Origin of the sequence: Chryseobacterium amylolyticum (assembly GCF_051011775.1) — a bacterium.
Taxonomy (GTDB): domain Bacteria; phylum Bacteroidota; class Bacteroidia; order Flavobacteriales; family Weeksellaceae; genus Chryseobacterium.
The window spans coordinates 1-461,373 of sequence record NZ_JBPCHX010000002.1; the positions used below are offsets into that span (position 1 = coordinate 1).

The following is a 461,373-nucleotide window of genomic DNA, read 5'->3' on the forward strand; positions in this document are numbered from 1 at the left end:
TAAAACAGTGACTTCGATAACTTCCGGCCTCCAGCTTCCCTCTTCCTTTCTATTTCTAAAACCTGCTCAGAATTCCCCAGTGGATTTTTGTATCATTAAACTTAAAAGGACTTTCCAATTCATTACCGTTAGACAGCGCTGAAGAGGGAGGCAGGAAGTTATTGCGGTGTTGTCAAGTTCTTGAAGCCCTCAGTAATAAGTTTTTGAAGAAAATCTTTCTATAGAAATAACAGGATAGTAAAACAGTGACTTCGATAACTTCCGGCCTCCAGCTTCCCTCTTCCTTTCTATTTCTAAAACCTGCTCAGAATTCCCCAGTGGATTTTTGTATCATTAAATTTGAAAGGATTTCCAAATTCATTACCGTTAGACAGCTGGAAGCTCATCAGGCCGATAGGAATAAAGAAATTGAAACCAAGCCCGACACTGTAAAGTTTAGGTCTTACATTCAAAGATTTATTATTGAGCTGTCCATATTGCCCGAAGACATCGAAGAAGGCCTGATTACCGATAAGATACCGGTATTCCAGGCTTCCATAATAATAGAAGTCGGCGGCGAGCGAGTTTTCATTGAATCCACGCATGGAATTCCACCCTCCGAAACGGTATAATTCATTGGTGGAGAATTCTATTTTTGAATCCATCATGGCTCCTTCCCCTTTAATATTCAGGAAATGGTTTCCGGAAATATGATAATTGTGTTCCCCAAAGAAATAAAACTGGTTTTGATTAGCTTTGATATTATCTTTAGAATAGGTGGTTGTCAAAAAATCATATCCTGCATTGATCCTTGTCTTATAAAGGAAAAGATCAATATCGGTAGGTTCCGTCATTTCAAACCATACCCCGATCCCTTTTTTGTTATAGTCTTTCCCCTGAACGTATAAGGAGTCAATAATGGTAGAGCTTTCCAGGGTTCCTCTTAAACCTATTTTGTTCCGGTTATTGATGTGATAATAGAAAGCAGGAAGGAACTTCACATTGGCAAACGTAGAATCCTGCCTGTAGATATTCACTTTCGCATTCATCCCGACATTGGATTTGAACAGGTACGGAATATCCACCTGGAGATCGAAAGTCTGTCCTTTATCCGGGTTTCTCTGCCAGTATAAATTGACGGTTTCAAAACCGTTGAACATATTCCTGAAATTCACATTCATCGTTCCGTTTAAGGTAAACTTGGAAGTTTTATCGTTCCCGAAACCGATTACCCCGTCAAAAGTATTGGTCTTTTTCTTTTCCAGGAACAGAAAAATGCTGGTGGAATCTTTTGTGAACAGAGTTTGCGGCTGCCGTTCCAGCGTTAAAAAAGGATGGCTCTGGAAGGTTTTATTGATGGCTAAAAGGTTTTTGTCATCATAATTTTTGCCTTTAAATTCCTTTTCAAGGTTTTTAATAAATCGTTTGGGAACTTTTTCATATCCTTTTACTACAAATCCGTTGATCGTTCTTTTATCGTTTTTATTGATGTCAAGTTCTACGATCGGATAGCCGTTTTTCTGACCTTTATATTTAGATTTGATTCTGCTGAAAGAATAGCCCTCATCAATATACGTCTTGTTGATACTTTTTTTGGTGGAATCTAAATTTTTAGTGAAAAAATCTTTCTGAATTTTCAGTTTCTGAACGAGAGAATCTGTGAGGTTTACATAAGTTTCATTAAAGTTCTTTCCTTTATCATAGAAAATTTCAGTACTGTCTCCCTTTACTTTTACGTCTTTCAGTCTGGTAAAGAAATAGTTATTCTGTGCTAATGAATCCAGGAATTTTACTGCAGAGGTAGAATCTTTTACTTTTTTTCTGATCTTGGTTTCTGTATCAATCAGCCAATACTGCTTCTTCTGCGCTTGTGTAAAAACGCAGAACAGTACAAAAAATATTTTCAGAAACAGTTTCAATTTATCATTATGAATGTTAAGGGAATTGAAATCTTCAGTAAAAAGATTCTTCACTGCACTTCTGAACTATGTCCGCAGACTTTCAGTCAGTGTTCAGAATGACAATGCGCCTTATCAATCAACTAATTTTTATCCAGTTTATTATATTTTTTCATCAAATTCTCATAAGTTCCCTGCGGAAGAATCCATTTCAAAGGAACCCCGATTTTCTGCCCGAATTTACCAAAATAATAATGAGCTTTCCATTTATCTTTTGCTAAAAGTTTTTCAACGTATTCTGCTACTTCCAAAGGATCAGTTCCGTCATTTACGTGGGAGTTCATCAAAGCATATACTTTGTCAAAAACGTTTTTGTAAGGCTGGGAAACCTGTGCAATCACTCGGTTGTCTGCTATATTGGTTTTTATATCTCCAAGATGCAGAGAGCAAACGTCGATATTCCATGGATATACTTCATATCTCATTGCTTCGGTTACTTTATCCAATGCCGATTTTGACGCTGAATAAAATCCACGGAAAGGAAGACCCATTTCACTTCCGATGCTGGAAACATTAATGATCTTTCCAAATTTATGCGCACGCATGTTCGGAAGGACAGCACTCATCATCTGTACAGGTCCGGCAAGGTTCAGGCTGAACAATTTTAAAATATCTTCTTTCGTAGAATCTTCTACTGCGCCTACCATTCCCATTCCGGCATTGTTGATCAGAACATCAATTTTGCTTTCTGTTTTTAAAACCTCCGCAACGGCATTCTGTACAGCGGTATTATCTGTTACATCCGTAGGTATGGATTTGAAGTATTTACTTTCTGTATGCTTCCGGCTCAGGCCATATACTTTATGTCCTTTTTTACCAAAATATTCTGCCAATGCAAACCCGATTCCTGATGAGGTTCCTGTAATAATGATGGTCATTGAATTCGTATGATGTTTAATGTTTTATTTTTCTTCTGATGTCAAAGAGACGTTTTTTAAATGTCTTTGTTCAAAAGTAAAATCTATTTTCAGCAAATGTAAAAAAAGAAAAATGAACTCAGTTATTTATTATTCCTGAAATAATTTTAACGTTTTCTTCATTTGTTTTTCTGTTTTGCATAAACTTAAAGTAAACTTAATCTCAACCATGCATACAATATTTGAGGAATGATTACTTTTAATTACATATATTACTGAAATACAGTTGTTTAATTTTGTTTTATGGTAGAGGGTGTCTGAAAAAAGCCAAAATTTCTTAATAAAAACATAAGAAAACCTTAATGATAGGTGGGTGCAGGCTGTTCTAATTTTGCACCTAATCAAAAAGGATATCATGAATGTATTTAAAATCCCTGTCTCTGTAACTTATTTAACAGGTAGGGTATTACTTATTGGTGCAATATCAGCTTCACCGATGTTCCTCGCTCAGAAAAAAGACAGCTTAAAAGAAAAATCCATCGACGAGATTGTCGTGGTTGGGTACGGAACGCAGAAAAAAAGTAAAGTTTCCGGGGCTGTTTCGGAGGCTTCACTGGATAAGCTTACTTCCAGATCTTTATCCGGAGTAGGGGAAGTTCTTCAGGGCAAGGCTCCCGGAGTAACTGTTGTGAATGAGGGTGGAGATCCCAACGGATCACCTAAGGTCAATATCCGTGGTTTGGGGGGGATCAACGGAGAAACTCCTCTGTATGTAGTGGATGGGGTAGTTTTCAACGGAACACCGTCTATCAATCCAAACGATATTCAGGATATTTCTGTACTGAAAGATGCTTCTGCAGCCATTTACGGAGCCAGATCCTCCGGAGGGGTTATCCTTATTACCACTAAAAAAGGAAAGAAGGGAAATCTTACCGTAGATTTTGATGTTAAATATGGCGTAAACCAGGCATGGAGGCTGAAAGAATCCCTGAATGCAGCAGAATTCCAGGATGTCATGTACAAAGCCTATGAAAATGCCGGAAAACTGGGAAGCTTACCGATGGCTTTTAATCCCAATCAGTATCCTGACGGAAGAATTACCAGAACAGACTGGATGAAAGAAATTTTCAGAACAGGAACTATTCAGGAATATAATGTAAACCTTAGCGGAGGAAGTGAAAAATCCAGATATTTTGTAGGGATGAACCACAGAAGCCTAGAGGGAATTTTATTGAATACCCAGGCAAAACGATACAATTTCAGAGTGAATTCTGAACATAAAGTTAAAGACTGGCTGACGATCGGAGAAAACATGTACTACAATTACTCTGACGGAAATACAGCCGATACCAAAAGTGGATATACAGGAGCTTTGGTTGCTGCCATGTATTATCCGCCGAATGTTCCGGTATATACACCCAGTGGTGCATTTTCAGGACTTCCGATTGATGTGGCTGGTGGATATGGAGATATGATCAATCCTGTTGCTTATCTTAAAAGGATCAGTATCAGAAATCCTACTCATGAGATTTTGATCAATCCTTATGCTGAAATTACGCTGGCCAAAGATTTAAAATTCCGTTCCAACTTCTCACAGACTTTTAAACTGGGAGATGTAAAGAACTTCACGTACAGAGTTCTGGAAGTCGGGAAAATTTTTGATACCAATAATTTGGAATACCAATCCAACAATTCTTCTACAGCACTTGCAGAACAGTTGCTGACTTATAAAATAGCTTTAGGACAGCATAATTTTGACTTCCTTGGAGGTTTTACTTTCCAGAAAACGATTGATGACGGCTTTGTAGCAAAATCGTATGATTTCCGAAGTGAAGCTGAGGTTTTCCAACATCTTCAGAATGCAGCAGACACCAATAAAGATGTTTCCAGCTACCGGTTCAAACAGTCTTTGGTTTCTTATCTGGCAAGGGTAAACTATGACTATGCAGGAAAGTATATCGTGAGTTTATTGGGAAGACGCGATGGTTCTTCACTGGTAGCCAAACAAAACAGATTTGCTAATTATTATGCTGTTTCCGGGGCATGGGTGGTTTCGAAAGAAAACTTTATGAAGGATATGTCATGGCTTTCAAGCCTGAAGTTGAGAGGAAGTTATGGTATTCTTGGGAATCTTGGAGGAATTTCACCACAAGCTGTAAATCCTTTGATGACGAGAGATAACAACGTTATTTTCGGACAGGATCCTTCTCAGAATATAGCTTATTATGCCACCACACGTCCCAACCCGGATCTGAAATGGGGTAAATCTGAGCAGACCAACTTCGGGGTAGATGCTTCATTTCTTCATAACAGTCTTTCTTTACAGTTTGACTACTTCGTGAAAAATTCCAAAGATCAGATCTTCAACGTAAGCTTACCGAGTACGGCAACGTACAATAATCAGTATGTGAATGCCGGATTATTCCAGGATAAAGGATATGAGCTGGGGATCAATTACAACAAAGTAGTTTCCGATGATTTTACTTTCTCAGTTGGAGCGACAATGAGTCAACTAAAAAATACGGTGAAGCAGCTTGCCAATGTAGATGAGATCTTTATCAATGACAATGGGGTAAGAGGAGTGTTGAAACCAACCCGCGTGAAAGTAGGTGATCCTCTGTATTCTTTCTATGGTTATAAGACCGGAGGAATTTTCCAGACTCAGGAAGAGATCAATAATTATAAAGATGCCAACGGAAACCTTATCCAGCCGAATGCAAAACCCGGAGATATCAAATTCCTGAAGAAAGAAGGAAATACTGGTGTGCTTAATAATAACGATTTTGTCAATCTTGGTAGTCCTTATCCTAAGTTCTCTTACGGATTTTCTTATAACATGACCTGGAAAAACTTTGATCTGAACTTATTCTTCCAGGGAGTTTACGGTAATAAAATATTCAACGGAATGAAGTTTATTTCCTTGAATCCGGGCGGAACAGGACAGAATTATAATATGGACAGAGATATCCTGAATGCATGGACTCCTCAGAACACCAATACCGATATTCCAAGGCTGGTACACGGTGACCCGAGTGGTAATTACTCCAAAGTATCAGATTTCTATGTGGAGGACGGGTCTTACCTAAGACTGAAGAACCTTACCATCGGATATTCATTACCAAAAGAATTGTATAGAAAACTGGATGTAAACAAAGTGAGAATTTATATGACTTCTAACAACCTGTTTACGATAACGAAATATACAGGATTTGATCCTGAAGTAGGAATGAACTCCTACGGAGTAGATACCGGAAGATATCCTCAGGCACGTTCATTCATCTTTGGAGTAGAGATCGGACTATAATTTTTAACCAACAAAAAGTAAGAAAATGAAATTTTTCAATAAAATATTTTTAATATCAGGAATATCCGTAATGCTTTTATCCTGTACAGGAGAGCTGGATGTTCAGCCGGAAGGAACCCCTACTGAGGCCAGTTTCTGGAAAACGGAAAACGATCTGATTACCGGAGCAAATGCCATGTATAAGCCTTTGTTTGACGGAGAATTCTACGGAAGAGGTTTGTTCTGGTTTATCAATGCCAGTGATGATATGGTAACAGGAAGGGCAAAAAGTGAAGCAGATAATGCAAAAAACTTCAGCAGCAATTATATCGCAGCAGGAGACCTTGAAACCCAATGGAATAAAAGATACAATGTGATCGGAGTGGCTAACCGTGTGATCCGTAATGTTGACAATATCCAGACTTCACAGGCTATTAAAAACAAATACCTTGGAGAAGCTTTGTTCATGAGCAGCAGAATGTATTTTGAACTTGCCTATTCTTACGGAAACGAAAAAGCAGGAGTTCCGATTATCGACCGTTCAAAGGATCCGGATCCCAATCCAATTCCAAGAGCAGCCAACGTAATGGAGAATTACACTTACATAGTGAATGATCTGAAAAGAGCTGCAGAATTATTACCTGCCCAGGCAGAGCTTCCTGCAAAAGATTATGGAAGACCTCATAAAGCGGCAGCATGGGCATTGTTAGCAAAAGTATATCTGTTTATGAAAGACTGGAATAACGCAGAATTCTGGGCCAACGAAGTAATGACCAAAGGAAACAGAGCTTTATTGGGTAACTTTGCTGATGTTTTCAAAGCTGAAAATAACTACAGCTCAGAATATATCTGGTCTGTTCCGGGAACACCTAAGTTTACAGCCTGGGGCAGTATCCTGCCGGGAGTAATGCTTGAAAACAAAGGTTGGGGAGAATATAACGGATGGGGATATTTCCAGCCGACAAAAGAACTGTATGATGAATACGAAACCGGTGACCAGAGAAGAAGTGCTACCATTCTTAAAATTGGGGATAAGTTTACTTTTAATGGAAAGGAAAGAATCTATGCTTCCAGTAATTCTCTTACCGGATACCAGTTCAATAAATATATGGATGCCTTCAAATATCAGCTGAACAGCGGCCACGTGAGTGCCAACGGAGATTATCCGTGTACAGACCTTGCCGTTCCGATTATGCGTTATGCGGAGGTTATCCTGATCAAAGCAGAAGCTTTACTGATGCAGGGGAAATCTGCAGATCAGGAGATCAATATGATCAGAGTGCGTGCAGGTCTTTCTCCGAAAAACGGATGTACAATGGCAGATCTGAAGCATGAAAGACGTTGCGAACTGGCAGGAGAATGGGCAGACAGACACAGAGACCTTGTGCGTTGGGGAGATGCTCAGGCAGCTTATGCTAAACCTCTGCATGGTATCAATGGGCAGGTAGTCTGGGCCGCAAGAAACTTTAATCCGGCTGTACATAATGTTTGGGCAGTTCCACAGGCTGAAATCGTAAACAGTCACGGGATCATTAAACAAAATGAGGGCTGGTAAAATTTAATCTATATATAAACCACTATATCATTGCAGAACACTCTGTGATGATATAGCTTTTTTCAAAGGTATGGAGATAGGTCGTTCCATCTGACCTATAAAATATAACGATAAACGAATGAAATTATCAAAAATTTTAGCCGTTCTGGCCCTGGCTGTTTTTTCCGAAAACCAGGCACAGAATTATTTAAATTACAATGTAGGGAATGCACATTCGCATAATGATTATATGCAGGAGATCCCTTTTTGGCAGGCTTATTATGCCAATTTTGGTTCTATAGAGGCAGATGTATTTCTGGTCAAGGGAAAACTTTGGGTAGCCCATACCGAAAAAGAGCTTTCCGCAGACAGAACCTTAGAGAATCTCTATCTTGACAATATTTCAAAACAGATTAAGCTGAATAAAGGAAATATCTATCCTGATGCCGGTAAAAAGCTTCAGTTGCTGATCGATATTAAACAGGATTATAAAACGTCATTGGCAGCTTTGGTCAATACTTTAAAAAAGTATCCTGAGATCACCGGAAATTCAGGAATTAAAATTGTGATTACCGGAGGCCGTCCTCAGCCGGAAGATTTTAAAAGCTATCCGAGCTACCTTTATTTTGACGGAGATCTTGATAAAAACTATTCGGCAGATCAGCTGAAAAGAATCGGAATGTTCAGTGCAGACCTTCCCGGATTGGTAAAATGGAATGGGAAAGGAATTCCAAGGGATGAGGAAACTGCAAAAATTAAAAGTGCGGTTAACAAAGCTCATGATCAGCAGAAACCAGTTCGTTTTTACGGAGCTCCGGACTTTCCGAATGCATGGGTAAATCTGATGGATTTAGGAGTAGATTATATCAATACCGATCATATTCCTGATCTTAAAAAATTTATGAACACTATTCCGAAAAACTTTTATAAAAATACAAAAGAGTACAGTACGTATACGCCTACCTATAAAACAGACGGGGTGGAGAAAAAAGTAAAGAATGTGATCCTTCTTATACCTGACGGAACTTCTTTACCACAATATTATGCTGCCTTTACTGCGAATAAAGGAAAGCTGAACGTTTTCAATATGAAATCCACAGGACTTTCCAAAACCAATTCATCCAATGCCTATATTACAGACTCGGCACCGGGTTCTACAGCATTTGCAACCGGTGTAAAAACCAAAAACACTTTTGTCGGTGTTGATAATATGGGAAAAGCACTGGCACAAATCCCTGATATTATTGCGGAAAAAGGACTGGTTTCCGGACTGATTTCTACAGGAGATGTTACAGATGCTACTCCTGCAGACTTCTATGCTCATTCAGATAACAGAAACAGTTCGGAACCTATACTGAAAGACTTTGCCGCCTCCAAAACAAAAATTCTGATCGGTGGGCCTACAAGCGGATTATCCCAGGAAAATCTGCAGAAATTCAAAGCAGCGAAAATTGACCTTTACCAGGATCTTAAATCGGTAACTAAAATAAATAACCGCATTCTGGTGATTGATCCTTTGGCTTCACAAAGGGTTACCAATGGAAGGGGAAACTGGCTTGCTGATGCATTTGATCTCACTTTAAATGATTTAAAAAGCAATAAAAAAGGCTTCTTTATGATGATTGAAGCTTCGCAGACAGATGGCGGAGGCCATAGCAACAATATAGAGCAGCTGGTCACAGAATTACTGGATTTCGATCATGTGGTAGGAAAGGCTATGAAGTTTGCTGATGAAAATAAAGAAACATTGGTCATAGTTGTAGGAGATCATGAAACTGGAGGCTTAACGCTTTTGGATGGGAGTCTCAAAGATGGGTGGGTATTCGGAAACTTCAGTACAAATGACCATACTTCCATTCCATCAAGTGTTTTTGCTTACGGACCGAATTCAAAAGAGTTCACAGGACTGTTTGAAAATATAGAGATCTTCAACAAAATACTGGCAGCTTACGGAATTCAGAAGTAACTTTTGATTTACACTTTTTTACTTTGTAAAGAAAGACTGTTTCAATCCGAAGCAGTTTTTTTTCTCAATTTCATTTTAAAATAAAAAGGCTGCCTCAAAAAGAGACAGCCTTTGAATAAATCTAACAAATAATAATTTAGAAATTGGTGTTAACGATCAACTGGGAAAGTTCAGCATTCACAAAATCAATCGGCATGATTCCGAATGTTCCCTGAGTATTGGTCTGGAAGAATGTTTTAAGTCTTGGATTAATATTATTGGATACCGTAGGAATACTTGGAATACCGAAGATTCCAGGCTTATAGCCGCTGGTGAAATTAACGAAAAGCTTGCCATTTGTATCATTCTTTGCTTCATTAAGCAGACTGGAGATTCCATTCCATTTGTCATCATTGTTTGTTACCTTATAATAATCCTGTACTTTTAGCTGTACGCCTGAATTGTTGATGTCAAACGTTGTATTGTCGGCCCATGGTGAAGCATTGATCCCTTTCGTTGTTCCCGAGGAGAATCTTCTGAACAATTTGATCTTGCCTCTTACAGATCCCAGCGTAGGAATATTCGCTCCTAGATCCCACTTAGACGGGTTTTTCTGTACATAAGAATCAAAGGTCTGTTCAAAAGTTCTGGTGGTGTTGGAAGCATCATATTCTTCTTTTACAGACATGATAATTGTTTCAGACGGATTGCTTTGAAGGAATGCATAACACGCATTTAATACGTCATCAAAATTCATATTCTGATAAATGGAGCCATGATGAATGGCGAAAGCGTTGTCAATATGTCTGCAGCGGATATCCAGAAAACGTACACCGGCATTCAGCTGTTCTGCAATGCTGAGGTCTTGGGTTTTAGCTGTACCTGATACAACAGGGGCATCGATACGTGCTCCGGAATCATGAGTACCGGGTATAGAGATCTTTGAAATAGAAATATTATCCTGAAGACCGGACATCCAGTTATTCAGGGAAACAGGTAATAATGAAGCCCTGTTGTTTGCTTTTGCTAAAGAAGCAGTCCTGATTTCATTAGAATCCCTTTCCATCATACTGTCATTGGAACAGGAGAAGAAGACAGATGCAGTTACCACCCCAAGAGTAATGTTGGTGAAACGTTTCATGCTTTGTTTGAACATAGTTTTTTTATTTTTAATGCAGCTTAAAAATAAGAATATATCAAAGTATAAGGAGTTAATTTAACTTTAAGAGATAATTAAGTTGGTATAAAGTCGGGAAGTTGGAAGGCTGCTCATATTGAAAAGCTTTCAGTATTCAAAAAAATAACAATTTTACTATGAAATATGGATCAATAAGTAGTTACCAGAGAATAATTTCGAGCATCCAGCTTCATGCTTCCATCTTAAAAAACAAAATCCTCCTTCAAACCGGGAAGTCTGAACTTATGTTCCCCGATAATAAAGTCATTCATTTTAATTAGAGCCGGGAATTTATGGATAAATTCTTTGTGGGAGTTTGCTGGTATTTTTGCGTTTTCGTCGCAGGATGAATATTCCCTGTCAACAATAACTTTACCTGTAGAAAAATTGATTTCATTCGTAAAGCTGAAATCACAGGTGTCTTCAAAATGGTCATGAGAACCTATCAGATAGAAATCTCCGTTCTGAAATCTGAAGGTATGTTTGTATTTCTGAGTATGTCTGGAATTGGTAAAAAAGGTTTGTCCGATATGAAGGCTGTTATTTTTTATGCTGAGTTCAAGTATATTGTCAGAAGGATAAAATCCGGTTCCGCTTGAGAAAAGAACGGTGGAATTTTCTTTCCAGACGGTAAGGGTGCCGTTTTCATTTCTGAGAATATAGAAAACCCTTTTGTAGTCGGCTGTTCCTTCCAGGTTTCTTTCATCTGATGCCTTTATGTTTGTATCGAATACCAGTATGGTTTCCTCTTTTCCATCTTTGTCAAGGTCACCTTTTGCTTCTGCAATTTTATTATATCCTTTTGGAACTGAAAAGTTTTTCAGATTCTGAGCATATAAGTTTGAAACAGATAAAACAAACAAAAAGGAAAAGAAAGATTTTATCATAATTATTCAACTTGATTAAACTGAAACATTAAGATTATAACAAGGTGTTGAGGGTATTAAGGCAAGCTTCGCTTTAAGGTTAAAAAAAATAGACATAATTTTAAGCAGATTCATTATTAAATGTGGTTACCCGAAAATACAAATCATCTTCGGATTACCACACTTTATAGTATTCATTAATGGGTCAGTATACTTTCAAGATCTTCCCAGAACATTGGATAAGACTTCTCCACTACATCTTCATCCTCAATAGTAAGTTCTTGAATCAGACAAAACGGAGCAAAGCTCATTGCCATTCTGTGATCCTGATAGGTTTTGATAGAAATATGGTCCTGTGGCTCTGTGAAACTGATTGATTTAATGGTCAGATCTGTAATTTCTGTTTCAGTACCCAGTTTCTGAAGTTCATTGTATAAGGCAAGAAGTCTGTCGGTTTCCTTTACCCTTAACGTTCCCAGTCCGGAAATCTCAAAAGGAATTTTCAGTGCTGCGGCTGTTACACAAAGAGTCTGTGCAATATCAGGGCAATTATTCATATCCAGAACAATTTTTTCCGGAAAAGAAAAATCATGCTGAGGTTCCAGCGTTAGCTGATGTTCATCTTCAGAGAATGTAGTTTTGATTCCGAAGAATTTCTCGTAGATGCCAGCAATTGCAGAATCTCCCTGTGTTGATTCTTTGTAAAAGCTTTTCAGATGAATGGTTTTTCTTCCCAACGCACAGATAGAGTAGAAGTAAGAAGCCGAGCTCCAGTCACTTTCCACTTCATAATGTGCCACCTCTGAATTATCGGGAGTGAAAGATTCTACTTTGATGGTATTCCCTTCAAAACGGCTTCGGATTCCGAACTTTGTCAGAATATCCAGTGTCATTTCAATATAAGATCTTGAGGTCACTTCACCTACAAGATTAATTTGCAATCCGTTTTCAAGCTTTCCGGCAATAAGAAGCAGAGAGGTGATAAACTGGCTTGAGATATTCGCAGGAACATTTACTGAAGTATGAGCGATCTTTCTTCCTCTGATTTTTAAAGGAGGAAACCCTTCATTTTCCATATACTCAATTTCTACTCCAAGATCCCTCAAAGCACTTACCAGATTTTTGATGGGTCTTTCTTTCATTCTTCCGGAACCGGTAAGTATTGTCGTTTTACCTTCCTGAATAGAATAGTAGGAAGTAAGAAAACGCATTGCGGTTCCTGCATGATGAATGTCTACAACGTCTGTATTCTCAGATAGTGCCTTTTTCAGTAACTGAGTATCCTGGGAGTTGGATAAGTTCCCGATTTTTATATTGCTAAACAGGCTTTCCAGAATCAATAAACGATTCGAAATACTTTTCGAACCGCTGATCTGTACTGTTTTATCTCCTGATAATTTTGATTTTTCCAGCTTCTTCATTATTATTTTCTACATTAAAAAATGATGAGTTAAAAATATAGGAATAATTTAAAACTCATCATTGATCATTATTTTAATTTTTCATTATTCTGATGCCGGTCTTTATCCCGGTCAGTTTTGATTTTCATTTTTCTGTCGAAAGCATCCTGCAGATTGACTCCGGTCTGATTGGCCAGGCACAGCGTTACAAAAAGTACATCTGCCAGCTCTTCACCAAGATCTTTATTCTTATCGCTTTCCTTTTCGCTTTGCTCACCATACCTTCTGGCAATGATTCTTGCAACTTCACCTACTTCTTCTGTCAGCATGGCCATATTGGTCAGCTCATTAAAATATCTTACGCCGATGGTTTTTATCCATTCATCTACCTGCTGCTGTAACTGAGTAATTTCCATTATTGATAGGCTCCTAAAGTTGGGTTAGTGGTTCTGGATACGTTCACTATATCAAAAGGGACCGTTGCTGCAACAGCCGCATTTCCTTTTCCAAGCGCCGGAGAACCAGGTTTTACTCTTAAATTCATTTTAGCCATAAAATAATTGACAAACTGTGGATCTGTATTTTTGGTAGTTTGAATCACTCGTGGATTATTGTCAAAAGTGAAGCCCGATCCCGTTGCACTGGTATATTTTATTAATGAATTTTGAAGCAGGAATTCAAATTGCTGTCCCGGAGTCTGTTCAAAATGAATAGCATCATCCCGGTCAGAATACACAATACTGTTTTTGATGTCAAGCAGTTGTAAAGCTCCCTGCTGTGTCTGCCCTGCATCATTCTTCCATTCATTGGCTGCAAAAATCCCGGTTCTGTCAAAAGAGCTCATTGTTTCAGAATAGTTGGCAATGGTAGCATGGGTATAGCTGTGTTTTCCGCCAAGGAAAATTCCGATACATGATAAGCCGCAGTTATTCATCACCAGGTTGTTGGCATTCACCGTAGAACCTACCGCATAAATTCCGTATTCAAAGAATGTATGGATAAAAGAATTGGTAATTGTCGCATTGGTCTGTCTCATATCAAGCCCTCTTGTTCCTCCGAAAAGTTTTGCATGGTTCATTTTAAGGGTAGAATTGGCTTCCATTCTGATAGAATTCCAGTTTTTAGGAATCGTATCATAACGAGGATCATTTCTGTCTCCACGAAGGATAACCTGGTCAGCCTGGGTTCCGTTGATATTCAGAACAGCTCCGGAAGATACCTTCATTCCGCTGTTTTTATGGAAATACACTTTAGTTCCTGCATTGATATCAAGGGTGACATTAGGATTAACGGTTAAATTTCCGTAGATGATCTTTGCTTTATTATTGTTCCATGTCGTAGAAGTGGCAATTACATTTGGATTTCCGGGTGTCTGGATAAAAAACTCGGCATCCTGAACCACAGAAAATAAAGTCACATGCTGCTGCCCGGTTGGGCCGGTGAAAAGAATTTTGTCTTCAGCAATAGCTTCCGGTCCCGTAGCTTCCGGTGCAATCTCAACAAATATATAAAGACTGTCCTTTTTTCTTAAAGGAACATTATTGAAATCATATCCCGGTTTTCCATCTACGTTGATTCTGTATAATGAGGCAGCTCCCTTTTCAAGATTTACCCTTGGGATCATGATATCCTTATCTTCATTATTATATACTTTTACAACATAGGTTTCTGAACGTACCTGATGGTATACCGTATCACAGAATACCGTGTCGCTGGAAAAACGCAGTTCCTGTGTAGGGCTGTCGAACGTAATATCATCTTTATTACATGATACCGCTGCAAGTAACATCCAGAAGGAAAAAGCCAGTAATAATTTGAATTTCATTGAAATTAAGGTTTAAGTAAGTTCCAAATTTAACGAAAATACTTTAAATTTCTTATCTGTAAAAAATATTGAATCGAGTATTTGGAATTTAGAAAAAATGTTGTATTTTTGCAACCTAAAATTTAGCAGAGAAATATCCATTACTATTTCGAAAGCAAAGTTTAATTTTTTTAAAAATAGTATTATGAAAAACGGAATCCACCCAGAAAATTATAGACTTGTTGTTTTCAAAGATATGAGTAACGACGAGGTGTTTCTTTGCAAGTCTACTGCAGAAACAAAAGACACTATCGAGTATGAAGGACAAGAGTACCCTCTAATCAAAATGGAAATCTCTTCAACTTCTCACCCTTTCTACACTGGTAAAGTAAAACTAGTTGACACTGCAGGTAGAGTTGATAAGTTCATGAACAAATACAAAAAATTCGCTAAGTAATTTTTGTACAATTAAAATATTAAAGTCTTCCAGTTCTGGAAGACTTTTTTTTATTGTAAATTTGTTAACCTTGAATTTTAAACCTTAAACTTAAAAAACTGAATGATGCAGTTAGTATTTTCAGACGCACAATATTGGGAAGATTTCCTTCCGCTTACTTTTACCCGTCCGGTTGCCGCTATGCGATGCGGAATTCTTACATTCGCTGAAAGATGGCAGAAAATTCTGGAAAACACAGAAATTACCTACTTCACAGAAACATATCTTCAGGATAAATTTAAAAGTCCGGAGGAAAAAGAAAGTCTTTTTTTAGTTCCTAATTTCCTTCCCACAGAAACTGTAATTCAACAGATTAAAGATCTTAAGCAGGGAGAAGCATTGGTCTATGAGGACGAATTGATCGCTGCAAAAATCAATATGAAAGGGTTTTCTCTGAATCAGATTGAGAAAATGACAGATATTAAAGAAGATCTTATTTTCTTTAAAAGACCGAAAGATCTGTTTACCTATAACCACCACGCCATTGATTTTGACTTTGATCTGCTGACTAAAGGAAGAACCTCACAGGAGCTGTCTTCAACCAATGGATTCCTAGGGGATAAAAAAGATCTGTTTATTGAAGAAGGAGCGTATGTGGAATTTTCTACCATCAATACAAAAACAGGTAAGATTTATATCGGTAAAAATACTGAGATCATGGAAGGCTGCCATCTTCGCGGACCTATAGCGCTTTGTGATGATTCCAAATTTAATCTCGGGGCAAAAATCTACGGGGCAACTACAGTAGGACCACATTGTAAAGTAGGAGGTGAAGTAAACAATATCATTATATTCGGATATTCCAGTAAAGGACACGAAGGTTTTGTAGGAAACTCTGTAATAGGAGAATGGTGTAATTTCGGAGCTGATACCAATTCTTCCAATATGAAGAACAACTATGGAAACGTAAAATTCTGGAGCTACAGAACCAAAGCTTTTGAAGATACGGGATTACAGTTTGCAGGTCTGATCATGGGAGATCATTCCAAAACCGCGATCAATACCCAGCTGAATACAGGAACAGTAATTGGAGTAGCCTCCAATATCTTTAAGCCGGGCTTTCCACCAAATCTTGTAGAAAACTTTTCATGGGGCGGACTGAAAGATGACGAAAGGTTCAAACTTGACAAAGTATATGAAGTGGCAGAAAGGGCCATGGCAAGAAGAAAAGTAGCTTTATCAGAAGAGGACAAAGCAATTTTGAAACATATTTTTGATACGTATTAATTCGGTTATAATAAAAACTTCAAATTTTTTTGAAGTTTTTTTATTTTTGATGTAATAGATCTGTAACGGCAATTGTCTTACCTATAAGAAACAAAACTCATGACCCAAGAAACTTTCAAGAATACGGTGTTTATTCTCAAAGACGAGATGTATCGTTTTGCGAAACGGTTTGTCATGAGCAGTGATGAAGCAGAAGATGTCGTACAGGATCTCATGATGAAGTTTTGGCAGAAGAGGGATGAGCTTGAGCAGTTGGGGAATTTTAAATCCTATGCGCTGAAGTGTGTCCGGAACGAATGCCTGAACAGATTGAAACATCACGATGTAAAGATAGGCTTTGCGGATATGCAGCTTCACCGCTCGGAGCTTTACAGTATGGAAGTTGATAACCTTAAGGAACATATTGTAGGATTTATCAATCAGCTCCCCGAAAAACAGAAGATGGTCATCCACTTGAAAGATGTAGAAGAATATGATGTTTCCGAAATTTCTGAAATGCTGGAAATGGAGGAAAATGCAGTAAGGGTAAACCTGATGCGTGCGAGACAAAAAGTAAAAGAACAAATCTCACAACTGATGAGCTATGAAAAAAGATCAATTACAAAATAAATACGACGAAATCTTCCGGGAGATGAAGGAAGAAAAAATGGACTGGAGCTTTGAGGATTTTCTTCAGACTGCAGAAGGTGCGGAACCTGAACAGGATACTACACCTGTTATTCCGCTGGACGGAAAAAAGAAACCCTCCTTTCCCAAATGGTTCTGGATGGCAGCCGGAGTAATACTGGTTTTCAGTATCGGGTTTTTCCTGAATAATTATAATACGGATGTTCAGGATAAAGAAAAGCTGGTAAAAGATGAAATCCTGAAGCAGAAATCGGGGTTTATTGAAGAAAACAGTGATCACCAGGAACAGGTTGCCGTTAACCATACCGATTCTATTTCCGGAACAAAAAAAGATTCCGTATTTCAGGATAATCAGGTAGCGGAAAAAGATGTAATGGATGAAATCCTTCCAAAAAGAGGAAGACTTAAAAAGGAAACCAGACCAAGATATGTCAGCAATGCCTCAAATAACAAAAATTTAAGTGATTCCGCAGCTGCGTACAATGACTCTTATGTGATTGTAAACGGAAAAAGAATCAGCAGTGAAAAAGAAGCCATAGATGTTGCCAAATATTCCTTTATGAAATTAGGAAATGAATTTAAAAAAACAGTAGCATCTTCTCAGAAAAACGAAAATCTTGACAGCGAATACTAAAAATCAGATCAATCTCATGAAAAGAATATTTTTTATAATAGCCATAATGCTAAGCAGCTTTGCAACTTCTTTTGCACAGACTGATAAACTGAACAAGCTTTTTCAGGATTTTGAAAAAAATGGGGGAGTAACATCCATCAATATCAAAAAACCGATGTTCAAACTATTAAACACCATCGATGTTGATGATGCTTACGTAGGAAAAATAAAGCCTATTTTGAACGATGTTGATGGTCTTAAAATTCTGATCATCCCCAAAATTACCTTTCCGGACCGCCTGAAAGATGAGAATCTTGCCAATGTAAAAATGAACGAAGAGAAGACAGACAGGGTGAATAAAGCTTTGAAATCTCTCAATTTCAATGAGCTGATGTCAATGAACAGTGACGGGACTTCGATGAAGTTTCTTGCAGAAGATGAAAAAGATAACTATCTGGAAAATCTGGTGTTCAACGTTGATTCCAAAGAAGAGAATATTATTTTTATTCTTAACGGAAAAATGAAATTGTCTGATGTAAACAAGATCATCAATTCCGGAGAAACAGCAACATCCTCTGTTACATCTTCGGTAAGAAGCAGTCTTACTTCAGATAATACATCCTCCTACCTGAACGGCGACAGCAGAAATGTAGGTGAATTCTCAAGAATAGATGCCAGTGTAGGGGTAAATGTTACCTTTAAACAGGAAAATCCAAGAAGTGTAAAAGTAATTGCTGATGCGGACAAGCTTCAGTATGTCATTACTAAGGTGGAAGATGGGGTTTTAAAGATATATGTTGACAATAAAGGTGTAAGAAATCTAAGATTTAAAAACCTGAATATTAATGTTTCTGCTCCTAATATTAATAGTATAAGAACATCATCAGGAAGCGTCTTTACAGCAGTGAATCCTGTTACAGAAAACAGCCTGGCAATTGAAGCGGAATCCGGTTCTATTATTAAAGGAAAATTCAATGTAAAAGAAGCAGCAGCAGTGGAAGTAAGCTCCGGTTCTGTATTGGATGTTGATATAAAAACCTCAAAACTTGTATTGGATGCTTCAAGCGGAGCCAGTATAAACTTATCCGGAGAAGCGGCTTCTGCAGTAGTTGATGCCAGCAGCGGTGCTTCCTGTAAAGCAGATGATCTTAAAATTGCTACAGCGGTGGCAGAATCTACTTCAGGCGCAAGTCTCTCTCTGTTAGTGACCGATAAATTAAAGGTGAGTGTTTCATCAGGAGCCTCTGTGAAGCTGAAAGGAAATCCGGAAGTAGATGCGAAAGTAGACAAAGTTTCCGGAGGAAGCTTCAGACAAATCAAATAAAAACTACCCTATGAAAACTCTTAAAAACATTTTCTTCGCTATTCTGGTTGTAGGTATGCTTCAATCGTGTATCGTTTCAGAAAAACCGAATATTGATTTTTTTCAGAATTCAGAATATGATTTTAAAGGAGCACAGTTTGCGAGTGTTAATGTTCCCATGTTTCTTGCTAAATCTTATATTAAAAAGGCTTTAAGGGAAGAAGGGGAAAGTGAAGAGACAATCAGTCTGATAAAAAAGGCCTCAAAAATAAAGGTGCTTACTGTGACCAACGGAAGCAGAGAAATGCTTAATGACTATGCCCGGTATCTGAATGATCACCATTATGAAGAATGGGCCACTATACATCATGACGAAGATAATATCAATGTAAGGGTAAAGCAGGATGGAGATGTGATTAAAAATATGCTGCTCACCGTAGGCTCTGATACTAATGAAATGGTATTTGTAGATGTGAAAGGAAATTTCACACCAGATGATATCTCAAGAATGATTAATTCTGTTTCCGTTAAATAATCCTGATAATTCCAAATCTTCATCGCATGGAAAAATTAATAAGAGAAGTCCGGATCCTTAAAATCTATGCAGCTGTGCTTACCATATTATGTCTCATGTTTTTCTTTCTGGCATTTAAAAACCAGGCATCAAGCGAACGCTTTAAAGAAATAGATGTAGAACGGATCAATATCATTGAGAAAGATGGTACTTTAAAAATGGTGATCAGTAATAAAGAACGCCAGCATCCCGGATTGGTAAACCATAAAGAAATGAAACCGCGTGAAAGAGAGGCAGGGCTTATCTTCTTCAATTCTATGGGGGATGAATGCGGAGGTCTGGTATATGATGGAAATGACAAGGGATCCGGAATGGTATATTCTGTAGATCAGAGGAATACAGATCAGATTATGCAGCTGCAGTATTCTGAATCAGCAGGAAATGATAAAAAAAGAGCATATGGATTGAAGCTTTGGGACAGACCGGATAATTTTCCATTGGAAGATCTTATTAAAGCGGGAGATTCTATCAAAAAACTGAACAATCCGGAAGCTTCAAAAAAAGCATTTGCACAACTACAGGAAAATGGCAAGCTGGGAAGTGAACGTTTCTTTGCAGGTAAAATGGCTAATGGTGATGTGGGCATTTTTATCCGTGATACAAAAGGTAAAATAAGATTAAAAGTGTATGTGGATAAAAATAATCAGACGCATATTGAAAATCTGGATGAAAATGGAAACTTGGTTAAATAACCTTTTATCAAAAATTATAACACGTAACAAGTAGTTTCTACATATTCAATTATTTTGTACCGTAACCGTTCTGCTAAAAAGAACGGTTTTTTTTGATTTAAGTTATTGATTATTAAATTTTATTTAAACTATTAAAAAGGATTTTCATATCTCACCAAAATAACCTAATTTTGCAAAGAAAGTAAAGATGTCTATTCATAACAAAATTGTAGAGACAGCCATCACTTTCGATGACGTTCTTCTAGTCCCTTCTTATTCAGAAGTTTTACCTAATCAGGTTTCATTAAAATCAAGACTTACCGACAAAATTACGCTGAATGTTCCGATAGTTTCCGCTGCGATGGACACTGTTACTGAAGCTGATCTGGCTATCGCCTTGGCAAGAGTCGGAGGGTTAGGCTTTATTCACAAAAACATGACGATCGCTGAGCAGGCTGCTCAGGTAAACCGTGTGAAGCGTTCCGAAAACGGAATGATCTCGGATCCGGTTACATTATCTAAAGACCATACTTTGGGAGAAGCTAAAGATCTTATGTCAAGATATAAGATTTCAGGGCTTCCGGTAGTAGATGCCGATAATGTTCTGATCGGAATTATTACCAACAGAGATGTAAAATATCAGGAAAATCTTGATATGAAAGTGGAAGAGATCATGACCAAAGAAAACCTGATCACTTCAGACAAGGATACCAATCTTGAAAAGGCGAAAGAAATCCTTCTTAAGAACAGAGTTGAAAAACTTCCTATTGTAGATAAAGATAATAAACTTGTAGGGTTAATTACCATCAAGGATATTGATAATCAACTGGAGTATCCTAATGCTAATAAGGACCAGAACGGTCGTCTTATTGTAGGGGCAGGAGTAGGAGTAGGTGAAGATACACTGGCGAGAATTGAGGCTTTGGTACAGGCTGGTGTTGATATCGTAGCAATCGATTCTGCACATGGTCATTCTAAAGGGGTTTTAGACAAAATTTCAGAAATCAGAAGAGCGTATCCGAACCTTGATGTTGTAGGAGGAAATATCGTAACTGCAGAAGCTGCTAAAGACCTTATTGAAGCTGGTGCTAATGTACTTAAAGTTGGAGTAGGGCCGGGTTCTATCTGTACAACAAGAGTAGTTGCAGGAGTGGGAGTACCTCAGCTGTCTGCGATCTATAACGTTTACGAATATGCTAAGTCAAAAAATGTAACGGTAATAGCTGATGGTGGAATCAAGCTTTCAGGAGATATCGTTAAGGCTATTGCGAGTGGTGCAGGAGCAGTAATGCTTGGTTCTCTTTTAGCGGGTACGGATGAAGCTCCGGGAGAGGAAATTATCTTCCAGGGTAGAAAATTCAAATCTTATCAGGGAATGGGAAGCCTTTCAGCAATGAAAAGAGGAGGTAAAGAGAGATATTTCCAAAGTGAAGCTAAAAAATTCGTTCCGGAAGGGATTGAAGGTAGAGTACCGCATAAAGGAAAACTGGAAGATGTGATTTTCCAGTTGACAGGAGGTCTTAGAGCAGGTATGGGATACTGTGGTGCAAAAGATATTGAAACACTTCAGGAAGATTCTAAACTGGTAATGATCACAGGAAGCGGATTAAAAGAATCCCACCCTCATGATGTAATTATTACACAAGAAGCTCCGAATTATTCTTTATAAAACGATAATTCAAAATTAAATAAAAAAACCGCACTTATTGTGCGGTTTTTTTATTTTGTGACTGTTTTATAATGATTTGATTTTCAGTGTTTTGTTTTCACATTTCGGTTTTATTGTATTGTTGATTTATTTATTTCTTTGACTATTTTTTGATTATAATTTAAATAAAATAACTGCTGTTTGTGACTGTGTTAATTTTATTTTTTATTTAAAATGTAACAATATTTAACTTTTTTCTACTAACTGTAATAAATTTTAAATTATTAGCCTTTTTTTTAGTGAGTAATATTACTGATTTACATTTAGTATTAATAAATTTGCAACTTGTTTAATTTTTTTAAAATATTGAAATGAAGAAAACTATCCTTTGTGGGGCATTGTTACTATCCCTTTCATTATCTGCACAGCAAAAAAAAGAGTGGTGTGATTTTGATAATGAACAGAGAGTACACCAAAAACAAAATGAGGAAATTGATGAAATGATTCGCAATATCCGTAACAAAATTATTAGCAGTAATCAGAATACCGCTGCTAAAAATGGAAGCGCATATAAAATTGTAAATGGAGTTTATGAAATTCCTGTAGTAGTACACGTGATAGTACCTACAGGTTCTGCTCTCGGAACAGCTTACAATAAAACGGATGCACAAATTCAGGCTTGGCTTGATCGTTGTAATCAAATGTATGCAGGTACTTATCAATGGGCGCAGGGAATTCCTGCTGATTTTGGTACTGCTGCTACAATGCCGATTAAGTTGGTATTGGCTAAAAGAGACCCGAACTGTAATGCCACTACAGGGATTGTCAGATATAACGGTGGGACTCTTACGGGATATGATACGTATGGAGTAAAGCGTAGTGGTACAAATGGTGTTACTACAGATGAGGTAAAAACAATTGCTCCGCACTGGCCTGAGGCTTCTTACTTTAACATCTACATCATGAATAAAGTAGATGGTGGAGGACAATACGGAATTATGGGCTGGGCCGGACTGCCTCAAAATGCTGATGCTAACTACGAGTCCTTCATGAAATCTTTTGTGGTTACACTACAGGACGATATTACGCTTGCTCACGAATTTGGGCATAGTATGGGACTGCTTCATACATTTGGTAATGCTAATGCTCAACCGCCACAAGGAACAACTTCTACAACTTACTGCCCGGCAGCTACCAATAATTGTGCTACAGCTGACGACCAGGTTTGTGATACAGAAAGATCAAGAAGTTTACTGAATGATTTTCCTGCCCCTACCAACAGTGACATGAATTATTGTACAGGATCAAATTATCAGGGAGTACAGTATAACATGATGAATTATACCAATCCAACGGCATTTAAATTTACAAATGGACAACATGACAGAGCTGCTCTTTACTTCTTTTTAATGAGAGGCTCTCTGAGTACTTCATTAGGGGCAACTGCTCCTTCAACTGCAGCTTCCATTGGTACACCTATTGCCGCAACCTGTAATCCAAGTGGTATATTAAATGCATCAAGTAATTATTTTGTAGGGCCAACTCTTGTAAAATTGGGAAATATTAATAATGCCACAACCGGATATTGGCAGGGTTCTACCGTTTTTTATGAAGACTATACAGGATCAAGCTGTTTAAAAGCTACATCAACTGAGCTTTCTGCAACTGGAACTCATACTCTTCAGGTAAATGTAACGGATTCAAATAATGAAGTAAGAGTGTGGATCGATTATAATAATAACGGTACTTTTGAAGCTTCTGAATTGGTTGCTTCAGCAGATAATATTGTGGCAGATCCGGTTACAGCTATCGGTACTTACAGTACTACCATTACGGCTCCTGCTTCAGTGGTGCTTAACACTCCGCTAAGAATGAGAGTTCTTGTAGATGATGAGAACCCTAATATGACTCCTTGTGGACAATTAATGTATGGTCAGGTTGAAGACTATACAGTGAAATTTGTGACCAACTTAGGAACAAGCGAAGTAAAAGCAGATAACGGAGATTTAACTATTTATCCTAACCCGGTTGCAACCGGAGATAAAATCTTCATTAAAGCTAAAAATGGTAAGAACCTAAAAGTTTCTATTTCTGATATGTCAGGAAGACTGATATCAGCTCCATCTGTAACTGAAGAAGGAAATGGTGTTTTCAAAGTTGATCAGCAGTTAGAAAAAGGAGTTTATATGATTCAGGTTTCTAATGGAAAAGATTCTAAATCTTCTAAATTGATTATTAAATAAGCTGATTATCACTTACAATAAATATAAATGTCTCCATTCTTATGGGGACATTTTTTATTCAATCTTAACATATTTAAATCTGGGCTTGATAACTTTGTTCAGGAACTGCCCTTTAGATCTTGCCTTTCCGAACTTTTCAACAATATCTGCGGAGACCTTCAGATAGTCATAAACCGCTCCTGACTGATATATAATTCTCAATATTTCAGTCTCAGGGAAATAAATGAAATGGTTGACAACACTTGATGGCATAGTATGATCCATGCAAAAAATATTCCTTATCCTGAAAATAAAAAGCCTCCGGAAATACCGGAAGCTTTAATTATGTGTAAAAACAGCTTATTTTTTCACAAATTTAAATTGATAAGTCTGAAAATTTCTGGTATTTATTTTTAATATATAGCCGCCAGGCACAAGCTGCGAAACATCAATTCTGGAATCAAACATATCTGATTTTACAAGACGCCCATCCATATTATAAATCTGGACAGACATACCGTTATCAATACCGGAAATACTGATAAAATCTGTTACAGGGTTAGGGAATACCTGAATTTTATTTTTCGTAAATTCTGATGTTCCTAGCGTTGTAGTCTGCACATCACCCGTCATTGTAGAATTTGCTGTGGTAAGATTTCCATTACAAAGCCCAGTCGTAAATGCTGTATTCTCAATCCAGGTACCAATATTGTTGCCAGGAGGAAAAGAGACTGTATTATTTCCTGTTGAATTATAATAGATGAGTTTAGGATTTGTAAATGTACCATATCCCTCATCAGCAAGAAACTCCCATCTTGTAAGAGTATTATTCCATTGTATTTTAAATTCACAGGTGCCTAGGCCGCTGCAGGGTTCTCCGTCTACAGGAGTGGTAACATAGATGCTTTTGTTATTTGTGTCAACTCCGGTTTTATTAAAAATAAAAGTTTGATCATCAAATAAATTAATGCATCCTTTAAAAGTTATAGTCTGAGCAAAAGCTGTGCTTCCGGTTATCAGACATAATAAGTAAAGAATTTTCATAGGAATTAATTTTGTGATGGATAGACTCCGGCCAATGCAATGATACATTTCAGGGTAATAAAAGGAGGTCTGTTCTCATGGGGCTGGTTTCCTCCTGTATTTCCTACCATCGTACTTTTCATCGTAGTGTTAGCAGCCGTATCAGAATATTCTTTATCAAGACCTTTTGTATCAGCAGGTAAATTATTGGTAGGGGTACTTTGATTTCCTTCCGCCGTTACAGCATTTACAGTATGATTGTGAGCCGGCATTTGTGTTATCAGTAAGGTTACACTTTCAGTTCCGCCGGTCTGTCCCATTGTGTAGGTAGTAGGCCCTCCCGGAGCCTGTCCGTTATGAACAAGTACCCTTCCTCTCATATCAGGTAGGGCAAATGTGGTAGTTCCGTTCCCTCCATAAGTGGTTCCTAACAATGAAAAAAGTGCTTGATTCTGAGCGATGGGCAGGAGCTGCCCATTACATTCTGCCCAGTATTTTGGAGCAAAATTATAAGGTACAAAGGCTATTTGCCCTAAAAATGGTTCTGATGCCTGAGCTTTTAGGGCAGGAGCAAATGCACTGCATATCAGCAGCGTACATGCAAAAAGTAAGTTTTTCATGATAACAAGGATTTTAAGTAATATAAAATTAGAAAATATTTCGCATAAAATACTTAAATAAAAGAAAAACCTTTCACTATAAAGTAAAAGGTTAGATTTTATTTATTGAAAGTGATATTATTATAGATTTTTTCTCTAACAAATAGTGCTAATGTACTCTACTGATTTTTCAAGCTATCTTTAAAATCCTCAATTCTGAAATCTGTCAGTGTATTTCCTTTTTCAATTTTTTCCTTGGAATACAGTCTGAAATCATTTTCTGTTTTTTCTAAAAGATAGTCATAAGGTCCAATATGAGAAATTAACTTTACCAGAACCGGAGAAATCTCAAGACATATAAATAGCCCCATGATAAAGGCGGCAGCAAGTCCTATAATAGCAGAATTTTTACCAAGCTCATCTAATGCCTGAAGTCTGGCTGCAAATCCGTTGAACTTATCTTCAAAAGTTTCTGTAGATTTTCTTTCTGTTTCCAGATTGGTGTATACTTTGGAAATTTCCTTGTCTAAATATTCCAGTCGTGGAGCTGACTGTTTTTGGAAGTTCTCAAGATCCTGTCTGCGTTGCTCTTTCAATTCCTGCTTACGCTTGGCATTGGGGCCATAACCTTCTTTTCCGCTGGTTAACCCGGACTGCTTTCCCAGGATTTCCTTTTCAAGTTCTACAGAAGCAGAATCATAAGCCTTCTGATACTGAGCTATTTTTCCTGAGATCTGTTGTTTTTCTGTCTCAAAAGGGCCGCTTTGCTGAAGAATTCTCCCGTTCATTTCTCCCTGAAGCTGTTTTTTATTTCTTTGTATAATGGTGTTCAGCTGTTTGTTTACTTCTTTTTCAAAAATTTTAAGTTCCAGCGGCTTTGAAATGATAATTCCCAGAAATGTAGCAAGTATAAGACGCGGAATGGCCATCAGAATCTGATTCCACCACGTTCCGGTTTTTTTAATGGAAGAAACAATATAACGGTCAAGATTAAAGATCATCAATCCCCACAGAATTCCAAATCCTACGGCTGCCCAAATATTGTCAAATACCGTATACATAGCATAACCTGCAGATAATGTGGCGAACACTGCAGTAAAAAGCACAATCCCCCCAATTCCGGAAAATTTATTCCATTCGCTTGGAGTCTTTCTTAAGATATGGATGTTCCCGCCTGAACATACCATCAGAAATTTTTGGAACCAATTTATTTTATGAGTCCCTTGATTTATAGTTTGTTGGTTTGTTTTCATACCTGAAAATTTATACAAAGGTAGTACTAAAAATCATACCAATGTAAAAGATAGTATTATGTTTTACCAAGTAATTATGTGTGTTTGTATAAAATACTGTCTTTGAGAGGATTAAATTTTCTTTAAAAGATTTGTGAAATAATAAGCATTACTTCAATCTGTCAGGATTCTGTTTTAAAAAACTTTCCCATCCGGAATATGATTTGGTATCCGTAATGGTTCCGGAATTGAAATGATGGCATACAGCAACCGCAAGACCATCAGAAGCATCTAAATATTTGGTAGGAAACTCTTTTAATTTAAGAAGATTCTGCAACATTCCTGCTACCTGTTCCTTACTGGCATTTCCGTTTCCGGTAATGGCCATTTTGATTTTCTTTGGAGAATATTCTGTAATCGGGATATTCCTGTAAAGACTGGCTGCCATGGCAACTCCCTGGGCGCGCCCCAGCTTCAGCATACTCTGTACGTTTTTTCCGTAAAAAGGAGCCTCAAGGGCCACTTCATCAGGATGAAACTCATCAATAAGAGACAGTGTCCTTTCAAAAATATATTTAAGCTTGGTTTCGTGATTGGGGTATTTTTTTAAGATCAGTTCATGGATAGAAACCAGCTCCATTTTTCCTTTTTTTACGGAGATGATACCAAATCCCATTACAGTTGTTCCCGGGTCAATCCCTAAAATTATTTTCTCTGAAATCATTGCTTCAAAGATAAGACTTTCTATGTTGTAGTATAAAAAAGTATCTTCAACGATTTTTATTCTTAAAGTTTAGTAACTTTAAAGAAAAATAATCATGAAAAATGTATTTAATGTACTTATTGTTCCTGTATTTCTGTTATGCAGCTTTCAGAAAGAAAATAATTTAGCCCAAAAGAAACATTCAGAAAAAGTGACAGCAAAGAGCGACCGGATTATTTACTTGTTTTTCAAGGCTGGTAAAGATCAGTCGGGCAATACAAAAATTACTCTCCAGAGCACAAAAATTACAGAAGGAAGATTAAAATATATGCCTTCTTTTGAAAGAGATAATGTCCGTCAAGGCGATCTCATCATCACACTTACAGGTCCTGATGGTAAAGAATCGGGAAAACAGCTTGTAAAGGATCCTTTTAACCCGGAATTGGAAGTGTATGAAAAAGAAGGGATTTCCAGACATAAGGCTTCTCTTCAGAATACAGAATTCAGTACCCGGTTTTCTTATTCTGAAAATGTTCAGTCCGTAAAAATTGAAAAGGCAACTGATGATGGTGTACAACTAATATTCACCCAAAAACTATAATTATGAAAAAAATTTTATTATCCCTTTTGATAGGTGGCAGCTGTTTTGCCCAGACATTTGAGACCGTTCCCCTTTTACAGAACGGAGATAACAGTAAAAGAATTGTTATTGCAGTGTTAGGAGACGGGTTTACCTCGGCACAGCAGTCTGCTTTTACCACATCAGCTCAAAATACCGTCAATTATCTTTTTACAAAAAGTCCCTATACAGAATATAAGAATTACTTTAATGCCTATGCAGTAAAAGTAATTTCTACAGAATCCGGGGTAAAACATCCGGGAACAGCAACAGATGTTACAGAGCCTGTAATTCCTGTAACCAATCCTGATAATTATCTGGGTTCTACCTTCGATGTCGGAGTTCACAGATGTATATACAGTAATACAACAAACAAAGTAGGACAGGTTCTGGCTGCTAATATCCCTGATTACGACATCACCTATGTGTTGGGTAATTCTACAGAATACGGAGGTTGCGGAGGTACTTATGCTTTTGCTTCATTAAACGGTTCTTCCAATGAAATTGTTGTACATGAGCTGGGGCATTCTTTTGGAAAACTGGCCGACGAATATTGGTTCTCGGGTTCACTGGAGTCTCCGAATAAAACACAGAATTCTAATCCTGCAACGATTAAATGGAAAAATTGGGTTGGATTGAATGGAGTAGGAGTATACGCTCATGCAGAAAGCCCAACATGGTTCCGCCCACATCAGAGCTGTGAGATGAGATACCTTAACCAGCAGTTCTGTTCCGTATGTAAGGAGGCAATTATTGAAAGAATTCATACTCTGGTTTCTCCTGTAGACTCCTATACACCCGCAAATAATGCGACTGTTGATGCTGCTTCCAATGTTACTTTTACGGTCAACGAAATTCTTCCTATTCCAAATACTCTTGTGAATACCTGGAGCTTAAACGGAACAACACTGGGAACGACAGGGAACAGTGTTACGATTACTCCGGGACAGCTTAATAGCGGAAATAATACCTTAACATTCTCTGTAGTGGATAACAATCCGCTTTTGAAAGTAGATAACCACAGCACACTTCACGTTACCAATGTTTCCTGGACACTGAGCAAATCAACTCTAAAACTTTCAGAAGTGAAAGCAGAAGAGAGACGATTCAGTATCTATCCGAATCCTACAGACGGAGAATTTTTCATTAAAGGAAAACAGGAATTTGCAAAAAATGTGAATGTTGAAGTGTATGATGCTTCCGGAAAACTGATTCCATCCGGATTTGAACTGAAAGATTCTGTAATACGGGTTGATATTAAAAACTATCCTGCAGGGACTTATCTGCTGAATGTAAAAGAAAATAAAAACCTTATCATTTCCCAGAAAGTCATAAAAGAATAATTATAAAAACCGGCTCTTGCAGCCGGTTTTATTTTTCCAGTCCCTTTTCTGCAATAGGAACCCATCTTCCATCATGACGTAAAAGTAATATTTTATCAACTAAGAATTTCGTTTTATATTCCTTCGTTTTATATTTTTCCCACGCTTTGAGATAATTCTCCCAGGTTAAATTTCTGTATCCGACAGTCATATGTGGATTAAAAGAATATTGACCAAAATTAAAATGTTCTTTTATCTTATGGTAAAGTTCTGTTAAATGTACATTTTCCTTTGGATGAATATAAAGTACGGGATTTTTAGGATTGGGAAAGCTCCCGAATCCATCCAGTTCAATTTCAAAAGGACCCATTTCTGTATTGATTTTCTGGAAAGCTGTGTGAATATCACCTTCCAGTTCAAGTTCTCTTGAAAAAGGTGGGAGAAGAGTAATATGGGCCTCATTCTGCAGTGCTTTGGAATTGTCATAATGAAGGGCCAGATCCCTTTTAAAGTTTTTTACTTCTTCAATAATCTCTTGTGGAGGATAGACTGCTATGAAGTACATTTTTTTCATAAGGAAAATTAAAATTTTCTATAGTAAAATCATATACATAAGAAAATTATGCATAAGTTTGTAATGTATATAAACCGTTCCATGAAAAAGAATAGTCTTTACAAAGGTACTCTTCAGAATATTATTTTGAAGCTTCTTACAAAAGAAGTTAAAATGTACGGATATCAGATTACCCAAAGAGCGAAAGAGCTTACTCTGGGTGAGCTTGAAATGACTGAAGGTGCACTCTATCCGTTATTGCATAAGCTGGAAAGTGATGGAATGATCACTTCCGAAATCCAGAAAATCAATGGAAGAGACCGGAAATATTACCTGCTGACTGAAAAAGGGAAAAAACAACAGGCGGAACAGGAAACTGAGATGAAAAGTTATTTATTCAATTTACAGACAATATTCAATATATGATTACTGAAGCACAGGAAAATAAGATTACAGATTATCTGGTAGCCCAGGAGCTTTCATTGGATATTCTGGTAGAAATCAGAGATCATATGGTTAGCCAGGTTTCGGATATTCAGTTCAATGAAAATGTCAGTTTTGAAGAAGCTTTTCTAAGAGTGAAAGAATCCTGGAATGGCGAGTTTAAGATGGTGGATTATCTGTTATTTTATCCGGCTAAAATTCCTTTGATTGCGAAAAGAATTATTCACGAGAAATACAACTTACTTTTCAAAAAATCTTTAATGGTAGGATTACTGGCTTCAGGAATTAATGTATTGTTACTATTTATAGCAGGAGACCAAGAGGAATATACATTGTTTTTCAGGCTTCTTAATGGATCATTTGTATTGATAACAGTATTGATCTGGATTTTTAATTATAAAATATGGAAATATATTAAAGCTGACTTTAAATACAAAGGAAAATGTCTTTATACAATGTATCAGCAGAATCTTGGATTAATGGTTGTATGCGCCAGTTCTATGACACAGGTGGCAATAAAGAGCGGGCATTATGCTTATCAGTTTATCCGTGAACAAAATTATAATGATATTTTAACGGCTATGATTACATTAATCCTCCCATTAATATTGCAGATTGCTCTTAGCTTTTCTGTACTTAACTTTATTGAGCACAAAAAGAATCTGGTAAAAATGCAGGAATTTCTAAAGTCAGTATAAGCAAATTGACCACAGATATTATTGTTTCGATCTCAGTTGTGTAAGCGTATTTTCAAGATGATCAGTGATCTTTTTTACTTCAATGTGAGGTCTGAAAATTACTCCTTTTCCTCTTTCTTCATCAGCAATATTAGACAAAATTATAACAGAGGTTTTGGTGTCCGGATAATAGATATTCAGAGAAGGTGAACCTTTTACATAACCACTGTGGAAATAAGAATTGGGCTGGCCGATATTCAGCATAATTCCATAGGCATAACCCATTTTTCCAAAGATGGCATGATGTCTTTCCGCACTTTTGGCCATAAAAAGTTTCAGTGTTTCCGTTTTTAATATTTTTCCGCCATACAGAGCATTGTTCCATGCATGAAGATCCTGAATGGTAGACAATATTCCGCCGGCCGGAGTCCCGATTTCCTTTCCTCCCAATCTTTTCGGCATGTTGGGAACTTCCTGGAATTTGCCGGGTGTCCCCATATAGGCACTTGCAAAATTATTTCCTTTAAAAATATCTCCAGTGGAAGAATGTGCCATTCCTGCCTTTTTGAAAAGTTCCTGAACATTCTCATCATATGATTTCCCGGAAACCTTTTCCACAATTTTTCCAAGAGTATTGAAGCCGTCGTTTGAGTAGAAGAAATCTGATCCGCTCTTAAACATCAGCTTTCCGCCCATGATATTTAACCCTGAGGTGTGGTTTAACAATTGATGAATCGTTACATTCTCATATTCTTTGGTCTGAAATTCCTTCAGATATTTTGAAACTTTATCGGTTACGTTCAGTTTTCCCTGTTCCATCTGCAGTAAAATTAAAACGGCAGTGAATTGCTTGCTTACAGAGCCTATGGCAAAAATAGTATTGCTGTCAATTTTTGTTTTTCTTTTAAAATCCGAATAACCGTTTTCTCTTCTGTAAAGAGGTAAAGAATCCTTGAAAACGGCAATGCTTCCATTGAAGTGATACTTTTTGAAAGCAGAATCAATCTGTTGTTCCAAAAGTGTTTTCTGAAAAGCTGAGATGGTAGAGTCTATAATTGCTTTTTTATCAACGGGAGTGGCTTTTGGAGTTTCAGTGGTACAGGAAAATAAAAAACAGAAAAGGGGCAGGAATATTAAATTTTTGATCACAGGTGTTGTATTTTTAAATGATGATTGTATTCTTAAAGATACTAAAATATCCAAAAGAGCATTATAGGATGCAAATTGCGTGCTAGAAAGGGTTTTTATACCGGCTCTTTATCATTTTATGGTTCCCTTTTAATATTTTTGAATAATATTTGTCACAAAATTATGAATGAACATTTGAAAAATGATTCAGTAAACGTACACCATCTGCTGAATATTGTCAAAGAACAGGGAATAGAATACCTGAACTCTATTGAAGAAAGACCTACATCTGTAACCAATCATACATTAGAAAAATATGCACTGCCTGATGCTGGATATGGAACAGAAGGGGCTCTGAGGATTTTCAATCAAAAATTTGAACCGGTAATGGTAGCTTCTTCCGGGCCAAGATACTGGGGATTTGTAACCGGCGGCGCTACTCCGGCATCAGTTGCGGGAGACTGGCTTACGACTATTTATGATCAGAATACCCAAACTATGAAAGGTCAGGGTGATATTTCAGGAGTCATAGAAGTGGAAGCAATACGGCTTTTGCAGGAGCTTCTTCAGCTTCCGGAAAGCTTTTTGGGAGGCTTTGTAACGGGTGCTACCATGTCCAATTTTACCTGTCTTGCTGTTGCCCGTCAATGGCTTGGGAAAGCACTTGGAAAAGATATTGCCAGAGAAGGAGTTTCTGAGAAAATAAAAGTGCTGGGTGCCACTCCTCACTCCTCTTCCATTAAGTCACTTTCGTTATTGGGGTTGGGGAGCAATAACATGATTCAGATTAAAATTCAGGGAGGAAACAGTGAAGCCATCTGCCTACAGGATCTTGAGGAAAATATCCTGAAACTGAACGGAGAGCCATTTATCTTAATTTCCAGCGGAGGAACGGTGAATACAGTAGATTTTGATGACTTTAAGGCAATCAGCAGGCTAAAAGAAAAATACAATTTCTGGTGGCATATTGATGCAGCTTTTGGCGGCTTTGCAGCCTGCTCAGCAACACACAGGCATCTTGTAGAGAACTGGGAATTTGCAGACAGTATTACAGTAGACTGTCACAAATGGATGAATGTACCTTATGAAAGTGCTGTATTTCTGATTAAAGAACAATATAAAATCCTGCAGATTGAAACTTTTCAGAACTCCAATGCTCCTTATCTCGGAGACCCTTTGGATAATTTCAATTATTTAAATTTCCTTCCTGAAAATTCAAGAAGGCTGAAGGCATTGCCGGCCTGGTTTTCTCTCATGGCTTATGGTAAAAAAGGATATCAGGAGATTGTAGATGATAATATATCCTGGGCTGAAAAATTTGGAAGCCTGATTGAAAACAGTAGTGATTTTAAACTGCTCGCTCCGGTAAGATTGAATACCGTTTGCTTTACATTAAAAGATGAAGCAAAGCAAAATGAGGTTGATTTATTTCTGGAAAAGGTCAATGATACAGGAAAAGTCTTCATGACTCCAACTTTTTACAATAATCATAAGGGAATAAGAGCAGCTTTTGTTAACTGGATGACCAGTGAAAAGGATATTCATACCGTATTTGAAATTATGAACGAAATTTTCGCTTCATTAAGATAACATCTTGAAAAGCCTGTGAATAATAATCCACAGGCTTATTTTGCTAAAAGATCACAGAACCAGAAGGTATATTCCCCGTCTTCCTCTTCAGGAGTTGTTTTGGGTTTAGGATAGGTTTTCTTTACCGTTTCTCCGATTTCAAACCGGATCGGCTTTCTGAAAACAGGACCGTCAAAAGTAAAGGTGTGAAATTCTCCGTTTTCTCCGCACGGATCTACATTTTCAGGAAGATCATCAATAAACTTCTCATCAATAATCCGGCCTGCAAAACTTTGATCAAGGTAAGATCCGTTCACACACGTTACAATCGTTTTAAAACCAAGGTCTAAAAATTCATGGATGAGGTCGGATGTATCTTTTTTCCAAAGTGGGAATATGGCTTTCATACCGACCGCATTTAATTGATCTTCTCTGAATTTTCTCAGGTCCTCCAGGAAAATATCCCCGAAAATGGAATGGGTAACTCCTTGAGCCTGGATCTTAGCCATCGTTGTACTCATGATTTGCTGATATTCTTCCATAGATGGTTCTTTAGGAAGTTCCATTTTAATTAATGAAATTCCCAGGCTTTCAGCTTGCTTTTCTAAAAGAGAAATAGGTACTCCATGCATGGAAATCCTTTGAAACTCCTGATTAATACTGGTAAGTAGAGTGCGGATCTCATATTGATCCTCCTGTAATATTTTGTAAAGGGCAAGAGCAGAATCTTTTCCGCTGCTCCAGTTGAATAAAGCTTTTGGTTTCATTGTAAATAAAGATCTCCCAAAAATAAGGAGATTCAATGGATTATTTTTTTGATTTGAAGAATTGATTTGGAAACAGGTGAAATGAATGATGGGTAATTCTGTTGATTATTAAAATAAAAACCTCAAAGAATTACTTTGAGGTTTGATTTATAAAAAATGTATGTCCATTAAGGTTTACATATTTCTTCTGTACTTACCGCCCACTTCAAATAAAGCATTGGTGATCTGTCCTAAAGAACAGTATTTCACAGCATCCATCATCACTTCAAATAAGTTCTGCTGGTTGATGGCTGCGTGCTGAAGTTTTCTTAAGGCTTCCTCAGACTTGTTTTCGTTGGCTTTCTGGAAGTTATGAAGAGATTCAATCTGTGCCTGTTTTTCCTCTTCTGTAGAACGGATAACTTCTCCCGGTAAAACCGTTGGTGAACCATCTTTTCCTAAGAAGGTATTTACTCCGATGATCGGATATTCACCGGTATGCTTCAGCCATTCGTAATGCATAGATTCTTCCTGGATTTTTGAACGCTGATACATTGTTTCCATTGCTCCGAGAACACCTCCTCTTTCCGTAATTCTGTCAAATTCTGCATATACTGCTTCCTCTACAAGATCCGTTAATTCTTCAATGATGAATGATCCCTGAAGCGGGTTTTCATTTTTAGCTAAACCTAACTCTTTATTGATGATCAGCTGGATTGCCATCGCTCTTCTTACAGACTGCTCAGTAGGAGTGGTAATGGCTTCGTCATAAGCATTGGTGTGCAGTGAATTACAGTTATCGTAGATGGCATATAATGCCTGAAGGGTTGTTCTGATATCATTGAAATCAATTTCCTGAGCGTGCAGAGAACGTCCGGAAGTCTGGATGTGGTATTTCAACATCTGGCTTCTTTCATCAGCTCCGTATTTTAATTTCATTGCTTTTGCCCAGATTCTTCTTGCCACACGGCCGATTACTGAATACTCAGGGTCGATACCGTTGGAGAAGAAGAAAGATAAGTTGGGTGCAAAATCATTGATGTCCATTCCGCGGCTTAAGTAATATTCCACATAGGTGAATCCGTTAGCCAGGGTAAATGCCAGCTGGGAAACGGGATTGGCTCCTGCTTCAGCAATATGATATCCTGAAATGGAAACAGAGTAGAAGTTTCTTACTTTTTCTCTGATGAAATATTCCTGAACATCACCCATTAATCTCAGGGCAAATTCCGTAGAGAAGATACACGTATTCTGAGCCTGGTCTTCTTTTAAGATATCTGCCTGAACAGTACCGCGAACGGTGGCAATTGTTTTGGCTTTAATTTCTGCATATACTTCTGCAGGAATTACTTCATCACCTGTTAATCCTAAAAGCTGCAGTCCTAAACCATTATTGGATGGAGGAAGTTCACCATTGTATTTTGGTCTTTCCAAACCTTTATCATCAAATTTTTCTTTAAGTTTAGCCTCTACTTTAGCTTCTAAACCGTTTTCTTTGATATATTTTTCAACATTCTGGTCGATGGCTGCATTCATGAAGAAAGCCAGCAGCATCGGTGCAGGACCGTTAATTGTCATTGAAACGGAGGTCAGTGCATTCACAAGGTCAAAACCGGAATACAGCTTTTTAGCATCATCCAGCGTCGCGATAGAAACTCCCGCATTTCCGATCTTACCATAAATATCCGGTGGTAAAGCAGGATCCTGACCATACAATGTTACAGAATCAAATGCTGTAGACAAACGTTTTGCAGGCATTTCTGCGGAAACATAGTGGAATCTTCTGTTGGTTCTCTCAGGACCTCCTTCTCCTGCAAACATCCTTGTCGGATCTTCACCGGTTCTCTTGAACGGATAAATTCCTGCCGTATAAGGGAAACTTCCCGGAAGGTTTTCCTGTCCTTTCCATCTGATCAGATCGCCCCAGTCATTGTATTTTGGTAATGCTATTTTTGGAATTCTTAAATGAGATAAAGATTCAGTTGAGGTTTCAACTTTAATTTCTTTTCCTCTCACAAAATAAGAATAGAACTCGGCATGGAAGGCTTTTTTCGTATCATCCCATGTTTTAAGGAAATCGATGTTCTCCTGCTGAAGCTCTTTTTCTGCTTTTTGGTATTCGGCATCCAAAGCTTCATTGGAAATTATATTTTTTACTCCTTCAATATGATACATTTTTCTGGCAAGCTCAGCCTGCTTTTCAACATTGGCATCATATTGTTTGTTGTTTTCAACAATTTCAGAAAGGTAACGGATTCTTTTCGGAGGGATAATGGTTACTTCATCTGTGATTTCCTGCTCTACAAAAGTATTTAAGTGTAGATCAGAAAACTTTTCGTTTACTTTTGAAACTAATCTGTTGTATAATTCAGTAGTACCATGATCATTAAACTGGGATGCTTTTGTTGCATAAACCGGCATATCTTCCAGCTGGCTTTCCCATAAAAGGTGGTTTCTCTGGAATTGTTTTCTTACTGCCTGAAGAGCATCCAATGCACCACGCTTGTCAGATTTATTTAATGCGACAAGATCTGCATAATCTAACATATCGATTTTTTCCAGCTGTGTGGAAGCTCCGTATTCAGGAGTCATTACATACATGGAAACATCAGCAAAATCTGAAACTTCTGAACCGGACTGTCCGATCCCTGAAGTTTCAAGGATAATAACGTCCGGATGAGCCAGTTTCAATACATTCAGTGCAGAATGAATAAACGGAGAAACAGAAACGTTATTTTCTCTTGTTGCCATGGAACGCATATAAACTCTTGGATCATTGATCGCATTCATACGGATTCTGTCTCCCAAAAGAGCACCTCCCGTTTTCTTTTTCGAAGGGTCAATAGAGATAATGGCTATTTTTTTATCGGTATTTGAACGTAAGAAGCGTCTTACCAATTCGTCTGTTAAAGAAGATTTACCTGCTCCTCCTGTACCTGTGATACCAATGATCGGAATGGTTAAATCTTTGGATTTCTCATCGATGGCTTTTACCAGCTCAGGTTTCTCTTCTGAAAAGTTTTCAACCGCAGAAATGATCTGCGCAATGCTGGAAGGGTTTTCAAAGCTGATATCATCAAGATCTTTTGCCGTAACATCTTTTCCTGTAGCAAAATCTGATCTTTGTACCAGATCATCAATCATTCCCTGAAGACCAAGCTCACGGCCGTCGTCCGGAGAATAAATTCTGTCGATTCCGTAAGACATAAGGTCTTTGATCTCTTCCGGAAGGATTACACCGCCGCCGCCACCAAAAATCTTGATCTGAGGTGAGTTCTTCTCTCTCAACAGGTCGTAAATGTATTTGAAATATTCATTGTGACCTCCCTGATATGAAGTTAATGCAATGGCATTGGCATCTTCCTGGATCGCTGTATTTACAACTTCCTCTGCAGATTTATCGTGTCCTAAGTGGATCACTTCGCATCCTGTTCCCTGTATAACACGACGCATAATATTGATCGCAGCATCATGCCCATCAAATAATGAAGCAGCAGTTACGATTCTTACCTTGTTGGTTGGAGTATATTTTTGGGTTTCCATAAAAATTCTAGACAGTTTCTAAGTTCTCAAATATAGTAATAAAATGAAAATCTGTATTTTATAGTTAATTGTTTGGTTTCTAAATGTTTATATTAATTGCTGTTTTAGTCTGACGGACTTTGATGGAGGTTGCGTCCGGATTTTAAAGTATAAATAGCGGCAGATAAAAAATCTGCCGCTATTTCTTCATGTCCTAATCCGATGCCTGATCTTCTTCTGGAGGATCTTTATGGTTTTATTTTTCTGAAAAAAGTGTTTTTCTTTTACTGTCCAGTCCCCAGTTTAATCCTAAAAATGTAATGAGATTATTCTTGTCGCCATAATTTTTTCCAAATGCAGCATTGATGTACACACTGTCAGATACTTTATAGTTGATGATTCCGTTGGAACGATAAGTGTCATCCAGATCACTGCTTCTGTAGATGAACTCATATCCAATAGAGAACCTGTTGTATACAAGCTCTATTTTCCCGCCGACATCATAATTGTCAGTTCTGCTGAATCCGCTGGCTGCATCATAAACCGTCTTATCCTGCAGGTATCTTGCGACGGCATAGAAGTTTAATCTTTTCTCAATTTTTGAGGCGTCTGTGGTGAAGGCTTCTTTGATGATTACTTTTGATTTTCCATTATTTTGATCTTCTTTTTTCTTTGGAGTTTTTGTTCTTTGCAGATTGATCCCGGAACTCATGGTCATCCAGAATCCTAGTTTTCCAAACTGATTATTTTTGAACTGATTATCTAAAAAGAAAGTACTGTAGGCAGAAGCAATATCTAATTGAAAAGCAGGTTTTTCGTCAAGATACTTTTTATAATTTTCGGTTTCAGTCTTGTAATAATCCGGAACAAACTTTTCTAGTGCTTTTGCTTTCATTTCATTTTTTTCATCCGGGCTGGCATTGGATGCTTCTATATCATTATACTCCTTTGATTTTTCAAACACTGCCTGGATATCGTTTAATTGCTTTGAAATGTTATCATTTGAAGTGGTAATAGCTTCTATATTTTTTTTATTTCTTATTTTAAATACTGTGGTTCGTAAAGAAAAAGATACCGAAGGGTTTTCCGTGTCAAGATCTTCAATTTTATAATTTCTCAGAAAAGCAAATGAGACAGAAACGTTTTTTGCCTCACTGAAAATGTTATTTTTATACTCATAGCTGTTATCTGGTTTTTTAATGCTTTTAATGCCGGCATACTTTAAAGCATCCATTTCCGTCAGCGTAAATAAATGGGTAGGAGTAAGTTCTACAGCATAGGCATTGGGAAGACCATCATTTTCACTGAATGAATTGACAATACTGGTCATAAAAGCCTTTTTTGATTTCGGGGTCTCCAGATCAGAACTTGCCAAGCCGAGAAGCATTACACTTGGTGCATTGGAGAGTTCCAGTTTGTTTAACTCTGCGTTGATCTCTTTGTTCTGAGCAAACAATAATGCCATATTAGACACCAGCGCTGCTAGTAATAATGTCTTTTTCATAGCTCAACTTTTATGTATTTATAAACACCATAGATAAATTTACCGGATAGATCATCGGTTGTTTTACCTTCAAAAGGATTGAAATGAAAATTTTTGGAGGGAATCTGAGGGAATTCAAACTTTATCCTGCATGTATTGATTAAGATCTGCAGATGGTTCACCTGCATATTAATATTGAAAGAAGTAGCGAAAAGTAAATTGTCTGATGTTAAATCTGCTTTTGGAATGGTAAAAGAAAATTTATCATCATTTGAATTGTTATCATCTATTCTCTTTCCGTTAAGGATAAAATGCGGGTCGCCAAATTGTGTGTTGGCACTTATTATTACATTCACTTCAACATTATTTTCTTTAAAGTGCGTAATTTTTACTGTTTTTTGAGGGATTTTTTTCATGTCTGTTAATTTTGGTTTTGCTTCTCTTCCAAATCATATCTTCCAATGGTGGAAGAAATTTTAGTTTTGATTATACTCCAAATTTATGGTTTGTAGTATTCGTTGTCAATTACCTTTTGGGTACTATTTATTTAATATACTATAATGAAGTTAACCGGATTTTGTTTTATCAGGTTATAAAGCCTGCTTTTTAATTCATTCATTAAAATATTTACAACGATTCCATAGCCCGTTTAAATTCTCTACTTTTGCAGAATATTTCTACAGACATGCAAAAAGCTTTGATGTATTTCGCTCTGGGAACCGTAGTAAGTTTCCTTATCAATTATTTCTTTTTAAGTTCTGAAAACATTGGACTGGACATTTATTATGCCTTTGCCTTTGGCTCAGCATGGGGAATTGCTTATTATCTGGATACTCCTGATTTTACACTGCCAAAGAAATTAGGCCTTTCATTTTTGGCTATGGGACTTCTGGTTCTTTTAGGAACTTTGATTTTTACGCTTGAACAGGCAATCCCTTCTATTCTGAAGTTTTCAACAGTTTTCGTTGCCTATTATTTATTTGCAAGTTTCAGAGGTAATAAATCCCTTAGAAACTAGTGCAGCATAATAAAGCTCAGATACATCAGCACCAGGAACATCAGAAGCAATCCGATATAATTAACAATAAATAATAAGGAGCCTTTCAGTATACTTATTCTTTTTTTGGTTTCATATACCCTGTGGTGCGCTACAAAGAAATAGATTGTCATATAGGTACCCAGTGCCAGGCATGCCAGAACATATAGTAAGGTAAGTATATTATTGTCCGGCAGGAAGCTGGTGATTTTTTCTCCTACGATAAACATCAGCACTCCCAGTAAGAGAAAGGAAAAATAATGAAGGGTGAAAATCCCGTGATCAAAATACCACCATTTTTTCTTATTATGGAACAGCCACAAAAAGAATGCAAATATCGGCAGGTACACAAAAAGTGCTTTGGGAATAGTATGAATAAAGTTTTCCTTATATTTTTCCCAGATCTGATGTTTACTGTATCCTTCTTCCTTTAGATCAAACACTTTATTCGCAATGGGGCGCATCAATGTATAGATTCCCGTATTATCTGTAGCACGGATGGAATCATACTGCTTCATCGTGTAGGCCTTCATAACGGATGCTTCATTGGTATCGAATGTGCTGTCAAAAATCTCATCTTTTTCCTGCCCGTCTTTTATCTTTAAAGTATCCAGTGTTTTTTGTGCTGTAGCAGCCGTTTCATGAGATAACAGTCCTTCTTTCTGCAAATCTTTTACAACGTCTTTAGAGATCTCTTTCTGCCTTTTTGCTTTTGCTTCCGTTTTAATATGGCCGGGTCTTTCAGCCTCCTCTTTGGCATGAGGTATGATATTGGGAAGAAAGAATGTGATGAAACTTATGAAAATATATAGCTTTACAGGTGCTACATATAATTGTCTTTTCCCTTCCAGATATTCTTTGGTAAGTCTGCCGGGACGGGTAAAAAGATACTGTATGGTTTTCCAGAACTGTCCGTCATAATGGGTGAAATCCTCTATGAAATGAGTAAAAAGAAAATGAAAAGGCTGTCTGCTCTCAACGTTTTCCTGCCCACAGTGGGGGCAAAACCTTTCTTCAACCTGATGTCCGCAGTTAAGACAGGTTTTATCATCTCTTAGTTTTCCGTGGCTCATGAATTATGGAATATGATTGCCACAAATATAATTATTTCGGTGAAAATATAATGATATTGATGTATTTTAAGAGGAACGTTAAAGTAAATTTAATAAAAGAAAGAGTTGAGGGAATAAACTCTTTACTGTTTCATTGGTGTTTTCAGAATCTTCGAAAGTGTTTTTTCATCGGCCTACAGTTCGCAAGATTTATGCCAAAACTATAAATAGTGTTAAAATCTATTGATACTGGGCTATATAACGAATAATATATAGATTAAATAAAATATGTTTTTGGGTTACAAAAATAATTTGTACCTTTGCACACCCTTTTAGGGGTAAATTATGTTTAATCTTTAACTAAAACGTGTGAATACATTAAGTTACAAAACTGTTTCAGCGAACAAAGCTACTGCTAATAAAGAATGGGTTGTGGTAGACGCTGAAGGACAGCCGTTAGGTAGATTAGCTTCTACGGTTGCAAAGATTTTGAGAGGTAAGCACAAAACGAACTATACACCTCACGTAGATTGTGGTGATAACGTAATCGTTTTGAATGCTGGGAAAATTACACTTTCCGGAAACAAGTGGGCTGATAAGACTTATATCTGGCATACAGGATATCCTGGTGGACAGAAGTCTATGACTGCGGCTGAACTTCAGAAGAAAGATTCTTTAAAGGTATTGGAGAAGTCTGTAAAAGGGATGTTACCTAAAAACAGACTGGGAGCTGCTATCCTTAAGAACCTTTACTTATATGAAGGAACTGAGCACAAACATGAAGCTCAACAGCCTAAAACAATTAATGTTAACGAATTTAAATAATTAATTATGTCTATAGTTCACAAAATCGGAAGAAGAAAAACTTCTGTAGCTAGAGTTTATGTAAAACCAGGTTCTGGTGTTATTACAGTAAACGGTAAAGACGCTAAAGAATATTTCTCTACAGATGTAATGGTTTACAAATTAAACCAACCGTTCATCCTTTCTGAGACTGTTGGTCAGTATGACGTTACCGTAAACGTATTCGGTGGTGGAAATACAGGTCAGGCAGAAGCTATCAGATTAGGTATTTCAAGAGCTTTATGCGAAATCAACGCTGAGTTCAGATTAGCATTGAAGCCAGCTGGTTTACTTACAAGAGACGCAAGAATGGTGGAAAGAAAGAAGCCAGGTCAGAAAAAAGCAAGAAAGAGATTCCAATTCTCAAAACGTTAAGAATTGCGGTAAGCTTAAAGCAATATGCAATAAGCTTTTTGAACAACTTATTAAAATTTTTAATTCGCTTCAAAGCCTATGGCTTACTGCCTGAAGCTTAAAGCAAAATTGCCCGTTACGTTTAGCATCCAAACGCTTCTCCCATCTAAAGAAGTTGTTGATTGTTTAAAAGACGGAAAGTAAACTAACAAAAACAGAAAACATGGCAAAAGCAAATGTAAAAGACCTTTTAGAGGCTGGCGTACACTTCGGTCACATGACCAGAAAGTGGAACCCAAATATGGCTCCATACATTTTTATGGAGAAAAACGGTATTCACATTGTAGACTTACATAAAACAGCGGTTAAATTGGATGAAGCTTGCAACGCTTTAGAAAAATTAACTTCTGCAGGTAAAAAAGTTCTTTTCGTAGCTACTAAGAAGCAGGCGAAAGAAGTAGTTGCAAAACACGCTTCTGAACTTAATATGCCTTATATTACAGAAAGATGGCCAGGTGGTATGCTAACGAACTTCGTTACTATCAGAAAGGCTGTAAAGAAGATGAATGCTATCGACAAAATGAAAAAAGACGGTACATTCGAAACTTTATCTAAAAAAGAAAGATTACAGGTTGACAGACAAAGAGCTAACCTAGAGAAGAACTTAGGTTCTATCGCTGACATGGTTAGACTTCCATCTGCTGTATTTGTAGTTGATATCTTAAGAGAGCACATCGCGGTAACTGAAGCTAAGAAACTAGGTATTCCAGTTTTCGGTATTGTTGATACAAACTCTGACCCAAGAAAAGTTGACTTCGTTATCCCAGGAAACGATGATGCTTCCAAGTCTATTGATATGATCCTTAGCGTAGTTTCTGAATCTATCAAAGAAGGTCAGTCTCAAAGAAAAGCTGATAAAGAAAAGTCTAAAGAAGAAGGAGAAAAAGTATCTGCTGATACAGATGCTGATTTCGATGCAGAATAATTGAAGATTTTCTTTAATATAGGAAAAACGCTGGATTTAGGTCCAGCGTTTTTTTATTGTCTATATTATATTGGAGCTATAAGCGGTCTTAGGGTACTTTAGATGTATTGGTTTATCTCTCTCTCCATTAAAAATAAAACCTGCAGAATCCTGCAGGTTGTATTTAGTTTGAAAGCTTTATAGAATAAGAAGTGGTTATAAATTTTGTAGACTGGTATGTCGAGTTACACAAGACTCCTGATAATCTGTAATTCTGATTTTTTGCAACCATAGTATATCCTATTTTTCCGGCACCAATAGGGATTTTCTTGAAAAAGTTATTTCCGCTTACTGTAAGTACCATATTGCAAGGTGATTTGTTTTCAACTGAAATAGAGGTACGGGGATTCTTTGGGTCATCATTGTTAAGAAGATCATTAAGAACTTCAGCTGTTTCCGGTTTGTAGGTCTTTATAAGTTCATTATATTCTCGTTCTGTATTGGCTCTGTTGCCTGTTGGGCTACCGGTAGGGTAAGGATAGGAGGTTCTTCCCGGATAACCGCCGTAATTTACATTACAGCCGGCAAAGATTATTGAAAATCCGGCAAAAACTAATAGCTTTTTCATACTATTTTATTTTTTGATTTTTCTTTTGTTTGTTGGCTTCTCTTTCTGAACTTCATTCTTTTCGGTTGTACTGTTTTCTGTTTCTGCCGTTTTCGGACTGCCAACCGTCACAAATATACTTTTTTTAATATCTTTCTGGGAGAAGTATTTTATATCACAAATATTACTGCTGAGCGTGTATGAACCTTTATTGATCACAATAAAATTTTCCCCGTGAGCAGGAACAGCAAGGTTATAATAATCTTTTCCCTCAACCCTCAATACAATATTACAATCTGAATTATTTTTAAATAAGAGTATTGCCTCTTTGCGTGTAATATCTTCATTGAACATTGCGTTCAGAAGCTTCACTGTTTTTTCCTTATGTTCAGCAGAAGTTTCTGCGATAAGCTTTTTAAACTCTTCAGCATCATCTGAATTAGGATTTCTCATGATGCTTTTAGGAATATCGGAGATAACAGGCCTTGCTTCCATAGGTTTGGCTGTACGGGCTCCTTTTGTCCATTCCGCATTTTTTAAGGCGATGAGTTTGGGTTTCAGTACGCTTTTCTTCGGGTCGTCAGGATGAGTATTCTTTATATACTCTTCAATTTCTTTGATATCAGTGCTTTTCAGGATGTCTTTATTTCCTTTTTTCTGCGCAGATATCAGGTTGGGGAACAGAAATGTGAAGATTAAGAATAAAACGGTTAAAAGCTTTTTTTTCATCAATCGTTATTTTTATTTCATCAGCTTATCCGGAATTTGATATAAGTAATAGTTTTTCCTTTAGCTGAGAAAAGTTCTTCATAATAAGTTTTGATATCTCTCAGGTGTTCCGTGTTGGGATCATATTCCGGAGCTCCATAGATATCATGGTGAGCACTGATGATTTCATAGCCGGCTCCCTGTAAATACCCTAATGTATAGCCATGTAAAAACTCTGAATCTGTTTTCAGATGGATGATACCACCAGGTTTCAGAAATTTTTTATATCGGTTCAAAAAGTCAGGATGAGTTAATCTGTGTTTTGTTCTTTTGAATTTGATCTGCGGATCAGGGAATGTAATCCAGATTTCGTCCACTTCATTTTCAGCAAAAAAATAGTCGACAAGTTCAATCTGGGTTCTCAGGAAAGCAACGTTATTCATATTGTTTTCTACAGCTTCTTTAGCACCGAACCAGAATCTTGCGCCTTTGATATCGATTCCGATAAAGTTTTTCTCAGGAAATGCTTTTGCGAGTCCTACAGAATATTCGCCTTTTCCACATCCTAGTTCTAAAACGATTGGATTATCGTTCTTAAAAAAGTCTTCTCTCCATTTTCCTCTGAGTTCGAACCCTTTTAAGGCATCTTCTCTTGTAGGTTGGATTACATTTGGTAATATTTTGTTTTCTGCAAATCTTGCTAATTTATTCTTGCCCATTGAGTTATAAAATGAGTGCAAAAATACTAAAAATTTATGGAGAATCTCTGTCTTTTGAAGGTAAAAAGACAGGAAGATACTTCAATTAGAATTAAGATTAATGGCTTCCTAATGCCACCATAATTGGTCTTTCAATGGTTTTTTGTGAGGCATATTGAGCCCCGCACACCAGGCTGGTGAAAAGATACTGGCCTTTTTCCACAACAATAGAGCCTTCACCCTGGGCCGGAACTGCCAGCCTGTATCTGGTGGTTCCCACGCCTTCAATTCTGACAATAATATTACAATCTGATTTATTCTGAATCATAACAATACATTCCTTGGCATTAGGATCATTGTCGAATAAAGAATTCAGGATCTTTACGGTTCTGTTCTTATGCTCTACCGGAGACACTGCCATTAGCATGTTGAATTCTTCGGCTTCGGAATTGGGAATTGCTGTATTAGCTGCTGCATTTACAACAAATGTATTCTGAGCATTACTTGGAGTGTAGACCGTTGTGGGTTGTTTTGCTGCCAGTTCAGCCTTGTATTTCGCAATCTGTTTTTGTTTGATGATAGCGTTCATTTCATCAAAGGTAATCTTTGTAGAAGGTCTTCTTCTCAGCATGGCAAGCATTTCCTGCATATCTTTTACTTTCTGATCAGCAGGATGTGCATTTTTGATGTAATCTTTCATCATTTCCATTACCCTTGGTTTCAGGACGGATCTGCGGGGATCATCAGGATGAGCGTCTCTTAGAAAGGCATTGATCTCATAGATATTTTTACTTTTCAGAATATCACTGTAGTCTTTCCCCTTTTTTTGGGCAGATACAGTAAATAAAAACATGCAGCTAAGAAGTAAAAGTACTTTTTTCATTAATTAATATTAAATTAGATATTCGGTGCTCTCCCTTAATTTGTGCTTTGATTGATTAGTTTTTATTTGGATAACGAAATATCCGGTGTTTTTATTTTAAACACTTGTTTGTGAGATAAAATTAAGCATATTTTTGAATAATGAAGAATTATACATCGTAAAAGTTGAATAATTCATATTATATGTGTTGTGATAGGGCTTTGGAAGGCATTTTCCGGTTGTTTGAAAAAAATAATCCATGTGATGAACATGGATTATTAAATATTTCTGTCTTATTTTACCCGAATTTCTAGTTGTTGCTTACAACCTCTTGGAGATGAGAACTTCTAAGTCTTTTCTGATAGATCGGAAGATATTTTTCGATAGGAATTTTTATTGCTTCAAAATTGCCCGCCAATACATAAGCCTGAATATTTTCAGACGTATAAACAAACTGGAGGAAATTATCAATCAGATTTTCAGGAATTTTAAATTTCGCAAAATAGTCTTTTCCCAGATAGTTTTTGATCTGTGCTACAGAACTGTTCATTCTTTCATAAGCCTGATAACGCTGTTTTTTCTTTCTCTCCCCGGAAAGAATGTCATAGATACTTTCAAGGCTGAAGGTAAGACCTCCGTCTCTTAGCCCGGCAACAGGAAGTTCAGGAGGTGTTCCGTCACCTTTCGGCTCTGGAAGACCGATTACTTTTTTAAGTGCATATGCTTTGTCTTCTTTTCTTAAAGCGTTTACATCATAGCGAAGATTCCCTGTAGGCTTGAACCTGCTGAGAACGATTTCCTGAATTTCATAATACGCGATTTTAAGCTCAACAAGGTTTTTTTGTTGCATTAACTGAGGAGTCAGCTTAATATCTTTTCTTTCGGTAACAATAGAGGTGAACCGGATTATATCCCCTGCGTTGGCAGGAATATTAAAATTACCATTGTAGTCCGTAAGAACGGTTTTCTGTGTATTCAGGTTTGTGACATAAACCTGATTAAGATATAAAATAGAGTTGTCTCTCAGAAATACCTCGCCGGAATATATTTGTGCATTAATTTTTGCCAGAAAAACCAATAGCAGCAGAGTAAACAGTTTCTTCATATAATGCGCAAAATTACGTAGAAATAAAGCAATTCTGCCTTGTTAGATGAAGAATAGTGGTTAAAGTTATATTAAACTTTGGGATTTAATTGTTAAGGAGTGTTAGAAATTTGCCATTCATTTAAAAAATGGAAGATTTAAGTGAAAAAGCCGGAAGAAAAAAGCAACTGAGATACTTCACTCTTTTCTTCTCGCTTTTTACTATTGTCTGTGTTTTACCAACAGCCAGCTCGAGTATTTTACCAGTAGGGTAGAGCCATATTCTGTCCAGGTGATAAAGTACCAGTAAGTTGCTGTAGGAACATATCTGCCGCCGACTCTTCCGTCCCAGGTATATCTGTTTTCAGGAGTTCCTCTGAAGACCTCCGCACCGTATCTGTCAAAAATACGGAATACCAGATTTTCATTCTTCATTAAGGCTGAGTAATCTATTCCTTCATTATGGCCATCTCCGTTCGGAGTAATGGTGTTAATCAGATTAATGACAGCAAATGATTTCTTAACATCTGCGCACATTCTGGAATCTTTTACAAATACATTGTGAGCTCCTCTCGGGACATTGTAGAACACATTGGAACTCTGCCATACCACACCATCCAATGAATATTGATAAGGTGGGGTGCCACCGCTTACCCCGATTTTTACTGTTGTTCCGTCAATCTCAATAGACGTAATCATAGGGAGGGGTAATTCTGTAACGTTTACATACTGTTTATATACACAGCCATTAAAGGTAAGTTCTACCCAATAACTTCCCGGAGGAACATTGGTAATGGAAGGCGTAGTAGCGGCCGTACTCCACAGGTATCTTTCAAAACCAGGTCCGGCATCAAGTTTCGTAGTGGTGTTAGGGCAAATAGTTTTATCTTTTAATATATCTGATTTTTTAGGCACTTTAATGTTTATTTTAAGAGTACCTACTTCAGGACAAACCCCGTTTTTTTCAAAACGGATATAATAAGTCTGCGAATTTGTAATATTAACAGGTGATGAAACCATATTTACATTGTTCTGGGCATCTGCTAAAGTAGCATGGAAAGTGAAAGTAACACCCGGGTCCAATGTAAACTGAGGAATAAACTGAGCTAAATTGACACTTTTTGTTCCATCCAGGTCATCATCACAGGTGCTTTCTGTAACGTTTTGGGTAATCAGTGTTAGTTTGGCCCCGATACTGAATTGCAATGGCTTGATTACAGAGGCACATCCATCCGGAGAATCTACTCTGATGTAAATCGTAGTAGTAGCTGTATAACTCCAGTTGTTAGGCAGTGTATTATTGTTTCCGGCGTTGGCATCAGCCAGGTTTGCATAATATCTTACATTGGTAAAATAATTTGGATTGTTAAGTACAACAGGGGTAATACTGGAAAGTATAACAGTGACTGTCCCATCCAGATTATCATCACAGAAAACTCCATTGTAGTTATCCAGAACAATAGCTTTATTGAAAAGAGATAGTGTTATTTGCGCAATACTTTTACAGCCAATATTGTTATTTACAACTGCATAGATGATTGTACCATTAGGTGCGGTATAAGCTGTTGCATTGGTTATTAAAGCTGCTGCATTTTCATTCTGAGCATCTACAAGTGTAGGATAATAGGTAATGGTAGCAGGAGAGCCGCTGCTGACATTTGCTGTAGTCAGGTTAAAAGTTCCCTGTCCATTGATGTCGCAGGCATGTAATGTTGTATTTGTTACTGACAGAGTCTGAATATTGATGGTAACAGTTACCGTTTCACAATCCGGAAAGTCAGGATCATTTCCGCAGAATGTATACGTAAATGTATCTGTTCCTGGTGTACCAGGATTATTAACAGTGTAAGTAATAGCGCCTGTAGTGGGGTTTATGGCAGTTGTACCCAGCGAAGGTGCAGTTGTAATTGCTACAGTGCCGGGATCCGGAGTTTGTGATGAACTACTGAATGCAGGAATTATAGTTTTAGCATTACAAACATTGTATGATATATTGGATAATTTGGTACAGTTCAGAACTTTAAACTGCTCAGTGACTAAAGGCGCACAACTGCCCATTGTTACAGAGCAGGTATAATAACCCGGTAGTGTAGGAGTAATAGAAGAAGCAGTAGCTCCAGAAATAATAGTACCGTTTCTGTACCATTGGTAGGTATCATAGATGAGTGGATCCACAGTAAGAACTACTCCAGGAATACAACCACCGCCAGATTGTAAAATAACGGGCTGCGTAGGAAAACCTGCAAAAAAACCTCCATACCCTACAGCATCACTTCCTGCTGTAATTCCGGCCATAATTGCCTTGTCTGAAACTACAGTAATATTCCCCGTTACATTGGGGAGCCCATAGGTAACCCAGTTGGTGGTACCTGTCATATTATAAGGTCCGGTAAATGCAGGAGGATTCACTCCGTTTACTGTAATATTAGCCCCTCTTTCTGTAATAAGGTTCAGTTTTGTCGGAATGTTCAGAATTCCCCCGGGATTACCATTGGAATGGACAAAATTTTCATTAATAAGTCCCAGCTCATTAATTTGTTTGGGAAGGTAACAGTTCAAGGCTGGAATAAAATTGAATCCTCCGGTAGCGGTTTGATTTCCTGTATTTGAATCTCCGGCTAAAAGCTGGTAGACATAAGCATTCTTGGATGTTTTGAGATATAAATTATAGTGGCCGTTTCCCTGGAGAATATATTTTGAATCAGGAATAACAAAATATTTTCCCGCATTAATGGTAGCTATAGGGGGAATTTCATTATTGACAAAAATCTGTGTATTATCTTCAGTAGCAATTACAATGGCTCCTTCCATATGGGAACCAATCGGGCCATTGCCTTTTACAAGGGCAAATTCATTTCCAAGCCTGTTAACAGGCACCGCCTGATCCATTAAAATATCTGAACTGGAAGGAAAATTACCGGCATATTGCCCGTTAAAGTTTCCATTAGTGACATTGATGGGTTTGTTTGACGTAATTTTTGAACCAATAAAACCATCAAAGTTTCCAGCTATATTTCCGATTCCGTCAATAATGTAAGATTGTCCTTTATTTAAAGTAAAAGTCATTGTCGGGTTGGTAGCTCCGGTTGTTCCGTTAGAAAACTGAACGGCAGGATTGTATCCGGAAATGGTGACTGTTGTGTTATCTTCAGTGGCCAGTACGCTGGTCATAAAGTTAAGAATATTGTTGCTTACAGAAATAGGAGCCGAAGCTGCATAAAATTTTAGCCCTGTAGAGGGAATTCCTTTGGACGTGATGATTTCTGCATGATTAAATACTGAGAATCTTAGATTGGCATAAAAAGGAAATTCTGCCTTTAGATATAATCCTTTGGTTGTTGGAGTAAATAAATCGGTCTGCAGTTTGGTAATAATATAACTTCTTAATACATCAAATTTCTGTGGATTATTCTTACTTATGTTTACAGTTCCGATCAGTGTATTATTATTATAAATACTTACAGGGAAAGGAGTTGTTCTGTTGGTAGATAAATACAGTTTCTGATAGGGATTAGTGGTGATTGTTCTATCTATCATTGGAGCAAACCAATGCTCTCGGTCCAACTGGGCAAAAGCAAAGGTGAAAATGCAAAACATAAACAAAAAAGATAAAATTTTTTTCATTCAGCGGTAGTCTTTCTCACAAATTTAGTAATAAAAAGTATTAAATTTTTGAAAACAGAATAAAAAAACATGATTTCGAAATTGTGGTTAAAAATAAATTAAATCTATATTATTTTTATGTTGAGTATGATCTAACAAATAAATTTAATCAGAGAACTGAAACAAAAATAAGCCACGATTGTATAACCGTGGCTTATTAAATATAGTTTTAAACTAATTATTACTCTCTGTTCTTAACAAGAATCCAACCGGTATATTTTATTGGAGTTTTCACCTTATTGGATTCATTCCAGGAAATCTGATGCCAATATGTTGCGGTAGCAGCTCTCTTTCCTCCATCAAACGTTCCGTTCCATTTGTATCCGTTCGTCTTATCTGCCTGGAAGATCTTATTTCCATAGCGGTCAAAAATATTAATTACCAGATTATTTTTTACTGCCAGTGAAGAGTAATCTATAACATCATTAATCCCGTCTTCATTAGGAGTAATGACATTGATCAGATTAGGAATGGTGATATCTATTTTTACAGGTTCACAATTGTTATCATCCTTTACATATACACTTGCATTTCCTTTTGCAACATTGGTGAATACATTAGAATCCTGCCAGTTAATATTGTCAATAGAATATTTATAAGGAGGTGTACCTCCGGTCACATTTAGTGTTATGGTATTATTTGAGATATCAATATTTGAAATAACCGGATTTTCTGAAGAATAAACTTTCACTGTTTGTGTGACAATACACTCACCGGTTTTAAGTTTAACCCAATAAGTTCCCACTCCAGCATCTTTAATGGTCTGAGTTGTAGCTCCGGTGCTCCATTCGTAGCTTTTAAAACCAGGACCTGCATCAAGAGTGGTTTTACTTTCCATACAGATGGTTTTATCTGCGAGAATATCAGACTTTACAGGAGGCATTACAATCAGAGTTATTACTGAAACACTATAACAGCCATTTCCGCTAATAACCTTTACATAAACGACTCCATTGGGAGCAATGTAATTGCCCGGCGTCAGAATTTCATTGGTTCCCGCATGGGCATCTGTAAGGGAAGGGTAATATTTTTTAGTGATGTTTGTAGCTGTTGTTACATTCACATTGCTAAGATTAAATAATCCTGTTGCGATATTGGATTCAAGGAAGCAGGTTCTTACGGATGTATCATTTACTTTGGGCTTTTCAGATACTGTTATATTCAAAGTTACTTTTTCACAATCTGTAAAATCAGGATTATTTCCGCAAAATTGATAAACAATAGTTTCTGGTCCCTGATAATTAGGGTTGGGGGAATAGCTTATAACTCCGGTAGTTGGGTCAATTGTTGCTGTGCCATTCGCAGGAGGGGTAATGATTTTTACTGTTACCGGAACTACGGTTTGTGTAGAATTGGTAAACGTAGGAATAATCTGCTTCACTCCATCACACATAGTTTCATTTACTGTTGTGTTAGTAAGGCAGGTGTATGCTTTGTATACCGGAGTTACAACAGGAGGGCATGATCCTATGGTAATTTTTACTGTATAATTTCCTGATTGGGTAGGGGTGTAGGTATTGTTATTAGCTCCGGGAACAGGAACGTTTTCTTTATACCATTGATAGGTATCATAACTGTCATCTACTTCCAGTATGATTCCGGGAATACAATCACCAGAATGTTTGGAAATAACGGGAATGGAAGAAAAGCCGGCAAAATATCCGCCATATCCTACAGCACCGCTTCCGCCGGCAATTCCTGCGGTTACTGCTTTATTGGAAGTCACTGTTATATTTCCCGTAATATTAGGAATCGAATAAGAAACCCAGTTACTGGTTCCGCTTACCGGATAGGGACCTTGTGCAGCAGCAGGGGGATTCCCGTTAACCATAACGGTAGCTCCGGTTTCTGTTAGAATATTTAGTTTCACAGTATTGGTAGAAGGAGGAAGAATATTAATCATTCCGATTTCATCAATTTTTCTGGGTAAGAAACAATTGAGGGGAGGAATATAATTGAATCCGCCTGTAGCAGCCTCGCTATCATTGACAACACCTGCTAGCAGCTGATATACATAAACATTTTTAGTCGTTCTGATGTACATATTATAATGGTTGTTACCCTGGTTGATGTAGTTTGTGTTTGATACCTCATTAACCCTGTAACTTTGTCCCTCATCAAGGGTTACTGCAGGTGTGGCGGCATTATTGATAAATACCTGCGTGTTATTTTCTGTTGCGATGATCAGCGCATCCTCCATTCGTTCACTGATATTGGCATTTCCTTTTACTAGCACGAATTCATTGCCAAGTCTATCCACCGGAACAGATTGATCCATAATAATATCCGTTCCGAAACCCAAAAAAGAACTGGGAGTAAGAGTAAATTGTCCGTTGAAATTACCATTGGTAACAGAAACCGGTTTGTCTGCAGTAATCTTTGCACCGATAAAACCTTTACGGTTCTGAGCTAAAGTCCCATCACCTTCAATGATGTATGATTGTCCCTTATTAAGAGTAAAAGTCATGGTAGGATTCGTGGTACCTGTCATATTATTAGCAAATATTACATCTGGCGAATATCCGGAGACTGTAACCGTGGTATTGTCTTCTGTAGCTAGTATTCCTGTAGTGAAATTTATACCGGCGGCGGGGTTCGCATCTGTTATAGGAGCTGTCGCAACATAGAAGATTTTTCCTATTCCGGCCTTACCCTTAGATGTTAATATCTCTGCATGATTTGCTGACGAAAATCTAAAGGTTACGAAATAGGGTTGGGTTCCCTTTGTATACAATCCCATTTGGACAGGTTTAAATAAATCTGCCACAGAAGTCGTCATCATGTTTTGAAAAGGAACATTAAATACCTGTGGATTACCCTTGCTTACTGTAACTGTTCCTATCAAAGTATTGTTGCTATAGATCTGTATGGGAAAAGGAGCTGCAGAGTCTGTTGAAAAATATAAACCCTGCTGTTTTGTTGCATTTATATTTCTTTTCATCATCGGGGCAAACCAGTGATCTGTATCTCTTTGAGCATAGACCGTATTCAGTGTGAGTATGATGAGTAAGAAAATAAGTGTTTTTTGGCGGAGTGCAGCTATTGTCTGCAGTTTCTTAAATACTAATGTTTTTAACATATCTTCAGTGTTTTTTGTAAATAATTTTGATTCGCAGGCAGATAAAAATTGCAATAGCAGAGACTTAATAAGGTATAGTTTGAAATACCGTTTCGTTCTGTAATACAATGCCAATATCAATTTTTGAAGAGATAGATTTTTATAAAAAATGAAATCATTTTTTTGAAAAAGAAGAACAATATCCCGCCTAAACAAGAATGGTTTTGCAGGGAATGTTAGAATGCAAGTAAGCCAGGTCGTAATTGCTAGAAATATAAATCTAATCAATGTGTGTTTTTTTTGGTGGTGGGTTTATTGCAAATGTATTATAATAAATCCTTGATTTATAGTAATTGTTCAATTAATTGAGTATTTCGTTGTATATAGATTTATTATATGTGGTTTTGATTGAAAAATTAATTATAAAGAATCATTTAGTTGTATATTTTTCATTAATTTCTTTATCTCTTCATTGAGAATGCTGAAGAAATGATTTATTATAGTCTGATGGAGAAACTTTTATACTATTCAGTACAAGATTATTACTGAAGATGCAGAGATACTATTAATAAAAAAGCCACGATTATGAAATCGTGGCTTACCAATATGGTTTAAAATAATTATTACTCTCTGTTCTTAACAAGAATCCAACCTGTATATTTTATTGGAGTCTTTTCCTTATTGGATTCATTCCATGTAATGTGATACCAGTATGTTCCTGTTCCCAGCTTCTTATCAAAGTGTTTTCCGTCCCATCTGTAATTATTGAATCTGTTTCCGGTGAATACCATATTTCCATATCTGTCATACACTACAAAGCTTAGGTTTTCTTTATAAGCAAGCTCACTGTAATCAATATAATCATTTACATTATCTCCATTAGGGGTAATGGCATTTAACAGATTAGGAATGGTAAGTTCTACAGCAATAGGGGTACAGTTATAAAAATCTTTTACATAAAAAGTATGCTGTCCTCTTGTCAAGCCCGTAAAGGTATTTGAATCCTGCCAGTTAGCAGTTCCGTCAACTGCATATTTGTAAGGAGCTTTACCGCCGTTTACAATTACAGTTGCTGTATTGTTATTGATCTCAACGGTTTGGATTACCGGATCTTCAACTTTTTTAACTTTTACTGTCTGTGTAAGGAAACACCCGCTCTTACCAAGAATTACTGTATATTCTCCAACGCCTACATCTCTGATACCTGAAGTGGTAGCACCTGTGCTCCATTGGTACGAATCGTATCCAGGACCTGCATCCAGATTAGTTTTTGCATCCATACAGATATACTGATCTACAAGTACCGGTGACTTTTTGATAGGAAGTACAATCAGTTCAATTTTCGCATTTGCTGTACATCCTTCGGCAGTTGTTACTTTTACATATACAAATCCTCCTGTTGATGGGAAGTTTTCCGGAGTTGTGATTTCATTGATACCTGCAGTAAGATCATTCAGGGTACGGTAGTATTTTTTTATAACAGCGTTATAGTCTGTTACCTTAGCTTTCGTAAGATCGAAATAAGCATAAGGTGCTACATCATACCAGCAAGCTTTAATAGAGGTATCCGTAACAACGAATGGTACTACAGTAAGGTTTAATGTCACCTGTTCACAATCTGTAAACTCAACTGAGTTTCCACAGAATTTATAAACTATTTTATCTGGCCCTAAATATCCGGGATTAGGTGTATAAGTGATTGTTCCGTTTGGATTCACTACAGCTGTTCCTTTCGTAGGAGGAGTTAAAATTACTACTGTACTTGGAACCACTGTTTGTGTGGAAGAAGTAAATGTAGGGGTTATAATTTTTGTTGAACAAGCATTTAATGCCTGAGTTGTTTCTTTCAAACAGGTTTGTACTTTATAGATCGGAGTTGTCACAGGCGGACACGTACCCATTGTTACTTTTACGGTATAGTTTCCTGACTGTGTAGGGGTGTAAGTATAAGTAGTTGCTCCGGAAATAGCTACTCCGTCGCGGTACCATTGGTATGTTTCATATCCGTCATCTACTTCCAGGATAATTCCCGGAACACATTCTCCTGCTTTCTTGGCAATAACAGGAATGGATGAGAATCCGGCAAAATACCCTCCGTATCCTGCTGTGCTATATCCTCCGTTAATACCCGCTGTTACGGCTTTTGTAGAAGTAATCTTAAGGTTTCCTGTTACCCCTGTTATTCCATAGGTAACCCAATTGCTGTTTCCTGTTAACGGGAATGGTCCGTCTGCAGCCAGAGGAGGGAAACCGTTTACCATTACTGTAGCTCCTGCCTCAGTCAGAATATTTAATTTTACAACTAAGTCTCCTTGTGTAGTACTTGCTCCGCCTGGACCAAGAGGCATCTCATTAATCTTACCAATTTCATCAATTATTCTTGGCAGGAAGCAGTTTAATGGCGGGATGTAGTTGAACCCGTTGGTTGCAGCGTTTGATCCGATTCCTATAAACTGGTAAAGATATACATTCTTGGTAGTTGAAATAAACATATTGGAATGTCCGGTACCTTGACTTACATAACTTGTTTCATTGATTCTGTACCATTGTCCGGAAGCAAGGGTTGCAACAGGAGTGGTTCCGCCGTTTAAATAAACTTCAGTGTTATCTTCGGTAGCAATAATAAGTCCCCCTTCCATATTCAGGTTAGGAGCTGTAGATCTGGTTTTTACTATAGCAAATGTATTTCCAAGTCTTTCAACCGGAACTGATTGATCCAGAATAGGGTCAGTACCGGATGTTGGGGTTGAGAAGTTACCGTTGCAGCTCCCGTTGGTAAGAGTTACAGGTTTATCTGCAACCACCTTGGCTCCCATGAAGCCTGTTTTATTAGCAGATTGTGATCCGGAGCCTGCGAAAATAAAAGATTGTCCTTTCTGTAATGTAAAGGTATGAGAATTACTGGTTGGAGCTCCGTTGATAAAAACTACTCCGGCAGTAGGGTTCCATGTTACGGTTACGTTGGTATTATCTTCAGTGGCAAGGATACCGGCTGTAAAGTTATAATAAGGGTTGGTATCAGTATTGGGACTTTGAGCCACAAAAAAAGTTTTCCCGATTCCAGCCTTTCCTTTGCTGGTAATAATTTCCCCGTGGATATCCTGGGCAAGCCTTAAACTGCAGTAGAATGGTTTTGCTCCTTTCAGATAAAGTCCTTTATTGATAACAGTAAATGCATCAGTTGTTGTGCCTGTTGAAATAAGGCCGTTGGCAACCTTATAGGTTTGTGGGTTACCTTTGCTGATCGTAACTGTAGTAATAGGAAGATTGTTGTTATAGATCGTTACATCAAAAGGTGTCAGCGAGTCAGTGGAAAGATATATCATATTGGTATAGCTTCCGTAACTGTCATAATAGGGAGCAATCCAGTGCTCGGTATCCCTTTGTGCAAAGAGTGTATTAATTGTCAAAAAAATTAATACCAGACTGAGTAGAAATCTTTTCATGAGTATGGAATTAGGATTTCTACAAAAATAAAATAAAAAATGAATTACTTTTAATAAAATTTAAATAAATGTTAAAAAACCGGCATCATTTTTTAACTAAAAGCGATATTGGGTATGAAACTTGTAATTAAGAGTTTGGCTGGTTACTGCTATATAATAATATAGATACTGAATTGTTTTTGATTACGAATGTGTTTAAGAATAAAAAAATCCCGGTGAAGTTCACCGGGATGCAATATCTTTTTGGAAAGGTTGATTAAGCTAAACTTACTCTTACAAATCCTGTTACTTTTAAGTCTGCGTTTACAGATTTTACATAATCAGCAACTGAGATACTTCCGTCTTTAATGAAATCCTGGTGTACCAAAGTGTTGTCTTTGTAGAATCTCTGCATTTTACCTTTAAGGATGTTATCGATAATATTTGCAGGCTTACCTTCTTCTGTAAGTTTGTGTCTTTCGATCTCTAATTCTCTGTCAATAGTTTCCTGAGAAACAGCGTTTTCGTCAAGAGCAATTGGGTTCATTGCAGCAACCTGCATAGAAACAGCTTTAGCAACTTCGTCAGCTCCGTCTACTTTAGCAGAAAGAGAAGTGATAGCAGCAATTTTGTTTCCAGCGTGGATATAAGCTCCTAAGAAAGCTCCCTGGATTCTTTCGAAAGAACCGATTTCAATTTTCTCACCGATAACTCCTGTTTGCTCAACTAATTTCTCAGCAACAGTAATTCCGTGGAAGTCAGTAGCTAAAAGTTCTTCTTTAGTAGCAGCGAAGATTGCCATTTCAGCTAATTCGTAAGCTAGCTCAATGAACGCTTCATTTTTAGCAACGAAGTCAGTTTCACAGTTTAAAGAGATTACAGCACCTAAAGTGTTGTCTTCGTTTACTCTTGCGATTACTGCACCTTCAGTAGACTCTCTGTCAGCTCTGTTAGCAGCAACTTTCTGTCCTTTTTTTCTAAGGATATCTACCGCTTTTTCGAAGTCTCCTTCAGCTTCAACTAGAGCTTTCTTGCAGTCCATCATACCTGCACCTGTTTGGTTTCTTAATTTAGCTACGTCTGCAGCAACTGGTGTATAAGACATAATATCTATTATTTTTTATTTAAAGATTAGTATTAATTTTTAGCTTAATTTTAGAGCAGTGCAAAGATAATGATTTTAATGATAAACTAAAAAATGACTTTTCACGTTATTAATATATTTAATACTATTTTAAAGGTTTGATTAATGAAAAAAATCTTCTTCCTTCTATTTATATGCATTTTTGCTCTAGGTTTTTCCCAAAAAAAGAAAAAAACAAAATCTAAAGCTGTTGTTGAGAAAGAAACCGTAATTATCTATACAGAACAGGAAGCTGAGACTTCAAAAGAGGCAAGAGTAATTGCCGGCTTTTTAAAACAGAATCCCGGACATGCCAAAACAGACTATTTCAAAAGAAAACTGATTGATATTATTATGGCGGATAATTCCCCTGAAGCAAAACCAACCATTAAGCCTATCAGTAAGGAAAAAATTGAAAATATTGTAAAGAACAATGATCTGAACAGCGGTAAAACCATAGCTGCGAATAATACAACTACCGTAAACGGTAAGACGGTCTCTAAAAATACGGCTGCCGCTATTGAAGCTTTAAAAGAAGAAAGGCGAGCAACCTATGCGTCGGCAGGTTCTGCAGGAGCAGCAAAAAGCGCAGGTGCTTCTATAGGATCAAAAGCTGGTCCAAGTGAAGAAAATAAAAGAAGAGCTGCCATGCTTACCCATTTATTTAATAATGATATCAATAAAAGCGAAGCGTATGTCAATATTAAAAACAGGTCATCCTGCAATCTTATTGTAAAAATTAGCGGAAAAAAATATTACAATCTCAGCGTTCCTGCCAAAGGTGAAAATTTTATTCTTGTGGATAAAGGGGAATATGTGCTGACAACAATGGTATGTGATGCAAAGTATTCATCCTTGAAGAAAATCACCCAGGATATAGAAATTGCACTGAATGTTGAATAGAATTAAATTAATAGAATAGAAGAAGACTAAAGCAAAAAAAAGGTTAAGAAATTTTCTTAACCTTTTTTATTTTTATCCCTTAAACTGTCCCATCGCAATGAACTTGTCCTGTCTCTGGGTTTCAAGCTCCTGTCCTGTGAATTTGGAGAAAGCTTTGATATTTTGTAAAATTGAATTTTTCAGGTTCAAATAAGTTGTTTCCTGATCATAATGAGCGCCACCAAGTGGTTCTTCAATAATTCCGTCAATGAACTTTTCTCTTAAGGCATCTGCCGGAGTAAGGTTTAATGCATTGGCTGCATCTTCCTTGTGATCCCAGTTTCTCCATAAGATAGAAGAACAGCTTTCCGGTGCAATTACCGTATACCATGTGTTTTCCAGCATGTATACTTTATTTCCGACACCTATCCCAAGTGCTCCGCCGCTGGCTCCTTCCCCGATGATATAAGTGAAGATTGGAGTTTTCAGCTGTACCATTTCAAAAATATTTCTTGCAATAGCTTCTCCTTGTCCTCTTTCTTCAGCTTCCAGTCCGGGGTAAGCTCCCGGTGTATCTACTAAGGTTACCACAGGGATATTGAATTTTTCAGCAAGCTTCATTAGTCTTAAAGCTTTTCTGTATCCTTCCGGATTTGGCATTCCAAATCTCCTGTGCTGTCTTTCTTTTGTCGTTCTTCCTTTTTGAGTCCCTATGATCATTACTCTTTGACCATCCAGGGTAATCAATCCTCCAATCATTGCCGGATCATCAGCGAAATTTCTGTCTCCATGAAGTTCTAAGAAACTGCCTTTATCTGCCATTCCGTGGATGTAGTCTAATGTATAAGGACGATCCGGGTGACGGGACAGTTGTACTCTTTGCCAAGGTGTAAGATTTCCATAGATTTCTTTTTTCTTTTCTAAAATCTTATCCTCAATCTGGCTGCATGCTAATTTTACATCAACACCACTTTCTTCTCCTACTAAAGAACACGTCTGGTATTGGTCCATCAATTCTTTGATAGGAAGTTCGAAACTTAAATATTCCATTTCTTGAAGTAAATTAAATCTTTCAAATGTATGAAAAATTATGGTTATTCTATTTAAAATTATTTATAGCAATGTTTATTCTGGAGATACTTTCCTCTTTACCAAGGGTTTCCAGGATATCCGGTACGTCCGGGCCTTTCAATTCTCCTACTAAGGCAAGACGTAAAGGCATCATCACTTTACCCATGCCTAATCCTTTATTTTCAGCAAAGTCATGCACAGTTTGTTTCAGGGACTCAGCAATAAAATCTGCAGATTCAAACCTTGAAGTCAATTCACCTAAAATAGCTGATGTTTCATCATTCCATGCTTTTTTGGAAGCTTTTTCATCATAGGAAGTTGGTGCTTCAAAGAAGAATTTTCCGTTTTCATAGATATCTTTAGGGAAAGTTGCTCTTTCTTTCAACAGGTGAATGACTTTTAATAATTTTTCATCAGATACACCGGAAAGATCAAGGTCTGTATTTTTCAGGATCTGAAGAAGTTCTTCGTCAGACTTCATCTGAATATACTGATGATTGAACCACTCCGCTTTTTCTTTACTGAATCTTGCTCCCGCTTTGTGTACTTTATGAAGATCAAATTCCTTAATCATTTCCTCCAAAGGAAGAATTTCCTTATCATCTGCCGGAGACCATCCCAATAGCGCTACCATATTGATGAAAGCATCAGGAAGATAACCGTTTTCTCTGTACCCTTTAGAAATTATGCCAGTAGCAGGATCTTTAAAATCAAGGGGAAATACCGGGAATCCGAATTTATCTCCGTCTCTTTTGCTTAATTTCCCTTTTCCTTCAGGTTTTAAAATTAAAGAAAGGTGCGCAAATTGTGGAGCTTCCCACTGCATGGCTTCATATAATAAGGTATGAAGTCCCAAAGAAGGAAGCCATTCTTCTCCACGGATGACATGTGAGATTTCCATTTCATGGTCATCGATAATATTGGCAAAATGATACGTTGGCATCCCATCATTCTTTACCAGAACTTTATCATCTAAGGTATTTGTATTGACAGAGAATTTTCCACGTATAATATCCTCAAGATTCAATACTCTGTCAACAGGCATCTTAAATCGTACCACATAAGGTGTTTTTTCGTGCAGCAATCTTTGAACTTCTTCTTCTGAAAGAGCAAGACTGTTTCTCAAACGGTTTCTCGTTTTATTATCATAGGAGAAAACATCACCTCTGGCTTCATATTCTGCACGGATTGCATCCAGTTCTTCTGCAGTATCAAAAGCGATATAAGCATAATCTGTTTTCAGGATCTGTTCAGTATATCTGTCATAGATATCTCTTCTTTCAGATTGTCTGTAAGGAGCGAATTTTCCGCCTTTCTTAGGACTTTCATCAGGGATGATTCCGCACCACTCCAATGCTTCTTCAATATATTCTTCAGCTCCTTCTACATATCTGGCGGTATCTGTATCTTCGATTCTCAATACAAACTCACCACCCTGATTTTTAGCAAAAAGGTAATCATATAATGCGGTTCTTACGCCTCCCAAATGTAACGGCCCTGTAGGACTTGGAGCAAAACGTACTCTTACTTTCTCCATTTCAATTTAAATTTTTGCAAATTTACTTAAAATTATGCGTTTAAGAGATGATTTATGACCTGGTATTCTTTTTTTGAATCTAACTTTTTTATGTATTTCTACAGATAAATACTGTTTTAAAGTTCTCACTCTTATATTTCTGATCATATTTTTAATTCATAGATTGTAATCTGTGATGGGTTGTACTATGGATATTAAGTCATAAATAATAAATGTCGAATTTAATGTACATGTTTTTTACAAGAATGAAAAAGTTGATTTTCATAATTTATATTTTTACTTAAATCACTAGTTAGAGGTTGATTTTTTAATTATTCATGGGGTTTTATGCGTGATATAAAATCACTGGTAAATGATATATGTCAGTTGTGTTTTTATATTCCGCTAGATTTTGAAGTTTATATTTGTGGGAATTTTAAAATAATACAATGAAAAAACAAATTTTATTTAGTCTCGGTGCTTCATTGATGCTTTTCATGGGGTCATGTTCTTCGGAAGATCTGAATAATGAATCCACTCAGGATAGCCCGGCACAAGCTAACCGCTTATCTGCTGCGAAATTCGCAGGAGATGGTGTTTATGATATTTTAGGACATGGTTATAATGCTACTGGAGAATATGCGAATGCTAGTGCTGCTGGTTTTAAAGTGGTTGATATTGATCGATTTAAATCTGAACAAGCAGGAAGGTTGTTAGCTGAGAATACATTTTCACAGGAATATGTAGAAGATTATGGGGAAAATGCAGAATCATATTCCAAAATGATATCCAATAAAGTAGATGTAACTGCTGGTATCCCATTATTTAAGAAAACCCTTTCAGTTGGATTTAACTCTGCTGTGACGACTAATAATAAATTCGATGCTAAGTATATTTATGGGAGTTACAATCTTTTAATTAAACACAGAAGACTTAGGATCAATGCAACAAGCGATATGTTAGCTGATTATATAACTCCTGAATTTGCACAGGATTTACAAGCTAAGACACCACAACAAATTGTACAGGATTATGGAACCCATGTTGCTGTAGACATTTATACAGGGGCTAAAATGGATATTATTTTCCAATCGGAAACAACTAATGAAAGCCGTGACCGTGCTGCAAGAATTGGTGTAAAGGTAGGAATGAAGGATATCTTTGATGTGAATGTGACCAATGAAGTTAGTACGTCAGAATCTAACAAAAATTTTTCTAAAAAATTATCATATAGAACAAGAGGCGGAGATCCTTCAAAAGGGTTAGTCGGTGAATTGAACCTTGATCAATCCAATCCTAAAATTAATATTTCAACTTGGCAAAACAGTTCTACAATAAACAATGCTGTATTAGTAGACTTTGGAAATAATGGGTTGATGCGCATTTACGATTTAGTAAAAGATCCAGCCAAAAAAGCCCAGCTTAAGGCTTATGTAGATCAGTATTTGATTGATAATCAGGTTTCTTTAGATTTTACTAGCTCGCTGTTATATGCTTATAAGAATGAACCAAGTAGCGACCATTATTTTTCCTTTGAGACTAATTTACAACCTTCTAGTTATTGGACAAATGAAGGGCCAACCTTTAGAGCTTTTAAATATAAGGCCCCCAATACAGTTCCAATTTATTCTTATAAAAGCACTTCAGGTACAGAGCATTACTTTTCTCAAAATAGTTCTATGCAACCTAGTTCGTACTGGAATATATACATGGGGGTTGCATTTTATGCTTATAAAGAACCTGGAGTAGGAAGAGTTGCTGTATATAATTATAGAGGAATAAACGGAGGACATCATTATCTTTCTACGTCCCCAAATTTAGGTCCATCTAGCTATTGGATTCGAGAGAATTTAGAGTTTTATGCACCTGTAAATTAAGGATTGTATTATTGAATACATTGTAATGTGGCTAGCCTTTAAAAGTTTGATTAGTTTACAGATTAAAGTACTGAAATCAGAGTAGGAGTTTTCCTATTCTGATTTTTTGTTATTAAAATTGGCTAAAAGTTATTGACTTTATACATTAAATTTACTTAACAATGATATTTATCATTGTTAAATCTTTTTTTTCACTGGTTGTTGAATATTATATTTGCGAAAACTTTTAAATAACCTATGAAAAAACAAATTTTATTTTGCTTCAGTAGTCTACTGATGCTTTTTATGAGTTCATGTTCTTCAGAAGATCTGAATCCTGAAGTAACTCCGGAAAATTCTGCTAAAACCAATCGTTTGTCAGCTGCTAAATTTGCAGGAGACGGAATTTACGATGTACTGGGACATGGTTATAATGTTGCCGGTGAATATGCCAATGCTACTGCTGCTGGTTTTAAAGTGATCGACATTGATCGTTTTAAAATGGAGCAGGCAAGCAGATTGATCAGCGAAAATACATTCTCACAGGAATACACTGAAGAATATGGTGAAAATGCAGAATCATATTCTAAAATGGTTTCCACCAAAGTTAACGCTACTGCCGGTATTCCATTGTTCAAGAAAACACTTTCAGTAGGATTCAATTCTGCAGTAACTACCAACAATAAGTTTGAAGGAAAGTATATCTACGGAAGCTATAACCTTACCATTAAACAAAAAAGAGTAAGATTCAATGCTACTACTGATATGCTGGGAGATTACCTGACTCCGGAATTTGCCCAGGATTTGCAGACAAAGACCCCGCAGCAGATTGTACAGGATTATGGAACACACGTAGCAGTTGATATCTATACAGGAGCGAAACTGGATGTTTTATTCCAGGCGGAAACAAGAAGCCAAAGCCGTGACCGTGCCGCAAGAATTGGTGTAAAGGTAGGAATGAAGGATATCTTTGATGTAGATGTTACCAATGACGTGAATACTTCAGAATCATCCATGAACTATTCTAAAAAATTAGCTTATAAAACTAGAGGAGGAGACCCTTCAAAAGGCCTTGTGGGAGACCTGAATCTTGACCAGACCAATCCTAAGATCAATATTTCCAACTGGCAGAACAGTTCTAATGCGAGCAATTCAGTCCTTGTAGATTTCGGGAACAACGGATTGGTTATTATTTATGACTTAGTAAAGGATGCTGCTAAAAAAGCTCAGCTTAAAGCTTATGTAGACCAATATCTGATCGACAATAAAGTGTATATGGAATTTAATACAATTCCAATTTACAGATATTACAACGGAGTAGACCATTACTATACAAAAACTCCGGGAAGCTACAGCGGGTATTCTTTTGAAGGAACAGAGTTTAATGCATTCTTATATAAAGCTCCGAACACTATTCCTATTTACAGATACTGGAACGGCAGAGATCACTATTATACAAGAACTCCGGGGTATTACCAGGGATATGTAGATGAAGGAATTGAATTTAACGCTTTTGCTACTCAGGAGCCTAATACAGTCCCTATCTACAGATATTGGAATGGTAAGGATCACTACTATTCAAGATCAAGTGTGAGACCTTCCGGATATGTATATGAAGGAATTGAATTCTACGCATACTAAAAATATTGATATTTAAAACAAAGAAACCGCCCTAGCATGAGGCGGTTTTTTTATGAAAAACTTGGATTTCTGTTTACATAAAGACTGTGATAAGAAAGAATTAAATTAAAATAGGATAGTGATTATCTTATACAGTTATTAATATTATTTATTAATATTATTCCAAATATTCACAGTATCATTTATTTCATTTTTTAAGCTATAATTTTCTAAGATAAAATGAGAAGAAAGTTTTCCTTTACTTAATATTTCCTGAGAATTTTCCTCATATATTTTTATAGCTTCTTCTATTTTTTGCACAAATTCGATAATATTGCCATCCTCTACAGGCATAGAAAACTCAGGTTTTAGATATTCTTTTCCACCCTGACCGGAGTATCCAATTACATAGCAACCACAAGACATAGCTTCAGCAGGAGGAAGCCCAAACCCTTCTTTATGATTAAAACTTAGGAAAATAGCACTTTCTTTCATGATTTCTGCTACTTCCTGCTCTGTTTTATTATCTATAGCAACGAGGTTCCATCCTTTTAATGCATTTCTCTGTTTGAGTATACAAATAACCTGAGTTACATCATCACCAAGCTTTCTCGGCATAAAACAAATTTGTTTCTTTTTTGTTTCACTGTAATTAAATATTTGATTGTCAATACCTAGCCGCATTTTGAAAACGGTAGAGTTGGGAAAAGTATATTTTAAATATCTTTCAGCATCTTCTGAAGCTACTATGGTTGCCAGAGTTTTAGAATGAGTGTAAGGAGTCTCCCGATAGTTTTCGTAGATTGAAAAGTAACCAAATGTATAATAACAATTTTGATTAAATATCACTTTGGAATTTTCAGGTGCTAGTTTATGAATATTCGGGCCATAAATTTCAGGAAAAACAAGAATGGCATCTTTTTCAATATCAACACTTTGGGTTTTTAAAAAGCTTAAGGTTAATTTTTTAAAGAAATTGATCTTTTTTCCTTTATAAAGATATTTGAGCTCCTTGAATAAATATGGGTTAACCTTTATTGGAACATTATTATTAAACCAGCTTTCTTTTTTCCCTTTTTTTTTCAATAACAAATAAGCTTCGAATCCATTTTTGTTTAATGTTTCGACTTGTCGGTAGATTTGTTTTACACCTCCGCTCGCAAATTTATTAGTGGGGCATACAAAATAAATTTTAGTTTTCATGAAATGAAAGTATTGTTTTTATCCAGTTCTTAATATAATACTTTTCTTTTATCCAATCCTCAGCTTGTTCGTAATCTTCCGATAAAAAACTCTCGGGGATTGTAAAGTTTGAAATATCTTTAATGACAAGAATATTCTTTGGATTATAAAAATCATATGTAATGATTTCCTGATTGGTTGTTATCAATTTTTTATTTAAACCAATGGCTTCGTATGGCCTAAATGATAATCCTTTCTGGTGGGGATGTGCTATATCAAGAATGATTTTACTATCTAAATAGTATTTATATGAATCTGAAAAAGGGATAATTTCATAAATGATCTGGATATTCTTAGGAAGCTTTTCTTTTATAGGAATAGACTTATATGTAAACAATTTTCCTTTTGCTGAAATATTGTTATCATTAAAATATTCGAAAAGAATTTGGGCTTCAGCTATTCTCTTATCATAGGTTGCTAAATAGCTAACATCAAAATTTGTAGTTGTTTTTTTTTCTTTGATAAAGTAAAAATTGGTCACATAATTTAAATTATAATTTTTACAGTCATCGGTATCAAAACTGCAGCATATATCAAATTTTTGAATATATGATTCCTGAGAAGGTATTTTCTGAATACTGTCCCAAAAGAGAACAATAGACTTTTTAGATTTATTAAGAGCAGAATTTAGATCCTCATTACTCAATACATCAGGTCTGTTTACCAACAATACATCATAATCATGAAGATTAATAATACGTTGAATATGCTCCCCTTTTTTTATATTTTTGAGATTCTTTTTAAGAAATGTTTTTAGAAAAAAATTATATATTTTTTCTAAAATATTTTTGTATTGGTAGTTTAGAGTTGAATTTATATGTACGACATCATAACCACTATATTTTTTCAAACCTTCAAAGACAACATCATTAAACCCATAATAACCGGGAGCGATAAATAAAAGTTTTTTTTTCATAAATTATTGCCATTATCACTTATTTCAAAAACTTTGTTCACCCAACTATCCAAAGTGTATCTGTAGTAGATTTCTTCCGGAATTTTCTCGTAAGGCTTTTCAAAAAAAGATTTGTCAAGATTACTAATATTTTTGTTTAAAATCAAAATATTATTGGGATTGTAAAAGTCATAGGTTTTAATAGCTTCATTATCAGTGATGATTTTCTTATCCAGAGCCATGGCTTCAAAAACCCTGAAGCTGAGCCCATATTGCCCTTCACGCATGAGGTCCAGCAAAACTTTAGAGTTTTTATAATATTTTGGAAGATCATTATGTGGAATCTTTTTGATACTGAAAATCAAAAAAAGATTTTTAGGTACCGTCATGAAAATATTGGTCAGCTGATGCTTCCATGATTTTTTTCCGATGATCATAATCTGGAACTTTAGCCCCTGTTCAATCAGCTTTTTAGCCAGTAATTTGATGAGTGAAACCCTTCTGTTATCATAAGAAGTAATGTAGAAAAGGTCCATTTCAGGTTGCTGAGTTTCTTCCGAGCAATGCGGAAGGTAAATATAATTCGTTAATTTTTCGAATCCGTGTTTTTTTACATCGATATGATCGAAGGAAAATACTTTGTCAAAAAGATACAGCTTATCTTCTACAGGAACTCTTTCAAGATTATCATAAAGGTAGGTTACCAGGCGGTCTGTATATTTACGGATTTTTTTAAGGGTGGAAAGATCAAATGTGTCAGGATTCATCACCAGAATCTGATCCTGATGTCCTAATTTTTCAAGGGAATCCAGAACGTATTTCTGTCTTTTTTCGGTCTTAAGATTTTTATTTAAAAAAGTTTTGCTGAGAGCATTTACAGCCCTTTCATTAAAGTTGGAATGAGTAACGGTACTGATCTTTATATGATGAGCATCAATACCGCGTTTGCATAATGTTTCAACAATATACTTATCATAATCCCAAAAATCATAACTAATGATACAAATCTTCATTCAACTAATTTTGCTCTTTTTTTAATGATTCATAGGTTTCATAAACACTTAAAGATTGCAGGTATGATAACTGGTACCCTTCTTTTCCGTCTAAAATGCCAAGTCTCATTATATAGGCTTTAAAGAATTTAAAAGCTGTTTTAAGATATTGAACTAAAACACTGTACTTTTTCCCTCTTGCAGCCAGTTCTTTCCCCTTTAAAACTCCGTAATGAATCATTTTTTCTTTGTAGGATTCATAATCTGAAACGGAGTAATGGAGTAATTTATTTTTTAAAATTCCGATGGTTCCTTTCACCTCCAGAGTTTCGTGTACCTTTTTCCCTGCCATATATCTGGCCTTCGATTTTCTGAAAAGTCTGAAGTTTTTATCAGACTGAGTTCCTGAAAAATGAATGGGTTTCTGGGCAAAAAAGAATTTCCTGTAAAAATAGTAGGCATCCTTTTGCCCGGTTTTTTTCAGCTCATCGATGATTTCCTGCTTCAGGGCCGGTGTAATTCTTTCATCACCGTCCAGAAATAAAACCCAGTCGTTGGTTGCAGCATCCAGAGCCAGATTTCTTTGCTTTGTAAAGTCTTCAAATTTATTCTGAATCACTTTTACATGCGGGAATTTCTTTGCAATTTCTACAGTTTTATCCGTACTAAAAGAGTCAACGACTATTATTTCATCACAAAAATCAAAAGACTCAAGGACATCCTGTATATTTTTTTCTTCATTATATGTTATGATTAAACCACTTATATTCATCACAACGCTTTGTTTGATAGAGAAGTACAGAAATACTTCCCTTAATATTGTTTTTTAAAATAGTTTTAATCTGCCAAAGATAAGTTTTAATTTGAATTTTATGATCGAATCTTTGCCTTTTATATCAATTCTACACAGCTCGTAGGGATGCCGGGTAGGGTAATAATTCACCTTATTTCCAATTCTTACTGCAAAATCAATTCCTAATTTTTTTAAAATTGAAAAAAAAGCGGATTTATCTTCTTTTTTTTGTGGATATTTACCATAAGGATATGCCAGAACCTTGGAATAGCTGATGTTTTGGGCTTCCAGTACCTCCATGTTTTTTTTTAGATCTTTTTCTGTAAAATCAGCAGAAGCATTGCTCAGATTTTCATGGGCATGGCTATGAAGCGCAATCTCAAAGTATTTTTTATCCAGGCTTCTGATTTCGTCGAAGGTCATCATAGGATAATTTTTATATCCTTTTTCTATAAATCCGGTTGGAATGAAAATAGTTGCCTTCAGATTATACTTTTCCAGTAAAGAAGGCAGGTATTCAAAATTATTTCTGTATCCGTCATCAAAGGTGATGATAATATTCTTTTTTGATGAAATAGTAAGTTCTGAAAAAAATTGCGGAGTATACTTTTTACGGCTCAGGTAAGAAAACTGCTGCTCAAGATTGTTTAAGCTGACTGTAAGGTCTTCATGGCTTTCTTTCTCAACCTGGTGATACATGAGAATGACCAGTCTGTTATGCGGAAATACAAAAAGATACAGACGGAAATACACAACGATAAATATCGTCAATACAACAGGAATAAGGTATAGGATCATACTATTTACCGTGTTTTTTCAATTCCGACAGTCTTATTTTTTCACGAAGCTTAATATATTTTAAAAAGGTATAGTAAGACATTGTTTTAGCGATATAAAAACCGGGAAATCCATCCAGAAACCCAAGTCTGAAAATAAAGACCTTGATAAACTCGAACACCGGACTTACAATGATCTTAAATCTTTTGACTTTCATCCCTCTTTCAAACATTTTCTCAGCCATCATATCAGAATATTTATTGATTTTTGAGACATGATGATGGATGCTTTTGTAGGTATAATGGTCCAGTTTTCCTTCCATAAGACAGGCTTTCTGATCAGTAATCAAAAACTCATGAACTTTATCATCGGAATACCGTGCATACTTTTTTCTGAACAGCCTTTCACGGTATACATTTCCCCATCCTCCGAATCTGATCAGATGAATTCCCAGATGATTATTAAATTTTGCTTTATACACATTACATGCTGTACTTTCTGAAGAAACAATCTTTTGTATGGATTTTTTCAGAGTTATATCAGGAATTTCATCTGCATCCAGAAACAGAACCCATTCATGGGAGCATAAATGAAGGGCATGGTTTTTTTGTTCACCATACCCGTTAAATTTTTTCTCGAAGAATTTTACCTGAGGATACTTTTGAGTGCAAATCTCTTTTGTCTTATCTGTTGAAAAGCTGTCGACAATGATGATTTCATCAACGATGTCTGTTAATGAATCTAAAAGTCTTACGATGTTCTCTTCTTCATTATAAGTAATGATTGCAAGGGAAAGAGCCATTTTTATTTAAACTCAAGAATAGTCTTTTCAATAATCTTCACGCAATCCAGTAATTGCTCTTCAGTAATTACCAATGGTGGTGCCAGTCTGATGATATTACCATGGGTAGGTTTTGCCAGCAATCCATTTTCTTTCAATTGTAAACAAAGATTCCACGCAGTGGAACTTTCGGGAGTATCATTGATAAGGATGGCATTTAGAAGGCCTTTTCCTCTTACTTTGGTGATCAGGTCTGTCTTTTCGATCAGTTTCTCTATTTCAGCTCTGAAAAGTTTCCCTAATTCTTCAGCTCTTTCAGATAGATTTTCTTCAGCTACTACGTCCAGTGCAGCAACGGCTACAGCACAGGCAATAGGGTTACCTCCGAATGTAGAACCATGTTGTCCCGGTTTAATGACATTCATAATGCGGTCATTCGCTAAAACAGCTGATACAGGATACATTCCTCCGGAAAGGGCTTTTCCTAAGATTAGGATATCCGGCTGTACATCTTCATGGTGGCAAGCAATAAGTTTTCCTGTTCTTGCAATACCGGTCTGAACTTCATCAGCAATAAAAAGGACATTGTGTTTTTTACACAGCTCAGAAGCGTTTTTCAGGAAGTTCTCATCCGGAACATATACTCCGGCTTCTCCCTGAATAGGTTCTACCAGGAATGCTGCAATATTTTCTGCCTCTCTGCTCAGAACTTCTTCTAATGCTGCGATATCGTTATAAGGGATTTTGATAAATCCCGGTGTAAAAGGTCCGTAATTCTGGTTGGCATCCGGATCATTGGAGAAAGAAACAATAGTGGTTGTTCTTCCGTGGAAATTGTTTTCGCACACGATAATTTTTGCCGCGTTTTCTGCAATTCCTTTTACTTCATAGCTCCATTTTCTGGCTAATTTTACAGCGGTTTCCACAGCTTCAGCCCCGGAGTTCATAGGTAAAACCTTATCAAATCCAAAAAGATCGGTAATCTTTTGTTCGTATTCTCCCAGTTTGGAGTTGTAGAATGCCCTTGAAGTTAAAGCCAGCTTTTGTGCCTGCTCTACTAAGGCCCCTACAATTTTAGGATGAGAATGCCCCTGGTTCACAGCGGAATATGCTGAAAGAAAATCATAGTACCTTTTGCCCTCCACATCCCAAACAAAAACACCTTCTCCGCGGTCTAGAACGACCGGAAGCGGGTGATAATTATGTGCTCCATGTTTGTCTTCAAGGTCAATAAAATACTGTGAGTTTTTTGTTTGTTCTGCTGTTGACATATATTTTGGTTTTCAACAAATTTACACAATATTAATGAGACCCATAAACAAAAATAGAGTAGAGTATAAGGCGGTGATTAGAGTATATTTTGATGGAAAATGAATCCTTAATGGAAAATATTTTCTTAACGGATAAACAGTTGCAGGTATTCTATCTTTAAGAATAATAAAATTTATACTGAGAAGGCAATTCTACATTTTTTTAAGATTCCCAATCATTCTGATATTGATTTGCTGTTCTGTCAGGACTATTATATTTTTAAATGCTGTTCAATAAGCAGCTTTCGGGTTTTCTTATAAGTTGCTCTGGTATGAAATATCAAAAACTTTTTCCATTTGTTTTTCGTTTATAGAGCTAGGTGTTGCCTTTAGTAAAGTATTGCGGAGCCAAACTGCCAGACTGTTTTCATAATGAGAAATTTTACCGATGGCTGAGCTTATATTGACGATGTAATGTGCTTTTTTCATACGCAGTTTTTCGTATTGAGTGAAGACTTCATCCACGTTTTTCCCTTCACCAAAAAGTTTTCCGAGGATATAAGCATCTTCAATGGCCTGGCAGGCACCTTGCCCCATATTAGGAGTCGTTGCATGGGCTGCATCACCAATCAGGCAAACGTGGTCTTTTTGCCATTGATAAACCGGTTCCAAATCGATAATATCGCTGACAAATATTTTCTCGCTGGGTGTTCCGGAAATCATTCGGGGAATTTCAGGATTAAATTCAGCAAAAAGCTCAGCAAGATTATTGGGATTTTTAACAAGGTTCTCGTTAACCACAGCGTACCAATAAACTTTGTGATCATTAATTCTCACGAAACCGAAGCGTCTTCCTTTTCCCCAGGCCTCATAAGCCTGATGATTATATTTTTCTGTCCAATCGAATTCGATGACGGCACGCCAGCATTTTTGTTTGGAAGATCTCAGTTTTCCAATGTTTAAAATCTGATGACGAACTACTGATTTAATTCCATCTGCACCAATAACAGCGTCTGCATCAGCGATAGTTCCGTCTTCAAAAGTGAGTTGATAACCATTTCCCTGTTCGATTTTGGATAAGCGTTTAGAAAGTTTAATATTTTCAAAACCAGTTTCCTCAGCCAGAATCCTTTGCAAATCAGCACGATGGATGGCAATATTGCTTACTCCGTATTTACTTTCGAATGTATTCAGCTGTACATCCGATAAGGTTTTGAGCTGTGGATCAGTAATTTTAATAGTTGAAATTTTATGACCTGCTTTTTCGATTTTGTGGCGAATGTTAAGTTTGTCAAAAATCTGCATTGCATTATTAGCCATGATGATTCCGGCGCCTACAGGTTTTATTTCGGGTGCGCTTTCGTAAATGGTAACGTCCAGATTATTTTTTTGTAAAGCTAAAGCTGTTGTCAAACCACCAATTCCGCCACCGATAATTGCTATTTTCATTGTGATTGCATTTATATTATGATACAAAATTAAAGACCGGGAAAACCAAAAACGTTCACCTAAGTTAATTTTCTGGAATTAGTAAATTCTTTTTCGGATTCTGCTCAGCGATTGTGGCGTAATTCCTAAATAGGACGAAATATATTTCTGCGGAATTTTGTTCAGAATTTCGGGTGATTTTTTCAGGAGATTGATATAGCGTTCTTCCGGTGTATAAAAAAACAAATCGTCCAGCCTTTGTTTTGCATCCAGAAAAGCTAAATCGGATATGCGTTTTGCCAGCCCAAGCCAGAAAATATCTTTCTGAATTAAAATTTCGACCTCTTTTTTATTAAAATATAAAATTTCGGTTTTTAGAAGAGCCTGTATAACCGCCATTGTTTTTTTTCCGGTGATATAGCTTGCATAATCGCCGATAACATCATTGTTCACCTGTAAAAGGTAGCTGATGTCCTCACCTTTTTCGTTGATGTAATAGGTCCGGACAGCGCCATTTAAAATGAAACCTAAACGATCAAAAATTCCATTTTGAGGCTCTATCATTTTGTTTTTATCATAAGTTACGATGTAGCAAATGTCCAAAAATTCCTCCGCACGCTTCATAGAAATTTGAAGTGTTTCTGCTAATTTCTCTTGTATTGCTGATGTCATCGGCCTATGTTGATTTTAAGTGATACTGCAAAAATAACTTTTCCTGCTTTATTAGAATGGGATAGTATAAAACTGAAGAAGACGCCTTTTCAGACGCCTTCTTTTATATAAATGATAATTCTTTTTAGTGATTATCGTATTTTCTATCCATTACAAAATCTTCCATGAATTTTGTAGTATAGTTTCCTGAAAGATAATCTTCATTATCCATCAGCTGTCTGTGGAAAGGAATAGTTGTTTTTACTCCTTCAATATAGAATTCTTCAAGGGCGCGTCTCATTTTTGCAATAGCTTCCTCACGGGTTTGGGCCGTCGTGATAAGCTTGGCAATCATCGAGTCATAGTTGGAAGGAATTGTATATCCGGAATACACGTGAGTGTCTACTCTGATTCCGTGCCCGCCAGGAATATTTAATCCTGTGATTTTCCCTGGAGACGGTCTGAAGTCTGCGTAAGGATCTTCTGCGTTGATTCTACACTCAATTGAATGTAATTTAGGATAATAGTTGATTCCTGAAATAGGAGTTCCTGCAGCAAGAAGAATTTGTTCTCTGATCAGGTCATAATCAATTACCTGTTCAGTAATAGGATGTTCTACCTGGATTCTTGTATTCATTTCCATGAAATAGAAATTTCTGTGCTTGTCTACAAGGAATTCGATAGTTCCCACACCTTCATATCCAATAAATTCAGCAGCTTTTACAGCAGCAGCACCCATTTTTTCACGAAGTTCATCCGTCATGAAAGGAGAAGGAGTTTCTTCAGTTAATTTCTGATTTCTTCTCTGTACAGAACAGTCTCTTTCAGAAAGGTGGCAAGCTTTACCGAATTGGTCACCGGCAACCTGGATTTCAATATGTCTTGGCTCTTCAATCAGTTTTTCCATATACATACCTCCGTTTCCAAAGGCAGCTACAGCTTCCTGAATTGCAGATTCCCAGTGGTCTTTAAGGTCTTCAGCTTTCCAAACGGCTCTCATTCCTTTTCCACCACCACCTGCAGTAGCCTTGATCATTACAGGATATCCTGTTTCTTCAGCGATCTTTACAGCATGCTCATAAGATTCAATTAATCCATCAGAACCTGGTACACATGGTACACCGGCAGCTTTCATGGTAGCCTTGGCATTTGCCTTGTCTCCCATTTTTTCAATCTGTTCAGGAGAAGCACCAATGAATTTGATGCCGTTCTTCTGGCAGATTCTTGAGAAATTAGCATTTTCAGATAAGAATCCGTAACCTGGATGAATTGCATCGGCATTGGTAATTTCCGCAGCAGCAATAATGTTAGGGATTTTAAGATATGAGTCTTTACTCATTGCAGGACCAATACATACCGCTTCATCAGCAAATCTTACATGAAGACTGTCTTTATCAGCGGTAGAGTATACCGCAACGGTTTTGATCCCCATTTCTTTACAAGTACGTAAAATACGCATTGCAATTTCGCCACGATTGGCTATTAATATTTTTTTGAACATCTTAATACGATTTGAAATTTGAAAATTTGAAATTTGAAATTGATTTTATAATCAATCATCAATCATCATTAATCAATATTTAATTAAGATGGATCTACTAAGAATAATGGTTGGTCATACTCTACAGGAGTAGCATCGTCAACTAAAATTTTAACAATTTTTCCGCTGATTTCAGATTCAATCTGGTTGAATAGTTTCATGGCTTCAATAACGCAAACTACTTTACCGGCAGAAACTTCATCACCTACATTTACAAATACATCTTTATCAGGAGATGGTTTTCTATAGAAAGTACCGATCATTGGAGATTTGATCGTTACATATTTGCTGTCATCAGATGCAGCTTCAGCCTTTTCAGCAGCAGGTGCAGCAGCCTGAGTTGCAACAGGTGCCGGAGCAGCTACCGCTTGCGGAGCAGTGTGATATACTGCAGGTTGTGCATAAACAGCATCGCTTCCAGCTAATGGAGTTTTAATAGTGATTTCGAAATCTTTAGTTTTGTATTTCACTTCTGAAACTTCAGCCTTAGATACAAACTTGATAAGATTTTGTATGTCTTTAATGTCCATAAATTTGATATTTGATTTGATGCCAAAGATACCAAAAAAACGTAAAAAACAACAAAAAACCGCCAAATTTTATCAAAATTGGGCGGTTTTTGTATTAAAATGAGGCTTTTTCAGCGAAAAGCGACTCTTAGTTTTCTTCAGTAGCAGCTACTTCTTTTTCCAATACTACTTTACCTCTGTAGTAAAGTTTTCCTTCATGCCAGTGAGCTCTGTGGTATAGGTGAAGCTCTCCTGTTGTTGCATCTTTAGCTAATTGAGGAACTACAGCTTTGTAGTGAGTTCTTCTCTTATCTCTTCTTGTAGACGACTGTCTTCTCTTTGGATGTGCCATTTTCTAATAACTTTTTTAATTGATGAGCGATGAGATTCATCATCTCATCATATTTAAATTATTCTATTTAATTATTGTCTCTTAATTTTTTTAAAGCATCCCATCTTGGATCGCTTTCATGTTCTTCCTCTTCTGCTACCTCAATATCTTTAGGACTGAACTGGTCAAGAATTTTAAGATCTTCATCACTTACATTCGGTGAGATCTTTTTCATCGGGATAGAAAGCATTACATTTTCATAAATCAAATGTGCTACATTGAAAGCATGCTCTCCGGTAGGAATGGTAATCACATCTTCATTGCTGTCATCATATTCTTCCCCGAAATTCACCAGAATCTTGATCTCATTCTCTATAGGATAGTCGAAATTTTCATTTGTGATGTCACAAACCAATTCAACCAGCCCATTAATTTTAATATCAAACTCCAGGAAAGTCGTGTGTTTATCAAGCGATACATTCACTTCTATTCTGGGATTTGTAAATTCCTGCTCAGTGTCAAATAATTGAAAGAACGTTTTATCTATCTCAAACTTGAACTCGTGTCTTCCGTTTTTAAGTCCGGAAAAGCTTACGTCATAGTTTCTTAACTTGTCCATAAAATGAGTGTGCAAAAATATGCATTTTTTTTATAATAACAAATAAAATCTGAAACAAATTAATTTAAAATTTGTTTTAAAGATTTATGCTTCAGTTTCCTCCGGTAGATCTTCATCTATTCCGTTGTCTACAGCCATTTTTCTAGGCTGCAGGCGGTCGCTCATCAGTTCGCTGTATTCACTTCTGTTTTTGAAAACTTTAATAGCAGTGAAGATGGCTTCCGTAAAGCTTTGTTCGTCAGCGATGTTTTTTCCTGCAATATCATAAGCCACCCCGTGGTCCGGAGAGGTTCTGATAAAAGGAAGCCCTGCAGTATAATTCACCCCTTCTTCATACGCTAATGTTTTGAACGGAGCCAGCCCCTGATCGTGATACATTGCCAGCACTGCGTCAAAATTTTTGTATTTGTTTGGCTGGAAAAAGCTGTCTGCCGGGAAAGGTCCGAATGCCAGTATTCCGTTGTCAGAAAGTTCTTTGATGGCCGGACTGATGATTTCAATTTCTTCATTTCCGATAACACCTCCATCGCCAGCGTGCGGATTTAATCCCAATACGGCAATTTTAGGTTTTTGAATACAGAAATCTTCTACAAGCGTTTGGTTCAATACTCTGATCTGCTTCTTTATTTTTTCTTTGGAAATATTTTCAGCAACCTGTGCAATAGGAATATGATGTGTAGAAACAGCTACTTTAAGATCTTCAGTCACGAGGAACATAAGTCCTTTTTTGCTGAATTTTTCCTCAAAATATCCTGTGTGTCCGGCATGTTTAAAGCCCATCTTTACCATTTCATCCTTGTTGATCGGTGCGGTTACCAGCACATCAATATCACCTCTCATCAAGGCTTCAGTAGCTGCTTCCAGAGAATCAATCGCCATTTTAGTAGACTCTTCAGTGGGAACTCCCAATTCTACATTCACGTTTTCTTTGGTGAGATTCACCATATTAAGCTTACCGGCCTGGGCCTGTGAAGATTCATTGATGTAGTTGAAATTGAGATTCAGCTTAAAAATATTTTTCTGATAAGTGAATAGTTTCCCCGAACCAAAAATTACAGGAGTGAAAAAATCTGTAATAGTTTTGTCTTTCAGAGACTTCATAATGATCTCCGGACCGATGCCGTTGAAATCACCGATTGAAATTCCTACTCGTACTTTATGGTTTTTTGGGCTCATTTTGATTATCTTTGAAGATTATAATTTACAAATTTAGCAAAAAATAATATGTTCACAGGAATTATTGAAGCAGTTGGTGTTATTGAGAAGATTGAAGAAAAAGGAAGCAATATAGATTTTACCCTTACATGTCCTTTTACAAACGAGCTGAAAATTGACCAGAGCCTGGCGCACAACGGCTGCTGCCTTACGGTTGTAGAAATTAAAGACAATCATTATGTGGTTACAGCAATCAACGAAACATTGGAAAAAACCAATCTTGGGAAATGGGAACTGGGAACTGTTGTGAATCTTGAGCGCTGCATGAAGATGGATGGAAGACTGGATGGTCATATTGTTCAGGGACACGTTGATAAAACCGGTGAAGTGGTAAGTATTGAAAATAAGGACGGAAGTTATTTCATTACCATGAAATATGAAAATGACGGAAGTTTTGTAACGGTGCCTCAGGGTTCCATTACAGTAAACGGGATCAGTCTTACTGTTGCTAAAAGCGAAGATGCTCAGTTTTCCGTTGCCATTATTCCTTATACCTGGGAATTTACGAATATGAAACATTTGAAAATTGGTGATAAAGTAAACCTGGAATTTGATATCATTGGTAAGTATATTGCTAGGTTAATTAAAAAGTAGAATGTCAATTAATAAGTATAAAGGATATAGCTTAAGGAATCGGGTGTTTTTCGGTTTTCTGCTGGTATGCTTCTTAAGTGTTGTTGCCACTTCGCTTGTTCCTTATTTTGTGTTAAGGAATAACTCCATGCAGCAAAGTAATATTGACATGCAGGAGAAGACCAATGCTGTAATGCGGTATCTGGACTATGCGGTAAGCCGTACATTGGTGGAAACAGAGGATCTTCCCACAGTTTTGGGAAACAAAATTTTTGAAATTGCAGATATTAACCAGCATGATATTGTTATTTATGATCTGAAGGGGAATTACTTGCTTTCCAACAAAGATGAAAGCCTGATAGACCAGAAGACGATTTCCATTGATATCATTAATAAAATTCTTTCTACTGATGCAAGAGTTGACCTGACAAGGTATGATGCTGCTAAAGATGCCAAGCTGACCTCTTCCTATCTTCTGCTGAAAAATAATGAGCTTGAGCCAATCGGGATTGTTTATATTCCTTTATATCATAACGAGTCTGCTTACCTGGATGTTCTTCATCAATATGTAAAATATATTCTTCTGGTCGATATATTCCTCATACTTTTTAGTATCTGGATCAGCTGGGTTACCTCTAACAGCCTTGCAAAAACCATTACGAAATTCTCTGATATGATTACACGTATTACCTTGTTTGAAAACGAAATGCGTCCTATCAGATATTATAAGAATGATGAGCTTAATGCGCTGGCGAGAGCTTATAACAGAATGATTCTGCAGATTCAGGATCAGAAAGAGAGGCTTAGATTTAAGGCCTCCGAAGAAGCCTGGAGAGAGATGGCAAAGCAGGTAGCCCATGAGGTGAAAAACCCGCTGACTCCGATGAAGCTGACCATCCAGAATTTTGAAAGGAAATTTGATCCGGAAGATCCGAATATCAGAGAGAGGGTGAAACAGATGAGTAAAACCATTGTAGATCAGATTGATCTGATTGCTACCGTAGCTTCTGCTTTCTCGGAATTTGCTAAACTTCCTGAAAAAAATAATGAAGTAATCAACCTTAATACAGAAGTTGAAGATATTCTCCGGGTATTCAATGATGACAGTATTTTCATGCACGCCAATAAGAGCAATATTATGATCAATATGGACAGGATTTATCTTTCCAGAATCATAACAAACCTTGTTACCAATGCAAAGCAGGCGGAAAGCGACCAGAGAAAACTGATCATTAATGTAGATGTGGAGCAGCATCAGAGAAGAGTGATGATCTCTGTCCAGGATAACGGAATAGGAATTCCTGAAAACATGTATGAAAGAATCTTTGAACCGAACTTTACGTCTAAAAACAGCGGAATGGGACTTGGGCTTTCTATGGTAAGAAAAATGATTGAAGATTATAAAGGTGAGATCTCTGTGAAATCTGAAGTAGGGAAGGGATCCACATTCATTATTACACTGCCTACCAATTTATAGTGAAACCTTTTATATTTAAGCAATTTGAAATTCAGCAGTCTAAAGACGTCTTCCGTGTGGGTACAGATGGTGTCCTGCTTGGAGCTTTGGCTGACGTAGAATTGGCTTCCCGTGTTTTGGAAGTAGGCACCGGTACAGGACTGATTTCTCTTATGCTGGCCCAAAGAAATCTTCATGCTGAATTTTTAGGACTGGATATTAATGAAGATGCAGCCCAGCTTACCAGGCTTAATTTTGAAAATTCCCCTTTCCGTGTAAGGTTGAAAAATAATCATCAGGATTTTAAAACTTTTGAAACGAGAGACCGGTTTGATCTTATTATATCTAATCCTCCGTATTTTGAAGAATCAGGATCTGAAAAAGATAAAATAGCCCGTCAGACAGTAGAATTGAATTTCAGACAGTTGATAACCAAGGCAGCAGAATTGCTGTCCGGCAGCGGAATCTTTTCCGTGATCATACCTGTTGAAGCAGGAGAGATTTTTGTTTCCATAGGTAAAGAGAATAATCTGTACCTGAGAAGGAAGATTAATATTAAAGGAATTGAAGGCTCAAAGACTAAAAGACTTATTCTGGAGTTTTCTTCAGAAGCAAAAGAGATTGATGAATCTGATTTTATTGTAGAAAAAAGTCCGAGACAATACTCGGACCCATATCTTGAACTCACCAAAGAGTTTCATGTTTTTAAATAAGGAAGTTAGAAATTAGATTTTAGAAGTTAGTTATTTCTGGCTTTCTTAATCTTTTAGTTCTTATTCGAATAATTCTGAAGTATCCAGCACAGAAACTTTTCCGTCCTCACATCTGATCGCTTCACCAGGGAAGTTCTGGATCATATGGTAATCATGGGTTGCCATTACTACAGCGGCACCGTTTTCAAGGGCAACCTGCTTTAATAACGTCATAATCTCGTTAGACGTTTCAGGGTCAAGGTTTCCGGTCGGCTCATCCGCTAAGATGAGATCCGGGTGATTAAGAAGAGCCCTTGCAATAGCAATACGCTGTTGTTCTCCTCCGGAAAGCTCATGAGGCATTTTGTGCTTTTTGCTTTTCATGTTTACGCTTCCCAAAACTTCGTTGATACGGTCCTCCATTTTTACTTTGTCATTCCAGCCTGTTGCTTCGAGAACAAATTTTAAATTCTTTTCAACGGTTCTGTCCGAAAGTAACTGGAAGTCCTGGAATACGATTCCTAATTTTCTTCTTAGGTTAGGAATGTCGGAAGGCTTTAGCTTTGCCAGATCAAACCCTACAACCGCTCCGTGTCCTGATGCCAATGGAATGTGTCCGTAAAGCGTTTTCAGAAGAGAACTTTTTCCGGAACCTGTTTTTCCGATAAGATAGCAGAATCTGCCTTTTTTAATGTTAAGATTTACATCAGAAAGTACAGTAAAGTTTTTTTGCGCAATCTTGGCGTGTTGTAAACTTATAATATTATCTCCGGAGATATGTGTATGTGGCATAATTAAATTTTAAAGGCTGTTTTCTAACAAAAAAATTTCAATCTTTAAAAATAGAAAAAAGAAGTCTATCTGACTCTAATTTTAGTAAATTTTAACAACAAAAAATGCCTGAAAAGTAACTTCTCAAGCATGTTTTGTATATGATAATGTAGAAATTATCTCTTAGCGCGTGCAGCACTTACAGTTAATCTCTTTCTGCCTTTAGCTCTTCTCGCAGCCAAAACTCTTCTTCCATTTGGCGTAGACATTCTTTCTCTGAAACCGTGTTTGTTTCTTCTCTTTCTTTCTGATGGCTGGAATGTTCTTTTACTCATTACTATATGTTTAAATCGTAATTAATCTATTAATTTTCAGGTTGCAAAGATATATAAAATTTTATAAGTTACAAACTTTAATTATCTTTTTTTAAAATTAAATTTAATGTTTTTCAGTCGGGCTTTTACAAACCCTCATAGCAAACCCGTTTTCCGGTACAAAAATAATATTTAAATGATTTATATAAAAGCTCTATCTTTGAAAACTTTAATTTTAACGAAAAATAAACACCGGATGTTTACACCAGCAGAACTTTTAGATATCAATACATTACTTACCCAAGAAAGCAAAATAGTGATCCTTACCCATTATAATCCGGATGGAGATGCTATTGGTTCAAGTTTGGGATTGAAACATTATCTGAAAGCAAAAGGAATTCATGCCGAGGTTATTGTCCCTAATGATTTCCCGAAGTTTCTGAAATGGATGCCGGAATCTAAAAAAGTTATTATTGCTGAGTATAAAAGAAAGCTGGCTTCTGATATGATTGCAGGAGCAGATGTTATTTTCTGTCTGGATTTTAATTCTCCGTCAAGGATCGGATTACTGGGTGACTGGCTGGTAAAAGCCCCTGGAAAGAAAATCCTTATCGACCACCACCAGCAGCCGGAAAAATTTGATTTTGTGTACTCGGATACGGTAATCCCTGCCACTTCACAGATGATCTATCATTTCATAGAGGCAATGGATGATGAAAAACTGGTGAATCAGGATATGGCAGAATGTCTTTATACAGGAATTATGACGGATACCGGTGGTTTCCGTTTTCGTTCTACCAGTGCCACCACACACAGGATTATTGCTAACCTGATTGAAAATGGTGCAGATCCTGCCATGATCACCTCCAATACCTGGGATACCAATACGGTTTCCCGCCTGCATTTGCTTGCCCTGGTTCTTGGAAGAATAGAGGTGGTGAATGACGGCACAGTAGCGGTTTTGAGCCTTACCAGAAACGAGCTGAAAGAATATGGTTTCCAGAAAGGAGATACAGAAGGTTTTGTGAACTATGGCTTAAGTATTGCCGGCGTTAAAATGTCAGCATTTTTTATGGAAGATCTGTATGAAGATTTTGTTAAAATCTCATTCAGGAGTAAAGATGATGTAGATGTGAATCAGTTTTCAAGAAAATACTTCAACGGCGGCGGGCATATTAATGCAGCAGGCGGAAAATCTTTAGATTCTCTGACAGGAACGATAGAAACCTTTAAGGATAAAGTTAAGGAGGAAGGCTGGTAGGAATACCCAAAGACAAATTATAAAAGTCTGTAAATTTCTTTATCTAAACTCCTGGATACTTTTACGATATCCTTTTTCTTCAAGTTCCTCACAGGTATATTCATACACCTGCTGAAACATTTCATCCAAATATCTTTTGTTGAAAAGACTGTATTTTGTCATTTTGGGTGGATCCAGAAATATATTGCAGTATTTCGCTTTAGAATATACAGACTTTGCAATTGCTAGGTGAAGGATTCTGTCAAACTCCTTCATCAGGCTCATTTTTTTTAATTCATCGTAGCTGATGGAGTTGACATGGGAAGCAATCAGGAAATTACATTTATCCATGATGGGTTCAATGGGAAGGTTGTCCAGAACACCTCCGTCTACATAAATTTTTTCTCCCATCCTTACCGGAGGAAGGATAAAAGGAACACTTGATGAAGCCAGCAGCGGTCCGAAAAGTTCTCCTTCAGAAAAGAAATCTACAATACCGTGCGTCATTTCAGTAGCCGCAACATACACAGGAATTTTTAAAATACTAAAGTTATCTTCCGGGAAATAATCTTTGAAGAGCTTTACAATAAAATTAGAACTGAAAATTCCGTTTTTTGATAATTTTAATGCTGATCTGGAGAAAAAAGAAGTCTGTCTTACAATTTCCATCATCTCATCCGGTGTTTTTCCGAAAGAATAAAAAGCACCAATAATAGAGCCTGCACTGGTTCCGGAGATAATGTGTGGTTTCAGGTTATATTCTTCCAGAGCTTTCAGTACGGCAATATGGGCAATTCCACGCATTCCTCCGCCTGAAAGTGTAAGCCCGATAACCGGTGGTGCCGGTGGTTTCTTCTTTTTAAATGAAAATAAAGCCATTACCAAAATTATCCTCTACTAATATACAGGATTTTTGTTAAATAAGACTTTAATCTATCAGGAGAGAATGTTATAAAACCAGTTTTTTAGGAAGATTATGGAGGAGTTCCGTATTGATGATTTCTGCACAGATACCCGGCTTTTCCCAGTGTCCGTTATGTCCGCAGTCCAGAATATAAGATTTGATATTCGTCCTGTCCGGAAGATGTTTGATCATCATATCGGTTTTTACGGCGTTATCATGTTTACCGGCTAATACTAAGATTTTAGCTTCCAGGTTTTCAAGGACATGTTTTTTGTCTGTTCTTTCTACCATACCTTTCACACAGGCAAGAGCCCCTAAGTTGTTGGTGGAAAGGGCCGTTTCAAGAGCGGTTTCAATTTTTCCTTCCAGGATGTCTCTTTCGTTCGGATTGAATAAATTGGGTACTCCGGCTCTTGCATAATGGGCAAATGCATCTTTAATGATTCTGTAACTTTTGATGCGCTGTTGTTTTTTCTCCTCATCATCCGGAAAATAAGTAGAGAAAAATAAAGTTAAGCTTTTTAAAAGATCAGGATATTTTTCTGCAAAGGCAAGTGCCGTATACCCTCCCATGGAATGTCCCAAAAGGTGAACTTTTTCTAAATGCTGGTCATCCAATACTTTTTTTACTTCCTCTGCCATTAGTTCCATGGTGTGAACCTCAGCCAGAATCTCAGATTGTCCGTGACCTGGAAGGTCAATTTTAAGGAATGAAAAATCTTTGGAAAGATGAGATTCCATATCGCTCCAGATGGATAGATTTTCCATAAAACCGTGAAGAAGCACCAAGATTTCTTTTCCGTTTCCTTTTCTTTCAAAGTTCAGCATGATTCCAAATTTAGAAGGTTAAATGATACGGTCTTTATATACTGCAGATCCGTTTCTCTTTTCAAATTTAATCAAAAAAAGGGCATCCAAAAAATGCCCTTGCCTTTTATTGAGTTAATTCCTTGTAAACCTTTGTTTCCCAGGGTTTGATATCTGTTACACCATATTTTTCCTTTTTAGAAATCGCAAGATTATCCAGCATATCTACAAAATTCTTGTAAGTGGCTTCATCCGATGGTTTCACAATAACTGTGAATTTATCAGGTGCTGGAGCATTTTTGTAAGCTTCAGCAATGATTTTTGAAATTTTGATTCCGCTGAAATCGGTTTCTTTAAGATTTCCTGTATTTAAATCTTTAGCATTACTTTGATGATAAAATACCCGATTGTCTTTCCCCAGGATAAATGTGATCTGGTTTTTGTCTCTGATTACATTTTCAGTGGGCTTCTGATCAGGATCTTTTGCCGGTAGTCCCAGATCCATTACGTTTGGTTTTGTAAAGTTAGTGGTGAACATAAAGAATGTGATCAGTAAGAATCCCAGATCTACCATAGGAGTCATGTCTACTCTGATCATTTTTTTCTTTTGTTTGCTGCCTTGTTTTTCTTGTGCAATTACTTCTGCCATGATTTAAAGTTTTTAAATGTTAAACGGTATTTTTTGAATAATTCAAACAAAACGCATGCCTTGTTTGTTGAATAATCAATAAATTCATGAATCTATTGATTGTTTTTGTGGTGAATTTTAAAATTCCGTTCCTTCTTTTTAAAAATGAATAACCAATGATTCTTTTGGCTTTCTGATAATTGTATTTTTCAAAATGGATTCTAAAATTTTCATCAACTGCTGCAAAAAAAAAACTCACACGGCAACGTGTGAGTTTTTAAATGATATATAAATAATTTATTTATTTATTCTTTTTATAGTAATTAACCCCGCATTCAAGGAATTTTTTGAAATCTTCTTTTGGCATATATCCTGAAACCGGAGTGTTGATTACTTTTCCGTCCGGAGTGATCAAAACATAGTGAGGCTGAGAGTTATTGTTAAAGTTAACCTGCTGGAATAAGCTCCATCGGTCACCTATTGTTTTTACCTTTTTGATCTGTCCGTCACCAAGGTCAATTTTAGTTTTCTGATCTTCAGGAAGCTCTTCCTTATCATCTACGTATAAAGAAGCTAATACCACATCATTCTGAAGGATAGGTAAGATGTCTGCTTCACTCCAGACAAACTCTTCCATTTTTCTGCAGTTTTCACAACCATAGCCGGTAAAGTCTATTAGAATAGGTTTATCCTCTTTTTTGGCCAGTTCCACAGCTTTGAAGAAATCGTGTTCAGGGTGCATTCCCAGGATTCCGTCTTTTTCGTCATGGAAATAACTTACATTCAGTGGAGGTAAAATTCCGCTTAATAATTGAAGTTTAGGGCGGTCAGATGGAATCAATCCCTGGATCAGATAAACCACAAAACCAATTCCCAATATTCCCAATACCTTTCTTGTAACAGAGATTTTAGGTTTTTTATCATCATGCGGGAATCTGATGAATCCTAATAAATATAAGGCTAATCCTAATGCAACAATGATCCAGATAGCGATGAAAAGCTCTCTTTTTAAAAAGAAAGTTTTGGAGACAAGGTCTGCTTTCGATAAGAATTTCAATGCTAATGCCAGCTCTACGAAACCTAAAACTACTTTTACGGTATTCATCCATCCTCCTGATTTCGGAAGACTTTGCAGAGCTTGCGGGAATAAAGCCAGCAGTCCGAAAACAATAGCCCAGGCAAGACCAAATCCCGCTAAAGCAAATGTCAGCAACATAGGAACGTTTGTAGAACCTGTTACCGCACTTCCTAGTAAACTTCCTAAAATAGGTCCTGTACAAGAGAAAGAAACGATCACCAGCGTTAATGCCATGAAGAAAATTCCGATAATTCCTCCCGCTTCTTCAGCTTTGGAAGATTTGTTGGCGATAGAACTTGGCAATGTGATATCATAATACCCGAAGAAACTTCCGGCAAAGAAGATAAATATAATAAAGAAGGCAATATTCAGCCATACACTTGTGGAAATTTCGTTGAAGATATTTCCTGCAATGCCGTCGATAACGTGAAAGGGAATACTTAACAGCACGAAAATAAGAAGAATGAAAAACCCATAAATAAGAGCATCCCTTTTTCCTTTGGCTTTATTTTTAGTTCCTTTTGTAAAGAATGAAACCGTCAGCGGAATCATCGGAAAAACACAAGGCGTAAGCAATGCGATTAATCCTCCGATAAACCCTAAGAACAAATAAGTCCAGTAATTTTCATCCATTTTTGCGGAAGCTGTACCACAATCCGTTAATGGTTTTTTGAAGTCAATAGTTTCGATTTTCAGCTGCTTGGGATCAAGCTTTGAAGTTTCTGTGATTGTAGCTTCTGTTTTTGCAGGGTTTTCAGTAACTGTCTCAGTTACTTTTACAGAGTCTTTTACAGGAGCTGCAGTTTCTTCAGTGGCAGTCTCTTCCGCTGCACCCTTTGGAGTGACTTTTTGGTTGAATTCTAATGTGTTGGGAGCCAGACAAACCCTGTCATCACAAGTCTGATAAGTAATTTCAGACGTGACATCTGCAGGTTTTGCCGGATCTTTTAGTTTAAATTTCTGCTTAAAGCCGGCTGAATTAGAATAATAAACAATTGTTCCACCGAATGCTTCAGAAAATTCCTCATGTTTTTTACCCACTTCGGTAAACTTTCCGATCAGTTCAATATTTTTTCCGGTCACCTTATATTCTGTAGGAATTCCGGTATCTTCCGGTAAATCTTTGGAATAGATGTGCCATCCGCTTTCCATTGTGGCATTCAGTACTGCTTCATACTGGTTGTTGCCAAGATCGTTGATGGTGAATTTAAACTTTACAGGATTTTTTATCTGCGCATTAATCCCCGTCGCTAAAAATAGTAGAATTAATAAAAACCAATTTCTAAATTTCATTGTTCATTTCATTAAAAATTTTGAGACTCCATTTCGTCTTCTCATACTTTGCATATCGTCTGTCCTGCCTGAAGGGGATAACCCCAAGTACAGAATCATTGCTGTCAGTCAGTATCCAGATTTTTTGCCTCGCTAAAATAGATAATTTTTCGTCCCTAAAAAATTTAGAAACTTTCTTTTTCCCCGAAAAACCTGTGGGATAAAATTCATCACCTTCTTTTTGTTTTCTTAAACGCAGTGGGAAATGAAGTTTTTCAGCATCAAAGTCCCACTCAAAACCTTTATTGATTCCATCAATGCTTTCAATATGATCTACGAGATTAATGTTACTCTGGTTTTCGGAAAAATCAAAATGATCGATCAGGACAATATCTTCCTCAGATTCCTTTTCCTGGCTTCTGTCAATAAAAATCAGTTCGTCACGGTTGACAATCAACTGATATTCTTTTGAAAAAAAAGAACTGTTGTTTTCTGCTTTGAAAATTTTGGGGATTTCTTCCTCCTGGTTGAAACCGTATTTTTTTAAAATTTCAAATTTTACGAAATCGCTTTCCTGATCCAGCTTTTCCTTTGATAAGATTTTATAGTCTTGGTTAAATACGGTAAGGTTATTTTCTATTTCCTGGATCTGTTTCTGAACAAAATCTTTGGTTTGATTCAGCAGAGAAGAGCTTTTTCTGAAGTTGTCCAGAAAATGGTCATTGGTTTCCATCAGCTTTGGAACAATCTCATTTCTAATCTTATTCCTCAGATAATCATTTTTTTTATTGGAGAGATCTTCCCGGAATTCGATACAGTTCAATTCTGCAAACTGGTAAATTTCTTTTTTTGAAAAATTTAAAAGCGGTCTGAGAATATTATTGTCATGGGAAGGAATCCCGCTTAATCCGTTGATGCCGGCAGCCTTGGAAAGGTTGATGATAAAAGTCTCCAGCTGATCATTCAGATGATGGGCTGTTACCAGAAATTCCAGTTTTTCCTTTTCCTGGATTTCTTTGAAAAACCTGTATCTGAGTTCCCGTGCCCAAAGCTGAATAGAGTTTTCCGGTTTCTGATCTTTTTCTGAAACTTCATACAGATGAAATTTTATATGATTTTTCTCACAAAAATCCTGTACTGTTTTCTGATCCAGATCCGAATCATTACCACGGAGCTTATAGTTGATGTGAGCAACCTGAAACTGGAACTTTGAATCCTGAATTTCCTGCTCAAAATCCCTGAATAAGGACGTTAAAACCATAGAGTCGGCACCTCCGCTTACTGCCAGAAGATAGGTGTGCTTTTCCGGCTTGTGAACAAGATTTTTTAATTGATTGATAAAGGTTAATTTTTCCAACATATATGTTGAGAATTTCTTTTATGCAAAGATAACCGATATAATTCAATTGAATTTCCCTAACTTTGAGTAGTCTAAAAATGATTATTTATGAAGATTTTAAAAATTTTAGCAGTTTCTGCAATGGCGCTGGGAATGACATCTTGTGTCAGCAAGAAGCAGTATGATGCTTTAAGCACAAACTATAAGCAATGCATTGAAAATATCGGGGAAAGACAGAGAGAAATTCAGGATTTGAAATCTCAGAACTCTGCATTGACAGGTGAAAACAATTTGCTGAAAAGTCAGCACGATGCTTTAAAATCATCATTGGATGCGTGTTTGTCCAATACTGGAAAAAGTTCTGCCAACATTGATAAGTTGGTAGGAGAAATCAATGCTTCCAATTCTTATATCAAGCAGCTGATCTCCAGTAATGCGAAGAATGACAGTCTGAACCTTGCATTGTCTAACAAGCTGAAGAGATCTTTGGATAATGTATCAGATGAGGATGTACAGGTAAAAGTATTGAAAGGAGTAGTAATGATCTCTCTTTCTGATAAAATGTTATACAAGACGGGAGATTACAATATTTTACCTGCCGCTCAGGAAGTGTTAGGTAAAGTCGCAAAAGTGATCAATGATTATGATAAATATTCAGTGCTGATTGAAGGGAACACGGATAATGCTCCATTAAACTCTCCGAATCTTCCGAGAGACAACTGGGATCTTTCTGCGCTAAGAGGTACTTCTGTTGCTAAAGTTCTTCAGACTCAGTTTGGGGTGGATCCTGCAAGAATTACAGCCGGCGGACGTTCTGAGTATAACCCGAAAGCTACAAACATGAGCGTTTCAGGAAGAGCAGAAAACAGAAGGACAGAAATCATCATTATGCCTAAACTTGACGAGTTTATGAAACTGATGGATATTGCTCCTAAAAAATAATCAGCCATCATACATAAAAAAAAATCCCGAATTGCTTCGGGATTTTTTTTTATGTAATTATCAATCTTAAGTTATTAATTTTTAAGTTTCAAGCAAAGTACTGTTTAAACAAAAATAAACCCCGAAGGTGGCCGGGGCTTATTTTTAATCAAATTAATTCTTCCTTTTTCAGGAGTGAAATAATTCGTTGCAAAAATGAAGTGGATATTTCTGTCTTGCTTTTTGCTGCAGAAGAATCAGTTCTACTTTTCAGTACAACTTTTTTGTGATTCTCATGGTTAGTTTGTGTCTCTCCTGCAATCATCTTGTTTTCTCTTAGTGTTTTTACCCCTTATTCTTATGGCAAATTTAACACTAGTACCACAAAAATACCATCCGTGTTTTCCCGGTATTTTATATGGGGTTTTTACTGATTTGTTGTGGTTCGATATTTTTATATCAGTTTTTTTACCCTGTAATTGTTTGGTTAACAATAAAATGTTTATATTTAAATCTCCATACGAGGAAATAATTAAAAAGAGGTTCCCGAAAATCTAAAGAGTAGGGGTTAATACTAAACTACAATAATTATGAAAAATTTAAAAAAGCTTTCAAGAGGGGCAATGAAAACTGTACAAGGTGCTATTAACGGGTGTAATCCACAGATATTTTGTACCAGTCTACAAACAAAGTGTTGCCCAGGATGGGTTTGTGCTGGTATAAGACAATATTGTGTAGCAGTATAATAAACTTTTAAAGTATATAGATGCATGTAAGAGAGAGTAATTTCTCTCTTTTTTTGTATCTTCTTCCTGAATTAAAAAAGTAGCTTTAAAATCCTTAAATTTGTTTAAATTAAAATGGTATGAGTTTTTTTGAAGAAAAGAATCCTGAAATGGACAGATATTTGGAGGCGCACGCTTCTTCGGAATCCGAAATTCTGAAAAAGCTGAGAAGAGAGACATATCAGAAAACAACACAGCCTCATATGATTTCCGGATATCAGCAGGGAAGACTGCTGACGATTATTTCCCAGATGTTGCAGCCGAAAAGTATCCTGGAAATAGGAACTTTTACAGGATATGCTACTTTATGTCTTGCATCAGGATTGGCAAAAGACGGAAAAATCACCACGTTGGATGTGAATGAGGATCTTGCCTATCTTCCTAAAAAATATTTTGAATCCAGCGAATATGCCAGCCAGATCGATTTTAAACTTCAGGATGCCAAGGAATATTTAAAAGAAACAGATGAATTTTTTGATCTGATTTTTGTAGATGCTGATAAGGAAAACTATGCCGAATATTTCAGATTGATTAAACCTCATACAAAATCCGGAACGGTGGTGTTATTTGATAATGTATTATGGTATGGGAAAGTGCTGGAAGAAAATCCGAAACTGAAATCTACCCAGTCGATCCAGGAATTAAATGATTTGGCAGCAAAAGACGAAGATTTTGAAAATCTTATTTTACCTTTGCGTGATGGAGTGAACTTTCTTCGCAGAAAGTAACTGAAATATTCAAGGATTAAACATTTAAAGAGATACAACATTGTATTTTTAATCTTTAAATTATTCAATCTTTAAATTGAAAATTAATGAATAAAGGAGTTTGTATTGTTACAGTAGCGCCGGTTCGTGCAGAAAATTCTGACAGAGCTGAAATTGTTACGGAAATATTGTTTGGGGAAAGTGCTGATATTTTGGAAGTAGATAAAAACTGGACCAAAATAAAGATGCACTATGACGGCTATGAAGGATGGATGGATACCAAACAGCTGAAGCCTGTAACAGTCGAAGAGCTGGCCAAAAGAAAAGTGACTGTCGTTACCGAAGATTTTTCTTCCGTATTAATGAACGATGGGAAAACTTTGCTTTCTATGGGTTCAGAAGTTGAATTTCCGGTAGTCGCTTCAAGAAGAAGTCATGATGTGCGTGAAAGTATCGCTCTGACGGCAAAAGAATTCCTGAACGTACCTTATCTGTGGGGAGGCAAAAGCTTTTTTGCAGTAGACTGCTCCGGATTTACCCAGTTGGTTTATAAAATTCACAATATAAAGATACCCAGAGATGCTTCACAGCAGGCTGAGGTAGGGGAACCGCTTACTTTTGTAGAAGAAACACAGCCTGGTGATCTTGCTTTTTTTGAAAATGCAGAAGGAAAGATTATCCATGTAGGAATTATGCTGGAGAATCAAAAGATCATCCATGCTTCCGGAAAAGTAAGAATAGACACGCTGGATTCCACCGGGATTTTCAATAAAGAAATGAACAAGCATACTCATAAGCTGAGAGTGCTGAAAAGTGTAATATAGTTCAGCTAAATCTCATTTAAAATGGAAAATATTCTCTTTATAATTTTTGATATTTTTAATTTTGGATGGGTCGCTTTTTTGTGGTGGTTTACCCTGAAAAATTATAGCGCTTTACCAGACCGGATTCCGGTGCATTTTGATCTGGATGGAAAACCAGATGGGTTCGGAGGTAAAATCTATGCCTTTCTGATGCCTGTGCTGGCTCTGGGACTGTATGCTGTGTTCACCTATGGAACCAGACATCCTGAAGATACTAATTTCCCGGTAGAGATTACAGATCAGAATATGAATGCCCAGTTTTTAATTATGAAAATCGGGCTGAGAACTCTCTTCCTTGTATTGGGAATGGTTTTTTTGAATATCCAGGATTATATGTTCAGATATGCTGCTGATGATAATGCTAAACCTAGAATCTCAATTGCCACCATCTTTTTATCTGTTGTATTGTTTGTTCCCTTGTTGCTTTTTATTACTCACTTGTTTAAATGATACATTCTAAAAAAAATTCAGAGCATTATATCTGGGGGAACCAATGTGACAGCTGGGTCCTTAAAAATACACAAAACTTATCTGTAAAGCAGGAGAAGATGCCTGCCGGAACTTCAGAAAAACTGCACTACCATGAGATGGCGGAACAGTTTTTCTACCTCCTGAAAGGAGAAGCCGTATTCTTTATCAATGAAGAAAAGTTTTGGGTTAAACAAAATGAACCTATTTCTATTCCACCGGGAGCAAAGCATTTTATCTCCAATGAATCCGCTGAAGAAATTGAGTTTTTAGTCATATCCAATCCTCCTACGGATCATGACAGAATTGAAATTAAAGAATAAGTAAAATGGCTTTTTTATACAATCTATTTATCAGTCTGCTGACTTTTGGAATGAAGGTTTTTGCCTTGTTTAATGATAAAACTAAAAAAGGCGTTGAAGGAAGAAAGGAGTCTTTGGCTAAAGTGAAATCTGCATTTTCACAAACAGATAAGGTCATCTGGATGCATGCTGCCAGTTTAGGAGAATATGAACAGGGATTACCTGTTCTGGAAAAGCTTAAGGAGCGTTTTCCGGGCCATAAAGTTTTGGTAACCTTCTTTTCCCCGTCAGGATATGAGAATGTAGTTAAAAAGAAACACATGGCCGAGGTGATCTGTTATCTGCCTTTTGATAAAAAAAGTACTGTTAAAGAGTTTATATCACAGTTTAATACTGAACTATTTTTTACGGTTAAATATGATTACTGGTATAACCTTCTTGCTGAGCTTAAGAATCAGGGGACGAAGGTATATGTAATTTCTGCACTGTTCTATGAAAGACAGTCCTTTTTTACGTCGTATGGAAAATGGTTTGTAAAGCAGCTTCAGAATAATGTAGACTGGTTTTTCCATCAGACTCAGTTTTCCATGGCCCTTGCGAAAAGTGTAGGGTTAATAAAGTCTTCCGTAACGGGAGATACAAGGTTTGACAGGGTAAAACAACTTCGTGAGCGTAACAATCATGTAGACTTTATTTCTGATTTTAAAGGAGAAAGCAAAGCTGTTGTTTTCGGAAGTTCGTGGCAGGCAGAAGAGAAAATAGCAGAAGTGGTTTCCCGTAAAAATAGTGCGGTGAAGCTTATCATAGCACCTCATGACCTGAAAAGGGTAGAGCATCTTAAAAATATATTCCCCGATGCCTTATTGTACAGTGAAATACAAAATTTTCGGTCTTCAACTCTTAATTCTCAGATTCTGATTATAGACAGTATAGGCTTGCTATCAAAATTATATTCATATTCAGATGTGGCTGTTGTGGGAGGAGGATTTCACGACGCAGGGCTTCATAATATTCTGGAAGCGGCAACCTTTGCTGTTCCTGTAGTCTTTGGAAACCATTACAAAAAGAATCCCGAAGCTGATGATCTGATTGCTGTGGACGGCGGGAAGTCTTTTCCAGACGAATATACGGCTGCAGAATTTGTTTTATTTCTTACCAATGAAGATAATAAGGAAGAGCTCACAGAAATGTCCCGGAATGCAGGGAAATTTATAGATGACAAGCCTGATTCTACCAGAATGATTCTCCAGAAAATTTTATCTTAAAAATCCCTGGCTTTTAATTTCTTTCATGATCTGATCGATATTGGAGGGGATTTTGCCGCATTCAAACCAATTGAAATCAAGCCCATTATTAATACACAGCTTTTGCAGGTAGTGATTTTCTAAGATTTTATCTGAAGTTTCACGAAGATATTCATCAATTTCCATCCAGTAATCTTCATCCAGTTTTTTAATTAAAATCAAGGATTTAAATACTTTGTTGATCATATAAATATAAAGCTTGTAAACATTATCAAACCTCTGCCTGCTGAGGTCGCTGTTGTTTTCCAGTACTTTGTTGATAAGAAGAAGATTGAGTGAGACTTCCCCGAATTTGTCAGTGGTGATTTTGACGTGTTCAGTAATTTCAGCGCTTATTTTTCGGATGAGGGTCAGAAAATATTTGGCATTTCCAATATATTTTGAAGCCAGAAGAACCTGTTCTTCCACATATTCTTCCATAGCATTTCTTTTATCATCTGTAGTTTCCGGGTCTATCAGTTCGAAATACAGCTTTTTAGATAACAATTTATCCTTCCTCAGGAGTCTGAAAATGAGTTTGTCTTTCTCGGTACCTGAAAAAGCACTCAGAGCGGCTTTGAACTCTTTTGAATACTCCATTAATTAAAAATTTTCGAATATTTTAGGAATCCGTTTAACGCCCAGTTGGCCGTGTAGTATAATGATTTTAATGTTGAAAATCCCATGAAATCTTTATAGACAAGGTATTGATCTTTGATGATGTTTTTTTTATTTCTGGAAACACTGTTTTCCCGCATTCTGTACTTTGCCAACGTTTTTTTTACAGGCATCCCTTCCGGAATCACCTTTAAAAGATTAAGCCACATCACATGGTCTTCGCGTTTGCTTTTTACAGGGAACAGGAATTTGCCGACTCTTTTGGTATCATACATGGTAGAGACCGGAGCAAGACGGCATGTCTTCAGCAGATTGGAGAAAGTAACTGTTTTGTCAGCCAGAAAGTCTTTCAGAATAGGCTGCAGCTGCTCATTACATCTGGAATAATTACAGTAGACAAGCTCTACATGGTGTTCCTGCATATAACCGGTCATGGTTTCAAGATATTCGGGATACCAATAATCATCAGAATCCAGGAATGCGATATATCTTCCCTGGGCTCTTTCCAGACTGTTGTTCCTTGCATTTCCTGCGCCTCCGTTTTTCTCCAGTACCTGTAGCTTTATTCTGGGATCATTATATTTTCTGATGATCTCAACAGTATTATCTTTAGAAAGATCATCAGTGATCAGCCATTCCCAGTTTTCGTAGGTTTGGTTAAGGACAGACTGTATGGTTTCCTCGATAAATTCTGCAGAATTATAACAGGGAGTAATAATGGAGACAAGATCTTTCATTTATGCTTTTTGAATTGTAAAATTATAAAAATCTTTTTTCATAAAGATGCCAGGAAGCAATTCCTACCCCGATTACTACCAACATGCATACCAATCCCATGAAATAAGGATTATAGCTGGCAAAAAGCCCCAATGCTGCAAATACCCTGATAATAGGGAAGTGGAATATATAAATGCCGTAAGTGAAATCTCCGTACTTTCCAAAATTGTTCAGGAACTTAAAAGAATAAGCAATATACAGAACAATAATACTGATCATCATTGGAGAGAATAGTTTTATTTTAAAAATAAGATCTATCCAAACAGTCATTATCGCAATAATGAATAATGCATTTTTATGTTTGATAAACTTATCAAAATTAAAGTAGATCAGCATTCCGCCGATAAAATAACATAATGATCCCGGTAATTGTCTCGAAAGGGCAGCTTTTCCGGCCATTTCAAAATAATTGAGATAAATCAGTGAGAGAAAATACAATACAATCAGGCTGGTATTCCGGTATTTGTTATTTTTTCCAAACAATAAAAACATCAGCGGAACAGCAATATAAAAGCACATTTCTATTTTAAGGGTCCACAATGCTCCGTTTACCGCCTGGTTTCCGAATACTCCGGGAAGCCATGGTGCTTTAAAATTCATGAAAATTGAATTCCAGAATAGGTATTTATAAACCTGTGTGTTGCCAAAATATTCAGAAAAAGGTAAAGTGCTGACCAGGCTTAATAATGTTGCACATAGGAATACAACTAATAAATAGGCAGGAACAATTCTGTTAAACCTCTTTTTGGCGTAACTTTTCAAACTGGAAGATCTTTCATAGCTTCTTGCAATAAGAAATCCACTCACAATGAAAAACGAAAAAACGGCTACTTCTACCGGGCTGTATGTTAAAATGGCGAGCTGATCGGAACCACTTAATGCTCCCAGGTGTCCTACAAAGACGATGAAAGCAAGGAGAACGCGTATGAAGTCAAAATTGTTTTTCGTAATGTCCTGCATTTGTATTTTCTTTCTTACAAAAATAACTTTTTTAATAAAATGAATGGTGCCCCATTATTCATTATTTGTTAAATAAAGGGAAAATTGCATCTGAGTGTTTTAAAATATATATAAATAAAGCCCGATGAAATAATTTTTCATAAAAAATAGTAATATAAATCAAAAAAATTATAATTTTAGCGCTTGAAAAAATTGATCTATGAAGAAATTAGCATTACTATTTGCAGGTTTGTCTTTGTTTGCAGCTACAGGATGTAGTGATAATAATGATACTGTTCTGGAAGCTCCTCTGGTTGGGACCTGGCAACCATTAAAAGAAGTAGTTACTACTGTGGAGACCGGCGAGGATCCGGTTTCTAACACAATTACTTATACTGACTGTCAGAAACAGACCAGATGGTGGTTCAGCGCTGACTCCAAGGGAGGGAAAACAAACTGGGGAGATACTGCTACACCTGGTCAGTGTGCTATTCTTTCAGAGATAAAATTCAACTATACCTATAATAAAGAAGGAAAAGATGTTCAGATGAAAATTCAGGGAATCGTAGAGCCGCAGAATGCAAAGATTATTACTTTGAATGAAACAACGCTTAACCTTGCAGTAAGAGAGGAGACTCAGGATCCTAAAATATTCCAGACAAGAACATATACCTTCAAGAGAGTTACTCAATAATAGTATATACTTCAGGATATAAAACAGATCTCATCTCCGGATGGGATTTTTTTGTTGAAGCCGGAATTGCAATTCATCATAAATTAAATTTCTATTTCCTTTAAAATCATTATTTTTGTGATTCTTGTAAAAAAGGGAAAAATAATTCAATATTTAAAGTCTAACATATAACATCTATATAAAGTGTTTTACGATCATCAGCAGATAGAAAAAAAGTGGCAGAAATACTGGGAGGATAATCAAACCTATAAAACCTCTAATAACACAGATAAACCTAAGTTTTATGTACTCGATATGTTTCCGTACCCATCAGGAGCAGGACTTCACGTAGGTCACCCGCTGGGATATATTGCATCGGATATCTATGCGAGATATAAAAGACATCAGGGGTTTAATGTGCTTCACCCGGTAGGATATGACAGCTTTGGTCTTCCTGCTGAACAGTATGCTATCCAGACAGGACAGCATCCGGCAATTACTACAGAACAGAATATCAACAGATATGAGGAGCAGTTAAGAAAAATAGGTTTTTCATTTGACTGGAGCAGAGAAGTAAGAACTTCAGATGCGTCTTATTATAAATGGACACAATGGATTTTCATCCAGCTGTACCATTCCTGGTATAATAAAAATACTGACAAGGCAGAAGCTATTGATTCTTTAATTCAGCATTTTGAAGAAAAAGGAACAGAAGGTTTAAATGCAAATCAGAACGACGAATTAAACTTCACAGCAGAAGAATGGAAGAATGCTTCCGATCTTGATAAAGAAGATATCTTATTGAACTATCGTCTTGCTTACAGAGCAGAGACTACCGTAAACTGGTGCCCGGCGTTAGGAACAGTACTGGCAAACGATGAGGTAAAAGATGGGAAATCCGAAAGAGGAGGATTCCCGGTTTTCCAAAAGAAAATGATGCAGTGGAGTATGAGAATTTCTGCATATTCTGAAAGACTGTTACAGGGATTAAATACTTTAGACTGGCCTCAGCCATTGAAAGATTCCCAGGAATACTGGATTGGAAAATCTCAGGGAGCGCAGGTTCAGTTTCAGGTAGAAGGTCATGACGAGATTGTTGAGGTATTTACAACAAGACCTGATACCATCTTCGGAGCAACCTTTATGGTATTGGCTCCTGAAAACCCTTTAGTGGAAACGATTACTACTGATGCTCAAAAAGCCGAAGTAGACACTTATATTGAAGAAACTTCCAAAAAAACGGAGAGAGACAGAATGTCTGACGTTAAAAACGTCAGCGGAGCTTTCACCGGAAGTTATGCGATCAATCCGTTCAGCAATGAAAAAATGCCGATCTATATTTCAGACTATGTATTGATGGGATATGGAACAGGTGCGGTAATGGCCGTTCCTGCACATGATGAGCGTGATCACAGATTTGCCAAGAAGTTTAATCTTGAAATTAAAAAAGTTGTAGAGACTGAAGAGGATGTTCAGGAGAAATCTTTTGATTCTAAAGATTCCGTTTGTGTAAACTCTGATTTCTTAAACGGATTACATTATAATGATGCGAAAGCAAAAATAATTTCCGAGATCGAAACCAGAGGAATAGGTCATGGAACAACGAATTACAGACAGCGTGACGCTATTTTCTCAAGACAGCGTTATTGGGGAGAACCTGTTCCTATATATTATAAGGATGGAATGCCATATACGTTGCCAGCTTCTGCCTTACCTTTGGAGCTTCCTGAGGTTGAAAAATATTTACCAACAGAAGATGGAGATCCGCCATTAGGAAATGCAAAAGAATTTGCATGGGATGAAGCCAATCAGAAAGTAGTTGCTACAGACTTAATAGATGATAAAACTGTTTTCCCTTTAGAATTATCTACAATGCCAGGCTGGGCAGGAAGCTCCTGGTACTTCCTTAGATATATGGATCCGCAGAATGACGGGGAATTCTGTGCAAAGAACCTTTCAGACTACTGGGGACAGGTAGACCTATATATAGGAGGAAGCGAACACGCAACCGGACACTTGCTGTATTCCCGTTTCTGGAATATGTTCTTAAAAGACAGAGGGTGGATCAGCCATGATGAACCGTTCCAGAAACTGATCAACCAGGGGATGATCTTAGGAATGAGCGCATTTGTGTACAGAATTGACGGTACAAATCAATATGTATCCAAAAATCTGGCTAAAGATTATAAGACTCAGCAGATCCATGTAGATGTATCCTTATTAAAAGGAACCTCTGATGAATTGGATACAGAAGCTTTCAAGGCATGGAGACCGGATTATGCTGATGCAGAATTTATTCTGGAAGATGGAAAATACATCACAGACCGTGAAGTAGAAAAAATGTCCAAGTCTAAATATAATGTAGTAAACCCTGATGACATCTGTGAAGAATATGGTGCGGATGGTTTAAGATTATATGAAATGTTCTTAGGACCATTGGAGCAATCCAAGCCTTGGAATACACAAGGGCTTAGCGGAGTATACGGTTTCCTTAAAAAATTCTGGAACCTTTATTTCAATGGAGAGGTATTTGAAGTTTCAGACGAAGAACCTACAAAAGCGGAATATAAAGTTTTACATACCTTAATAAAGAAGGTCGTATATGATATTGAAAACTTCTCTTTCAATACATCCGTATCATCATTTATGATTGCTGTAAACGAACTTCAGAAAATAAAATGTAATAAACGCAATATTTTGGAACCGTTAGCCGTTATCATTTCTCCTTATGCTCCTCATATCTGTGAAGAACTGTGGAATTTATTAGGACATGATACTTCGATAGAATTTGAGAAATTCCCGGTATTGAATGAGGATTATCTTGTTGAAGACGAAATTGAGTATCCGGTAAGCGTAAATGGCAAAATGAAGTTCAAAATTTCACTTTCAGCTCAATTATCTGCCAAGGAGGTGGAAGATTTGGTGATTTCGAACGAGAAAATGCAACAGATTTTGGAGGGTAAAACCCCTAAAAAAATCATTGTAGTCCCTCACCGTATTGTGAATATCGTAATTTAAAAAAAAATTAACATTGGGAAATTAAAAAAAATGGGAGTCTAATTTTTTTGATTTTTTAATTGAAATGTTAAATTTGGAAAAAATAAATAAAATAATTTAAAATAATTATTATTTCGAAATCGTATTAAAATTTCTTTATCAAAAAAAAGCAAAATGTTTAATTAAGACTCTTGCATTTTAATTAATTTTGCCTTTAATTTACACCCTGTAAAATTTTAAAACAATATAATTTAGTTAAATATGGAAATGAATGTTTCAAAAAATGATGAGCAAGTAGTTGCTAGAAAGGCAGGAGGTTTAAATCCAGCTGTTATTATTCCTATTCTATTTGCTATAGGAGTATGTATTTATTTATTCGTTCTTGGTAGCCCAGGAAACTTTAAAGATGCAGACAAACTAGGAAGTGGATCTGTAGCTTTTTCAAGTGTTGAAGGAAAAGACATTCACCCAGAATCGTTTTTAGGTATTATCTACAAAGGAGGGGTTATCGTACCAATCTTGATTACTTTCATGATTACTGTAATCGTTTTCTCTTTTGAAAGATATTTCGTTCTTGGTAAAGCAGCTGGAAAAGGAAACTTAGACAACTTCGTTGTTCAGGTAAGAAGCTTACTAAACCAAAACAAAATCGACGAAGCTATCGAAGAGTGTGACAGACAACAAGGTTCTGTTGGTAACGTAGTAAAAGAAGGTCTTACTACTTATAAAGCACTTGCTCACGATACTACATTAAATAAGGAGCAGAAAATGGTAGCACTTAACAAAGCTATCGAAGAAGCTACTACTCTTGAGATGCCAATGCTTGAGAAAAACATGATGATCCTTTCTACTTTAGGTACAGTTGCAACGTTAGTAGCACTACTAGGAACGGTAATCGGGATGATCAAGGCGTTCTTCGCATTAGGTTCAGGAGGTGGTACTCCGGATGCTGCTGCTCTATCTACAGGTATCTCTGAAGCCTTGATCAACACGGCATTAGGTATTGGTACTTCAGCAATCGCTATTATCCTTTACAACTTCTTTACATCTAAAATTGACGGATTAACTTACAAGATCGATGAGATCTCTATGAGTATCCAACAATCTTTCGCTGAATTCAACTAAGAAATTAGCAAGATATTTGCATTAGCAATTAAAAGAAGTTTAATTAAAAATATTTTATAATAATGGCGAGAGTCAAACCAAAAAGACATGGAGTAATTACGGACATGACTGCAATGTGTGACGTTGCGTTCCTACTCCTTACGTTCTTTATCTTGACCACTCAGTTTAAAAAACCTGACGTGGAGCAGATCAAACCGCCATCTTCAATTTCGGAAAAATTGCTTCCTGATGCTAGTTTAATGACTATCAATGCTACTCCGGACGGAAAATTCTATTTCCAGCCAGTAGAAAACGCATCAGAAAGAGTTGCTCTTTTGGATAAAATGGGACAAAAGTATGGAATTACTTTTAACAACAATCAAAAGGCTGCTTTCCAGAAAGTTCAGGCAATCGGTGTTCCAATGAACCAGCTTAAAGGCTACTTGGATATGTCTGAAGATGAGCAGAAAAATTATAAGAGTCCTACAGGAATTCCTATGGACAGTACAAATAAGCAATTAATTGATTGGGTAAAAGAAAGTTTGAGCGTTAATCCTGACTACAAGTTAGCAATTAAAGGTGACGTTACTACTCAATACCCTAAAGTGAAAAGCTTATTTGAAGGTTTAAGAGATATTGATTTTCTTAAATTTTGGTTGATTACATCACAAGAAGGTAAACCTAACGAATAATATCGATAGAAATGGCAGAAGTACAAGTACAAGAAAAAGGCGGCAAGGGCGGCAAGGTCCGTTCCAAGAAGCAGAGTACCAGAGTCGATATGACTCCGATGGTGGACTTGGGTTTTCTATTGATTACCTTCTTTATGTTCACAACTACGTTCAGTAAACCGAATGTTATGGATTTGGGTCTTCCGGCTAAACCGAAAGATGAAAAACAAAAACCACCTCCAACAGAAATTAAACTTTCTAACTCAATTTCTATCTTATTAGGAAAAAATAACAGAGTTTTCTGGCACCAGCAGGATGCTACATCCTTGAATGACCAGACACTTATGGAAACTACCCTTGATAGAGAAGGAATCAGAAAAGTAATTCAGCAGGCAAAATCTAGAGCTGCAGATCAAACGAAATTTACCGTGATCATTAAGCCGACTGACGATGCTGTATATAAGAACTTTGTTGATATTCTTGACGAAATGGCAATTACCAAGAGTGAGCAGTACGGTGTTACTGATATCAAGCCTTGGGAGAAAGCTGTGTATGAGAAAAAAGTAGGAGGTGCTGCTGCACCGGCTGCTGCGACAAAGTAATTTAACCATAAAATTGTTATATCTAATCTATGGCAGATGAAAATGTATACGGTCAGAATCTTACTTTAGACGAAATCGTATTTGAAAATAGAAACAAGGAATATGGTGCCTATGATCTTAGACATCAGTATCCGAGACTTTTAACAAAGTCTTTTATCATCGGAACAGCTTTATTCCTTTTGGCAGCTTTGTCTCCGTTCATCTATCTTACGATTAAAAATCTTACAGCTCCGCCTAAGCAGGAAGTAAAGGCAGATCTAGTAGATATTATCGAAGAAGATCCGATTATCGAGCAGCCTAAAGAAGAAGAACCACCTCCACCACCTCCACCTCCAAAAGAAGAGGAGAAAATTGAGGTTATTCAGAACGTGGTTCCTGAGCCTGTAAAAGCTCCGAAAATTGAAACTCCACCACCACCGATTTCTAAGCAGTTGGAAACGACAACTGGTTTACAGAATCAGGAGGGGGTAAAAGCTCCGGCTTATACGCCACCACCGCCGCCACCATCTACAGGTACTAAAGCAAGTACAGTAGAAGTAAAAGCGAACAACCCTAACGAGATCTATAAAGATGTTGACCAGTCTGCAGAATATCCTGGAGGTATGGGAGCATTAAGAAAGTTCCTGGGTGATAACTTCGATACTTCCCTGATGGAAGGAGGTGAAGGAACACTTAAAGCTAAGCTTAAGTTCGTTGTAGAAAAAGACGGAACTGTATCAAACGTTACTATTGAGGAGAAATCTCCAAATGGTGACTTCAACAATGAAGCTGTACGTGTAGTTAAGAAACTTAAAAAATGGACTCCTGCGAAGAGAAACGGGGAGAGCGTTAGATCTTACTATAGTGTACCATTTACTATGAACTTTGAATAAGACTTATTTATTCAAAATATAAATAAAAAGAGAGGCATATGCTTCTCTTTTTATTTTTTTTGGTATTTTTGTTACATGATGTTCAATTGGTTATCCCTGGTTACGGGATTGTTTTATATCGTTTTAGGAATTGTAGTGATTGTCTACAAATTCTTCTTTACTATTTTAGAACCTGCTGTTGCCTATGCATTAGGAATAGTACTGGTTATTTATGGTATTTTCAGAATTTACAGGGCGATCTCAAGAATTAAACAATCGAGAAATGAAGAATAGTTTCAAGCTTGCAGTAATTTTTGCTTTGAGCATAATGCTGGCAGGCTGCAAAAAGGAGAAAAATGCTCCTTCCTATCACAAAGGTGATCTCACAATTTTTACTGACGAATCCTTTCAAAGCGTTACAGAAGCATTAGCTGAAGGCTATATGATCAACTACCCTGAAACCCACATCAAAGTAGAAACCAAGAAGGAAGATTTAGGGCTTCTCGATCTTTTAAAAGGAAGTGCTAAAGTGGTGGTAATGTCCAGAAATCTTACTCCCGAAGAAATAAAAACATACGAGGAAAGAACAGATTTAAAGTTTCTTCCCGCCAGATTCGCTGCAGATGCAGTCGTTTTTGTTGTGCCTAAAGATTCTCCGAAAGAAAGTATTTCTATGGATGAAATCAATAACGGGCTGATGTCTGATAAAAAAGAATTTATCTTTGACGGAACCAATTCAAGTAATCTGAATTTTGTTGCTGAAAAATTTAAAAAACAGCCAAAAGACCTGAAATTTTCCATTATTCCCGGAAATCAGAAGATTATTGAGGAACTGGGAAAGTATCCGGATAAAATAGGCGTTATTGGCCTTAATACTTTTAGCCGTCCTTATGATAAAACTTCGGAAAGATTAAGAGAGATGGTAAAGGTTCTTCCTGTAGTAGACAAAGGAAAATCATATAACGCAGATTTTGATGGACTCCGTACTATGGAATATCCGTTTACAAGAGTACTTTACTTTCTGATTAACGAAGGTAATTTTAATATCGCCAATGGATTTATAAGATTTTCATGTACCCATTTGGGGCAGAAAATTGTACAGAAAGAAGGTTTGCAGCCTTATAATCTGTATAAGAGAGAAGTGCAGATGCGTTAAAAAAAATTAAATTCACAATTTATTCCCACTAAAAATAAGGATTTGGTCTGAAAATTGTGTAGAATATAACTCAATTATTTAGAAAATATAAAATGAAAGATATAATGAATATGAATGTAAAGAAGATTGCTTTTGGAGCAGCCGTGGTATTTTTTACCGGTTTCGCCTCTGCACAGACACTGCAGGATGGTATCAACAGTATAGACAGTGATAAATTTGCACAGGCAAAAACAAACTTCACTGAAATGATCGCTAAAGAGCCTACAGCTGAAAACTACTTCTATTTAGGAAATACTTTCTTAAGACAAGGAGAGCCGGATTATGCTAAAGCAACTGAGAATTTCAACAAGGGATTAGCTGCTGACGGTAAAAGCTATCTTAATAAAATTGGTTTAGCCGCTGTTAAATTAGGAAAGGGTGATAAAAATGCCGTTGCTGAAATTCAGAAAGTAGTAACTGATTCAAAAGAAAAAGATGCTGAAGTATTATTCAGAGCTGCAGAAGCTTTAACTTTATTCGAAAAGAACAGTTCCCCTGATCTTGCTATTCAGTACCTTAATAAAGCTATTGAAAAAGCTGAGAAAAAAGGAGTTCCTGCACATTATTATTATACATTAGGAGACGCTTACAGACTGAAAAGATCTCCGGGAGAGGCTATGTCAGCTTACGACAAAGCGTTACCTGTAGCTAAAAATAAAGCTTCCGTTTACACGAGAATGGCTACATTATGGATGGCTGCACAGGTATGGCAAAAAGCGAAAGAGAGCGTTGATAAAGCAATTGCAGTAGACCCTACTTATGCTCCGGCATACAAAGCACTGGCTGGTTATGATATCAGATACCAACAAAATGCAAAAGCTACACAAGACCTTATCAACTATACAAAATATGCTGATGAGGATCCATATACTCAATTAGAAATTGCTAAATTATACTTCACAAATGAAGACTACGCAAACTCTAAAATGGTGTTGGACAAGATATTTGATAAAATTGACGATCCTATTAAGTTCAAGCTAAGAGCTTACAACGCATATGCAGACAGAAACTATGCAGATGCCAAGCAAAATATGGATACTTTTGTTTCTCAGGCTGAGAAGACAAGAATATTGCCTGCTGACCAAGGTTTACAGGGACTTATTGCTGCTGGTTTAGCAAAAGATGAAAAAGATGCTGCTAAAAAATCTGCTCTAATGGCTGAAGCTCAGCAAAAAGTGGGTATTGCAAAAGCGGCTAAGGATGAAACAATGAAGTGGGATCTTGAATTGGCTAATATCGCAGGTGGTGGAGGTGCTTCTCAGGCAGAAGCTGACAAAGGACCTACTAACCCTACAATTGAAGCGTTGAAAAAGCAGGTTGCTGCAAACAGCCAGGACTCTGATGCTTTATTTAAGCTGGCAACGGCTTACCAGGATGCTAAAAACTGGAACGGAGCCATCCTTACATGGCAGAAAATGTCTGCTCTTCTTCCAGACTGGGCGCCGGCATATTACAGCCAGGGATATTCTTACCAGCAGGCAGGAAACAATGAAGCAGCAAAATTGGCTTATGAGAAATTTATCAGTACAGTAAAACCTGCTGATCAGGAAGCTAACAAGCAGACCCTTGCTTACGCCTACTTCGCAGTGGCGTACATGAGTAAAGATTCTGATATTGCAAAAGCAAAAGATTATGTTGCTAAGTCTTTACAGTTAGATCCTACTTACCAGGATGCTGTAAAATTAAATGCAGAAATCAACAAGTAATTTAAAATTTAAATTATAGATATTAAAACTTCCCATTCGTAATGTTTGGGAAGTTTTTATTTTAAATCCTATATTTGAATCTATGAAAACTGATATACTTGCTTTTGGTGCACATCCTGATGATGTGGAACTGGGATGTGGAGGAACTATTGCTAAAATGGTTTCTGAAGGAAAAAAATGTGTGGTTGTAGATCTTACAAGAGGTGAGCTCGGAACAAGAGGAACAGATGAAACCAGAAAAACGGAGGCGGCTGATGCTGCCAAAATCCTGGGGCTTTCCGCAAGAGAGAACCTGGGAATGAAAGATGGTTTTTTGGTGAACTCAGAAGATTATCAGATGAGGATCGTAAAAATGATCCGCAAATACAGGCCAGAAATCGTTTTAGCCAATGCAATTGATGATAGACATCCGGATCATGCAAAAGGAGCGAAATTAGTGTCGGATGCGTGCTTTTTGTCCGGACTGAGAAAAATTGAAACGGTTTTGGAAGGAGAGAGCCAGGAAGTATGGAGACCGAAGCATGTTTTTCATTACATCCAATGGAAAAATATTCAACCGGAATTTGTTATTGACATTTCTGAGTTTCTTGACAAAAAGATCGCTGCATGTATGGCCTACAAAACCCAGTTCTATGATCCGACTTCTAAAGAACCTGAGACCCCAATTACCACAAAAGACTTTTATGAGAGCTTAACTTACCGTGCGCAGGATCTAGGCCGGTTATCGGGAGTTACTTATGCTGAGGGGTTTACGTCTGAGAAGTTAATTTCTTTGAAAAATTTTGACGGAATTGTTTGGTAGTTGAGGAAATTGTCCTATATTTGCACTCAGAAAACGGTGATTGTAGCTCAGTTGGTTAGAGCGTCGGATTGTGGTTCCGAAGGTCGTGGGTTCGAGACCCATCATTCACCCAAAGAAAGTACACTTTTTAAAAGTGTACTTTTTTATTTTCTATCCATTTCAATCATTGGCAACTCTGTTTTTGTTTACTTTTTATTGAATACTTTTTTCAGTCTGTACCTTTAAATCTTGTGTAGGTATGCAAAAATGGTTTTTACTAAAACCTTGAAGTACTCTATGGGGAGTTGAAGTTGATATTCATATTTTTAGATAGAATGTCTTCAGAGCATAAAAAAAGCATCTTTTTCAGATGCTTGTGTTTTTAGATATTCTTTTTTTAAACCTCGTCGTCAGAATCTATTGTGTAAGATCTGCTTTTGAAGTCCTTGTCATGTTTTTCTGAAATTACATCCTCACCCTTTTCATTAATGATGAAATCTGTGGACTCATTAAACATCTCCTGGAAACTTTTAAAATCTTCCTTGTAAAGGTAAATTTTATGCTTCTCGAATGTAGCTTCCCCATTCTCTCCGAAATTCTTCTTACTCTCAGTAATTGTAAGATAATAATCTCCTGCTTTCGTCTCGCGCACATCAAAGAAATAAGTTCTTCTTCCTGCTTTTAACACCTTCGTGAAAATCTCATTTTCATGGCGTTCCTTGTATTCACTCATTGTTAGATATTTTTTAATCTTGTTAAGAACAAATATAAAAGAATTCTTTTAATCACAAAATTTTTTTTATGATTTATTTAACAATTGAGAACGAAATGGCTATGCGGTTACAGAATTGGTAATTTCAGTCAGGTTGATAATTTGGTGGGCTTTTTGAGCGCTAGACTCTCTGTGTGTGATAATTATGGAAGTAGCGTTACTGATTTTTTTATCAATATTCTCCAGAATATTGTGCTCTGTTTCGGTATCTAAGGCAGACAGAGAATCGTCAAAAATAATAATATTAGGGTTCTTAATTAGAGCTCTTGCGATACAAATTCTCTGCTTTTGTCCCCCTGAAAGCATGACGCCACGTTCACCTACAAGTGTTTTATATTGCTCTTTGAACTCGACAATATTTTTGTGAACATCTGCAATATTGGCATACTCTATCACTTTCTCATGAGAAGGATAGTCGATGGCAAAACCAATATTATTTTCAATAGTATCTGAGAATAAATAGCTTTCCTGGGGAATATATCCCAGAAAGTTTCTGTAGTTATCCAGATTATGATCTTTCAGGTTTTTACCATCAATCAGAATTTCTCCTTCACTTGGGTCAATCAGTCGGCATAAAAGAAGGGCAATTGTTGATTTTCCGCTTCCGGTTTTACCCATAATAGCCAAAGATTCCCCGGCTTTTACTTTGAAACTTAAATTATCCAGTGCCTTGATTCCCGTATTAGGATACACATAAGAAACGTTTCTGAATTCTATATCTCCTTTAATAGGATAGTTTTCAAAATTAGTGTTAATGATCTCAGATTTCTTATCCATGAATTCATTGATTCTCTGCATAGATGCTTCAGCTCTCTGGTTCACGGAAGTTACCCATCCAACCATAGAGAATGGGAAAATCAGCGTGTTGATATACATGAAGAAATCAGCAATCTTACCAATGCTTAACTCTCCGGCAATGTATTTTGTGCCACCTATCAATATAATGGCAACGTTCAATAATCCGATGACAAAAAGAATAATGGTGAAGAAGTAGGCTTCTGTTTTAGCCAGGTCCAAAGCTTTATTCTGATAATCAGTAACCTTAATTCCGTAGTTTTTTCCAATGTATTTTTCTCTTGCGAAAAATTTTACGACACGGATTCCGGAAAAACTGTCCTGAACAAAAGTGGAAATTGCAGACTGGCTTTTCTGCATGATCTTAGACTTTTTATTGATGATCGAACTTACCTTATAAATAGCATATGATAAAATAGGAAGCGGAAGTAAAGTCCACATCGTCATGGAAGCATCCGTTTTTACCATATAAATAGCGGTAATCAGTACAAGAACAATCAGGTTGGCCACATACATTACTCCGGGACCGAGATACATTCTTACCGCCACTACATCTTCACTCAGTCTGTTCATCAAGTCTCCAATGGTGGTCTGCTTATAATCCGTTAAAGATAAATCCTGATAGTGTCTGTAAATTTTATTTTTAAGTTCGTATTCTATCCTTCTGGAAGCAACAATGATAGTCTGTCTCATCATAAAGGTAAAGAATCCGGTCAGAAGAGAACATCCCACGATAATTCCAACATAGATTAAAACCTGTTGGTTAAAGCCAAGATTCCCGCTTTTGGTAAGCTCATCTACAGATTTACCTACAAACTGAACCTTATATATATTAAAGAAATTACTGGCAATGATAAATAGTACCCCCCAAAACAATAGTATTTTGTGTTTCCAAAAATAAGGGTTTAAGGTTTTTAGCGCTTTCATATAGTTTGACAAAATTACAAAAATGTCATCACACTACGAATTTCATCAATTTTAAATTTTGTATCTTTGCACCCATAAAAAAGCTCTTTGAATGTTAGGAAGACGACAAATCCGTGAAAAAGTAGTACAGACAGTGTATTCATACTACCAAAACCCTGTAAAATTTGATGTTTTAGAGAAAAACATGTTTGCCGGGATAGAGAAAATCTATTATCTGTACATCTATCAGCTCAATTTTTTGGTAGCGCTGAAAGAATTGGCAGAACATCAGATCGAAATTGGTAAGAATAAGTTTCTTAAGACTGATGCTGATATCAATCCTAACCAAAAATTCATCAATAACCAGGTATTGCTTAAACTGGAAGAAAATCCTGAAAGATTATTTTTTACTGGCCAGCACAAGCAGTTGAAATGGGATATGCATGATGATTTATTGGTAAAGACTTTCCAAAGAATTACTGCAGGGAAACGTTATCAGGATTTCATGAAAGAAGAAGGTTACTCTTTTGAAGAAGATCAGAAGTTTATTGGTAAATTATTCTTGAGATATATTGCTGAGAATGAAGATTTTCATGATTATTTAGGAGATAAGGAACTTTCATGGTATGATGATATCCACATTGCCAATTCAATGGTACAGAAAACAATTGGTTTCCTGAGAGAGGATGAAGAAAGCAGAACTTTGATCAAGATGATTAAAGATGAAGATGATAAAACTTTTGCTGCAAAACTGTTGAAAGATACGTTGAACAACTGGGAGAACAATGAAAAGAAACTGGAAGAAAGACTTGAAAACTGGGACCTGGAAAGAGTTTCTCTAATGGATAAAGTAATTTTGTCTACAGCAATTGCTGAACTTGATAACTTTGCTTTCACGCCTTCAAGAGTCATCATTAATGAATATATTGAAATTGCAAAAGTATTTGCTACAGACCGTTCCAATATTTTCATCAATGGTATTTTAGATAAATATTGTAAAGATCAAAATAGAATATAAAATGAAAAAGACGTTATCAATTATCGCCTTGTCAATTATAGGCTTTGGGTTAGTTTCATGCAAAAAAGAAAACAAAGAAACTCAAGGTACTGAAACTGCAACGACTGACTCTGCAGCTGTTGCGGCTCCTCTAACTACTGATTCTGCAGCAACACCTGCAACTGGTGAAGCAGCTGCTCCGGTTTCTAATCAACCGTCTACTTCTGTTGCTTTATCTGAAAGCAGTTTTGATTTCGGAAAAATCAAAAAAGGAGATAAAGTAGAGCACGTATATGAAATTACCAACACGGGGAAAAATCCATTGATCATTTCTGAAGTGAAGCCAGGATGCGGATGTACAGCTCCGGACTTTACGAAAGAACCCATTATGCCTGGCAAAAAAGGAAAAGTTACATTGCACTTTGACTCTTCAAGCTTTGACGGAAACGTTCAGAAGTATGCAGATGTTTTTGCAAACGTAGAAAAAGCGCCGATCAGATTAACGTTCACTGCGAACATTCAACCATAATAATTAAAATATGCTGACATTATTTTTACAGGCACAGCCTCAGGGATCTTCATCAATGATGCTGATCACGATGGGTGTAATGTTTGTAGGGTTTTATTTCCTGATGATAAGACCTCAGATGAGAAAACAGAAGCAGGAAAAAAACTTTCAGGAAAACCTTAAAGTAGGAACGAGAGTCGTGCTTACATCAGGTCTTCACGGAAGAATTGCTCAGGTTCAGGATGACGGTTTTGTAATTGAAACTTTATCCGGAAAGCTGAAATTCGAAAAAGCAGCGGTTTCAAGAGAAATGACAGAAGCCCGCTTTGGAGCAAAATCTGCTGATAAGGCAGATGATAAAAAAGAAACAGTAACTGAAGAAAAAAAATAATTCAGTCTGAAAATATCTGTCTGCGGCGGGTGAACGAAGTTCACCCGCCGCAGCTTTTTTATGCATAATGATAAAAGGTAAATTGATCCTGTGTTTATTTATGAAAACAATGGGTGAAATTAGTGGTTAATAAAATTTATCTTTGTCACATGAATCAAAACACAAACAAAACGGTCCTTATTTTGGGAGCCAATTCAGATGTAGCCAAGCAATGTATAAAGCAATATCTGGGAAAAGGGTTTTCAGTAATTGCTGCTTCCAGAAATACAGCTTCACTGGAAAATTTTATCGACTCGAATAACCTGGATCATTCAAAAGTTTCTGTTTTGTATTTTGACGCCTCAGATTTTGATTCTCATCAGAAATTCTATTCCGGCCTTTCCATAAAACCTCATATTGTGGTCTATGCCGCAGGGTTTTTAGTAGACAATCAAAAAGCGCTAACTGATTTCAAGGGAGCAAAGCAAATGATGGAGGTCAATTATATGGGAGGGGTGTCTGTTCTCAGTATTATTGCAATGGATAAAAGCAATAAGAATCTGGAAAGGATTGTCGGGCTTTCTTCATTGTCCGGAGTAAGAGGAAGGAAAAGTAATTTTGTCTATGGAAGTACAAAAGCCGCATTTACACAGTTTCTGGCCGGATTGAGGCAGGAACTGGCTTCCCGTAAAATCATTGTGAATGCTTTGGTCATCGGTTATATCAGAACAAAAATAAATGCAGGACTGGATTTGAATGAATCTCTGATCATGGAACCGGAGTATGTAGCGAAATTCATTGTTAATGCAGGAAATTCTTTTACCATTGTTCCAAACTTTAAGTGGAAAATTATTTACCATATCCTTAGGCTTTTACCGGAAAATCTGGCGGCAAAATTACCTTAAGTACTGTTTATTTAATATTATTTTCTTCAAGGTTGATACACTTCGGTACCGTTTTTGTAATTCTATGACCCGAAAATTATTTCTTCCTGCAAGATTCAGTTTCTGAATGATTATTGAGTAAAGCTGAAACATTCCGTTCTGCTTACAATCTGTTTTTAAGGATCAATATAATTTACTTTCACTCCGGGAGTGTAAGGTAAATTTCTGTTTAAATTTTGCAGGAGATGTCAATACCTTATAAATAGTAAAACACATACATAATACAAAAATGGACGATTTAGAATTGAACAATATCCAGCAGCACTGGGACACATTAATCTCTTCAGCAATTTCCTGGGCTCCGAGAATTTTTACCGCAATCATTTCTGCATTATTAATTTACCTGATTGGATCATGGATGATAAGAATGATCAAAAAACTGGTTGAAAAAGCCTTCAAAAAGCGGAATATGGAAGCTTCTCTGCAGCATTTCCTTTTAAATATTATCAATTGGGGACTGAATATTCTGTTGTTCATTGTCGTTGTAACTCAGCTGGGAGTGCAGACTTCTGCATTTGTTGCCATGATTGGTGCGGCAGGTCTGGCTGTAGGTTTGGCATTGCAGGGCTCTCTGACGAACTTTGCCGGTGGAATTTTAATTTTATTATTAAAACCTTTTAAGATTGGTGATTTTATTTCTACCAGTTCAGGCGTTTCAGGAACTGTAGAGGCTATAGATATTTTTCATACGAGACTGATTACACCACAGAACCAACTGATTGTTATCCCTAACGGAGTAGTGTCCAATAATAGCATTACCAATTTTACCCAGCTGGGAACACGAAGAACCTCATTGGATATCGGAGTTGCTTATGATGCAGATTTAAGACATACAAAAGATCTTTTAATGAATGTCATTAAAAATAATCAATACGCTCTTGCAGCACCTGCTCCACAGGTAGTAGTAACAGAACTTGGAGAGAGTGCGGTCAATTTATCTGTAAGGGTAAGCTCTTCGACTGAAAATTTCTGGGCGATGAACGAGGAACTGATCATCAGTTGTAAAGAGGCTCTCGACAAAGCAGGAATCGGAATTCCTTTTCCACAGAGAGATGTACATATTTACAATCAATAATTATATTTAATTTTTTTAAGAGACTCCTGCATGATACGATGTGGGAGTTTTATTTTAATCCATATCCTGCAGCAGGTCCAAGGCCTTCATCATATCAATTCCCTTGCCCAAAACCGGCTTGAACAAATCCCCCTTTTCTTTAATTTTTTCAAGAGCATTATCAATATTAAAATCCGTAGGTTTCACTCCAGGTTTTAATTCATCCCAATCCAAAGGCATAGAAACTGAAGCTCCCTGTTTGGGTCTTAAGCTGTATGCACTTGCCAGGGTTTGCCCTGTTCTGTTCTGCAGATAATCAAGATAAATTTTTTTGTTATCTCTTTTCTGAAGGCTTCTTTCTAAGGTGGTGAGTTCAGGGAGTCTTTCATTCACCTGCTTCATCAGAATATGGGCGAAGTCTTTTACCTGGTCAAAATCATATTTACCACCCATCGGAATATAAACGTGAATACCGGTGCTGCCTGAAGTTTTACAGTAACCTTTTATTTTAATTGATTTTAAAACTTCATTCACCTGAAGGGCTGTTTCAATCACATCATCAAATGTATTCTTTTTTGACGGATCAAGATCCAAAACGAGGTAATCAGGATGGTCAAGGTCAGGAAGTGAACTGTTCCATGGATTCATATCAATACATCCTAAATTATTCAGATAGGCTAATGTGGCTTTATCATTACAGTAAATATAATCAATGTATTTGTCATTCGATTCAGAATATACCTGCGTGGTTTTTATCCAGTCAGGTATGGTGTCTCCTGCATCTTTCTGATAAAAGCCCTGTTCTTCAATTCCGTTTGGAAACCGGTTGAGAGAAAGAGGGCGGTTCTTCAGATAAGGCAAAATATAAGTCGCCACAGACTGGTAATAGTCAATAACCTCTCCCTTCGTAATACCATCTTTAGGAAAATAGATCTTATCCTGGTTGGTCAGTTTAACTTTATGCTTATCTAATGTGATCTCCTTTTCTTTTTCAGAAACTTCGGTTTTTTTAGATGATGTTTTTGTCTTCATTTCTTTAGGTTTTTCGGTGAAGGATGATTCCTTGATATCTTCTGGTTCTTTATCCTCTCTGACGGTTATAAATACAGGGTGCCTGAATATTCCATCCCGGGTAATCTCAGAATATTTGATTTCGCATACCAGTTCCGGCTTTATCCAGGTTACAGGCATATTCGTTTTAGGAATTTTTTCGAAAGGTGAAGATTGTACAATTAATTTCTCAAGTCTTTGATAGAGTTCCTTTAAAGACGTCTTATTAAATCCCGTACCTGTATGGCCGCAATACGTAAGCTTTTGATTAATATATCTCCCCAGGATCAATGCCCCGAAACTTTCACGGGATCCTCTCGGTTCTGTAAAACCGCAAATAATTACTTCTTCAGTATTTGAAAATTTTATTTTAAGCCAGTCACTGGTTCTGTGGTTTTCAATATACAGGCTATCTGCCCGTTTTGCAATCATACCTTCCAGCTGCATTTTTTTCATTTGCTTAAAAAATTCAATACCTTTTTCAGGAATATGATCGCAGTATTTAATGGCATCAGTTTCAATTAAGGCTTCTTTTAAAAGTTCTTTCCGCTGAATGAGCGGAAGTTCTTCAGTAGAATGACCATTCAGCCAGAGAAGGTCAAAAACCTGGTAAACAAGTGGAGCACCGGGATTATCTGCGATTTGCTGTAAAAGCTGGAAATTGGGTTTCCCCTGTTCGTCATAGGCTACAACTTCGCCATCCAGGATCATTTGATATCTTTGTCTATCAAAATCCTGGCTGATTTTATCGAATTTTGATAAAAATGAAATTCCGTTCCGTGAATAAAAGAGTGGGGTTTCATGGCTGAGGTCTGCAATGGCTCTGTAGCCGTCCCATTTTATTTCGAATATCCAGTCTTTATCGTTGAAAGCATCTTCAGAAAGCTTGGCCAGCATTGGTCTGATGAAAGATGAAAGCTTTTTTTCGTTTGTTAGAGAATTAAAACTTCTGAATGGTTTTTCAGTAGTTATGACTTCTTTTTTTCTTTTATTTTTAGGCTTTTTTTTTCCTCTAAAAACTGGGAAACCAAAGATTTTGGTGATGTATTTTCTTCAGCATCATACGGACTTTCCGCAAATTCATCTTTATGCTTAATGAGCAGCCATGAATTGTCCTCCGTATTTTTCATTTTAACCAGGGCAAATTCGCCTTTCAGCTTTTTACCGTGTAAAATGAATTTTAGAGATCCTGAATGCAATTCTTTCAGAAGCTCTTTTTCATCAGAAAGTTTACTGTTTTCTTCCAGAGGTTCGTACGTTCCGCTGTCCCAGATTTCTACCTGTCCGGCACCATAATTTCCTTCCGGAATATTTCCTTCAAAATCTTTATAGTCATAAGGATGATCTTCTACCATCATGGCAAGGCGTTTATCTTTAGGATCTAAAGAAGGCCCTTTCGGGACAGCCCAGCTTTTCAATACCCCTTCCATTTCAAGGCGGAAGTCATAATGAAGTCTGGTTGCAGCATGCCTTTGGATTACAAAAATCAGCTTATTCTTACTTTTCTTTGTTTTTCCTTTGGGTTCGCTGGTTTCATCGAACTTTCGTTTTTTATGATAATCTTTGAGAGCCATTACGATGCGGATTTGGATTTAGAAGTATTTAAGCTGGCTTTTAACTGCGCCATGAGGTCGATCACCTTACCTTCTTTTGCAGGCTGTGCTTTTCTTGCTTTTATATTTTTGCCTTTGGCTTTCTGCTTGATGATTTTCATCAATTCATCAGAATAGGTATCTTTATACATTGTGGGGTCAAATTCCTGGGAAAGCTGTTCAATCAGGCTTACTGCCATTTTAAGCTCTGCAGGTTTGGGTGCCTTTTGAGCAGGAATTTTTAAATCGGCATAATCTCTTATTTCCTGGTCAAACCTTAAGCGGTTCAGGACCAGAATTTCATCGTTGTAAGGACGTATCATTCCGATCGCTTCGCTTTCACGGAGTACAAAGGTCCCTATGCCCACCATGCCGGTCTTTTCAAGTGCCTTCAATAAAAGCCTGTAGGCACTTTCTCCATTTTTCTGGGGTTCCAGGTAATAAGGCGTTTCAAAATAAACACTATCCACTTCCTCTTCTTTAACGAACTGGTCAATGGAAAGTATTTTTGTTTTTTCAGGGCTTGCTGCTTCGTAATCTTCTTCATCAAGAACGATGTATTTGTCGTCCATGAGATAGCCTTTGACGATGTTTTCCCATTTCACTTCTTTTCCTGTATTTTCATTGACTCTTTTGAAGCGGATATTGGAAAAATCAGATTTATCGAGCATATCGAGATCCAGTTTTGTGGTTTCCGTTGCTGAGTAAATTTTAACAGGAATGTTTACTAAACCGAAGCCAATGGCGCCGTTCCAAATTGCTTTCATTGTCTTACGTTTTTAAAAATCAAGCAATTAATATGCCGCCAGAAGCTTATGTGGTACCTTTTGTGAACTTTGTTACCAAATGACAATTGTTTTTAGCGGTGACTTTTATACCTTTATATTTCCGCAATCCGTGGTTGATAATAGATATGGAAGAGCTTTTTACTTATATCAAAAAATTCGTAACACTGAATCCTCAGGATGAGCTTTTGATTGCTGAAGGAATTCAGGAAATTACTGTAAAGAAGGGGGAACTTTTTGTAGAAGCAGGGAAAGTAAGCCAAAGAATTGCTTTTGTGAATAAAGGTGTTTTCCGGTCTTTATATTATAACAGACAAGGAGATGATTTCACAAGGTATTTCATTTATGAAGGGCGGTTTATCGGGGATTTTCAGGGCTTTACTGATCAGCTGCCCGCCCATGAAGATATTGAAGCGATTACTGATGCTGTCCTGTTGGTGATTGATTTTAAGCACTTTAAAATTCTTGAAGATAAAATTGCTGTATGGCCGGTTTTGTTTGCAAGAATCCATGCCTTTGTTGCTGAAAACAAACTCAAAGTGGCGAGCATCATGCTGAATCAGGACGCAAAATCGCGCTATATTCACTTTTTAAATCATTATCCCGGCCTTGCTAACAGGGTTCCGCAGTCTATGCTGGCATCTTATCTTGGGGTTACTCCTTCATCGCTGAGCAGGATCAGGAGAAATATCTTATAAGGTTTGAGAGCAGGAGATAATAGAGTTTGTGGGTTTTACTACTTCTGATATCTCATAATCGCTTTTTGTCAAATGACAATGGTCTTTCCTGTTGACTGTCATAGCTTTGCTTCATAAAAATTAAGTACAAATATGGATATTGTATTAGGACTACAATGGGGAGATGAAGGTAAAGGCAAGTTCATTGATCTTATCAGTGAAAATTATGACATTACAGCACGTTTTAATGGTGGATCTAATGCTGGACACAGCATAGAAAGAAACGGTCGAAGAATCACGCTGAAAATGATTCCTTCCGGGATTTTTATGCAAGGAGTACAGAATGTGATAGGGACAGGCACTGTTCTGGATCCTGTAAGCTTTAAAAAAGAAATACTAAATCTTCAGGTATTTGATAAAACCATTCAGCCGGAAAACAATATCATTATTTCTCAAAAAGCGCACCTGGTAATGCCAACGCATAAGCTTCTGGATATTTTTATGGAGGAAAGCTCTGAGTATACCACGGTAGGAACTACAAGAAATGGAATTGCTCAGGCGTATTCAAACAAAATATTAAGGCAGAATCTGAGAGCAGGGGATATATTTTCATCAGATTTTCAAAGCAGGGCACAGCATATCTTAGACAGAGATTACAGAATACTGGAAGAGGGAGGAATGATTGTTTTGCCTGCTTTAGAGGAAATCAGTAAAGAGTTTTTTGAAGCGGTGGAATTCCTTAAAAAATTCAATTGTACAGAAACTGAGATTTATCTTAACAAAGCTCTATCTGAAGGTAAAAAAGTGTTGGCAGAAGGATCTCAGGCAGCGATGCTGGATATTGATCACGGTACTTATCCGTATGTAACGTCTTCTTCAACGACGGCATCAGGGGCGAGCAGCGGATTAGGTGTTTCACCGAAAAAGATCGGTGAAATTTACGGAATTGCGAAAGCATATTGTACCCGTGTTGGAAATGGTGCATTCCCTACGGAACTTTTAGATGAATTTGGAGATGATCTCAGAATGAAAGGGAATGAGTTTGGTTCCAATACAGGACGTCCGAGAAGAACAGGATGGCTGGATCTTCCTGCTTTAAAATATGCAGTGATGATCAATGGGGTCACTCAATTGGTTCTGACAAAAGCCGATGTTTTGAGTGGATTGAAATCGGTAGCAGTTTGTACTCATTATGAACTAGAAGACGGAAAAGCAGTATCCGTTTCGGGGTTACTTCCGGAGAATGGAAAGCCGGTATTCAAATGGATGAATGGCTGGAATGCTGATTTTTCTGCAATGAAAAGTCCTTCAGAGCTGCCCCAAGAAATGAATGAATTTCTATCATTTCTGGAAGCGGAATTGGGAATTCCGGTGGCTTATCTTTCTACCGGACCGGGAAGGGAACAGATGTTGAAGTTGACCATTAAATAATTTAGACCAGTTTGCATATACTGATCTGATAAACAGAAGAGGCTGTCTCAAAAGTCAAATAAGCTGACGCTGCCACTCTGAACAAAATGTAATGGAGTGAAGAATCTTGTATTATCAATTGTGATGAAACAGCCTCTTTATCTGTTAAAATAGTTTAATTAACTTTTGTAAGGATAAAACGCTGCTTTGTAGAAGGCTGAACCGTTTGAACCGTAGTGCCGATTACAATAGGAGTAAGATTGGTCGTTAAGCCGTCTTTTACCTCTAATCTCAAGGCTGGTGCATTCTTTGGGGCAAATCCAAAACCATTGTTTCCCAGATTGAATAATAGCCATTTCTGGGAATCTGTATTAGCATGGGTTCTTAGCTCAACAGCTGTTCCACTTGTTGTTCCGTTACCTTTTACAGTCAGAACTTTTAAAGGATCCAGTATGGATTTGATGATATAATACCCATGATCTGATTTGCTGAAAGTAAATCTCTGGTTATTTCCTGTAGAAGCAGAATACAGAATTACGCTGGTGCCGTCTGTAGTGGAACTTCCGGTAATATCAACATTTTTATCATTCGCTAAAGCTGTTGTCATGGTATAAGTTCCGTTGATTGCAGCACTGGCATTAACAGGTCCATACAAATGATTTATTCCTGCATAATCCCCTGCAGACAATCCTGTCCTTTGCTTGGTAAATGTGGATCCGTCAAGTTTAGTCATTACAGGCTGGTTTGGGTCTATGGCAAAGTCTGTAGACCCATATACCATCACTGATCCGAAATCAAATGCACCATATCCTGCGTAATCATTGTAAAGGTTGAAGTTATGACGGCTGCCTTCCACGGCTTTGTTAACATCTACAATAATATACTGATCTCTGTCCGGACGGCACTGTTCATGCAGGATTCCCATTGAGTGCATTATTTCGTGGGCAATAATGCCGGGAGACATGATATTATAAATTTTAATGCCGTTTACTCTGTTTTTTTGCCATCCAAGTGGTGAGCTGTTGCTTCTTGTATAAGTAAAGGTGATATATTCTGCTTGATGGGTACGTTCAACAAACTGCATACTGGTTTGGGAAGAGATCATATCAAACGCTTTGTTGATATTGGTAAGGAATTTATTGTAATTCTGAGTACTCAGATTTCCCTGGCTGGGTAATGTATAATAGACTGTTGCATTCGGCCAAGTCTTAATAAAAGAACTTACAAAGGTGCTTTTCTCAGCTGTGGATATTCCGGAATTGGCCTGCATCTTTAATTTGTCAAACTGCTCAGCACTAATAGTAATATCATCTGCATAAAAATATTCACCATTCACTTCATTAACATAGGTGTATTTTCCATTAATTAATAATTTGTGAATCTTTGCATTGTCCAGCTTCGTTGTTGTTTGATCTATTGAATCTGCCTGTGCATTTTCAATATCTGGCCTACATGAATTCAGCGCCAGAATAAGGTATCCTGATAAGAGTAATAGTTTGCTTTTCATATTATTAAATATTTGTACATTTTAACAGCTCTATTATTACCTACGCAAAACTTATTAAATTTAATCAATTCCTAAATTGGATTAAGTCTTCATTATAATTAAGCTGTGTTTGTAAATATATTAATAAAACATTATGCTTGTATATAACATAATATAATGATTGTTTTATTAGTGTTTTGATTAATAAATGTATTTAATGTGCTAATTAATTTATTGTGTTTTATTTTTTACTATTAAATTTTAAATCAGGTTACTTCGCTAATATTTGGTCTGCAAATAAAAATTGTACTTTATACTGATATAAAGTCTATTCTATTGATAAATTATTAAAGAGTGTTGAAATTGGTAAAGTCATGAACCCGGCATCATGCTGCCTCATGAACATATATTTTTGTAAAATTAAATTGAAGATTCCTTTAATTGAGGATATAAAAAAAAGCGAGGTAAAACCCCGCTTTATATTTATGCTTTTAAGTTCAATTGTAATTCCAGTTCGTCGAGCTGTGCATCAGCAATAGAAGCTGGAGCGTCAATCATTACATCTCTTCCCGAATTGTTTTTAGGGAAAGCGATGTAATCTCTGATGACTTCGTTTCCGTCAAGGATCGCTACCAGGCGGTCAAACCCGAATGCCAGACCTCCGTGTGGCGGTGCGCCATATTTAAAGGCATTCATAAGGAATCCAAACTGAGCTTCTGCTTCTTCTCTGGTAAATCCTAGTAAATCAAACATTTTAGACTGAAGATCTCTGTCAAAAATTCTGATAGATCCTCCTCCGATTTCATTTCCGTTAAGAACCATATCATAAGCGTTGGCTCTTGCTTTTCCAGGATCAGTTTCCAATAAATGGATATCTTCCGGTTTTGGAGAGGTAAAAGGGTGGTGCATTGCATGGTATCTTTCAGTGTCTTCGTCCCATTCCAACAGAGGGAAGTCAACAACCCAAAGTGGTGCAAACTCGTTTCCTTTTCTTAATCCTAAACGGTTTCCAAGTTCCATTCTCAACGCAGAAAGCTGAGCTCTTACTTTGTTTTCGTTTCCGGAAAGAATCAACATGAGGTCTCCTTCTTTTGCACCGAATTTTTCGATAATTTTCGCTAAATCCTCTTCACTGTAGAATTTGTTTACTGATGAGGTCTTTACACCATCATTCTGGAATTTTACCCAAACCATTCCTGAGGCACCGATCTGAGGACGTTTTACCCAATCAACAAGTTCATCGATCTGTTTTCTTGTATATTCTGCACAACCTTCTACATTGATTCCGACAACCAGTTCAGCATCATCAAATATTTTAAATTCTTTTCCTTTTACCAGTTCATTCAGTTCTACGAACTCCATTCCGAAACGGATATCCGGTTTGTCATTTCCGTATTTTCTCATCGCATCTGCGAAAGTCATTCTTGGGAAGTCTCCGAATTCCTGACCTGTAATATCTTTTAAAAGAGTTTTAGTCATTCCTTCAAATACGTTCATAACATCTTCCTGCTCTACAAAAGCCATTTCACAGTCGATCTGTGTAAACTCCGGCTGTCTGTCAGCTCTTAAATCCTCATCACGGAAACATTTTACAATCTGAAAATATTTATCCATTCCACCTACCATCAAAAGCTGTTTGAAAGTCTGTGGAGACTGTGGTAATGCATAAAATTGTCCCGGATTCATTCTGCTCGGCACGACGAAGTCTCTTGCTCCTTCCGGAGTAGATTTGATCAGTACAGGAGTTTCCACTTCAATGAAACCTTCATCAGACAAATAATTTCTTACTTTCTGCGCCATTTTGTGACGGAAGATCAGTTTATCTTTTACCGGATTTCTTCTGATATCCAGGTAACGGTATTTCATTCTTAATTCCTCACCGCCGTCGGTTTCATCCTCAATGGTGAAAGGTGGCAGCTGAGAATCATTCAGAATCGTCAGTTTTTCCACAAGAATTTCAATTTCTCCTGTCGGAATATTAGGGTTTTTGCTGACTCTTTCAATAACTTTTCCGGAAGCCTGAATCACAAATTCACGGCCCAGTTTTTTAGCCTCTTCCATCAACTGTGCTGAAGAACGCTCCTGGTCAAAAACCAGCTGGGTAATTCCGTAACGATCTCGAAGATCTACCCAAATCATAAATCCTTTATCACGGATAGTCTGTACCCATCCTGATAGTGTAACTTCTTCATTCAGATTTTTCAGAGATAGCTCTCCGTTGGTGTGTGATCGAAACATAATTATTTGTTTAAAGTTCAATGTTTAAGGCCCAATTCCGGACCTTGAATTTTTCGTTGGCAAAGATAAGATTTTTGCAGGTTTTATAAATAAAAAAAACTTCCTTTCGGAAGTTTCATATATTGTTTTTAGATTTTTAATCTCTATTGCCGCCTTTCGCTATCAGAATTTTCTTTATTTCTTCACTGCCTTTTGTATCATCAGCAACTTCAAGAGGTGTTTTGTTCTGACATTTTTTGTTAACATTGGCTTTATTGTCCAAAAGGAAGTTCAGAATATTCTTTCTGTCAGCCATCACACTGAAACCAAGAGGTGAATAAAGTATATCTCCAACAAGGAAACATTTGTTGTAATCTCCCGGGGCAAACTGTTTTTTAAATGTTGCTATATCATCAGAATAAATGGCTTTCATCTTTTCCTGAGTCATTCTCTGGGCCGATAACATGCTTCCGGACAGTAACATTCCAAATAGAAAGATAGTAGAGATTATTTTTTTCATAAGAATAATTTTTAAGAATATACAAATCTAAATTAAATTTTATTACCAATTGCTAAGTTTTTCTAATAATTGGATTTGTATTTTTGGGATTATCTAAATTATTAATTGTGAAATGACAAAATATATTGAGTTTTTGAAAAAAGCGTTTAGCGGGGAAGAGACAGATTTTACCAGAGTGAATATCAGAAGTGCTGTATTGCTTTTAGCCATCCCTATGATGCTGGAAATGGCTATGGAGTCCGTATTTGCGCTTGTAGACCTTTATTTTGTCGGTCATCTGAAAGAAAGTGGTTTCGCTATTCAGACAGTTGGGCTTACCGAATCCGTACTTTCAGTAATGTATTCTATTGCGATAGGCATGAGTATGGCAGCAACGGCTCTGGTGGCAAGACGGATCGGGGAGAAAAATCCGGAGCAGGCTTCCAGAAGTGCTGCGCAGGTATTGCTTGTTTCCTTTGCTATTACGTTTATTTTAAGTTTACTGGGAGTGATCTATGCGGAAGAAATTCTGATTCTGATGGGGGCTAAACCAGAGGCTGCATATTATGGAAAGAATTTTACCAGGATTATGATGGGAAGCAGTACGATTATCATGCTTTTGTTTTTAATCAATGGGATTTTCAGAGGAGCAGGAAATGCGATGATTGCGATGAAAAGTTTATGGATTGCCAATATTGCCAATATTATTCTTTGTCCGGTTCTGATAAAAGGTCTGGGACCTGTGCCTGCTTTGGGATTGACTGGCGCTGCTCTGGCAACTACAATAGGGCGCAGCATAGGAGTTGTTTACCAATTATACCATCTGTTGGTGGCGGATACTCAGATAAGAATTAAACTTTCTTATTTTAAACCCAATTATGAATTGATCCAATCCATCATCAAAATTGCAACACCGGGAATTTTTCAGTTTGTCATTGCTTCATGCAGCTGGATTTTCCTTGCAGAATTGGTCGCAACAACCGGGGGCGAAAATGCTTCAGCCGGTTATCAGACTGCTTTGAGACTGATGATGTTCTTTATGCTTCCGGCCTGGGGATTGAGTAATGCAGCCTCCACTTTGGTAGGACAAAATATGGGAGCTAATGAAATGCTGAGAGCCGAACAGTCCGTAATGAAAACGGTGAAATATAATGTCATCTTTATGCTGGTGGTAAGCCTGATATTTATTTTTATGGGAAATTTTTTAGTGGGCTTTTTCACTCAGGAAACTGCTATTAAAGACTTTGCCAAAAATGCCCTTCAGATTATGAGTACCGGATTTATTTTTTATGGAATCGGAATGGTGATGATCAATGCATTCAATGGTGCAGGTGACACGTGGACACCAACCTGGGTTAATCTTTTTGGGTTCTGGCTGTTTCAGATTCCTCTGGCCTATTTTTTATCGAAATATTTTGAACTGGGTCCCAAAGGAGTCTTTATTTCAATTCCCGCTGCAGAAACCTTAATTACCATTGTCGCTTTTATTTTATTTAAAAAAGGAAAATGGAAAACGATAAAAGTTTAAGAGGGTGGGTGCCGGAAGCTGGACAAAAGAAGTCATGGCAGCCTGAAATATTAAATAGCCTTTTGTTGGCAAAATGGAAAAAAAAGATAAGTGATCTGCAGATTAAGAAACGAAACTGGTAACCTGATAATAACTTCCAGCCTCCCTCTCCCAGCTTCCCTTCTTAATTTATAAAATTTTAACAGCTTCATTAATTGGATTTTAGCGCTGTATTTTTTAATTCGTAAGACAAAAAATCAAGAAGAGGAAGGCTGGAAAAAGGAAGTCCTGGCAGCCTGAAATATTTAAATAGCCTTTTGTTGGCAAAATGAAAAAAAATAAGTGATCTGCAGATTAAGAAACGAAACTGGTAACCTGATAATAACTTCCAGCCTCCCTCTCCCAGCTTCCCTTCTTAATTTATAAAATTTTAACAGCTTCATTAATTGGATTTTAGCGCTGTATTTTCTAAATTCGTAGAACAACAAATACATCATACTATGGGAAAAGGTGACAAAAAATCAAGAAGAGGAAAGATTAATTCCGGAAGTTATGGTAAAAGAAGACCTAAAAAAGCCTCAAAATCTTTTGTAGCTTCTGAAGAAAAATCTAAAAAGTAATTAAAAATAAAAAGACCGAAGATTATTATCTCCGGTCTTTTTTATGAAAATTAAATTAATTATTTACCTCCAAGAATATTGCCAAGGATGCTGCCTAAGCCGCCACCTCCTTGTTGTTGGTTTCCACCGCCGCCCAATACACTTCCCAGTATATCGTTCAGTGGATTTCCTGATGACTGGGATTGCCCGCCGCCTAAAACGCTTCCAAGTATGTCATTTAAAGGATTAGACTGCTGAGTCTGAGCCTGGTTTGAAGCATTTCCAAGGATTCCTCCCAACAAATCTCCCAGGCCGCCTGCTCCTACATTATTTTGTTGCTTTTGCTGACCGATGTAACCCATTACAACAGGTGCAAGCATGGCAAGGATAGGTCCTATTTTGTCTATTGAAATCCCTGTGTTTTGTGACAGCTGGTTTTCAACAGTACTTTTTTGTCCGCCAAAGATATGATCAAGGATAGATCCGCCTTCAGCCTGTCTTGCTTCAATTTGTGAAGCGTCATTTAAGATACTTCCGTTATGGTCTTTATCTAAAGCATTATTTAAAGCTTCTGCTTCTTTTGCATCCTGAGATTTATTTCTGAGATAAGAAATGATAAGAGGGGTCGCTACAGCTAATAGGGCGATCACCTGGTTTTTGCTGATTCCGAATTTGTTTTCAGCCTGTTCAGCAACCTGGTTGCCTGTATTCCCTGTAAGTAGGTCAATTAAACTCATTTTTGTGTTTATTAAGTATTAAGTACACCAAAGTTATCAAAAAATATGCCTCATAAAATGACCGCCTTTCATAATTATTGTTAAAGTTTTCTGATCTGATCTTCTGTATATCCTTTGCTTTTTAACAGCTTTATATATTCTACTGCACTAACGGTCATCCATTCAATAGGTTCTGGAGCCTGCTTTTTATCAATGGTGAATTCCAGAATACCTACATTGTTATTCATCCATGGAAGTATATAATAAGAGAGCCCGCCTTTATACTCCTTAAATGAATGGAACTCTTTTCCTTTCTCTGTTAAGAATATGACTTTATACAGCAAAAAATATCCCACAGGAATCAACAGGCAAACCCATGAAAATTTTCTTAGATGAGCATATTTGATAGAAGAGAGACCATAACCTATAGACAAAGCAAAAATGATATTGAAAGGCAAAAAGAAAACATAATTGTCTGATACCGCATAAAACGTTGAAAATCCATACACACATACGGCTCCCGCAGCAAAAACAGAAAACATTTTTCTGTTGGTCTTGTACAATAGAAAAATTCCAGCGATACCAAAATAGGTGAACAGATTGAAATTATAAATAAGATATACGAAAGATTGAAAAAAATCCTTTACATATTGAATGAAATCTTTTTTCAGGGAATCTTCTACCCATGTTCCCTGGTCAGAACTATAAGGAGATTTGAAAGGAAGCCCCTGGGAGATATTCAGAATGAATAAAGAACTGAATAGCACAACAAAAATCAATAGTGAAGCTGCAGCATATTTTTTTTCATTTCTGAAATAAAATAGAAAGATCAGTAAAGCTGGGATCAGGAGAATATTCTGAATATGTACCCATAAGCTTATCCCTAGAAATACACTGCTTAACAGGATATAGATTCTTTTGTTTTCTGTAAAACTTTTGATAACCGAAAAGAAAAAAAGGCTTACCCAAAACGAATTATAAGTATATACTTCCACGATTTCCGCATTTCTCCAAAAGGTAAAACTGAAACCAAATACAAAAGCAGCCGTAATAGAAGCCCATTCTGTTTTTGAAATACTTTTCACCGTGAGATAAATGACAGAAACTGTGGCGGCCCCTGAAGAAACTACTAAAAACCTGCTTGCTTCAATAGCGTTGATCCCTGCCAGATTTTTAATGAAAATAACAGTATTAATATATAAAAAGTGACTGGTTGCGGTAGCCGTTGTTTCCCATATGCCTTTTTCTGCACTCAGCACAAATCCCACACAGTCTGCAAAAGGAATTTTTGAAAAACTCCCGCAATAATAGATACCAAGAAAAATAATAAATAAAAATACGGCTGATAAAGATTTGTTCATATTAGTTCTTTACAATAGGAACATTAGAGCAAGCTTCTCCGAACATCAGGGATTTTACTATTGGTTTTAACTGTTCTACCAATTCAATATAAGCATTTTCAGGGATTTCTTTATCAGAGCAGCCTTTTACAAGCACTCTTTTTCCTCTCATTTCCTCAAAATCATAAGTCTGGATGGCATTATGCATTAAAATAACCTCCAGATCTTCGCGGCTTCCAAATACTATTTTCTTGGCTACATCCGTAAGTTTTGCCGTTAACACAAAATAAGCCCAAAGAGGAATAATAGTATCTACAGAATTGTAGATGTATATATAAGCATCTTTATATTGTTCAGTATCGATTGCGTCTACCTTTTCACGGAAATCTTTTTCTTTGAGGATCATCTCCTGGAAAAGAAAATCTTTAAGGTCAATACCCTTTCTTTCCCCTTTTGGCAGTAAAGTGGTAAGGTCAAAATTGATAAGGCCGCTTTCTGCAACTTTATTCCTGATTTCAAATTCTTCTGACATTTTTTATCATTATCTTTGAACAAATTTACGAATTAAGATCATATCTGTCTTAATTTGTTCTCTATCCTTACTATAGAAATGAAGTATTATATTATTGCAGGAGAAGCTTCCGGTGACTTGCATGGAAGCAACCTGATGAAAGCCTTGAAACATAAAGATCCCAATGCGGAATTCAGATTTTGGGGAGGTGATCTGATGAAAGCTCAGGGGGGAACACTGGTAAAACATTATCGTGACCTTGCTTTTATGGGATTCCTGGAAGTTGTAATGAACCTCCGCACCATTCTGAATAATATTAAATTCTGTAAAGAGGATATTCAGAAGAACAGACCTGATGTTTTGATTCTGGTAGATTATCCGGGTTTTAACCTGAGAATTGCCAGATTTGCCAAAGAGCTTGGAATCAAGGTCGTTTATTATATTTCCCCACAGCTTTGGGCGTGGAAAGAAGGACGTGTAGAGATTATCAAAAAATATGTGGATGAAATGATGGTGATTCTTCCTTTTGAAGAGGATTTTTACAGAAAGCATGGTGTTCACTCTCATTTTGTAGGCCATCCTTTGCTGGATGCTATTTCAGATTTGCAGGAAATCAGTGTTGAAAAATTCAAATCGGAAAACGGACTCAATGAAAAAGAAATCATTGCTCTTTTACCGGGTTCCAGAGAACAGGAAGTGGAAAAGATGCTTGAAATGATGCTTTCTGTAAGACCGCAATTTCAGAACTATCAGTTTGTAATTGCCGGAGCGCCGAGCCTTCCGAAAGAATTTTATCAGAAATATGTGGATGATAATGTTCACTTTGTTTCCAATAAAACCTATGATTTGCTAAGATGTTCAAAAGCAGCTCTCGTAACTTCCGGAACGGCTACCCTGGAAACTGCTTTGCTGAACATTCCTGAAGTGGTGTGCTATCGCGGAAGCAAAATTTCTTATGCCATTGCAAAAAGACTGGTGAAAAATATCAATTACATTTCTCTGGTTAACCTGATTATGGATCGAGAAGTTGTGAAAGAACTGATTCAAAATGATCTGAATACTAAAAATCTGGTAGCAGAACTCAATAAAATTCTGGCAGGAGAAAAAAGAGAGCAGGTTCTGAATGACTACCATCTTCTGAGAGAAAAACTTGGTGGAAAAGGAGCCAGTGAACATGCTGCTGAGGTAATATTGAAAGTATAATTTTTACCAGGGTCTTTGAGAATTTAATTACTTTTTAACTATGAATTATTTTAACCGTTTCCTGTTATTACTGACCATTACATTATTTTTTTCAAACAGTTTTGCACAGCAGAATAACGAAAGAGATAAAGTCCAGATATTTTATTACGGCTGGTACGGAAATCCTGCAACAGACGGAAGCTATCATCACTGGAATCATGAGATCCTTCCTCATTGGAATAATCCGAAATGGAACAACCTGGGGCATCACAAAGGAGGAGATGATATTGGAGCTAATTTTTACCCGGCACTGGGAAATTATAGTTCCAATGACCCAAAGATCATTGAGAAGCATATGAAAATGATCAAGGATGCCGGGGTGGGAGTCGTTGTAGTAAGCTGGCTGGGGAAAGATTCGTTCACAGATAAGAGTCTTATCAAATATCTGGATATTGCAGACCGGTTTCATTTAAAAATAGCATTCCACATAGAGCCTTTCTATAAAAATACATCAGAATTAAAGGAGCAGCTTTCTTATCTCATAAAAACCTATTCTCACCACCATGCTTTCTATAAAAAAGAAGGGAAGCCCCTTTTTTATGTGTATGACAGCTATAAAATTCCCAAAGAAGAATGGAAAAAAATACTATCCGAAAATGGGGAGAAAACAGTCAGGAATACAGATTTAGATGCTGTTTATATCGGGCTTTGGGTTGAAAAGGATGATGCTGAATTTTTTGATTCGTCAGGATTTGACGGTTTCTATACCTATTTTGCCAGCGAAGGCTTTGTGTATGGAAGTACTGTTGCCAACTGGAATTTTATGGCCGGTTTTGCCAAAGAGCATCACCTGATTTTTATCCCTTGTGTCGGGCCGGGTTATTCGGATACAAGAATACGTCCGTGGAATGAAGCCAACTTCAAAAGCCGAAACAATGGAAAGTATTATGAAAATATGTTTGATGCTGCCATCAAAGTTAATCCGGATTTCATTGGAATCACATCATTCAACGAATGGCATGAAGGAACACAGATAGAGCCAGCTGTTCCTAAAAAGGCAGGGGATTTCAAATATGAAGATTATGGGAAAGATCCTTTATTTTATATTAAAGAAACAAAGCGTTTGACGGATAAATTTCTGAAAAAATAAACCGCTGAAAAGCGGTTTATTTTTTATTGTCTTGTTAAATGTATAATCTTATTATCTGGAAGAGTGGTTTTAAAGTTACTACAGTCCTGAGTTACAATATCATTGTCTGGATGAAAATTAACTCCCAATTGATTGGGGGGGTCTGGTTTTATCCACATGTAAAAATATCCATAATCAATACATCTTACCTTACCGCCAAGAAAATACATTAAATATACTTTTAAATCTTTCTGAAAATTAAATCCAGTAAATTTGATTTTAGTATCAGGAGTATTAAATTATCATATTCTACGACACCATTAGCATTTGTTATTTTTACCCTTCCAATAAGCATGTCCCATTTTTGATTTTCTCCCACATTTTCTTTTTTGATAAAATTAAATTCGTAATTTTTACCATCTCTATTGTCTTTCCAAGTGCCAATATATTTGTTTAGTGAATTATTAATATCTTTCACATAAGTGGCATTGGGACATGTTTGAGAGGGAATGCATTGTGCCATTGTTTCAAGAGAGGCAGTTTGACCTATACAACCTGTAAAAGCGGCAAGGCATATAATACTTAAAATATTTTCATCTTACTGCTATTAATTAAAAATATCAATTCAAAAAAAACGCTGAAAAGCGGTTTTTTATCTATTGCCTTGTTAAACTTATAACTTTTTCAGCTGGCATAGTTGTAGTAAAATTAGAACAATCTTGGGTTACTATATCATAATCAGGTAGAAACAGAACGGTCATTTTGTTTGGCTCAGATTTTATTCTAAGATATAGGAATCCATAATCAATGCATCCCGATTTATTACCGGAGAAGTTCATTAAATAAGCTTTTAAATCTTTCTGAAAATTAAAACCAGTAAATTTGATTTCAGTATCAGGAGTATTAAAATTATCATATTCTACGATACCATTAGCATTTGTTATTTTTACCCTTCCAATAAGCATGTCCCATTTTTGATTTTCTCCCACATTTTCTTTTTTGATAAAATTAAATTCATAATTTTTGCCATCTCTATTCCCTTTCCAGGTACCAACATATTTGTTTAGTGAATTATTAATATCTTTTACATAAGAGGCATTTGGGCATGTTTGAGAGGGAATGCATTGTGCCATTGTCTCAAGAGATACAGTTTGACCTATGCAACTTGTAAAAGCAGCAAGGCATATAATACTTAAAATATTTTTCATAATTTCTATTTTATAATCCGGCACATCCGGTAGTCATTTTATTATTTTCAGGTGTTAGTCTTAATTCATAATTTGTATTATTAGAAGCATCCATCCTATAAAGATTTACAGCTTTTACATTCATTCTTTCACTAATGAATCTTAAGAAAGTTAGCTCCAAATCAGTGGACTTTAACATGTCGGTTTTATATATTTCGTGTAAATTTTCAACCTGAGCCTTTGTAAATGTTTTGATTTGATACTGATTTCCTGTAAATCGAATTTCATAGTTCCCTGTGCTTGTAACCATTACGGCATATACATCTGATAAAGGTCTACCTGCATCTTGAGCATTTTTTAGCATATCCATAAAATATGCCACATCAGCAGGAGAAAACATTCTTATACCTTTTCTTATTACTTCGTCTCCGTTTTCATCAGTATAAGTATGATCGTTAACGTGCGTATGAAGATAGCCCATTATATCTTTGTTTGCCTGTAAAGTTGCGTTTGGAAGAGATAGACTGTTTTTATTTTCTGTTTGTGTTGCTGCATCTTGATACGTGTAAGATCCATTTGTTCTTTGAATATACCCTGTCTCTTTTTTTAGACCAGTATTATTTTCTAAATTATTGAGATTATTTTGGAAATTAACATTTTGTCTTTGTTCCCGTAATAACTTACAATAATCAGCAAGAGCCTGCTCCTCTGGTGTATATGGATAGCCACCGTTGCCACCACCACCTCCGCCGCTTCCGCCGTCACCTCCGTTTCCACTACCACATTGTGAATCGGGTGACATATCCAGACACTCCAAGTAAGGACCGGATGGTGAGCAACGTGTTTCTACGAAATGATCAACCTGCAGTATGGCTCCGGTTACAGTATCTGTCCAGGTAACTGTTTTTTCAATAGTTATACAGTCGTTCTTACTTTGAGCATTTCCCGAGTGTTCTTTAATAGTTCCGGAAAGATCTTTCCTGTCTTTAAAAACTAATAGATCAAAAAACTTTTTGGAGTTTTCATTACGATCTATTTTAAAAAAGACTCTATCACCTTCTCTTTTTACTACAGCTATAAAATTCACCTTTCCGTCTTTTATAACGGGAACTTCAAGGAAACTTTCTTCACCTGCTGTTGTAGCATAATTCCAGGCGATTTCATCATGTTTGGCCTTAACATAATTGGGGTCTGAATAGGTTTCAAATATTTTCTTTACATTTTTAATGTATTTTTCGTCTTCTTTCCAAAGACTTTTTGAAGTGTATTCCTGTGATAGGATAGAAGCCTCAGAAGCAGATGAGGTTTCATCATGAATGCAGGAGGAAAGAGAAAATGTGATGATTGCCAGCAGCAGCAACCAATGAGTTGTTTTTTTCATCATACGATTTCTGTTTTTTAGATTTTAAATATACAAATTTTATCACATTAATGTGATTTTGTACAAAAATATATTTTTCCGCCTTTCTAGAACTAGAGGTTGATATTAATGATTTACTCAATGATAGTGCTAATAATGTCATGACAAATAATGAATTTAGCGATCATGCTGTTGCTGCTGTTAACCAATACAATCCTGTTTTCAATATGCAGTCTCCAGAATTATTAGAGAGTATTCTAAAAAATCAGGAACAGCTTGCCAGGCTTATGGAAATACAAAGTAAGCTGATAGAAAACCTTCTCAAAAAATAGAGCATAAGAACAATTTATAAAAAGTCTGGAACCGTTGTTTCAGACTTTTTGCTTTTTAATACAAATTGCTTTTTAGTAGCAAAAAATCAGGTTCTCTATTAATTTTTTTATGATGTTTTGAGTTGGTATTTAGTTGTTAAAGAGGAGATGATTTAAAAAGTAATTGTCTATTTTTCTGAGATAACTTAATCAATTGCAAAAACAGCCTCTTCTTATTCTCGCAGTATGTTTTATTCTTGGAATTTTTTTTCAGGATAAAATGATGTTGGCAGAATGCACTATTTATTGGACTGCCGCAATTTGTTTGCTTCTTCTGATCTTAATATGCTTCCATTCTTATTTTCTGTACAAAACCAAAACCGTTTTACTGATGCTTTTGTTTTTTGGAGCAGGAATTATTCTTCATTTTTATAATTCCTTTTCATCAGGTGAACATTTGCAGGTAAAGCAAAAAGAAATAATAATTTTTAAGATTTCTCAAAAACTGAGCTCTACTGAAAAATATAGAAAATATGAAGGAACAGCACAAACTGGAAACAAAAGTTTACATTCAATTTTTTATGTTCCAAGAGATTATAAAGAGCTGAATTTTATTCATTATTACAAGACTGAGGCTTATATTACGCAGCCTGAAGCTCCTCAATATGATTTTCAGTTTGATTACACCCGGTATCTCGGAAGAAAGCATATTTATTATCAGATTTATATTTCAAAAGAGATCGGATCTGCATGGCGGGATGATTTAACAATTACAGATAAGCTGCGGCAATACAGGTTTACAGTTCTCAATAGAATTGATGAAACCGGAATGTCAGGAAAAAGCAAAGAATTTTTAAAAGGCATTATTCTCGCAGACCGTACAGAAATTGATGCAGATACTGCCAGGGATTTCAATAAGTCAGGGCTGGTTCACTTTTTGGCGATCTCCGGAACCCATATCGTTGTGATCTTTGGAATGCTTTACTTTTTGCTGATCCGTTTTACTCCATTAAGATTCAGAAAATATGCAGTAACTATCAGTTTGGCTTTTATCTGGATGTTTGCTGCTTTTATTGGATTTGGAAATTCGGTTCTGCGTTCGTGTATTATGCTGAGCGTTTATTTTATCTTCATGTTGCTTCAACGGAAGCCGGATTTGCTTCATTCATTGGCTTTATCAGCCTTTTTTATTTTAATTGCAGATACACAACAGCTTTTTGATATAGGATTTCAGCTTAGCTTTTTAGCCGTTTTGGGGATTTATTGGCTGAATCAGCCCTTTTTAAAATATTTTCCCAAACAGGATAATTATATTAAAAAAATACTGTTTAATACCATTACAATATCTCTGTCAGCTCAGCTGGCAACATTACCTGTGGTACTGTATTACTTTCATCAGTTTTCATTGGTCTCGATCTTTGCGAATTTTGTTATTGTTCCCTTTTCTGAAATCATCATTGTTTTTTCATTCTTAATGACCGCGCTCATTTCTGCCAGCGCTGATTTTGAATTGATAAACCGGGTCTATGATTGGGTTATTCATATTTTACTCAAGGCGATCCATTGGTTTGCTGAGGTAGATGTATTGTTCTTTGAAAATATTCCGATGAATGGGATGGAAGTACTGTCAGTTTCAGCAGCCGTTTTTTTACTAAGGTCTTTGATGCTGAAATTCAATTTTAAAAACTCAATGGCATTGATGATGGCTGTTTTAGTATTTCTGATGATAAGAACAGGAAGTACGGCTTTTGAAAACCGGAAAGAAGAAATACTGGTTCATACCTTTGGTAAAAATAAAATTCTCTCCATAAAAACGGGGAACAAAGTGTCTTTCTGGATTTCGGATATGAAAAATGAGGCGAAGATTCTACGGTATGTTATCAACCCTTATTGTGCATCCAGAAGGGTGGGCGGTTTTGAAATAAAAAGCATGTCATCTTCTGCCCAAAAAGCAGTTTTCAGAGATAAAATTTATGATCTGAAATAATGGTTCTTAAGTTAGAAATTTTCCCGCATCTATAATGGATAAATTCTTATTTAGAAAGATTACAAACTGTCTAATTGTGAGATTTCTCACTTTTTGATATTGTTAAACTTTCTTAATTTTGTGGAAATTCAAATTTAAACTTATATGGCAGGTTTAACGAGTTCTACGATAGGTAGAAAATATGCTATGGCATTATCAGCTCTATTTTTGCTGATTTTTCTTATACTGCATTTGACGACCAATTTGTTATCAGTTCTGAATCGTGATGCATTCAATACAGCATCAGATTTTATGGGCTATAATCCTTTTGTGCAGTTCTTAATGCAGCCTATTCTTGGTTTTGCAGTAATTTTCCATTTCATTATGGGGTTTGTATTGGAGATCAAGAATAATAAAGCGCGTCCGATCAAGTACGCATCTAACAATCCTTCTGTGAACTCTTCATGGATGTCCAGAAATATGATTATTTCAGGAGCTGTTGTTTTAGCTTTTTTAGTGCTTCACTTTTACGATTTCTGGTTACACGAGATCAACTACAAGTATGTAGAAGTTTTGACTCCTGATGCAGAACGTTTCTGGCCGGAGCTTCATGAGAAGTTTGCGGATATCTGGAGAGTCGCTTTGTATGTAATTGCTTTTGTTTTATTAGGCTTACACTTAGCTCACGGATTCCAGTCTTCATTCCAGTCTATTGGAGCAAGACATCCAAAATATACACCGGTAATCAAAGCTTTCGGAAAATGGTATTCAATCCTTATTCCTGCAGGGTTTATTTTTATCGCAATTTTTCACTTTGTAACTCAATAATATCAATATACTAATATGAGTAAATTAGATTCAAAAATTCCAGCGGGTCCTTTAAAGGATAAATGGAAAAATCATAAAGACCATATGAACCTTGTTGCACCAAACAACAGAGATAAGATTGATATTATTGTTGTAGGTACAGGTTTGGCAGGAGGTTCTGCAGCAGCTACATTAGCTGAGCAAGGCTATAACGTAAAAGCATTCTGCTATCAGGATTCTCCAAGAAGAGCTCACTCTATTGCAGCTCAGGGAGGGATCAACGCAGCTAAGAATTATCAGGGAGACGGTGACTCTACTTATAGATTATTCTATGATACCATCAAAGGTGGCGACTATAGAGCAAGAGAGGCCAACGTTTACAGATTAGCTGAAGTTTCTGCAAATATTATTGACCAGTGTGTTTCCCAGGGGGTTCCTTTCGGTAGAGATTACGGAGGTCAGTTAGATAACCGTTCATTTGGTGGGGTTCAGGTAAAAAGAACTTTCTATGCAAAAGGACAAACCGGACAGCAGTTATTATTAGGTGCTTATTCTGCAATGAGCCGTCAGATCGGTAAAGGTAGAATCAAAATGTACAACCGTCATGAAATGATGGATCTTGTAATTGTTGACGGAAAAGCAAGAGGAATCATCGCAAGAAACCTTGTAACAGGTGAAATCGAAAGACATTCTGCCCACGCTGTAGTTATTGCTTCGGGAGGATACGGAAACGTATATTTCCTTTCTACCAACGCAATGGGATCGAACGTTTCTGCAGCATGGAAAATTCACAAGAAAGGAGCTTACTTCGCAAATCCTTGCTATGTACAGATTCACCCGACTTGTATTCCTGTTCACGGAACACAGCAGTCTAAACTGACTTTGATGTCTGAATCATTAAGAAACTCAGGAAGAATCTGGGTTCCTAAAAAGATTGAAGATTCTGTGGCCATCAGAGAAGGTAAACTGAGACCTGAAAATATTAAAGAAGAAGACAGAGATTATTATTTGGAAAGAAGATATCCTGCATTCGGTAACCTTGTACCTAGAGACGTTGCTTCAAGAGCTGCTAAGGAAAGATGTGATGCCGGATTCGGAATTGAAAATAATGACACCAAAGAAGGCGTTTACCTTGATTTCTCTACAGAGATCATGAAGAAAGGTAGAGAAGCCGCTATCGAAAAACATATTCATAACCCAACAGATCAGCAGATCTATGACCTTGGTAAGAAGTGGGTAGAGGAGAAATACGGTAACTTATTCGTAATGTACGAAAAAATTACAGCAGATGATCCTTACAAAACTCCAATGAAGATCTATCCTGCAGTTCACTATACAATGGGTGGTGTATGGGTTGATTATAACCTTCAGTCTACAATTCCTGGATGTTTCGTAATCGGTGAGGCCAACTTCTCAGATCACGGTGCAAACAGACTTGGTGCTTCTGCATTGATGCAAGGTCTTGCTGACGGGTATTTTGTACTTCCGTACACGATTGCAGATTACCTTTCTGCAGATATCAGAACAGGAGCTATTCCTACCAATTCAGGAGCGTTTGACGAAGCTGAAAAAGGAATTAAAGAGAAAATTGATTTCTTCTTAAATAATAAAGGAACTCATTCAGTAGACTATTTCCATAAGAAACTGGGGCACATTATGTGGAACAAAGTAGGTATGGGAAGAACTCCTGAAGGGTTGAGAGAAGCAATCAAAGAAATCGAAGAAGTAAGAAACGATTTCTGGAAAAACGTAAAAGTACCTGGTGAAGGAGAAGGGATGAACACTGAGCTTGAAAAAGCATTCAGAGTAGCAGACTTCCTGGAACTTGGACAATTAATGGCTATCGATGCACTACACAGAAATGAATCTTGTGGTGGACATTTCCGTGAAGACCATTCAACTCCGGACGGAGAAGCGGAAAGAGATGACGTAAACTACAAATACGTCGGAGCTTGGGAATATCAGGGAGCAGATATCAACGCGGAAGTGTTGCATAAAGAAGAACTGATCTACGAGAACATCGAGGTTAAAACTAGAAGTTATAAATAATCTCCAACCTATAAATATAACATTATGAGTGCAAAAAAAGGCTTACATCTTACGCTGAAAATTTGGAGACAAAAAAATAGTAAAACTAAAGGTCAGTTTGAGACCTATAAAATATCAGATGTATCTACAGACTCTTCATTTTTAGAGATGCTGGATATCCTGAACGAAAATTTAATTAACGAAGGTAAAGAACCTATCGCTTTCGATCACGACTGCCGTGAAGGGATCTGCGGAATGTGTTCCCTTTACATCAATGGTAGAGCTCACGGGCCGGATACAGGGATCACTACCTGCCAGCTTCACATGAGAATGTTCAAAGATGGTGAAACAATCGTTATTGAACCATGGAGAAGTGCTGCTTTCCCGGTTATCAAAGACTTAATGGTAGACAGAAGCGCATTCGACAGAGTAATGGCAGCAGGTGGTTTCATTTCTGTGAATACTTCTGGTAATACATTGGATGCTAACGCTATTCCGGTTCCGAAAGAAGATGCAGACAGAGCAATGGATGCTGCGGCTTGTATCGGATGTGGTGCCTGTGTAGCTACCTGTAAAAACGGATCTGCAATGCTTTTCGTAGGAGCTAAGGTTTCTCAGTATGCATTGCTTCCTCAAGGTAGAGTAGAAGCTAAAAGAAGAGTTCTGAACATGGTGAAAGCTATGGATGAAGAAGGATTTGGTAACTGTTCAAACACTGGTGCATGTGAAGTAGAATGTCCTAAAGGGATTTCTCTTGAAAATATCGCAAGAATGAACAGAGAATACATGGCTGCTCTTGTAGATCAAGGATAGAATTGATTCAAATACATAGAAAATCGCCTTCATTTTTGGAGGCGATTTTTTTATGATAGGGATTAGCCTGTTAAAGTTTGTTAACTTATTGACTGGTTTTTGCTATTCTTTATTTATTAAGTATATATTTGGAGCGTAGTTGAATGGTTTTCAGAAAACACTTTCAATTGCTTTTTACCATGAAAAAGAGATTGTTAAACAGTGCAAATCCCGCTTTTGAACGGTAATAATAAAATTTTTAAAAAAAATAAATAGTGTGAATTAGCAAGCCCTAAAAAGCGTATTTTTGTGTAATATTAAAAATTGAAATGAAAAAATATCTTTTATTGTTTATCATCACATTTTTTGTGATGTCTTGTTCAAAAAAAGTAGAAGTAAAAGGAAAAATTACTGGAAGCTCACCTTTAGAAAGAATTGAATTTGTAGAAGCTTCAGGGGTAGGAACCCTGCCTTTAATTAATATTGGTCTGGATAAAGACGGAAACTTTTCAGGAAATTTTGACGCTCCTAAAGACGGGATGTACGTGATCAACTATGCAGGCAGACAAAACCTGATCTATCTTGAAGGAGGACAAAAAGTAAATATCTCTGGAAACGGGGCTACTTTCCCAAATGAATTCGTAATTACCGGAGATGCTAAGAAAAATAATGATTTCCTTACAGCTACTCAGAAATTTTTAGCTGACTATGGTACTAAAGTTAACTTACAGGTATTAATGAGTGGAGATGAAGCTGCATTTCTGAAAGGAATGCACAAAATTGAAACTGATATTAATAAAAATGTAGATGATCTTGCAAAAAAGAATAATCCAAGTAAAGCACTTTTAGAATGGAAGAAAAACGATGTGAAAGTAACCATTCTTAATTTACTTGCCAACTATGAAATGTCTCATGGACCAATGTCCGGAAATCCTTCTTACAAAGCTTCCAAGGCTTTCAAAGATTACGAAACTCAGTTAGAAACCGACAAAGATACGATGGTAAAAACCATTCCTCTTTACAGACAATATCTTCTTGTAAAAATGACTCCGGATTTCCAGAAATATGCTGAAGCCAACAGCAAAGGAAAAACAGGAATTACAACTTCTGAGATGTTCGCTCAGTATTTAAAAACAAAGAAAGATTTATCCCAGACTGCAAAAGATTATCTTTTGGCATTTGTAATGGCTCAGGCTGATATTCATCCTACAACTCCTGCTGCAAATATTGACAAGATTAAAAAGATTATCGATTCAGATATTAAAGATGCTACGATTAAAAGTGACCTTTTAAAAATGCAGGTTGCTATTACAGGACTTAAAATTGGTGAAGCGGCTCCTAAAGCGGCTTTGGTAAAGCAAGACGGAAAGGCTTATAAACTTTCTGAAAACAAAGGAAAACCTTATATGCTGTTCTTCTATGCTTCATGGAATCCTTACATCAGCGAAGCTACAGTACCTGTATTGAAAGAAGTGGTGAACTTCTATAAGTCTAAAATGAATTTTGTATATGTAAACGTTGACGATACAAAAGACCAGTTCATTAAAACAAGCAACGCTTTGTTGAAAGGAATTCAGGGAGTGAATGTTTACGGAGAAGGAGGCCTGAACTCTGATATCGCAAAGAAATACGGGGTATACGGATTCAAATTACCTTGCTTTGTCATCATTGATAAAGACGGTAAAATCGCCAGCAGATCATTTGTGAACCTTGGTGAGCAGGAATTAGTGACTATTCTGGATAAGCAAACAGGCCTTTCTGCACCAAAAGTAGATCCGAATGCTCAAATGCAGCCACAATTGCAGCTTGATCCTTCTGCGGCACAGCAGCAAGCTCCACAGCCAGCAAATCCGCAGCCGGCTCCGACAAAATAATAAACTTTAACACAGTATAGAAACCTTATCTGCGGATAAGGTTTTTTTTATTGTATTTTTGCAAACTGAAACGTAAGGTTTCAATTAGGAAAATAGAAAATTTTAGAATGAGCAGGAAGAAAAAAAGAGATATAGTTCTTGAAAATATAAAGCTGTTAACAGCCGGTGCAAAAGGCGTGGCAATTGGAAGAACAGACGAAGGTAAGACTGTAATGGTCTCAGGTGCAATTCCAGGTGATGTTGTCAATGTGAGAGTGAAAAAAGCGAAGTCAAAATATTATGAAGGCGAAGCTGTGGAAGTGCTTGAGAAATCACCTTACAGGGTTGAACCTAAATGTGTTCATTTCGGTACCTGCGGAGGGTGTAAGTGGCAGAATATGAGCTATGAAAAACAGCTTGATTTTAAGCAGGAAGAAGTATACAATAATATTAAAAGAATAGGCGGTATTGATGCTTTTGAAACCGTGCCGATTCTAGGATCTGAGGAGCAATATTTTTACAGAAATAAAATGGAGTTTTCTTTCTCCAATGCAAGATGGCTTACCCAGTACGAAATCAGCTCTGAAGAGAATTTCGGAAGCAAAGATGCTTTAGGTTTCCATATCCCGGGAATGTGGAGCAAAATTCTTGACCTGAAAGAATGTTTCCTTCAGGAAGATCCTTCCAATGCAATAAGACTGGCAGTAAAAGAATATGGAGTAAACAATGGTCTGGACTTCTTTGATGTGAGAAATCAGGAAGGGTTTTTAAGAACCTTAATGATGAGACAGAATTCCAAAGGAGAATGGATGGTTCTTTTCCAGCTTTACAGAGAAGAAAAAGAAAACAGAGAAAAGCTTTTTGAATTCCTATTAGAGAAATTCCCTCAGATTAAAACGTTGGTGTATGCTATCAACTCTAAACAGAATGATTCTATTTATGATTTAAATATTGAAGTATATTTTGGGGAAGGATACCTTATGGAAGAAATGGACGGACTGCAGTTTAAGATCGGTCCGAAATCATTCTTTCAGACCAACTACAAGCAGGCTTTGGAACTGTATAGAAAAACCCTGGAGTTCGCAGACCTGAAAGGAGATGAAGTGGTGTATGACCTTTATACAGGAACGGGTACTATTGCACAGTATGTGGCAAGAAATGCAAAACAGGTAATCGGAATAGAATCCGTACAGGAAGCGATAGATGCAGCGATAGAACATGCTGCATTGAACGGACTTACCAACACAACGTTCTATTGCGGAGATATGAAAGATATTTTCAATGATGAATTTATGGCTAACCATCCTAAAGCAGATGTGTTAATCACGGATCCTCCAAGAGACGGAATGCACCAGAAAGTTGTAGAACAGATCTTAAAACTTTCACCGGAAAAAGTAGTTTATGTAAGCTGTAATTCTGCAACACAGGCAAGAGACCTTGCTTTGATGAAAGAACATTATACTTTAGTAAAGATCTTACCGGTAGATATGTTCCCGCAGACACACCATGTCGAGAACATCGCATTGCTGGTTAAAAAATAAATTATTTAAATTTGAATTTCCAAATCTTACTATGAAGTACTTTAAATTTCTCATTGCAATCTGTTTTTTAGGGATGCTTTTTTCCTGTGGCGGTGATGATGATATTTGTGAAAGCGGAGAAGGAACTCCCAGAATGAAGGTAGGCTTCAGGACACTGGCAAGCGGAAAAGATACCACCATAGATACTTTGTATGTATCAGTAGACTATGGCGCAGGAAAGGTGGATCTGGGAAAACTTGCAAACATTGATTCCAGGTTAATTCCTTTACGTGTAGACAACTCACCGTATACAGACGTTTATTTCAAAACCAGATTCAAAGGCCCGGAGTCTCATGTAAGAATCGGGTATAGTACAAAGTCAACCTATGTATCTCCTGGATGTGGGATCAAAAAAACTTATGAAAATTTAACTTCAGAATTAGTAACTCCGAATCCTGTTCTGAAACTGGAAGCCGGACAAAATCAAATAGAGAATGAAGACAAGACTAATCTTTACCTTTCTTTTTAGTTTATTGGGAATAATAAGCTGGGCACAAGAGAAAAAAAAGGAAGCAGAGAAGAAAGTTCATGAGAAATATGAGCCTAATTTTATGGTTGGGCTTGATGCATTGAATACCGGAGTTGGGTTCTTTTCGGACAGAAAGCTGTATCAGGGATTTATTTCTTCGAAAATCAGAGGAAATGTACACGCCATTGCAGAGGCTGGTTTTGAAAAAAATATATACCAGAAGAATGGTTATGATGCTAAAGTAAATGGTCCTTTCGTTAAGTTGGGTGCATTCTATATGCTGGCAAAAGATGCGGAAAATGAATTCAACGGATTTTATGCAGGAGGGAAGGCTGCCGGATCATTCTACAACCAGGAATATATGGCAGTACCCGTTCGTGGATTTGGAGGAAGTAACTCTTCTGAAGCTTTTCCTTCATCATCACAGTCTTCTTTCTGGCTTGAGGGGACTATAGGCGGCAGAGTGCAGTTATTCAATTCCAACTTCTATATTGACGTGAATCTTCAGCCAAGATATTTGGTATACACTTCCAAGCAGGATGATATCTCTCCAATGATTGTTCCCGGATTCGGAAGAAGTTCTTCAAAGTTTAATATGGGATTTGCATGGAATATTGCCTATAAGTTTTAAAAATAGCCATCCTTAACTTTTAAAATATATAAAATACAAACTTCAGTACATTCTGGAGTTTGTATTTTTTTTAATGAATAAGCTTGAAGGGTGTATAATATTAAAAAATATTAACTTATTTTATCTGTGTGAGTTATAAATTAGCTATATTTGGCGAAAATTATAATTGTGTTTTAATTTATGAAAAGAGTATTTACTGCTTTAATGTTTACTTTTATAGGAGGAGCAGTGTTCGGCCAATGGACACCAACTTCTTTTAAAAAAGGAGACGATAACAAAAGAAGTACAGGATTTAGAGTAGATCAATCTAATGTAAGAGGTAATGGGTACTATAAGTTAGACCTGAACTTACTGAGATCTCAGCTGAAGAATGCACAGGAAATGGGAGCAAATTCCACTCCTGTAGTAATTTCTCTTCCTACTATGAGTGGGAAGATTGAAAGATTTAATGTATACAGTTTTCCAGTGGTTGTAAAAGAACTGGCAGATAAGTATGAACTAGGATCTTATGTTGGAACAAGTGTTGATGATCCAACCAAGTATTTAAGATTCAGTATTGCTCCTAATGATTTTCAGTCAATGATCATTCATGGAGACAAGTATGAATTTATTGACCCTGCTTCTGCAGATAAAACAGTTTATGCTGTTCACCCGAAAACAAAAAAGGAAAAGAATGGGTTCTTATGTTCTACAGAAGAATCTCCTGCTGCTAAGAAGGAAATAGATGCTTTACTAAAAAACGGACAGTCATTCTCAAACCAGCCAACAATTTTTAATAAGAGTTCTGATAAAAAATACAGAACAATGAGATTGGCAATGTCTGTTACAGGTGAGTATACTCAGTACTTTATGACGCTTGCAGGTGTACCTGCTACCGCTACAGATGACCAGAAAAGAGCTCCTGCACTGGTTGCTATCAATAATACTTTAACCAGAGTAAACGGAGTTTTTGAAAAAGATTTTGCATTGCATTTGAATTTACAGAATTTCCCAAATGTAATTTATATTGATCCGGCTACAGATCCATATGCCGCTGCTGCAACTGGGGCACAAGGTGCATGGAACGGACAGCTGCAAGCGGCTTTGACAGCCAATGTTGGAAATGAAAACTATGATATCGGGCACTTATTCGGTAAATCTGGAGGTGGAGGAAACGCCGGATGTATCGGATGTGTATGTGTTAATCCTACCACTACAGTTCCTAAAGGGAAAGGTTCAGGGTTTACTTCTCCTGCAAACGGAATTCCATCAGGTGATAGCTTTGATATCGACTATGTTGCACACGAGATGGGGCACCAGTTAGGAGCTAACCATACCTTCTCTCATAATATTGAAGGAAGTGGAGTAAATATGGAACCTGGTTCAGGATCTACCATTATGGGATATGCAGGGATTACTGGTCCTGATACAGATATTCAGCCAAATTCTGATGCTTATTTCCATAAAGCAAGTATCGGGCAGGTTCAGGCTAACTTAATCGCAAAAACCTGTGATGTGGAGACTACAATTACCAACAATCCACCGGTAATTAATGATCTTCCAACATATACTATTCCTAAGGGTACTGCTTTTGCTTTAACGGGTACTGCTACAGATCCTGAAAATGATCCGATGACTTATTCTTGGGAAGAAGTAGATGACGCAACCCTTTCTATTGATAAATATAACTTAGGAAATACTACGTCAGGAGCTTCATTCAGATCGGTTGCTCCAAGCACAAGCCCAACAAGATACTTCCCGAAATTTACATCCGTAATGAGTGGAGTATTGAATAATGCAAACAATACCTGGGAAGCTGTATCTACTAAAGCAAGAACTACAAAATTCGCATTAACAGTAAGAGATAATAATCCTGTTGTATCTCAACAGCAATCAGCTTTTAAAGTTCAGACAATTGTTGTAGGAGATAATGGCCCTTTCAGATTAGCTAACCAATATGCTGATGTAAATACTCCAACTCCGGTTCAGTGGATTGTTGCCAATACCAATGCAGCTCCTTATAATGTTGCTAATGTAAAAATTGACTATACTACAGATAACGGAACAACCTGGACTGTACTATCTGCTTCAACTCCTAATGACGGATCTGAAAACTTTACTTTCCCTTCTTCATTGAACGGTCAGACTATTAAGGTAAGAGTTTCTTCAATAGGGAATGTATTCTATGCTGTAGGGCCTGTTAGTATTGCGCCTCTATCTGCATGTAGCAGTGCTGCGCCAACTAATGTTGCTGTAAGTAATATTACTGTATCTTCTGCAAGTGTATCTTGGATGTCTTATACCGGAGCAACGTATAAAGTACGTTACAGAAAGGTAGGTACAACTGTATGGACTGAAGCTGATACAGCAGTTCCTTCAATCAACTTAAGTAATTTAATTGATGGTACAACATATGAAGTTCAGGTAGCTTTAGTTTGTGGTACTGTAGTAGGGACATATTCTGCTTCTGTAAACTTCAGTACGCCTGCAGTTACTTATTGTTCAGCTTCTACAACTGATACGAGCTATGAGTATATTGCAAATGTAACACTTGCCAATATAAATAATACTTCTGCAAGCAGTACATATACAAACTATACAACGAATTCAGCACTTCAGATTAACATGACAAAAGGAAATGTTTATCCTATGTCTGTTACGGTTGGAAACCCTGATGCTGCAGATTATGATACAGTAGCTGCATTTATTGATTTTAACAAGGATGGTGTGTTCAGTGATTCTGAAAGAGTACTGAATTACCCTGTAGCATTAACACAACCATCAACTGTAGTTAGTGGAAATGTTGCAATTCCAGCTGATGCAGTAGAAGGACAGCCGTTAAGAATGAGAGTGGTAGCTTTCTATGTAGGTGCTGGTACTGGAAACGGAAATGTTGGTCTGTCATTACCTACAGATTATATATGTGGAGATAATTTTGACTACGGAGAAGTTGAAGACTATAACGTAGTTATTACAGGTAACCTTGCTACTGCTGAAACTGCTGTTAAAAATAATGGTATTCAGATTTATCCAAATCCGGTAAGTGATATTCTAAACGTTACTAAGGTTTCAGATAAAGCAACTTATAAAATTTATAGTGCAGCCGGACAATTAGTAGATAAAGGAAATATCAATAATGGAAAAGTAAATGTTTCTACTTTAGTTAAAGGTGGTTACGTAATTACAATAGATGATAAAGGAATTGAGCAATTCAAATCTAAATTCATTAAGAAATAAAGATAACCTTTAAATATTAGCAAATCCCCGGAAATCTCCGGGGATTTCTTTATTTAAAGCATAAAGAGTTAATTTGCTGTTTTTTTTCAAAAAAAACCTAAATGCACTTATAAATTAATAATAAAAAATGATTAGATTTGTCTGATTAATATATAATGAAAACATTATGAAGAAACTCTTTACCTCTTTAATTCTGTTTCTCTGTTTGATTTGCACAGGCTTTGTATCTAAAGTCTCGGCTCAGGCAGGCCAGATCGGGACAGGAACGGGTACCTCAGTGTATCTCCCCATACGTTCCTATTACGGGTATAGTTATTCCCAGCAGATTTATACTGCTGCGGAAGTTTCGGCTGCCATTGGTACGTCGACCTATATCACAGCCATAAAGTTTTATGTAAACACCGTATCAAACTCTCCGGATTCCTACAAGGATTGGGTTGTTTACATGGGGAACACTACCCAGAATAACTTTACATCCAACACAAACTGGATTCCATTAGGTTCCTTAACTCAGGTGTATGCAGGAGACTTACCTGCTATATCGAATGGAAACTGGGTTACTCTTCAGTTGAATACTCCGTTTATTTGGAATGGGACAGACAATCTTGCGATTGCTGTAAATGAAAAAACGCCAGGTTATTCATCCTCTCCGGGGACAGCCTGGGGAACATATAATGCTGGGCCTAACAGAGGTATTCTTTATTATGAAGATACAGCAAACCCAAATCCGGCTTCACCGCCTTCTGCATCAGACAGATATTCTGACATTCCAAGAATACAGCTGGTAAGCCATCAGCTGACTCCATGTACTACTGCTCCGCCATCAAATATTACTGTGAGTAACATAACTACTGTATCGGCAGTTGTTAACTGGTACACGGCTACAGGGTCTACTTATGTAGTAAGATATAGAAGTTTACCTTCAGGGGCATGGCAGCAGGTTAACGTTACCGCCCCTCTTTCAGGGAGTGCCACAATTCCCGGACTGACAGAGCAGACCCAGTATGAAGTACAGGTGGCTACTATCTGTGGTGGTACTCAGGGAGCATTTTCTTCCAGTGTAAACTTTACAACTCCGGCACTTAGTTATTGTAATTCGGGTGCTACGAGTACTTATATTGATGGATATATCAACCAGGTTGCAGTTAACGCACAAGGTGCTCCATCTATGTATAGTAACTCTGATCAGAGTGGTTATACAGATTACAGTACAGACCCTACAAGAGTGGTTACTTTGGTAAGAGGTGGTAGTGCTACCGTTTCTGTTTCAAAAACGTGGCCAGGTTATCAGTATGGCTTCTTAACAGGAGTTTGGATTGACTTTAACCGTAATGGTACTTTTGAAGCGTCTGAAAGAGTACTTACCTCACCAAGTAATACCACCACTCCGGTAACAGCCACATTTACAGTACCAACCGCTGCCGGTGGTGCTTATACAGGAAACCTGACTACAAGAATGCGTGTTGTATTAAACGAATACAGCCCTATCAATGCTTGTGGAACATATTCTTACGGTGAAACTGAAGACTATGCGGTAAAACTGATAGATTTGTCAGCGTGTAATACAGCGCCGCCTTCTGGCATCATGGTGAATAACGTAACTCCTTCTTCAGCTAATGTTACCTGGGTTTCTACTACAGGAGCTACTTATATTGTAAGATACAGAGTTTCTCCTTCCGGAGCATGGCAGCAAATTGCAGTCAACACACCATTAATCAGTAACCAATTGCTTTCAGGATTATTGGAGCAGACAACATATGAAGTACAGGTAGCTACTATTTGTGGAGGAACAACAGGTGCTTTCTCACCAAGTGTTACCTTTACAACACCTGCTCTTACCTATTGTACAGCTGGTCCTACAAGTAATACTGCAACAAGCGGGTATATTAATAATGTAACGGTTACTCCGACGAATACTCCTATAATGATAAGTAATTCCGTATCTGATAATTATAAAGATTATACCACAGATGCAACAAGAGTAGTTATCTTTGAAAGAGGTTCAGCAAATAATAAAATTTCTGTAAACAAATACTGGCCTGGTTCTCCTACATCATATGGAGTTTCAGCATGGGTAGATTTTAACAGAAACGGAACGTTTGAAACAAGTGAAAGAATTCTTAACACAACTTATAACACAACTACTCCGGTAACGGCTACTTTCTCAGTACCTACTGTAGCAAGCGGTAATGTATATACAGGAAATCTTCCTACCCGTATGCGTGTTGTAATGAGATATTTTGATAATGCTAACCCTTGTGGAACATTCTCCCAGGGAGAGGTGGAAGACTATGCGGTAAAATTTGTAGACTCTCAGAACTGTTCAACGGCTCCTCCTACAAATATCACAGTAAACAATATTGGTGCAACTACAGCAACTGTATCATGGGTTGCTACTGTAGGAGCTACTTATAATATCAGATGGAGAACTACTCCTGGAGGTGTTTGGCAAACTGCTGCAGTTCCTGCCGGTCAGAACTTCTATGGGCTTACCGGTCTTACAGAACAGACCAATTATGAAGTTCAGGTTTCAACAACTTGTAATGGTTCTACAGGATCTTACTCCGGATCAGTAACATTTACAACACCACCGTTGTCTTACTGTCAGATGACAGGTACAGGAACAAATGACCATATTTCGAATGTAACAGTTACCTCTTCGAACCTTGGTGTTCCACCAATGAATAATACTTCGGTACAGGGTAACTATACCAGCTATACTACTCCTGAGACACTGATTACTTTAGATGTAAATTCTCAAAATAATAAAATCTCAGTAGCAAAAGGCTGGACGGGTTCAACAGGAAACGATGCTGTAACAGCCTGGATCGACTTTGACAGAAACGGACAGTTTACAGATGCAGAGAGAATTTTAATCTCTCCGGCTAATACAACTACTCCTGTTACGGCTACATTTGCAGTTCCTTCAACAGCTTATACTGGTGCATTGACAACAACAATGAGAGTGGTACTGAAACGTTCAAGTGCTCCTGTAATGTGTCAGAATGCTGTGGATGGAGAAGTTGAAGATTACAGAGTAAGAATCAGACCTTGCAGCAATGCAACTCCAAACGCACCGACATTTACAACCACTCATACAACAGCTACTGTTACGATCACAGGTGGAGGAGTAAGCTACGTAGTAAGATACAGAGTTCAGGGAACAACAACATGGACAGAAGTATATGCTTCTACACTATTGGGTAACCTTCCGTTAGTCATCAACAACCTGACACCAGCTACTACTTATGAGGTTGAAGTAGCCGCTATTTGCGGGGATGTTGTAGGAACAGCTACTCCAATCAAGACATTTACAACCAGATGTGACCCTACACCTCCTAATGTAACAGTAAGTAACATTACGCCAACAACAGCATTGATTACATGGGCTCCATTAGCGGCAAGCTCTACCTATACCATGAGATGGAGAAAAGTGGGTACAACTACATGGACAACTGTAAGCTTACCTGCACCACCAGCAAATACTTATGTTTTAGGAAGTACAACTCCATTAGAGTCATATACAACGTATGAAGTTCAGATCGCTAACCAGTGTAATGGTGAAACGACACTGAATCCATATTCAAACCCTAAAGTATTTACAACAGAAAGAATCTGCGAGATTCCGCCACCAGGATTAACAATTACCCAATTGCTTCCTACATCAGCGGCAATTCAGTGGGATCCTTTCCCTGGAGCAACGTATGTTCTTAGATATAGAAAAGTAGGGATTCCAAGCTGGACAGAAGTACCGTCATTAGTTAATAACCTTGTATTGACAGGTCTTACAGAATTAACAAAATATGAAATGCAGGTAGTGAATATCTGTAACGGTACGCCAGGAAACTATACTCCTCCTTACTACTTTACAACACCTACAGTAATCTACTGTAAGATGAAGGCTGAGAACTCTACAGGAGAGCATATTTCTAAAGTGACTGTTAAGCCTACCGGTAAGAAAACAATGGAAAATGAATCCGGAGCTTCTACCTATACAGATTATACAGGAGTGCCTAAAACATTTATCGAGATGATTCAGGGATCAACGGATAACGAGATCATCATCGAGAAAAAATGGACCGGAACTACTTACAACGAAGGAATCGCTGTATGGATTGACTTCAACAGAAACGGAGAGTTTGACATCAATGAAAGAGTATTCACTTCTTCACCTAACTCAAACAGCCCGGTTTCAGGTAAATTCAATGTGCCGTCAGATGCATTTGTAAGTATGACAGACTATAAGTACGTCGTGATGAGAGTAGCAATGTCCAGAGATGGTATCCCGGTAAACTGTACAGACTTCAAAAACGGAGAAGTAGAAGATTACACGGTAAGAATTTCTAAACCTGCTGTTTCCAATCCGATTGATCAGACAAGCGTTATGATTTATCCTAACCCTGTAAGTTCAGTATTGTTTGTGAAAAATGTTAGCAAGAGAGCTAAATATAAGATCTACAATGCTGCAGGACAGGTAATCGCAGACGGTATCTTATTAAACAACCAGATCAACGTAAGCAGATTGATTAACGGTGTTTATGTAATTGATATCGATGATAACGGTAACACTACACAAAAGAAATTTATCAAAGAATAAAACATAAATTTCAAATAGAATAAGCCTCCATTTCTGGAGGCTTTTTTTGTGGCGGATTCTCTTATCCACATAAATTGTTTTAGCGAAAAAAAAACTCGTTAGAAGCTTCTAACGAGTTTTTTTTTATTCAATACCGAAGATTACTTTTTCGGTCTGTTCCTTTAATTCTTCCAGATTGGTGTTATTGTAAATGATGCAATCTGCCATTTTAATTTTATCCCTTTCAGGCATTTGTTTTTCCATGACTGCTTCTACCTCACGGTAGGTCTTGTTGTCTCTGTCCATTACTCTTTTGATTCTGATATTATCCTCAGCGGTTACCAAAAGAGATTTATAGCATTGTCTGTTCAGTTTGAGTTCAAAGAGAAGAGCTGTTTCTTTGAAAACTAAATATTTGCTTTGTTGATTTACCCAGTTTTCAAAATCAATTCTTACCGCAGGATGAATGATTTCATTTAATTGTTGAAGCAGATCTCTGTTATTAAAAACTTTATCCGCAACAAATTTTCTGTCATACAATCCGTTTTCATCGTAAGCATCTTCACCAAGAAGGTCCTTGATTTTTATTTTCAGTTCTTCACTTTCATTGACAATAGCTTTGGCCCTGTCATCAGAGTAATACACCGGAAAACCGAATTCCTCTATAAAATGAGCCACTGTAGTTTTTCCGGAGCCTATTCCGCCGGTTAAACCTATGATCTTGGGTGCTGGTTCAGGCTCTGTCTGCTGTGTTTCTGAATGTAATTCTTCCATAATTAAAAATTAATATCCAAAAACATCATTAAAGCTGAACGTCTCATCAAGTCTTACCCCTTTATCGGTCATTTTTAAACTTGCAAGTTCATTGTGGGCATCGTGTTCAAAGAACAATAAATATTCATTATCTACACACTGCTTAAGGAATTTTCCTTTTTCTTCCAGTGTTAAAAGAGGTCTGGTATCATATCCCATCACATATACCTGGTTGATATGACCTGCCGTAGGAATAAGGTCAGCTGCAAAAACAACCGTTTTTTCCTGGTACTGAATTACCGGAAGCATTTGCTTTTCCGTGTGGCCGTCTACAAAGATCACATCCATTTTAAGATCCGGTGCAAAACCGTAGTTTCCGGTGGTAGGAAGAGGTAAAAAGTTAAGCCGTCCGCTTTCCTGCATCGGCATAATGTTTTCCTTCAGGAAGCTTGCTTTTTCTCTTGGATTAGGTTCTGTTGCCCATTGCCAGTGGTTTTCATTAGTCCAGAAGTTGGCATTTTTAAAAGCAGGTCTGTACCCGGTTCTGTCATCGTTCCATTCTATAGCTCCACCACAGTGGTCGAAGTGGAGGTGTGTAAGGAACACATCTGTAATGTCTTCCTTTACAAAGCCGTATTTTTTAAGATTTTTATCAAGGGTATCATCTCCCCAAAGAGAGTAGTGACCGAAAAATTTGTCATCCTGTTTATTCCCAAGACCGCAGTCTACAAGGATCAGTTTTTTTCCGTCTTCAATGAGCAGGGAACGGGTTCCCAATTCGATCAGGTTTTTTTCGTCTGCCGGGTTGGTTTTTTCCCACAGACTCTTCGGGACGACTCCGAACATGGCACCGCCGTCCAGTTTAAATTTTCCACATTGTATCGGATATAGCTTCATATGTATATTTTGATTATTTTTTTATTACTTTCATTTTCTCCGCAATTTTTCTTGCGTTATCATCAGATTGCCCAAGCTGTATGATGATATTGTTAAAATCATTCTCTTTTCTGTTCTGAGAAAGTTTTTGTTTGATAAATATCTCAGTTGGGATGATCTTAATCCCAAAAGCTCCCTTCATTTCCTTTTCTACAAACTCTCTTCCCATATCTTTCACCATCATCGGACATTGCTGGAAACTTTCATATTTGAACGTTAATTTATCCAAATGGGCATACAGTTCATCATGATCCATTATTTCAACTTTTCCGCGAATCTGTACTGCTTCATAATTCCAGGTGGAAACATTAATATGATCATACCAGCTGCTGGATATATAAGTGTGAGCTCCCAAAAAGTCACAAAGAACTTCATCTCCGTTTTTTAAGGTTTTTGCCTGAGGATTAGCCCTTGAAATATGGGTTTCAATATAACCATTTTCAGGATCATCTTCATTGAGCATCATCATTGAATGGGTTGCTCTTATCTTGTCAACAGAAGAGATCAGTAAAGCAAAAGAGTTTTCTCTGATGATCTCTCTCATCAAATTATAATCTTCACTTTTGTATAATTTAGGGATAAACATAAATTAATCAATTCTTGAATTTTAAACTTAAAATAGCTCTCCCGGGTTTTTAGGTCTTGTAATATTCAGATGTCTGTAGGCTTTGTCCGTAACTTCTCTTCCTCTCGGTGTCCGGATAATAAATCCTTCCTGAATCAGAAACGGCTCGTAAACCTCTTCTAATGTTTCCGGATTTTCACCAATGGATGTTGCCAGGGCAGAAATACCAACAGGCTTTCCTTTAAAATTTTCAATCATAACACGCATGATCTTATTGTCCATCTCATCCAGACCAAATTCATCTACATTCAGAGAGTCCAGTGCATATTTAGTGATCTTAATCTCAATTTCACCATTTCCTTTAATTTCAGCAAAGTCACGAACCCTTCTGAGCAGGGCATTGGCAATCCTTGGAGTTCCGCGGCTTCTTCTTGCAATCTCAATGGCTGCATCTTCATAAATGATGACTCCCAGAACCCTCGCACTTCTCTGAATGATCATTGACAAGAGCTCAATAGAATAATATTCCAGCCTGCTTTGGATCCCGAATCGGGCAAGCATTGGCTTGGTAAGCATACCACTTCTTGTAGTAGCTCCTACCAAAGTAAAAGGATTTAATCCAATCTGTACGCTTCTGGCATTGGGACCTGTCTCCAGCATAATATCAATCTTGTAGTCTTCCATTGCAGAATACAGATATTCCTCTACAACAGGAGAAAGACGGTGTATCTCATCAATGAAAAGCACATCATTTTCTTCCAGATTGGTCAATAAACCGGCTAAACTTCCGGGTTTATCCAATACAGGACCGGAAGTAATCTTGCAGTTTACTCCCAGTTCATTGGCAATAATATTGGCTAAAGTAGTTTTTCCAAGGCCCGGCGGGCCATGCAGTAAAACATGATCCAGTGCTCCGCCACGCCTTTTCGCAGCAGTAACAAAGACCTCAAGGTTCTCCAGCGTTTTTCTCTGTCCCGCAAAATCTTTAAAGCTCTGGGGACGGATCTGCTCTTCCTGCATCAGCTCCTCTCGTGAGTAGTTTTCCTTATCTGGATGTAAAAAATCTGGCATTAATTCATTTCATTTACCTCAAAGATAGCAAATTTAGACTAAGATTAAAGGGCAGATTGAGAAAAGGTTTGGATTGAAGCCAAGGTTCAGGCTAAGGTTAAAAATGAGAAGACCTAAGATTTAAATAATTGGGATATTTTAAGTATTTTTGAGAGAAGAAATTATTAATAAAAAATTAATAAAATTTTGAATGTTTAGCAGAAAGGTACTGATTGTAAAATGAGTAAATCTCAATCTAAGCATTACATTAACTTTAAACTAATGAAATTAATAGGACCATTCAGGCAGGTGGTAACACTTGCTGACCTTCCTTTAAGAGGAAAAATTTCCGATGAACAGCTGGAAATTATTGTAGACGGAGGAATAATAGTAGATCAGAATACCATTCTTAAGGTTGGAAATTTTGAAGCATTAAAAACAGAAAATCCTGCCATAGAAATGGAGCAGATTGAAGGAGACCAGGTCGTTCTTCCTGCTTTTGTAGATTCTCATACCCATATTTGTTTCGGAGGAAACCGTGCCAATGATTTTGCCATGCGTAATGCAGGTAAAACTTATCTGGAGATTGCAGAAAGCGGCGGTGGAATCTGGAGTTCTGTACAGCACACAAGAAATGCGTCTGAAGGAGAACTGCTGAAAACCTTAGCAGAAAGAATCAACTTTTTGATGGGTTTGGGAATTACCACAATTGAAGTAAAGAGCGGTTATGGCCTGGATGTGGAAAACGAACTGAAAATGCTTAGGATCATTAAAAAAGCTCAGAATGAAACCAAGGCAACTTTGGTTCCCACATGTCTTTCCGCCCACTTAAAACCAAGAGATTTTGAAGGAAGCAATCCTGAATATCTTGAATATATTCTTACTGAAATTTTACCAAAAGTAAAAGAGGAAGGATTGGCAAACCGGGTAGATATTTTTATTGAAAAATCTGCATTTCAGCCTGAAGAAAGTAAGGAATTCTTACTTAAAGCAAAAGAACTGGGCTTTGAAATTACGGTTCATGCGGATCAGTTTACTCCCGGAAGCTCTAGAATTGCAGTAGAAGTAGGAGCGAAGTCTGCAGACCATCTGGAAGCAACCATTGATGAAGATATTCAATTCCTCGCAGAGTCTGACACTGTAGCAACAGCTCTTCCCGGAGCGAGCCTGGGATTAGGGGAGAAGTTTACTCCTGCAAGAAAATTATTGGACGCAGGCGCTATTGTAGCCATTGCTAGTGACTGGAATCCCGGATCTGCACCTATGGGAAATTTAGTTACTCAGGCTTCTATTCTGGCCACTTTTCAGAAGCTTACAACGGCTGAAGTATTAGCAGGAATGACTTTCCGTGCTGCATATGCATTGAATCTTAAAGATAGAGGGCAGCTGCAGGCAGGCAAGAAGGCGGATTTTGTCACTTTTAAAACAAACAACTTCCAGAATATACTGTATAATCAGGGTAGTTTAAAAGCTGAGAAAGTGTATATTGATGGAAATCTGATATAAAAATTATAAATTAACCATATTTGTTCTTCAGGCAGCCGGTTCCCAATGTCTGCTGAATGAAGAACAGACAATAGGCAAATGACTGAATAATGAATAATATTTGGCAAGGCAGATTGGACGGAGAAGAACTTCTCTATCACAGGATATTTCAAAGAGTAAAGGAAGAGCGTAATTATGATAACATTTCTACAGGTGATTTTGCATTGCATGGTTTTGCTGTAGATGAAGGTGTCAGAAGAAATAAAGGCCGTCAGGGCGCTAAAGATGCTCCCGATGTCATCAGAAAAAACATGTCTAATTTTCCTGTAATCCTTCCGGATTTTTCAATGCTGGATTTTGGAAATGTCACCTGTGAAAACGGCAATCTGGAAAGTACACAAAATGATCTTGCTAAAAATGTTTCAAAAGTACTTTTAAAAGGCGGAAAATCCCTTGTGCTGGGTGGAGGACATGAAGTCACTTATGCCCATTATTTGGGGGTTAAAACAGCTTTCCCGGAACAAAAAATCGGGATCATCAACATTGATGCCCATTTTGACAACAGACAGCCTGAAAAAGGAGTCGGGCCAAGTTCCGGAACCGGATTCTGGCAGATTGCTCAGGAGGGACCGATCAATTCTCTGCATATTGGAATTCAGAGAAACTCAAATACGCTGAAACTTTTTGATACGGCTCATCAATACAGGATGAAGTACATCCTGGCAGATGAATTGTTTTTTGAAAATCTTCCTTCCATTTACCAGCGTATTGATGATTTGCTGGACAATGTGGATTTTGCCTATCTTACTATCTGTATGGACGTTTTTAATGCATCAGTTGCTCCCGGAGTTTCCGCTGCAGCGTATAATGGTATCTTTGCAGATACAACCTTCATGCATTTTTACAGGCATATCTTAAAAAACAAAAAACTGGTTGCACTGGATGTCGCAGAAGTGAATCCTTCTTTTGATATTCAGGACAGAACCGCAAGGCTGGCAGCATGTCTTGTGAATGAATGGCTAATGATTTAAGGCAAAGCTATATTCTTCCGATAGAGAAAATCATTATTTTATTGACCCCTAAGGAATGAAATTTGCTGATTTCACCGTGCTTTTAAAATAAAAGCACCTATAAATTCATTAGCTGAATTTAAAACAGAAATTTATATTATGGAACAATTAATTGAAAGCAAGCTTATTAAAGCAGATAAAGCGTTTTCAGTGTGGAGAAAAGTGCCGTTTGAGGAAAGGCAGAAGTTAATTGCAAAAGCAGCGGAGATTTTAAAGAATAATTCGGAGAAATTTGGAAGGATCATTACAACAGAAATGAATAAGCCCATCTCGGAATCGATTGCTGAAGTGGAAAAGTGTGCATTAATGATGAATTATTATGCAGCTGCAGAAAATATATTAAAGCCTGAAAAAGTAGAATCTGAATTTGCTTACTCTGAAGTTCATTATGCTCCGAAAGGTGTGATTTTAGGAGTAATGCCCTGGAACTTTCCTTTCTGGCAGGTACTGAGATTCGCTATTCCTGCAATTCTGGCTGGAAATACAGTGGTTTTAAAGCATGCATCAATTTGTTTCGGAAGCGGAAATGCTATTGAAGATGTTCTTTTGGAAGCTGGCTTCCCCGAAGGGATTTTCCAGAATCTTGAAGTGGGGCACAAGGCTGTAAAAGAAATCCTTGAGCATGACACTGTAAAAGGAGTGAGCCTGACAGGTAGCGGAAAAGCAGGTGGGGAAGTAGCTTCAATAGCAGGTTTAAATATCAAGAAATCTTTACTTGAACTGGGAGGAAGTGATTCTTTTATCATTTTTGACGATGCTGATCTGGAAGAAGCGGCAAAAGCCGGAGCAAAATCAAGGCTTCAAAATTGCGGGCAAACCTGTACTGCGGCTAAAAGATTCATCATTGATGAAAAAATTGAAGATCAGTTTTTACCTGTTTTCATTGAGGAATATAAAAAGTATGAGATTGGGGATCCTTTAGATAAAGAAACGAAATTAGCCGGAATGGCAAGACCTGATCTGGCAGATGAGCTGGAAGCCCAGTTCAACAGAGCACTGGAAAATGGTGCAGAGATTATTATTCCTTTGGAAAGGATTTCAGAGAATGAATTTAAACCAGGTTTGATCAGAGTTCAGGAAGGAAATCCGATCTTAAAAGAGGAACTTTTCGGACCGCTTGGTATGGTTATGACTGCAAAGAATGAGGAAGAAGCTTTACAAATGGCCAATGATATTCCTTTCGGACTTTCCAATTCTGTTTGGACCAAAAATAAAGAACGTCAGTTATTCTTTATTGAAAACCTTGAATCAGGAACGGTCAACATCAACAGAATGACAAGCTCTGATCCGCGTTTTCCGTTTGGGGGAACAAAAGCTTCAGGATATGGAACAGAATTGTCTCTATTAGCTTTGAAAGAATTCGTAACAGCTAAAACAATTGTAGGTAATTAAAATATATTGGGATGTCATTCCGAGCAACCGGAATCCGGAGATTCTTCACTTCACCCCGTTCGTTCAGAATGACAAACTGTCTTTTATAAGTTAACAGTATACCTTACACTATAAATAAAAACTCCCGGAAATTAATTCCCGGGAGTTTTTTATGCTTTTACAAAAAGTAATTTTGCTTATTGCTTATACTGTAGTCAATCTCAATGTATTGGTTTTTCCACCTTCATATGATGGAGTAGCATTGATGTTGATTACAAAGTCTCCTGTTTCAATATAACCATAGTTATGAGTCAGCATATTTACCTGGATGATTGTTTCATCTGTAGACTTTTTCATATCATAATAATAGGCGTGAACACCCCAAAGCAGGTTCAGCATTGTGATCACTCTTCTGTTACCACTGTATACAATGATGTGTGAGTTGGGTCTGTGTGCTGCAAGCTGGAAAGCCGTATATCCCGAATGGGTAAGTGTTACGATAGCAGAAACGTTTGTTGTTTTAGCAATTCTTACCGCCGCAAGACAAACCCTGTTTGTAATGAATCTTTCATCAATACAGTTATAATCTTTTTCGATAGGCTCATTTTTATGTTGATAGAAATGAGTGGTTTCGATATTCTTTACAATTTTAGCCATGTTTTCCACAACCTGTACCGGATATCTACCTACAGAAGTTTCTCCTGAAAGCATTACGGCATCTGCTCCATCCAATACAGAGTTAGCTACGTCATTTACTTCCGCTCTGGTTGGCGTTAAGCTGTTGATCATCGTTTCCATCATCTGGGTAGCGATGATTACCGGCTTGGAGAAGAATCTTGCTTTTTCTACCAGGTTTTTCTGGATCGCAGGAACTTCTTCCATCGGAACTTCTACACCAAGGTCACCACGTGCAACCATTAATCCGTCACACTCAACAAGGATTTCTTCAATATTTTTAACCCCTTCAGGTTTTTCAATCTTCGCAATAATCGGAGTCTTGAATTTACCATTCGGATGGCTTGCAATTAATTCTTTCAGGTCAATGATATCCTGAGCATGGCGCACAAAAGAAAGAGCGATCCAGTCTACTTCCATGTCAAGCATGAAATTAGCATCCTGAATATCCTTTTCTGTCAGTGCAGGAAGAGATACCTGTGTATTAGGAAGGTTAACTCCTTTTTTGGAACTTAGAGGTCCCCCCTGAATGGTTTTAGCTTTTACAGTATCCTTTTCATTGGTTTCGGTAACTTCCAGTACCAGCTTCCCGTCATCGATAAGGATTCTTTCCCCTACTTTTACGTCCTGTGGAAACTGTTGATAAGTCATGTATACCTTTGTAGAATCTCCTTCCATCTTTTCATTGGTGAAAGTAAGAATATCACCCGGGTTCAGGTAAGATCCTTCCTTTACGACACCTACTCTCAGCTTAGGACCCTGAAGGTCTCCCAAAATACCCACTGAATAACCATACTCGCTGTTTAGCTCTCTAATTATTTCAATATTTTTTCGGACTAAGTCGTAATCTGCATGGGAAAAATTTATTCTGAAAATATCAACACCCGCTTTCATTAAATCTAACATTACCTCCTTTGACGATGAAGCAGGCCCTAGTGTTGCGATAATTTTTGTCTTCTTTAAATACTTATTCATAATACTGGATAATTTGATAAAGTTCCTCTTCAGAACTCAGTGTATAATCTTGAATTGGAAACACAAGATTTTCAGGGAGCAAAATTACGGAAAAATCAGGAAACTGTTCCGAACTATGCAAAATATATTCTACATCTACCTGATTATTTAATAAAAATTTAATGTTTTCTTCTTCTGTAAAGAGTTCTGTCTGAATTTTTTTTTGCTTACTTTCAGAAGATTTATTTGAAATGAAGGTAAAACAGGTCTTTGTAGACTTGTGATAAGCCTCAAATCTTGGAAAAAAATAATCATAATACCCTCCGTGAAAGACAAGATCTTTCTTTCTTGAAAAACAGAGGTTGTTGGTTTGATTTATTTTATAGAAAAACTCATGAGCGGGTATATCTTTTGCTAATCTTACCAGTCCTATGGCAATATCTTCAAATTCTATATCATCAAGATCATAAAGTTTTTGAATTTCCAAGTATATTTTCTTTTTTGTTTAAAATATAAAATGCCCTCTGTGCTGCCTTTTCCTCTGCCTTCTTTTTGGAAGTCTCTGTTGCGTTAGCAATTTTCTCTTCTCCCAGCCACACGTGGCACCTGAATACGACAGATTTATTGGCCTGTATTTCCTCACAGGTTTCGTACTTTATATTGACCTTCTTTTTTTGACTCCATTCGAGCAGAAGACCTTTATAGCTTACAATTTTATTTTCCAGCTTATTGATCTCGGAAGGAGTCAGCAATTTTTCCAAAATAATCCTTTTGCAGGCATCATAATGGAAGTCTAAATAAACGGCACCTATTAAGGCTTCGAATAAATTTCCGGAGATATTCTCTCCCAAAGCTGAAGAACTGTTTTGCTTTTGCAAAAGGCTGGTAAGCTTGAGATCTTCTCCTAGTTTATTGAGGTTTTTCCTATTAACAATCTTAGATTTCATTTGTGTCAGGTATCCTTCATTAGCCTGAGGATAGGTCTGGAACAAATGACAAGAAATAATTGTACCCAAAACAGAATCTCCCAAAAATTCAAGTCTTTCGTAATTGCTGTCTTGATTTTTAGAAGAATTTTTCAAAGAAAAAGCTTCACGGTAAAGAGCAATATTCTGTACCTCTGTACCCAGCACTTTTTTAAGTTCGGTACTGAGAAAATAATCTCTCTCCGTTAATTGTCTTTTTCTTTTTTTGAGAAGGAATTTAGAAAAGTATTTCTGTAACTCCATTCATTGAATTTAGATTTTCTTAAATAGAACGCAAGCGTTGTGCCCGCCAAATCCAAAAGTATTGCTCATGGCTACTTTTACATCTTTCTTTACAGCGGTGTTAAACGTAAAGTTTAATCGGCTGTCAATGTTTTCATCATCAGTAAAATGGTTGATGGTAGGAGGAACAGTACCATGAATAATAGTTCCCAATGCAGCGATAGCTTCAATAACTCCTGCCGCTCCTAAAAGGTGGCCGGTCATTGATTTTGTAGAATTAATCTGAATATCATACGCATGCTCGCCTAATAATTTCGAAATTGCATTGGATTCTGCGATGTCTCCTAATGGAGTAGAAGTACCATGCATGTTGATATGATCTACTTCATCAGCAGTTAAGCCTGCATCTTCCAAACAGTTTTTCATTACCAGATAAGCGCCAAGACCTTCAGGATGTGGAGCAGTCATGTGATGTGCATCAGCACTCAGACCTCCTCCCAGTAATTCCGCATAAATTGTAGCACCACGTTTTACGGCGTGCTCGTATTCTTCAAGAACGATACATCCTGCCCCTTCACCTAGCACAAATCCATCTCTGTCTTTGTCGAAAGGTCTTGAAGCTGTTTTGGGATCGTCATTTCTTGTAGAAAGTGCCATCATTGCGTTGAATCCACCGACACCACTTGCTGTAACGGCTGCTTCAGAGCCTCCGCACACAATCACGTCTGCTTTTCCTAACTGGATCAGCATTTTGGAATCAATTATAGCATTTGCTGAAGAGGCACATGCAGATACAGTAGTATAATTAGGTCCGTGGAAACCATATTCAATTGAAATGTGTCCAGGAGTGATATCCGCAATCATTTTTGGGATAAAGAAAGGGTTGAATCTCGGAATTTCCGTATTGGCCCATCCTAACACTTCAGTTTCAAAAGTCTCTAATCCTCCGATTCCGGAACCCCAGATTACACCGACTCTGTTTTTATCCACATTGTCTTCAATAATTCCGGAATGCGCTACTGCTTCTCTTGCAGCAACAAGTCCCAATTGAGTATTTCGGTCCATTTTCTTAGCCTCTTTCTTATCGAAATGCTGTAGCGGATCGAAGTTTTTTACCTCGCAAGCGAACTTTGTTTTAAAGTTTGTGGCATCAAAAAGAGTAATCGGAGCGGCACCGCTCTCACCTTTCACAAGATTTTCCCAGTATTCTTTTGCATTATTTCCTATTGGTGTTATTGCTCCAAATCCGGTTACAACTACTCTTTTTAATTCCATAAACTTTGTTTAATTTCTTTTTTTGTTGAAGAATATTATTTATTTACTACTTCTTCGATGTAAGCGATAGCGTGTCCTACAGTAGTAATTTTTTCAGCTTGGTCATCAGGGATCTGAATGTTAAATTCTTTTTCAAATTCCATGATTAACTCAACTGTATCTAGTGAATCAGCTCCTAAATCGTTAGTGAAGCTAGCTTCAGGAGTTACTTCTGTTTCTTCAACGTCAAGCTTATCAGCGATGATAGCTTTTACTCTTGATGCAATGTCTGACATAGTAAATTATTTTTTTAATTGTTAGATGGTGCAAATATATAAAATTCTTTACGATAAAACATTTTTTTAGTCTTTTTTGTGGACCAGAAGGTTTTATTTTGGGTTGTGGAGTTTTAGTCTTTTAGTTTTCAGCAGGTTATATTTGTTGCCTGAAGATGAATGTAAAATCAATATTTAGAAAGACTGGAAGAGTCCCGGAATGATATGCTTTCAATTTCCATCTTATGGACTTCAGTTTTTAGAATGTCATCTTGCAATTAACTACTTATTCAGCTAAATAGGTTTTTATTTTTTGAAACATACTTATATAGTATATAATGCATAGAATTCTTAAATACTAAAATGTATAAAGAGTATAATTAAAAAAAACATCGAGAAATCGATGGTTTTGTGGAGTTGGAGGATATAAAACTCTTCTTTATCCGTCAGTGGTTGCACGTGTTTTTTACATTCTGCTACCACTGTTGCTACCACAATTAAATTTGATTTATATAAAAGTATAAGTATATTGGACAATAATTTAATCAAAAGGAAAATCTCCACAATCTGATCCGGTTGTATCGGTTAAATCATCAAAATCTTGTAAAATCATGTGTGAAACTGTTTGCTCTATCTTAGTATAATTAACAGCTGTTATTTTATTAACTGCAATTGATTTAATATCTAGTCTTAAACTACATTCTCTAAGATCGGTTGTAATTTTTGATTCTTTATTTGTTTCATTTTTATCTTTCTTCTCAATAATATAAAATTCTTCGTATGGATCGTCAGGATCACCAATACTGAATTCTGCCTCTAAATAATTACCGGGTTCCGGCTTAAATTCTTCGACACGGGATGACTTGTTAAATAAAACAACATTATTTCTATCAATTAAATCAACTTGAACAGATGGGAAAATTATTCCATCATATAATTCAGTCAAATAATCGGCAATTGCCTGCGTTGGAAGATATTCTAATTCCTCGTCACCAGGCATAACCGGTTGCGTTATCAAACTTGAGAAATGTGTTAGAAATGCCACTTTTTCCATTCTATTTTTATAGTTTGGATCAAATACACTCAATCTAGCAATGACTTTATTTAAAAGTTCAAAGTTTAACAGTTTTAATGGTCTGATAAGGTCGAATTGTGCAACAATAACATTGCTTCCAACCGGTGGTCTGACTTCAGCTATCGCAACTTCTTTATTAGTGGAACTATAGAATACTGAAATTCCTTTCGCATTCATTCTACCAGTAGTAGCAATTGTTGGTGGGGGAGGTCCTAATAAGTTACTTGGATTGGTTAATGTTTCAATCACTTTATCCATAGAAAAAAAAGTTCTTGCTCTATAAAGGGATTTTATTTCATTGTTAGGACCAATTGTAGTAACTACCGAAGCACCATCTCTAGTTGTTATTTGTTCAATTTCATTGAAAATGTTCTCTAATGTTTCATTTATATTTTTATTAAAAAACCGGGACTCATATTTTATGATTTTTTTAAATTGTTCCCATTGACTTAACCATCGATGGCTTGATATACTTTTAATTTCGTAATGTGTGTCAGGCCCAAAGTCTGATTCTTCACCTATTTCTGCTGCGGAATGATTATAATGTTTTTCTTGCAAGAATTCTGAAATTTCGATTGCTGCATCAGGATTGAAATCAAAATTATTAATTAAGATATCATTTACTGTTTGACCGTTCCGGTACCACCCATCTTCTTTTGACATTAATTCTTCCCAAAAATCTGGATATTCAGCAGTACGCTCATAATTTTCTAAAATAGTATATTCAACTTTATTAATTAGGTCTTTGAGAGTAAGACAATTATTTTCTTCTTCACAAAAATAGCATTCGTTAAAATCTCCTTTTATTAAAATTTCTCTATTTAAATATTCTTCACCAACGCAATCACAACAAATATATTTCATACTCGATTTATCTATTTCATATCTTAATGTACCATTATTATTGTTCTATCCATGTTCCAATGAAATCTCCGGATAAATATTTTGACATAGTTAACTCTAATCGATGGGGATTGTTAATAACTTCAATCAAAATAGGTTCAGTACCTAGCAAATAGCTATGATTTAAGATAAACTTTCCACCCTCTTCAATAATTTCATAATGTACAGCAGTGCGTAAATCGTCTTTTAATCTTAAAGTGTTTTCAGGTATAAATTCGTAATATATACCATTTGTTGACATGAATGTCTTATTTTTTATTTGAGCTTTGAGCTCGATTAGGCTTATATTATCTGAGAGATTATCTGATAATGAGAATATTATATCACCATTATCGTTAACATCTGAAATTATTGCATCCAAATCCGAAATTTTTCCCTCATAAATTAAATAACTATAGTCATCTATATTAGGAACCAAGTCTTTATAAATTTGGCGGATTTCAAATATATTCATTGTTTTTTTTAAAACGGTTCGTCCGACGATTGAATTTCCTTCTATTTTTGAGATATAAAAAAGACCGGGAATATTTTTAGCTCCTACATCCAGATCGTAATCGAATCCGTATGAATCGAATTCATATATAGTTCCTGATTTTCCTCGTAAGTCGGAACCAAAAGGTAATTTTGCTGAAAATGAGTTTATTGTCATAATTATTAATTTAGTTCTAATATACAAATAATTAATCCTAATTTAGGTATTTAAAGGATAGGTATGACCTTAAATAATTAGTATCGATGAGTATTTATTTTTATTGATAATTATTATTTATCTTTTATTTAGGAATAAAAGAGGTAAGGGATAGCAATTAAAATAATTACCCAAAAGGGTAATTGTTTTAATATTTATAAAATAAGAAATTTACACTCATAAAGATAAAACTTAAAGTTTTAGCAGAAATAATATTTAAAATCACATATTAATCAAAAAAAAGACCATGAAAATTTTAATAACCCTTTTATGCACAGCCTTCACTGTGGCGAATTTCTATTGCCAAAATAGTGACGTTTTAATTTTATCAGGTAAAATTAAATTTGGTGACATACCTTCAAAAATTACTAATGCCGTAATTTTAAGTACACAAGATGACTTAACTCAAAGATTAAATCAAAGTGGAACTCTGATTCTTAGGAATGTAGAACTAAATCTTGGCAATATTGCACAAAATGATTCATTATTTGTATTGGCAATTGATAAGTTAAAATTGGAAAATACTAAAATAATTACTAATGGAAATTCACTCGAAGTGTACGCAAATAAAATTGAATTTGATAATAGGTCAAGTATTCAATCATTCGATCAATATTTTGCAAAAAACGGCTTGAATGGAAATGAACAATATATAAATGGTACAAATGGAGATAATGGAGATAATGGTGGTTTAGTGAAATTCTTTGTACTGGATAAAATTGAAAGTTTAATTACAATTAATTTAAATGCTCAGAATGGAGGGAATGCAGGAAATGGTATGCCTGGTAAAAATGGTGTTAAAGGTAACAATGGAAGAAATGCAAGAAATGGTGATTTTGGTTCGTGCAGAAGGGGTCCGGGAAGAGGTAGTGATGGAACTAACGGAACTTCCGGGGGAAATGCGGGTAATAGTGGGAATGGCGGAAATGGAGGATTGTTTTTTGTAAATTATATTAATAAAAGCCCTTCGACTGAAAATCTTTTTAACTTAACTTCTGAAAAAGGCTTAGCAGGTGAATCAGGTGTTATTGGTATTGGGGGAAGAGGTGGTGATGGTGGGGAAAGTGGTTCAAATGCTGGAAATTGTACACATTTAAGTACGGAAAGAGGACGAGGACGAAAAGGAGTTGATGGGACTGATGGTTTAAAAGGGATTGACGGGAAATCTGGCGAATCGGGTAAATTGATTGTTCAAAAATATACTTTATAGTCTATCTATTTGCTAAATATAAATAAGTAAAGGGTTTCACAAAAGGGGGAACCTTTTTTTTGTGGAAATAAATTAACATTCTTTTGTCTTGAGAGATATACCTGAAAAAGATTAAAATAAAGTTACATAACCATATAAAAACTTTTTTAAAAGAGTTATAGATTTTTTTATATGACTTGGTATAAATCTTTAAATAAACACAGAAAATACACTCAAAAAATGTATATTTCTTCAAATGGTTAAGTGTCAATTTCTATTCTTAGATGATTAAGTAATCCAAACCACCATTTTAATATTGAATCATTGTTTATTATTCTATGAATGTTGGTCTCATCGTTTTGCCAATTACCATTCATTGCAAAATGTATCTGCTTGACATCGAAAACTTTACTTTTTTCTTCCTCTAAAAGATCAATAAAATCTTTTTTTTCAAAATCATTGGCGTACGACGTGAAAGTTTTTTCTAATTCTTGACTGGAAGTAATATGCCAGTGAGGCTGAGAATGATTTTGGTGTTCGGTGTCGTAATCGTCCCATTCTGCTCGAAATAATTGGTATTTGTCTTCATCTAATATATCACCTTGAAATACACATATTGATAAATTTAAGTGGAAATTAGTTGTGTTGGGTACGATTAATTTTTTTATTTCAAAAAACATCCAGTAGTCATTAAACCATCTGAAAACTTTAACTTTTTCCAAAGGGATTTCAAATCGATTAATAGCATAAGATGTTCCATCAGCTCGAAACACTGAAAGTTTTGGAGTCCGTGATATTTCTCGGATGTTAAAATGATCATCGAAGAACAACGTGCTTTTTTTGTTTAAATCTTCAATTAATAAATCAATATCTATCATGTTAAATTTCTGGATAAAAGAACGATAATGAGTTTTTAGATAGGTTTCTTACAAACTTATTTCCAGATGATAATTCTTTGCCGATATTAACCAATTTTAGATATGGGGGTGAATTACGAATCACATCATTATGAACATTAGGTAATGGTATATTTTTAATAAAATTATTACCTAAATCGTATTGCTACCACAGAAGTGATATTTAAAGATAATCAATGAGTGAAGATGAGAAATTAAAAACCCTCTATATCTTTGATATAAAGGGTTTTTAGTCGTCAAAAGGTTTCATAACCTTTCATTTAGGTGGAGTTGGAGGGATTCGAACCCTCGTCCAAACAAGCAATACATAAGCTTTCTACATGCTTATTCTGCTATTGGTTTTCGACGGGAAGCAGAGAGCAGACGCCCAACTTCCGGCTTATCTTCTGAGGTTTTCGTGCTTTAGCCGAAGCTTCTAAAGCCTTATTTCCGCATTCCTATATCCCAGGATCAAACGCCGCAGAACAGAGCATTTGTGGAATATCTTGCTTCCCTACTGAAATCTTCGGGAAAACGCTTGAATCTACTATACTTCGATATTAAGCTGCAAGAGCGAACTCTTCGTTGCCAGTTAAAATTCTGTAGCAAGGGATTATAGAGATCGCGCTACGGTTCTCTGCATGCTTACTTACCCATTGGTCTTGCTGTCGAAACCAGTCAACCCCATGAATAAAGTGAATGCAAAGATAGCGTTTTTTTGTTTATATTTCGTTAATATGAATGGGTTTTAATGGAAATCAGGGTTGAAATAATTCACTGAAGTCGTTAAGAATAAAAAATCGGATTGTTGCTGATAAAAATTTTATTATCTGTGAGGGCCTTTTATTACAGTATTTTTTAAAGATCCGAAGTACAGTGGTGATTGTTTACTGTAATATATTTTGTGTTCTCATAAAAAATGTCTACTTTTGCAATCCAAAATGAGATGTAAAATATGTTAATAATTCCAGTAAAAGATGGTGAATCCATCGACAGAGCTTTAAAAAAATACAAGAGAAAATTTGATAAAACAGGTACAGTTCGTCAATTAAGAGCTAGACAACAGTTTATTAAGCCTTCTGTGACTTTAAGACAAGCTAGACTAAAAGCTGCTTACAAACAAAGAACACTTAGCAAAGAAGAGCAGGCTTAAGATTTTTTCTTAACCATATATTAATTCATTTCTTAAATTCTTATATTTGAGAAATGAATTTTTATTTTTATACCCCATGATGCTGGAAAAGTTTTTAGAATACCTGGAATTCGAAAAAAGGTACTCTCCTCATACTGTCACAAGCTACAAAAAAGACCTTGAAGACTTTTCCCATTTCTTTCTCCGAACAGAATCTTCCGACAATTTAGCCAGGGCAGACAAGAAAATAATCAGAAATTTTATTGTCGAATTGAGTGAACATAATATTTCCAAGAGAAGTATCAACAGAAAACTCTCTTCTCTCCGTAGTTTTTATCTTTTTCTTTTAAAAATTGGTGAAATTAAAGTTTCTCCCGCTGAAGGGATTTCTTCCCTGAAGTTTTATGCTGAAAAACAGATACCTATGTCTAAAGAAGAAATGACAGATCTTAATGAGAGGGTTTTTGAACAGGTGCATGATGTACTTGAACAATGCATTATGGAAGTTCTTTATCAGACCGGCATGCGTAAAGCTGAACTTTGTGGCCTGATATTTGAGAATGTTGACTTATACGGAAAAGAATTAAAAATAATAGGAAAAGGGAATAAAGAAAGGGTAGTTCCCATATCCAATGAACTGGCTGAACTTCTTACAGGTTATCTTGAAATAAGAAATCCGCAGACAGAATATAAATCATATTTTTTTGTCAATAAGAAAGGGAAAAAACTCAACGAAAAATTTGTTTATGTGGTAGTTAATAAGTACCTTAGTCTTATAACAACAAAAGAAAAAAAAAGTCCTCACATCCTTCGGCATAGCTTTGCTACACACGTTTTGGATAATGGGGCGGAGATCTCCAAAGTGAAAAAAATATTAGGGCATTCCAGTCTTGCCAGTACTCAGGTCTATACGAATGCTAATATTGAACAATTGAAAAAAGTGTTTAATCAGGCTCACCCTCGAGCATCAAAAAAAGAAGAATTATGAAGATTTCAGTACAATCAATTGGTTTAACTCCACACGAACCACTAGAATCACACATCGACAAAAAAGTAAGCAAATTAGATACCTTCTATGACAAGATTCAGGAGTGTAAGGTATTCTTGAAAGTTGAAAATAATTCGGATAAAGCGAATAAAACAGCCGAGATTATTTTAGCGGTTCCGGGAGACGATATCGTAGTAAAGAAAACTACTACAAGTTTTGAAGAAAGTCTGGACCTTTGCGTTGATACTGCTAAAAAGCTATTAATCAAGAAAAAAGAAATGGCATAGGAAAAAAAGTTAAAAAAAGTTCATAAAAAATTTGAGAATTCAAAAAATCCGTTCTATATTTGCACTCGCAAAAAAGGAACAGCGATCTTTTGAATTCTTTTTTATATTTGCCTCCATAGCTCAGTTGGCCAGAGCACGTGATTTGTAATCTCGGGGTCGTGGGTTCGAATCCCTCTGGAGGCTCATAAAATATAAACTTTTGGGGAGATTCCAGAGTGGCTAAATGGGACTGACTGTAACTCAGTTGCTTCGGCTTCGTAGGTTCGAATCCTGCTCTCCCCACTTTATATTTTTATAAAAAAAACTTGCAGGATTAAATAAGTTTATTTAGTTTTGCACAGCGTTTACCAATAATTTTGGAAACAAAATTGCGGAAGTAGCTCAGTTGGTAGAGCGTCAGCCTTCCAAGCTGAATGTCGCGGGTTCGACCCCCGTCTTCCGCTCAGAAAATCACTCTTATTGTGTGATTTTTTTTTAACACTGAAATGTGTAGAGTAGAGTTTCTCAATCGCTTTCAGTCCTTATTAAAATGCCTCCATAGCTCAGTTGGCCAGAGCACGTGATTTGTAATCTCGGGGTCGTGGGTTCGAATCCCTCTGGAGGCTCATTTTAATATAAACATGAGGGGAGATTCCAGAGTGGCTAAATGGGACTGACTGTAACTCAGTTGCTTCGGCTTCGTAGGTTCGAATCCTGCTCTCCCCACATTTTATATTATAAAAAAACTTGCAGGATTAAAGAAGTTTTCTTAGTTTTGCACAGCGTTACCAATAGTTTTGGAAACAAAATTGCGGAAGTAGCTCAGTTGGTAGAGCGTCAGCCTTCCAAGCTGAATGTCGCGGGTTCGACCCCCGTCTTCCGCTCAACGAAAAATCACGCTACTCAGTGTGATTTTTTTAGTTGATGCCGACTTAGCTCAGCGGTAGAGTGCTTCCTTGGTAAGGAAGAGGTCACGGGTTCAAGTCCCGTAGTTGGCTCTCAATTTTCCCGAAGTTGTTCGGGATTTTTTTTTACCCATCAGGAAAAGAAATTACCGGTCTACCTATTTTTATCGTTAAACATCTGATGGGATAAATTCCAGAGATTACTTTCCATTCTTTCATCAGCTTTTTATTGATGAGCTGAAATGCAGGCATCATTGAAACTTTTACTTCACCTTTAGAATCACAATCATAAATTTTCTTTAAATTCGTGTAAAATAAATTTTGATGAATATCCTTTTATTGGAAGATGATCTCATTCTGTCTGCGGAGCTTTGCAGATTTTTAGAATCAAATAATTTTAACTGTGATAAGATCTACGACGGGGAGACTTTTCTCCGCCAGATAAAGAACAATGCCTATGATCTGTATCTGCTGGATATCAACGTTCCTAAAATAAACGGCCTTGATGTCTGCCAGACGATCCGTTCTTTTGATAAAAATACCCCGATCATTATCATTTCTGCTTATGGAGATATCTCTGATAAAAAAGATGCTTTCACAAGACTTGCGGATGATTATCTGGTAAAACCTTTTCAGTTTGAAGAACTTCTTTTAAGAATCAATTCACTGTTGAGAAGAAAGGCTCCTTCCGATAATGCAGATCAGGATATTCTCAGAATCGATGACCTTATTATTAACAAGACAGAGCAGAAGGTGTATCGTGGAGGAAATGAAATAACCCTTACACTAAAAGAATTCCAGCTGCTGGTTTATCTTGCCGAGGCGCAGGGAAGAACAGTTTCCAAACAGCAGATCACAGAACATGTCTGGGAACATAATTTCAATACGAATACCAATACGGTGGAAGTTTATATCAACTTTCTGAGGAAAAAGATTGATAAGGATTTTAAAATAAAACTGATCCATACCCGTTCAGGGTTCGGATACTACCTAAGTCCATTATAAATGTCTTTAAAAAGAAAGATAGCTTTAACGATCAGTATCGCCTTTTCATTGCTTTTTGGAATGGTGATGGCGGTCATTTATTTATCTTTTAATGATTTCAGACGAGATGAATTTAAAGAGCGGTTCAGGCAGAGACTTGAATTTACTTCCCATTTTATCTCAAAATCCAAAGACTTTGAAGAAGAGGCACCCGTTTTTTTTAATGAGAATTCTGATAATATTCTTTTGAATGAAAAAATCTTAATTTTCAACGAGAAAAAAGAGCTCATCTACAGTACGATCAAAGACCGGAATGTTACCTGGGACAGCGCCATGCTGAAAGAACTGGATAAAAAGAAAATCATTTATACCGAAAAAACAGTTCCGGAAATTTATGCAGCACTCAGGAATATTAATGGTGAAAATTATTATATCCTTACCAGCGCCTTTGATACCAACGGAAAATCCAAGCTGGGATACCTGAAATATCTTTTGATTACCGCTTATGTGATGAGTACAATGCTCATTGGTTTTTTCAGTTATTATTTTGTTGAAAAGTTTCTTCGTCCGCTGGAAGACCTGAACAAAGAGATCTCCGAGGTTACTGCTCATAAACTGACAACTCAGATTCCTGTTGAGCAGTCTAATGATGAAGTAAGCGTTCTTGCCAAATCTTTTAATACAATGATTGCAAGACTGGATGATGTATTTCAGTCACAAAAGGATTTTACGGCAAGTGCTTCGCATGAAATCCGGACTCCTATTACAAGAATGGCCTTTCAGCTGGAAAACTTAATAAAATTTGAAGAACACTCACCGGAAACATTATCTTCTTTAAAACAGATTCAACGGGATATCTACCAGTTGTCAGATCTTACCAATTCGCTTTTGCTGCTGACAAAGTTTGATAAAGAAAATATTCAGAGCATTTATGAAGAAGTAAGAATTGATGAAGTTATTTTTGAAGCTTTTGAGGCTGTGGAAAAAAGTTATCCACAGCTTAAACTGGATTTCCTGATTAATGAAGACAGCTCCGAAAATGCATTTCTGACGATAAATGGAATCCAGTCACTCTTGGTGATTGTCTTTATCAATCTGTTTAAAAATGCTGCCGTCTATTCGGACAATACGGAAGTAAAAGTTTTGATTACCGAAACAAATGATAACCTTTCCATTGAAGTTATTTCCCACGGTAATACTATTCCTGAAGAAGAGCAGGCTAAACTGTTTGAAGCTTTCACAAGGGGGAACAATGCCCAGAATATTGCAGGATCAGGTTTAGGTCTCAGAATTGTCAAAAGAATCCTGGAATATCATGATGCGGATATCATCTATTCTTCACCTGAAGAATATATTAACAGGTTTACCCTGTATTTTAAAAAATAAATTAAAACAGCTGATCTGAGCAGCAGTTCTTTTTGTTAAACTCCGGATTAAATTTTTAATAAAAATATCAACGTTCCGGGAAAAAAGATTTCTTTTTTATCCGTTAAGCTTTCATAAAACAGCCTGTTTAAGGCTATTTTAATATTTTTTTAAGCGTCATTTAAGTTTCTTTTAATCGCATCAAAGCAATTTTGTAATTTAAAAAGAAAAATAATGAACAGAATTGCAGTGCTGTGCCTTGCCGTTTCCTCATTCATGGCGGCACAACAGCAGATGTCTCTTTTGGAATGCGAAGAAGCTTTTCAGAAGAACAACCTCCAGCTGCTCGCCGAACAATATAACATCAATATGGCTGATGCGGATATTCTGCAGGCTAAAATCTGGGAATTACCTCAGTTAAGCGGGCAGTTCAATGCCTATAATCCTCAGGATAAAAAGTTTTTTGATGTCGGACACTCAAAAGGAGCAGGAGTTACACAATTGATTTATATGGGTGGTAAAAAGAAAAATGAAATCGCTTTTGCCAAATCCAATAAAGAACTGGCGCAGCTTCAGTTTTCCCAACTGCTTGCCGACCTGAGAGCCCAACTCCGTTCTGCTTATTTTAATCTTTACTACGAAAAGCTAAAACTTGAAAATACCAACAGGCAGTTAGGGTATATGAATGAGCTTTTAAATGCTTATCGTGTACAGTCAGCAAAAGGAAACGTTTCCCTCAAAGATGCTGTAAGGCTGCAGAGTATTGTAATCCAGCTGAATCATGATAAACTGGAGATTAATAAAAATATTCTGGATTTTGAACAGAATTTAAAAGTTTTAACGGGGGTTTCAGAGGATATAGAACCGACAATGTCTGAGGCAGAAGCTAAAGAAGCCTTGGCTGCACAGCCTTTTGGTGATGAAGAAGAGCTTAAAAGTAAAGCCCTCGAGAATAATGCCGATTACCGGTATAATCTGAAACTTATTGATAACAGTAAGCTGTATGCGCAGTGGCAGAAATCTTTGAATGTACCGGATGTCACAGTAGGTGCTGCATGGGATCAGGCGGGAGGAACCTTTAATAATGAAGCGAATCTGACTTTTGGAATTCCATTGCCTTTATGGAAAGCGAACCAGGGTAATGTGGAAAAAGCTAATTATGCTGTTCAGCAGAATCAGAAAAATGCTGATTTTCAGAAACTCACTCTTGAAACCAAAGTACAGTCTGCCTATAAGACCTGGAAAGCTCAGTATGACCAGCTTCAGGATGTGAAAACTACAGATCTGCAGAATATGGAGCTTGTCTACAACGGAATGCTGAACAATTTCAGAAAAGGAAATGTGAATCTGATTGAGTTCACAGATTTTATGGACAGCTACAGGGAAACAGCCCTTCAGATTTATGATATGAAAAATGAGATCATGCAGTCCGCAGAACAGCTTAATCAACTAGTACAAACGAAAATCTTCTATTAAATCATGAAAACATATATTATTCCCGTATTGATGGTCCTTTCGTTAGCGGCCTGTTCAAAAAAAGAAGAAGAGAAAACCAGTCATGCCAAAAAAGGATTTGAACTGAGCAACACCATGTTGAATTCTATTTCCTTAGCCAAAGTAGAAAAAAAGAATATAGAAGATGAATACAGCTTTTACGGTAAAATCTCTGCAGACAAAAACAGTTATATAGACGTATACCCATTGGTAGGAGGGAACGTGATGAGTGTCAATGTGGAGCTGGGAGACTATGTGAAGAAAGGACAGGTACTGGCAACCATCAGGAGTACTGAGCTTGCAGAAATCCAGAAAGATGTAAGTGATGCGAAAACCGATCTGGTAGTGGCAAAAAATAACCTTCGTGTTGCCAAAGAACTCTACGAAGGAAAACTGAATACCGAAAGAGATGTTCTGGAAGCCAAAAGCCAGCTGCAAAAAGCCGAAGATCAATTGCAGAGAGCAACAGCAGTGAGTACGGTTTATAATGTGAAAACCGGAAATATATACAGCGTAGTAGCACCTATCAGTGGCTATATTGTCCAGAAAAGTATCAATAAAGATATGCAGCTGAGAAGTGATAGGAGCGATAATATTTTTGACGTTGCCAACACCACCAATGTATGGGCCATTATGAATGTCAATGAGTCTGACATTGATAAGATCAGCCTTGGAATGAAAGCCCAGGTTTCTACCCTTTCTTATCCGGATAAAGTTTTTGATGGTAAAATTGATAAAATATTCAGGATTATTGATCCGCAGACCAATGCTATGCAGGCAAGGGTAGTCCTGGATAATGCCAACGGACTTCTGATTCCGGACAGTAAAGCAACGATAAAAGTTTCCAGCCTGGAAAGTAATACAACCTTAACGGTTCCTTCCAAAGCCGTAATCTTTGATGACAATAAAAGCTTTGTTGTGATTTTTAAATCCAGAACGGATGTGAAGATCAGAGAAATCAAAGTATTGAAACAGGTAGGTGATGTCACTTATGTTTCCGACGGACTGAAAGAAGGAGAAGAAGTAATTACCAACAACCAGCTGCTGATATACCGCTCGCTGAACAGCTAATCTTATGAAACCCTTAAGAATGCTACATTTTTTTTAACGGCTTTTTTAGGTCATCAATGTATCTGTCATGAATAAATTCATAAAAAATATAATTGCTTTTTCATTAAAAAATAAAGCGTTTACCTTTATCTGGGTAGCCATTTTGGCCATCTCCGGATTTATAAGTTTCAAAAATATGCCTATTGAAGCTTTTCCGGATGTAACCAATACCCAGATCGTAATCATTACCCAATGGAATGGGCGCAGTGCAGAAGAAGTAGAACGCTTTGTCACCACACCCATCGAATTGGCGATGAGCCCGGTTCAGAAGAAAACAAGTGTGAGAAGTACCACCATGTTCGGACTTTCTATTGTTAAAATTCTGTTTGACGACGGGGTGGATGATACTTTTGCCAGAAATCAGGTCAATAACCAGTTAAGAACCATTAGCCTTCCTGATGAGGTAGATCCCGAAGTACAGCCACCCTACGGGCCAACCGGGGAGATTTTCCGATATACGCTGGAAAGTAAAACAAAAGATTCCCGGGCGTTGCTCACCCTGCAGAATTGGGTGATAGACCGTGCTTTAAGAGGAGTACCCGGTGTTGCTGATATCAATGTCTTCGGCGGACAGGATAAAGTTTTTGAGCTGAGCATTGACCCCAGAGCATTGGATAAATATAATCTGACTCCGCTTCAGGTATATGATGCCGTTACCAAGAGTAACCTGAATGTAGGCGGTGATGTTATTGAAAAGAACGGGCAGGCTTATGTGGTAAGAGGAATCGGTTTGGTAAAATCAGTTGCGGACATTGGCAATATCACTATCCAGAATGACAGTGGAAACCCTGTGCTGGTAAAAAATGTAGCAGATGTTCATGAAAGCTCTATGCCAAGGGTAGGACAGGCTGCACTGAATCATCATGATGATACGGTGGAAGGAATTGTTGTGATGAGAAAAGGAGAGAATCCCAGAGAAGTCCTGGTAGGAGTAAAAGCTAAAATCAAAGAGCTTAACGAAAAAATCCTTCCCAAAGATGTTAAAATGGTCACTTTCTATGACCGCGACAATTTGATGGACTTTACCACCCATACCGTAATGCATAACCTTATTGAAGGAATTGTACTGGTAACGGTAATTGTTTTAATTTTTATGGCCGACTGGAGAACAACACTTATTGTTTCCATCATCATCCCTTTATCTCTGTTGTTTGCATTTTTATGCTTAAAACTGGCTGGTATGAGTGCAAACCTCCTTTCGTTAGGAGCAGTAGATTTCGGGATTATTATAGACGGAGCCGTCGTCATGGTGGAAGGTCTCTTTGTGATGCTCGATCATAAAGCACACCGGTACGGAACCGAGAAATTCAATAAACTGGCAAAAGGAGGCTGGATCAAGCAGACCGGTACCGGATTGGGAAAAGCCATCTTCTTTTCAAAATTAATCATCATTACCTCTCTGATTCCTATTTTCTCATTCCAGAAAGTGGAAGGGAAAATGTTCTCTCCGCTGGCATTCACACTTGGGTTTGCATTAATGGGAGCACTGATATTTACTTTAACTCTGGTTCCTGTTCTTTCCCATATCCTTTTGAATAAAAATGTGAAGGAAAAAAATAATCCCTTTGTTAACTTCTGGGACAGAATCGTTTTGAAAGGCTTTAATTTCACATTTAAACATAAAAAAATCAGTATGATCGTAGCGGTCTCCTTCCTGGCAGTTACCCTGTTTTCCGGAAAATTCCTTGGAACAGAATTCTTACCTCAGTTGAATGAAGGCTCACTCTGGATCACTGCTGAAATGCCGATGAGCTCCTCACTGAAAGAATCTCTGAAAACGGCAGACCTTCTAAAAAAAGACATTATGAGCTTCTCTGAGGTAACGGATGTGCTTGCCCAGACCGGAAGAAGTAACGATGGAACGGATCCCAACGGATTCGGATTTGTACAGTTCGCAGTGAATCTCAAACCAAGAGAAGAATGGAAGCGTAAAATTACTTACGATGAGCTGATTAATGAAATTGACAAAAAACTCAGAAGCTATCAGGGAATTACCTTCAATTATTCCCAGCCTATTTCAGATAACGTGGCAGAAGCAGTGGCAGGCTTTAAAGCAGAAAACGGAATTAAAATCTATGGTGATAACCTGGAAACACTGGATAAACTGGCCCATGAAGTTTTATTGAAAATCAAAGATGTGGACGGCGTAAAAGATCCCGGGATTATTAAAAATATCGGCCAGCCGGAAGTAAGTGTTGTTTTGGACAGAGATAAAATGGCAGCTTACGGAGTAATGCCGGCAGACGCACAGGCTGTGCTGGAAATGGCTTTTGGTGGTAAAACTGCTTCGGAAATGTTTGACGGTGAAAGAAAATTTCCGATCCGCCTCCGGTATTCGCAGGAATACAGAACCAATGAAAATGACATTGCTGCTTTGATGGTTCCTACCCAGGATGGAGCAAAGATCCCTTTAAAGGAAATAAGTACGATTGTTAAAGATAACGGAGCTGCATTTATTTACAGGGATAATATCAAACGTTATATTGGGGTTAAGTTCTCAATCCGCGACAGGGACCTGGGAAGTACCATTGCTGATGCCCAGAAAAAAGTAGCAGCAATTGAGCTGCCGGATGGCTATTCCGTAGGATGGACCGGTCAGTTTGAAAATCAGCAGCGCGCCTCTCACAGGCTCGCCCAGGTGGTGCCGGTGAGTATTCTTATGATCTTCTTCCTGCTGTTTATCCTGTTTGGAAATATGAAGGACTCTCTTCTGGTATTGGCCAATGTGCCTTTTGCTTTAATAGGGGGAATTATCGCCTTGCATGTTACGGGAATCAATTTTGGAATCTCTGCCGGAGTAGGAATGATTGCTCTTTTGGGAATCTGTATCCAGAACGGAGTCATTCTTATCACAGAATTCCACCAGAATGTTAAAAATGGCCTTGATATAGATACTGCTATTTTAAATGGAGTGAAATCCAGAACAAGACCGGTGATTATGACCGCGCTTATGGCTTCTATCGGGCTTATGCCGGCGGCATTGTCTACAGGGATCGGTTCAGAATCCCAGAAACCCCTGGCCATTGTTATTATTGGAGGATTAATTACAGCAACCGTGCTTACCCTGCTTATTTTCCCAATTATTTTCTGGATTTTCAACAGAACCAAAAAACTCAGCCAAATCTGATCTTATCTTTCATTTATATTAATTGAGCCTGGAATATTCTGTATTTCAGGCTTTTTGGTAAAAGGTTTCAGAAAGTTTTTTTCAATCCGGAAAAATGTGTAAATTTGCAGTCTCAATACGTTAAAATATAAGGTTTGTCCTTCACTGGATGAGAATATTGAAAGTTTTTTTAATAAAAAGTTTTTGGTATTTAAAAATTCATTATATTTGCACACCGAAAATTTGAAAAACAATAAATAAATAATTTTAAATCATGGCAAAGGAAACGTTTAATCGTAACAAACCACACTTGAACATTGGTACTATTGGTCACGTTGACCATGGTAAAACTACACTTACTGCAGCTATCAGTAGTGTATTAGCTAACAAAGGTCTTGCTGAGAAAAAAGACTTCTCTGCTATTGACTCTGCTCCAGAAGAAAAAGAAAGAGGTATCACTATTAATACAGCTCACATCGAGTACGAAACTGAAAACAGACACTATGCACACGTTGACTGTCCAGGTCACGCTGACTACGTTAAGAACATGGTAACTGGTGCTGCTCAGATGGATGGAGCAATCTTAGTATGTGCTGCAACTGATGGACCAATGCCTCAAACTAGAGAGCACATCCTACTTTGCCGTCAGGTAAACGTACCAAGAATCGTTGTTTTCATGAACAAAGTTGATATGGTGGATGATGCTGAGCTTTTAGAGCTTGTTGAACTTGAACTTAGAGATTTATTATCTACTTACGAATATGACGGAGATAACTCTCCAGTAATCCAGGGATCTGCTCTTGGTGCTCTTAACGGAGACGAGAAGTGGGTTAAAACTGTAGAAGAATTAATGGATGCTGTTGATACTTGGATCGAGCAGCCGGTAAGAGATCAGGATAAGCCATTCTTGATGCCAATCGAAGACGTATTCTCTATTACAGGTAGAGGTACTGTAGCAACTGGTAGAATCGAGTCTGGTGTTATCAACACTGGTGATCCGGTTGATATCGTTGGTATGGGTGATGAAAAATTAACTTCTACAATTACAGGGGTTGAGATGTTCAGAAAAATCCTAGACAGAGGTGAAGCTGGTGATAACGTAGGTCTATTGTTGAGAGGTATTGAAAAAACTGACATCAAGAGAGGTATGGTTATCGCTAAGAAAGATTCTGTTAAACCACACAAAAAATTCAAAGCTGAGGTTTATATCCTTTCTAAAGAAGAAGGTGGACGTCACACTCCATTCCACAACAAATACCGTCCTCAGTTCTACGTAAGAACTACTGACGTTACAGGTGAAATCTTCTTACCAGAAGGTGTAGAAATGGTAATGCCTGGTGATAACTTAACGATCACTGTAGAATTGTTACAACCAATCGCTCTTAACGAGGGTCTTAGATTCGCGATCAGAGAAGGAGGTAGAACAGTTGGTGCTGGTCAGGTTACTGAAATCTTAGATTAATATCTTAAAATATAAAAGCTTCCGTAAGGAATCTCTTTACGGAAGCTTTTTAACTACGGGCATCGTCCAATGGTAGGATACCGGTCTCCAAAACCGTTGATCAGGGTTCGAATCCTTGTGCCCGTGCAAATATAAATTATGAGTTCATTTGTCGATTTTTTAAAAGGTTCTTATAACGAATTCAGACATAAAGTTGAATGGCCAAAATGGGCTGACCTTCAGTCTTCTACAATTGTAGTGACTATTGCGACAGTGATTCTGGCTTTATTTACCTTTGGAGTTGATGAATTGTTTTCAAAAGCAATCAGCAACATAATAGGAATGTTAATCAACTTGTTTAATTAACAAAAAAGTATTTTCCCATAATGAGCGAATTGAAATGGTATGTGCTGAAAGCTATCAGCGGACAGGAAAATAAAGTGAAAAACTATATTGAGACAGAAATCAAACGTCTAGGGTTTGAGCAGTATGTTACTCAAGTGGTTATTCCTATGGAAAAGGTGATCCAGATTAGAAACGGTAAAAAAGTTCCTAAAGAAAGACCTTACTATCCTGGCTACTTAATGATCGAAGCTGATCTGATGGGAGAAATTCCTCACGTTATCAAGAATATCCCTGGAGTTATTTCTTTCTTAAGCTTAACAAAAGGAGGTGATCCTGTTCCAATGAGAAAATCAGAGGTTAACAGAATGCTTGGAAGAATGGATGAACTTTCTGAATTTGCAAGTGATGTTGAAATCCCTTACGTAGTAGGTGAAAACGTTAAAGTAATCGATGGACCTTTCAACGGATTCAATGGTACAGTGGAGAAAATTCTTGAAGACAAAAAGAAAATTGAAGTTTCTGTATTGATCTTCGGTAGAAAAACTCCAATGGAACTAAGCTACATGCAAGTAGAAAAAGTATAATATTATTTTATAAAATATAAAAAAGACTGCTATTAAGCGGTCTTTTTTCATTGATGGCTTTCTGGCATTTCTGCAAAATTCAGTTAAGTTTAAGCGTTACGAGATCTGCACACTTAAAAGTCATATGAGGTTACCAGTCTTGGCTTCCTGAAAATAGAATACAGCAAATGGAATCCTTTGCTTAAATATTCTGATCTCTACAGCTTTTAAGATTGAACTCACAATTCTATTAACTCATAATAAAATATAGGTATTTAATTTCCATAATTTCTCCCTATTGTTAGAGTTTTTTTAAGTTTATTAAGATTATTTTAACAATGTTTTAAATTCAGAAATCTGTTAGCTCCTTGTAAAGAACCGTTTGCCTTAATAGTTTAATCACTGTTAGGTGATCATATTTGTTTTTTCAGCGGAGAACGTTTTCAGATTGTTTAGTTTAATTTCGGATGGCATGTTTCTTGCAGCCAAGGTGTTAACTAATCCATTAATTTTATATTTTTTATTTCATACACTGATTACAGTTGTAGTGAAATTTCATGTTTTTAAGCAAGAAATATAAAAAATGGGCTGGTTAAAAACACAAGTCTTATATAAACACATAACCCAATGACAAAAATTATTTCGATGATCACTTTGGTGAGTGCATCTGTGCTCACGAGTGCGCAGGTTGGTATCAATACTGCGACACCGGAAAAGGAACTTACCGTAAACGGTACGATGAAGACATCAGGAATTGTTTTCAAGCAGCCTATGGAAAAACTGAAAGCGGATGAGAACTACACTTTCATTATCAAATCTCCGGCTCCTGAAAACAAAATTACAGCGTACAATGATTCTTTTGTACCTAATTCACCGGCTCCCATTAACCTTATTCAGTTCAAGATTACGTGTGATCCTGCAGACAAGGATTGGGTGAATCAGTTTGATACAAAAATCAATTCTAAAAAATTTCTGGTGGTCATTTCTTCTTTTGGTTTTACACAGCCTACAAGAACGTTTTCTGCCAACTGGCTTACTCCCGTACCTCAGATTTTTGCCTATTCATCGGGAGGGACATGGAAGCTTAAGGCAGACTATCATGGATTCTCGCCGGATTCATCACTTCCTACAGGGGTTTGGACACTGAATCTGTTGGTATTTGACAGATCATATGCCAAGGATTTCAATTCTACCCAAAACCTTAATGCTTCAGGAACTGGTGCTGCAGCAGCACCATTAATTCAATAAAAACATAAATTATGAAAAAAATTATTGCGGTACTCTTTATGGGTTTTGCTGCATTAAGCATACGTGCCCAAGTAGGAATCAATACAACAACACCGAAAGGAACTCTTGATGTGGAAGGGGAAACACTGGTAGAGTCCTATTTAATAGATACGGAAAATACGAAGGCGGCAGGAAACTACCTTCTTCTTACCCGTTCAAAAGACAGTTCACCGGTAGGTAAAGTTAAGCTGCTGGATATATCGCTTCGTAATGTAGCGCCTGTAAATATGTATAATCTGGTATTGAAAAATGTGAGACAGGATGAAGTAGTGAATCTCAATACAGGATTGGATGCAAGTAAATATGTTGTGGCTATTACAGGTGCTGTTTTTACAGAAGCGGTTTCTGCAGCAAATATGACGACAAATCCAAAATCGTATGGATCTTATTCCACAGAAATTACTCAGGTAACCAGTGGAGGCAAAAGCTACCATGCCATTAATTTAGCTTTTAAAGGAGCCGGAACTGTTTCATCTCAAAACGGTACGTGGACGTTTACTTTAAATGTTTTTGAAAAATCATTAGTTAAAGACTGGGGAACTTTCAACGGTTCTGTTTCAGCATCAGCTTCGCCTGGCTACTCAGGAGTTTCCACCAACACACCTTTAGGACTTCAATAAAAAGTTATGAAAAGAAAAATTTATATCACAATAATCATGTGCCTGGGACTGTTTATGAATGCCCAGCAGGGGAAGGTAGGAATAAATACAGCCAATCCTACAGAAACACTTGATGTTAATGGTAAAACATATACCAATACTTTATATCTGAGAAATCCGGGTGAACCTACCATGTCTGGAGGGAGTTTTCTGGCAACTTCAGAAAATGCCTTGCAGCTGTATGACCCGGCTTTGGAAAGCAGTGGACTGTTTAATTACCTTAAACTTACCCTTACCGGAGTGCCAGGTACAGGAATTGAAGATTATGACACAAAGATAGATGCCAACAATTTTCTTGTTGTACTTCATAATTATTCATTCAAGCTGAATGACGGAACTACCAGTGTAATGCTTGATTATGGAGACAACGGTATTAATGATAACAAACAGGGATCCCCTAATGTTGTTGCATTCAAAAGTAACGGCACATGGCATATCAGAGCAAAGTTTACAGACAGCAGAATTATTGCGATGAATGCTTCCACTCCCTCAAGAACTTACAACAACTTTACTGTTGATCTGTATCTGATGGCATATAAAAGATTAATTGAAAAACAAAACATCAACGATATCAATGCTGATCTGGGAGGAAATGACGGTTCTACCCAAACCATTACCAAACCTTCTGGCTTTTAACAGATTTTCTCTGTCAGAATATATGAAACGGCTATTTAAAAAGTAAATAGCCGTTTTTATTTTTGTTGCTCGGATAATTTTAAAATACTTAAGAATTTATTCCCACAGGATAACAAGTATTTTATAAAACTTTTTAAAAATCAGTAATTTCCATTTGCTATTTCAAAAATATTTTATACTTTTGCAGTCCAAAAAGTAGGTTTGTCATAGGTGAGTACGATAACCTGCTGAATAATAAATGCTTCCAAACTCATTAATTATTCAAATTTAAAAAACAAACAATGGCTAAGAAAGTCTTTAAAATGGTAAAGCTTCAGGTGAAAGGTGGCGCAGCTAACCCTTCTCCACCAGTAGGTCCAGCATTGGGTTCTGCAGGTGTGAACATCATGGAGTTTTGTAAGCAATTTAACGGAAGAACCCAAGATAAGCCAGGGCAAGTTTTACCTGTAGTAATTACAGTATACGAAGACAAATCTTTTGAATTCGTTATTAAAACTCCACCTGCAGCAATCCAGCTAATGGATGCAGCTAAGATCAAGGGAGGTTCTGGTGAACCAAACAGAAACAAAGTAGGTTCTGTAACTTGGGAACAAGTAAAGAAAATCGCTGAAGATAAAATGGCGGATCTTAACTGTTTTACAATGGACTCTGCTCTTTCTATGGTTGCAGGTACTGCCAGATCTATGGGATTAAGAGTAACAGGAACTAAACCAACTAACGCTTAAAACTTAAAGAAATGGCAAAATTAACTAAAAAGCAAAAGGAAGCTTTAAGCAAAGTAGAAAAAGGAAGAATCTATAACCTTGAAGAAGGTTCAGCTCTTGTAAAAGAAGTGAACACTACAAAGTTTGATGCTTCAGTAGATATCGCTGTAAGATTAGGTGTAGACCCTAGAAAAGCAAACCAAATGGTAAGAGGTGTTGTATCTCTTCCTCACGGAACTGGTAAAGATGTTAAAGTATTAGCTCTTGTAACTCCGGATAAAGAAGCAGAAGCTAAAGCTGCTGGTGCTGACTATGTAGGTCTTGACGAATATTTACAAAAAATCAAAGAAGGTTGGACAGATGTTGACGTTATCGTTACTATGCCAGCTGTAATGGGTAAATTAGGTCCATTAGGTAGAGTATTAGGTCCAAGAGGTTTAATGCCAAACCCTAAATCAGGAACTGTAACAATGGAAATTGGTAAAGCAGTAGCTGAAGTAAAAGCAGGTAAAATTGATTTCAAAGTAGATAAGTATGGTATCATCCATGCTGGTATTGGTAAAGTATCTTTCGATGCTGCTAAGATCAAGGAAAATGCTCAGGAGTTAATCCAGACATTGATCAAAATGAAGCCAACTGCTGCTAAAGGAACTTATGTGAAGAGCATTTATTTATCTTCTACAATGAGCCCGGGTATTGCAATTGATACTAAATCTGTTAACTAATATTTAATCCTAAAACAATGACAAAAGACCAAAAAGTTGTAGCAATACAAGAGATCAAAGATTTGCTTCAGGATGCAAAAGTAGTATACGTAGCAGATTTAGAAGGTTTGAACGCTGGTAAATCTTCAGATTTCAGAAGACAGGCTTTCAAACAAAATATCAAAGTAAAAGTTGTAAAAAATACACTTTTACAAAAAGCAATGGAGCAGATTGAAGGAGTAGATTACTCTGAAATGTTCCCATCTTTCAAAGGAAACTCAGCGTTAATGATTGCTGATACAGCAAACGCTCCTGCGAAACTGATCCAAGGATTCAGAAAGAAAGAAGAAAAGCCGGCTTTGAAGTCTGCTTTCGTTCAGGAAACTTTCTACGTTGGTGACAATAACCTAGACATGTTGGCTAACATCAAGTCTAGAGAAGAAATGATCGGTGAAATCATCGGATTACTTCAGTCTCCAATCCAGAGAGTTGTTTCTGCTCTTCAAAACAAACCTGAAACTGTAGAAGCTAAAGCTGAAGAAGCTGCTCCTGCGGTAGAAGAAACTCCTGCTGAAGCTCCAGAAGCTGCTGCAGAAAGCACTGAAGAAACTAGTGCTGAATAATTACACTCAAAAAATTAAATAAATAATCAACAAAAACATTACAACAATGTCAGATTTAAAAAATTTAGCTGAAACGCTAGTAAACCTAACTGTAAAAGACGTAAACGAATTAGCTGCTATCCTTAAGGATGAGTACGGAATTGAGCCAGCTGCTGCTGCTGTAGTTGTTGCTGCAGGTGGTGCAGGTGATGCTGCTGAAGAAAAGACTGAATTCGACGTAATTCTTAAGTCTGCAGGTGCTTCTAAATTAGCTATCGTTAAATTAGTAAAAGATTTAACAGGTGCTGGTCTTAAAGAAGCTAAAGATATCGTAGACGGTGCTCCAGCTCCAATCAAAACTGGTGTATCTAAAGACGAAGCTGAAGCTCTTAAGAAGCAATTAGAAGAAGCTGGTGCTGAAGTAGAATTGAAATAATTTCAATTTTATTATAAATATAGAAGCCCGGGCATATTGCCCGGGCTTTTTTGTTGTAAACTATTGTAAATCTGTATTTTAATTTGTAATTGTATTTAAATATTATTAATTCCTGTTTTGCTATATTTTGTTATGATTGAATATTTTATAAAAAATAATGGGTTATTTTATTGTTTGTGTATATATTGTTTATTTTGTGTAAATTTTTATTAATAAAAATAATTATTGTTTGAAAAAATAGTATATTTGTATCGAAAAACACATATACTTGGATAGAAATTATTTTCTTTCTTATAGTCATAAGATAGCACTTCTGCTGCTGCTGGTGGCTGTGGGAAAACTAAATGCGAAGTTTATACCTGTAACGATGAGTAAAAATGTATTACCTTATTGTGCAGATATACAGACTCAACGGTGCCTGGCTGGTACTTCGGTTCGTCATTGGGCAGATGGCTCGGTTTTGCATCAATCTGCTGATCAGAATTCGGCCAATTCATTATACATTGGCTCACAGCATAATTTCTCTAACGATATTTATATCAGGATTTTATTTCTTAAAGATATAAGGACTGTTGTCAATAACTATAACCTGATATATTCATATCTTTTCCACAAAGGAAATACTTTTTTCACCTTTAAAAAGGCTGCAAAGTTTCATATCAATTCCGTTAAACTTATAGACGGGTTTAAATTTATTATTAAAATTCCTGATAAGCTGGTCTCCACGCTTAAGCACTAATTCTGTAACAAATTTTTAGCGTTTTCATCATAAGAATAGTCATGATTTCATTTATTATCAGATGAAAACACCTGAGAATTTTACTTCCTGAAAAAACACATACATAAAAACATAAATATCATTTGAAATGAAAAACAAATTATTCACATTAGCGCTTTTATCTGCTGGTTTATCAATTAACGCACAGCTAGGGATTAATACATCTTTGCCGCAAGCTACTTTTGATATAGTAGGATCACCTTCCAATACAAGTAAACTTGACGGACTGATTGCTCCCAGGATTACGGGTACAGAATTAAAAGCCAAAAATTATACTGCAGCTCAAACCGGCGCAATAGTATATGTTACTGCAGCAGAAAGCGCACCTACCGGACAGACAGCAGAAGTACTTGCATCAGGTTATTATTATTTTGACGGTACAAAATGGTTAAGTCTAGGCGGAAGCTGGCGTACAGTTGGGAATTCCGGAACAACAGCTGCATCGGCTGCTTTAGGAACCAATATTGGGACCGGAAACTATCTGGGAACAAATGATGGTCAGAATCTGGTTTTGGCCACTCAGAAGAATGTAAAAGGCATATTAGATATTAACGGAACATTGCAGGGAGGAAATGCCAATTCTGCAACTGGTCCTTACGCATCGTTTACATGGGGCTCCAATAATATACTTACTAACAGTTCATCTTCGAATATTGCATTAGGAAAGGATAATACGGTTTCTGCACAGGGAAACTTTCCTGCTGTAGCTATCGGACTGGGAAACACGGCCAGTAATGGAGCTAAAGTAATTGGAAATACCAATACTGCTACAGGACCTAATAATTTAGTTTTTGGGAACCTGAATACGGTAACAGGACTTACCGGGCTTACAGTAGGTAATAATCATAACAACAGTGGAGGAATAGCTATCGGAAGCGGAAATACAACCTCTTTAAATAATATTGCTGTAGGTTCTGCCAATACAGCTACCGGTACAGAGGCTTTTGCAATAGGGTTCTCAGGTCAGGCAGCTGCAGGGCAGATGGTTTATGCCAATAAACAGCATGTTTTCTTCAACAAAAGTAACGGGACAGATACCATTTTAGGTATCAATATGATCCCTACTGCTGCTACTTCTACGGGGGCTGCTATTCAGATAAAAGGGATTGCATCCGGTGCCAATGCAGCCTGTTCAGCGGCTGAAGAAGGGGCAATCCGGTATAATACTACATCAAAAGTACATGAAGGCTGTAACGGGACTAACTGGAAAGCTCTTTATTAATTAAAAAAACACACAAACCTTAAAAAAATAGAAATGACCAGAAAATTATTCGATAAATCTGCTGCTATGCTCATGACCTTAGTGATGTCTGTAGTATTATTTGCGCAGCAAGGTTATGAGCCGATCCGCGGGATGGGCGTGGAGGCAAAACCTGTCAATAACTCAGGGATCTGTCTTGCATGTTATAACGGAAGTATGAATCCGGTGGTAGATGCCAGCCTGGATAACAGCGTGAGTATGGGAAATTTTGCTTCCTTGTTAAGTGGAAACGGAATATCTGTAAAAAATAAGAATACAACTTACCCTGCAGGATACATCACCGGTTTCAATGTAGACCTTGGAACAAGTTTTATTACTGTTGATCTTTTAAGCTCATTGAGAATCAGTACTTATAAAAATGGAGTTTTGCAGGAAACCACTACCAGCAGTACACTTTTATCAGTTCCTGCATTCGGTGGAAGCAAAAACAGGATTTTCCTGCATTTTAAAACATCAAAGGAATTTGATGAAGTAAGGCTGTATCAGACTAATGTTCTTTCCGTGTTCAGTGCAATGAATGTTTACTATGCATTTGCATTTGATCCTGCAAAGGTTCCGACAGACAATAATGGTATTTGTGATGATATCATTGCAGGAAGTGGTGTGGATGGTAATGTATCCGGAAGCAGCAGTTTCCTGGCTCCGCTTTCCTATGTTCAGAATAAAGAAAGAATTGGGGATGGAAATAAAAGTTCTTACGGATCAATCGTTCTTCCTGTCGGATTACTGGGATCTTATTCAGTGGGAGTTCTTGATAAAAACCAGGTATATCCTGCAGGCAACAAAGCCGGATTTGTAATTGAGCCGGATGACCAGGGGAAGCTTTTAAGCGCTGAGTTTTTAAAGAATATTACCATTGAGACCTATCTGTATGGACAGCTGCAGGACTCAAAACAGCTGTCTGACGGTGGAGGCCTGATTAATATTAAAGTACTGGGATATGGCTCAGGGAAACAAAAGGTAGCTTTAACAACAACCAAACCTTTTAACGAAGTAAGATTAAAAGTTACCCAAACGGTAGGATTTAATTTGGGAGCATTAAAAGTATACTACGCTTTTGAAGAACCGGTTTCTTGTGAATGTGATGATAAGATACAGACAAGCGGCTCGTCAGTTCCCGGAAATTTGGTCACTGGTGCTTCATGGACATCGGGGCCGGGATTTCTCGGGCTTATTTTAGCTAAAATGACCAATCCGGAGGCTATTGTGGATAATAATCCTTCCAATTATGCCACCGCTACCGTTCCTGCTGCATCTATTCTGAGTATTTTCTCAGCGTTTGCAACAGTAAGCAGCAATACTGTACTTCCTGCCAACACAATGGCCGGTTTCACTGTAGAAAAAGCAGGAAACCTTCTTGGGGTAAGTGTTCTGGAGAATATTACCGTAACATTGTACAACGGAAATATACTGACAGATACTTTTACAAGCTCAGGAAGTCTTATCAGCGGAAATTTTTTCACAACAAACTCTAATAAATTCTATGTGGGAGGAAAAGCGACAAAACCTTTTAACCGTATTAAGATTACTTTCAACAGCGGAACGGCAATTCGTATTCCTCAAAACTATTATATCTACAATGCTTTTGCAAGCAGGGATGATGATAATGATGGGGTTCCCAATTGTTTCGACCAATGTAACGGCGGTGATGACAACATAGATAATAACGGAAATGGTATTCCTGACTGTGCAGAAGGATGTACAGCGGTAAATGACAAATCGCCGGCGTTGGATACGGATGGCGATGGTATCGTAGATGCCTGTGATCAGGATTCTGATAATGACGGAATTCCGGATGCCGTGGAAGATTTTGATAAAAACGGGAAGTTCCAGGATGATGATAATGAAGGGGATATTCTTTTAACTCCTGTACTGGGAGATTCGGTTCCGAATTATCTTGATCTTGACTCTGATAATGATGGTATTTTGGATTTATTCGAATCAGGAATTCCTACATCTGTTATTAATCAGATTGATGCAGACCATAATGGAGTGATTGATGCCGGTGTTCCGGTGGGTAAAAACGGAATTGCAGACATTCTGGAAACTTCGCCTGACTCAGGAGTATTGAAGTATCCGATCAAAAATACAGATGGAGATGATAAACCGGACTTCCTGGACATTACCTCCAATGGCTCAGACCTGGATCTTTATCAGATCGGAAAAGGAAATCTTGATACTTTAGGTGGTGGATTCATTTCTACTATTGATGATAAAGATAAAGATGGTATCCAGGCTGTTGTAGATACAGATCTGGTGAAGAGAGGATCTCCTGATTCCCCGCTTTCACCTTATGCTTCATTATTAAAAGCTGCCAATACTGCAGCAAAAATTACTGCAACAGAAATTACTGATGCGGCGAATGATGTAAAAGTATATCCAAATCCGGTAAAAGCAGGGGAGAATCTTAGAATTTCATCAGCAGAAGAAGGAGTATATACATTGTTCTCAGCACAGGGACAGGCAGTTAAAACAGATAAGTTTAATGCCGGTACAGGTATTGATACATCTTCACTTCCCGCAGGAGTGTATATTATTAAAATAGAAACCCAATCAAAAATAAAATCTTATAAGGTTATTGTGAAATAATCATAGGATTAGCTTGTGTTGTGGAGGGGTTGCTCAATATTGGGCAGCCTCTCTTATTTTAAAAGCCTCAAAATGAGATGATTTATTTGTTATTGTGGATAATTTTTTGTATCTTTGCCCCTCTTTTGGCGCGAAAAATTGTTTGTAAATTTATAAAATACTGAAAATCAGCTCTTTCATTGTGTAAAGCATGGAAGGGATTTCGTGTATATAAATACAGCAGTCATGCTGCCTCAAAAGTAAGAAAAATATTTTGCATTACGCTGTGAAAAGATATACCAGTGTTGCAGTTAGAAAGAGCCAAGTACAAAGTGGAAAGAGCCTAAGGTCTTTCGTGAGCGCCAAAAACACTTCTACCTTTACTTTTACCTTGTTTCTTGTTCTTTTCTGATATTTTTTAATGAATCAAAATATTTTTTAACCCTTTCTTAAAAGTTTTATGAGTAAAACAAAATCAACAACTCAAGGAAATCCGAGAATTAATTTCTCATCAGCGAAAGGAAAAATCATCACTCCTGACTTTTTGGACATCCAAATCGAGTCTTTCAGAGAGTTTTTCCAGCTTGATACACTTCCTGAAGCCAGAAAGACAGAAGCTCTTTACAAGACTTTCCAAGAGAATTTCCCAATTACGGATTCAAGAAACCAGTTCGTATTAGAATTCTTAGACTATCTGGTAGATTCTCCACGTTATTCAATTGATGAGTGTGTGGAAAGAGGACTTACTTATTCAGTTCCTCTAAAAGCTAGACTTAAACTGTACTGTACTGACCCGGAACACGAAGATTTCCAGACTGTGGTTCAGGATGTATATTTAGGTCCGGTTCCTTATATGACACCAAGTGGTTCTTTCATCATCAACGGTGCTGAGAGAGTTATCGTTACGCAGCTTCACCGTTCACCTGGTGTATTCTTCGGACAGACTTACCACGCTAACGGAACCAAACTTTACTATTCAAGAATTATTCCTTTCAAAGGATCTTGGATGGAATTTACAACGGATATCAACAGCGTAATGTACGCGTATATCGACCGTAAGAAAAAATTACCATTAACAACTTTATTAAGAGCTATCGGGTATGAGTCTGATAAGGATATCCTTCAGATCTTCGACCTTGCTGAAGAAGTGAAAGTTTCTAAAGCTGCGCTTAAAAAAGTGGAAGGGAGAACATTGGCTGCGAGAGTATTGAACACATGGTTCGAAGACTTCGTAGACGAAGATACAGGGGAAGTAGTTTCTATCGAAAGAAACGAGATCATCCTGGATAGAGAAACCATCCTTGAAAAAGAACACTTGGATCTTATCCTGGATGCTGGTGTGAAATCAATCCTGATTCACAAAGAAAACAGCAATGAATTCTCTATCATCCAGAATACATTACAAAAAGACCCTACCAACTCTGAAAAAGAAGCGGTAGAGTACATCTATCGTCAGTTAAGAAACGCAGATCCGCCAGATGAGGAAACGGCAAGAGGAATCATTGAAAAATTATTCTTCTCTGAGCAGAGATACTCGCTAGGTGAAGTGGGACGTTACAGACTGAACAAAAAATTAGGTCTTAACATTCCTACAACAACTGAGGTTCTTACCAAAGAAGATATCATTGCTATCGTAAGACACCTTATCGAGCTTGTAAACTCTAAGGCTGAGGTTGATGATATCGACCACTTATCAAACAGAAGAATTAAAACTGTTGGTGAGCAATTAGCAGGACAGTTCGGTGTAGGTCTTTCAAGAATTGCAAGAACAATCAAGGAAAGAATGAACGTTAGAGATAACGAAATCTTTACTCCGCTTGACCTTGTAAATGCTAAGACATTAACGTCTGTAATCAACTCATTCTTCGGTACCAACCAGCTGTCTCAGTTCATGGACCAAACCAACCCTCTGTCAGAGATCACTCACAAGAGAAGATTATCGGCACTAGGACCTGGTGGTTTATCAAGAGAAAGAGCAGGTTTCGAGGTTCGAGACGTTCACCATACTCACTACGGAAGAATCTGTCCGATTGAAACTCCGGAAGGACCAAACATCGGTTTGATTTCATCTTTAGGGATCTATGCAAAAATCAATAATCTAGGTTTCATCGAAACTCCATATAGAAAAGTGGAAGGCGGTAAGGTCGATCTTAATGCTGATCCTATTTACTTAAATGCAGAAGACGAAGAAGCTAAGGTAATTGCTCAGGCAAACGTTGAATTGAACGATAACGGTGATTTCGAAACAGATAGAATTATTGCAAGATTGGATGGTGACTATCCGGTAGTGGAACCTAATCAGGTAGACCTTATCGACGTAGCGCCAAACCAGATTTCCGGTATTTCCGCTTCATTGATTCCATTCCTGGAGCATGATGATGCGAACCGTGCATTGATGGGATCCAACATGATGCGTCAGGCCGTTCCTCTGTTGAAGCCACAGGCTCCGATCGTGGGTACAGGGCTTGAGCAGCAGGTCGCAAGAGATTCAAGAATCTTAATTAACGCTGAAGGCACAGGTACTGTACAGTACGTAGATGCTGACAAAATCGTTATTAAATATGAAAGAAGTGAAGACGAGGATTTAGTACAATTCGAGTCTGCTACGAAAACATACAACCTTACTAAGTTCAGAAAAACCAACCAGAGTACAACCATTACCCTAAGACCAAACGTAAGAGTAGGTGATGTAGTGGAAAAAGGACAGGTACTTTGTGACGGTTATGCTACTGAAAAAGGAGAATTGGCTCTTGGTAGAAACTTAGTGGTAGCGTTCATGCCTTGGAAAGGATACAATTTCGAGGATGCGATCGTAATCAACGAAAAAGTTGTACGTGAAGACTGGTTTACTTCAATCCACGTAGATGAATATTCCCTTGAAGTTCGTGATACCAAATTAGGTATGGAAGAGCTTACAGCAGATATTCCAAACGTATCTGAAGAAGCTACCAAAGATCTTGACGAGAACGGTATGATCAGAATTGGTGCTGAAGTGAAGCCTGGAGATATCATGATTGGTAAAATCACTCCAAAAGGTGAATCTGACCCGACTCCTGAAGAAAAACTTCTTAGAGCAATCTTCGGTGATAAAGCAGGTGATGTGAAGGATGCTTCATTGAAAGCTGACTCTTCATTAAGAGGAGTTGTTATCAACAAGAAATTGTTCTCCAGAAATATTAAAGACAAAAAGAAAAGAACTGAAGAAAAACTTAAACTTGAAGAAATTGAAAACACTTACAAGGCTAAGTTTGATGAGTTGAGAAATACTTTAATTGAAAAATTAAATACACTGGTAAGCGGTAAAACTTCTCAGGGGGTACATAATGACCTTGACGAAGAGATCATCGGTAAAGGTGTGAAATTCACTCACAAGTTATTAACTTCAGTTGAAGATTATGTAAACGTTAGCGGTTCAGACTGGACAGTAGACGCTGACAAGAATGAATTGATCAAACAATTGATTCACAATTACAAAATCAAATACAACGACATCCAGGGGGTTAAAAACCGTGAGAAATTCGCAATTTCAATCGGAGACGAGCTTCCGGCAGGTATCATGAAGCTGGCTAAAGTTTACATCGCTAAGAAACGTAAGCTGAATGTAGGAGATAAGATGGCAGGACGTCACGGTAACAAAGGTATCGTTTCAAGAATCGTTCGTGAAGAAGATATGCCATTCCTTGAAGACGGAACACCGGTAGATATCGTATTGAATCCACTTGGGGTACCTTCACGTATGAACATCGGACAGATCTATGAAACAGTTCTTGGATGGGCTGGTCAGAAACTGGGAATGAAGTTCGCTACACCAATCTTTGATGGGGCAACTCTTGATCAGATTACTGAATATACAGACAAGGCAGGTCTTCCTAAATTCGGTCACACTTACCTTTATGATGGTGGTACCGGAGAAAGATTTACTCAGGCTGCAACTGTAGGTGTTATTTATATGCTGAAGCTGGGACACATGGTTGATGACAAAATGCACGCACGTTCTATTGGTCCTTACTCATTGATTACTCAGCAGCCGTTAGGAGGTAAAGCTCAGTTCGGAGGTCAGAGATTCGGAGAGATGGAGGTTTGGGCACTTGAAGCATTCGGTGCATCTAATATCCTGAGAGAAATCCTGACTGTGAAGTCGGATGACGTGATTGGTAGAGCAAAAACTTATGAAGCTATTGCGAAAGGTGAATCTATGCCTGAACCAGGTATTCCGGAATCATTCAACGTATTACTTCACGAGTTACAAGGTCTTGGATTAGACGTAAGATTGGAGGAGTAAGATATCAGATGTCAGACACAAGATGTCAGACTATGGCACTCTAAGAATTTTATAATCCTTGAATTTGGAATGATGATTTCGTCTGAAATCTGAAATCTGAAATCTAAAATCTAAAAAAAATTATGTCAAATAAAAATAAATCAAGTAGATTTAATAAAATAACCATCGGTTTAGCTTCACCGGAGTCTATTTTACAGGACTCAAGAGGGGAGGTTTTAAAACCGGAAACTATTAACTACAGAACTCACAAGCCTGAAAGAGACGGGCTATTCTGTGAGAAAATCTTTGGTCCTGTAAAGGATTACGAATGTGCTTGTGGTAAATACAAGAGAATTCGTTACAAAGGGATCGTTTGTGACCGTTGTGGAGTAGAAGTTACTGAGAAAAAAGTAAGAAGAGAGAGAATCGGGCACATTAATCTTGTAGTTCCAATTGCACACATCTGGTATTTCCGTTCATTACCAAACAAAATCGGATACCTTTTGGGAATTCCTTCTAAGAAATTAGATATGATCATCTACTACGAAAGATATGTAGTGATTCAGCAGGGTATTGCTAAAAAATTAGACGGTTCTGATTTTGAAAATATGGAATTCCTTACAGAAGAAGAGTACCTTGACATCATGGAAACTCTTCCTGTAGAAAACCAGTATCTTGATGATTCCGATCCAAACAAATTCATCGCCAGAATGGGTGCTGAAGCTGTGGAAGATCTTTTGAAAAGAATCGATCTTGATGCATTGTCTTTCGACTTGAGACACAAAGCTCACAACGAAGGTTCAAAACAAAGAAGAACTGAAGCTCTTAAGAGATTGAACGTTGTAGAAGCATTGAGAGGTGCTAATACAAGAATGATCAACAGACCGGAGTGGATGATTATGCGTGTGCTTCCTGTTATACCACCGGAGCTAAGACCATTGGTTCCATTGGATGGAGGACGTTTCGCTACTTCTGACTTGAATGACCTTTATAGAAGAGTTATCATCAGAAATAACCGTTTGAAGAGATTATTGGAGATCAAAGCTCCTGAAGTAATCCTGAGAAACGAGAAGCGTATGCTTCAGGAATCAGTAGATTCATTATTCGATAACACAAGAAAATCTTCTGCAGTAAAATCTGAATCAAACAGACCATTGAAATCACTTTCTGATTCATTGAAAGGTAAGCAAGGTCGTTTCCGTCAGAACTTACTAGGGAAAAGGGTTGACTACTCTGCGCGTTCGGTAATTGTTGTAGGTCCGAACTTACAGCTTCACGAATGTGGTATTCCTAAAGATATGGCTGCTGAACTTTACAAACCGTTCATCATTAGAAAACTGATTGAAAGAGGTATTGTAAAAACAGTAAAATCTGCGAAGAGAATTATCGACAGAAAAGAACCGGTAGTTTATGATATCCTTGAAAACGTGATGAAAGGTCACCCGGTACTATTGAACAGGGCACCTACTCTTCACAGACTGGGTATTCAGGCTTTCCAGCCTAAGATGATCGAAGGTAAGGCAATCCAGCTGCACCCGTTGGTAACTACGGCCTTCAACGCCGATTTCGATGGTGACCAGATGGCGGTACACTTACCGTTAGGACCAGAAGCGATCCTTGAAGCTCAGTTATTGATGTTAGGTTCTCAAAATATCCTGAACCCTGCAAACGGTTCTCCAATTACGGTACCATCTCAGGACATGGTTCTTGGTCTTTATTTCATGACTAAAGAATTAAGCTCTACTGATACCATGAAAGTAAAAGGAGAAGGTCTTGCATTCTATTCTCCTGAAGAAGCGGAAATCGCTTACGCAGAAGGAAAAGTTTCCTTAAATGCTAAGGTAAGATGTAAATTACCTGTTAAGGAAAACGGAGAAATTGTAACAAGACTGATCGAAACTACTGTTGGTAGAATCCTGTTCAACCAGATTGTACCTAAGCAGGTAGGATATATCAATGAACTTCTTACCAAAAAATCATTGAGAAATGTTATCGGTAAGATCCTTGCTGATACAGATTTCCCTACAACTGTGAAGTTCCTTGATGCAATGAAAGACTTAGGGTATTCAAACGCATTCAAAGGAGGTCTTTCTTTCTCACTTGGAGATATCGTAGTTCCTGTTGAGAAAAAACAGATGATTGCACAATCAATCGAAACGGTAGACGAAATCAGAGCTAACTATAACATGGGTCTGATTACAGATACAGAACGTTATAACCAGGTAATCGACGTTTGGACTAATACCAACGCCGGATTAACTGAAATGATCATGAGCAGAATGAAAACTGACCAGGGTGGTTTCAACTCTGTATACATGATGCTTGACTCTGGGGCGAGGGGTTCTAAGGAACAGATCCGTCAGTTATCAGGGATGAGAGGTTTGATGGCGAAACCGCAAAAAGCTGGTTCTACCGGAGCGGAAATCATCGAAAACCCGATCCTTGCCAACTTTAAGGAAGGTCTTTCGATTCTAGAGTACTTTATCTCTACCCACGGTGCCCGTAAAGGTCTTGCGGATACCGCTCTTAAGACAGCCGATGCCGGTTACTTAACGAGAAGATTGGTAGACGTTGCACAGGACGTTATCGTTACAGAAGACGACTGTGGAACACTAAGAGGTACAGAAGTTACTGCACTTAAGAAAAATGACGAGATCGTTGAAAAAATCTCTGAAAGAATCTTGGGTAGAGTATCTCTTCATAATATTTACGATCCTGAAACAGATGAATTAATCACTGAGGCTGACCAGGTAATTACTGAGCAATTAGCGAAGAGAATTGAAGAAGCCGGATTAGAAGCTGTTGAGGTTCGTTCACCATTAACTTGTGAGGCGAAGAAAGGTATCTGTGCGAAATGTTACGGTAGAAACTTAGCAACAGGTAAGATGATCCACATGGGCGAAGCGGTAGGTGTAATTGCAGCACAGTCAATTGGGGAACCGGGTACTCAGCTTACGTTGAGAACTTTCCACCAGGGGGGTACTGCAGGAAACGTATCAGAAAACCCATCTATCGTGGCAAGAAGAGATGGTATCGTTGAAATGGATGAAGTAAGAACAATTACTTCTGAAGATGAAAACGGTAATACTGCTGAGGTTGTGGTTTCTCGTTCAACAGAATTCAGATTAGTTGCTGATAATGAGTCAAGAACTCCATTAATGGTAGCTAACGTACCTTACGGATCGATATTATCTGTAAAACCGGGTGATAAAGTGAAGAAAGGAGATACAATCTGTAGATGGGATCCGTATAACGCGGTTATCATTGCTGAAACTTCAGGTAAGGTAGAATACGAGGATATCATCCAGGGTATTTCATTCCAGCTTGAAATTGACGAACAGACAGGATTTGAAGAGAAAGTAATCTCTGAATCCAGAAATAAGAAAGCCGTACCTACCTTGAAAGTGGTAGACTCTAAAGGAGTTGAGCAAAAAGCTTACAACTTACCGGTAGGAGCCCACTTGATGGTTAACGATGGCGAAAAAATTAAGGCTGGTAAAGTCTTGATCAAGATCCCGAGAAAATCTGCAAAAGCAGGGGATATCACCGGAGGTCTTCCGAGAGTTACCGAATTATTCGAAGCAAGAAACCCTTCAAACCCAGCGGTTGTTACTGAAATCGACGGGGTAGTTTCTTACGGAAAAATCAAGAGAGGTAACCGTGAACTTATTGTTGAGGCTAAAACTGGTGAAAGAAAGATTTACCTGGTAAAACTTTCCAACCAGATTCTTGTTCAGGAGAATGACTTCGTAAGAGCAGGTTCTCCGCTTTCTGACGGTTCTATCACACCGGAAGATATCTTAAGAATTAAAGGTCCAACAGCCGTTCAGGAATACTTAGTAAATGAGATCCAGGAAGTTTACCGTCTACAGGGGGTAAAAATCGACGACAAGCACTTCGAAATTATCGTAAGACAGATGATGACGAAAGTATCTATCGTGGATGGAGGTGATACTCAGTTCCTTGAAGGAGCTCTTGAGCACAAGTATGATTTCTTGGAAGAAAACAACAGAGTATTCGGTCTTAAAGTAGTAGTAGATGCTGGTGATTCTAAAGAATTCAAACCAGGTCAGATGATTACTGCAAGAGAATTAAGAGATGAAAACTCTAAGTTGAAGCGTGAAGATTTAGCATTGGTAGAAGTAAGAGAAGCTCTTCCTGCTACAGCAACTCCTGTACTGCAAGGTATTACAAGAGCTGCCCTTCAGACTAAATCATTCATGTCTGCAGCATCGTTCCAGGAAACCACTAAAGTTCTTAACGAGGCAGCAGTTGCTGGTAAGATAGACGATCTTAACGGTCTTAAAGAAAATGTAATTGTAGGTCACAGAATTCCTGCAGGTACAGGTCTTAAAGAGTATCAGAACGTTATTGTAGGTTCTAAGAAGGAATTCGAAGACCTTAACTAAAATTAATGATTTGAAATTTGGGATTTGAAATTATTTTTATATTTTCACAATCTCAAATTTCGAATTTTAAAAACATAATTTATAACAATGGACAACAATCAAAATCCACAAGACGGAAACATCAACATCGAATTAAACGAAATGGTAGCTGCTGGTATCTATGCTAACCTAGCTTTAGTAAACCACTCTCCATCTGAATTTGTAGTAGACTTTATTCAGTTGATGCCAGGTGTTCAGCAGGCGAAAGTAAGATCAAGAGTAATTCTTGCTCCACTTCACGCTAAAAGAGTATTAAACGCTCTTCAACAGAACATCGCTAACTACGAGCAGCAGTTCGGAGAAATCAAAGAAGTTGAGCCTTTCGTATTAGGAGGAAACAACGTTCAAGCGTAAGATTTCTTTTACAATAAATAAAGAATGCCCTGGTTTTTATCAGGGCATTTTTTGTTACCTGCTTTTTGCATATAATTCACTAATCGGTTTCTTTTTTCATTTTTTTTTATTTTTCGCAATTTTATTTTAAAAATATACTAAAAAAATGCAAATAACTTAATTTAATACATTAATGTTAATATTTTGTTATAAATTATTAATAATTCATTTAAATTGGTTAAATAATCCATTTTTCTTTATTAAATTTGTAAAAAATTGAATGAAATGAAAATCTACCCTATTGCAGCGGCCTTACTCTGCATGAATGTATATGCACAAAAGCAAAATACACTTAAGGACAATCAAAAACATCTGCAGGAGCTTTATGCTAAATATGACAAAGACCTTAAAAAGGCCCATAAAATTGCAAAAGCGGCAGGAATACCTCCTAATTTATACAATGAGGAAGATTATAAAAGAACCATGGATCCTGTAACAGGGAGAACAAACTTTGAAGGGCTGGCAAAGGTAAACGAAGATATCCTAACAGGTAAATACCAACCTTCACAGCCTATGTCTTTTATTTCCAGTAATGCCTCTGCTACAAGTAAAATAGTGAATGAACCATGGATTGAAAGAGGTCCGTATAGCGTAGGAGGGAGAACAAGGGCAATCATGTACGACCCAAATGACGCTACAGGTAAACGGGTTTTTGCAGGAAGTGTTTCCGGAGGACTTTGGGTAAATCAGGATCCTTCTGTAGCAGCTAATGAATGGCAGCCATTAAGTACATTCTGGGCGAATACTTCCATTTCAAGTATTACTTACGATCCAAACAACCCACAGATTTTTTATGTAGGAACAGGGGAAGCCCCAACTGGAGATGCAATAGGATCGGGAATATGGAAATCTACTGACGGTGGTACAACATGGACCCAGATTTTCACCATTCCGGTTACTTATTCTTCATCCGGAGTAAGAAACGGTAACTTTTATATTAATGATATCAAAGTAAGAAATAATAATGGAGTTTCTGAAATATATGCCGGAGTAAGTGGTTCTTATGTAGGAATTTCATTTAACGACGGATGGCAGGGATTAAGTCAGGCTGGATTGTACAAATCTACAGACGGAGGAGCTACATTTACAAAAAATAACAGCTTATTAGCTCTTAATACAACTACCGGGGTAACCAGTACAACCGGATATTCCATACAACAGATAGAAATAGGGGCAGATAACGCAGTGTGGGTTTCTACCAGATCTTCCAGGTTCTCAAATATAGATTCCGGAGGACGAATTTTTAAATCTGCTGACGGGAATACATTTAATCAGGTGTATAACGTAGGAAACAGTGGCTCAAGAGTTAATTTTACACTTTCCAGAACAGATGCCAATAAAATATATGCATTCATGCAGGGAGCATCTTCTTCAGAACCTATCAGAATTGCCAAATCTACAGATGGAGGAACAACCTGGCAGGCAACTAATGATGCTGCACCTGTTTTGGCATTGCCTACCGCAGCAGATACAAGTATTCCTGCCAATGACTTTACAAGAGGGCAGTCTTATTATGACCTGATCATTGCGGCAGATCCTCTGGATGATAATACACTGTATATAGGAGGGATCGATTTATATAAATCTACCAATGGTGGAACAAGCTGGACGCAGATCTCCAAGTGGTCCAATAACAATAACATGGCCGCTTTGCAGGTTTCACAGGTACATGCAGACCAGCATGAAATTGTATTCAATCCTTACAATAATTATGGAACAGGGCAAATGATGTTTGGAAATGACGGAGGACTCTATTATGCCGCCAATAAAGCTAATATCGGCGTTGCAGGTGGGTTTGCCTCCAGAAATACCAGGTATAACGTCACTCAGTTTTACTCAGCCATGCTGAACCCGATAAAAACACCGGCTAATGAGGAGCTGCTGGCAGGCGCACAGGATAATGGTTCCTGGTGGCTGTATGGAGTACCCCAGGCAAATAATTTCCTTACCTCTCAATCTGCTACAGGGGGAGACGGAATGTATACCGAGTATGACGATCAGGATAATTATGAAATTGCAAGTTATGTTTACAATAGCCACTATTTATTGACTAACAACTCGTATTACCTTATTTCTACCAGTGCTAACAGAAACATGGGGCATTTTGTAAACGAAATTGCTTTAGACAGAACCAATGATGTTTTCTATTCTTACCGTTCCGGGCTGACACTTTTCAGGACAAGCGGGCTTTCGGCATCTGCAACATCTTTTACTAATAATGTGGTTACAGTGGGAACAGCACAAACAAACGAGCAGATTTCATGGATGAAAGTATCTCCGTATACAACTGCTTCCACAACACTTTTTGTAGGAACCAATCTGGGAAGAATTTTTAAAGTAACAAATGCCAACACCACAGCATATGCAGCAACTTTGTTAACCTCACCGGTAACAGGAACTGTTTCTGATATAGAATTTGGTGCCAACGAAAATGAAATTATCGTAACTTTCTCCAATTATAATCTTACCAGTGTGTTTTATTCTACAGATGGAGGAACAACCTGGCAGAACAAAGAAGGAAACCTTCCTGATATGCCGGTAAGAACAGTACTCAGAAACCCGGACAATCCGAATGAAGTGCTGGTAGGAACCGAAATGGGAGTTTGGGGAACAACTAATTTCCTTGCAACAACTCCGGAATGGGCTTCAGTGACAGGGAATATAGGAAATGTAAGAATTACCAACTTAGATTACAGACCTGTTACCAAAACAGTTTTGGTTTCTACATATGGGAGAGGAGCATGGACAACCCAAAATACAGTACCTGCTTTGTCAACAGCTGAAACTAAATCTAAGAAAGACATGAACATTATATATCCGAATCCTTCAAAAGGAATTTCTCATTTGAGATTTGATACTGCTAAATACAGCAGTGTGGATATAAGCATAGTGGATGGCTCGGGAAGATTAGTATACAGTAAGAAAAATGTAAAGTCTGATGAAGAGTTTGGACAAAAACTCGTACCTGGAAATTATATTTTGAAAGCCGAGTCTAAAGGTGAAATCGTATATAGCGGTAACTTCCTGGTATTGGGACGTACCGGAGGTGATGATGATTAGGAAATGAATAATCAATTGTATTTAATATTATTTTGGATGCTGGCTTCCTGCGGGATGCCGGTATCCTCTTTATCTCAGGATAAGACAGTATCCGTGATGTCTGCTGAAAAAAAAGAATGGATAGGAGGAAGAGCTGGAGTAAGGGGAGCAATATATACTATTAAACTGAAGCAGAAAAATAACAGTGTCATCACTGTAAAAACTTTTAGGGCGGAAGGAAATACCATTCCATTTGTGCAGAAGAATACAGGAAATACAATAACAATAAGCGGAAATCTTCCCTATAAAAATGATGATGATATAAAGACTGCTGATCAGATGCCGGCTGGGTCATCTGTAGAAAATCCTGTTCCGCAAAAATTAAATCCAAAAGACAATTGGATAGAATATACTGTAAAAGGATCACAGGTATTGCATAAAATAAATTTTGAAAAATTTATATCCGTAGAAACATCTGAAGAACCTGCACCTTAAAATTAATTTCAATCTTTGAATAAAAAACTACTTTTTATTTTGCTCTGTTTTCCGGTAATCATATTATTCAGCAATGTGATGTATTCTGTAGTTTCTCATGTTAAAAGAGAACTGTATGAAAAGACACAATACAGTATTGCAAAGAATAATTTCAGGAAATCCGAAACGATCTGTTTTACCGAAAAAGATCTCACTGAAGCAGAATGGAAAGAAGAAAAAGAATTTATACTTCATGGATTTTCCTATGATATTATCCGGATCAGTACAGTGAATGGAAAAAAATATTTTTTCTGTTATATTGATAAAAAAGATATTATCATCAATTCTTTATTAGACTTTTCCAAAAAATTCGCTTTTAAAAAAACATGCTTAAAGCTGCAGATTGACCTTCCCGGTAACAATAAAAGCATCCTTAAGACACCAGGCTTCTTTGCTGTTTTTGAAAAAAAGGAATTCCGTTTTTTTTCAAATCACTTCTTAAAAACCATTTCCAAACATTATAATCAACAGGAAAATACTCATTATTTATCCATTATTTTTCCCCCTCCGGAAATTCATTGATGCTACAATGAAATATGATATTAATGGTAATAAATTTAAATAATGAAAAAATATATAGGCATAGCAGCTTTGTTAGGCTGTACTATTGCACATGCTCAGCAGACACAGGAAGGATCAATTGATGAGGTCAATATCCTTGGAAGAAAAAAAATTAAGCAGGAACGCGCAGAATTCAAAAGACATGCACAATCTGTAGAAACCCTGTCTGAAGAAGATCTTAACAGAAATAATCCCGCAGCAATCGACCAGACTCTATCCACAATGCCAGGACTTCAGGTAGATAAACGGACAAATTTCGGAGGACAGAGGCTCGTCCTGAGAGGATATGGGAATGATCAGAAATTTAATAACTGGGGAGTAAAAGCCTATTGGAATAATATGCCTTTAACCAACGCCGAAGGAATCACCGTTTTGGACGATGTGGATTTTGCTTATGTGACCAACGTTGAAGTGATTAAAGGTCCCGCTGCAACCATGTATGGAGGAGGTGTAGGTGGAGCAGTTCGTTTCTATACGCGTCCGGATTTTACAAAAGGAGCATCAGTTTCAGAAAATGCTATGTTGGGTGCTTTCAAAACCTTTCAGTCAAGAACACAGCTGAATGTTGCCGATGATAACTATTCAATAAGCGCTGCATACGGACATCTTGAAACAGATGGATACAGACCAAACGGAGGCGGTTTGAAAAACTTTTTCAATGTCAATGGTACGGTCAAATTAAGCAAGAAAGATCAGTTAAGTTTCTTTGCAAGTCAGGCTTATTCCTATGAACATACTTCAGGACAGATTTCATATGCTGATTATTATGCAGGGATTGATAACGGAAATACCGCATATATCAGTAAAAATGCCGGCACAAAAATAAAATCCACAAGAGTAGGATTGAGTAATTCCGTAAGCCTTACCTCAAACCTGAGAAATTATACCACTTTATTTTATTATAACGGAAATACAGAAAGTGTTTCAGCAGGAGCATATGGAGTGACAAGTTCCCCTAACGTAGGCTTGCGCTCTACTTTTACCCTGAAAAATGAATTTAAAGACTTTGAAAACCGACTGGATTTTGGGGCTGAGATACAGAATTCTGTTTCTACAACTTCCAGTTATCGCTTCGATGGGACTAACCCGTCACAACCATTACTGACCACAGGCATGTCCGGAGCCTCTTATTTTAAGTATAATAATAATCAATCTACTTATTTTGTGATCGATTATCTGACTTATAAGCCCTGGGGACTTACATTGCTGGCAGGAATAAGCGGTAACAGAACCAACTATGACAGAAAAGACCTTTTTGCTTTGCCGGGGTTGGTCGCCGGCCGTAAGGACCAGTCTTTCAATAAGAAATATGACATGGCCTATACGCCTCACTTTGCCTTACAGAAAGAATGGAAACATCAGATCTTTAATCTAAGCTATAGTGAAGGCTACAATTCTCCTACGGCAGCTTCTTCGTTTATAACGGCCACCAACACTGTAAATGATGATCTGAAACCTGAGCGTGCAAGAATGCTGGATTTCAGTGTACATGGGCTTTTACTCAACACAAAATTAGATTACCGTATTTCAGCATTCAGAATAGACTATTCCGATAAGCTTACACAGCTGCTTTTACCAGGCAATACAAGCGGACAAACGTACTGGGCTAATACCGGAAGTCAGAAAAATACAGGACTTGAGTTTAGCGTAGGGTATCAGTACAGAGCAGAAGATTCTTTTATCGAAAGAATTGTTCCTTTTGTAAATCTTTCTTATTATGATGCAAAGTATAAAGATTTTACAACCATAGCTGGAGGAAAAAAAGAAACTTATGATCACAAATCAGTGGTAGGAGTTCCGAGGAATAAATACGCTGTAGGATTGGATATTTTTACCAAACCAGGATTTTATCTTGTGAATACCTATAATTATCTTGGAAATGTATATTCAGATTTTAACAATGCGAATCTGGTAAAAGGCTTTGGATTGCTTAATTCAAAATTAGGGTTTAAAAAGTCATTCAATAAACTGGATCTGGACCTGTATGTGATGGGCAATAATCTTACGAACCAGACCAACTATACATTTTTATTCTTGGGAAATAATATCAATGATTCAGATAAAGGAAGTAACTACACAGTTCCGACAGATCTTAATCCCGGCCCCGGAAAAGCTTATTTCTTTTATGGGTTCAACGTTAAATACAGATTTTAAATTCAAAAACTTACTCCATAAAGTTTGTGATGATAAAATGCCCTGGTTTTGGCCAGGGTATTTTTATGCCATTAGATAAGAAAGAATAAAACTGATTTTGATCAATTGTTAATTTTCTTTAATAACTTAAAAATATATAGTAACGATATATCATTTTTATATCTTTGTTTATGAAAATGTAGAAAATATAAGATATGATTGATAATTCGTTCGCTGTAAGTAAATTTGGCTTTCTTGGCGCTGATTTTTTATCCGAGCTCGAAAAGCATGCTGTTGTTATTGATATAAAAGCAAAAACAGAAATCATAAGGGAAGGGCAGAAAAATAAATTTGTTCCCTTTTTAATAAAAGGTTCTATCAAGGTTTTTACTCTTAATGATGGGAGAGAACTTATCTATTATTATATTAAACCGAAAGATAGCTGTCTTATGACTTTTTCTTCTATTCTGACGGATTATATCAGTAGAGTATATGCTATTGCTGAAGAAGATTCCAAAGCGATTCTCATCCCTGTTTCTGTAATGCATGAATGGCTGATCAGATTCCCGGAGATCAACAAACTGTTTTACCATGAATATGACCGCCGGTTTTCCGAAGTGATGAATATGGTAAATGATGCTGTTTTTCACAAGTTGGATAAGAGGGTTTTGAATTATATCAAACAGCAGATTTTGTCCACCGGAAACAATCCTATTAAGATCACTCACCGTGAAATTGCCAGCAGTCTGGGAACTTCCAGGGAAGTAGTAAGCAGGGTTTTGAAAAAAATTGAAAGCGAAGGAGAAATTGTTCAGACTAAAGAAGGAATAAAAGTTGCTGTAAATGAAAATGTTAGGATAGTCTAATTTCAATTGTTTGAAAAGTTTATTTCTGTAATTGATAAAAACAATTCGACTGGTGACTTTTATCACCTGATTTTGAATTGGGAACTCAATAAGTTTGTTGTATCATAATTTAATTCAAATTGTATATGACAAAAACTCTCTTATTTTTGTCGGTATTTTCTTCGGGTCTTGCCTTTGCACAGGAAGACCTGCTGAAAGATATCGACACGGTTAAAACCAATACGGAAACTTCACAACCTGCCTTTAAAGCCCTTCAGATTGCTACCGGGCAATCAACAAAACTGGCTGCTAAAAAAGAATGGTATATCGTGGTGGCCCATAGATTTGGAGATGTAAGTGCAGGTTTCAAAGACTTTTTCGGTCTGGATCATGCCTCAACCAAACTGGGAGTGATCTACGGTATCTCAGATGCCATTTCAGTAAGCCTGTCCAGAGAAACAAATATGAAAACGTTTGAAGGAGCCGTAAAATACAGGCTGGTAAGACAAAATGAAAATTTCCCGGTAGATATTGTGGGATACAATGTAATGGCTGCCAATACGGAGCTGAAAAAAGAGACCTATCCACACCTTACATTCAGTGACAGACTTTCTTATCTTACACAGGCATTAATTTCAAGAAGATTCAATGATAAGCTTTCGTTACAGCTTACACCTTCTTTTGTTCATAAAAACCTTTACGAACCTACTATTGAAAACAAAAATCAGTTTTTGGCAGGTTTGGGAGGACGCTATAAAGTTTCAAAAAGAGTTTCTGTGAATGCAGAATACTTTGTGAATTTTGACGATCACAGTTTTTATAAAAACCCACTGTCACTAGGGGTAGATATAGAAACCGGAGGACATGTGTTCCAGCTTTTACTTACAAACTCCCAGATTAATTCTGATATCGGATATCTTACCAATGCCACCGGAGCATGGGGAAAGGGACATATTTTCTTTGGTTTTAATCTTTACAGAGTTTTTTAATATGAAAAAGTTAACATCCTTATTGATATTGTCGTCAGCAGTTATACTGATGGCTTGTGACAGCAGAACTTATGAAGAGATTTCTGAGAATACACCCATCACAGTACCTGTAAAATATACAGCAGATGTAAAGCCAATTGTGGATAACAACTGCATCAGCTGCCATTCTGCAGGAAGCTTTAAACCATTGGTTACTTATGATCAGGTAAAAAATAACATAGACGGAATTCTGGACCGTATCCAAAGACCTAACGGAGACCCCGGGAAAATGCCTCAGGGGGGATCTTTGTCTGCTGCCCAGATCAATATTTTCATAAAATGGAAAGCTGACGGACTCAATGAAAATTAAAAAAAATTGATATGAAAAAATTAGCATTATTAAGCGTATTACTACTTTCTGCCGGGTACGCTTCAGCCCAAAAATACAGTTCCAAGACAGGCAAAGTAACCTTTGAAGCTTCGGTTCCTTTATTTGATGACATTTTTGCCCAGGATGATAATAATATTGTGATTCTGAATGCAGATAATGGTGAAATGGCATCTGTTTCAACCGTTAAAAACTTTCATTTTAAAACCAAATTAATGGAAGAACATTTCAATGAGAGCTATGCGGAATCTGCGAAATACCCGAAAACAACCTTCAAAGGTAAAATTGTCAACTTTGATAAGACAAAACTTACGGCCAGTCCTCAGAAATATACGGTTCAGGGAACACTAAACTTTCATGGGGTAGACAAAGCTGTTGCTTCTGCTGCCACATTATATTCAAAAGATGGTAAGATCTATATGCAGGGTAGTTTTATGGCAAAGCCTGCAGACTATAAAGTGGCTATTCCTAAAATGGTTACCAAAAAAGTTGCTGAGAATGTAAAAATCGAATACAACTATGTAATGGTTAAACAATGAGAAATATAATCTTAGTGTTAGGACTCTTTCTGGGGGTATACCTGTCTGCCCAGGAAAAGGCAAAATCAATATTTGATATTGCCAGAAGCGGAACCATTGCTGAAGTACAGGAGCTGATGAAACAAAATCCGGATGTTATAAATGAGGTCAATGAAAATGGTTTCTCACCACTTATTCTGGCCTGTTACAGAGGAAATATCAGCGTTGCAGATTTTCTGATTGACAATGTAAAAGATGTCAATTATAAAAGTCGTGAAGGTACTGCACTGGCCGGTCTTGCTATAAAGTATAATAAAGATCTGGTGGAACATCTGCTTAAGAAAAAAGCAGATCCCAATATTGCAGATGCCACAGGATATACCCCTTTATTCTGGGCTGTAAAATCAGGAAATAAAGAGCTGATAGAGCAGCTGCTGAAATATAAAGCAGATAAAACAAAGAAAGATTCAATGGGAATGACACCTTTTGAATATGCATTGCAAACCAATAACAAAGAAATAATTAATCTCTTAAAAAATTGATATGAAAAAAACTCTACTAGCGCTTAGCGTACTTCTTGCCAATTTTGCATTGGCGCAGTTTTCGTCAGGAACGGTAAATTTACCGGCAACTTCTATGACGGTGAAATTAGATACGACTCCTACCGGAGTAACGATTACAGTGACAGGTGACAGCAACTCTATGTTAGGAATCGGCTTTGGAACTGTGGGAATGGCTCCGGGATCAGATGGGTTTATCTACAACTCATCAGCTAACAGAGACTATACGTTTATCGGAATGACAACGCCTACTGCTGATGCTGCCCAGGATTGGACTGAAACTTCCAATACTGTATCCGGATCTACAAGAACTATAGTGGCAACAAGATCTCTTACCGGAGGATCGGGGGACTTTGCTATCGCTAATGCCGCGGGAACTATTAATATCTTCTATTCCCGTAAAAGCGGGGGTACTTCTTTAGGATATCACGATGCAGGAAGAGGATACGCAACACTAACGATGACTGCAGCTTCTTTATCAACCAATGAAATTGCAGCCAACAGCAAAAAGGTAAATCTTTACCCAAATCCTGCTAAAGCAACAGTAAGTTTCAAAAACTTTGATAAAATAAAGTCTGTTGATATCTATGAGGCAACCGGCAGAAAGGTAAAATCGGTAAAACCTGAAAGCGAAAGCATCAGTGTTGCAGATTTAAAATCAGGAAGTTATTATGTTGAAATCCTGCTTAAAGACGGAACTACATCTTATGAAAAACTGATTAAAGAGTAATCTCTTCAGAAAAAACACACCTAAATATTTTTTTTAAACAGATACCCCTGATCTTTCAGGGGTATCATTTTTTTACAACATACCAAGTCCAGGGCGGTTGCGGTAAAATTCATATATTTGTGTATATCCGGATTCTTAACAAAAAGCCGCTTTTTAGCTCTATAATTTTTACGCACAATGGAATTTAAAACTTTAGCCAATATCACAACAGATGAGCTTTTATCAGTATTCAATTATTCATTTTCAGATTATGTTGTTCCTTTTCATTTAACGAAAGAGGTGCTTACTTCAAAAATTGCGGCAGAAAAATTGGATATGAATTTATCTGCCGGGGCATTTGAAGATGGAAAACTTGTCGGCTTTATCCTCCAGTCTGAAAAAGTTGAAAATGGGGAAAAGATTATTTACAATGGCGGGACGGGAGTTATTCCGGAAAGCAGGGGTAAGGGATTGGTGAGAAAAATGTATGATTTTATTATTCCCGTTTTAAAAGAAAGAAATGCCAATACATTATTGCTTGAGGTGATTGAAGGAAATCAGCCGGCAATCAGAGCCTATGAAAACCTGGGTTTTACGGTTGCGCGGAGATTACTTTGTTTTAATGGAAGTATTCAGCAGGGAAAAGAAAATGATGAGGTTTCTGTTAAGGAGTTAAGAGATTTAAGATGGGACTTGTTATGTTCTTTCTGGGATATTGAGCCATCATGGCAGGGATCTGTTTTCGTACTGGACCCGATGCCGGAAAACTATATTACCTTGGGTGCTTATGATGGAAATCAGCTCGTTGGGTATATTGTTTATGGACCGGCAGCTAAAAAAATATACCAGTTTGCAGTAGATAAAAATTACAGAAACCGCGGGATTGGCACAAAACTTTTTAATGCCATCAGAGAAAAAAATGGCGGACAGACCATAGCCCTGAATAATGTGGATGATTCCTCGGAAGGTACCAGCAAATTCCTTAGTGAAAAAGTAGGACTTAATAATTGGTTGTCACAGTTTGAAATGAAAAGAACTATTGAATGATCTTTAATTTTGATCCAAAAAATAAACGTTTTAATATACTTTTAATCCTTTAAACTTTTCAGGCAGGAGTATAGAATGTAACTTTGCGGAAAATTTAAAACAATGAAGCGAGGAATCCATTTTTTACTGCTGCTGATCTCTTTTACGACATTTGCACAGCAGGTAAATATTGATACAGCCCAGGTTGTCATCCCAGGAAGACAAAACAGTACCGAAGCACAGTCAAAGCCTTATGTGATTATGATATCTACAGACGGTTTCCGTTATGATTATGCCCGGAAGTATAATGCAGAAAACCTTTTGAAGCTGGCCAATGGCGGCGTAAAGGCTGAAGCAATGATTCCAAGCTATCCAAGCATTACATTTCCTAACCACTGGAGCTTAATTACCGGACTTTATCCATCTCATCATGGTCTGATTGATAATTTTTTCTACGATTACAAGAGAAAAGAAGGATATGCAATGAGCAGTAAGAAAAATGCCGAAGACGGAAGCTGGTATGGAGGAACTCCGCTTTGGGGACTTGCTGAAAAACAGGGAATGGTATCAGCCTCTTTAATGTGGGTTGGATCTGCCAGTGATGCAGGAGGGATGAGGCCTGCTTATTATTATCCGTACCACGAGAAATTCACGCCTTCTGAAAAAGTTGAAAAAGTGATAAACTGGCTGAAATTACCGGAAGATAAAAGACCTCATTTTATTTCATTGTATTTTCCTGAAGTGGATGGAAGCGGACATCATTATGGTCCTGATGCTAAAGAAACTGAAAATGCAGTACACCTGATAGATCAGGCTGTTGGCGATCTTGTTCAGAAAGTAAACGGACTTGGCTTAAAAGATGTCAACTTTATTTTCGTTTCAGATCATGGTATGATCAAAGTAGACGGTGGTGCACCTCTTGAAATTCCGGCTGTTCTTTTTGATAAAAACAGATTCGATTTTTATAATTCCCAGACCTTGCTAAGAGTTTATGTTAAAAACCCGGATGAGGTAAAAAAAGTGTATAAGGAACTGAAAGCGAATAAAACGGATGATTACGAAGTATATCTTGATAAAAAACTGCCAAGATACCTGCACTTTGCAGCCAGAGATGATCAATACAACAGAATCGGACAGATTTTACTGATCCCGAAAGCCCCTAAGATTTTTCTGGAAAAAGGAAAGAAAACATCTGTAGGAAAACATGGTTACAATCCTAAAACTGTTCCGGAAATGAAAGCTACATTCTTTGCGTGGGGACCGGAATTTAAAAATAATCTGACAATCGGAGAATTTGCCAATATCAATGTTTATCCTTTGGTTGCAGAAATTTTAGGGCTGAAAATTGATCAGCCTATAGACGGCAAGCTTAAAGTTTTAAAGGAAACACTGAAAGAGAAAAAATAACCTGCTGATAAAAATATAGTGTAACTTCAGTTTCGGCGCACCTTTGGTGCGCCGAAACTGAAGTTATAAATTGACTTGGAAATTAAAACTGAGAAGAAAACTCCTTCGCAAAATCTTCCAATTTAACACTTCCCGTAACAGGAGAACCGTGATCAATAAAATCTTTTTGCACAACCCCTGTTCTTATTCCTCTGCCCATTTCAACATACAGATGAGCCATATCTGCAGGTAAGCCAGCCTGAAGCATTCCGTTTAAAGATTCTTCATCAGAGAATTCTACCCATGGAAGCTCCGGTTTGCTGACTGAAGTTCCCAGGACTTTTGCAAAATCCGAAGCTGTTCTTACATCACTCACAATATAACGGATATTGCTGGCATTTCCTCCTTTTACCAGTTCTTCAGCCGCAGCTCTTGCAATATCATTGGGATGTACTACCGGTATCTCAACATTTCCAGGATAATTCCCTCCAATGATCCCCGCATTCTGAATTAATGGAATGTCGTTAAAAAAATTATTGTAAAAATATCCGGCTCTTAAAAAAGTAAAAGAGGTGTTTTCTACTTCATTATATAATTTCTCAATATTATGAAGACCTGCGATAGGACCGTTTTCTACGGGAGATTCTGCTCCTACGCTGCTTAACATTACTGCTTTTTTAACATGACTATTCTTTAAAGCTTCAGCATAATTTTTTCCTGCATTGGTTGTGTTTTCCACAATCTTATCCGGACTGATAGCTGGAGGAGTCATTACAAAAACAGCATCAGCTCCTTCAAATGTCTGAGTTAAAAAGTTAACGTCTGTGATAGATCCTATAGCCGGAGTTGCTCCCAGAGATTCAATATCCGGTTTTCTGGCATCAGTGCTGCTTACTACTGTAACAGCATGCCCTTCGGCAATTAATTGTTGGGCTAATGGTTTAGCTACATTTCCTAATGATCCTGTGATTACGATTTTCATATGTAAATATTTTTTTATTTCCGGGAACAAAGTTATATTTGTACTTACTTTTATACAAGTACTTACCCTAAAGTGTGTAGATATGACAGCCATCAAAGAAAGTTCAACCATTCAGGAGAATAAAAAGACGGTACAGGATTGCCCGGTAATGTACGTTATGGAAAGAATCGGCGGATTCTGGAAACCGATTATCCTGTTCAATCTTTCCACCGGAGAAAAAAGATACAGCGAATTGAAAAAAGCAATTCCTGCCGTTACAGAAAAAATGCTGATTCAGCACCTGAAGCAACTTGAAGCAGACGGATTGATTATCAGAACGGCTAAACCTGTAATTCCTCCCCATGTTACTTATAAATTAAGTGAAGCCGGTAATGAGCTTGCTCCCGTTATTGATGCAATGGCTGCATGGGCTTTTCAGGATATGGAAAGGAATGATAACAAATGTGCTGAAGGAAACAGATATATAACCAATCAGGATCAGAATGCTTTTGGCCGGAATTTGAAAAAATAAAAACAGGCGCTTCAATCTGAAGCGCCTGTTTCTGTTAATATTCTATGGAAGAACTATAAAGACTGCATATCAATAACAAAACGGTATTTTACATCGCTTTTCAGCATTCTTTCGTAGGCATTGTTGATATCCTGCATTTTAATCAGTTCAATATCAGAGACAATATTGTGCTTTCCACAGAAATCCAGCAGTTCCTGAGTTTCTGCAATACCTCCGATCAAAGATCCTGCAACAGAACGGCGTTGGAAGATCATAGGTCTCGTACTTACCTGCGTTTCCTGGAATTCACCTACGAATCCTACAAGAACCAAAGTTCCGTTCAGAGACAGCGTTTGCATATAAGGATTGATGTCGTGCTCATAAGGTACCGTATCAATGATAAGATCAAATTTACCCTTTACAGAATCCATCTGTGAATCATCCGTAGAAATTACTACGTGATCTGCTCCAAGCTGTTTCGCATCATCCGTTTTTCCCGGCGTTCTTGAGAATAAGGTAACTTCTGCTCCTAATCCTTTTGCTAATTTAATAGCCATGTGTCCTAAACCGCCCAACCCTACAACAGCCACTTTTGAACCCGGGCCGGCGTTCCAGTGTCTTAACGGTGACCATGTGGTAATCCCGGCGCATAAAAGAGGTGCTACTGCTGCCAGATCCAGGTTTTCTGGTACACTTAAAACAAAATGTTCGTCTACCACTACTTTTTGGGAATACCCTCCAAAAGTATGGCCGCCAAGATGTTTGTCTTTTCCGTTGTAAGTCCCTGTAAATCCGTTTTGACAATATTGTTCCAAATCGTGTTTGCAGCTGTCGCAATGTCCGCATGAATCAACCATGCATCCTACTGCCGCAAGATCTCCTGCTTTAAATTTTGAAACTTCGCTTCCTACTTTTGTAATTCTTCCCACAATTTCATGCCCCGGAACCACAGGATACAAAGATCCGCCCCAGTCGTTTCTTGCAGTATGAAGATCAGAGTGGCATACTCCGCAGTAGAGAATTTCAATTTCTACATCTTTTGCGGTGACTTCTCTTCTTTCAATATTCATTTCTTTCAGATCTGCCGTGGTAGACTCTGCTCCATAAGCTTTTACTGTAATTGTACTCATTTTTTATATTTGGTTTATTTAGGATAATTGTAGTGTTTTTCATTTGTTATGGTCTTGTTGCTTTACCATCCGTTGCCAAGTAAGCCGTTCGGAGTGGAAATCCATAACAATACAAAAGTCGAAACTTTTCAATAAACTGTACTTATACAGATTACCGAATTACTTACCAATTTTACAGACACTATTTCAGTTACACAGGAAAGTGGTAATTTTGAATAGAAATAAAAATATACTTCATGGAAAATCAGGAGGTTGAAATCTATAACAGTGTCTCGGAATATAATAAAATGGCCAATCAGGAAACCCTGCATCCCCTGGTAAGCATCATAGATTTTTCCAGATCCGATCTTATCTGCCAGCATAAAAGAAAATTCGGATTTTATACCGTTTTTCTGAAAGATGTCATGTGCGGAGACATGCTGTATGGAAAGCATAGCTACGACTATCAGGAAGGGACACTGGTTTTCATTGCTCCAGGACAAACCTATGGAATCTATAATAAAGATAAGTTTGTTCAGCCTGCAGGCTTTGCCTTAATTTTTCATCCTGATTTAATAAAAGGAACCAACTTGGGAAAGAATATGAAAGACTATTCCTTTTTCTCTTATGATGTGCATGAAGCCTTACACCTCTCAGAAAAAGAAAGGGAAGTGGTACTGGACTGCTTTAAAAATATTAAGCTGGAACTGGAACAGGCTATTGATAAACACAGTAAATCTTTAATTGTTAATAATATTGAACTGTTCCTTAATTACTGCATGCGTTTTTACGACCGTCAGTTTATTACCAGAGATCACATTAACCAGGGAGTGATCGGGAAATTTGAAAATCTGGTCGATGATTACTTAAAATCCGAGGACCCAAAAAATATAGGCTTTCCCATGGTCAATTACTTTGCAGAAAAACTGAACCTGTCTGCCAATTATTTCGGTGATCTGATTAAAAAAGAACTGGGGATTTCCGCCCAGGAATTTATCCATAATAAGCTTATTGAGGTAGCTAAAGAACAAATTCTGGATCAGGCAAAAACAATCAGTGAAATTTCCTATGATTTAGGCTTCAAATATCCGCAGCATTTTACAAGGCTGTTCAAAACTAAAGTTGGTATTTCTCCGAGTGAATATAAAACCCTGAACTAGTTTTTCAACACGAATAACACAGATTTTTTCACAGACAGCACTATTTAAATCGTGAATATTTGTGCATTCATTAGTGACATTTGTGTTTAAATAATTACATTTAAAGAGAAATGTTTTCACCTTCCAAAGATGACACCAAATCAGCAAGAAACCTTTATTTTTAATACCCGTTTCGGGAGAATTATAGCATTGAAAGAACAAGGGATTATCAGGGCTAAAAGTATTCGCTATGCCCATTCTGAGAGATTTCAAAAACCTGTTGCTTTAAAATTTTCATCATCTGATATTATTTCTCCTGAAAAAACTCCGGTATGCCCGCAGGCTTTAAGTCCGCTTGTTGAAAAAATGATTGGAGCTACTCCTGTTGAAAGTTTTGAACCTGATGAATCTACCCAGTATCTTTCCATAACCCGGCCGGAAATAATCTCTGAAAATGAAAAACTGCCTGTCGTGGTTTGGATCCACGGAGGCTCCCATGAAATAGGCTGTGGTGACCTTGCCACTGCTGATCCTGCTGAATGGGTGAAAGAACAGCATATTATAGTTATTACTGTTTCATATCGTCTGGGGCTTTTCGGCTTCCTGGGAGGAGATGAAAAAAGACCCGCCAATCTTGGCCTTCTGGATATCATTGAAGCATTGAAGTGGATTAAGAAAAATAGTTCAGATCTTGGAGGAGATGAAAATAATATTACTCTTTTGGGGCAATCTTCGGGAGGCGATGCTATCGCCCATTTGATGATTTCGGAGGGAGTGGAAGGTTTATTTCAGCGGGTGATTATCCAGAGCGCTCCTCTGGGCTTACGTCATAAAAGACAGAAAATGTCTGCGGAATTTCTGAAAAAAACAGACGTATTGAAAGATGAGACCGATGTTTTAAAAATGATGGATGAATATAAGACATTCGTTCCTTCAGTGATAAAATATGGTTTGAAAGCAGCAATGCCTTTTGGAACTCAGTATGGATTCTTTCCTTTATGTAAAGAAGAAGATTCGGTGGAGATGTGGAAAAAAAATGCGCGGAAATATGATGTTCTGATTGGTCTGAATAATGATGAAACGGCATTTTATCTCAAGACATCCGAGGCTTTAAATAAATATTTCGGAAAAGGATTGGGGTTGAAAATCATGGATAAAACTGTTGAAAAGACTACAGAATTCATTTATGGAGCTCCGGCAAGGCAGTTTGCAGAAAATCTGGCAGATGCCGGCGGAAATGTTTACCTGTTTAGAATTCATTCAAAATCAGAAGATAATTATATCGGGGCACCGCATTGTATTGATCTTCCTTTAATCTTTGGTAATGAAGCCGCCTGGAAATCTTCCGGATTGCTGAAAAATATTCCCTGGAGCCGTATTCATGAACAGGGTAAAAAACTAAGAGCACTCTGGGCAGAATTTGCACGTGACGGAAAAATATCTGATACCTCCGAAAAGCCGGAAATTCTGGAACTCCGGAAGATGTAACAATACATAAAGTTCACAGGAGCTTCTCATCTTACTCCATATCCCAATCAAATGCGTAAACATTCCTCCTGCGGAGGGGTGGCAAAAATTCAAAGAATTTTTGAAGGGGCGGTAAACCAAGTATCAACACTTGTTTTCCTTTTTTTGATGTAAATTTTATATATTTATATGTGTTTTTAACATAAAATATTTATTCATATTGTGGTTTTTGATGTATATTTAATAACTAAACCATAAAATAATAATTATGAGAACAAACAAAGATTTCAAAGTAAGAAAACTTAACCGCCGGGAATTAAAAAGTTTGAAAGCCGGAGATCTCAACAGAGACAGAGTATGCTGTACTTCCAACGAAGACGGACAATGCTGTGAATGGGCTAAAGATATCTGGTACTGCCAGTATATCTATTGCTAAATCCAGTCTGATAAAATACAAGGCATACATGATAACCATGTATGCCTTTTTATGCATAGAAGTTTATTTTATTCCGGGATCCAGACGCTCACATTTCCCGCCGGAACAGGAAAATTGCCCCAGCCATTTTCATCAATGGTCACCTTGTCTTTACATCGTTTCAGCAAATCTTTGAATTTCTTTCCGGCGTAAAGCTTTCCTACTTCCATGGGTTTATTATAAGCATCTTTATTGCTTAAGACTACTGCACAGCCTGTATGATCATCGTCTCCTGTACGAACCCATCCAAGACAGTTGGCGTCCTCAAAATAATCATGCTGATCACCATATGCATGATCTTTTCTTGCTTTTAATAATTCTTCAATCCCATCTACTTTCGGCATGAATATCTCCTGGTCATGACCTCCTGAGTCTTTATCGATGTAATGGGCACCATACAAATCAGGATAAAATACGCATGGATAGCCATCTTTTCTTAATAATATCAAAGCATAGGCAAGAGGTTTGAACCACGAATCTACCGGAGCTTCAAGGTCCTGCAGCGGCTGGGTATCATGATTGGCCACCAGACTTACAGAATGCATCGGATCTGCCTGGGTAAGAGTTTCATCAAAAATTTTACGAAGATCATAGGAACCGCCTTCTTTTGAAGCATTATGAAAATTATTCTGAAGAGAGCTGTCAAAAAGGCTCATGCAGCCTTCAGTCACTTCAATATATTTCTGGAGCAGATGAAGATAGCCGGGAGCCCAATATTCTCCTACAGCGAAAATATTTTTACCCGAATTGGAACGGAGCAGTGTAAGCCATTCCTTATAGAAGTCGAAAGAAATATGCTTTAATGCATCCAGCCTCACTCCATCAAAATCTGTCTGGTCAAAATACCATTTTGCCCAATTGTTAAGTTCTTCCCTTACAAAAGGATTCCGGTGTTCGATGTCATTATACATCAGGTAATCATAATTTCCTTTTTCATCATGAATCATTTCTTCCCAGTCATTTCCATATTCAGATTGTATTTTATAAATATGGGATTCCATGCCTTCAGCATAATCTACACCACTGAAACAGGTGAAATTCCATTCAAAATCGGAATATTTTTTTCCTCTTCCGGGAAAAGTAAATTTGGTGTAAGATTCAATTTCGATGACATCAGAAATTACTTTTTCCCTGTTTTCTTCATCTACTTTTACTACTTTGAATTTTTCCAGTTCGTCGCCGCCTGCTTTATGTCCCAGAACAATATCTACAATCACTTGTATATTATGTTTTTTTAAGGCTTTAATAGCTTTGATATAATCGTTTTTGGTGCCGTATTTTGTGGGAATGGTTCCTTTTTGATCAAACTCTCCAAGATCATACAGGTCATAGGCATCATATCCGATCGAATAGCCGCCATTTGTACCTTTATAAGCTGGAGGAAGCCATGCAGATGTTATTCCAAGTTTTGCTAAATATCCGGCCTGTTTTTCGGCCTCTTTCCACAATTTTCCGTCTCCTTCAGAATACCAGTGGAAAAACTGAATCATGGTTGGGTTCATACAATTACTGATTTGGTGGTTACAATTTAGTAAAAAAATATGACCTAATCATTTTCAAATTCTTCAAACGGAATTTTTAGTTGAACGGAAATCTGCTTTTTTTCTTCTGTATTCAGATGGGAGAGGGATAGCCCTAGTAAGCGTACAGCCTTATCGAACGGACGAAGTTCCCAGAGTTTTTTCCCGGTATTAAAATACTGTTCGGGGGAAGAAAAGTAATCTTCCTTGGTGATACTTCTTGTGAAAAGAGAGAAATCTTTATACTTTATTTTTAACGTTAATGTCCTTCCGAGAATATTGTTTTTCTGTAATCTCTGATGGAGTTCCTGCGCGAGGCTTTCCAGTTTTTCATTAATCTGCTGTTCATCCAGAAGATCTTCAAAAAATGTTCTTTCCACAGCCACACTTTTCTGAATCCTGTGAGGCTTTACTTCAGAAGTATGAATGCCACGCACCACATTGTAATAATGATTACCGGATTTTCCAAAAATTTTCACCAGTTCATCCAGCGATCTTTTCTTTAAATCTTTTCCTTTATAAATCCCTAAACTAAACATTTTGTTAGCCGTAACCTTTCCCACGCCATAAAATTTTTCCACAGGCAATTCTTCCAGGAATTGTTCCATCTTATCCGGGTGGATTGTTTTCTGGCCATTAGGTTTATTGATGTCGGAAGCTACTTTTGCCAGGAATTTATTGACCGAAATTCCTGCGGAAGCTGTCAGCCCGGTCTGTTCAAAAATCTTCTGACGGATTTCTTTGGCGATAAGGTTGGCAGACTCCATTCCCTTTTTATTTTCGGTAACATCCAGATAGGCTTCATCCAGTGATAAGGGTTCCACAAGATCAGTATACTCGTAGAAAATTTCCCTGATTTTTTTTGAAATTTCTTTATATCTGGCAAAGCGGGGAGGAACAAAAATAAGCTGCGGGCATTTTTCTTTAGCGGTCTTACTGGGCATGGCAGAACGGACACCATATTTTCTTGCCTCATAGCTTGCTGCTGCCACTACACCGCGATGCTGCCCTCCCACAGCGATAGGCTTGCCTTTCAGTGCAGGATTATCATGCTGCTCCACAGAAGCATAGAATGCATCCATGTCCACATGAATAATTTTACGAAGAGGCAAAGAAAAATCCATATACAAAGATATGGATTCCTTTATTTACGGTAAATTTTTTATAGTATGGAAGTTTGAAGCTGGAGGCTTGAAATTAATGAAATCGATAGGTAAATTTATGTCTTAATTATCGAAAACCGATTAGAAAAGTCACAAATTATTCTTAGGACATGAACAACTTCCATCTCCCGTCTTCCTGCTTCCGGCCTTTTACGGTTTCAGTCTCATGGTAAGAAGGTGCGGTTCAAAACCAGCCTTTTCATAAGCTTTTATGGCAGATTCATTCTGAGCATATACATCCAGTCTTACCTCATTTATCCCTCTGGATTTTGACCAGGAAATAAGTTCATCGGTAATCATTTTATTGATTCCTTTTCCACGATATTCAGGTTTGACGTACATAAAACCTAAATAGGTATATTCTTTAAACTGATAATACTCTTTCTCTGCTTTTTTAATCAGGGCATATCCTGATGCAATAATCTCATTATTTTCTTCTGCAACAATTACTGTCGCGTCCGGAGACAGTATCAGATGTTTTAAATCATAATAATGAATCTCTCCTTCAATAAGTGTACTGTTGAAAGGTCTTTCAGCAGTCACAATGCCCTGTTCAAATTCTAAAAGGATTTTTAAATCCTGTTCCGTAGCTTCTCTTGTGATCATGGTGTTATATGAATAAAATTTTAAAACTCATTGAAAGTTGATCATTTCCAATGAGTTTGTATGTTTTTAAAGTTAATGACAATTATTTTAAAAGTTGATCAATGGTTTGCTGAAGTTCAGGATCTTCAGGTGATATTGCGTAATATTTTGCAATGGAAGATTTCTGATCAATAACCATATATCTTGGGATCCAGTTAAGATCTACATAATTATTAAAATCATTTTTCCAGCCTGTGGAAAACCAGTAATTTTCTTTGTGTTTCATATCAAACCTTTCAAGGCTTTTTTCAAACCCTTCTTTTGAACGGTCTAATGACAGAAATACAAAATCGATATTCTTGTTGTGCTCTTCCAGTTCCTTGGCTTTTGGAAGTGCATTTAAACAGTCTCTGCACCATCCGGCCCAGAAATCAATAACTAAAACTTTTCCTTTATGCTGATCAAGAATCTGCTGTATGGTCACACTTTTTCCGTCTTCATCTTCCAGTTTCTGCTGTAAGGCTTCTTTTGAAAATCCTGTTTTAAGGACAGCCGGGACTTTTTGTGAATAACTTATCCCAAAAATTCCCATCATAAAAATTAATATCAACTTTTTCATCTCGTACAATTTCATTTATACAAATCTAAACAATGAATGGCAATCTGAGATTGATTTCTTCGGAATTAGGAAAAATTTATAATATTGACGGACTCTATGGGTAGGAGAGTGGAAATGTGGAAACCGCCCCGGCAAAAATTCTTTGAATTTTTGCCACCCCAAGGGAGGGGAATGTTACGTCTTCAGTTGTAATATAAGGTTATTTCTACTGATAGTTTTTAATTAAGCCTTTTACTACGGCAATTACATTGGGCATTGCTTTGTTGGCGGCATTCAGCACTTCTTCATGGGAAACAGCGAAAGCAATATCCGGCCCGCCAAGATCTGTGATCACTGAAATACAAAAAACATCTATTCCCATATGTCTGGCAACAATGACTTCGGGAACGGTGCTCATTCCTACCATATCTCCGCCAATGGCTTTGATCATTCCGTATTCTGCAGGAGTTTCAAAGGTCGGCCCCTGGAGCGCAACGTAAACTCCCTGGTGTATTTTAATATGCTGATCAGCAGCAGCCTGTTCCGCCGTTGCCATCATTTTTTTGTTGTAAGGCTCGCTCATATCCACAAAACGAGGTCCTAGCTCATCAATATTTTTTCCACGAAGCGGGTGCTCAGGCATCATATTGATATGATCTTTCAGAATAACGATATCTGCAACACTGTAAGCTGGATTTACACCGCCACATGCGTTGGAAAGAATAAGATTTTGAACGCCCAGTAAATGAAAGACTCTTATGGGAAAAGTCACAGTTTCCATGGAATGTCCTTCGTAATAATGGAAACGGCCGCTCATCATCAGAACTTTTTTCCCTTCCAGCTTTCCGTAAACCAGTTTTCCGGTATGTCCGGCTACTGTAGTTTGTGGAAAATGAGGGATATCTTTGTACTCTAAAATATGGATAGGCTCTACTTCATGCTGTAATTTCCCCAGTCCGGATCCTAAAACAACCGCAAAATCAGGAGTTTCCTGAATGATATTTTTAATGAAATCTGCAGTTTCTTTAATTTTTTCTAACATAATCTAAGATGATTTGATTGAATTCTTCTTTCTTATCAATCAGTACATTGATAGGCCAGTAGTAAACAATTTCTCTAAGATAGTCAAAAGTTTTCAGACGTACGTAATCTTTCTCTGTGGTTAAAATCAGCTTATACTCCCCTAATTTTTTATACTCGGCAAGGATTTTTTTAATATCATCATCGGTAAAATTATGATGGTCTCTGAATTTTAAATGTTTCACCCTTTTTGAGAATTTTGCCAGATGCTCCAGAAGCGGTTTCGGATTGGCAATTCCGGTGATCAGTAAAATATCATAATAATTCAGGTTATTGTCCGGAAGCATTTTATCTTTTCCGTATACATTTTCGTCGTAACCGATGGATGAAAAGAATACTTTTTGTCCATGTGAAGGTTTTATTCTTGAAATATAATACCTTTTTGTTTCCTCAGTCAGTTCGTCAGGGCATTTGCTGACCATAATGATATCTGCTCTTTTATATCCTGACCTGGATTCCCTGAGATCGCCGGCAGGAAGAAGGTAATCCTTGAAAAACGGGTCATTAAAGTCGGTCATTAAAATATTGAATCCTGCCTTAATGGCTCTGTGCTGCATGGCATCATCCAAAACGAGGACCTCCAGATCCATATCGCTGATTACTTTTTTGGCACCCGGCACCCGGTCTTCGGAAACCGCAATGACAAAGCGGTTTTTAAAACGCTCAAAAAGCTGCATCGCTTCATCACCCACCATTTTGTAATTACTTTCATAATTGGTTACTTCGTAGCCTTTGGTCAGTCTTCCGTAGCCTCGTGAAAGAACACCGGTTCTGTAATGTTTGGATAAGAACTGGGCGAGATACATCACCATGGGGGATTTCCCGCTTCCGCCCACAGAAAGGTTCCCGACATTGATTATCGGAGTCTTGAATTTTGTCGACTTAAAAATTCCCAGATCATACATTGTGTTTCGGATACCCGTTACCAAATGATAACCAAGGGAAAAAGGATAAAGGTACCATCTTTTCATACGTTTGCAAAAATAGGAATTTTCATAAGCATTGATGTAATATTCTCAAAGACTTTTCAACAAATATTTCGTTAAATTAAAGTATTTTTGTGGAGTTATTACAATACATTGAGATACTTTATTGAATTTTCTTACAACGGAAAGAATTATTTCGGCTATCAGATACAGCCGGATGCTATTTCTGTACAGGAAGAACTGGAAAAGGCGCTGTCTACAATTTTGCGCGAAGAGATTAAAACTACGGGAGCAGGAAGAACAGATACGGGAGTTCATGCCAAAAAAATATTTGCCCATTTTGATACGGAAAAAGAGTTGGATGATCAGCTTCCCCGAAGGCTGAACAGTTTTCTTCCGCCTGATATTTCCATCAAAAGGATTTTTCCTGTAAAAGATGATTTTCATGCCCGCTTTGATGCGACATACAGAACCTACGAATATTATATCTCCCTGGAAAAAAATCCGTTCACTCAGGAATCTGCCTGGCAGCACTGGAAAAGATCTCTGGATGTTGATGCGATGAACGATGCCTGCAAAATTCTTTTTGAATATGAAGATTTTACCAGTTTTGCAAAGTTAAAAACAGACAACAAAACCAATATCTGTAAAATCTACAAAGCAGAATGGGAGCAGAACGGAACTGAACTTAAATTCACAGTTTCTGCCAATCGTTTTCTGAGAAATATGGTTCGTGCTATTGTCGGAACAATGGTAGAAATAGGAACCGGAAAACTGAAGCCTGAGGATCTCCGTAAAGTAATTGAAGATAAAAACCGTAACGCTGCAGGAACTTCAGCTCCGGGACACGGGTTGTATCTGGTGGATGTAGGCTATGAATTTTAAATTAAACAAAAAAACAAATAATCATGTTATCAATTTTTATTCTTATCGGTGCTTACCGGTATTATGCACAATTAGCAGAAAGGTTTGGAAAAACAAAATGGCAGTATGGTGTTCTGGCTATCGGTATTTATTTAGGAACCCAGCTCTTGTTAGGTTTCGCCTACGGGATGTATCTGGGCATTACAGATCCTGAAACCGCAGAAAATGTAAATTATACAGGATTTTCCGCAGTGAATATCGTTGGCTGGTTGATCTCTATTGTTGCCGTTTGGGGAGTTTATAAATTCCTTGAAAATAAATTTATCAAAGAAAGATCTGTAAAACCAATAGTGGAAATTGAAGAAATAGGGAAGACTTCTGAATAAGATCTGAGCATCTCTCATTGACTGGAAGTTAAGTTTATTCTTTAAAATGGGTCGGTATAAATAATCAGGACTGGAATTGACAAAGAATATAAACTGAAGTGGAAGCAAAAGAATGTTTAATATATTCATTTTGTAAATGACAGGTATCTGAAACTTTCTATGACGATTTGCAAAAGTTGTAAAGGCAGTCCGGGTATAAAGTCTTATTTTTGCATAGAATTTTTATTTTAATTCTTTCTTTCGATTCGTACAATGAAAAAACAAGATACCTGGGGAATTATAAAAAGGCTGTTCTTTATCGGAATGAAATTTCGTTCTTGGTTTATCCTTACCCTTATCATTTCCATATTCCTTTCGATAGTTTCCACTTACAGGCCTTATCTTACCATGCAGGTGGTGGATAATGACATAACAAAGCTTCATGATAAGGCTTTGATGATGAAACATATCTATATCCTTGTAGGATTGGTATTTGCTGAAACGATTTTAAATTTTTTCCTGGTTTATTTTTCAAATTTTATTTCGCAGAATGTGATCAGGGATATCAGAGAGCGTTTGTATGCTAAGCTGATTTATTTCAAGACTTCATTTTTTGATAAAACTCCGATCGGGCAGCTGGTAACACGTGCTGTAGGAGATGTGGAAACCATTGCAACAGTATATACAGATGGTTTCCTGATGGTATTCGGGGATATCCTGAGAATTCTGTTTGTATTGGTCATGATGTTCAGTACCAATGTTCACCTGAGTTATATTACACTGGCTATTTTACCTTTGATGGTAGTCATTACGAGGTTCTTCCAGAAAAGACTGAAGAAAGCATTCGGGGATGAGAGAAACTGGACCGCCAACCAGAACTCTTTTGTACAGGAAAGGCTTGCCGGAATGCCGATTATCCAGGTGTTCAACAGACAGGAAGCTGAGTTTAAGAAATTTGATGATATCAATATTACCCTGAAAGGGGCATTGCTGAGAACCGTATTTATTTTCTCTCTTTTCTTTCCGGTAGTAGAACTTATTTCATCATTATTTATAGGATTTATCCTTTTCTATGGGGGGTATATTACCATCAGTGCCGGGGTGGTGATTGCATTTATCCAGTATATTTCCATGCTGATCCGCCCCTTGAGGCAGATTGCAGACCGTTTTAATAATATCCAGCGGGGAATCGTAGGTGCAGAAAGAGTGCTGGGATTGATGGATGAAGAAAATTCAATGCCGAATAACGGAACAGTGAAGAAAGATCATTTTGCCGGAAAAATTGAATTCCAGAAAGTACATTTCGCTTATGATGAAAAACAGGAAGTACTGAAAGGGATTGATTTCAAGGTAAATCCGGGAGAAACCGTAGCCATTGTCGGAGCAACAGGAGCCGGAAAATCTACCATTATCAGTTTAATCACAAGGCTGTATGACATCAATTCCGGAAATATTCTGATTGATGATGTAAACTTAAAAGATTATGAGTTATATAATCTGAGAAGTCATATCGGAGTTGTGCTGCAGGATGTATTCCTTTTTCATGGAAGTATTTTTGAAAATCTTGCCTTCGGTGATGACACTATAACACTGGATAAAATAAAAGCAGGAGCGAGAGAAATTGAAGTCGATCAGTTTATTGAGCAGCTTCCCGGCGGATATGATTATGTAGTGAGCGAAAGAGGCTCATCCATTTCTTTAGGGCAGAGACAGCTGTTATCTTTCCTGAGAGCTTATTTATCAGATCCGAAAATTTTAATTCTGGATGAGGCAACCTCTTCTATTGATCATGAAAGTGAAAAGCTGATCCAGAGAGCAACAGAAAAAATTACCAAAAACAGGACTTCCATTATTATTGCCCACAGACTTTCCACTATTGAAAAAGCAGATAAGATCATTGTGATGGAGCATGGTAAAATCGTAGAAGAAGGAAAGCATCTTGAGCTTCTGGATAAGAACGGATACTATGCTACACTTTACAAAGCCCAGCTTCGTCATGAAGTGGAAATGGAGGAAGAAAAAGAATCATAGCCCAAAGGAATTATAAATAAACAAAAAGAGAGTCATTATGATTCTCTTTTTTTGGTCTAACCTTTTGTGGCTTGTAATTTATACAGTTTTTTTGTTTAAAATATCCGCTTGTACCTATCAAAGCTTTTTAAAACTGCAGAAAACAAAATTCTGAATGGTCTCAAAAGGAGTAATATGATCTTCTGTAATACACTTTACCTTTGTAAAACCAACTCCAAATTTTTCAGTTAATGATTCATCATCATACTGCTGAATATCCAGTCCGCTGCATTTGGTGGGACCGTTTTTAGAAAAAGTTCCGATAATCATAAAATTGTTTACATGCTTTTCTGCAATATCAATATATTTTGAAACCTGCTCCGGTGTTGTAAGGAAATGAAAGGCGGCCCTGTCATGCCAGATGTCATACGTTTCCGTAGGTTCAAAAGCAGTAATGTCTGCCGCAATCCATTTTACTTTGCCGGCTGCATCTCCCAATCTTTCCTGCGCTTTTTCCAAAGCTTTGGCTGAGATATCAAGTACCGTAATGTTTTCGTAGCCTTCCTCAAGAAGAAAATCCACCAGGTTGCTGTCTCCACCTCCGATATCAATGATGCCGGCATCTTTTCCCAATCCTGAAGATGTAATAAAGTCAAGCGACGTCTGAGGTTTTTTCTGGGTCCAGCTTACCTGGTCCGGGTTTTTGGTTTCATATACGTTTTCCCAGTGGTTTTTGTTGTCGGAAGATATCATGATTCTTTTAATTGATTATTGATCTCTTCAAATTTATTAATTAATTCGTCAATTTTCCCCTGCTGTTTTTTTATGGTTCGCGGTCTCAGATAAAACCAGTTGAAAGCAATCCAGGCCGAGGTTACAGCATAGGTCAGAATTGCTGAACCAAGAGTCATTCTTGAAGTGTATTCATACATATAAAAGCATATTCCGAGAAACAGCATCATGAAATAGAGGTTGAGTATGGTGGTCTGCATAAACTTCTGCTTATTTTTTACCACATATAAACTTTGCAGATATTCGTTATTTGACTGGGTCTGATCAATTTTGTAGAAAACCATAAACATTTTGTTGTAGGCAAGTAAGAAAATAACCATTCCCAAAACTACAAGTACAATTCCGATTTTTGTAGTGATCATTTCAGGCTGGTAACGGTACCAGATGAAAAGAATCAATAAAGAAGTAGCAATTAATCCAATATTAGCAAAGATCAGTCTGCGCAGATTCTGATTTCTGAATTTTTTCAGTTTACCGAGAAGCTCTTCCATATTGGGTTTGTTGGAAGTCTGCTGCTTCCATATATTTTTAAAATCTATATTAGAATCCATTTTCTTTAAACTTTTGCGTTAATTTTTCTTTTATTCTGTGAATCTTTACCCGGATATTGGATTCTGAAAGTCCTACAATATGGGCTATTTCAGCCTGTTTTACCTCTTCCAGTTCCAATGAAATGATGATCCTGTCTGTTTCCGGCAGCTCAGAAATATACTGGTAGAGCATCTGGATCTGGGGTTCCATGGATTCCTGCTTTTTCTCTTCCAGATTAACCGGTAAATCTGCTTTGGCAAATTTCTTTTCCTTTTCAATCTGCCGGAGACAGTTATTGGAAGCAATTCTGAAAATCCATGTTCCTACGCTGGATTCATTCCTGAATTTAGGAAGCTGCTGCCATACAATGATAAAGGTTTCCTGGGCAAGATCCTGGGCAAGTTCGGTGTCGTTCACATATCCCATGCATAAACGGAATATCCTTTGCCAGTAGAGTTCGTATATCTCTTCAAAAATCATTATTTCGAAGATAAAAAGTTAGTAAGCTGGTTAAAATACCAATCCTTGTCATCATACATGATGAAGTGCAATCCTTTTGAAGCATACTGCATATTGGCATTTTTTAAATTCCTGTACTGGCTTTCAATCGTTGGTTTAAGGTTAACAAAAAACGATTCCAGAAGAATAAGAGAAGGACATTGTATGTTTTTTATTTTCTCTCTGAGATCGGTATTGGAAAAGTCGCAGTACATTTTAGCAAATGTTTTTCGGTCCGACTTCATGCTCCAGCCGATTACAGTTTCCTGCATAGAAGTATCTGCCAGAAGACGTGGGATTGCCTGAGCCTGCATTTTTCGGAACTGCTCATCATTCATAGCAGTTAATTGAGTAATGGTGGATGAACAGTCATTATTCTCTTTTACACTGAAATTGGGATCAGACATTGCTGCCAGGCACGGAAGAGTATCAATAATAATGATTTTACCTGCAAGTTCCGGATAATCGGCTGCGATAGCTAAGGCAAGCCCCCCTCCCATACTGTGCCCGATAAGGATAGGCTTGTCAATTTTATGATCTCTGATATAAGCTGCAATTCCTTTTTCCCAATCTTTAAAGCTGGCCTCTGCCTGCGGTTTTGTTCCGGCAAATCCTGCCATCGTTAAAGTATAACAAGTGAAGTTGTTTTCAAACTTTGCAGTCGTTTCGCTCCATACATCTCCTGAAGAAGCAAACCCTGGAATAAAAATTAATGACTGGTTACCTTTTCCGGTTTTCTTTACTTCAAACGGATATGCTGTTTGCTGTCCAAATATATTGCACACCGCTAAAAAAAATAACATGATGATAAGAAGGAATGTAAATTTTTTCATGATTTCTAAAGTTTTAAGGTTTATTTGTCTTTTAGAGACGAAACTTTAAAAAATGTTACACAAAAATTTATTTTTTATGAAAAAAATTATTTCTCCTTCTCCGAAACCCTTATATTCAGGGTAAAACCATATGGAATTTATTTTATAAAAATTATTAATCTAATATTCTTCCATAGAATCTGCTGATGTCAAAATAAAATCCCGGCACTTTATATTTGCCTTTTTCAAACTCCTGATAATCACATTTTCCTTTCAGGCTTTGTGATTGGGTTTCCATCTGGAACCTGTTCAGAAGTACGTATTCATCAGTTACGGAAATAACATGAAAGCCTGTTTCACATGTCAATCCATCACCGGATGTCAGAATAGCGCCTAATAGCCCATGGAAGTTTCCTGCAATTTTTCTTGCAGTTTCATCATCATTATTTAAATGATACAGATAGGCGAGATAATTCATGGCACGCAGATCCAGCGGATTTTCATCCAGAGCACCCAAAAACAGCTGGATTCCTTTTGAGAGGTCTTTTTGTGAAATACCTTCTCCACTGTAATATTTGGCTACTTCCTCAGCTTTCTTCCCGGTCTTATAGGGCTGATATTCTTTTTGAAAGGTATAACCAAAATAAAGATGACGATATTGGCTGCCTGTAAGAAGCGTATCATTCTGTTTTAATCTTTTTAAAAGCTTCGGATAATAGAATTCCGAGTTTTTATCTTCAATATTTTTTTGAATTACTGCATAATCCGGTGCTCTGAATTCCATTTTCTGAGCATTCAGAAAAGTGAGAAGTGTTAAAAAGAATAATGATAAAAATGCTTTAATAATCATGGTTTGTATAATGTTGTTGCGATTTTTTATGAAGTTAAAAATACGAAATATGTATCAATCGGATATTATTAACTGACTATTTGTAAAAAAAATGATAAAATATTGACAAAGTGTTATTTTGTGTTGATAAATTTACTAACTTTATTCAGAATTTGAGAGACAACCCCTAATATTTGAAGGGGTAAGTGGAATTTTTAACTAAAAACCAAAAATATTAATGAGCAGTAGTATCCAAGATGAATTTAAAGTCTTCAAAGACGAATTGAGAAAGTTGAATATCGAAGTACAGAAAGTAGTAAAGGTGGGAAACGGAAGTATGGATTTCCACGAGGTTTTCTACAAATCGCCAAGGTATCAGGAGGTGAAAAGCATATATGTCCAGCGTCATAATCTGGACAGTATGATTGAAAAATTTAAACAGGCCTATCATTAAAATAGAAATTGCGCCGCAGATTCCCTGCGGCGCAATTTTTTATAAAGTTCTGAACTTTAATCTTTATCCAGGGTAGAGTTTTTTTTAGTATCCTTCATTCCGATATAAACAACCAGAGAAAAAAGAATACATCCGGTAATGTACCAGTAAAAGTATTCTTCAGAACCAATTTTCTTAAACCAAAGTGCAATATATTCTGCAGTTCCTCCAAATACAGCCACAGTAATAGCATAAGGAAGGCCTACGCCAAGTGCCCGGATTTCAGAAGGGAAAAGTTCGGCTTTTACTACTGCGTTGATGGAAGTGTAGCCGCTTACAATAATTAATGCAGCCATGATCAGGAAAAATGCAGTCCAGATTGAAGTGGTAGTGCTGAGGGCTGTAAGAAGCGGAACCGTACATAAAGTTCCCAGTATTCCAAACCCTAAAAGGAGCGGTCTTCTTCCGATTTTGTCAGAAAGCCCTCCAAATACAGGTTGGAGACAGGCAAATATAAATAATGAAATAAAGGAGACCAGGGTAGATTGTTCCTTGGTAAGATGAACCGTATTAACCAGGAATTTCTGCATATATGTTGTGTAGGTATAAAACGCCAGCGTTCCTCCTAATGTAAGACCTACAACAGTAAGCAAAGCTTTCGGGTGTTTCAGCAACTCCTTTACCGTTCCTTTTTTCTTTTCACTCACATCTTTCTTATTCTCAAAAGCTTCGGTTTCATGGAGATTAGCCCGAAGATACAATGCGATAATAGAAAGCATGGCCCCGATCACAAAAGGAATTCTCCAGCCCCATTCTTCCAGTTGGATTTCGGTCAGAAGCAATTTCTGTAAAATAAGCTGAATTCCTAAAGCAATCAGCTGACCGCCAATTAAAGTGACATATTGAAAACTTGAATAAAATCCCCTTCTGTCCTGTGTAGACATTTCGCTGAGGTAAGTTGCGGAGACTCCGTATTCTCCACCAACACTTAAGCCCTGAAGCAGCCTTGCAAGTAAAAGTAATAAAGGGGCCAGAATGCCTATAGATTCGTAAGTTGGAGTAAGCGCTATCAGTAATGATCCGAAAGACATCAGCAAAACGGAAAGCGTCATCGCTTTTTTTCTTCCGATCTTATCTGCAATACTCCCGAACATCCATCCACCTATTGGCCTCATGAGAAAACCTACAGCAAATATTCCCGCAGTATTCATCAGTTGTGCATTAAGATCAGAATCCGGGAAAAAAGAATGCGAAAAATAGATGGCAAAGGCAGCATACGCGTACCAGTCATACCATTCGACAAGATTTCCGATAGATCCGCCTATGATCGCCTTGATTCTTTGGCCGGTGGTGATTGAGATTGAGTTCATCGTATAATTTCAGGAAGTTTTTATAATGGGATCCAAGATACAAATTTCAGAAAAAAATAAACCGTACTGATAAAGAACGGTTTATTATAAATTGTGTATTTAAAATCTGTATCCAATCGAGAGTCCGCTTCTGAAACCTGCCCAGGGACCGTCTACTTTTATTCTGGCTCCATTGGCATTGGTTTCCACGGTATATTTTACGAATGGAATATCGAGGTTTTCTATTTCTTTTTTTAATTGGGCCTGCATGTCGGGCGTCAGTACATAATCTGAGGTCATGGTAAAATCGCCCTTTCCACTTCCATAGTGAGCTCCTGCAATCCAGAAGTCCAGCACAAGATTCTGGCTTCTTGTTAAAAAGAACTGTACCCCAACCATCAGCCCACCGCTGTTTCCTTTGGTATCTCCCTGCCCTTTAATAGGAATCTGGTAGGTAACCCCACCCGGCCCCTTATAATCATAATAAAAATCAAAAGTATTGGAGGTGACGCTGGAGTAGCGGTAATAAGGCGCAAAATAAAACCCTTTCCCATAGCCTTTACCGATATAAAATCTAGGTTCAATGGTGAAATTGGTTGCTTTTACTCTAAGATTCTGGAATCTTTTCTCATCTTCATCTTTCAGAAAGGCATTAATGAAAGGCACTTTCCCTTCCGGCATAGTTCCAAAGCCGATATTCACAGAAAACCACTGGTTAATGGCCCGTTCATAAGACAGATTGATATTTCTGAATGCATAGGCCGTGACATTGGTTTTGATGATATTCATCTTTTCTGCCGAATCATTTTGAATCTCCTGTGCCTCCAATACAGGAAACAGAAAGCACGGAATTAATATGAATAACTTTTTCATGACTTTACATTTTGCGGTGTAAAAAAATAACCAGCAAAAAACGGGCTGAATTTAACATAATAATTAGAATTTACATGGAAATTATGAATATTTTTTAATAAGTTGTAATTATAAATGTAATAAACATCGGAGATGGGTTGTCCTAATGGTATAATTCATCTTCAGAATGAAAAAAACTATATATACCATTTTCTTCCTTTGCGGAACTTTCATATTTTCTCAGGAGAAGAAAAGTGATACGGCTGATGTAGCGGCTGCCAAAGAAATTCAGGAAGTTATTTTAAAATCTCAGCGGAAAAAACAGTTTGCGGATAAAGCCGTTTATACTTTTGATAAGGAGGCTCTGGAAAAAGCCCGATATGCAAAAGATCTCCTTCGCACCCTCCCGGAATTACAGCTGGATCCTGTAGCGAATACGGTTACCAGTACAAAAGGAGGAACGACATTATTTCTTATCAATGGAATTGAAGCTACGGATACGCAGATCCGGAGTGTAGCACCCAGTGAAGTAGTAAAGGTGGAATATTATGATATACCACCGGCAAGATGGGCAACACGAGCTGATACTGTAGTTAATATTCTGACAAGGTCTACGGAAACGGGATATGTTTTTGGTGCTGATGTTTCCACAGCTTTGAATACAGGTTTTGTGAATGGATCTGCCTATGCCGATTATACAAAAGGAAAAAATAATTTCGGGCTGGAATATTCCCTGAATCTGAGGGATTATAATGACAGAAGGGTAAACAGTATCTATGACTATCAGCTGAACGGTAAACATTACCGTTCTGATGAAAACAGGACGGATCATTTCGGCTATACTTTCCAGAATATCGCTGTGCGGTATACCAGGCTGGTTCCTGATGATTATGCTTTTCAGGCCAAGCTGAATATGGATATTTTCAGCAGGTTTTCAAAAGGAACAGGGCAGAGTATATTTACTGAAGATGTCCTGAAAGAGGAGCATGCAATGTTTAAAAATAATGGTTCAGATTATGTAATTCCCAGGCTGGATCTTTACTATTCAAAAAAGATTGGTGAAAAAGATGAGCTGAGCATTAATGTAGTGGGATCTCACTATACTACCAATACTTCCGAAACAGCAGGCGAGTGGATTGTAGGTTCAGGTCTGTCAGTATATGATAATGATATGATGCTGAAAGCAAAGCAGACAAGTCTGGTAGGGGAGCTGGCACATACCCATGATTTTAAAGCAGGAAAGCTTTCGTCCGGATACCGTATTTCAAGGTCTTCCATTTCCAACGACCTCAATAACCTTGCCGGCTATTCCCAATACAGCGTTAATTATCTGGAGCAGTATTTTTATACAGAATTTTCTGGAAAAGTTGATCAATTCAGCTATCGTATCGGTGCAGGTCTTACGAATATTCACAACAAAAGTGCAGAGAATACTTTTGATGAATGGACTTTTACTCCGAAGGTTATTTTAGCGTATCAGATTAAAAGCAATCAGAATCTTCGTTTTACATCAGGTTACAGTCCGGTGAGCCCGTGGAGTAATGCTTTGAGCAGTAATGTAGTACAATTGGCACCCAATGTTGTTCAGAGAGGAAATCCTTTCTTGGAATCTCAACAGGTATTTTCCAATAACCTGACCTATTCTTTTAACAATAAATATTTTGACTTTAATGCAGGTTTATTTTACCGGTATACCAACAGGATCATCAATCAGTATTATGTTCAAGATGACGTATTGGGAGGCTATGCACTCACTTATGAAAATGGTAAAAACGGACAGCGGTATGGCGTACAGCTTACAGGATCTTATAAACCTTTCGGAAACAGTCTGCTTGTAGTAAAAGCTGTGATCACACCTACTTCTGAAACCGTGAAGACAAGTACCGGTGCTTTGATTAAAAATGATTATTTGGGAAATTATTTTGTAGTTTCTTCGGAGTATAAATCTTTTTCTGTACAATATCAGGTTAATATTCCGGTGTACAGCCTTAGCGGGGCTTTCCTGAATACAAACGAAAACCAGAATAATATTTTTGTCAGTTATAAACATAAAAACTGGACATTTTCCACAGGAATGTACTGGATAGGAATGCCTTCGGAATACAAAACGAAAAGTTTACCCGAAAGCTTGGTGGATTATAGAGTTCATACTCAGATTATGAATAATAAATCGATGTTTGTATTGGGGCTCAGCTATGATTTTTCAAAAGGGAAAAAAACGGAGATGCAGAGAAAGCTTAATAATGAAACGGCTCCTGCAGCCACCTTTTAGATGCTAATTTGAATGTTAATAAGAAATCCCCGCTCACTTGTAGGAACGGGGATTTTGCTTTTGTTATTTCTTGATGAATTTTGTTTTTTTTGTGCCTGCAGCATTTTTTCCGCTGATCTCAATGAAGTAAGACGCTGGCGGAAGGTCTGAGATCTGTACGGTTCCGGATTTTATATCTGAAGTTTTAACCAGCTTTCCGTCCAGGCTGTAAATATTTGCTTTGGAATAATTATCCGTATTTCCTTTGAAGCCGATAAAATCCTGCGCAGGATTAGGATAAACCATTAAATTTTCTTTTTTCACGGCATTGCTGGTTGACAGGAATGTTTCATTTAAAGCCAATGCGGTGGCTGCTGTCTGGTTGATGCTCAACAACGGAATGCTGATATTTCCGCTTGTGGAAATCAGCAGCGCATATCTGTGAGAAGCATCATAATAAGCATATGCTGTGTTGGTAACTGTTCCGATAGGGTTGGAATAAATTACATCAAAAGATAAATATAAATTAAAGTTCTGGGTATACTTTACTCTAAGAACATTGCTGTAGGTCTGGCTGCCTATAATCAAAGTTCCATATGCATCGGCCTGAGTAGCCATTGTACCGCTGAACAGCCCGTTGGCTACGGATGAGGTGAAAGTCCCTTTGGCGGTGTCATTTTGAGCGGTTCCAAAAGAAGTTGGATAATTATTATAAGTTCCGTTATCTGCACTAAAGTTTAAGGTGGCCTGTGGACTTACAATTCCTGTAATTTCCAGCTTAGTGTCAGATGCCTTATAATAAATGGTATTTGTTCCATCCATTATTTTAATCGTAGAACCCGGAAATGTAGTAAGTTCAGTAGAAGTAGGAACAGAATAAGTTGTTTGTGATGAAGCGCCCATTGTAAGACTTTCGTTCGAAAAAGTAACATTAGCTCCGGTTGCAGAGTTGTCTACAGTTCCGGTTACAAGGTTGTAGTTAACAAGATCTCCGGAAACAGGATCGTTGGCTGCTTTGGTAAGCGTAATCTGCGCAGAGAACATGGCAGAAGCCCCTAATAAAAAGAGTATTGTTTTTTTCATAGTCAAAAATATTATTTGTTAAAATTAAACTTGTTTAAACTTTTATTTTCCTGAGCAACAAGACAGAAAAGGCCAAATAACGTAGAGTTCTCCGGGCTATATTCAAAGTTTCAAACCTTACCGGTTTATCTTTGCTTATGAGTTCCAGATTTTAGTTCTTTTTTTTGCAACTCTGAATGCTGATTTTATGGAAACGCTTTCTTTAAAAAAGTTTAAACAGCTTTGTATGCAAAAATCTCAATAATCAATAATAACAGAAAAAAAATATTGTAAAAATTGATTGTACTCACTGTCATTTTAAATGCATGACACCTAGCCCAAAAACTACATATTAAAATCCTGACTGATAAATTTTCAGCAGAATCCATAAAACTCTTTCTCTGTGGTGCTGATTTGGGCTGGCTGCTGCAGGATCTCTATTTGTTCCGGCCGTTCTTTCAAAAGGTTCATAAAGATGGCCTCACAGACCAATACTTCGTCATTCACTTGTATTTCAGGAAACAGATGGGAATGAAAATCCGGAGACACATTCCTGCATTGCCTTTGATTTGATGACAAAATCATTGGCCTGCTGTGCTGCCGTGGGGCTTCCCTGAACCGGATTGTCTTTTCCGCCGTCTACATGGAACATACCCTGGGGATTAACAGTATTAACCCCTACCTGTGAGAATACCAGGATGCCTGCAAAAACCAAACAGTACTGTAAAAAACTTTTTTCATTAAAAGCAATCAGAATCTTCGTTTTACATCCGGTTACAGTCCGGTGAGTCCGTGGAGTAACGCTTTGAGCAGTAATGTAGTACAATTGGTACCTAATGTTGTTCAGAGAGGAAATCCTTTCTTGAAATCTCAACAGGTATTTTCCAATAACCTGACCTATTCTTTTAACAATAAATATTTTGGCTTTAAACCTTCCGGAAACAGTCTGCTTGTAGTAAAAACTGTGATTGCGCCTACTTCTGAAAGTACCGGTGCTTTGATTAAAAATGATTATTTAGGAAATTATTTTGTAGTTTCTCCGGAGTATAAATCTTTTTCTGTACAATATCAGGTTAATATTCCGGTGTACAGCCTTAGCGGGGCTTTCCTGAATACAAACGAAAGCCAGAACCATATTTTTGTGAGCTATAAACATAAAAACTGGACATTTTCAATAGGGATGTACTGGATAGGAATGCCTTCCGGGTATAAAACAAAAAGTTTACCGGAGAGCCTGGTTGATTATAGACTTCATACTCAGATGATGAACAATAAACCGATGTTTATACTGGGGCTCAGCTATGATTTTTCAAAAGGAAAAGAACGGAGATGCAGAGAAAGCTTAATAATGAAACTGCTCCTGCAGCCACCTTTAGAGGCTAATTTGAATCTTAATAAAAAATCCCCGCTCACTTGTAGGAGCGGGGATTTTGCTTTTTTTATTTCTTGATGAATTTTGTGTTTTTTGTGTCTGCAGCATTTTTTCCGCTGATCTCAATGAAGTAAGACGCTGGCGGAAGGTCTGAGATCTGTACGTTTCCGGATTTTATATCTGATGTTTTAACCAGCTTTCCATCCAGGCTGTAAATATTTGCTTTGGAATAATTATCCGTATTTCCTTTGAAGCCGATAAAGTCCTGAGCAGGATTAGGATAAACCATTAAGTTTTCTTTTTTTACGGCATTGCTGGTTGACAGGAATGTTTCATTCAAAGCCAATGCGGTGGCTACTGTCTGGTTGATGCTCAACAACGGAATGCTGATATTTCCGCTTGTGGAACTTAGCAGTGCATATCTGTGAGAAGCATCATAATAAGCATAAGCGGTATTGGTCAGTGTTCCGATAGGGTTGGAATAAGTAATATCAAAAGTCGGATACAGATTAAAGTTTTGTGTATATTTTACCCTAAGCACGTTGCTGTACGTTTGATTTCCTATAATCAGGGTTCCGTACGCATCAGCAACGGCCGTCATTGTACCGCTGAACAATCCGTTGGCGGAAGATGAAGAGAAGGTTCCTTTGGCTGTATCGTTTTGTGCGGGTCCGTAAGTTAGCGGATAACTGATATAGGTACCGTTGTCCACACTAAAGTTTAAGGTGGCCTGAGGGTTTACAATTCCCGTGATTTCCAGCTTAGTGGCAGATGCCTTATAATAAACGGTAGTTGCCCCATCTATCATTTTAATAGTAGAACCTGGAAAAGTTGTTATCTCAGTAGAAGTAGGAACCGAATAGGTCGTTTGTGACGAGATGCCCATTGTAAGGCCTGGGTTTGAGAACGTAACGTTGGCTCCTGTTGCAGAGTTGTTTACAGTTCCGGTTACATGGTTGTAATTAACAACATTCCCGGCAATAGGGTCATTGGCTGCTTTGGTAAGCGTGATCTGCGCAGAGAACATGGCAGATGCTCCTAATAAAAGGAGTAAAGATTTTTTCATAGTCAGAAATTTTTGTTAAAAATAATTAAAAAATAGTATTCAAATGTTAATTTATTTTGTTTTTAATTGAATTTTTGAAAAAACCGCCTGCTGATCATATCAACAGGCGGCTCTGTGCGTTAAATGTTAAGTCTAATTGCTCATTATCATTTTGCGGTAAGCATAAATATCTTCGATGGTTACGACACTCATCCCTTTTCTGTTGGCAAAGTCCACAATTTCAGGAAGTCTTGCCATAGAGCCATCTTCATTCGTCAGTTCACAAAGTACGGCATCGTCACCCAGATTAGCCATTTTTACAAGATCTACACTGCCTTCGGTATGACCACGCCTTTCAAATACACCACCTTTTCTGGCGATCAGGGGAAAAACATGGCCAGGGCTTGCAATATGCTCTGCCTGTGCATCAGTGGCAACAGCTGTTCTGATCGTAGTGACACGGTCTTTGGCTGAAACACCAGACTCTACGCCTTCTCTGGCTTCAATGGAAATTGTGAATGCGGTTTGATTTTTTGAATTGTTGTTTTCCACCATCGGACGGAGGTTGAGGTGGCGGCTTTTTTCCTCAGAAATACATAAGCAGACAATACCGCTGCATTCGCGGATCAGAAGTGCCATGTCCTGTTCTGTAATTGTGGAAGCGGGAAAGATGATATCGCCTTCGTTTTCGCGGTTTTCATCATCTACTAAAAGAATACCTTTTCCCTGTTGTAACGTTGCAAGTGCTTTTTCTACACGTTCTCTGGAGTTTGCTCCGAATTGTTCCAATAATTTTTCCATGTTATTTTACTTTTAAAAGTTAAAATAGTCTTCGGTACATGGAAATGAAATACGATACAATAAGAGCCCATAAGGAATCTTACTGATCATCTCATTTTCTTCTCCCATCCAGACTTTAACTGTCGGTTCCGGAATTTCACCAGATCAGTCCCTTCAAAAGAAAGGAGTCGCGGACTGTAACCGCCGGTAGGGAATTTCACCCTGCCCCGAAGAAAACTTATACTAAGTTTTGCTGTATGTTGTAATTTAAATTTTTTATTTCATTGAATAGTATTTAACGCACAGACTGCTAATTTCGGGAAGTTTTTTGAATTGGAAAAGAGATTTTCAGATTTTATAAGGTTAGTAACAGGAAGTGTTTTTAAAGTTATTTAGAATTTATTTTCAGGCATTTCTTAATATCTTCTCCATTTTCTTTCCTTTTGCCAGCTCATCAATCAGTTTATCCATATAGCGGATATTTCTCATCAGTTCATCTTCAATTTCCTCCACACGATATCCGCAAATGATACCTTTGATCAGTGAAACATTCGGATTGATCTGAGGAGCTTTTTCGAAAAATGTTTTCAGATCTGTTTTCAGATCTAATATTTCCTGAAGCTCTTTTTCATTATATCCGGTTAGCCAGAATATAATCTCATGAACTTCTTCTTTAGTGCGTCCTTTCCTTTCTGCTTTTTGAACGTAATGTGGATAAACACTTGCAAAAGGCATTGCGAAAATTCGGGTATTCTGCATATTGATTGTTTAATGGCTTTTTAGTCTAATCTTTTTATGACCTGATCAAGTATCCTGTTAAATTCTTCCGGCTTTTCCAGCATAGGATAATGGCCAACGCCTTCAATGGTTACATAATCATAGTTTTTCAGATATTTCCGGTTGTTTTCCAAATGGGTAGGAGAAGCATCTGAATTAATAGCTATAACGGGTACCTGAATCTGTTTTGCAATTGTTTTGAAGTCTGTTTTATATAAAGGCCACAGAGCATTGATTGCCAGTTCAGGATCGTTTTGAAGGAATTCACGCTGTACTCTTTCTTTTACAGCGGGTGGAGTTCCTTCTGCAAATAAAAATTGCGGCAGAAAGTTTTCCACAGTGTATTTGAAGTCCTTTCTGTATTGAGAGAGCACTTCTTCAGCTTGCTGCTCAGTAAATGATTCGTCCAGGTTTTTCAATGTATCTATCAGAATTATAGCTTTTACCGCCGGAATCTGTAAAGAAGCTTCCAGAACATAGGCTCCGGACATGGAATGTCCCACAAGAATTATTTCCTGCGAATGAACAGCATCAGCAACCGCTTTAATATCATCGGCATATCGGGCACTCGTCCATTCTTTTCTGGATGAATCAGATTTTCCGTGTCCTGCAAGGTCTGTTAGTACAATGTGATACCGGCTGGCAAAATATTGCTGCTGATCTGCCCACCACTCTGTGTTGCCGAGCCATCCGTGGATAAAAATTAAAGTTGTATTTCCGTTGCCTGATTCTTTATAATGAATTTTCCGGCCATCTGATGAGATTGTATATTTTTCCATTTCAATGAGTAATTGGTGTACTTTATTTTTAGCCCAATTTACGAAAAGGCTATTAGAAATTCAATGATTTAGATGGTAAAAGCAGCCCTGCATTTAAATACAGGGCTGTGAAATTTATTTTTTATCAGTTGATCTCAGGTTGACTATAATAATGGCATAAGGTGTTCCCAGGAGATCTTTTATTTCACATTTGAAGAAAATAAGATTCTTTAAGAACTGCTGGTGAGAAATTTCAATTCTGTATTCTATTCCTGTCGGCATAGCCCTGGTAGCAAAACCTTCCAGGCTGTCTATTTCATATGTGCCGGTATTTCCCATGAAATTAAGAATTTCCCTTAATGTACAGTTCATGATAAAAACAGAAGGTACGATAGGATAATTTTCAAAATGACCTTTACATTGGTTAGGCGTAAAAGGGTTAAGTAAAACATTAAATGTATGTTCATCTTCTATGGTAATCCTGCCTTCGGGAAGATTTTCATCATAATATTCCACAGGAGCATCATTGAAATAGTCTTTATAAAAAAGTCTGAACGTATCTTTCGCTATAATATGATAATCGAGCTCGAAAGAGTAGAGGGGTTCCCCGGAGTGATGATCTCTCATCAGGAGTGAAGATTTACCTTTTCTTTTGGATTCCAGGAAGCTCTCACAGGTGATGGAGGCGGAATCTGATTTTCTATAGGAAAGTTGCCTTATCCTTACCTTTTCACCCATAAAATAAATCGGGTCTCCGGATGAAGTATTTAAAAGTCTGTAAAGGTTACAGCTACCTAATGAAGATAATATCTTTATCAGTTTTGAAAAATTTTCATTGCTGAAATCATAATCTGAAATTTCAGCTTCCATCCTGCTTCCGTTATAAATAATTTTTTCAGGAATGGAAATGTACGGTGCAGTTTCCCCGAGATAAGGGATGATGTTTTCTTTGATGTCTGTTGTTGTCATTTGAATGAGGGATTATTAAGTTATTCAATCTGTTTTCATTTGTGGATAACTTTTTCATCATAGTGTTACAATTATTTTTGCGCAGATGTCTGTTAATGATTGTTTAGATTTTATTTAATCGGGAATAATAAACAAGAATCGTTATCACATCTGTAGTTTGTTTTGGTAAATATATCCTTAATTACTTGAATAGAATTGCTTTGTGGTATTTATTTCTTTGTTTGGTGATTTGTTTTTACTGCAATTTATAAAAAAGTACGCATAATAAATTATGAATAAATGTTCATTATTCGAATTTGAAAGATGAATATATGAAGATGTAACTGTGGATAACTTATTCACATAACTTATCCACAGACTTTTCTATGCTGAAAATTCTGTAAAAAATAATTTTATTTTTAATTTATTGAATTATAGAAGGTTATCGGGGTTGTTTTTAATGACTGATAAACTTATCCATAGTTTATCCACAGCGGTACATTGGCATATAAAAAGTTATCCACAGATATTTCAATATGTGGATAACTGTATGTTTGTGATATAAGTAACTTGTATCCAGTTGTTTACCTGGAATCCTGCAAAGGTATGAGATTTAGTTTTCAACTTATCCACAAAACTGTACTCTTTATTACTTATCTTTATAAATATTCCAGAAGTTAAAATCTGTCATAGGGGCATCTGTTATTCCGATATTTCTTCCCATTGTTACAATCTGTCCTCTGTGGTAGGTGCCGTGAAGAATGGCATGCTGGATATATTCGTACTTGGAAAAGTCACATTGGAACCATTGGGATTCTATCTTTACATTTTTAGAAAGATCCTCTTCAGTCAAGCTTTCCACATAATCTACCAGCTTTTGTGAATTGTTTTTTATAGCATTGAAAACATCCTCTTTGCTGGTAGCTTCTGCTGTTTTGGTAAAATCAAAATCATTATTTTCGGAAATGTGGCTCCACCAGTATTCCTGGGTTTGCCAGATATGATGCAGGGTTTTTAAGATTGTTGGAAAGCTTGAAATGGTTTCCCGGTTCAGCTGTTCGTCTGACTTTGTGGATAGCCAGTCAATATATTTGTTGACCACCCAGTTGTTGTACTGTACACTTTTGCTGACTAATGCTTTTAAGCTCATAATATTATATTTATTGGGTTTGAGAAATGATGCTATAATCCGAAATGCCGGTCCTGATCTGAATTTTCAGGATTGAGGAGTGCTTTGTTGCTGTATGTTGCTCTTTCAAAATCACTGATGTTGACAGAAAGAAAGGAAATTTCAGGCAGCAATCCAGAAAGCCGGCTGGTGATCTGTCTGGAAAGGTCAGCTTTTTGATCTGTCGTACGGCCCTGCATGATATAACCGAATACGTGTAAAAAGTCTTTCTTACCTGTACCTAATCTGTAATACTGATAAGGCTGAAGCCTTACTTTGATGTCGTTGGGAGTAAACAGACCTGTTGCATCAGCTGCTTCATAAACGGCATCCAGTAATTCATCGGGGGTTCTCTGCCGGAGAATATCCTGTGAACATTCTATAATAAAATGAGGCATAAAATATATTTTGTAGTTTGATTTTGTGTGAGATAAAAATAATAAAAAATAACAATGGATATTAAAAATAAAAACCGTTCTGAAAACAGAACGGTTTGAAAATGTGTATTTTTTACTTACAAATGGCAATTTTATGGGTTTGATTTCCTGATGCTGTATCGTGGTTTTACAGCATCGGTCATGTCGAGGACAATATCATAAATTCCATCTTCCGAAATGGGGAAGTCATAGGCATCAAAGGCAATACTTTGATTATCATTATTCAGTCCAAGGCTGTACCCCCAGTCATTATTAAACCTGAATTTCAGATTACCCTTATTCAGTTTATAATTTTTCAGAAAATAAACATCCGGGTTTTTAGGATCTGTTTGCAGCGGAATATCTTTCCCGTCCCAGCCGTTGGGGGTGGCATTTCCAATAATTCCCCATGTAAGAGTATTGCTGTTTCTTTTGGCTGTTTTTACCGTTCCGTCCCAGAAATGTATAACAGCAGTATCTATTTTTCCATTTTGATCCGGCCTAAAAGTACAGGAAAATTTTTCATCCAATTGAAATGAGGTCCTGCTTTTTGGAAGCAAGGCATTTCTTGGATAGCTGCCTTCTTTAAAGACCAGCTTTCCATCGGCACTTCTGATGTAAAAGTTTGAATTTTCGGTGGAATAAACTCCATCCAGCTTTTTTAAGTCCTCTGCGCTCACTTTTGCAATAGCAGGAATATCATAAGGCTTATTGTACAGTATTTTTTCTACCAGAGGAAAGATAAAATCTGTGTGTGAAAGTTCTGAATTTGATAGGACAATCACACAAATATCATCCTCCGGAATTCTGTAATATCTGCTCCTGTAACCTGGTCCGCCGCCATCATGACCCACCCGTTTTTTGTCAAAAACAGTCGAAATCTGGAAGCCTAATCCATAATGATCCTTGAGATAAGGCGTAAAAGCTTTATCTGTGGTTTCCTTTTTCAGGAGGGTATAATTCTTTAATGCTTCGTTAAACTTGAAAAGATCTTCCACCGTAGAATACATGGCTCCTGCTGCAAAAGGATGGTCAGTTTTGAAACGTAATGCTTCATTAGATTTATTATCGGATAGAAATTCATAACCCAATGCTTTATTTTTATCTGTCACATTATTAAAGTTGAATCCACTGTGATTCATTTTCAAAGGTTTCAGGATGTTATTTTCTATGACTTGATCATAATCCAGCCCTGTAACTTTCTTAATAATATACCCCAGAATATAATATCCGGAATTGGAGTAATCCCAGTCTTTGCCCGGGGAAAAATTCAAAGGTTTTGCAGAAATAAATTGTAAAAATGTTTCTTCATCTACAGTATCCTCAGAGTTGGTATGATTTTGAATTCCTGATGTATGGGAAAGCAGATGCGCTACAGTAATGCTGTCACCCTTCGGAAAATCAGGATAATATTTGGAGAGTTTGTCGTTCAGAGATAATTTTCCCTGTTCTTCCAATTGAAAAATAACAGCTGCCGTGAACATTTTGGTGGTGGAGAAAACCCGGTAAATGCTGTTATTGGTGTTTTTCTCCTTCTTAGGTGCATTCCTGTAGCCATAGCTGTTTTCAAAAATAACTTTTCCTTTTTCAGCAATCAGAACAGAACCACTGAACAGACCGGCTTTTTCGTACGTTGAGAATAGCTGTTCCAGGTTTTGGGATTTCTGTGAGAAAAGGGAAACAGAAGAGAATAATAAAACGAGGCAGGTTACAATAGACTTCATTTAGCTTTTTATAATAAGACACTTTTAGGTGTGATATTGTTACATGCTATTGCAGAAAATATTTTTCGTTGAAGAACAGTTCTGACTTTATGTAATTTGAATTAAAGTCTTAACACCATAGACCATGATCATTGACGCTTTTCCAGTTTCAATAAAATATTTTAAGGTTTTTTCATTTTCCAGAATAATTTTTCCGAAGGTGAAGTTCTCATTTCCATGTCCTTTAAAATTTCCATACCGTCCATTTTCGGCATGCATAATAAGTCCGGATTCTATACATCCATGTTCTGATGTGATCAATTTCTGAGTCGTAAGAATACTGTAATTGTTGAAATCGATAACGGTAGAACAGATCAGCAATTCTTCTTCGTTTAATTGGATAGGAATATTAGAATATACATTGAAAAAAGTGTGATTATCTTCATAAAACTTCGTCCATTGAAAGACATCATAAGGTTGGATGGTCCTTCTTTTAATTTTTGAAATGCATATGCGATGCTTTACCTGATCAGTTTTTTTCATTCTAACACCAGCTTTTTTTTATTTTATCCACAATTTCACTGGCTTTGGTTTCTGTAATCCAGTTTATAATTCTTATTTTATTAGAACGACTTTTTTTCAAATAACTTTGTTTTCTCAAGCCCGAAATTATTAATTCTGACCATTGGAGAATCTATATCCCAGGTTGGAAGATTCAAGGAAAGCTGATCTTCTAATTTTACGATTCCCGGTGTTACATTATGATCAAATTCATAGCTTTTATTACCCGTAATGATTTCAAGCCCGGATTGTTTTCTATCACTGAATGGAGTTGGGACACTGAAAAAATATATTGAAATAATTTCATCCCATTTTATAAATTCAGAGTTATTATTTTGCTTAATATAAAACCCTTTTTCTGTGTATTGAAAAATCCCGTCATATTCATGCTGTCTATCCATTTCCTTTTCAAATGAATCATAATCTTTCTCTTCCGGATAATACAGTTTTGCTACTGAAAATACAAGAACCACAAAACAAATAAAAATAATGGCAAATGTAATTAACAAAAGAATAAATTAATCTTTATTTTCGAAATATTTATCATTGATACTTCCATCAAATTCATTCGAAAGAATATTTCCCAATCTGTATCTGAATTTTGTTTTAAAATTGCCGCTTAAGCGAGGTTCAAACACGGTTGCTATTTCTTTTGGTTTTAAGACGAAAAACTTAATACCTGTTCCACATGTGTATCTTCTGAAACCGTATATTTTTTTCCATTGGTGATTTTTATCGAGGCCTTCAAGTTCTAGTATTATATTATTACCAAAACCGATTAAACGTTCCTTTTCCTCCATATTGTAAATGGTAACAGGAAATCCGTCGTAGTACCTTATAATGAGTGGGATTTCTTTTGACAGCTTTAAACCAGCATTTAAACTGTCTATTTTGGCAAGACGGTCTGCATATGATATTTTTGTGCTATCAATATCAGTTTTAGATAATGGTGTTTTTTGAGATGTATCCACAAAAATACGGAGATCTTTATATTCTCGTTTTTTAAGTTCATCATTGAGAGTATCAAAGTTTTCATATCTATAGTTATGATCCAGTAATTTACTGTATCGATCATTTTCAACATACTCAAGTGAAATATTTTTAACAAGAGGTCCAATGTATTGTACTTCTTTAAAATAGAAGAAATAAACGTTATCTGTTTTTATAGTATTGATGCTGTTTACGTTTTTTTTGTAAGTGTATTGGGGATATATTATTTCCTGAGACCATATCATGCAGGAAAAAAGAAAGAAGCAAATAATGGTATAGTTTTTCATCAATTAAGAGGTTTTTGTAAGTCGTAAACATTTCCGGTGGAAGACGGTTTTTTATTTAAAACATCTTCCAGGGTCATATAAATGCCTTCAGGAAAATCTCCTTTTTTATGGATGGGTATTCTTTTCCCTGGCCGGTTACTATGCAGGAAATAAAAAGAAGAGAAAATAAAATGTAGGATTTCATGGTTTTGTTTTTTAGGATTGGCTAAATAACAAATAAGTAGAATAGAATAAAAAACAGATTATTTAGTTGAATACATCAACTTTAAAACAAAGGTTCCCCATTCAGATCCGTCGTAAGTACATCACTCATATAATCGAAAAAGGGACGCATGGCAAGCAAGGTAAGTACTGCTTCTTTCTGAAAATTATCTGATAAAACTTCTTTATCAGTAAATTCCCGCATTACCAGGAATTGTTTTTTTCTAATCAGGTCTATAGCCGGATGATTTTTATCAAAACCCCGTGGTGCTGTTTTTACAGCATCACCTTTAAGTTCTCCAAAATATTTGATGAAAGTTGTATCGGAAATAATTTTTTCAATTTCTGTACTGCTGATTTCAAATTCTTTACGGATACGGAGTAAATCTTTGGCTTCCGGACCCCAGAAGCCTCCTCCTACAAAACTGTTTCCCGGCTCCAGCTGAATATAATATCCGCCTCTCAGCATAGGCTTCGAACGGGAATATCCCACTCCGAAATTGGTTTTATAGGGTGTTTTGTTTTTGGAAAAACGGACATCATTGTAAATCCTGAAAATATGCATTCCTTTAAGCTGATCATGCTCCTGAAGTTCATGATAGATCTGGGTAAATAAAACTTTATTTTCTTTTACAATGGCATCATATTCAGATTTGTTCTTAGCGAACCATTCCCGGTTGTTATTTTCTTTTAAATGGGTAAGAAATTCAAATGCTTTTTTCATATTCAGATCATGACTTTCCTTCGTTGATATATTCCTGATAATCTTCTTCTAATTTGTCAATTTCTTTGATTAAAAAGTCATAAATGTTTCCTTCAAATACTTCATAATCTTCCTCGTCATATTTGTCATACTCAATTTTTATGATTCCGTTGTCTGTATAGGCTCTGTACAGATTTCCGCTGCGTTTGAAAAATAGCTGGCCAAGAGGCTTTTCTTTATATTCAAGAGCTTCGGCATGTTTCTCTTCAAACCCCATCCATGAAGGCATTTCTTCATCCTGCGAAAGCCCGTACACAAAAAAGCCGTACCCGAATTTCCAGGCTGGAAGAACATCAAACTCTTCGGGCCGTTTCCATATTTCTTCTTTAACTTCAAAAAGCAAGGAGCCAAATGTTGTCAGGAAATCCTTAATATCTTCACTGAATGTAAAGCCTGTACTTTCTTCATACCTTGTAATCTGTTCTTCGGTGGCCGGATTTGACAGGGAACTCATTACGAGAAAATCATCATTTAATTTTCTTTTCCTGTCCCAGAATTCTTCTTTTGTTGTCATATTTTTTGTTTGGTTTATGTCCTCATCATTGATCAGACCGTTGTGGAAACAAATATAAGGGAAAGTTGGAGGGATAAAAAATGGAGACTTTATTTTTCACGTTTCAAGTCTAATCTTTGTTTCAATTCTTCACTGATCAGGTTGTTTTCTATCAGGTAGCGGCTCATTATTTTCAGGAAATATCGGCATTCCTTTAAGTAATCTTTATCAGGTAAGGGTTTGCCATCGGTTTTCAGATAAGTATTTGCTTTGTTGACGAATACTCCGGAACTTTCGAATTCTTTGCTGATGAATAGCGTTCCGATTAAGGATATGTAAGAAACAAATTCATATTCGCCATGATTTCCGGTAAGATATTGAGAAGGCATCTTTCTGTTCATCCCCTGAAAATAGGATATGATTCCGATGTCTTTCAGGTACTTTTCTTTTTCGATAACAAACCAGTCATCCACTATTTCGCCGTCAAAATCCATTTCAAGATCATAATATCCGATGGGTTCTGAATTTCCAAGATACATGTCGTTTTCTACATATATACCTATTCTTGCTCTGATAATAGGTTCGCTGTATCTCTGTTCAGTCAGATATTGATATCCGTCAAACAGGAAGGTAATTTCATCGGGTGCGAAACCTCCTATCAGTTCGTCAGGGTCTTCGGAGAGTATTTTGTGAAGCGTGTCAAATGCTTTCTGTCTGAGATCAGATGTCCGGGCTCTGTCTGTTAATAATAATTCAAGTTCCTGAGCAGTCATAGTACGGTTATTAGTTTTCAAATCTAGCTTCCGGTGTTGCAGGCTGGCTAAGTTTTATACTTTCACTGGCCCATTTCTCTTTATTTTTATCAATCCGGAGATGTATCATCAATTTTATGTACGTAAAATATTTTACTTCTTTTCATTCAAATATAAATAGTTTCCGTTAATTAATGATTTAGAAAACCCTTCCATTCTCACCTGTAAGATTGAAGGCATTGGAAATATATATGATTTTCTTTTTGATAATTTGTTGAATGAATCGATGAGCAGTTGTAACTCTTCCTTTGTATAACTGCTGAATGAGTTATAGACGGCATCGTCCATTTTTTCGAGATGAATGCTTTTATGATTTCGTGCTTCTTGTTTTCATCCCATTTTTCTAATCTGGATGCGAGATTTATTCTGTCAATGCAGTAATTATAGATATAGCTTTTTAATTCGGTGGTCTCCATCAGTTTATCGATTAAAATTTTATTTTCTTCAGTTGGGTAGGCTACCGGAGGTGGTCCAGCCTGAGCAAATGATTGTAAACTAAACAGGAAAATTGAAATGTAAGATAATTTTTTCATGGTTAAATATTATTTGGATTAAGAAAATAAATTGTATACTTTGACAGTTCTGTTGTGTTTTTAACCTTCTATTTTATTAATGAATTATTGTACAAAACTTCTAGCGTTCCACACTTTTAAATTCTGAATTTACTTTCCACAATCTATATTCTACACTCCATTTTTCGGGAATATAGAACGGAATCGGATAATACCCATTATATTCCCTGAAAATCTTTTGAGAACTTAAAATCTTCTTTTTTACTTTTTTGGTTTTATCACAGTTAGATTCGTTATTATTGAGGGAGATAATGTCTACAGGAACTTCTTTGGGCAGTGTATAAAAAGGATACCGATAAGGTAGAATTGCATATTTTTCTTCTAAGTTTTTTATATTAAAACCAAAATCGCTAATTGCTGAACAATCAGAAACTTCAATTTCCATCCCGAATCTGATTTCAACTTTGTAATCTTTGTCATTCTCAATTTTCGGAAGTTTAAGATCAACTCTTTTCATTCCTTTTTCAGGCTCAGGATAATTAGGCTTTTCCTGTGAATGTAGAGTTAATGAATATAAAACATAAAAGGATGAAATTATTTTTTTCATTGTCAGAAGGTATTTTAATTGTTAACCAAATAAGTTCTCCTTACTTAGCATGTTTATCTTGATTACAAAGCTGGATATTTCATTTATTCATTTTCGTTGAAATCCTCTTGTCTTGATATAAATAAGGTTATACCATTAATATTTTTTTGAGGAATTTTATATAAGTTAAAACGCCACTCATTAATGATCCATGCGTCATACCCGGATTTGTCCGGTTTTATTTTTACAACAATAGGTTTCCCTGTTTTATTTAGGTATTCTCTGATTTTTACATATTTCTCTTTGAAGATTCTATCAACTTGAGTTTGATTTTCATTTCTGATAGGAAAATAATTTTTGCCAGCTGAATTAAAAAATTTTGTTCTATTCCAATCAATAAACAAAGCTTTTAATTCCTGATCATTTTTAGTGAATAAATATTCAATATCTTGCGTAATATATTCATTTTCTGATTTTATAAAATCTATGGTTTCAACCTCAACTTTTTCAAACTTACGGGGGTAATATCCATTGTGATTGATGGTGGTTCTATTGTTTTGAATGTCTAATCCGAGAGTTGTTTTTTCAAACTCAATGATTTCTTTTTTTGATATATTATTTTTATTGGAAATATCAGAAATTAACCGGATAATACTGTCAGACTTTATGTACTGTAAAGTATCGTATTGGTAACTTACTTTGGTGATATCAATATTATGATGATCTGTTTCAAAAAAGCCAAATGCGTTATAACCGTTATTGAATCTCAGGAATTTATAATCATTACGGGTATTTCTGAACTGATTATACCATGAAAAAAAACTATATTTTTCTTTGAAATTGTGAACAATTTCTACCTTATTCTGATGAATTCTGGAAATGGCAGTGTTGTCTTTTAGCTGAGTAATCTGATATAGCTGATCGTCGGCAACGAAAGAAGTCATAAAAGCGTAATTTAACTGCTCAATAGATTTTCTGCTATAAGGATCATATTGAACAGAATCTTTATAAACAGAATTAACTCCCTTATTATAATCATAGGAATCAAACATCCCAAATTCCTTTTTATTGATATAATCGTAATATTGATTGGGTTTACATCGCGTCAATTTTTTAGGATTGGAAATTTCCCAGATGGAAGAAAGATTGGTGATGTAAAACTTTCCTGCTAAAAAATTAATATTCTTGCCATTTAAGCTTGCAAAAAATTCTGACTTATCTTTTGTGTTGATAAACCATGTTGCCTGTCCCCATTCTCCAAAACTTTTATACATAACTTTATAATTGTCATCTTTATACACCAGATCATCGCCTTTAGTAGTTTCTATAAACTGATTACTCTTTGTATCAAGTACATATCTTGTATTATTATTGAGCTGAACATATACATGATCGTCCAGTGCAAACAAATCCAGATAATAGCTATTGGAAAGCTCTTCCGGTAATTTTTCTGAGAATAGTATCTCCCCCTGAAGGTTATATTTTATCAGATACTTTCTTTTATGGCCAAAGTCATACATTTGGGTTTCTTCAAATATTGAATAATAATCATTTTTAAACTTTAACGAAGTTATCATTTCAACTTTTGAAGCGGGTCTGAAAATATTGTTCGTATTGATTTGGATTTGGCGTTCGGTGATATTGAAGGTTTGTCCACTGATATTTAAATGAAGCATCAGGGCTAGAAAAATCACAATTGGATTTATATTTTTCATGCTATTTGTATAATGGCAGTAATGTTGAATATGATCTGATTTATTTAATTCTATTCAGGGTTACTACATTTTGATGGCCGCCAATGGCCTCAAAAACTTCATTTTGAGATTGTACATGTGACCATCCTTTGTTGGCAAGCTCTGCTCTGATCTCTTCCTCTGACTTATCTTTAACTGCATGATAAAATGCAAAATCAACAACTTCAGCCGGTACTCTTTCAATGACATATTTCGTAAGTACAGAGGCTAACCTAAAGTAAACAAAAATACCTGTTAACCCAAGTTGTACAATCCATATAATGATCCATCCAATCCATCCTAAATTTATTTTATTAACTGTAAAGCCGTGTAAAAATCTTATTTTTAGGAAATTCCAAAATCCAATTCTCTCAAGATTATTCGTGTTTAAAATTATTTCATACTGAAAATATTCATTTGAAGCATATGTTAGCACGATCATTCCGCCTAGTAGATATAACAGTTTATTAAAATCAGTATAATTAGAGAATTTAATTAAATATTTCATCACACAAACAAGAGCTGTTGCTACAAGAAGCTCAAAAAGACCAATAAAATATAGCCCTTTTATAGAAAGACACGCTACCAGAAATCCAGTAATCAGGGAAATAAATATACCACCAATAATTGGTAGTATGATAGTAGGAATTTTTGCTGGTGTTGGTTGGGGTAGTGTTTCAGGGATTATATAGTCATCCCAGTTATTTTTCTTTTCTATTTCCTTTTCGAGATCCTTAAGCGCTTGCATATTGAATGTTTTTAAGGTTTCCTGATAAGCATAAATAAATAGTTTAACTCTCTTAGAGTTTTTTCCATTGTCCCATATTTCGTTACCTAAAGATTCGCTTTTTACCAGGACTCCGCCATTTTTATAATTTGCTGTAATAATTTCCGTCCAACGCTCATTTATCCATCCTGTATCTTTATATTTTGCTTCGATACTTTGATCATCTTTATAAACGATATCCCAGCCTAATTTTTCAAATGTTTTTTCTGCAATGGCAATAAAAAGTACTTCGTTGACAAATGTTCTGAATTCTTCTTTATATTTGGGAGTGAAGCCAATACTGTGTTTTCGGGTTATCGTTTTTTCGTAGTTTTTAAAAATATTTTCCATTTGTAGTTTTCATGTATTACTATCGGGCTAAAGCTTTTGTGAATAAATTTAAATATAGGAGGAGAATTCTGATGTTGAAGTTTTATTTATCGAATAATACCTTCCATAGAACATGTCTTGCATGCTGGTGTATCTGGTATTAATTAGTCTCCGGATTATTATGACGGAATTGTGTGTCTGAAGCTTACTATCATCTTACAATTTTAATCTTCTGCAAAATGCCTTTCTCATCTTTAAAACTGAAAATATAAGTTCCTCTTTGTACTTTGGATAAATCTATATTTCTGTTATAATAGGCAAAGCCCCTGTTGATCACTTCTCCATCTAAAGAGTACACGGTAAATTCAAATTGATTGCTGTTATTTTTATTGCTGATGATGAAACCGTCTCTGGATGCATTGGTATAGACTTTTGTTTTAGTTTCACGGTCTTCCCCGGCTGCATTGGAAGAGAGCGCGCTTTCAGAAATATCAGCTACTTGTGTACTTTTGATGGCTGATTTGGTTACAGACGTTGTACTTCCGCCGATGATGTATAATTTATCATTATATACTTCCGCTGCAGCGTGTCTTCTGGGGATCATATTGGATGACAGCTGATGGAATTTATTGGTTGCCGTATCAAAATAGGCCAGAAAAGTCTGATTGTTATAGCCCCCTGCAATAAAAATCTTATCACCGGATACCGCTAATGAATGTCCGGATATCCCGGCTGGCATCGTAATCTGATCGGTCCACCGGTTGGTGTTGATGTCGTAGATATTGATCAGGCGGGATGAAGTACCGTTAAAACCGCCAATGACATAAAGCTTGTCATTCACAATCTTACCCTTTGCTTCTCTGGCTGTGGGCATATCCGGTAATGGATGCCATGTATTGGAAGCAATATCATAATATTGGAACCTGTTGGAAAAGGAAGTGGTTGCAGCGCCGTTGAGTCCGCTGCCGCCGAACACATATATTTTTCCGTTATGGATGGCAGAACCTGCATTTCCTGTGTAGGAGCGGTTAACAGCACCCTTCGTTACTTTAAGGGTTGCAAGGTCTACAATTTCAAGATGGCTGTTTCCCCAACCGTTAAAAATATAAATTTTATGATCATAAGTCTCCGAATTAGCAAATTTTTTAGGACTTAGAATAGAATTGAGAACACTCCATTTGTTATCAGTAATATTGTATTTTTCAATATAGTTGGCATTGCCTCCGCTTTCCTGATATCCATTGATCACGTATATATTATCATCTACAATGACACTGGTTGCAGCTCCTCTGCCTACCGACATATTGGCGAGACTTTTAAAATTAAGGGTTTGCGCATGAGCCAGCAGTGAACTCAAAAATGACAGGAATAATAATTTTGTTTTCAATGGTATGGGTTTTAGTGTTGGGTTCTGTTTTATACTTTCAGTGATTCAGGCTTATTTTCCGGATCAGTCTTTAATAGCATATTCGTGGTTTAAAGATAGGAAAAAGTTGGAGAGAATTTTTAAAAGTGCTTTATTCAGGCAAACATCAGGTTATTTTTTCTAAAAAAAACGGTTGATTTCATTCACACTTATATTTCTGCAGGTACAGTTACCCCCTTACCTAAGGGGGTAGAGGGGGGCATGAAGAGGGTATAGCCCCTTATCCAAGGGAGTGAAGGGACTTATGGAAGGGGGCGAAGGGGCTTAGTGAAGTGGTTATAGGGGGTTGCATAAGGGGGTACAGGCCGTTCCGAAGGGGAGATACCTCCTTAGTCAAGGGGCTATAGGGGCTTATGGAAGGGGCCGGAGGGGGTACTGAAGGGGTTGGAGATACTTTATTGTCCGAAATCTGATGGCTTTGGGGTGATTTTTATGCAAAGTCGAAAGGCTTTGGGAGTTAGCAAACTAATTTTTCTACTTATAAGCAATTTTATTTCTGAATCATGTGATCATTATTTTATCCTTTTCAAATCCATTTCCGAATATAATTTATACTGTATATTTCCTGTAATTTTATATACTTTGTCGTATAAAACTTTTGCTTCCTGGTATTTTCCCCATTCATCATAAAGTGCCCCTAACATATACGCAGCTTCTATTTGATCAGGTTCATTTTTTAAAATTTCTTTATATATCCTTTCAGCCTGTTCATTTTCATTATGGGCAAAATACCAGTTGGCTATTTCCCAATAATCAGATAAGAGCTTTGTTTCAGTAAATTTATTTTTTAGAGAATCGATACTTATGTCTTTGTAATCATTTCTAAACTTGTCCATTCCTGTTTTCTTTAAATCAGCCATATGAATATAGAAAGGATCACAATTATTTATTAATCTGATCATACATTCTTTCATAAAATCATCTCTGTTTTTGTTGGCTGTGCTGTTATGAAAGTTTTCAAAATCTTTGTGAAGTTTTGACATTACTTCATAGGAACAAGTTTTAAATGTTTCATCAGTATAATTTGTTTTACCAGATAAACAAATGCAAAATTCCTTTTCAAATTTTTGTGGAAAATCCTGAGCTTTAATGTGAAAAGAAATTGAAACAGAGAACAATATTCCTAATAGTAATTTTTTTTTCATGTATAGCTTTATTTTATTAATATTCTTCTGTTCATAACAATATTCTTAATCACAATAAATTGCCAAACGTATTTGATCAAATCCACCTTTTCCTCTGAAACGAAATAAATAAGCACTTAAATTTTTATTGTGCCATTTTATATCATCCCTTACCGTTTCTTCTGTAGATTTTTCTAAATCTTCATATATTTCAAGGGATGGTTTTCCAAGATTTTCAGTAATATATTTTTTTATTTCGTGGAATTTTTCGTTAAACATTTCATTCGAAGTTTCAATTTTTTCATTTTCATTCCATTCATAAGACTTGAACTTGATTTGCTCATCTTTGGTGAAAAAATAATCTACTTTAAGAATGAAGTTATTTTCGTTTCGTTGATATGATCTGGGAATTTCAAACTTATATTTTTGAAAAGCGGGATAAATATCTTCTCCAATTCCCCAAAAATATCCAAGAGTAATATCTTTTGATGCTTTATCCATTTCTTCTTTTTTAATTTCACTGAAGCTTTTAAAAGAAAGATCAATTTCATTTCGAACAGGAACGTTATGATATTTACTTAGTGAGCAACTATAAGAAATTAGAATAATAAGAATAAAGAGAATTCTTGATTTCATGAGAATATATATTGTTATGATCGTATAAAAAAAAGCATTGGGAAGTGTTGGATTTTATTTCGTATAATCCCCTGCCACAATAGATTTTTCCATTGTACTTACGATCTCAGAAACGGGAATGGTAAATATCCCGGCATTTCCTTTATCGAATTCTTTTTTCCAGTAAGAATATCCGTCCAGTTCAAGAGAATCCGGCTTTTTGCCGGTCTCACTTTTCAGGGTGGTTATACTTTTGTTTAAAGCTTCTTCTGATAGGGGAAGATGGCTGAGGTTTTCTGCATAACCGCTAGGGCTGGCAGGGTTTTTCATCTTCAACCCACTGACAGAAATATGAATCACCTTTCCAATTTCGGGGTATTCCTCAATCTTTAATATGGTAAGTATTGAGTTTTTTTCCGTAGGACGGGTTTTGTAGTTCCATTGCTGGCCTACACGGTATTGGTCTTTTTTTGCACAGCTGAAGGACAGCAAGAATAGTACTGCTATGAAAGTATAGAGCTTCATGAAGGGTTGGTTATTAGTTTTGTTTATTTATTTCTGAATCAGCTGCTCCAGCCTGGCCATCATCTCATCTTTTTCTTTCAGCATTCTTTCGTACAACGCAATTTTTTCTTCGTGCAGTTGCAAAACCTTATCTATAGGATGAAACGAAGGATTATGATTTATACCATTAAGTATAGAACCATTATCAAATGTATTAGCAATAATATTAACTGCTTGTTCCTCATCCATATTCTCAATAGCTTCCACAGGAACTTTCAGAATCTGGGAAATCCTTTCTAAAATATCCTCTTCTATAGTTTCTTTCTGCTCCAGAAGCGAAATCTTCTTCTGGTTCCAGTCTTCACCAAGATCAAAAGCCAAAGCCTCCTGCTTGATGCCCAACATCTCCCGAAAACGCTTGATATTTCTTCCCTGATGTATTTTTTTGTTTTGCATATTTGTGTACGTTATAGAAACAAATATAAGTAAAAGTTAGGGGATAGGAAATGGTGGAGTGGGGTATTTTAGATGGTGGGATATAAAGAATCCGAAGTGGGAGACTTCGGATTTTGTTTTATTGGTGGAAAGTTGGGTGACTTTGTGGAGTTAGTATGTTAGTATTATCAGGGCAGTTGATTTATAAGCTTAATTAGGAGTTCAATGGAAATTCTTAAATCACGCTCTGTATAAGTTCTAGCAGGATCAGGATGATGAATTGCATTTCTAATAAACGTACTTAAAGTTTCATAGGTGGTTGTGTTGTGTGTTGAAATTTTAGAATGAAGAACAGGATTATACTCATCACTATTTTTAATAAAATCATCACAACTCTTAACAGTATTGTTATTAGTTTTATCCTGAAGCAAGCCATATAATTCTATATGATAATCTGTAGACACAATATCAAATGCTAAATAATTTGTTTCTGCAGCCGTAATGCTAGGTAATACAACAGGAGCATCAACACGTTTAGCTTTAACTGTTCCATTATCATTCCATAATAAAATGACTAAATTATTTTCTTTATCTGATAAGGCATCTTTAAGAACGTGTTCTGAATGAGAAGCCAGAAATAGCTGTGCTTTTTGAGTGTCAGCATCTGTAAACAAATCTTTATAATATTTTAAAATATTTTGTTGCCATTTAGGATGCATACTCAGTTCTGGTTCATCAATCATAATTGTTGAACCTTTTAGGTTGTTACTATTCTTCAGTAGATATATGCCTCTAAATACTATTTGTTTTTCTCCTGTACTTAAATTATCAATTGAAATAGAATTATTATTTTTTTTAAAAAGTATTGTTTTTTCATTTTCAAGATCAGTAACCTTTTCGTATTCAATGTTATCGAAAAAGTTGTCAAATGCATTTTTAAAACGAAATGTTTTTGATATTTTAAAGAATTCTGGCCAAGGCAGTGGATTGTTATTAAGTGTCTTGTTCTGTTCAACATAGTTTTCATTATCTTGATTTTGTATGTCGACTATCAATTGTTTTAATGATGTGAAGTCATCTTCATTATCAATGTCATATTTATCATTATCGAGGGTTTTGGATGTTGTATGTGTTATCTTTTGTGTCTTATAGTCAGCTCTGGCTTTTGAGAATACACATCCGTAATGACGAGGATCTTCAGGATCTTCTAGTATTGAATTTCTATTACTAGAACTACTTGAAAAAATTGACTTACGTGTACTATCTGGCTTAATAATATCAAAAAACCAATTAGGTTGATTATCCTGTTCTTGAGGAATTGCCTTATAAATTTGATTATCTATTACATATTCAATATAATCAAATGGTTCAAAGCTATCCATATTTAAAAAAGTACTTAAAGTTTGTAAGATAGAAGTTTTACCTGTGCCATTTTCCCCCGCAAAAAGTATTGTTTTAAAAGGTATTCCTGCGTCATTTGTGAAGTCAAGCTCTAAGTCTCCTAAAATAGAATGATTACGCCATTTAACTTTTTTGATTTTCATGATTATATGATTTTAAAAGATTATTAATTTGTTCGTATATAATAAATAGTATGTAATTTATATAATTGCTAAAGTAAGTTATTTTAATATTCTTTTTTTACGGTAAACCATATTCCAAAAGCCACTGTACCAAAATTAGAACAATTAGTATGTAAATTTTCTCAGCGACATGTGTTACATTATTCCCGGCATTCTACCACCCACTGGCATAGCTGGTTCGGCGCTCTTTACTTCAGTGATAACATATAAGTTTATATTTGCTTATATTATTGAACTTGTTTTAATGCTAATATTGAGGTAATGCTTCTTTGACAATTGTTTAATGTCATGTCAAAAGCTTTTTTAAAATTATTTCTGTATTCCGTAGGATAATGGGTATTTCCTTTCATTTTTTCTTTCTTAAATTCAGTATCTTCTTCTTTGAAGTTATTCACCTTATTTACGAAAACTAAATATTGATTCAGTTGAAGCATTTGATCCGGGGTTGCCCTTTTTATCCAGATTTCAGACTTATTGGTTTCAGTTGCTATTGAAATATTGAATTCACTTTTAATATTGTCTGTATCACTTTGAGAATATCTTTTATAAAACGGAAAGATTGAATCATTTATTTTGGCTTCTAATTTTATAGCATTTATAAGCTTGTTGACTTGATTTTTTTCTTTGTTTTCTTGGGTACAACGTTCTGTATTTAATCCTAAAATTAAACCTGTTGCTATAGAGAATACACCGAATAGAAAACTAATGATTTCTTTCTGTAAATTTTCCTTTGTGATATATTGGAACTTAAAAAATGGTTTTTGCTTTTCCATGATTTTGTTTTTATTATCAAAAGTTATTTCATTTAAAAGATATCGATCAATTACCCTTTTGTGTAATTTTAAAATTATGAAACAAAAAAACGCCCTACAAAAGCAGAGCGGTTAATATATTAAATTGCCTCGGTTGCTGACCGTTATTCAATTTCAATTTTGTTGTATGCTATCCAGCGTTTCAAATTTCCAACCATTCTTTTTAAATGATCTTCGTTAAGGAAAATATTCGTCCAATAGTTGAATCTGTCGCATTGTACGCTGATGTAATAGGTCATAATGGCTAAACAGGCGAAAGGTAAAAACTGCTTTTCTTCGTTGCTGATCTCAGTTACTGTTTCGTAACCTTTCAAAAAGCTTTCTGCCTTTTCCTGATATTCTTCTTCGTTTAAATGAGTGGCAAGTAACTGGAACATAAAATAAGAAATGTCAAAACATAAATACCCGTTGCCGGAAAAATCAAAGTCAAAAAATGTGATTTCCTTTTCATTATCAATGTGTAAATTATCAAACCAAACGTCAAGATGAACACTCCCATGTCTCATTTTCGATAGGTTGGTATTTTGGATTTTCAGCGTTAAAAAAGCAGAGAGTTTTTCTAAAAATTCAATTTCGATGATGTTTTTATGAAAGAATTCTTTTATTCTGGAAACAGGTTTTATAAGCAGGTTCTCACTATTGTAAGACATCCTTTCCAGTTCAAAACCTTCTGTCGATTGATGAACTTTGGCCAATGCCTGCCCGATGAGAAAACTTGTCTGAGATGAAAATTTTGCGGTCTTTGTTCCTTTGGCATATGAAAACAAAACGCCAAATCTTTTTCCTTCCGGTGCTTCAATTTCCTGAATGTACTCGTTTGATTTGTCTTTTATTGGATAAGCAACCTGCCGGTTATTTTCTTTTAAGTGAAGTAAAAGTCTTAGCTCTTCTTCAATTTCTGATTTTGTCCGCCAATCACAAGTGTAGACTCTAAAAACATATTTGACTTCGCTGTCGTGAACGATGTATAAATGGTTCATGGCAAGTCGAAATATGCTGCATTCAGTTTTGTCGCTTAATCCATATTGTTGTTGTATGAGTTTTCCAAGTGTATTTGGTGAAAGTGTGCTGTTTATCGTGGGAAATTTCTCTGGCATTAATTCTTCGTTATCTATGGTTATGGTTAGTTTTATATGAGTATAACACTCACACTTGTTTTTTATATTCCTGCACCTCCTGCAATTTCCAGTTCTTGTCCTTTCGTTGGCTGTCCGTCTAATATGGGCATTGCTTTCATGATAAGCTCTCTCACGCCCTCAATTTTTAAAGAATTGTCATGGTCGTCTTTGCTATCCCAGATTTCTGTAACATAAACAGAATTTGCATCATCCTTGTCATTACTAACTGCATACAGTTTACAACCTGTTGCCGTTGATACAAGTTGAGATGCTTGTATTAAAATATCAGCAAGCTCCTCTTTATGTCCTGATTTTAGGGTTAGTTTTCCATGAAGTAAATATTTGTTTTTCATATTTTCTGTAATTGCCTTTACAAATATATCCATTTATAAGGCAATTTTAAAAGTATCATTAATCAACTGGAAACAAAAAACCGTTCCACAAAAGCAGAACGGTTAGTATATTAAATTGTCTCAGCGACACGCTGTTACATCATTCCTGGCATTCCACCACCCATTGGCATAGCTGGTTCAGCGCTCTTCACTTCAGTGATAACACATTCAGTTGTTAGAAGCATTCCGGAAACAGAAGCTGCGTTTTCAAGGGCAACTCTTGTTACTTTAGTCGGGTCAATGATCCCTGCTTCAAGCATGTGAACGTACTCGTCAGTTTTCGCGTTGTATCCGAAGTCTCCGTTTCCTTCTGCTACTTTAGCAACGATTACAGAACCTTCACCCCCTGCGTTGGCAACGATTTGTCTTAATGGCTCCTCGATCGCTCTCTTCACGATTTTGATCCCTGTAGTTTCATCAGCGTTAGATCCTGAAAGATTGTCAAGTGAAGAAATTGCTCTTACTAAAGCAACACCACCACCGGCAACGATACCTTCTTCTACAGCCGCTCTTGTAGCGTGTAGGGCATCATCTACTCTGTCTTTTTTCTCTTTCATTTCCACTTCAGAAGCAGCTCCTACGTAAAGTACAGCAACACCACCAGCTAACTTAGCTAATCTTTCCTGAAGTTTCTCTCTGTCGTAGTCAGAAGTTGTAGTTTCCATCTGAGCTTTGATCTGAGCTACTCTTCCTTTGATTTTCGCTTCGTCACCACCACCGTTTACAACTGTTGTATTGTCTTTGTCGATGGTTACTTTCTCAGCAGTTCCAAGCATATCCAAAGAGATATTTTCCATTGTGAAACCTTGCTCTTCAGAGATCACCTGTCCACCTGTAAGGATTGCGATATCTTCTAACATTGCTTTTCTTCTGTCTCCGAATCCAGGAGCTTTTACAGCAGCAATTTTAAGGGAACCTCTTAGTTTGTTTACCACCAAAGTAGCTAAAGCTTCTCCTTCAACTTCTTCAGAGATGATCAATAAAGACTTACCACCTTGTGCAATTGGCTCAAGAACCGGTAACAATTCTTTCATGGAAGAGATTTTCTTCTCTACTAAAAGGATATATGGGTTTTCAAGTTCAGCTAGCATTTTCTCAGGATTCGTCACGAAGTAAGGTGACTGGTATCCTCTGTCGAACTGCATACCTTCTACAACGTCTACTGTTGTATCAGTACCTTTAGCTTCCTCTACAGTGATTACTCCTTCTTTACCTACTTTCCCGAACGCTTCAGCGATTAAAGAACCGATGGTATCGTCGTTGTTGGCAGAGATAGAAGCTACCTGCTTGATTTTTTCTGAAGAATCTCCAACCTCCTGAGATTGAGATTTAAGGTTTTCAACAACAGCAGTTACCGCTTTGTCAATCCCTCTTTTAAGATCCATAGGGTTAGCACCAGCCGCTACGTTCTTAAGACCTTCTCTTACGATAGCCTGTGCCAGTACAGTAGCGGTAGTAGTACCGTCTCCTGCGATATCGTTGGTTTTGGAAGCTACTTCTTTTACCATCTGAGCTCCCATATTTTCTACCTTATCTTCAAGTTCGATTTCTTTTGCTACAGAAACACCGTCCTTAGTTACGTGCGGAGCACCGAAAGATTTTTCGATCACTACGTTTCTCCCTTTAGGACCTAAAGTTACTTTTACTGCATTAGCCAATGCATCTACCCCTCTCTTTAGAGCGTCTCTTGATTCAATATCGAATTTTATTTCTTTTGCCATAATTTTTTATTGTATTAATGTACTTTGTACAATGTATTAATGATTTTGTATTCTGAAAATATCATTTTACATGAATACATTTTACTTTTTACAAATTAACCGATGATTCCCAATAAGTCAGCTTCTCTTACGATTAAGTAATCTTTCCCTTCTAACTTCAATTCAGAACCTGAATATTTACCATAAAGTACTTTGTCACCTACCTGAACCGTTGTAGGCTCGTCTTTTTTACCAGGACCTACTGCTACTACAGTACCTTCTTGCGGCTTTTCCTTTGCAGTATCCGGGATAATAATACCTGAAGCTGTTTTAGTTTCTGCTGCGATTGGCTCTACCAGAACTCTGTCTGCCAATGGTTTAAAGTTTACTGACATAATATATTTAATTTTTTAATTATTTCTGTCTTGAAATTCTCTAAATGTATGCCATGAGACGCCGATGGATGAAATGGCAGATTTTTATTTTCCGAATGTGAAAATTTGGCAGAAAATTATTTTTTGCGGGCCGGAATTCCGAAAAGATAGCTGGTTACTACAGGCACTACGAACAAAAGAACGGTAACGGCAGAAACTAAAACTTCCATGGTATGGCTGCCTAAGAATTGCGCGAATGCCGTGGCAGGGTAGAAGTGCTCATACAGAGATAAGCTTAGTTTAATTCCTAAAACAGCAATCACAATAAAAGCGGCAGTTTCCAGGAAAGGGAATACCTGCATAAGGCGTACAAACCACTGTGCAATAAATCTCATGGCTAAAATTCCTATAAAAACACCTATTGTAATCAGAAGTAAATTATCTGAAAAAGCAACTGCAGCAAAAACGTTATCTATGGAAAAAGCAAGATCCATCACTTCTACAATGGCCACCGTAGCCCAGAATTGCCCCAACAGTCCAATGGAATTTTTATACAGCCAGCTGGATTCTTTGTCTGGGGTTTCTTCCGGACTTTCATCATCACTTCTGTTTTTTATTTTTTTGATAAACCAGTCAACAGAAATATAGATCAGGTAAAGCCCTCCCAGTGGTTTCAGCCACCATACGGAAATCAGTACAGAAGCAAAAATAAGAGCCAGACCGCGGAACACATAAGCTCCGAGGATTCCGTATTTCAAAGCTTTTTTTCTTTGGTTTTCGGGAAGATCCATGACGATGGTAGCCAGTACGGCTGCATTGTCTACGGAAAGGAGGCTTTCAATAAGGATAAGGTTGCCGATAATGGCTATCGATTTTGCAGGGTTTTGTAACAGGTCATTGAAAAGGTGGGTGAAATCAGGAAACATCATTTTTTAAAGAAACAGTATTTTGGTTAAGTTTTGAAATAATGGCGGCAGAAACGGTAATGCCTATGAAGTTGGTGACAGATCTGGCCTCGTTCATAAAGCGGTCTATGCTGTATAAAAGGGCAAGATCTGTGGTGGGAATTTTTCCGAACCGGCTTAAGGTGAATATCAGGGCAAGGAAGCCTGACCCGGGAACACCCGAAGCTGTTTTTGAGGCAATTGAAATGGTGATAAAAAGCCAGAAATAATCTTTTACCGTAAGCGGAATATTATACAGCTGGACCAGGAAAATACAAGAGATTGAAAGATAGATGCAGGCTCCTGCCAGATTAAAATTATATCCCAGCGGAATAATAAGACGAAGAATTTTCCGGTCATATCCCTGTGATTCCATTTTATCAAAAATCATGGGGAATGCCGTCTTTGAAGAGGAAGTGGCTACTACCAGGATGATTTCTTCTTTGATGCTGATCAGAAAATCCCAGAGGTTAATTTTAAAATAAGCCGTTATAACCCCTAAGATCCCGAAAATAAAAAATACACTGGTAAGGTATACCGTGGCAACAATCTTACTTAACGGCAGCAAAGTATTAATTCCGTATACTGAAATTCCGTAAGCGATATTACAGAAAATAACGACAGGAAGAAAAATGTAAACATATTTGATAAGCTTGAAAAACAGATTTCTTCCCACGTCTATCGCTTTAAGAATGTTATTCTTCTTCTTCGAAAAACCAATCAGGACTCCCGCAGATATTGATATTAAAAGAAAAAGCACATAATTGCTGATATGTAAAGGATTGGTGGTCTTTGTTAAAAATCTCTCCGGAAGTACTTTATGGGAAGAAATAATAATTCCTGTATTGGCACCCGGCTTTAAAAGAAGCCCGGAACCAATTCCCAATACAATGCTGACAGAAGTAATGATCAAAAAATACAGTACCATCTGGCTTACAATTTTAAAAGCATTTCTGGTACTGAAAATATAGCTCACCCCATACATCACCGCAATGAAAATAACGGGAATGATCAAAACCTCAAGAAGCATGAAGAAGTAACTGCTCACCGTTTCCAGATGCTTACTGACTTCCGGAAAATAATAGCCGGTTAATGCCCCGCAGATAATCGCTGTGAACACATAAAGCGTAAGGTTTCTTAAATAGGAGTCTGTAAATGTTTTTTGCTTGTTAGGTTTCATCATTCACTTTTTATAGGGTAAGATTACGAAATTCAAAGATATAACCTTATATAATACCAAGAATCAATGCACTCACCAACATGATGAGGGATGATCCCAGGGCCCATTTCAATGTATATTTTAAGTGATCTGAAAATTCCACACCTGCCAGTGATACCAGCAGATAGGTAGACGGAACCAATGGGCTGAGAAGATGCGAGCCCTGCCCGATAAGACTTGCTCTTCCCAATATTTCAGGTGCAATTCCCAACTCATGTCCGGTAGCAACAATAATAGGCAGTATCCCGAAATAATAAGCATCATTGGACAGAAAAAAAGTAAACGGAATACTGAATAAAGCGGTTACGATATTCATATAACCTCCCCAGCTCCTGGGAACTATTTCTATCATACTGTTCCCCATCGCCTGCATAATACCTGATCCGTTAAGGATTCCCGTGAAAATTCCGGCTCCGAAAATCATTCCCGCTACGGATAATGCATTTCCTGCATGTTTGGAAATTATTTTCTGCTGGTCTTTCAATTTGGGATAATTGATGATGGAGGCAATACAGAAAGCAATCATAAAGGCAATTCCCAATGGAACAATATCCAGGATCATAACCACTAAAAGGGTAATGGTAAGGGCCAGATTGATCAGGATGAGTTTCGGGCGGCGGAGTGCAGGATCTGCTTCCCCAATAATATCATTGCTGTTGTAACCTGTAAATTTACCATGCTTTGCAATTCTTATTTTTTCTTTTCTGCCTAAAATATAGGCAACAAATATAACCCACAGGATGCCTATTGCCATAATTGGAATCATCGGAACAAAGATTTCAGTGTGTCCCAGCTTCAGGGAGCTCATTACCCTTGCTGTGGGGCCTCCCCACGGAAGAATATTCATAATCTGTCCGGCAAGCATAATGATGCAGGTAAGAATCAGGGGATTCATGCCCTGTTTTTTGTACAGCGGAAGCATTGCGGCCACTACAATTAAATAGGTGGATGAGCCGTCACCATCCAATGAAACCAATGCGGTAAGAACAGCGGTTCCTATTGTTGTTTTAATGGGATTATCCCCAACGGCTTTTAAAATTATATTGACAAGAGGTTCAAAAAGCCCCGTATCTATCATTAAACTGAAATATAGGATCGCAAAGATCAGCATAACGCCGGTCAGAGCTATTTCTTTGACACCGTTTTTCATCATATCTCCGAGTTGTGGGCCAAAACCCGCAATGAGAGCAATGGCCACAGGAACAATGACCAACGCTGTAAGCGGAGTCATCTTTTTGTTCATGATGAGAATCATGAAGATGAAAATCATTAGAAAACCAAGAAATGTAAGCATAGTTGTATGTAAATATTAATGAAGTTATTGTTGTTTCTTTTTTCTCCAGTCAAAACTGTTTCTGAAACCTATGAAGCCGTAATTACTTGTTTTCTGGGTTTCCAGCTGATTGATAAAGGCAAGCTCCAACGCAGAATTTTTTCCTAATTTTATTCCAAGACCTGCGGTAATACGATTGCTGTCGAAAGGTTCTAGCTTATCAACATTCATTCTTATTTCATTTTTAAGAATACCGTAGAGTCTTTCTTTTTCTCCTTTTTTATTGAAAGGAATCCGGACCGAGATCAGGTATCTGATTCTTACCTCGAATTCATCCGGATTACTGATAAAACGTTCTTCTACTCTAAGACGGTTGGAGATTGACGTTCTGCCGATGTAATAATCAGCGGTTACCTGTTGGAAAGGTCTTTTTTCATATCTTATCTTTTTAGAATCGTTGGCATTATAAGATTCAAGGATCAGAAACATGGCCCCTGCAGCAGGCTTTATATTTTCCACCACTTCATAGTCTACATAGGCATTCACCAGAAAAAGTCTTGTATCATAAGCCAGGTCGAAGGAACGGTATTGGGTAAGAGCTGTTAAAGTACTTTTATCGGTAATCTTTGCCGACATCAGGTACTGAAACCACATATTATAATTATCTTTACTCTGACTATAAAGTCTGTTGAATAAGCATAATGATAAAATAAGGGTTAATTTTATATTAATTTTCATATAATATTGGGTTAATATTGTACTTTTTCAAATATATTTATTAGAAAGAGTGGCGCTGGAATTTTTCAATCAATGACAGTTTTTCTCAACAAACTGCATTTTGAGGCAAAAAGATATTTATATTTGATGCGTTTCAAAATAAGGTAAGGGCTATGTTTTTAATCATTAATTTTATTATTATATTATTGATTATCAGGATTTTATTTAGTGGTAAAATTCTGGAAAGCCTTATGGAGTACCGTTGGAAATTTTTGCTGAGGTTTCAGCACATTTTTTTCCTTTTTATCTTCATTCTGATGACTTATTTCACCGAAAACTACTTCCTGGATTCAACTCAGCTGGTAATAAGTATTTTTTTGAATACCATTTTCAATGTGGGAATTTATTATCTGGTATACTATTATCTGGTTCCCCGGTTTTATTTATCCAATAAATATCCCGAGTTTATTCTCTATGCTTTGATCTGCTTTCTGGTGTCCAGCCTTTTCAGGATTCTGTGGGAGCCTGCAGTTTTCCAGATGGATTTCAGCGGAAAGGGCTATCATATAGGCTTTCTGTATAATGTATATATCTCGCAGGGCATTGTCATTCTTGTGGGGTCTTTTCTGGGAATTACCAAAGACAAATTTCTAATAGAACAGGATGTAATCAGCCTTGGAGAAGAGAAAGACCAGCTTTATCTTGATTTGCTGAAATCTAAGCTGAACCCCCACTTTTTGCTGAATACCCTTAATAATATATATGCGAACAGTTTTACCCGTTCGGAGAAGACTTCGGATTCCATTTTGCAGCTGAGCAGGCTTCTTAAGTATATTATTTATGACAGCGGAAAAGAAAAAGTAACGGTTTCCCAGGAATTTTCTTCACTGAAAGCACTTGCAGCCTTATACCAGCTTAAATATGATAACCAGCTGGATATTGTAATGGATATTGAAGATCAGGAAGAGTTTGATATTGTTGAAATTCCTTCTGCTGTATTTCTTACTTTATTTGAAAATGCTTTGAAACACTCTGCAATAGGAGAAGATCCTGATGGTTTTATAAAACTGTTCTGTAAAATTGAGCGTTCTGAGCTGTATTTTGAAATTATTAATTCTGTCGGGAAAGATAGAAGTAATCCGGTTGAATCAGATTATCACGGGCTGGGTAATGAAGCAATTATTCATATATTGGAAAAGTTTTATGCGGATCAGTATGAATTTTATTCCGGACCGAAATACAGTGATCAATATAAAATTGCCTTAAACATTATTATAAATGGCTAATCTGACTATCGTTAATGTAGATGATGAATATCCTGCATTACAGCTTGTAAAACAATATTGCGCCCAGCTTGAAGATGTTCAGCTGCTGGCTTCATTTCAGAAGCCGGAAGAGGCGCTGGCTTTCCTGAAAGCGAACACAGTGGATCTGGTTGTTTTTGATATCAATATGCCGGGAATCAATGGGGTAGAGCTTTTGCAGCAGCTTCCCGATCCGCCGCTGTGTATTTTCCTTACCCTGGAAACAAAATATGCAGTGAAGGCATTTGAGCTGGATGTTGTTCATTATCTCATCAAGCCTGTGGATTTTGAGACTTTTAAAAAAGCGGTTAATAAAGCAAGGGATTTTGTTCAGTTTAAAAGTTCAGCCAGCAGCCAGCAGCAGGAAGATTATATTATGTTCAAATCCAATTATGTCATGAATAAAGTTTTTCTTAAAGATATACTCTGGATACAGGGTTTCGGGGAATACATTGTATTGATGACGCCATTGAAAAAATATATGATTCTGGAGAGAATGTCCAATTTTGAAGAGAAATTCCAGCATTTCGGGTTTATCAGAATCCATAAGTCTTATATTGTATTGTCAGGTCATATCAGTTCCTATAATTCCAGCCATGTTTTTCTGAAAAACGGAGAAGAGCTTCCGCTGGGGCGCACTTATAAAAAGAATATCAAAGCATTTTTAAGTTAAAAAAGAAAGCCGGAAATTTCCCGGCTTTACATTGTTTTCAGATGACTGAATTACGGACAATACTGCCCGGGACCGATCCATAGAATACATTGTCCTTTGTAATTGTACTCGCAGCAAAAACGTCCTGCTGCTCCGCCATTGATAGATTTCTGAGCATCTCTGCTTAATAATTTGGCATTTTTCATAGTTAAAATATTTTGGTTTGTACATCCTGAGCGTTTAATGTCAATCAGGATTTTGACACTTGATGTAAAAAGAAGTAAGTCAAAGATACTATTTTTCCTTGTAATGTGATATATTTTTTGCTGATAATTTTTGCGGTAAAATTTTAATTATCAGTTATTAATGGCTTTTATTCGACATCCCAGAGATTGAGAATATAAATAGAAAAGCCGGACATTTCCGGCTTTATTTTAATTGTTATGAGATAACGGACTAAGGGCAATTTTGTCCCGCTCCGATCCATAAAGTACATTTTCCGTTTTCGTCGCGTTCGCAGCATACGAGTCTGGCAGTAAGTCCGCCATTGATTGTCTTCTGAGCATCTCTGCTTAATAATTTGGCATTTTTCATAAGTAATATTTTGTTTTTTTATCCTGAACATTTATTGTCAATCAGGACTTTTGACATTTTGTGCTGATGGTAAATCAAATATAAATATTTTTAAATCAGGTTGTTATAGACAGAAATAACGTGTCGGTATCTGCAGTAATTTACCGGATTGTTTCCAAAGACATTTTTCTTCCTGCCATATCCATATCCTGCTTTTCAATTTTCCTTGTTATAGTATCAATATAATATGTTGTGATAGCAGTTCTGTTACTGATATCATCATTCGTTTTTACCATCCAGACCGGTTTTCCGTTGTATTCTGTTTTTTGGGTATCCAGAATGTAAGCCTTCATCATGCCTTTTTTCTCAGATTTAGGGTTATAGTCAAAAATGGAAATTTCTGCAGTATAATTTTCTTTTAAAGGAAGATATCTTATGAGCATTGCGTAACTGCTGCTGTCAAAATAATCCGTTGCAGGAATTTCAATGATCTCTTTTTTCTGGGATTTTTTATCCAGGTAATAGCCGGTGACTTTATCTTTCCCGGATTTGAGGACCATATCTCTGTTTACATTGTAAGAAGAATGATAAACGGGCTCGAAGTCTGATATTTTTACAAGGGTAGAATCGGTCCACTTGGCATCCGGGGCCTGTTTCATTTTTACCGTTGTTCTGATCAGGAGATCCGATTTGTTCAGCTTTTTGATTTCTGTCATAATACTTCCGATCTCTGTTTTCGTATCGGCATTCCCGGCATACCAGACAGCTTCAGAAGTCTCATTTCTGATCAGCTTTGGATTAATCCCTGGTTTTTTCGGACTCAGCAGGTTCTGGGCAAAAAAATTAGCACTGCTTAGTATTAAAAGGAAAAGAATGGTTCTCATAATCTTTTTAATAATAAGTAGTGCTATATCTGTTAAAAGTTACAACCTGTTGGTTTTTAACTCTTTCCTGCTGCCTGCATCGGATTGACCTTTCCGGTGGAACCTCCTCTCACAGGGGCTCCGTCCTGTTTTTGTTTGAAGAGCTGGAATTTGGAACTTTCAGTACCTGATCCGGTGCTGCTCCAGAAGTTGTTGGTCGTATCAATATCAGCAGTCTCTCTCATCGGGTCAAGCTGAATTGATTTTACTTTTTTATCAAAATAATAGGTCTTGGAAACTTTTTGCTCATTCAGCCTCCAGATCTGTGCTGCAGATTTATCATACAATTTAGAGCCGTCCTCAAAAGTAAACTCAAGGATGATGGGCATTACCAGGCCTCCTTTGTTGACAAAATCAATCTGGTATCCAGTAATATTTTTAAATTTCTCTTTATCCTTCGCATCTAAAGGAAGACCCGCTTCTGTTTTAATGGTGTATTCCTTATTATTATCTACCTTTTCCTGACCTCTGTCATATTTGTAATAGAAATCCTGGACTTCTTTATCAGTATCCACATAGAATTTAATATTCTTGTCTTCTCTATTTCTGATTTTTGAAAGGTCTTCAAAACTGTTTACCAAAGGCTTTTCAACCTGGTATTTTACTTCAGCGGCAACCTTTGGATTGGTCTCAAGATCAGGAACTGCTACCGTTACTTTATCAATGGCAATATCTACAGGATCTGTCCCGTAGAACCAACCTCTCCAGAACCAGTCGAGATCCTCACCGCTGGCATCTTCCATGGTACGGAAAAGGTCTGCAGGTTCAGGATGTTTGAAAGCCCATCTTTTGGCATACGTCTTAAATGCTTTATCAAAAAGCTCTCTTCCCATGATGGTTTCACGAAGAATATTTAATCCTGTAGCTGGCTTTGAATATGCATTCGGGCCGTACTGAACAATATTTTCAGAGTTGCTCATGATAGGTTCCAGCTGGTCTTTCGGTAGTTTCATATAATCTACAATAGTCCATGCCGGTCCTCTTTTGGAAGGGAATTTATTATCCCATTTTTCTTCTGTAAGATATTCTGTAAAGGTATTCAGGCCTTCGTCCATCCATGCCCATTGTCTTTCATCAGAATTGATGATCATCGGGAAGAAGTTGTGTCCCACTTCGTGGATGATTACTCCGATCATTCCGTTTTTGGTTCCTTCGGAATAGGTACCGTCTTTTTCAGTTCTACCGAAATTGAAACAAATCATCGGATATTCCATCCCGTTGGCAGCTTCTACAGATTGTGCCACCGGATACGGATACGGAATGGTAAATTCCGAATAGGTCTTAATCGTGTGGGCAACAGCTTTTGTGGAAAACTTCCTGTAAAGACCGTAAGATTCCTTTGGATAGAAACTCATAGCCATAACCTTATTATTGTTTTCAGGAATTGTCACGCGCATTCCGTCCCATACGAACTTTCTGGAAGAAGTCCATGCAAAATCACGAACATCCTTGGCTTCAAAAAACCATGTTTTTCTCTGTTTGGAATGATTTTTCTCTGCTTTTTTAGCTTCGTCCAATGTTACGATTTCAATTGGTTCAGAAGCATTTTCAGCTTTTCTGTATCTTGAAAGCTGATCAGAGGTTAATACCTGATCATAATTTTTACATTCTCCTGTTCCGCCAACAATGTGATCAGCAGGTACATTGATTGAAACTTTAAAGTCTCCGAAAACCAAAGCAAATTCACCTCTTCCGGTAAACTGATGGTTCTGCCAGCCCTGGAAATCACTGTACACACACATTCTTGGATACCATTGTGCCATTGTGTACAAGTCGTTGCCGTCCTCAGGGAAATTTTCATAACCGCCGCGGCCTCCCATTTTCATTCTGTTGGAGATATTGTAGTTCCAGTCTACTTTGAAAACCAATTTTTCTCCCTTTTTCAAAACTTTAGGAAGGTCAATACGCATCATGGTTTTATTCACCGTATATTTCAAAGGATTTCCTGAAGCATCCGTTACTTTTTCAAGAATGACTCCATAGCCGTTATCCTTAACCGGAAGCTCTGTTACTTTAAGCTGCTGGTCAGTTGTTGAAGGACGAAGAACAGATGATGTATCATACCCTGCATTTCTGATGTTTGAATGTTCGTTTTCATCAAGCTGCAGCCAGATATAATCCAGATCATCCGGAGAATTGTTGTAATAGGTCACTGTTTCTGAACCTTTCAGATTTCTTTTATCCTCATCCAGATAAGCGTTGATATTGTAATCGGCCCTGTTCTGCCAATATCCGTGGCCGGGAGCTCCTGAAGCTGTCCTGTAAATGTTGGGTGTTGGCAGAATAGTTCCCAGCTGCTCAAACTTATTACCGTGATTGCTGCCCGGGTTATTCTGAATATTTTGTGCGGTGAAACCTGTATATGCAAATACAGAAAGTGAAAGTATGGCAACTTTTAGTTTCATAACCGAAAATGATTTATTAATGATCAAAGATAACAATAAGCTGTTGAAATAATGAAAATATTTAACTTTTAAAAAGGAATCCTTTCCAAAGTCATTTTTAAGGATAAAGCGAACACCCCGGAAGAGACAAACAGAATCCAGTCTTTTTTGTTCACCTTAAAAAGATTGAGAAGAATGAACAGGATCATCAAAATAGCAAATACTATTACAATTTGACCAAGCTCCAATCCGATATTAAAGCCAAGCAGAGGTAAAGCGATACTCTGGCTTTTGGCGATCATCACCCTTGCTGTATTGGCAAATCCCATTCCATGAACAAGACCAAAGATAAGCGCGAGGTAGTAATTGGCCCGCATTAAGGTCTGTTTCTGATTTTTCATAATAATATTATCCAAAGAAGTGAGAACAATAGTAAGGGGAATTAAAAACTCAACCCAGTCTGAAGGAACCCTGAACACATCCAGGACACTTAAAGCCAATGTAATGGAATGTCCGATCGTAAATGCGGTGACAAGAATCAGGATTTTTTTCCAGTCACTGTAAGAATAAACAGCAATAAGTGCCAGCACAAAAAGCTGGTGATCCAGAGCATCCAGAGAAATAATATGCTCCCATCCAAGGTTTAAATAAAAAAGGAAATCCTGCATTTTGATTAAAAATTTTTTACAAAAGTAAACATTTCATAAGGAGGATCGGACCTTCATAGAGGGATACTGCAGCTTTTTACGCTTTTTACAGGAATTAAAAAACGGATTCCGGTTTTGATTGTCATTCAAAAACAGACAGGACAGGTATTAGTGAATAATGCCTTCTTTTGAAGGAACTGTCTCTATAACTGTTGCTTTTTTTATATTTGCGGTAAAAATAAGTGCATGCCGGGTAAGTTTTTTTGGAGTTTTCTTTTATTATTAACAGTCGTATTTCAGAGTTTTGTAAGTGATGATGTGCATCCTTATCATGTGGGTTCTGTGGAAATTAATTATAATTCAAAATCCAGAACATTTGAAGTGACAGGAAGGTTCTTTCTGGACGACATGGAAAACGGATTAGGTAAAAAATATGGCGGAGCTTTTCATTTTAACGATGAAAAATATAAGGCCAGGCTGAATGAAGCCCTGCCAAAATACTGTTCAGAATATTTCAAATTAAAAGCTGATAACAAATTCTTGAAAGTAAATTATATCGGCTATGAAGAAGATCAGGAATCTGTAAATGTATATCTTGAATCTGAACCGGTAGCTACTCCTAAAAAAGTAGAAACTGCAGTAAGTTTTCTGTATAACCTTTTTGATGACCAGATCAACATTGTTCATATTATTGTGAATGGACAAAGGAACAGTGAAAAACTTACCTATCCCAACCGTTATCTTTATAAGCAGTTTTAATTCTCCAGTTGCAGCAACGTATTGATTCCTTTTGTATGGGCAAGCAGATCAGGAAAAAAGTCATCATAACATTGCTGAAGACGATCTTTATTTTTTAAGAAAGCTTCAAATACGGGAATGTCTTTATCCAGATATTTGGCTTTATTCAGTACATTCTGAATACTGAATTTAATTCCCCAGTCTTCACGGTAATTATAGAGCCAGTCGTCCTGTTCCATTTTAATGAGCATCTTTTTAAAGTTTTCAGGAAGCCATTGCTCATGTGCATTCAAAACACTGTAAACATGGAGGGAATGAGCTTTCCATTCTGCCAGTGAATTAAGGGAAAGGTCTCCCGCTACAAAATGATCCATAGAAACATCCACAAATGCACCGGCATACAATCTTACCAAAGGAGCAAAAACTTTTTTGGCTTCGTGAATAGCAGGGTGGGAATCCGTAAAGGTATCAATTGCCCTGTGTAAGGTAATACCATCCTGAATATCTTTCGGGAAAGAAAAACGGTCTTTGTTGCGGATGAAATCTTCGAGAAACTGCCCCACGATCTGCCCGTCGGTAAAAGAAAGAAAGGAATGTGCCAGATAATTCATAACTTAAAGGTATGAATTAAATGTGAATGTTTGATACCAGTGAATAGTGAATCCGCTTCACTTGTGAATTTTTATCCGGACCCAATTGACCATAGACTTGCGCAGCAAAATTGGCCGTTCACTAAAAAAGTCTTTCATGAAAATCCTCAATCTTGCTCACTTCTTCAATCTTAATTCCGAATTTTCTTTTCGGGATTTTATTCAGATTGGAAACAAATATTTTTTCATAACCCAGTTTTTCCGCCTCAGTAATTCTCTGCTCAATCTGGGCTACCGGACGTATCTCCCCACTTAAACCGATTTCTCCGGCAAAGCAGTAGTGTTCTGAAATCGCAATATCTTCATTGGAAGAAAGAACAGAAGCAATGACGGCCAGATCCAGTGCCGGATCGTCTGTTTTGATCCCTCCGGTAATATTCAGGAAAACGTCTTTAGCACCCAACTGGAATCCGGCTCTTTTTTCCAGTACAGCTAAAAGCATATTCAGCCTTTTTGAATCAAAACCGGTAGAGCTTCTTTGAGGGGTACCGTAAACGGCTGTGCTTACCAATGCCTGTATTTCAAGAAGCATAGGTCTGTTTCCTTCCAGGGTTACTGCAACGGAGTTTCCTGAAAGTTCTTCAAATTTCTTGGTGATCAGAATTTCGGAAGGATTTTTAATCTCTTTTAATCCCTGTGAGATCATTTCATAAATCCCGATTTCTGAAGTAGAACCGAAACGGTTTTTATTGGCTCTCAATAACCTGAACAGGTGATTCCGGTCTCCGTCAAAATTCAGAACAACATCTACCATATGTTCCAGAACCTTGGGCCCGGCAATTTGTCCGTCTTTGGTAATGTGGCCTACAAGGAATACCGGAATATTGTTTTCTTTGGCATATTTGATGATCTCATTGGAGCATTCCCGGATTTGAGATACGGTTCCCGGAGAGCTTTCTATCAATTGGGACTGCAATGTCTGAATAGAATCAATGATCATAAAATCCGGTTCCAGCTTTTTTGCCTCATGAAGAATTTTCTCCAGTGAAGTTTCGGTAAAAAGGAAACAGTTCGGATTTTGAATATCTGTAAGCCTGTCTGCCCTCATTTTAATCTGGGAAGCACTTTCTTCCCCCGAAACATAGAAGATTTTTTTCTTCATTTTCAAAGCAAGCTGAAGCAGCAGGGTAGATTTTCCGATGCCGGGCTCGCCGCCAATCAAGGTAACGGAACCCAAAACGATTCCGCCTCCCAATACGCGGTTCAGCTCTTCGGAAGGAGTTTTTATTCTTGGTTCCTCACTCGTTTCCACTTCAACAATATTAATCACATGTTGTTTGGTTTTTGAGAAAGGAGGTGTTTTATGGGAAGGTTTTTCCACCACTTCTTCCACTAAGGTATTCCATTCTCCGCAGTTTTTACATTGTCCCATCCATTGAGGGTACTGGGTACCACAGTTTTGACAGAAGTATGCTGTTTTCAGTTTTGCCATACTGCGAAGTTATAAAAAAGCATTTTCTTTCAGAATAATCTGTTTGAATTTATATTAAAAACTAATGTGCTGAGGTAGAAATATCTTTCATATCTTAGCTTCATTCAATAAAATATTAATGTAAAATATTATTACAATGAAAAAAGTATTTTTATCTTTCGTATTTACGCTTTTAAGTATTGTTGCTTTTGCACAGGGAAGCTGGCAGGTAGACCAGATGCATTCTTCGGTTAATTTTAATATTAAACATATGGGAATCAGCTTTGTACAGGGGAGATTCGATAAATTTGACGGAAGAGCAGCCACCGGCGGCGCTAATCTGGATAATGCCGATTTAAGCTTTGCTATCAGTGTTTCCAGTGTTAATACCGGAGTGGATATGAGAGACAGACATCTTATAAGCGAAGATTTTTTCGATGTTGCCAAACATCCTCTGATTGAATTTAAAAGTTCTTCCGTAACAAAAGATAAAAACAACAATTATATCGTTAAAGGAAAACTGACAATAAAAGGGGTGGAAAAAGAAATCAGCGCACCTGTGACATTCGGGGGTGTTACGAAAAATAAAGACGGAAAAGAAGTAATGGGAATTCAGACAAAGTTTACGGTAAACCGCCTGGATTATGGAATCAAATATGATCCGACTGGGGCAGGAGTCGCGAAAGATGTTGAAGTAGCAGCTTACTTTGAACTGGTGAAGCAGTAATATTTTCCAACGATACATAATAAAAAAGGTTTTCCATTTGATCGGAAAACTTTTTTTATTGTTAAATTAAATTTTTACTCAGGTTTTATAGTTATTTGAGCCGTATTTTTATATTTCAAAATGTAAATAATTGCTTTGTATTTCTTTTTCCCCTAACTTTGCACAAACCTAATCTAATGAGTAAAAAGAATACAAAGTACATCTTTGTGACAGGAGGTGTAACTTCATCTTTGGGAAAGGGAATCGTTTCTGCTTCTCTGGGACTTCTACTAAAATCACGCGGCTTTAATGTAACGATCCAAAAATTAGATCCTTATATCAATATCGACCCGGGAACTTTGAATCCTTATGAACACGGAGAGTGTTATGTGACTGAAGATGGTGCGGAGACGGATCTGGATTTAGGCCACTACGAGCGTTACCTTGATGCTCCTACATCCCAAAACAACAACGTTACTACAGGAAAAATTTACCAGACTGTCATTGAAAAAGAAAGAAAAGGAGATTTCCTTGGAAAAACAGTTCAGGTAATTCCTCATATTACTAACGAAATCAAACGTAGAATTAAGATCCTTTCAAAACAGAACTACGATATCATCATTACTGAGATCGGTGGAACTGTGGGGGATATCGAGTCTTTACCATACATTGAAACTGTTCGTCAGCTTAAATGGGAATTGGGAGAAAGTAATTCTATGGTCATCCACCTGACTTTACTGCCTTACCTGGCATCAAGTGGAGAATTAAAAACAAAACCATCCCAGCATTCCGTTCGTCAGTTAATGGAAAGCGGAATCATGGCAGATGTATTAGTGTGCAGAACAGAACATAAAATCCCTAAAGATCAGAGAGCAAAGCTGGCGCAGTTCTGTAACGTTCCTTTAGACAATGTAATCGAGTGTAAAGATCTTGAAACGATCTATGAGGTTCCAATGTATCTTCAGAAGCAGAACTTCGATGATGTAGTTTTGAAAGCGCTGGATCTGAAAAGTGATAAAGATGCTGATCTTAAAGACTGGAAGAGTTTCCTTAAAAAATTCCAGAATCCTAAGAAAACCGTTGAAATTGCTTTGGTTGGAAAATATGTTTCCCTTCAGGATTCATACATTTCAATTGCTGAAGCTTTCAAGCATGCTGGTGCAGACCTTGAAACTGAAGTAAAAGTAAGATGGGTATACAGTGGAGACATCACTGAAGAGAATATCAAAGAAACTCTGAAAGGAGTGAATGGTATCCTTGTAGCTCCAGGTTTCGGAGACAGAGGAATTGAAGGAAAAGTGCTTACGGCAAAATATGCAAGAGAAAATAAAATTCCAATGCTGGGAATCTGTTTAGGGATGCAGATCATGACAGTTGAATTTGCCAGAAATGTTTTAGGACATACAAAAGCGAACTCTATGGAATTTGACACTGCTACTCCGGATCCTGTTATTTCTTTAATGGAAGAACAGAAAAATGTTGTAGATAAAGGTGGTACAATGCGTCTTGGAGCATGGAAATGTGCTTTGAAAAACGGTTCCAGATTATATGATATCTACGGAAGCAAAAATATTTCTGAAAGACACCGTCACCGTTATGAATTCAACAGTGATTATCTTCAGGAGTTTGAAAAAAATGGTTTCCTTGCTACAGGGACCAACCCTGAGACAGGCTTGGTAGAAGCCCTTGAGCTTCCTGATCATCCGTTCTATATAGGGGTTCAGTATCACCCGGAATATAAGAGTACGGTAGCAACACCGCATCCTTTGTTCAGAGCTTTCATTAAGGCTTGCGAAAAGAAATAAGGTAAATATTTATCATAAACGTCTATACATAAACTCAGGCTGATTATTCTCAGCTTGAGTTTATTATATAGTAACAACGTAAAGCATAGAGTTTTGATAAAAAAACAGTATTTTTGTCAGCTCAAATTACATACACCAGTATGTACATTTTAAACGTAAAATTTTAATATAAAATAAAATGCAACAAAACAACGGAATCGATAAGAAGCAGATGATTAGTTTCGCGGTTTTATGCCTTGTTCTATTCGGCTTTATGTTCTATTTCCAGAACAAACAAGCAAAGGAAGCGGAGCTGAAAGCTCAGGAGCAGAAAACGGAACAGGCAAAAAATGCCGTAAAGCAAACTCAGGCAACCAATATCAATCCAAATGTAACTCCTAACGCCATCCAGACAGCAAGTCTTGGAAATAATGAATTGAAACTTGAATTTTCAAGCTTGGGAGGACAGGTTTCTAAAGTAGAGCTTTTAAAATATAAAGCCTACAACCATAAAACAGACAATGCGGATCAGCCTCTTTATCTGATCACTAAAAATAATTCAAACTACGGTTTTCAGTTTAAAGATAAAACAGGGAAGACCGTTAATACTAAAGATTTAGTTTTCTCACCTACTGTTAATGGAAATGCTGTAACGCTGACTGCGGATTATAATGGTGCTGTAATTCAGTTTATTTATACGTTACTTCCAAAATATACCTTAGACTTTAAAGTAAGAACTCAGGGACTTTCTAAAATTACTTCTGACAATAAAGCAGATTTTATCTGGGATTATAATGTAAGAAACTTAGAAAAAGGTAGAGCTCAGGAGCAGTCTCACTCAGAATTTTCGTATGCTTTCAATAATTATAAAGATTACGATTATGACGGAAGAACGACAATGGATGAGGAAAAAGAAACCCTTAACTGGATTGGTATAAAGCAGCAGTTTTTCTCTTCTGTTATTGAAGCTAAAAATGGATTTACTCAAAGTAAAGGAAACCAGGAAAATGTTGAAGAAGGAGAATATCTGAAAAAATTCAACTATGAAGGTTTTGTTCAGATGACCGGAAGTGAGCTGAATCAGGATTTTACATGGTATTTTATGCCATTGGACTTACCGTTGCTTAAATCTTATGATAAAAACTTCGATGAGATTCTTCCTTTAGGCTGGTCGTTTATCGGAGCAATGAACCGTTATTTCTTCATGTGGTTGTATAGCATTATCGCTGCGTGGGGATTATCTGCAGGTTGGGTGATTTTTGTAATGACCATCATTGTAAAACTGATTCTTTCGCCAATTATGTATAAGCAGCATAAGCTGAGTGCGATGATGAAGGTAATCCGTCCGGAAATTGATGAAGTAAATGCGAAGTTCAAGGATGCTGATCCAATGAAGAAACAGCAGGCTACAATGGAAGTTTACAGAAAGGCCGGAGTGAATCAGATGGCGGGATGCTTGCCTGCATTGGTTCAGATTCCTATTTTCTATGCATTATTCCGTTTCTTCCCGAACTTTATTGACCTTAGAGGGCAGGGGTTCTGGTTTGCAAAAGATTTAACGGCTTATGATGACTTGATCAAGCTTCCGTTTAAAGTTCCTTTCCTTGGAGATCACTTGAGTATTTTTGCATTGGCTTGTACGATTGTTATTTTGATCTATACGGTAATGACCTCAGGAAATATGCAGCAGCCTCAACAGGAAGGAATGCCAAATATGAAGGTACTAATGTATATTTTCCCGATTACATTCCTGTTCTTCCTTAATACTTCGGCTTCAGGTCTTTCTTGGTATTATTTCGTGTCGAATGCGATTAACATCTTAATTATCCTGGTGATTAAATACGTGATTCTGGATGAGAAGAAAATCCATGCTCAGATTCAGTCTAACAAGGAAAAACCGAAAGCAGAAGGTAAGTTCCAGAAGAGAATGAGAGAGATGATGGAGAAAGCTCAGGAGCAGCAGAAAGCTCAGGAACAGCAAAGAAATAAAAAGAAATAATTCTTATAATAATATGTAAAGAGCAGCAATTTTTTAATTGCTGCTCTTTTTTATGTGGGTTTTTATTTAGAATCATTTTAAATTTTCAATCAGGCTATGAGAATTTAATAATTGAGAATCAGCTGTTTTCAGTCATATTTCAATCTGAAAGATTGTCTGTGATATACCGTTGGACCGTGCTTTATAAGGGCTTCCTGGTGTTTTTTTGTAGCATAGCCAAAATTAGTGTCCCAGCCATATTCAGGGTGCTCTTCGTGAAGCTGGATCATGAGTTTATCTCTGTAGTTTTTAGCAAGGATAGATGCCGCAGCGATAGATAATACTTTAGAATCTCCTTTGATAATGCACTGGTGCGGAATATAATTATAGGGATGAAATTTGTTCCCATCAACCAAAATAAGTTCCGGAGTTATAGTGAGCTTATCCAAAGCACGGTGCATGGCATGAATACTTGCATTGAGAATATTATGTTCATCAATAAAGGAGGCAGGAAGCTCTGCAATAGCGTAATTTTTTACATTGTCCTTGATATAACTATCCAATTCCATGCGGGTTTTGAATGTTAGTTTTTTAGAATCATTAACTAAATTTTGTTCAAAACGTTCATCTAAAATTACCGCAGCAGCTACCACCGGACCGCTTAAACATCCTCTTCCTACTTCATCACATCCGGCTTCGATGTAAAGGTTTGACCAGTTTTTTATTAGCTCCATATTGTTTGAATACCAATCGCAAAATTAAATAAAACAAAAATATTAATCCAATGTTTGTTTAATGATTTATAAAATGAAATTATTATTAAGCTTATTTTACGCTTGATTTTTAATATTTTAGATTAACACTTCTTGCTGAAAAGCGGTTTTTTTTTGATAATAATGTTATTATTTGTGATTGTTTATATTATTTCACTTTTTTAGTGAAGATTTAAATATTGATTTATAATATTCATAATACTATTGTTTCATTTTTTTTAAACAATTAAATTGATTTATGTATTTGTAAATCAATTAATTATTTTTTCAAATAATTGCTATTTTGGTTTAAAAAAACAATGTAAAATAGCATTGTGATATTAAAAATAATATAATTTAATATTGTTTTTGAATTTATTAAAAACAATATTTTTAACAAATAATGTTGCTGTATTTCTTTATTTTTTTATTGATTATTGAAAATTTTAATTTTTTTTAAGAAATCTCTTTGTATTTTTAAGAAAGTTTTACAAATTTGTAGCCTGTAAAAAATAATTGAATTCGATATGAAGAAATTAACTGCAAGTGTATTTGCGGTAGTACTATCATCATCATTTGTGATGGTATCAGCCCAAAACACTAAAGATACTCTAAAGACCAAAAATATAGAGGAGATCGTTGTTACGGGTGCCTTAGGTATTAAGAAAAAAGCTGATGCTGTTACAAATGCCCAACAAATAGTAAGTACTAAAGAACTTAATCAGGCTGCTGCACCAGGGGCAGTTCAGGCATTAACAGGAAAAGTATCTGGGCTTCAAATTACCAACACAAACAGTGCCGTAGATCCAAGTTTTAAAATTATTTTGAGAGGGTCAAAATCAATTACTGGTAATAATCAAGCTTTGGTTGTTATTGATAATGTGATTTCAGATGCTGCAGTTTTAAACTCTTTACCTCCAGAAATTATTCAAAGTGTAAATGTTATTAAAGGGTTGCAAGGAGCTGCTTTATATGGTTCTCAAGGGGTAAACGGAGCTATTATTGTTACAACTAAAAGAGGAACGAAATCTGAAAAAATTCAGGTTAATTTAACTTCTGCTGTTGAAGTAACTCAAGGATTTAAATATCCACTTATTCAAAAGAAATATGGAAAAGGAGTTCAGGATGACAGTTATAGTGATGCTGATTATGGTGGTACAAACTATGTGCCATGGGAGAACATGTCTTGGGGAGCTGCTTATGACTATCCAGGGTTTGGAGGGACATTGGTTCCAAGTGGTTTACCACAAGCAAATGGTAAATTTATATACGAAAATTATTCTCCTGTAAAAGATCATTTTTCGAAATTTTTCACCAATGGTGTTAGTTTCCAAAATGGTGTTAGTGTGAATGCTGGTGGTTCTGATGGTTATGCATTTATGTCAATCAACAGGCTAGATAATGCTTTTGTTGTTGATGGGGATAAAATGAGACAAAATAACTTCTTGTTCAAAGCAGGGAAGAAGCTTGGGAAATTAAGAATTGATGGTCAGTTCAATTATATAGGAAGATTGGTTAATAAAACTGATTCAGGTATATATGACGATATCTTGCAAATGCCATCTACTAATGACATTAGAAAATATAGAAATTCTGGAATCGGGGGATATCTTACTGCTTATTCTACTAACCCTTACTGGACAGTGGAGCATGCAAGATATAATACTAACAGAGATTATCTAAATGGTATATTGTCATTACAATATGAATTTAATAAGCATATCAACATTAGCTATACAGGAAATTTAAATCTTACTAAAACTCAGCAGGATAACTGGAATGATGGTTCAACTGGAATTATCAGTTATTCTAACACAGGAGTTCCATTCTTAGATTCTCACACTTTGAATCAATTCGGATCTCCAGATGTTACAGCTTATTATTTCAACAGAATATACAACGATAGAAAATACTATGGAGATTTAATGTTAAATTTCGATTATGATTTAACATCAGATTTGAACTTGAAATTTAACCTTGGAAATAATATTCAAGATAGTTATTCTACTGCAAGAACTGTTGGGGGAACAGGATTATTTATTCCAGGATGGTATAACTATAATAATGTATCCAATCCATCTCAATATGGAAGTACGGATGCTCAGGCAGATGGTGGATATATGGATAATTATACTACCAGAAACAGAGTATTTGCCGGATTTGCCAATTTGGATTTAGCCTATAAAGATTATTTATTCCTAAATGGGACTTTCAGATATGAAAAGAATTCTGTTTATACTGTAAATAGCAGAGATCCTCTTACAAACAACAGATTGACAAATAATAAAGCGTATTCTTATTATTCAGTTGGGGTGTCTTTTATTCCGACTAAAGCTTTTGATTTTGGAGGCAATGTACTAAACTATATGAAAATTGCACCAAGTTTCACAAAGGTAGGAAACTCATCTGGTATAAATCCATATAACGTTAATGCTACTGGTATCATCCCTACAGGTTATCCTTTCGGACCTATGCCTTCATACATTATGTCTACATCTATCACTAATCCTGGTGTTAGACCTGAGTTTGTAAATACTTTTGATCTAAACCTTGCGTTAGGTTTCTTAAAAGATAGAATTACCTTGGAAGGGTCTGTTTACCAATCTACTACGCAGGATTTGATTAGTAGTATCACTCCTTCGAACACATCTGGATTATCTTCTTATAGAGATAATATTGGGAAGTCTAGAATGAAAGGTTTTGAAGTTGATTTGGGAATAACTCCAATCAAAACACAGGATATTACTTGGAATCTTCATGCAGGTTATGCAATGTCTAGAACAAAATTATTAGAATTAAGCAGTGGTGCAGAGAGAGTTCCAATCTTGACGTATACCACTCCTTCAGTTGGTTTAGCAGCAGTAGTAGGTGAGAATTTCTATTCAATTGTTGGAACAACTTATCAGAGAGATCCAAATGGTAACATTATTGTAAATTCTAATGGGGTACCATTAGTAAACTCTGCAACAAAAGTATTAGGAAGTTTAAATCCTGATTATACGATGACATTTAATACTTCTTTCAGATATAAAGCATTTACATTATCGGCGGTAGCGGATTATCGTAAGGGAGGTAAGTTTGTATCATTTACAAAAAGATTGTTGGCATTTACTGGAGGGCTTGAAGAAACAGCAAGCCAGGACAGAACTCAAGGTTACGTTGTGCCAGGTTCTGTGCAGCTTGTTAATGGCTCATATGTTCCAAATTCAACACCTGCTTATGGTGATGATTATAATGGTGCAACGACATATTGGTCTGGGTCAATTTACAGAAATGTTGGAGAAAATTTAGTAGTAGATGCTACTGCATTTAAAATTAGAGAAATTGCGGTATCATATGATGTTCCAAAATCTGTTTTAAATTCTACCTTCATAAATAGCCTTAGTTTGAGCTTGTATGCTAGAAACCCAATTATTATTTATTCTAAAGATAATAGAAACTTTGCAGACCCTGAAACAGCAAGTAGTAACGATAACGCTGCGGGAATTGCTTTAACGACTCAATATCCTACAACAAGAACCTTTGGTTTTAAAATTAACGCAACTTTTTAATTAAGAAAATGAAAAATAAATTATATATAATTGCTTTGTCAAGTTTATTGCTTGGAGCTACTTCATGTAATGATTATCTTGATATTAATGAGAGCCCAGATAGAATTTCTGTAAATGATCTGACTCCTAACTTTGTTTTTCCAGGAGCTGTTACAAACAGTTATTATGTGCAGGCAAGAAGATTAAATCTTTTTGCGGGATTAATGATGAATAGTGTTGCAGGAAATTCTTATTCTTATGGAACACCTTTTGTAGATGAGTACTCTCCAAATATTACAAGTGCATTCTATGCTGATGTTTGGGATCAGTTATTCAGAAATGTAGCTAACTTCCAGTTTGTTTTAGATTATAGTGATCCAACAGGAGAATATACTCAATATAAAGCAATGTCTAAAATCATGAAAGCTTATTATGTTCAGACATTAACTGATTTATGGGGGGATATGCCATATTCTGAGGCTTTCAAAAGAGAATTAAACCTTACTCCTAAATATGATAAAGGAGAAGATATCTATAAGGCTTCTATTGCTGATATTGAAAGTGCAATCCAGATGATTGATTCTAATAAAGGTGCTAATCCAGGTAGTTCTGATGTTGTTTTCAAAGGATCTATGAGCAGCTGGAAAGCTTTTGCTAATACATTGAAACTTAGATATCTTATCAGAATGTCTAATGTTACAGGTGATTTAGCAACTTATAGAGATCAAAAACTTGCAACTTTACAAGGGGCAACATTTAATACAGCTGATGTAACTGTTAATCCTGGATATTCTCAAAGTTCTGATGCTCAACAAAACCCTTGGATGAACTATTATGTATACACAAGTGCAGGTGCTCAACCTCAAAACTGGACTTTAGTTGTACCTTCAGAACATATTGCAATTGCTTTAAATGGTAATGCTGTTCATAGAGAGGGGCAAGCTACAGTTCCGGACACAAGAAGTGTATACCAAAAGTTTAATGGAATTGTTGATGGAAGAAGAGGTAGAATATTTACTCTTGTTTCAACAAAAGATAATAATAATGTTACTACAGCGAATGTTGAGGGAGTAAGGCAAGGTGCTACTCCTGGGCAGCCAGGTGCTCCATCACTTAGAACTGTTTCAAGAACTGGTGATGGATTAATTGTAGGATCTCAAACTATTGGGGCTACTGATGCTGCTGGAAGAAAAGCTGAATTAATCCAGAAGGGCTCTTCAAAAGCAGGTGTTCTAATGACAAAAGCAGAAACCGAATTTTTATTAGCTGAAGCTGCTCTACGTTATCCAGCACAATTTTCTGCAGCACAGGCGCATTTCGAAAGTGGTATTACTGCGTCTTATGCCTACCTAGGTGCATCTGGTGCGACAACTTATATAGCTAGTGTAAACGCTGTGCCTAAATTAGGATGGACTGGTACGGATACTAATAAGCTTGAGGCAATTATGACTCAAAAATGGATTGCTTTAACAGGAATCAACCCCGAACAATCTTATTTTGATTATACAAGAACATCTTATCCGGAAACGCCGTTACCAACAATCTCGCTTAAAGCGGTTAAACCAAACAGATTGTTGTATCCAAACTCCGAATATCAATCAAATGCTAACAATGTTCCAAGTATGGCAGCAGATGATGTTTTTGCTAAAAATAAATTTACCCCATTCTGGGCTAGAAACTAATTTTTGTAATACAATTTTAATATATTTTACCGCCTTCGGGCGGTTTTTTGTTTTTAGGACCAAATGTTTGACAAATAAAAAAATATGTCTAGCATAGCATTTGTGGCCGTCATAGACACTTTGTGTCTAATTACATTTTTCAAGTCGTTGACATTCAAATTGTTTATGCTATCTAAGACTCAATTTAATATAGATATTATCAATTTAAACAATTGTTATTATTTTTTAAATGAAATTAATGATCTAGTAATTTGTTTTTCTTAAATATTTTATTTTTAACTTATTTTAATAGTTTTTTTATTCTTTTTGTTTGATAATGTTGAATTAATTGTAAATTTTTCATATTTTACTTTGTGGTATTAATAAAGTTTTACAAATTTGTAAAGTCACAAAAATTAATTTGATATGAAGAAACTAACAACCAGTCTTATAGTTTTGGTATTGTCTTCTTCTGTTGCTATTGCAAATGCTCAACAGAAAAAAAACGATACTGTTACACAGACAAAAGAGATTGAAGGTGTAGTAGTAACTGCACTTGGAATCAAAAGAGAGAAAAGATCTCTCGGTTATGCTACCCAAGAAGTAAAAGGGGAAGACGTCAATAAAAACCCTACGACTAACTTCCTAAATAACCTATCTGGTAAAGTTGCAGGTTTGGAGATTAAGCAAAGTACAAACTTTGGAGGATCAATCAACGTGGTTACAAGAGGTTTTAAGTCGCTATTGGGAGATAATCAGGCTCTTTTTGTTGTAGATGGGGTGCCTATCATGAATAAAAATATCAATACAGCCAGTCAGGCAACAGGTGGAGGTGGTTATGATTATGGAAGTTCAGTATCTGATATTAACCCTAATGATATAGAAACTCTGAATGTTCTCAAAGGAGCAGCAGCAACAGCTCTTTATGGATCCCGAGCTCAAAATGGGGCGATCATTATTACAACAAAAAAGGGAAAAAGAAATAAAGAAGGTATTGGAATGGAGTTTTCTACTTCTATCACAATGTCTTCAATAGATAAATCTACATTTCCTAAGTATCAAACCCAATACGGACAGGGGTATACTGGTAACAGCTTTAGCAGCACATTATATCAGGGAAGCCCAAGGGTAGCTTTCGGTAATGATGCTTCCTATGGATCTCTTTACGATGGCTCAATGGTTTGGCAATATGGGGCATTCATTCCGGGGTCGCCTACTCAGGGACAGAGAACACCATGGCAGATGGCTAAAAACGGCCCTATTAAGTTTTTCAATACGGGAACTAATTTTGTAAATAGTTTAGCATTTAGCGGTGCAGATGATAAATCGAGTTATCGTTTAAGTTATACTAATACCGATGCCACGGATATTATGCCAAACAGTTCATTGATAAAAAATAATTTTAGTGGGAATGCATCATATAAACTGACTGATAAATTAACTGCTAATCTTTATGCAAATTACATTACGCAGAAAACTATCGGCCGTAATACTACTGGTTATAATGATAATATCATGACTAATTTCAGACAATGGTGGCCTACCAATGTTGATATAAAAGATCAGGAATATTTATATCGCACTTTCCAAAAAAATTATACATGGAATATGAGGGGGATTTCTGACTTAACACCTGCCTTTTGGGATAATCCATACTTCCAGAGATATGAAAATTATCAAAATGACTCTAGAGATAGATTTGCAGGAAATTTTAGTTTAAGTTATGATGTCACAAAAGATATTAATCTATTGGTGAGAATGGGACGAGATGGATATACTATGATCACTGAAGACAGAAAGGCGGTAGGCTCATATGCAGGAAATAGTTTTGGATTAAATGGAGCAGTGAATCAGCCTTCAGGTTATGCAACAAGTCTTTATAAGTTTTCTGAAACCAACTATGACTTCATAGGTACTTATAAAAAAAATATTACTGATGATTTTAATGTTAATGCGTTATTAGGGGGTAATATTAACGTACAGAAAACATATTCTAATCAGCAGTCTACATCAGGAGGATTGTATATTCCAGGTATTTATACTATTGCAAACTCAGCATCCGCGCCGGTTCGTCCTTTGATTTCTGATTTGACAAAGTATGTATATGGAGTGTTTGCCCAAGTTTCCTTGGGATATAAAAATACTTATTTTTTAGAAGGAACTTACAGAAGAGATCAATCAACAGCACTACCTGATAACGATGCTGTATACTGGTATCCATCATTATCTGCAAGTGTGGTGTTTTCAAACTTAGTGAAAGCTAATTGGTTAAATTTTGGTAAAATTCGGGCTGCCTACGCAAAAGTAGGTTCTGATACCGCTGCTGATCAGCTTTTGAACAGGTATTTTTCGCAACCATCTTACGGAGATATTCCGATATATGCTTATAATACTACGTTAAGAAATTTTGAGCTTAAATCTCAGGGACTTAAAAATTTTGAAGTTGGTATTGAAGCAAAAATGTTTAAGAATCGTTTAGGGTTTGATGTAGCTTGGTTTCAAAATAAAGCCTACGATCAGATATTACCATTACCCGTATCTTTTGCCAATGGAGCTCTGGCAAAAACTCAAAATGCCGGTGAGTTAACCACAAAAGGATTTGAGGTTTCCATTAATGCAACACCAATTAAATCAACCAATTTCTCTTGGGATCTTAGCTTAAACTGGTCTAATCCTTGGACAAAAGTAACAGCACTAGCACCAGGTATTGAAAATATTACAATAGGAAGATTACAGGGTGGTGTTAGTATTAATGCCCCTCTGGACGGTGATTATGGATCAATATGGACCTCGGATTATGTTTATGATTCAAATGGAAATCCTATCGTAGGAGCTAATGGGGCTTATTTGGTGACTGATACACCAACTTATAATCAGGGAAGTTTCCAGGCTAAATGGACAGCAGGATTAAGCAATACTATCTCATATAAAAATCTATCATTAAGCTTTTTAATTGATTGGAAAAAAGGAGGTAAGGTGTATTCGTTAGATCAATATTATGGATATGGAACAGGTATATATCCCGATTCTGTAGGATTCAATGATTTAGGTAATCCTATTAGAAATACACTCGCCAATGGTGGAGGTGTTATCTTGCCGGGAGTAATGGAAGATCCTAATAACCCAGGGCACTTCATTACAAATACCATTAGATTGGATAAATCTCAATCTAGTCAGGTTTTGGGAACAGACCTTCCAGGAGCAGCTTATGTATATGATGCAAGCTTTGTGAAATTAAGAGAAGTTGCTATTACTTATAGATTTGATAAGCACGTGTTTAATTCTAAATTTATACAAGGAATGTCTGTAAGTTTAGTAGGTAACAATCTTTGGATTATTCATAAGAACTTACCATACTCTGATCCGGAGGCGGGTTTGTCTTCAGGAAATATTCAAGGGTACCAATCAGGTCCTATGCCGGCTACAAGAAATATCTCCTTTAATGTAAAAGTTAATTTCTAAAGAATATGAAAAAATATATATTAACACCAATATTAGCTCTCTTGTTTATAGGTTGTACAACAGGTGATGATGTGAATCTTGATCAACATGCTAACTACAATACAACTCAAGAGTCTTTGCTTACATATGCGCAAAAAGAGCTAAGTGATTATATGAATACACCTAATGTTAATGAAAATAACTTTAGGCTTACAATGCAATACTGGCAAGAAACGATTTATGTAAATGAAAGTAACTATGATTTTACAAACAGAAATGTTTCAAATAATGTTTGGACAGACAACTATGTAAATGTATTAAAGAATTTAGACCAGGCGGAAAAAATAATCAATGAATATGTACCAACACCTGCAGAACAATCTACCTGGCCGGGAAAAAAGAAAAATCAACTGGCAATTGTAGATATAATGAAGGCTTACACCTATCAGGTTTTGGTAGATACTTATGGAGATATTCCTTATACCCAGGCTTTAAATATTGATCTTTATCCGCTTCCAAAGTATGATAAAGCATCAGATATATACTCTTCACTTATTTCAAAATTAAGTACAGATATAAATAATTTATCTGGCAGCAGTGGAACTTTTGGTAATGGAGATATATTTTATAATGGAGATATTTCAAAATGGAAAAAATTTGGTAATTCTCTGTTATTAAAATTGGGGATTGCTTTAGCTGATGTTAACCCTGCTTTAGCTCAGTCTACTGTAAATCAGGCAATTTCGGGAGGGGTTATGACTTCTTCAAGTGATAACTGTCAGTTCGCTTATTTGGCTGCTTCTCCTAATCAGAATCCTATATTCCAGGAAACAGAATCAAGAGATGATTTTATTGCAGGAAAAACATTGGTCGATTATATGAATACAACTATGGATAATAGAATTGCCAAATATTATACCGATGTTGATGGCGTGTATATCGGACAGGTAATAGGGGCTCCTGGAGAATTTTCAGAATTTTCAAACGCAGGTGATTTTGCTTATACAGCTACAACACCTGGCCTTATTATGACCTATACAGAAGTTGCATTTTATCTTGCTGAAGCTGCTGCAAGATGGGGGATAGGTGGAGCACCGGCTACTTTGTATAACTCAGCTGTAACATCTTCTTTTGCGGATTGGGGATTAGCATCTGATGCCGCTGCTTATATTGCAGCACATCCTTATAATGCAGCTAATTGGAAGAAATCAATCGGTGAACAGGCCTGGGTGGCAATGTATAATCAATCAGTGACTTCCTGGAACTTCTATAGAAGACTGGATTATCCACAACTTGTAGCTCCGGCTACAGCAATTCCAAATGCTGGGGGGAGAGTTCCGGTAAGGCTTCAGTATCCAGCTGCCGAAGCAACAACAAATGGGACTAATTATGCCGCTGCAAGTGCTGCTATTGGTGGAGATAAATTAACTACAAAGATTTTCTGGGATGTAAATTAATGCTAATAATTTTTAATGCATATTATACCGCCGCCTTCGGGCGGTTTTTTTATTTAATAATATCATTGTTTAATCATTAAACGGAGTAATATGAATAATTAAATTGAATTATTTTTCTTAATATTTTAAAATTATAGTATTTTTTTTATATATGTGGATTTTTTAACTTATTTTTTTTGTTAATTATTGTATTTTGTTGCTTATAGATGATAAATTTTTATTTTTTTTAACGTTTTTGTTTGAATTATTGAATATAATTGACAAATTTGTACGGATATAAAAATAATTGATATGAAGAAACTAACAGCAAGTCTTCTTGTTTTAGTGTTGACTTCTTCTATGGCAATAGTTAGTGCCCAAGAGAAGAAAGATACCATTAAAGCAAAAGAAATTGAAGGAGTGGTAGTAACTGCACTTGGCATTAAAAGAGAAAAAAAATCTTTGGGGTATGCATCGCAGGAAATTAAAGGAAGTGCGCTTACAGATGGAACAACAAACACTGGAAATATTGCTGCACAGTTATCAGGTAAAGTTGCTGGACTTAATGTTACTACCAATAACAACTTTGGAGGATCTTCCAATTTGGTTATAAGAGGAGTAAAATCACTGGCAGGCGGTAACCCGTTAATTGTTATTGATGGATCACCCGTTAATAATGCCAGTACCCGAGAAAACTCAATTGATTATGGTAATGCTCTTTCTGATATCAACCAGGAAGATATTGAATCCATAAACGTATTAAAAGGAGCTGCAGCCTCTGCACTGTACGGTGAAAGAGGATTAAATGGTGTAATTGTTATTACAACGAAGAATGGAAAAGGAAAGGATGATGGTTCCTGGGGAGTTACACTTTCCTCCGCGATACAGGTAGGGTTTATTGATAAGTCTACTTTCCCTGAATATCAGACAAGGTATGGAGCCGGTTATTCTCAGAAATTCGGAACCCAGGCTTCTGATGGTTTGAATAATGCAAACTTTGGAGCAGATGCTTCTTGGGGCCCGAAATTTGATCCTAATTTATTGGTGTATCAGTGGGATTCATTTAATCCTTTGTCCCCAAATTACCAAAAGGCTACTCCTTGGGTAGCCGCTAAAAATGGACCGATTAAATTTTTCGAAAATCCAGCCTCATACATCAATAGTGTAACGTTAGAAAAAGGACAAAAAGGGAAAAACATCAGTTTTACTTATGAAAATATGATGTCTGATGGATTAATGCCTAACTCGCACCTGAATAAAAATAATTTTTCCTTAAAAATTAATTATGATCTAACTCCAAAATTGCATTCTTCTTTTTATTCTACAATGACATTACAGGATACGAAGGGTAGGAGTATTACAGGGTATTCAAACAATATTGCTACCGGTTTCAGACAATGGTGGCAAACCAATGTCGATATTAAGGATTTGCAAAATTTATATTTTGCAAATGTGGATCCGCATGTAGCTAATGCATCCAATAATTATGGTAATGTTACATGGAACAGAAAGTCTGCTGCAAATGGGGCACCTGCATATTGGAATAACCCATATTTCCAGGCTTATCAGAATTATTCTTCAGACAAAAGATATAGAAATTTTACTTATGGTCAGGTTACATATGATCTGCTGGATAATATTTCTGTTACCGGAAAAGTTTCTTATGACAGGTCAAATCTTATGGCTGAAACAAGGTTGGCTGTTGGATCTTTGCCACAGGCTTTTGGACTGTCAAATAACTCAATTGGTTCCGGATATGGAAGACGTGATATACTGCAGACAGAGACCAATTATGATTTAATGGTGAATTATAAATTCGATATTACTGATAATATTAACCTTTCGGGAGTTGTAGGAGGAAATATACGTAGAAATTATTATAATTCAATCTATGCCTCAACAGAAGGAGGATTGATAGTACCTGGAATTTATGCTTTATCAAACTCTAAAAAGGCACCTCTAGCACCGGATGAAATAGAATATACAAAACAAACTAATTCGTGGTACGCAACGGCATCATTTGATTTCTATAAAAAATTCTATTTAGATGCGACATTTAGGGTAGAGGAAACATCAACATTATTAAAAGGTAACAATGTTTTTAATTATCCATCAATCACAGGAGCAGTGATTATGTCTGAAATTCTAGATACTAAAACATGGATGAATTTTTGGAAAATCAGAGCCAACTATGCTCAGGTTGGAGGATCTGCTGATTCTTATCTACTATATAATAATTACAAATCCGCCGGAATTTTATCCAATCAAGGAATTTATAACTCTATTTTAAATCAATCTTTTCCAGGTCTGCAGCCTCAAAAGGCTAATGAATTTGAGGTGGGGACTGAAGCACATTTCTTAAAAGATAGAATAACAGTTGATTTCGCCTATTATAAAACAAGAACTACTCCTCAGATTCTTAATCCACTTCCTACGTCTGCAGCTATAGGATATACAGGTAAAGTATTCAACGCCGGTAGAATTGATAATAGTGGAGTAGAAGTACAGTTAGGATTGGTACCAATAAAGACAAATAATTTTACTTGGAATATTGATGCGAACTGGTCTAAGAATCAGAATAAAGTAGTAGAACTATATCCTGGAATTAATAATTATCTCCTGAATAGTTTTCAGGGAGGAGTGTCTTTAAATGCCAGAGTAGGTGAAGCCTGGGGAACATTGATCGGTGCTGATTATACTTATTTAAATGGACAAAAAGTTATTGACCCTAGCACAGGAAAATATTTGCAAAACCCAAATCAGGTAATAGGTAATACTACTCCGGACTGGATTGGGGGGATTAGAAATAGCTTCAGCTATAAAGGATTTTCTTTAAGCTTCTTGATTGATATGCGTAAAGGAGGGGATATATTCTCAACAGATATGTATTATGGATTATCATCCGGTCTGTATAAAGAGACCGCTGAAGGAGACTTCAGAGACAAACCTATTGTTTTGCCAGGTGTTCTTCCTGATGGTACTCCAAATAATATTGCAATATCACCTGTTGATAATAGTGGTTCTACCGGGTACAAAACACAGCCTGCAAGCGCATTTGTTTATGACGGATCTTTTATTAAGCTAAGGGAAGCAAGTATTGGGTATACACTTCCAAAATCCTTATTAGCAGGAACAAAGATTTATGATGCTAAAATTTCGATTGTAGGTAGAAATCTATGGATTATTCATAAAAATTTGCCATATGCTGATCCGGAAGCGATGGTAGGAGGAGGAGTTAGCTCTTACGGATGGTCAATCGGTTCAATGCCTACAACAAGAGATTTGGGTATCAATGTTACATTTAAATTCTAAATTACTTTAAAAATGAAAAATATTATAAAAATAAGTTTGGTGTCTGCATGTATTGGATTAGCTTTAAGTTCATGTCAAAGTGATTTAACTTCTCTTAATGATGACCCTAAACACCCGTCGGTTCTTCCATCTGATAACTTACTAGCTACTGCATTATACCAGTCATCTTATTATATGGATAACCCTAGTGTAAATTTTAATAATTACAGATTCTTTACACAACAATGGGCGGAAACTCAGTACCCGGACGAAACCCAATATAATTTGGTAACCCGTAATCAGCCTCGTAATCATTTTAACAGAATGTATGTTTACAGTATTAACAATCTGAAACAAGCAAAAGTGAATTTGATGAATGAAGTAGAAACGGATGATATACGCACTAATAAGTTGGCAACCTTAGAAATTGAAGAAATTTTTATTTGGGAAAATATTGTGGATACTTATGGGGATGTTCCTTATTCTGAAGCTTTCAAACCGGATGAGATTCTAACCCCTAAATACGATGATGCTAAGACTATTTATCTTGATTTGATCAAAAGAATCGATGCTGTTACTGCTACTATAAAACCTGCAGCTACAGGTTATAGTGATCTGGTTTACGGAGGTAATATGACTAAATGGAAGAAATTTGCTAACTCTATTAAATTAAGATTAGGGATGAATTTGGCAGATGTTGATCCTGCATTGTCAAAAACTACTGTTGAATCTGCAATTGCCAGTGGTGTTATTTCTTCTGATGACGATGCTTACAAATTTAAATATGATGGAAATACTTTTTCCAATCCGGTATTTGATAATTTAGTAGCCTCGAATAGAAATGATTTTTTACCTAGTGAATTAACAATTAATACTATGAACGCTCTTTCCGATCCAAGAATGGATGTGTGGTTTACCAAAGTAGGAGGAGTATATAAAGGAGGAGTTTTTGGAGAATTAAATGATCCATATACTAATTTCTCTCAATTAAGCTCTTATTTCAGAAGTGCTACTGCAGCATCCAATCTTTTTAGTTATGCGGAAGTAGCCTTCTTAAAAGCAGAGGCTGCTGCAAGAGGATATTCAGCTGGTGGAACTGCTGCAGAGCTTTATGCAGCTGCTGTGAAAGAATCTATGAGGGAGAATGGAATAAGTGGTACCATCGCAGATGCATATGTGCTTGCACATCCTTATAATCCGGCTAACTGGAAGCAGTCTATAGGTGTACAAGCTTGGATTGCTATGTTTAATAAAGGTTTTGCTAGCTGGAACTTTACAAGACGTTTGGATTACCCTGTTCTTGTGAATCCTCCGAAATCTAATTTATCTTCAGTGCCTTACAGAATGCCTTATTCTGATCAGGAATATGTATTGAACGGAGCTAATGTAAAAGCTGCCGGTGATAAAATTGGTGGAGATAAGGCTACAACAAAGCTTTTCTGGGATAAGAATTAACACATATTTTATTAACATTCATATTATACCGCCTTCGGGCGGTTTTTTTATTTCCGTATATTTGTACTTCAAAATTTTGAAATGAAATGCGGGCTATTACATGTGGCCTATGAAAAATAAGTATGAACACATGAATATTAAAGATATTATAGAGCAAAAACTTTCGGAAGTCATTTTAAATGTATATCAGTTAAAAGACATCAAACTGGAAGTTCAGGAAAATAAAACTGAGTTTGAGGGCGATTTTACGATTGTCACTTTTCCGTTGGTAAAACAGTTGAAAAAGAATCCTGAAAGCATCGGGGTTGAAGTAGGAGAGGCTTTGACAGAGCAGACAGAACTTTTTGAAAGCTTCAATGTCGTAAAAGGATTTCTTAATGTTAAGGTGAAAAACCAATTGTTTGTGGATAACTTCAGGTCTGTAAGTGAAAATTTCTCTACAATAGAAAAGAAAAATTCTACGGTAATGGTAGAATATTCTTCGCCGAATACTAACAAACCATTACACTTGGGCCACATCAGAAATAACCTGTTAGGATTCTCGGTTGCTCAGATCTTAAAAGAAGCGGGATATGATGTGATTAAAACTCAGATTATTAATGACAGAGGAATTCATATCTGTAAATCCATGCTGGCATGGGAGAAATTCGGGAACGGAGAAACTCCTGAAACAACCAATACCAAAGGAGATAAATTTGTTGGAAACTATTACGTAGAATTTGACAAAAACTATAAAAAAGAAATTGCAGAGCTAGTAGAGCAGGGTGTAGGAGAGGAGCAGGCTAAAAAAGAGGCTCCGGTAATGAAGGAAGCTCAGAAAATGCTTCTCGATTGGGAAAACGGAGATGAGAAAGTAAGAGCGCTTTGGGCAGAAATGAATTCATGGGTTTATAAAGGATTCAATGAAACGTACAAAAGATTAGGCGTTGACTTTGATCAGGTTCAGTATGAAAGCAATACTTATATTTTAGGGAAAGATCTTATTCAGGAAGGATTGGATAAAGGAGTTCTGTACCAGAAAGAAGATGGTTCTGTATGGTGTGACCTTACAGATGAGGGTCTTGATCAGAAACTATTGCTGCGTTCAGACGGTACTTCAGTTTATATGACGCAGGATCTTGGAACAGCCGTAGAGCGTTTTAAGCAAAATAATATTCAGAAACTGATCTATACAGTAGGAAATGAACAGGATTATCACTTCCAGGTTTTATTTAAAATCCTGAAAAAGTTAGGATATGAATGGGCAGACCAGCTGTATCACCTTTCTTACGGAATGGTGGAATTGCCTGAAGGTAAAATGAAATCCCGTGAAGGGACTGTCGTAGATGCTGATGATCTGATGCAGGAAATGTATGAGACCGCAAAATCTAAGGCTCAGGAATTAGGAAAACTGGAGACTCTTTCTGAAGAAGAGAAAGAAGCTTCTTATGAAACAGTAGGACTGGGAGCATTGAAATATTTTATGCTGAAAGTGGATCCTAAGAAAAAAATGCTTTTCAATCCTGCAGAGAGTATTGATTTCAACGGGAATACAGGTCCGTTTATTCAATATACTTATGCACGTATTCAGTCATTGTTGTCTAAAGCAGGTACTTTGCAGACTGGAACAGCTGAGATTGAATTAAATCAGTCTGAAAAAGAATTGATTATGCAGTTGGCAAACTTTAAAACTGTTGTAGCCAAGTCAGCAGAAACATTAAGCCCGGCATTGGTTGCCAATTATGTTTATGACCTTGTGAAAACATACAACTCTTTCTATCAGAATAATCCGATTCTGAATCAGGAAGATGAGAAGATAAAACAATTCCGTTTGAATATTTCAGATATCACAGCGAAAACGATCAGAAAATCGTTGGAACTGCTGGGAATCGGAACCGTAAACAGAATGTAAACATAAAATCCTCCTGAAATTCAGGAGGATTTTTTTATATCAGTTAATCGGTTTTTATGCTGGCAATTCGATCGCGCATCTCAAAATCCTGAACCTAGAATCCCGCATCCCGCATTTTATGTCTTATCATCGGGCTCACTATGCATCTGCTTCAAACTATCCGCATACAACTTAGCCGGAGTCCATCGTGCATGCTTGGAAAGCGTAACTTTATATCCCTTTTTATAAGTGTAAACCTTGGTAAATTCAGCACCGAAAAATATCAGCATACAGGAATAGTTGATCCACATCATGATGAGAATAACCGTTCCGGCTGCACCAAAGGCTGAGGTAGGCTTTACCTGGTTAAAATAAAGGCTTAATAAAAATTTTCCGAGGGTAAATAAAACGGTTGTCAGAAATGCTCCTTTCCATACAGGTTTCCAGCTGATCAAAACATCAGGGAGCACTTTAAACATTAAAGCAAATAGGAGCATAACCAAGCCAAAACCCACCGCAAAATTGACAAGTTCTACCAGCATATAGGTTTCAAAACCAAAATATTGGGTGATAATTGTATTAAACAGACTGATCAGAGAAGACAAAATCATAGTGATCATCAAAAGAAATCCCAGAATAAGAATCATTCCTAAAGAATTGGCTCTGTCCAGTAAAAATTTAACCAATGCTTTTTTAGGTGCAGCTTCTACTTCCCAAAGTGTATTCAATGAATGCTGAAGCTGGAAAAAAAGCGTTGTAGAACCAAAAACCAATGATCCGACTCCTACAGCTTTCATAAAAATATTTTTTTTGTCAATCAGAGCGCCTGCCAGCATCCCCTCGATACTTTTTGCCACATCCGGACCCATAATACCGCTGATCTGGGTGCTGATCTGTCCGCGGATCGCTTCCTCTCCAAAGAAATTTCCAAGTACCCAGATAATAATGATCAGTAATCCGGGTATTGAAAAGATAGCATAATAGGCAAGACTTGCTGAATCTTTTGACGCAGAAGAATTGTTCCATTCTGTAAATGTGTCTTTCAGAACCTCCCAGAAAAATTTGGCAGTTTTGATCATATTAAAAAGGATATCCGATGGCAATATTTAAAACAAGATTATCTTTCCTCCAGCTTGAGTCTCCGAAGTTAATTTTATCGAAGGCCCATCTGTCCCCTTTCTGATAATAAGGAACTCTCAGTGGCATGGCAAGATCCAGTCTTAAGATCAGGATAGAAAAATCCAGTCTCAGACCTACTCCGGCTCCCACTGCAATTTCATTTAAAAAATCTTTTGAAAATTTAGCCCCGGGTCTGTTTTCATCGTCGTGAAGAAGCCAGATGTTTCCGGCATCTACAAAAACGGCAGCATTTAAGAACTTATAAAGATTGGCACGGTACTCTGCATTTAATTCCAGTTTGATATCTCCGGACTGGTCAAAGTAAGTACCAGGATCTATCGTTCTCGGGTCAAAACTTCCCGGTCCTAATGTTCTTGCACGGAATGCTCTGATACTGTTACTTCCTCCTGAAAAAAACTGCTTGGAAAAAGGAATAAACTCCGAGTTTCCATACGGATAGGCGATTCCTCCGATAAATCTCGTTGCCAGTGAAGATTTTTCACTAAACTTATGATAGAATCTGAAATCATTTTCAATTTTTACATACTGACTGAAAGGAATTCCGAATATTTTCTTTTCCTTATCTTTTTTTACATCAGCACCCGTAACCAGCCCTGTAATATTTCCTGCCAGATCAAGCATCCCTTTATAGTAAATGGTATTGGTCTTAGGCAGCATGGTATTGGTATAGGTGTAAGAATAGGTTGGACCGAAAATAAGCTGTTTTGCAACAACTCGCTGCATAGCAGGATTGCTGGCAGACTTAATATGATATTCTTCTGTAACATTTGCAGGAGAAACCAATGTAATATCAATGACTTTCAGGTCATGTTCCTTCCTTGCATTTTCTTTCCATAAATATCCGAATGACCCGGTGAAATTATTAAGCGTGTAATACTGTGTTCTGTTTTGGAATTCATATCCCAATGTGATATTGGTTCTGGGAACAAACTCACTGGAAGAATGAAAACGGAAAGGTGCCACAATTCTCGGAATTGAAAGCTGTACATTTGTTCCTGCGCGGAAAATATTATTGGCATTCTGGGCTCCTCCCATCTGGAAATCAAAAGCGCCGTAGATCGCAGCTTTGAATTGTTCTGCGCCCCTGAAGAAGTTTCGGTGCGTCCAGTTCAGGTTCAGCTCACTTCCTGCATAGTTGGCAGAATTGGTTCTTCCTAATGCTTCCAGACGAAGGGACTGAATTTGTCTCGGAGTTAATAAATAATAGGCGTCAAATTTATGGCTTAAAGAATCGGATACGATGAATTCATTCTTTACAAATTTAAAAACCCCCAGACTGATCAGCCGGTTCAGAGTCAGGTTATGATTGGAACGGTTATACAGATCTCCCTGCTTGAAATATAGGGCCCTGTCAAAAATCTTTGGTTTGAATTTATGCTGTGGATCGATAACATAGATATCATCGAAAGCATACTTTGAAAGAGAATCCTTATTCATCGGGATGCTGTATTTTCCATCTTTTACATCCTGAATGTTGTAGTTGGGAAATACAATCACTTTGTCAATACTGAATTGCTGAGTCGCCAAATCCGGAGTATTGTCTTTCAGTTTTACGTTAAGTTCAACCTTATGATTTTTGCTTACCGTACTGTCTGCCTGTACGATAATATTATCCGGATGAAAATAATAAAACCCCCTTTCCTTTAACCTGTTGTCAATTCTTTCTCTTTCCGCCTTAATGACATCAAGGTCAAAAGGTCTGCCGTTTTTGAGAAGGGTTTTATCAGCAAAGCTCTGGATTTCCTGATTAACCAGTGTAGAGTCTTTCTGAAACTTTACTCCATCAATAAGGTATCTTGAGCCAGGTCTCACCGTATAAATAACCTGGGCTTTTTTATTCTTTGAAACGGTATCATAAGTAGCTCTAGCATTAAAATACCCTTTGTTTTCAGAATAATTTTCAATAATATCTTTATTGAACTCTCTGTCTACATCCCCTAATAATACTGGTTTTTCGCCTACTTTATACTTAAGCCAGTAATTAAAGCCTTTGTCTTTTTTGGGCTCTTTGGCTATGTTATAGAAATACAGCTTTGGGCGCATTCCCAAAAATGTAGAATTGGGTTTGGGAGTGAGATTGGCTTCCAGTGCAGACTGCAATTCTTTTTTTTCTTTTTTTGAAATCGTATCGTTTTCAATCTTTACTTCAGCTCCTGTGTAGAGCATCTGGCCTTCTTTCAAAAACCTGGTATTGCTGCATGAAATCACCGTTGATGCCATTCCGGAAACCAACAGGTACTTACAATATATATGGAACTTATTACTCATTATTTAAATTCTACCACTTGGTTATTTTGATTCTTTTTCGGTTTTTTTTCTTTGGATTTCTGGAAAATCTCCCGGAATTTGTCATAATCCAATGTAATAATGAATCCGACTCCGGTTTCTATGATCTGCCCCTGAAGAGCCACCTGATATTCATCCTTGCGATAAGCACGAAGCATATATCTTCCGTCTTTGGAAAGACTGTAATCTACAGAAACATTACCTGCAATATTCGTCATGTTTTCATTCTGACGGGCCTGGCCTTCCAGTCCGAAGTTACTTCCCACCGTTACTTTCAGTCGGTCATTCAGTAATTTTTTACTGATATCCACATTCAGATCGGTTCTTGTATTTTTCTCCCCGCTGGAATAATCTTCTGAAGAATCAAGACCAAAATTAAGATCTACCCCTTTAATCAGGCCTGCCGCAAGATTATTCAATTGCTGAGAAAGGATTTTACTCACACTCTGTCTTGCCATGGTCTCTGCAGACATTCCTGCTCCGCTTTCAAATGGATTCTCTCCTATGAAACGGTTCAGAAGCAATAAGGCAAATACCTGCTTATTCAGTTCTGATTCCTGGGTTCTGACCTGAGCGAGTTTCTGGTCAATAATATCTTTTACATTCGTGGATACGGCATTATTTTTTTCATCCGTAGTAATATCAAAAGTGAGCTGGGGTTTCAGAAGCTCACCTTTCATTTTCAATAATGCATTGAAAGGAACCCTTTGCTTAAACTGATTGATTGTAGAGGCACTTTCTCCACTGATCTGCTGTTCTACAAGATCAATAGGCGGTGCTTCAGTTTTGTACACAGCTGTAATATCCATTTGAGCCATGGTAGGTTCACCTGTCCAGGTAATAGTGCTTCCTTTCTGGATATCAAATTTACGTTTCAGGAAGCTTACAGAGAGGTCATAGCTTCCTTTGTTCACTTCATATACTCCTACCAATGTGGTTTTTCCTGAAGGGTCTATTCCTCCGGTTAATTCTGCCTCTCCCTGGAGCTGTACAAAATCACCATTGGCTTTATCAATAATTAATGAGAGTTTTGCTTCTTTGCTGACTTCAATATTGACACTTACATCCATCCCTTTGATGCGGCTCTGCGCAGTAAGAGTATCTGCTTTAATGGTTTTATTCAACACAACCTGATCCTGGTCTACAAACTCTACAATACCGTCTCTTTCCTGTAAAGATGGGCTGGATTGAGGAAGAACGAAAGTGAAATCCGTATTGTCAGCCACGTTCAGTTTTCCGTCTACTTTTGGAAGATCCAGGTTCCCACGGATATGAAGACCGGCGTCAATAGCAAGAATACCATACATGATTGCATCATTGGATTTTTCCGAATTAACCACTTTAAAGTCTTTGGCATTCACATTCAGGTTAAATGCAAAATCTCTGTATGTCTGGGTAAGAACCTGCCCATCTACGACAAGTGCGTTACCGTCTTTATCTTTTATTTTGAATCTGTCAAACTCAATTCCACGGCTGGTAAAATCTATTTCATCGCTCAGATGTCTGAAATCACTTCCTGTTTTGGCAATTTCCAGCCCTGCATCATTGAACTTTACTTTTCCTAAAATATTGGGCTGAGCAGTAGTTCCTGTAATCTTTAAGTTCCCTGAAAGATATCCTTCCGTATTGGTAATCGCATTCATAGAGAATCCCTGAATGCTCTTCATCTGAAGCTGGTTAATCGCCATATTCAGGTCAAAAGTACTGGATGAAGTATTGTAATCTCCCAGGATTTTTACATCATTGTTATTCCCGGAAAGAGCGATATCGGCATTTAAAACATTCGGTGAAGCATTGTTCACTTTTACGGCAAGGTTTCCGACAGGGCTTCCATAGACGATTAAATCTGAAATATTCAGGTCGGAAGTGAAAGTCATATTTTTAGTGACATCCCGAAGCTGTGCCGTACCGTTGATAGTCCCTCTTGCAAGAACTGTATCTTTTTTAATAAGTTCCGTAATGGTTTCAATCTTAAAATCTTTCAACGAAATATTTAAAGGACTGGCAGGACTGGCACTTTCAGACTGAACAGCAATTTCACTGCTTCCATTGGATAGAATAAAGTTGTCCGCCAGAATTCCTTTGCTGCTGATCTGAATTTTATTGTTTTCTGCAACATTCCAGTCAGTGTAATTCAGTTTTAGACCATTGGGATTAAGAGAAATTTCGGTAATGTCATTCAAGGATTTTGCGTTTCCTGCAATCAGGAACCGGGTGGCATCCTTTTCATCTTTTGTCGTGACATTGTATCGGATTGTGTTATCTGCAACATCTCCGTCAATACTGATTTTATTTAATGAAAAGCTTGAGCTTTTTAAAGCTGCAACATTCAGATTATATTGTAATGCCTGATTTTCATTTGTAACTTTTAAAGTTCCTTTTTCAATAGAATTTTCACCATACAATAATCGTGGGATCTGCCCGTCAATTTCAATTTTCTGAGAATCGGCGTCATAGTTTCCTGCTAAATTTATGGTTTCAAAATCTTTCAGATCCGGAACAAATTTTCTGATCAGGTCATCATTTTTGATTTTGGCTGTAAAGGTAAAGTGCTGCCCCGGATCAATTTTCCGGTTTTTATCCAGCTTCTGGAACTGATAATACTGATTTACCGTTTGTGTTAAAGCTCCAAAAATCTGAGTGAGCTTATATTTTCCTTTCAGTTCTGCGTCGGCAATCTGGGAATTGAAAATAATCCGGGTGGAATCCTGGGTGGAGGAAGCCTTCAGATTAACTTCCTGTACAGGATATACTTCTTTGGTATCTGAAAAAGCAAAATCTTTAAGATTGAGATATCCGTTCAGGTTATTCGGATCTAAACTGGAGAAATCACCATCAATTTTTCCGGCAATAATCATTGGCTTTTCATAGAAGCCCAGCTTATTAACATCCAGTTTAATAACTTCTCCATTCACTTTTACCGTTGGATTTTTTTCGTCATAAACTCCTGAAGCAGTCAGTTGTAAACTTGCATTGGGATCTTTTGAGTCCAAAAGAACGTGATATGCTCCTTTATTGATCTTTCCGGTAAGGTTCATATTCTGATAACGGTATCCTTTGTACACAGCAGAAGCAACATATCCCTTTACATCAGCATTGGCATTTTTAAAATCAAAGCTTTCTCCTTTCGCGGCAATTTGTGCAGTGACAGGGCCTATGTCTTTATTCTGAATAATTTTTCCTACCTGTATTCCCTGAAGATTGGCTTTTACATTATACAGTTCATGATGCTTTCTCCTCAGATCTACCTGCGCGATAATGGCTGCATTACCGAGTGTAGAATAGAGGTTAAGATCAGTATTGACTACTTTCGTTGTCCCTTTTGCATTTCCTTTGATACTGAAATGGGAAGGAAGCGAAATATTGGACGGAATTGTATTTTTAGGAACAAGATTGAATATCGTTTTGGCACTGGAAGAAAATTCGCCGATTCTCAGGTCATAATATAACTGATTCGGATTCATCGCATTCCTGATTTTTCCGGACGCCATTACCCTCAGCTGATCCAGGCCGGAAACCTTAAGATCCTGAATCAAAAGGTCATTGACGCTTCCTTTAACATTAGCATTTACATTAAGGATAGCATTCGGATATGTATTAAAAGGTACTGTATTTCTTAAAGACGGAACTATATTCAGAATATCTGAGAATCCGATTTTGGAATCTTTGATATTGGCCGAAATTTTCACGGCGCCTAAGTTTGAACTCAGCTGATCAATAGAGTTATAATTTAAAATAACCTCATCACGCAATATTGTTTTCGGGGTTTGCAGATAAAGATCTTTGAGGTAGGCCTCTTTTTCAGCATACACAAAATCCGTGTTGAATTTCTGGATATCCAGTCCTCTGCCTTCTTTGATCTCTGCAGAATTCACTGTTCCGGCAAAAGTATTATTCTCCATTTTAAAGCTTCTCACCTCAACATTCATTTTTGAAAAATTAAGATGGTTGAAGTCCATTCCCTGCTTGGTAGGAGCAATCGCAGTATTATTATAAGTTGCTTTTACATCATTCAGAACAAATTTTCCTAAAAGAAGCCTCATAGCTTTATCAGATACTTTTGAAACATCTGGTTCATTTGTTTTTTTCGGATTGGCATTCTGAGCCGGAAGATAAAGGTTGGCATTAATATCTGCCCCGGAAAGAAATACATTTGCTACGTTGAAAGCATTATTTTCCAGATCCAGTTTATTGATCTTTGTACTCAGCTCTTTGAAGATGATTTTTGCAAATGTTTTGGTGTTTTCATCACCGTAATCAATATCGAAATGGGTAAGCTTAATACCTCTCAATCCAATATTCATAGGCTTCTTTTCATTGAGGGAGTCTACCTTTTTCTCCACCTTTTTGGCAACTTCTTCTACAAGGTCCTGCTTTAGCTTTAATTTTAATCCGTCAAGATTAATATCATTGACGGCATAGTTGTTTTTGTTAAGATCAAAAGTTTTTACCCTCGTATCGAATGATTTAAAATAGAGCTTAATATCATTCTTCGACTGCTGGTCGTTGAAGGTAACACCAATATCCTTTAAATTGATTTTATCAAGGGAAATAATAAAAGGTTTGGAAGGACTTTCCTCCTTGTCACTGGTGGCAAAAGCATCGATGATATAATCAAAATTGAATTTTCCGTCCGGTTTCCGTACCACATTGGCGCGGGCTCCTTCCATATTGACGGATGTAATATCTGCCGTAGAATTAAGAAGTTTCAGCATGTGCAAACCTACATCCAGTTTTTTCACTGCCAGAAGGGTATCTACATCCTGTCCTTTGAGATAAAGATTTTCCATGACAAGACTGTTGGGAAACCCGATGTAGACTCTTTCAAGGCTTACCGGAGTTTTGATTTTTTTCTCCAGGTAAACAATGAGTTTGTCTTTAATGAAATTTTGAACGGCAGGAAGTCTTAAGCTTAATATCAACAGGGTAAGAAGAACCAATATTGAAATAAAGGTTATTGCAATACGCCTTAAGAGTTTTGTGGTGTTGATTTTCAGTTTCAAATGCGATGTGGTTTCTAACAAAGATAATAATACTATTTTATTTGATCCTTGTTGTGGTACCCTTTGCGAATGCAAAAATCCTGCCTTGGCCGTCTTTTTATGGAATTTTTAGTTTGTAGTTGTCAAGTGAATAGTTGAGTAGGACGAACCAAGGCAAGAATTGTTATTGTAAAAAACGCCCCCTTTTTATCATTTTTTTAATGTTGAAAAGGTTAGTTAGCAAAAATGAAAATTCAAATGTTAGTGTAGTAAAGGGGGCGTGGCATGGTTTATAAGATAGATAATAAATTTTTTTTATTCATTTCCGTTTTCCCATTTTACCTCTTCTCCCTGAGGCGCTGCTCCGCCTTGTGCGGTTGTTATAGGAGCAGTTTCCTGGTTGATGTGGTAAATGTAAGCGGCAATTTTTTCTGCATCTCTTCCGGTAATGGTTCCTTCCTTGATGAATGGTCTCATGGTAGGATTGTTGGGAGAACCGTTTTCTAGCATCCAGAAAACATTTTTAAATAAGCTTTTTTCTTTAATATTAATCCAGTGGGTATCGGTAAGGTTGGGGCCAATACCACCTTTTCCTCCGTCTCCGTGGCAGGTAACACAGTTCGTTTTGAAAAGTTCCTGTCCTTCCGCAATATTATCAGCACTGTATTTTGCAGATTCCAGATTGATCTGCGGGGCACTTTTTTCATATTCTTCGATGGAAGCTAACATGGTTTTTGCTTCTTTGGTGTATTCTACGTCCGGGTGGGCGTAATCTGTAAAAGAGAAAGCTACCAGATACACAGCGCAGAAGATACATCCGAACCAGAACAGACCGATCCACCACTTCGGAAGAGAGTTGTCAAGCTCTGTGATTCCGTCAAAACCATGGTCGATAAGGATATCTTTTTCTTCCGTAGCGGTTTGTTTTTTGAAGGCAGAATTCCATAATTTCTGATAATAAGGAATCTTTTTTTCTTCAAGGTATTGCTTTTTCTCCTCTTCTGATAATCTGTTGAAACTTTCATTCTCCACCAGATCTCCAATTGAGTTCATGATCAGCAGAAGGATAATAGCGATTAATATCAGTGCCCAAAAAAAAGGAGAAGAAAAATATCCTGAATCTCCGGCGAACATTTCAAAGGCCATGATCGTTAAACCTATCGTTGTTGCGATATATACTGAAATTGGGGTTCTCGTTTTCATTGCATTACAATTTTAAATGTTACTCTACACTTGCGGTTTGTACCTGTGTTGTTTTAATATCTGTACCTAATCTCTGCAGGTATGCGATCATGGCTACAATTTCTCTCTGCTCAAGTGGTACATAGGCAGATCCTTTTGCTGTTTTTTCTTTGGTCATCTGATCTTTTACATCGGTAGCTTCAGAATAAATTCTCTGTACAATTGCTTTTGACTGGTTGTCCGCCCATTGGTTAGCAGAATCGATCTGAGCTTTTGTATAAGGAACGTCGAAAGCATTTTTCATCAGCTTCATTTTATCGACCATCTGGGTTCTGTCCAGTTTATTGGTGATCAGCCATGGGAAACGTGGCATGATAGAACCGGCAGATGTAATCCTTGGGTTATACATATGTTTGAAGTGCCATGAATCCGGGTTTCTGCCTCCTTCTCTGTGAAGATCCGGTCCTGTTCTTTTAGATCCCCATAAGAATGGCCTGTCGTATATGAATTCTCCTGCTTTGGAATATTGTCCGTTTTTTCCTTCAAATCTTACCACTTCATCACGGAATGGTCTGATCATCTGGGAGTGGCAGGCGTTACATCCTTCCCGGATATATAAATCTCTACCTTCCAGTTCCAGTGGAGTATAAGGCTTCACTGCAGTAATGGTCGGAACGCTTTGCTTAAGAGATAGTGTCGGAACAATTTCCACCAGCCCGCCAATAGCTACCGTAATGAAAGCTAAGATTGATAGGAGAGTAGGCGTTCTTTCCAGCCAAAGGTGTACCCCCTCGCCTTCTTTTCTTGCACTTCCGATATTAGCCAGTGCAGGTGCTTCCGCCGGAACTTCCCTCTGGAATGAACCAGCTTTAATCGTTTTAATCACATTAACAACCATCAGAACAGCTCCTGAAATATAGAACAGTCCTCCTAAGAATCTCATTTTATAGTAAGGAATAACAGCGGTTACGGTATCCAGCCAGTTTTTCCATAACAGCGTTCCGTCCGGGTTGAACTGTTTCCACATCAATCCCTGTGTGAACCCTGAAATATACATGGGTACGGCATAGAAAATAATTCCTAATGTTCCCAGCCAGAAATGCCAGTTCGCTAATTTTACAGACCAGAGTTTTGTTCTCCACATAATCGGGATCAGGTAATAAACAATTCCGAATGCCATGAAACCATTCCACCCAAGGGCACCAATGTGTACGTGTCCGATTACCCAGTCGGTATAGTGGCCAATTTTATTTAATGATTTTGTTGCTAACAGAGGCCCTTCGAAAGTAGCCATACCATAGCAGGTAACGGCAACCACAAAGAATTTCAGAATAGGATTTTCTCTTACTTTGTCCCATGCCCCTCTTAGAGTAAGAAGACCATTCAGCATTCCTCCCCATGATGGTGCAATAAGCATGATAGAGAACCCGGTTCCTACGGCTTGAGCCCATGCCGGCAAAGCTGTATATTGCAGGTGGTGAGGCCCGGCCCAAAGGTATACAAAGATCAGCGACCAGAAGTGAATAATGGATAATTTGTATGAGAATACCGGTCGCTGAGCTGCTTTTGGCATAAAGTAATACATCAGACCCAATACAGGAGTGGTTAATACGAATGCTACCGCATTATGCCCGTACCACCATTGTACTAATGCATCTTTTACTCCTGCATATACAGAATAGGATTTCCAGCTTGTGAAAGATAACGGAACTTCAAGGTTATTGAAGATATGAAGCATGGCTACAGCAATCCAGGTTGCCATATAAAACCATATTGCTACATATAAATGTCTCACTCTTCTTTTAGCAATAGTTCCGAACATATTGATTCCGAAAATGATCCATGAAAATGCAATTAAGATGTCAATGGGCCATTCATGCTCGGCATATTCTTTAGAAGTATTGATTCCCATAAGGAATGTAATCACTACACTTACAATCATCAGCTGCCATGACCAGAAATGAATCCAGGAAAGGGTATCACTGTACATTCTGGTTTTAAGAAGTCTCTGCATACTGTAGTAGGCACCACAGAAAAAGGAGTTGCATACGAAAGCAAAAATTACAGCACTGGTATGAAGCATTCTGATTCTTCCGAAGCCCATAGCTCCCTGTGTATTGATCAGCCCCTGAATATTACCCGAAGCCAGGCTTTTAATAGTTGTATCATCCGTACCGAATAAAAATTCAGGTAATTCAGGATAAAAAAGCATCAATGCAGCTGTAAGCCCAAGCAGAAATCCTACAAGTCCGAATGCGATAGTCGCATAGAGGAATGCTCTGACAATAGTATTGTCATAATTAAATTTTTGCGTCTCCATAAATTCCAATAGTGTTTACCGAAGTGATATTTCCTCTGAAAAAGGTTTATTTTAACCTTTTTATATGTTAAAAGTAAATATCATGTAACGTGTATAATGTTTTGCCAAAGGTATTTATTAACTTTGTTGAAGGCTAATAGATAATCTTCTAAAATATACCGAAAACTACTAAAACAGAAACGATGAAAGTATGTGGGCAAAATATCAGGAAAATACGTAGGAGTAAAGACCTTACGCAGGAGTATATGGCCTTTGAAATGGGAATTTCCCAAAAGGCTTATTCCGATATTGAAAATTCCAAAGTGAAGATCAATCTGGAAATACTGACTAAAATATCAGATATTTTAGATATCAGGCCATCCGATATTTGCAGTATTTCCCATAAGTGCGGAACGGACGGTTTTGAAGATAAATACCAAAGCCTCCTGGAATACATGAAAAAGAATAATATATCAATTCCCAAAGAATTTCTATAAGCTTGTAATACTTCTCTGTTACATTAACTTTTCTCATTATAAAACAATGATCTCCCCGGACAGAGGGAGATCATATTTTTTTGCGAACAAAAAAGACTGTGTTTCTAGCATGCCTGATGACCATGGCATTGATGAGGGAACAAATGTTTGGTTTTTCAAATTTATTATAATTAATACAGTATTAATAAATAATTATGTAGAAAAAAATTCACATAATTGTGGATAAATATTTACAATAAATTTAATTTTGTATAATATATTTGCCTTAAATATAATGCTGGCCCTCTGAATGAAGCATCTCTACTTTATTTCACTTCTATTTTTTTTATGTGTCAACGGCCAAAGCTATACGACCCAGTGGTATACTATGGACAATGGTCTGCCTCAAAACAGCATCAAAGACATTGTAAAGGACAAATATGGTTTTATCTGGCTGTCTATGGAAGGAAGGATCCTGAGATATGACGGAAGTAACTTTGTACAGTATAACAATTTTAAACTTAAAAATTTAAGTTTTGGAGATTTCTATGGCAGTATAAAAAAAGACAGCATTTCCGTCTTCAATATTTCTGAAAAAAAAGCTCTTCTGATTTCCCGCCGGAGACCGGACATTATAACTGCCGATAATACATTTGGGCATGGGGGCGTTTTGAAAAATAAGGTATATAAAAGAATTGTAAGGAATACTCTTACGGCCAGGTATATTTCTTATTATATCAATTCCTATTATATTCAGCTGGATGAAGGAACCTATTACTTTGAAGATAATAATATTGTTTACGTTGATAGAAAAAGCAAGAAAAGAACTATTGTTACTGGTGGTTTTTCTTATGACCGGTTGAAAAAAATGTTTGTTCACGGCGAATCTGTATTCATTAGTGATCCGGCCCGTAAGAAAATAACCCTGTTATACAGAGGAACATTGTCAGAGATGGAAGCCGATTCTATTTATACAGATCCGGAAACGAGAATGTACTGGCAGCAAATTTCCGGACAGGTTTTTATCATTGATCGTGGTAAGATATACAGAAGTGAATTTTCAGGAGGTAAGCTAAAACTCACTTTTTTATTGGAGTATAGGGATATTGATAAAGACATCTCCGGAGCTATGTTTTATGATGAGACAGCAAGGAAGCTCTATATCGGAAGTTCTATTAATGGATTGAAGATTCTGAGCATGTCAGATTTCACGGTTTCCAGGAAAAATATGCCCTATCAGGATGAGGTTTGCTATGCCGCAATTTCTTACGGGGACAATTCTGTTCTGACACAGGAAGGAATAAAATATTCCCGTAATCTTTCACAGAGGGTGTTTTTTGCTCCTCAGTCCTATGATAAGAGGTATATATTTGAGGATAATGCGGGAAATCTTGTATATCGGGAAAATAATTCCATTCATGTAAGATATAGGAATACCGGATTTTCAAAATATGATTCTATTTCTTATCAAGGGAAAGAGATTGACGGGCTTTATAAAAACGGGAATCTTTACAGTGCATCCATAGTAGATAAAAATAAGTTTTATCTGTATCTGTTTGCTCAAGATGATTTTAAGAAAACTGAAAAGATTATTCCGTGTGAAGATAATATAGATGCCGTTTTCAGGTATGATAAGGATCTGCTTTATCTGGGAAGCAGCGCAGGAATTTATGTATACTCTTTTTCCCGGAACAAAATCATAAAGCATATAGGAAAAGGTCTTCCTGTAAAACAAATCATCAGAACAAAAGACGGAAATATCTGGTTCACCACTTACAGCAGAGGGATTTATTTAATGAAAGATCAGAAAGCTCTCAGAATCCCTTCCGATAAAAATGATTTTCTGGCCAATGCTCATTATCTGTTGGAAGATCAAAAGTCCAATTTATGGATATCTTCTGATAACGGGTTGTTCATGATTAATAAAAATGATCTCCTGCAGTACATGAAGACATCCCGGGGTGCGGTCACTTATTACCGGTATACTAAAAAACATGGCCTTTTGAATAATGAATTCAATGGAAGTGCAAACCCTTGTGCTCATGTGCTGAAGGACGGACAATTTGTATTTCCGTCTATGGAAGGATTTGTATTTTTTAATCCCGCAAATATCAGCGTTTATTATCCGGGCAGGAAAGATATTTATTTGGAAAGAGCAAGGATAAAAGGAAAAATGATCCAGCTGAAGGATAAACTCTTTCTGGAATGCGGATATAAAAATGCGGAACTTTATATAGATATTCCTTATTATTCCGACCCTGACAATATCTATCTTCAGGCCAGGCTTTCAGGGAGTGAAGACAGTCGATGGATCAATATCAAAAGTGATAGGATATTCCGGTTAGCCAATGTAGAGCCCGGAACTTACAATCTTATTGTCCGGTTTTTATCTTCCGAAACCGGTAAATACGTATATAAAACACTTCCGGTAGAAGTTGAGGCTTATTTTTATCAGACGCTGTTCTTTAAAATCATGATCGCAGGGATTATCATTTTCGTCATTCTGGTGATCGTGCAGGTCAGGACCAATTTTTTAAGACTGAAAAATAAAGTGCTGAAAAATACCCTGGACCATAAAGACAAGCAACTGCTGGAAACCAATAACAAACTTAAAAATGAATCCGATTATCAGAAAAAACTGGTGGAAAGTATCAGCCATGATATTACAACCCCTGTAAAATTTATTGCACTTCTTTCACAGGAGCTCAACCAATCTGAAGATCCGAAAACACAGAAAAAATACTTTGACAGCATTTACAAAACCTCAGAGCAGCTTTATAAATTTACATTAAGCCTTAAAGAATATACGGAACTCTATAAACAGGAAAATACAGAGAACGAAGAATATTCCATCTATGATCTTATTGAAACCAAAAGGCTATTATTTGAAGAAATTGCAGCTCAGAAAAAAACATTTATCTACAATTTTTGTGATCATCAGCTGAAGAGTAAACTTAATAAAAACATTCTCCTCGCAGTTTTCCATAATATCATTGATAATGCAGTGAAAAATACTTCAGACGGAGAAATTATCATTACATCAGCTTCTGCGCAATCCCATATAGAGATCAATATTGCAGATACCGGAACCGGGATGTCTGATGAGCAGATGGCCTATTATTCAGGACTGTTTAAGAAAAACGGGAATGAACATATGATTTTTAAAAATTACGGTTTAGGGCTTCATATGGTTGTTCAGCTGGTAAGAAAGATACATTCTGAAATGACTTTCTATAAAAACACTCCGAAAGGAACCCTCATTAAAATCCTTATTAAAATATGACAAAAAAAATACTCATTGCCGATGACCACCATGTGGTAAGGATCGGGACCGCTATGATCCTGGAGAAAAATTTTAATTATGTTGAAGTAAGTTTTGCAGAAACTTATGACGAAGCAAAACAGAAAATTGAATCTGAGAAATATGATCTGGTTATTCTTGATATTGAACTTCCCGGGAGCATTCTCAAATCAATGGTCAAAGAAATTAAAGCCATCTCTCCGGAATCCCTTATTTTAATCTTCACTTCCTATAAAGAAAATATTGCGCTGCAATATATTGAAGAAGGTGCAAATGGTTTTCTTAATAAACAGAGTGACCCTGAAAATTTTGTCAAGGCTGTTGAAGCAATCTTTAAAGACGGATATTATTATACTTCTGAGATGATGAATGAAATTTTAAAAGGGAACCAAAGGAAAAAAAACATTGAAAATCTGTCAGAGAGAGAACTGCAGGTTTTTAACCTTCTCGCCAAAGGAAACGGAAACCTTGAAATTGCTAATGCCCTTAATATCGAAGAATCTACCGTAGGAACCTACAAAAGAAGAGTCTACCAGAAATTAAAAATATCCAACCTTGTTGAACTGCTGGAAATTTACAGCGAAATTCATTAGAGCAATTTTCATAAAGTCATAATATCACTACGTTTTTGTGGAAAAATACGTACAGGATCGGTTCTTTATTTACTCATTTTTCGCAGTAGGTTCGTATTGTGAAAAATAAGTAAATAATAAGGTATTGGATGATGTCCCAAACCTTGGTTTCTGAAAACGTATTTGTCTATGAAAAAAAAGATGTTTTTTATTATCCTGCTGGCAGGGTTAAATTATTCCCTTATCTCATTAAATGCACAAACAGGAAATGTAGGAATTAATACAGCTGCTCCTGCCAATACGCTTACTGTAAACGGAAATACTTCCATAGGTTCCGGTTATACGGGCATTGCTGCTCCCACCAATGGAACAATTATAGAAGGAGACGTCGGTATCGGAACTTCTGCACCTGCTGCTAAGCTGGATGTTATCGGTAAGATAAAAATTACTGACGGTTCACAGGGAGCTGGAAAAATATTGGGTTCTGATGCTAATGGATTGGCAACATGGCAGCCTGCACCAGGCTCTATACTGATTACAGGGAACAATAATCAGACTCCTAATTTTTCTATTATTACCCCTCCAACAACAGAATTTATTGCAGACTGCCCTGTAACGCTAAACAAAGGATTATATACATTGTATTATTATGTACAATATGATTATTTTATTCCGGGAACCACCACTGCAAGGCCTATAGATCCTACCAGTGGATCTACAGTTGCAGCCACTTTTCCGAGATTTATCTATTTTAATTTTATTACCAGTTCAGGATCGGCAAGCTTTCCAAGTTATCCTGCATTTGGAGGGAATGAAGGACCTCATATAGTTCCTTCCATAAGCGCTCATCAGGTTGCAGCCAAAATAAGCCAGCTTGTTGTTGTAGATCAGGATAACACGGTTATACGCCCAAGATATTGGAATATTCCTGCATATGGTAGAGTTTCAAATATAGGGCCGATTATTGCTGTAAAAATGTAATTAAAAATATACAACCTTATTGAGCTGCTGGAAATTTACAGTGAAATTCATTAGAGCAATTTTCCTAAAGTCATAATATCACTACGTTTTTGTGGAAAAATACGTACAGGATCGGTTCTTTATTTGCTCATTTTTCGCAGTAGGTTAGTGCTTCAATAAACTTAAAAAACAATTTCAATGAAAAAGATTTATGTTATGATTTTAGGGATTTTTGCAAACTTAGCTGCTGCGCAGGTTGGGGTTAATACTCCAAATCCCCAGGGAATGTTTCATTTAGACGGAAAGAAAAACAATGAGGCTTCAGGTCCTGTGAACCCCGCCAACCAGGCAGATGATGTAATAATGACGGCTGATGGCCGCATAGGCATCGGGAATAACAATCCGGCAGCAAGCTTAGATATAAAAACCGCAGGAACTTTAGCTGCTCCGGTATCAGGAATAAAAATTGCAGACGGAGCACAAAATGATAACTATGTTCTGACTTCTGACGCCAATGGTAACGGTTTATGGAAGCCTGTGAGACTAACTGTGGTAAGAGGTACCAATGGACCTGGAGTAGATATTCCTTTTACATTTACTAACGCATTCAGTTATACAGGCTCTTATATTGATTTACCACCCGGGAAATGGCTGGTGACTGTACAGCAGCTTATTATTCCTGCCGGAGCTGCATTAATCAGTGATCAGTGGATGTGGCTAAGGACAAGTTTTTCAGACCAGCCCAGTATTGTACCGGGAGATGTGGCCGATATTTCAGGAGATATTTCCCAGGCTCCGGTTTTGGTAAGCGGACTTATTCAGGGGCCGACTGCTCCTACGCTTACAAGATTTTCTATTATTCAGGGAAGTCTGGTGATTAACAATGCTTCCGGTGCTGTAAAAAGATATAAATACATAGCAGGAAATAATGTCATTGGAGGGGTGCAGACAACTGCTACTTATTTTCAGGGATTTGGAGGAAACTTTTCCGAAAATATTATTTATGCAGTACCAACAAATTAAACGTCAATTATTAGGATTAAGCTCTTAAGAGAGAAAGATCAGTGATTTTATATTAGTGTTCAGATAAACCTTGTCAGATTGATGAGGTTTTTTCTTGTCGGCTCCATTGCCAATTGCCAATTTCGCCCATGGAATGTGAATTTCTCTGAAAAGTTTTTATATATTTAGCGACCGAATAATTCATTCAATGAACAACGAAAATAAAACAGGACAAAACGAGAATTTAGTTAGAGGATTAACAAATCGACACATACAATTAATTGCCCTCGGAGGTGCTATCGGAACCGGGTTATTCCTGGGAATCGGGCCGGCTGCAGTACTGGCCGGGCCATCCGTAATTTTAGGCTATGCTTTGGCAGGTATCATCGCCTTTTTTATTATGCGTCAGCTTGGTGAAATGGTAGTTCAGGAACCCGTATCGGGAAGTTTTAGCTACTTCGCTTACAAATATTGGGGAAATTTTCCAGGATTTGCTTCAGGATGGAACTACTGGATTCTCTATATTCTGGTGAGTATGGCCGAACTTACTGCTATCGGACATTATATTCACTTCTGGTGGCCGGAGATTCCGCTATGGGTGTCCAGTTTATTCTTTTTTGTAGTCATCAATGCTCTTAATTTAGCTTCTGTAAAGGTCTATGGGGAAACAGAGTTCTGGTTTTCCATCATCAAGGTAGTGGCTATTATTGCGATGATTATTTTTGGTGTATACCTTCTAATAAGCGGTACAGGAGGAGAAAAAGCAAGCATTACCAATTTATGGAATGACGGGGGATTCTTCCCGAAAGGACTATTTAATAAAACAGAAAGTGGATATTCAGGATTATTTGCAGCCATGGCGATGATTATGTTCTCTTTCGGAGGATTGGAGCTTATTGGGATTACTGCTGCTGAGGCGAAAAATCCGGAAAAAACGATTCCGCAGGCAACCAATCAGGTGATTTACAGAATCCTTATTTTCTATGTAGGAGCGTTGGTAATTTTATTTTCTTTAAGTCCGTGGAGAGATATTACGGAAGGATCCAGCCCGTTCGTAATGGTATTCCAAAATCTGAACGGTCTTGAGTTCAGTCTTTTTGGAAAAGTAATTCAGTTCAATACTTTGATTGCCAATGTTCTTAATCTGATTGTTTTAACAGCTGCTTTGTCAGTGTACAACAGCAGTGTTTACAGCAACAGCAGAATGCTTTTCGGATTGGCCCAACAAGGGAATGCTCCGAAATTCCTTAAAAAGCTGAATAAAAATGCTGTGCCGATCAACGCAATCATTGTGTCGTCATGCTTTGCAGGAATCTGTATTATCATCAATAAATTAGTCCCTGAAAAAGCTTTTGAATATTTAATGGCTCTGGTTGTATCTACGTTGATTATCAATTGGCTGATGATATGCTACACCCATCTGAAATTTAAAAAAACAATAAGCGCAGAAGGAATCCGTTCAAAATTCCCATCCATTTTTTACCCGGTATCTAACTATATCTGTATTGCATTTCTGGTTTTGATTCTGGGATTAATGAGTATTACAGGAATGGAAATTCAGGTGATTCTGATTCCGGTCTGGCTGGGCTTTTTATTTGTGATGTATAAATTATACAAACCGAATTAAGGATTAAAACAATATTTGAAAAGGTGGAAATCATTTGATTTTTCACCTTTTTTGTTTGTGATTAGCAGTAAAATCAATCTTTTATGAGAGCTGCAGATAAGAATAATTCGGAGGATGTCATCGTTTTTTCCAACGGTTATTAATAACATGGTTACCGTAGCAGCAGGTGCTACAAATACTTTGATTGCGGGATTTGCTAATAATGCGGTATATAAAGCAGTGGTAAATGTCAGTAATAGTTGTGGGCGTATTGGTATTGCAGAATATTATGTCACTAATAATGCTGTTAACAATTCTTTCTCTATTAAAGGAATGGATGGGATTTTAAACACAGATACCACTGTTAAAGCCCCTACTTTTACTGAAGTAAACAGATATACAACAACAGTTGTTTGGTCAGGTATTCCAAATTGTGCTGCAGGCGGGACCAATATTGCATTTAATTATACATTAACAATGCCTTCAGCCGGAACAATAGATCTTACGAATAATGGCGATGCAAGCCTACAGTATAAAGTGATACTTACAAGACTTTTTTAGTTTTATAAAATCTAAAAATATTATAAACAAAAGGCTGCTTCATTCATAGAGGTAGTCTTTTCAGTCATTATATAAGACAAACACATAAAACTGTAATGAAGTGTCAGTTGTCCAGATGTATACGTTCAAAAATCGGACAGGATAAATATTCTGATTTCCAGAATCACTGAATATATACTCTCAGAAAGAAAAATAGATAATTGAAGTTGGATAAAAAACAAAAACCACCCTTAAAAAGGATGGTTTGTAGACCCACAGGGATTCGAACCCCAGATGACTGAACCAAAATCAGTAGTGTTACCGCTACACCATGGGTCTCTGTTTGTTTTAGTGGTGCAAATTTACAGCTTTTTTCTTTACTTACAAGAACTTTTTGAAATTTTTTTTAAATTTACTGTAGAATTTATTTACGGAAATTATGTTGATAGACTTCAATAATCTCAATATTAACAAATTATCATTCGATACGGAATTTGAAAAAAAAGTAAAAATATTTCTGGAAGAATGGTTCTCGAAAAAAACAGAAGTACATGTCCAGACTTCAGGCTCTACAGGAATTCCAAAGATTTTTGAAATTGAGAAAAAGAAAATGGTCAATTCAGCAGTGATGACCTGTAATTTTTTAGGATTAAAAGAAGGAGATACTGCACTGCTTTGCCTGCCTGTGGAATACATTTCCGGTAAAATGATGATTGTCCGTTCTATAGAAAGAAAACTGAGGTTAAAAATTACTGATCCTTCTTTAAAACCGATAGAAAACCTGGAAGAAGAAGTTGATTTTTGTGCCATGACACCACTGCAGGTAGAGAATTCCCTGGATAAACTTCATCTGATTAAAAATCTGATTATCGGAGGTGCCGCTGTTTCAGAAAGTCTGAAAAATAAGATCCTTAAGATGAACCTTGATAATTCCAGCCGTATTTTTGAAACCTATGGAATGTCTGAAACCCTTTCCCATATTGGTTTAAAACAATTGATGCCCGAACAGGAAGAATACTTCACTGTTTTTGAAAATGTAACGATTTCTCTGGACGATAGAGGCTGCCTGAAAATTTTTGCACCTAACGTAAATGGTGAGGTGCTTCAAACTAATGATTTAGTTGAAATCAGGAATGAAAATCAGTTCAAATTCCTGGGAAGAATTGACAATGTAATCAACTCCGGAGGGGCAAAAATTTTCCCTGAAACCCTTGAAGCTTTGGTGAAAAAAGATATTCCGGGCGAAGCAATATTTGTAGGACTGCCGGATGAGAGTTTGGGACAGAAATTGATATTGATTATAGAAGGTGAGGAATCTGATGAGGTGAGAAGAAAGATTTCAGAAATCCCGTTTGAAAAAAACTTCCATAAGCCCAAAGAAATTATTTTCATCAAAGAAATTCCGAGAACACCCAACGGGAAAGTAAACAGAATGAAGCTGTATAAAAGTATAAACCTTTAGCCAGGGCTATTGAAATCGGATATAAAATTTAAAGAAATGAAAGACTTTTCAAAAGAACTCAGTTTCAGGACGTCCCGCAGCAGTGGGGCTGGAGGGCAAAATGTAAACAAAGTAGAAACTGCTGTGACCGTACTTTGGAAAGTGGATGCATCAGAATTTTTTAATGAAGATGAGAAAACATTGATTCAGAATAAACTGAAAAACAGGATCAATGCAGATGGGTTTTTATTCCTGACCGTTTCTGAAAGCAGAACCCAGCTGATGAATAAAAATAAAGCCATTGAAAAAATAACAGAAATCGTAAATAAGGCCCTCATTATTCCCAAAAAAAGAACGGCTACCAAACCTTCAAAAGCCCAGAAACAAAAAAGACTGGACAGCAAGAAAAAGCTTTCAGACAAAAAAGAAAACAGACGTTTCAGGTTTTAATGTGTTTTTCCGGAGTAAATTTTATTTTTGACGGAAGCTTTTAAAACCATGATAAAAAATTAATTACGCGGGGAGTATTCATCATTTCCATCTCTTTTGCACAGAAATTTTCTGTCAGACCTTCGGCTTAATTGGCGGTACGCTGAGTAAAATGAAGTACAACGGGGTTACTTATAAATTTGATGATGATCAGAAAAAAGGCTTGCACAGGGTTTCTTTGAGTACAGCCGCTACATTCCGTTTTTAAGTGTTATATTTGTAGTAATTACAACATCTCATTAATAATGGCAGCAACAATTTTTTTATCAGCAGAAAGCAGACAATCAGGATTGTTGCTGTCGTTACTTTATCTTCATACAGATTCTTTTCTGAAAAGTTCTAAGGACTTTATCAATTAAGCCCTGTCAGGATCCAAGACAGGGAGTTATTTCGGAATTTATATATTGTTTTTGCGGTTTTCTATAGAAGAAGGCTGTCTTACGCCTGTATTCTACATTGGATCATCAGGGAATAACTGCATTTTAATTTTAAAAATTGAAGAATATGTCCAATCATATTATTGTAACCACCGGAATTTATGATGCTATAAAAGATACACTGAGAAGAAAAAAAGTGAGCATCGAAGAAGAAAAAAGACTCACTGAAGAACTCAGAAAGGCAAAACAGGTCCTGAGAAGAGACCTTCCTGCCGATATTGTTACGGTGGACAGAAAAGTAACATTGAAAGACCATACATTGGATTTTGAGCACGAATATATTTTTGTGCCTTCTACCAAAGAAAAACTTAAAAAGAATAAACATTCCATACTGTCAGAGATTGCCCTTGCAGTGGTAGGCTATAAGGTGGGAGATGTTATCAGCTGGCCTTTTAAAGACGGAGAAAGAAAAATCGAGATCCTGAAAGTTGAGGCCTGGGAAGGATAATCCTGACTGAATAATTAAGCTGAATGATAACGAAAGCGTGGCTCACTTTGGGTCACGCTTTTTTATAAATAGAAATTTCTAATGTGAAGCAGAATCACTAGCTTTTATACATTTTAAATTTCAAGGTATAAAAATCGAGATTTCCAGCAAGAACAATGGACAATGAGTAGCAGTATATAATTTTATCGGAGATAAAATCTTTGCGCCTTAAGGCATGAATCATGTTGGAAAAAAAACAGCGTCCTGGCGTTTCCCGACAATAACTATTTATGCATTCATTTAACAAATGATAAAAAAAGATGTCTCTATTACACTTTCTTCAAGTGCTTTCGCTGCATTCCGTTTTTAAGTTTTATCTTTGCAAAAAATTTAAAAATGAGCAAACCGATAACTGAATTCATAGAAAAGTATTACCTGCACTTCAACGCAGCTGCATTGGTAGATGCTTCTAAAGGATATGTTGCACATCTTAAAGATGGCGGAAAAATGATGATTACTTTGGCAGGTGCAATGTCTACTGCTGAGTTGGGTAAAATTCTTGCAGAAATGATCCGCCAGGGAAAAGTAGATTTTATCTCTTGTACAGGGGCTAACCTGGAAGAAGATTTAATGAACCTTGTAGCACACTCTCACTATGAAAGAGTTCCTCATTACAGAGATTTGACTGCTCAGGACGAATGGGATCTTTTGGAAAGAGGTCTGAACAGAGTTACAGATACATGTATTCCTGAAGAAGAAGCATTCAGAAGATTGCAGAAGCATATCGTAGAGATCTGGAAAGATGCTGAAGCTAAAGGAGAGAGATATTTCCCGCACGAGTTTATGTACAAAATGATCCTTTCAGGAGTATTGGAGCAGTATTATGAAATTCCTAGAGAAAACTCATGGATGATTGCTGCGGCAGAAGCAAACTTACCAATCGTGGTTCCGGGATGGGAAGATTCTACAATGGGTAACATCTTCGCTTCTTACTGTATCAAAGGAGAGCTTAAACCTACTACAATGAAATCAGGAATCGAATATATGACTTACCTTGCTGACTGGTACACTAAAAATTCAGGAGGAAAAGGAGTTGGATTCTTCCAGATTGGTGGAGGTATCGCTGGGGATTTCCCTATCTGTGTAGTACCAATGTTGTATCAGGATATGGAAATGCATGATATTCCTTTCTGGTCTTATTTCTGCCAGATTTCTGATTCTACAACATCTTACGGTTCATACTCAGGAGCAGTTCCAAATGAGAAAATCACCTGGGGTAAACTTGATATCACTACACCTAAATTTATCGTTGAAAGTGATGCGACAATCTGTGCGCCATTGATGTTCTCTTATATCTTAGAAAACGCTTAAGAATAATCATCTCAACAGAGATTACCATACAGCGCTTCAATTTATTTTGGAGCGCTTTTTATTTTAGGATTGGGAAGTAGTTTCATCTTTGATGAAAAAAAGCTCATAGCTAAAAAATAACTTAGCTAATTTCTTAATACTTAAGGTTCAAACTAATGTACAGTGTTATCACATAAAAGATTGAACTTTACACTTCCGGTTTTCCGAAGGCATCTGTGAAATCCGTGTTATCTGTGGAAAAATCTACCAATTATAAAAAAATCAATCCAAAGAATTCACCAGCACAAAATAACGATACGCCAGAATTCCCTTCTCCATCTTAGTAAGATGGTTAGGGTCTTTATGACTCAGCTTGGGAAGAACTTTTTTGTTGATGGCATTCAGCAGCCTGAAAAATGATTTTTTCATATCTTTATCTTTTAATGAAACATCATTGTCATTGATATGAATTCAAAAATGATGCAAAAGAGAAATTGATATGGACGAAATTTTCAAACAGCAGGTATACGAAGTGGCAAGACTGATTCCCAAAGGAAGGGTATCTACCTATGGCGCCATAGCAAAGGCTGTTGGCTATCCTAACCATTCCAGACATGTAGGAAAAGCAATGGGAGGATGTCCGAAAAATGTACCAGCCCACCGCGTGATTTCAAGTTCAGGGGTATTATCTGTTCCGGAATTTCAGCCAAAGCTGGAGGCAGAAGGAATCATTGTTGAAAATCTCAGAATAAAAAATTTCAAAAAACTGTTCTGGGATCCGCTGCAAGAATTGTAAATTTCAAAGGATCTAAATCAAATTTTTTTTAACGCAAAGGTTTTACTGTATACTGTATATTTTTAAGGGAGCAAAGGGTGGAATCAATGAAATTGATTCTCTTTAAGCGAACGTATTATTATCATAAAGCTTCATCAGCGACAGAGTCGCAACTCTTTGCCTTCTGAAATCAAACATAAGAATTATAGTTCTTTGCGTTAAAAAAATACCAGCATACATTAATACAAAAAAATGCCACTCCATAATTCATATGAGTGACATCAATATTTTTACAGTTTCAAACCGTATTATTTTTTCCCGTCCGGAAGGCCTTTCAATTCTTTTTTAAGCCTTTCGTTTTCTTCTTTTAATAGGGTGATATAGTTTTGTAGATTTTCAATGATAGCTCCCGGAATATTATCATAATTATTCTGATTAGTGATTACTCCTGCAGAAGATGATCTGTCATTAAATACAGGATGGTCATTATTGATCACTACTGCAGATTCATCCTCTTCATAAATGTCCTCAATCGGTACATCCAGAAAACGGGCAAGTTTGTCCCACTCATCTCTTACAATTCTTACATCGCCGCTCTCTTTTCTGCTGTAGTTGGATACATCTGTTGCGATAAAATCAGCTACCTGTTGTTGGGTATAACCTTTTTGTTTTCTGATGAGACGTAATTTTTCTTTTTGCATGACCTACATTTTATACAAAAATGGCAAAAAAGCAGAATCTATACAATAGAAAACAGAAAAAATATAGAGCAAACCATTGAAGCCAAATAGAAACTTCGGAAAAGATTTATAATATGAATCTTATTCATTGTAAATGTTGATGATTTTAAGATTAAAATCTTTGCGCCTCAAAAGCAATTGGTATGTAAATAAAATTGTGCCTTTATGTTTTCAAACTAAAAAAAGACTGCTTCAAAATTGAAACAGTCTTTTGTAAATTATTTTTCAAGTTGCTTATAGCTTCTCTGTATAAAATCTGTCAGATCTTTTCCTTTCAATAAGTTTTGTGAAAGCTTGGCAAGATCCAGCGCATATTTGATTAAGCTTTCTTTCTCTTCAGCATTCCCGGTCTTTAGGATCTGATTGGAAAGCTCACTGTTCGAGTTCACCACAAGATTGTACATCTCCGGGAAACCACCCATTCCGAACATACCGCCACCACCGGTAGCCTGCATTTCTTTCATTCTTCTCATAAATTCAGGTTGGGTAATGGTGAACGGTGCATCACTGCTGTCAAGATCTTCAAGCTGAACTGTGAATTTTGAGTCTTTGATGGCTTCTTCTACATCCTTTTTCAAAGTTTCTTTTTCAGTTTCGTTCAGTTTTGAAATGACAGGCTCATCTTTTTTGATCAGGTTGTTCACATGATCAGCGTCTACTCTTGCAAATGAAATATTTTCTTTTGAAGTTTCCAGTTTCTGGATCACGTGCGAAATGATAGGTGAATCTAATAAAAGGACTTCATATCCTTTATCCTTTGCAGATTGGATGTAGCTGTGCTGTTCATCAGCATTGGTAGCATACAGAACAACAAGTTTGTTGTCTTTATCCGTTTGTACAGGTTTGATTTTCTCCACCAATTCGTCCCAAAGGAAATACTTACCGTCTGTTGTAGGATATAATGTGAATTTGTCTGCTTTTTCAGCAAATTTTTCTTCCGTAACAATTCCGTATTCGATAACTACTTTAATATCATTCCATTTTTTCTCATAATCTTCACGGTTTTCGTTAATTAAAGAAACCATTTTATCGGCTACTTTTTTCGTGATGTAAGAAGAAATCTTTTTCACGGCACCGTCCGCCTGGAGATAAGAACGGGAAACGTTCAACGGGATATCCGGAGAATCAATAACTCCTCTCAGAAGCATCAGGAAGTCCGGAACGATCCCTTTTACTTCGTCTGTTACAAATACCTGGTTTTGGTATAACTGAATTTTATCTTTATCGATATTTAAATTGTTGCTCAGTTTCGGGAAAAACAGAATTCCGGTAAGATTGAAAGGATAATCCACATTCAGATGGATGTTGAATAATGGTTCCTCAAACTGCATTGGATACAGCTCGTGGTAAAACTTCATGTAATCCTCATTGGTCAGTTCACTGGGAGCAATTGTCCATGCCGGTACCGGATTGTTAATGATATTGTCTACCTCTTCTGTTTCAGCTACTGCATCTTCAGGAGCATCTTCCGGCAAAGGAAGCGTATGTGTTTTTGTTCCGAATTTAATAGGAACAGGCATGAATTTGTTATACTTTAATAACAGTTCACGGATTTTTGCTTCTTCTAAAAATTCTACTGAATCTTCAGCGATGTGAAGTATGATTTCCGTACCTCTGTCAGTTTTATCAGGAGTTTCTTCCAGAGTAAACTCAGGGCTTCCGTCACAGATCCAGCGTACTGCCGGCTCATCTTTATAAGATTTTGTAAGGATTTCCACTTTTTCTGCCACCATGAAAGCAGAGTAGAAACCAAGACCGAAATGCCCGATAATTCCGGCATCCTTCGCAGAATCTTTATATTTTTCCAAGAACTCTTCAGCTCCGGAAAAAGCAACCTGGTTGATGTATTTCTCAACTTCTTCACCTGTCATCCCGATACCCTGGTCGATGATGTGTAAAGTTTTCTGGTCTTTATCAATTTTAACCTCAAGTTTTGGATTTCCGTATTCCACTTTGGCTTCACCAATGCTTGTAAGATGCTTTAATTTTAAAGTAGCATCAGTGGCATTGGAAATCAATTCTCTCAGGAATATTTCGTGGTCACTGTAAAGAAATTTTTTAATAAGCGGGAATATGTTTTCCACAGATACATTAATATTTCCTTTAGTCATCATATTTAGATTTTAATTTTTAAAATTCTTTCTCAAAAAAAATACCATGCAGAAGAATGTGACAGAATGACATTTTTTTTAACCTGAAACAGGTCCGTTATGTGAATTTATCGGAGAAATATCTTATTTTTAGTTCTTAAAATATTTTAAAAAATGAAGTTGAAATGTACAGTCTTTATGCTGCTCATTATGACCTGTTGGGTATATGGGCAGAAGAAGCCTTTAGACCATTCTGTTTACGACAGCTGGCAAAATATCGGGGCAAGAAAAATCTCAAATGATGGAAAATGGATTGCCTATTCTGTGGATGCTCAGGAAGGAAATTCAACCCTTTCTTTATATTCCGTTAAAAATAAAACCTCAAAGAAGTTTGCAAGAGCTGCAAAAGTGGATTTTACAAATGATTCCCGCTTTGCTGTTTTTCAAATCCGTCCGCAGTATAAAGATATAAAAGCGGTAAAAGATAAAAAACTGAAGAAAAATAAATTAACGAAAGACAGTCTTGCCATAGTTGACTTTTTAAATGATAAAACAGAGAAGATTCCTAATGTAAAATCATTTAAAATCCCTGAAAAAGCAGGTTCTTATGTTGCTTATCTGCTGGAAAACCTCAAGGATAAATCCTCGGACGATGCTTCTGAAAAAGAAGATGGTGATGAAAGTAAGGATGAAGATAAAAATGTAAAGCCATTACAATTGGTAGTGCGTAATCTTTTAGACGGAAAAAGCACAACCTATGATAATGTAATCCGTTATGAGTTCAGTAAAAATGGGAAACAGCTGGTTTTTATCACTAAAAAGCCGGATGAAAAGAAAGAGAAAAAAGAAGGGAAGGATTCAGATGAAAAGGCTGCGGACAAAAAAGATACAGACAAGTCGAAGCCAAAGAAATATGCATTGGAAACCGTACAGGTCGTTGATCTGCAAAAAGGAACTGTTAATAAAATTTCTGAAATGGAGGGGGACTTTTCACAATTGTCTTTTGATGAAGAAGGAAATCAGCTGGCTTATGTAGGAACTTCTTCTGCACAGAATGATCTGGTGAAATTATACCAGCTGTATTACTTTAATTTTAAAGGAAATAAAAAAGAAATCATAACCCATGAACATACGCAGATGAAGAAAAATTGGGTCATTTCTGAAAACAGATTGCCTTTGTTCAGTAAAAACGGAAAACAGCTGTATTTTGGGGTTGCTCCAAAACCTGTTGCAAAAGATACGGCAATGATTGCAAACGATCATGCTGTTGTAGATATCTGGAATTATAAAGATGATTATCTGCAAACCGTACAGTTAAAGGAATTGAAAAATGACCTGAAGAAATCCTATGCTGCAGTAATGCAGACAGAAAAACCTGATTCCTTCCGTAATATTGATGGGGAAGACCTGGATACCTTAAGATTGGTCAACGAGGGAAATGCTGAATTTGCATTGGGGATTACAAGCATTAACAACCGTATTTCTTCACAATGGGAAGGTTCTACAAAGAAAACCTATTTCCTGATCGATAACAAAACAGGAGACAGAACCGAAATTATTAAAAATCTTAACGGAGCAGCGGCTGTATCTCCTCTTGGAAAATTTGTAGTGATTTTTGACAGGGAAAAAGGGCAGTGGCTAAGCTATAATGTGAAAACAAAACAAACCCTTCCTCTCAGTACAGGCTTGCCTGTTTCTTTTGTAGACGAGGAATTTGATATGCCGGACTTTCCGAATTCTTATGGTATTGCATCATGGACAGATAAAGATGAATCCGTGATTATAAAAGACCGCTACGATCTTTGGGAATTCTTCCTGAACGGCTCAAAAAAGCCAAGAAATATCACGAATGGATTCGGGCGTAAGCATAAAATAACATTTGATACATATGAGCTGGATAAAGATATTAAAAGCCTGAACCGCAAATTTCCTATCTACTTATCTGCATTTGATAATACATCCAAGGACAACGGGATCTTCAAAACAACCATTCAGTCAGGTGCTGATCCTGTGAAAATTCAGATGGAAAATGTCTGGGGATACAGAAGCCTTCAAAAAGCAAAAAATGCGGAGGAGTATATTTTAGTAAAGGAATCATATACAGATTCTCCAAACCTTTTTGCTACATCAGATTTCTCGGAGCAGCAAAAACTAAGCAATACCAATCCACAGCAAGCCAATTACAACTGGGGTACGGATGAATTGGTACACTGGACAACGCCAAAAGGAAACACTTCTACAGGGATTTTATACAAGCCTGAAGATTTCGATCCGAATAAAAAATATCCTATGATTGTCTATTTCTATGAAAAACTTTCTGATAACCTTAACCGTTATGTAGCTCCGGCTCCTACACCTTCAAGATTAAATATCTCTTATTTTGTGAGCAATGGATATCTGGTTTTCACACCCGATATTTCTTATACAGAGGGTTTCCCGGGAGAATCTGCCATGGAATACATCAATTCCGGTGTGGAGAAGTTAAAACAAAATTCCTGGGTGGACGGTACTAAGATCGGAATTCAGGGGCAAAGCTGGGGAGGCTATCAGGTAGCCTATCTTATTGCTCATACCAATATGTATGCCGCTGCATGGAGTGGAGCACCCGTTGTCAACATGACTTCTGCCTATGGAGGAATCCGATGGACTTCCGGAATGAACAGACAGTTCCAGTATGAAAAATCACAAAGCAGATTAGGAAAGAATTTATGGGAAGCTCCGAATCTTTATATTAAGAACTCACCGCTTTTTACCATTGATAAAGTACAGACTCCGGTAGTTATTATGAGTAATGATAAAGATGGTGCGGTGCCCTGGTATCAGGGAATTGAAATGTTCACTGCATTACGCCGTCTTGGAAAACCGGTATGGCTCCTGAATTATAATGGTGATGATCACAATCTGATGAAACGCCAGAACAGAAAAGATATTCAAATCAGGGAACAGCAGTTTTTTGATTATTACCTGAAAGGAGCTAAAGCTCCGGTATGGATGACAAAAGGTATTCCGGCCACCCAAAAAGGAAAAGACTGGGGATTTGAGCTGACAGATGATAAACCTAATTAGTAAAAACCGCGGCGGAGCCAAAGGCTCCGCCGCGGTTTTTACTACGTCCCGAAAAAAAACAATAGAAGGAGCAAACTGACACAATGGCATTTTTTTTATGATGAGCCTGTTGAGCACTTTTATTATATTTACTGCCAATTATAAATAACAGTATGGGAATCTTTGATTTTTTTAAGAAGAAAAATAACAATCAGGAAAATGTAAGTACTCCGGTTCAGGAAATGGAAATGCCGGAGGAAAAAATAGTTGAGGAAGTGGTGGAAGAAGTTGTGGAAACAATACCGGAAATCCCTTCACAACCGGCAGAAGAGCCGAAAGTAAATGAAGAATATGAAAAAATCAAGGTTTATAATGATTATATCGTTTATTCTATAGCGCTTCAGCTAAGAGGAGAATATACTCCTATTTCTGCTTTTGAAAAAGAAAATGGTGAGGTAGAAGGCTTCGCCTATATGGTGACAGAAGATGCTTATGCACTTGCTCCGCAGCAGGCGATCGCGCAAATGGAAGAAAAGTTTGAAAATGAGCTTCAGGAAGGTAAGATCAGATCGTATATGATCCTGTATCATTCTCAGTTCGACAACAATGGTAACCACAATCCGGCAACACAGGACGGGGAATTCAAGGCGATTTCACTTGCTTATCATTTTGCAGGTTCTGAAAAAGCAAAAACAGGACTGCCTTATATTTTCGAAAACCAAAATATTACTTATAAAGGTTTTGCAGAGTTTTCACACGAGGAAAATAATGAAATCATGAATCATCAGCTGGTAGATGGTAAAGATTATTTCCCGAATACGGAAGGAATTACAGCACCTGAAATGACCAATGAAGCAGGAATTATCATCAGAAAATCCAATGTTCATAACCTTGTGAATACATGGAGCGGGGTTTTTGGTCATCAGAATTTCCAGACTAAAGATTACGGGCAGTACCTTAGCACAGTTTTAATGCAGTCTACCGTTTCTGATCCAACCGGAGAAGCCAAAAATAAAACAGAATTTGAGGATGTAAGATTCAAAACCATTGTTACGGATGAGCTGAGTACCATAATTCCGGAAGTAAAAACGGATTATACCCTGGATTTTGAAACGAGATCAATCAGAGAATGGGAAAATGCGTTGAATCTGCAGGCAATCGTAGCTGGTCCGGCAAGAGATACTTTTGGCGTTTGGTTTTTCGCTACCGATTATGCTGAGAACAGAAACATCTACATGACACAGCCGCATCAGAAGGTAAATATCAGTGGAATTGTTTTCATCCTTGATGTCCATACCAATACAGACTTACCTGCCGGTACTAAAATGAGTGAAGATTTCACAACCTATGCTCCAAGTCAGGATCTTCCTAACTATGCATGTTTTGATTTTATTGGTCAGATTGTAGATTGTAAGGAAACAGAATTGCTTGAAGACGGAAGCATTAAAGGATATATTCTGAAACTTAAGCTGATCACGAATGAGGAAAATGAGGATTTCTTCACCATTGATGCCTTTGTAAATAAAGAAAACATGAGATTTGAAGCTCCAACAAAAGGTATGAAAGTAACCGGAGCACTTCAGCTGCAGGGTAAAATTGCTGGATAATTTTTAAGTATAAACTTTCAAGAGGTTGTTTTATGGAATAACCTCTTTTTTATTTACTGATGATTATTTATTATTTAAACGCAAAGGAATAAGAGATTCGAAAGTTAATCTTCAAGGAAGCAAGGATTGCGGCTTTGTCGCTGATGAAGTTTGGTAGTACATTCGCTTGGTAAGAATCAATTTCATGATCCCATCCTTTGCTTTCTTAAAAATATTACGATATACAAATGAAACTTTGTGTTCAAAAACAGAATCATTTAAAAACAAAAAAGGCAATCCTAAAGATTGCCTTTTCCTGTATTTTCTGAAAAATTATTTGTTTTTCATTTCTTCCTTGATCTTAGCTTCTAATTCTTCAGCAAGATCCGGGTTGTCTCTTAAAACATCTTTTACAGCATCACGTCCCTGACCAAGTTTAGTCTCTTCATAGCTGAACCATGATCCGCTTTTCTTCACGATACCCATGTCTACAGCTGTATCAAGAATTTCTCCTACTTTAGAAACGCCTTCTCCGTACATGATATCGAATTCTGCCTGCTTGAAAGGAGGTGCTACTTTGTTTTTTACAATCTTCACTTTCACACGGCTACCGATCGCTTCATCACCTTGTTTGATTGGTGCGCTGGCTTTTCTGATGTCAATTCTTACAGAAGCATAGAACTTAAGAGCGTTACCTCCGGTAGTGGTCTCAGGATTTCCGAACATCACACCGATCTTTTCTCTCAGCTGGTTGATAAAAATTACTGTACATTTCGTTCTTGAAATAGTAGCGGTAAGCTTTCTTAATGCCTGAGACATTAGTCTTGCGTGAAGACCCATTTTAGAATCTCCCATTTCACCTTCAATTTCAGCCTTTGGTGTAAGAGCGGCAACAGAGTCAATCACAACGATATCAATAGCTCCTGAACGGATAAGGTTATCCGCAATTTCCAGTGCCTGCTCACCATTGTCCGGCTGGGAAATGATCAGGTTTTCAAGATCGATTCCTAATTTTGCAGCATAAGTTCTGTCGAAAGCGTGCTCTGCATCAATGAATGCAGCAATACCTCCTGCCTTTTGAGCTTCAGCAATAGCGTGAAGGGTCAGCGTTGTTTTACCTGAAGATTCAGGACCATATATTTCAATGATTCTTCCTTTTGGATATCCGCCTACTCCTAAGGCAATATCCAATCCTAAAGAACCGGAAGGAATTACTTCTATTGTAGTGTCTACGGCATCATCACCCAGAGTCATTACAGTTCCTTTTCCGTATGTTTTATCTAATTTGTCAAGCACTAAAGCGAGTGCTTTTTTCTTATCATCAATGTTACTCATCGCTATTAAAATAATTTCTCAAAAATACATAATTTAAATATCAAAAGCTAATATTATTTCTCGCTGAAAGCGGTTTTTAGAGTTAAAAAATGATAAAATTTTACTACTGATCTCATTCATAACGAAGCAGATGCGAAATGTGGTAGGAGTGTAATAAAATATTTATTGGAAAAAAGGCCGGAAGCTGGAAGGGGGAGTTATTGAAGCCTGTAAATGGATTGAACTTAATTATATTACTTTTACTAAGTGAGATTTATCGTCCAATAGAAACTTCCAGCTTCAAACTTCGGGCTTCCTGGCTTATTATCCTAATGAAAATTTGAATTTTTAGTGATATTCAGATAATCATTCAATACTTTCATCTGATCTTTATTTCCTTTTTTTATTCTGGCGTTGCGGCCTACCAGTATGTCATAAATTGTGTTGAAAAGTATTTTTGATTTTGGAAATAATGTTTTATACGGAACATCAGGAATCTGTAATCTTTTGCAGACTTCATCATCCAGCAGAAACCATGTGCAGCAGATGTGCAGATATCTTAAATTTTTTCTCTGGAATTCAAATTTCAGAATAGGGTTTTCCAGTGATTCATTCAAAAGAGAATGGGCAAGAAGCACAGAATCTTTATCTGAAGGCGGTTGAACGGAGGTCCATAAATAAAAATATTCAGTAGCCTGCTTTTTGTTATCAGGAAGAAGCTGTTCCGGTATTCCCAAAAGGTAACCTACATACTTCCAAAGATGGAAAATTCCCTGTTCCTCTTCAGCAGAAAAACGATTTCCCAGTTTTTTAAGACTATGAAGAAATACCAGGCTGAACCCAATGTACGTTGCCATCATATCCCAGGAATTGATAGGCTCTCCCCAATTCTCAGTATCCCAGTCCTTGTAATGTTTTTTTATGGAAAGTCTGGCGTAAGAATGGATCATTCGGGTTTTGATAGCAAATTCATACCCTTTTTCATGAACGTTCAGGGCATTGTAGCGGGTTGCATTTACCCAGAAATCCAGTGTTTCAGAAAGGCGTTTCACAGCTCCCTTTTTTAGAGCTTCAGTAACAATAAGAGGTTTGTTGAGGTAGGCATAATCATAACCACCGATCAGGCAATAATCCCTCAACGAAATCAGGGAGTCCAGATTGCTTCTCATGCAGAGTTCAGCACCGCTTTTGAGTAAATTGTAATCAAGCCAATCAGGAACTTTCTGAGTTTGGCTGAACAGTTTTTTTACACTTTCAGGAACAGCATCTGTTTCCGGAACTCCATTTCTGATATAATGTTCAATCTCCCTGGAAGCTTCATGGAATTTTTTAGTGAAATAAACATCTTTTACAACCTTGTCACCCGCTTCATCCACATGATGAAAAAAGGGAGCAAAATTTTCAAATTTTTCAAAACCTACTTCTGCTCCGGAAAATTCAATAAGCTGCTTTCCGTTGCCTTTCTCCCAAAAATCCCTGAAATGAGGTGCGTCTTTAAACCGGGGGTGTATCATGTTCATTCCTTTACCTATAAAAGTACAAGTTTTGCACCGAAATATGCTGGTGAGATTTATCAGGATTATAATTGTCTTTTTATAGATATCCCCATTCAAAAGTCTTTTTGATCAGTTCAGAACTGTTTTTGCAGTCCGATTTTCTCAGGATATTTTTTCTGTGGGTACGTACGGTTTCTTCAGAAATACTTAACAGATCGGAAATTTTTCCGGTTGAGTATCTTTTCGCAATACAGTTGTTGATTTCAACCTCTCTTCTGGTAAAGATGACTGGGATAGACTCAGGAAATCTGTCATGTTCTGTCCACTGCATCTGGTGGAAATCTTCCCGGCCGTTGATTCCGGAAACTAATACAACATAAGAATTTTGATGGGTGATGTGTTCGATATTGGTATGTATATTAACAGCCTGCCATCTTCATCTTTATAGGTGTGCAAAGCCTGATGATGGAACAGTTCATAATTTCCTTTTGAAGTTCTCATTCTGAAACAATAACTGGTTTTCAATTCCTGCTGATAATCAAAGCCGTCAATTTCTTTCATTTTTTCGATGGACATTCTTTCAGCCTCCATCACAAATTTCAGATCATCCGGATGAATCAGATCTATGATTTCTTTCAGATGTGCGGGGTATTTACTGAATCCATGTATTTTCAAAATATCTTCATGATGGTTGCAGAGGGTGCTGTCCGCAAAATTGATCACATATGTTTTCTTAAAAATAATAAAATTATGATAAAAAAAATCACCCTTTTGTGGTATTTCGTGTGGTAGGTAAGTGTCGTAGCTTTAACTAAAAATAATGACCATTTAAAAAACTTTAATCTGAAAAATAAATACCCATGGCAACATTTAAAACACAACAAGCGCAAAATACTTTTTTGTATTTAAAAGTAAGTGTAAGAGCAAATTCACTAATATACTCAAGAACGTATGTTACCGTGAATCCAGGAGGGGTGATTATTGTACAATCATCTCCCAAGGCAAGTAATGGTTCTATTCCTCCTGATAAATATAGCTGGTATAAATTAGGAAGGACGATTAATTTCGTAGGGAAACAGCTTAATATAGATACTTTGCTTTCAGAGACAAATAATGTTGATATTATATGTGCACTGGTAGAAGATGACGATATCAACACCCCATTTGTTAATGGTTCAAATTATCATTCGACTAATATTGTAAATAATATTGCAAGATTAACTATTGACATAATTTAGATTACCATGAAAGCAAAACTGATATTCGTATTCTGTGTTATTTATCTGAGAACTTTTTCTCAGATAAATAACACCGTTAAGCTAGAGAATTTAGATATTCCTACGACTCCTGCTGTCGTATTATTAGATCAGAATGTCACTTCAATTGAAGCTCCAAAAACCATAAAAGAATTTGGACTTTCAATTATTAATTCTTTTAAAGATAATGGGCTTCCTCAAAATTATGGAGTAGAATTTAATCCCTACTGGATTTTTAAAAGAAATACCACTGTGGAAAAATATTTTAGAGATGAGATGCACTCAGGATTTGTTCACAACCAGTCTATATCAATGGCTTTTGTGAGGAATGATAGTATCCAAAACCTGTCAGTGGGTTATCGAACCAATTTATTCAGAGTGATGAATAAAAAATACAAGGCAGATGTTGATTTAATTGATGAGAAAGTAGCTGACCTGAATAATCTTAATGATGCTGAATATACTAAGCTTAATGAATTGGTTATAAAAGAACGCTCTGTAATCAGCAAAAATGTCATTGACATAACAAGCAAAACAGTGTATAGTGATTTTAACGATAATTATACTAGTATAAAATTACAACTTAAGGCATCTTCGTTAGAAAAGGAAGCTCTAAACGATCTCATCAAGGATATAGATGGCTTAGCAAAGGATGAAGAAAGTTTCAATGTCAACAGAACGAATATTATTAATTTGTATAAAGGTCTTAAAACAAAGATTAGTATCTCGTTATTTGATCGGAAAACATTTAGTGAAATGAATATAACCAAAATGAAAGCGTTTCAAAAATTCGTAAATAATTTGTCAGAGTCTAAACCTATATTTTCTATTGACTTCGCTGGTGCATACAATCATTTTTTTGATAAAGATAGATTTTCTTCAGGTGGCTTCGGGAGATTTGGAACATGGCTCACGATGAATTGGAATATTAATTTAGATAGTCCTGATAAAGAAGAGCAGAAGAATTATCTTAAACTTTATATTCTTAACAGATTTCTTATTGACAGAATGCACTACAATAAAGATGCTAATGATTATGATAAAAATTCTTTTTATGATCTTGGCGGTAAAGTGAATTTTGAATTTAACAGATTAAGTGTAGCTTATGAATATATCCGTAGGTTCGGTGATTTTGAAGATTACAGAAGTGTAGGAAGTATCATGTATAAAATCAGTGATAATGTAAGCCTTATCGGAGGTTTTGGAAAAAACTTTGAAAATCAGAATGATCTGGTTACTACACTTGGGTTACGTTGGGGGCTCAACTTCAATAATGATCTTGAGAAAGGTACCGGGAAAACCGATTAAGCTTTTTAATGGAAGGTTTATCTTAATTGATACCCTCTGCTAAATATAAAATGATAAAAACCTTCCCATCGGGAAGGTTTTATATTACTCATTGCTTATCGCTCATTACTGATTATAAAGAAGCAGCGTGTACAAGCATATCTACTAACTTGTTAGAGTAACCCATTTCGTTGTCATACCAGGAAACAAGCTTCACAAAGTTAGGAGAAAGCATGATACCAGCGTCTTTGTCGAAGATAGAAGTTCTCTTATCTCCTACGAAGTCCTGAGATACTACTGCATCTTCAGTATAACCTAGGATACCTTTCAATTCACCTTCAGAAGCAGCTTTGATTACTGAACAGATTTCTTCATAAGAAGCCGCTTTTTCAATTCTCACTGTTAAATCTACTACAGAAACGTCAACAGTTGGTACTCTGAAAGACATACCTGTTAATTTTCCGTTTAGTGAAGGAATTACTTTTCCTACTGCTTTAGCAGCACCTGTAGAAGAAGGGATGATGTTGTTCAGAGCAGCTCTACCACCTCTCCAGTCTTTCATTGAAGGACCGTCAACAGTTTTCTGAGTAGCTGTTGTAGCGTGTACAGTGGTCATTAAACCTTCTACGATTCCGAAGTTATCGTGGATTACTTTAGCTAAAGGAGCTAAACAGTTTGTAGTACAAGAAGCGTTTGATAAGATTTTGATATCATCAGTAAGTTCCTTGTGGTTTACCCCCATTACGAACATTGGAGTGTCATCTTTAGAAGGAGCAGAAAGGATTACTTTCTTAGCACCTGCAGCAAGGTGTTTTGCCGCGCTGTCTTTATCAAGGAATAAACCTGTAGATTCCACTACGTAGTCTGCACCGATTTCATTCCATTTTAGGTTGCTTGGATCTTTTTCAGCAGTTACTCTGATTCTCTTCCCGTTTACAACAAGATCATTTCCTTCTACAGAAACTTCACCTGGGAAAATACCGTGTACAGAGTCATATTTTAACATGTAAGCCATGTATTCTGCATTGATTAGGTCATTGATTCCTACAACTTCAATGTTGTCTCTTTCAGTCATTGCTCTGAAAACAAGACGTCCAATTCTACCAAAACCGTTGATACCTACTTTGATTGTTGACATAATAGTTTGTTTTTATTAGATTATAAAAATAATTAGATTGCTAAAATTTCTGAAATCAGTAAAAGATCTTTATTGATTTCATTATGTTTTTTAATGGCTTCTTCAATCGGGGTATACGTCAGATCATTAGAACGCATTCCTGCCATTACATTGGTTTGTCCTTCCATTAGCCCTGTTACAGCTCCATATCCCAGACGGCTTGCCAGAACTCTGTCTGCACAGCTTGGAGAGCCTCCTCTCTGCATATGTCCCAGAATAGCTACACGAATGTCATAATCAGGGAATGTCTGCTTTGTTTTTTCAGCCAGTTCATATACGTTGGCTAGTTTTTCGCCTTCAGCTACCACTACAATGCTCGATGCTTTTCCTGTTTTTTCAGCATTTCTGAATTTCGCGAAAAGCTCATCGATACTGTCTTTTTTTTCAGGAATTAAAATATCCAGCGCTCCGGCAGCCAATCCACTGTTTAAAGCAATGAAACCGGCATCACGACCCATTACCTCTACAAAGAAAACCCTGTTGTGGGAAGTTGCGGTATCACGGATCTTGTCAATAGCATCCATGGCAGTATTCAAAGCCGTATCGTAACCGATAGTATTGTCCGTACCGAAAATATCATTGTCGATGGTTCCCGGAATACCAATTACCCTGATTCCGAATTCTTCATTGAAGATTTTGGCACCGGTAAATGTTCCGTCTCCGCCGATGCATACCAATCCGTCAATTCCTAACTTTACGCAGTTGTCGTAAGCTTTCTGACGGCCTTCTTTAGTTCTGAACTCAGCAGATCTGGCAGACTTTAGAATTGTTCCACCCTGGTTGATTATATTTTTTACGGAACGGGCTCCCATTTTCAGGAAATCATTGTTGATAAGGCCGTTGTAACCTTCCCTCACTCCGTAGCATTCGATATTATAGTAATTGGCGGTTCTTACTACCGCTCTTAACGCCGCATTCATACCCGGAGAGTCACCTCCTGAAGTAAGAACTGCAATCTTTTTTACAGCACTCTCTTTCATCAAGTAAAAAATTTCGAACACAAATTTACAAAAACAAGTTCAGATTATCGTAGTAACTTTCCAATAGTTTTGAATATAAATTATTAAAAGCTTCTGAAGTTTGTAGGTTTAAAAAAATATCTTGCCGTTTTTGTTTCAGGAGCATGGATGTCAAGATCATACCAGGGCGTAAAATAGGCATTAAATGGATTTGAAATCACATGAACGGATTGTGCCGGTGTGAATCCTTCACTTAACAGGTACAGTCTTTTTCCTTCCTGATTCCGGCAGACTCCTGAAATGAAAACAATATGTCCCGGACTGCCGGGCGTGATCAGAATATCTCCCGTTTTAAGATCAGAATTTTTTGTTACGGGCTTTGTCTCTTTATGTAATGAAATTGTTCCGGCATAATTAAAAATCAGCTCCAGATAGTTTCTGAAACTCTTATAAGAATCATCAAAAGCAGCAGTTTTTCTAAAGCTTACCGAATTCCCACTGATAAAAGCTCTTGTTCCGTTTTTATAATCATTCCAGCTGAAAAGGTCACCGCTGGTAAAATGAAATTTAATTTCGTCAAACTTTTTTGCTTTATAAAGATATTCAGCTCTCATGCGGATAGCTGCATCAGCGCATTGCTGAAGGTCTTTATTTCCGGTATCAATATCAAAAACAGCTTCGTGAAGATGCTGGGTAGAAACCGGAGTCCCGTCATATTTTAAGATCCGGCTGCCATAAGGTTTCAGCTTAAAATTTTCAATAAAATATCCGAAAGAGCCAGGTTTTTCTGTAACCCATTCATAGCCTTCGGGTGGAGAAAATCTTCCACGGATGGTATTTTTATTCTTATTGATTTTTAAAGCATTTTCTGCAATTAAATGCTCATTCTTATCCGGTTCAGGCAGTAAACGGTCTGATAATTTTTCTTTTGTACAGCCTGTGAAAATGAGAATAACTGTAATTCCTGTAATAACTTTTTTCATGCGTTTTTAGTTAACACAAATATCTTTTTTTTTCCACGTACCAACAAATAAAGATTTTGAAAACATATTTAAAACCTGCTATACTTCTTCTTTTTCCGGAATCAGTAACGTACCCCAATCATTCAGCTGCCAGAGAATCTTCACCAGCTTTTCGCCCAGTTCCGTCAAAGTATATTCAACCCTCGGAGGAAGTTCATTAAAAGATTTTTTAGTTAAAATACCGTCATCTACCATTTCCGTCAACTGCTGATTGAGAACTCTCCGGTCTACTTTAGCAATGCCGCGCAGAAATTCACTTGGGCGTTTTTTTCCTTCATTAATCTGCCAGACAATGGGAATTTTCCATTTTCCACTGATGGTATTGACGGCGACTTCCAACGGACAGATTTTATTTTCTTCAGCTCTTCCCTTTGTTTCCATAAAATTGACTTTTTTATCCCTATGGGTGAAAAATATGCGGTATTGTTTTTCTCCGCTCACTTTCAGACTTTTGTAAAGATAACCATTAAAATAGTATGACAGAAAAAAGGAAAGGGGCCCGCTCCATCAAAGATATTCCGCCGGTTATTCTGGATCGGCTGAACAGAGGAGAAATTGAAACCGCCAATCTTACAGAATGGCTGGCTGTAGATCAAAGGCTGCTGCTGGAAAATCTGCTTTTACAGAATGAACGCAAAGAATATTTGAAACCGGTTTTAGATGATGTAAACCAGCTGAAAAAACAAACCGTCAATTCGATTAATGAAACAATAGGAATTGGTTTACTTAATCTTGCTGTAAAAAATAAAGATGATGAATTTCTGCTGAAGCTTTCAACTCATCCTGCAGACCTTGTACGTTGCTGGGCAGCGTATACCATTGGAAGAAATAATGATTTAAAACTTAAAGAAAAATTAGATAAAATTCAGTCATTCGCTTCAGACTCTCATTTCGGAGTAAGAGAAATCTGCTGGATGGCAGTACGTCCGGACATCGCCGGAAATCTTGAGGAAAGCTTATCTCTTTTATCAAAGTGGACAATACATGACAATGAAAATGTAAGACGCTTTGCCAGTGAATCCACAAGACCAAGGGGAGTATGGTGTGAACACATTAACGCTTTGAAACAAAACCCGGGACTGGGATTGGAAATTCTAGAACCCTTACGATCAGATTCTTCCCGGTATGTGCAGGATAGCGTCGGCAATTGGCTGAATGATGCCAGTAAGTCACAACCGGAGTTTGTCATAGAAATCTGTGATGAATGGCTTCGGGAAAGCCAGACAAAGGAAACCCAGTATATCGTTAAAAAGGCTTTAAGAACGATAAAAAAATAAGAGTTATCCACAAAATTGAAATGGGAAACTGCTGTTTTGTTTTACAGATTGCAGATTTATAGACGCTTACATCCCTTTTTTTTATCTCCTTTTTCTTTGGGAGTGGCTTTATTTACGCAATTTTTACACAAAAAGCCCGATTGAAATATTTTCAATATTAACTGTATGTTAACTGAAAAAAGTTATCCACAATATGAGTTTTCTATTAATGTGGATTCTACCTGCCAATAAATTAACACGTTAATGAATATGCTTGTAAAAAATGCTTGAAATACAATCTTTTTTCACCGGAATAAAAAGTTATCCACAATATGGAATTTAGTTACCATTTTTCAGTCAGGTATTTCCAGTATCTTTTCGGGACGTGCTGCATATGGAGTTTCATATTTTTTCGCTCAACAATATTGGTTTTGGTAAAATATCGCTGCCAGAGTACCTGATAACTTTTTTCTTCATCATGGAATTTTTGCTGATAATTATTTAAATCAATTTTTTCGTCAGGATAGAAAAACTCACAATCATTAAGATCATAAAGGAGTCCATAGTTTCTCCTAAGGTCATAGATCATCCATTTCTGGTCCTGGTATCGGTTATGAAAGTGTTTTCTGATCAGAGGAAGAACATTAAAATCAGGATCAATTTTGGAGAAATAAACATCATCATGCATTTTTTCAAAGCGTACAAAAGCTGTCATTCTGTGTCTTTCCCGATCCACAGATTTGCAGATTTTTGAAATTTTTAAAATATCAGGATCGGCAAAGTTCTCCAGAATATTGTTTTCTTGATGTCTGACAGATTGCCTTACTGCAGATAAGATGAGCTTTTCCAGATTCTGAACTTCAGAGAGGAAAACTTTTAAAAGTTGATAGATACCCTGTTTCCCGATATTCTGCTCCAGTTTATAGAGAACCCTTTCAGATTTATCCGTTTGGGTAATGACTTCATGAATGTCAGCAAAAATATTTTCCTGATGAAACCTTTCTCTGCTTACGATTTCCACATCTTTATACCGATATTCAAAAACTTCAAATATAGCAGTGAAAAGACCGTCAAAACTTCCGTCGTAGAGTAGGGTTGTCATGTATTTGTAATTTTGTGTTTAAAACAATGTTAATTGCTGTGAAAACTGATTGTGAAACTTGGAAGAGCTTCCACCAATCAGCAGCTTTCTGAAGTTTTTATCCGTTAAATATTTCAGGTAAGCATTGCCCGCAGAAAAATCTATAAAATATTTTGCCCGGTTGACAGCCGCTCCAAGTTTTTTCAAATGATCCATTGTTAAAATCTGAAAACGTCTGGCACTTATAATTTTCTGAGCTGTTTTAACACCAATTCCGGGAATTCTTAAAATCGTATGATATTCAGCGGTCTGAAGATTCACCGGGAACTGATCTAAGTTTCGCAATGCCCAGCTCAGTTTCGGATCTACTTCCAGGTCAAGGAAAGGAATATTCGGATCCAGAATTTCTTCCGCTTTAAAACCGTAAAATCTCATCAGCCAGTCAGACTGATAGAGCCTGTTTTCGCGAAGCATGGGTACTTCGGTGGTTAAAGAAGGTAACCTTTGATCTTCCAGAACCGGGACATAGCCTGAATAATACACTCTTTTCAGATTAAAATTTTTATAAAAATGATCGGCAACTTTGATGATCTGCAGGTCATTTTCATTGGTTGCACCCACGATCATCTGTGTAGACTGTCCGGCAGGGGCAAACTTTGGAACTTTCTTCAGGACTTTTTTTTCATCCTGATACTGACTGATTCCTTTCTGAATATAGCGCATCGGGCTGATCATATCCTGTCTGCTCTTTTCAGGCGCCAGCAATTTTAATCCGCTCTCCGTAGGAATTTCAATGTTGACGGATAGCCGGTCTGCGTACAAAGCTGCTTCCTGCATCAGATCATCACTGGCTCCCGGAATAGATTTTAAATGGATATAACCGTTGAAATTTTCTTCGAGACGCAGCTTTTTGGCCACTCTTACCAGACGCTCCATCGTTGTATCTGCATTCTTGAAAATTCCTGAACTCAGAAATAGACCTTCAATATAATTCCTGCGGTAAAAATTAATGGTAAGATCTACCACTTCCTCTACGGTAAAAGCAGCTCTTTTGATATCATTCGAACTTCTGGAAACACAGTAAGCACAATCGTAGATGCAATGGTTGGTCAACAGAATTTTAAGCAGGGATACACATCTTCCGTCTTCCGTATAGGTATGGCAAATACCGCTTGCGGAACTATCGCCCAAAGCCCCTTTTTTATTTTTTCTCGTGCCTCCGCTTGATGAGCAGGAAACGTCATATTTCGCTGCATCGGCAAGGATTTCGAGCTTTTCTTTAAGGCGGTCAAAATTCATTCTTTCGGTTTTTTTGATATTATTTGTATCAATTTAATTTCAAATTCTGTTCAAATTTAGTTCCAAAATTGATAAAAGTCAACCTTTTTTCATAGAAGTTATCAACAAAAAAGAGCCTCAAAATCATTATATTTACGGCTCATTAAAGTTTATATCATGAATCATAAACCAATCGAAGGTTTTTCCAAGCTTCCAAAGCAGGGGAAAATCGACTGGCTCGTAAACGAATATCTTGAAGGAAACCAGGAATATCAAAATATATTACAACAATACTGGAATGATGATGCAGATCTTCAGAAGCTTCACGAAGAATTTTCTGAAAATACCATCTCCAATTTCTATATGCCTTACGGAATTGCTCCAAACTTTTTAATCGATGGAAAACTGTTGGCACTTCCAATGGCTGTTGAGGAAAGTTCAGTGGTAGCGGCCGCTTCCAAAGCTGCGAAATTCTGGATCGATAAAGGGGGGTTTAAGACAACCATTATCAATACTGAAAAGCTGGGGCATACCCATTTTATTTTTAATGTAGAACCTCATAAACTGTTACATTTCTTTAATTTCAGTTTGAAGAAAAAACTATTTGAAGCCACTGAAGATATCACAGCCAATATGAGAAAACGCGGCGGTGGTATTTTAAATATCAGCCTGGTGGATAAAACAGCAGAAATGCCCAACTATTACCAGCTGAAAGCAAGCTTTGATACGGTAGATTCAATGGGGGCCAATTTTATCAACTCATGTCTTGAACAGTTCGGAAAAACATTGAGACAGGAAGTAGCCACAAGTGAAGATTTTACTCAGGAAGAAAAGAATTCACTGCAGATCGTGATGAATATCCTTTCTAATTTCACTCCTGACTGTATCGTGAGAGCTGAGGTTTCATGTAAAATGGAAGATTTAAAAGATGACAGCGGAATTTCCCCTGAAGAATTTGCTTCTAAATTCAAGCAGGCTGTTACCATTGCAGAAATTGAACCTTACCGTGCCACAACTCACAATAAAGGAATCATGAACGGGGTAGATGCTGTAGTAATTGCTACAGGAAATGATTTCAGGGCAACGGAAGCCTGTGCGCATACCTATGCTGCGAGAGACGGACAATACAGATCCCTGACTCACTGTACAACAGATAACGGAGTATTCAGATTCTGGATAGATTTGCCAATTTCTGTTGGAGTCGTGGGAGGGCTTACGAATCTTCATCCGCTGGTAAAATTCTCGCTGGCACTTCTTGGTAAGCCTTCTGCACAGGAATTGATGAGCATCCTGGCAGTTTCGGGGCTTGCACAGAACTTCGGTGCATTACGTTCTCTGGTAACCACAGGAATCCAGAAAGGACATATGAAAATGCATTTATTGAATATCCTGAACCAACTGGGTGCTACCGAAGAAGAAAAGCAGCACTTTGTGACGTATTTTAAAGACAAGACAGTAAGCCATCATGAGGTAATCAACGAGTTTAACAGAATGAGAGGAAACTAATGTTACAGATCATTTTGCCTATTATATTCCTTCTCTTTGGCTTTTTTCTGAAGAAAACAAATAATGAAGGTTTCAGAAGTTCCAAGAAATTTGCCAACATGTTTATCATCCTGGGAATTTCTACTCTGGTTGCCAAGTTTATTTTAATGTACATAAAATCAAAATAGTGAAAAAGAGCATTGTATTTTTCTTATTGATTTCCGGTTTAAGTTTTTCGCAGCAGAAAAATTTAAAGATCAATGATCTGCAGCCAAAATCTGAAAATTTTGTGTTTCCCGTGGTTACTTATCCGGAAAATCCGATTGCTGCCAATAAGATCAATACATTTCTTCAGGTCAGTGAGCTGGAATATGTTCCGGATTCCGGTGGGAATCCTTTTAAATTGGCTTCTACAGCAACCAATTCTTATTCCAACTACCTTTATTTTTATGATTGGGAGAAATTGGAAACTCCTGAAAATATCTTGACAATAGGTATTCATGGTGAAGCATCGGGAGCTTATCCGGAAGAATTTGCAGACTGGAAGAATTTTGACCTCAGAACAGGAAACTTTATCAATGCTGCAGATTTGTTTCAGCCCGGTTCAGTGAAAATTATCGAAGGGATCATTCAGAAAAGGATAAAGAAAAGAATTTCTGATTTCCTTGCCAGGCTGAAAGCTGAAAAAAATCCTGCAGAAGAAACTGAAGATCAGATTGCGCTTTACGAAGATTGTTTTACAGAGCATACTTTGGGAAGTGTCAAATATTTCTTTGGAAAAGATAAACTGACTTTTGTTGCCGGAAGATGTTCCAATCATGCCATGAGAGCACTGGATGAGCTGGACAGTCATGAGATAGAATTCACTTACAGAGCGTTAGAAAATTACTGGAGTCCTTATGCAAAAAATTTAATTTCAGGTTCTGAAAAAACAGATATAACCAGTATCAATAATAAATTATATAAAGGAAAGATTGACGGAAAGTATTCCATCACCGTTTTGATCGATCAGGTATATGATGACGGCTCTTTTTCTGCAAAATACTGGTATGATAAAAATAAAAAGCTGATTGAGTGGGGCGGAAATATAAAAGGAAACCATATCTCTATCATAGAAAACGATTATTACAGTGAAGAAGCCCACCAGTGGATTTTCAAAGCATTAGTAGAGGCTGATTTGCAAGGAAAGAAAATCATCGGAACCTGGCAGGATTATAAAACAAAAAAATATTTAACCTTAGAATTAGAAGAGTTATAAAATGAAAACAATCACATTAGTTTTTGGAGCAGTCTACGGAATGGTGTCTGTGATCCTGGGTGCATTCGGAGCACATGCTTTAAAGAAAATATTGGCTGTGGAAAGACTTGAAAGTTTTGAAACAGGAGTAAGATATCAGATGTATGCTGCTTTTTTCCTGCTGATCATCGGATATATTTTAAAGTTTGAAACCTCAGCTGAAAAGTGGACATCCATTTTGATGATTGCAGGAACATTTTTATTCTCTGTAAGCATTTATTTTCTGAGCATGCAGGATTATCTGGGAATGAATCTCAAATTCTTAGGGCCTATTACTCCCCTTGGAGGCCTGATGATGATCTTAAGCTGGGGAATGCTTATTTTTTATTTTACTAAAAACAGAATTTAGCGAATGAAAATTAATAGAAGAAGACGGTTAATACGAACGTTCAATCTCTTAGATCAACCTATCAGATTCAATCCGTTTGTATTCAGCCGGACTTTTTTTATGTGGGCTGTTACAGGTCTGGTAGGCGGTGTCATTGCCGGCGGATATTGGATCATACTGGAATATTTTACGGAATTTCTGGCAGAATTTCAAGGGTGGGAAGTCATTCCAACCATGGCTGTCTGCGGATTGCTGGCAGGACTGGTAATCCACTTTATCGGGGATCCGGGAGAAATTCATCTGATTGTTAATAATATCAGATTTAATAAAGGAAAGCTGGATCCGAAAAACAATCCATCCATGATTCTTTCATCACTTTTTTGTGTGGCATCAGGGGGAAGTTTGGGGCCGGAAGCTCCTTTAGTACAGGTTACCGGATCTACGGGAACATGGCTGGGGAAAATTTTCAGACTGAAAGGTGAGGAGCTGAGGTCATTAAGTATTGCCGGGATGGCGTCCGGTTTTACCGCATTATTTGGTGCACCGCTTGGAGGAAGTCTTTTTTCCCTGGAAATTTTACATCACAAACATGCGGTAGAATATTATAAAGCCATTATTCCGGCTTTGGTAGCAAGCTGTTTCAGCTATCTGATGTTTGCATTGATTATCCATCTGGGAATTGGGGCAACATGGGATCTGAAAGCGTATCATTACACAGGTGTATTTGATTTTCTGTATGCTGTTTTGTTCGGAATTGTGGGTACCTTATTCGGATGGATCTTCATTTTTGTAGTTAAATTTTTCAAAAAAGTTTTTGAGTACAGAAAATTCCCGATTTACATGAAAACATTGGCAGGAGGAATTATTTTAGGAATCATTGCCTATAATTTTCCCATTACAAGATATTTTGGACACAACGAGATCAATCAGCTGATCAGTGGAAACTTCGGACTGAATTTTTTAATCCTGGTTCTGGTTTTTAAAATACTGGCTATTGCCATTACAGTAACTTCCGGATGGAGGGGAGGATTTATTATTCCTTTGTTTTTTGTAGGAACAACATTGGGATTAATCATTCACGGTTTATTTCCCGCAGTAGATACCACACTGGCGATTGTGAGCTGCATGGCTGCCATCAATGCATGTGTGACGAGAACACCTATGAGCACGACCATTATTCTGGGAACCTTGACCGGATTTACTTATTTCGTACCGATATTGTTTGCCAGTCTTACAGGATATTTTCTGGCTCCGAAAATTCCGTTCATAGGGTCTCAGTCTGAGAAATTAGCGGAAGAATAAGGGGAAATCGAAGGATATGTTAAAAATCAAGTCAGCCAGTCTTTAAATTTTAAGTCAATAAACTTGAACTTCCGTGTCTTTTTAGTAAATTTGTCAACCTTTAAATTTTTAAATAAAATAATAAAAATAATATGAATCTTCACGAGTATCAATCAAAAGAGATTTTATCAAAGTACGGAGTGGCTATCCAACGTGGTTTCGTTGCAAACAACGTAGACGAAGCTGTAGCTGCTGCAGAAAAACTAACTGCTGAAACTGGCGCTCAAGGGTGGGTAGTAAAAGCTCAGATCCACGCAGGTGGTCGTGGTAAAGGTGGTGGTGTAAAGTTCTCTCCAAACATGGATAAACTTAAAGAAAACGCTCAGAACATCATCGGAATGCAGTTGGTAACTCCACAAACTTCTGCTGAAGGTAAAAAAGTAAATTCTGTTTTGGTTGCAGAGGATGTATATTATCCAGGTGAGTCAGAAACTAAAGAATTTTATGTTTCTATTCTTTTAGATAGAGCTGAGGGGAAAAATACAATCGTATATTCTACTGAAGGAGGTATGGATATTGAGCATGTTGCAGAAGTAACACCTCATTTGATCCACAAAGAAATCATTGATCCTGCTTTAGGCCTTCAAGGGTTCCAGGCCAGAAAAATTGCTTTCAACCTAGGTCTTGAAGGGAATGCTTTTAAAGAATTCGTAAAATTCATCGGTTCTCTTTACAATGCTTATACAGGTATTGATGCATCTCTTTTCGAAATCAACCCGGTGTTGAAGACTTCCGATAACAAAATTATCGCTGTAGATGCTAAAGTAACTTTAGATGACAACTCATTATTCCGTCACAAAGACTTAGCAGAATTAAGAGATACAAGAGAAGAAGATCCAATGGATGTAGAAGCTGGTGAAGCTGGTCTTAACTTCGTAAAATTGGATGGTAACGTTGCTTGTATGGTAAACGGTGCAGGTCTTGCTATGGCAACTATGGATATCATCAAATTATCAGGTGGTAACCCTGCTAACTTCCTTGATGTAGGAGGTACTGCAGATGCTCAGAGAGTACAGACTGCTTTCGGAATCATCTTAAGAGATCCGAACGTAAAAGCAATCCTAATCAATATCTTTGGAGGTATCGTAAGATGTGACAGAGTTGCTCAAGGGGTTGTAGACGCTTACAAAGCTATGGGAAGCCTTCCGGTTCCATTGATCGTAAGATTGCAGGGAACTAATGCTGTAGAAGCTAAAAAATTAATTGATGAATCTGGTCTTCCGGTTCACTCTGCAATTACTTTAGAAGAAGCTGCAAACAAAGTAAAAGAAGTTTTAGCGTAATCTGAAATTTTCAAATAAAATAGAAACCGTTCCAATTTTGGAACGGTTTTTTAATGGGAACAAGAAACAGTATTCATGAAGAACTTATATATTCCGGAACCATGCTCTGAAGATTGGGAATCTATGTCTCCACAGGAAAAAGGAAGGTTTTGCTCCGCCTGTAATAAATGTGTTATTGATTTTACTCAAAAACAACCTCAGGAGATTCTACAAATTATAGCGGAGGAGAAGGGGAAGCAGATCTGTGGAAGATTTTATAATCATCAGTTGAAAATACCTGATCAGTCTGAAAAATTGAAGGAACGCTTCTTTAAGTATATTCCCTCTTATTTTCAGAATAATAAAATATTACTCACATTATTTTCTTTAGTTTTATTTTTAATGGGCTGTTCAAAACCCAAAGAAGAGGTTTGTATGACAACTGGATTTGTAGATATTATAGAAGAAGATTCTAGTGTTGCTAACAAAGACTATGTTATGGGGAAGGCGATTATAGACAATGATACAGTTGCTAAAATTCCTAAGAAAGATAGCGCCATAATTCCTAATCACACTGCAAAATAATTTATTAAAAAAGGACTGGGAGAGTTGACGGCTTTTTATTACAGATACACGATTTTTTTAATATAAATTCTTGCGGCATTACTGACAAAATGCTGCTTCAACTCATTGGATACGGCTTAAACCTAACAGGTTTTTAAAACCTGTTAGGTTTTTTCTTAGCAATCATCATAAAAAACCACCCCGGTTTTGAGGTGGTTTTATTTTATCTGTTTGTTACTTATCCTGATGGTTTTCGGGTAAATTGGTTTCTCCACTTGTAATGCTGATACTGGTTGGGGTTACCAGCTGGATTTTGTCTGTGTCAAACCGTTCCTTGATATCCAGATAAGCCTTACTTCTCACTTGTGCGAGATTGGCCCCTACTTTTATCCAGAATTTCACCTGAAGATTAAATGCACCTTGTTTAAGGTCTGTGAAGATTACTTCTGCAGTATCTAATTTATCCACATTGTCAAGATTTTTTACTACATCAAGAATTCCCTTCTGAGCCTTAGTAATGTCTTCATCAGCAGGAATCTCAAAATTTAAAATAATCCTGCGCTGCGGGGAAGCTGTAATGTTGTAAAACGGAGCATTAAAAACTACCTGGTTAGGGATATAAGCTTTCTTTCCGTCATCGGTAAGAATCTTCGTGGTTAAAAAGCCAATTTCCTGAACTGTGCCGGAATGGGTTCCAATGGTAATATAATCTCCTACTTTAAATGCTTTATCAATTCCTATCAGCATCCCCGAGAAAATACTTGAAACAAGATCTTTCAGTGCAACCCCGGCAATAACCCCGGCCACTCCCAAACTTCCGATAAATTTCCACAGAAAGCCACTGAAGCCCATAATTTCGAGAGAAATAAAAGTCCCCATCAGCATAATCAGAAATCTGAAAATACTGATCAGTGTAACCAATGAACTCTCTTTCTGACTTTTCGGGAAAAATTTATGAAATAATTTTACGGCTCCTTTGCTTAAATATTTACTGCTGATAAGGAAAAAGGTAAATACCAGAATTCCGACAATCAGCTTCGGGGTTAGCTCGGCAAAGGTCATATACCAATTTTCCAATACCTTATAAACAACATCTACATACCTGAGTCCGGTTTTCTCCATGGATACAAATTTTTATTTAAATATATAAATTTTCATCAAAAAATTTGCCAGTTCCAAAAAGTCTACTAAATTTGTAGACTATAAAAACGGAATATTATGTCAATTAAATTAGGAGATACAGCACCCAACTTTCAGGCAGAGTCATCTGTAGGTGATATTAATTTTTATAATTATCTGGGAGATTCCTGGGGCATTCTGTTTTCACATCCGGCAGATTATACCCCGGTATGCACTACAGAACTGGGATATACGGCAAAGCTGAAGTCTGAATTTGAAGCCAGAAATACTAGGGTCATTGCCCTGAGTGTGGATGGGGTGGAAGATCATCAGAATTGGGTAAAAGATATTAATGAAACCCAGAATACCCATGTGCAGTTTCCTATTATTGCAGACAAAGACAAAAAAGTTTCGGAGCTGTATGATTTTATCCATCCCAATGCTTCGGCTACAGCTACTGTACGCTCTCTTCTGATTATTGACCCTTCCAAAAAAGTAAGACTGATTATTACCTATCCGGCCTCTACAGGAAGAAATTTTGAAGAAATCCTTAGAGTGCTGGATTCTTTACAATTGGTAGACAATTACCGTGTGGCAACACCCGTAAACTGGGAATACGGGGAAGATGTAATTGTTCCTCCCACCATCTCAACAGAAGAAGCACGAAAAATATTCCCGAAAGGGGTAACGGAAATAAAACCGTATTTGCGATACACCCCTCAACCCAATACATGATTTATTTGATTTTTTATAGTTTAGTTTTAATTTGTACGAAAAGCGCCCCGGAAATTTTCCCGGGGCACTTTCATTTTTTTATAAGTATTTCAGTGATTACTTAACGTCGTTGATAATCTGCTTAGCTTTAGACGTTGGAAGATAGATCTGGAAACCTAAACCAAAAGTAATTTTGTTAGTATATCCTCCGCTTCCGAATCCTGCGTTAGCGTCATATTTTACTAAACCTTCCAATCCGATGTTTGGAGTGATGAAGTAAGAATAACCAGGTCCGAATCCAAAGTTAAGACCATTAGAAGAAGAACCTCCTTTAGAGATTGACATACCTCCAACACCTACATTACCTTCAAAGAACCATCTTCCGTGGTGCAGCAGGTTGTTTACTCCCTGTTCTCCCGGGTTAAGATAGTAACGCCCTAATGCTCCTACATTATATGTAAAAGTAGTGGGTGCATCCTTAGCTCCTTTGAAGCCTAAATCTACATATCCCCCAACTGCAATATTATCTTCGATGAAATATGCTCCTTTTGGCTGAATAGAGAAGTCATACCCTGCTCCTTCATTTAAACCAAAATTAGCCCCTGCAAGGTTCCCCCCTACCATCCAATTACCTTTCTGAATCTGAGCGTTTGCAGTTGCTGTTAAACCTGCTACAGCTAATATCCCTGTTAAAATAAGTCTTTTCATAATTTATTATTTTAATAATTAAATGTTTATTATTCACGAATTATAGAAAAAACAATAAATGTGCCATACTCTTAATTTTACGTAATTTTTCTAAATAAACGTTAACATTGTCAGGAAGATATATTTTATCTTTTTAACATATTAATTGAAAATGTTACAATCATAAAGATAATAAAATAAGGTTTTTAAAATGAAAATGATAAGAATGGGTGGCGGATCATTAATTGTATAAACGCATTAGTTTCTTATTATTAAATAAATAGAAGAATTAAAGAAATAATAAGTCCGGCAATGGTAAACCTGATTCCGCGTTTGAATGCCTTTGTCTTGGGATTAAACATCCAGAAACTTGAGATCACGAAAAAGAAAAGTGAAACTCCGAAGAATACACTCAGGGGCGATATGGCATCTTTGGATTGAGATTTGTGAAGAGAAACCATTTTGTCTAACACGAATGGTAATTCTTTTTTGGTGTACTTTGCTTTTCCGGTTGCACTGTCGTAGGTTCCCTGCTTAAAATAAAGGATACTTCCTTCTGTTTTTTCAACTTCCAGGCCTTTCATCTTAAGTTCCTTTTTCAGTTCTTTTTCAGAAAGATTGGCTGCGATGTTTTTTTCATATTTCTTTTCACTTTTCAGGAAGTCGGTGTCTCTGTATACCAGAAGGATTCCACTTATTGAGTATACAGCCATAATTCCCGCAAGGAAATAACCCAGATAGCGGTGTGTAACTCTCATAAAGCTTCTTGTATCTTTAATCTTATCCATATCTTGTTTTGTTTTTATTTTAAAATTTCAAAAGTGGAAACTGCAACAAATGCAATTTCCACTTTCATGAAAAAATTACTATATAAATTCTAGAGTCTGTATGTCAACGTGAAATAGTAGTTTCTTGGAGTGATCGGATTCACTGAATAATTCTCGTGAACATTGTAATTTACAACATCAAACAGGTTTCCAACTTTCCCCTGGATTGAGAATTTTTTCCATTCATATCCTACTGAAAGTGAAACAGTGGTATAATCTTTCAGATCAAACATTCTGCTCACGTTGTTTCTACTTGTGTTTGTTGATTTTGTATCATTCCATCCGGCTATTCTGTCTCCAATATAATAGATTCCGGCTCCGATTTTTAACCCTTTTAGATAGTTTGTAAATTTATAGAAAACCGAAGCATTTGCTGTTGTAGCTGGTGTTCTTACCAGTCTTTGCTTTTCAACATATCCTTTTTCAGGAGTATCAATATAAACGGAGTTATTATAAGAAAAACCTCCGATGATAGATAAGTTTTCTGTAGGATTTCCCGTGATGTCTAATTCTACACCCCGGCTTCTCATATTTCCTGCAAATTCTTTAAGATTGGCATCTGTTGAATTTACAGGTGCTCCGTTTGGAGCAGAAGCGAACCAGTATGTTTGATAATAGTTGTTGTACATAATCTGGTAAGCCGTTAAGTTAACAGCTAAAGCATTGTTCCAGAAATTCTTTTTAACACCAATTTCGTATTGATCAACCGTTGAAGGCTTTATGCTTTGTCTTGATAAGGTAGTTAACTGATTTTGAACATCTGTAACAGGTTGATTGGTATTTACTGTTCCAAATTGATCTGAAGTATATCCGGCATTTGCTGCGAAAGAATTTGTATAAGTTGCAAATACTGAAAGGTTTTCATTGGGAGCATACACCAAACCAACTTTCGGAGAAAACGCATTGTCAGACGTTGAAGAATTAGCTACTTCAATTTTATCATTTAATGTAAAGCGGGTTGTCAGCGTAGGCATATTTTCTATATAAGACCATCTTAGCCCTGCTATCACTTTTAATTGTTTTGTTAAACTGATAAAATCCTGTGCATAGATCCCGATTCTTCTTGTATTGATTCTGTTTCTTGTACTAAGAGTAGAATTTGGCATATCAATACTTCCCCATGTTGAAGGATCATCTAGATACAGAAGATTTTTTGGTGCTGTAACAGTATAAGCATATGCATCTGCCTGGCTGTAATCAGCATCTGCACCAATTAAAACTTTGTGGTTGATTTTTCCTGTATTGAACTCTCCGTTGATGTTAACTTGTGCTGAAGTATAATTTTGTTCGTTATAAGTTTTGCCAAAAGGTCTTTTCCAGGATAATCTGTTAGGATCTACAGTGGCATCTTTGGTGTCATATATCCATTGCACTCTTTCAGAAGAAAAATAATCTTTCGTATAGTTTTGGTAAGAAGCAATCGCATTTAAAGACCATCTTTCGTTAAATTGATGATTAAAAGTTACATTCGTAGAAGCTTGCTGTACATTTTGATATTGCCAATCAGTACCGAAGAAAGTGTTTCTTGAAGTGGCATCATTCAATCTGTAACTTTGGTCTTTTTCAGTAATAGACCCAAGCCCGAAATCGGGAGTGAAATTAGTTTTAAGGTAATCCGCTTCCACAATCAATTGTGATTTTGGACTTAAATTGAAAAGGAATGAAGGATTGAAATAATACTTCTCTGATTCTACAACATCTCTGAAGCTTTCTGCATGCTCATAGGCTCCGTTTACTCTGAAAGCAATATTTTTAGATAATGGGCCATAAATATCAACCGTTGGTTTATAAGAATTCCAGCTTCCTCCATTCAGACCGATGCTTCCACCAAAATTGAATTTAGGTTTTTTTGTAATCATATTGATAACACCACCAGCTGCAGTATTACCAAAAAGCATGGCATTCGCCCCCTTTAAAACTTCTACTCTTTCCAGACCGCTTACTTCAGGGAAGACACCGCTGTTCACTCTTGAACCGTTTTTAAAAATATTATCATTTCCTAAAATGAAGCCACGGCCACCAAAGCTATCCTGAGAATTTCCTCTGGATGAAGTGATATACAATCCATTGACATTCTGAAGAACATCACTCAACTGTTTTGCCTGCTGCTGCTCAATAATTTCGTGCGTAACAATAGCAATTGGCTGTGGATTTTCCATTACCGTCAGATTTGACTTTGTCGATAATGGCCTTGCCTGGTTGGGATTTCCTGTTTTATGAAGATTGATATCCTCAATGGTTTGAGTTCTGATAGTGTCTGCTTCAGCGTTTTTCAGCTGTGAACTTGCCGAAACAGCGATAAATAGAAGACCTAAAGAAAGTAATTGTCTTTTCATTTTATTTTTATGTAGAACAGTTTTAAATAAGCCGCAAATGTAAGTATTTGTTTAGAATAGATAAAAATAATTTTATGATTTAAATCATATTTTTTTAGCGCTCATGAGATGGATTATTTCTATACCCTTTTTAGATCAGGGAATAGAGAACTTTTTATGAATATATTTGTTAAAAATTATAATATGCAATTGGTAAAAGCAGGGCTTTGTGCCTTTGGAATGAGTGGAAAAGTTTTCCATGCACCGTTTTTAAAGGAGCATCCGGGATTTTTTATTTCTGCGGTGGTAGAAAGAAGTAAGGAAGAGTCGAAGGAGAAGTATCCGGAAGCAACAATTTACCGTTCTGTGGAAGAAATGCTTCAGCAGGCAGATATAGAACTGGTGATTATCAATACTCCCGTTCAGACCCATTATGAGTATGCCAAAAAAGCGTTGGAGGCGGGCAAAAACATTATTGTGGAAAAGCCTTTTACAGTAAATGTTTCTGAAGCGGAAGAACTGGTAAATCTGGCTGAAGAAAAAGGATTGTTCCTGAGCGTATATCAAAACAGAAGGTTTGACCGTGATTTTTTACAGGTTCAAAAAGTGTTGGATGAAGGGAAATTAGGAAACATTAAAGAGGTTGAGATCCGTTTTGACAGGTTCCGTACCACTCCCAGCGGAAAACAGCATAAAGAAAGCCCTGATCAGCTGGGAGCTGGATCGCTTCATGATCTGGGAGCACATCTTGTAGATCAGGCTGTACAGTATTTTGGATATCCTGAAAAACTTTTTGCAGATGTATTTTCTATGAAAGGAAAAGAATTTGCCAATGATTATTTTGAGATCCTTTTATTCTACAAAAACGATCTGAGAATAAGACTGAAATCTTCTGTTTTCAGTAAAGAAGGTCATTATGCATACACCATTCATGGAGACAAAGGGAGCTTTCTGCAGGAAAGAACCGATAACCAGGAAAATGAACTGGTAGCAGGCGCTGTTCCAACATATGGAAAGGAATGGACACAGCCTTTGAATGCACCGGACGGAATTTTAAACTACCTGAATGCTGATTCTGAAACAGAAAGAATTCTTACCTCAAGTACAGCGGGAAATTATATGGATTATTACCAGAAGATTTATGAACATATGGTGTTCGGATATGACTTGCCATCTCCGGGAAAAGAAGTTATTCAGAATATGAAAATTATTGATGCTTCCCTGGAAAGCGCAAAAGAAGAAAGAATAATCAAATTATAAATGATGAATGAGTTCAAAGAGTTTGAGAGTCGGAGAGTTTGGGAGTGAGAATTTCTATTCCGATTACTTTAAACCCTGTACCTTGAACCTTTGAACTCATTCATCATTCTTAAAGCAGTTCCTGAAGCTCCAGCCATCTCATCTCATGGTTCTCCAGTTTTTCTGAAACGGTTTCCAGTTCTGAAGAAAGTTTGGCTATTTTCTCATAATCTGCTTCGTTATTGAGCTGATCCAGAATTTTAGTACGCTGTTCTTCCAGTTCAGGCATTTCTTTTTCAATAGTTTCCAGCTCCCTCTGCTCTTTGAAAGTTAATTTTCGTTTTGTATTGGAAGGTCCGGTATTTTCCACTGTGGAAACAGTTTCTTTAACTGGTTCAGGCTTTGCAGCCATATTTTTTTCTAATGCTTCTTCACGGCTTCTGGCTTCTCTGTATTCTGAGAAATTTCCTACAAAATCCCTGATTTTCCCATTTCCTTCAAATGCCAGAACATGATCTACAATTCTGTCCATGAAATATCTGTCGTGGGAAACAATAATCAAAGATCCCTGAAACTGCTGAAGGAAGTTTTCCAGAACCGTTAATGTCGGAAGGTCAAGATCATTCGTAGGCTCATCAAAAATCAGGAAGTTAGGATTCTGATACAAAATATACATCAGGTGGAGTCTTCTTTTTTCACCTCCTGAAAGCTTTGAAATCGGGGAATATTGGGTCTGGTCATCAAATAAGAACAATCTCAGGAACTGTGATGCAGATAAGCTTTTACCATTGGCTAAAGGATAAAACTCTGCAATTTCCCTGATGAAATCAATCACGCGCTCATCCTCTTTATAGGTAAGGCCTTTTTGTGAAAAATAACCGAAAGAAATTGTTTCACCTGTTTCAATTTCTCCTTTATCAGCTTTTTCATACCCCTGAATAATATTAAGCAAGGTAGATTTTCCGGCGCCGTTTTTTCCAACGATTCCTACTTTTTCTCCCCGTTGAAACTGATAGCTGAAATCTTTTAAAAGAACTTTAGGACCAAAGCTTTTATCAATATGCTTGAGTTCAAGAATTTTATTTCCTAAACGTTTCATTTCAAAATCCAGTTCCAGCCCGTCTTTTCTGGTATCTGTTTTGGCTACCTTTTCAGTTTCGTAGAATGCATCAATTCTGCTTTTTGATTTTGTAGTTCTGGCTTTTGGCTGTCTCCGCATCCATTCCAGCTCCTTTCTGTAAAGGTTGTTGGCCTTATCAATCGTGGCATTAAGATTCTCCTCACGAATCATCTTGTTTTCAAGATAAGTGGCATACGAGCCGTTGTGAACATAAAGATTCTGATCTTCCATCTCCCAGATAATATCACAGACGCTGTCCAGGAAGTATCGGTCGTGCGTTACAAGCAATAAGGTTATTTTTGCTTTGTTCAGGTAATTTTCAAGCCATTCTACCATGTCCACATCAAGGTGGTTGGTAGGTTCGTCCATGATAAGGAGTGTATGTCTGTGCTCAGCTCTTGTCTCTGTTAAGAGTTTAGCCAAAGCTACACGTTTGATCTGCCCTCCGGAAAGGGTTCCCATTTTGGCATCCAGATCGGTAATTTTGAGCTGCGAAAGAATCTGTTTCATTTCATTCTCCAGATCCCAGGCCTTATGAACTTCCATATCAGCCAATGCCTTTTCAATAAAATCATTATCTGTGGAATGGAGTGATTGATGATAATTCTTAAGCGCCAGAATAGGCTCTGAATCGAGGGTCATCATAAATTCCTCAATGCTGAGATTAGGGTCATACTCGATTTCCTGGTCAAATAATACCACCTGGATATCTTTATTAATGATCGCAGTTCCGCTGTCTGCAATTTCTTTACCCATTAATATTTTCAGAAGGGTAGATTTTCCACTTCCGTTTTTGGCAACAATAGCTATTTTATCTCCCTCATTGATATGAAAAGAAATGTTTTTAAACAAAACCTTGATGCCGTAAGATTTGGTAAGATTTTCTACAGAAACGTAATTCATTGGGAATTAATGGTTTGATTTTAATTTTGAATTGAACCGCAAAAATACGAAAATGTACCTGAAATTTTCTGCAACCTCTTTTATAAATCAATATTTATAATTTTTTAATAAACCTGAGGGAAGTACTGAAAAAACTATTCAGTAAATTTGATTGGCTGCAATGTAAATAGTTCGTAAAAAAAATAATAATACAAAATCTGATTGAAGTAATGAAAAAAGTAATTGTCGACATGGATGGGGTAATGGCAGATGTGTATCATCAGTTGGTGCAATTTGAAAAGAGAGATACCGGAAGAGAAGTTAATATCAGTGATTTAGTGGGAAGGCCGGAAATAGAAGCTTTTCCAAATGGCAAAAAACACGTTAATGAAGTGGGCTTTTTCAGAACTTTACCGGTAATGAAAGGCAGCCGTGAAGCAATGGAATATCTGAACAATAAATATGAACTTTATATTGTGTCGGCCGGAATGGAATTTCCCAACAGCTTAAGAGAGAAGTATGACTGGCTCGCAGAACATTTTCCATTCATTACATGGGAACAGATTGTCCTTTGCGGAAGTAAGAAAGTGGTTTCCGGTGATGTCATGATTGATGATTATCCTAAAAACCTGGACCATTTTTCTGGTCAGAGATTAATCTTCACCCAGCCTCATAATGAGCTGATCGAAAATAAAACTTACAAAAGGGTTCACTCCTGGGAAGAAATTATGAATATCCTTTAAATCTGGGGGGAAATTATTTTCAGAGTTATGGTGAAAATTTCGGAAATTTTTAAAATAATTTTAACTAAATATAGACTAAATTTAATAAAGTATTGGGAGTTCAGAATGTTGAAAATAAATAAGTTTGCGCCAAACTTTTAACATGAAAATAATCCATACTTTATTTTTCCTTATTCCTGTTATTGCCCTTAAAGCACAGGTTATTTCCGGAACTGTGATGGCTAAAAATGAAAATCAGCCGATTCCCTATGTGAAAGTTGGGATAGAAAAAACTTCAACAGGTACAATTTCTGATGAAAAAGGAAATTTTTCAATTGATCTTTCCAGTGCTGATCCCCAGCAGACCGTAAAAATAGAGGTGCCCGGCTATGATCTTTACCAGGAAACCGTTCAGAGTTTTAAACAACATCATCAGCAAAAAATATTCTTAACAGAAAAAACCAGAAATATTAAAGAGGTTACTATTAAGCCGAAAAAACTGATAGATAAAAACTGGGGTGTCAATACCAAAACAAAAAATGTTATCTATTCAGTCAATCCCGAATTTGATAAAACGAGTTTTCTTGGAGAAACAGCCTTGGAATTCAATGCTAAAAAAAGATCAAAAATTAAAAATATCAATCTGAATATTGCCAGTTATGTCTCTGCACAGCCTGTTTTGATGAGATATAGTATTTATAGTGAAAAAAACGGTTTTCCGGACAAGAATATTCTTGAAGAGGAAATTACAGTTGAGCTCACTGAAGATATGATCAAAGACGGAACATACACACTGGATGTGAACAATCGTAATATTTGGGTGCAGGGGAAATTCTTTATTGGCATACAGTTTTTAAAAGCTTTTGACGGCAGGATTAAAATAAGTGCGGCATTGTTCAGAACAGGGTTTATAAGAGAGTTTTATGGTGACTGGCAGAAAATGACCATTGCCGCACCAGCCATTAATATTGATGTGAAGATGGATAAAAACGGCAGCGATCATCAGAATGAAAATGATTAATGCTGATGCACCTGAACAGCTGAAGACAACTGCCAGTAGATTCATACGTTATTTTCTTCCTAATCAAGGGTCAGTCTTTGTAACGACCACGAGCTGCCATTGTAAATATCGAGGTCCACTTTTGCATTGATGCCGTGTACAATTCCGTTTTCTGTAAATTGCCAAAAGTCCCACTGGTCATCAGGAGAGGGAGAGGGAACATCGTTATAATTAGCCAGCCATAGAGGATAACCGTCAAATTCACCTTTCAGAAAATCTTTATAGTAATGGTAGTAAGTGTAGATAATGGGCTTTTCGCCATAGGCGTCTTCTATAATTTTACACCACACCTTCAGATCTTCAACCAGCTTTTTGTTGGTTTTACGTTTTGGGATTTTTTCAATATCAAGAATCGGAGGGAGGTCTCCGCTTTCAAGCTTTACATTCTCTAAAAAATTATTGGCCTGGATCACAGGATCTTCATCAGCCCTGTAAAAGTGATAAGCTCCACGGATAAGATCATGCTTTTTAGCGCTTTCCCAAAACTCATCAAAATGCTTGTCGGCACTTCGGTTTCCCATCGTTGCACGCATCACTACAAACTCCAATGGAATGGTTTTATTTCCAATACTGAGGCTGTCCCATTTGATATCTTCTTTGTTCTGATAGTGGGAAACATCAAAACCATAGGTTTTATCAAGGTTGCTGGCTAAGATTCTCTGGATTCTTGCTGCTTCCTTTTCACTGTTATGAAGTTTTTTATGCTTAAATTTATTAAAGTACAGGGCATAATAATAAGTAACGGTCTGTCTTAAATAAAAACCGGTTCCTATCAATGCTATCATTAGTATTGCCAGTATCACCCACCTCCGGAAAAAATACTTCTTCCGACGGGATTTGTGGACTCGTTTGGCAGTTTTTTTGGTGTACTTTCTCGGTGTCATAAAGTTTTGCAAAACTAACTTTTTTCACTGCTAAATGCTAAATAAAATCAGTAAATTTGTGTATTATGGAAACACGCGAAAAAATCATCATTATAGGAGGAGGATTTGCGGGGCTGCAGCTTGCAAAAACATTGAATAACAAGAACAAAAAAGTCATTGTTCTGGACCGGATGAACCATCATATGTTTCAGCCGCTTTTTTATCAGGTAGCCTCAGGAAGGATAGAACCTTCCAATATTTCTTTTCCTTTCAGAAAGATTTTTCAGCAGTCCAGAAACACACAGTTCCGTATGACAGAGGTTAAAGAAATAGACCCTGCCAACAATAAAGTCATTACCGACGAAGCAGAATTTACTTACGATAAACTCATCATTGCAACGGGTTGTAAAACTAATTTTTTCGGGAACAAAGAACTGGAAGGTAAAGCTTTCGGAATGAAAAATACCCAGGAAGCCATCAGTATCAGAAACCATGTTCTGATGACTTTTGAAAAACTGATTATTGAAAAAAGCCGAAGTGATGATGGTAACTGGAACATTGTTATTGTGGGAAGCGGCCCTACTGGAGTAGAACTGGCCGGAGCTTTTGCCGAAATGAAAAAAGATATCCTTCCAAGAGATTATCCTTATATGAATTTTGATCATCTGAAGATTATCCTGGTAAGCTCCACGGAAAAGCCGCTTGCAGTAATGAGCAGTGAGGCGCAGGAAAAATCTGAAAAATACCTTAAAGATCTTGGAGTCACTTTTCTGAGCGGGGAAGTGGTAACAGATTATGACGGTGATAAAGTGCATCTCAGAAGCGGTAAGGAAATTCCATCCAATAATGTGATCTGGGCAGCAGGTGTTACGGGAAATGTAGTAGGCGGTTTTCCAGAGGAAAAATTAGTACGGAACAGATATATTGTAGACCGGTATAATAAAATAAAAGGTTACGATAACATATATGCTATCGGGGATATTGCCTACATGGAAACACCGAAATATCCTCAGGGGCACCCTCAGGTAGCGAACGTGGCCATTAATCAGGCAAAAAATTTAGGTAAAAATTTATTAAAGAAAAATCAGGGAGAATGGAAAGAATATGAGTATGATGATAAAGGCTCCCTGGCAACTATTGGAAAGCACAGAGCCGTTGTTGATCTGCCTTTTATAAAATTTCAGGGATTTCTGGCCTGGTATTTCTGGATGTTTCTCCATTTAATGCTAATTTTGAGCGTTCGAAATAAGCTGGCCATATTCTTCAACTGGATGTGGAGCTATATCAACAAAGATTCTTCTTTAAGATTAATTATTATACCGACTAAGAAAAACGGAACATTACAATGAGAATTGATATAATAAGCGTACTTCCGGAATTGATGGAAAGTCCTTTCAAAACATCTATTTTGAAAAGAGCTATGGATAAAGGGCTGGTGGAAGTGCATTTTCATCATTTGAGAGACTGGGCTACCAATAAACACAGACAGATTGATGATGAGCCTTACGGAGGCGGAGCGGGAATGGTTATGATGGTTGAGCCATTGGATAAATGTATTTCTGAGCTGAAATCTCAGAGAAATTATGACGAGGTAATTTATCTGACACCGGATGGTGTTACTTTGAACCAGAAAATTGCCAATACGCTTTCCATTAAAGAGAATCTGATCTTTCTCTGCGGACATTATAAAGGAATAGACCAGAGAGTGAGAGATCTTCATATTACCAAAGAGATCTCCATTGGAGATTATGTACTTACCGGGGGAGAACTTGCCGCCTGCGTACTTGCAGATTCGGTGATCAGGCTGCTTCCCGGAGTTTTAAATGATGAGCAAAGTGCCTTGACAGACAGTTTTCAGGATGACCTTCTTTCACCGCCAATTTATACACGGCCTGAGAGCTATAAAGGCCTCGATGTTCCCAAAATCCTCTTAAGCGGTAATTTCGGGAAAATTGAAGAGTGGCGCCATGATGAAGCGGTAAGAATTACCAAAGAAAAACGGCCTGATTTGCTGTAAACGATCACCAGGATTTATCCAATTCTTATTTATGTATTAATTCCATTTGTTAAAAATAAATGGAATAATATTTGTTATAAGTTTGATAAGTGCGAAAAATATTAATATTTCTAGTTTTAAATTAAAATTTTATTTCCATTATTCCTGATTTTATATATTGTCTCAATTTTGATTAATGTATAAAAACTCTTCAATAATTGAAAAATTAATTTGTTATAGCTGATTTTATTGATATTTTTTAGTATATTTGGATTGTTTTTTATTGGAAATTGATTTGTCTGTTTGAGAGTAAATCAAAAGAAGATTTGAAAAAAAATAATAAATTTACATTGTATAAGAAAAAGAACATAATAATTAAAAGTATAGAAATTAGTGTAGATGGAGCTGTTCTCTTTTTATAATGTTGAAAATTTATTTTTGCCCGATCCGAAACCTGTCCATAAATTAGATCCTACCCGGTCAGGATTAAGGAATTGGGATGAAAAGAGATATAGAAATAAACTTTTCAAAATCTCTCACGTATTTCAGCTTATGAAGGAGGATAATGGTGTATTGCCATTTGTAATAGGATTGTCTGAAGTTTCCGGAAGGAAAGTTTTGGAAGATCTTGTGGAAATGGAGCCCTTTAATTCAGAATATGGAATTGTACATTATAATTCCATGGATGAAAGAAAAGTGGATGTGGCCATGTTATATGATAAAAATAAGGTAGAGGTAATAGATTCAGAAACCATTACTTTCTTTTTTGAAATAGTAAATAAAAACACAGAAAATTACGACACAACAAGAGACGTACTTTTTTCAAAAATTAAATATAAAGGGGAAATCATTAATGTCTTTATCGCGCATCTTCCCTCAAAACGCGAAAAAGATATCAATAAACCTAAAAGAGCCTTTATATTGAATGAAGTCCGGCAACGGATTATGAAAATAGTGGATGCTGATAAAGAGCATGTCATATTTTGTGGTGATTTTAATGAAAACCCGGATGATGAAAATTTAGTACAGATTCTCTATGACAATGAGCATGAGAAGGTATTAGTGAACCCTTTTCAGCAATTGTTTTCTACAAGAAATTATTCTACTTTTCATTATAAATCTGGATTGCTGTATGATCAGATCATTATGTCAAGATCCCTTCTTGATAATAAGACACTGGCTTTTCAGGATGCCCATGTATTTAATTCTGAAAAAATCCGCAGCCGGACCAGGAATTTTGAAGGACGGCCTTTCCGAACTTATGCCGGTACAAGGTACTTAGGAGGATACAGCGATCACTTTCCGGTTTTTGTAAAATTTAAAAATTTACAGTAAAAAACATAAATAATAAAAAAGTAGAAAATGAAAAATTCGAGCAACACAAGCTATCATTTGGATTCTATTGACAAGGAAATTATCTACATGCTGATGGATAATGCTAAAACTTCTTTAGCCCACATTTCAAAAAATGTCGGAATTTCCACCACTGCAGTGCATCAAAGAATCAAAAAACTCGAACATGCAGGAGTTATTGAAAATTCAATTTCGTTCCTTAATCCTAAAAAAATAGGATATAAGGTGATTTCCTACATTGGTGTATTTTTGGATCAGCCAAGCCATTATCCGGATGTGGTAAAGTCTTTGCATGATATCAACGAAGTGGTGGAAGCCCACTATACTACAGGAAACTATACCATATTCCTGAAAGTTCTTTGTAAAGACAATGACCACTTAATGCAGATTCTTAATAAACTTCAAAAGCTGAAGGGAGTAACAAGAACAGAAACTTTTATATCTTTGGAACAAGGTATTTACAGACAATTGAAAGTATAACGATATGAACATAGCTCAATATTTGGATTCAACTTACCTGAAAACACCAGAACAATCAGGTATTTCCCACGAAGAAACACTTCAAAAAGATAAGCAACTTGCACAGGAAGCCATAGATAATGGAATTTTTGCCGTGATGATTCGTCCGGATTATGTGTCTGAGATTAAAAAATATATCCAGGAAAGAGATTCAAATGTTGCAGTAGGAACTGTAATAGGCTTTCATGAAGGTACCTATTCTATTGACGAGAAGCTTGAAGAAGCTTCAAAAGCAATAGCAGATGGAGCTGACGAACTTGATTTTGTGATTAATTATACTGCATATCTGCAGGGGAATATACAACTGGTAAAGGATGAATTTGTACAATGTACAAAATTAGCCCTTGAGCATCATAAAGTTGCAAAATGGATTATTGAAATTGCAGCTTTGACCGATGCACAAATTGCAGATCTTACTAAAAATATTTCTGTCTGGGCAGAAGAAAACTTCTCTGAAAACGAACTGTCGAAAATTTTTGTAAAATCATCAACAGGATTCTATCAGACTACTGAAGGAAGACCAAACGGAGCTACTTTTGAAGGAATAGCCATTATGCTCAATAACGCAGGGAAACTTCCCGTAAAAGCAGCAGGAGGAGTAAGAACTCCTGAAGATGCTGAAAAAATGATCAATATGGGAGTAAAGAGGATCGGGACATCCTCAGCATTGGCATTAATTAAAAACGAATCTTCATCAGAAGGATATTAGTAGATATTTCTAAATAATAAAAAACCATCAGTTTGCTGATGGTTTTTATTTTTATAGCTGTGCCTGATATTCTTCGTAGAATTGCTGGGTCTCTTTGATCAAACTGTCCATTTCTTCCATGGTGAAAACTTCCAGGAATTTTTTTCTGAATTCCTTGAAATGAGGAATGCCTCTGAAATAGTTGCTGTAGTGCTGTCTCATTTCTACCAATCCTAATCTTTCTCCCTTCCATTCAGCACTCCATTCTGCATGTTGACGAACCGCTAATAATCTGTCTGAAATTGTTGGCTCAGGTAAGTGTTCACCCGTTTTAAAGAAATGCTTGATTTCATTAAATATCCATGGATATCCAATGGCAGCACGCCCGATCATGATACCGTCGCATGCATACTTTTGCTTGTATTCCAATGCTTTTTCAGCAGAGTCTATATCACCATTTCCGAAAATCGGTATCTCAATATTCGGATTTTGTTTGATTCTTGAAATGTGTTCCCAGTCTGCCTCACCCTTATACATCTGGGCGCGTGTTCTGGCATGTATCGTAAGGGCTTTGATTCCTGTTTCCTGCAGGCGTTCTGCCACTTCATCAATATTAATGCTGGTGCTGTCCCATCCTAAACGGGTCTTTACTGTTACCGGCAGATGAGTAGAGCTTACCACCGCTTTTGTAAGACGAACCATCAGGTCGATATCTTTCAAAACACCGGCTCCCGCTCCTTTGCAAACTACTTTTTTTACAGGGCATCCGAAATTAATATCTACAAGATCCGGATTTACCGTTTCAACAATTCTTGCAGACATGGCCATAGCTTCTTCATCTCCACCAAAAATCTGTATTCCGACCGGTCTTTCATAATCGAAAATATCAAGCTTTTTACGGCTCTTGATAGCGTCACGAATCAATCCTTCGGAAGAAATAAATTCCGAATACATTAAATCTGCGCCATGCATTTTACACAAACGTCTGAACGGAGGATCACTTACGTCTTCCATCGGAGCCAGCAAAAGTGGAAATTCCGGCAGTTCTATGTTGCCTATTTTTATCATGGTGCAAATTTACGAAATTCTTAAAAAACAAAATTTTAATAAGTAAGATGTGGTACTGCGTTTTACTTGTATTGTTTTATTTAAGGGATTTTATGATATATTGTTTGAATTTTATTGAATATATTTAACTGATTGTCAATATTTATTGAAATTTATTGATAATTATTTTTTATATTTAGTATAATAAAAATTAATGTCATGAGAAAAATTCTATTTTGTTTGATGGCAATTTTGGTTTCATCAACTTTTTATTCACAAGTCAATATTTCTGCTACGGCAGGAACCACTACAGGAACTTATACTACGTTAAAAGGAGCATTTGATGCTATTAACGCAGGAACACATCAGGGCGCCATTACAATCAGTATTACAGGCAATACAACAGAAACAGCAACTGCCAGTCTGAATGCCAGCGGAGGAACAGCAAGTTATACTTCCATTGCAATAAAGCCTGCAGCAGGAGTTACGGCTACTATTTCCGGTGATATTGCCAGTGCGCCTTTAGTAAGAATACAGGGTAGTAATATTACCCTGGATGGAAGCAATGCCGCTTCAGGAACCACAAGAGATCTTACCCTTACCAATACTTCTGTTACGGCACCGCAGGTACTTACATTTATAGCGGCTTCAGCAGCAGCTGCCAATACGAATATTACGGTTAAAAACCTGAATATAGTAAACGGTATCAATACCTCTTCTGCTTTTATAATGTATGATGGAGCTGCAACTCCTACAGGGGGCTTCTTTAATAATGTGACAATCCAGAATAATTCTGTGAAGAAAGCTTACATAGGAATTTATCTACTTGCTGCAACAGCTGCAGGTAACGGAGGTAACACTCTGGTGACAGGAAATGATTTGAGTGCTACCGGAACAGATGCCGTTCGTCTTTGTGGAATTTATGTACAGGGAGCAGACGGAGTAACTGTAAGCAATAATACAATTGGCAATTTTGAAACTACGAATGCTGAGATCAAGAGAGGCGTGTGGTTTGCAACTGCAACCGTAAATTCTTCCATTACTTCCAATACCATTACCAATCTTGGTTATACAGGGACTGGTGCCGGAGGAGCTTCCGGGATAACGATAACCTCTGGTAATACAGGTGCTTCTGCTGTTGCCAATATTAATGTAAGCGGAAATACGATTTCCAATTTTACTTCCAGTGGTACGGGAAGTCTTTTTGCCGGAATTTATGCAGGAGGTACTTTGACATCCGGTATGACCATCAATAACAATAAAATAAACGGGATCAAAAATACCAATATATCAGGATATGGAGCCCAGGGTATTTATCTTGCAACAACAAGCCTTACTTCCAATACATTAGTTTCCAATAATGTTGTGAGCGGTGTGGCGGGGTATGGATATGCAACAACCGGGGGGGTAAATGACAACGGAAACGGAATTGTTATTGCTTCAGGAGGCGGATATAAGCTTTATTACAATACTGTGGTAATGAACGTCAGCCAGACTGTAGCAGGGAGACCGTCTGCTTTAAATATTACAAGTGGAGTAACCGGTGCGGGAGGTATTGATGTGAGAAATAATATTTTTGTCAATACCCAAACTCAGGCGGGAGACAGATACGCTATTTACGCCGGAGCCGCCAGCAGTGTTTTCTCTACCATTAACTATAACAATTTCTATTCTACCGGTACGAATCTTGGCTATATAGGAGGGGCAGCAAAAGCGACACTTGCAGATATCCAGGCAGGATTCGGTGGAAATGTAAACTCACTGAATATACTGCCAGTATTTGTATCAGCAACTGATTTCCATTTATCTGCTACAGGGAATACAGCGCTTGACAATAAAGGAACTCCCGTTGCTGAAGTAACATTGGATGCTGATGGCAATACAAGGAATGCGCTAACACCGGATCTTGGAAGTTTTGAATTTACAGCAACTGTATTAGCAGTGAATGAAGCTGCGAAAAAGAACACGGTAAATATCTATCCAAACCCTGTTACAGATTACCTTTATATCAATAATGACAGCAGAATCAAAGATGTTGAAGTGTATAATGTTTCAGGACAAAGAATTCTTAATGAAACAATTAATGCTGAAAAAGGCTCTGTTGATATGAGACGGGCCCCTGCAGGTATTTACATTCTAAAAGTGAATACAGAAAAAGGATCACAGTCCCTGAAAATTATTAAAAAATAATATTGAGCTTATTACAATAAATAATCCCTGATAGTGATATCGGGGATTTTTATTTTGAAAATCATCATTACTATTAGAAGCTCGCTTTTACCTGCATACTTCCGATATGAATGGTGCGGTCACCGGAATTTCTTCCCTCATAATTAAGATTCAGCTGGATAAATGAGTTGATAGCCTGCTGAATAAATACGCTCCATACCTGGTTTTTTCCAGGCTTCAGACCATCCAGCATCTGGTTTCCTACAATACTGAAATTATTCCCTGTAAAATTGTTGCTGATGAATGAGAAGTTTCCGCGGATGGAAGTCTTTCTGCGTTCCCATTGGATGGTTCCCGTGACATCAAAAGCTTTGAGAAGCTCTTCTCCGTCCAACCTCTGTTTCTGTCGGAAAGCAGATGATAATTCAGCCTGAATGGCGTCTGTGAACTTATAAGTTGCCTTAGGCTTGGTTTCAAAATTATTCAGACGGTAATCCCTCGTTGTAAATAACTGTGAAGAGTTTTTGATATCGTGAACCGAGTTTTCCCAGTCTACCCTGAATTCTTTATTGAACCAATATCCAATATTCAGGAAATGAGAAGTTTGCTCGCGTTCTTCATTACTGAAATTGGCATTGATGAGATTGTCGTTGGTAATAAACCTGTAATTTCCATTCCAGCCTGATTTATCGGTTGGATTAAACTGTACGGAAGCAAGAATATTCTGATTTTTAAGAATCTGGTCACTGTTCTTCTCAAAAGGATTCAGAACAAGAACCTTATCCTTTTTATAGAAAGAGTTTTGGGAATTTAATGAAATATTGAAATTCCATCGCTTTAAAAATCCGTTTTCTGAATTAAAAACAATGGCGGGATTCACAAATAACGCAAGCTGTAATTTATTTTTATTGGATGGCAGGTATCTCACAGAATTTGTATACACCCGGATGTACTGTGCAAGATCGGAATATTCGGCAATTTCAAATTCGTCCAGCTGCTGAACGCCATCTCCGTTGTAATCTGTCCATTTATAGACACCCTGTCCGTCAGTCACTTTAATGTATTGGAATTCCCTCTGTGCTTCCTGCCCGTTTCCAAGTTCATAGAAAGCCTGAAGACGCATCCCGTTTCTGAAAAGCTGCTGATTGTATAAGATGTTTCCGACCACGAAATCATTATTTCGGGTTACTTCACCTTCTGCACCCGAGTAAAAGAATTTCCGGTAATGAATTAAAGCATTTAAAGTAGTTCTTTCCGTTTTGATGATCTGACTTTCGGCCATGATCCCCAGAATATTGTTCATATTCTGAAGTCTGTTGTCACGCACCGAGTCATTATCCCTCATGTATACTTTTGTCAATAATTTGGTTCTGGTACTGTCTCCGATTTTCTTTTGCAGAAAGATTTCCTTCCAGCTGAAGCTCGTGACATCCATAAGCTGGGTGTCATTATATTTCTTCTCATTATGCTCCATGCTACCACCAACGGCCCAGCTGCCTTTCTTACCGGTAAACTCCGTTGAAACCCCACCACGGATGAATTTAGTATCCTGAAGGGTAGCATTGGTGCTCAGATACGATAAATTTCCCTTGGTGAAAAATTTTCCTGTGATCCATCCGAAATCCAGGTCATTTTTAATCCCTTTGTAAGAATCCTGTTCATTCAGGTAATTGATACGGTAATTTAATGTAGACTTATTATTCCATTTATTCAGGAAGCTGAAAATAAATCTGTTTTGGGTTCTGTTATTGAATTCCTGTGTAAGGTTGAAATCCCTGGAGAATTCCACATCATTGATCCGGTCAAGGATATGAAACTGCCTGTCTATGTATTGATATTCAAAGCTAGGTGTTCCTTTCCATGTATTTTTTGTAAAACTTTTATTCCCGAAAATACGCCATGCGTATCCTATATTCTGATCAGAATCTTTTGACGAAAATAAATTGACATCATAATTACTCAGGGAAATATCAGCTCCTATTTTACCCTCATTCAGCAAGTATTCGGAATTCACAGAGTATACCTGTGATTTCTGGGGAGAAGGAAGTTTTCTTACGGCTCTGTAATCTCCGGCGTTAGGTCCTACATATTGAAAAACACGTCCGTTATTTGTGGTTTGTGCAATTTTATAATCTCCCAGATTAGCTCCGAAATAGGTGAAAGAAACCTGATAAAGCGTTAAGCTTGAATCAGTAGAGTATTCATAGAAATTTCCGGCAGGGTTTAGTTTGTATAAAATTTTATTGACATCATATTCGGTAACCACTCCTGAAGGGGCATACATCAGGTCAGGATTATTTCCTGCCTCAGCTAAAATCTGTTCGTCTTCTTTAGAAAGACTTAAAGAAAGAGGGGCATTTTTATTGTCATTTTCCATGAACCAGTTTAATCCTACCTTGAATTTTTCTCTCTGATGTTCCAGTTTTCCTGTAAACAGATATCTTGAATAATTCCTGTTGGCGTAGTTATAGGAAATTGTGATGAAATTCTGCTGGAAAATAGGACGGAAACTGGTAAAAGTAACTTCACCGGTGTTGTAGTTGATAATATAATCCTGGTTCTCACCACGCTTCATCAGGATACCATCTATGAAAACCTGTTCGGATCCGGAGATCAGGGTGATAAACTGTTCACCGTTTTTACCTGTCAGACGGTATGGTCCCTGGTTACCTTCAACCCCCTGGAAACGGATCCTGTGGAATTCACTTCGGGCAACTCCGGCAGAAATATCTACCAAAGTCTTGTTTTCTTTCCCGAATTCTGTCTGGAACTGAAGTCCCATACTCCTTCTCTGGTATTTGGCAAAATAATTCTTAGCTTCTATAAGATCAAGGTGGCCAGCTCTGAGGATAGACTTTTCCTTAATATTAAGCTGCATATAGATTTTGTCAAACTCCTCTAAAGTTTGGGTATAACCATCTGCCTGAATAGGAAGATTGTGGTCTGAAATACTCGCTAAGATGGTAACGTCCTTTGATAACCGCCCTGAAATCTGGAGGTCCATGGAGCTCTGTACAGACTGCCCCTGGTTGTTACCGAAAGTAATCCCACGGATAATGGAACCTTTTGAATTAAGCTCCCCTAAAAATCTCTTTTTATCATTCTTGGCCAGTACAGCTTCATCAATAACGATCTTATTGTGTGTTCTTATAAAGTCCAGAGTGTCTTTTGCGAAGATATCCTGTTCGAGTTTTGCAGCAAGAATACTGTCTCTTTTGATGCTGTCTTCAGGGACGTTGGGATTTTTCCATGAAAATACCTGAGCATTTCCTGAAAATATGCCTAAGAAGAATAATGCAAATAGAACGATATAATTCCGCAAGCTCTGAAAAATAATTCGTAAAAATAATTAAAAAATGTTAATCGCAATAGCTTAACTATTATTAACAGTAACTTAATCTATTTATTGTATCACAAAAAAAAAATAATGTAATTTTACGACGTAAATTATTAATTATTAAAATATTGAATTATGAAAAAGATCTTTACAGTTTTGAGTATAGTTGCTGTATCTGCTGTTGCAAATGCGCAAATTGTAATTAACGAAATCTATGGAGCAGGAGGAGGAAGTAATTCTGCTATTCTCTATAAATATGATTTTGTAGAATTAAAGAATATCGGATCAACAACTGTTACTTTAACAGGAGCCTATTTACAATATGCATCATCTGGAGGAACTTTCAATGGAGGTAATAGTAATCATGCATTGCCAAGCATTACTTTGGCCCCGGGACAAACCTATCTTCTTCAGGAAGGAAGTGCCGGTACCGCAGGAGGCGATTTGCCTACTCCTGATGCTATAGGTACTATAAATTTATCAGGAAGTGCAGGCAAACTTGCATTAACTTCTGATAGCACTGCGCCTACTTCTGCTACAAGTGCTAATGTCATTGACTTTTTAGGATACGGTACAGCGGCTAGTTATTTTGAAGGAACCGGACCTGCGCCTGCACCATCAAATACAACTTCAATTGCAAGACTTGCAGGAGATACTAATAATAACTCGGTAGATTTCACAGCAGGAACACCAACCCCTCAAAACTCAAGCAATGGTACTTTAGCCGTTCTTGATACTAAAAATGCAAAAGCATCAAACTTAGTAAAGAACTCTTTCGTTAAAAACAACGAAATCGTTTTCGGATCTGATGTAAAAGACGTAAAAGTATTCAATATGTTCGGGCAGCTTGTAAAAGAGGCTTCTGTAAAACAAAACGAAGCGGTAAGCGTTGCTGAATTGGCAAAAGGAAACTATATCATAACAGGTACGGTAAACAACAAGCCGGTTTCTCAAAAAGTTCTTAAAGACTAATTTCTTTCAGATAAAATATAAAAACAGCTGCTTCATGAAGTGGCTGTTTTTTTATATAACTATTCACTGATTTTTAGATTTTTGTATGATGTATAGTTCTTAATTTGGTGGTATTGTTTTTGATGTTTTATGATTACCTATTCTAAAAAAATAATAACGATGAAAAAAATCTTTACTCTTTTTGGACTTACATTACTAGCTTCTTTATCAAATGCCCAGATTGTGATCAACGAGATCTATGGCGGGAATGTGAACTCAGGTGCTGTATTGAAAAATAATTATATTGTCCTTAAAAATATCGGAAATACCCTGGTTTCTCTTACGGGTGCCAGTATTCAATACGCACCGGCGATAGGTCCTTTCTCCGAATATCATACATTGCCGGACCTTACGCTGGGACCTGATGAAACTTACCTGATTCAGGAATCTGCGATTGATGGAGGAGTGGAAAATCTGCCGACACCGGATTTTATTGCCACCACAATTATAAATTTTGACGGAACTCCCAATAAATCTTCCGGACTCAGAATTTCCAGTGTATCAGGAAAGGTTGCTTTGGCCGGAAATATAGTACAGGTAACAGGGCCTTCTGCATCCAATGTACTGGATTTTGTAGGATATGGAGCAAATGCAGATCAGTTTAAAGGAGATGGGCCGGCTCCTTCCCCTGCTGCTACCACTGCTATTAAAAGAAGCCTGTTAGGAAATAATGATAACAGTGCTGACTTTTCCCTTGAAGGAAGTGTAAAATCAGGATTTGTACAGAATCCTTTTATAAAAGACAGTAAAGTAGTGTTCGGAACCGAGGTGAAGGATGTGAAAGTATATGATACATTCAGGCGGGTTGTTAAAAAATCACCTACGAAGCTGGCTTCAGCACTTGATATTGCAGAGCTTCCAAAAGGAACTTATATTGTCACAGGAACCATTAACAATATTCCGATTTCACAGAAAATTATAAAAGATTAGTTTTTTAATAAAAAGAACAGCAAATATTTATAAGCTGTTCTTTTATTTTATATAAGTGTTTTCTGCCAATTTAATAGACCAACAGAATCTGCAATAATTTTACTATTAATACCAGCCTCTTCTTGCTGCGTTAATAATGGAACCGAGATTGAGAATTAATGTATATCTGATACGTTTTCCATAATCCTTGAATGAAGGTTCAAATCCTAAAGAAGACTGTATCGGGAAATACACTTCCAGAAAATCCGGAATGATCCTTACTTTAACTCCGGTGTCCCATATAAACTTGGCTGGAAGATCTTTATTTTTATAAACCCCCGCATCAGCATACACATGGAATATTTTCCATACACTAGAATCTACGTTGGCAGAGGTGATCCATTGGTTTACCGATCCGGGCAGAAAAGATTTAAAACCACCGTCAGCCAGTATAAACTGCTGTGAAAGAAGACCGCTGCTGGCACTTTCCCCTAAAAGAGTATAAGAGAAGGAATAGTTGGAAACCCTGGAAATTCCATAATTGAAAAGGTTATTCCGGGTATTGTTTCTTAAGAAATATCCGGCAAACAAACGTAAACTGAGTTTTTGCTTAGGAGCAAACTCCCATCTGTAGAAGCCTTCAGCGGTTATTTTGTTGAAATCTTCCATTCCCTGAGCGCTCAAACTAAAACTTTTTTCATGAATCATCTGGCTGTCGCTATAGCCGTATCCGATACTCCAGAGATTATATTTGCTGTAGTCATTATTAGCGATCATTTGAGGACTCAGGTCTCTTTCAAAATAATTATAGGAAACTCCTATACCTCTGCTTACTGTACTTCTCGGATTCTTTCTGAAATTGATAGAGGAAGATATGGATGTTTTTCTATACGCCAGATTATAATCATAATGAAAGTATGAGCCGGAAACACCGAATGTCAGACTCCGGATGATGCTTTCAGCAGGCAGAAAAGAGTAGGATACAGCTCCGGACCCTGTTAATTTTCCTGTTCCGGTACTGTAGGTTGGCGTAACGGAGTACAGAAACTTCTGATCAAATAAAGACTGATTTTTCAAATTAATTCCCAAAAGAAATTTATCGTAAGTATTGTTGAAACGTACTCTTGGGCTGATGTAAATTTCATTGTATTCCGGGTTAGGAATATCTTTTATTAATTTAAGTTTAATTTTTTTTGCATTGGAAAACAGTCCCTTTGCATACAGAAAGTTGTCCCGGTAATTGGATTCAGGGAAAATATAACCGTTATTTAAAGTGACTTTATAGATATTTTCTGATGCAGGCAGGGATAAAGTGGAAACACGTTCATTTTCCTCTGTGTCTACCCAGTATTCCTTCTTTTCTCCTTCTCTGGTTTCTGTTTGTAATTTTACCGGAATAGAGAGGTCCGTATTTTTTATAATTCTTATTTGCAGGGAATCATTTTCTTTTCTGATATTTTTCAATTTAAAATCAACCCTGTTTTTCTGCTTGAAGAAGCCCGAGAGATAGGCCGCTGATTTATTTTTTTCAGAAAGATCTGTCAGAAACTCTTCAGGATTGATTTTCTTTCCTGAGTTTCGGGAGATATAATTTTTTACAATCTCATTAAAGCTGTCATATCCCATTTTGTCAGCCGAATAGTTGAAAAGACTCCCGGTTTCAAAGCTGCTGACAGCCATATCATTGAAGTTACTTAAAACAGGAAAATGCTCGTCAATCTTCTGGTCAAGATTCTGCAGCATAATATACTGATAGGAAAGTCCGTAACGATCAAGAAGTTTTACCTTGGAAGCATGGAATAATTTTAATGGTTTAAGGCCAAAAATTCTGGTCTCAGGAAGTGTTCCCAGAAGTTTTGTATCAGCATAGAACTTTTTGAGATACTGAATTTCCAGATAAGATTTTAAACCATTTTTAAACCAGTGATCTTTTTCTTTATCTGCAATTACCTTTTCATCCAAAACTTTCTTGGCCATGATCCCAAAATAATCCAGATCTGTATTTTCTGTATCGGTAAATAAACGGAACCTGAATTTCCAGAAAGTAATATCATTATTCCCGAAAAAATCTTCTTTGGCTCTGAATTTATCTGAAATAAAAATACTTTTCGGAAGAAATCCGATGCGTTCTTTAATGAACTTTAATTGCAAAGGAAGATAAAATTCCAGGTTTTGTTTTTCCTCAGGTCTCAGGTTATATCCAAATTTGATATCTATTTCCTCTCCGTCAACATTGGTTTTTATAGCAGGAAAGGCTGTTGTGGAAACCAGGAATTCAGGGTCTGAATCAAGGTATCCCTTAAATGAGTTCATCTGAACCTGCGGAAGATTGCCTTCTACAAAATTATCAACAGGAATATCAAAGTTGATGGTCCAGAAAGTATTGAAACTTACCTGTTCTTCAATATCATGGTAGTTTCTTTTGGAAATATTGTCCGGATCAAAATGATCCGGAACAATAAAGAAATATTTTAATAAAATATTCTGAGCGGATGTTCCGTATCCCGTAAAAATTTTATCGGGAAGCTGCATTTTATACTGCAGCTTTAAAGAAACACTTTCACCGGGTTTTAGTGCACTTTTCAGAGGAATAAAAAGGTTTTCATCTGAGAGCGTATTGACAGGGGTAACGTCATTTTCAGAATCTTTAATATTCAGTTCAAGAAGTTTCCCTAATTGACTGCTCTTCGCAAAATGTAAATCATTATTCCGGTCTTCCAGTTTTCTGTAGACTAAAGAGGTGCCCCGTTTATTGTACGCGGAAACCCAGTTCAGAAGTTTTATGGTTTGCAGGTCTTTTCCGGAATGATTGTAATAAACAATTTCCTGGCTGACTTCAAGGTTCTTTTTGTCAGGAGACAGTTTAGCTTCAATGTATATACTGTCTGTCTGCGCAGAAACCTGTACGACTCCCCATAACAAAATAAGGCAAATGCTGATCTTTTTCAAATATTCGTGATAAAGCCCAAATATAACTTATTTTGTATTTACTTTATAGCATTTTAACCCTGAATTGCTTTTTTTTCCAAAGAATTAATATACGCATTCCATCCCTCTGTCTTATAAGTGATCGCAGAGGCTTCAGGATCATCGGATTTGTAAATTCCTCTTCCTACGATAATAAAATCGGTGTGCAGCGTTTTGAATACATGTTCAGGAGTGTTATACTGCTGTCCCTTTCCATCTCCGGAATCTGCCAGATTGATCCCTGGTGTGAATAATAAAAGTTCTTCGGGAAGTTTATTCTGAGAAACCCCGCCGATTACATTGGGATGAGATAAAGCTACCTTTAAAGCCTCTTCACGATAGCTTGCTGTTGTTAATGTTCCTTTGGACGACATTCCAACAATCGCTACAACTCCTACATTTTTGAAACAGTCTAAAGATTCAAAACCTCCGATAACCTGAGACGTGACAAAATCTGCCCAGTTTGTAATTTTGAAAACCCCGCTTGTGAACTGAAGCTCCTGGGTATTTCCAATGTCTGCAAATTTTCTGTCTTCCATCAGTAAAAACTGGTGCTTGGCAGCAATAGCTTTCAAAGTGGTGATTGTTTTTTCATATTCAAAATCAGAAATAATATCGATATGCGTTTTTAAAGCAATCACATGCGGACCCACTTTTTCAGCAAACTCCAATAGCTCCTGAGTTGTAGTAACGTCAGCAGAAGCAATAAGGTTTGATTTTTTTGCCAAAGCTGTTTCCAGTAATTTCTTTGAAACTGAATGCTGTGCAGCCTGAAGTTTCTGCTCATAAGAAGATCTGGTTTCTTCTTCGAACTGGATGTGATTCCCCTGAAGGAAGTCCTGGATTCTTTTTACTTCTTCATCCGATAATTCTCCGGTTTCCTGAAGAATATTGCATACTTCCGAAATATTGAAAAGCGTGTGTACTCTGTATCCTTTGCTTTCCAATAGCTGTTTCCCGCCTTGCTCTCTGTCCAGTACCACAACAATATCAGAAACCTTAAGATCTTCCTGTTCTATTTCAGGAATGGTTTCCAGTAAAGATTTTCCAGAAGTGATCACATCTTCTACCAGCAGACAGTTCTGCCCTTTCTGGTAAATTCCTTCAATCAGTTTTTTTGTACCGTAGCTTTTAGCCTCTTTTCTTTTAATAATTAATGGAATATAGCTTTCCAGAGACATCGCAGTTGCCATAGGAAGAGCAGCATAAGGAACTCCACAGATTAAATCAAAATTATCTAACGGAAGCATTTCCAATAAATAATTAGCAAGATTTTTTAAAATTTTAGGATCTGAAGCCAAAGGTCTCAGGTCTACATAAAAAGGACTTTCAATACCGCTTTTCAGGGTAAACCTTCCGAATTTGATGATGCCTAGTTTGTAGCACTCTAAGAAGAATTCTTTTTTACTTTCCATTATTTTTTATTAGATGTTGCAAATTTAAGGAATTGAAATAAGGCTTAAAAATTTATCACTCATTTGTAAATAAAAAACCATCCCGGATGTACCAGGATGGCGTGAAAAATATAATAAACTATTATTTTATGATTTCAGCATCGATAACTTGAGTGCCTCTGTATTTTTGCTCGGCTTCCCATAACAAAAATTTATCAACCTCTTTGATGAGCTTAGGAATGGTAAGTGACAATACTGCCAGGTCGTCCATTACTCCAAGTACCGGTATGGCAAATTCAGGAAGCAGGTCGATAGGAGAGATGACATATAAAATTCCGAGTAAGGGAAGAATAATATCTATGGATTTCATAGGATAAATTCCTTTTCTCCACATTCTGACCATTCTGAAAATATCAGGGATTTTTTTTACAAAACCTTTGTGGCTGATGGCTTCTTTTGCAAGATTTAATTTTGAATATTTCATTTTGTGTTTGGATTTAATAAATTTTTCAACGCTATAAATTTCGCAAATCCTGTACCAACAAATTATAAAATTTAGTTAAAGTATTATTTGATAATATTGTCAATGAACTGATGCACAGTCTCTGTGTCCCAGTCTTTTGTAGCATCCTCTTTAATAAGGATTCTTCCATGCTTATCCAGTAGGAAAGTGGTAGGGAACACCTTGGGAAGAATTTTCTCAGAAATCGGGCTTTGGGCAATATATACAGGAACGGTATAGTTATTTTCTTTCAAAAATTTCCTTACATCTTCTTCTTTGTCATTCATAGCAATCAGTACAAAATCTACATGATCTTTTCTGGAATCATACAGTTTCTGAATAGAAGGCCATTCTTTTCTGCAGGGTGGGCACCAGGTTCCCCAGAAGTTCAGGAAAATACCTTTGTCCTTAAAATTTTTCAGGTTTGTACTGGGTGCATTAATGCCTTTAAGCTCTATATCATAATCTTCCTCACTTATATGTACGGCATTTTCAATAGTTGCGACAGGAAAGAATGTATCCTTTAAAAAATTTCTTACTCCCGGTATGAAAGCAATACCAGCGATAATGACGATTAATACAAGATAAATGATATTTTTTTTCATACCTCTTTTTTATAGCAGATCTAAAATTTCCTGAACAGCATCTTTTCCTCTGTTTTTAGCATAATATATCTGCAGATCATTATAGAAGGTGTCTTTTGGATACGCTTCAGGATCTGCTTTATATTTCATCAAAAGCTCATATCCGTATTTAGGACGCGGGCCCCAGGAATTTTTTACATTCAGGTCTTTATCAAGAATAATGACTTTTGGAATAGATTCCGTGCCATTGGTCAGAAACTTATTGATTAAGCTCTTATCACTGTCTCTCAGGAAAACCCTTACTTCATTATGTCCTTCAAAAAATCTGAAAACAGCTGGAACGGTTGCGCTTGCGTCTCCGCACCATGCTTCAGAAATGATTAAGATCTTTCCGTCAAAGTTTTTGGCAGCAAGTTCTTTCAGCTGATCTTCATCCGGAACGTATTTTTTTACCGTTCTGTCCATTCTCTGAAGGCCCAGCTCATAATATTGTTTATAGTCAGCTTCCTGTTGGTTGGCAGGATGCTCCAATCTTTCTTTTGCAATCTGAAGATATTCTTCAAAAGAAATTCCTTTATCCCAGTAATTTTTCATTACCAAAAAGATTTATGTTAAAAATTATTGATATTTCTTGTTTTGTTGATCAGAAACAGGTCTGCCAATACAAATGCAGCAAGACTTTCCACCACGGGAACAGCTCTTGGAACTACACAAGGATCGTGGCGCCCTTTTCCTTCTACCACTACAGGATTTCCATCCTTGTCAATGCTGTCCTGAGGTCTCAGAATCGTGGCGACAGGCTTGAAGGCTACCCGGAAATAAATATCCATTCCATTGGAAATTCCACCCTGGATACCTCCTGAAAGATTAGATTTTGTAGTGAAATCTGTATTGAAAGCATCATTATGCTCCTTTCCTGTCATTTTAGCTCCACAGAAGCCGCTTCCATATTCAAAACCTTTGCAGGCATTGATATTAAGCATTGCTTTTGCCAGTTCAGCCTGAAGCTTTGAAAAAATAGGCTCACCGATTCCTACAGGAACATTTTTAATCACACATGTAATTGTTCCTCCTATAGTATTTCCTTCTTTTTTGATTTCTTTGATTCTTGCTATCATCTTTTCTGCCGTTTCTGCATCCGGGCAACGGACATCATTGCTTTCTGTCTGAGAAAAGTCTAATGCCTGATAAGGTTTTTCACAGAAAATATCCCCTACGGAGGAAACATAAGCATTGATCTCAATATCTGGTAAAAGCTGTTTGGCAAGAGCTCCTGCAACCACCCAGTTCATGGTTTCTCTGGCAGAAGATTTTCCACCGCCGCGATGATCTCTGAAGCCAAATTTCTGATCATAAGTAAAATCAGCATGGCTCGGACGATATGCGCCTGCAATATGATCATAATCCTTTGATTTCTGATTTTCATTTTCAATGATAAAACCGATTGGAGTACCTGTTGTTTTCCCATCAAAGATTCCCGAAAGAAACTTTACAGTGTCACTTTCTTTTCTTTGTGTAACAATTGCTGACTGGCCGGGTTTTCTTCGGTTCAGTTCATATTGAACCTTATCGAGATCTACCGTTAAACCTGCCGGAAAATTATTGATGATACCGCCATAAGCCACTCCGTGACTTTCTCCAAATGTTGTAAGACTAAGAAGATTACCTAATGTATTGAACATGATACAAAATTACCGTTTTTTCTTCAGATAATAAAGTTTCAGGATTAGTTCTGTTTATAAGTGATTTTGATAGTATTGATAATCTTTTGGACTTCTCTTTTTTCATTTGAGGACATTTTTTTCCAGATAAATCCTTTCTTCACATCATTCTTGTCTGAAAGTTGTGGAAAAATACCTGCTTTTGCATCATCGAGAAGATAAGCCGGTGTTATAGCAGGAATTGCAGTGTCAAAGCTGTAAGGATAATTATGGATAACATTAAAGTTGAAATTCCCTACTTTAAAGGTGTCAAAACGCTGGTACTTATAGATTGAAGGCTTGTAAAGCTGTTCTTTTTCAAATCCGGCCGCCAAACTTCCTGAACGGAAACTCGGAATATATTTCTGCATAATTTCCGGAAAAGAGAGCATTGAAATGAAAAATAAGCTGAGCACAGAAAAAGCAACAATGGATTTTTTTTGATTAAAATATTCATAGGACAGAACAAAGAATATCACAAAAAAAACATCCAGAAAAAATCTGTATTGAGCTGAAAAAGCCAGAACCAGCATGCTTTTTATCAATATGGAAATACAGATGAAGGTGATGAACTTTCTTTTTTTTATGGCTGTAAATAATATGAAAATAACCAGACTCAGAATAAAAAGGATATTGATTTTTGATTTAATCCCTTCAAGAGAAAACCAGTTTTTAATATGATCTACAGCAGAAAATTTTTGAATTTCTTCATAAGAATACTGCATATCATAGGTTTTCATGACTGCAAATTTTGAAGATATTTTTAAAACTTCCGGATTGGGTTTCCAGGACAGTCCCAGATCACCTATCGCCACAGGAAAGATGGGGTACCCGAATGTCCACAGATTCTTAATAAAGAATAAAAAAAGAATAAGAATGCCAAAAAGAAAATGTTTGAAATTATTCTTCAAAATAAAAACAGAGCTTAAGAGTATGAGAACAGGCAGCCATATCATCGTTGGTTTTACTGCAAAAACAAATGCTGAAAAGGCAAAAAGGAGAGAGGTATTTTTGTTTCCTGTTATGAGTTCATTTAAAATAATCAGTGATAAAATAATACCGGGAAGGTCAGGGCTTGGAGATTGTGAAAACAGCAGCAGCGCCGGAAGAAAACAGAGATGGATCCAGTTTTTTCTTTCAACAGTATACCATATATAAATGATCAGAAGTATTGTGTTGATCCTTAGAAACGGATCTGAAAAATTTGAAAATCCGGCCTGAAAAATATGCCAGACAGACATCTGGCCCAAGGTGAGATCTACATTGGAAATTCCTTTTACCAATCCATATTCTGTAAGCCATTCAAGCGTTGGAATATAATACCCGAAATGATCCGATATATAAGGATAGAAAGCTCCGGCGAATAGAATGACGAGGCTTGCAAGGCCAATTAATGTAAAATCTTTTTTTGAAAAATGATAAAGCTGCAGGTAGAGTTTATTCTTAAAAAATAGGAATAACCCCAGGAGTATGGAAGCAGTTTCTATATAAATGTTTAAGGGAAAAAAGAAAGAGATAATTGTCCATGTCAGGCTTATTGCAAGAATTCCGGACAGGATCTTCCCGGTGATTCCCTGAAATAAAATCCCCGATAAATTTTCCATGATTTCCCCCCAGCCTGTTAAGACCGGAATAATGAAAATTGAAGAAAACAGAATCAGTAGCATAAAAAAAGATTGCTTAAAAATAAGCAATCTTTATCTTTATTGTGAAAATATTTATTAACGGGGTTGTACCCTTCCGTCTTTTCTATCCTGAGATCTACCAATAGTATATCCTGTAGCACCACCTACAACACCGCCAATTACAGCACCCAGTCCTCTGTTTTTCTTCGCAACAAGAGCTCCTACAGCAGCTCCGCCTACGGTTCCGATGACGGTTCCCTTAGCCGCTTTACTCCATCCTTTTTTCTGAGTAGTTCCCTGTGAAGTACCGCTTCCGTTATTGGCGTAAGTACCGTTACTGCCTCCTGATCCGGAATTTGAACTTCTGTCTCTGTATATTGTTCGTGTTTCTCTGATCACTCTTGGTCTTGAATTATTTTCAGCAGCAACTTTTGCTTTTTTGCTTTCTGATATACTATCTGCTTTTTTCTGGGCTTCATATACCATTTTTTCTTTTTCAATAGCCAGCTTTTGTTTTTCTATTTCCAGCTGTCTGGCCTGAAATTCAAGCTTCTGTGCTTCCAATGATTTCTCGGCAACGCTGTCATCTTTCTTGCAGGCCGTCATTAAAAAGACGGATAAAAAACCTGCCAATACTATCTTTCTCATAATTCAAATTTTAAGCATAAAGTCAAATGACTTTGATTTTAATTCTATTTTCAATTATGAAGCCAAAATTTAGTTAATAAATGTTAAAATTATAACGGAAAAGAGAGAAAATTCATGAATGTAATTGATTTTGTACTGTTGATGCAGGGTTTCAGGCTTATTTGTAAATTTTAATTCACTGGTAGTTTTTATTAAATTCATATAAGTTGTTTATTTTTGAAGGCCAAATTACTTTTAATATGAAAAAATCAATTTTTACAGTTTCAGCATGTATCGGATTGCTGGCTGTTGCAACATCGTTTTCCTCTGCGGAAATAGCCGATAACAATAAAAAAGGTGCAGAATTATCTGATACAGCACCAAAAACACAGACTTATAAGATCCGCTATGGACTTCTTTCAAAAAGCGGCACCAAAATTCTTTCAGGCAATTATGATGTAGGAAGTTTTCTTGCTGAAAATATGGCTACAGGAGAAGTGTATGATACTTATTATAGTGGTGGATTCCAGTCGGTCCCGCAATACTATGATGGTCTTCCTGCAGGAACCTACACTTTTTCTGCCATGCAGGGACAAGGTGGATGGGTAGGGTATGGAACGGTAGTTGCTACTGTTTCGGATGCGCAGGTAGATTCGGATGGATATATTACAGTGTATATTCCGATTATTTGGGAGGAATAGACCTTGTGAACCCCAAAATTTAGTTAAATTTACCTGTTCTTGAAATGAAGATTATTAATTCAATTGCATAACTGCTATTAGCTTATCCTATTTGATTGTATTTTGTATTAAATAAATACTAATAGATTTTAATTATGTAAATTATTTTTCTTCAGGATGAAGTCCGTATTCTTAGAGAAGTATTCATCATTCAATTTACTTATTGTATATATTTTCTGTCTCGGAAAATGTAATGATAAAGATGCGTTGCAATGATTCTACAATATTCTGTTTGGATTTTTCTAAATAGATTTTTTTCATCATTTGTGTTTTTTAGGCCTCCAAACGGAGGCTTTTCTTTTATAGCCTTTTATGATTCTGCGCATATATATGTTGGTCCGGAAAACGTATTTTTATTACATGCATTTTCGTTCCATATTTATCAAAATGGTTTCTTGTTTCGGGAAGCCATTTATTATATCTGAGTAATCTATCCGGGGGGAATTAAATAGGTTGTGCAATAGGAGAAAATTTGTAAAATATTACAAATAATGAGAATGGGACTCCCATTTTTTTATTATTGTCTCTTTTTGATAAATAACGGAAGGCCTATATTTAAAAGAAATAATAATTTTATGACTGTACTCATAAAATTAAAAAAAAGACTGATTTATCTTTGATAAAGAATTAATAGATAAATAATTTTTATCTCTGATATAAAATTTTTTTTCATCATTTGTGTTTTTTGAGGCCTCCATTTCTGGGGGCTTTTTTTAATAATAATAGATCCTCTTTAACTTATATATCAAAGAGTACTCTGCCATCAAACGGGGAATCCCAAACGATAAATATTTTGTTATCAGATCTTCGTAATGGCGCCTGAACAATTTCATATTTTCCTTGTTCAGTCAGTCTTTCCACGATAAGATTAACCCCTTCACCTATTTCACCGATCGTATATTCCAGCTGATATTCTTTTTCATTGGTCTTTGTGAAATCCTCTTTATTAAAAATTTTCTGTGGCATGATGATTTAATTTTAGGTAGGTTCATTTATTTTAAGAACAAAAGTGTGCCAATTTGGTACTAAAAATTTTTTTATGGCCGATCAGTTTATTTTATTTAAAAAATTTTATGTCCTGAATGTAAATTTTATTTTATTAAAATGTAAATTATTTTTTTTTTAATACTTTTGCGGGAGCTTTAGATTTATCTGAAATTATTATGGGTAATTATGAGGCTGTTTTTAAAGTATCATTATAATTGGTTTAAAATGCTGAATTGATAAAAATGGTGCCGCATGAAGAATTGAATTTTTTTTCTTAAAATCGAAATTCTTGGCACGATTTTTCAATATAGAAATGTAACTCATGTTTAATTTGAGTTTTCATGGTTATTAGTTTTTATCCTCGGAATTTCCGGGGATTTTTTTTTGTCCTGATTATGACGCTGCTCATAAACGTACCCTGGTAAATCCTCTATCTTTGAATCAGATAATTTTCTATCCATCATCACTTTTTGCATTATTACCAAGCTCTTCCTATTTAACGGAGAGCTTGTTTTGTAATAAATAAAAGAAATATTAAGGATTTACAAATATTAATTATCAGCTGGACGGGAAATTATTTGAGTTAAATAAAGCTACTTGCATATGCTAAGAAAAGATAAAATATCTAGAATTAACAAGAATAATTTAAGTATTAAGTCAATCATTATTTTAGTTTTGGATTAGTTCAGCTTTATACTTTGCTTTTCCCACATGGATTTATAAACTGAATCTTTAGTGACAAGCTCTTGATGTTTACCCTGCTCTATAATCTGTGCTTCTTTTATAACAAGAATATTGTCTGCATTGGCAATAGTACTTAGACGATGAGCAATAATGATCATCGTTTTGCCTTGATTTCTAAATTCTTGCAGAGTATTTTGAATTACCATTTCTGATTCAGTATCCAATGATGAAGTGGCTTCGTCCAATATCAAAATTTCAGGGTTTTTATACAAAGCTCTTGCAATCGCAATTCTTTGTTTTTGTCCACCGGATAATAAGGCCCCGTTTTCACCTAAATAAGTTTGAAATCCATTGGGTAATTTTTCAACGAAAGTTAATATACCTAAGTTTTTTGTGATGTTTAAAATCTTCTGTATATCTGGAAACTCTTCTCCTAAAGCAATATTTTCAATCACATTTCCGGAGAACAAATCGATTTGTTGCGGAACAACAGACACTAAATTCCTTAATGAATAATTGGAAATATAATTAATATCATAATCACCAATCATAATTTTTCCTGTTTTGAGTGGATATAAATTTTGAATCAAAGAAGCTAAGGTAGTTTTACCACTTCCACTTTCTCCAACAATAGCGGTAGTTTCACCTTTTTTGATCAGGCAGTTAAAATTCGTAAAAACTTCAACTCTGCTTCCATAACTAAAACTTACATCTTTAAATTGTATGTCTCCAGTGTTTTCTTTAATGAGATCTAACTTTTCTGTATTTTCCTCTCGTTCCAGATCCATGATTTCAAAAAGGCGATCAGCAGCTATCAAAGCATTTTGAATAGTTTTATTCATCCCGATTAATTGAGATACAGGATTTGTAAAATATCCTATTAAAGCATAGAATGATAATAATTCTCCTGGAGTGATCACTCTGTCGATCACGTATCCTGAACCAGCCCAAAGTAATACAATCGTAAATATTCTGGATAAAAACTCTGATGAGTTTCCCGAAAATAAGGCATTCATTACCGAAGCATAAATTGTTTTTAATAATCTTGAAAAGGCATTATCCGTTTTATTATTAGCAAAAGTTTCTACTCCAAATTGTTTAATTGTTTTCACTGAAGTGATTGATTCAACTAAATGAGATTCCAATTCAGCACTATCCTCCATTAATTGTCTTTCTGCTTTTTTATTCAATTTATTGGTAATCCAATACACTAAAAAATAAAAAGGAATCACTAATGCTGTAATTAGTGCCAACTTCCAGTAATAGGTGAACATTAAAGCAAATGAAAAAATAATAATAAAAATATTGACAAAAATCTGTATGGAAACATCATTGATAAATGTTCTTATTTTCACAGCATCATTCACCCTTGAAATGATCTCCCCGACTTTCATGGTATCGAAAAAACGCTGCGGGAGTTTTAGCAAATGTTTGTAATAACCTAGAATAAGATGTTTGTCCATCTTTTGTCCGGTTTGCAATACCAAAACACTTTTCATAGCTCCAATAAATATTTGAAACAGCAGTATTACAAGCATTCCTATGGAAAGCAAGTTTAAAAGCCGTTTGTTTCCATCAATTAAAACATAATCTGTTATTTTTTCAATATAAATAGAGGTTGACAGCCCCAAAATAGTATAGACCAATGCGCCTAATAAAGCTTGGATTAAGATACTTTTGTGTGGCTGAACTAAGTTCCAGAATCTTTTATATAGGCTTGTTTTTTCGTCTCTCTGCTCAAAATATTCATTGGGTTCCAAAAGAATAAGTACACCAGTCCAGATTTTTGAAAAATCTTCTATTTTATAATCTTCCAATTTTCCTTTTGCAGGATCCATTACTGTAATTTTATCTTTTGTAACTTTGTAAATGACTACATAATGATGCATTTGTCCATTAACAATAATGTGTGCGATAGCTGGCAATGGAAGTTCCGGCAAAGCATCAACTCCTCCTTTTACCCCTTTTGCATTGAAGCCCATTTGTTCCAACCCTTGTATTAACCCTAAAACATTTGTTCCTCTTGTATCAGTATGACATATTTGTCGGATTTTAGCAATAGGCATTTTTAATCCGTAGTGTACGGCAACAGAAGCAAGGCAAGCAGCACCACAATCTTTAATATCATGTTGCTTTATGAATATATCTCTTTTCATTTGTGTGTTAGAACCTTAATATTATAGTAAAAAGTTTTCACGGTATTTTACGTAAAAGCTTATTTTAATTTAGGATTAAACCAATCGTCAACACGGTCAAATAATAATTGCCATAATGTACGGTCAACGAGATGGAAACGTGCTGTAAAAGTCATTCCTTTGTCAACTTGTCCTTTGTAGCCGTTTTTCAATTGTAAGTAGCTTTTATCCATTTGGCAGATTACCCTAAAGAAAGCTTCTCCGGTTTGTTCATTAATTTTAATATTCTGATCAATTTCAGAAACCTTGCCCTCCAATAATCCCCATTGATTGTAGTTATAAGTATCGATTTGGTATTTTACTTTCTGGCTTTTATGTATAAAGCCTATATCTTTTGGCGAAACCAAGCATTCTGCAACCAAAGAAACTTCCGGCGAAATTTCTCCTATGCTTTGCCCTTGCGTCAAAAAGTTATTTTTCTGTATTCCGGCGAAGTTTACAAGCCTCCCAGAAACGGGAGCTGTAATGATATAGTTTTTTTGCTCCTGGCAAATACGCTGCACTTCTGAGCTTAGAGAACGGATTTGTCTTTCTACCTCTCTTTTCTGCGTTTGCCATTGGGCTACCTGTTGGTCTCTTATTCCGGCAATCTGGTTTTTAAGTCCTTGAAGATTGTAGAAAAATTTATCATATTCTGCTTTTGGGACTACCCCTTGATTGTAAAGAGTTGCTGCTCTATCAAAATTTTTTTGGGCCAAGGATAATTGTGTTTGTACCTGGGCAATTTTCTCCTGCATAGCAGATAATTCTCTTTGGTATTGCCCGGTTTGTAAGCCTGAAGTTTGTCCTCTTGTCAGTTTATTTAAGTCCTGCAATTGTGCGGAATAATCTGAATTTTGGCTGTTTTGTAAATTCTTTTGAGTATCCAGCTGCTCTGCTGTTACAATGAGCAATGTATCACCTTGTTTGAGTTCCTGATTATTTTTTTCTAGTTTACTATAAATAATTCTCCCTGAAACAATAGCAGAAATTTTAGTGTTCTCCTGAACAGATCGTATCACACCTCTTGATGAAGAGGAAATGGGGACTTTTATTATTGGTAAAATGCACAGGAAGGTAACTACAAGAATTAATATTCCTATATAAATTGATTTTTTGAACATTGAAAAAATAATTTTACATTATAAATAGATAACCGTAAAGGTTAAATAATGAATGGAAAAGAACAGTCAGAATAAAGCTGTATTTATTATTATGTTTATAATAATAGACATAAAGATGATTTAAAATTAATCCTCCAAAAAATGTCATCACCATATAACCAATTGTAGTAATGCATCGATGAAAAGACAATGCTCATGATGATTATACATATTACATCATTTTTGATTTTAATTTTTTTAAGAATCAGATACAAAATATGCTGGAAAATCAAAGTTTCCAGAATAGGTGCTATACAAATTGCAATAAAATTGAGCTCATTTTTTGAAATATTTTGATGTTTATTATAATTTACATTAAAATGTAAATATGCATCATTAATATAATTAAAAAAATACCCATTTAGTACTGCTAAGGTGAATGAAATTATAAAAATTAAAGTTCCTTTATTGTATGTAAGTTTCATTTGGTTTTTTGTTTCCAATAGGCAACGAGTAAAATAGATGCAGTCATGAATTGTCTGAAAATTTCCTGGTTTTTGGTAATTGAATAGCCTAAAACACTGTATAATTTATTAGGTTCAAAAAATAGAGTATAAAATCCATCTAATAAATAGATGATTCCGAAAATTAAGAAAATATTTTTTAGTTTGGATGAATTCATAACATGGAATTTTTATTGTGTTATCGTATGCAATATTATACTTGTAAGGTTTATAAAACAATGCAAAATGACACCCCACCAAAAATTGAATTTCAATCTGATATTAGTTATAAAATATGCCATAATCATTTGTGGTATAACATAAAAAGGATAGAAAAGGACTAAGTTGAAAATAGGCTTAATATTATTTATATGCATTAAGCCAAATAAAGTTATTGATATAATAGTAAACATTTTAAATTCTATTAAGTTTATTTTAGGGAAATAATTACTTTTAGAATAAAAAATAAAACCAACTACAAAAGATGTTGTTAAAACGTAATAAAAATTTATATCCACTAAGCTGATTTTATAAAAGCTTTTGTAGAATGCTGCAAAGTATAAAAACGATGCAAATATTGCAAGATTCAATTTAGATCTTCTTAAAGCTAATCTGAACAATATTTCCTCTATAACTGGAGCTATTAGTACAATTTTTATAACACTATATTTACTTCTGTCTTCATGGGATTTTTTAAATTCAGATAAAATTGAATTGTAATGCAGTATTTCTGTGACGAGATAATCAATAATATGTATTAAAACTATAGAAATGGCAATAAAAAATAAAATTAATAGATAGGAAATAAATATTTTTTTAATTTTTCCTTGTAATGGAATTTTTGTAAAAGATTTTTTTACATCAAAAACATTATAAAAATTCATTATTATGTATTTCTTTGGAAAGAATGTCTATGAAAAAAAGATTCATAGACATTCTTTAAAATTCTTTAAGATCCTGTAAATATTGCAACAAGGACCAGAACACCTCCAACGAGTTTTACAGCTTTTCCTACAGCTACACCAACATCATGAGCCATTCCATCGTGACCTCCGTCTATTGTTTGTAATTCGATTAAACTTAATTCTTGTAAATTATTCATAATTTTATTTTTTTAGGTTAATACTTATAATCCTTCCATAAATCCATCTATGAAATCACCAATGGCATGAACTACTTTTTTCCAGTCTTTCGGATTAACAGTTCCATATCCAGTTCCTGGGCCACTGCCTCCATTTATCTCCATACTTTCTTGAACATCTAGTTCTACTAAACTTAAACTTTTTAATTTCATTTGTTTAATTTTAAAGTTAATTTTTTGTCATACGATCCCTGACATGTTTTTTTTGCTGATCAGCACTATTTAGACTTTTCATACTGCGCATTATGAAAAGGAAAATATTTGTGTTTTTACATTATACAACACTATTTGGAATCTCTTATAAAGAAATGCTGCGGAGTCATGCAGCTATCTTCCGTACAAATATGCCATAATCCTGAAACGTACAGAAGAAAATAATGTAAAGATAAATGAACATCATTGTAGTTTAAAAACGTCTAAAAAATAGGATATCCACAATTTTCCGGTCGTATCATCCAGAACGACTCCCAAAGGGTCTTTTTGTAGCTGGCAGATCACAGCAGGCTGAGGCTTCGTAATGAAACTTCTGTGTATACGGATACCGTTTCATTCATAAGCATCCGCCCAAAACAAAACCCCGTTTGGAGCTATGGAATACAATATGACATGTAATGCTAATGAAAAGTACAACGTATTTCATTTGTGAAAAAAAATAAGTTAATATTTATTCTTATGGAATTATGAACTAAGAAAACAGAAGTAAGTTATTTATTGACAACAATTAGCCCAAAAACTACATTAAAATTTCCTGACGGATAAATTTTAAGCAGAATTCATAAAACACTTTCTCTATGGGGGCTGATTTACGGGCTGGCTGCTGCAACATCTCTATTGGTTCCGGTCGTTCTTTCAAAAGGTATCATAAAGAGGCTTACTGTTTTTTTATAAGTAGTTTTAATGATAAAAGAATGGAATATTTGAAAAAAATTAAAAGGGATAAAAACAAAAAAACCTCTAATAATTTAGAGGTTTTTTCTGAGGTACCTAGCGGATTCGAACCGCTGTAGATGGTGTTGCAGACCACTGCCTAGCCGCTCGGCCAAAGTACCATTTTTACCATTTTTCAGGTGTGCAAATATAGTAAAATTTCTTTATGAACAAAAGTTTTTAAGCAATTTCTTTCTTTCCAAGAGCTTCTATTTCGCTTTTTGCTTGAATTTCAGCCTGATAATTTTTGAGGTTAATTACTCTTGTTTCACTCAAGCTGTCATGCCATCCGTTTACACCAAGAAATGATAGACCGTCAAAGGGAACAATTCTGGAAAGACTTCTGTATGACGAAGCATTATTGTATTCAACAACATTTAGAATTCTTTTCATGATTGGTTATTAGTTTTTTAGTTTGTGTTTTATTGAGATTTTAAAATCCGTTGACAAGAAGTTTTAATGAAGCATTCGTATCAATAATGGCGGTGATTCCTGTATTGCTGAGTAATATTTTGCTGGGCTTAAGATTGAAAACTTTTCCGTTCATTTTTAAACCCTTATAATACTCCTTGTTAAAGGCTTCTTCAATACTTTTTCTTGAAGTCTCTTCCAGTTCCTGGGTTGGGATGCCATATTCTTCCTCAATCATTTTTACGATTTTCCCCTGGAAGAGAAGAGAAGCCGTTTTCTGCAGAATATTGTTGGTTTTCAGCTTAAATTTGGTTTCTGATAAAACAATTTTTCTTTTTGTTTCATCATATACCGGAATTCCTGAAATAATGGAAGTTCCTTTTATGTAGCCGTCTGTTTGTGCTTCTATAACTACTCTGTTATCTACACCATAAACTCTGATATCTGTTACTTTTACTTTAGAATCACGTACATCAAATTCTTTGTTCAGGAAAGTTTTTCTAGCCATATTACTTGCTTCTGTAAAAGGAATATTGGCTGTGGTCTGCAAGATAAAATTGTCTGCAACAGTAGGTGTTGTATTAAAATTGGCAACGCTGGTTACCGGGGAAGAGGCAGCCGGTTTGCTTCCCGTGAAAGTTTCGGAATAAATATCAACACCAAGCGTGGCATTGATCTGATTTCCATAAAATTTCAGAGGGGTAATATTAACTCCTACCGGGCTTACCTTCAGCCATGTATTGTATTCTTCAGAGATATTGAAAGGCTGCAGAAAAGTATTCCAGGCCATTAGGGCGTATTGCTGGAAGTTGAGTTGTGTCGCCATCTGCTGATCTATTGTTTTGCAGAATTTCTCCTGCTGCTCTTTTAAGCTTTTTTCAACCAGAGCGGTAATGGGAATCTGTATTCTTCCATAATCAAGAACAGGCTTGGTTACCCATCTGAAGCCATTGGGACGGGTGTTTGTAGTGATAGTCCAGTTATTTTTAAAAGTAACTGTTGTATTGAAAGACATTACCGTCTCAAAAGTGGTATTCTGATACGTATATACTCCTAATGTACCAATTCCTTTTTCTGCCCATATTTTTAATGGAACCTCAATCAGTAAATTCTGACTTGTTCCACCTACCAGGCGGATAGGTCTTGTTTTCCAGACTTTTACCTTAAACTGATCATTATTATTGTCTGTATAAGAGTCATCCTGATAAACAAGGTCTTTCACAGAAGCATTGATCATATTGCTCAGTTCAGAAAGAGGAATGGTCACGGGCATCGTGATACTGGACTTTATCTTTGGAAAGTTGTAAGCCGCCAACTGATTATCAACGCCTGACTGACCAAAAGCGCTGATCCCTGCCACTAAAAATAATATTTTGAAGAATTTCAATTTGAATGTTTTTTTAATCAACGAAAATAAGAATTTTAATTTTCCGGTTTAAAACTCTTTTCCAGCTCAATGCTGGCTCCTTTCATTTCTCCCTGCATAGGAGGAGCTGTTTTGGTGATTTTTAATTTAATATAATCAACCTGTGGGAAGCTGCTGTGAATTTTTGTGATCATTCTTCCGGCTACATGTTCCAGTAGCCTGGATTTTATTTTCATTTCGCCATGAAGGATATCATTGATGTCGGCATAACTTATGGTGTCATGCAAATCATCGGATTCTGCTGCTTTCCACAGATCGGTATGAAGTTCTACGTTCAGAATATAATACGTTCCGATAATATTTTCTTCCGGAAGTACACCATGGTACGCATATATTCTTACATCTTCAAGATATATCTTGCTCATTGTTTCAGGTTTTATGAAGCAAAAATCGTCTTAATTCTTCAAAATCTGAATTTATTTCTACAGTTTTTTTCTCCTTTTTCATCAACTCGTTCAATGACTCCGGAATTTCAATCTGGGTATGGATTGCTTTTTCCACTGCAGCAGGGAATTTTACCGGATGGGCTGTCCCGAGGATAAATCCCTTCTGTTCCGGATTTTCTTGCAGATACTGTGCCATAGCAGTATAGGCAACCGCACTGTGGGGTTCCAGGATGTATCCATATTTCTCATAAACTTCCGTGATGGTGTTCATCGTTTGGTCATCATTAATGGAATACGCAGATATTTTATTTTTTAAGGTTTCAAATTCGTGTCCGAAAAGCTCTAAAATTCTTACAAAATTGCTTGGGTTGCCTACATCCATGGCATTCGATAAGGTAGCTACAGTTTTTTGTGGCTGGTATTTTTGAGTTTTAAAATAATCCGGAATGACCTGGTTAGCATTACAGGCAGCAATGAAATGGCTTGCTGTCAAACCTCTGAAATGAGCGAGCAGTCCGGCGCAGATATTGCCGAAATTTCCACTCGGTACACAAATGACCGGCTGTTCCTTATACTGCTGGATCCACTGTTTTAAAGCGATTAAATAATAAATCTGCTGGGGAAGCCATCTCGCAACATTGATAGAATTGGCTGAAGTCAAAAATAACTGTTTATTGATTTCTTCGTCTGAAAAAGCCTGTTTAACAAGGTTTTGGCAATCATCAAAGCTCCCGTTCACTTCCAGTGCAGAAATGTTTTCTCCTAATGCTGTCAACTGCTTTTCCTGAACCGGGCTTACTCTGTTTTTTGGATAAAGAATGACCACATTGATTTGTGGGATTTTATAAAAACCGTGCGCAACAGCACCTCCTGTATCTCCGGAAGTGGCTACAAGAACAGTAACTTTTTTCTGCTCATCCTTCAGAAAATAAGACAGACAGCGGCTCATAAATCTTGCTCCGATATCTTTAAAGGCAAGAGTAGGACCATGAAACAATTCTAAAATGGCTATCTGCTCACTGATCTTTACCAAGGGAATCTCAAAACTGACGGTTTCCGCTACAATTTCTTCGAGTATTTCTGACGGAATTTCATCTCCAACAAAGTCTTTCATACATCTGTATGCAATTTCCTCATGGGAATACTGATGAAGATTCCGGATAAATTCTTCGTTAAACTGAGGAATGCTTTCCGGGAAAAATAATCCTTTTTCCTTTCCCTGACCTTTTATGGTTGCTTCTTTGAAATTTATTTTTTCCTGAGAATCTTTTAAGTTATAATATTTCATTTCTGTTATTTTTCTTCAATGATTTGAATTCCTGCCGGATTTATTTTTGAGACATATACAAAGCTTTCTATTTCAATTTTATCATAGACTGATTTCATCATCTGAGCCATTTTTTCTGCCGTTTCTTTTTGTTCTGACAGCATGAAAATGGAAGGCCCGGAACCGGAAATTCCTCCTCCCAAAGCACCCAGTTGTAAACTCATCTTTTTGATATCGTCAAATTTCGGAATGAGAATACTGCGGATAGGCTCTATAATGACATCGTTGAGACTTCGTCCAATTAATGGGATATCGTTTTTCTGAATTCCAGCTATGAGTCCGGCAATATTCCCCCATTGCTCAACAGCGCTTTTTAGAGTGATATTCTTCTTTAAAATCTGCCTGGCATCTGAAGTTTTGACTTCCACCTGCGGATGTACGGCAGTCACAAACAGATCAGGGCAGCTCAGCGGAATAATATCAATCGGGTTTGTTGATTTTACCAGGGTAATTCCTCCATAGATACAGGGTGCAATATTATCTGCATGCCGTACACCTGAAGCGAGTTCTTCTCCAAACATGGCAAAATGAACCATTTCTTCCTTTGTTAATTTGTTTTCCAATAATAAATTGGCTCCAAAGGCGGCTCCGGCGGCACTTGCCGCACTGGAGCCGAGCCCGCTTCCAGGCTTTATATGTTTGTGGATGATTACTTCAAAACCGGTTTTCAGATTAAAATATTCCTGGATTTTCAACAGGACGATGCCTGCAACATTTCCGGAAGGCTCTTCAGGAAGTCCGAAGGCGTCGGTATGTTTTATGATAATGTCCGGAGTGTCCAGCAGTCTGAATTCCATCTCATCATAAGGTTCATGTACGGCCATTCCCAGAATATCGAATCCGCACACCAGATTGGCTACAGTAGCCGGCACTTTTAATTTTACTTTTTTCATAATATTATTTAAATAGAACGGATTATATCTGCAAAAACTCCGCTTGCTGTTACATCAGCTCCGGCACCGGCTCCTTTTACAACCAGTGGCTGCTCAGAATATCTCAATGTTTTGAAAATGACAATATTATCTTTACCATAAAGGTGAAACAGATCACTTTCGGGAGCAATATGCTGTAATCCCACCTTAGCTTTTCCATCTTCAAACTCTGCAACATATTTCAGTATTTTACCTTCGTTTTTGGCTTTATTCAATAAGCTTTTAAAATGATCTTCATACACTGTAAGCTTTTCATAAAAATTATCAACACTTCCCTGCATGCATTCCTCCGGCAGAAAACTGATATTTTCAATTTCTTCAAACTGAAGCGGATATCCGGCCTCTCTTGCCAGAATTAAAATTTTTCTTGCCACATCCTTTCCGGAAAGATCAAGCCTCGGATCCGGCTCTGTGTATCCTTCCTTCTGGGCCTGTGCTACCACTTCAGAAAATGTTCTGCTGCCGTCATACTCATTAAAGACAAAATTCAATGTCCCACTTAGTACAGCTTTAATAGATTGGATTTTATCTCCGCTTTTGATCAGGTCGTTAATGGTTCCTATAACCGGAAGTCCGGCACCTACATTGGTTTCAAAATAAAAATTGCAGTTGTGATTTCTTGCGGTATCTTTTAATGCTTTATATTGTTTAAAATCTGAGGAAGCCGCAATTTTATTACAGGCCACAATATTCACACTTCTCTTTAATAAATTTTCATAAATTTCCGGAACATCAGGACTTGCCGTAACATCAACAAAAACAGAGTTTCTCAGATTCCTCCGGATTATTTCTTCAGCAAATTCTCCGGCAGAAGCTTTTTGCCCCTGCTGATTCCAGGTAAGATAGTTTTCCTGGGATATCCCCTGATCCGCAAATAACATATGACGACTGTTGGAAATTCCTGCAATTCTCAGATTGATTAAAAAATTTTCCTTTAAATAATCATTCTGGTTATAAATCTGCTGAACCAGTTTTGAACCTACATTCCCTGTTCCGCAGATATAAAGATGGATCTGCTTGATTTCAGATTCAAAGAATTCTTCATGAAGTACATTCACTGCTTTTTTGCTGTCTTTTTCTGAAATGACAATACTGATATTTCTTTCCGAAGATCCCTGTGCAATAGCTCGTATATTGATACCGTTATTTCCGAGACATCCAAACATCTTTGCACTGACCCCGCTTCTGCTTTTCATATTTTCTCCCACTAAAGCTACAATGGAAAGACCGGTCTCAATTTTTACCGGAAAAACTCTTTTCAGGTTGATGTCATCAGCAAAGGAACTGTTGATCGAATATTCAGCACGTAAAGCATCTTTTTCTTCAATAGCAACAGTGATGGAATGTTCTGAAGATCCCTGGGTAATCAGAATTATATTTATTTTTTCCTGACTTAAGCATTGGAATAATTTTGCCGAAATACCGGGAATTCCAACCATTCCGCTGCCTTCCAGTGTAAGCAGGGCAATATGGTTCATATTTGAAATTCCTACTGCAACCTGCCTTCCGTTCTCAGAAGATTTCAGCTGATGGGAAATTAAAGTTCCCTGAGCATCAGGGGCAAAAGTGTTTTTGATGATCAGGTCAATATTTTTCACCATGACAGGCTGAATGGAAGGTGGATAAAGCACTTTTGCCCCAAAGTGCGACAGCTCCATCGCTTCATGATAAGATATTTCTGAAATAGGTTTGGCATTGGAAGCAAGACGGGGATCTGCAGTCATCATTCCGCTGACGTCAGTCCATATCTGGAGCTCTTCCGCATGAACAGAAGCTGCAATAATAGAAGCTGTGTAATCTGAACCGCCTCTTCCCAGTGTTGTCGCATTATTTTTTTCATCGCGGGCTATAAAACCGGGGCCTACGATGATACGGTTCTGCTTTTCACTGAGAAAACCTACAATATTCTTTTCAGTAAAACTGAAATCTACTTTTGCGTGAGTGAAATTGCTGTCTGTTCTGATAAGGTCTGCAGAGTCCATCCAAATGCAGTCTAACCCTTCATGCTGTAATCTCGCTGCAATAATTTTTGAAGAAAGAAATTCTCCGTAAGATGCAATTTTATCTTTGATTCTGGCAGTAAGCTCACCAAGTACAGAGATTCCGTTGCAAAGATCTTCAATATCATTGAAATGTTTTTTTACAAAGCTCAGCCACGAACTTTGTTCCGCAATTGGGAAAAGTTCTTTCACTAAGTTAATATGCTTTTCTTCAAGGTCTCTGATAATCTGTATATACTTTTCATCTTTTACAGAAGCATTTTCAGCTGCTTTGATCAATTGATCTGTAACACCATGAAGCGCTGATACAATTACAACAACCCTGTTTTTTAAAGATTCACTTTTTATAATTTTTTCCACCAGTAAGATATTCTGAGAATGGGCGACTGATGTTCCGCCGAATTTTAAAACTTTCATCAATTATTTATTTGAAGTTGGATAAAAAAAGAAGTGGCTACTCTCTGAAAAAAGAGTACGGGTACCGGAAATTATATGTGAAAATTTACCCCGTTATGGGGTAGTTGTTGTAGTTGTGAATGTAGAAACAGAAGATATGCCTGAAATAAGTGATTTCAGGGCAGAAATATCAGATATGTTTCTTAGAAAATTCATTGTAACGGAACAAATGTACAAATTATTTTGAAACGGCCAACTTTTAATCCTATAAAATTTATTTCCATTTTTAGAGATATATTTGCTGTAATTGGTTAAAAATCTTATATTTAGGATTTTAACCATAATAAAATTAACCATGAAAAATTTAAAAAAAGTGAATCGTAAGAATCTGAAGTCCATCCGTGGAGGAGATGTGAATGATTGTTTTGAGTATTGTCCTGCAGGCCCATATGGACCAGGTGAACCCAAGTCATGTGCAGATTATCACGCCTTGCCGCAATGCTGTAAAGGAAGAGTACTGGTCAGTTTTGAATGTTCTGATCCGTATTGATTTTTAAGCAATAAACAATAATTTTCTTATTTCTAATCTTAAAATTAAACATTATGAAAACAATTAAAAAATTATCACGTGAGCAAAAGAAAAACATCACCGGAGGATTTACTGATATCCAGATTGAAGCTTGTGGTGGTGAACAGTTTGTATGTTTCCGCGGAGGTGGACAATGGGGATGCTGGCTGAAACCGGGAGGAACCTGTTATGCACCAATGCTGTAAATATTGGTATGTTAAATCATTTAAAAATTAGAATGGCTATGAAAAGTATAAAGAAATTAAACCGAAAAGAACTTGAACGAATAAATGGAGCCGGCCCGTCAAGATGCGCAGGATGCCCACAGAATGCTACATTCGGAGATGGCCCGGGATATCAGTATTCCTGTGCGGCTTATCAGGGACTTCCAGATTATTGTAAAATGTGTGTTCTGGTAAGCATAGAATGCGTGGATGGAGGAGTATCCTAAACTATATTTGTACTAATAAGATAATGAAAAAGCACTGTGAAAAACAGTGCTTTATTTTTTAACAATTGGGTGGGAAATGTTCACCTTTCGGAACACACATTGGTTCTCCATAACATCCTGTTCCGCAAGTTTCATGTATTTCGCAGTTTAAGCTACATATGCCCACGCTTCCTTTTACATTTTTAAGACTTTTTCTGTCTAATTTTTTTAGATTTTTCATATTTATTATTAGTTTAGATTCTAAATATAATAAATATTCAATGACTAAAAAATTATTTTATGCTTTTAGAAAGATCAAGCATGGCTTCAATAGGTTTCAATGCTTTTAATCTTAGTTCTTCGTCGATAAGAATCTCAGGAAGTTCATACTTCATGCACAGGTAAAGCTTTTCCATGGTATTACGTTTCATGTAAAAACATTCTGAACAGTTACAGCTTTCGTCAAAAACCAATGCAGGTATCAGTTCTTTGTGAGGAGCGCGTTTTTTCATTTCGTGAAGAATTCCTTCTTCTGTGGCGATAATGAATTTCTGGCAGTCGTCTTTTTCCACATAATTCAGCAGGGCAGAAGTAGACCCGATAAAATGAGCCAGTTTTAAAACAGCTTCTTCACTTTCAGGATGAGCAATCAGTTTAGCATCCGGATTGTCTGCCAGTTGCTGTGCAATTCTTTCCATTGAAAAAGCTTCGTGTACTACACAGCTTCCATCCCAAAGGATCATATCACGTCCTGTTTTTTTAGATAAATATCTTCCCAGGTTTTTGTCCGGTGCAAAAATGATTGGTCTGTCTTTCGGAAGAGCTTCAATAACTGTTTCCGCATTGGAGCTTGTTACGATAATATCACTTTCTGCTTTGGTTTCCGCATTACAGTTGATGTAAGTGGCAATTAAAGCATTTGGATGCTGATCACGCATCTTTCTCAGCCCTTCTCCTGAGCAACCGTCTGCCAGTGAACATCCGGCCATGGTATCAGGAAGAACTACTTTTTTAGTTGGGTTCAGAATTTTAGCGGCTTCTGCCATGAAATGTACTCCGCAGAATACAATCATGTCTGCATTGGTTTCTTTTGCCTGTCTTGCGAGCTGTAAAGAATCTCCCAGGAAATCAGCGATATCCTGAATTTCTCCCGGTTGGTAGTAATGGGCCAGGATAACAGCATTTTTTTCCTCTTTAAGTTTAAGAATGGCTTTCACCAATTCTTCTCCCTGAGGAATAGTGATATCTTTTATATCCAGAAATCCTCTTACAGGAATTGCAGATTTAGCTTTTTCTAATGTTTCGGTACTCATATCAACCTCAATTTTTTATTATCAGAAGCTAGAGGTTAGAAATTAGAAGTTAGATTTTGAGAGTATTGATTACTTCCATCTTCTGGCTTCTATCTTCCAGCCATTACTTACTGATAAAACTTTTTATTAAACTTTCTATTTCTTTTTTAGCGGTATCAAGATCTTCATTGATCACGATCTTGTCAAACCCGCTGGCATAGGTCATTTCTTCTGCTGCCTTCGCTACACGGGTTTTTATAGTTTCTGCATCATCTGTATTTCTGGAAACCAATCTTCGTTCCAGCTCTTCAATGGAAGGTGGTTCTATAAAGATAGACAAGGCCTTTTCGCCAAAGTATTTTTTTAATGAAATACCTCCTTTTACATCTACATCAAAAATAACAACTTTTCCCTGATTCCAGATTTTTTCCACTTCAGATTTTAAAGTACCGTAATATTTGTCAGTATATACTTCTTCATATTCTACAAAAGCATCTTCGGAAATTTTCTGTCTGAACTCATCCGGTGTCAGAAAATGATAATCTACCGCATGAACTTCGCTTCCCCTCGGTTGTCTCGTAGTACATGAGATTGAAAATTCCAGTTCTGGAAATGTTTTCAGTGAATGCTTTACCAATGTAGTTTTTCCGCTCCCTGATGGTGCTGAAAATATAATTACTTTATCCATTTTTTTGAGTTTCGGGTTCCGGGTTCCGAGACTTGTGTTCCATTCTTAGAAAGAGCCACGTATCTCATAATCCGTACCTGCGTTACAATACGTTTAACGTTTGTTCTTTTATTTTTTCCAGGTCATCTTTCATCATTACTACCAGTTTCTGGATTTCTGCATGATTGGCTTTAGACCCAAGTGTGTTGATCTCCCTTCCGATTTCCTGAGAAATGAAACCCAGTTTTTTTCCGTTGAAAGACTCATTGTCCATTACTTCTTTATAATATTTCAAATGCTGGGCAAGTCTTACCTTTTCTTCAGAAATATCAAGTTTTTCAGTAAAATAAGCCATTTCCTGGTAGAAACGCGTTTCATCAACATTTTCAAATTCTTTCAGGGATTTCTGGTAACGTTCTTTCACGCTTACAATTCTTTCTTCCTCAAAAGGAATCACTTCTCCAAGATATTTATCAATATTCTGAATATTCCTGTTTAATTCTTCATGTAAAATACCACCTTCCGTTTTCCTGAATTCTTCAAATCTGTCAACGGCATTATTGACAATTTTAGCCAATGCTTCCCATTCACCTTCTGTAAGCTCATCAGGTCTTGAGGTAATGGCATCAGGAAGTCTTACTGCCATTTTCAGGTATTCAAAATCGGGACCGTCAGAAGCTATGTTTTTAAGTTCGTTGATATAAGAGTCGATTAAATTTTTATTGATTTTTACATCATTAGACTCTTCAAGGTTCTCAATATTAACGTAGCAGTCTACTTTTCCACGGATAATTCTATCGTTAAGAATTTTTCTGATTTCAAATTCTTTTTCTTTATAACGTAAAGGAATTTTAATATTCAAATCAAAGCTCTTGCTGTTCAGAGATTTAATATCAATTGTAATTTTTTTTCCTTCAAAAACATCTTCGGCTCTACCGAATCCGGTCATTGATAAAATCATAGTTTTTTATTGTTCTACAAAGATAAACATTTAAGTCTATAGTTTGGCTAATGTTGAATGGCTGGAAGATGGAGGGAGGCAGGAAGATTGTTATCATTATAACCTATATCTAATTTTGCCTTCCAGCTTCAGGCTTCCAACTTCCAGCAAATTAAATAAACCCATTTTCGTAAATTAGCGGGGTGAAAAATAAAAATTTAATTTCTGTTGTAGGACCCACCGGAATTGGTAAAACGAGACTGGCAATTGATTTGGCCCAACATTTCAATACCGAGATTATTTCCTGTGATTCCCGTCAGTTTTTTAGAGAAATGAAAATAGGAACAGCTGCGCCTTCAGAAGAAGAACTGGCGGCAGCACCTCATCATTTTATAGGAAACCTTTCTGTGGAAGAATATTACTCCATCGGGCAGTATGAAGAAGATGCGCTTGAAAAACTCAATGAACTTTTTACCACCCATGACACTGTCATCCTTGTCGGTGGAAGTATGATGTATGAAAAGGCTGTGATAGAAGGTCTGCATGATTTGCCGGAAGCCAATGCTGAAAACCAGGAAAAGCTTCAGACTATGATGGAGCAGGAAGGAATTGAGAAACTTCAGGAAATTTTACAAGAACTCGATCCGGAATATTTCGGTGTGGTGGATATTCACAATCATCGTAGACTTTTACGTGCCATTGATGTAATCTGGCAAACCAATACAAAATATTCTGAATTAATTGCGGTGTCACAGGATTCCAGAAATTTTAATGTTATCAGGATCGGAATTGAAGCTCCAAGGGAAGAGCTGTATGAGAGAATCAACCGCAGAGTGGATATTATGATGGAAAGCGGATTGCTGGATGAAGTGAAGGGCCTTGAGAAATTTAAAGATCTGACGGCTTTGAATACGGTAGGTTACGCTGAACTGTTCAAATATTTTGATGGAGAGTGGGATCTTGATTTTGCGGTTTCAGAAATTAAAAAGAACAGCCGCAGATATGCAAAACGCCAGCTGACCTGGTACAGAAAAGCGGATGATATTCATTATTTACAATTAGGATATTCTGAAAAAGACTTTGACGATTTGCTAAAATGGATTGCGGAGGAGTTTCATGAATAAATTAAGAGCTCTGTTTGTCATTCTGACGAAGGAAGAATCTCATCAATCATTTTAAAGATTCTTCATTCCACTTTGTTCCATTCAGAATGACAGTACGGATGGCCATTAATTAAGGTTTTTATATTGAAAAAATGCGGTCCATAAAGGACCGCACTTCAACAAATATAATTTAATTTACTACTTCCAACCGCCGCCCAGCGCTCTGTATAGATCTACAATGCTGCTTAATCTCTGTCTCTTAATGGAAGCCAGGTTCAACTCTGCCTGTAGGGAATTTCCCTGTGCTGTAATCACTTCCAGGTAATTGGCTGAACCTCCTTTATAAAGAAGCTGTGCACTTTTAATTCCGTCTTTCAGTGTAGCGGCCTGCTCCGTAGCTTTCTGCTCCTGAACTTTTAAATTCTCATTGGAAACCAATGCGTCAGCAACTTCGCCCACCGCATTCAATACAGACTGACGGAACGCAAGAACATTTTTCTCTCTTTGAATTTTAGCTACTTCCAGATCTGTTTTCAATTGTCTTTTCTGGAAAATTGGCTGGGTAATTCCTCCTAAAACCGATCCGAATAACGAAGCCGGAATCTGGAACCAGTTGTCGAATTTGAAGGAATTTACACCGCCATTGGCAGTAATTTTTAATGCCGGATACATATTGGCTTGGGCAATTCCTACCATGGCATTGGATTCTAATAAAAACAATTCCTGCTGACGAACGTCCGGTCTTCTGCTTACCATTGCTGCAGGAAGTCCGGCAGAAATGTTTTGTGGTAAGGAAGTATCAGACATTTCGAGCGTTCTGTTTACTTTATTGGGAAGTTCTCCAACCAGGATACTCAGTGCATTTTCCTGGATGGCAATATTCTGTTCCAGCTGGGCAATCAGAAGCTCTGTTGCCTGTTTCTGTGCTGCGGCCTGCTGTACTCCTAAAGAAGTGTTATCACCGCTTTCCCACATTTTTTGGGTCATTAATAAGGTATTGCTGGTGAGTTCCAGATTGGATTTTGCGATCGCCAGTTGTTTATCAAGCATCAGCAGGTTATAATATCCCTGTGCAATGGCAGCTACTACCTGAGTCTGAACTGCTTTTGACCCTTCATACGTTTGAAGATACTGCATTCTTGAAACCTCCTGCTGATTTTTGATTTTCCCCCAGATGTCAGCTTCCCATGAAAGGTTGAAGGCTGCGTTATAGTCTTCAACATGGCTTGAACCTAAAAATAAATTTAAGCTTTGCCCGTTCATGCTGTTTTTGGAAGGTCTTGAGATCTGTCCGCTTACTCCGAAACCTACATCCGGATATTGCATATATTTTGCCTGTTTCAGCTTTTCCTGTGAAGCCGCAACCTGCTTTAAGGCAATCTGAAGGTCATAATTATTTTTAATTCCTTTTTCAATCAGTTCCTGTAAAACAGGATCGCTGAAAAACTGTTTCCACTCCAGATTGGCGATGCTGGCAGTGTCTGCAGTTGCAGTATACTGAAACTTTTCCGGAAGCGGCAGCTCAGGCTCCGTGTATGCCAGTTTTGACACACACGATACAGAGCCTATAGCCAGCGCAAAAGTTAGAATAATATTTTTTACTCTTTTCATAGTTGTAATAGACTTTTAATGGATACAAAATTTGAGTGTTTTGCCACAGGTGATTCAGATTTTCACAGCATTCTTAGCTTACAATCACTTAAAGCGAAATCTTTTGTGGCTTAATCTATCTCAGTTTTGTTAATCTTTATTATTGAGCTGAAGCTAAAAGTTCTTCTTCCATTTGTTTTTTCAGAAGTCTTTTCTTTTTTCTGCTCGGCATTTTTTCATGCAGATACTGGAATATTACATACATTACCGGGATGATAAAAATTCCGAATAGTACTCCCGTAAGCATTCCTCCTACAGTACTATAGCCGATAGAGTGGTTACCTTTTGAAGATGCTCCCTGTGTCCAGATCAATGGAAGCATTCCCACGATGAAGGCAAAAGAGGTCATTAAGATCGGTCTTAAACGTAATCTTGATGCCTGGAGTGCAGATTCTATTAAAGTTTTTCCTGCTTTTCTTCTCTGTACGGCAAACTCTACGATCAGGATGGCATTCTTTGCCAAGAGTCCGACAAGCATGATCAATCCCACCTGAACATAAATGTTATTGTCAATTCCTGCCAGCCCTGTGAAGGCAAATACTCCGAAAATCCCTGTTGGAATGGTAAGAATAATAGCAAAAGGAAGCACATAACTTTCATACTGAGCAGCCAGCAGGAAGTATACAAACAGAATACTTAAGAAGAAGATAAATGCAGTCTGTCCGCTTGTTTTGATCTCTTCACGGGTAATTCCTGTCCACTCATATCCATATCCTCTTGGTAATGACTGCTGGGCAACTTCTTCTACTGCTTTGATGGCATCTCCGGTACTGTATCCCGGTTTTGGTGTTCCGTTGATCGTTACTGCATTGAAAAGGTTATTTCTTGTTACCGTTTCAGGTCCGAAAGATCTTTTTAACGTTACCAGTGTTTTGGCCGGAACCATTTCTCCTGATTTATTTTTCACATAAATGCCTTCCAGTGAATTGACGTCTGTACGGTAAGGAATATCAGCCTGAGCCATTACTCTGTAATATTTTCCGAATCTGTTGAAATCCGATACAAAGCTGCTTCCGAAATAAATCTGCATGGTCTGCATCAGTTCTGTTACCGAAACACCCAGCTGGTTGGCTTTATCCGTATCCACATCAATAGTGTACTGAGGGTTTCCTGCTGCATAAGTGGTAAAGGCAAAAGCAATTTCAGGTCTTTTCATCAGCTCACCAATGAACTGCTGAGTGGTTGTTCCCAACTGTTCAAAAGAACTGTTTGTTTTATCCTGAAGCATGAACTCAAATCCGGAAACGTTACCGAAACCTTGTACAGTAGGGAAGTTGAAGAAGAATGCATTGGCATCTTTTACCTGGCTTACCTTTCCTGTTAAAGTTCCTGCAATCTGATCAGGATCTTTCATCTCACCACGCTTGTCATAATCTTTAAGCTTAATGAAACCTGCAGAATATGGAGAAGCGTTAGCATTACTGATAAAGTTCATCCCGTCGGCTACCCAAAGGTGATTCGTTGCCTTTTCACTATTGATGATCTTGTCGATCTGAGCTGTTGCTCTGTGTGTTCTTTCCAATGAACTTCCCGGAGGAGTATTCACTGCATATAACACGAAACCCTGGTCTTCAGTAGGAATAAATCCTGATGGTGCTTTTTTGATCAGGAAGATACTTGCTGCTGTAATGATAACAAGACCTCCTATCGCAACCCACTTATTTTTGATTAAAAACTTAAGACTGTAAATGTATTTTCTGGTCATGCTGTTGAAGCTGGCATTGAATGCATTAAAGAACCTTGCTCCAAAACCTGTTTTATGACCATGTTCACCATGCTCTCCCTGAGGATCATTCAGAAACATTGCACATAACGCCGGACTTAATGTCAATGCATTTACTGCTGAGATTAAAATCGCAATAGCTAATGTAAATGCAAACTGTCTGTAGAAAACTCCTGCAGGTCCCTGCATGAAACCAACCGGAATAAACACGGCACACATGACCAGTGTAATAGAGATAATAGCTCCTGAGATTTCACTCATCGAGTTCATTGTAGCATGTTCTACCGGCATTCCTGTCTGTTCCATTTTTGAGTGGACGGCTTCCACGACCACAATCGCATCATCCACTACAATACCAATGGCCAGAACCAATGCAAACAGTGTAAGCATGTTAATACTGAATCCAAATAACTGCAGGAAGAAGAATGTTCCGATAATTGCCACAGGAACTGCAATGGCAGGAATTAACGTAGATCTGAAATCCTGAAGGAAGATATATACTACGATAAATACCAGAATGAAGGCAATTACTAAAGTTTCCACAACCTGATGAATAGAGGCATCCAAAAAGTCTTTGGAATTATACATGATAATAGGTTTTACTCCTTTGGGAAGGGTAGTTTCCATTACTTTCACCTGCTTTTCAATTTCTGTCAGGATTTCATTGGCGTTGGATCCTGCAGTCTGTAAGATCGCGAATCCGGCAACCGGTTTTCCATCCACTCTGTTGGTAGCAGTATACGTATAAGAACCGAATTCTACTCGTGCCACATCTTTTAACCTTAAGAAAGAACCATCACTGTTTGCTTTGATGGCGATGTTTTCATAGTCTTCATCCTTGTTCAGTTTTCCTTTATATTTAAGGATATATTCGTAAGTTTCCTTACTTCCCTGTCCAAGACGACCAGGAGCAGCTTCAAGGTTGTGATCTTTAATGGCTCCCAAAACTTCCTGAGGCGAAAGATTATTAGCCGCCAGACGATCCGGTTTCAGCCAGATTCTCATCGAATAATCCCTAGTTCCGAATACCTGAGCCTGTGCTACCCCGGGGATACGCTGTATCTGTGGAATAACATTAATCTTCAGGTAATTCTGAAGGAATAATTCATCATATTGTTTTGCATCTTCACTGGTTAATCCCATGAACATGATCATACTGTTCTGTACCTTCTGTGTGGAAATTCCCGCCTGTACTACTTCCTGAGGCAGCTGGCTCATCGCTTTGGATACACGGTTCTGTACGTTTACTGCGGCGTTATCCGCATCAGCACCCTGTTTGAAGTAGACGCTCAGGGTCATGGTTCCGTCGTTACTGGAGTTTGAGGTCATATACGTCATGTTCTCTACTCCGTTCACAGCCTCCTCAATCGGGGTCGCTACCGAACGTGCTACAACCTCCGCGTTGGCTCCCGGATAGAATGCCGTTACCTGTACACTCGGTGGAGCAATGTCCGGGAAGAGGGCAATCGGTAAATTAAAGAGAGACAGGGCTCCCAATAATAAGAGTATTATGGAGATGACCGTTGAAAGGACCGGTCTTTCTATAAATTGTTTTAACATAAGAAGTTTATTTTTTTAAGTCTTCTGTATTCGGAAAGGATTATAATGGTTTCGCTTTTAATAAGCTGTCAGAAGAAATATTTTTCGGCTTGACAGAAGCACCGTCTTTTAAGTTCCCGATTCCTGTGAATACGATTTTTTCTCCAGGCTTAAGCCCTTCAGAAATAAAATAATAGCTATCCGTTTTTCCTGATATTTTGATCGGTCTTCCGGTTACCTTCTGATCTTTACCCATTACGTAGACATAGGTTTTATCCTGAATTTCGAAAGTAGATTCCTGCGGAATTACTACCGCATTGGAAATCAACTGAGGCATACGCACTCTTCCGGTGTTCCCCGTTCTTAAAGTTCCGTTGGCATTAGGAAATACGGCACGTACACTGATGGCTCCTGTCGTTTTGTCAAACTGTCCGTCTACAATGCTTAGTTTTCCTTTTTCAGGATAAGTACTGTTATCAGCGATCACCAGTTCTACCATTGGCATATTTTTCAGTTTCTCTTCCAAAGTAGCTCCCGGATATTTATTCTGGAAAGCAATAAAGTCAAGTTCACTTAAAGAGAAATAAGCATAAATTTCGCTGATATCAGATAATAATGTTAATGGATTAGGATCTGTTCTGGAGATCAGACTTCCTTTTTTGTAAGGAATTCTTCCGATATAACCGCTTACAGGAGCTGTAATGGTTGTAAATCCTACATTAATTCTGGCATTTCCTACAGAAGCTCTGGCTTGTGCAGCAGCAGCAACGGCAGCTTCGTAATTGGCTTTTGCGGTTTTAAGCTGTACATCAGAAACTACTTTTGCAGCAACCAATGGCTGTAGTCTGTCTACTTCCACTTTTGCTTTCTGGATATTGGCATTGGCAGCCTGCAGATTGGCCTGTGCCATATTCATCTGTTCGCCGTAGCTTCTGGAATCTATTTTAAATAATGGCTGTCCTGCTCTTACATAAGAGCCTTCCTCTACATAGATTCTGTCAAGATAACCGTCTACCTGAGATCTGATTTCAACATTATTTTTTCCTTCCAAAGCAGTAGGGAATTCCTGATATGTAGTAGCGGGTGATGTAATAACGGTATAAACCGGAAGTTCTGGAGCTGGCGGCGCGGCATTGGTGCCTTCTGCGGCCTTGGTGCAGCTCTGTAAAAGAATTATACTTGCAATAAGTACAATAAACCTTGTTTTTCCAGGTATTTTCATTGTTAGTTTAATTTTTAATGAAGTGTTAGATTTAAGTAAAGTTTTTTTGATAAATGCTGTTTTTTTTCCTAACAGTGTTAATGGTTAGTTCAAAAAAAATTACAGAATTTTTAATGTGCAATGAGGTCAATCGTTTCCATAGCTGAATTTTTTAATGTTGCTTTTATATATAAGATGAGGTGTATATGTGTTAATTTTACTAACAGTGTTAATTGATTAAGCAAAAAATGATTACTTTTAACAGCTGAATGTTATGAATTGCTTCATAATAATTTCATTTTTTAGTCAGGAATAACAGAATAATTTTCCATTAATTCAGTGTTAAATTTCCTAACGGTGTTAATTTTTAATTCAAAAAAAATTTACAAAGACTTAATAAAAGCCGAAACAGTTTCGTCCAAAGTCGTCTTATTCATTGTTGAAGGGATATCAGCAGTACGCATCATCATAATAGAGATCATTCCGTGAACGGCAGAAAACAGAGCATGAGACATATGACAGGCATTGTCGGGATTGGATCCGTTTTTCTTAATAATCTCATAAGTACATTCATAGATCAGTTCCTGGAATGACGAAAATTCCTTTTTCATCTGTCCTTTTCCGCAGCATTGCATTCCAAGACCAAACATCAGCTGGTAATATTCCTTATTTTTAAAAGCAAAGTTCCAGTACGCATCCACAATGGCAACAAGCTGCTCTTCCGGAGTGTCGTGTTTCTGCTGAGCTTTTAATAATTCTATGTGTAACTTGTGAAAGCCATCTAATGAAATTTCAAACAGAATGGCATCTTTATTTTCAAAATAATCATAAACTACAGGGGCACTATACTCAATAGCATCTGCTATTTTACGCATAGAAAGTGAACCCCAGCCTTCGGTTTTAGCCAAAGTAAAAGCAGCCTGCAAAATATTTGCACGGATGGATTCTTTTTCTCGTTGACGGCGTTCATGTAGACCCATGATATTATTTTACTAACAGCGTTAGCAAAACTACAAACTTTTTGATATAACTTCCAAAGGATATTATGATTTTTATAGATTGGACTACTACTTAATGAAAAATAAATGAAGGCTGGAAGCTGGAAGAATGGGAGCTGGAAGTTATTTCTAACATTAAATAATGGAATAATAGAATTTGGCTATAACTATTTTTGAGCCTTAAAATCTTCCCTCCTCCAGCTTCCTTACCCTACAAAAATAAAATGTCTGTTTCAGAACCCGGCTCAATTAACAAAAGAAATAATTATCTTTGCCAGTAAAGAAAAAGGATATGAATACTCCATCAAATATGCTGGCATTAGGAACAAAAGCACCGTTTTTTGAGCTTCCTAACCCGTCAAAAACAAATGAACTTCAGTCTTTGGAAGAACTGAAAGGAGAAAAAGGAACACTGGTTATCTTCATGTGCAACCATTGTCCGTTTGTTCTTCATGTGATTGATAAGATTAATGAATTATACGAAGATTATAACGAAAGAGGAATTGAATTCATAGCAATCAATGCCAATGACGTTGAAAAATATCCGGCAGATTCTCCGGAAAAAATGATTGAATTCCAGATTGAAAGAAGATTTGATTTTCCTTACTTATTCGATGAAAGCCAGGCGGTAGCCAAAGCTTATGATGCGGCTTGCACACCGGATTTTTATTTCTTTGATGATAAACTGGATTTGGTGTACAGAGGTCAGATGGATGATTCAAGACCTGGAAACAATAAAGATGTAACCGGTGAAGATTTAATCATTGCTTTTGAAAATCTTTTGGCTGGAGAACCTCAGGAAGAAATTCAAAGACCTAGCATGGGATGTAATATTAAATGGAAATAATTGCTGGTTGCTAGTTGTTTAGTTACCGGTTTTTACTTAATAATATAAAGCTGCTCTTTTGGAGTGGCTTTTTTGTTGATTGTAACATCGTTCACTTAGCTATTCGCACACTTTGTCACTCCGCAGGAGTTTCAATGGCTTATTTTTTTACTTTAATTGGAAGCCTGGATTCCTACGGAATGGACAAGTACGAGAGCATGATCTATTCATCCACTTTTGTCACTCCGCAGGAGTCTCAGCATAGTTTGTCTTATTATAAGTTACTGCAAAATTACATATGAGAAAGCCTGGATTCCTACGGAATGGACAAGTACGAGAGCATGATCTATTCATCCACTTTTGTCACTCCGCAGGAGTCTCAGCATAGTTTGTCTTATTATAAGTTACTGCAAAATTACGTATGAGGAAGCCTGGATTCCTACGGAATGACAAGTACGAAAGCATGATCTATTCATCCACTTTTGTCACACCGCAGGAGTCTCAGCATAGTTTGTCTTATTATAAGCTACTGCAAAATTACGTATGAGAAAGCCTGGATTCCTACGGAATGACAAGTACGAGAGCATGATCTATTCATCCACTTTTGTCACACCGCAGGAGTCTCAGCATAGTTTGTCTTATTATAAGCTACTGCAAAATTACGTATGAGAAAGCCTGGATTTCTACGGAATGACAAGTACGAAAGCATGATCTATTCATCCACTTTTGTCACACCGCAGGAGTCTCAGCATAGTTTGTCTTATTATAAGCTACTGCAAAATTACATATGAGAAAGCCTGGATTCCTACGGAATGGACAAGTACGAGAGCATGATTTATTCATCCACTTTTGTCACTCCGCAGGAGTCTCAGCATAGTTTGTCTTATTATAAGTTACTGCAAAATTACGTATGAGAAAGCCTGGATTCCTACGGAATGGCAAGTACGAGAGCATGATCTATTCATCCACTTTTGTCACTCCACAGGAGTCTCAGCATAGTTTGTCTTATTATAAGTTACTGCAGAATTACATTTGAGAAAGCCTGGATTCCTACGGAATGGACAAGTACGAGAGCATGATCTATTCATTCACTTTTGTCACACCGCAGGAGTCTCAGCATAGTTTGTTTTTATTATAAGTTACTGCAAAATTACGTATGAGGAAGCCTGGATTTCTACGGAATGACAAGTACGAAAGCATGATCTATTCATCCACTTTTGTCACACCGCAGGAGTCTCAGCATAGTTTGTCTTATTATAAGTTACTGCAGAATTACATTTGAGAAAGCCTGTATTTCTACGGAATGACAAGTACAACATTTAGTATAGCCACACACACTTTGTCACACCGCAGGAGTCTCAGCATAGTTTGTCTTATTATAAGCTACTGCAAAATTACGTATGAGAAAGCTTAGATTTCTACGGAATGACAAGTACGAAAGCATGATCTATTCATCCACTTTTGTCACACCGCAGGAGTCTCAGCAAAAATTAAAAACTTACCTTAATTTTAGCCTCTTTTTCAACCTTCAGATCCACATTCACTTTATTATGTGTATAATTCTTAATAAACTCCGAAGGTGTTTTTCCTGTATATTTTTTAAACATCCTGTTAAAGTATGTTACATTATTAAAACCACATTGATAGCTGCATTCTGAAATAGATCTGTCCTGTACCATCAGCAGACATGCCTTATTGATTCTGTATCTGTTTACAAACTCTGTAAAAGTGATCTGCGTCGCTTTTTTGAAAAAATTACAGAAAGCCGGCAGTGTGAGATTAGCCAGTTTTGCAACATCTTCAATATCAATTTCCTTGTCATAATGATGTTCTACATAAGTGAAGATATTTTCGAGGCGGGCTTTATTTTTGGAAATAATCGTGTAAGGCATAATTTCTTTATTCAGTAGATCATAATCTTCACATTTCGAAAGTTCAAAAAGAATTTCCAAAAGCAATAAATATCTTTTATAACCTTCTGATTCCAGCATAAGCTTCAATTTTGGGAGCATTATTTTTTTTACTTTATGGTGAAAATGAATCCCGTATTTTGAAAGTTCCAGAAGATTTTTGATGGATCTGGCTTCTACTTCCTGCTGGGGAAACTGAAGGATTTCTTCCTTAAACTGAAGGACAATTTCTTCATGAGGGTCAATGGAGTTCAGTCCGAATCCTGAGTGGGGGATATTAGACCCGATTAACACAAGATCTCCATTTGTGTAATTACTTTTATGGTAGCCGACGTGGCGGGTTCCGCTCCCGGAAATGACACATACCAGCTCAATTTCGGGATGGTAATGATATTCCCATTTGAACTCTGAGATAGGGGAATTATTATGAATAGTGCGGAACGAACTCTTTTCATTAGGAATCACCCTTTCAAAAGTAACTTTCATTTAATTAATCATATTTAATTCTTAAAAATACTAATTATATTAATATAGTTCAAATATTGATTTACTGTGTTAAATTATCGTTAACACAAATGCTTCTATCTTAGCCGACAAGAAGTAACCTGAATGAAAAATATTAAGATCAAGGCCGTTTTATTTTTAAATTATTTTGTCTTTGCCATTCTTCTGAATTCTGTAGGAACTGTGATCCTGCAGGTACAGCAGAATTTTGGAATTTCAAAATCCTCGGCCAGTGTTCTGGAAGGCTTTAAAGATCTTCCGATTGCCATATGTTCATTCATTCTTGCTTCATTTCTTCCTAAAATAGGAATCCGGAAATCAATGCTGATTGCCTTGCTGCTGGTAAGCTGTATGTGTTTTGTAATGCCGTTTACCAATGCATTCTGGGTATTCAAACTATTATTTGCCATCGTAGGTATTTCATTTGCCCTGATCAAAATATCGGTTTTTACTTCTATTGGATTGGTAACTGAAACAGATAAGGAACATTCCAGTTTTATGGGATTTCTGGAAGGGTTTTTCATGATTGGAGTATTGGCAGGGAATGTTTTATTCAGCTTATACATTGACGATCACAATCCGGAATCTACACGATGGCTGAATGTATATTGGGTTCTCGGAGGACTTTCCAGCCTGTCTTTTTTATTCCTTTTCTTTTCAAAATTGGATGAGAAAGAAGCGAAAAGTGAGAAAACAGATCTGTTGGGAGATTTAAGAAACAGTGCAAGTCTGTTCAGTTATAAAAAAGTGCTGTGCTTTTTATTATGCGCTTTCCTTTTTGTACTGGTAGAGCAGAGTTTTCAAACCTGGACGCCTACTTTTTATAAAGAGATTTTAAAAGTGCCAACCTCCATGAGTATTCAGGCGGGAGCAGTTTTGGCAGGTGCTTTTGCACTGGGTAGATTCTTGTCGGGGTTTTTCTCCAAGAAATTCAGCTGGATCTATGTGGTTTCTTTTTGTGTGACAGGTTTTGCCATTAGTTTGCTTCTGGTTCTGCCGTTAACTCACAATATTCATATAGATACCGATACAAGTTGGCTGAATGCCCCATTGGTTGTGTATTTATTTCCTTTAATGGGAGGTTTGCTGGCACCAATTTATCCGAGTATTAATTCTGTAATTCTGGCATCTATTCCCAAGTATCTGCACAGTGCCATGTCAGGGTTAATTGTTGTGTTCTCAGCAATCGGAGGAACTATAGGTTCCATCATTACCGGTTTTGTGTTTCAGGAATTCAGCGGGCAGCGGGCATTTTATCTGTCCTTGATTCCATTGTCATTACTGATCACTTCAGCGGTTTTCATGAATAAATTAAAAATTAATCCTAAAAAATAGCAATGAGTAATCAACTTTATATAAACGATATTCAAAACCTTTTTGATGACGTGCAGCGATCTGAAATTTTTGAAGATCAGAAAATGATGACGGATGCGGTTCCCCTATTTCCTGTTTCAAAGATCAATGAAGATTATGAAAAAACGAAAAACAGTCCCGGTTTTGATCTGAAGGATTTTGTAATGGTTCATTTTGATTTCTTAGGGGCCAGAGTTTCTGTTCAGAGGGAAGATCACCTTCCGATTGCGGATCATATTGAAAAATTATGGGATGAACTGACCCGAACGGCATATGAGGAAAAAGGAACACTGTTAAAATTACCGAAACCTTATATTGTCCCGGGTGGCCGTTTTAATGAGTTTTTCTATTGGGACAGTTATTTTATTATGCTTGGATTACAAGCTTCCGGCAGGATAGAAATGATGGAAAATATTATTGAGAACTGCTCTTATCTTATTCAGAATGTAGGATTTGTTCCCAATGCAAGCAGAACTCATTTCCTGAGCAGATCACAGCCTCCTTATTTTTCATTAATGCTGGATCTTCTTTTTGAAACAACTCATGACCAGGAAATTTATACAAAATATTATAACACTCTTGAAAGGGAATATGCTTTCTGGATGAATGGGGAAGAAGGACTTGAAAACAATTCCAGTATAAAAAGAGTAGTAAAAACAGCAGACGGAGATATTCTTAACCGGTATTACGATGCAGAAAATGCACCACGTCCTGAAAGCTACCTGATCGATATTGAAGATCATGAAAAAACAACAGGAGCTGAATTTTACAGAAACATAAGAAGCGCCTGTGAGTCAGGCTGGGATTTTTCCAGCAGATGGTTCGCAGACGGACAAAATATACAGACGATAGAAACGCTGAACCTTGCACAGATTGATCTGAACTGCCTTTTGTGGCATCTGGAAATGTCCCTGGCAAAAGCTTCAGCACTTCAAAATCTGACAGAAAAAGAAAATTATTTTACTGAAAGAGCAGCAGGCCGAAGACAGATGATCAATCAATATTTCTGGGATGAAAACGCTAAGATTTACAAAGATTATCACACTAAAAAAAACACAAAAACACCGTCTGAACATATTGCTGCTCTTTACCCTTTATTCCTTGGTATTGCAGATCAGAAGCAGGCAGAAGCAGTTGCTGAAGCTATAGCTGAGAAATTTCTTTATCCGGGAGGACTTGTGACGACCACAAAAAAATCAGGACAGCAATGGGATCTTCCCAATGCATGGGCTCCTTATCAATGGCTGGGCTTTAAGGCAATGAAAAATTACGGCTTTGATGAGCTGGCAGAAAAAATTAAGACTAACTGGTGTTCCAACGTAGAAAGAGTCTACCAGAATACCGGGAAACTAATGGAAAAATACAATGCATTAGATACGGAAACAATAGCAGGCGGCGGGGAATACCCCAATCAGGATGGATTCGGCTGGACGAATGGAGTGTATTTACAATTACAACAAAACTGAAACTAACTATAAAAAAATAAGGCTATGAAAAAAAAATCAATCTTTTTAATCGCCGCAACAGCTACGTTATATTTTAATAATGCTTATGCCCAGGAAACTCCGCAGGATTCTGCAAAAGTTTCTTCCATCGATCAGATTGTCATCACAGGAAACTCAAATCCTAAGAAAAAAATAGAATCCAGTACAGCGATTTCCACATTCAGTTCCAAAGAAATTCAGAAGCAAAACCCGATCAGTGCAGCTGCTTTATTACAAAGGGTTCCCGGATTTGCTGTGGAAACATCGGGAGGTGAAGTCGGTAACAACCTTTTTGCAAGAGGTATTCCTTCCGCTGGAGCCTATGAATTTGTACAGGTACAGGAAGATGGTCTTGCCGTTTTTGAAGACGGCGCGCTTCAGTTTGCCAATGCGGATAATTTTTTCCGTGTAGATAATTCCGTAAGCCGTATGGAAGCTTTAAGAGGAGGTTCAGGATCCATTTTTGCAACCAATTCCCCCGGCGGTCTGATCAATTTTATTACAAAAGAAGGAACCAATGATTTCAGAGGTACGGCAAAACTGGAAACCAGTACCTACGGATTAATGCGTACTGATGTGAATGTAGGCGGAGCATTGGTTCAGGATAAATTATTCTTCAATGTCGGCGGCTTTTACAGAACAGACGACGGTATCAGAAAAACAGGCTTCAAAGCCAATAATGGAGGGCAGATCAGAATGAACCTGAAATATGTTTTTGATAAAGGCTATGTAAAAGTATATTATAAAAAACTGGATGACAGAAATACATTTTTCCTTCCCATTCCTTTGATCCAGAACGGAAATAAACTGAAGGGATTCCAGGGATTTGATCCTAATTATGGAACCTACAGTTATAGAGCCATCAGCCAGCTGAACATTCCGCAGGCCGGAGGCGGTTTTTTTAACAGAAATCTTGAAGACGGAATTCATCCGAAAGTTGATGTTGTAGGTGCTGAATTTAAATATGACCTTGGGAATAATTTCAGTGTTTTAAACAAGACAAGGTATACGGATATCAATATGAACTATACCGGGATTTTTCCGGCGGGAGGTCCTAAGCAGGCTTCTAAATATGCAACAGATCAGGTAAAAGACGGCGGACTTGGTATGAGTGACTATCAGTACTCCCTGGTGAGCAACGGAGCCGTTGTAAATCCTGAGTTTGTACAAAAATTAGGATTCTGGGCGATTGATAAGCAGATGAATAACTTTGTGAATGATCTGCAGTTCAATTATAAATTCGATAAAGGAAACGTTACAGCAGGGTTTTACAAATCCAATTGGAAATCCCAGCAGTACTGGAACTGGAGCAATATTCTGACAACAGCTACAGACAGACCTGAACTTCTGAATCTGGTAAACCCGTCTCTTAGTCCATCTGATGATGGATACTCTAAAACTTATAACGGAGTGATGGATATGACATTTTTGCAAAGAAGAACCCAGACCCAGGGAAGTTTGAATGACCTTTATGTAAACTTAGACTATAACATTACAGATGCTTTAAGTGTGAATGGAGGCCTTCGTTACAGCCATGATTATTATAAAGGAAATTTTGCCAATACAACGGCTTCCAACCTGAATAATTCCGGGTTAACAACAGATGGAACTCATGGTTTCAATACCACTACAGCTGATGATAATATGAGTGTATTAGGAAACAAATATACCTATTGGAATTATAATATAGATAAAGTTTCCTTCACATTGGCAGCCAATTATAAGATCAACAGGGAGAATGCAGTGTATGCCCGTTTTTCCAATGGATTCAGATCTCCGAATGAGGAAGCGTACTACAACTATTTTTCCAATCCGACACCGGATAAACCTTTAAAATCGGTAACAACCAATCAGCTGGAAGTAGGATACAAATATTACTCGCGTACTTTTGATGTGGCAGTGATTCCGTTTTATTCTACATTAAAGAACCTGTCATTTACCGATATTTTCTCTGATGGGAAATCTGAAAATACTTTTGCCAATACACAAAACTATGGAGTTGAGGTGGAAGGATATGCCCGCTTATTCAATAATATTTTAGAACTTACTTTCAACGGAACCATTCAAAGTCCAAAATATAAAAACCTTGAAGCAGGAAGTGTTCTGGAAGGTAATGTAGTAAGAAGAATGCCGAAATTTTATTTCAATATTTCACCGGCAGTGAATATCACAAAAGAATGGAGAGCTTATGTAAGCATGAATTACTATGGAAAACGTTTCCAGGATGAGAAGAATGTACAGACATTGCCTTCTTTCACAGAATTTGGAGCAGGAATGTCTTATCAGCTGGGAAAAATACGTTTTGCAGTGGACGGTACCAATATTTTCAATACAATTGGTATCACAGAAGGAGATCCGAGAGCAGGATCACCAAACGGAGACGGAATCATCATGGCCAGACCTATTATGGGGGCTGCTGCCAGAGCATCAATCACTTTGGATTTCTAAACTCTGTTTCTTTATAACAACAAAACCGTCGGAATTTCTGACGGTTTTGTATTTTTATATTCTCCGGTATTAAGTATCAGGCCTAAGTTAGATTCCGGGTATTTACAGAACCTTCTCAAATGCTTACTTCAAAAACGGATTATACTGTTTCTCAAACCCGATTGAAGTAGGATTTCCATGTCCTGAGAAAACCTGGGTATCATTATCTAAAATAAAAAGTTTCGATTTGATCCCTTCAATCAGCTGATCATAATTTCCTTTATACAGATCTGTTCTTCCTATGCTGCCTTCAAAAAGTACATCACCGGAGATCATGAATTTCTGGCCTTCATGATGATATACTACGCTTCCCGGAGAATGTCCCGGAACATGATATATTTTAAACTTTTCACCATCCAGGTCAAGTTCGTCTCCCTCTTTAATATATTCGATATCTACTTTTACAGGATCTACCTTCATCCCGAATCTCACACCGCTTGCCTGAAGCATATCCAGTACTTCCTGATCTTCCTGATGCATATTCACAGGGACCTTGAAGGTGTCAAATGCCCATTGAAGCCCGAAGACATGGTCAATATGAGCATGTGTCAAAAGAATTTTCTGAATCTTCAGTCCTTTCTCAGTAATGAAATTATCAATAGCCTGAGTTTCCTGAGCATTCATATTTCCCGGATCTATTAACCAGGCATTTTTATTTTCGTTATAGATGATGTAAGTATTTTCGCTCGCAAAGTTGAAAACGAAACCTTGAATCTGAAGCATATCTGAATATTTTTTATTCAAAAATACGATATTATTAAGAAAATGGCTATTTTTCGCTATCTTCGTCATAATGAAAACTTTGCGAATACTCTTACTTTCTTTAAGCGGACTGGTTTTTGGGCAGAATATCCAAAGTATCCAGCTGTTCAATCCCCAGACCAATGACGAAACTCCTGTTATTAAAATAGGGGAACAATTGGTTCTTGGTTTTGATGATCTTACCAACGGCAGTCAGATCTACCGGTATACCTTCAAACATTATGACAGAAACTGGAATGAAGATAACCTGTTTTTTACAGAGTTTGCCGCCGGAAGCATGAATGCGCTTCTGGATCAGTTTCAGTATTCTTTCAACACACTACAGGCTTATACCCACTACAAACTGGTTTTTCCCAATGATAAGATCCAGCTGAAGGTGTCAGGGAATTATGAACTGATCGTTTATAAAGATTCCGCAGACCAGCCTCTTTTCAAAAAAAGGTTTTATCTGGTAGAAGATGTAACATCTGTGGGGCTAAATATTTCGAGATTTTCAGATGCAAAAAATCCCAACGTTAACCAGAGGGTAGAAGTGAATGTTTCTCCGAAAGGAGGGGATATTTCTTCCAACGTCAATTCAATCACGATGAATGTGATGCAGAATAACAACCCGAATATGGTGATTTCTAACCTTAAGCCGAGCAGCGTTTTAGGAAATCAGATACTTTTCCAGCAGATGAATCTCGTTTTTCCGGGAGACAATGAGTTTTATTATTTCGATAATAAAAATATGAACATGGCAGCGGATATGGTGCGCGCCACGGAAATAAAAGATGATGTCAACCAGACCTATCTTCATCCTGTATGGGCATTTCCTTTGAATTATCAATACCAGCCTGACGTAAATGGAGCATGGTATTACAGAAGAAATGACCTGGGAAGAGAAAGAGATGCGGAAAGAGAAGCTGACTATTCATGGGTACATTTCTATCTGGATTCTGATCCTGTGGACAAAGAGATTTATGTTTTGGGAGGATTTAATAATTATAAGCCAACTAAGGAAAATCAGATGCAGTACGATTCTGCTACGAAGCAGTATGTGGCTAGAATATTCCTGAAACAAGGTTTCTATAATTATGTACTCGCAACGAAAGAGGCAAATGGCTCTTTGAACTTTGGTGAAGTTAATGGTAATTTCTGGCAGACGGAGAACCTTTATCAGGCATTTCTGTACTATGCGCCTTTCGGAAGAAATTACGATGGCCTTATGGGATATGGTGAATTCAGAACCCCGATTGCCAATAAACGATAAATGATCTGATATAATCATTATAAAAATTATACATATAAATGGGGCTGTCTCTTGAGATGGCCCTTATTTTTTGTCCGTATTAAAACAATTAATCTTGTAAACCTTAGATTGAGCCTTATTTTTTTAATTATAATGCACTGCATAGTGAAAAAAATAATTCACAAAATTTTGATTTTAATTAAATTTTTTAACATAAAATTTATATTGTTGAAAAATTATATTTAAATAATTTTCTTTGTTTTAAAATCATTATTGTGTTTTATTTATTGATTTATAATATCAATTGAATTTTATTCATTGTTTTTATTGTTTTATTGTGAAAAGTTTATAAATTCGTCATCACAATCAACCATTATTAATATGAAAACGAAATTTATCTTAGTGGCAAGCGTTGCTGCCTGCTCTTTTGTTTTTGGACAAAACACACCATCACAATTAACTCCGGGTAAAAGCGGTTTACATGCCGAATTTATGAGATTTGAAAAAAATGCGCCGGCATTCCAGGGAAGTCCGGTTTTATTTGATGAAGCCTCTCAGCGACTTTCTCCCGGACAAGGCCGTAAATTAAGCTCAGAAAAAGACGCATTAGGTTTTGAAATTCAAAGGTTTCAACAGACTGTAAATAATATTCCGGTAGAATACGGAATGATGGCTGTACAGACAAAAGACGGAAAAATTGTAGGTCAATCCGGGAAATGGGTTATGAAAGTTCCCAAAGGACTTGACAAAAACGCCAGCCTTGCTGAGAATGTAGCATTACAAAGTGCTTTATCATTTGTAGGGGCAGAATCCTATAAGTGGAAAAACAAAGAAGAGGAGGATTTTCTTAAAAAAGAAACCGGAGACCCTAATGCAAGTTTTGCTCCAAAAGGTGAATTGGTATATTATTCAGATCCTGATGATGACAAGCTGAACGATTTAAGGCTGGCATATAAATTTGATATCTATGCCGAAAAGCCATTAAGCAGACAATATGTTTTTGTAGATGCTAAAAACGGAAAAGTACTGGGAGTAGATGCTATTATTCATGAAGTGAACAGCCCGGGAACAGCTGTTACAGGATACAGCGGAACCCGTAGTATAACCACAGACTCTTATAACGGAAGCTACCGTTTAAGAGAAACAGGAAGAAATGCCGGAACAGCTGTGGAAACTTATAACCTGAGAAAAGGAACCAGCTATTCTTCTGCTGTAGACTTTACAGATACGGACAATAACTGGAATAATGTCAATACCAATAAGGATCAATATGCTACAGATGCCCATTGGGGTGCAGAAATGACAGTAGATTATTTTTATTCAAAATACGGACGTAAGAGTATTGATAATAATAATTTCGCTATTAAATCTTATGTGCATTATTCCACCAACTACTTTAATGCATTTTGGGATGGCTCCAGAATGACTTATGGTGACGGAAGCTCTACGACAAACGGTGGAAAACCTTTAACAGCACTGGATGTCTGCGGTCATGAAATCACGCACGGCTTAACTTCCAAAACAGCTAATCTTGCTTATCAGAGAGAATCAGGAGCTTTAAATGAAGGGTTCTCAGATATTTTCGGAAATACAATTGAGCGCTGGGCAAGACCTACACAGGCAAGCTGGACACTTGGAGAAGATTTCAATTATGTGATCAGAAATATGGCTAATCCCAATGCTTACAGCCAGCCGGATACCTATATGGGAACTTACTGGAAAACAACCACCACTTCAGGTTGTGTAACGCCGAGCCAATCTAATGATTATTGTGGGGTACATACCAATTCAGGAGTACTTAATTTCTGGTATTATCTGTTAGTAACAGGAGGATCAGGCACCAACGATAAAGGATTTGCTTATAATGTTTCCGGAATCGGACTGGATAAGGCAGGTGCTATTGCCTACAGAACACTGACAACTTACCTGACTTCTTCTTCTACATATGCGAATGCAAGAACCTATTCTCTTCAGGCAGCAGCAGATCTGTACGGTGCCGGAAGCAATGAAGTAACACAGGTTACCAATGCATGGAATGCTGTAGGGGTAGGAGGTGGAACTTCTCCTGCCGGATTGGTAGCATCAACTTCAAACCTTTCAGCTTATACCATCAGCCCGAATCCGGCAACTGACAGATTCACTGTAAATTTTGAAGGTAAAGCAGGAAAAGGAATTGTAGAGTTGGTGAGCCTTACAGGTAAGAAAGAACTTTCTGAAAAAGTTGAAATCACTGATGGAGTGAATAAACTTAACATCCAGTTACCATCCAGCATTCTTCCGGGAGTATACATTGTAACCGTAAACGGTCAGAAAGCAGGAAACCTGATTAAAAAGTAACACCAAATAAATTTTAATATATTCAACAAAAAGGCCGCAAGTTAATCCTTGCGGTCTTTTGTATATTTAAAACAGATAAATTAAACCAAATAGAAATCGTTCAGTTTTTCTTCACAAAGGATTTTTACCACTTCAATCCAGCGGTCTTCATCATTCAGACATGGGATGTAGTGGAAGTTTTCACCGCCTCCGTGCAGGAACTGTTCTTTACCTTCTACAGAAATTTCTTCCAACGTCTCAAGACAGTCGGAAACGAAAGCCGGGCAGACAATGGCCAGATTTTTTATTCCTTTTTTACCAATAGTTTCAAGTGTTTCATCCGTATAAGGCTCAATCCACTTGTCCTTTCCTAACCTTGACTGGAAGGAAACAATGGTTTTTTCCTTAGGTAAATTCAGTTTATCGATGACAAGCTGTGTCGTTTTATAACATTGGTGGCGGTAGCAGAACTGATGACTTGGATTATCCTCCCGGGAACAACAGTCATTAAGGTTACAGGTTCTGGTAGGATCTGTCTTATAAATATGCCTTTCCGGAACACCATGGTAAGAGAACTGAAGGGCATCAAAATTTTCTGGAAGTTTCTCTTTAATACTCTCTGCAAGACAATTGATATAAATATCCCTGTTGTAGAAAGGCTGAATATAATTGATCTTCACCTGTGGGAACTTCTTTTTTCTGACTTCCTCAGCTTTTTCAATTACAGTCTCCGTTGTGCTCATCGCATATTGAGGATATAGAGGAAAAAGAACAATTTCAGTGATTCCCTGATCCACCAGTTTCTGAATACCGGTTTCAATACTTGGTTCTGCATACCTCATCCCGATTTCCACCGGAACATCTACTATTTTCTGCAGTTTTTTCTGAATCTGCTCAGTAATGACAATCAGTGGTGAACCCTGATCTGTCCAGACCGTCTTATAGGCTTCTGCAGATTTCGCAGGTCTTGTTTTCAGGATAATTCCCTGTACAAGCAGCGCACGAAAGATCCAGCGATAGTCAATCACTCTTTCGTCCATCAAAAATTCATCAAGATATTCCTTTACGTCGTTTACAGAAGTTGATCTCGGTGATCCGAGGTTGACCAGTAAAATTCCTTTCTTATTCAATATTCTAATTTTTAATTATGAAACAGACATTGTAAAATCTGTTACTAATTCAGCTACTTTAGCAAAGGTATTACTTTCCAGTAAGCCATTGCTGTCAAATCTGCCTTTTATCCCTTTTATTAATACCTGATGTTTATCATCTGTTACAGCGCCCAGCGTTTTTAAAATCAGCAACAGCTCTTCATGTCCTTTCTCCCCACTGGCAGAAGCAGTGATTACTGCTGTCGGTTTTTCAGAAAAAACTGTTGTGGAAACACACCACTCCAATAGATTTTTTAATCTTCCGGGGATGCTGAAAATATATTCCGGTGTGGAAAATATGACTCCAGCTGAATTTTTAATAGCTTCTCTGATCTCCAGAACTTCTTCAGGGGTATGATCATCTGTTAATGCTGTATCAAAATGGGGAAGAAGAGAAAGGTTATCATATATCCGGAAATCTGCATCATTCGTTTTTTCCAGTACCTGCTGCATCAGCTTCAGGTTGCCTGAATTTTCAGAAGCACTTCCTATAATGATAACAATTTTCTTTTCAGGAGGCATTTTTTAACTGTTTTATCCGTTTACAGCTTCTACTTTTTCTACCAGGTCCGGAACGAATTGTTTTAAAATGTTTTCAATTCCGTTTTTCAAAGTAGCTGTAGAGCTTGGGCATCCTGAACATGCACCTTGCAGAAGCATTTTTGCCGTTTTATTCTCCTGGTCATATTCCATCAGGGAAATCTTTCCACCGTCATTTTCTACGGCAGGAGCTACATATTCATTTAAGATATCAGAGATTTTCTGTTCATCTTCAGTATAATCTCTGTTGATGATTTTTTCAACAGGATTTTCATGTTTCTGAGGTTCTATTTTTGAAATCTCACCTCCGTTTTGAAGATATTCGGCGATAAGAGCACGAACAGTCATCATTACCTGATGCCATTCCACAGAATTATCTCTGGTAACGGCTACAAAGTTGTCAGAAATGAAAACTTCCGTTGCAAAATCAAATTCTTTAAAAATAGCCTGAGCCAAAGGAACTTCTTCTGCAGCATCTTTCGATTTTACTTCCACAAAACCGTCCATCAGTAATTTGCTTGAAACAAACTTCATTACATTGGGATTCGGAGTCATTTCAGCATAAATCTGGTACATTTCTTTTTTCTTCTGAAGATAAATTCTCGGGTTAGCCAGTAATTCATCTTCAATTACATTTTTCAGACTTTCAGCAACATGTTCCCACTCCACAGTATCCTGCTTTGCCACAGCAACAAAATTAGCCGTAATGAAAATTCTTTCCACAAACGGATAATTGAAAAGTTCCTGTGCCAATGGAATTTCTGATATATCTGAATTTCTGTCCAGCTCTAAAGAACCCGGGATGAGATTGTAATCTGCTACAAATTTCATCACTTTTGGGTTTTCAGTTGGTTCTATAAGTATGGTACGCATTTTTTCGTTAAATTTGAGATACAAAAATACGCATTAGAAGTCAGAAGCTGAAGACAGAGAGTTAGATTTTTGCTATCGCTGTAATTTAGAAGTTAGATACCTGAAATTATATGGCATATATCACATTCTCAAATCGGCTTATTTTCAAATTTTCAAATTAATATTATGGCACTTATAAAAGCACTTTTAGGAAAAGCACCACAGATCGGGGAGAATACATTTTTAGCAGAAACGGCAACCATTATTGGAGATGTTACCATGGGAAAAGACTGCAGTATCTGGTATAATGCAGTGATCAGGGGAGATGTTAATTATATCAGAATGGGAGACAAGGTGAACGTCCAGGATAATGCGATGCTCCATTGTACCTATCAGAAATATCCTCTGAATATCGGAAATAACGTCTCTATAGGACACAACGCGATTGTGCATGGATGTACTATTAAAGATAATGTACTGATCGGGATGGGAGCTATTGTAATGGATGATTGCCTGGTAGAAGAAAATTCTATCGTAGGAGCAGGTTCTGTAGTTACTCAGGGAACCCACATTAAATCCGGAGAAGTCTGGGGCGGAGTTCCTGCAAAGAAAATCAAAGATATCAATGCACAGTTACTGGAAGGAGAGGTAAACAGAATTGCGGATAATTATGTCAAATACTCTTCATGGTATAAGGAAAACGTGAAAGATCATCAATTCTAGTTAAATGTCAATCCGCTGCGCTTGTCAATTTTTTTTGGCTACAAACTTCACTATTCACTTGCGAGCAAAAATTCACGATTAACAAATAGAAAAGCTCCGTCCCCGGGACAGAGCTTTTTCGATTTGATATAGAACCTTTGCTTTATTGTCAGTTTGGGTCAGGCGTGATAAGCCTTATCTTGCCATTGATACATTTTAGGGATGTAGGAGGCATAACCATCATACAGTCTGACACAATATTATACTTTTCATTAAAAGCTCTCACTTTATCCGTATACTCATTGACCCTCGGCAGGAAAGTCTCTTCTATTTTCTTTGGATAGGCTATGTATTGCTGAGGCCCGCCGCAGGATTTTGAACCCATAGGAGTAAATGCCCATTCACCGGCATCCGTACATTTTTCACCTGATACCTCAGATTCAATAGAAGCTTTTAATTTATCCAGCTGGGCCTGTTCATATTTCTGACTGTCTTCGTCAGCGGGTCTGTCTGCGATATCGACAGGAAGATTGGTATTGGCATTTTTTGATGTAGTACAGGAAACCAAAGTTAATGTAGTACATAATACTATTGCCGGGATATGAAAGAATAATTTTTTCACAATAAACTTTTTTCTTTTTAAGAATTTTCAAAACTTATGCCAAGGTAAGAAAATCAAATTCATTTCCGTATTTTTGACAACGATGAACAATCATTTTTTTGACTTAATAGAATACACCAACAGAAGTGTTTTTCTGACCGGGAAAGCCGGAACGGGGAAGACAACATTTCTTAATGATTTTGTGAGACGTACCAAGAAAAAGCATATTGTGGTAGCTCCTACAGGTATTGCTGCCATTAATGCGGGAGGAGTAACGATCCACTCTATGTTTGGACTGCCGTTGAGAACCTTTCTTCCTACTACAGAGAGGATAGATACCAGCTTGGCCAATAATATTGCCGATCTGATGCCTCATTTCAAATATCGTAAAGATAAGCTTAAGCTTCTGAGAGAGGTTGAAATCATCATTATCGATGAGGTTTCGATGTTGAGGGCTGACGTTCTGGATATGATGGATTTCTCTTTGCGGTTTATCAGAAGGAATAATCAGAGGTTTGGAGGGGTGCAGATGCTTTTTATCGGGGATTTGTATCAGCTTCCGCCGGTGGTGAGGGATGAGCATATTTTGAAAATGTATTACAATTCACCTTTCTTTTTTGACAGTCATGCCATTAAAGAAATCCCCATTGTTACCATTGAGCTGACAAAAGTATACAGACAGTCTGATGAAGAATTTCTGGAAATCCTGAATGCGATCCGTGACGGAGATGTGGATAATATCGATTTTGACCATCTTAATGAAAGGTATGATCCTGACTTTGATATGGGAAAAGAATCTTACGTTTATTTGTGTTCTCACAATAAAATGGCAGATGAGATCAACCAGGAAAAATTAGCTGAGATAAAAGTAGATCCTCAGGTTTATGAAGCTAAGCTTGTAGGTGATTTTAAAGAGAACCAGTTTCCGAACGACCAGTTTTTAGAACTGAAAATCGGGGCTCAGATCATGTTTATCCGGAATGATATTTCCGGTGAGAAAAAATATTTTAACGGAAAACTGGGGGAGATTATCGGGTTGGATGAAAATGAAATCCGGGTAGTATTGGATGAAAGTGAAAGAGAAATTGTTGTAAAAAGAGAAACCTGGGAACAGAAAAAATATTTCCTTGATACAGATAAAAATATCAAGGAAGAAGTATTGGGAAGTTTTGAGCAGTTTCCAATTAAGCTCGCATGGGCTGTCACAATTCATAAAAGCCAGGGGTTGACATTTGACAAAGTAATTATTGATGCCGGAAAAAGTTTCACGGCAGGTCAGGTGTATGTGGCTTTATCCCGCTGCAGAACCCTGGAAGGAATTGTTTTAAAGTCAAAAATTACCCCTGAAGTTATTTTTAAGGATAACCGGATTTTACACTTCCATACCGATACGATTGCCAATGATCATGTAGAAGCCATCCTTAATCAGGAAAAATATGATTACAGCATCAGAAAAGTGCTGCGTACCCTGGATTGTACATGGTTTTTGAAAGAAGTGGAAGAGTGGAACAACCTTTCCATTGTCACGAAAAATATTGATCATGTTAAAACCAAACAGCTTTACCTCCAGTTAAAACATGAAGCGGTGAACCTTGGGAAAATATTTGAAAAGCTGGAAAGAATCATTTTCCAGAAAGTCAATAATTTTATTGAACAGAAAGAAGAGTGGTCGGAAATTGAAAGCAAATCAAAAGGCGCAGTTAATTTCTTTTTTACAGAGACCAGAAATAAAATATTCGATCCTTTGAAGGAATTTTATGCTGAGATAAAAGGAGCAAAAGGATTAAAACAATACAACGAAGAATTCAAAAGCTGGCTGGAAGACATTGAAGAATATCTGAATAGCTTAAGAGAAATTCATCTTCTTGAAACGAAACTTTTAGATGAAAAAAATGATAAGGAGATCAATCTGAAAATTGCTAAAGTCCCTTCTCAGGTTTTAACCTTCCAGTTGTTTGAACAGGGGAAAACCATCGGAGAAATTGCATTGGAAAGAGGTTTGGTGAAGGAGACCGTTATCGGCCACCTGGCTAAATTTGCAGAGCAGGGATTACTGGATATCTCCAGAGTCATCACTTCAGATAAAATCAAAGCTTTTGAAGATGAGTTTTACAAGAATCCGCATGAAACATTGACCGAGTGGAAAAACGCACTGCCCAATCATTTTGAATTTAACGAAATCCGGATTTTAATTAATCATTATAATTATAAAAAAGAAAAGAACTCGTAAGAGTTCTTTTTTTTGATATGAATTTTTGAAAACTAAGGATACATCGCATTGATGGTATTGATGTCTCCGGTAGTAAATCCCGTTCTGTTATAAGTAAAATTGCTGTTGTCAGCTCTGGTAATCGTCGGCAGTCCGTTTTTAGAGTACGAAGTGGGCCAGTACATCATCACCGAATTGATATTAAAAGGACCAATATCCGTTCCGGAACTGTAGATATTAAAATTATAAGCCTGCCCGTTCTGGATGTTGTTCCACAGGATTTTTACATACTGATCCCTGTCTTTACGTGTATGCTCATGATAAAGACCTACCGTATGCCCCATTTCATGAATAACTGATCCTACAGAAATATATTGATCCAGAGAAATGGTTTGTTTTCCACCCTGATATCCGATATGAGCCCAGCCATCAGATCCTGATGAGCTTCCGAATATAAACTCTACATAATTAGACTGGTTGGTACGGTAAATCCATTGAGTATTGGTTTTAGTATTATACTCATTAATTGCAGTATTGATTTTGTTTACGTTGATAGAGCCCATATTGCTGGCAATCGTGTAGTAAATCTTACCGTTTGGCCACCTTGAATAACTGGCGCCGCCTTTATTAAGTTCACTGCCTCCGGATAACTGTTTGTCGGTAAGAACAATATCTCCCTGGAAAAAATTCATTCCGTTTTTTCTTTCATAGGTAATTTCCTGGCCGTTCAATCGCCCTTTTTTAATGTTTTCGGTATTGAAAGCATTGGTTTGTGCTTCAGAAGTAATTTCCTCATTATTTTTACTGCAAGATGTGAATGCTGCAGCAATAAATAAGATCAAAACAATAGTTTTTCCCGTCCACGATTTCTGATGGAACGGGATTTTAATTTTCTGGTTCATATTAATTAAGATTTGGTACACGAATATAATTAATATTTCTCTTTTTATTGAATTATTTTTGTTAAAATATACTTATTCGTATTATTTGTTTAAAAACCATTTAAACAAAACCCTGTAAAATAAAAAAGGTTCTGAAAATACTCAAAACCCTTTTTATTCTTATTCGTTTAACATATCTTGATTGACTCTGTAACCAACGATTTTTATGTCTCCATCTTTATTCTTTTCTAAAGTAAAAGATTCTTCTGTTTTCTTAGTTCCCCTTTTTACATTGTACAGGAAGAAATATTGACTTCGGGCATTGCTTCCCTTCACTACCATTGTTTCCCATTTGGCAAGATTGTATTCTTCAACAGGACCAATCTCATTGACTGTATTCATCAGTTTTACGAGCTTTTCTTTATCAGTCACCTCAAAAAACTTCTCACCAAACAACTTATAAATATCCTCCGGGTTTTTTCCATAACGTAATTCCCAATAAAATTTTATTGGAATTTTTTCACCATCTTTTTTGTCGGATTCTCTGTCCTTATAGAATTGATTAAAAGAGCAGCTCAGAATGAGAAAAGAAGTAAATATATATTTTTCATTTAAATTTTAGTGTCTAAGATTAATTTTCTACGATTGTTGTCATAAAATGTAGCATGATAACTTTCATCTCTGAATTCAGTTTCTGTATTTTCTATTTCATTAAATAAGCTTTTGTCTATCCGGGAAAATTCAACAATTTCAAAATACTTTTCATCAATATAGTTGAAGTCTACCAGCTTTAGATAGTCATTAATAGAGTTTTTATCGATCATAATTTTTCCACCACCAAACTGATGTCTGTTCTGACCATTTTTCTTAACGCCGGACACCCAATATTCTTCTCCCGTTTCTATATCAAAATGATTAGCGTTGACTCCTGGCCTTTTGAGTTTTTTGAGTGCCTTGTTATCGAAATAAACAGTTTGCCCTGATTTTGAGAATTCCACAAAACCAATCCATGCCGGCCCGTGATGTCCGAGGGATTTGTTTTCGATATACATTATTTTTGTTTTCATGTCATTAAATAACATCGCAATTTACCCAAAATCTTATATATAAAATCAAACAAAAAAGAATTTTATTCCAATAGTTTTTCCCTGAACTGATCAATTGTTTTTATTAATTACAAAAAGTAACTAATGCAGTTTTTATGTTTTAAATTTGTCTGGTTTTTTGAGACCAATGAAAAATTAACCTCAATATGAAAAATTTTGAAATTTCTGTTTTGGATCTTGCACCGGTAAAGCAGGGAAAAAGCATTCACGATACTTTTCAGGACAGCTTATCATTAGCTAATCACGCTGAAAATTTAAATTATAAAAGATTCTGGCTGGCGGAACATCACAATATGGAAAGTATTGCCAGTTCAGCAACCTCTGTTTTAATAGGTTTCATTGCCAATGGGACAAAAACAATCAGAGTGGGTTCAGGAGGAATTATGCTTCCCAACCACAGCTCGCTCATCATAGCAGAACAATTCGGTACACTGGAATCATTGTTTCCCGGAAGAATTGATCTTGGGTTAGGAAGAGCTCCGGGAACAGATGGCTTAACGGCGCAGGCTTTGGGAAGAAATCCAGCCATCATCAATGAGCAGTTTCCAAGACAGATTCTTGAGCTTCAAAGATATTTCTCCAAAGAAAATTCGGATGCAATGGTTCGTGCAATTCCCGGCGAGGGACTGGATATTCCATTGTATATTCTGGGATCAAGTACGGACAGCGCATGGCTGGCTGCAGAACTTGGCCTGCCTTATGCATTTGCAGGACATTTTGCTCCGGAGCAGATGGAAATGGCTTTTAAAATATACAGAGAGCATTTTGAACCGTCAAAATATCTGGATAAGCCTTATATTATTGCCTGTGTAAATGGAGTAGCAGCGGAAACTTCAGAAGAAGCCCATAAAATTTCCACTACTTTATTCCAGGCATTTATCAATATTGTAAGAAACGACAGGAAACCATTTGCCCCGCCGGTAGATGATATGGACGAAATCTGGTCACCAATGGAAAAATCAATGGTTTTACAGAAACTGAGATATACGTTTATTGGAGATCAGGCAGAAATTCAGGAAAAACTTAAAGATTTCCAGGAAAGGTTTGAAGTAGATGAAATGATGATCAATTCACATATCTATGACCATCAGAAAAGAGTAAGATCTTATGAGATTTTCAGAGCGGCAGCAGACTCTCTGTCCAAAGCGTAATAAACCATCCATAATTAATTGGCAGATGCTTATTTTTATGAGTATCTTTGCACAAATAAAAAGTAAAAATGTCCGATATTAAATTAAATACTATTCCAGAGGCTATTGAAGACCTTAGAAATGGTAAGATAATCATAGTAGTAGATGATGAAGACAGAGAAAATGAAGGAGATTTTCTTTGTGCGGCAGAGCTGACAACGCCGGAAATTATCAATTTTATGGCTCTTCACGGAAGAGGGCTGATCTGTATGCCGCTTCCGGAAAAAAGATGTGATGAGCTTGGACTTGAAGTGATGGTAAGCAGAAGCAGCGATCCTAAAGAAACTGCTTTCACCGTATCGGTAGACCTTTTAGGAAACGGAACATCTACCGGAATTTCTGCAGGAGACAGAGCGAAAACAATTTTAGCACTGATGGATGAAAAATCCAAACCTACAGATTTTATGAGACCAGGCCATATTTTCCCGCTTCGTGCAAGAAAAGGAGGTGTATTGAAAAGAGCCGGACATACAGAAGCTGCTATCGATCTTACAAGCCTGGCCGGTTTAAAAGAAGGAGGAGTGATCTGTGAGATCATGAACGAAGACGGTACAATGTCACGTCTGCCTGAACTTTACGCTTTTGCCCAGAAGCATGATATGAAGATCGTTTCTATTGAAGACCTGATCCATTATCAGCTTAAAAAAGGAAATCTTGTGGAAAGAATTGAGGAGAGAAAAGTAAAGACATTTTACGGAGATTTCGATTTCTATGCTTTCAGGGAAACTTCCAATGAACAGATTCATTTTGCTTTAACAAAAGGAGCCTGGACTGTAGATGAGCCTGTTTTGGTAAGAGTACAGTCTTCTGATTCTTATTTTGATGTACTGACCAGACTGAACAATGGAGAGAAACCATTGCTGGAAAAAGTAACCAATATGGTGAATGAGGCAGGAAAAGGAGCTATTATTTTCATCAATAATGTTTCAAATTCCGAAAATACACTGAGAAAGCTTCAGCAGTTCCTGAATTATCAGGACGGGCAGGAACAGCATCCTACTTTAGCGTACAATTACAGAGATTATGGAATCGGGACGCAGATTTTAAAGAATTTAGGAATCAACAAGTTCAAAGTAATCACTCAAAACCCTAATATTAAACCTCAGGTTGGAGGTTATGATGTAGAGGTTACTGAGATGGTACAACTATAATAAATGAATAGCCAATAGTAGTTTTAACATCAATGGCTGTTTACAATACAAAATATAAGGTTTAGGATTTTCTGAACCTTTTTTTATTTTTAAACCATGACTGAGCCTTTAAAAAAACAAATCCGGGATTATATTGATATTTCAGATGAAAAGCTGGAGAAATATTGCAGTGCTTTCAGCCTTCGGAAAATAAAGAAAAAGGAATTCCTTTTAAAAGAAGGGGAGATCTGTGAATTTGAAGGATTTGTATTGAGCGGCTGCTTTAAAGTTTTTCATACCCATCATAATGCAGCCGAACAGATCTTATATTTTGGCATTGAAAACTGGTGGATCTCAGATATCGACAGTTTTGTGAACCGTATTCCTTCAAAGCTCAATATTCAGGCTCTGGAGGATAGTGAGATTCTTCTTATTCCCAAAAAAGAAAAAGAGAAATTGTATGCCGAAATGCCGGAGATTGAAAGATTAATGAGGCTTAAATTCCAAAAGTCAATTATAGCATTACAACGCAGAATTATTGACAACCTGAGTAAGCCTTCTGATGAGCGGTATGTTGAGTTTTTAAAGGACTATCCGCAGACAGCACACCGTCTTACCAATATCCAGATTGCTGCCTATCTGGGAGTAACGCCGGAATTTATAAGCAGAATCAGAAAAAAAATTGTTAGTAAAAGCTAATCTTTCTTTATACATAATTAAAAAGTCCCGGAAGTTGTAAATACTTTTGGGACTTTATTTTGGATATCTGAAAGAGGCAGTTCTTTAGTTTAGAGTGATTCCGTCAAAGTTCCGGAATCCGTTCAGAAAATCTTTTACCATCATTCTCTTTTTACCTTCCAGCTGAAGTTCCAATGGATAATAGATTCCGTCCTGGGTGTAGATTTTAAATCCGTTCTTTGAGATATCCAGGGTTCCTGCAGGTTTCCCATGATCAGAAAGTTCAAACTTGCCTCCGAATATTTTTAAACCTTTTTCTTCATTTTCGATCTTTAAAGTAGTGAATGCTGCCGGGTAAGGAGACATTCCAAGAATGAACTGGTGAATGGTCTTTGAAGGCTGATTCCAATTGATCCTCGTATCTTCTTTGAAAATTTTATAAGCATTTTTAGGATGTTCAACCTTTGGTTGTGGCTTCTCCTGAATAGCATTTTCGGCCAGTCCGTCCAGTGTTTTTACAACAAGCCCTGAACCCATTTCCATCAGTCTGTCATGAAGACTTCCTGCATTTTCATCAGGTAAAATTTCTATTTCCTGCTGAAGAAGAATATTTCCTTCGTCAATTTTTTCGTTAATAAAGAAAGTCGTTGCTCCGGTTTTTTCTTCCCCATTGATTACTGCGTAATTGATAGGTGCAGCCCCCCGGTAATCAGGAAGCAATGAAGCATGAAGATTGAAAGTGCCCATTTTTGGCATTTCAAAAAGCACTTTAGGCATCATTCTGAACGCAACTACTACAAAAACATCAGCATCCAGTTTTCTAAGTTCTTCCAAAAATTCCGGATTTCTCAGCTTTTCCGGCTGAAAAACAGGAATATTGTTTTCTTCTGCATAGATTTTTACCGGTGATTGGTGAATTTTCTGTCCTCGTCCGCTTGCCTTATCAGCAACAGTTACCACACCTACTACCTGATGATGAGATTGATGGATGGCCTCCAGAGAAGTCTTTGCAAACTCAGGAGTCCCTAAAAAAACGACTTTCAATGATTTCATAGTACAAAGATAAGTTTTTGATCTGAGAGTCGGAAGGTTTCAGGTTCGGGGGTGGGAGAGTATGAGAGTGAGAGAGTTTTAGAGATAGGATGGGATGATGACCACTTCACATGCTGCCAGGCATCTTTATCATTACTCATTACTCATGATTCAGCGCATACGTTCTGAAGTTCAGCATTCTTACCTTTCCTGAATCTAATAGGAAAATCAGATTTTCCAGGATATTTTCTTTGGAATGATAACTCAGCTGTATAGACAGTTCTTCAATGGTTGCAGATTTTTTTGCTAATAGATTGATGATTTGCTGGGAAATATTTTTTCCAAAGATAGACTGCTTATTTTTTTCACAGACAGAACATTGTCCACAATTTTTTGAATTTTTTTCACCAAAATAGGCAAGAATGAGTTTCATTTTACAATAGTCATTGTTTTCTACGTAAAATTTCATCTCTTCCCATTTCTGAATTTTATTCCTCTGAATATGCTCAAATAGTTTCCAATAAGCGTTATTCACCGCTCTCTCATCACGGGGTTTCAGGAATTTGATGCTGGAAAGTGCTCCGTCGATATATTCCAGGTAATTTTTTTGCTGAAGTTCCTTCAGTCGTTCTTTGATCAAAGGAACGCTGATGTTAATTTTATGGCTTACCTGCTGCTCACTGAACATTACTTTATGAGTTGTAATTCCGGATATGGTACGGAAAAGGAGCTCTATAAAGTAAGCGTCTTTTTGTGGCAGCTGGTCTATCTCATCTGCTTTAATGAAAAGTTCGAGTGAAGACAGGCTTTTGTTATCATTGTAATAGACAATTTCCTGATTATGCAGAAAGTTGAGTACATTATTGATCTTTGCCTTCGACAGTTTTGTAAAGTTCTGTATGTTGAGGATGTTCAACTGAAATGTTTTTTCAGGAAGTTCAAACTCGGCTACCTGAAAAATAGAGTAGAGGTAACTGATAATCTTCAAAAATTCAGCTTTGTTGGGTGTCTGGTTTTTTAAGACCTGATCAAAATTCAATAATTCCTGCCTGTTCCAAAGCATGAACGCAAAACTGTCTTTTCCATCTCTTCCTGCTCTTCCGATTTCCTGATAATAGTTTTCCAGAGATGCTGCAGGGGAGTAATGAATAACGAAACGGACGTTATCTTTGTCAATACCCATTCCAAAGGCATTGGTGGAAATCAGCACATGATTGTCACTGTTGTTCCAGAGATTCTGCTTTGCATTTTTTTCTTTAGTTGTTAAGCCTGCATGAAAATAATCTACATTTTTCAGCTGATTTTTCTTCAGGAATTCTGCCAGCAGTTCCGCTTCTTTTCTTGTCCTTACGTATACAATTCCGGAGTCGTTGCTGTATTTTAAAATGTCAAAAACACGCTGGAATTTATCAGATACTTCATCCGTAAAGATTTTGATATTTTCTCTTTTGAAACTTTTTTGAAAAACAAATGGATTCTTCAGCTCCAGTTTATTTTTAATTTCTTCCAGTACTTTTGGAGTAGCAGTTGCTGTCAGAGCAAGACAGGGAATCTCAGGATTATTACTCCGGAATCCTTTTATATTCTGATAGCTGGGTCTGAAATCCTGTCCCCATTCCGAGATACAGTGCGCTTCATCTACTGCAATGAAGGATAGCTGTATTTCCTCCATATTTTGGATAAACTGAGCGTTGGTAAGTCTTTCAGGAGAAACATACAGTAATTTTGTAAGTCCTTCCTTACAGCGGCCGTAAATTGTTTCAGCGTCATATTCATCCAGCTCGGAGGAAAGGTATTCAGCTTCTATGCCACGGGATTTAAGCTGATTGACCTGGTCTTTCATCAATGCCAGCAACGGGGAAACTACAAGGCAGGTTCCTTCCTTCAATAGGGCAGGCAATTGATAACATAAAGATTTTCCTGCTCCTGTAGGTAACAGAACCAGAGTATCTTTTTCGTTGATGACAGCATTGATAATTTCTTCCTGAGAATCTCTGAAGTCGGTATAACCCCAGAAATACTTAAGAGTATCATATTTTAGTTTTTGAAAATCCTGCGGAGAAATCATGTTGTAAAAATAAGGAAAGAATCAGGACAAAAAAAGCCACGCATGGCGTGACTTTTATATAATATATCAATAAGTTTATTATTTAGCTTCGAAGTATACTCTTCTGTTGGCTCTGTTTTTCCATTCAGGGCACTTCGTTGCTGGTTCACACTCAGGATATTTAAGGTCTTTTTCACCTTTTCCTATTGCCTGAAGTTTACCTGTCTGAACACCGTTTTTGATCAGATAGTTTTTAACGTTGTTTGCTCTTCTTTCAGATAGTTTCTGGTTGTAAGCGTCAGTACCTCTTGTATCAGTAGCACCGATTACATTGTAAGAACCGCTTGAAGAATTAATATAGTTTACAGCATTGTTCAGGATTGGAGTATTTGATGGTAAAATTCTGTCAGAATTTAAGTCAAACTCAATGCCTTCCAGTTTCGTTTCTGTCTCTACTACAGGTCCTGTTGTAGCTACAGGGCAACCGTTGTTTTCAACAGGTCCCGGAACTGTAACACACTTATCGTAAAGGTCAATTACACCGTCAAGGTCTGTATCAAGAGCAACTCCGGCACCATCCACTCTTGCTCCTGCAGGAGTGTCAAGCTGTCTGTCCCAATCGTCACATACCCCGTCGTTATCAGCATCTCCTTTTTTACATACTTCGATATCCTGGTTTTTATTAGCCAGCACATCAAGTTTGTAATAGATTTCCTGAAGCGGGTCATGCCACATTAAGTGGGATTCGTGTTTTCCTAATTTTAAAGAAACCCCTAAAGTAGCGTTGAAGAAGTTGTCAGAAACCTGCTCGGAACGCTTGTTGATCGCGCTGTAAGCATCACCGCCACCATCAAATTCATCATCACCGGTAACTACATACATCAATCTACCTTCAATATCAATTCTTCTGTTCACTTTAAATTTCAGACCTGTACCAGCCTGCATGAACATAGAACCTAATTTGAAAGGTTTAACTTCAGTCATTAGTCTCTGTGATCCGTTACCTACTTTCTGATATGCTCTGTAGGCAATGGTACCAACACCTGCATATCCATGAAGAGCCCATCTGTAAGGAGAATGGTTGTCTACTCTTCTCAATAGATTAGAGAAGTTGACATCTCCCAAGATTGAGATTGCATCATACTGGGTTCTTGCTCCTACAGCTGTTGCATCCGGTGCCGTTTTTTTAGTATTGAACCATCCTTGTCTTGTTTCACCTCTGTCATACTGTAAGTTGATCCCGAAAGCGTGGGTAATTGCTTTGTCAATACTTACATACGCTGAATATCCAAAAAGGTTTTTACCGTTACCGTTTTTGATAGAGGTTAAATCCGCTGACTGAAGAAGCGGAACACCCACCCCGGCAGAAATTGACCAATCGTTAAATCTTTTAGACTGATTGGTAAAGGGGGAAACATTAGCAGATCCGGAAGAAAATGTATTGGGATATTCTCCTTTTGAAACTGCCGTTGAGTCTTGTGCATAGGTAGCAGAAGGAATTGCTAATGCTAATGCAACAATTGCTAAACTTAATTTCATAGTGTTATTTTTTTAAGTTAAGTTATTTTAAATGATTTTTTACGTTAAAAAGCGATTTTGTGTTAATTTTTTTCAAAACAAACCTATTGATTTCTAATGTGTTTCATACCAGTTATCCTGAAAATAATGATAAAGGTATGTAAAAAAATTCGTAGTAGAAAAAAATTAAACCGAAAAGAACAATTCTTTCCGGTTGATGTATTTGAAATTAATTCTTCTTTTTCTTAGCTTGAACTTTTTTTACTGCTTTTTTTACAGGAGTATCTTCATAGTCTTTCTTTTTGATAGAATCCCATTCTGAACTTTCTACAAATCTTACAGTAACTTTTCTGTCTGCCATTCTTTCAGCATCTGAAGCTGATGCAGGAATAGTTGCTTCAGCAGAACCTACACCTCTTGATTTCAGAACATTTTCATTGATACCTCTGTTTTCCAAAGCGCCCACCACAGCAGCCGCTCTTTCTTTAGACAGTCTTAGATTATATGCTGCGTTTCCTTTGATATCTGTATGACCTGTCAACAGGTAGTTTCCTCCGTTTTCTTTAATAATTGAAGCTGCAAGATCCAGTTTTTCATTAGATTCAGGTCTGATAGTAGCCTTATTGAAATTAAAATAAATATCCTTAAGGGTCTTTTCTACTTCTACAGCAGTTTCTTTATTGTCCTTTTTAGCTACAGGGCAACCGTTGTTTTCAACAGGTCCCGGAACTGTAACACACTTATCGTAAAGATCAATTACACCGTCAAGGTCTGTATCAAGAGCAACTCCGGCACCATCCACTCTTGCTCCTGCAGGAGTGTCAAGCTGTCTGTCCCAATCGTCACATACCCCGTCGTTATCAGCATCTCCTTTTTTACATACTTCGATATCCTGGTTTTTATTAGCCAGCACATCAAGTTTGTAATAGATTTCCTGAAGCGGGTCATGCCACATTAAGTGGGATTCATGTTTTCCTAATTTGAAAGAGACCCCTAAAGTAGCGTTGAAGAAGTTGTCAGAAACCTGCTCGGAACGCTTATTGATCGCGCTGTAAGCATCACCGCCACCATCAAATTCATCATCACCGGTAACTACATACATCAATCTACCTTCAATATCAATTCTTCTGTTCACTTTAAATTTCAGACCTGTACCAGCCTGCATGAACATAGAACCTAATTGGAAAGGTTTAACTTCAGTCATTAGTCTCTGTGGTCCGTTACCTACTTTCTGATATGCTCTGTAGGCAATGGTACCAACACCTGCATATCCATGAAGAGCCCATCTGTAAGGAGAATGGTTGTCTACTCTTCTCCATAGATTAGAGAAGTTGATATCTCCCAAGATTGAGATTGCATCATACTGGGTTCTTGCTCCTACAGCTGTTGCATCCGGTGCCGTTTTTTTAGTATTGAACCATCCTTGTCTTGTTTCACCTCTGTCATACTGTAAGTTGATCCCGAAAGCATGGGTAATTGCTTTGTCAATACTTACATACGCTGAATATCCGAAAAGGTTTTTACCGTTACCGTTTTTGATAGAAGTCAAGTCTGCTGACTGAAGAAGCGGAACACCCGCACCTACTGAAATAGACCAGTCATTAAATCTCTTGGATTGGTTTGTAAATGGGGAAACATTAGCAGATCCGGAAGAAAATGTATTGGGATATTCTCCTGTCGAAACTGCTGTTGAGTCTTGTGCATAGCCAGCCATAGGAATGGCTAAAGCAAATGCAACAATTGCTAAACTTAATTTCATCATGTATTTATTATTTGATTTCTTTTTTTGAAAAAAGAATTTTAAGTTTTTGATTATTTAACCGGGCATCCGTTATTTTCAACAGGTCCTGGAACGGTTACACATTTATCATAAAGGTCAATAACTCCGTCAAGATCCATATCCAAAGCAACTCCGGCGCCATCTACTCTTGCTCCTGCAGGAGTATCAAGCTGTCTGTCCCAGTCATCACATACTCCGTCATTATCAGCATCTCCTTTTTCACAAACAACAAGATCAGTAGCTGCGTTTTCAAGAACGCTGGTTCTGTAATAAGCTTCCTGAAGCGGATCATGCCATGCCAGGTGAGATAAATGCTTACCTAGTTTGAATGATACTCCTAAACTTACTGTCCATGCATTATCTGATCTTCTTGAGTTTAGCATATTATACTTTGAACCTGGTGTAGAAGGGTCATAATCATTAGGGTCTGCCCATCCGCCACCATCGAATTCATCATCACCACTGATGATGTACATGGTTCTTGCTTCAACGTCAATAAGTTTGGAAACATTGTACTTTATTCCTAAACCTCCCTGATAGAAGATAGAGTTGATATCAATATCCTGTTTGATAAACAAAGGGGTTCTTCTTGGAGTAGTGCTCCATCTGAATTCATCATTGTCATGTAATGATGTTCTGAATCCCTGTACGCCAATACCCATATATCCATGGAAAGCCCATCTGTATGGAGAATGGTTGTCTACTCTTCTGAATAAGTTTGAGAAGTTGATATCCCCTAATAAAGAGATGTTGTCAAATTGTGTTGTTGCAGTAGCTATTCCTGATTTTACACCTGCAGCACCGGGAAGCTGGGCTGTTTGTTTCGTTTCTCCTCTCATATACATAAGGCTTAGGCCAAATGCATGTGTGATTTGTTTGTCTACGCTTACATATGCATTGTACCCCCAATTGGTCTTATCCTTACGGATAGATTTTAAATCGGAGTGTACCATAAATGCAGGACCTCCTCCGACAGATATAGACCAGTCTCTGAAGCGTCTGGCTTTATTGTCAAAAGGCTGTACATTAGCGGAACCTGAGGAAAATGTATTAGGATACTCTGTGGAAGAGTTTACTGTAGTGCTGCTGTTCTGTGCGAAAGCTGCAATTGGCAATGACGTAGCCAATAATAATAAACCTAATTTCATACAATATGTTTTATGTTTTAAATAAAATCTTTTAATAATACTCTGGAAAAATCCCTTTCAAAAAGATGTTTTTTATGAGGGATTTCTAATCTTTCTGATTTAAAATTTAATTCATTATACTTAATGATATCAATATCTATTATCCTGTCAGTATAGCCTCCGGATACTTTTGAATCATTAATTCTTCCCATTTCAACTTCTATATTCTTTATACAATCAAGCAGTTGAATTGGTGAAAGATGTGTGAATATTACTGTTGCAATATTACAAAAAATATTGGAACTGGCAAATTCTACAGGTTCAGACATTAAATATTCGCTGGTTTGTGAAATGTGATTTCCGGCATCACTAATCTTCTTTAATGCGTGCTCTATATTTTTTTTTTGCTCTCCCAGGTTACTTCCTAGTAACAAAACTACCTTATGCTGCGACATATTGGAAAATTGATTGATTTATGAGAAGTTTCTTCAAAAATGTTTTGGCAAATATAGTGGCAATAATCATACTTTGCGCTCTATTTTTCATCTTTTTCATTATGATGCTTGTATTCAGTGCGATGGGAAATGATAAGTCGGTGGCGGTGAAAAAGAACTCGGTTCTTACGATTAATTTAAAGACTAATATCATTGATAGCCCTACAGAAGAGGAAATGGGATTGTTCGGTATAGGGGCGCAAAATAAAAGTATCCTTATCTATGATGCAGTGGAAGCTATTAATAAAGCCAAAACTGATGATAATATTAAAGGGATCAGTATAGAAGCAGATGACTTGAATGCGGGACTTACCCAAATTGATGATCTTAGAAATGCAATTGAAGATTTCAAGAAAAGCGGAAAGTTTGTATATGCATATGGAAACGGAGTATCACAATCGGCTTATTATTTAGGATCTGTTGCTGATAAATATTACCTGCATCCGGCAGGAATGATCGAATTGAAAGGTCTTTCTACCGAGGTTACTTTCTTCAAGGATTTTGCTGACAAATACGGAATCGGGATAGAAGTGATCCGTCACGGTAAATTCAAATCTGCAGTAGAGCCTTTTTTAAGAAATGATATTTCACCTGAAAATAAAGAACAGCTAAGTACTCTTCTGAATGATCTCTGGAAAAATACTTCCCATAAAATGGCTGCTTCAAGAAAGATTGATACAGCTCAGTTCCGAACCATTACAGATAGCTTATACGGGATGATTCCTGAGCAAAGCTTACAGCATAAACTTGCAGACAAACTGATGCAGAAGTCAGAATATGAAGATCTTATCAGGGCAAAGTTAAATGTGAAAGAAAAGGAAAGGCTGAACAAAATTTCTCTGGCAAGCTATATCAGTTCTTATGCTGATGATGATAAATCTGGTGAAAAGATAGCTGTACTGTACGCTTCCGGTTCTATAAATAACGGGGATGAATACAACGATATTCATTCCGAGAAATATGTGAAGTATATTAAAAAACTTCAGGAGGATGATAAAGTGAAAGCTGTTGTTTTCAGAATCAACTCTCCGGGTGGAAGCGCTAATGCTTCAGATGAAATCTTATTTGAATTGCAGCAGCTGAAAAAGAAAAAACCTTTGATCGTTTCTTTCGGGGATTATGCTGCGTCAGGAGGATATTATGTAGCTATGGCTGCAGATAAAATTTATTCAGAACCAAATACACTTACCGGTTCTATCGGAGTTTTCGGGGTAATGCCTTATTATAAAGATATTGCGGCTAAAAATGGAATCCGTGCAGATATTGTTGCTACCAATGCCAACTCTATGTATTATTCCGGATTAAACGGAGTAACGCCTTATGGTGTTAATATGATGACAAGAAGTGTGGAAGGTACTTACAAGAGATTTGTACATTTTGTGACTCAGAACAGAAAGAAAACTTTTGAGCAGATCGATAATGTAGGAGGAGGCAGAGTATGGAGTGGTGTTCGTGCCAAAGAGATAGGATTGGTAGATGAACTTGGTACGTTAACAGATGCTGTGAAATTCGCAGCGCAAAAAGCAGGATTAAAATCATATCAGGTAGATGCCTTTCCTAAGAGAATGTCACCGTTTGAGCAAATCTTCAAAGATCTGAATGAAGAGGATGTTTCTGCAAGAATCATTAAAAACAAAATAGGGAAATCCAACTATGAAATTTTACAGCAGATCACAGACAAAAAATTACAGTCTGAGGTGAAAATGGAAATGCCGTATCAGATCAGAATCAACAACTAACTAAATTTATATTGTATACAAAAATCCCGGACCTGAAATTTCAGATCCGGGATTTTATTTTTTTATCAGCGTTAATATCAGCTTTTCCTTGTGGCCATTCCGTAAATCCAGAGGATAATTAAAGCGCCTCCGATTGAAAGAATCCAGCTTCTCGGATTCCAGAATGAAGTGACATCTCCCCAATGCAGAATGTAAACTCCTATAGCTCCTCCTACAAATGCTCCCAGAATTCCCAGGATAATAGTGATTAACCATCCTCCTCCCTGAGTCCCAGGCATGATCATTTTAGCGATAGCACCTGCAATAAGACCGAATAAGATCCATGTTAGTATTCCCATAGTTGCAAATTTTTTTAGTGTTAATATTTTAAAAATGATTTGTTTGCTAATATAAGGGAAAACATGATATAAATCATCTTTTCTTGAAGAATGAGTCTACAAATTCCGTACCATTAAAAAGCTGCAGATCCTGCATTTTTTCGCCTACACCAATATATTTAACCGGAATCTGAAACTGGTCAGAGATACCGATTACAACACCGCCTTTTGCTGTTCCGTCAAGTTTTGTTACTGCTAAAGCGTTTACTTCTGTTGCGGCTGTAAACTGCTTAGCCTGTTCAAATGCATTCTGTCCTGTAGAACCGTCAAGTACCAATAGAATTTCATGAGGTGCATCAGGAATTACTTTCTGCATCACTCTTTTAATCTTGGAAAGCTCGTTCATCAGGTTAATCTTATTGTGAAGCCTTCCTGCGGTATCAATAATTACGACATCTGCATTTTGAGCTACCGCACTTTGTACCGTATCAAATGCTACAGAAGCAGGATCGGAACCCATTCCCTGTTTTACGATGGGAACATCAACTCTTTCACTCCAGATCGTAAGCTGATCAACAGCCGCCGCTCTAAAGGTATCTGCCGCTCCGAGAACTACTTTTTTACCTTCTGATTTGAACTGGTGCGCAAGCTTTCCGATAGTCGTTGTTTTTCCAACTCCATTTACTCCTACCACCATGATAACATATGGCTTTTTGGAAGTATCAATATTTCCTGTACCTGCATGCGGATTTTCAAGCAATAATCCTGAAATTTCTTCACGAAGGATTTTATCCAGTTCGTTTACACCTACATATTTATCTTTGGCAACACGTTCTTCAATTCTTTCAATGATTTTGATAGTGGTAGAGGCGCCAACGTCGGAGGCAATCAGTACTTCTTCCAGGTCATCCAGAACCTCATCATCTACTTTGCTTTTACCGACAACGGCTTTCGTCATTTTTTCAAAGAATCCCTGGCTGGACTTTTCCAGCCCTTTGTCTAAGGTTTCTTTTTCTTCTTTTTTGAAAATATTTTTAAACCAACTCATAGTTTTAGTTTATTCTTATTTATTTTTAATCACTGCTGTGGCTTCTACCTCTACAAGCACATCATCTCTGAAAAGCCTGCTCACCTCCACAAGGCTGCTTACAGGAGGATTTTGAAGGTTGACATATAAATCCCTTACTTTTCTGAATTCAGGTGTTTTCTTGATATCTGTGGTATAGATTACCATTTTGATAATATCTTTTCCCGTAGCTCCATACTCTTTCAGAATGTTTTCAATATTTTTGAAAACCTGCTGTGTCTGTTCTTCCATAGTATTTCCCACAAGGTTCCCTTCCGGATCCAGAGGCACCTGTCCCGATAGCAAAATCATTTTGGAACTTCCGCAGTCAATGCTTACTGATTGTGAGAGTCCTTTTATGTCGAAAACTTTCGGCGAACTTTTATATTCTGCAGGATTCATTGTTTTCTGACTGAATGAAAATAGAAAAGTTGCTGTGCAGGCCAGAACAAGTATCTTTTTCATACTTTACTGATTAATAATCTGGTGCACAAAGATAACAAAAAAACTACCCAAAATATGAGTAGTTTTTTTATATTGTAAACAAAGTACTGATTATTTTTTTAAATAACCATCTACTTCATCAGCATTCATTACTTTTTCTTCGAAAACGTAAGCTCCTGATTTAGAAGACTTAACCATTTTCACCACTTTAGTCATTTTTTTAGACTGACCGCTTTGTAGGGTTGCTACTACTTTCTTTGCCATGGTAAGTTATTATTTATAAATTACTTAATTTCTTTGTGAATGGTAGATCTCTTAAGAACAGGATTGTATTTTTTCAATTCCAATCTTTCTGTAGTGTTCTTTTTATTTTTTGTAGAAATGTATCTAGACATTCCTGGCATACCACTTTCTTTGTGCTCTGTGCATTCAAGGATTACTTGAACTCTATTTCCTTTTTTTGCCATGATTTATTAATTCTTTTTAATCAATCCGTTTCTAGTAGCTCTTTCAATAGCTTCCTCGATTCCAATCTTGTTAATCACTCTCAATCCATGAGCTGATACTTTCAGTGTTACGTGCTTATCTTGCTCTGGAAGGTAAAACTTCTTCTCTAATAAGTTAATTTCAAAACGACGCTTCGTTTTGTTATTAGCGTGAGAAACGTTGTTACCAACCATTGCACGCTTTCCTGTTATTTGGCAAATTCTTGACATATCTCGATGTTCTTATTTGTATAATATTTGAGAGTGCAAAATAACGAAGAATTTTTTAGATAGACAAATCTTTTGAAAAATATTTATAAATAAGTGGCTGATTAATAATATTGAATTTTTAAAATAGCAGAATCCTTGGGATACAGCAGATAATCAGTACTGATATATTTCATACAGACTTTTTTTCAGCCAAAGAATTTAATATTTTATCTTTGTTTTTAATTAATCTAAATAAAAATAATATGAAGAGGATTTATATTTTTTGTTCTATGCTGCCCATATCCCTGATGGCTCAGAATTTTACTGAGGTGCAAACGGGCATGAATAATTTTTATTACTCGTCGGCTGATATTGCAGATATGGATAGCAACGGTACGTTGGATATTGTGATGAATGGAGCGATAGATTCTGATGGTGACGGGAATGTAGACAGTACCTATAATGAAGTATATCAGAATAATGGAACTACATTACTTCCGTTTACAGGACTGGGAGGAGATGTGACACATCTGGGAGATATTAAATTCATTGATTATAATAATGACGGGCTGATGGATATTATTTCCACGGGGCTCAGCTATATGGATGTTGTTAATTATAAGCAATACCGGTTCAGAAATACCGGAGCGGGATTTGTAAAAGAGGCGGATTTGCCTGGTAAGATTTATGGTTCTCTGGAAGTTTTTGATTTTAATCATGACGGAAAACCTGACTATGCCCTTAATGGAACTCAATATGCGCATGGCGGAGGTTTCGGAAACAGCCTTGATTATTATAAAAATACAGGCAATGATTTTGTTGTAACAGAAAACTGGCTGGCTGGAACTCAGAGTGGAAGCTTTAAAATGTTAGATCTTAACAATGATAATCTGCTGGATCTTGTAATTATCGGGTCGGATATCAACGGAGATGCAGTATCTAAAGTATATATGAATCAAAATGGAATTCTTGTGCCTACACAGGAACTTCCTCCTGTAGCAGTAGGAAAAATAGATTTTGCGGACTTTAATGCTGATGGATTCCAGGATATTGTAATGATTGGAAGGGATATAAATGATGACGGATATTTTGCTGTTCTGATGAATGACGGAACGGGTATGCTGACGCCGCAGGTAATTCCGGAGAATGATATTGCGGATGTAGCATTAAGTGTCGGAGATTTAAACAATGACGGATATTACGACTTTATCATTTCAGGAAACAAGAATTACAATGCTGTTGTGAAAACGTACCTGTATGATATTTCCAATAATAAGTTTAATGAAGGGAATGTAACCGGAATTACTGAGCTGGGAGGTCCGGGACTGGTACAGCTTTTTGATTTTAATAATGACCATCACCTGGATATTTTACTGGGTGGGTTTAATTGGTCAGCATCTGATCTGCCTTCGCTGACGAAAGTTTTTAAAAATATTTCTACATCGGTCAATGAGAAACCTACGGCTCCAACTCAATTGAATCTGACCAAAAACGGCAACCGGTTCAATTTTACATGGAGTGGTGCAACAGATGATAAAACCCCGGTGAATGCGTTGCGTTATGAAATTTCGGTTGGATCTGTACAGGGAGCTCATGATATTGCCAGATATGTGGTGACAACACCGTCATGGTTTCTGGAGCTTGACCCGGCCATTCAGAATGTATACTGGAGCGTAAAATCTATTGATGCTTCAAAGGCGTATTCTGATGCTTCCACACAGAATTTTCTGGGAACAGCAGAAATCAGATCTGAAAAACAGCTGATTATCTATCCCAACCCTGCATCAGATAAAGTGTATATCAAAGGGGAAAAAGTTTCGGAAGCGGAAATATATTCAATGGATGGAAGAAAACTTAATATCAGTATAAATAGAGATCAGTCTGTTGATGTTTCTCATTTACCTAAAGGAGTATATCTGTTAAAACTGAAGATAAAAAACGAAATAACCGCCAGAAAACTTACGATTAAGTAATTGAATCAATTCTATCTTCTATCAATGAGAAAAGCCGGACGTCCAGCCGGCTTTTCTCTCTTTTATTGCTCAAAACTCAGGTTGTGTTATTAGGGTAAAAGATTTGTGCAATTCGTGTTTAAAAATTATGCTTTCTTTGTTTTCTTTTTAAACCATTCAATCAGGTAGTAAAACAATAAGAATCCTAATGCAAATATGGAGAACCTCGAAAGAAGGTCACCTGCTCTCGTATAAAAGGTCATGGTATCATACAGATTTACCTTCGCAAATAAGGCTGTCTGGTCACCATAGAAAGTGTCGGCAGTGACCTCTCCCTTTGCATTGATATGCGCTGAAATTCCACTGTTGGCAGCACGGGCAATTTCCCTTCTTGTTTCAATGGCTCTCAGTTTAGCATAAGATAAAAGCTGTTTGTGTCCTTCCGTTACTCCCCACCAGGAGTCGTTGGTCATAATTCCTAAGAAATTGGCTCCTTTTTTTACATAATCTGTTACAAATTCACCATAAATGCTTTCATAGCAGATAATAGGTGCCAGTTTTCCTTTGTTGTAAGGATTTGAAAAGGCCACTCTTTCTTTATCTGTTCCCAAAGAAGCCACGGTACCACCCAGATTCAGCATGGCATCTCCCAACAAAGGTTTTAAAACATTCATATAAGGGAATATTTCAACACCCGGTACCAGTTTCCCCTTGTGGTAAACCTGTACTTTTTGGTTAGGGGAAAGCTGAATGGCTGTATTATAACTGCTTACCCAAACACCACCATTGACCTGGTATGCTTCTTTAGGTAAATCTGCAGGATTATAATAAAAACGGTGTGATGAAATTCCTGTTGCAAAAACAGATCCCGGATGGTTGGATAAAAATCCTCTGATATTGTTGAGAAGCAAACTCTTTTCAAAAGCTGTTTCGGAAATAGAACCTCTTCCGGGCAGTGCTGTTTCCGGCGCAATATAATAATCAATCTTACCTGTGGAATTTTTTTCAGCAAGCGCTAATAAATCCTGTTCTATCGTTAAACTGTCTTTCGAATATTTTTCAGCATAAGGATCAAGGTCGGGCTGCAGCATCAGAACATTAACCTGTCCGGATGGCTTTTCATCAAAAGTATTGTATTTAATGACCGAGATAATCATCGGCAGAGCAATTAAAGCTGCAATGACCGCCGAGTTTTTAATCAGGTCTTTTCTCTTTCTTCCTGCTTCCCAGGTTCTTACCGTATAAAAAATCAGTACATTAACCAAAAGAATCCAGAAGCTTCCTCCGGTTGCCCCCAATGTGTCATACCACTGGATCAGTTTCGGGTAATCTGAGAATACGTTCCCAAGGTTCAGCCAGGGCCATGTTAATTCCCATCCCAAATGGAATTTTTCAAAGCTCATCCAGATGGCAATCAAAAAACCTAAACCCCAATAGGTACCCTGAGCATTTTTATACCAGTGGTAGCATTGAAACACCAAAGAATATAAAAGAGAATTTACCAGTACAGGAAATAAAACAGCCATCAGTGAGTGGCTTCCATCAGGATTCTTTGAGCCATACAGCCATCCTGTAGTGACTACATTCCAGATCACGAAACATAAGTAAGATAATCCGAAGACAGCCCAGCTTTTTCTTTTATAATCTGAAAATTTTGAAATTCCATGCTCCATCATCATCAGAGGAACAAGAGCGAAAAATATAAAAAACGGAACCCCGTAAGTTGGCCATGAAACCGACAGCAGCATTGCTGAAATAAGTGTAAGCAGAACGTATTTCATTAAATTATTTTAATACACAAATTTAATGTTTTTGAAATGAATATATTAGCAGTTCAATGTTAAAGAAAATATATAAAATCATTATTGTTCCGTATATTCTGTTTCTGCTCTACCTGATGTTTTTGGGGATGGGCAGATTTCAGTACGAGGAAAACCTTATTACTGTAGAACCATTTTTTTCCACCGTAAAATTTATCCAGGGGCCTCATAAGACCATAGATGTAGTGAAGATTGTTCTGGGAAATATTATCATGTTTATTCCTTTTGGATTTCTGGGATGGATGATTCCTGAACTGAAAAAACTGAAGCCTCTGGTATTTGGTTTTATCTCATGTATTGTTATCGTTGAAGCGCTTCAATACTTTACAAGAATGGGAATATTTGAGGTAGACGATATCATCCTGAATACTTCCGGGGTCTATACAGGCTGGCTGCTGTGCGGATTTATTGAGAGGAAATTTAACGGTTAAGTTCTTTGGCCCGTTTTTCAGCATTCAGAATTCCCTGTTTCAGAATTTCTTTGAGGTTGTTTTCTTCATAAGTTTTTAAAGCCGCTTCGGTAGTTCCTCCTTTGGATGCAACATCTTTAATCAGTTCTTCAAGATTTTTTTCTGAGTTATTGATTAAATGATAAGCGCCCAGCATGGTCTGCTTTACAAAAAGTTTGGAAAGGTTTTCTTCAATACCCATTTCAATACCTGCCTTGATCATGGCATCAATGATATAATAAAAATAGGCAGGGCCGCTTCCTGAAAGTGCGGTAACACCATCCAGAAGCTCTTCATCTTCCAGATAAACTGATCTTCCGGTACTGTTCAACAGTCTTTCAATATTGATTAACTGGCTGAAAGAAATTCCGTTGGCAGCGGTATACCCGGTAATTCCCATTCCCAGAAGGGTAGGAGAGTTCGGCATGGCTCTTACGACCAGCGGATGATTCAGCAGGGTTTGGATTTTTTCAATATTAATTCCGGCCATGATGGATAGAACCATCTGGTTTTCTTTTAAAGTAAACTGAATATTTTGTGCAACCCTCTGGAAATCCTGAGGTTTTACAGCAATGATGATTAAATCCGCATCAATCTCTTTTACTTCTTCGAAAATGGAAATTTTAGATTTGGGGAATTCTTCAGCTATTCTGGAAATTTTTTCCTGATTTCTGATAATCAGATGAAGGTGTTCAGGTTTGATCAGTTCGTATTTCAGAAATGACTTTGAAAAAGAAAGTCCCATATTTCCGGCTCCAAGAATCGCTATTTTCATTACGGATTGTAAATTTTCAGCTAAAATAATGATTTTCCGGAGACTGGATATGATTGATTCTGAATTAATTGTTGGTTGGAAAACGCAAAGACGCAAAGATTTTGAATAAAATGCTGTTTTAAGGCGCAGGAAAATTGAAGATTTTTCAGCAGGAGCAAAATAAAAGTAATATCATAAAGATCTGTATCATCTGCGAAATCCGTGCGAAAATATATTGCATAAATCCCTGAGACTTTAAAATATTCGATACTTACAGATCATTAAGAAATAAAAAAGACTGAAATCATAGGGATCAGCCTTTATGTATTTTAAATTAAATAATATTTACTTCCCGCTCAAGCTCTATCCCGAATTTTTCCTTTACAGAATTAATAATTTCCGTAGAAAAATCAAAAACTTCTTTTCCTGTAGCGTTTCCTGTTGCATTGATGATCACCAGGGACTGTAATTTATGTGAAGCAACATTTCCGATCTGTTTTCCTTTCCATCCGCACTGCTCAATCAGCCATCCGGCAGGAACTTTTACCATATCTCCGTTTGGATAGCCCTGGATATTTTCAAATTTCTGTTTCAATGCTTCAAACTGAGCCAGGGGAATGGTTGGATTTTTGAAAAAGCTTCCGGCATTCCCGATTTCTTTAGGATCCGGTAATTTGCTTTGTCTGATATTGATGACTGCCTTGGAAACATCCTGAATAGTCGGATTTTTAATGCCAAGGTTTTCCAGTTCGGATGTGATGGCACCATATTCCGTTTTGATATGGTGATCTTTTCGGGTGAGTTTAAACGTAACCTCCAGAATAACATATCTGCCTTTTCCTTCCTGTTTGAAAATAGAATCCCTGTAACCAAACCTGCATTGTTCAAGATTGAAAGTTCTCAGTTCAAGATTCTCCAGATCCAATACCTGACAGCTGACAAAGATATCTTTGATTTCCGTTCCGTAAGCTCCGATATTCTGCATCGGAGAGGTGCCGACATTTCCGGGAATCAATGAAAGATTTTCCAGTCCGCCGTAATTCTTTTCCAGGCAATACATCACAAATTCATGCCAGTTTTCACCTGCTTTTGCGGTTACCAATACTTCATTTTCATTAATACTTTCCTCGGAAATTCCTTTTAAATTTAATCTTATGGCAAGGCCTTCAAAGTCTTTAGTCAGTAAAATATTGCTTCCGCCTCCTAAAAACAGAAGTTGAAGAGATTGGCTTTTTGCGAAAATAAGCGCTTCTTTTAATTCATCAATCGTATTGACTTCAGTAAAATACCGGGCCCGGGCATCAACACCAAATGTGTTATAAGGTTTTAATGAAAAATTTTCCTGCATATTTTATTGGTATTCTTTGGGAAGAATTTTGTCTAGTTGTTCTTTAAGCTGTTGTAACTGCTTGTAATGTAAGGTGTCTGCATAAGCGTTCACATAGATATGTGATTTTTTGGGAGTCCTGATCTGGAACGTCTCATCTATCCCATCTACAGACTGTCGGCTGGGAGAGCTTTTTATGTGGTCGAGATCTGTGATATTGACTGATGATATAAGCTTTTTCCAGGTTCTTGCATTAATGGCAGATGACCATTTTTTATGAGTTTGATTGGCTGTCATTCCCTTTTCAGCAAAAACAGAATCTCCTGTGGCTTTGATAATTCGGTAACTTCCGAGATTCCCTCCGATTTCCGATACACTGACAAATGTAATTTCGTATGGGTTTTTATGGGAACCGTACGATTCTGTTTTTTTTGAATCACAGGAAAACAATGCCGACAGCAAAAGAATCGAAAACAGGATTTTCAGACAGCGTTTTTTTGTTGTCGGCATAAGTTATATTTTACAGGCTGAATTCTTCTCTGTACTTCTTTAAAGCTTCTTTAAGAATTTCAGCACTTCTTTTTAAATCTTCTTCTTTCAAAACGTAGGCAATTCTTACCTGCTTTTTTCCCAGTTCAGGATTGCTGTAGAATCCTCCGGCTGGTGCAACCATAATGGTTTCATTATTAAGAGAATATTTTTCAAGAAGCCACTGGGCAAATTTTTCAGTATCATCTACCGGAAGTTCGGCAACACAGTAGAAAGCTCCTCTTGGCTTAGGACAGATCACGCCAGGAATCGCATTTAAAAGATCTACCAATACATTTCTTCTGTGGGTATATTCTTCTCTTACCGCTCTGATATAAGGTCCGTCGTTCTGGTGTGCCGCTGTTGCTGCAATCTGTCCCAAAAGAACAGGGCTTAGTCTTGCCTGGGCAAAAAGCATCGCTGCATTACGGATTTTGCTGGAGCGGGTAACCATACATCCTATTCTTACTCCACACATCGAATAGCGCTTGGATTCAGAATCGATGATGATACAGTTTTCAGCTAATTCCGGGAACTCAAGCATTGAGATCTGCTGCTTTCCATCGTATACATATTCTCTGTATACTTCATCAGAAATGATTACAATATCATATTTTAAAGCAATTTCTGCCAGTTTCTGAAGCTCTTCACGGGTATAAAGATATCCGGTAGGATTTCCAGGGTTGCAGATAATGATTGCTCTTGTTTTTTCTGTAATTTTTTTCTCAAATTCCTCTACAGGAGGCAAAGCAAAACCTGTATCAATAGTAGAAGGTACAGCTACTACGTTTACATCAAATGTGCTGGTAAATCCATTGTAGTTAGCATAGTAAGGCTCAGGAATAATCACTTCATCACCTTCGTCACATAAAGTGGAGATCGCAAAATTGAGAGCTTCAGAACCTCCGTTGGTAACAATAAAGTTATCAGGAGTAAGGTCTGAGAAGCCTAATGAATGATAATATTCAGTAAGGGCTTTTCTGTACTCGATATTACCTTCAGAAAGCGCATATTCCAATACTTTTAAATCGATGTTTTTTAAAGCATTTAAAGCTGTTTCCGGAGTTTCAATATCAGGCTGTCCGATATTAAGGTGATATACTTTTATTCCTTTCTGTTTCGCTTGTAAAGCAAAGGGAACCAGTTTTCTTACCGGCGATGGCGGCATATGCAGTGCTCTGTTTGAAATATTCGGCATTGTTCAAAAAATTTGTATGACAAAAATAGGATTTAATTTCTCAATAATAAAATTATGAGTCAACAAGAAAATATTCCCTGAGCTTTTATGTTCTTCGAAAAATTCAGTTATAATGGTAGTTTTCAATATTGATTTTGTATGTGTTTTAAAGAAATGTTATGATTTTGTTAAAAATAATATTTCCGTATTGTTATTTTTCCTTAATTTCGCCATAAATGTGATTAAAATGGTAATAAATTTATTTTCTAGAGTGGTACCTGCTATTGCTCTGTTTTCAGCCTCTGCAATGATGGCTCAGAATTATCAAACTATGCCGGTTTCCTCGGGCTTTACTGCTGATGTGATTGCCAACGGGATAGGTTCTTCATCAGTTACTACAAACAATGACGTAGATGGAGTTTCTTACGCTTTTGTAGCTAAAGATTTTCAACTGACTTCCACAAGTCCTGCCATTACGTATGGTATACCTGTGGATGGGGTTATTAATTCTGTGGTGGGAACCACTCCGGGCCTGAGCTTCCAGTTGGCAAATTTGAATGCCAACAATTCGTTAAGGCTGGCTGCAATCAATGATAACGGAACTCTGACATTTACGGCACCGAAAGCCGCCACTAAACTGTATATGCTTGCCGTAAGCGGAAGTGGAAGTTCAACGGTAAGTGTAGTGGTGAACTTTACTGATGGCAGTTCGCAGGCGTTTTCTAGTGTCAGTCTTGCAGACTGGTACGGAGGTTCCAATTTTGCCATACAGGGAATCGGAAGGATTAAAAAGCCGGGAGCTACTCCTGCTGCGGGTGATGATGTTCCTTCTCCTGAAGGCGGGACCAATCCAAGATTATATCAAAGTGAACTGGCAATAGATGCTGCCAACCAGGCGAAGCTGATACAAAGTGTAACGGTAACCAAAGCAAGTGGTTCAGGCATCCCGAATATTTTTGCTTTTTCAGTAGATGCTTATTCGGATTGTATGCCTCCTGTATTGCAGGCAGTTTCAGGAATCACGGCCAACTCTGCTTTAGTTTCATGGACAGGTAATGCTGCCAGTTATGATGTATACCACAGTACTTCAAACACAACACCGGCAAGCTCAGTAACACCTACTTATCCGGGAGTAACGGGAACAAGCACAACGATAGGAAGTCTTAATTCCAATACGACCTATTATTATTGGGTAAGATCCAACTGTAATACCGCAACCGGCCAAAGTGTATGGTCTTTTGCAGGAACATTTAAAACAGCATGTTCTACTTTCACCGTTCCTTATACAGAAAACTTTGATACGACAAGTACCGGCTCCAGCACCAACAACAATACTCCAAGCTGCTGGGCATATCTGGAAAGTGCATCATTTGCAGGCTATGGATATGTAACTACATCAAGTAACTATTCAGCACCTAATGCTTATTATCTATATAATTCAAGCGCTACTACAGGAAGCCAGATGTTGGTTACACCTCCAACGATCAACCTTTCAGACGGAACGAAACGTGTGAGATTTTATGCAAAAACGGGAACAACAGGGACTCCATTATTGATAGGTACTCTATCGAATCCTGCAGACCCGGCTTCTTTTACCCAAATTGGTTCCCCTATTGCTTTGACATCTACTCACACACAATATACGGTTAATATTCCTGCGGGTTCCGATTTGCAGTTGGCATTTAAACATGGTTTAGGAGGTACCTACCGTTCTATTTATATTGATAATATTTCTGTTCAGAATATTCCTTCCTGCCTTGAACCGACTGCCGTTACATCATCCAACGTGAATTCAAATTCAGCAACAATCGGATGGACAGCACCATCTTCAGTTCCTGCAGGCGGATATGAGGTGTATTACAGTACAAGCAATACCGCACCGGATGCTTCCACTGTTTTAAATGCTGCAAACTCTGCAACGTCTACAACAACTTCTGCACCGATAAGCACATTACAGCCATCCACAACCTATTATGCATGGGTGAGATCCAGCTGCAGCGCAACTGATAAGAGCATCTGGACTGAAGTTCCTGTATCATTTACAACTACTTGTCTTCCGGTAACTACACTGCCTTGGAGCGAAAATTTTGATGCAATGACGAATATAGGCTCTGCTATCATTCCAGGATGCTGGAAACAAACTCCGGGAGGAAGTTCATCCAGCTATAATTTTACTTCAGCAAATGCTTCCCAGCAAGCTTATAATGACCCTAAATCTGCTCCAAATTATCTGACAATCTATTATCCATATAGCAATGCCGCTTATTTATGGACACCTACATTTACTTTAACTGCAGGAACTTCATATGAATTCTCATTCTATTGGGTAGGAGACGGCTATGCAGGCTGGCAGAATGAAGTGTTGGTAAATAATGGACAAACTGCTGCCGGTGCAACCAGTTTAACGACATTTATCACTTCTGATCAAACAGCAACAGGAGGAGGTAACAGTACTGAATATACTAAAGTTACTGTTTCGTATACCCCAACGTCTACCGGTGATTACTCATTTGGAATTAAGGCTTTGAATACAACAACGGCGCCATATTATATGGGATTTGATGATTTCTCCCTTACTCAGTCCAATTTAAGTACAGCTGAAACATCTGTTAAGAAAAAAGAAGTCAATGTATATCCTAATCCTTTCAAAGATGTTCTGCATATTGCGGATATCAAAGATGTGAAATCTGTAACAGTTACGGATGTAGCGGGAAGAGTGGTTAAAACTATTGATAATCCGACTACAGAGCTTCAGTTAGGAGATTTGAATGCTGGTTTGTATTTAGTGACAATGAACTTTAAAGATGGCTCAAAATCAACAGTGAAAGCCATTAAGAAATAAAATTTTTTGAGTTAATAATTTCTGTAGGCAGTTGCATTCGTGTGGCTGCCTTTTTAATGGCTTTTTCACATAATAACTGGAAAAATTATTATCGGAAATGTTCATAAAATTATTATACATTTGTGCCGAAAACTACAACAACCATGAATAAATTTAAACTACTTTTTTTAATACCATTATTTTATTCCGGATTTTCCCAGGCTCAGCGAATTGATAAAGAAATGATCAGCTTCCAGCTTTTAAAAGAGCCGGTTTTTCCTACGGATCTTTCCAACAGAAATTACACGATTACAGTAAAATCACCCTATAATATTACAAAAGATGATGTGATAAGAATTTCAAAAGAAGATTATCAGAGAAAGGTGGACAATTATCAGACGAATGTTGAAAATGCCAAGTACGAACATCAGGAAAGATTAAAAGACTACGATGCTGAGGTAAAAAAACTGCAGGAGAAATACAAGCTGGAATCTGCAGAATACAATAAATTATCCGCAGTAGAAAAAATTGCTGCAACCAACGGAGCCCCCGTATTGAGATTACCTTCAAGACCCATTCTTAATATTCCTCCAATGCCGGTTTACCAACAGCCTGATCTGAGAGACGCTTTGATTGTGGATAACAAAATTCTGGCATCACAAATGGATGTGACGGGGTTTTCAAAAGGCGGAAATTATCTTGACATCATGATCGAAATGGAAAGAACAAACTTTCAGGACAACCAGGGAAAAACTTTTGCGAATCAGCCTACAAGAATCGTTGCAAAACAAGGCGGTGCAGTAAAACTGGATAAAACGTATTTCTCGGATTTTACTGAAGTAGCAAGTGTTCCGACTAATGAAATCAACCTGAATGCCCAGGAAAAAAGATATCTTCAGAGAACGATGGACCGTACAAGGAATATCATTAATGAAAATTTCGGTTATCAGACCCTCAATTCTACGGTGACTCTGGCGACGGTAAAGAACAAAGGAGAATACGATGACCTGGAAAAAGCATATATCTACGTCACAACTAATCTGAAAAAACTTCAGGCAAAGTCAGACTACGCCCCGAATAAAGTAGCCATGGAAAATATGCAGAAAGGAGTTGATCTTTGGAAAACCGCTTTGACAAAAGTGAATTACAATGATAAAAAGGCCGTTTACAACCAAAAGATCGGGGAATACCTTTATTTTAACCTGATCAGATTGAATATTGCTTTGGGTAATTACCAGGAAGCAGAGAAATACTTAAATGAGTTGCAGGAACATTTAGTAGATATTAAATTGTCCTACGATGCCAATCTTGAACTGAAAAGATTGGAAGAAAAAATTTATAATAACTAAAGAAAACAATATGATTAAACGGATTATTGCTTCGGCATTAATGACAGCTTCTGTGTATAGTTATGCACAGACAAAAGTGACTGAGGGAACAAAGTTCACAGTGGACGCCAATCTTGAAACGGATGATCAGCTGGTACTGGCAGATGATTACAACTCTTATATGTTCAGTGCCATCAATATTGACGGACTGATGAGAAATGTTTTCCCGCATAAGAAATTACTGATGAG

Annotated in this window: 406 protein-coding genes, 11 tRNA genes, 1 other RNA gene and 1 riboswitch (1 of these 419 only partly in view); of the genes, 197 read left to right on the forward strand and 221 right to left on the reverse strand. The window is 37.0% G+C overall.

Features of this window, described 5'->3' with window-relative positions; genetic code table 11:
* Positions 1–293 precede the first annotated feature (293 nt).
* A complete protein-coding gene (locus tag ACR1PO_RS05135; RefSeq protein WP_433986073.1) occupies positions 294–1,952 on the reverse strand; it encodes an autotransporter assembly complex protein TamA in 1,659 nt (552 codons plus the stop codon).
* Positions 1,953–2,020: 68 nt separating this feature from the next.
* Positions 2,021–2,815, reverse strand: coding sequence for an SDR family oxidoreductase (locus tag ACR1PO_RS05140; protein ID WP_433986074.1), 795 nt, complete (start codon positions 2,813–2,815; stop codon positions 2,021–2,023).
* A gap of 394 nt (positions 2,816–3,209) precedes the next feature.
* Here ACR1PO_RS05140 and ACR1PO_RS05145 point away from each other — a divergent pair, with 394 nt between their 5' ends.
* The 3 genes from ACR1PO_RS05145 to ACR1PO_RS05155 all read left to right on the forward strand — a co-directional run bounded on the left by ACR1PO_RS05145 (position 3,210) and on the right by ACR1PO_RS05155 (position 9,577).
* Entirely contained in the window at positions 3,210–6,098 is a 2,889-nt protein-coding gene (locus tag ACR1PO_RS05145) for a SusC/RagA family TonB-linked outer membrane protein (protein ID WP_433986075.1), read from the forward strand.
* Positions 6,099–6,123: 25 nt separating this feature from the next.
* Positions 6,124–7,632, forward strand: coding sequence for a RagB/SusD family nutrient uptake outer membrane protein (locus ACR1PO_RS05150; protein WP_433986076.1), 1,509 nt, complete (start codon positions 6,124–6,126; stop codon positions 7,630–7,632).
* A gap of 118 nt (positions 7,633–7,750) precedes the next feature.
* Complete coding sequence (locus tag ACR1PO_RS05155) at positions 7,751–9,577, forward strand: alkaline phosphatase (RefSeq protein ID WP_433986077.1); 1,827 nt, start codon at positions 7,751–7,753, stop codon at positions 9,575–9,577.
* Positions 9,578–9,713: 136 nt separating this feature from the next.
* On the opposite strand, the gene ACR1PO_RS05160 is transcribed toward ACR1PO_RS05155, so the two are convergent.
* The 5 genes from ACR1PO_RS05160 to ACR1PO_RS05180 form a co-directional block, all read right to left on the reverse strand.
* Entirely contained in the window at positions 9,714–10,712 is a 999-nt protein-coding gene (locus ACR1PO_RS05160; RefSeq protein WP_433986078.1) for a phosphatidylinositol-specific phospholipase C, read from the reverse strand.
* A gap of 224 nt (positions 10,713–10,936) precedes the next feature.
* Positions 10,937–11,620 (reverse strand): hypothetical protein, encoded by a 684-nt coding sequence (locus ACR1PO_RS05165; RefSeq protein WP_433986079.1) that lies wholly within the window; start codon positions 11,618–11,620, stop codon positions 10,937–10,939.
* A 176-nt stretch (positions 11,621–11,796) separates the two neighbouring features.
* Complete coding sequence (locus ACR1PO_RS05170) at positions 11,797–13,020, reverse strand: 3-phosphoshikimate 1-carboxyvinyltransferase (RefSeq protein ID WP_433986080.1); 1,224 nt, start codon at positions 13,018–13,020, stop codon at positions 11,797–11,799.
* A gap of 68 nt (positions 13,021–13,088) precedes the next feature.
* Positions 13,089–13,415 (reverse strand): nucleotide pyrophosphohydrolase, encoded by a 327-nt coding sequence (locus tag ACR1PO_RS05175; protein ID WP_034692883.1) that lies wholly within the window; start codon positions 13,413–13,415, stop codon positions 13,089–13,091.
* The gene (locus ACR1PO_RS05180) at positions 13,415–14,824 is read right to left on the reverse strand and encodes a hypothetical protein (RefSeq protein ID WP_433986081.1); all 1,410 of its coding nucleotides are present in this window, start codon (positions 14,822–14,824) and stop codon (positions 13,415–13,417) included. Before ACR1PO_RS05180 ends, ACR1PO_RS05175 begins: the two co-directional genes overlap by 1 nt.
* Positions 14,825–15,008: 184 nt before the next feature.
* On the opposite strand from ACR1PO_RS05180, the gene ACR1PO_RS05185 reads away from it, so the two are divergent.
* The 9 genes from ACR1PO_RS05185 (at position 15,009) to ACR1PO_RS05225 (ending at position 24,205) form a co-directional block, all read left to right on the forward strand.
* The gene (locus ACR1PO_RS05185; RefSeq protein WP_002976190.1) at positions 15,009–15,260 is read left to right on the forward strand and encodes a type B 50S ribosomal protein L31; all 252 of its coding nucleotides are present in this window, start codon (positions 15,009–15,011) and stop codon (positions 15,258–15,260) included.
* A gap of 105 nt (positions 15,261–15,365) precedes the next feature.
* A complete protein-coding gene (locus ACR1PO_RS05190) occupies positions 15,366–16,526 on the forward strand; it encodes a putative sugar nucleotidyl transferase (RefSeq protein ID WP_332385819.1) in 1,161 nt (386 codons plus the stop codon).
* A gap of 99 nt (positions 16,527–16,625) precedes the next feature.
* Complete coding sequence (locus ACR1PO_RS05195; protein ID WP_332385598.1) at positions 16,626–17,135, forward strand: GFO_1088 family ECF-type sigma factor; 510 nt, start codon at positions 16,626–16,628, stop codon at positions 17,133–17,135.
* Positions 17,110–17,787, forward strand: a complete 678-nt coding sequence (locus ACR1PO_RS05200; RefSeq protein ID WP_433986082.1) for a hypothetical protein — start codon at positions 17,110–17,112, stop codon at positions 17,785–17,787. Before ACR1PO_RS05195 ends, ACR1PO_RS05200 begins: the two co-directional genes overlap by 26 nt.
* Positions 17,788–17,803: 16 nt before the next feature.
* Positions 17,804–19,090, forward strand: a complete 1,287-nt coding sequence (locus ACR1PO_RS05205; RefSeq protein ID WP_433986083.1) for a DUF4252 domain-containing protein — start codon at positions 17,804–17,806, stop codon at positions 19,088–19,090.
* Between the two features lie 10 nt (positions 19,091–19,100).
* The gene (locus tag ACR1PO_RS05210) at positions 19,101–19,604 is read left to right on the forward strand and encodes a DUF4252 domain-containing protein (RefSeq protein WP_433986084.1); all 504 of its coding nucleotides are present in this window, start codon (positions 19,101–19,103) and stop codon (positions 19,602–19,604) included.
* A 26-nt stretch (positions 19,605–19,630) separates the two neighbouring features.
* Positions 19,631–20,335 carry a hypothetical protein gene (locus tag ACR1PO_RS05215; protein WP_433986085.1) on the forward strand — a complete coding sequence of 235 codons (705 nt, stop codon included), beginning with the start codon at positions 19,631–19,633 and terminating at the stop codon, positions 20,333–20,335.
* Positions 20,336–20,522: 187 nt separating this feature from the next.
* Positions 20,523–21,983, forward strand: coding sequence for an IMP dehydrogenase (guaB, locus tag ACR1PO_RS05220; protein WP_332385604.1), 1,461 nt, complete (start codon positions 20,523–20,525; stop codon positions 21,981–21,983).
* Between the two features lie 350 nt (positions 21,984–22,333).
* Positions 22,334–24,205 (forward strand): GEVED domain-containing protein, encoded by a 1,872-nt coding sequence (locus ACR1PO_RS05225; RefSeq protein WP_433986086.1) that lies wholly within the window; start codon positions 22,334–22,336, stop codon positions 24,203–24,205.
* Between the two features lie 54 nt (positions 24,206–24,259).
* On the opposite strand, the gene ACR1PO_RS05230 is transcribed toward ACR1PO_RS05225, so the two are convergent.
* The 5 genes from ACR1PO_RS05230 to ruvC form a co-directional block, all read right to left on the reverse strand.
* Positions 24,260–24,469, reverse strand: coding sequence for a KTSC domain-containing protein (locus tag ACR1PO_RS05230; RefSeq protein ID WP_332385606.1), 210 nt, complete (start codon positions 24,467–24,469; stop codon positions 24,260–24,262).
* A 75-nt stretch (positions 24,470–24,544) separates the two neighbouring features.
* Positions 24,545–25,228: a T9SS type A sorting domain-containing protein gene (locus tag ACR1PO_RS05235; protein ID WP_433986087.1), complete on the reverse strand. Its 684-nt coding sequence runs from the start codon at positions 25,226–25,228 to the stop codon at positions 24,545–24,547.
* A 5-nt stretch (positions 25,229–25,233) separates the two neighbouring features.
* Positions 25,234–25,827, reverse strand: coding sequence for a phage tail protein (locus ACR1PO_RS05240; protein WP_433986088.1), 594 nt, complete (start codon positions 25,825–25,827; stop codon positions 25,234–25,236).
* A 158-nt stretch (positions 25,828–25,985) separates the two neighbouring features.
* Positions 25,986–27,059, reverse strand: a complete 1,074-nt coding sequence (locus tag ACR1PO_RS05245) for a DUF4407 domain-containing protein (protein ID WP_433986089.1) — start codon at positions 27,057–27,059, stop codon at positions 25,986–25,988.
* A 148-nt stretch (positions 27,060–27,207) separates the two neighbouring features.
* A complete protein-coding gene (ruvC, locus tag ACR1PO_RS05250) occupies positions 27,208–27,762 on the reverse strand; it encodes a crossover junction endodeoxyribonuclease RuvC (protein ID WP_002976203.1) in 555 nt (184 codons plus the stop codon).
* Between the two features lie 94 nt (positions 27,763–27,856).
* Between ruvC and ACR1PO_RS05255 the strand changes: the two genes are divergently transcribed.
* Entirely contained in the window at positions 27,857–28,342 is a 486-nt protein-coding gene (locus ACR1PO_RS05255; protein WP_433986090.1) for a hypothetical protein, read from the forward strand.
* Between the two features lie 2 nt (positions 28,343–28,344).
* Entirely contained in the window at positions 28,345–29,703 is a 1,359-nt protein-coding gene (locus ACR1PO_RS05260; protein WP_433986091.1) for a T9SS type A sorting domain-containing protein, read from the forward strand.
* Positions 29,704–29,731: 28 nt separating this feature from the next.
* Here ACR1PO_RS05260 and ACR1PO_RS05265 read toward each other — a convergent pair whose 3' ends face one another.
* Positions 29,732–30,256: a 2'-5' RNA ligase family protein gene (locus tag ACR1PO_RS05265; RefSeq protein WP_433986092.1), complete on the reverse strand. Its 525-nt coding sequence runs from the start codon at positions 30,254–30,256 to the stop codon at positions 29,732–29,734.
* Positions 30,257–30,337: 81 nt separating this feature from the next.
* Between ACR1PO_RS05265 and ACR1PO_RS05270 the strand changes: the two genes are divergently transcribed.
* The gene (locus ACR1PO_RS05270) at positions 30,338–30,661 is read left to right on the forward strand and encodes a PadR family transcriptional regulator (RefSeq protein WP_313002003.1); all 324 of its coding nucleotides are present in this window, start codon (positions 30,338–30,340) and stop codon (positions 30,659–30,661) included.
* Complete coding sequence (locus tag ACR1PO_RS05275) at positions 30,658–31,377, forward strand: hypothetical protein (protein ID WP_433986093.1); 720 nt, start codon at positions 30,658–30,660, stop codon at positions 31,375–31,377. Before ACR1PO_RS05270 ends, ACR1PO_RS05275 begins: the two co-directional genes overlap by 4 nt.
* Positions 31,378–31,395: 18 nt before the next feature.
* Here the strand turns inward: ACR1PO_RS05275 and ACR1PO_RS05280 are convergent, their stop codons facing one another.
* Entirely contained in the window at positions 31,396–32,505 is a 1,110-nt protein-coding gene (locus tag ACR1PO_RS05280; RefSeq protein ID WP_433986094.1) for a serine hydrolase domain-containing protein, read from the reverse strand.
* A gap of 162 nt (positions 32,506–32,667) precedes the next feature.
* Between ACR1PO_RS05280 and ACR1PO_RS05285 the strand changes: the two genes are divergently transcribed.
* Positions 32,668–34,074, forward strand: coding sequence for a pyridoxal phosphate-dependent decarboxylase family protein (locus tag ACR1PO_RS05285; protein ID WP_433986095.1), 1,407 nt, complete (start codon positions 32,668–32,670; stop codon positions 34,072–34,074).
* Between the two features lie 35 nt (positions 34,075–34,109).
* On the opposite strand, the gene ACR1PO_RS05290 is transcribed toward ACR1PO_RS05285, so the two are convergent.
* The 4 genes from ACR1PO_RS05290 to ACR1PO_RS05305 all read right to left on the reverse strand — a co-directional run bounded on the left by ACR1PO_RS05290 (position 34,110) and on the right by ACR1PO_RS05305 (position 40,220).
* Entirely contained in the window at positions 34,110–34,820 is a 711-nt protein-coding gene (locus tag ACR1PO_RS05290; protein ID WP_433986096.1) for a Dph6-related ATP pyrophosphatase, read from the reverse strand.
* Positions 34,821–34,994: 174 nt separating this feature from the next.
* On the reverse strand, positions 34,995–38,342 hold the full coding sequence (locus ACR1PO_RS05295; protein WP_433986097.1) for a methylmalonyl-CoA mutase family protein: 3,348 nt from the start codon (positions 38,340–38,342) through the stop codon (positions 34,995–34,997).
* Between the two features lie 235 nt (positions 38,343–38,577).
* Positions 38,578–39,825, reverse strand: a complete 1,248-nt coding sequence (locus ACR1PO_RS05300) for a hypothetical protein (RefSeq protein ID WP_433986098.1) — start codon at positions 39,823–39,825, stop codon at positions 38,578–38,580.
* Positions 39,822–40,220, reverse strand: a complete 399-nt coding sequence (locus ACR1PO_RS05305) for a hypothetical protein (RefSeq protein WP_433986099.1) — start codon at positions 40,218–40,220, stop codon at positions 39,822–39,824. Before ACR1PO_RS05305 ends, ACR1PO_RS05300 begins: the two co-directional genes overlap by 4 nt.
* 269 nt (positions 40,221–40,489) lie before the next feature.
* On the opposite strand from ACR1PO_RS05305, the gene ACR1PO_RS05310 reads away from it, so the two are divergent.
* The gene (locus tag ACR1PO_RS05310; RefSeq protein ID WP_433986502.1) at positions 40,490–40,822 is read left to right on the forward strand and encodes a hypothetical protein; all 333 of its coding nucleotides are present in this window, start codon (positions 40,490–40,492) and stop codon (positions 40,820–40,822) included.
* Here ACR1PO_RS05310 and ACR1PO_RS05315 read toward each other — a convergent pair.
* Positions 40,819–41,913, reverse strand: a complete 1,095-nt coding sequence (locus ACR1PO_RS05315; RefSeq protein WP_433986100.1) for a DUF3667 domain-containing protein — start codon at positions 41,911–41,913, stop codon at positions 40,819–40,821. The genes ACR1PO_RS05310 and ACR1PO_RS05315 overlap by 4 nt on opposite strands.
* Before the next feature lie 348 nt (positions 41,914–42,261).
* On the opposite strand from ACR1PO_RS05315, the gene rplM reads away from it, so the two are divergent.
* The 3 genes from rplM to rpsB all read left to right on the forward strand — a co-directional run bounded on the left by rplM (position 42,262) and on the right by rpsB (position 44,074).
* The gene (rplM, locus tag ACR1PO_RS05320; RefSeq protein WP_002976217.1) at positions 42,262–42,717 is read left to right on the forward strand and encodes a 50S ribosomal protein L13; all 456 of its coding nucleotides are present in this window, start codon (positions 42,262–42,264) and stop codon (positions 42,715–42,717) included.
* Between the two features lie 6 nt (positions 42,718–42,723).
* Complete coding sequence (gene rpsI / locus ACR1PO_RS05325) at positions 42,724–43,110, forward strand: 30S ribosomal protein S9 (protein WP_002976218.1); 387 nt, start codon at positions 42,724–42,726, stop codon at positions 43,108–43,110.
* 202 nt (positions 43,111–43,312) lie between these two features.
* Positions 43,313–44,074, forward strand: coding sequence for a 30S ribosomal protein S2 (gene rpsB, locus ACR1PO_RS05330; protein WP_002976219.1), 762 nt, complete (start codon positions 43,313–43,315; stop codon positions 44,072–44,074).
* A 163-nt stretch (positions 44,075–44,237) separates the two neighbouring features.
* Here rpsB and ACR1PO_RS05335 read toward each other — a convergent pair whose 3' ends face one another.
* From ACR1PO_RS05335 to tsf, 9 genes are all read right to left on the reverse strand, one after another.
* The gene (locus ACR1PO_RS05335; RefSeq protein WP_332385624.1) at positions 44,238–44,681 is read right to left on the reverse strand and encodes a DUF6759 domain-containing protein; all 444 of its coding nucleotides are present in this window, start codon (positions 44,679–44,681) and stop codon (positions 44,238–44,240) included.
* A gap of 6 nt (positions 44,682–44,687) precedes the next feature.
* Positions 44,688–45,389, reverse strand: a complete 702-nt coding sequence (locus tag ACR1PO_RS05340; RefSeq protein WP_433986101.1) for a DUF6759 domain-containing protein — start codon at positions 45,387–45,389, stop codon at positions 44,688–44,690.
* 20 nt (positions 45,390–45,409) lie between these two features.
* Positions 45,410–46,087 carry a tRNA (guanosine(46)-N7)-methyltransferase TrmB gene (trmB, locus tag ACR1PO_RS05345; RefSeq protein ID WP_433986102.1) on the reverse strand — a complete coding sequence of 226 codons (678 nt, stop codon included), beginning with the start codon at positions 46,085–46,087 and terminating at the stop codon, positions 45,410–45,412.
* A 97-nt stretch (positions 46,088–46,184) separates the two neighbouring features.
* Positions 46,185–46,949: a DUF6759 domain-containing protein gene (locus tag ACR1PO_RS05350; protein ID WP_433986103.1), complete on the reverse strand. Its 765-nt coding sequence runs from the start codon at positions 46,947–46,949 to the stop codon at positions 46,185–46,187.
* A gap of 289 nt (positions 46,950–47,238) precedes the next feature.
* Positions 47,239–48,033 (reverse strand): hypothetical protein, encoded by a 795-nt coding sequence (locus tag ACR1PO_RS05355; protein ID WP_332385628.1) that lies wholly within the window; start codon positions 48,031–48,033, stop codon positions 47,239–47,241.
* Between the two features lie 201 nt (positions 48,034–48,234).
* Positions 48,235–51,549, reverse strand: a complete 3,315-nt coding sequence (locus ACR1PO_RS05360) for an FIDD domain-containing protein (RefSeq protein ID WP_433986104.1) — start codon at positions 51,547–51,549, stop codon at positions 48,235–48,237.
* 307 nt (positions 51,550–51,856) lie between these two features.
* Complete coding sequence (locus tag ACR1PO_RS05365) at positions 51,857–54,754, reverse strand: T9SS type B sorting domain-containing protein (protein WP_433986105.1); 2,898 nt, start codon at positions 54,752–54,754, stop codon at positions 51,857–51,859.
* A gap of 602 nt (positions 54,755–55,356) precedes the next feature.
* Entirely contained in the window at positions 55,357–58,179 is a 2,823-nt protein-coding gene (locus ACR1PO_RS05370) for a T9SS type B sorting domain-containing protein (RefSeq protein WP_433986106.1), read from the reverse strand.
* Between the two features lie 256 nt (positions 58,180–58,435).
* A complete protein-coding gene (tsf, locus tag ACR1PO_RS05375; RefSeq protein WP_433986107.1) occupies positions 58,436–59,263 on the reverse strand; it encodes a translation elongation factor Ts in 828 nt (275 codons plus the stop codon).
* A 144-nt stretch (positions 59,264–59,407) separates the two neighbouring features.
* Here tsf and ACR1PO_RS05380 point away from each other — a divergent pair, with 144 nt between their 5' ends.
* Complete coding sequence (locus tag ACR1PO_RS05380; RefSeq protein WP_433986108.1) at positions 59,408–60,184, forward strand: DUF6759 domain-containing protein; 777 nt, start codon at positions 59,408–59,410, stop codon at positions 60,182–60,184.
* A gap of 72 nt (positions 60,185–60,256) precedes the next feature.
* Here ACR1PO_RS05380 and ACR1PO_RS05385 read toward each other — a convergent pair whose 3' ends face one another.
* Both ACR1PO_RS05385 and gltX read right to left on the reverse strand, forming a co-directional pair.
* Positions 60,257–61,213, reverse strand: a complete 957-nt coding sequence (locus tag ACR1PO_RS05385; RefSeq protein ID WP_433986109.1) for an acetyl-CoA carboxylase carboxyltransferase subunit alpha — start codon at positions 61,211–61,213, stop codon at positions 60,257–60,259.
* 49 nt (positions 61,214–61,262) lie between these two features.
* Complete coding sequence (gene gltX / locus ACR1PO_RS05390; protein ID WP_433986110.1) at positions 61,263–62,771, reverse strand: glutamate--tRNA ligase; 1,509 nt, start codon at positions 62,769–62,771, stop codon at positions 61,263–61,265.
* A 428-nt stretch (positions 62,772–63,199) separates the two neighbouring features.
* Between gltX and ACR1PO_RS05395 the strand changes: the two genes are divergently transcribed.
* Positions 63,200–64,627, forward strand: a complete 1,428-nt coding sequence (locus ACR1PO_RS05395) for an MAC/perforin domain-containing protein (protein ID WP_332385635.1) — start codon at positions 63,200–63,202, stop codon at positions 64,625–64,627.
* A 237-nt stretch (positions 64,628–64,864) separates the two neighbouring features.
* A complete protein-coding gene (locus tag ACR1PO_RS05400; protein WP_433986111.1) occupies positions 64,865–66,247 on the forward strand; it encodes an MAC/perforin domain-containing protein in 1,383 nt (460 codons plus the stop codon).
* Positions 66,248–66,391: 144 nt separating this feature from the next.
* On the opposite strand, the gene ACR1PO_RS05405 is transcribed toward ACR1PO_RS05400, so the two are convergent.
* From ACR1PO_RS05405 to pdxA, 14 genes are all read right to left on the reverse strand, one after another.
* The gene (locus tag ACR1PO_RS05405; RefSeq protein WP_433986112.1) at positions 66,392–67,429 is read right to left on the reverse strand and encodes a glycosyltransferase; all 1,038 of its coding nucleotides are present in this window, start codon (positions 67,427–67,429) and stop codon (positions 66,392–66,394) included.
* Complete coding sequence (locus tag ACR1PO_RS05410; protein ID WP_433986113.1) at positions 67,419–68,384, reverse strand: WaaS/CpsH family glycosyltransferase; 966 nt, start codon at positions 68,382–68,384, stop codon at positions 67,419–67,421. The genes ACR1PO_RS05405 and ACR1PO_RS05410 overlap by 11 nt, the downstream gene beginning before the upstream one ends.
* Entirely contained in the window at positions 68,381–69,376 is a 996-nt protein-coding gene (locus tag ACR1PO_RS05415) for a WaaS/CpsH family glycosyltransferase (RefSeq protein ID WP_433986114.1), read from the reverse strand. The genes ACR1PO_RS05410 and ACR1PO_RS05415 overlap by 4 nt, the downstream gene beginning before the upstream one ends.
* Before the next feature lie 4 nt (positions 69,377–69,380).
* The gene (locus tag ACR1PO_RS05420; protein WP_332385824.1) at positions 69,381–70,127 is read right to left on the reverse strand and encodes a glycosyltransferase family 2 protein; all 747 of its coding nucleotides are present in this window, start codon (positions 70,125–70,127) and stop codon (positions 69,381–69,383) included.
* A gap of 54 nt (positions 70,128–70,181) precedes the next feature.
* Positions 70,182–70,946, reverse strand: coding sequence for a polysaccharide deacetylase family protein (locus ACR1PO_RS05425; protein ID WP_433986115.1), 765 nt, complete (start codon positions 70,944–70,946; stop codon positions 70,182–70,184).
* Position 70,947: 1 nt separating this feature from the next.
* Positions 70,948–71,727 carry a glycosyltransferase family 2 protein gene (locus ACR1PO_RS05430; RefSeq protein WP_332385644.1) on the reverse strand — a complete coding sequence of 260 codons (780 nt, stop codon included), beginning with the start codon at positions 71,725–71,727 and terminating at the stop codon, positions 70,948–70,950.
* Positions 71,728–71,729: 2 nt separating this feature from the next.
* Positions 71,730–72,977: an ornithine--oxo-acid transaminase gene (gene rocD / locus ACR1PO_RS05435; protein WP_332385645.1), complete on the reverse strand. Its 1,248-nt coding sequence runs from the start codon at positions 72,975–72,977 to the stop codon at positions 71,730–71,732.
* Between the two features lie 294 nt (positions 72,978–73,271).
* Positions 73,272–74,405 carry an FAD-dependent monooxygenase gene (locus ACR1PO_RS05440; protein ID WP_332385646.1) on the reverse strand — a complete coding sequence of 378 codons (1,134 nt, stop codon included), beginning with the start codon at positions 74,403–74,405 and terminating at the stop codon, positions 73,272–73,274.
* Positions 74,406–74,483: 78 nt separating this feature from the next.
* A complete protein-coding gene (locus ACR1PO_RS05445) occupies positions 74,484–74,948 on the reverse strand; it encodes a Crp/Fnr family transcriptional regulator (protein ID WP_433986116.1) in 465 nt (154 codons plus the stop codon).
* A gap of 232 nt (positions 74,949–75,180) precedes the next feature.
* Positions 75,181–76,536 carry an acetyl-CoA carboxylase biotin carboxylase subunit gene (gene accC / locus ACR1PO_RS05450; protein ID WP_131436232.1) on the reverse strand — a complete coding sequence of 452 codons (1,356 nt, stop codon included), beginning with the start codon at positions 76,534–76,536 and terminating at the stop codon, positions 75,181–75,183.
* Positions 76,537–76,619: 83 nt separating this feature from the next.
* Positions 76,620–77,105, reverse strand: coding sequence for an acetyl-CoA carboxylase biotin carboxyl carrier protein (gene accB / locus ACR1PO_RS05455; RefSeq protein WP_332385649.1), 486 nt, complete (start codon positions 77,103–77,105; stop codon positions 76,620–76,622).
* A gap of 127 nt (positions 77,106–77,232) precedes the next feature.
* Complete coding sequence (gene rpmF, locus ACR1PO_RS05460) at positions 77,233–77,436, reverse strand: 50S ribosomal protein L32 (protein WP_002976251.1); 204 nt, start codon at positions 77,434–77,436, stop codon at positions 77,233–77,235.
* 67 nt (positions 77,437–77,503) lie between these two features.
* Positions 77,504–78,034, reverse strand: coding sequence for a YceD family protein (locus tag ACR1PO_RS05465; RefSeq protein WP_332385651.1), 531 nt, complete (start codon positions 78,032–78,034; stop codon positions 77,504–77,506).
* A gap of 84 nt (positions 78,035–78,118) precedes the next feature.
* Positions 78,119–79,210 carry a 4-hydroxythreonine-4-phosphate dehydrogenase PdxA gene (gene pdxA, locus ACR1PO_RS05470; protein WP_332385652.1) on the reverse strand — a complete coding sequence of 364 codons (1,092 nt, stop codon included), beginning with the start codon at positions 79,208–79,210 and terminating at the stop codon, positions 78,119–78,121.
* A 48-nt stretch (positions 79,211–79,258) separates the two neighbouring features.
* On the opposite strand from pdxA, the gene ACR1PO_RS05475 reads away from it, so the two are divergent.
* From ACR1PO_RS05475 to ACR1PO_RS05485, 3 genes are read left to right on the forward strand one after another with little or no spacing between them, the layout of a single operon-like run.
* The gene (locus ACR1PO_RS05475; protein ID WP_120232704.1) at positions 79,259–79,843 is read left to right on the forward strand and encodes a riboflavin synthase; all 585 of its coding nucleotides are present in this window, start codon (positions 79,259–79,261) and stop codon (positions 79,841–79,843) included.
* A gap of 1 nt (position 79,844) precedes the next feature.
* Positions 79,845–81,299, forward strand: coding sequence for a sensor histidine kinase (locus tag ACR1PO_RS05480; RefSeq protein ID WP_233333649.1), 1,455 nt, complete (start codon positions 79,845–79,847; stop codon positions 81,297–81,299).
* Positions 81,299–81,991, forward strand: a complete 693-nt coding sequence (locus ACR1PO_RS05485; protein WP_332385653.1) for a tRNA1(Val) (adenine(37)-N6)-methyltransferase — start codon at positions 81,299–81,301, stop codon at positions 81,989–81,991. Before ACR1PO_RS05480 ends, ACR1PO_RS05485 begins: the two co-directional genes overlap by 1 nt.
* A gap of 60 nt (positions 81,992–82,051) precedes the next feature.
* On the opposite strand, the gene ACR1PO_RS05490 is transcribed toward ACR1PO_RS05485, so the two are convergent.
* Positions 82,052–82,762: a cell division ATP-binding protein FtsE gene (locus tag ACR1PO_RS05490; RefSeq protein ID WP_002976259.1), complete on the reverse strand. Its 711-nt coding sequence runs from the start codon at positions 82,760–82,762 to the stop codon at positions 82,052–82,054.
* Positions 82,763–82,917: 155 nt separating this feature from the next.
* The gene (rpmH, locus tag ACR1PO_RS05495; RefSeq protein WP_002976260.1) at positions 82,918–83,076 is read right to left on the reverse strand and encodes a 50S ribosomal protein L34; all 159 of its coding nucleotides are present in this window, start codon (positions 83,074–83,076) and stop codon (positions 82,918–82,920) included.
* Positions 83,077–83,311: 235 nt separating this feature from the next.
* Here rpmH and ACR1PO_RS05500 point away from each other — a divergent pair, with 235 nt between their 5' ends.
* A complete protein-coding gene (locus ACR1PO_RS05500; RefSeq protein ID WP_433986117.1) occupies positions 83,312–84,316 on the forward strand; it encodes a DHH family phosphoesterase in 1,005 nt (334 codons plus the stop codon).
* Between the two features lie 39 nt (positions 84,317–84,355).
* On the opposite strand, the gene ACR1PO_RS05505 is transcribed toward ACR1PO_RS05500, so the two are convergent.
* The 5 genes from ACR1PO_RS05505 to tilS all read right to left on the reverse strand — a co-directional run bounded on the left by ACR1PO_RS05505 (position 84,356) and on the right by tilS (position 90,344).
* On the reverse strand, positions 84,356–85,174 hold the full coding sequence (locus ACR1PO_RS05505) for a patatin-like phospholipase family protein (RefSeq protein ID WP_433986118.1): 819 nt from the start codon (positions 85,172–85,174) through the stop codon (positions 84,356–84,358).
* Between the two features lie 70 nt (positions 85,175–85,244).
* Positions 85,245–86,027, reverse strand: a complete 783-nt coding sequence (locus ACR1PO_RS05510) for an alpha/beta fold hydrolase (RefSeq protein ID WP_433986119.1) — start codon at positions 86,025–86,027, stop codon at positions 85,245–85,247.
* Positions 86,028–86,133: 106 nt separating this feature from the next.
* Complete coding sequence (locus tag ACR1PO_RS05515; protein ID WP_332385656.1) at positions 86,134–86,655, reverse strand: ExbD/TolR family protein; 522 nt, start codon at positions 86,653–86,655, stop codon at positions 86,134–86,136.
* A 280-nt stretch (positions 86,656–86,935) separates the two neighbouring features.
* Positions 86,936–89,005, reverse strand: a complete 2,070-nt coding sequence (locus ACR1PO_RS05520; protein ID WP_433986120.1) for a protein-disulfide reductase DsbD family protein — start codon at positions 89,003–89,005, stop codon at positions 86,936–86,938.
* Positions 88,995–90,344 carry a tRNA lysidine(34) synthetase TilS gene (gene tilS / locus ACR1PO_RS05525; RefSeq protein ID WP_433986121.1) on the reverse strand — a complete coding sequence of 450 codons (1,350 nt, stop codon included), beginning with the start codon at positions 90,342–90,344 and terminating at the stop codon, positions 88,995–88,997. The genes ACR1PO_RS05520 and tilS overlap by 11 nt, the downstream gene beginning before the upstream one ends.
* A gap of 87 nt (positions 90,345–90,431) precedes the next feature.
* On the opposite strand from tilS, the gene ACR1PO_RS05530 reads away from it, so the two are divergent.
* The 7 genes from ACR1PO_RS05530 to ACR1PO_RS05560 all read left to right on the forward strand — a co-directional run bounded on the left by ACR1PO_RS05530 (position 90,432) and on the right by ACR1PO_RS05560 (position 95,634).
* On the forward strand, positions 90,432–91,265 hold the full coding sequence (locus ACR1PO_RS05530) for an OmpA family protein (protein ID WP_002976267.1): 834 nt from the start codon (positions 90,432–90,434) through the stop codon (positions 91,263–91,265).
* Positions 91,266–91,834: 569 nt separating this feature from the next.
* Positions 91,835–91,990: a CCPGW family putative bacteriocin gene (locus ACR1PO_RS05535; protein WP_433986122.1), complete on the forward strand. Its 156-nt coding sequence runs from the start codon at positions 91,835–91,837 to the stop codon at positions 91,988–91,990.
* 119 nt (positions 91,991–92,109) lie between these two features.
* Positions 92,110–92,757, forward strand: coding sequence for an O-methyltransferase (locus tag ACR1PO_RS05540; RefSeq protein WP_433986123.1), 648 nt, complete (start codon positions 92,110–92,112; stop codon positions 92,755–92,757).
* A gap of 86 nt (positions 92,758–92,843) precedes the next feature.
* A complete protein-coding gene (locus ACR1PO_RS05545; RefSeq protein WP_433986124.1) occupies positions 92,844–93,560 on the forward strand; it encodes a C40 family peptidase in 717 nt (238 codons plus the stop codon).
* Between the two features lie 21 nt (positions 93,561–93,581).
* Positions 93,582–94,049: a DUF1648 domain-containing protein gene (locus ACR1PO_RS05550; RefSeq protein WP_332385659.1), complete on the forward strand. Its 468-nt coding sequence runs from the start codon at positions 93,582–93,584 to the stop codon at positions 94,047–94,049.
* On the forward strand, positions 94,046–94,390 hold the full coding sequence (locus ACR1PO_RS05555; RefSeq protein WP_433986125.1) for a cupin domain-containing protein: 345 nt from the start codon (positions 94,046–94,048) through the stop codon (positions 94,388–94,390). Before ACR1PO_RS05550 ends, ACR1PO_RS05555 begins: the two co-directional genes overlap by 4 nt.
* Before the next feature lie 5 nt (positions 94,391–94,395).
* Entirely contained in the window at positions 94,396–95,634 is a 1,239-nt protein-coding gene (locus ACR1PO_RS05560; protein ID WP_433986126.1) for a 3-deoxy-D-manno-octulosonic acid transferase, read from the forward strand.
* Here ACR1PO_RS05560 and ACR1PO_RS05565 read toward each other — a convergent pair.
* From ACR1PO_RS05565 to ACR1PO_RS05575, 3 genes are read right to left on the reverse strand one after another with little or no spacing between them, the layout of a single operon-like run.
* Positions 95,626–96,252: a calponin homology domain-containing protein gene (locus ACR1PO_RS05565; RefSeq protein WP_433986127.1), complete on the reverse strand. Its 627-nt coding sequence runs from the start codon at positions 96,250–96,252 to the stop codon at positions 95,626–95,628. The genes ACR1PO_RS05560 and ACR1PO_RS05565 overlap by 9 nt on opposite strands.
* Entirely contained in the window at positions 96,252–97,007 is a 756-nt protein-coding gene (locus ACR1PO_RS05570) for a glycosyltransferase family 2 protein (protein WP_374465449.1), read from the reverse strand. Before ACR1PO_RS05570 ends, ACR1PO_RS05565 begins: the two co-directional genes overlap by 1 nt.
* A gap of 22 nt (positions 97,008–97,029) precedes the next feature.
* On the reverse strand, positions 97,030–98,007 hold the full coding sequence (locus ACR1PO_RS05575) for an acyltransferase family protein (protein ID WP_433986128.1): 978 nt from the start codon (positions 98,005–98,007) through the stop codon (positions 97,030–97,032).
* A gap of 199 nt (positions 98,008–98,206) precedes the next feature.
* Between ACR1PO_RS05575 and ACR1PO_RS05580 the strand changes: the two genes are divergently transcribed.
* The 11 genes from ACR1PO_RS05580 to ACR1PO_RS05630 all read left to right on the forward strand — a co-directional run bounded on the left by ACR1PO_RS05580 (position 98,207) and on the right by ACR1PO_RS05630 (position 108,698).
* Positions 98,207–98,680 (forward strand): lipocalin-like domain-containing protein, encoded by a 474-nt coding sequence (locus ACR1PO_RS05580; protein WP_332385666.1) that lies wholly within the window; start codon positions 98,207–98,209, stop codon positions 98,678–98,680.
* A 183-nt stretch (positions 98,681–98,863) separates the two neighbouring features.
* Complete coding sequence (gene leuS, locus ACR1PO_RS05585) at positions 98,864–101,677, forward strand: leucine--tRNA ligase (RefSeq protein ID WP_433986129.1); 2,814 nt, start codon at positions 98,864–98,866, stop codon at positions 101,675–101,677.
* A gap of 240 nt (positions 101,678–101,917) precedes the next feature.
* Positions 101,918–102,781: a MotA/TolQ/ExbB proton channel family protein gene (locus ACR1PO_RS05590; RefSeq protein WP_002976280.1), complete on the forward strand. Its 864-nt coding sequence runs from the start codon at positions 101,918–101,920 to the stop codon at positions 102,779–102,781.
* Positions 102,782–102,843: 62 nt separating this feature from the next.
* Complete coding sequence (locus ACR1PO_RS05595) at positions 102,844–103,452, forward strand: ExbD/TolR family protein (protein WP_002976281.1); 609 nt, start codon at positions 102,844–102,846, stop codon at positions 103,450–103,452.
* Positions 103,453–103,463: 11 nt separating this feature from the next.
* Positions 103,464–104,033 (forward strand): ExbD/TolR family protein, encoded by a 570-nt coding sequence (locus ACR1PO_RS05600; RefSeq protein ID WP_076594931.1) that lies wholly within the window; start codon positions 103,464–103,466, stop codon positions 104,031–104,033.
* A 29-nt stretch (positions 104,034–104,062) separates the two neighbouring features.
* Positions 104,063–104,905 (forward strand): energy transducer TonB, encoded by an 843-nt coding sequence (locus tag ACR1PO_RS05605; protein WP_332385668.1) that lies wholly within the window; start codon positions 104,063–104,065, stop codon positions 104,903–104,905.
* Positions 104,906–104,980: 75 nt separating this feature from the next.
* Positions 104,981–105,178 (forward strand): DUF308 domain-containing protein, encoded by a 198-nt coding sequence (locus ACR1PO_RS05610; protein WP_332385669.1) that lies wholly within the window; start codon positions 104,981–104,983, stop codon positions 105,176–105,178.
* Positions 105,168–106,040 (forward strand): PstS family phosphate ABC transporter substrate-binding protein, encoded by an 873-nt coding sequence (locus ACR1PO_RS05615; protein ID WP_433986130.1) that lies wholly within the window; start codon positions 105,168–105,170, stop codon positions 106,038–106,040. The genes ACR1PO_RS05610 and ACR1PO_RS05615 overlap by 11 nt, the downstream gene beginning before the upstream one ends.
* A gap of 92 nt (positions 106,041–106,132) precedes the next feature.
* Entirely contained in the window at positions 106,133–107,785 is a 1,653-nt protein-coding gene (locus ACR1PO_RS05620) for a tetratricopeptide repeat protein (protein ID WP_332385671.1), read from the forward strand.
* 82 nt (positions 107,786–107,867) lie between these two features.
* Positions 107,868–108,587, forward strand: coding sequence for a bacillithiol biosynthesis deacetylase BshB1 (gene bshB1 / locus ACR1PO_RS05625; protein ID WP_332385672.1), 720 nt, complete (start codon positions 107,868–107,870; stop codon positions 108,585–108,587).
* A 35-nt stretch (positions 108,588–108,622) separates the two neighbouring features.
* Positions 108,623–108,698: transfer RNA gene (locus tag ACR1PO_RS05630), tRNA-His, on the forward strand.
* Positions 108,699–108,963: 265 nt separating this feature from the next.
* Here the strand turns inward: ACR1PO_RS05630 and ACR1PO_RS05635 are convergent.
* Both ACR1PO_RS05635 and ACR1PO_RS05640 read right to left on the reverse strand, forming a co-directional pair.
* Positions 108,964–109,299 carry a DUF3276 family protein gene (locus ACR1PO_RS05635; protein WP_002976288.1) on the reverse strand — a complete coding sequence of 112 codons (336 nt, stop codon included), beginning with the start codon at positions 109,297–109,299 and terminating at the stop codon, positions 108,964–108,966.
* 99 nt (positions 109,300–109,398) lie between these two features.
* Positions 109,399–111,060 (reverse strand): ABC transporter ATP-binding protein, encoded by a 1,662-nt coding sequence (locus ACR1PO_RS05640; RefSeq protein WP_433986131.1) that lies wholly within the window; start codon positions 111,058–111,060, stop codon positions 109,399–109,401.
* A gap of 91 nt (positions 111,061–111,151) precedes the next feature.
* Here ACR1PO_RS05640 and ACR1PO_RS05645 point away from each other — a divergent pair, with 91 nt between their 5' ends.
* The 5 genes from ACR1PO_RS05645 to ACR1PO_RS05665 all read left to right on the forward strand — a co-directional run bounded on the left by ACR1PO_RS05645 (position 111,152) and on the right by ACR1PO_RS05665 (position 114,933).
* On the forward strand, positions 111,152–112,057 hold the full coding sequence (locus ACR1PO_RS05645) for a transcription antitermination protein NusB (RefSeq protein WP_002976290.1): 906 nt from the start codon (positions 111,152–111,154) through the stop codon (positions 112,055–112,057).
* Position 112,058: 1 nt separating this feature from the next.
* Positions 112,059–112,565, forward strand: a complete 507-nt coding sequence (locus ACR1PO_RS05650; RefSeq protein ID WP_433986132.1) for a DUF1573 domain-containing protein — start codon at positions 112,059–112,061, stop codon at positions 112,563–112,565.
* Between the two features lie 10 nt (positions 112,566–112,575).
* Positions 112,576–112,935 carry a preprotein translocase subunit YajC gene (yajC, locus tag ACR1PO_RS05655; protein ID WP_433986133.1) on the forward strand — a complete coding sequence of 120 codons (360 nt, stop codon included), beginning with the start codon at positions 112,576–112,578 and terminating at the stop codon, positions 112,933–112,935.
* Between the two features lie 149 nt (positions 112,936–113,084).
* Positions 113,085–113,819 (forward strand): SDR family NAD(P)-dependent oxidoreductase, encoded by a 735-nt coding sequence (locus tag ACR1PO_RS05660; protein WP_433986134.1) that lies wholly within the window; start codon positions 113,085–113,087, stop codon positions 113,817–113,819.
* Between the two features lie 268 nt (positions 113,820–114,087).
* The gene (locus ACR1PO_RS05665) at positions 114,088–114,933 is read left to right on the forward strand and encodes a mechanosensitive ion channel family protein (protein WP_332385675.1); all 846 of its coding nucleotides are present in this window, start codon (positions 114,088–114,090) and stop codon (positions 114,931–114,933) included.
* Between the two features lie 54 nt (positions 114,934–114,987).
* Here ACR1PO_RS05665 and ligD read toward each other — a convergent pair whose 3' ends face one another.
* From ligD to ku, 3 genes are all read right to left on the reverse strand, one after another.
* Positions 114,988–116,859 carry a DNA ligase D gene (gene ligD, locus ACR1PO_RS05670; RefSeq protein WP_433986135.1) on the reverse strand — a complete coding sequence of 624 codons (1,872 nt, stop codon included), beginning with the start codon at positions 116,857–116,859 and terminating at the stop codon, positions 114,988–114,990.
* Positions 116,860–116,930: 71 nt separating this feature from the next.
* On the reverse strand, positions 116,931–117,536 hold the full coding sequence (locus ACR1PO_RS05675) for a DNA polymerase ligase N-terminal domain-containing protein (RefSeq protein WP_433986136.1): 606 nt from the start codon (positions 117,534–117,536) through the stop codon (positions 116,931–116,933).
* Positions 117,536–118,321, reverse strand: a complete 786-nt coding sequence (gene ku, locus ACR1PO_RS05680; protein ID WP_433986137.1) for a non-homologous end joining protein Ku — start codon at positions 118,319–118,321, stop codon at positions 117,536–117,538. Before ku ends, ACR1PO_RS05675 begins: the two co-directional genes overlap by 1 nt.
* Before the next feature lie 146 nt (positions 118,322–118,467).
* Between ku and ACR1PO_RS05685 the strand changes: the two genes are divergently transcribed.
* Together ACR1PO_RS05685 and ACR1PO_RS05690 are read left to right on the forward strand one after the other, a co-directional pair.
* Positions 118,468–119,037, forward strand: a complete 570-nt coding sequence (locus ACR1PO_RS05685) for a Crp/Fnr family transcriptional regulator (protein ID WP_433986138.1) — start codon at positions 118,468–118,470, stop codon at positions 119,035–119,037.
* A 132-nt stretch (positions 119,038–119,169) separates the two neighbouring features.
* Positions 119,170–120,447 carry an adenylosuccinate synthase gene (locus ACR1PO_RS05690; RefSeq protein ID WP_433986139.1) on the forward strand — a complete coding sequence of 426 codons (1,278 nt, stop codon included), beginning with the start codon at positions 119,170–119,172 and terminating at the stop codon, positions 120,445–120,447.
* Positions 120,448–120,601: 154 nt separating this feature from the next.
* Here the strand turns inward: ACR1PO_RS05690 and ACR1PO_RS05695 are convergent, their stop codons facing one another.
* The 3 genes from ACR1PO_RS05695 to ACR1PO_RS05705 all read right to left on the reverse strand — a co-directional run bounded on the left by ACR1PO_RS05695 (position 120,602) and on the right by ACR1PO_RS05705 (position 124,649).
* Positions 120,602–121,933 carry a M12 family metallopeptidase gene (locus ACR1PO_RS05695; protein ID WP_433986140.1) on the reverse strand — a complete coding sequence of 444 codons (1,332 nt, stop codon included), beginning with the start codon at positions 121,931–121,933 and terminating at the stop codon, positions 120,602–120,604.
* Positions 121,934–122,395: 462 nt separating this feature from the next.
* Entirely contained in the window at positions 122,396–124,150 is a 1,755-nt protein-coding gene (gene aspS / locus ACR1PO_RS05700) for an aspartate--tRNA ligase (RefSeq protein WP_433986141.1), read from the reverse strand.
* Between the two features lie 136 nt (positions 124,151–124,286).
* Positions 124,287–124,649 carry an ankyrin repeat domain-containing protein gene (locus tag ACR1PO_RS05705; RefSeq protein WP_332385683.1) on the reverse strand — a complete coding sequence of 121 codons (363 nt, stop codon included), beginning with the start codon at positions 124,647–124,649 and terminating at the stop codon, positions 124,287–124,289.
* 112 nt (positions 124,650–124,761) lie between these two features.
* On the opposite strand from ACR1PO_RS05705, the gene ACR1PO_RS05710 reads away from it, so the two are divergent.
* From ACR1PO_RS05710 to ACR1PO_RS05720, 3 genes are all read left to right on the forward strand, one after another.
* Positions 124,762–126,156: an MATE family efflux transporter gene (locus ACR1PO_RS05710; RefSeq protein ID WP_433986142.1), complete on the forward strand. Its 1,395-nt coding sequence runs from the start codon at positions 124,762–124,764 to the stop codon at positions 126,154–126,156.
* Complete coding sequence (locus ACR1PO_RS05715; protein ID WP_433986143.1) at positions 126,135–126,278, forward strand: hypothetical protein; 144 nt, start codon at positions 126,135–126,137, stop codon at positions 126,276–126,278. The genes ACR1PO_RS05710 and ACR1PO_RS05715 overlap by 22 nt, the downstream gene beginning before the upstream one ends.
* A 357-nt stretch (positions 126,279–126,635) precedes the next feature.
* Complete coding sequence (locus ACR1PO_RS05720) at positions 126,636–126,755, forward strand: 30S ribosomal protein THX (protein WP_002976304.1); 120 nt, start codon at positions 126,636–126,638, stop codon at positions 126,753–126,755.
* A gap of 59 nt (positions 126,756–126,814) precedes the next feature.
* Here ACR1PO_RS05720 and ACR1PO_RS05725 read toward each other — a convergent pair whose 3' ends face one another.
* The 3 genes from ACR1PO_RS05725 to ACR1PO_RS05735 form a co-directional block, all read right to left on the reverse strand.
* On the reverse strand, positions 126,815–127,471 hold the full coding sequence (locus tag ACR1PO_RS05725) for a DUF937 domain-containing protein (protein WP_233333673.1): 657 nt from the start codon (positions 127,469–127,471) through the stop codon (positions 126,815–126,817).
* An 80-nt stretch (positions 127,472–127,551) separates the two neighbouring features.
* Positions 127,552–128,811 (reverse strand): protein O-mannosyl-transferase family, encoded by a 1,260-nt coding sequence (locus tag ACR1PO_RS05730; protein ID WP_433986144.1) that lies wholly within the window; start codon positions 128,809–128,811, stop codon positions 127,552–127,554.
* A 1-nt stretch (position 128,812) separates the two neighbouring features.
* Entirely contained in the window at positions 128,813–129,322 is a 510-nt protein-coding gene (locus ACR1PO_RS05735; protein WP_332385686.1) for a DUF2480 family protein, read from the reverse strand.
* A 78-nt stretch (positions 129,323–129,400) separates the two neighbouring features.
* On the opposite strand from ACR1PO_RS05735, the gene lpxB reads away from it, so the two are divergent.
* Together lpxB and ACR1PO_RS05745 are read left to right on the forward strand one after the other, a co-directional pair.
* Positions 129,401–130,504 (forward strand): lipid-A-disaccharide synthase, encoded by a 1,104-nt coding sequence (lpxB, locus tag ACR1PO_RS05740; RefSeq protein WP_433986145.1) that lies wholly within the window; start codon positions 129,401–129,403, stop codon positions 130,502–130,504.
* Between the two features lie 40 nt (positions 130,505–130,544).
* Entirely contained in the window at positions 130,545–131,633 is a 1,089-nt protein-coding gene (locus tag ACR1PO_RS05745; protein WP_433986146.1) for a glycoside hydrolase family 99 protein, read from the forward strand.
* 220 nt (positions 131,634–131,853) lie between these two features.
* Here the strand turns inward: ACR1PO_RS05745 and ACR1PO_RS05750 are convergent, their stop codons facing one another.
* The 3 genes from ACR1PO_RS05750 to ACR1PO_RS05760 all read right to left on the reverse strand — a co-directional run bounded on the left by ACR1PO_RS05750 (position 131,854) and on the right by ACR1PO_RS05760 (position 134,183).
* Complete coding sequence (locus tag ACR1PO_RS05750; RefSeq protein WP_433986503.1) at positions 131,854–132,201, reverse strand: DUF6705 family protein; 348 nt, start codon at positions 132,199–132,201, stop codon at positions 131,854–131,856.
* Between the two features lie 67 nt (positions 132,202–132,268).
* Positions 132,269–132,820 carry a DUF6705 family protein gene (locus ACR1PO_RS05755; protein WP_433986147.1) on the reverse strand — a complete coding sequence of 184 codons (552 nt, stop codon included), beginning with the start codon at positions 132,818–132,820 and terminating at the stop codon, positions 132,269–132,271.
* A 10-nt stretch (positions 132,821–132,830) separates the two neighbouring features.
* The gene (locus ACR1PO_RS05760) at positions 132,831–134,183 is read right to left on the reverse strand and encodes a hypothetical protein (protein ID WP_433986148.1); all 1,353 of its coding nucleotides are present in this window, start codon (positions 134,181–134,183) and stop codon (positions 132,831–132,833) included.
* Positions 134,184–134,320: 137 nt separating this feature from the next.
* Between ACR1PO_RS05760 and ACR1PO_RS05765 the strand changes: the two genes are divergently transcribed.
* From ACR1PO_RS05765 to ACR1PO_RS05815, 11 genes are all read left to right on the forward strand, one after another.
* Positions 134,321–134,491: a hypothetical protein gene (locus ACR1PO_RS05765; RefSeq protein WP_433986149.1), complete on the forward strand. Its 171-nt coding sequence runs from the start codon at positions 134,321–134,323 to the stop codon at positions 134,489–134,491.
* 193 nt (positions 134,492–134,684) lie between these two features.
* Positions 134,685–136,457: a ComEC/Rec2 family competence protein gene (locus ACR1PO_RS05770; RefSeq protein WP_433986150.1), complete on the forward strand. Its 1,773-nt coding sequence runs from the start codon at positions 134,685–134,687 to the stop codon at positions 136,455–136,457.
* A 144-nt stretch (positions 136,458–136,601) separates the two neighbouring features.
* Positions 136,602–137,264, forward strand: coding sequence for a succinate dehydrogenase cytochrome b subunit (locus ACR1PO_RS05775; RefSeq protein ID WP_002976313.1), 663 nt, complete (start codon positions 136,602–136,604; stop codon positions 137,262–137,264).
* A gap of 15 nt (positions 137,265–137,279) precedes the next feature.
* Positions 137,280–139,292 (forward strand): fumarate reductase/succinate dehydrogenase flavoprotein subunit, encoded by a 2,013-nt coding sequence (locus ACR1PO_RS05780; RefSeq protein WP_002976315.1) that lies wholly within the window; start codon positions 137,280–137,282, stop codon positions 139,290–139,292.
* Positions 139,293–139,316: 24 nt separating this feature from the next.
* Positions 139,317–140,084 (forward strand): succinate dehydrogenase/fumarate reductase iron-sulfur subunit, encoded by a 768-nt coding sequence (locus ACR1PO_RS05785; protein ID WP_002976316.1) that lies wholly within the window; start codon positions 139,317–139,319, stop codon positions 140,082–140,084.
* A gap of 308 nt (positions 140,085–140,392) precedes the next feature.
* Entirely contained in the window at positions 140,393–141,937 is a 1,545-nt protein-coding gene (locus ACR1PO_RS05790; protein ID WP_433986151.1) for a TlpA family protein disulfide reductase, read from the forward strand.
* A 107-nt stretch (positions 141,938–142,044) separates the two neighbouring features.
* On the forward strand, positions 142,045–143,457 hold the full coding sequence (rlmD, locus tag ACR1PO_RS05795; protein ID WP_433986152.1) for a 23S rRNA (uracil(1939)-C(5))-methyltransferase RlmD: 1,413 nt from the start codon (positions 142,045–142,047) through the stop codon (positions 143,455–143,457).
* Between the two features lie 31 nt (positions 143,458–143,488).
* A complete protein-coding gene (locus tag ACR1PO_RS05800; RefSeq protein ID WP_433986153.1) occupies positions 143,489–143,965 on the forward strand; it encodes a DUF6452 family protein in 477 nt (158 codons plus the stop codon).
* Positions 143,931–144,596 carry a DUF6048 family protein gene (locus ACR1PO_RS05805; RefSeq protein ID WP_433986154.1) on the forward strand — a complete coding sequence of 222 codons (666 nt, stop codon included), beginning with the start codon at positions 143,931–143,933 and terminating at the stop codon, positions 144,594–144,596. Before ACR1PO_RS05800 ends, ACR1PO_RS05805 begins: the two co-directional genes overlap by 35 nt.
* 180 nt (positions 144,597–144,776) lie before the next feature.
* Positions 144,777–147,812: a reprolysin-like metallopeptidase gene (locus tag ACR1PO_RS05810; RefSeq protein ID WP_332385691.1), complete on the forward strand. Its 3,036-nt coding sequence runs from the start codon at positions 144,777–144,779 to the stop codon at positions 147,810–147,812.
* A 166-nt stretch (positions 147,813–147,978) separates the two neighbouring features.
* Positions 147,979–152,409: a GEVED domain-containing protein gene (locus ACR1PO_RS05815; RefSeq protein WP_332385692.1), complete on the forward strand. Its 4,431-nt coding sequence runs from the start codon at positions 147,979–147,981 to the stop codon at positions 152,407–152,409.
* Between the two features lie 123 nt (positions 152,410–152,532).
* On the opposite strand, the gene coaE is transcribed toward ACR1PO_RS05815, so the two are convergent.
* Genes coaE through ruvB form a run of 4 tightly spaced genes read right to left on the reverse strand, consistent with a single transcriptional unit; the run spans position 152,533 to position 155,713 of the window.
* On the reverse strand, positions 152,533–153,162 hold the full coding sequence (gene coaE / locus ACR1PO_RS05820; RefSeq protein WP_332385693.1) for a dephospho-CoA kinase: 630 nt from the start codon (positions 153,160–153,162) through the stop codon (positions 152,533–152,535).
* Between the two features lie 9 nt (positions 153,163–153,171).
* Positions 153,172–154,038, reverse strand: coding sequence for an MBL fold metallo-hydrolase (locus tag ACR1PO_RS05825; RefSeq protein ID WP_433986155.1), 867 nt, complete (start codon positions 154,036–154,038; stop codon positions 153,172–153,174).
* Between the two features lie 13 nt (positions 154,039–154,051).
* Entirely contained in the window at positions 154,052–154,663 is a 612-nt protein-coding gene (locus ACR1PO_RS05830) for an FMN-binding negative transcriptional regulator (RefSeq protein WP_433986156.1), read from the reverse strand.
* A 27-nt stretch (positions 154,664–154,690) separates the two neighbouring features.
* On the reverse strand, positions 154,691–155,713 hold the full coding sequence (gene ruvB, locus ACR1PO_RS05835) for a Holliday junction branch migration DNA helicase RuvB (protein ID WP_002976338.1): 1,023 nt from the start codon (positions 155,711–155,713) through the stop codon (positions 154,691–154,693).
* A 261-nt stretch (positions 155,714–155,974) separates the two neighbouring features.
* On the opposite strand from ruvB, the gene hutI reads away from it, so the two are divergent.
* The 3 genes from hutI to ACR1PO_RS05850 all read left to right on the forward strand — a co-directional run bounded on the left by hutI (position 155,975) and on the right by ACR1PO_RS05850 (position 159,639).
* Positions 155,975–157,198, forward strand: coding sequence for an imidazolonepropionase (hutI, locus tag ACR1PO_RS05840; RefSeq protein WP_433986157.1), 1,224 nt, complete (start codon positions 155,975–155,977; stop codon positions 157,196–157,198).
* 89 nt (positions 157,199–157,287) lie between these two features.
* The gene (gene hutG, locus ACR1PO_RS05845) at positions 157,288–158,208 is read left to right on the forward strand and encodes a formimidoylglutamase (RefSeq protein WP_433986158.1); all 921 of its coding nucleotides are present in this window, start codon (positions 157,288–157,290) and stop codon (positions 158,206–158,208) included.
* Positions 158,209–158,346: 138 nt separating this feature from the next.
* Entirely contained in the window at positions 158,347–159,639 is a 1,293-nt protein-coding gene (locus ACR1PO_RS05850) for an aldehyde dehydrogenase family protein (RefSeq protein ID WP_433986159.1), read from the forward strand.
* A 183-nt stretch (positions 159,640–159,822) separates the two neighbouring features.
* Here ACR1PO_RS05850 and pyk read toward each other — a convergent pair whose 3' ends face one another.
* The 7 genes from pyk to ACR1PO_RS05885 form a co-directional block, all read right to left on the reverse strand.
* A complete protein-coding gene (pyk, locus tag ACR1PO_RS05855; RefSeq protein ID WP_433986160.1) occupies positions 159,823–161,268 on the reverse strand; it encodes a pyruvate kinase in 1,446 nt (481 codons plus the stop codon).
* Positions 161,261–161,734, reverse strand: a complete 474-nt coding sequence (locus tag ACR1PO_RS05860; RefSeq protein ID WP_002976347.1) for an IPExxxVDY family protein — start codon at positions 161,732–161,734, stop codon at positions 161,261–161,263. Before ACR1PO_RS05860 ends, pyk begins: the two co-directional genes overlap by 8 nt.
* Positions 161,712–162,476: a ribonuclease III gene (rnc, locus tag ACR1PO_RS05865; protein ID WP_126652449.1), complete on the reverse strand. Its 765-nt coding sequence runs from the start codon at positions 162,474–162,476 to the stop codon at positions 161,712–161,714. Before rnc ends, ACR1PO_RS05860 begins: the two co-directional genes overlap by 23 nt.
* Positions 162,477–162,485: 9 nt before the next feature.
* Entirely contained in the window at positions 162,486–163,730 is a 1,245-nt protein-coding gene (gene fabF, locus ACR1PO_RS05870) for a beta-ketoacyl-ACP synthase II (RefSeq protein ID WP_002976350.1), read from the reverse strand.
* 35 nt (positions 163,731–163,765) lie between these two features.
* Positions 163,766–164,005, reverse strand: a complete 240-nt coding sequence (locus ACR1PO_RS05875) for an acyl carrier protein (RefSeq protein WP_002976354.1) — start codon at positions 164,003–164,005, stop codon at positions 163,766–163,768.
* A gap of 520 nt (positions 164,006–164,525) precedes the next feature.
* Entirely contained in the window at positions 164,526–165,923 is a 1,398-nt protein-coding gene (locus tag ACR1PO_RS05880) for an RES family NAD+ phosphorylase (protein ID WP_433986161.1), read from the reverse strand.
* A 37-nt stretch (positions 165,924–165,960) separates the two neighbouring features.
* The gene (locus ACR1PO_RS05885) at positions 165,961–166,611 is read right to left on the reverse strand and encodes a hypothetical protein (RefSeq protein ID WP_433986162.1); all 651 of its coding nucleotides are present in this window, start codon (positions 166,609–166,611) and stop codon (positions 165,961–165,963) included.
* 286 nt (positions 166,612–166,897) lie between these two features.
* Between ACR1PO_RS05885 and ACR1PO_RS05890 the strand changes: the two genes are divergently transcribed.
* Positions 166,898–167,860 carry a hypothetical protein gene (locus ACR1PO_RS05890; RefSeq protein WP_433986163.1) on the forward strand — a complete coding sequence of 321 codons (963 nt, stop codon included), beginning with the start codon at positions 166,898–166,900 and terminating at the stop codon, positions 167,858–167,860.
* A gap of 239 nt (positions 167,861–168,099) precedes the next feature.
* On the opposite strand, the gene ACR1PO_RS05895 is transcribed toward ACR1PO_RS05890, so the two are convergent.
* A complete protein-coding gene (locus tag ACR1PO_RS05895; protein ID WP_433986164.1) occupies positions 168,100–168,717 on the reverse strand; it encodes a hypothetical protein in 618 nt (205 codons plus the stop codon).
* Positions 168,718–169,018: 301 nt separating this feature from the next.
* Positions 169,019–169,421, reverse strand: a transfer-messenger RNA (tmRNA) gene (gene ssrA / locus ACR1PO_RS05900).
* 269 nt (positions 169,422–169,690) lie between these two features.
* Here ssrA and rpsU point away from each other — a divergent pair.
* The 44 genes from rpsU to ACR1PO_RS06120 all read left to right on the forward strand — a co-directional run bounded on the left by rpsU (position 169,691) and on the right by ACR1PO_RS06120 (position 213,859).
* Positions 169,691–169,888, forward strand: a complete 198-nt coding sequence (gene rpsU / locus ACR1PO_RS05905) for a 30S ribosomal protein S21 (RefSeq protein ID WP_002976389.1) — start codon at positions 169,691–169,693, stop codon at positions 169,886–169,888.
* A 79-nt stretch (positions 169,889–169,967) separates the two neighbouring features.
* On the forward strand, positions 169,968–170,855 hold the full coding sequence (locus ACR1PO_RS05910; protein WP_433986504.1) for a tyrosine-type recombinase/integrase: 888 nt from the start codon (positions 169,968–169,970) through the stop codon (positions 170,853–170,855).
* The gene (locus ACR1PO_RS05915) at positions 170,852–171,142 is read left to right on the forward strand and encodes an HPF/RaiA family ribosome-associated protein (RefSeq protein ID WP_002976393.1); all 291 of its coding nucleotides are present in this window, start codon (positions 170,852–170,854) and stop codon (positions 171,140–171,142) included. The genes ACR1PO_RS05910 and ACR1PO_RS05915 overlap by 4 nt, the downstream gene beginning before the upstream one ends.
* Positions 171,143–171,251: 109 nt before the next feature.
* Positions 171,252–171,325: transfer RNA gene (locus tag ACR1PO_RS05920), tRNA-Thr, on the forward strand.
* Between the two features lie 18 nt (positions 171,326–171,343).
* Positions 171,344–171,424, forward strand: a tRNA-Tyr gene (locus ACR1PO_RS05925).
* Between the two features lie 88 nt (positions 171,425–171,512).
* Positions 171,513–171,585: transfer RNA gene (locus ACR1PO_RS05930), tRNA-Gly, on the forward strand.
* 88 nt (positions 171,586–171,673) lie between these two features.
* Positions 171,674–171,747, forward strand: a tRNA-Thr gene (locus ACR1PO_RS05935).
* Between the two features lie 19 nt (positions 171,748–171,766).
* Positions 171,767–171,847 (forward strand) — tRNA-Tyr (locus ACR1PO_RS05940).
* Between the two features lie 85 nt (positions 171,848–171,932).
* Positions 171,933–172,005, forward strand: a tRNA-Gly gene (locus ACR1PO_RS05945).
* A 42-nt stretch (positions 172,006–172,047) separates the two neighbouring features.
* Positions 172,048–172,119, forward strand: a tRNA-Thr gene (locus ACR1PO_RS05950).
* Positions 172,120–172,350: 231 nt separating this feature from the next.
* Positions 172,351–173,031 carry a response regulator transcription factor gene (locus ACR1PO_RS05955; protein ID WP_332385711.1) on the forward strand — a complete coding sequence of 227 codons (681 nt, stop codon included), beginning with the start codon at positions 172,351–172,353 and terminating at the stop codon, positions 173,029–173,031.
* Positions 173,032–174,396: a HAMP domain-containing sensor histidine kinase gene (locus tag ACR1PO_RS05960; RefSeq protein ID WP_433986165.1), complete on the forward strand. Its 1,365-nt coding sequence runs from the start codon at positions 173,032–173,034 to the stop codon at positions 174,394–174,396.
* Between the two features lie 213 nt (positions 174,397–174,609).
* Positions 174,610–175,851, forward strand: a complete 1,242-nt coding sequence (locus tag ACR1PO_RS05965; RefSeq protein WP_332385713.1) for a TolC family protein — start codon at positions 174,610–174,612, stop codon at positions 175,849–175,851.
* A gap of 3 nt (positions 175,852–175,854) precedes the next feature.
* Positions 175,855–176,940, forward strand: a complete 1,086-nt coding sequence (locus ACR1PO_RS05970) for an efflux RND transporter periplasmic adaptor subunit (protein WP_433986166.1) — start codon at positions 175,855–175,857, stop codon at positions 176,938–176,940.
* Between the two features lie 67 nt (positions 176,941–177,007).
* Complete coding sequence (locus ACR1PO_RS05975) at positions 177,008–180,106, forward strand: efflux RND transporter permease subunit (RefSeq protein WP_433986167.1); 3,099 nt, start codon at positions 177,008–177,010, stop codon at positions 180,104–180,106.
* A 253-nt stretch (positions 180,107–180,359) separates the two neighbouring features.
* Entirely contained in the window at positions 180,360–181,547 is a 1,188-nt protein-coding gene (gene tuf, locus ACR1PO_RS05980) for an elongation factor Tu (RefSeq protein ID WP_002976407.1), read from the forward strand.
* 55 nt (positions 181,548–181,602) lie between these two features.
* Positions 181,603–181,673 (forward strand) — tRNA-Trp (locus ACR1PO_RS05985).
* A 12-nt stretch (positions 181,674–181,685) separates the two neighbouring features.
* Positions 181,686–181,892, forward strand: a complete 207-nt coding sequence (gene secE / locus ACR1PO_RS05990) for a preprotein translocase subunit SecE (RefSeq protein WP_002976410.1) — start codon at positions 181,686–181,688, stop codon at positions 181,890–181,892.
* 20 nt (positions 181,893–181,912) lie between these two features.
* Positions 181,913–182,455, forward strand: a complete 543-nt coding sequence (gene nusG, locus ACR1PO_RS05995) for a transcription termination/antitermination protein NusG (protein WP_002976412.1) — start codon at positions 181,913–181,915, stop codon at positions 182,453–182,455.
* A 606-nt stretch (positions 182,456–183,061) separates the two neighbouring features.
* Entirely contained in the window at positions 183,062–183,682 is a 621-nt protein-coding gene (locus tag ACR1PO_RS06000) for a hypothetical protein (protein WP_332385716.1), read from the forward strand.
* Positions 183,683–183,693: 11 nt separating this feature from the next.
* Positions 183,694–184,341, forward strand: coding sequence for a hypothetical protein (locus ACR1PO_RS06005; RefSeq protein WP_433986168.1), 648 nt, complete (start codon positions 183,694–183,696; stop codon positions 184,339–184,341).
* Positions 184,342–184,347: 6 nt separating this feature from the next.
* Positions 184,348–185,016, forward strand: a complete 669-nt coding sequence (locus tag ACR1PO_RS06010; RefSeq protein ID WP_332385718.1) for a hypothetical protein — start codon at positions 184,348–184,350, stop codon at positions 185,014–185,016.
* Positions 185,017–185,297: 281 nt separating this feature from the next.
* Entirely contained in the window at positions 185,298–185,741 is a 444-nt protein-coding gene (gene rplK / locus ACR1PO_RS06015) for a 50S ribosomal protein L11 (protein WP_047435399.1), read from the forward strand.
* Between the two features lie 11 nt (positions 185,742–185,752).
* Positions 185,753–186,445: a 50S ribosomal protein L1 gene (gene rplA, locus ACR1PO_RS06020; protein WP_027375532.1), complete on the forward strand. Its 693-nt coding sequence runs from the start codon at positions 185,753–185,755 to the stop codon at positions 186,443–186,445.
* Positions 186,446–186,462: 17 nt separating this feature from the next.
* Positions 186,463–187,047, forward strand: a complete 585-nt coding sequence (gene rplJ, locus ACR1PO_RS06025; RefSeq protein WP_332385719.1) for a 50S ribosomal protein L10 — start codon at positions 186,463–186,465, stop codon at positions 187,045–187,047.
* A 46-nt stretch (positions 187,048–187,093) separates the two neighbouring features.
* The gene (gene rplL / locus ACR1PO_RS06030; RefSeq protein WP_332385720.1) at positions 187,094–187,462 is read left to right on the forward strand and encodes a 50S ribosomal protein L7/L12; all 369 of its coding nucleotides are present in this window, start codon (positions 187,094–187,096) and stop codon (positions 187,460–187,462) included.
* Between the two features lie 268 nt (positions 187,463–187,730).
* On the forward strand, positions 187,731–188,201 hold the full coding sequence (locus ACR1PO_RS06035) for a hypothetical protein (RefSeq protein WP_332385721.1): 471 nt from the start codon (positions 187,731–187,733) through the stop codon (positions 188,199–188,201).
* A 127-nt stretch (positions 188,202–188,328) separates the two neighbouring features.
* Complete coding sequence (locus ACR1PO_RS06040) at positions 188,329–189,462, forward strand: phage tail-like protein (protein ID WP_433986169.1); 1,134 nt, start codon at positions 188,329–188,331, stop codon at positions 189,460–189,462.
* 33 nt (positions 189,463–189,495) lie between these two features.
* Positions 189,496–192,090: a T9SS type A sorting domain-containing protein gene (locus ACR1PO_RS06045; RefSeq protein WP_433986170.1), complete on the forward strand. Its 2,595-nt coding sequence runs from the start codon at positions 189,496–189,498 to the stop codon at positions 192,088–192,090.
* Between the two features lie 439 nt (positions 192,091–192,529).
* Positions 192,530–196,351 (forward strand): DNA-directed RNA polymerase subunit beta, encoded by a 3,822-nt coding sequence (rpoB, locus tag ACR1PO_RS06050; RefSeq protein WP_433986171.1) that lies wholly within the window; start codon positions 192,530–192,532, stop codon positions 196,349–196,351.
* 122 nt (positions 196,352–196,473) lie between these two features.
* On the forward strand, positions 196,474–200,739 hold the full coding sequence (rpoC, locus tag ACR1PO_RS06055) for a DNA-directed RNA polymerase subunit beta' (protein ID WP_433986172.1): 4,266 nt from the start codon (positions 196,474–196,476) through the stop codon (positions 200,737–200,739).
* An 87-nt stretch (positions 200,740–200,826) separates the two neighbouring features.
* Positions 200,827–201,132 (forward strand): DUF3467 domain-containing protein, encoded by a 306-nt coding sequence (locus ACR1PO_RS06060; RefSeq protein WP_002976436.1) that lies wholly within the window; start codon positions 200,827–200,829, stop codon positions 201,130–201,132.
* A gap of 264 nt (positions 201,133–201,396) precedes the next feature.
* Positions 201,397–204,231, forward strand: coding sequence for a T9SS type A sorting domain-containing protein (locus ACR1PO_RS06065; RefSeq protein WP_433986173.1), 2,835 nt, complete (start codon positions 201,397–201,399; stop codon positions 204,229–204,231).
* A 36-nt stretch (positions 204,232–204,267) separates the two neighbouring features.
* Complete coding sequence (locus ACR1PO_RS06070; RefSeq protein ID WP_433986174.1) at positions 204,268–204,705, forward strand: hypothetical protein; 438 nt, start codon at positions 204,268–204,270, stop codon at positions 204,703–204,705.
* Positions 204,706–204,720: 15 nt separating this feature from the next.
* Positions 204,721–205,266 (forward strand): hypothetical protein, encoded by a 546-nt coding sequence (locus tag ACR1PO_RS06075; RefSeq protein WP_433986175.1) that lies wholly within the window; start codon positions 204,721–204,723, stop codon positions 205,264–205,266.
* A 42-nt stretch (positions 205,267–205,308) separates the two neighbouring features.
* A complete protein-coding gene (locus ACR1PO_RS06080) occupies positions 205,309–207,459 on the forward strand; it encodes a TonB-dependent receptor (protein ID WP_433986176.1) in 2,151 nt (716 codons plus the stop codon).
* A 194-nt stretch (positions 207,460–207,653) separates the two neighbouring features.
* Complete coding sequence (locus tag ACR1PO_RS06085; protein ID WP_433986177.1) at positions 207,654–208,304, forward strand: Crp/Fnr family transcriptional regulator; 651 nt, start codon at positions 207,654–207,656, stop codon at positions 208,302–208,304.
* 125 nt (positions 208,305–208,429) lie between these two features.
* Positions 208,430–209,272 carry a DUF5777 family beta-barrel protein gene (locus tag ACR1PO_RS06090; protein ID WP_433986178.1) on the forward strand — a complete coding sequence of 281 codons (843 nt, stop codon included), beginning with the start codon at positions 208,430–208,432 and terminating at the stop codon, positions 209,270–209,272.
* Position 209,273: 1 nt separating this feature from the next.
* Entirely contained in the window at positions 209,274–209,621 is a 348-nt protein-coding gene (locus tag ACR1PO_RS06095; protein WP_433986179.1) for a c-type cytochrome, read from the forward strand.
* 11 nt (positions 209,622–209,632) lie between these two features.
* Positions 209,633–210,178: a YceI family protein gene (locus ACR1PO_RS06100; RefSeq protein WP_433986180.1), complete on the forward strand. Its 546-nt coding sequence runs from the start codon at positions 209,633–209,635 to the stop codon at positions 210,176–210,178.
* A complete protein-coding gene (locus tag ACR1PO_RS06105; RefSeq protein WP_433986181.1) occupies positions 210,175–210,699 on the forward strand; it encodes an ankyrin repeat domain-containing protein in 525 nt (174 codons plus the stop codon). Before ACR1PO_RS06100 ends, ACR1PO_RS06105 begins: the two co-directional genes overlap by 4 nt.
* A 1-nt stretch (position 210,700) precedes the next feature.
* A complete protein-coding gene (locus ACR1PO_RS06110) occupies positions 210,701–211,447 on the forward strand; it encodes a T9SS type A sorting domain-containing protein (RefSeq protein ID WP_433986182.1) in 747 nt (248 codons plus the stop codon).
* A gap of 177 nt (positions 211,448–211,624) precedes the next feature.
* Positions 211,625–212,473: a GNAT family N-acetyltransferase gene (locus ACR1PO_RS06115; RefSeq protein ID WP_433986183.1), complete on the forward strand. Its 849-nt coding sequence runs from the start codon at positions 211,625–211,627 to the stop codon at positions 212,471–212,473.
* A gap of 102 nt (positions 212,474–212,575) precedes the next feature.
* Positions 212,576–213,859 (forward strand): alkaline phosphatase family protein, encoded by a 1,284-nt coding sequence (locus ACR1PO_RS06120; protein WP_332385738.1) that lies wholly within the window; start codon positions 212,576–212,578, stop codon positions 213,857–213,859.
* A gap of 82 nt (positions 213,860–213,941) precedes the next feature.
* Here ACR1PO_RS06120 and ACR1PO_RS06125 read toward each other — a convergent pair whose 3' ends face one another.
* Positions 213,942–214,820 (reverse strand): NAD(P)H-binding protein, encoded by an 879-nt coding sequence (locus tag ACR1PO_RS06125; protein ID WP_433986184.1) that lies wholly within the window; start codon positions 214,818–214,820, stop codon positions 213,942–213,944.
* Between the two features lie 82 nt (positions 214,821–214,902).
* Here ACR1PO_RS06125 and ACR1PO_RS06130 point away from each other — a divergent pair, with 82 nt between their 5' ends.
* Positions 214,903–215,331 (forward strand): winged helix-turn-helix transcriptional regulator, encoded by a 429-nt coding sequence (locus tag ACR1PO_RS06130; protein WP_332385740.1) that lies wholly within the window; start codon positions 214,903–214,905, stop codon positions 215,329–215,331.
* Between the two features lie 53 nt (positions 215,332–215,384).
* Here ACR1PO_RS06130 and ACR1PO_RS06135 read toward each other — a convergent pair whose 3' ends face one another.
* Positions 215,385–216,440 carry an NAD(P)-dependent alcohol dehydrogenase gene (locus ACR1PO_RS06135; RefSeq protein ID WP_332385741.1) on the reverse strand — a complete coding sequence of 352 codons (1,056 nt, stop codon included), beginning with the start codon at positions 216,438–216,440 and terminating at the stop codon, positions 215,385–215,387.
* Positions 216,441–216,676: 236 nt separating this feature from the next.
* Between ACR1PO_RS06135 and ACR1PO_RS06140 the strand changes: the two genes are divergently transcribed.
* The 3 genes from ACR1PO_RS06140 to ACR1PO_RS06150 all read left to right on the forward strand — a co-directional run bounded on the left by ACR1PO_RS06140 (position 216,677) and on the right by ACR1PO_RS06150 (position 219,461).
* Positions 216,677–217,579: a helix-turn-helix domain-containing protein gene (locus ACR1PO_RS06140; RefSeq protein ID WP_433986185.1), complete on the forward strand. Its 903-nt coding sequence runs from the start codon at positions 216,677–216,679 to the stop codon at positions 217,577–217,579.
* Positions 217,580–217,708: 129 nt separating this feature from the next.
* Entirely contained in the window at positions 217,709–219,046 is a 1,338-nt protein-coding gene (locus ACR1PO_RS06145) for a carboxylesterase family protein (RefSeq protein WP_433986186.1), read from the forward strand.
* Between the two features lie 247 nt (positions 219,047–219,293).
* Entirely contained in the window at positions 219,294–219,461 is a 168-nt protein-coding gene (locus ACR1PO_RS06150; RefSeq protein WP_332385745.1) for a hypothetical protein, read from the forward strand.
* A 68-nt stretch (positions 219,462–219,529) separates the two neighbouring features.
* On the opposite strand, the gene ACR1PO_RS06155 is transcribed toward ACR1PO_RS06150, so the two are convergent.
* The 6 genes from ACR1PO_RS06155 to lpxK form a co-directional block, all read right to left on the reverse strand.
* Positions 219,530–221,002, reverse strand: coding sequence for an alpha-amylase (locus ACR1PO_RS06155; RefSeq protein ID WP_433986187.1), 1,473 nt, complete (start codon positions 221,000–221,002; stop codon positions 219,530–219,532).
* A 44-nt stretch (positions 221,003–221,046) separates the two neighbouring features.
* Positions 221,047–222,144 (reverse strand): DNA polymerase IV, encoded by a 1,098-nt coding sequence (gene dinB, locus ACR1PO_RS06160; RefSeq protein WP_433986188.1) that lies wholly within the window; start codon positions 222,142–222,144, stop codon positions 221,047–221,049.
* A gap of 189 nt (positions 222,145–222,333) precedes the next feature.
* Positions 222,334–222,789 (reverse strand): GNAT family N-acetyltransferase, encoded by a 456-nt coding sequence (locus ACR1PO_RS06165; protein ID WP_433986189.1) that lies wholly within the window; start codon positions 222,787–222,789, stop codon positions 222,334–222,336.
* Positions 222,790–222,871: 82 nt separating this feature from the next.
* Positions 222,872–223,387 carry a TlpA family protein disulfide reductase gene (locus tag ACR1PO_RS06170; protein WP_433986190.1) on the reverse strand — a complete coding sequence of 172 codons (516 nt, stop codon included), beginning with the start codon at positions 223,385–223,387 and terminating at the stop codon, positions 222,872–222,874.
* Between the two features lie 205 nt (positions 223,388–223,592).
* Positions 223,593–224,408 (reverse strand): purine-nucleoside phosphorylase, encoded by an 816-nt coding sequence (locus ACR1PO_RS06175; RefSeq protein WP_433986191.1) that lies wholly within the window; start codon positions 224,406–224,408, stop codon positions 223,593–223,595.
* Positions 224,392–225,417: a tetraacyldisaccharide 4'-kinase gene (lpxK, locus tag ACR1PO_RS06180; RefSeq protein ID WP_433986192.1), complete on the reverse strand. Its 1,026-nt coding sequence runs from the start codon at positions 225,415–225,417 to the stop codon at positions 224,392–224,394. Before lpxK ends, ACR1PO_RS06175 begins: the two co-directional genes overlap by 17 nt.
* Positions 225,418–225,504: 87 nt before the next feature.
* Between lpxK and truA the strand changes: the two genes are divergently transcribed.
* From truA to ACR1PO_RS06195, 3 genes are all read left to right on the forward strand, one after another.
* Complete coding sequence (truA, locus tag ACR1PO_RS06185; protein ID WP_433986193.1) at positions 225,505–226,257, forward strand: tRNA pseudouridine(38-40) synthase TruA; 753 nt, start codon at positions 225,505–225,507, stop codon at positions 226,255–226,257.
* A gap of 23 nt (positions 226,258–226,280) precedes the next feature.
* A complete protein-coding gene (locus ACR1PO_RS06190) occupies positions 226,281–226,622 on the forward strand; it encodes a hypothetical protein (RefSeq protein WP_332385750.1) in 342 nt (113 codons plus the stop codon).
* Between the two features lie 252 nt (positions 226,623–226,874).
* Positions 226,875–228,632 (forward strand): ABC transporter ATP-binding protein, encoded by a 1,758-nt coding sequence (locus ACR1PO_RS06195; RefSeq protein WP_433986194.1) that lies wholly within the window; start codon positions 226,875–226,877, stop codon positions 228,630–228,632.
* 117 nt (positions 228,633–228,749) lie between these two features.
* Here the strand turns inward: ACR1PO_RS06195 and ACR1PO_RS06200 are convergent, their stop codons facing one another.
* The 5 genes from ACR1PO_RS06200 to ACR1PO_RS06220 all read right to left on the reverse strand — a co-directional run bounded on the left by ACR1PO_RS06200 (position 228,750) and on the right by ACR1PO_RS06220 (position 232,094).
* The gene (locus ACR1PO_RS06200; RefSeq protein ID WP_332385751.1) at positions 228,750–229,364 is read right to left on the reverse strand and encodes a class I SAM-dependent methyltransferase; all 615 of its coding nucleotides are present in this window, start codon (positions 229,362–229,364) and stop codon (positions 228,750–228,752) included.
* Positions 229,361–229,954: a hypothetical protein gene (locus tag ACR1PO_RS06205; protein WP_332385752.1), complete on the reverse strand. Its 594-nt coding sequence runs from the start codon at positions 229,952–229,954 to the stop codon at positions 229,361–229,363. Before ACR1PO_RS06205 ends, ACR1PO_RS06200 begins: the two co-directional genes overlap by 4 nt.
* Positions 229,944–230,414, reverse strand: coding sequence for an RNA polymerase sigma factor (locus ACR1PO_RS06210; protein WP_332385753.1), 471 nt, complete (start codon positions 230,412–230,414; stop codon positions 229,944–229,946). Before ACR1PO_RS06210 ends, ACR1PO_RS06205 begins: the two co-directional genes overlap by 11 nt.
* On the reverse strand, positions 230,414–231,265 hold the full coding sequence (locus tag ACR1PO_RS06215) for an alpha/beta fold hydrolase (RefSeq protein WP_433986195.1): 852 nt from the start codon (positions 231,263–231,265) through the stop codon (positions 230,414–230,416). The genes ACR1PO_RS06210 and ACR1PO_RS06215 overlap by 1 nt, the downstream gene beginning before the upstream one ends.
* 154 nt (positions 231,266–231,419) lie before the next feature.
* Entirely contained in the window at positions 231,420–232,094 is a 675-nt protein-coding gene (locus tag ACR1PO_RS06220; RefSeq protein ID WP_433986196.1) for a DUF4919 domain-containing protein, read from the reverse strand.
* A gap of 217 nt (positions 232,095–232,311) precedes the next feature.
* Between ACR1PO_RS06220 and ACR1PO_RS06225 the strand changes: the two genes are divergently transcribed.
* Entirely contained in the window at positions 232,312–232,527 is a 216-nt protein-coding gene (locus ACR1PO_RS06225) for a hypothetical protein (protein ID WP_047435309.1), read from the forward strand.
* Positions 232,528–232,583: 56 nt separating this feature from the next.
* Here the strand turns inward: ACR1PO_RS06225 and ACR1PO_RS06230 are convergent, their stop codons facing one another.
* Together ACR1PO_RS06230 and ACR1PO_RS06235 are read right to left on the reverse strand one after the other, a co-directional pair.
* A complete protein-coding gene (locus ACR1PO_RS06230) occupies positions 232,584–233,876 on the reverse strand; it encodes an MFS transporter (protein WP_433986197.1) in 1,293 nt (430 codons plus the stop codon).
* A gap of 99 nt (positions 233,877–233,975) precedes the next feature.
* Entirely contained in the window at positions 233,976–234,728 is a 753-nt protein-coding gene (locus ACR1PO_RS06235) for a DUF3575 domain-containing protein (RefSeq protein WP_433986198.1), read from the reverse strand.
* Between the two features lie 166 nt (positions 234,729–234,894).
* Between ACR1PO_RS06235 and ACR1PO_RS06240 the strand changes: the two genes are divergently transcribed.
* Positions 234,895–236,979 carry a TonB-dependent receptor domain-containing protein gene (locus ACR1PO_RS06240; RefSeq protein WP_433986199.1) on the forward strand — a complete coding sequence of 695 codons (2,085 nt, stop codon included), beginning with the start codon at positions 234,895–234,897 and terminating at the stop codon, positions 236,977–236,979.
* A gap of 63 nt (positions 236,980–237,042) precedes the next feature.
* Here ACR1PO_RS06240 and ACR1PO_RS06245 read toward each other — a convergent pair whose 3' ends face one another.
* Positions 237,043–238,041, reverse strand: a complete 999-nt coding sequence (locus ACR1PO_RS06245) for a T9SS type A sorting domain-containing protein (protein WP_433986200.1) — start codon at positions 238,039–238,041, stop codon at positions 237,043–237,045.
* Positions 238,042–238,534: 493 nt separating this feature from the next.
* A complete protein-coding gene (locus ACR1PO_RS06250) occupies positions 238,535–238,846 on the reverse strand; it encodes a hypothetical protein (RefSeq protein ID WP_433986201.1) in 312 nt (103 codons plus the stop codon).
* 36 nt (positions 238,847–238,882) lie between these two features.
* On the opposite strand from ACR1PO_RS06250, the gene ACR1PO_RS06255 reads away from it, so the two are divergent.
* Positions 238,883–239,470: a hypothetical protein gene (locus ACR1PO_RS06255; RefSeq protein ID WP_433986202.1), complete on the forward strand. Its 588-nt coding sequence runs from the start codon at positions 238,883–238,885 to the stop codon at positions 239,468–239,470.
* On the opposite strand, the gene ACR1PO_RS06260 is transcribed toward ACR1PO_RS06255, so the two are convergent.
* The 32 genes from ACR1PO_RS06260 to ACR1PO_RS06415 all read right to left on the reverse strand — a co-directional run bounded on the left by ACR1PO_RS06260 (position 239,460) and on the right by ACR1PO_RS06415 (position 269,278).
* On the reverse strand, positions 239,460–240,458 hold the full coding sequence (locus tag ACR1PO_RS06260; protein ID WP_332385763.1) for a T9SS type A sorting domain-containing protein: 999 nt from the start codon (positions 240,456–240,458) through the stop codon (positions 239,460–239,462). The genes ACR1PO_RS06255 and ACR1PO_RS06260 overlap by 11 nt on opposite strands.
* Positions 240,459–240,590: 132 nt before the next feature.
* Positions 240,591–241,238 (reverse strand): 3,4-dihydroxy-2-butanone-4-phosphate synthase, encoded by a 648-nt coding sequence (gene ribB, locus ACR1PO_RS06265; RefSeq protein ID WP_433986203.1) that lies wholly within the window; start codon positions 241,236–241,238, stop codon positions 240,591–240,593.
* Between the two features lie 92 nt (positions 241,239–241,330).
* A riboswitch (FMN riboswitch) is annotated at positions 241,331–241,456 on the reverse strand.
* Between the two features lie 166 nt (positions 241,457–241,622).
* Positions 241,623–241,976, reverse strand: coding sequence for a DUF2200 domain-containing protein (locus tag ACR1PO_RS06270; protein WP_433986204.1), 354 nt, complete (start codon positions 241,974–241,976; stop codon positions 241,623–241,625).
* Positions 241,977–241,996: 20 nt separating this feature from the next.
* Complete coding sequence (locus ACR1PO_RS06275; protein WP_332385766.1) at positions 241,997–242,773, reverse strand: alpha/beta fold hydrolase; 777 nt, start codon at positions 242,771–242,773, stop codon at positions 241,997–241,999.
* 114 nt (positions 242,774–242,887) lie between these two features.
* Positions 242,888–243,721 carry a hypothetical protein gene (locus ACR1PO_RS06280; RefSeq protein WP_433986205.1) on the reverse strand — a complete coding sequence of 278 codons (834 nt, stop codon included), beginning with the start codon at positions 243,719–243,721 and terminating at the stop codon, positions 242,888–242,890.
* A 628-nt stretch (positions 243,722–244,349) separates the two neighbouring features.
* The gene (locus ACR1PO_RS06285) at positions 244,350–244,850 is read right to left on the reverse strand and encodes a DinB family protein (protein WP_332385769.1); all 501 of its coding nucleotides are present in this window, start codon (positions 244,848–244,850) and stop codon (positions 244,350–244,352) included.
* Between the two features lie 32 nt (positions 244,851–244,882).
* Complete coding sequence (locus tag ACR1PO_RS06290; RefSeq protein WP_433986206.1) at positions 244,883–245,266, reverse strand: 5-carboxymethyl-2-hydroxymuconate Delta-isomerase; 384 nt, start codon at positions 245,264–245,266, stop codon at positions 244,883–244,885.
* Positions 245,267–245,397: 131 nt separating this feature from the next.
* Positions 245,398–247,008, reverse strand: coding sequence for a serine hydrolase (locus ACR1PO_RS06295; RefSeq protein ID WP_433986207.1), 1,611 nt, complete (start codon positions 247,006–247,008; stop codon positions 245,398–245,400).
* Positions 247,009–247,095: 87 nt separating this feature from the next.
* Positions 247,096–247,530: a hypothetical protein gene (locus tag ACR1PO_RS06300; RefSeq protein ID WP_433986208.1), complete on the reverse strand. Its 435-nt coding sequence runs from the start codon at positions 247,528–247,530 to the stop codon at positions 247,096–247,098.
* A gap of 80 nt (positions 247,531–247,610) precedes the next feature.
* The gene (locus tag ACR1PO_RS06305) at positions 247,611–248,057 is read right to left on the reverse strand and encodes a hypothetical protein (RefSeq protein ID WP_433986209.1); all 447 of its coding nucleotides are present in this window, start codon (positions 248,055–248,057) and stop codon (positions 247,611–247,613) included.
* Positions 248,058–248,066: 9 nt separating this feature from the next.
* Complete coding sequence (locus tag ACR1PO_RS06310) at positions 248,067–248,825, reverse strand: hypothetical protein (RefSeq protein ID WP_433986210.1); 759 nt, start codon at positions 248,823–248,825, stop codon at positions 248,067–248,069.
* 265 nt (positions 248,826–249,090) lie between these two features.
* Entirely contained in the window at positions 249,091–249,750 is a 660-nt protein-coding gene (locus ACR1PO_RS06315; RefSeq protein WP_433986211.1) for a DUF2461 domain-containing protein, read from the reverse strand.
* A gap of 7 nt (positions 249,751–249,757) precedes the next feature.
* Positions 249,758–250,303, reverse strand: a complete 546-nt coding sequence (locus tag ACR1PO_RS06320) for a hypothetical protein (RefSeq protein WP_332385775.1) — start codon at positions 250,301–250,303, stop codon at positions 249,758–249,760.
* An 89-nt stretch (positions 250,304–250,392) separates the two neighbouring features.
* Positions 250,393–251,055, reverse strand: coding sequence for a hypothetical protein (locus ACR1PO_RS06325; RefSeq protein WP_433986212.1), 663 nt, complete (start codon positions 251,053–251,055; stop codon positions 250,393–250,395).
* A 672-nt stretch (positions 251,056–251,727) separates the two neighbouring features.
* Positions 251,728–252,213, reverse strand: a complete 486-nt coding sequence (locus ACR1PO_RS06330; protein WP_433986213.1) for an ecotin family protein — start codon at positions 252,211–252,213, stop codon at positions 251,728–251,730.
* A gap of 83 nt (positions 252,214–252,296) precedes the next feature.
* Positions 252,297–253,769: a ribosome maturation protein SBDS gene (locus ACR1PO_RS06335; RefSeq protein ID WP_433986214.1), complete on the reverse strand. Its 1,473-nt coding sequence runs from the start codon at positions 253,767–253,769 to the stop codon at positions 252,297–252,299.
* A 178-nt stretch (positions 253,770–253,947) separates the two neighbouring features.
* Complete coding sequence (locus ACR1PO_RS06340) at positions 253,948–255,042, reverse strand: hypothetical protein (protein ID WP_433986215.1); 1,095 nt, start codon at positions 255,040–255,042, stop codon at positions 253,948–253,950.
* Positions 255,043–255,232: 190 nt separating this feature from the next.
* The gene (locus ACR1PO_RS06345; protein ID WP_433986216.1) at positions 255,233–256,408 is read right to left on the reverse strand and encodes a Kelch repeat-containing protein; all 1,176 of its coding nucleotides are present in this window, start codon (positions 256,406–256,408) and stop codon (positions 255,233–255,235) included.
* Positions 256,409–256,959: 551 nt separating this feature from the next.
* Complete coding sequence (locus tag ACR1PO_RS06350; protein WP_433986217.1) at positions 256,960–257,592, reverse strand: tetratricopeptide repeat protein; 633 nt, start codon at positions 257,590–257,592, stop codon at positions 256,960–256,962.
* A gap of 45 nt (positions 257,593–257,637) precedes the next feature.
* Complete coding sequence (locus ACR1PO_RS06355; protein ID WP_332385782.1) at positions 257,638–258,207, reverse strand: hypothetical protein; 570 nt, start codon at positions 258,205–258,207, stop codon at positions 257,638–257,640.
* Between the two features lie 54 nt (positions 258,208–258,261).
* Positions 258,262–258,711, reverse strand: a complete 450-nt coding sequence (locus ACR1PO_RS06360) for a hypothetical protein (RefSeq protein ID WP_433986218.1) — start codon at positions 258,709–258,711, stop codon at positions 258,262–258,264.
* A gap of 27 nt (positions 258,712–258,738) precedes the next feature.
* The gene (locus ACR1PO_RS06365; RefSeq protein ID WP_311230212.1) at positions 258,739–259,146 is read right to left on the reverse strand and encodes a helix-turn-helix transcriptional regulator; all 408 of its coding nucleotides are present in this window, start codon (positions 259,144–259,146) and stop codon (positions 258,739–258,741) included.
* Between the two features lie 167 nt (positions 259,147–259,313).
* Positions 259,314–260,669 (reverse strand): AAA family ATPase, encoded by a 1,356-nt coding sequence (locus tag ACR1PO_RS06370; protein ID WP_433986219.1) that lies wholly within the window; start codon positions 260,667–260,669, stop codon positions 259,314–259,316.
* 266 nt (positions 260,670–260,935) lie between these two features.
* Positions 260,936–261,481: a hypothetical protein gene (locus ACR1PO_RS06375; protein ID WP_433986220.1), complete on the reverse strand. Its 546-nt coding sequence runs from the start codon at positions 261,479–261,481 to the stop codon at positions 260,936–260,938.
* A 143-nt stretch (positions 261,482–261,624) separates the two neighbouring features.
* Positions 261,625–262,500 carry a phosphotransferase gene (locus tag ACR1PO_RS06380; RefSeq protein WP_433986221.1) on the reverse strand — a complete coding sequence of 292 codons (876 nt, stop codon included), beginning with the start codon at positions 262,498–262,500 and terminating at the stop codon, positions 261,625–261,627.
* 179 nt (positions 262,501–262,679) lie between these two features.
* The gene (locus tag ACR1PO_RS06385) at positions 262,680–263,024 is read right to left on the reverse strand and encodes a putative quinol monooxygenase (RefSeq protein WP_433986222.1); all 345 of its coding nucleotides are present in this window, start codon (positions 263,022–263,024) and stop codon (positions 262,680–262,682) included.
* A 101-nt stretch (positions 263,025–263,125) separates the two neighbouring features.
* On the reverse strand, positions 263,126–264,751 hold the full coding sequence (groL, locus tag ACR1PO_RS06390) for a chaperonin GroEL (protein WP_131435985.1): 1,626 nt from the start codon (positions 264,749–264,751) through the stop codon (positions 263,126–263,128).
* Between the two features lie 95 nt (positions 264,752–264,846).
* Entirely contained in the window at positions 264,847–265,125 is a 279-nt protein-coding gene (locus ACR1PO_RS06395) for a co-chaperone GroES (RefSeq protein WP_002976538.1), read from the reverse strand.
* 116 nt (positions 265,126–265,241) lie between these two features.
* Entirely contained in the window at positions 265,242–266,033 is a 792-nt protein-coding gene (locus ACR1PO_RS06400) for a TerC family protein (RefSeq protein WP_433986223.1), read from the reverse strand.
* A complete protein-coding gene (locus ACR1PO_RS06405) occupies positions 266,020–267,231 on the reverse strand; it encodes a cation:dicarboxylate symporter family transporter (protein ID WP_433986224.1) in 1,212 nt (403 codons plus the stop codon). The genes ACR1PO_RS06400 and ACR1PO_RS06405 overlap by 14 nt, the downstream gene beginning before the upstream one ends.
* A gap of 43 nt (positions 267,232–267,274) precedes the next feature.
* Complete coding sequence (locus ACR1PO_RS06410) at positions 267,275–268,561, reverse strand: CitMHS family transporter (RefSeq protein ID WP_433986225.1); 1,287 nt, start codon at positions 268,559–268,561, stop codon at positions 267,275–267,277.
* A gap of 24 nt (positions 268,562–268,585) precedes the next feature.
* Positions 268,586–269,278 (reverse strand): DUF2490 domain-containing protein, encoded by a 693-nt coding sequence (locus ACR1PO_RS06415; protein WP_433986226.1) that lies wholly within the window; start codon positions 269,276–269,278, stop codon positions 268,586–268,588.
* Positions 269,279–269,574: 296 nt separating this feature from the next.
* Here ACR1PO_RS06415 and ACR1PO_RS06420 point away from each other — a divergent pair, with 296 nt between their 5' ends.
* Positions 269,575–270,543, forward strand: coding sequence for a sensor histidine kinase (locus tag ACR1PO_RS06420; RefSeq protein WP_433986227.1), 969 nt, complete (start codon positions 269,575–269,577; stop codon positions 270,541–270,543).
* Entirely contained in the window at positions 270,536–271,234 is a 699-nt protein-coding gene (locus ACR1PO_RS06425; protein ID WP_433986228.1) for a LytR/AlgR family response regulator transcription factor, read from the forward strand. Before ACR1PO_RS06420 ends, ACR1PO_RS06425 begins: the two co-directional genes overlap by 8 nt.
* Positions 271,235–271,284: 50 nt before the next feature.
* Here the strand turns inward: ACR1PO_RS06425 and ACR1PO_RS06430 are convergent, their stop codons facing one another.
* From ACR1PO_RS06430 to ACR1PO_RS06450, 5 genes are all read right to left on the reverse strand, one after another.
* A complete protein-coding gene (locus ACR1PO_RS06430) occupies positions 271,285–271,419 on the reverse strand; it encodes a hypothetical protein (RefSeq protein ID WP_262484685.1) in 135 nt (44 codons plus the stop codon).
* Between the two features lie 250 nt (positions 271,420–271,669).
* Positions 271,670–271,807, reverse strand: coding sequence for a hypothetical protein (locus tag ACR1PO_RS06435; protein ID WP_332385798.1), 138 nt, complete (start codon positions 271,805–271,807; stop codon positions 271,670–271,672).
* A gap of 140 nt (positions 271,808–271,947) precedes the next feature.
* Complete coding sequence (locus ACR1PO_RS06440) at positions 271,948–272,670, reverse strand: DUF3108 domain-containing protein (protein ID WP_332385799.1); 723 nt, start codon at positions 272,668–272,670, stop codon at positions 271,948–271,950.
* 56 nt (positions 272,671–272,726) lie between these two features.
* Positions 272,727–275,114: a M1 family metallopeptidase gene (locus ACR1PO_RS06445; protein WP_433986229.1), complete on the reverse strand. Its 2,388-nt coding sequence runs from the start codon at positions 275,112–275,114 to the stop codon at positions 272,727–272,729.
* 68 nt (positions 275,115–275,182) lie between these two features.
* On the reverse strand, positions 275,183–275,761 hold the full coding sequence (locus tag ACR1PO_RS06450) for a HupE/UreJ family protein (protein WP_131435968.1): 579 nt from the start codon (positions 275,759–275,761) through the stop codon (positions 275,183–275,185).
* Positions 275,762–275,986: 225 nt separating this feature from the next.
* Between ACR1PO_RS06450 and ACR1PO_RS06455 the strand changes: the two genes are divergently transcribed.
* Entirely contained in the window at positions 275,987–276,499 is a 513-nt protein-coding gene (locus ACR1PO_RS06455; protein ID WP_433986230.1) for a DUF6702 family protein, read from the forward strand.
* Here ACR1PO_RS06455 and ACR1PO_RS06460 read toward each other — a convergent pair.
* Both ACR1PO_RS06460 and radA read right to left on the reverse strand, forming a co-directional pair.
* Positions 276,496–277,089, reverse strand: coding sequence for an acyl carrier protein phosphodiesterase (locus ACR1PO_RS06460; protein ID WP_433986231.1), 594 nt, complete (start codon positions 277,087–277,089; stop codon positions 276,496–276,498). The two genes, ACR1PO_RS06455 and ACR1PO_RS06460, sit on opposite strands and share 4 nt — an antisense overlap.
* A 121-nt stretch (positions 277,090–277,210) precedes the next feature.
* Positions 277,211–278,560: a DNA repair protein RadA gene (gene radA / locus ACR1PO_RS06465; RefSeq protein ID WP_433986232.1), complete on the reverse strand. Its 1,350-nt coding sequence runs from the start codon at positions 278,558–278,560 to the stop codon at positions 277,211–277,213.
* Positions 278,561–278,696: 136 nt separating this feature from the next.
* Here radA and ACR1PO_RS06470 point away from each other — a divergent pair, with 136 nt between their 5' ends.
* The 3 genes from ACR1PO_RS06470 to yidC all read left to right on the forward strand — a co-directional run bounded on the left by ACR1PO_RS06470 (position 278,697) and on the right by yidC (position 283,028).
* Positions 278,697–279,266, forward strand: coding sequence for a YceI family protein (locus ACR1PO_RS06470; RefSeq protein ID WP_433986233.1), 570 nt, complete (start codon positions 278,697–278,699; stop codon positions 279,264–279,266).
* Positions 279,267–279,442: 176 nt separating this feature from the next.
* On the forward strand, positions 279,443–281,050 hold the full coding sequence (pyrG, locus tag ACR1PO_RS06475) for a CTP synthase (RefSeq protein ID WP_433986234.1): 1,608 nt from the start codon (positions 279,443–279,445) through the stop codon (positions 281,048–281,050).
* 178 nt (positions 281,051–281,228) lie between these two features.
* Entirely contained in the window at positions 281,229–283,028 is a 1,800-nt protein-coding gene (gene yidC / locus ACR1PO_RS06480) for a membrane protein insertase YidC (RefSeq protein WP_332385803.1), read from the forward strand.
* Between the two features lie 128 nt (positions 283,029–283,156).
* Here the strand turns inward: yidC and rnhB are convergent, their stop codons facing one another.
* Positions 283,157–283,741: a ribonuclease HII gene (gene rnhB / locus ACR1PO_RS06485; RefSeq protein WP_332385804.1), complete on the reverse strand. Its 585-nt coding sequence runs from the start codon at positions 283,739–283,741 to the stop codon at positions 283,157–283,159.
* Between the two features lie 545 nt (positions 283,742–284,286).
* On the opposite strand from rnhB, the gene ACR1PO_RS06490 reads away from it, so the two are divergent.
* The 7 genes from ACR1PO_RS06490 (at position 284,287) to argS (ending at position 300,464) form a co-directional block, all read left to right on the forward strand.
* The gene (locus tag ACR1PO_RS06490) at positions 284,287–287,310 is read left to right on the forward strand and encodes a SusC/RagA family TonB-linked outer membrane protein (protein WP_433986235.1); all 3,024 of its coding nucleotides are present in this window, start codon (positions 284,287–284,289) and stop codon (positions 287,308–287,310) included.
* Positions 287,311–287,318: 8 nt separating this feature from the next.
* Positions 287,319–288,971 (forward strand): SusD/RagB family nutrient-binding outer membrane lipoprotein, encoded by a 1,653-nt coding sequence (locus tag ACR1PO_RS06495; protein WP_433986236.1) that lies wholly within the window; start codon positions 287,319–287,321, stop codon positions 288,969–288,971.
* 405 nt (positions 288,972–289,376) lie between these two features.
* Entirely contained in the window at positions 289,377–292,412 is a 3,036-nt protein-coding gene (locus tag ACR1PO_RS06500) for a SusC/RagA family TonB-linked outer membrane protein (protein WP_433986237.1), read from the forward strand.
* Positions 292,413–292,417: 5 nt separating this feature from the next.
* Positions 292,418–293,848 (forward strand): SusD/RagB family nutrient-binding outer membrane lipoprotein, encoded by a 1,431-nt coding sequence (locus tag ACR1PO_RS06505; RefSeq protein ID WP_433986238.1) that lies wholly within the window; start codon positions 292,418–292,420, stop codon positions 293,846–293,848.
* 291 nt (positions 293,849–294,139) lie between these two features.
* Positions 294,140–297,139, forward strand: a complete 3,000-nt coding sequence (locus tag ACR1PO_RS06510) for a SusC/RagA family TonB-linked outer membrane protein (protein ID WP_433986239.1) — start codon at positions 294,140–294,142, stop codon at positions 297,137–297,139.
* A 12-nt stretch (positions 297,140–297,151) separates the two neighbouring features.
* Complete coding sequence (locus ACR1PO_RS06515; RefSeq protein WP_433986240.1) at positions 297,152–298,573, forward strand: SusD/RagB family nutrient-binding outer membrane lipoprotein; 1,422 nt, start codon at positions 297,152–297,154, stop codon at positions 298,571–298,573.
* 130 nt (positions 298,574–298,703) lie between these two features.
* Entirely contained in the window at positions 298,704–300,464 is a 1,761-nt protein-coding gene (gene argS, locus ACR1PO_RS06520) for an arginine--tRNA ligase (protein ID WP_433986505.1), read from the forward strand.
* Between the two features lie 116 nt (positions 300,465–300,580).
* Here the strand turns inward: argS and ACR1PO_RS06525 are convergent, their stop codons facing one another.
* The 5 genes from ACR1PO_RS06525 to ccoN form a co-directional block, all read right to left on the reverse strand.
* A complete protein-coding gene (locus ACR1PO_RS06525) occupies positions 300,581–301,522 on the reverse strand; it encodes a YihY/virulence factor BrkB family protein (protein WP_433986241.1) in 942 nt (313 codons plus the stop codon).
* A gap of 1 nt (position 301,523) precedes the next feature.
* Positions 301,524–303,851 (reverse strand): translocation and assembly module lipoprotein TamL, encoded by a 2,328-nt coding sequence (gene tamL / locus ACR1PO_RS06530; RefSeq protein WP_433986242.1) that lies wholly within the window; start codon positions 303,849–303,851, stop codon positions 301,524–301,526.
* Positions 303,851–308,872, reverse strand: a complete 5,022-nt coding sequence (locus ACR1PO_RS06535) for a translocation/assembly module TamB domain-containing protein (protein ID WP_433986243.1) — start codon at positions 308,870–308,872, stop codon at positions 303,851–303,853. Before ACR1PO_RS06535 ends, tamL begins: the two co-directional genes overlap by 1 nt.
* A gap of 294 nt (positions 308,873–309,166) precedes the next feature.
* Complete coding sequence (locus tag ACR1PO_RS06540; RefSeq protein WP_433986244.1) at positions 309,167–310,054, reverse strand: cbb3-type cytochrome c oxidase N-terminal domain-containing protein; 888 nt, start codon at positions 310,052–310,054, stop codon at positions 309,167–309,169.
* Between the two features lie 19 nt (positions 310,055–310,073).
* Complete coding sequence (gene ccoN / locus ACR1PO_RS06545; RefSeq protein ID WP_433986245.1) at positions 310,074–312,353, reverse strand: cytochrome-c oxidase, cbb3-type subunit I; 2,280 nt, start codon at positions 312,351–312,353, stop codon at positions 310,074–310,076.
* A gap of 182 nt (positions 312,354–312,535) precedes the next feature.
* On the opposite strand from ccoN, the gene ACR1PO_RS06550 reads away from it, so the two are divergent.
* The 7 genes from ACR1PO_RS06550 to ACR1PO_RS06580 all read left to right on the forward strand — a co-directional run bounded on the left by ACR1PO_RS06550 (position 312,536) and on the right by ACR1PO_RS06580 (position 320,810).
* Positions 312,536–312,829, forward strand: a complete 294-nt coding sequence (locus ACR1PO_RS06550; RefSeq protein WP_332385240.1) for a helix-turn-helix domain-containing protein — start codon at positions 312,536–312,538, stop codon at positions 312,827–312,829.
* 289 nt (positions 312,830–313,118) lie between these two features.
* Positions 313,119–316,091 (forward strand): sensor histidine kinase, encoded by a 2,973-nt coding sequence (locus ACR1PO_RS06555; protein ID WP_433986246.1) that lies wholly within the window; start codon positions 313,119–313,121, stop codon positions 316,089–316,091.
* Positions 316,088–316,702 (forward strand): response regulator transcription factor, encoded by a 615-nt coding sequence (locus ACR1PO_RS06560; protein WP_433986247.1) that lies wholly within the window; start codon positions 316,088–316,090, stop codon positions 316,700–316,702. Before ACR1PO_RS06555 ends, ACR1PO_RS06560 begins: the two co-directional genes overlap by 4 nt.
* Positions 316,703–316,870: 168 nt before the next feature.
* Entirely contained in the window at positions 316,871–317,662 is a 792-nt protein-coding gene (locus tag ACR1PO_RS06565) for a hypothetical protein (protein ID WP_433986248.1), read from the forward strand.
* Between the two features lie 177 nt (positions 317,663–317,839).
* Positions 317,840–318,664 carry a hypothetical protein gene (locus ACR1PO_RS06570; RefSeq protein ID WP_433986249.1) on the forward strand — a complete coding sequence of 275 codons (825 nt, stop codon included), beginning with the start codon at positions 317,840–317,842 and terminating at the stop codon, positions 318,662–318,664.
* A 187-nt stretch (positions 318,665–318,851) separates the two neighbouring features.
* The gene (locus ACR1PO_RS06575) at positions 318,852–320,270 is read left to right on the forward strand and encodes an amino acid permease (protein WP_332385248.1); all 1,419 of its coding nucleotides are present in this window, start codon (positions 318,852–318,854) and stop codon (positions 320,268–320,270) included.
* A gap of 114 nt (positions 320,271–320,384) precedes the next feature.
* The gene (locus ACR1PO_RS06580; RefSeq protein ID WP_433986250.1) at positions 320,385–320,810 is read left to right on the forward strand and encodes a hypothetical protein; all 426 of its coding nucleotides are present in this window, start codon (positions 320,385–320,387) and stop codon (positions 320,808–320,810) included.
* A gap of 247 nt (positions 320,811–321,057) precedes the next feature.
* On the opposite strand, the gene ACR1PO_RS06585 is transcribed toward ACR1PO_RS06580, so the two are convergent.
* A tRNA-Gln gene (locus ACR1PO_RS06585) sits at positions 321,058–321,128 on the reverse strand.
* Positions 321,129–321,228: 100 nt separating this feature from the next.
* Here ACR1PO_RS06585 and ACR1PO_RS06590 point away from each other — a divergent pair.
* The 4 genes from ACR1PO_RS06590 (at position 321,229) to ACR1PO_RS06605 (ending at position 324,954) form a co-directional block, all read left to right on the forward strand.
* Positions 321,229–322,251 carry an AMP-binding protein gene (locus ACR1PO_RS06590; protein ID WP_433986251.1) on the forward strand — a complete coding sequence of 341 codons (1,023 nt, stop codon included), beginning with the start codon at positions 321,229–321,231 and terminating at the stop codon, positions 322,249–322,251.
* 36 nt (positions 322,252–322,287) lie between these two features.
* A complete protein-coding gene (gene arfB, locus ACR1PO_RS06595; protein WP_433986252.1) occupies positions 322,288–322,680 on the forward strand; it encodes an alternative ribosome rescue aminoacyl-tRNA hydrolase ArfB in 393 nt (130 codons plus the stop codon).
* Positions 322,681–323,223: 543 nt separating this feature from the next.
* On the forward strand, positions 323,224–323,604 hold the full coding sequence (locus tag ACR1PO_RS06600) for a GreA/GreB family elongation factor (RefSeq protein WP_433986253.1): 381 nt from the start codon (positions 323,224–323,226) through the stop codon (positions 323,602–323,604).
* A 375-nt stretch (positions 323,605–323,979) separates the two neighbouring features.
* Positions 323,980–324,954 (forward strand): deoxyhypusine synthase family protein, encoded by a 975-nt coding sequence (locus ACR1PO_RS06605; RefSeq protein ID WP_002976594.1) that lies wholly within the window; start codon positions 323,980–323,982, stop codon positions 324,952–324,954.
* A 261-nt stretch (positions 324,955–325,215) separates the two neighbouring features.
* Here the strand turns inward: ACR1PO_RS06605 and ACR1PO_RS06610 are convergent, their stop codons facing one another.
* A complete protein-coding gene (locus ACR1PO_RS06610; protein ID WP_002976595.1) occupies positions 325,216–325,362 on the reverse strand; it encodes a hypothetical protein in 147 nt (48 codons plus the stop codon).
* Between the two features lie 70 nt (positions 325,363–325,432).
* Between ACR1PO_RS06610 and ACR1PO_RS06615 the strand changes: the two genes are divergently transcribed.
* The gene (locus ACR1PO_RS06615) at positions 325,433–325,729 is read left to right on the forward strand and encodes an MGMT family protein (protein ID WP_332385262.1); all 297 of its coding nucleotides are present in this window, start codon (positions 325,433–325,435) and stop codon (positions 325,727–325,729) included.
* A gap of 287 nt (positions 325,730–326,016) precedes the next feature.
* On the opposite strand, the gene ACR1PO_RS06620 is transcribed toward ACR1PO_RS06615, so the two are convergent.
* Together ACR1PO_RS06620 and htpG are read right to left on the reverse strand one after the other, a co-directional pair.
* A complete protein-coding gene (locus ACR1PO_RS06620; RefSeq protein WP_332385263.1) occupies positions 326,017–326,409 on the reverse strand; it encodes a helix-turn-helix transcriptional regulator in 393 nt (130 codons plus the stop codon).
* A gap of 257 nt (positions 326,410–326,666) precedes the next feature.
* The gene (gene htpG, locus ACR1PO_RS06625) at positions 326,667–328,559 is read right to left on the reverse strand and encodes a molecular chaperone HtpG (protein ID WP_433986506.1); all 1,893 of its coding nucleotides are present in this window, start codon (positions 328,557–328,559) and stop codon (positions 326,667–326,669) included.
* Between the two features lie 153 nt (positions 328,560–328,712).
* Between htpG and ACR1PO_RS06630 the strand changes: the two genes are divergently transcribed.
* Positions 328,713–331,604: an alpha/beta hydrolase family protein gene (locus tag ACR1PO_RS06630; RefSeq protein WP_433986254.1), complete on the forward strand. Its 2,892-nt coding sequence runs from the start codon at positions 328,713–328,715 to the stop codon at positions 331,602–331,604.
* Between the two features lie 152 nt (positions 331,605–331,756).
* The gene (locus tag ACR1PO_RS06635) at positions 331,757–333,190 is read left to right on the forward strand and encodes a hypothetical protein (RefSeq protein WP_433986255.1); all 1,434 of its coding nucleotides are present in this window, start codon (positions 331,757–331,759) and stop codon (positions 333,188–333,190) included.
* A gap of 312 nt (positions 333,191–333,502) precedes the next feature.
* Here the strand turns inward: ACR1PO_RS06635 and recA are convergent, their stop codons facing one another.
* The 4 genes from recA to ACR1PO_RS06655 form a co-directional block, all read right to left on the reverse strand.
* Positions 333,503–334,504, reverse strand: coding sequence for a recombinase RecA (gene recA, locus ACR1PO_RS06640; protein ID WP_002976601.1), 1,002 nt, complete (start codon positions 334,502–334,504; stop codon positions 333,503–333,505).
* Positions 334,505–334,812: 308 nt separating this feature from the next.
* The gene (locus ACR1PO_RS06645) at positions 334,813–336,003 is read right to left on the reverse strand and encodes an oxygenase MpaB family protein (RefSeq protein ID WP_332385267.1); all 1,191 of its coding nucleotides are present in this window, start codon (positions 336,001–336,003) and stop codon (positions 334,813–334,815) included.
* Between the two features lie 73 nt (positions 336,004–336,076).
* Positions 336,077–336,310 (reverse strand): response regulator transcription factor, encoded by a 234-nt coding sequence (locus tag ACR1PO_RS06650; protein ID WP_433986256.1) that lies wholly within the window; start codon positions 336,308–336,310, stop codon positions 336,077–336,079.
* A 35-nt stretch (positions 336,311–336,345) separates the two neighbouring features.
* A complete protein-coding gene (locus ACR1PO_RS06655) occupies positions 336,346–336,702 on the reverse strand; it encodes a PAS domain-containing protein (protein WP_433986257.1) in 357 nt (118 codons plus the stop codon).
* Between the two features lie 137 nt (positions 336,703–336,839).
* Between ACR1PO_RS06655 and ACR1PO_RS06660 the strand changes: the two genes are divergently transcribed.
* Together ACR1PO_RS06660 and ACR1PO_RS06665 are read left to right on the forward strand one after the other, a co-directional pair.
* Positions 336,840–337,217, forward strand: coding sequence for a hypothetical protein (locus tag ACR1PO_RS06660; protein WP_332385270.1), 378 nt, complete (start codon positions 336,840–336,842; stop codon positions 337,215–337,217).
* A gap of 6 nt (positions 337,218–337,223) precedes the next feature.
* Positions 337,224–338,543 carry a hypothetical protein gene (locus tag ACR1PO_RS06665; protein ID WP_433986258.1) on the forward strand — a complete coding sequence of 440 codons (1,320 nt, stop codon included), beginning with the start codon at positions 337,224–337,226 and terminating at the stop codon, positions 338,541–338,543.
* A gap of 112 nt (positions 338,544–338,655) precedes the next feature.
* Here the strand turns inward: ACR1PO_RS06665 and gap are convergent, their stop codons facing one another.
* From gap to ACR1PO_RS06685, 4 genes are all read right to left on the reverse strand, one after another.
* Positions 338,656–339,660 carry a type I glyceraldehyde-3-phosphate dehydrogenase gene (gap, locus tag ACR1PO_RS06670; protein ID WP_002976605.1) on the reverse strand — a complete coding sequence of 335 codons (1,005 nt, stop codon included), beginning with the start codon at positions 339,658–339,660 and terminating at the stop codon, positions 338,656–338,658.
* Between the two features lie 32 nt (positions 339,661–339,692).
* Positions 339,693–340,679: a 6-phosphofructokinase gene (gene pfkA, locus ACR1PO_RS06675; protein WP_374465273.1), complete on the reverse strand. Its 987-nt coding sequence runs from the start codon at positions 340,677–340,679 to the stop codon at positions 339,693–339,695.
* Positions 340,680–340,762: 83 nt separating this feature from the next.
* Positions 340,763–341,641 carry a DUF4846 domain-containing protein gene (locus tag ACR1PO_RS06680; RefSeq protein ID WP_433986259.1) on the reverse strand — a complete coding sequence of 293 codons (879 nt, stop codon included), beginning with the start codon at positions 341,639–341,641 and terminating at the stop codon, positions 340,763–340,765.
* Between the two features lie 78 nt (positions 341,642–341,719).
* On the reverse strand, positions 341,720–342,061 hold the full coding sequence (locus ACR1PO_RS06685) for a winged helix-turn-helix transcriptional regulator (RefSeq protein WP_433986260.1): 342 nt from the start codon (positions 342,059–342,061) through the stop codon (positions 341,720–341,722).
* A gap of 95 nt (positions 342,062–342,156) precedes the next feature.
* Here ACR1PO_RS06685 and ACR1PO_RS06690 point away from each other — a divergent pair, with 95 nt between their 5' ends.
* Positions 342,157–342,957, forward strand: coding sequence for a DNA alkylation repair protein (locus ACR1PO_RS06690; RefSeq protein ID WP_332385273.1), 801 nt, complete (start codon positions 342,157–342,159; stop codon positions 342,955–342,957).
* A 322-nt stretch (positions 342,958–343,279) separates the two neighbouring features.
* On the opposite strand, the gene ACR1PO_RS06695 is transcribed toward ACR1PO_RS06690, so the two are convergent.
* Together ACR1PO_RS06695 and ACR1PO_RS06700 are read right to left on the reverse strand one after the other, a co-directional pair.
* Positions 343,280–344,038: a TIGR03915 family putative DNA repair protein gene (locus ACR1PO_RS06695; protein WP_433986261.1), complete on the reverse strand. Its 759-nt coding sequence runs from the start codon at positions 344,036–344,038 to the stop codon at positions 343,280–343,282.
* Between the two features lie 18 nt (positions 344,039–344,056).
* The gene (locus ACR1PO_RS06700) at positions 344,057–345,316 is read right to left on the reverse strand and encodes a putative DNA modification/repair radical SAM protein (protein ID WP_433986262.1); all 1,260 of its coding nucleotides are present in this window, start codon (positions 345,314–345,316) and stop codon (positions 344,057–344,059) included.
* 156 nt (positions 345,317–345,472) lie between these two features.
* Between ACR1PO_RS06700 and ACR1PO_RS06705 the strand changes: the two genes are divergently transcribed.
* The 6 genes from ACR1PO_RS06705 (at position 345,473) to ACR1PO_RS06730 (ending at position 351,593) form a co-directional block, all read left to right on the forward strand.
* Positions 345,473–346,801, forward strand: coding sequence for a hydroxymethylglutaryl-CoA reductase, degradative (locus ACR1PO_RS06705; RefSeq protein ID WP_002976617.1), 1,329 nt, complete (start codon positions 345,473–345,475; stop codon positions 346,799–346,801).
* 166 nt (positions 346,802–346,967) lie between these two features.
* Positions 346,968–348,038, forward strand: a complete 1,071-nt coding sequence (locus tag ACR1PO_RS06710) for a hypothetical protein (protein WP_433986263.1) — start codon at positions 346,968–346,970, stop codon at positions 348,036–348,038.
* Between the two features lies 1 nt (position 348,039).
* Positions 348,040–348,426, forward strand: a complete 387-nt coding sequence (locus ACR1PO_RS06715; protein WP_433986264.1) for a DUF423 domain-containing protein — start codon at positions 348,040–348,042, stop codon at positions 348,424–348,426.
* A gap of 3 nt (positions 348,427–348,429) precedes the next feature.
* Positions 348,430–349,707: a chloride channel protein gene (locus ACR1PO_RS06720; RefSeq protein ID WP_433986265.1), complete on the forward strand. Its 1,278-nt coding sequence runs from the start codon at positions 348,430–348,432 to the stop codon at positions 349,705–349,707.
* 131 nt (positions 349,708–349,838) lie between these two features.
* The gene (sucC, locus tag ACR1PO_RS06725; RefSeq protein ID WP_066697176.1) at positions 349,839–351,029 is read left to right on the forward strand and encodes an ADP-forming succinate--CoA ligase subunit beta; all 1,191 of its coding nucleotides are present in this window, start codon (positions 349,839–349,841) and stop codon (positions 351,027–351,029) included.
* 75 nt (positions 351,030–351,104) lie between these two features.
* The gene (locus ACR1PO_RS06730) at positions 351,105–351,593 is read left to right on the forward strand and encodes a hypothetical protein (RefSeq protein WP_433986266.1); all 489 of its coding nucleotides are present in this window, start codon (positions 351,105–351,107) and stop codon (positions 351,591–351,593) included.
* 213 nt (positions 351,594–351,806) lie between these two features.
* Here ACR1PO_RS06730 and ACR1PO_RS06735 read toward each other — a convergent pair whose 3' ends face one another.
* Complete coding sequence (locus ACR1PO_RS06735; protein WP_332385279.1) at positions 351,807–352,694, reverse strand: mechanosensitive ion channel family protein; 888 nt, start codon at positions 352,692–352,694, stop codon at positions 351,807–351,809.
* 96 nt (positions 352,695–352,790) lie between these two features.
* On the opposite strand from ACR1PO_RS06735, the gene ACR1PO_RS06740 reads away from it, so the two are divergent.
* The gene (locus ACR1PO_RS06740) at positions 352,791–353,426 is read left to right on the forward strand and encodes a peroxiredoxin (RefSeq protein WP_433986267.1); all 636 of its coding nucleotides are present in this window, start codon (positions 352,791–352,793) and stop codon (positions 353,424–353,426) included.
* Positions 353,427–353,522: 96 nt separating this feature from the next.
* Here ACR1PO_RS06740 and ACR1PO_RS06745 read toward each other — a convergent pair whose 3' ends face one another.
* From ACR1PO_RS06745 to ACR1PO_RS06755, 3 genes are all read right to left on the reverse strand, one after another.
* Positions 353,523–354,113, reverse strand: coding sequence for a hypothetical protein (locus tag ACR1PO_RS06745; protein WP_332385281.1), 591 nt, complete (start codon positions 354,111–354,113; stop codon positions 353,523–353,525).
* A 251-nt stretch (positions 354,114–354,364) separates the two neighbouring features.
* Complete coding sequence (locus ACR1PO_RS06750) at positions 354,365–354,880, reverse strand: hypothetical protein (protein WP_433986268.1); 516 nt, start codon at positions 354,878–354,880, stop codon at positions 354,365–354,367.
* A gap of 89 nt (positions 354,881–354,969) precedes the next feature.
* On the reverse strand, positions 354,970–357,255 hold the full coding sequence (locus ACR1PO_RS06755) for a TonB-dependent siderophore receptor (RefSeq protein ID WP_433986269.1): 2,286 nt from the start codon (positions 357,253–357,255) through the stop codon (positions 354,970–354,972).
* 183 nt (positions 357,256–357,438) lie between these two features.
* Here ACR1PO_RS06755 and ACR1PO_RS06760 point away from each other — a divergent pair, with 183 nt between their 5' ends.
* Entirely contained in the window at positions 357,439–358,494 is a 1,056-nt protein-coding gene (locus tag ACR1PO_RS06760) for a Gfo/Idh/MocA family oxidoreductase (RefSeq protein WP_433986270.1), read from the forward strand.
* Between the two features lie 109 nt (positions 358,495–358,603).
* On the opposite strand, the gene ACR1PO_RS06765 is transcribed toward ACR1PO_RS06760, so the two are convergent.
* Positions 358,604–360,496, reverse strand: coding sequence for an ABC-F family ATP-binding cassette domain-containing protein (locus ACR1PO_RS06765; protein WP_433986271.1), 1,893 nt, complete (start codon positions 360,494–360,496; stop codon positions 358,604–358,606).
* 209 nt (positions 360,497–360,705) lie between these two features.
* Here ACR1PO_RS06765 and ACR1PO_RS06770 point away from each other — a divergent pair, with 209 nt between their 5' ends.
* Both ACR1PO_RS06770 and ACR1PO_RS06775 read left to right on the forward strand, forming a co-directional pair.
* Positions 360,706–361,218 (forward strand): 5' nucleotidase, NT5C type, encoded by a 513-nt coding sequence (locus ACR1PO_RS06770; RefSeq protein WP_433986272.1) that lies wholly within the window; start codon positions 360,706–360,708, stop codon positions 361,216–361,218.
* Positions 361,219–361,360: 142 nt separating this feature from the next.
* Positions 361,361–362,218: a carboxypeptidase-like regulatory domain-containing protein gene (locus tag ACR1PO_RS06775; RefSeq protein ID WP_433986273.1), complete on the forward strand. Its 858-nt coding sequence runs from the start codon at positions 361,361–361,363 to the stop codon at positions 362,216–362,218.
* A gap of 59 nt (positions 362,219–362,277) precedes the next feature.
* On the opposite strand, the gene ACR1PO_RS06780 is transcribed toward ACR1PO_RS06775, so the two are convergent.
* Positions 362,278–363,141: a glycoside hydrolase family 25 protein gene (locus ACR1PO_RS06780; protein WP_433986274.1), complete on the reverse strand. Its 864-nt coding sequence runs from the start codon at positions 363,139–363,141 to the stop codon at positions 362,278–362,280.
* A 65-nt stretch (positions 363,142–363,206) separates the two neighbouring features.
* Between ACR1PO_RS06780 and ACR1PO_RS06785 the strand changes: the two genes are divergently transcribed.
* The 5 genes from ACR1PO_RS06785 to deoC all read left to right on the forward strand — a co-directional run bounded on the left by ACR1PO_RS06785 (position 363,207) and on the right by deoC (position 367,697).
* The gene (locus ACR1PO_RS06785) at positions 363,207–364,469 is read left to right on the forward strand and encodes an NAD(P)/FAD-dependent oxidoreductase (protein ID WP_433986275.1); all 1,263 of its coding nucleotides are present in this window, start codon (positions 363,207–363,209) and stop codon (positions 364,467–364,469) included.
* Positions 364,466–365,137 (forward strand): tRNA (guanosine(37)-N1)-methyltransferase TrmD, encoded by a 672-nt coding sequence (gene trmD / locus ACR1PO_RS06790; protein ID WP_332385287.1) that lies wholly within the window; start codon positions 364,466–364,468, stop codon positions 365,135–365,137. Before ACR1PO_RS06785 ends, trmD begins: the two co-directional genes overlap by 4 nt.
* A gap of 378 nt (positions 365,138–365,515) precedes the next feature.
* Positions 365,516–366,451: an endonuclease/exonuclease/phosphatase family protein gene (locus tag ACR1PO_RS06795; RefSeq protein ID WP_433986276.1), complete on the forward strand. Its 936-nt coding sequence runs from the start codon at positions 365,516–365,518 to the stop codon at positions 366,449–366,451.
* A gap of 27 nt (positions 366,452–366,478) precedes the next feature.
* Positions 366,479–366,949 (forward strand): Lrp/AsnC ligand binding domain-containing protein, encoded by a 471-nt coding sequence (locus ACR1PO_RS06800; RefSeq protein ID WP_047096673.1) that lies wholly within the window; start codon positions 366,479–366,481, stop codon positions 366,947–366,949.
* A 4-nt stretch (positions 366,950–366,953) separates the two neighbouring features.
* On the forward strand, positions 366,954–367,697 hold the full coding sequence (gene deoC, locus ACR1PO_RS06805; RefSeq protein WP_433986277.1) for a deoxyribose-phosphate aldolase: 744 nt from the start codon (positions 366,954–366,956) through the stop codon (positions 367,695–367,697).
* Between the two features lie 51 nt (positions 367,698–367,748).
* On the opposite strand, the gene dusB is transcribed toward deoC, so the two are convergent.
* A complete protein-coding gene (gene dusB / locus ACR1PO_RS06810) occupies positions 367,749–368,744 on the reverse strand; it encodes a tRNA dihydrouridine synthase DusB (protein WP_110008089.1) in 996 nt (331 codons plus the stop codon).
* Between the two features lie 198 nt (positions 368,745–368,942).
* Here dusB and ACR1PO_RS06815 point away from each other — a divergent pair, with 198 nt between their 5' ends.
* Positions 368,943–370,913, forward strand: coding sequence for a T9SS type A sorting domain-containing protein (locus ACR1PO_RS06815; protein ID WP_433986278.1), 1,971 nt, complete (start codon positions 368,943–368,945; stop codon positions 370,911–370,913).
* Between the two features lie 73 nt (positions 370,914–370,986).
* Here the strand turns inward: ACR1PO_RS06815 and ACR1PO_RS06820 are convergent, their stop codons facing one another.
* Positions 370,987–374,214 carry a DUF8818 domain-containing protein gene (locus ACR1PO_RS06820; protein ID WP_433986279.1) on the reverse strand — a complete coding sequence of 1,076 codons (3,228 nt, stop codon included), beginning with the start codon at positions 374,212–374,214 and terminating at the stop codon, positions 370,987–370,989.
* 150 nt (positions 374,215–374,364) lie between these two features.
* Here ACR1PO_RS06820 and ACR1PO_RS06825 point away from each other — a divergent pair, with 150 nt between their 5' ends.
* Positions 374,365–375,201, forward strand: coding sequence for a lamin tail domain-containing protein (locus ACR1PO_RS06825; protein WP_332385292.1), 837 nt, complete (start codon positions 374,365–374,367; stop codon positions 375,199–375,201).
* A 159-nt stretch (positions 375,202–375,360) separates the two neighbouring features.
* The gene (locus tag ACR1PO_RS06830; RefSeq protein WP_332385293.1) at positions 375,361–376,170 is read left to right on the forward strand and encodes a T9SS type A sorting domain-containing protein; all 810 of its coding nucleotides are present in this window, start codon (positions 375,361–375,363) and stop codon (positions 376,168–376,170) included.
* 105 nt (positions 376,171–376,275) lie between these two features.
* On the opposite strand, the gene ACR1PO_RS06835 is transcribed toward ACR1PO_RS06830, so the two are convergent.
* The 8 genes from ACR1PO_RS06835 to ACR1PO_RS06870 form a co-directional block, all read right to left on the reverse strand.
* Positions 376,276–379,098: an aminopeptidase gene (locus ACR1PO_RS06835; RefSeq protein WP_433986280.1), complete on the reverse strand. Its 2,823-nt coding sequence runs from the start codon at positions 379,096–379,098 to the stop codon at positions 376,276–376,278.
* 53 nt (positions 379,099–379,151) lie between these two features.
* Positions 379,152–380,531 (reverse strand): orotidine-5'-phosphate decarboxylase, encoded by a 1,380-nt coding sequence (pyrF, locus tag ACR1PO_RS06840; RefSeq protein WP_433986281.1) that lies wholly within the window; start codon positions 380,529–380,531, stop codon positions 379,152–379,154.
* Between the two features lie 121 nt (positions 380,532–380,652).
* On the reverse strand, positions 380,653–380,994 hold the full coding sequence (locus tag ACR1PO_RS06845; RefSeq protein ID WP_332385296.1) for a YkvA family protein: 342 nt from the start codon (positions 380,992–380,994) through the stop codon (positions 380,653–380,655).
* A gap of 83 nt (positions 380,995–381,077) precedes the next feature.
* Positions 381,078–381,617 carry a TlpA family protein disulfide reductase gene (locus tag ACR1PO_RS06850; RefSeq protein WP_374462832.1) on the reverse strand — a complete coding sequence of 180 codons (540 nt, stop codon included), beginning with the start codon at positions 381,615–381,617 and terminating at the stop codon, positions 381,078–381,080.
* A 9-nt stretch (positions 381,618–381,626) separates the two neighbouring features.
* Positions 381,627–382,190 carry a thioredoxin family protein gene (locus tag ACR1PO_RS06855; protein WP_332385297.1) on the reverse strand — a complete coding sequence of 188 codons (564 nt, stop codon included), beginning with the start codon at positions 382,188–382,190 and terminating at the stop codon, positions 381,627–381,629.
* Between the two features lie 17 nt (positions 382,191–382,207).
* A complete protein-coding gene (gene aroC, locus ACR1PO_RS06860) occupies positions 382,208–383,278 on the reverse strand; it encodes a chorismate synthase (RefSeq protein ID WP_002976685.1) in 1,071 nt (356 codons plus the stop codon).
* Between the two features lie 44 nt (positions 383,279–383,322).
* Entirely contained in the window at positions 383,323–384,963 is a 1,641-nt protein-coding gene (locus ACR1PO_RS06865; protein WP_491701019.1) for an LIC_10190 family membrane protein, read from the reverse strand.
* Between the two features lie 54 nt (positions 384,964–385,017).
* Positions 385,018–385,569, reverse strand: coding sequence for a glycine zipper domain-containing protein (locus ACR1PO_RS06870; RefSeq protein ID WP_332385300.1), 552 nt, complete (start codon positions 385,567–385,569; stop codon positions 385,018–385,020).
* Between the two features lie 239 nt (positions 385,570–385,808).
* Between ACR1PO_RS06870 and ACR1PO_RS06875 the strand changes: the two genes are divergently transcribed.
* Positions 385,809–386,249: a hypothetical protein gene (locus ACR1PO_RS06875; RefSeq protein ID WP_433986283.1), complete on the forward strand. Its 441-nt coding sequence runs from the start codon at positions 385,809–385,811 to the stop codon at positions 386,247–386,249.
* Positions 386,250–387,026: 777 nt separating this feature from the next.
* Here the strand turns inward: ACR1PO_RS06875 and ACR1PO_RS06880 are convergent.
* The 14 genes from ACR1PO_RS06880 to thrA all read right to left on the reverse strand — a co-directional run bounded on the left by ACR1PO_RS06880 (position 387,027) and on the right by thrA (position 400,706).
* Positions 387,027–387,254, reverse strand: coding sequence for a glutathione synthase (locus tag ACR1PO_RS06880; protein WP_433986284.1), 228 nt, complete (start codon positions 387,252–387,254; stop codon positions 387,027–387,029).
* A 701-nt stretch (positions 387,255–387,955) separates the two neighbouring features.
* Entirely contained in the window at positions 387,956–390,115 is a 2,160-nt protein-coding gene (locus ACR1PO_RS06885; RefSeq protein ID WP_433986285.1) for a peptidase domain-containing ABC transporter, read from the reverse strand.
* A 59-nt stretch (positions 390,116–390,174) separates the two neighbouring features.
* Positions 390,175–391,257 (reverse strand): HlyD family secretion protein, encoded by a 1,083-nt coding sequence (locus ACR1PO_RS06890; RefSeq protein WP_433986286.1) that lies wholly within the window; start codon positions 391,255–391,257, stop codon positions 390,175–390,177.
* A gap of 95 nt (positions 391,258–391,352) precedes the next feature.
* Entirely contained in the window at positions 391,353–391,721 is a 369-nt protein-coding gene (locus tag ACR1PO_RS06895) for a CPBP family glutamic-type intramembrane protease (RefSeq protein WP_433986287.1), read from the reverse strand.
* A gap of 209 nt (positions 391,722–391,930) precedes the next feature.
* Positions 391,931–392,623 carry a hypothetical protein gene (locus tag ACR1PO_RS06900; protein WP_332385306.1) on the reverse strand — a complete coding sequence of 231 codons (693 nt, stop codon included), beginning with the start codon at positions 392,621–392,623 and terminating at the stop codon, positions 391,931–391,933.
* Positions 392,624–392,688: 65 nt separating this feature from the next.
* Positions 392,689–392,841: a hypothetical protein gene (locus ACR1PO_RS06905; protein ID WP_332385307.1), complete on the reverse strand. Its 153-nt coding sequence runs from the start codon at positions 392,839–392,841 to the stop codon at positions 392,689–392,691.
* Positions 392,842–392,865: 24 nt separating this feature from the next.
* Entirely contained in the window at positions 392,866–393,033 is a 168-nt protein-coding gene (locus ACR1PO_RS06910; protein ID WP_332385308.1) for a hypothetical protein, read from the reverse strand.
* 825 nt (positions 393,034–393,858) lie between these two features.
* Positions 393,859–393,929, reverse strand: a tRNA-Cys gene (locus ACR1PO_RS06915).
* 58 nt (positions 393,930–393,987) lie between these two features.
* Complete coding sequence (locus ACR1PO_RS06920; protein WP_332385387.1) at positions 393,988–394,200, reverse strand: hypothetical protein; 213 nt, start codon at positions 394,198–394,200, stop codon at positions 393,988–393,990.
* A 40-nt stretch (positions 394,201–394,240) separates the two neighbouring features.
* The gene (locus ACR1PO_RS06925; RefSeq protein ID WP_332385389.1) at positions 394,241–395,605 is read right to left on the reverse strand and encodes a DUF4403 family protein; all 1,365 of its coding nucleotides are present in this window, start codon (positions 395,603–395,605) and stop codon (positions 394,241–394,243) included.
* A gap of 35 nt (positions 395,606–395,640) precedes the next feature.
* Positions 395,641–396,009 (reverse strand): dihydroneopterin aldolase, encoded by a 369-nt coding sequence (gene folB / locus ACR1PO_RS06930; protein WP_332385390.1) that lies wholly within the window; start codon positions 396,007–396,009, stop codon positions 395,641–395,643.
* A gap of 4 nt (positions 396,010–396,013) precedes the next feature.
* A complete protein-coding gene (gene thrC / locus ACR1PO_RS06935) occupies positions 396,014–397,318 on the reverse strand; it encodes a threonine synthase (RefSeq protein ID WP_433986288.1) in 1,305 nt (434 codons plus the stop codon).
* 5 nt (positions 397,319–397,323) lie between these two features.
* Positions 397,324–398,250 (reverse strand): homoserine kinase, encoded by a 927-nt coding sequence (locus tag ACR1PO_RS06940; RefSeq protein WP_433986289.1) that lies wholly within the window; start codon positions 398,248–398,250, stop codon positions 397,324–397,326.
* A gap of 8 nt (positions 398,251–398,258) precedes the next feature.
* Positions 398,259–400,706 carry a bifunctional aspartate kinase/homoserine dehydrogenase I gene (thrA, locus tag ACR1PO_RS06945; protein WP_433986290.1) on the reverse strand — a complete coding sequence of 816 codons (2,448 nt, stop codon included), beginning with the start codon at positions 400,704–400,706 and terminating at the stop codon, positions 398,259–398,261.
* Between the two features lie 334 nt (positions 400,707–401,040).
* Between thrA and ACR1PO_RS06950 the strand changes: the two genes are divergently transcribed.
* The 3 genes from ACR1PO_RS06950 to ACR1PO_RS06960 are packed head-to-tail and all read left to right on the forward strand — an operon-like array spanning position 401,041 to position 401,704.
* On the forward strand, positions 401,041–401,235 hold the full coding sequence (locus ACR1PO_RS06950; protein ID WP_433986291.1) for a bacteriocin-like protein: 195 nt from the start codon (positions 401,041–401,043) through the stop codon (positions 401,233–401,235).
* A gap of 53 nt (positions 401,236–401,288) precedes the next feature.
* Positions 401,289–401,459, forward strand: a complete 171-nt coding sequence (locus tag ACR1PO_RS06955) for a bacteriocin-like protein (RefSeq protein ID WP_332385392.1) — start codon at positions 401,289–401,291, stop codon at positions 401,457–401,459.
* Between the two features lie 38 nt (positions 401,460–401,497).
* On the forward strand, positions 401,498–401,704 hold the full coding sequence (locus ACR1PO_RS06960) for a hypothetical protein (protein WP_332385393.1): 207 nt from the start codon (positions 401,498–401,500) through the stop codon (positions 401,702–401,704).
* Between the two features lie 58 nt (positions 401,705–401,762).
* Here the strand turns inward: ACR1PO_RS06960 and ACR1PO_RS06965 are convergent, their stop codons facing one another.
* The 4 genes from ACR1PO_RS06965 to ACR1PO_RS06980 all read right to left on the reverse strand — a co-directional run bounded on the left by ACR1PO_RS06965 (position 401,763) and on the right by ACR1PO_RS06980 (position 404,603).
* Entirely contained in the window at positions 401,763–401,924 is a 162-nt protein-coding gene (locus ACR1PO_RS06965; RefSeq protein WP_433986292.1) for a bacteriocin-like protein, read from the reverse strand.
* A 52-nt stretch (positions 401,925–401,976) separates the two neighbouring features.
* A complete protein-coding gene (gene nadA / locus ACR1PO_RS06970) occupies positions 401,977–402,996 on the reverse strand; it encodes a quinolinate synthase NadA (RefSeq protein WP_433986293.1) in 1,020 nt (339 codons plus the stop codon).
* 103 nt (positions 402,997–403,099) lie between these two features.
* The gene (gene gmk / locus ACR1PO_RS06975) at positions 403,100–403,663 is read right to left on the reverse strand and encodes a guanylate kinase (protein ID WP_332385395.1); all 564 of its coding nucleotides are present in this window, start codon (positions 403,661–403,663) and stop codon (positions 403,100–403,102) included.
* Between the two features lie 82 nt (positions 403,664–403,745).
* Positions 403,746–404,603 (reverse strand): YicC family protein, encoded by an 858-nt coding sequence (locus tag ACR1PO_RS06980; RefSeq protein ID WP_002976716.1) that lies wholly within the window; start codon positions 404,601–404,603, stop codon positions 403,746–403,748.
* A gap of 182 nt (positions 404,604–404,785) precedes the next feature.
* On the opposite strand from ACR1PO_RS06980, the gene miaA reads away from it, so the two are divergent.
* Positions 404,786–405,706, forward strand: coding sequence for a tRNA (adenosine(37)-N6)-dimethylallyltransferase MiaA (gene miaA / locus ACR1PO_RS06985; protein WP_332385396.1), 921 nt, complete (start codon positions 404,786–404,788; stop codon positions 405,704–405,706).
* A 177-nt stretch (positions 405,707–405,883) separates the two neighbouring features.
* On the opposite strand, the gene ACR1PO_RS06990 is transcribed toward miaA, so the two are convergent.
* From ACR1PO_RS06990 to ACR1PO_RS07005, 4 genes are all read right to left on the reverse strand, one after another.
* Positions 405,884–407,296, reverse strand: coding sequence for an efflux transporter outer membrane subunit (locus tag ACR1PO_RS06990; RefSeq protein ID WP_332385397.1), 1,413 nt, complete (start codon positions 407,294–407,296; stop codon positions 405,884–405,886).
* Between the two features lie 139 nt (positions 407,297–407,435).
* Positions 407,436–410,618: an efflux RND transporter permease subunit gene (locus ACR1PO_RS06995; protein ID WP_433986294.1), complete on the reverse strand. Its 3,183-nt coding sequence runs from the start codon at positions 410,616–410,618 to the stop codon at positions 407,436–407,438.
* Positions 410,619–410,658: 40 nt separating this feature from the next.
* Positions 410,659–411,819 carry an efflux RND transporter periplasmic adaptor subunit gene (locus ACR1PO_RS07000; RefSeq protein ID WP_433986295.1) on the reverse strand — a complete coding sequence of 387 codons (1,161 nt, stop codon included), beginning with the start codon at positions 411,817–411,819 and terminating at the stop codon, positions 410,659–410,661.
* Positions 411,820–412,181: 362 nt separating this feature from the next.
* Complete coding sequence (locus ACR1PO_RS07005; protein WP_002976724.1) at positions 412,182–412,778, reverse strand: TetR/AcrR family transcriptional regulator; 597 nt, start codon at positions 412,776–412,778, stop codon at positions 412,182–412,184.
* Positions 412,779–413,088: 310 nt separating this feature from the next.
* Here ACR1PO_RS07005 and ACR1PO_RS07010 point away from each other — a divergent pair, with 310 nt between their 5' ends.
* On the forward strand, positions 413,089–413,643 hold the full coding sequence (locus ACR1PO_RS07010; protein ID WP_332385400.1) for a thioredoxin family protein: 555 nt from the start codon (positions 413,089–413,091) through the stop codon (positions 413,641–413,643).
* Positions 413,644–415,112: 1,469 nt separating this feature from the next.
* On the opposite strand, the gene ACR1PO_RS07015 is transcribed toward ACR1PO_RS07010, so the two are convergent.
* Positions 415,113–416,018 carry an AraC family transcriptional regulator gene (locus ACR1PO_RS07015; protein ID WP_332385401.1) on the reverse strand — a complete coding sequence of 302 codons (906 nt, stop codon included), beginning with the start codon at positions 416,016–416,018 and terminating at the stop codon, positions 415,113–415,115.
* Positions 416,019–416,141: 123 nt separating this feature from the next.
* Here ACR1PO_RS07015 and ACR1PO_RS07020 point away from each other — a divergent pair, with 123 nt between their 5' ends.
* Genes ACR1PO_RS07020 through ACR1PO_RS07030 form a run of 3 tightly spaced genes read left to right on the forward strand, consistent with a single transcriptional unit; the run spans position 416,142 to position 421,321 of the window.
* The gene (locus ACR1PO_RS07020; RefSeq protein ID WP_433986296.1) at positions 416,142–417,371 is read left to right on the forward strand and encodes an MFS transporter; all 1,230 of its coding nucleotides are present in this window, start codon (positions 416,142–416,144) and stop codon (positions 417,369–417,371) included.
* 2 nt (positions 417,372–417,373) lie between these two features.
* A complete protein-coding gene (locus ACR1PO_RS07025; RefSeq protein WP_433986297.1) occupies positions 417,374–418,855 on the forward strand; it encodes a trehalase family glycosidase in 1,482 nt (493 codons plus the stop codon).
* A gap of 24 nt (positions 418,856–418,879) precedes the next feature.
* Entirely contained in the window at positions 418,880–421,321 is a 2,442-nt protein-coding gene (locus ACR1PO_RS07030) for a TonB-dependent receptor (RefSeq protein ID WP_433986298.1), read from the forward strand.
* 123 nt (positions 421,322–421,444) lie between these two features.
* On the opposite strand, the gene ACR1PO_RS07035 is transcribed toward ACR1PO_RS07030, so the two are convergent.
* Positions 421,445–422,083 carry an MBL fold metallo-hydrolase gene (locus ACR1PO_RS07035; RefSeq protein WP_332385404.1) on the reverse strand — a complete coding sequence of 213 codons (639 nt, stop codon included), beginning with the start codon at positions 422,081–422,083 and terminating at the stop codon, positions 421,445–421,447.
* 70 nt (positions 422,084–422,153) lie between these two features.
* On the opposite strand from ACR1PO_RS07035, the gene ACR1PO_RS07040 reads away from it, so the two are divergent.
* Both ACR1PO_RS07040 and ACR1PO_RS07045 read left to right on the forward strand, forming a co-directional pair.
* A complete protein-coding gene (locus ACR1PO_RS07040) occupies positions 422,154–423,374 on the forward strand; it encodes a type IX secretion system plug protein (RefSeq protein WP_433986299.1) in 1,221 nt (406 codons plus the stop codon).
* A 360-nt stretch (positions 423,375–423,734) separates the two neighbouring features.
* Positions 423,735–425,690: a M4 family metallopeptidase gene (locus tag ACR1PO_RS07045; RefSeq protein ID WP_332385405.1), complete on the forward strand. Its 1,956-nt coding sequence runs from the start codon at positions 423,735–423,737 to the stop codon at positions 425,688–425,690.
* An 80-nt stretch (positions 425,691–425,770) separates the two neighbouring features.
* On the opposite strand, the gene hemH is transcribed toward ACR1PO_RS07045, so the two are convergent.
* From hemH to ACR1PO_RS07060, 3 genes are read right to left on the reverse strand one after another with little or no spacing between them, the layout of a single operon-like run.
* Entirely contained in the window at positions 425,771–426,799 is a 1,029-nt protein-coding gene (gene hemH, locus ACR1PO_RS07050) for a ferrochelatase (protein WP_433986300.1), read from the reverse strand.
* 15 nt (positions 426,800–426,814) lie between these two features.
* Positions 426,815–427,342: an NADPH-dependent FMN reductase gene (locus ACR1PO_RS07055; protein WP_433986301.1), complete on the reverse strand. Its 528-nt coding sequence runs from the start codon at positions 427,340–427,342 to the stop codon at positions 426,815–426,817.
* Positions 427,343–427,354: 12 nt separating this feature from the next.
* Positions 427,355–428,233 (reverse strand): NifU family protein, encoded by an 879-nt coding sequence (locus ACR1PO_RS07060; RefSeq protein ID WP_433986302.1) that lies wholly within the window; start codon positions 428,231–428,233, stop codon positions 427,355–427,357.
* A gap of 165 nt (positions 428,234–428,398) precedes the next feature.
* Here ACR1PO_RS07060 and ACR1PO_RS07065 point away from each other — a divergent pair, with 165 nt between their 5' ends.
* Positions 428,399–428,935, forward strand: a complete 537-nt coding sequence (locus tag ACR1PO_RS07065; RefSeq protein ID WP_332385408.1) for a gamma carbonic anhydrase family protein — start codon at positions 428,399–428,401, stop codon at positions 428,933–428,935.
* 148 nt (positions 428,936–429,083) lie between these two features.
* Here the strand turns inward: ACR1PO_RS07065 and ACR1PO_RS07070 are convergent, their stop codons facing one another.
* Complete coding sequence (locus ACR1PO_RS07070; RefSeq protein WP_433986303.1) at positions 429,084–429,536, reverse strand: hypothetical protein; 453 nt, start codon at positions 429,534–429,536, stop codon at positions 429,084–429,086.
* An 82-nt stretch (positions 429,537–429,618) separates the two neighbouring features.
* Here ACR1PO_RS07070 and ACR1PO_RS07075 point away from each other — a divergent pair, with 82 nt between their 5' ends.
* A complete protein-coding gene (locus ACR1PO_RS07075; protein WP_433986304.1) occupies positions 429,619–431,745 on the forward strand; it encodes a helix-turn-helix domain-containing protein in 2,127 nt (708 codons plus the stop codon).
* Positions 431,746–431,777: 32 nt separating this feature from the next.
* On the opposite strand, the gene ACR1PO_RS07080 is transcribed toward ACR1PO_RS07075, so the two are convergent.
* The 3 genes from ACR1PO_RS07080 to ACR1PO_RS07090 all read right to left on the reverse strand — a co-directional run bounded on the left by ACR1PO_RS07080 (position 431,778) and on the right by ACR1PO_RS07090 (position 433,672).
* Positions 431,778–432,626, reverse strand: a complete 849-nt coding sequence (locus ACR1PO_RS07080) for a M12 family metallopeptidase (RefSeq protein WP_433986305.1) — start codon at positions 432,624–432,626, stop codon at positions 431,778–431,780.
* Positions 432,627–432,785: 159 nt separating this feature from the next.
* Positions 432,786–433,007: a hypothetical protein gene (locus ACR1PO_RS07085; RefSeq protein WP_433986306.1), complete on the reverse strand. Its 222-nt coding sequence runs from the start codon at positions 433,005–433,007 to the stop codon at positions 432,786–432,788.
* Between the two features lie 209 nt (positions 433,008–433,216).
* Positions 433,217–433,672 (reverse strand): hypothetical protein, encoded by a 456-nt coding sequence (locus ACR1PO_RS07090; protein ID WP_433986307.1) that lies wholly within the window; start codon positions 433,670–433,672, stop codon positions 433,217–433,219.
* 185 nt (positions 433,673–433,857) lie between these two features.
* Between ACR1PO_RS07090 and ACR1PO_RS07095 the strand changes: the two genes are divergently transcribed.
* The 3 genes from ACR1PO_RS07095 (at position 433,858) to ACR1PO_RS07105 (ending at position 436,730) form a co-directional block, all read left to right on the forward strand.
* Positions 433,858–434,862 carry an LLM class flavin-dependent oxidoreductase gene (locus ACR1PO_RS07095; protein ID WP_433986308.1) on the forward strand — a complete coding sequence of 335 codons (1,005 nt, stop codon included), beginning with the start codon at positions 433,858–433,860 and terminating at the stop codon, positions 434,860–434,862.
* A gap of 68 nt (positions 434,863–434,930) precedes the next feature.
* A complete protein-coding gene (ribB, locus tag ACR1PO_RS07100) occupies positions 434,931–436,052 on the forward strand; it encodes a 3,4-dihydroxy-2-butanone-4-phosphate synthase (RefSeq protein ID WP_115958382.1) in 1,122 nt (373 codons plus the stop codon).
* 96 nt (positions 436,053–436,148) lie between these two features.
* A complete protein-coding gene (locus ACR1PO_RS07105; RefSeq protein WP_433986309.1) occupies positions 436,149–436,730 on the forward strand; it encodes a Crp/Fnr family transcriptional regulator in 582 nt (193 codons plus the stop codon).
* A gap of 84 nt (positions 436,731–436,814) precedes the next feature.
* Here the strand turns inward: ACR1PO_RS07105 and fmt are convergent, their stop codons facing one another.
* From fmt to folK, 6 genes are all read right to left on the reverse strand, one after another.
* Positions 436,815–437,762: a methionyl-tRNA formyltransferase gene (fmt, locus tag ACR1PO_RS07110; protein ID WP_433986310.1), complete on the reverse strand. Its 948-nt coding sequence runs from the start codon at positions 437,760–437,762 to the stop codon at positions 436,815–436,817.
* A gap of 139 nt (positions 437,763–437,901) precedes the next feature.
* The gene (locus ACR1PO_RS07115) at positions 437,902–439,809 is read right to left on the reverse strand and encodes a RecQ family ATP-dependent DNA helicase (RefSeq protein WP_343685915.1); all 1,908 of its coding nucleotides are present in this window, start codon (positions 439,807–439,809) and stop codon (positions 437,902–437,904) included.
* Between the two features lie 78 nt (positions 439,810–439,887).
* A complete protein-coding gene (locus ACR1PO_RS07120) occupies positions 439,888–441,327 on the reverse strand; it encodes an OmpA family protein (protein ID WP_332385417.1) in 1,440 nt (479 codons plus the stop codon).
* 208 nt (positions 441,328–441,535) lie between these two features.
* Positions 441,536–443,065: an OmpA family protein gene (locus ACR1PO_RS07125; protein ID WP_433986507.1), complete on the reverse strand. Its 1,530-nt coding sequence runs from the start codon at positions 443,063–443,065 to the stop codon at positions 441,536–441,538.
* Between the two features lie 53 nt (positions 443,066–443,118).
* Positions 443,119–444,234, reverse strand: a complete 1,116-nt coding sequence (locus tag ACR1PO_RS07130; RefSeq protein ID WP_433986311.1) for an OmpA family protein — start codon at positions 444,232–444,234, stop codon at positions 443,119–443,121.
* 17 nt (positions 444,235–444,251) lie between these two features.
* Positions 444,252–444,668, reverse strand: coding sequence for a 2-amino-4-hydroxy-6-hydroxymethyldihydropteridine diphosphokinase (folK, locus tag ACR1PO_RS07135; RefSeq protein ID WP_433986312.1), 417 nt, complete (start codon positions 444,666–444,668; stop codon positions 444,252–444,254).
* A gap of 20 nt (positions 444,669–444,688) precedes the next feature.
* Here folK and sppA point away from each other — a divergent pair, with 20 nt between their 5' ends.
* Complete coding sequence (sppA, locus tag ACR1PO_RS07140; protein WP_433986313.1) at positions 444,689–446,446, forward strand: signal peptide peptidase SppA; 1,758 nt, start codon at positions 444,689–444,691, stop codon at positions 446,444–446,446.
* A 77-nt stretch (positions 446,447–446,523) separates the two neighbouring features.
* On the opposite strand, the gene ACR1PO_RS07145 is transcribed toward sppA, so the two are convergent.
* From ACR1PO_RS07145 to rpmB, 6 genes are all read right to left on the reverse strand, one after another.
* Positions 446,524–446,784, reverse strand: a complete 261-nt coding sequence (locus tag ACR1PO_RS07145; protein ID WP_002976752.1) for a GlsB/YeaQ/YmgE family stress response membrane protein — start codon at positions 446,782–446,784, stop codon at positions 446,524–446,526.
* Between the two features lie 73 nt (positions 446,785–446,857).
* On the reverse strand, positions 446,858–447,811 hold the full coding sequence (gene ftsY, locus ACR1PO_RS07150; protein ID WP_332385420.1) for a signal recognition particle-docking protein FtsY: 954 nt from the start codon (positions 447,809–447,811) through the stop codon (positions 446,858–446,860).
* Positions 447,812–447,826: 15 nt separating this feature from the next.
* Positions 447,827–448,294 (reverse strand): RidA family protein, encoded by a 468-nt coding sequence (locus ACR1PO_RS07155; protein WP_332385421.1) that lies wholly within the window; start codon positions 448,292–448,294, stop codon positions 447,827–447,829.
* A 90-nt stretch (positions 448,295–448,384) separates the two neighbouring features.
* Entirely contained in the window at positions 448,385–448,537 is a 153-nt protein-coding gene (locus ACR1PO_RS07160; RefSeq protein WP_002976755.1) for a DUF4295 domain-containing protein, read from the reverse strand.
* A gap of 20 nt (positions 448,538–448,557) precedes the next feature.
* Positions 448,558–448,740 carry a 50S ribosomal protein L33 gene (gene rpmG / locus ACR1PO_RS07165; RefSeq protein WP_002976756.1) on the reverse strand — a complete coding sequence of 61 codons (183 nt, stop codon included), beginning with the start codon at positions 448,738–448,740 and terminating at the stop codon, positions 448,558–448,560.
* A gap of 6 nt (positions 448,741–448,746) precedes the next feature.
* Positions 448,747–448,989: a 50S ribosomal protein L28 gene (rpmB, locus tag ACR1PO_RS07170; protein ID WP_002976757.1), complete on the reverse strand. Its 243-nt coding sequence runs from the start codon at positions 448,987–448,989 to the stop codon at positions 448,747–448,749.
* A gap of 242 nt (positions 448,990–449,231) precedes the next feature.
* Here rpmB and ACR1PO_RS07175 point away from each other — a divergent pair, with 242 nt between their 5' ends.
* Positions 449,232–450,941 (forward strand): T9SS type A sorting domain-containing protein, encoded by a 1,710-nt coding sequence (locus ACR1PO_RS07175; RefSeq protein ID WP_433986314.1) that lies wholly within the window; start codon positions 449,232–449,234, stop codon positions 450,939–450,941.
* 125 nt (positions 450,942–451,066) lie between these two features.
* Here ACR1PO_RS07175 and lnt read toward each other — a convergent pair whose 3' ends face one another.
* Positions 451,067–452,701 carry an apolipoprotein N-acyltransferase gene (lnt, locus tag ACR1PO_RS07180; protein WP_433986315.1) on the reverse strand — a complete coding sequence of 545 codons (1,635 nt, stop codon included), beginning with the start codon at positions 452,699–452,701 and terminating at the stop codon, positions 451,067–451,069.
* 56 nt (positions 452,702–452,757) lie between these two features.
* On the opposite strand from lnt, the gene ACR1PO_RS07185 reads away from it, so the two are divergent.
* A complete protein-coding gene (locus tag ACR1PO_RS07185; protein WP_332385425.1) occupies positions 452,758–453,171 on the forward strand; it encodes a VanZ family protein in 414 nt (137 codons plus the stop codon).
* Here the strand turns inward: ACR1PO_RS07185 and proC are convergent.
* The 4 genes from proC to ACR1PO_RS07205 all read right to left on the reverse strand — a co-directional run bounded on the left by proC (position 453,161) and on the right by ACR1PO_RS07205 (position 456,996).
* Positions 453,161–453,964 (reverse strand): pyrroline-5-carboxylate reductase, encoded by an 804-nt coding sequence (gene proC / locus ACR1PO_RS07190; RefSeq protein ID WP_433986316.1) that lies wholly within the window; start codon positions 453,962–453,964, stop codon positions 453,161–453,163. The two genes, ACR1PO_RS07185 and proC, sit on opposite strands and share 11 nt — an antisense overlap.
* A 313-nt stretch (positions 453,965–454,277) precedes the next feature.
* Positions 454,278–455,291 carry a UDP-N-acetylmuramate dehydrogenase gene (murB, locus tag ACR1PO_RS07195; RefSeq protein ID WP_433986317.1) on the reverse strand — a complete coding sequence of 338 codons (1,014 nt, stop codon included), beginning with the start codon at positions 455,289–455,291 and terminating at the stop codon, positions 454,278–454,280.
* 3 nt (positions 455,292–455,294) lie between these two features.
* The gene (locus tag ACR1PO_RS07200) at positions 455,295–455,780 is read right to left on the reverse strand and encodes a hypothetical protein (protein ID WP_433986318.1); all 486 of its coding nucleotides are present in this window, start codon (positions 455,778–455,780) and stop codon (positions 455,295–455,297) included.
* Positions 455,781–455,790: 10 nt separating this feature from the next.
* The gene (locus ACR1PO_RS07205) at positions 455,791–456,996 is read right to left on the reverse strand and encodes a pyridoxal phosphate-dependent aminotransferase (RefSeq protein ID WP_002976764.1); all 1,206 of its coding nucleotides are present in this window, start codon (positions 456,994–456,996) and stop codon (positions 455,791–455,793) included.
* Positions 456,997–457,222: 226 nt separating this feature from the next.
* Here ACR1PO_RS07205 and ACR1PO_RS07210 point away from each other — a divergent pair, with 226 nt between their 5' ends.
* The 3 genes from ACR1PO_RS07210 to ACR1PO_RS07220 all read left to right on the forward strand — a co-directional run.
* A complete protein-coding gene (locus ACR1PO_RS07210; RefSeq protein ID WP_433986319.1) occupies positions 457,223–459,817 on the forward strand; it encodes a T9SS type A sorting domain-containing protein in 2,595 nt (864 codons plus the stop codon).
* A 143-nt stretch (positions 459,818–459,960) separates the two neighbouring features.
* Entirely contained in the window at positions 459,961–461,145 is a 1,185-nt protein-coding gene (locus ACR1PO_RS07215) for a hypothetical protein (RefSeq protein ID WP_433986320.1), read from the forward strand.
* A gap of 10 nt (positions 461,146–461,155) precedes the next feature.
* Positions 461,156–461,373, forward strand: partial view of a hypothetical protein gene (locus ACR1PO_RS07220; protein WP_433986321.1) — the 5' end (the start) only. Its footprint extends 1,204 nt past the window's final position; 218 of the gene's 1,422 nt are visible here — the first part of the coding sequence; it begins with the start codon at positions 461,156–461,158; the stop codon falls past the right edge of the window.

Coding starts and splice junctions, on each gene's coding strand:
- ACR1PO_RS05635 (WP_002976288.1), bottom strand. CDS start 109,299: ATGAGTGAATACAAGGAACGCCATGAAAATGAGATTTTCACGAAGGTG.
- folK (WP_433986312.1), bottom strand. CDS start 444,668: ATGTCGCAGCATAAGGTAGTTTTGTTACTAGGAAGTAACCTGGGAGAG.
- tilS (WP_433986121.1), bottom strand. CDS start 90,344: ATGTTGGAAAAATTAACCTTTATCAATCAATTAAAAAATCTTGTTCAC.
- ACR1PO_RS05690 (WP_433986139.1), top strand. CDS start 119,170: ATGGATATTGTATTAGGACTACAATGGGGAGATGAAGGTAAAGGCAAG.
- hutI (WP_433986157.1), top strand. CDS start 155,975: ATGAAATTAATAGGACCATTCAGGCAGGTGGTAACACTTGCTGACCTT.
- ACR1PO_RS06940 (WP_433986289.1), bottom strand. CDS start 398,250: ATGAAAAAAGTAAAATTAAAAGTGCCGGCTACTGTAGCCAATCTGGTG.
- ACR1PO_RS05540 (WP_433986123.1), top strand. CDS start 92,110: ATGAGTTTTTTTGAAGAAAAGAATCCTGAAATGGACAGATATTTGGAG.
- ACR1PO_RS05880 (WP_433986161.1), bottom strand. CDS start 165,923: ATGAAATATATTTGTTGTGATTGCGTTGGTGAAGAATATTTAAATAGA.
- htpG (WP_433986506.1), bottom strand. CDS start 328,559: ATGACTAAAGGAAATATTAATGTATCTGTGGAAAACATATTCCCGCTT.
- deoC (WP_433986277.1), top strand. CDS start 366,954: ATGAACATAGCTCAATATTTGGATTCAACTTACCTGAAAACACCAGAA.
- ACR1PO_RS06845 (WP_332385296.1), bottom strand. CDS start 380,994: ATGAAATATTCAAAATTAAATCTTGCAAAAGAAGCCATCAGCCACAAA.
- ACR1PO_RS05550 (WP_332385659.1), top strand. CDS start 93,582: ATGGAAAATATTCTCTTTATAATTTTTGATATTTTTAATTTTGGATGG.
- tuf (WP_002976407.1), top strand. CDS start 180,360: ATGGCAAAGGAAACGTTTAATCGTAACAAACCACACTTGAACATTGGT.
- ACR1PO_RS06360 (WP_433986218.1), bottom strand. CDS start 258,711: ATGAAGCTCTATACTTTCATAGCAGTACTATTCTTGCTGTCCTTCAGC.
- ACR1PO_RS06800 (WP_047096673.1), top strand. CDS start 366,479: ATGAAAAATTCGAGCAACACAAGCTATCATTTGGATTCTATTGACAAG.
- ACR1PO_RS06525 (WP_433986241.1), bottom strand. CDS start 301,522: ATGATCAAAACTGCCAAATTTTTCTGGGAGGTTCTGAAAGACACATTT.
- ACR1PO_RS05385 (WP_433986109.1), bottom strand. CDS start 61,213: ATGGAATATTTAAGTTTCGAACTTCCTATCAAAGAATTGATGGACCAA.
- ACR1PO_RS07215 (WP_433986320.1), top strand. CDS start 459,961: ATGAATAAATTTAAACTACTTTTTTTAATACCATTATTTTATTCCGGA.
- ACR1PO_RS07155 (WP_332385421.1), bottom strand. CDS start 448,294: ATGAAAAAGATACTTGTTCTGGCCTGCACAGCAACTTTTCTATTTTCA.
- ACR1PO_RS06200 (WP_332385751.1), bottom strand. CDS start 229,364: ATGATATCTTCCGACAACAAAAACCACTGGGAAAACGTATATGAAACC.
- ACR1PO_RS05890 (WP_433986163.1), top strand. CDS start 166,898: ATGAAAATTTTAATAACCCTTTTATGCACAGCCTTCACTGTGGCGAAT.
- ACR1PO_RS07125 (WP_433986507.1), bottom strand. CDS start 443,065: ATGAAATTAAGTTTAGCAATTGTTGCATTTGCTTTAGCCATTCCTATG.
- ACR1PO_RS06320 (WP_332385775.1), bottom strand. CDS start 250,303: ATGACAACAAAAGAAGAATTCTGGGACAGGAAAAGAAAATTAAATGAT.
- ACR1PO_RS06905 (WP_332385307.1), bottom strand. CDS start 392,841: ATGAATAATTTACAAGAATTAAGTTTAATCGAATTACAAACAATAGAC.
- ACR1PO_RS05400 (WP_433986111.1), top strand. CDS start 64,865: ATGAAAAAACAAATTTTATTTTGCTTCAGTAGTCTACTGATGCTTTTT.
- ACR1PO_RS05580 (WP_332385666.1), top strand. CDS start 98,207: ATGAAGAAATTAGCATTACTATTTGCAGGTTTGTCTTTGTTTGCAGCT.
- ACR1PO_RS05785 (WP_002976316.1), top strand. CDS start 139,317: ATGAGTGCAAAAAAAGGCTTACATCTTACGCTGAAAATTTGGAGACAA.
- ACR1PO_RS06755 (WP_433986269.1), bottom strand. CDS start 357,255: ATGAAAAGACAATTACTTTCTTTAGGTCTTCTATTTATCGCTGTTTCG.
- ACR1PO_RS07020 (WP_433986296.1), top strand. CDS start 416,142: ATGAAAAATATTAAGATCAAGGCCGTTTTATTTTTAAATTATTTTGTC.
- ACR1PO_RS06785 (WP_433986275.1), top strand. CDS start 363,207: ATGGAAACACGCGAAAAAATCATCATTATAGGAGGAGGATTTGCGGGG.
- ACR1PO_RS05180 (WP_433986081.1), bottom strand. CDS start 14,824: ATGAAATTCAAATTATTACTGGCTTTTTCCTTCTGGATGTTACTTGCA.
- arfB (WP_433986252.1), top strand. CDS start 322,288: ATGAAAGACTTTTCAAAAGAACTCAGTTTCAGGACGTCCCGCAGCAGT.
- ACR1PO_RS05340 (WP_433986101.1), bottom strand. CDS start 45,389: ATGAAAAAAAAGCTTTTAACCGTTTTATTCTTAATCTTCACATTTCTG.
- rlmD (WP_433986152.1), top strand. CDS start 142,045: ATGAGCAGGAAGAAAAAAAGAGATATAGTTCTTGAAAATATAAAGCTG.
- ACR1PO_RS05735 (WP_332385686.1), bottom strand. CDS start 129,322: ATGTCAGAAGAATTTGAAATCAGGAATAAAGTTGCAGAAAGCGGCCTT.
- ACR1PO_RS07115 (WP_343685915.1), bottom strand. CDS start 439,809: ATGATTTCTCCGCAGGATTTTCAAAAACTAAAATATGATACTCTTAAG.
- ACR1PO_RS05200 (WP_433986082.1), top strand. CDS start 17,110: ATGAAAAAAGATCAATTACAAAATAAATACGACGAAATCTTCCGGGAG.
- ACR1PO_RS06040 (WP_433986169.1), top strand. CDS start 188,329: ATGAAAAACAAATTATTCACATTAGCGCTTTTATCTGCTGGTTTATCA.
- ACR1PO_RS07040 (WP_433986299.1), top strand. CDS start 422,154: ATGAAAACTTTGCGAATACTCTTACTTTCTTTAAGCGGACTGGTTTTT.
- ACR1PO_RS06400 (WP_433986223.1), bottom strand. CDS start 266,033: ATGATGTTTCCTGATTTCACCCACCTTTTCAATGACCTGTTACAAAAC.
- ACR1PO_RS07025 (WP_433986297.1), top strand. CDS start 417,374: ATGAGTAATCAACTTTATATAAACGATATTCAAAACCTTTTTGATGAC.
- nadA (WP_433986293.1), bottom strand. CDS start 402,996: ATGAGTACCGAAACATTAGAAAAAGCTAAATCTGCAATTCCTGTAAGA.
- ACR1PO_RS06600 (WP_433986253.1), top strand. CDS start 323,224: ATGTCCAATCATATTATTGTAACCACCGGAATTTATGATGCTATAAAA.
- ACR1PO_RS07145 (WP_002976752.1), bottom strand. CDS start 446,784: ATGGGAATACTAACATGGATCTTATTCGGTCTTATTGCAGGTGCTATC.
- ACR1PO_RS06685 (WP_433986260.1), bottom strand. CDS start 342,061: ATGGAAACAAAGGGAAGAGCTGAAGAAAATAAAATCTGTCCGTTGGAA.
- rpsI (WP_002976218.1), top strand. CDS start 42,724: ATGTCTATAGTTCACAAAATCGGAAGAAGAAAAACTTCTGTAGCTAGA.
- ACR1PO_RS06010 (WP_332385718.1), top strand. CDS start 184,348: ATGAAAAGAAAAATTTATATCACAATAATCATGTGCCTGGGACTGTTT.
- ACR1PO_RS05365 (WP_433986105.1), bottom strand. CDS start 54,754: ATGTTAAAAACATTAGTATTTAAGAAACTGCAGACAATAGCTGCACTC.
- ACR1PO_RS05780 (WP_002976315.1), top strand. CDS start 137,280: ATGAGTAAATTAGATTCAAAAATTCCAGCGGGTCCTTTAAAGGATAAA.
- ACR1PO_RS06615 (WP_332385262.1), top strand. CDS start 325,433: ATGGACGAAATTTTCAAACAGCAGGTATACGAAGTGGCAAGACTGATT.
- ACR1PO_RS06500 (WP_433986237.1), top strand. CDS start 289,377: ATGAAGAAACTAACAACCAGTCTTATAGTTTTGGTATTGTCTTCTTCT.
- ACR1PO_RS06310 (WP_433986210.1), bottom strand. CDS start 248,825: ATGAAAAACTATACCATTATTTGCTTCTTTCTTTTTTCCTGCATGATA.
- ACR1PO_RS05555 (WP_433986125.1), top strand. CDS start 94,046: ATGATACATTCTAAAAAAAATTCAGAGCATTATATCTGGGGGAACCAA.
- ACR1PO_RS05775 (WP_002976313.1), top strand. CDS start 136,602: ATGGCAGGTTTAACGAGTTCTACGATAGGTAGAAAATATGCTATGGCA.
- ACR1PO_RS06315 (WP_433986211.1), bottom strand. CDS start 249,750: ATGAAAAAAGCATTTGAATTTCTTACCCATTTAAAAGAAAATAACAAC.
- ACR1PO_RS05640 (WP_433986131.1), bottom strand. CDS start 111,060: ATGAAAGCGCTAAAAACCTTAAACCCTTATTTTTGGAAACACAAAATA.
- rpsB (WP_002976219.1), top strand. CDS start 43,313: ATGGCAAAAGCAAATGTAAAAGACCTTTTAGAGGCTGGCGTACACTTC.
- thrA (WP_433986290.1), bottom strand. CDS start 400,706: ATGAAAGTTTTAAAATTCGGCGGAACATCAGTCGCCCATTCTCAGAAT.
- ACR1PO_RS06560 (WP_433986247.1), top strand. CDS start 316,088: ATGACAAAAAAAATACTCATTGCCGATGACCACCATGTGGTAAGGATC.
- ACR1PO_RS06080 (WP_433986176.1), top strand. CDS start 205,309: ATGAAAAAATATATAGGCATAGCAGCTTTGTTAGGCTGTACTATTGCA.
- ACR1PO_RS06715 (WP_433986264.1), top strand. CDS start 348,040: ATGAAAACAATCACATTAGTTTTTGGAGCAGTCTACGGAATGGTGTCT.
- rnc (WP_126652449.1), bottom strand. CDS start 162,476: ATGGAGTTACAGAAATACTTTTCTAAATTCCTTCTCAAAAAAAGAAAA.
- ACR1PO_RS05595 (WP_002976281.1), top strand. CDS start 102,844: ATGGCGAGAGTCAAACCAAAAAGACATGGAGTAATTACGGACATGACT.
- ACR1PO_RS06575 (WP_332385248.1), top strand. CDS start 318,852: ATGAACAACGAAAATAAAACAGGACAAAACGAGAATTTAGTTAGAGGA.
- ACR1PO_RS06855 (WP_332385297.1), bottom strand. CDS start 382,190: ATGAAAAATTACTGGGATAAAGGAATTTCTTTTGAAGAATATCTTCAG.
- ACR1PO_RS06300 (WP_433986208.1), bottom strand. CDS start 247,530: ATGAAAAAAACTGATCAGGTAAAGCATCGCATATGCATTTCAAAAATT.
- ACR1PO_RS06880 (WP_433986284.1), bottom strand. CDS start 387,254: ATGCCACAGAAAATTTTTAATAAAGAGGATTTCACAAAGACCAATGAA.
- ACR1PO_RS06375 (WP_433986220.1), bottom strand. CDS start 261,481: ATGGAAAAGCAAAAACCATTTTTTAAGTTCCAATATATCACAAAGGAA.
- ruvB (WP_002976338.1), bottom strand. CDS start 155,713: ATGCCAGATTTTTTACATCCAGATAAGGAAAACTACTCACGAGAGGAG.
- ACR1PO_RS05175 (WP_034692883.1), bottom strand. CDS start 13,415: ATGGAAATTACTCAGTTACAGCAGCAGGTAGATGAATGGATAAAAACC.
- ACR1PO_RS05395 (WP_332385635.1), top strand. CDS start 63,200: ATGAAAAAACAAATTTTATTTAGTCTCGGTGCTTCATTGATGCTTTTC.
- ACR1PO_RS06405 (WP_433986224.1), bottom strand. CDS start 267,231: ATGATGAAACCTAACAAGCAAAAAACATTTACAGACTCCTATTTAAGA.
- tsf (WP_433986107.1), bottom strand. CDS start 59,263: ATGTCTTATACACCAGTTGCTGCAGACGTAGCTAAATTAAGAAACCAA.
- ACR1PO_RS06455 (WP_433986230.1), top strand. CDS start 275,987: ATGCCGGGTAAGTTTTTTTGGAGTTTTCTTTTATTATTAACAGTCGTA.
- ACR1PO_RS06115 (WP_433986183.1), top strand. CDS start 211,625: ATGGAATTTAAAACTTTAGCCAATATCACAACAGATGAGCTTTTATCA.
- ACR1PO_RS06150 (WP_332385745.1), top strand. CDS start 219,294: ATGAGAACAAACAAAGATTTCAAAGTAAGAAAACTTAACCGCCGGGAA.
- ACR1PO_RS06895 (WP_433986287.1), bottom strand. CDS start 391,721: ATGAAACTTACATACAATAAAGGAACTTTAATTTTTATAATTTCATTC.
- ACR1PO_RS05160 (WP_433986078.1), bottom strand. CDS start 10,712: ATGTTCAAACAAAGCATGAAACGTTTCACCAACATTACTCTTGGGGTG.
- ACR1PO_RS05960 (WP_433986165.1), top strand. CDS start 173,032: ATGTCTTTAAAAAGAAAGATAGCTTTAACGATCAGTATCGCCTTTTCA.
- ACR1PO_RS06770 (WP_433986272.1), top strand. CDS start 360,706: ATGAAAAAAGTAATTGTCGACATGGATGGGGTAATGGCAGATGTGTAT.
- ACR1PO_RS05150 (WP_433986076.1), top strand. CDS start 6,124: ATGAAATTTTTCAATAAAATATTTTTAATATCAGGAATATCCGTAATG.
- ACR1PO_RS06720 (WP_433986265.1), top strand. CDS start 348,430: ATGAAAATTAATAGAAGAAGACGGTTAATACGAACGTTCAATCTCTTA.
- ACR1PO_RS06065 (WP_433986173.1), top strand. CDS start 201,397: ATGAAAATCTACCCTATTGCAGCGGCCTTACTCTGCATGAATGTATAT.
- ACR1PO_RS07120 (WP_332385417.1), bottom strand. CDS start 441,327: ATGAAATTAAGTTTAGCAATTGTTGCATTAGCATTAGCAATTCCTTCT.
- rplJ (WP_332385719.1), top strand. CDS start 186,463: ATGACAAAAGACCAAAAAGTTGTAGCAATACAAGAGATCAAAGATTTG.
- ACR1PO_RS05380 (WP_433986108.1), top strand. CDS start 59,408: ATGAAAAAAATCTTCTTCCTTCTATTTATATGCATTTTTGCTCTAGGT.
- ACR1PO_RS06225 (WP_047435309.1), top strand. CDS start 232,312: ATGAGCAGTAGTATCCAAGATGAATTTAAAGTCTTCAAAGACGAATTG.
- ACR1PO_RS05675 (WP_433986136.1), bottom strand. CDS start 117,536: ATGGCTCTCAAAGATTATCATAAAAAACGAAAGTTCGATGAAACCAGC.
- ACR1PO_RS05170 (WP_433986080.1), bottom strand. CDS start 13,020: ATGAAGAAGCTGGAAAAATCAAAATTATCAGGAGATAAAACAGTACAG.
- ACR1PO_RS06745 (WP_332385281.1), bottom strand. CDS start 354,113: ATGAAAAGACTTATTTTAACAGGGATATTAGCTGTAGCAGGTTTAACA.
- ribB (WP_433986203.1), bottom strand. CDS start 241,238: ATGGAAAAATTATTGGAACAATTCGGAGCAAACTCCAGAGAACGTGTA.
- murB (WP_433986317.1), bottom strand. CDS start 455,291: ATGCAGGAAAATTTTTCATTAAAACCTTATAACACATTTGGTGTTGAT.
- ACR1PO_RS05260 (WP_433986091.1), top strand. CDS start 28,345: ATGAAAAAAATTTTATTATCCCTTTTGATAGGTGGCAGCTGTTTTGCC.
- tamL (WP_433986242.1), bottom strand. CDS start 303,851: ATGAGTAATAAGTTCCATATATATTGTAAGTACCTGTTGGTTTCCGGA.
- ACR1PO_RS05205 (WP_433986083.1), top strand. CDS start 17,804: ATGAAAAGAATATTTTTTATAATAGCCATAATGCTAAGCAGCTTTGCA.
- ACR1PO_RS07010 (WP_332385400.1), top strand. CDS start 413,089: ATGAATACTCCATCAAATATGCTGGCATTAGGAACAAAAGCACCGTTT.
- ACR1PO_RS05710 (WP_433986142.1), top strand. CDS start 124,762: ATGACAAAATATATTGAGTTTTTGAAAAAAGCGTTTAGCGGGGAAGAG.
- ACR1PO_RS05530 (WP_002976267.1), top strand. CDS start 90,432: ATGAAGATTTTAAAAATTTTAGCAGTTTCTGCAATGGCGCTGGGAATG.
- ACR1PO_RS05140 (WP_433986074.1), bottom strand. CDS start 2,815: ATGACCATCATTATTACAGGAACCTCATCAGGAATCGGGTTTGCATTG.
- folB (WP_332385390.1), bottom strand. CDS start 396,009: ATGAGCAAGATATATCTTGAAGATGTAAGAATATATGCGTACCATGGT.
- ACR1PO_RS07080 (WP_433986305.1), bottom strand. CDS start 432,626: ATGAACCAGAAAATTAAAATCCCGTTCCATCAGAAATCGTGGACGGGA.
- ACR1PO_RS06070 (WP_433986174.1), top strand. CDS start 204,268: ATGCTGGCTTCCTGCGGGATGCCGGTATCCTCTTTATCTCAGGATAAG.
- pfkA (WP_374465273.1), bottom strand. CDS start 340,679: ATGAAAGAGAGTGCTGTAAAAAAGATTGCAGTTCTTACTTCAGGAGGT.
- rplL (WP_332385720.1), top strand. CDS start 187,094: ATGTCAGATTTAAAAAATTTAGCTGAAACGCTAGTAAACCTAACTGTA.
- ACR1PO_RS07000 (WP_433986295.1), bottom strand. CDS start 411,819: ATGAAAATACCTGGAAAAACAAGGTTTATTGTACTTATTGCAAGTATA.
- ACR1PO_RS05240 (WP_433986088.1), bottom strand. CDS start 25,827: ATGAAAAACTTACTTTTTGCATGTACGCTGCTGATATGCAGTGCATTT.
- ACR1PO_RS05830 (WP_433986156.1), bottom strand. CDS start 154,663: ATGTTTATCCCTAAATTATACAAAAGTGAAGATTATAATTTGATGAGA.
- ACR1PO_RS06330 (WP_433986213.1), bottom strand. CDS start 252,213: ATGAAAAAAATAATTTCATCCTTTTATGTTTTATATTCATTAACTCTA.
- ACR1PO_RS06620 (WP_332385263.1), bottom strand. CDS start 326,409: ATGCAAAAAGAAAAATTACGTCTCATCAGAAAACAAAAAGGTTATACC.
- ACR1PO_RS06470 (WP_433986233.1), top strand. CDS start 278,697: ATGAAAAAAGTATTTTTATCTTTCGTATTTACGCTTTTAAGTATTGTT.
- ACR1PO_RS06005 (WP_433986168.1), top strand. CDS start 183,694: ATGAAAAAAATTATTGCGGTACTCTTTATGGGTTTTGCTGCATTAAGC.
- ACR1PO_RS06205 (WP_332385752.1), bottom strand. CDS start 229,954: ATGGATTCTAATATAGATTTTAAAAATATATGGAAGCAGCAGACTTCC.
- ACR1PO_RS05195 (WP_332385598.1), top strand. CDS start 16,626: ATGACCCAAGAAACTTTCAAGAATACGGTGTTTATTCTCAAAGACGAG.
- ACR1PO_RS06950 (WP_433986291.1), top strand. CDS start 401,041: ATGAAAAATTTAAAAAAAGTGAATCGTAAGAATCTGAAGTCCATCCGT.
- proC (WP_433986316.1), bottom strand. CDS start 453,964: ATGAAAATAGCGATTCTTGGAGCCGGAAATATGGGACTTTCTTTTTCA.
- ACR1PO_RS06110 (WP_433986182.1), top strand. CDS start 210,701: ATGAAAAAAACTCTACTAGCGCTTAGCGTACTTCTTGCCAATTTTGCA.
- ACR1PO_RS06605 (WP_002976594.1), top strand. CDS start 323,980: ATGAGCAAACCGATAACTGAATTCATAGAAAAGTATTACCTGCACTTC.
- ACR1PO_RS05790 (WP_433986151.1), top strand. CDS start 140,393: ATGAAAAAATATCTTTTATTGTTTATCATCACATTTTTTGTGATGTCT.
- rpmH (WP_002976260.1), bottom strand. CDS start 83,076: ATGAGTAAAAGAACATTCCAGCCATCAGAAAGAAAGAGAAGAAACAAA.
- ACR1PO_RS05230 (WP_332385606.1), bottom strand. CDS start 24,469: ATGGATCATACTATGCCATCAAGTGTTGTCAACCATTTCATTTATTTC.
- sucC (WP_066697176.1), top strand. CDS start 349,839: ATGAATCTTCACGAGTATCAATCAAAAGAGATTTTATCAAAGTACGGA.
- ACR1PO_RS07090 (WP_433986307.1), bottom strand. CDS start 433,672: ATGAAAACAAAAATAATGTATATCGAAAACAAATCCCTCGGACATCAC.
- ACR1PO_RS07065 (WP_332385408.1), top strand. CDS start 428,399: ATGGCACTTATAAAAGCACTTTTAGGAAAAGCACCACAGATCGGGGAG.
- ACR1PO_RS05420 (WP_332385824.1), bottom strand. CDS start 70,127: ATGAATATAAGTGGTTTAATCATAACATATAATGAAGAAAAAAATATA.
- ACR1PO_RS06700 (WP_433986262.1), bottom strand. CDS start 345,316: ATGAATTTTGACCGCCTTAAAGAAAAGCTCGAAATCCTTGCCGATGCA.
- dusB (WP_110008089.1), bottom strand. CDS start 368,744: ATGATAAAAATAGGCAACATAGAACTGCCGGAATTTCCACTTTTGCTG.
- ACR1PO_RS06740 (WP_433986267.1), top strand. CDS start 352,791: ATGTCAATTAAATTAGGAGATACAGCACCCAACTTTCAGGCAGAGTCA.
- ACR1PO_RS05615 (WP_433986130.1), top strand. CDS start 105,168: ATGAAGAATAGTTTCAAGCTTGCAGTAATTTTTGCTTTGAGCATAATG.
- ACR1PO_RS05520 (WP_433986120.1), bottom strand. CDS start 89,005: ATGAAATTTAGAAATTGGTTTTTATTAATTCTACTATTTTTAGCGACG.
- ACR1PO_RS06765 (WP_433986271.1), bottom strand. CDS start 360,496: ATGAATTACGTTTCTGTAGAAAATCTTACCAAATCTTACGGCATCAAG.
- ACR1PO_RS06240 (WP_433986199.1), top strand. CDS start 234,895: ATGAAAAAAACTATATATACCATTTTCTTCCTTTGCGGAACTTTCATA.
- ACR1PO_RS05800 (WP_433986153.1), top strand. CDS start 143,489: ATGAAGTACTTTAAATTTCTCATTGCAATCTGTTTTTTAGGGATGCTT.
- ACR1PO_RS05590 (WP_002976280.1), top strand. CDS start 101,918: ATGGAAATGAATGTTTCAAAAAATGATGAGCAAGTAGTTGCTAGAAAG.
- ACR1PO_RS06215 (WP_433986195.1), bottom strand. CDS start 231,265: ATGAAAAAATTTACATTCCTTCTTATCATCATGTTATTTTTTTTAGCG.
- ruvC (WP_002976203.1), bottom strand. CDS start 27,762: ATGATTTCAGAGAAAATAATTTTAGGGATTGACCCGGGAACAACTGTA.
- pyk (WP_433986160.1), bottom strand. CDS start 161,268: ATGAATAAGTATTTAAAGAAGACAAAAATTATCGCAACACTAGGGCCT.
- ACR1PO_RS05755 (WP_433986147.1), bottom strand. CDS start 132,820: ATGAAAAATATTTTAAGTATTATATGCCTTGCTGCTTTTACAAGTTGC.
- ACR1PO_RS06570 (WP_433986249.1), top strand. CDS start 317,840: ATGAAAAAGATTTATGTTATGATTTTAGGGATTTTTGCAAACTTAGCT.
- ACR1PO_RS06420 (WP_433986227.1), top strand. CDS start 269,575: ATGACTTATTTCACCGAAAACTACTTCCTGGATTCAACTCAGCTGGTA.
- ACR1PO_RS05805 (WP_433986154.1), top strand. CDS start 143,931: ATGAAGACAAGACTAATCTTTACCTTTCTTTTTAGTTTATTGGGAATA.
- ACR1PO_RS06100 (WP_433986180.1), top strand. CDS start 209,633: ATGAAAAAATTAGCATTATTAAGCGTATTACTACTTTCTGCCGGGTAC.
- ACR1PO_RS06630 (WP_433986254.1), top strand. CDS start 328,713: ATGAAGTTGAAATGTACAGTCTTTATGCTGCTCATTATGACCTGTTGG.
- ACR1PO_RS07045 (WP_332385405.1), top strand. CDS start 423,735: ATGAAAACGAAATTTATCTTAGTGGCAAGCGTTGCTGCCTGCTCTTTT.
- ACR1PO_RS05300 (WP_433986098.1), bottom strand. CDS start 39,825: ATGAAAAAGACATTATTACTAGCAGCGCTGGTGTCTAATATGGCATTA.
- ACR1PO_RS05645 (WP_002976290.1), top strand. CDS start 111,152: ATGTTAGGAAGACGACAAATCCGTGAAAAAGTAGTACAGACAGTGTAT.
- ACR1PO_RS06750 (WP_433986268.1), bottom strand. CDS start 354,880: ATGGATAAGATTAAAGATACAAGAAGCTTTATGAGAGTTACACACCGC.
- ACR1PO_RS06850 (WP_374462832.1), bottom strand. CDS start 381,617: ATGAAAAAAAATATCATTTATCTTGTATTAATCGTCATTATCGCTGGT.
- rpmG (WP_002976756.1), bottom strand. CDS start 448,740: ATGGCAAAAAAAGGAAATAGAGTTCAAGTAATCCTTGAATGCACAGAG.
- ACR1PO_RS06170 (WP_433986190.1), bottom strand. CDS start 223,387: ATGAAAAAGTTGATATTAATTTTTATGATGGGAATTTTTGGGATAAGT.
- ACR1PO_RS06245 (WP_433986200.1), bottom strand. CDS start 238,041: ATGAAAAAAACAATACTCTTTTTATTAGGGGCTTCTGCCATGTTCTCT.
- ACR1PO_RS07095 (WP_433986308.1), top strand. CDS start 433,858: ATGAAAAATTTTGAAATTTCTGTTTTGGATCTTGCACCGGTAAAGCAG.
- radA (WP_433986232.1), bottom strand. CDS start 278,560: ATGGCAAAACTGAAAACAGCATACTTCTGTCAAAACTGTGGTACCCAG.
- ACR1PO_RS05425 (WP_433986115.1), bottom strand. CDS start 70,946: ATGATCCTATACCTTATTCCTGTTGTATTGACGATATTTATCGTTGTG.
- ACR1PO_RS05975 (WP_433986167.1), top strand. CDS start 177,008: ATGAATAAATTCATAAAAAATATAATTGCTTTTTCATTAAAAAATAAA.
- dinB (WP_433986188.1), bottom strand. CDS start 222,144: ATGGATTTTTCTTTGCCTCTTCGTAAAATTATTCATGTGGACATGGAT.
- ACR1PO_RS06815 (WP_433986278.1), top strand. CDS start 368,943: ATGAGAAAAATTCTATTTTGTTTGATGGCAATTTTGGTTTCATCAACT.
- ACR1PO_RS06580 (WP_433986250.1), top strand. CDS start 320,385: ATGTCATCGTTTTTTCCAACGGTTATTAATAACATGGTTACCGTAGCA.
- ACR1PO_RS06955 (WP_332385392.1), top strand. CDS start 401,289: ATGAAAACAATTAAAAAATTATCACGTGAGCAAAAGAAAAACATCACC.
- ACR1PO_RS05660 (WP_433986134.1), top strand. CDS start 113,085: ATGAATCAAAACACAAACAAAACGGTCCTTATTTTGGGAGCCAATTCA.
- ACR1PO_RS05355 (WP_332385628.1), bottom strand. CDS start 48,033: ATGAAGAAACTGTTTACTCTGCTGCTATTGGTTTTTCTGGCAAAAATT.
- ACR1PO_RS05335 (WP_332385624.1), bottom strand. CDS start 44,681: ATGAAAAAGCTATTAGTTTTTGCCGGATTTTCAATAATCTTTGCCGGC.
- ACR1PO_RS06965 (WP_433986292.1), bottom strand. CDS start 401,924: ATGAAAAATCTAAAAAAATTAGACAGAAAAAGTCTTAAAAATGTAAAA.
- ACR1PO_RS05465 (WP_332385651.1), bottom strand. CDS start 78,034: ATGGACAAGTTAAGAAACTATGACGTAAGCTTTTCCGGACTTAAAAAC.
- ACR1PO_RS06195 (WP_433986194.1), top strand. CDS start 226,875: ATGAAAAAACAAGATACCTGGGGAATTATAAAAAGGCTGTTCTTTATC.
- yidC (WP_332385803.1), top strand. CDS start 281,229: ATGCAACAAAACAACGGAATCGATAAGAAGCAGATGATTAGTTTCGCG.
- ACR1PO_RS06865 (WP_491701019.1), bottom strand. CDS start 384,963: ATGCTACTGATTCTGTTTTCTTCAATTTTCATTATTCCGGTCTTAACA.
- fabF (WP_002976350.1), bottom strand. CDS start 163,730: ATGGAATTAAAAAGAGTAGTTGTAACCGGATTTGGAGCAATAACACCA.
- ACR1PO_RS06875 (WP_433986283.1), top strand. CDS start 385,809: ATGAAAAAATCAATTTTTACAGTTTCAGCATGTATCGGATTGCTGGCT.
- ACR1PO_RS06830 (WP_332385293.1), top strand. CDS start 375,361: ATGAAAAAAATCTTTACTCTTTTTGGACTTACATTACTAGCTTCTTTA.
- ACR1PO_RS05875 (WP_002976354.1), bottom strand. CDS start 164,005: ATGTCAGACATTGCATCAAGAGTAAAAGCTATCATCGCTGATAAGCTT.
- ACR1PO_RS05255 (WP_433986090.1), top strand. CDS start 27,857: ATGAAAAATGTATTTAATGTACTTATTGTTCCTGTATTTCTGTTATGC.
- ACR1PO_RS05275 (WP_433986093.1), top strand. CDS start 30,658: ATGATTACTGAAGCACAGGAAAATAAGATTACAGATTATCTGGTAGCC.
- ACR1PO_RS05290 (WP_433986096.1), bottom strand. CDS start 34,820: ATGAAACCAAAAGCTTTATTCAACTGGAGCAGCGGAAAAGATTCTGCT.
- ACR1PO_RS06635 (WP_433986255.1), top strand. CDS start 331,757: ATGGGAATCTTTGATTTTTTTAAGAAGAAAAATAACAATCAGGAAAAT.
- argS (WP_433986505.1), top strand. CDS start 298,704: ATGAATATTAAAGATATTATAGAGCAAAAACTTTCGGAAGTCATTTTA.
- ACR1PO_RS05725 (WP_233333673.1), bottom strand. CDS start 127,471: ATGAGTTTAATTGACCTACTTACAGGGAATACAGGCAACCAGGTTGCT.
- ACR1PO_RS05955 (WP_332385711.1), top strand. CDS start 172,351: ATGAATATCCTTTTATTGGAAGATGATCTCATTCTGTCTGCGGAGCTT.
- ACR1PO_RS05720 (WP_002976304.1), top strand. CDS start 126,636: ATGGGAAAAGGTGACAAAAAATCAAGAAGAGGAAAGATTAATTCCGGA.
- ACR1PO_RS05535 (WP_433986122.1), top strand. CDS start 91,835: ATGAAAAATTTAAAAAAGCTTTCAAGAGGGGCAATGAAAACTGTACAA.
- ACR1PO_RS06090 (WP_433986178.1), top strand. CDS start 208,430: ATGACAAAAACTCTCTTATTTTTGTCGGTATTTTCTTCGGGTCTTGCC.
- ACR1PO_RS07030 (WP_433986298.1), top strand. CDS start 418,880: ATGAAAAAAAAATCAATCTTTTTAATCGCCGCAACAGCTACGTTATAT.
- ACR1PO_RS06355 (WP_332385782.1), bottom strand. CDS start 258,207: ATGAAATCAAGAATTCTCTTTATTCTTATTATTCTAATTTCTTATAGT.
- guaB (WP_332385604.1), top strand. CDS start 20,523: ATGTCTATTCATAACAAAATTGTAGAGACAGCCATCACTTTCGATGAC.
- ACR1PO_RS05760 (WP_433986148.1), bottom strand. CDS start 134,183: ATGATGAAAAAAACAACTCATTGGTTGCTGCTGCTGGCAATCATCACA.
- ACR1PO_RS06695 (WP_433986261.1), bottom strand. CDS start 344,038: ATGACAACCCTACTCTACGACGGAAGTTTTGACGGTCTTTTCACTGCT.
- ACR1PO_RS06920 (WP_332385387.1), bottom strand. CDS start 394,200: ATGAAAAGAATTCTAAATGTTGTTGAATACAATAATGCTTCGTCATAC.
- ACR1PO_RS05410 (WP_433986113.1), bottom strand. CDS start 68,384: ATGAAAAAAAAACTTTTATTTATCGCTCCCGGTTATTATGGGTTTAAT.
- yajC (WP_433986133.1), top strand. CDS start 112,576: ATGCTGACATTATTTTTACAGGCACAGCCTCAGGGATCTTCATCAATG.
- hutG (WP_433986158.1), top strand. CDS start 157,288: ATGAATAATATTTGGCAAGGCAGATTGGACGGAGAAGAACTTCTCTAT.
- ACR1PO_RS05705 (WP_332385683.1), bottom strand. CDS start 124,649: ATGAAAAAAATAATCTCTACTATCTTTCTATTTGGAATGTTACTGTCC.
- ACR1PO_RS06565 (WP_433986248.1), top strand. CDS start 316,871: ATGAAAAAAAAGATGTTTTTTATTATCCTGCTGGCAGGGTTAAATTAT.
- ACR1PO_RS06175 (WP_433986191.1), bottom strand. CDS start 224,408: ATGTTAGAAAAAATTAAAGAAACTGCAGATTTCATTAAAAATATCATT.
- ACR1PO_RS05885 (WP_433986162.1), bottom strand. CDS start 166,611: ATGACAATAAACTCATTTTCAGCAAAATTACCTTTTGGTTCCGACTTA.
- ACR1PO_RS06610 (WP_002976595.1), bottom strand. CDS start 325,362: ATGAAAAAATCATTTTTCAGGCTGCTGAATGCCATCAACAAAAAAGTT.
- ACR1PO_RS05815 (WP_332385692.1), top strand. CDS start 147,979: ATGAAGAAACTCTTTACCTCTTTAATTCTGTTTCTCTGTTTGATTTGC.
- ACR1PO_RS07130 (WP_433986311.1), bottom strand. CDS start 444,234: ATGAAATTAGGTTTATTATTATTGGCTACGTCATTGCCAATTGCAGCT.
- trmD (WP_332385287.1), top strand. CDS start 364,466: ATGAGAATTGATATAATAAGCGTACTTCCGGAATTGATGGAAAGTCCT.
- ACR1PO_RS06270 (WP_433986204.1), bottom strand. CDS start 241,976: ATGCAGAATACCCGAATTTTCGCAATGCCTTTTGCAAGTGTTTATCCA.
- ACR1PO_RS05545 (WP_433986124.1), top strand. CDS start 92,844: ATGAATAAAGGAGTTTGTATTGTTACAGTAGCGCCGGTTCGTGCAGAA.
- ACR1PO_RS05730 (WP_433986144.1), bottom strand. CDS start 128,811: ATGAACAAATCTTTATCAGCCGTATTTTTATTTATTATTTTTCTTGGT.
- ACR1PO_RS06450 (WP_131435968.1), bottom strand. CDS start 275,761: ATGCAGGATTTCCTTTTTTATTTAAACCTTGGATGGGAGCATATTATT.
- fmt (WP_433986310.1), bottom strand. CDS start 437,762: ATGAAATCATTGAAAGTCGTTTTTTTAGGGACTCCTGAGTTTGCAAAG.
- lpxK (WP_433986192.1), bottom strand. CDS start 225,417: ATGAAAAGATGGTACCTTTATCCTTTTTCCCTTGGTTATCATTTGGTA.
- ACR1PO_RS06910 (WP_332385308.1), bottom strand. CDS start 393,033: ATGAAATTAAAAAGTTTAAGTTTAGTAGAACTAGATGTTCAAGAAAGT.
- ACR1PO_RS06085 (WP_433986177.1), top strand. CDS start 207,654: ATGATTGATAATTCGTTCGCTGTAAGTAAATTTGGCTTTCTTGGCGCT.
- ACR1PO_RS06705 (WP_002976617.1), top strand. CDS start 345,473: ATGAATCATAAACCAATCGAAGGTTTTTCCAAGCTTCCAAAGCAGGGG.
- ACR1PO_RS06120 (WP_332385738.1), top strand. CDS start 212,576: ATGAAGCGAGGAATCCATTTTTTACTGCTGCTGATCTCTTTTACGACA.
- ACR1PO_RS06510 (WP_433986239.1), top strand. CDS start 294,140: ATGAAGAAACTAACAGCAAGTCTTCTTGTTTTAGTGTTGACTTCTTCT.
- gmk (WP_332385395.1), bottom strand. CDS start 403,663: ATGGATAAAGTAATTATATTTTCAGCACCATCAGGGAGCGGAAAAACT.
- ACR1PO_RS07185 (WP_332385425.1), top strand. CDS start 452,758: ATGTTAAAGAAAATATATAAAATCATTATTGTTCCGTATATTCTGTTT.
- ACR1PO_RS05970 (WP_433986166.1), top strand. CDS start 175,855: ATGAAAACATATATTATTCCCGTATTGATGGTCCTTTCGTTAGCGGCC.
- ACR1PO_RS06370 (WP_433986219.1), bottom strand. CDS start 260,669: ATGAAAATCAAAAAAGTTAAATGGCGTAATCATTCTATTTTAGGAGAC.
- ACR1PO_RS05295 (WP_433986097.1), bottom strand. CDS start 38,342: ATGGAAACCCAAAAATATACTCCAACCAACAAGGTAAGAATCGTAACT.
- ACR1PO_RS06980 (WP_002976716.1), bottom strand. CDS start 404,603: ATGATTTTATCAATGACCGGATTCGGTAGAGCCGAAGATGTTTTTGAA.
- ACR1PO_RS06295 (WP_433986207.1), bottom strand. CDS start 247,008: ATGAAGTCTATTGTAACCTGCCTCGTTTTATTATTCTCTTCTGTTTCC.
- ACR1PO_RS07015 (WP_332385401.1), bottom strand. CDS start 416,018: ATGAAAGTTACTTTTGAAAGGGTGATTCCTAATGAAAAGAGTTCGTTC.
- ACR1PO_RS06430 (WP_262484685.1), bottom strand. CDS start 271,419: ATGAAAAATGCCAAATTATTAAGCAGAGATGCTCAGAAATCTATCAAT.
- ACR1PO_RS05445 (WP_433986116.1), bottom strand. CDS start 74,948: ATGATAGAGCCTCAAAATGGAATTTTTGATCGTTTAGGTTTCATTTTA.
- ACR1PO_RS06550 (WP_332385240.1), top strand. CDS start 312,536: ATGAAAGTATGTGGGCAAAATATCAGGAAAATACGTAGGAGTAAAGAC.
- ACR1PO_RS05155 (WP_433986077.1), top strand. CDS start 7,751: ATGAAATTATCAAAAATTTTAGCCGTTCTGGCCCTGGCTGTTTTTTCC.
- lpxB (WP_433986145.1), top strand. CDS start 129,401: ATGAAGTATTATATTATTGCAGGAGAAGCTTCCGGTGACTTGCATGGA.
- rpoC (WP_433986172.1), top strand. CDS start 196,474: ATGTCAAATAAAAATAAATCAAGTAGATTTAATAAAATAACCATCGGT.
- ACR1PO_RS06990 (WP_332385397.1), bottom strand. CDS start 407,296: ATGAAAAGAGTAAAAAATATTATTCTAACTTTTGCGCTGGCTATAGGC.
- gltX (WP_433986110.1), bottom strand. CDS start 62,771: ATGGAGAAAGTAAGAGTACGTTTTGCTCCAAGTCCTACAGGGCCGTTA.
- ACR1PO_RS06290 (WP_433986206.1), bottom strand. CDS start 245,266: ATGCCTCATTTTATTATAGAATGTTCACAGGATATTCTCCGGCAGAGA.
- ACR1PO_RS07085 (WP_433986306.1), bottom strand. CDS start 433,007: ATGAATACAGTCAATGAGATTGGTCCTGTTGAAGAATACAATCTTGCC.
- ACR1PO_RS05210 (WP_433986084.1), top strand. CDS start 19,101: ATGAAAACTCTTAAAAACATTTTCTTCGCTATTCTGGTTGTAGGTATG.
- pyrF (WP_433986281.1), bottom strand. CDS start 380,531: ATGGAAAGTAAAAAAGAATTCTTCTTAGAGTGCTACAAACTAGGCATC.
- ku (WP_433986137.1), bottom strand. CDS start 118,321: ATGAAAGCAATTTGGAACGGCGCCATTGGCTTCGGTTTAGTAAACATT.
- accB (WP_332385649.1), bottom strand. CDS start 77,105: ATGGACATTAAAGACATACAAAATCTTATCAAGTTTGTATCTAAGGCT.
- ACR1PO_RS06410 (WP_433986225.1), bottom strand. CDS start 268,561: ATGCTTACATTTCTTGGTTTTCTAATGATTTTCATCTTCATGATTCTC.
- ACR1PO_RS07055 (WP_433986301.1), bottom strand. CDS start 427,342: ATGCCTCCTGAAAAGAAAATTGTTATCATTATAGGAAGTGCTTCTGAA.
- ACR1PO_RS05715 (WP_433986143.1), top strand. CDS start 126,135: ATGGAAAACGATAAAAGTTTAAGAGGGTGGGTGCCGGAAGCTGGACAA.
- ACR1PO_RS06760 (WP_433986270.1), top strand. CDS start 357,439: ATGCAATTGGTAAAAGCAGGGCTTTGTGCCTTTGGAATGAGTGGAAAA.
- rplK (WP_047435399.1), top strand. CDS start 185,298: ATGGCTAAGAAAGTCTTTAAAATGGTAAAGCTTCAGGTGAAAGGTGGC.
- ACR1PO_RS06145 (WP_433986186.1), top strand. CDS start 217,709: ATGACACCAAATCAGCAAGAAACCTTTATTTTTAATACCCGTTTCGGG.
- ACR1PO_RS05600 (WP_076594931.1), top strand. CDS start 103,464: ATGGCAGAAGTACAAGTACAAGAAAAAGGCGGCAAGGGCGGCAAGGTC.
- ACR1PO_RS06155 (WP_433986187.1), bottom strand. CDS start 221,002: ATGAACCCAACCATGATTCAGTTTTTCCACTGGTATTCTGAAGGAGAC.
- ACR1PO_RS05350 (WP_433986103.1), bottom strand. CDS start 46,949: ATGAAAAAAGTACTTTTACTTCTTAGCTGCATGTTTTTATTTACTGTA.
- ACR1PO_RS05510 (WP_433986119.1), bottom strand. CDS start 86,027: ATGCTGAACTTTGAAAGAAAAGGAAACGGAAAAGAAATCTTGGTGCTT.
- ACR1PO_RS06385 (WP_433986222.1), bottom strand. CDS start 263,024: ATGGATATATTTGTAAAGGCAATTACAGAAAATATGAAAAACAAATAT.
- ACR1PO_RS06775 (WP_433986273.1), top strand. CDS start 361,361: ATGAAAATAATCCATACTTTATTTTTCCTTATTCCTGTTATTGCCCTT.
- ACR1PO_RS05315 (WP_433986100.1), bottom strand. CDS start 41,913: ATGAGCCACGGAAAACTAAGAGATGATAAAACCTGTCTTAACTGCGGA.
- ACR1PO_RS05685 (WP_433986138.1), top strand. CDS start 118,468: ATGGAAGAGCTTTTTACTTATATCAAAAAATTCGTAACACTGAATCCT.
- ACR1PO_RS06780 (WP_433986274.1), bottom strand. CDS start 363,141: ATGACACCGAGAAAGTACACCAAAAAAACTGCCAAACGAGTCCACAAA.
- ACR1PO_RS06445 (WP_433986229.1), bottom strand. CDS start 275,114: ATGAAACTAAAAGTTGCCATACTTTCACTTTCTGTATTTGCATATACA.
- ACR1PO_RS06680 (WP_433986259.1), bottom strand. CDS start 341,641: ATGAAAAAAGTTATTACAGGAATTACAGTTATTCTCATTTTCACAGGC.
- rpmB (WP_002976757.1), bottom strand. CDS start 448,989: ATGTCAAGAATTTGCCAAATAACAGGAAAGCGTGCAATGGTTGGTAAC.
- ACR1PO_RS07105 (WP_433986309.1), top strand. CDS start 436,149: ATGACTGAGCCTTTAAAAAAACAAATCCGGGATTATATTGATATTTCA.
- ACR1PO_RS07035 (WP_332385404.1), bottom strand. CDS start 422,083: ATGCTTCAGATTCAAGGTTTCGTTTTCAACTTTGCGAGCGAAAATACT.
- ACR1PO_RS06885 (WP_433986285.1), bottom strand. CDS start 390,115: ATGAAAAGAGATATATTCATAAAGCAACATGATATTAAAGATTGTGGT.
- ACR1PO_RS06235 (WP_433986198.1), bottom strand. CDS start 234,728: ATGAAAAAGTTATTCATATTAATTCCGTGCTTTCTGTTTCCTGTATTG.
- ACR1PO_RS06210 (WP_332385753.1), bottom strand. CDS start 230,414: ATGATTTTTGAAGAGATATACGAACTCTACTGGCAAAGGATATTCCGT.
- ACR1PO_RS06275 (WP_332385766.1), bottom strand. CDS start 242,773: ATGGAAAAATATACAATCTCATCAGATGGCCGGAAAATTCATTATAAA.
- ACR1PO_RS06645 (WP_332385267.1), bottom strand. CDS start 336,003: ATGAACATGATACACCCCCGGTTTAAAGACGCACCTCATTTCAGGGAT.
- ACR1PO_RS05185 (WP_002976190.1), top strand. CDS start 15,009: ATGAAAAACGGAATCCACCCAGAAAATTATAGACTTGTTGTTTTCAAA.
- ACR1PO_RS06165 (WP_433986189.1), bottom strand. CDS start 222,789: ATGATCACAAGAGAAGCTACGGAACAGGATTTAAAAATCCTTTTAGAA.
- ACR1PO_RS06230 (WP_433986197.1), bottom strand. CDS start 233,876: ATGAACTCAATCTCAATCACCACCGGCCAAAGAATCAAGGCGATCATA.
- ACR1PO_RS05490 (WP_002976259.1), bottom strand. CDS start 82,762: ATGCCACATACACATATCTCCGGAGATAATATTATAAGTTTACAACAC.
- ACR1PO_RS06140 (WP_433986185.1), top strand. CDS start 216,677: ATGGAAAATCAGGAGGTTGAAATCTATAACAGTGTCTCGGAATATAAT.
- ACR1PO_RS05270 (WP_313002003.1), top strand. CDS start 30,338: ATGAAAAAGAATAGTCTTTACAAAGGTACTCTTCAGAATATTATTTTG.
- ACR1PO_RS05565 (WP_433986127.1), bottom strand. CDS start 96,252: ATGGAGTATTCAAAAGAGTTCAAAGCCGCTCTGAGTGCTTTTTCAGGT.
- ACR1PO_RS05440 (WP_332385646.1), bottom strand. CDS start 74,405: ATGAAAATAGCAATTATCGGTGGCGGAATTGGTGGTTTGACAACAGCT.
- ACR1PO_RS06220 (WP_433986196.1), bottom strand. CDS start 232,094: ATGATTATTAAAGCATTTTTATCATTATTCTTTTTAACACTTCTCACT.
- ACR1PO_RS05570 (WP_374465449.1), bottom strand. CDS start 97,007: ATGAAAGATCTTGTCTCCATTATTACTCCCTGTTATAATTCTGCAGAA.
- ACR1PO_RS06555 (WP_433986246.1), top strand. CDS start 313,119: ATGAAGCATCTCTACTTTATTTCACTTCTATTTTTTTTATGTGTCAAC.
- ACR1PO_RS05405 (WP_433986112.1), bottom strand. CDS start 67,429: ATGAAAACTAAAATTTATTTTGTATGCCCCACTAATAAATTTGCGAGC.
- ACR1PO_RS06060 (WP_002976436.1), top strand. CDS start 200,827: ATGGACAACAATCAAAATCCACAAGACGGAAACATCAACATCGAATTA.
- ACR1PO_RS06325 (WP_433986212.1), bottom strand. CDS start 251,055: ATGACTGCTCAGGAACTTGAATTATTATTAACAGACAGAGCCCGGACA.
- ACR1PO_RS06515 (WP_433986240.1), top strand. CDS start 297,152: ATGAAAAATATTATAAAAATAAGTTTGGTGTCTGCATGTATTGGATTA.
- ACR1PO_RS06000 (WP_332385716.1), top strand. CDS start 183,062: ATGACAAAAATTATTTCGATGATCACTTTGGTGAGTGCATCTGTGCTC.
- ACR1PO_RS06690 (WP_332385273.1), top strand. CDS start 342,157: ATGACAGAAAAAAGGAAAGGGGCCCGCTCCATCAAAGATATTCCGCCG.
- ACR1PO_RS05610 (WP_332385669.1), top strand. CDS start 104,981: ATGATGTTCAATTGGTTATCCCTGGTTACGGGATTGTTTTATATCGTT.
- ACR1PO_RS05695 (WP_433986140.1), bottom strand. CDS start 121,933: ATGAAAAGCAAACTATTACTCTTATCAGGATACCTTATTCTGGCGCTG.
- ACR1PO_RS05965 (WP_332385713.1), top strand. CDS start 174,610: ATGAACAGAATTGCAGTGCTGTGCCTTGCCGTTTCCTCATTCATGGCG.
- ACR1PO_RS06340 (WP_433986215.1), bottom strand. CDS start 255,042: ATGGAAAATATTTTTAAAAACTACGAAAAAACGATAACCCGAAAACAC.
- ACR1PO_RS05265 (WP_433986092.1), bottom strand. CDS start 30,256: ATGAAAAAAATGTACTTCATAGCAGTCTATCCTCCACAAGAGATTATT.
- ACR1PO_RS05620 (WP_332385671.1), top strand. CDS start 106,133: ATGAAAGATATAATGAATATGAATGTAAAGAAGATTGCTTTTGGAGCA.
- ACR1PO_RS05650 (WP_433986132.1), top strand. CDS start 112,059: ATGAAAAAGACGTTATCAATTATCGCCTTGTCAATTATAGGCTTTGGG.
- ACR1PO_RS06460 (WP_433986231.1), bottom strand. CDS start 277,089: ATGAATTATCTGGCACATTCCTTTCTTTCTTTTACCGACGGGCAGATC.
- ACR1PO_RS07205 (WP_002976764.1), bottom strand. CDS start 456,996: ATGCCGAATATTTCAAACAGAGCACTGCATATGCCGCCATCGCCGGTA.
- ftsY (WP_332385420.1), bottom strand. CDS start 447,811: ATGAGTTGGTTTAAAAATATTTTCAAAAAAGAAGAAAAAGAAACCTTA.
- trmB (WP_433986102.1), bottom strand. CDS start 46,087: ATGGGCAAGAATAAATTAGCAAGATTTGCAGAAAACAAAATATTACCA.
- ACR1PO_RS05910 (WP_433986504.1), top strand. CDS start 169,968: ATGCTGGAAAAGTTTTTAGAATACCTGGAATTCGAAAAAAGGTACTCT.
- ACR1PO_RS06660 (WP_332385270.1), top strand. CDS start 336,840: ATGGCAACATTTAAAACACAACAAGCGCAAAATACTTTTTTGTATTTA.
- ACR1PO_RS06260 (WP_332385763.1), bottom strand. CDS start 240,458: ATGAAAAAATCTTTACTCCTTTTATTAGGAGCATCTGCCATGTTCTCT.
- rnhB (WP_332385804.1), bottom strand. CDS start 283,741: ATGGAGCTAATAAAAAACTGGTCAAACCTTTACATCGAAGCCGGATGT.
- ACR1PO_RS05895 (WP_433986164.1), bottom strand. CDS start 168,717: ATGATAGATATTGATTTATTAATTGAAGATTTAAACAAAAAAAGCACG.
- ACR1PO_RS06095 (WP_433986179.1), top strand. CDS start 209,274: ATGAAAAAGTTAACATCCTTATTGATATTGTCGTCAGCAGTTATACTG.
- ACR1PO_RS06490 (WP_433986235.1), top strand. CDS start 284,287: ATGAAGAAATTAACTGCAAGTGTATTTGCGGTAGTACTATCATCATCA.
- ACR1PO_RS05745 (WP_433986146.1), top strand. CDS start 130,545: ATGAATTATTTTAACCGTTTCCTGTTATTACTGACCATTACATTATTT.
- ACR1PO_RS05310 (WP_433986502.1), top strand. CDS start 40,490: ATGCAAAAAGCTTTGATGTATTTCGCTCTGGGAACCGTAGTAAGTTTC.
- ACR1PO_RS05575 (WP_433986128.1), bottom strand. CDS start 98,007: ATGCAGGACATTACGAAAAACAATTTTGACTTCATACGCGTTCTCCTT.
- ACR1PO_RS05370 (WP_433986106.1), bottom strand. CDS start 58,179: ATGAAAAGATTTCTACTCAGTCTGGTATTAATTTTTTTGACAATTAAT.
- ccoN (WP_433986245.1), bottom strand. CDS start 312,353: ATGGAGACGCAAAAATTTAATTATGACAATACTATTGTCAGAGCATTC.
- ACR1PO_RS06395 (WP_002976538.1), bottom strand. CDS start 265,125: ATGTCAGTAAACTTTAAACCATTGGCAGACAGAGTTCTGGTAGAGCCA.
- ACR1PO_RS05560 (WP_433986126.1), top strand. CDS start 94,396: ATGGCTTTTTTATACAATCTATTTATCAGTCTGCTGACTTTTGGAATG.
- ligD (WP_433986135.1), bottom strand. CDS start 116,859: ATGCTGGCCAAGCTTTCTGAAGATGCTTTCAACGATAAAGACTGGATA.
- ACR1PO_RS07060 (WP_433986302.1), bottom strand. CDS start 428,233: ATGCGTACCATACTTATAGAACCAACTGAAAACCCAAAAGTGATGAAA.
- ACR1PO_RS07005 (WP_002976724.1), bottom strand. CDS start 412,778: ATGGGTCTACATGAACGCCGTCAACGAGAAAAAGAATCCATCCGTGCA.
- rplA (WP_027375532.1), top strand. CDS start 185,753: ATGGCAAAATTAACTAAAAAGCAAAAGGAAGCTTTAAGCAAAGTAGAA.
- ACR1PO_RS05665 (WP_332385675.1), top strand. CDS start 114,088: ATGGACGATTTAGAATTGAACAATATCCAGCAGCACTGGGACACATTA.
- pyrG (WP_433986234.1), top strand. CDS start 279,443: ATGAGTAAAAAGAATACAAAGTACATCTTTGTGACAGGAGGTGTAACT.
- aspS (WP_433986141.1), bottom strand. CDS start 124,150: ATGTTTCGATCACACACCAACGGAGAGCTATCTCTGAAAAATCTGAAT.
- ACR1PO_RS06795 (WP_433986276.1), top strand. CDS start 365,516: ATGGAGCTGTTCTCTTTTTATAATGTTGAAAATTTATTTTTGCCCGAT.
- nusG (WP_002976412.1), top strand. CDS start 181,913: ATGAGCGAATTGAAATGGTATGTGCTGAAAGCTATCAGCGGACAGGAA.
- ACR1PO_RS05145 (WP_433986075.1), top strand. CDS start 3,210: ATGAATGTATTTAAAATCCCTGTCTCTGTAACTTATTTAACAGGTAGG.
- coaE (WP_332385693.1), bottom strand. CDS start 153,162: ATGGAAGAATTACATTCAGAAACACAGCAGACAGAGCCTGAACCAGCA.
- ACR1PO_RS06735 (WP_332385279.1), bottom strand. CDS start 352,694: ATGGAGAAAACCGGACTCAGGTATGTAGATGTTGTTTATAAGGTATTG.
- ACR1PO_RS06280 (WP_433986205.1), bottom strand. CDS start 243,721: ATGACAACAACAGACATCAAAGAAAACATCATCCCTTATCTCGGGGAA.
- aroC (WP_002976685.1), bottom strand. CDS start 383,278: ATGTTCAATACATTAGGTAATCTTCTTAGTCTTACAACATTTGGAGAA.
- lnt (WP_433986315.1), bottom strand. CDS start 452,701: ATGAAATACGTTCTGCTTACACTTATTTCAGCAATGCTGCTGTCGGTT.
- ACR1PO_RS06380 (WP_433986221.1), bottom strand. CDS start 262,500: ATGAACCATTTATACATCGTTCACGACAGCGAAGTCAAATATGTTTTT.
- rpmF (WP_002976251.1), bottom strand. CDS start 77,436: ATGGCACATCCAAAGAGAAGACAGTCGTCTACAAGAAGAGATAAGAGA.
- bshB1 (WP_332385672.1), top strand. CDS start 107,868: ATGAAAACTGATATACTTGCTTTTGGTGCACATCCTGATGATGTGGAA.
- ACR1PO_RS06590 (WP_433986251.1), top strand. CDS start 321,229: ATGTTGATAGACTTCAATAATCTCAATATTAACAAATTATCATTCGAT.
- ACR1PO_RS07200 (WP_433986318.1), bottom strand. CDS start 455,780: ATGCCGACAACAAAAAAACGCTGTCTGAAAATCCTGTTTTCGATTCTT.
- ACR1PO_RS06505 (WP_433986238.1), top strand. CDS start 292,418: ATGAAAAAATATATATTAACACCAATATTAGCTCTCTTGTTTATAGGT.
- secE (WP_002976410.1), top strand. CDS start 181,686: ATGAGTTCATTTGTCGATTTTTTAAAAGGTTCTTATAACGAATTCAGA.
- ACR1PO_RS05225 (WP_433986086.1), top strand. CDS start 22,334: ATGAAGAAAACTATCCTTTGTGGGGCATTGTTACTATCCCTTTCATTA.
- ACR1PO_RS06665 (WP_433986258.1), top strand. CDS start 337,224: ATGAAAGCAAAACTGATATTCGTATTCTGTGTTATTTATCTGAGAACT.
- ACR1PO_RS06995 (WP_433986294.1), bottom strand. CDS start 410,618: ATGTTAAAACAATTTATAGAAAGACCGGTCCTTTCAACGGTCATCTCC.
- rpoB (WP_433986171.1), top strand. CDS start 192,530: ATGAGTAAAACAAAATCAACAACTCAAGGAAATCCGAGAATTAATTTC.
- ACR1PO_RS05285 (WP_433986095.1), top strand. CDS start 32,668: ATGAATGAACATTTGAAAAATGATTCAGTAAACGTACACCATCTGCTG.
- ACR1PO_RS07075 (WP_433986304.1), top strand. CDS start 429,619: ATGAACAATCATTTTTTTGACTTAATAGAATACACCAACAGAAGTGTT.
- ACR1PO_RS05475 (WP_120232704.1), top strand. CDS start 79,259: ATGTTCACAGGAATTATTGAAGCAGTTGGTGTTATTGAGAAGATTGAA.
- ACR1PO_RS05245 (WP_433986089.1), bottom strand. CDS start 27,059: ATGAAAACAAACCAACAAACTATAAATCAAGGGACTCATAAAATAAAT.
- ACR1PO_RS06045 (WP_433986170.1), top strand. CDS start 189,496: ATGACCAGAAAATTATTCGATAAATCTGCTGCTATGCTCATGACCTTA.
- ACR1PO_RS06730 (WP_433986266.1), top strand. CDS start 351,105: ATGAAGAACTTATATATTCCGGAACCATGCTCTGAAGATTGGGAATCT.
- gap (WP_002976605.1), bottom strand. CDS start 339,660: ATGTCAACAATCAAAGTAGGTATCAACGGTTTTGGTAGAATTGGACGT.
- ACR1PO_RS05235 (WP_433986087.1), bottom strand. CDS start 25,228: ATGAAAATTCTTTACTTATTATGTCTGATAACCGGAAGCACAGCTTTT.
- ACR1PO_RS06825 (WP_332385292.1), top strand. CDS start 374,365: ATGAAAAAGATCTTTACAGTTTTGAGTATAGTTGCTGTATCTGCTGTT.
- rocD (WP_332385645.1), bottom strand. CDS start 72,977: ATGTCAACAGCAGAACAAACAAAAAACTCACAGTATTTTATTGACCTT.
- ACR1PO_RS05415 (WP_433986114.1), bottom strand. CDS start 69,376: ATGAAGATTTGTATCATTAGTTATGATTTTTGGGATTATGATAAGTAT.
- ACR1PO_RS07160 (WP_002976755.1), bottom strand. CDS start 448,537: ATGGCAAAGAAAGTAGTAGCAACCCTACAAAGCGGTCAGTCTAAAAAA.
- accC (WP_131436232.1), bottom strand. CDS start 76,536: ATGTTCAAAAAAATATTAATAGCCAATCGTGGCGAAATTGCAATGCGT.
- ACR1PO_RS05810 (WP_332385691.1), top strand. CDS start 144,777: ATGAAAAGAGTATTTACTGCTTTAATGTTTACTTTTATAGGAGGAGCA.
- ACR1PO_RS05360 (WP_433986104.1), bottom strand. CDS start 51,549: ATGATAGATAGAACAATCACCACTAATCCCTATCAGAAACTGTATTTA.
- ACR1PO_RS05825 (WP_433986155.1), bottom strand. CDS start 154,038: ATGAAGCTATATCCGATACAATGTGGAAAATTTAAACTGGACGGCGGT.
- ACR1PO_RS05480 (WP_233333649.1), top strand. CDS start 79,845: ATGTCAATTAATAAGTATAAAGGATATAGCTTAAGGAATCGGGTGTTT.
- ACR1PO_RS05765 (WP_433986149.1), top strand. CDS start 134,321: ATGACAAATAATGAATTTAGCGATCATGCTGTTGCTGCTGTTAACCAA.
- groL (WP_131435985.1), bottom strand. CDS start 264,751: ATGGCAAAAGAAATAAAATTCGATATTGAATCAAGAGACGCTCTAAAG.
- sppA (WP_433986313.1), top strand. CDS start 444,689: ATGAGAAGTTTCTTCAAAAATGTTTTGGCAAATATAGTGGCAATAATC.
- thrC (WP_433986288.1), bottom strand. CDS start 397,318: ATGAAATATTATAACTTAAAAGATTCTCAGGAAAAAATAAATTTCAAA.
- ACR1PO_RS05515 (WP_332385656.1), bottom strand. CDS start 86,655: ATGGCAGAAGTAATTGCACAAGAAAAACAAGGCAGCAAACAAAAGAAA.
- ACR1PO_RS06190 (WP_332385750.1), top strand. CDS start 226,281: ATGTTATCAATTTTTATTCTTATCGGTGCTTACCGGTATTATGCACAA.
- ACR1PO_RS05500 (WP_433986117.1), top strand. CDS start 83,312: ATGTTTACACCAGCAGAACTTTTAGATATCAATACATTACTTACCCAA.
- recA (WP_002976601.1), bottom strand. CDS start 334,504: ATGAGTAACATTGATGATAAGAAAAAAGCACTCGCTTTAGTGCTTGAC.
- ACR1PO_RS06870 (WP_332385300.1), bottom strand. CDS start 385,569: ATGAGAAAGATAGTATTGGCAGGTTTTTTATCCGTCTTTTTAATGACG.
- ACR1PO_RS06335 (WP_433986214.1), bottom strand. CDS start 253,769: ATGATAACTTCGTTAAAGTTTAAAAATGATTATTATTCAATATTTGAA.
- ACR1PO_RS06350 (WP_433986217.1), bottom strand. CDS start 257,592: ATGAAAAAAAAATTACTATTAGGAATATTGTTCTCTGTTTCAATTTCT.
- ACR1PO_RS06425 (WP_433986228.1), top strand. CDS start 270,536: ATGGCTAATCTGACTATCGTTAATGTAGATGATGAATATCCTGCATTA.
- ACR1PO_RS06285 (WP_332385769.1), bottom strand. CDS start 244,850: ATGAGCTTAAAAGCATTAGTCAGCAAAAGTGTACAGTACAACAACTGG.
- pdxA (WP_332385652.1), bottom strand. CDS start 79,210: ATGAGCCCAAAAAACCATAAAGTACGAGTAGGAATTTCAATCGGTGAT.
- ACR1PO_RS07175 (WP_433986314.1), top strand. CDS start 449,232: ATGAAGAGGATTTATATTTTTTGTTCTATGCTGCCCATATCCCTGATG.
- ACR1PO_RS05190 (WP_332385819.1), top strand. CDS start 15,366: ATGCAGTTAGTATTTTCAGACGCACAATATTGGGAAGATTTCCTTCCG.
- ACR1PO_RS05165 (WP_433986079.1), bottom strand. CDS start 11,620: ATGATAAAATCTTTCTTTTCCTTTTTGTTTGTTTTATCTGTTTCAAAC.
- ACR1PO_RS06650 (WP_433986256.1), bottom strand. CDS start 336,310: ATGCAGTGGACAGAACATGACAGATTTCCTGAGTCTATCCCAGTCATC.
- ACR1PO_RS05605 (WP_332385668.1), top strand. CDS start 104,063: ATGGCAGATGAAAATGTATACGGTCAGAATCTTACTTTAGACGAAATC.
- ACR1PO_RS05215 (WP_433986085.1), top strand. CDS start 19,631: ATGGAAAAATTAATAAGAGAAGTCCGGATCCTTAAAATCTATGCAGCT.
- ACR1PO_RS06125 (WP_433986184.1), bottom strand. CDS start 214,820: ATGAAAATCGTAATCACAGGATCATTAGGAAATGTAGCTAAACCATTA.
- ACR1PO_RS06130 (WP_332385740.1), top strand. CDS start 214,903: ATGACAGCCATCAAAGAAAGTTCAACCATTCAGGAGAATAAAAAGACG.
- ACR1PO_RS06900 (WP_332385306.1), bottom strand. CDS start 392,623: ATGAATTTTTATAATGTTTTTGATGTAAAAAAATCTTTTACAAAAATT.
- ACR1PO_RS05505 (WP_433986118.1), bottom strand. CDS start 85,174: ATGGCTTTATTTTCATTTAAAAAGAAGAAACCACCGGCACCACCGGTT.
- ACR1PO_RS05305 (WP_433986099.1), bottom strand. CDS start 40,220: ATGAAAAAAATCCCTCAAAAAACAGTAAAAATTACGCACTTTAAAGAA.
- rpsU (WP_002976389.1), top strand. CDS start 169,691: ATGTTAATAATTCCAGTAAAAGATGGTGAATCCATCGACAGAGCTTTA.
- ACR1PO_RS06435 (WP_332385798.1), bottom strand. CDS start 271,807: ATGAAAAATGCCAAATTATTAAGCAGAGATGCTCAGAAGACAATCAAT.
- ACR1PO_RS06540 (WP_433986244.1), bottom strand. CDS start 310,054: ATGAAAACGAGAACCCCAATTTCAGTATATATCGCAACAACGATAGGT.
- ribB (WP_115958382.1), top strand. CDS start 434,931: ATGTCCGATATTAAATTAAATACTATTCCAGAGGCTATTGAAGACCTT.
- ACR1PO_RS06135 (WP_332385741.1), bottom strand. CDS start 216,440: ATGAGTACAATTACAGTAAAAGCTTATGGAGCAGAGTCTACCACGGCA.
- ACR1PO_RS06365 (WP_311230212.1), bottom strand. CDS start 259,146: ATGCAAAACAAAAAAATACATCAGGGAAGAAATATCAAGCGTTTTCGG.
- ACR1PO_RS05430 (WP_332385644.1), bottom strand. CDS start 71,727: ATGGCTCTTTCCCTTGCAATCATTACTTATAATGAAGAAGAGAACATC.
- ACR1PO_RS06890 (WP_433986286.1), bottom strand. CDS start 391,257: ATGTTCAAAAAATCAATTTATATAGGAATATTAATTCTTGTAGTTACC.
- ACR1PO_RS06440 (WP_332385799.1), bottom strand. CDS start 272,670: ATGAGAACCATTCTTTTCCTTTTAATACTAAGCAGTGCTAATTTTTTT.
- ACR1PO_RS05915 (WP_002976393.1), top strand. CDS start 170,852: ATGAAGATTTCAGTACAATCAATTGGTTTAACTCCACACGAACCACTA.
- ACR1PO_RS06960 (WP_332385393.1), top strand. CDS start 401,498: ATGAAAAGTATAAAGAAATTAAACCGAAAAGAACTTGAACGAATAAAT.
- ACR1PO_RS07210 (WP_433986319.1), top strand. CDS start 457,223: ATGGTAATAAATTTATTTTCTAGAGTGGTACCTGCTATTGCTCTGTTT.
- ACR1PO_RS05850 (WP_433986159.1), top strand. CDS start 158,347: ATGGAACAATTAATTGAAAGCAAGCTTATTAAAGCAGATAAAGCGTTT.
- ACR1PO_RS06495 (WP_433986236.1), top strand. CDS start 287,319: ATGAAAAATAAATTATATATAATTGCTTTGTCAAGTTTATTGCTTGGA.
- ACR1PO_RS06415 (WP_433986226.1), bottom strand. CDS start 269,278: ATGAAAATTAATATAAAATTAACCCTTATTTTATCATTATGCTTATTC.
- ACR1PO_RS06105 (WP_433986181.1), top strand. CDS start 210,175: ATGAGAAATATAATCTTAGTGTTAGGACTCTTTCTGGGGGTATACCTG.